This window comes from Pseudomonas sp. GL_091 (assembly GCF_057837725.1).
Genome location: NZ_CM174451.1, coordinates 1,207,606 through 1,661,036, shown reverse-complemented (window position 1 = coordinate 1,661,036; position 453,431 = coordinate 1,207,606). Strand labels below are relative to the sequence as shown.

422 protein-coding genes, 4 tRNA genes, 3 rRNA genes, 7 pseudogenes and 1 riboswitch (2 of these 437 only partly in view) are annotated in these 453,431 nt (G+C 59.8%); of the genes and pseudogenes, 202 read left to right on the top strand and 234 right to left on the bottom strand.

Annotated elements, in window-relative coordinates; genetic code table 11:
* The 8 genes from AC3ITY_RS07575 to AC3ITY_RS07540 all read right to left on the bottom strand — a co-directional run.
* Nucleotides 1–1,106, bottom strand: partial view of a flagellar hook-associated protein 3 gene (locus tag AC3ITY_RS07575; RefSeq protein ID WP_489308313.1) — the 5' portion only. Its footprint begins 466 nt before the window's first position; only the first 1,106 of its 1,572 coding nucleotides appear in the window; the start codon lies at nt 1,104–1,106; its stop codon lies off the left edge, out of view.
* A 13-nt stretch (nt 1,107–1,119) separates the two neighbouring features.
* Nucleotides 1,120–3,165: a flagellar hook-associated protein FlgK gene (flgK, locus tag AC3ITY_RS07570; RefSeq protein WP_489308312.1), complete on the bottom strand. Its 2,046-nt coding sequence runs from the start codon at nt 3,163–3,165 to the stop codon at nt 1,120–1,122.
* Between the two features lie 23 nt (nt 3,166–3,188).
* Nucleotides 3,189–4,475, bottom strand: coding sequence for a flagellar assembly peptidoglycan hydrolase FlgJ (gene flgJ, locus AC3ITY_RS07565; RefSeq protein ID WP_489308311.1), 1,287 nt, complete (start codon nt 4,473–4,475; stop codon nt 3,189–3,191).
* 11 nt (nt 4,476–4,486) lie between these two features.
* The gene (locus tag AC3ITY_RS07560) at nt 4,487–5,596 is read right to left on the bottom strand and encodes a flagellar basal body P-ring protein FlgI (RefSeq protein ID WP_322615251.1); all 1,110 of its coding nucleotides are present in this window, start codon (nt 5,594–5,596) and stop codon (nt 4,487–4,489) included.
* An 18-nt stretch (nt 5,597–5,614) separates the two neighbouring features.
* A complete protein-coding gene (flgH, locus tag AC3ITY_RS07555) occupies nt 5,615–6,310 on the bottom strand; it encodes a flagellar basal body L-ring protein FlgH (protein WP_489308310.1) in 696 nt (231 codons plus the stop codon).
* 51 nt (nt 6,311–6,361) lie between these two features.
* A complete protein-coding gene (gene flgG, locus AC3ITY_RS07550; RefSeq protein WP_007975316.1) occupies nt 6,362–7,147 on the bottom strand; it encodes a flagellar basal-body rod protein FlgG in 786 nt (261 codons plus the stop codon).
* 45 nt (nt 7,148–7,192) lie between these two features.
* Nucleotides 7,193–7,933 carry a flagellar basal body rod protein FlgF gene (locus AC3ITY_RS07545; RefSeq protein ID WP_353742317.1) on the bottom strand — a complete coding sequence of 247 codons (741 nt, stop codon included), beginning with the start codon at nt 7,931–7,933 and terminating at the stop codon, nt 7,193–7,195.
* A gap of 333 nt (nt 7,934–8,266) precedes the next feature.
* Entirely contained in the window at nt 8,267–9,829 is a 1,563-nt protein-coding gene (locus AC3ITY_RS07540) for a sigma-54-dependent transcriptional regulator (protein WP_489308309.1), read from the bottom strand.
* Nucleotides 9,830–10,109: 280 nt separating this feature from the next.
* Here AC3ITY_RS07540 and phhA point away from each other — a divergent pair, with 280 nt between their 5' ends.
* From phhA to AC3ITY_RS07510, 6 genes are all read left to right on the top strand, one after another.
* Nucleotides 10,110–10,901: a phenylalanine 4-monooxygenase gene (gene phhA, locus AC3ITY_RS07535; protein ID WP_104449926.1), complete on the top strand. Its 792-nt coding sequence runs from the start codon at nt 10,110–10,112 to the stop codon at nt 10,899–10,901.
* Between the two features lie 104 nt (nt 10,902–11,005).
* Nucleotides 11,006–11,362, top strand: a complete 357-nt coding sequence (locus AC3ITY_RS07530) for a 4a-hydroxytetrahydrobiopterin dehydratase (protein WP_046037728.1) — start codon at nt 11,006–11,008, stop codon at nt 11,360–11,362.
* Complete coding sequence (locus AC3ITY_RS07525) at nt 11,362–12,555, top strand: amino acid aminotransferase (protein WP_489308308.1); 1,194 nt, start codon at nt 11,362–11,364, stop codon at nt 12,553–12,555. The genes AC3ITY_RS07530 and AC3ITY_RS07525 overlap by 1 nt, the downstream gene beginning before the upstream one ends.
* 240 nt (nt 12,556–12,795) lie before the next feature.
* Complete coding sequence (locus AC3ITY_RS07520) at nt 12,796–12,927, top strand: hypothetical protein (RefSeq protein WP_263289743.1); 132 nt, start codon at nt 12,796–12,798, stop codon at nt 12,925–12,927.
* 72 nt (nt 12,928–12,999) lie between these two features.
* Nucleotides 13,000–13,185, top strand: coding sequence for a hypothetical protein (locus AC3ITY_RS07515; protein ID WP_150724427.1), 186 nt, complete (start codon nt 13,000–13,002; stop codon nt 13,183–13,185).
* A gap of 99 nt (nt 13,186–13,284) precedes the next feature.
* Nucleotides 13,285–14,484: an MFS transporter gene (locus AC3ITY_RS07510; protein ID WP_489308307.1), complete on the top strand. Its 1,200-nt coding sequence runs from the start codon at nt 13,285–13,287 to the stop codon at nt 14,482–14,484.
* Here AC3ITY_RS07510 and arfB read toward each other — a convergent pair.
* From arfB to AC3ITY_RS07470, 8 genes are all read right to left on the bottom strand, one after another.
* A complete protein-coding gene (gene arfB, locus AC3ITY_RS07505; protein ID WP_489308306.1) occupies nt 14,481–14,894 on the bottom strand; it encodes an alternative ribosome rescue aminoacyl-tRNA hydrolase ArfB in 414 nt (137 codons plus the stop codon). The two genes, AC3ITY_RS07510 and arfB, sit on opposite strands and share 4 nt — an antisense overlap.
* Before the next feature lie 303 nt (nt 14,895–15,197).
* Nucleotides 15,198–16,622: an IS1182 family transposase gene (locus AC3ITY_RS07500; RefSeq protein ID WP_489306598.1), complete on the bottom strand. Its 1,425-nt coding sequence runs from the start codon at nt 16,620–16,622 to the stop codon at nt 15,198–15,200.
* 114 nt (nt 16,623–16,736) lie between these two features.
* Nucleotides 16,737–18,158, bottom strand: a complete 1,422-nt coding sequence (locus AC3ITY_RS07495) for an amino acid permease (RefSeq protein ID WP_489308305.1) — start codon at nt 18,156–18,158, stop codon at nt 16,737–16,739.
* 772 nt (nt 18,159–18,930) lie between these two features.
* The gene (gene rluB / locus AC3ITY_RS07490) at nt 18,931–20,160 is read right to left on the bottom strand and encodes a 23S rRNA pseudouridine(2605) synthase RluB (RefSeq protein WP_489308304.1); all 1,230 of its coding nucleotides are present in this window, start codon (nt 20,158–20,160) and stop codon (nt 18,931–18,933) included.
* 287 nt (nt 20,161–20,447) lie between these two features.
* Entirely contained in the window at nt 20,448–21,437 is a 990-nt protein-coding gene (gene scpB, locus AC3ITY_RS07485; RefSeq protein WP_489308303.1) for an SMC-Scp complex subunit ScpB, read from the bottom strand.
* An 11-nt stretch (nt 21,438–21,448) separates the two neighbouring features.
* Complete coding sequence (locus AC3ITY_RS07480) at nt 21,449–22,267, bottom strand: segregation and condensation protein A (protein ID WP_489308302.1); 819 nt, start codon at nt 22,265–22,267, stop codon at nt 21,449–21,451.
* On the bottom strand, nt 22,268–22,897 hold the full coding sequence (locus AC3ITY_RS07475; protein WP_095945494.1) for an L-threonylcarbamoyladenylate synthase: 630 nt from the start codon (nt 22,895–22,897) through the stop codon (nt 22,268–22,270).
* A gap of 13 nt (nt 22,898–22,910) precedes the next feature.
* Nucleotides 22,911–23,774 carry a PHP domain-containing protein gene (locus AC3ITY_RS07470; RefSeq protein ID WP_489308301.1) on the bottom strand — a complete coding sequence of 288 codons (864 nt, stop codon included), beginning with the start codon at nt 23,772–23,774 and terminating at the stop codon, nt 22,911–22,913.
* Nucleotides 23,775–23,861: 87 nt separating this feature from the next.
* On the opposite strand from AC3ITY_RS07470, the gene AC3ITY_RS07465 reads away from it, so the two are divergent.
* From AC3ITY_RS07465 to AC3ITY_RS07440, 6 genes are all read left to right on the top strand, one after another.
* Complete coding sequence (locus tag AC3ITY_RS07465; protein WP_007975298.1) at nt 23,862–24,458, top strand: septation protein A; 597 nt, start codon at nt 23,862–23,864, stop codon at nt 24,456–24,458.
* Between the two features lies 1 nt (nt 24,459).
* Complete coding sequence (locus AC3ITY_RS07460) at nt 24,460–24,759, top strand: YciI family protein (RefSeq protein WP_007984134.1); 300 nt, start codon at nt 24,460–24,462, stop codon at nt 24,757–24,759.
* Between the two features lie 110 nt (nt 24,760–24,869).
* Nucleotides 24,870–25,283, top strand: coding sequence for an SH3 domain-containing protein (locus AC3ITY_RS07455; protein ID WP_489308300.1), 414 nt, complete (start codon nt 24,870–24,872; stop codon nt 25,281–25,283).
* A gap of 7 nt (nt 25,284–25,290) precedes the next feature.
* A complete protein-coding gene (locus tag AC3ITY_RS07450; protein ID WP_007984138.1) occupies nt 25,291–25,968 on the top strand; it encodes a response regulator transcription factor in 678 nt (225 codons plus the stop codon).
* A 134-nt stretch (nt 25,969–26,102) separates the two neighbouring features.
* A complete protein-coding gene (locus AC3ITY_RS07445) occupies nt 26,103–26,552 on the top strand; it encodes a Spy/CpxP family protein refolding chaperone (protein WP_489308299.1) in 450 nt (149 codons plus the stop codon).
* Between the two features lie 250 nt (nt 26,553–26,802).
* Nucleotides 26,803–28,146, top strand: a complete 1,344-nt coding sequence (locus AC3ITY_RS07440) for a sensor histidine kinase (protein WP_489308298.1) — start codon at nt 26,803–26,805, stop codon at nt 28,144–28,146.
* Nucleotides 28,147–28,189: 43 nt separating this feature from the next.
* Here AC3ITY_RS07440 and AC3ITY_RS07435 read toward each other — a convergent pair whose 3' ends face one another.
* A complete protein-coding gene (locus AC3ITY_RS07435; protein ID WP_489308297.1) occupies nt 28,190–28,756 on the bottom strand; it encodes an NAD(P)H nitroreductase in 567 nt (188 codons plus the stop codon).
* A 121-nt stretch (nt 28,757–28,877) separates the two neighbouring features.
* Between AC3ITY_RS07435 and AC3ITY_RS07430 the strand changes: the two genes are divergently transcribed.
* Entirely contained in the window at nt 28,878–30,332 is a 1,455-nt protein-coding gene (locus tag AC3ITY_RS07430; RefSeq protein ID WP_489308296.1) for a TrkH family potassium uptake protein, read from the top strand.
* On the opposite strand, the gene AC3ITY_RS07425 is transcribed toward AC3ITY_RS07430, so the two are convergent.
* A complete protein-coding gene (locus AC3ITY_RS07425; RefSeq protein WP_223456416.1) occupies nt 30,289–31,350 on the bottom strand; it encodes an AraC family transcriptional regulator in 1,062 nt (353 codons plus the stop codon). The genes AC3ITY_RS07430 and AC3ITY_RS07425 overlap by 44 nt on opposite strands.
* A gap of 160 nt (nt 31,351–31,510) precedes the next feature.
* Here AC3ITY_RS07425 and AC3ITY_RS07420 point away from each other — a divergent pair, with 160 nt between their 5' ends.
* Together AC3ITY_RS07420 and AC3ITY_RS07415 are read left to right on the top strand one after the other, a co-directional pair.
* Entirely contained in the window at nt 31,511–31,822 is a 312-nt protein-coding gene (locus AC3ITY_RS07420; protein ID WP_489308295.1) for an Mpo1-like protein, read from the top strand.
* A gap of 27 nt (nt 31,823–31,849) precedes the next feature.
* Nucleotides 31,850–32,440 (top strand): HD domain-containing protein, encoded by a 591-nt coding sequence (locus AC3ITY_RS07415; protein ID WP_489308294.1) that lies wholly within the window; start codon nt 31,850–31,852, stop codon nt 32,438–32,440.
* 142 nt (nt 32,441–32,582) lie between these two features.
* Here the strand turns inward: AC3ITY_RS07415 and AC3ITY_RS07410 are convergent, their stop codons facing one another.
* Nucleotides 32,583–33,398, bottom strand: coding sequence for a UDP-2,3-diacylglucosamine diphosphatase (locus AC3ITY_RS07410; protein ID WP_223533298.1), 816 nt, complete (start codon nt 33,396–33,398; stop codon nt 32,583–32,585).
* Nucleotides 33,399–33,532: 134 nt separating this feature from the next.
* Between AC3ITY_RS07410 and AC3ITY_RS07405 the strand changes: the two genes are divergently transcribed.
* Both AC3ITY_RS07405 and AC3ITY_RS07400 read left to right on the top strand, forming a co-directional pair.
* Nucleotides 33,533–34,297: a helix-turn-helix transcriptional regulator gene (locus AC3ITY_RS07405; RefSeq protein WP_489308293.1), complete on the top strand. Its 765-nt coding sequence runs from the start codon at nt 33,533–33,535 to the stop codon at nt 34,295–34,297.
* A gap of 71 nt (nt 34,298–34,368) precedes the next feature.
* Nucleotides 34,369–35,262 (top strand): DMT family transporter, encoded by an 894-nt coding sequence (locus AC3ITY_RS07400; RefSeq protein ID WP_489308292.1) that lies wholly within the window; start codon nt 34,369–34,371, stop codon nt 35,260–35,262.
* Here the strand turns inward: AC3ITY_RS07400 and AC3ITY_RS07395 are convergent.
* The 4 genes from AC3ITY_RS07395 to recQ form a co-directional block, all read right to left on the bottom strand.
* A complete protein-coding gene (locus AC3ITY_RS07395; protein WP_489308291.1) occupies nt 35,256–35,543 on the bottom strand; it encodes an Rdx family protein in 288 nt (95 codons plus the stop codon). The two genes, AC3ITY_RS07400 and AC3ITY_RS07395, sit on opposite strands and share 7 nt — an antisense overlap.
* A 33-nt stretch (nt 35,544–35,576) precedes the next feature.
* Entirely contained in the window at nt 35,577–36,827 is a 1,251-nt protein-coding gene (locus tag AC3ITY_RS07390; protein ID WP_489308290.1) for a type IV pilus assembly protein FimV, read from the bottom strand.
* A 127-nt stretch (nt 36,828–36,954) separates the two neighbouring features.
* On the bottom strand, nt 36,955–37,389 hold the full coding sequence (locus tag AC3ITY_RS07385; protein WP_150724407.1) for a MarR family transcriptional regulator: 435 nt from the start codon (nt 37,387–37,389) through the stop codon (nt 36,955–36,957).
* A 119-nt stretch (nt 37,390–37,508) separates the two neighbouring features.
* Nucleotides 37,509–39,635, bottom strand: a complete 2,127-nt coding sequence (recQ, locus tag AC3ITY_RS07380; RefSeq protein ID WP_489308289.1) for a DNA helicase RecQ — start codon at nt 39,633–39,635, stop codon at nt 37,509–37,511.
* A 362-nt stretch (nt 39,636–39,997) separates the two neighbouring features.
* On the opposite strand from recQ, the gene AC3ITY_RS07375 reads away from it, so the two are divergent.
* The 4 genes from AC3ITY_RS07375 (at nt 39,998) to lapD (ending at nt 43,772) form a co-directional block, all read left to right on the top strand.
* Nucleotides 39,998–40,585 carry a UPF0149 family protein gene (locus tag AC3ITY_RS07375; protein ID WP_007975277.1) on the top strand — a complete coding sequence of 196 codons (588 nt, stop codon included), beginning with the start codon at nt 39,998–40,000 and terminating at the stop codon, nt 40,583–40,585.
* 10 nt (nt 40,586–40,595) lie between these two features.
* Nucleotides 40,596–40,991 carry a YbaN family protein gene (locus AC3ITY_RS07370; RefSeq protein WP_489308288.1) on the top strand — a complete coding sequence of 132 codons (396 nt, stop codon included), beginning with the start codon at nt 40,596–40,598 and terminating at the stop codon, nt 40,989–40,991.
* 110 nt (nt 40,992–41,101) lie between these two features.
* Nucleotides 41,102–41,809: a cysteine protease LapG gene (lapG, locus tag AC3ITY_RS07365; RefSeq protein WP_489308287.1), complete on the top strand. Its 708-nt coding sequence runs from the start codon at nt 41,102–41,104 to the stop codon at nt 41,807–41,809.
* Between the two features lie 22 nt (nt 41,810–41,831).
* A complete protein-coding gene (gene lapD, locus AC3ITY_RS07360; protein ID WP_489308286.1) occupies nt 41,832–43,772 on the top strand; it encodes a cyclic di-GMP receptor LapD in 1,941 nt (646 codons plus the stop codon).
* A gap of 57 nt (nt 43,773–43,829) precedes the next feature.
* Here lapD and AC3ITY_RS07355 read toward each other — a convergent pair whose 3' ends face one another.
* Complete coding sequence (locus tag AC3ITY_RS07355) at nt 43,830–44,618, bottom strand: hypothetical protein (RefSeq protein ID WP_489308285.1); 789 nt, start codon at nt 44,616–44,618, stop codon at nt 43,830–43,832.
* Between the two features lie 28 nt (nt 44,619–44,646).
* Here AC3ITY_RS07355 and AC3ITY_RS07350 point away from each other — a divergent pair, with 28 nt between their 5' ends.
* The 3 genes from AC3ITY_RS07350 to AC3ITY_RS07340 all read left to right on the top strand — a co-directional run bounded on the left by AC3ITY_RS07350 (nt 44,647) and on the right by AC3ITY_RS07340 (nt 47,302).
* Nucleotides 44,647–44,901 carry a hypothetical protein gene (locus AC3ITY_RS07350; RefSeq protein WP_489308284.1) on the top strand — a complete coding sequence of 85 codons (255 nt, stop codon included), beginning with the start codon at nt 44,647–44,649 and terminating at the stop codon, nt 44,899–44,901.
* A gap of 204 nt (nt 44,902–45,105) precedes the next feature.
* On the top strand, nt 45,106–46,617 hold the full coding sequence (locus tag AC3ITY_RS07345) for a hypothetical protein (protein ID WP_489308283.1): 1,512 nt from the start codon (nt 45,106–45,108) through the stop codon (nt 46,615–46,617).
* Between the two features lie 271 nt (nt 46,618–46,888).
* Complete coding sequence (locus tag AC3ITY_RS07340; protein WP_489308282.1) at nt 46,889–47,302, top strand: hypothetical protein; 414 nt, start codon at nt 46,889–46,891, stop codon at nt 47,300–47,302.
* A gap of 200 nt (nt 47,303–47,502) precedes the next feature.
* Here the strand turns inward: AC3ITY_RS07340 and AC3ITY_RS07335 are convergent, their stop codons facing one another.
* From AC3ITY_RS07335 to AC3ITY_RS07320, 4 genes and pseudogenes are all read right to left on the bottom strand, one after another.
* Nucleotides 47,503–47,676 carry an integrase core domain-containing protein gene (locus AC3ITY_RS07335; protein WP_489308281.1) on the bottom strand — a complete coding sequence of 58 codons (174 nt, stop codon included), beginning with the start codon at nt 47,674–47,676 and terminating at the stop codon, nt 47,503–47,505.
* Nucleotides 47,649–47,840: pseudogene (locus tag AC3ITY_RS07330) on the bottom strand (IS66 family transposase); the annotation flags it as partial. The pseudogene AC3ITY_RS07330 and the gene AC3ITY_RS07335, both read right to left, overlap by 28 nt.
* An 18-nt stretch (nt 47,841–47,858) precedes the next feature.
* The gene (gene tnpB / locus AC3ITY_RS07325; protein WP_489308280.1) at nt 47,859–48,122 is read right to left on the bottom strand and encodes an IS66 family insertion sequence element accessory protein TnpB; all 264 of its coding nucleotides are present in this window, start codon (nt 48,120–48,122) and stop codon (nt 47,859–47,861) included.
* A 169-nt stretch (nt 48,123–48,291) separates the two neighbouring features.
* Nucleotides 48,292–58,476: a retention module-containing protein gene (locus AC3ITY_RS07320; protein WP_489308279.1), complete on the bottom strand. Its 10,185-nt coding sequence runs from the start codon at nt 58,474–58,476 to the stop codon at nt 48,292–48,294.
* 588 nt (nt 58,477–59,064) lie between these two features.
* Between AC3ITY_RS07320 and AC3ITY_RS07315 the strand changes: the two genes are divergently transcribed.
* The 3 genes from AC3ITY_RS07315 to AC3ITY_RS07305 are packed head-to-tail and all read left to right on the top strand — an operon-like array spanning nt 59,065 to nt 63,970.
* On the top strand, nt 59,065–60,429 hold the full coding sequence (locus tag AC3ITY_RS07315) for a TolC family outer membrane protein (RefSeq protein WP_489308278.1): 1,365 nt from the start codon (nt 59,065–59,067) through the stop codon (nt 60,427–60,429).
* Nucleotides 60,430–60,445: 16 nt separating this feature from the next.
* Nucleotides 60,446–62,605: a type I secretion system permease/ATPase gene (locus tag AC3ITY_RS07310; RefSeq protein ID WP_489308277.1), complete on the top strand. Its 2,160-nt coding sequence runs from the start codon at nt 60,446–60,448 to the stop codon at nt 62,603–62,605.
* A 9-nt stretch (nt 62,606–62,614) separates the two neighbouring features.
* Nucleotides 62,615–63,970: an HlyD family type I secretion periplasmic adaptor subunit gene (locus AC3ITY_RS07305; protein WP_223458075.1), complete on the top strand. Its 1,356-nt coding sequence runs from the start codon at nt 62,615–62,617 to the stop codon at nt 63,968–63,970.
* Nucleotides 63,971–64,119: 149 nt separating this feature from the next.
* Here AC3ITY_RS07305 and AC3ITY_RS07300 read toward each other — a convergent pair whose 3' ends face one another.
* Together AC3ITY_RS07300 and AC3ITY_RS07295 are read right to left on the bottom strand one after the other, a co-directional pair.
* Nucleotides 64,120–64,716 carry a tRNA-uridine aminocarboxypropyltransferase gene (locus AC3ITY_RS07300; RefSeq protein ID WP_489308276.1) on the bottom strand — a complete coding sequence of 199 codons (597 nt, stop codon included), beginning with the start codon at nt 64,714–64,716 and terminating at the stop codon, nt 64,120–64,122.
* A gap of 4 nt (nt 64,717–64,720) precedes the next feature.
* Nucleotides 64,721–65,614, bottom strand: coding sequence for a LysR family transcriptional regulator (locus AC3ITY_RS07295; RefSeq protein WP_007972518.1), 894 nt, complete (start codon nt 65,612–65,614; stop codon nt 64,721–64,723).
* Nucleotides 65,615–65,970: 356 nt separating this feature from the next.
* On the opposite strand from AC3ITY_RS07295, the gene speB reads away from it, so the two are divergent.
* From speB to AC3ITY_RS07265, 6 genes are all read left to right on the top strand, one after another.
* Nucleotides 65,971–66,921, top strand: a complete 951-nt coding sequence (gene speB / locus AC3ITY_RS07290) for an agmatinase (protein WP_008018246.1) — start codon at nt 65,971–65,973, stop codon at nt 66,919–66,921.
* A 9-nt stretch (nt 66,922–66,930) separates the two neighbouring features.
* Nucleotides 66,931–67,353 (top strand): YybH family protein, encoded by a 423-nt coding sequence (locus AC3ITY_RS07285; protein ID WP_489308275.1) that lies wholly within the window; start codon nt 66,931–66,933, stop codon nt 67,351–67,353.
* Between the two features lie 55 nt (nt 67,354–67,408).
* Complete coding sequence (locus tag AC3ITY_RS07280) at nt 67,409–68,920, top strand: purine-cytosine permease family protein (protein WP_223458069.1); 1,512 nt, start codon at nt 67,409–67,411, stop codon at nt 68,918–68,920.
* A gap of 128 nt (nt 68,921–69,048) precedes the next feature.
* Nucleotides 69,049–70,428 (top strand): sodium:solute symporter family protein, encoded by a 1,380-nt coding sequence (locus AC3ITY_RS07275; protein ID WP_489308274.1) that lies wholly within the window; start codon nt 69,049–69,051, stop codon nt 70,426–70,428.
* A gap of 85 nt (nt 70,429–70,513) precedes the next feature.
* Nucleotides 70,514–71,239: an MBL fold metallo-hydrolase gene (locus AC3ITY_RS07270; protein WP_489308273.1), complete on the top strand. Its 726-nt coding sequence runs from the start codon at nt 70,514–70,516 to the stop codon at nt 71,237–71,239.
* Between the two features lie 70 nt (nt 71,240–71,309).
* Nucleotides 71,310–71,561, top strand: coding sequence for an acyl carrier protein (locus AC3ITY_RS07265; RefSeq protein WP_223458064.1), 252 nt, complete (start codon nt 71,310–71,312; stop codon nt 71,559–71,561).
* Between the two features lie 86 nt (nt 71,562–71,647).
* On the opposite strand, the gene AC3ITY_RS07260 is transcribed toward AC3ITY_RS07265, so the two are convergent.
* Nucleotides 71,648–71,776, bottom strand: a complete 129-nt coding sequence (locus AC3ITY_RS07260) for a PA1414 family protein (RefSeq protein WP_007972508.1) — start codon at nt 71,774–71,776, stop codon at nt 71,648–71,650.
* Nucleotides 71,777–71,911: 135 nt separating this feature from the next.
* On the bottom strand, nt 71,912–72,805 hold the full coding sequence (gene ptrR / locus AC3ITY_RS07255; RefSeq protein WP_489308272.1) for a putrescine utilization regulator PtrR: 894 nt from the start codon (nt 72,803–72,805) through the stop codon (nt 71,912–71,914).
* A 104-nt stretch (nt 72,806–72,909) separates the two neighbouring features.
* Between ptrR and AC3ITY_RS07250 the strand changes: the two genes are divergently transcribed.
* The gene (locus AC3ITY_RS07250; protein WP_489308271.1) at nt 72,910–74,091 is read left to right on the top strand and encodes an MFS transporter; all 1,182 of its coding nucleotides are present in this window, start codon (nt 72,910–72,912) and stop codon (nt 74,089–74,091) included.
* Here AC3ITY_RS07250 and AC3ITY_RS07245 read toward each other — a convergent pair.
* A complete protein-coding gene (locus tag AC3ITY_RS07245; RefSeq protein WP_489308270.1) occupies nt 74,036–74,968 on the bottom strand; it encodes a DMT family transporter in 933 nt (310 codons plus the stop codon). The genes AC3ITY_RS07250 and AC3ITY_RS07245 overlap by 56 nt on opposite strands.
* 194 nt (nt 74,969–75,162) lie before the next feature.
* Nucleotides 75,163–75,999: a CvfB family protein gene (locus tag AC3ITY_RS07240; RefSeq protein ID WP_056721413.1), complete on the bottom strand. Its 837-nt coding sequence runs from the start codon at nt 75,997–75,999 to the stop codon at nt 75,163–75,165.
* Between the two features lie 351 nt (nt 76,000–76,350).
* On the opposite strand from AC3ITY_RS07240, the gene AC3ITY_RS07235 reads away from it, so the two are divergent.
* From AC3ITY_RS07235 to AC3ITY_RS07215, 5 genes and pseudogenes are all read left to right on the top strand, one after another.
* Nucleotides 76,351–76,539 carry a hypothetical protein gene (locus AC3ITY_RS07235; protein WP_015096330.1) on the top strand — a complete coding sequence of 63 codons (189 nt, stop codon included), beginning with the start codon at nt 76,351–76,353 and terminating at the stop codon, nt 76,537–76,539.
* 208 nt (nt 76,540–76,747) lie between these two features.
* Entirely contained in the window at nt 76,748–77,470 is a 723-nt protein-coding gene (locus tag AC3ITY_RS07230) for a TorF family putative porin (RefSeq protein WP_489308269.1), read from the top strand.
* 77 nt (nt 77,471–77,547) lie between these two features.
* Nucleotides 77,548–78,417 (top strand): DUF6279 family lipoprotein, encoded by an 870-nt coding sequence (locus AC3ITY_RS07225; RefSeq protein ID WP_489308268.1) that lies wholly within the window; start codon nt 77,548–77,550, stop codon nt 78,415–78,417.
* A 190-nt stretch (nt 78,418–78,607) separates the two neighbouring features.
* The gene (locus tag AC3ITY_RS07220) at nt 78,608–79,342 is read left to right on the top strand and encodes a DUF899 domain-containing protein (protein WP_489308267.1); all 735 of its coding nucleotides are present in this window, start codon (nt 78,608–78,610) and stop codon (nt 79,340–79,342) included.
* A pseudogene (locus tag AC3ITY_RS07215) lies at nt 79,327–79,614 on the top strand (hypothetical protein). Before AC3ITY_RS07220 ends, AC3ITY_RS07215 begins: the two are co-directional and overlap by 16 nt.
* 46 nt (nt 79,615–79,660) lie before the next feature.
* Here AC3ITY_RS07215 and AC3ITY_RS07210 read toward each other — a convergent pair.
* The 3 genes from AC3ITY_RS07210 to AC3ITY_RS07200 form a co-directional block, all read right to left on the bottom strand.
* Entirely contained in the window at nt 79,661–80,431 is a 771-nt protein-coding gene (locus AC3ITY_RS07210; protein WP_489308266.1) for an IclR family transcriptional regulator, read from the bottom strand.
* Between the two features lie 95 nt (nt 80,432–80,526).
* A complete protein-coding gene (locus tag AC3ITY_RS07205; protein ID WP_489308265.1) occupies nt 80,527–81,738 on the bottom strand; it encodes a CaiB/BaiF CoA transferase family protein in 1,212 nt (403 codons plus the stop codon).
* Nucleotides 81,735–82,676, bottom strand: a complete 942-nt coding sequence (locus AC3ITY_RS07200) for a hydroxymethylglutaryl-CoA lyase (RefSeq protein WP_489308264.1) — start codon at nt 82,674–82,676, stop codon at nt 81,735–81,737. Before AC3ITY_RS07200 ends, AC3ITY_RS07205 begins: the two co-directional genes overlap by 4 nt.
* Nucleotides 82,677–82,944: 268 nt before the next feature.
* Here AC3ITY_RS07200 and AC3ITY_RS07195 point away from each other — a divergent pair, with 268 nt between their 5' ends.
* Entirely contained in the window at nt 82,945–84,231 is a 1,287-nt protein-coding gene (locus AC3ITY_RS07195) for a CitMHS family transporter (protein ID WP_489308263.1), read from the top strand.
* A 61-nt stretch (nt 84,232–84,292) separates the two neighbouring features.
* Here the strand turns inward: AC3ITY_RS07195 and AC3ITY_RS07190 are convergent, their stop codons facing one another.
* Nucleotides 84,293–85,633 (bottom strand): DEAD/DEAH box helicase, encoded by a 1,341-nt coding sequence (locus tag AC3ITY_RS07190; RefSeq protein WP_046043701.1) that lies wholly within the window; start codon nt 85,631–85,633, stop codon nt 84,293–84,295.
* Nucleotides 85,634–85,824: 191 nt separating this feature from the next.
* Between AC3ITY_RS07190 and AC3ITY_RS07185 the strand changes: the two genes are divergently transcribed.
* The gene (locus AC3ITY_RS07185) at nt 85,825–87,123 is read left to right on the top strand and encodes a mechanosensitive ion channel family protein (protein WP_489308262.1); all 1,299 of its coding nucleotides are present in this window, start codon (nt 85,825–85,827) and stop codon (nt 87,121–87,123) included.
* Between the two features lie 133 nt (nt 87,124–87,256).
* On the opposite strand, the gene AC3ITY_RS07180 is transcribed toward AC3ITY_RS07185, so the two are convergent.
* On the bottom strand, nt 87,257–87,901 hold the full coding sequence (locus AC3ITY_RS07180; RefSeq protein WP_150724381.1) for a hydrolase: 645 nt from the start codon (nt 87,899–87,901) through the stop codon (nt 87,257–87,259).
* A 158-nt stretch (nt 87,902–88,059) separates the two neighbouring features.
* Here AC3ITY_RS07180 and AC3ITY_RS07175 point away from each other — a divergent pair, with 158 nt between their 5' ends.
* Complete coding sequence (locus tag AC3ITY_RS07175) at nt 88,060–88,947, top strand: LysR family transcriptional regulator (RefSeq protein WP_489308261.1); 888 nt, start codon at nt 88,060–88,062, stop codon at nt 88,945–88,947.
* A 73-nt stretch (nt 88,948–89,020) separates the two neighbouring features.
* Here AC3ITY_RS07175 and AC3ITY_RS07170 read toward each other — a convergent pair whose 3' ends face one another.
* The 3 genes from AC3ITY_RS07170 to AC3ITY_RS07160 form a co-directional block, all read right to left on the bottom strand.
* Nucleotides 89,021–89,887 (bottom strand): carboxylate/amino acid/amine transporter, encoded by an 867-nt coding sequence (locus AC3ITY_RS07170; protein WP_489308260.1) that lies wholly within the window; start codon nt 89,885–89,887, stop codon nt 89,021–89,023.
* Between the two features lie 341 nt (nt 89,888–90,228).
* Nucleotides 90,229–90,828 (bottom strand): FMN-dependent NADH-azoreductase, encoded by a 600-nt coding sequence (locus tag AC3ITY_RS07165; protein WP_489308259.1) that lies wholly within the window; start codon nt 90,826–90,828, stop codon nt 90,229–90,231.
* 250 nt (nt 90,829–91,078) lie between these two features.
* Complete coding sequence (locus tag AC3ITY_RS07160; protein WP_489308258.1) at nt 91,079–91,393, bottom strand: 3-phosphoglycerate kinase; 315 nt, start codon at nt 91,391–91,393, stop codon at nt 91,079–91,081.
* 49 nt (nt 91,394–91,442) lie between these two features.
* Between AC3ITY_RS07160 and AC3ITY_RS07155 the strand changes: the two genes are divergently transcribed.
* The 5 genes from AC3ITY_RS07155 (at nt 91,443) to aqpZ (ending at nt 96,685) form a co-directional block, all read left to right on the top strand.
* Complete coding sequence (locus AC3ITY_RS07155) at nt 91,443–92,366, top strand: PA3225 family LysR-type transcriptional regulator (protein ID WP_095058943.1); 924 nt, start codon at nt 91,443–91,445, stop codon at nt 92,364–92,366.
* 14 nt (nt 92,367–92,380) lie between these two features.
* Nucleotides 92,381–93,184: an alpha/beta fold hydrolase gene (locus tag AC3ITY_RS07150; RefSeq protein ID WP_489308257.1), complete on the top strand. Its 804-nt coding sequence runs from the start codon at nt 92,381–92,383 to the stop codon at nt 93,182–93,184.
* 3 nt (nt 93,185–93,187) lie between these two features.
* Entirely contained in the window at nt 93,188–93,745 is a 558-nt protein-coding gene (locus AC3ITY_RS07145) for a peptidylprolyl isomerase (RefSeq protein ID WP_489308256.1), read from the top strand.
* Nucleotides 93,746–93,839: 94 nt separating this feature from the next.
* Entirely contained in the window at nt 93,840–95,672 is a 1,833-nt protein-coding gene (locus AC3ITY_RS07140) for an ABC transporter ATP-binding protein (RefSeq protein WP_489308255.1), read from the top strand.
* Nucleotides 95,673–95,986: 314 nt separating this feature from the next.
* Nucleotides 95,987–96,685 carry an aquaporin Z gene (aqpZ, locus tag AC3ITY_RS07135; protein WP_046043691.1) on the top strand — a complete coding sequence of 233 codons (699 nt, stop codon included), beginning with the start codon at nt 95,987–95,989 and terminating at the stop codon, nt 96,683–96,685.
* A gap of 11 nt (nt 96,686–96,696) precedes the next feature.
* On the opposite strand, the gene AC3ITY_RS07130 is transcribed toward aqpZ, so the two are convergent.
* Entirely contained in the window at nt 96,697–97,821 is a 1,125-nt protein-coding gene (locus AC3ITY_RS07130) for a GNAT family N-acetyltransferase (RefSeq protein WP_489308254.1), read from the bottom strand.
* Between the two features lie 281 nt (nt 97,822–98,102).
* Between AC3ITY_RS07130 and AC3ITY_RS07125 the strand changes: the two genes are divergently transcribed.
* Nucleotides 98,103–99,434: a putative porin gene (locus AC3ITY_RS07125; protein WP_489308253.1), complete on the top strand. Its 1,332-nt coding sequence runs from the start codon at nt 98,103–98,105 to the stop codon at nt 99,432–99,434.
* Nucleotides 99,435–99,668: 234 nt separating this feature from the next.
* On the opposite strand, the gene AC3ITY_RS07120 is transcribed toward AC3ITY_RS07125, so the two are convergent.
* The 3 genes from AC3ITY_RS07120 to aceK all read right to left on the bottom strand — a co-directional run bounded on the left by AC3ITY_RS07120 (nt 99,669) and on the right by aceK (nt 106,915).
* On the bottom strand, nt 99,669–100,790 hold the full coding sequence (locus AC3ITY_RS07120; protein ID WP_489308252.1) for a beta-ketoacyl-ACP synthase III: 1,122 nt from the start codon (nt 100,788–100,790) through the stop codon (nt 99,669–99,671).
* A 281-nt stretch (nt 100,791–101,071) separates the two neighbouring features.
* Nucleotides 101,072–104,983 carry an ATP-dependent RNA helicase HrpA gene (gene hrpA / locus AC3ITY_RS07115; RefSeq protein WP_489308251.1) on the bottom strand — a complete coding sequence of 1,304 codons (3,912 nt, stop codon included), beginning with the start codon at nt 104,981–104,983 and terminating at the stop codon, nt 101,072–101,074.
* Nucleotides 104,984–105,196: 213 nt separating this feature from the next.
* Entirely contained in the window at nt 105,197–106,915 is a 1,719-nt protein-coding gene (gene aceK, locus AC3ITY_RS07110; protein WP_489308250.1) for a bifunctional isocitrate dehydrogenase kinase/phosphatase, read from the bottom strand.
* A 159-nt stretch (nt 106,916–107,074) separates the two neighbouring features.
* Here aceK and AC3ITY_RS07105 point away from each other — a divergent pair, with 159 nt between their 5' ends.
* On the top strand, nt 107,075–107,983 hold the full coding sequence (locus tag AC3ITY_RS07105; RefSeq protein ID WP_489308249.1) for a DMT family transporter: 909 nt from the start codon (nt 107,075–107,077) through the stop codon (nt 107,981–107,983).
* A 187-nt stretch (nt 107,984–108,170) separates the two neighbouring features.
* On the opposite strand, the gene AC3ITY_RS07100 is transcribed toward AC3ITY_RS07105, so the two are convergent.
* Nucleotides 108,171–109,034 carry a DMT family transporter gene (locus AC3ITY_RS07100; RefSeq protein WP_489308248.1) on the bottom strand — a complete coding sequence of 288 codons (864 nt, stop codon included), beginning with the start codon at nt 109,032–109,034 and terminating at the stop codon, nt 108,171–108,173.
* Nucleotides 109,035–109,483: 449 nt separating this feature from the next.
* On the opposite strand from AC3ITY_RS07100, the gene AC3ITY_RS07095 reads away from it, so the two are divergent.
* Entirely contained in the window at nt 109,484–110,029 is a 546-nt protein-coding gene (locus AC3ITY_RS07095) for a GNAT family N-acetyltransferase (RefSeq protein WP_489308247.1), read from the top strand.
* 35 nt (nt 110,030–110,064) lie between these two features.
* Nucleotides 110,065–110,226 carry a hypothetical protein gene (locus tag AC3ITY_RS07090; protein ID WP_489308246.1) on the top strand — a complete coding sequence of 54 codons (162 nt, stop codon included), beginning with the start codon at nt 110,065–110,067 and terminating at the stop codon, nt 110,224–110,226.
* 59 nt (nt 110,227–110,285) lie between these two features.
* Here AC3ITY_RS07090 and AC3ITY_RS07085 read toward each other — a convergent pair whose 3' ends face one another.
* The 4 genes from AC3ITY_RS07085 to AC3ITY_RS07070 all read right to left on the bottom strand — a co-directional run bounded on the left by AC3ITY_RS07085 (nt 110,286) and on the right by AC3ITY_RS07070 (nt 113,408).
* Nucleotides 110,286–111,224 (bottom strand): aspartyl/asparaginyl beta-hydroxylase domain-containing protein, encoded by a 939-nt coding sequence (locus tag AC3ITY_RS07085; protein WP_489308245.1) that lies wholly within the window; start codon nt 111,222–111,224, stop codon nt 110,286–110,288.
* A gap of 266 nt (nt 111,225–111,490) precedes the next feature.
* A complete protein-coding gene (gene cysK, locus AC3ITY_RS07080) occupies nt 111,491–112,465 on the bottom strand; it encodes a cysteine synthase A (protein WP_150724362.1) in 975 nt (324 codons plus the stop codon).
* Nucleotides 112,466–112,689: 224 nt separating this feature from the next.
* Nucleotides 112,690–113,190, bottom strand: a complete 501-nt coding sequence (locus AC3ITY_RS07075) for a helix-turn-helix domain-containing protein (RefSeq protein ID WP_489308244.1) — start codon at nt 113,188–113,190, stop codon at nt 112,690–112,692.
* Nucleotides 113,178–113,408 (bottom strand): DUF4160 domain-containing protein, encoded by a 231-nt coding sequence (locus AC3ITY_RS07070; protein WP_191624905.1) that lies wholly within the window; start codon nt 113,406–113,408, stop codon nt 113,178–113,180. The genes AC3ITY_RS07075 and AC3ITY_RS07070 overlap by 13 nt, the downstream gene beginning before the upstream one ends.
* Before the next feature lie 204 nt (nt 113,409–113,612).
* On the opposite strand from AC3ITY_RS07070, the gene AC3ITY_RS07065 reads away from it, so the two are divergent.
* Nucleotides 113,613–114,458: an AAA family ATPase gene (locus AC3ITY_RS07065; RefSeq protein WP_007984829.1), complete on the top strand. Its 846-nt coding sequence runs from the start codon at nt 113,613–113,615 to the stop codon at nt 114,456–114,458.
* Between the two features lie 12 nt (nt 114,459–114,470).
* Nucleotides 114,471–115,649 (top strand): vWA domain-containing protein, encoded by a 1,179-nt coding sequence (locus tag AC3ITY_RS07060; protein ID WP_046043874.1) that lies wholly within the window; start codon nt 114,471–114,473, stop codon nt 115,647–115,649.
* A gap of 99 nt (nt 115,650–115,748) precedes the next feature.
* On the opposite strand, the gene AC3ITY_RS07055 is transcribed toward AC3ITY_RS07060, so the two are convergent.
* The 4 genes from AC3ITY_RS07055 to AC3ITY_RS07040 all read right to left on the bottom strand — a co-directional run bounded on the left by AC3ITY_RS07055 (nt 115,749) and on the right by AC3ITY_RS07040 (nt 119,485).
* Nucleotides 115,749–116,675 carry a 5-oxoprolinase subunit C family protein gene (locus AC3ITY_RS07055; RefSeq protein WP_489308243.1) on the bottom strand — a complete coding sequence of 309 codons (927 nt, stop codon included), beginning with the start codon at nt 116,673–116,675 and terminating at the stop codon, nt 115,749–115,751.
* Complete coding sequence (locus AC3ITY_RS07050; RefSeq protein WP_489308242.1) at nt 116,672–117,376, bottom strand: 5-oxoprolinase subunit B family protein; 705 nt, start codon at nt 117,374–117,376, stop codon at nt 116,672–116,674. Before AC3ITY_RS07050 ends, AC3ITY_RS07055 begins: the two co-directional genes overlap by 4 nt.
* Nucleotides 117,373–118,125, bottom strand: coding sequence for a 5-oxoprolinase subunit PxpA (locus AC3ITY_RS07045; protein ID WP_489308241.1), 753 nt, complete (start codon nt 118,123–118,125; stop codon nt 117,373–117,375). The genes AC3ITY_RS07050 and AC3ITY_RS07045 overlap by 4 nt, the downstream gene beginning before the upstream one ends.
* Before the next feature lie 73 nt (nt 118,126–118,198).
* Complete coding sequence (locus AC3ITY_RS07040) at nt 118,199–119,485, bottom strand: MFS transporter (RefSeq protein ID WP_489308240.1); 1,287 nt, start codon at nt 119,483–119,485, stop codon at nt 118,199–118,201.
* Between the two features lie 146 nt (nt 119,486–119,631).
* Between AC3ITY_RS07040 and AC3ITY_RS07035 the strand changes: the two genes are divergently transcribed.
* The 4 genes from AC3ITY_RS07035 (at nt 119,632) to AC3ITY_RS07020 (ending at nt 125,924) form a co-directional block, all read left to right on the top strand.
* The gene (locus tag AC3ITY_RS07035) at nt 119,632–120,561 is read left to right on the top strand and encodes a LysR family transcriptional regulator (protein WP_489308239.1); all 930 of its coding nucleotides are present in this window, start codon (nt 119,632–119,634) and stop codon (nt 120,559–120,561) included.
* Nucleotides 120,562–120,673: 112 nt separating this feature from the next.
* A complete protein-coding gene (locus AC3ITY_RS07030; protein WP_489308238.1) occupies nt 120,674–122,596 on the top strand; it encodes an IucA/IucC family protein in 1,923 nt (640 codons plus the stop codon).
* The gene (locus AC3ITY_RS07025) at nt 122,586–123,797 is read left to right on the top strand and encodes an MFS transporter (protein WP_489308237.1); all 1,212 of its coding nucleotides are present in this window, start codon (nt 122,586–122,588) and stop codon (nt 123,795–123,797) included. The genes AC3ITY_RS07030 and AC3ITY_RS07025 overlap by 11 nt, the downstream gene beginning before the upstream one ends.
* Nucleotides 123,798–123,812: 15 nt before the next feature.
* On the top strand, nt 123,813–125,924 hold the full coding sequence (locus AC3ITY_RS07020) for a TonB-dependent receptor (RefSeq protein ID WP_489308236.1): 2,112 nt from the start codon (nt 123,813–123,815) through the stop codon (nt 125,922–125,924).
* A gap of 44 nt (nt 125,925–125,968) precedes the next feature.
* Here the strand turns inward: AC3ITY_RS07020 and AC3ITY_RS07015 are convergent, their stop codons facing one another.
* From AC3ITY_RS07015 to AC3ITY_RS07005, 3 genes are read right to left on the bottom strand one after another with little or no spacing between them, the layout of a single operon-like run.
* On the bottom strand, nt 125,969–126,511 hold the full coding sequence (locus tag AC3ITY_RS07015; RefSeq protein WP_489308235.1) for a DUF2937 family protein: 543 nt from the start codon (nt 126,509–126,511) through the stop codon (nt 125,969–125,971).
* Nucleotides 126,512–126,525: 14 nt separating this feature from the next.
* On the bottom strand, nt 126,526–127,302 hold the full coding sequence (locus AC3ITY_RS07010; protein ID WP_489308234.1) for a class II glutamine amidotransferase: 777 nt from the start codon (nt 127,300–127,302) through the stop codon (nt 126,526–126,528).
* A 32-nt stretch (nt 127,303–127,334) separates the two neighbouring features.
* Nucleotides 127,335–127,832 (bottom strand): hypothetical protein, encoded by a 498-nt coding sequence (locus AC3ITY_RS07005; protein ID WP_007993791.1) that lies wholly within the window; start codon nt 127,830–127,832, stop codon nt 127,335–127,337.
* A gap of 124 nt (nt 127,833–127,956) precedes the next feature.
* Here AC3ITY_RS07005 and AC3ITY_RS07000 point away from each other — a divergent pair, with 124 nt between their 5' ends.
* Complete coding sequence (locus AC3ITY_RS07000) at nt 127,957–130,011, top strand: S9 family peptidase (protein WP_489308233.1); 2,055 nt, start codon at nt 127,957–127,959, stop codon at nt 130,009–130,011.
* A gap of 208 nt (nt 130,012–130,219) precedes the next feature.
* Nucleotides 130,220–130,693, top strand: a complete 474-nt coding sequence (locus tag AC3ITY_RS06995; protein ID WP_489308232.1) for a cyclic nucleotide-binding domain-containing protein — start codon at nt 130,220–130,222, stop codon at nt 130,691–130,693.
* On the opposite strand, the gene AC3ITY_RS06990 is transcribed toward AC3ITY_RS06995, so the two are convergent.
* Nucleotides 130,690–130,980: a hypothetical protein gene (locus AC3ITY_RS06990; RefSeq protein WP_110662116.1), complete on the bottom strand. Its 291-nt coding sequence runs from the start codon at nt 130,978–130,980 to the stop codon at nt 130,690–130,692. The genes AC3ITY_RS06995 and AC3ITY_RS06990 overlap by 4 nt on opposite strands.
* A 95-nt stretch (nt 130,981–131,075) precedes the next feature.
* Between AC3ITY_RS06990 and AC3ITY_RS06985 the strand changes: the two genes are divergently transcribed.
* From AC3ITY_RS06985 to AC3ITY_RS06970, 4 genes are all read left to right on the top strand, one after another.
* Nucleotides 131,076–131,762, top strand: a complete 687-nt coding sequence (locus AC3ITY_RS06985) for a spermidine synthase (protein WP_489308231.1) — start codon at nt 131,076–131,078, stop codon at nt 131,760–131,762.
* Between the two features lie 50 nt (nt 131,763–131,812).
* On the top strand, nt 131,813–132,184 hold the full coding sequence (locus AC3ITY_RS06980) for a YajD family HNH nuclease (RefSeq protein ID WP_007898702.1): 372 nt from the start codon (nt 131,813–131,815) through the stop codon (nt 132,182–132,184).
* A 222-nt stretch (nt 132,185–132,406) separates the two neighbouring features.
* Nucleotides 132,407–132,877: an RNA methyltransferase gene (locus tag AC3ITY_RS06975; RefSeq protein WP_007993783.1), complete on the top strand. Its 471-nt coding sequence runs from the start codon at nt 132,407–132,409 to the stop codon at nt 132,875–132,877.
* A gap of 82 nt (nt 132,878–132,959) precedes the next feature.
* Nucleotides 132,960–133,337, top strand: coding sequence for a YgaP family membrane protein (locus tag AC3ITY_RS06970; protein WP_489308230.1), 378 nt, complete (start codon nt 132,960–132,962; stop codon nt 133,335–133,337).
* Nucleotides 133,338–133,447: 110 nt separating this feature from the next.
* Here the strand turns inward: AC3ITY_RS06970 and AC3ITY_RS06965 are convergent, their stop codons facing one another.
* Together AC3ITY_RS06965 and AC3ITY_RS06960 are read right to left on the bottom strand one after the other, a co-directional pair.
* Complete coding sequence (locus AC3ITY_RS06965; RefSeq protein ID WP_489308229.1) at nt 133,448–134,677, bottom strand: hypothetical protein; 1,230 nt, start codon at nt 134,675–134,677, stop codon at nt 133,448–133,450.
* Between the two features lie 35 nt (nt 134,678–134,712).
* Nucleotides 134,713–135,162 carry a YcgN family cysteine cluster protein gene (locus tag AC3ITY_RS06960; protein ID WP_095945369.1) on the bottom strand — a complete coding sequence of 150 codons (450 nt, stop codon included), beginning with the start codon at nt 135,160–135,162 and terminating at the stop codon, nt 134,713–134,715.
* Nucleotides 135,163–135,326: 164 nt separating this feature from the next.
* On the opposite strand from AC3ITY_RS06960, the gene AC3ITY_RS06955 reads away from it, so the two are divergent.
* On the top strand, nt 135,327–135,920 hold the full coding sequence (locus tag AC3ITY_RS06955; protein WP_007984791.1) for a nitroreductase family protein: 594 nt from the start codon (nt 135,327–135,329) through the stop codon (nt 135,918–135,920).
* A gap of 73 nt (nt 135,921–135,993) precedes the next feature.
* Here AC3ITY_RS06955 and AC3ITY_RS06950 read toward each other — a convergent pair whose 3' ends face one another.
* From AC3ITY_RS06950 to AC3ITY_RS06925, 6 genes are all read right to left on the bottom strand, one after another.
* Nucleotides 135,994–136,926 carry a D-2-hydroxyacid dehydrogenase gene (locus AC3ITY_RS06950; protein ID WP_489308228.1) on the bottom strand — a complete coding sequence of 311 codons (933 nt, stop codon included), beginning with the start codon at nt 136,924–136,926 and terminating at the stop codon, nt 135,994–135,996.
* Nucleotides 136,927–137,045: 119 nt separating this feature from the next.
* A complete protein-coding gene (locus tag AC3ITY_RS06945; RefSeq protein WP_046043850.1) occupies nt 137,046–137,339 on the bottom strand; it encodes a YcgL domain-containing protein in 294 nt (97 codons plus the stop codon).
* Nucleotides 137,336–138,469: a ribonuclease D gene (rnd, locus tag AC3ITY_RS06940; protein WP_489308227.1), complete on the bottom strand. Its 1,134-nt coding sequence runs from the start codon at nt 138,467–138,469 to the stop codon at nt 137,336–137,338. Before rnd ends, AC3ITY_RS06945 begins: the two co-directional genes overlap by 4 nt.
* Before the next feature lie 123 nt (nt 138,470–138,592).
* The gene (locus AC3ITY_RS06935; protein ID WP_489308226.1) at nt 138,593–139,243 is read right to left on the bottom strand and encodes a class I SAM-dependent methyltransferase; all 651 of its coding nucleotides are present in this window, start codon (nt 139,241–139,243) and stop codon (nt 138,593–138,595) included.
* 72 nt (nt 139,244–139,315) lie between these two features.
* Complete coding sequence (locus AC3ITY_RS06930; RefSeq protein ID WP_489308225.1) at nt 139,316–140,965, bottom strand: phosphoethanolamine transferase; 1,650 nt, start codon at nt 140,963–140,965, stop codon at nt 139,316–139,318.
* A 187-nt stretch (nt 140,966–141,152) separates the two neighbouring features.
* Entirely contained in the window at nt 141,153–142,535 is a 1,383-nt protein-coding gene (locus tag AC3ITY_RS06925; protein ID WP_489308224.1) for a glutamine synthetase family protein, read from the bottom strand.
* 495 nt (nt 142,536–143,030) lie between these two features.
* Here AC3ITY_RS06925 and AC3ITY_RS06920 point away from each other — a divergent pair, with 495 nt between their 5' ends.
* The 3 genes from AC3ITY_RS06920 to AC3ITY_RS06910 all read left to right on the top strand — a co-directional run bounded on the left by AC3ITY_RS06920 (nt 143,031) and on the right by AC3ITY_RS06910 (nt 146,199).
* Nucleotides 143,031–144,215, top strand: a complete 1,185-nt coding sequence (locus AC3ITY_RS06920; protein ID WP_489308223.1) for a cyanate transporter — start codon at nt 143,031–143,033, stop codon at nt 144,213–144,215.
* Between the two features lie 13 nt (nt 144,216–144,228).
* Nucleotides 144,229–145,146, top strand: a complete 918-nt coding sequence (locus tag AC3ITY_RS06915) for a DMT family transporter (protein WP_489308222.1) — start codon at nt 144,229–144,231, stop codon at nt 145,144–145,146.
* A 114-nt stretch (nt 145,147–145,260) separates the two neighbouring features.
* Nucleotides 145,261–146,199 carry a LysR family transcriptional regulator gene (locus AC3ITY_RS06910; RefSeq protein WP_489308221.1) on the top strand — a complete coding sequence of 313 codons (939 nt, stop codon included), beginning with the start codon at nt 145,261–145,263 and terminating at the stop codon, nt 146,197–146,199.
* Between the two features lie 3 nt (nt 146,200–146,202).
* On the opposite strand, the gene AC3ITY_RS06905 is transcribed toward AC3ITY_RS06910, so the two are convergent.
* Nucleotides 146,203–146,568 (bottom strand): 5-carboxymethyl-2-hydroxymuconate Delta-isomerase, encoded by a 366-nt coding sequence (locus AC3ITY_RS06905; protein WP_489308220.1) that lies wholly within the window; start codon nt 146,566–146,568, stop codon nt 146,203–146,205.
* Between the two features lie 57 nt (nt 146,569–146,625).
* A complete protein-coding gene (locus AC3ITY_RS06900; RefSeq protein ID WP_223456403.1) occupies nt 146,626–147,552 on the bottom strand; it encodes a LysR substrate-binding domain-containing protein in 927 nt (308 codons plus the stop codon).
* A 251-nt stretch (nt 147,553–147,803) separates the two neighbouring features.
* Between AC3ITY_RS06900 and AC3ITY_RS06895 the strand changes: the two genes are divergently transcribed.
* Nucleotides 147,804–148,010, top strand: a complete 207-nt coding sequence (locus AC3ITY_RS06895; RefSeq protein ID WP_489308219.1) for a hypothetical protein — start codon at nt 147,804–147,806, stop codon at nt 148,008–148,010.
* A 50-nt stretch (nt 148,011–148,060) separates the two neighbouring features.
* On the opposite strand, the gene AC3ITY_RS06890 is transcribed toward AC3ITY_RS06895, so the two are convergent.
* The 9 genes from AC3ITY_RS06890 to dapA form a co-directional block, all read right to left on the bottom strand.
* Entirely contained in the window at nt 148,061–148,252 is a 192-nt protein-coding gene (locus AC3ITY_RS06890; protein WP_223456404.1) for a YegP family protein, read from the bottom strand.
* A 195-nt stretch (nt 148,253–148,447) separates the two neighbouring features.
* Nucleotides 148,448–148,563: ribosomal RNA gene (gene rrf, locus AC3ITY_RS06885) — 5S ribosomal RNA — on the bottom strand.
* 148 nt (nt 148,564–148,711) lie between these two features.
* Nucleotides 148,712–151,605 (bottom strand): 23S ribosomal RNA (locus AC3ITY_RS06880).
* Nucleotides 151,606–151,919: 314 nt separating this feature from the next.
* Nucleotides 151,920–153,456 (bottom strand): 16S ribosomal RNA (locus AC3ITY_RS06875).
* The 16S, 23S and 5S rRNA genes sit together here, the layout of an rRNA operon.
* 606 nt (nt 153,457–154,062) lie before the next feature.
* Nucleotides 154,063–154,152: transfer RNA gene (locus AC3ITY_RS06870), tRNA-Ser, on the bottom strand.
* Between the two features lie 83 nt (nt 154,153–154,235).
* Nucleotides 154,236–154,949: a phosphoribosylaminoimidazolesuccinocarboxamide synthase gene (gene purC, locus AC3ITY_RS06865; protein ID WP_007944067.1), complete on the bottom strand. Its 714-nt coding sequence runs from the start codon at nt 154,947–154,949 to the stop codon at nt 154,236–154,238.
* Between the two features lie 28 nt (nt 154,950–154,977).
* A complete protein-coding gene (locus tag AC3ITY_RS06860; RefSeq protein ID WP_007984759.1) occupies nt 154,978–155,736 on the bottom strand; it encodes an MBL fold metallo-hydrolase in 759 nt (252 codons plus the stop codon).
* Nucleotides 155,737–155,740: 4 nt separating this feature from the next.
* Complete coding sequence (bamC, locus tag AC3ITY_RS06855; protein WP_489308218.1) at nt 155,741–156,856, bottom strand: NlpB/DapX family lipoprotein; 1,116 nt, start codon at nt 156,854–156,856, stop codon at nt 155,741–155,743.
* 17 nt (nt 156,857–156,873) lie between these two features.
* The gene (gene dapA, locus AC3ITY_RS06850) at nt 156,874–157,752 is read right to left on the bottom strand and encodes a 4-hydroxy-tetrahydrodipicolinate synthase (protein WP_223445998.1); all 879 of its coding nucleotides are present in this window, start codon (nt 157,750–157,752) and stop codon (nt 156,874–156,876) included.
* Between the two features lie 328 nt (nt 157,753–158,080).
* Here dapA and AC3ITY_RS06845 point away from each other — a divergent pair, with 328 nt between their 5' ends.
* Entirely contained in the window at nt 158,081–158,641 is a 561-nt protein-coding gene (locus AC3ITY_RS06845) for a glycine cleavage system transcriptional repressor (RefSeq protein WP_007979776.1), read from the top strand.
* Nucleotides 158,642–158,651: 10 nt separating this feature from the next.
* Entirely contained in the window at nt 158,652–159,125 is a 474-nt protein-coding gene (locus AC3ITY_RS06840) for a peroxiredoxin (protein ID WP_223591450.1), read from the top strand.
* A 51-nt stretch (nt 159,126–159,176) separates the two neighbouring features.
* Here the strand turns inward: AC3ITY_RS06840 and AC3ITY_RS06835 are convergent, their stop codons facing one another.
* Together AC3ITY_RS06835 and AC3ITY_RS06830 are read right to left on the bottom strand one after the other, a co-directional pair.
* On the bottom strand, nt 159,177–160,247 hold the full coding sequence (locus tag AC3ITY_RS06835; protein WP_489308217.1) for an AI-2E family transporter: 1,071 nt from the start codon (nt 160,245–160,247) through the stop codon (nt 159,177–159,179).
* Nucleotides 160,248–160,278: 31 nt separating this feature from the next.
* Nucleotides 160,279–160,518, bottom strand: coding sequence for a sulfurtransferase TusA family protein (locus tag AC3ITY_RS06830; RefSeq protein ID WP_007979782.1), 240 nt, complete (start codon nt 160,516–160,518; stop codon nt 160,279–160,281).
* A 98-nt stretch (nt 160,519–160,616) separates the two neighbouring features.
* Between AC3ITY_RS06830 and AC3ITY_RS06825 the strand changes: the two genes are divergently transcribed.
* Nucleotides 160,617–162,050, top strand: a complete 1,434-nt coding sequence (locus tag AC3ITY_RS06825) for a M48 family metalloprotease (RefSeq protein ID WP_489308216.1) — start codon at nt 160,617–160,619, stop codon at nt 162,048–162,050.
* 79 nt (nt 162,051–162,129) lie between these two features.
* Here the strand turns inward: AC3ITY_RS06825 and AC3ITY_RS06820 are convergent, their stop codons facing one another.
* The 4 genes from AC3ITY_RS06820 to rpoE all read right to left on the bottom strand — a co-directional run bounded on the left by AC3ITY_RS06820 (nt 162,130) and on the right by rpoE (nt 165,901).
* Nucleotides 162,130–163,554: a DegQ family serine endoprotease gene (locus AC3ITY_RS06820; protein WP_223458286.1), complete on the bottom strand. Its 1,425-nt coding sequence runs from the start codon at nt 163,552–163,554 to the stop codon at nt 162,130–162,132.
* Between the two features lie 178 nt (nt 163,555–163,732).
* A complete protein-coding gene (locus tag AC3ITY_RS06815; RefSeq protein ID WP_489308215.1) occupies nt 163,733–164,692 on the bottom strand; it encodes a MucB/RseB C-terminal domain-containing protein in 960 nt (319 codons plus the stop codon).
* 8 nt (nt 164,693–164,700) lie between these two features.
* Nucleotides 164,701–165,288 (bottom strand): sigma-E factor negative regulatory protein, encoded by a 588-nt coding sequence (locus tag AC3ITY_RS06810; RefSeq protein ID WP_489308214.1) that lies wholly within the window; start codon nt 165,286–165,288, stop codon nt 164,701–164,703.
* A gap of 31 nt (nt 165,289–165,319) precedes the next feature.
* A complete protein-coding gene (rpoE, locus tag AC3ITY_RS06805; RefSeq protein ID WP_003172477.1) occupies nt 165,320–165,901 on the bottom strand; it encodes an RNA polymerase sigma factor RpoE/AlgU in 582 nt (193 codons plus the stop codon).
* A 552-nt stretch (nt 165,902–166,453) separates the two neighbouring features.
* Between rpoE and nadB the strand changes: the two genes are divergently transcribed.
* Entirely contained in the window at nt 166,454–168,070 is a 1,617-nt protein-coding gene (gene nadB, locus AC3ITY_RS06800) for an L-aspartate oxidase (protein ID WP_489308213.1), read from the top strand.
* Here the strand turns inward: nadB and AC3ITY_RS06795 are convergent.
* Both AC3ITY_RS06795 and AC3ITY_RS06790 read right to left on the bottom strand, forming a co-directional pair.
* Entirely contained in the window at nt 168,039–168,491 is a 453-nt protein-coding gene (locus AC3ITY_RS06795) for a protein YgfX (protein ID WP_489308212.1), read from the bottom strand. The genes nadB and AC3ITY_RS06795 overlap by 32 nt on opposite strands.
* A complete protein-coding gene (locus AC3ITY_RS06790; protein ID WP_057716026.1) occupies nt 168,475–168,729 on the bottom strand; it encodes an FAD assembly factor SdhE in 255 nt (84 codons plus the stop codon). Before AC3ITY_RS06790 ends, AC3ITY_RS06795 begins: the two co-directional genes overlap by 17 nt.
* Before the next feature lie 149 nt (nt 168,730–168,878).
* Between AC3ITY_RS06790 and ygfZ the strand changes: the two genes are divergently transcribed.
* Both ygfZ and AC3ITY_RS06780 read left to right on the top strand, forming a co-directional pair.
* Complete coding sequence (gene ygfZ / locus AC3ITY_RS06785; RefSeq protein WP_489308211.1) at nt 168,879–169,820, top strand: CAF17-like 4Fe-4S cluster assembly/insertion protein YgfZ; 942 nt, start codon at nt 168,879–168,881, stop codon at nt 169,818–169,820.
* A gap of 302 nt (nt 169,821–170,122) precedes the next feature.
* Nucleotides 170,123–170,944: an HDOD domain-containing protein gene (locus AC3ITY_RS06780; protein ID WP_489308210.1), complete on the top strand. Its 822-nt coding sequence runs from the start codon at nt 170,123–170,125 to the stop codon at nt 170,942–170,944.
* Nucleotides 170,945–170,988: 44 nt separating this feature from the next.
* Here AC3ITY_RS06780 and AC3ITY_RS06775 read toward each other — a convergent pair whose 3' ends face one another.
* Both AC3ITY_RS06775 and AC3ITY_RS06770 read right to left on the bottom strand, forming a co-directional pair.
* Nucleotides 170,989–172,377, bottom strand: coding sequence for a sensor histidine kinase N-terminal domain-containing protein (locus tag AC3ITY_RS06775; protein ID WP_489308209.1), 1,389 nt, complete (start codon nt 172,375–172,377; stop codon nt 170,989–170,991).
* Complete coding sequence (locus tag AC3ITY_RS06770) at nt 172,370–173,041, bottom strand: response regulator (protein WP_489308208.1); 672 nt, start codon at nt 173,039–173,041, stop codon at nt 172,370–172,372. The genes AC3ITY_RS06775 and AC3ITY_RS06770 overlap by 8 nt, the downstream gene beginning before the upstream one ends.
* A gap of 237 nt (nt 173,042–173,278) precedes the next feature.
* Between AC3ITY_RS06770 and AC3ITY_RS06765 the strand changes: the two genes are divergently transcribed.
* From AC3ITY_RS06765 to AC3ITY_RS06745, 5 genes are read left to right on the top strand one after another with little or no spacing between them, the layout of a single operon-like run.
* On the top strand, nt 173,279–174,568 hold the full coding sequence (locus AC3ITY_RS06765; RefSeq protein ID WP_489308207.1) for an OprD family porin: 1,290 nt from the start codon (nt 173,279–173,281) through the stop codon (nt 174,566–174,568).
* A 39-nt stretch (nt 174,569–174,607) separates the two neighbouring features.
* Nucleotides 174,608–175,585 (top strand): Bug family tripartite tricarboxylate transporter substrate binding protein, encoded by a 978-nt coding sequence (locus tag AC3ITY_RS06760; protein ID WP_489308206.1) that lies wholly within the window; start codon nt 174,608–174,610, stop codon nt 175,583–175,585.
* Nucleotides 175,586–175,643: 58 nt separating this feature from the next.
* Nucleotides 175,644–176,102, top strand: coding sequence for a tripartite tricarboxylate transporter TctB family protein (locus AC3ITY_RS06755; RefSeq protein ID WP_046041541.1), 459 nt, complete (start codon nt 175,644–175,646; stop codon nt 176,100–176,102).
* A 1-nt stretch (nt 176,103) separates the two neighbouring features.
* On the top strand, nt 176,104–177,618 hold the full coding sequence (locus AC3ITY_RS06750; RefSeq protein ID WP_046041540.1) for a tripartite tricarboxylate transporter permease: 1,515 nt from the start codon (nt 176,104–176,106) through the stop codon (nt 177,616–177,618).
* Complete coding sequence (locus AC3ITY_RS06745) at nt 177,611–178,657, top strand: AbrB family transcriptional regulator (protein WP_489308205.1); 1,047 nt, start codon at nt 177,611–177,613, stop codon at nt 178,655–178,657. The genes AC3ITY_RS06750 and AC3ITY_RS06745 overlap by 8 nt, the downstream gene beginning before the upstream one ends.
* A gap of 159 nt (nt 178,658–178,816) precedes the next feature.
* Here AC3ITY_RS06745 and ung read toward each other — a convergent pair whose 3' ends face one another.
* Nucleotides 178,817–179,509, bottom strand: coding sequence for a uracil-DNA glycosylase (ung, locus tag AC3ITY_RS06740; RefSeq protein ID WP_489308204.1), 693 nt, complete (start codon nt 179,507–179,509; stop codon nt 178,817–178,819).
* Nucleotides 179,510–179,641: 132 nt separating this feature from the next.
* Here ung and AC3ITY_RS06735 point away from each other — a divergent pair, with 132 nt between their 5' ends.
* Nucleotides 179,642–180,754 carry an enoyl-CoA hydratase/isomerase family protein gene (locus AC3ITY_RS06735; RefSeq protein ID WP_489308203.1) on the top strand — a complete coding sequence of 371 codons (1,113 nt, stop codon included), beginning with the start codon at nt 179,642–179,644 and terminating at the stop codon, nt 180,752–180,754.
* A gap of 67 nt (nt 180,755–180,821) precedes the next feature.
* Here the strand turns inward: AC3ITY_RS06735 and AC3ITY_RS06730 are convergent, their stop codons facing one another.
* Together AC3ITY_RS06730 and AC3ITY_RS06725 are read right to left on the bottom strand one after the other, a co-directional pair.
* Nucleotides 180,822–181,250: a hypothetical protein gene (locus AC3ITY_RS06730; RefSeq protein WP_489308202.1), complete on the bottom strand. Its 429-nt coding sequence runs from the start codon at nt 181,248–181,250 to the stop codon at nt 180,822–180,824.
* A gap of 167 nt (nt 181,251–181,417) precedes the next feature.
* Entirely contained in the window at nt 181,418–181,690 is a 273-nt protein-coding gene (locus AC3ITY_RS06725) for a hypothetical protein (RefSeq protein ID WP_489308201.1), read from the bottom strand.
* Nucleotides 181,691–181,972: 282 nt separating this feature from the next.
* Nucleotides 181,973–182,073, top strand: a riboswitch (guanidine-I (ykkC/yxkD leader).
* Nucleotides 182,074–182,133: 60 nt separating this feature from the next.
* Between AC3ITY_RS06725 and AC3ITY_RS06720 the strand changes: the two genes are divergently transcribed.
* The 7 genes from AC3ITY_RS06720 (at nt 182,134) to atzF (ending at nt 191,972) form a co-directional block, all read left to right on the top strand.
* Nucleotides 182,134–183,201, top strand: a complete 1,068-nt coding sequence (locus AC3ITY_RS06720) for a putative urea ABC transporter substrate-binding protein (protein WP_489308200.1) — start codon at nt 182,134–182,136, stop codon at nt 183,199–183,201.
* Between the two features lie 15 nt (nt 183,202–183,216).
* A complete protein-coding gene (locus AC3ITY_RS06715) occupies nt 183,217–184,032 on the top strand; it encodes an ABC transporter permease (RefSeq protein WP_489308199.1) in 816 nt (271 codons plus the stop codon).
* Nucleotides 184,029–184,817, top strand: a complete 789-nt coding sequence (locus tag AC3ITY_RS06710; protein ID WP_489308198.1) for an ABC transporter ATP-binding protein — start codon at nt 184,029–184,031, stop codon at nt 184,815–184,817. The genes AC3ITY_RS06715 and AC3ITY_RS06710 overlap by 4 nt, the downstream gene beginning before the upstream one ends.
* Nucleotides 184,818–184,830: 13 nt before the next feature.
* The gene (locus AC3ITY_RS06705; RefSeq protein ID WP_489308197.1) at nt 184,831–185,556 is read left to right on the top strand and encodes an urea amidolyase associated protein UAAP1; all 726 of its coding nucleotides are present in this window, start codon (nt 184,831–184,833) and stop codon (nt 185,554–185,556) included.
* Between the two features lie 11 nt (nt 185,557–185,567).
* Entirely contained in the window at nt 185,568–186,209 is a 642-nt protein-coding gene (locus tag AC3ITY_RS06700; RefSeq protein ID WP_489308196.1) for an urea amidolyase associated protein UAAP2, read from the top strand.
* 314 nt (nt 186,210–186,523) lie between these two features.
* Nucleotides 186,524–190,168 carry an urea carboxylase gene (gene uca, locus AC3ITY_RS06695; RefSeq protein ID WP_489308195.1) on the top strand — a complete coding sequence of 1,215 codons (3,645 nt, stop codon included), beginning with the start codon at nt 186,524–186,526 and terminating at the stop codon, nt 190,166–190,168.
* Between the two features lie 25 nt (nt 190,169–190,193).
* Nucleotides 190,194–191,972: an allophanate hydrolase gene (gene atzF, locus AC3ITY_RS06690; protein ID WP_489308194.1), complete on the top strand. Its 1,779-nt coding sequence runs from the start codon at nt 190,194–190,196 to the stop codon at nt 191,970–191,972.
* 54 nt (nt 191,973–192,026) lie between these two features.
* Here atzF and AC3ITY_RS06685 read toward each other — a convergent pair.
* Nucleotides 192,027–192,364 (bottom strand): annotated as a pseudogene (locus AC3ITY_RS06685) (glutathione S-transferase family protein); the annotation flags it as partial.
* Nucleotides 192,365–192,447: 83 nt separating this feature from the next.
* Between AC3ITY_RS06685 and AC3ITY_RS06680 the strand changes: the two are divergent.
* The gene (locus tag AC3ITY_RS06680; protein WP_465802548.1) at nt 192,448–193,479 is read left to right on the top strand and encodes an IS110 family RNA-guided transposase; all 1,032 of its coding nucleotides are present in this window, start codon (nt 192,448–192,450) and stop codon (nt 193,477–193,479) included.
* 382 nt (nt 193,480–193,861) lie between these two features.
* Here AC3ITY_RS06680 and AC3ITY_RS06675 read toward each other — a convergent pair.
* From AC3ITY_RS06675 to AC3ITY_RS06660, 4 genes and pseudogenes are all read right to left on the bottom strand, one after another.
* A pseudogene (locus AC3ITY_RS06675) lies at nt 193,862–194,023 on the bottom strand (GIY-YIG nuclease family protein); the annotation flags it as partial.
* A pseudogene (locus tag AC3ITY_RS06670) lies at nt 193,995–194,171 on the bottom strand (nuclear transport factor 2 family protein); the annotation flags it as partial. The pseudogenes AC3ITY_RS06675 and AC3ITY_RS06670, both read right to left, overlap by 29 nt.
* A gap of 173 nt (nt 194,172–194,344) precedes the next feature.
* Nucleotides 194,345–194,971: a response regulator gene (locus AC3ITY_RS06665; protein WP_489308193.1), complete on the bottom strand. Its 627-nt coding sequence runs from the start codon at nt 194,969–194,971 to the stop codon at nt 194,345–194,347.
* Nucleotides 194,972–195,749: 778 nt separating this feature from the next.
* Nucleotides 195,750–196,376: a response regulator gene (locus tag AC3ITY_RS06660; protein ID WP_489308192.1), complete on the bottom strand. Its 627-nt coding sequence runs from the start codon at nt 196,374–196,376 to the stop codon at nt 195,750–195,752.
* Nucleotides 196,377–196,756: 380 nt separating this feature from the next.
* Between AC3ITY_RS06660 and AC3ITY_RS06655 the strand changes: the two genes are divergently transcribed.
* The 17 genes and pseudogenes from AC3ITY_RS06655 (at nt 196,757) to AC3ITY_RS06575 (ending at nt 210,249) form a co-directional block, all read left to right on the top strand.
* On the top strand, nt 196,757–197,377 hold the full coding sequence (locus AC3ITY_RS06655; protein ID WP_489308191.1) for a DUF1120 domain-containing protein: 621 nt from the start codon (nt 196,757–196,759) through the stop codon (nt 197,375–197,377).
* 183 nt (nt 197,378–197,560) lie between these two features.
* Nucleotides 197,561–198,274: a fimbria/pilus chaperone family protein gene (locus AC3ITY_RS06650; RefSeq protein ID WP_489308190.1), complete on the top strand. Its 714-nt coding sequence runs from the start codon at nt 197,561–197,563 to the stop codon at nt 198,272–198,274.
* Between the two features lie 136 nt (nt 198,275–198,410).
* The gene (locus AC3ITY_RS06645; protein ID WP_489308189.1) at nt 198,411–200,888 is read left to right on the top strand and encodes a fimbria/pilus outer membrane usher protein; all 2,478 of its coding nucleotides are present in this window, start codon (nt 198,411–198,413) and stop codon (nt 200,886–200,888) included.
* Between the two features lie 10 nt (nt 200,889–200,898).
* The gene (locus AC3ITY_RS06640) at nt 200,899–202,041 is read left to right on the top strand and encodes a DUF1120 domain-containing protein (protein WP_489308188.1); all 1,143 of its coding nucleotides are present in this window, start codon (nt 200,899–200,901) and stop codon (nt 202,039–202,041) included.
* An 87-nt stretch (nt 202,042–202,128) separates the two neighbouring features.
* On the top strand, nt 202,129–202,746 hold the full coding sequence (locus tag AC3ITY_RS06635) for a DUF1120 domain-containing protein (protein ID WP_489308187.1): 618 nt from the start codon (nt 202,129–202,131) through the stop codon (nt 202,744–202,746).
* 112 nt (nt 202,747–202,858) lie between these two features.
* Complete coding sequence (locus AC3ITY_RS06630; RefSeq protein WP_489308186.1) at nt 202,859–203,479, top strand: DUF1120 domain-containing protein; 621 nt, start codon at nt 202,859–202,861, stop codon at nt 203,477–203,479.
* Nucleotides 203,480–203,541: 62 nt separating this feature from the next.
* A pseudogene (locus AC3ITY_RS06625) lies at nt 203,542–203,697 on the top strand (diguanylate cyclase domain-containing protein); the annotation flags it as partial.
* Nucleotides 203,694–203,912: a cysteine-rich CWC family protein gene (locus AC3ITY_RS06620; RefSeq protein WP_489308185.1), complete on the top strand. Its 219-nt coding sequence runs from the start codon at nt 203,694–203,696 to the stop codon at nt 203,910–203,912. The pseudogene AC3ITY_RS06625 and the gene AC3ITY_RS06620, both read left to right, overlap by 4 nt.
* 34 nt (nt 203,913–203,946) lie before the next feature.
* Nucleotides 203,947–204,639, top strand: a complete 693-nt coding sequence (locus AC3ITY_RS06615) for a pseudouridine synthase (protein WP_489308184.1) — start codon at nt 203,947–203,949, stop codon at nt 204,637–204,639.
* A gap of 312 nt (nt 204,640–204,951) precedes the next feature.
* The gene (locus AC3ITY_RS06610; protein WP_489308183.1) at nt 204,952–205,836 is read left to right on the top strand and encodes an alpha/beta fold hydrolase; all 885 of its coding nucleotides are present in this window, start codon (nt 204,952–204,954) and stop codon (nt 205,834–205,836) included.
* Between the two features lie 183 nt (nt 205,837–206,019).
* Nucleotides 206,020–206,093: transfer RNA gene (locus tag AC3ITY_RS06605), tRNA-Gly, on the top strand.
* Nucleotides 206,094–206,242: 149 nt separating this feature from the next.
* Nucleotides 206,243–207,667, top strand: a complete 1,425-nt coding sequence (locus AC3ITY_RS06600; RefSeq protein ID WP_489306598.1) for an IS1182 family transposase — start codon at nt 206,243–206,245, stop codon at nt 207,665–207,667.
* 284 nt (nt 207,668–207,951) lie between these two features.
* Entirely contained in the window at nt 207,952–208,254 is a 303-nt protein-coding gene (locus tag AC3ITY_RS06595; RefSeq protein ID WP_489308182.1) for a type II toxin-antitoxin system HigB family toxin, read from the top strand.
* Nucleotides 208,254–208,613 (top strand): helix-turn-helix domain-containing protein, encoded by a 360-nt coding sequence (locus AC3ITY_RS06590; RefSeq protein ID WP_007984691.1) that lies wholly within the window; start codon nt 208,254–208,256, stop codon nt 208,611–208,613. The genes AC3ITY_RS06595 and AC3ITY_RS06590 overlap by 1 nt, the downstream gene beginning before the upstream one ends.
* A gap of 300 nt (nt 208,614–208,913) precedes the next feature.
* Nucleotides 208,914–209,093: a type II toxin-antitoxin system HicA family toxin gene (locus AC3ITY_RS06585; protein ID WP_077184214.1), complete on the top strand. Its 180-nt coding sequence runs from the start codon at nt 208,914–208,916 to the stop codon at nt 209,091–209,093.
* A 37-nt stretch (nt 209,094–209,130) separates the two neighbouring features.
* Complete coding sequence (locus AC3ITY_RS06580; RefSeq protein WP_095945156.1) at nt 209,131–209,538, top strand: type II toxin-antitoxin system HicB family antitoxin; 408 nt, start codon at nt 209,131–209,133, stop codon at nt 209,536–209,538.
* A gap of 441 nt (nt 209,539–209,979) precedes the next feature.
* On the top strand, nt 209,980–210,249 hold the full coding sequence (locus tag AC3ITY_RS06575; protein ID WP_489308181.1) for a short-chain dehydrogenase: 270 nt from the start codon (nt 209,980–209,982) through the stop codon (nt 210,247–210,249).
* Nucleotides 210,250–210,640: 391 nt separating this feature from the next.
* Here the strand turns inward: AC3ITY_RS06575 and tam are convergent, their stop codons facing one another.
* The 5 genes from tam to AC3ITY_RS06550 form a co-directional block, all read right to left on the bottom strand.
* Nucleotides 210,641–211,411, bottom strand: a complete 771-nt coding sequence (tam, locus tag AC3ITY_RS06570) for a trans-aconitate 2-methyltransferase (protein WP_489308180.1) — start codon at nt 211,409–211,411, stop codon at nt 210,641–210,643.
* A 211-nt stretch (nt 211,412–211,622) separates the two neighbouring features.
* Entirely contained in the window at nt 211,623–212,126 is a 504-nt protein-coding gene (locus tag AC3ITY_RS06565) for a DUF4142 domain-containing protein (RefSeq protein ID WP_489308179.1), read from the bottom strand.
* A 72-nt stretch (nt 212,127–212,198) separates the two neighbouring features.
* Nucleotides 212,199–212,357: a stress protein gene (locus AC3ITY_RS06560; RefSeq protein ID WP_489308178.1), complete on the bottom strand. Its 159-nt coding sequence runs from the start codon at nt 212,355–212,357 to the stop codon at nt 212,199–212,201.
* A 118-nt stretch (nt 212,358–212,475) separates the two neighbouring features.
* Complete coding sequence (locus tag AC3ITY_RS06555; RefSeq protein ID WP_489308177.1) at nt 212,476–213,822, bottom strand: sensor domain-containing protein; 1,347 nt, start codon at nt 213,820–213,822, stop codon at nt 212,476–212,478.
* A 79-nt stretch (nt 213,823–213,901) separates the two neighbouring features.
* On the bottom strand, nt 213,902–214,540 hold the full coding sequence (locus AC3ITY_RS06550; RefSeq protein ID WP_489308176.1) for a LysE family translocator: 639 nt from the start codon (nt 214,538–214,540) through the stop codon (nt 213,902–213,904).
* 153 nt (nt 214,541–214,693) lie between these two features.
* On the opposite strand from AC3ITY_RS06550, the gene AC3ITY_RS06545 reads away from it, so the two are divergent.
* Both AC3ITY_RS06545 and AC3ITY_RS06540 read left to right on the top strand, forming a co-directional pair.
* Nucleotides 214,694–214,933, top strand: a complete 240-nt coding sequence (locus AC3ITY_RS06545) for a CopG family ribbon-helix-helix protein (RefSeq protein ID WP_489308175.1) — start codon at nt 214,694–214,696, stop codon at nt 214,931–214,933.
* Nucleotides 214,923–215,207, top strand: a complete 285-nt coding sequence (locus AC3ITY_RS06540) for a type II toxin-antitoxin system RelE/ParE family toxin (protein ID WP_489308174.1) — start codon at nt 214,923–214,925, stop codon at nt 215,205–215,207. Before AC3ITY_RS06545 ends, AC3ITY_RS06540 begins: the two co-directional genes overlap by 11 nt.
* A 20-nt stretch (nt 215,208–215,227) precedes the next feature.
* Here the strand turns inward: AC3ITY_RS06540 and AC3ITY_RS06535 are convergent, their stop codons facing one another.
* The gene (locus AC3ITY_RS06535) at nt 215,228–216,136 is read right to left on the bottom strand and encodes a LysR family transcriptional regulator (protein WP_489308173.1); all 909 of its coding nucleotides are present in this window, start codon (nt 216,134–216,136) and stop codon (nt 215,228–215,230) included.
* A gap of 77 nt (nt 216,137–216,213) precedes the next feature.
* Here AC3ITY_RS06535 and AC3ITY_RS06530 point away from each other — a divergent pair, with 77 nt between their 5' ends.
* Nucleotides 216,214–216,702 carry a DMT family transporter gene (locus AC3ITY_RS06530; protein ID WP_489308172.1) on the top strand — a complete coding sequence of 163 codons (489 nt, stop codon included), beginning with the start codon at nt 216,214–216,216 and terminating at the stop codon, nt 216,700–216,702.
* Nucleotides 216,703–216,780: 78 nt separating this feature from the next.
* Here AC3ITY_RS06530 and AC3ITY_RS06525 read toward each other — a convergent pair whose 3' ends face one another.
* The 4 genes from AC3ITY_RS06525 to AC3ITY_RS06510 form a co-directional block, all read right to left on the bottom strand.
* Nucleotides 216,781–218,112, bottom strand: a complete 1,332-nt coding sequence (locus AC3ITY_RS06525; RefSeq protein WP_489308171.1) for an MFS transporter — start codon at nt 218,110–218,112, stop codon at nt 216,781–216,783.
* Between the two features lie 170 nt (nt 218,113–218,282).
* Entirely contained in the window at nt 218,283–219,209 is a 927-nt protein-coding gene (locus AC3ITY_RS06520) for a hydroxymethylglutaryl-CoA lyase (protein ID WP_489308170.1), read from the bottom strand.
* Nucleotides 219,206–220,399: a CaiB/BaiF CoA transferase family protein gene (locus AC3ITY_RS06515; protein WP_489308169.1), complete on the bottom strand. Its 1,194-nt coding sequence runs from the start codon at nt 220,397–220,399 to the stop codon at nt 219,206–219,208. Before AC3ITY_RS06515 ends, AC3ITY_RS06520 begins: the two co-directional genes overlap by 4 nt.
* A 169-nt stretch (nt 220,400–220,568) precedes the next feature.
* A complete protein-coding gene (locus AC3ITY_RS06510) occupies nt 220,569–221,477 on the bottom strand; it encodes a LysR family transcriptional regulator (protein ID WP_489308168.1) in 909 nt (302 codons plus the stop codon).
* A gap of 131 nt (nt 221,478–221,608) precedes the next feature.
* On the opposite strand from AC3ITY_RS06510, the gene AC3ITY_RS06505 reads away from it, so the two are divergent.
* Nucleotides 221,609–222,628, top strand: coding sequence for a DUF4917 family protein (locus tag AC3ITY_RS06505; protein ID WP_489308167.1), 1,020 nt, complete (start codon nt 221,609–221,611; stop codon nt 222,626–222,628).
* Between the two features lie 108 nt (nt 222,629–222,736).
* Here AC3ITY_RS06505 and AC3ITY_RS06500 read toward each other — a convergent pair whose 3' ends face one another.
* The 3 genes from AC3ITY_RS06500 to AC3ITY_RS06490 all read right to left on the bottom strand — a co-directional run bounded on the left by AC3ITY_RS06500 (nt 222,737) and on the right by AC3ITY_RS06490 (nt 224,161).
* Complete coding sequence (locus AC3ITY_RS06500) at nt 222,737–223,081, bottom strand: YegP family protein (protein ID WP_223458344.1); 345 nt, start codon at nt 223,079–223,081, stop codon at nt 222,737–222,739.
* Between the two features lie 178 nt (nt 223,082–223,259).
* The gene (locus AC3ITY_RS06495; protein WP_489308166.1) at nt 223,260–223,565 is read right to left on the bottom strand and encodes a ribbon-helix-helix domain-containing protein; all 306 of its coding nucleotides are present in this window, start codon (nt 223,563–223,565) and stop codon (nt 223,260–223,262) included.
* A gap of 14 nt (nt 223,566–223,579) precedes the next feature.
* Nucleotides 223,580–224,161 (bottom strand): DJ-1/PfpI family protein, encoded by a 582-nt coding sequence (locus AC3ITY_RS06490; protein ID WP_489308165.1) that lies wholly within the window; start codon nt 224,159–224,161, stop codon nt 223,580–223,582.
* A gap of 235 nt (nt 224,162–224,396) precedes the next feature.
* Between AC3ITY_RS06490 and AC3ITY_RS06485 the strand changes: the two genes are divergently transcribed.
* Nucleotides 224,397–225,287 (top strand): DMT family transporter, encoded by an 891-nt coding sequence (locus AC3ITY_RS06485; protein ID WP_489308164.1) that lies wholly within the window; start codon nt 224,397–224,399, stop codon nt 225,285–225,287.
* Nucleotides 225,288–225,298: 11 nt separating this feature from the next.
* Here the strand turns inward: AC3ITY_RS06485 and AC3ITY_RS06480 are convergent, their stop codons facing one another.
* From AC3ITY_RS06480 to AC3ITY_RS06470, 3 genes are all read right to left on the bottom strand, one after another.
* Entirely contained in the window at nt 225,299–226,513 is a 1,215-nt protein-coding gene (locus AC3ITY_RS06480; RefSeq protein WP_489308163.1) for a class I SAM-dependent methyltransferase, read from the bottom strand.
* A gap of 132 nt (nt 226,514–226,645) precedes the next feature.
* Nucleotides 226,646–227,008, bottom strand: coding sequence for a hypothetical protein (locus AC3ITY_RS06475; protein WP_489308162.1), 363 nt, complete (start codon nt 227,006–227,008; stop codon nt 226,646–226,648).
* Between the two features lie 2 nt (nt 227,009–227,010).
* The gene (locus AC3ITY_RS06470) at nt 227,011–227,289 is read right to left on the bottom strand and encodes an Ogr/Delta-like zinc finger protein (protein ID WP_150754117.1); all 279 of its coding nucleotides are present in this window, start codon (nt 227,287–227,289) and stop codon (nt 227,011–227,013) included.
* 301 nt (nt 227,290–227,590) lie between these two features.
* Here AC3ITY_RS06470 and AC3ITY_RS06465 point away from each other — a divergent pair, with 301 nt between their 5' ends.
* Nucleotides 227,591–228,016: a helix-turn-helix domain-containing protein gene (locus AC3ITY_RS06465; protein ID WP_223458351.1), complete on the top strand. Its 426-nt coding sequence runs from the start codon at nt 227,591–227,593 to the stop codon at nt 228,014–228,016.
* A gap of 114 nt (nt 228,017–228,130) precedes the next feature.
* On the opposite strand, the gene AC3ITY_RS06460 is transcribed toward AC3ITY_RS06465, so the two are convergent.
* The 5 genes from AC3ITY_RS06460 to AC3ITY_RS06440 form a co-directional block, all read right to left on the bottom strand.
* Nucleotides 228,131–228,487 (bottom strand): putative holin, encoded by a 357-nt coding sequence (locus AC3ITY_RS06460; RefSeq protein WP_150727576.1) that lies wholly within the window; start codon nt 228,485–228,487, stop codon nt 228,131–228,133.
* Nucleotides 228,474–228,776 (bottom strand): helix-turn-helix transcriptional regulator, encoded by a 303-nt coding sequence (locus AC3ITY_RS06455; RefSeq protein ID WP_489308161.1) that lies wholly within the window; start codon nt 228,774–228,776, stop codon nt 228,474–228,476. Before AC3ITY_RS06455 ends, AC3ITY_RS06460 begins: the two co-directional genes overlap by 14 nt.
* Nucleotides 228,777–228,907: 131 nt before the next feature.
* Entirely contained in the window at nt 228,908–229,525 is a 618-nt protein-coding gene (locus tag AC3ITY_RS06450) for a TPM domain-containing protein (protein ID WP_489308160.1), read from the bottom strand.
* 28 nt (nt 229,526–229,553) lie between these two features.
* Complete coding sequence (locus AC3ITY_RS06445; protein ID WP_489308159.1) at nt 229,554–230,309, bottom strand: TPM domain-containing protein; 756 nt, start codon at nt 230,307–230,309, stop codon at nt 229,554–229,556.
* A 37-nt stretch (nt 230,310–230,346) separates the two neighbouring features.
* The gene (locus tag AC3ITY_RS06440) at nt 230,347–230,952 is read right to left on the bottom strand and encodes a LemA family protein (RefSeq protein ID WP_489308158.1); all 606 of its coding nucleotides are present in this window, start codon (nt 230,950–230,952) and stop codon (nt 230,347–230,349) included.
* Nucleotides 230,953–231,215: 263 nt separating this feature from the next.
* Here AC3ITY_RS06440 and bglX point away from each other — a divergent pair, with 263 nt between their 5' ends.
* Nucleotides 231,216–233,507 carry a beta-glucosidase BglX gene (gene bglX, locus AC3ITY_RS06435; RefSeq protein WP_489308157.1) on the top strand — a complete coding sequence of 764 codons (2,292 nt, stop codon included), beginning with the start codon at nt 231,216–231,218 and terminating at the stop codon, nt 233,505–233,507.
* Between the two features lie 140 nt (nt 233,508–233,647).
* Here bglX and AC3ITY_RS06430 read toward each other — a convergent pair whose 3' ends face one another.
* The 5 genes from AC3ITY_RS06430 to AC3ITY_RS06410 form a co-directional block, all read right to left on the bottom strand.
* The gene (locus AC3ITY_RS06430) at nt 233,648–234,805 is read right to left on the bottom strand and encodes a phospholipase D-like domain-containing protein (protein ID WP_489308156.1); all 1,158 of its coding nucleotides are present in this window, start codon (nt 234,803–234,805) and stop codon (nt 233,648–233,650) included.
* A gap of 1 nt (nt 234,806) precedes the next feature.
* Nucleotides 234,807–235,397: a YceI family protein gene (locus AC3ITY_RS06425; RefSeq protein WP_489308155.1), complete on the bottom strand. Its 591-nt coding sequence runs from the start codon at nt 235,395–235,397 to the stop codon at nt 234,807–234,809.
* 270 nt (nt 235,398–235,667) lie between these two features.
* Nucleotides 235,668–235,991, bottom strand: a complete 324-nt coding sequence (locus AC3ITY_RS06420; protein WP_489308154.1) for an amidase — start codon at nt 235,989–235,991, stop codon at nt 235,668–235,670.
* Nucleotides 235,988–237,082: a serine hydrolase domain-containing protein gene (locus tag AC3ITY_RS06415; protein WP_489308153.1), complete on the bottom strand. Its 1,095-nt coding sequence runs from the start codon at nt 237,080–237,082 to the stop codon at nt 235,988–235,990. The genes AC3ITY_RS06420 and AC3ITY_RS06415 overlap by 4 nt, the downstream gene beginning before the upstream one ends.
* Nucleotides 237,083–237,247: 165 nt before the next feature.
* Nucleotides 237,248–238,135: an acyl-CoA dehydrogenase family protein gene (locus AC3ITY_RS06410; protein WP_489308152.1), complete on the bottom strand. Its 888-nt coding sequence runs from the start codon at nt 238,133–238,135 to the stop codon at nt 237,248–237,250.
* 423 nt (nt 238,136–238,558) lie between these two features.
* Here AC3ITY_RS06410 and olsB point away from each other — a divergent pair, with 423 nt between their 5' ends.
* Both olsB and AC3ITY_RS06400 read left to right on the top strand, forming a co-directional pair.
* Nucleotides 238,559–239,314 (top strand): L-ornithine N(alpha)-acyltransferase, encoded by a 756-nt coding sequence (gene olsB, locus AC3ITY_RS06405; protein ID WP_057400777.1) that lies wholly within the window; start codon nt 238,559–238,561, stop codon nt 239,312–239,314.
* A complete protein-coding gene (locus AC3ITY_RS06400) occupies nt 239,314–240,105 on the top strand; it encodes a lysophospholipid acyltransferase family protein (RefSeq protein ID WP_489308151.1) in 792 nt (263 codons plus the stop codon). Before olsB ends, AC3ITY_RS06400 begins: the two co-directional genes overlap by 1 nt.
* A 61-nt stretch (nt 240,106–240,166) precedes the next feature.
* On the opposite strand, the gene AC3ITY_RS06395 is transcribed toward AC3ITY_RS06400, so the two are convergent.
* The gene (locus tag AC3ITY_RS06395; protein WP_489308150.1) at nt 240,167–240,745 is read right to left on the bottom strand and encodes an acyl carrier protein phosphodiesterase; all 579 of its coding nucleotides are present in this window, start codon (nt 240,743–240,745) and stop codon (nt 240,167–240,169) included.
* Between the two features lie 170 nt (nt 240,746–240,915).
* Between AC3ITY_RS06395 and AC3ITY_RS06390 the strand changes: the two genes are divergently transcribed.
* From AC3ITY_RS06390 to AC3ITY_RS06375, 4 genes are all read left to right on the top strand, one after another.
* Nucleotides 240,916–241,218, top strand: a complete 303-nt coding sequence (locus AC3ITY_RS06390; protein WP_489308149.1) for an ArsR/SmtB family transcription factor — start codon at nt 240,916–240,918, stop codon at nt 241,216–241,218.
* A 94-nt stretch (nt 241,219–241,312) separates the two neighbouring features.
* Complete coding sequence (locus AC3ITY_RS06385) at nt 241,313–242,482, top strand: MFS transporter (protein WP_223459332.1); 1,170 nt, start codon at nt 241,313–241,315, stop codon at nt 242,480–242,482.
* A gap of 21 nt (nt 242,483–242,503) precedes the next feature.
* Entirely contained in the window at nt 242,504–243,553 is a 1,050-nt protein-coding gene (locus AC3ITY_RS06380; RefSeq protein ID WP_489308148.1) for an alkene reductase, read from the top strand.
* Nucleotides 243,554–243,790: 237 nt separating this feature from the next.
* Nucleotides 243,791–244,264 carry a hypothetical protein gene (locus tag AC3ITY_RS06375; RefSeq protein ID WP_489308147.1) on the top strand — a complete coding sequence of 158 codons (474 nt, stop codon included), beginning with the start codon at nt 243,791–243,793 and terminating at the stop codon, nt 244,262–244,264.
* 424 nt (nt 244,265–244,688) lie between these two features.
* Here AC3ITY_RS06375 and emhR read toward each other — a convergent pair whose 3' ends face one another.
* Nucleotides 244,689–245,321, bottom strand: coding sequence for an efflux system transcriptional repressor EmhR (gene emhR, locus AC3ITY_RS06370; protein ID WP_489308146.1), 633 nt, complete (start codon nt 245,319–245,321; stop codon nt 244,689–244,691).
* Nucleotides 245,322–245,598: 277 nt separating this feature from the next.
* Here emhR and emhA point away from each other — a divergent pair, with 277 nt between their 5' ends.
* From emhA to emhC, 3 genes are read left to right on the top strand one after another with little or no spacing between them, the layout of a single operon-like run.
* The gene (emhA, locus tag AC3ITY_RS06365) at nt 245,599–246,756 is read left to right on the top strand and encodes an efflux RND transporter periplasmic adaptor subunit EmhA (RefSeq protein ID WP_489308145.1); all 1,158 of its coding nucleotides are present in this window, start codon (nt 245,599–245,601) and stop codon (nt 246,754–246,756) included.
* A gap of 3 nt (nt 246,757–246,759) precedes the next feature.
* Nucleotides 246,760–249,921, top strand: coding sequence for an efflux RND transporter permease subunit EmhB (gene emhB, locus AC3ITY_RS06360; RefSeq protein ID WP_489308144.1), 3,162 nt, complete (start codon nt 246,760–246,762; stop codon nt 249,919–249,921).
* A complete protein-coding gene (gene emhC / locus AC3ITY_RS06355; RefSeq protein ID WP_223459342.1) occupies nt 249,921–251,381 on the top strand; it encodes an efflux RND transporter outer membrane subunit EmhC in 1,461 nt (486 codons plus the stop codon). Before emhB ends, emhC begins: the two co-directional genes overlap by 1 nt.
* 136 nt (nt 251,382–251,517) lie before the next feature.
* On the opposite strand, the pseudogene AC3ITY_RS06350 reads toward emhC, so the two are convergent.
* Both AC3ITY_RS06350 and AC3ITY_RS06345 read right to left on the bottom strand, forming a co-directional pair.
* Nucleotides 251,518–251,639, bottom strand: a pseudogene (locus AC3ITY_RS06350) (hypothetical protein); the annotation flags it as partial.
* Nucleotides 251,640–251,656: 17 nt separating this feature from the next.
* A complete protein-coding gene (locus AC3ITY_RS06345; protein ID WP_489308143.1) occupies nt 251,657–252,208 on the bottom strand; it encodes a hypothetical protein in 552 nt (183 codons plus the stop codon).
* 414 nt (nt 252,209–252,622) lie between these two features.
* Here AC3ITY_RS06345 and AC3ITY_RS06340 point away from each other — a divergent pair, with 414 nt between their 5' ends.
* Nucleotides 252,623–253,882 (top strand): OprD family porin, encoded by a 1,260-nt coding sequence (locus AC3ITY_RS06340; RefSeq protein WP_489308142.1) that lies wholly within the window; start codon nt 252,623–252,625, stop codon nt 253,880–253,882.
* A gap of 137 nt (nt 253,883–254,019) precedes the next feature.
* Here AC3ITY_RS06340 and pcaC read toward each other — a convergent pair whose 3' ends face one another.
* From pcaC to pcaR, 11 genes are all read right to left on the bottom strand, one after another.
* Nucleotides 254,020–254,412, bottom strand: a complete 393-nt coding sequence (pcaC, locus tag AC3ITY_RS06335; protein WP_008054163.1) for a 4-carboxymuconolactone decarboxylase — start codon at nt 254,410–254,412, stop codon at nt 254,020–254,022.
* 10 nt (nt 254,413–254,422) lie between these two features.
* Nucleotides 254,423–255,214 carry a 3-oxoadipate enol-lactonase gene (gene pcaD, locus AC3ITY_RS06330; RefSeq protein WP_489308141.1) on the bottom strand — a complete coding sequence of 264 codons (792 nt, stop codon included), beginning with the start codon at nt 255,212–255,214 and terminating at the stop codon, nt 254,423–254,425.
* 12 nt (nt 255,215–255,226) lie between these two features.
* Nucleotides 255,227–256,591, bottom strand: coding sequence for a 3-carboxy-cis,cis-muconate cycloisomerase (locus tag AC3ITY_RS06325; protein WP_489308140.1), 1,365 nt, complete (start codon nt 256,589–256,591; stop codon nt 255,227–255,229).
* Nucleotides 256,592–256,634: 43 nt separating this feature from the next.
* Nucleotides 256,635–257,939 (bottom strand): MFS family transporter, encoded by a 1,305-nt coding sequence (locus AC3ITY_RS06320; protein ID WP_489308139.1) that lies wholly within the window; start codon nt 257,937–257,939, stop codon nt 256,635–256,637.
* A gap of 128 nt (nt 257,940–258,067) precedes the next feature.
* On the bottom strand, nt 258,068–258,634 hold the full coding sequence (gene pcaG, locus AC3ITY_RS06315; protein WP_489308138.1) for a protocatechuate 3,4-dioxygenase subunit alpha: 567 nt from the start codon (nt 258,632–258,634) through the stop codon (nt 258,068–258,070).
* A gap of 1 nt (nt 258,635) precedes the next feature.
* Nucleotides 258,636–259,340: a protocatechuate 3,4-dioxygenase subunit beta gene (gene pcaH / locus AC3ITY_RS06310; protein ID WP_489308137.1), complete on the bottom strand. Its 705-nt coding sequence runs from the start codon at nt 259,338–259,340 to the stop codon at nt 258,636–258,638.
* Nucleotides 259,341–259,377: 37 nt separating this feature from the next.
* Nucleotides 259,378–260,580, bottom strand: coding sequence for a 3-oxoadipyl-CoA thiolase (pcaF, locus tag AC3ITY_RS06305; protein WP_489308136.1), 1,203 nt, complete (start codon nt 260,578–260,580; stop codon nt 259,378–259,380).
* Nucleotides 260,580–261,359, bottom strand: a complete 780-nt coding sequence (locus tag AC3ITY_RS06300) for a CoA-transferase subunit beta (RefSeq protein WP_008054172.1) — start codon at nt 261,357–261,359, stop codon at nt 260,580–260,582. Before AC3ITY_RS06300 ends, pcaF begins: the two co-directional genes overlap by 1 nt.
* Complete coding sequence (locus tag AC3ITY_RS06295) at nt 261,359–262,216, bottom strand: CoA transferase subunit A (protein WP_008054173.1); 858 nt, start codon at nt 262,214–262,216, stop codon at nt 261,359–261,361. The genes AC3ITY_RS06300 and AC3ITY_RS06295 overlap by 1 nt, the downstream gene beginning before the upstream one ends.
* 278 nt (nt 262,217–262,494) lie before the next feature.
* The gene (gene pcaK / locus AC3ITY_RS06290) at nt 262,495–263,841 is read right to left on the bottom strand and encodes a 4-hydroxybenzoate transporter PcaK (RefSeq protein WP_489308135.1); all 1,347 of its coding nucleotides are present in this window, start codon (nt 263,839–263,841) and stop codon (nt 262,495–262,497) included.
* Nucleotides 263,842–263,964: 123 nt separating this feature from the next.
* Nucleotides 263,965–264,807 carry a pca regulon transcriptional regulator PcaR gene (gene pcaR, locus AC3ITY_RS06285; RefSeq protein ID WP_489308134.1) on the bottom strand — a complete coding sequence of 281 codons (843 nt, stop codon included), beginning with the start codon at nt 264,805–264,807 and terminating at the stop codon, nt 263,965–263,967.
* A 692-nt stretch (nt 264,808–265,499) separates the two neighbouring features.
* Between pcaR and AC3ITY_RS06280 the strand changes: the two genes are divergently transcribed.
* Entirely contained in the window at nt 265,500–265,700 is a 201-nt protein-coding gene (locus AC3ITY_RS06280) for a hypothetical protein (RefSeq protein WP_007986337.1), read from the top strand.
* A 376-nt stretch (nt 265,701–266,076) separates the two neighbouring features.
* Nucleotides 266,077–267,552: an inorganic phosphate transporter gene (locus AC3ITY_RS06275; protein WP_489308133.1), complete on the top strand. Its 1,476-nt coding sequence runs from the start codon at nt 266,077–266,079 to the stop codon at nt 267,550–267,552.
* A 271-nt stretch (nt 267,553–267,823) separates the two neighbouring features.
* Here the strand turns inward: AC3ITY_RS06275 and ccoM are convergent, their stop codons facing one another.
* From ccoM to AC3ITY_RS06260, 3 genes are all read right to left on the bottom strand, one after another.
* Nucleotides 267,824–267,934: a cytochrome c oxidase subunit CcoM gene (ccoM, locus tag AC3ITY_RS06270; RefSeq protein ID WP_034146738.1), complete on the bottom strand. Its 111-nt coding sequence runs from the start codon at nt 267,932–267,934 to the stop codon at nt 267,824–267,826.
* A 143-nt stretch (nt 267,935–268,077) separates the two neighbouring features.
* The gene (locus AC3ITY_RS06265) at nt 268,078–268,239 is read right to left on the bottom strand and encodes a hypothetical protein (protein WP_178076663.1); all 162 of its coding nucleotides are present in this window, start codon (nt 268,237–268,239) and stop codon (nt 268,078–268,080) included.
* 99 nt (nt 268,240–268,338) lie between these two features.
* A complete protein-coding gene (locus AC3ITY_RS06260) occupies nt 268,339–268,680 on the bottom strand; it encodes a hypothetical protein (RefSeq protein ID WP_007998360.1) in 342 nt (113 codons plus the stop codon).
* Nucleotides 268,681–268,898: 218 nt separating this feature from the next.
* Here AC3ITY_RS06260 and rapA point away from each other — a divergent pair, with 218 nt between their 5' ends.
* On the top strand, nt 268,899–271,745 hold the full coding sequence (gene rapA / locus AC3ITY_RS06255; protein WP_046043996.1) for an RNA polymerase-associated protein RapA: 2,847 nt from the start codon (nt 268,899–268,901) through the stop codon (nt 271,743–271,745).
* A gap of 113 nt (nt 271,746–271,858) precedes the next feature.
* Here rapA and AC3ITY_RS06250 read toward each other — a convergent pair whose 3' ends face one another.
* Nucleotides 271,859–273,208, bottom strand: a complete 1,350-nt coding sequence (locus tag AC3ITY_RS06250; RefSeq protein ID WP_489308132.1) for a spinster family MFS transporter — start codon at nt 273,206–273,208, stop codon at nt 271,859–271,861.
* Between the two features lie 268 nt (nt 273,209–273,476).
* On the opposite strand from AC3ITY_RS06250, the gene AC3ITY_RS06245 reads away from it, so the two are divergent.
* Nucleotides 273,477–273,842, top strand: coding sequence for a YkgJ family cysteine cluster protein (locus AC3ITY_RS06245; RefSeq protein WP_150754146.1), 366 nt, complete (start codon nt 273,477–273,479; stop codon nt 273,840–273,842).
* Nucleotides 273,843–273,963: 121 nt separating this feature from the next.
* On the opposite strand, the gene AC3ITY_RS06240 is transcribed toward AC3ITY_RS06245, so the two are convergent.
* Nucleotides 273,964–274,860 (bottom strand): NAD(P)-dependent oxidoreductase, encoded by an 897-nt coding sequence (locus tag AC3ITY_RS06240; protein ID WP_489308131.1) that lies wholly within the window; start codon nt 274,858–274,860, stop codon nt 273,964–273,966.
* 196 nt (nt 274,861–275,056) lie between these two features.
* Between AC3ITY_RS06240 and AC3ITY_RS06235 the strand changes: the two genes are divergently transcribed.
* Nucleotides 275,057–277,252 carry a hypothetical protein gene (locus tag AC3ITY_RS06235; RefSeq protein WP_489308130.1) on the top strand — a complete coding sequence of 732 codons (2,196 nt, stop codon included), beginning with the start codon at nt 275,057–275,059 and terminating at the stop codon, nt 277,250–277,252.
* 296 nt (nt 277,253–277,548) lie between these two features.
* On the opposite strand, the gene AC3ITY_RS06230 is transcribed toward AC3ITY_RS06235, so the two are convergent.
* Nucleotides 277,549–277,854, bottom strand: a complete 306-nt coding sequence (locus AC3ITY_RS06230) for a DUF2288 domain-containing protein (protein WP_046043985.1) — start codon at nt 277,852–277,854, stop codon at nt 277,549–277,551.
* A gap of 351 nt (nt 277,855–278,205) precedes the next feature.
* Here AC3ITY_RS06230 and AC3ITY_RS06225 point away from each other — a divergent pair, with 351 nt between their 5' ends.
* The 5 genes from AC3ITY_RS06225 to AC3ITY_RS06205 all read left to right on the top strand — a co-directional run bounded on the left by AC3ITY_RS06225 (nt 278,206) and on the right by AC3ITY_RS06205 (nt 283,203).
* Nucleotides 278,206–279,333, top strand: coding sequence for a branched-chain amino acid ABC transporter substrate-binding protein (locus AC3ITY_RS06225; protein WP_489308129.1), 1,128 nt, complete (start codon nt 278,206–278,208; stop codon nt 279,331–279,333).
* Nucleotides 279,334–279,560: 227 nt separating this feature from the next.
* Nucleotides 279,561–280,484 carry a high-affinity branched-chain amino acid ABC transporter permease LivH gene (livH, locus tag AC3ITY_RS06220; protein WP_046043982.1) on the top strand — a complete coding sequence of 308 codons (924 nt, stop codon included), beginning with the start codon at nt 279,561–279,563 and terminating at the stop codon, nt 280,482–280,484.
* Nucleotides 280,481–281,737: a high-affinity branched-chain amino acid ABC transporter permease LivM gene (locus AC3ITY_RS06215; protein WP_310056572.1), complete on the top strand. Its 1,257-nt coding sequence runs from the start codon at nt 280,481–280,483 to the stop codon at nt 281,735–281,737. Before livH ends, AC3ITY_RS06215 begins: the two co-directional genes overlap by 4 nt.
* Nucleotides 281,734–282,501, top strand: a complete 768-nt coding sequence (gene livG / locus AC3ITY_RS06210; protein ID WP_477777406.1) for a high-affinity branched-chain amino acid ABC transporter ATP-binding protein LivG — start codon at nt 281,734–281,736, stop codon at nt 282,499–282,501. The genes AC3ITY_RS06215 and livG overlap by 4 nt, the downstream gene beginning before the upstream one ends.
* Nucleotides 282,502–283,203 carry an ABC transporter ATP-binding protein gene (locus tag AC3ITY_RS06205; protein WP_046043979.1) on the top strand — a complete coding sequence of 234 codons (702 nt, stop codon included), beginning with the start codon at nt 282,502–282,504 and terminating at the stop codon, nt 283,201–283,203.
* Nucleotides 283,204–283,435: 232 nt separating this feature from the next.
* Here AC3ITY_RS06205 and AC3ITY_RS06200 read toward each other — a convergent pair whose 3' ends face one another.
* Nucleotides 283,436–284,344, bottom strand: a complete 909-nt coding sequence (locus AC3ITY_RS06200) for a LysR family transcriptional regulator (protein WP_489308128.1) — start codon at nt 284,342–284,344, stop codon at nt 283,436–283,438.
* A 106-nt stretch (nt 284,345–284,450) separates the two neighbouring features.
* Between AC3ITY_RS06200 and AC3ITY_RS06195 the strand changes: the two genes are divergently transcribed.
* The 3 genes from AC3ITY_RS06195 to AC3ITY_RS06185 all read left to right on the top strand — a co-directional run bounded on the left by AC3ITY_RS06195 (nt 284,451) and on the right by AC3ITY_RS06185 (nt 287,535).
* Nucleotides 284,451–285,047 carry a short chain dehydrogenase gene (locus tag AC3ITY_RS06195; RefSeq protein WP_489308127.1) on the top strand — a complete coding sequence of 199 codons (597 nt, stop codon included), beginning with the start codon at nt 284,451–284,453 and terminating at the stop codon, nt 285,045–285,047.
* A gap of 110 nt (nt 285,048–285,157) precedes the next feature.
* Nucleotides 285,158–285,826 (top strand): COG3650 family protein, encoded by a 669-nt coding sequence (locus AC3ITY_RS06190; RefSeq protein ID WP_489308126.1) that lies wholly within the window; start codon nt 285,158–285,160, stop codon nt 285,824–285,826.
* Between the two features lie 95 nt (nt 285,827–285,921).
* Nucleotides 285,922–287,535, top strand: a complete 1,614-nt coding sequence (locus tag AC3ITY_RS06185) for an NAD(P)/FAD-dependent oxidoreductase (protein WP_489308125.1) — start codon at nt 285,922–285,924, stop codon at nt 287,533–287,535.
* Nucleotides 287,536–287,666: 131 nt separating this feature from the next.
* On the opposite strand, the gene AC3ITY_RS06180 is transcribed toward AC3ITY_RS06185, so the two are convergent.
* Nucleotides 287,667–288,764 (bottom strand): PLP-dependent cysteine synthase family protein, encoded by a 1,098-nt coding sequence (locus tag AC3ITY_RS06180; RefSeq protein WP_489310793.1) that lies wholly within the window; start codon nt 288,762–288,764, stop codon nt 287,667–287,669.
* A 246-nt stretch (nt 288,765–289,010) separates the two neighbouring features.
* Between AC3ITY_RS06180 and nhaA the strand changes: the two genes are divergently transcribed.
* The gene (gene nhaA, locus AC3ITY_RS06175; RefSeq protein ID WP_223534214.1) at nt 289,011–290,198 is read left to right on the top strand and encodes a Na+/H+ antiporter NhaA; all 1,188 of its coding nucleotides are present in this window, start codon (nt 289,011–289,013) and stop codon (nt 290,196–290,198) included.
* Between the two features lie 101 nt (nt 290,199–290,299).
* Here nhaA and AC3ITY_RS06170 read toward each other — a convergent pair whose 3' ends face one another.
* The gene (locus AC3ITY_RS06170) at nt 290,300–290,764 is read right to left on the bottom strand and encodes an outer membrane lipoprotein (protein ID WP_007992400.1); all 465 of its coding nucleotides are present in this window, start codon (nt 290,762–290,764) and stop codon (nt 290,300–290,302) included.
* 165 nt (nt 290,765–290,929) lie between these two features.
* Here AC3ITY_RS06170 and AC3ITY_RS06165 point away from each other — a divergent pair, with 165 nt between their 5' ends.
* Nucleotides 290,930–291,166, top strand: coding sequence for a hypothetical protein (locus tag AC3ITY_RS06165; RefSeq protein WP_489308124.1), 237 nt, complete (start codon nt 290,930–290,932; stop codon nt 291,164–291,166).
* 5 nt (nt 291,167–291,171) lie between these two features.
* On the opposite strand, the gene pdxH is transcribed toward AC3ITY_RS06165, so the two are convergent.
* The 5 genes from pdxH to dinG all read right to left on the bottom strand — a co-directional run bounded on the left by pdxH (nt 291,172) and on the right by dinG (nt 298,874).
* Complete coding sequence (pdxH, locus tag AC3ITY_RS06160; protein ID WP_489308123.1) at nt 291,172–291,819, bottom strand: pyridoxamine 5'-phosphate oxidase; 648 nt, start codon at nt 291,817–291,819, stop codon at nt 291,172–291,174.
* A 24-nt stretch (nt 291,820–291,843) separates the two neighbouring features.
* Nucleotides 291,844–292,851: an OmpA family protein gene (locus tag AC3ITY_RS06155; protein ID WP_489308122.1), complete on the bottom strand. Its 1,008-nt coding sequence runs from the start codon at nt 292,849–292,851 to the stop codon at nt 291,844–291,846.
* A 113-nt stretch (nt 292,852–292,964) separates the two neighbouring features.
* Nucleotides 292,965–294,110, bottom strand: coding sequence for a serine hydrolase domain-containing protein (locus AC3ITY_RS06150; protein WP_489308121.1), 1,146 nt, complete (start codon nt 294,108–294,110; stop codon nt 292,965–292,967).
* 129 nt (nt 294,111–294,239) lie between these two features.
* On the bottom strand, nt 294,240–296,633 hold the full coding sequence (locus tag AC3ITY_RS06145; RefSeq protein ID WP_489308120.1) for a beta-galactosidase: 2,394 nt from the start codon (nt 296,631–296,633) through the stop codon (nt 294,240–294,242).
* A gap of 96 nt (nt 296,634–296,729) precedes the next feature.
* A complete protein-coding gene (gene dinG, locus AC3ITY_RS06140) occupies nt 296,730–298,874 on the bottom strand; it encodes an ATP-dependent DNA helicase DinG (RefSeq protein ID WP_489308119.1) in 2,145 nt (714 codons plus the stop codon).
* A gap of 99 nt (nt 298,875–298,973) precedes the next feature.
* Between dinG and AC3ITY_RS06135 the strand changes: the two genes are divergently transcribed.
* Complete coding sequence (locus AC3ITY_RS06135; protein WP_489308118.1) at nt 298,974–299,438, top strand: CopD family protein; 465 nt, start codon at nt 298,974–298,976, stop codon at nt 299,436–299,438.
* A gap of 59 nt (nt 299,439–299,497) precedes the next feature.
* Here the strand turns inward: AC3ITY_RS06135 and AC3ITY_RS06130 are convergent, their stop codons facing one another.
* From AC3ITY_RS06130 to AC3ITY_RS06115, 4 genes are all read right to left on the bottom strand, one after another.
* Nucleotides 299,498–300,256 carry a collagen-like triple helix repeat-containing protein gene (locus AC3ITY_RS06130; RefSeq protein ID WP_489308117.1) on the bottom strand — a complete coding sequence of 253 codons (759 nt, stop codon included), beginning with the start codon at nt 300,254–300,256 and terminating at the stop codon, nt 299,498–299,500.
* Entirely contained in the window at nt 300,249–300,527 is a 279-nt protein-coding gene (locus AC3ITY_RS06125) for a DUF1145 domain-containing protein (RefSeq protein ID WP_489308116.1), read from the bottom strand. Before AC3ITY_RS06125 ends, AC3ITY_RS06130 begins: the two co-directional genes overlap by 8 nt.
* Nucleotides 300,528–300,675: 148 nt before the next feature.
* On the bottom strand, nt 300,676–301,383 hold the full coding sequence (locus AC3ITY_RS06120; RefSeq protein WP_489308115.1) for a PA1041 family peptidoglycan-binding anchor lipoprotein: 708 nt from the start codon (nt 301,381–301,383) through the stop codon (nt 300,676–300,678).
* Nucleotides 301,384–301,472: 89 nt separating this feature from the next.
* On the bottom strand, nt 301,473–302,162 hold the full coding sequence (locus AC3ITY_RS06115; protein WP_489308114.1) for a PA1041 family peptidoglycan-binding anchor lipoprotein: 690 nt from the start codon (nt 302,160–302,162) through the stop codon (nt 301,473–301,475).
* 192 nt (nt 302,163–302,354) lie between these two features.
* Between AC3ITY_RS06115 and AC3ITY_RS06110 the strand changes: the two genes are divergently transcribed.
* The 4 genes from AC3ITY_RS06110 (at nt 302,355) to AC3ITY_RS06095 (ending at nt 304,124) form a co-directional block, all read left to right on the top strand.
* Nucleotides 302,355–302,852: a DUF6231 family protein gene (locus AC3ITY_RS06110; RefSeq protein WP_489308113.1), complete on the top strand. Its 498-nt coding sequence runs from the start codon at nt 302,355–302,357 to the stop codon at nt 302,850–302,852.
* A gap of 4 nt (nt 302,853–302,856) precedes the next feature.
* Nucleotides 302,857–303,333, top strand: a complete 477-nt coding sequence (locus AC3ITY_RS06105) for a YchJ family protein (protein WP_489308112.1) — start codon at nt 302,857–302,859, stop codon at nt 303,331–303,333.
* Between the two features lie 87 nt (nt 303,334–303,420).
* Nucleotides 303,421–303,915: an LEA/WHy family protein gene (locus AC3ITY_RS06100; RefSeq protein WP_223458927.1), complete on the top strand. Its 495-nt coding sequence runs from the start codon at nt 303,421–303,423 to the stop codon at nt 303,913–303,915.
* On the top strand, nt 303,912–304,124 hold the full coding sequence (locus AC3ITY_RS06095; RefSeq protein WP_015093814.1) for an SEC-C metal-binding domain-containing protein: 213 nt from the start codon (nt 303,912–303,914) through the stop codon (nt 304,122–304,124). Before AC3ITY_RS06100 ends, AC3ITY_RS06095 begins: the two co-directional genes overlap by 4 nt.
* Nucleotides 304,125–304,279: 155 nt before the next feature.
* On the opposite strand, the gene AC3ITY_RS06090 is transcribed toward AC3ITY_RS06095, so the two are convergent.
* Nucleotides 304,280–304,837, bottom strand: coding sequence for a cysteine hydrolase family protein (locus AC3ITY_RS06090; RefSeq protein ID WP_489308111.1), 558 nt, complete (start codon nt 304,835–304,837; stop codon nt 304,280–304,282).
* Between the two features lie 193 nt (nt 304,838–305,030).
* Here AC3ITY_RS06090 and AC3ITY_RS06085 point away from each other — a divergent pair, with 193 nt between their 5' ends.
* The 6 genes from AC3ITY_RS06085 to AC3ITY_RS06060 all read left to right on the top strand — a co-directional run bounded on the left by AC3ITY_RS06085 (nt 305,031) and on the right by AC3ITY_RS06060 (nt 312,054).
* Nucleotides 305,031–307,481 (top strand): penicillin acylase family protein, encoded by a 2,451-nt coding sequence (locus tag AC3ITY_RS06085; protein WP_489308110.1) that lies wholly within the window; start codon nt 305,031–305,033, stop codon nt 307,479–307,481.
* Between the two features lie 374 nt (nt 307,482–307,855).
* Complete coding sequence (locus AC3ITY_RS06080) at nt 307,856–308,638, top strand: transporter substrate-binding domain-containing protein (protein ID WP_223458920.1); 783 nt, start codon at nt 307,856–307,858, stop codon at nt 308,636–308,638.
* Nucleotides 308,639–308,694: 56 nt separating this feature from the next.
* Entirely contained in the window at nt 308,695–309,423 is a 729-nt protein-coding gene (locus tag AC3ITY_RS06075; RefSeq protein WP_223458918.1) for an ABC transporter permease, read from the top strand.
* Nucleotides 309,420–310,130 carry an ABC transporter permease gene (locus AC3ITY_RS06070; RefSeq protein WP_223458916.1) on the top strand — a complete coding sequence of 237 codons (711 nt, stop codon included), beginning with the start codon at nt 309,420–309,422 and terminating at the stop codon, nt 310,128–310,130. Before AC3ITY_RS06075 ends, AC3ITY_RS06070 begins: the two co-directional genes overlap by 4 nt.
* A gap of 27 nt (nt 310,131–310,157) precedes the next feature.
* Nucleotides 310,158–311,276 (top strand): succinylglutamate desuccinylase/aspartoacylase family protein, encoded by a 1,119-nt coding sequence (locus AC3ITY_RS06065; protein ID WP_489308109.1) that lies wholly within the window; start codon nt 310,158–310,160, stop codon nt 311,274–311,276.
* Between the two features lie 13 nt (nt 311,277–311,289).
* Nucleotides 311,290–312,054 carry an ABC transporter ATP-binding protein gene (locus AC3ITY_RS06060; RefSeq protein WP_150727640.1) on the top strand — a complete coding sequence of 255 codons (765 nt, stop codon included), beginning with the start codon at nt 311,290–311,292 and terminating at the stop codon, nt 312,052–312,054.
* A gap of 55 nt (nt 312,055–312,109) precedes the next feature.
* Here the strand turns inward: AC3ITY_RS06060 and AC3ITY_RS06055 are convergent, their stop codons facing one another.
* The 3 genes from AC3ITY_RS06055 to dcd form a co-directional block, all read right to left on the bottom strand.
* The gene (locus AC3ITY_RS06055) at nt 312,110–312,496 is read right to left on the bottom strand and encodes a hypothetical protein (RefSeq protein WP_489308108.1); all 387 of its coding nucleotides are present in this window, start codon (nt 312,494–312,496) and stop codon (nt 312,110–312,112) included.
* A 245-nt stretch (nt 312,497–312,741) separates the two neighbouring features.
* A complete protein-coding gene (locus AC3ITY_RS06050) occupies nt 312,742–312,951 on the bottom strand; it encodes a hypothetical protein (RefSeq protein ID WP_489308107.1) in 210 nt (69 codons plus the stop codon).
* A 107-nt stretch (nt 312,952–313,058) separates the two neighbouring features.
* Nucleotides 313,059–313,625, bottom strand: coding sequence for a dCTP deaminase (gene dcd / locus AC3ITY_RS06045; RefSeq protein WP_007940589.1), 567 nt, complete (start codon nt 313,623–313,625; stop codon nt 313,059–313,061).
* Nucleotides 313,626–313,978: 353 nt separating this feature from the next.
* Between dcd and AC3ITY_RS06040 the strand changes: the two genes are divergently transcribed.
* A complete protein-coding gene (locus AC3ITY_RS06040) occupies nt 313,979–314,188 on the top strand; it encodes a cold-shock protein (protein WP_002554837.1) in 210 nt (69 codons plus the stop codon).
* 150 nt (nt 314,189–314,338) lie between these two features.
* On the opposite strand, the gene AC3ITY_RS06035 is transcribed toward AC3ITY_RS06040, so the two are convergent.
* Nucleotides 314,339–315,346 (bottom strand): DUF481 domain-containing protein, encoded by a 1,008-nt coding sequence (locus tag AC3ITY_RS06035; RefSeq protein WP_489308106.1) that lies wholly within the window; start codon nt 315,344–315,346, stop codon nt 314,339–314,341.
* 163 nt (nt 315,347–315,509) lie between these two features.
* Between AC3ITY_RS06035 and AC3ITY_RS06030 the strand changes: the two genes are divergently transcribed.
* The 4 genes from AC3ITY_RS06030 (at nt 315,510) to AC3ITY_RS06015 (ending at nt 320,299) form a co-directional block, all read left to right on the top strand.
* A complete protein-coding gene (locus AC3ITY_RS06030; protein WP_150727643.1) occupies nt 315,510–315,863 on the top strand; it encodes an MGMT family protein in 354 nt (117 codons plus the stop codon).
* Nucleotides 315,864–315,907: 44 nt separating this feature from the next.
* Nucleotides 315,908–317,467, top strand: a complete 1,560-nt coding sequence (locus tag AC3ITY_RS06025; RefSeq protein ID WP_489308105.1) for an AmpG family muropeptide MFS transporter — start codon at nt 315,908–315,910, stop codon at nt 317,465–317,467.
* A 143-nt stretch (nt 317,468–317,610) separates the two neighbouring features.
* Nucleotides 317,611–319,326 (top strand): proline--tRNA ligase, encoded by a 1,716-nt coding sequence (locus tag AC3ITY_RS06020; protein WP_489308104.1) that lies wholly within the window; start codon nt 317,611–317,613, stop codon nt 319,324–319,326.
* Between the two features lie 19 nt (nt 319,327–319,345).
* Entirely contained in the window at nt 319,346–320,299 is a 954-nt protein-coding gene (locus AC3ITY_RS06015; protein WP_489308103.1) for a hypothetical protein, read from the top strand.
* A gap of 55 nt (nt 320,300–320,354) precedes the next feature.
* Here the strand turns inward: AC3ITY_RS06015 and dinB are convergent, their stop codons facing one another.
* Entirely contained in the window at nt 320,355–321,416 is a 1,062-nt protein-coding gene (dinB, locus tag AC3ITY_RS06010; RefSeq protein WP_489308102.1) for a DNA polymerase IV, read from the bottom strand.
* Nucleotides 321,417–321,716: 300 nt separating this feature from the next.
* On the opposite strand from dinB, the gene AC3ITY_RS06005 reads away from it, so the two are divergent.
* From AC3ITY_RS06005 to AC3ITY_RS05990, 4 genes are all read left to right on the top strand, one after another.
* Nucleotides 321,717–321,793: transfer RNA gene (locus AC3ITY_RS06005), tRNA-Met, on the top strand.
* 232 nt (nt 321,794–322,025) lie between these two features.
* Nucleotides 322,026–322,102, top strand: a tRNA-Met gene (locus AC3ITY_RS06000).
* A gap of 280 nt (nt 322,103–322,382) precedes the next feature.
* Nucleotides 322,383–325,025, top strand: coding sequence for a bifunctional lysylphosphatidylglycerol flippase/synthetase MprF (mprF, locus tag AC3ITY_RS05995; RefSeq protein ID WP_489308101.1), 2,643 nt, complete (start codon nt 322,383–322,385; stop codon nt 325,023–325,025).
* Complete coding sequence (locus tag AC3ITY_RS05990; protein ID WP_489308100.1) at nt 325,025–326,320, top strand: virulence factor family protein; 1,296 nt, start codon at nt 325,025–325,027, stop codon at nt 326,318–326,320. The genes mprF and AC3ITY_RS05990 overlap by 1 nt, the downstream gene beginning before the upstream one ends.
* 248 nt (nt 326,321–326,568) lie before the next feature.
* Here the strand turns inward: AC3ITY_RS05990 and AC3ITY_RS05985 are convergent, their stop codons facing one another.
* Entirely contained in the window at nt 326,569–328,470 is a 1,902-nt protein-coding gene (locus AC3ITY_RS05985; RefSeq protein WP_489308099.1) for a potassium transporter Kup, read from the bottom strand.
* Nucleotides 328,471–328,763: 293 nt separating this feature from the next.
* Here AC3ITY_RS05985 and rimO point away from each other — a divergent pair, with 293 nt between their 5' ends.
* From rimO to tsaA, 6 genes are all read left to right on the top strand, one after another.
* Entirely contained in the window at nt 328,764–330,101 is a 1,338-nt protein-coding gene (rimO, locus tag AC3ITY_RS05980) for a 30S ribosomal protein S12 methylthiotransferase RimO (RefSeq protein ID WP_108216693.1), read from the top strand.
* A gap of 111 nt (nt 330,102–330,212) precedes the next feature.
* Nucleotides 330,213–330,686, top strand: coding sequence for a GNAT family N-acetyltransferase (locus tag AC3ITY_RS05975; protein ID WP_489308098.1), 474 nt, complete (start codon nt 330,213–330,215; stop codon nt 330,684–330,686).
* A gap of 98 nt (nt 330,687–330,784) precedes the next feature.
* Complete coding sequence (locus AC3ITY_RS05970) at nt 330,785–331,495, top strand: rRNA pseudouridine synthase (RefSeq protein WP_489308097.1); 711 nt, start codon at nt 330,785–330,787, stop codon at nt 331,493–331,495.
* Between the two features lie 76 nt (nt 331,496–331,571).
* A complete protein-coding gene (locus AC3ITY_RS05965; RefSeq protein WP_046816549.1) occupies nt 331,572–332,042 on the top strand; it encodes a YehS family protein in 471 nt (156 codons plus the stop codon).
* A gap of 215 nt (nt 332,043–332,257) precedes the next feature.
* Nucleotides 332,258–333,028, top strand: a complete 771-nt coding sequence (locus AC3ITY_RS05960) for an SDR family oxidoreductase (RefSeq protein ID WP_489308096.1) — start codon at nt 332,258–332,260, stop codon at nt 333,026–333,028.
* A 112-nt stretch (nt 333,029–333,140) separates the two neighbouring features.
* Complete coding sequence (tsaA, locus tag AC3ITY_RS05955) at nt 333,141–333,836, top strand: tRNA (N6-threonylcarbamoyladenosine(37)-N6)-methyltransferase TrmO (protein ID WP_489308095.1); 696 nt, start codon at nt 333,141–333,143, stop codon at nt 333,834–333,836.
* 182 nt (nt 333,837–334,018) lie between these two features.
* On the opposite strand, the gene fpr is transcribed toward tsaA, so the two are convergent.
* Complete coding sequence (gene fpr / locus AC3ITY_RS05950; RefSeq protein ID WP_008054100.1) at nt 334,019–334,798, bottom strand: ferredoxin-NADP reductase; 780 nt, start codon at nt 334,796–334,798, stop codon at nt 334,019–334,021.
* Between the two features lie 122 nt (nt 334,799–334,920).
* On the opposite strand from fpr, the gene AC3ITY_RS05945 reads away from it, so the two are divergent.
* Nucleotides 334,921–335,847: a LysR family transcriptional regulator gene (locus AC3ITY_RS05945; RefSeq protein ID WP_046041182.1), complete on the top strand. Its 927-nt coding sequence runs from the start codon at nt 334,921–334,923 to the stop codon at nt 335,845–335,847.
* Here AC3ITY_RS05945 and AC3ITY_RS05940 read toward each other — a convergent pair.
* The 3 genes from AC3ITY_RS05940 to AC3ITY_RS05930 form a co-directional block, all read right to left on the bottom strand.
* Entirely contained in the window at nt 335,844–336,206 is a 363-nt protein-coding gene (locus tag AC3ITY_RS05940) for a diacylglycerol kinase (RefSeq protein ID WP_015093791.1), read from the bottom strand. The two genes, AC3ITY_RS05945 and AC3ITY_RS05940, sit on opposite strands and share 4 nt — an antisense overlap.
* A gap of 75 nt (nt 336,207–336,281) precedes the next feature.
* Nucleotides 336,282–336,932: a response regulator transcription factor ErdR gene (gene erdR, locus AC3ITY_RS05935; RefSeq protein ID WP_008054094.1), complete on the bottom strand. Its 651-nt coding sequence runs from the start codon at nt 336,930–336,932 to the stop codon at nt 336,282–336,284.
* 217 nt (nt 336,933–337,149) lie between these two features.
* Nucleotides 337,150–337,908 (bottom strand): tRNA-uridine aminocarboxypropyltransferase, encoded by a 759-nt coding sequence (locus tag AC3ITY_RS05930; RefSeq protein ID WP_489308094.1) that lies wholly within the window; start codon nt 337,906–337,908, stop codon nt 337,150–337,152.
* Nucleotides 337,909–338,096: 188 nt separating this feature from the next.
* On the opposite strand from AC3ITY_RS05930, the gene AC3ITY_RS05925 reads away from it, so the two are divergent.
* The gene (locus AC3ITY_RS05925; protein WP_150727660.1) at nt 338,097–338,519 is read left to right on the top strand and encodes a quorum-sensing-regulated virulence factor family protein; all 423 of its coding nucleotides are present in this window, start codon (nt 338,097–338,099) and stop codon (nt 338,517–338,519) included.
* On the opposite strand, the gene AC3ITY_RS05920 is transcribed toward AC3ITY_RS05925, so the two are convergent.
* The gene (locus AC3ITY_RS05920; RefSeq protein WP_057716151.1) at nt 338,520–338,714 is read right to left on the bottom strand and encodes a hypothetical protein; all 195 of its coding nucleotides are present in this window, start codon (nt 338,712–338,714) and stop codon (nt 338,520–338,522) included. It abuts the gene before it with no gap.
* A 481-nt stretch (nt 338,715–339,195) separates the two neighbouring features.
* Here AC3ITY_RS05920 and AC3ITY_RS05915 point away from each other — a divergent pair, with 481 nt between their 5' ends.
* Nucleotides 339,196–340,314: an LOG family protein gene (locus AC3ITY_RS05915; protein ID WP_489308093.1), complete on the top strand. Its 1,119-nt coding sequence runs from the start codon at nt 339,196–339,198 to the stop codon at nt 340,312–340,314.
* Between the two features lie 44 nt (nt 340,315–340,358).
* On the opposite strand, the gene recX is transcribed toward AC3ITY_RS05915, so the two are convergent.
* The 5 genes from recX to AC3ITY_RS05890 all read right to left on the bottom strand — a co-directional run bounded on the left by recX (nt 340,359) and on the right by AC3ITY_RS05890 (nt 343,845).
* On the bottom strand, nt 340,359–340,826 hold the full coding sequence (gene recX, locus AC3ITY_RS05910; protein WP_095965054.1) for a recombination regulator RecX: 468 nt from the start codon (nt 340,824–340,826) through the stop codon (nt 340,359–340,361).
* A gap of 8 nt (nt 340,827–340,834) precedes the next feature.
* Nucleotides 340,835–341,893 carry a recombinase RecA gene (gene recA / locus AC3ITY_RS05905; protein WP_489308092.1) on the bottom strand — a complete coding sequence of 353 codons (1,059 nt, stop codon included), beginning with the start codon at nt 341,891–341,893 and terminating at the stop codon, nt 340,835–340,837.
* 83 nt (nt 341,894–341,976) lie between these two features.
* Nucleotides 341,977–342,477 carry a CinA family protein gene (locus AC3ITY_RS05900; RefSeq protein WP_489308091.1) on the bottom strand — a complete coding sequence of 167 codons (501 nt, stop codon included), beginning with the start codon at nt 342,475–342,477 and terminating at the stop codon, nt 341,977–341,979.
* A 118-nt stretch (nt 342,478–342,595) separates the two neighbouring features.
* Nucleotides 342,596–342,937 carry a phage holin family protein gene (locus tag AC3ITY_RS05895; protein ID WP_489308090.1) on the bottom strand — a complete coding sequence of 114 codons (342 nt, stop codon included), beginning with the start codon at nt 342,935–342,937 and terminating at the stop codon, nt 342,596–342,598.
* A gap of 173 nt (nt 342,938–343,110) precedes the next feature.
* Nucleotides 343,111–343,845 (bottom strand): LexA family transcriptional regulator, encoded by a 735-nt coding sequence (locus AC3ITY_RS05890; RefSeq protein WP_489310791.1) that lies wholly within the window; start codon nt 343,843–343,845, stop codon nt 343,111–343,113.
* Between the two features lie 206 nt (nt 343,846–344,051).
* Between AC3ITY_RS05890 and mutS the strand changes: the two genes are divergently transcribed.
* Together mutS and fdxA are read left to right on the top strand one after the other, a co-directional pair.
* A complete protein-coding gene (gene mutS / locus AC3ITY_RS05885) occupies nt 344,052–346,631 on the top strand; it encodes a DNA mismatch repair protein MutS (protein WP_489308089.1) in 2,580 nt (859 codons plus the stop codon).
* A gap of 142 nt (nt 346,632–346,773) precedes the next feature.
* Nucleotides 346,774–347,097 carry a ferredoxin FdxA gene (fdxA, locus tag AC3ITY_RS05880; protein ID WP_150727667.1) on the top strand — a complete coding sequence of 108 codons (324 nt, stop codon included), beginning with the start codon at nt 346,774–346,776 and terminating at the stop codon, nt 347,095–347,097.
* 471 nt (nt 347,098–347,568) lie between these two features.
* Here fdxA and rpoS read toward each other — a convergent pair whose 3' ends face one another.
* From rpoS to AC3ITY_RS05840, 8 genes are all read right to left on the bottom strand, one after another.
* Complete coding sequence (gene rpoS / locus AC3ITY_RS05875; RefSeq protein ID WP_007990225.1) at nt 347,569–348,576, bottom strand: RNA polymerase sigma factor RpoS; 1,008 nt, start codon at nt 348,574–348,576, stop codon at nt 347,569–347,571.
* 105 nt (nt 348,577–348,681) lie between these two features.
* Nucleotides 348,682–349,539: a peptidoglycan DD-metalloendopeptidase family protein gene (locus AC3ITY_RS05870; protein WP_489308088.1), complete on the bottom strand. Its 858-nt coding sequence runs from the start codon at nt 349,537–349,539 to the stop codon at nt 348,682–348,684.
* 212 nt (nt 349,540–349,751) lie between these two features.
* Entirely contained in the window at nt 349,752–350,387 is a 636-nt protein-coding gene (locus AC3ITY_RS05865) for a protein-L-isoaspartate(D-aspartate) O-methyltransferase (RefSeq protein ID WP_185754794.1), read from the bottom strand.
* 41 nt (nt 350,388–350,428) lie between these two features.
* Nucleotides 350,429–351,178 carry a 5'/3'-nucleotidase SurE gene (surE, locus tag AC3ITY_RS05860; RefSeq protein ID WP_150727669.1) on the bottom strand — a complete coding sequence of 250 codons (750 nt, stop codon included), beginning with the start codon at nt 351,176–351,178 and terminating at the stop codon, nt 350,429–350,431.
* Nucleotides 351,166–352,224, bottom strand: a complete 1,059-nt coding sequence (gene truD, locus AC3ITY_RS05855) for a tRNA pseudouridine(13) synthase TruD (protein ID WP_223458869.1) — start codon at nt 352,222–352,224, stop codon at nt 351,166–351,168. The genes surE and truD overlap by 13 nt, the downstream gene beginning before the upstream one ends.
* Nucleotides 352,221–352,694, bottom strand: a complete 474-nt coding sequence (gene ispF, locus AC3ITY_RS05850) for a 2-C-methyl-D-erythritol 2,4-cyclodiphosphate synthase (protein WP_489308087.1) — start codon at nt 352,692–352,694, stop codon at nt 352,221–352,223. The genes truD and ispF overlap by 4 nt, the downstream gene beginning before the upstream one ends.
* A gap of 43 nt (nt 352,695–352,737) precedes the next feature.
* Complete coding sequence (gene fghA / locus AC3ITY_RS05845; protein WP_489308086.1) at nt 352,738–353,583, bottom strand: S-formylglutathione hydrolase; 846 nt, start codon at nt 353,581–353,583, stop codon at nt 352,738–352,740.
* Between the two features lie 8 nt (nt 353,584–353,591).
* Complete coding sequence (locus tag AC3ITY_RS05840; RefSeq protein ID WP_008054058.1) at nt 353,592–354,704, bottom strand: S-(hydroxymethyl)glutathione dehydrogenase/class III alcohol dehydrogenase; 1,113 nt, start codon at nt 354,702–354,704, stop codon at nt 353,592–353,594.
* 107 nt (nt 354,705–354,811) lie between these two features.
* Here AC3ITY_RS05840 and AC3ITY_RS05835 point away from each other — a divergent pair, with 107 nt between their 5' ends.
* A complete protein-coding gene (locus AC3ITY_RS05835; RefSeq protein WP_489308085.1) occupies nt 354,812–355,708 on the top strand; it encodes a LysR family transcriptional regulator in 897 nt (298 codons plus the stop codon).
* Nucleotides 355,709–355,714: 6 nt separating this feature from the next.
* On the opposite strand, the gene ispD is transcribed toward AC3ITY_RS05835, so the two are convergent.
* The 23 genes from ispD to rpsB all read right to left on the bottom strand — a co-directional run bounded on the left by ispD (nt 355,715) and on the right by rpsB (nt 382,010).
* Nucleotides 355,715–356,422 (bottom strand): 2-C-methyl-D-erythritol 4-phosphate cytidylyltransferase, encoded by a 708-nt coding sequence (gene ispD / locus AC3ITY_RS05830; RefSeq protein WP_489308084.1) that lies wholly within the window; start codon nt 356,420–356,422, stop codon nt 355,715–355,717.
* Complete coding sequence (gene ftsB, locus AC3ITY_RS05825; RefSeq protein ID WP_007996937.1) at nt 356,419–356,697, bottom strand: cell division protein FtsB; 279 nt, start codon at nt 356,695–356,697, stop codon at nt 356,419–356,421. The genes ispD and ftsB overlap by 4 nt, the downstream gene beginning before the upstream one ends.
* Nucleotides 356,698–356,867: 170 nt before the next feature.
* Nucleotides 356,868–358,157 (bottom strand): phosphopyruvate hydratase, encoded by a 1,290-nt coding sequence (gene eno, locus AC3ITY_RS05820; protein WP_046041152.1) that lies wholly within the window; start codon nt 358,155–358,157, stop codon nt 356,868–356,870.
* A gap of 156 nt (nt 358,158–358,313) precedes the next feature.
* Nucleotides 358,314–359,159 carry a 3-deoxy-8-phosphooctulonate synthase gene (gene kdsA / locus AC3ITY_RS05815; protein ID WP_489308083.1) on the bottom strand — a complete coding sequence of 282 codons (846 nt, stop codon included), beginning with the start codon at nt 359,157–359,159 and terminating at the stop codon, nt 358,314–358,316.
* Nucleotides 359,160–359,164: 5 nt separating this feature from the next.
* Nucleotides 359,165–360,796, bottom strand: a complete 1,632-nt coding sequence (pyrG, locus tag AC3ITY_RS05810) for a CTP synthase (RefSeq protein WP_150727676.1) — start codon at nt 360,794–360,796, stop codon at nt 359,165–359,167.
* A gap of 274 nt (nt 360,797–361,070) precedes the next feature.
* Nucleotides 361,071–362,399, bottom strand: a complete 1,329-nt coding sequence (gene tilS, locus AC3ITY_RS05805; protein WP_489308082.1) for a tRNA lysidine(34) synthetase TilS — start codon at nt 362,397–362,399, stop codon at nt 361,071–361,073.
* 146 nt (nt 362,400–362,545) lie between these two features.
* The gene (locus AC3ITY_RS05800) at nt 362,546–363,493 is read right to left on the bottom strand and encodes an acetyl-CoA carboxylase carboxyltransferase subunit alpha (RefSeq protein ID WP_223458853.1); all 948 of its coding nucleotides are present in this window, start codon (nt 363,491–363,493) and stop codon (nt 362,546–362,548) included.
* Nucleotides 363,494–363,632: 139 nt separating this feature from the next.
* Nucleotides 363,633–367,154: a DNA polymerase III subunit alpha gene (gene dnaE, locus AC3ITY_RS05795; protein WP_489308081.1), complete on the bottom strand. Its 3,522-nt coding sequence runs from the start codon at nt 367,152–367,154 to the stop codon at nt 363,633–363,635.
* A 218-nt stretch (nt 367,155–367,372) separates the two neighbouring features.
* A complete protein-coding gene (gene rnhB, locus AC3ITY_RS05790) occupies nt 367,373–367,999 on the bottom strand; it encodes a ribonuclease HII (RefSeq protein ID WP_489310788.1) in 627 nt (208 codons plus the stop codon).
* Between the two features lie 11 nt (nt 368,000–368,010).
* A complete protein-coding gene (gene lpxB, locus AC3ITY_RS05785; RefSeq protein WP_489308080.1) occupies nt 368,011–369,141 on the bottom strand; it encodes a lipid-A-disaccharide synthase in 1,131 nt (376 codons plus the stop codon).
* Nucleotides 369,142–369,143: 2 nt separating this feature from the next.
* On the bottom strand, nt 369,144–369,920 hold the full coding sequence (lpxA, locus tag AC3ITY_RS05780; protein ID WP_046041139.1) for an acyl-ACP--UDP-N-acetylglucosamine O-acyltransferase: 777 nt from the start codon (nt 369,918–369,920) through the stop codon (nt 369,144–369,146).
* Nucleotides 369,917–370,357: a 3-hydroxyacyl-ACP dehydratase FabZ gene (fabZ, locus tag AC3ITY_RS05775; protein WP_007978374.1), complete on the bottom strand. Its 441-nt coding sequence runs from the start codon at nt 370,355–370,357 to the stop codon at nt 369,917–369,919. Before fabZ ends, lpxA begins: the two co-directional genes overlap by 4 nt.
* A gap of 108 nt (nt 370,358–370,465) precedes the next feature.
* Nucleotides 370,466–371,521, bottom strand: a complete 1,056-nt coding sequence (lpxD, locus tag AC3ITY_RS05770; RefSeq protein ID WP_489308079.1) for a UDP-3-O-(3-hydroxymyristoyl)glucosamine N-acyltransferase — start codon at nt 371,519–371,521, stop codon at nt 370,466–370,468.
* Nucleotides 371,522–371,524: 3 nt separating this feature from the next.
* A complete protein-coding gene (locus AC3ITY_RS05765; RefSeq protein WP_046041136.1) occupies nt 371,525–372,028 on the bottom strand; it encodes an OmpH/Skp family outer membrane protein in 504 nt (167 codons plus the stop codon).
* 45 nt (nt 372,029–372,073) lie between these two features.
* Nucleotides 372,074–374,464 (bottom strand): outer membrane protein assembly factor BamA, encoded by a 2,391-nt coding sequence (gene bamA, locus AC3ITY_RS05760; RefSeq protein ID WP_489308078.1) that lies wholly within the window; start codon nt 374,462–374,464, stop codon nt 372,074–372,076.
* A gap of 74 nt (nt 374,465–374,538) precedes the next feature.
* Nucleotides 374,539–375,891 (bottom strand): sigma E protease regulator RseP, encoded by a 1,353-nt coding sequence (gene rseP, locus AC3ITY_RS05755; protein ID WP_489308077.1) that lies wholly within the window; start codon nt 375,889–375,891, stop codon nt 374,539–374,541.
* Between the two features lie 53 nt (nt 375,892–375,944).
* The gene (gene ispC / locus AC3ITY_RS05750) at nt 375,945–377,135 is read right to left on the bottom strand and encodes a 1-deoxy-D-xylulose-5-phosphate reductoisomerase (RefSeq protein ID WP_223458841.1); all 1,191 of its coding nucleotides are present in this window, start codon (nt 377,133–377,135) and stop codon (nt 375,945–375,947) included.
* On the bottom strand, nt 377,132–377,944 hold the full coding sequence (locus AC3ITY_RS05745; protein ID WP_489308076.1) for a phosphatidate cytidylyltransferase: 813 nt from the start codon (nt 377,942–377,944) through the stop codon (nt 377,132–377,134). The genes ispC and AC3ITY_RS05745 overlap by 4 nt, the downstream gene beginning before the upstream one ends.
* The gene (gene uppS / locus AC3ITY_RS05740) at nt 377,944–378,699 is read right to left on the bottom strand and encodes a polyprenyl diphosphate synthase (RefSeq protein WP_489308075.1); all 756 of its coding nucleotides are present in this window, start codon (nt 378,697–378,699) and stop codon (nt 377,944–377,946) included. The genes AC3ITY_RS05745 and uppS overlap by 1 nt, the downstream gene beginning before the upstream one ends.
* A gap of 13 nt (nt 378,700–378,712) precedes the next feature.
* Nucleotides 378,713–379,270, bottom strand: a complete 558-nt coding sequence (gene frr, locus AC3ITY_RS05735; protein ID WP_008000041.1) for a ribosome recycling factor — start codon at nt 379,268–379,270, stop codon at nt 378,713–378,715.
* On the bottom strand, nt 379,267–380,010 hold the full coding sequence (gene pyrH / locus AC3ITY_RS05730; protein WP_003222124.1) for a UMP kinase: 744 nt from the start codon (nt 380,008–380,010) through the stop codon (nt 379,267–379,269). The genes frr and pyrH overlap by 4 nt, the downstream gene beginning before the upstream one ends.
* Nucleotides 380,011–380,219: 209 nt before the next feature.
* Complete coding sequence (tsf, locus tag AC3ITY_RS05725; RefSeq protein WP_489308074.1) at nt 380,220–381,083, bottom strand: translation elongation factor Ts; 864 nt, start codon at nt 381,081–381,083, stop codon at nt 380,220–380,222.
* A 189-nt stretch (nt 381,084–381,272) separates the two neighbouring features.
* Nucleotides 381,273–382,010 carry a 30S ribosomal protein S2 gene (gene rpsB / locus AC3ITY_RS05720; RefSeq protein ID WP_008052780.1) on the bottom strand — a complete coding sequence of 246 codons (738 nt, stop codon included), beginning with the start codon at nt 382,008–382,010 and terminating at the stop codon, nt 381,273–381,275.
* 371 nt (nt 382,011–382,381) lie between these two features.
* Here rpsB and map point away from each other — a divergent pair, with 371 nt between their 5' ends.
* From map to AC3ITY_RS05700, 4 genes are all read left to right on the top strand, one after another.
* Nucleotides 382,382–383,164, top strand: a complete 783-nt coding sequence (map, locus tag AC3ITY_RS05715; protein WP_489308073.1) for a type I methionyl aminopeptidase — start codon at nt 382,382–382,384, stop codon at nt 383,162–383,164.
* Between the two features lie 41 nt (nt 383,165–383,205).
* The gene (locus AC3ITY_RS05710; RefSeq protein WP_489308072.1) at nt 383,206–385,908 is read left to right on the top strand and encodes a [protein-PII] uridylyltransferase; all 2,703 of its coding nucleotides are present in this window, start codon (nt 383,206–383,208) and stop codon (nt 385,906–385,908) included.
* Between the two features lie 180 nt (nt 385,909–386,088).
* Nucleotides 386,089–387,288: a succinyldiaminopimelate transaminase gene (gene dapC, locus AC3ITY_RS05705; RefSeq protein WP_489308071.1), complete on the top strand. Its 1,200-nt coding sequence runs from the start codon at nt 386,089–386,091 to the stop codon at nt 387,286–387,288.
* Between the two features lie 268 nt (nt 387,289–387,556).
* Nucleotides 387,557–388,372 carry a M12 family metallopeptidase gene (locus tag AC3ITY_RS05700; protein WP_489308070.1) on the top strand — a complete coding sequence of 272 codons (816 nt, stop codon included), beginning with the start codon at nt 387,557–387,559 and terminating at the stop codon, nt 388,370–388,372.
* A 113-nt stretch (nt 388,373–388,485) separates the two neighbouring features.
* On the opposite strand, the gene AC3ITY_RS05695 is transcribed toward AC3ITY_RS05700, so the two are convergent.
* Nucleotides 388,486–390,117: a Na+/H+ antiporter gene (locus tag AC3ITY_RS05695; RefSeq protein ID WP_489308069.1), complete on the bottom strand. Its 1,632-nt coding sequence runs from the start codon at nt 390,115–390,117 to the stop codon at nt 388,486–388,488.
* A 136-nt stretch (nt 390,118–390,253) separates the two neighbouring features.
* The gene (locus AC3ITY_RS05690) at nt 390,254–390,400 is read right to left on the bottom strand and encodes a hypothetical protein (protein WP_489308068.1); all 147 of its coding nucleotides are present in this window, start codon (nt 390,398–390,400) and stop codon (nt 390,254–390,256) included.
* Between AC3ITY_RS05690 and AC3ITY_RS05685 the strand changes: the two genes are divergently transcribed.
* The 4 genes from AC3ITY_RS05685 to AC3ITY_RS05670 all read left to right on the top strand — a co-directional run bounded on the left by AC3ITY_RS05685 (nt 390,384) and on the right by AC3ITY_RS05670 (nt 393,585).
* Nucleotides 390,384–390,746 (top strand): ArsC family reductase, encoded by a 363-nt coding sequence (locus AC3ITY_RS05685; RefSeq protein WP_489308067.1) that lies wholly within the window; start codon nt 390,384–390,386, stop codon nt 390,744–390,746. The two genes, AC3ITY_RS05690 and AC3ITY_RS05685, sit on opposite strands and share 17 nt — an antisense overlap.
* A gap of 32 nt (nt 390,747–390,778) precedes the next feature.
* The gene (gene dapD / locus AC3ITY_RS05680; protein ID WP_489308066.1) at nt 390,779–391,813 is read left to right on the top strand and encodes a 2,3,4,5-tetrahydropyridine-2,6-dicarboxylate N-succinyltransferase; all 1,035 of its coding nucleotides are present in this window, start codon (nt 390,779–390,781) and stop codon (nt 391,811–391,813) included.
* 165 nt (nt 391,814–391,978) lie between these two features.
* Nucleotides 391,979–393,184 (top strand): aminotransferase class V-fold PLP-dependent enzyme, encoded by a 1,206-nt coding sequence (locus AC3ITY_RS05675; protein ID WP_489308065.1) that lies wholly within the window; start codon nt 391,979–391,981, stop codon nt 393,182–393,184.
* Entirely contained in the window at nt 393,181–393,585 is a 405-nt protein-coding gene (locus tag AC3ITY_RS05670) for a SufE family protein (RefSeq protein ID WP_489308064.1), read from the top strand. The genes AC3ITY_RS05675 and AC3ITY_RS05670 overlap by 4 nt, the downstream gene beginning before the upstream one ends.
* A gap of 102 nt (nt 393,586–393,687) precedes the next feature.
* On the opposite strand, the gene tcdA is transcribed toward AC3ITY_RS05670, so the two are convergent.
* Entirely contained in the window at nt 393,688–394,506 is an 819-nt protein-coding gene (tcdA, locus tag AC3ITY_RS05665) for a tRNA cyclic N6-threonylcarbamoyladenosine(37) synthase TcdA (RefSeq protein ID WP_489308063.1), read from the bottom strand.
* Nucleotides 394,507–394,770: 264 nt separating this feature from the next.
* On the opposite strand from tcdA, the gene AC3ITY_RS05660 reads away from it, so the two are divergent.
* The 4 genes from AC3ITY_RS05660 to AC3ITY_RS05645 all read left to right on the top strand — a co-directional run bounded on the left by AC3ITY_RS05660 (nt 394,771) and on the right by AC3ITY_RS05645 (nt 399,994).
* Complete coding sequence (locus tag AC3ITY_RS05660; protein WP_489308062.1) at nt 394,771–397,362, top strand: glycosyltransferase; 2,592 nt, start codon at nt 394,771–394,773, stop codon at nt 397,360–397,362.
* Nucleotides 397,363–397,572: 210 nt separating this feature from the next.
* Nucleotides 397,573–398,724: a succinyl-diaminopimelate desuccinylase gene (dapE, locus tag AC3ITY_RS05655; protein WP_223458812.1), complete on the top strand. Its 1,152-nt coding sequence runs from the start codon at nt 397,573–397,575 to the stop codon at nt 398,722–398,724.
* Nucleotides 398,724–399,533 carry a putative RNA methyltransferase gene (locus AC3ITY_RS05650; protein ID WP_489308061.1) on the top strand — a complete coding sequence of 270 codons (810 nt, stop codon included), beginning with the start codon at nt 398,724–398,726 and terminating at the stop codon, nt 399,531–399,533. Before dapE ends, AC3ITY_RS05650 begins: the two co-directional genes overlap by 1 nt.
* Nucleotides 399,534–399,616: 83 nt before the next feature.
* Complete coding sequence (locus tag AC3ITY_RS05645) at nt 399,617–399,994, top strand: hypothetical protein (protein ID WP_489308060.1); 378 nt, start codon at nt 399,617–399,619, stop codon at nt 399,992–399,994.
* A 147-nt stretch (nt 399,995–400,141) separates the two neighbouring features.
* Here AC3ITY_RS05645 and AC3ITY_RS05640 read toward each other — a convergent pair whose 3' ends face one another.
* Nucleotides 400,142–400,351 (bottom strand): cold shock domain-containing protein, encoded by a 210-nt coding sequence (locus AC3ITY_RS05640; RefSeq protein WP_007954750.1) that lies wholly within the window; start codon nt 400,349–400,351, stop codon nt 400,142–400,144.
* Between the two features lie 236 nt (nt 400,352–400,587).
* Here AC3ITY_RS05640 and plsB point away from each other — a divergent pair, with 236 nt between their 5' ends.
* The 4 genes from plsB to AC3ITY_RS05620 all read left to right on the top strand — a co-directional run bounded on the left by plsB (nt 400,588) and on the right by AC3ITY_RS05620 (nt 404,806).
* Nucleotides 400,588–403,080, top strand: coding sequence for a glycerol-3-phosphate 1-O-acyltransferase PlsB (plsB, locus tag AC3ITY_RS05635; protein WP_489308059.1), 2,493 nt, complete (start codon nt 400,588–400,590; stop codon nt 403,078–403,080).
* A 169-nt stretch (nt 403,081–403,249) separates the two neighbouring features.
* Entirely contained in the window at nt 403,250–403,591 is a 342-nt protein-coding gene (locus AC3ITY_RS05630) for a YbaY family lipoprotein (protein WP_489308058.1), read from the top strand.
* A gap of 99 nt (nt 403,592–403,690) precedes the next feature.
* Complete coding sequence (locus AC3ITY_RS05625; RefSeq protein WP_489308057.1) at nt 403,691–404,089, top strand: YbaY family lipoprotein; 399 nt, start codon at nt 403,691–403,693, stop codon at nt 404,087–404,089.
* Between the two features lie 27 nt (nt 404,090–404,116).
* A complete protein-coding gene (locus AC3ITY_RS05620) occupies nt 404,117–404,806 on the top strand; it encodes a DUF4197 domain-containing protein (RefSeq protein WP_489308056.1) in 690 nt (229 codons plus the stop codon).
* 110 nt (nt 404,807–404,916) lie between these two features.
* On the opposite strand, the gene AC3ITY_RS05615 is transcribed toward AC3ITY_RS05620, so the two are convergent.
* From AC3ITY_RS05615 to AC3ITY_RS05600, 4 genes are all read right to left on the bottom strand, one after another.
* Complete coding sequence (locus AC3ITY_RS05615; RefSeq protein WP_489308055.1) at nt 404,917–406,263, bottom strand: Fic family protein; 1,347 nt, start codon at nt 406,261–406,263, stop codon at nt 404,917–404,919.
* Between the two features lie 143 nt (nt 406,264–406,406).
* The gene (locus tag AC3ITY_RS05610; RefSeq protein WP_489308054.1) at nt 406,407–406,688 is read right to left on the bottom strand and encodes a DUF6124 family protein; all 282 of its coding nucleotides are present in this window, start codon (nt 406,686–406,688) and stop codon (nt 406,407–406,409) included.
* Between the two features lie 757 nt (nt 406,689–407,445).
* Nucleotides 407,446–410,511 (bottom strand): efflux RND transporter permease subunit, encoded by a 3,066-nt coding sequence (locus AC3ITY_RS05605; RefSeq protein ID WP_489308053.1) that lies wholly within the window; start codon nt 410,509–410,511, stop codon nt 407,446–407,448.
* A gap of 6 nt (nt 410,512–410,517) precedes the next feature.
* Nucleotides 410,518–411,618, bottom strand: a complete 1,101-nt coding sequence (locus tag AC3ITY_RS05600) for an efflux RND transporter periplasmic adaptor subunit (RefSeq protein WP_489308052.1) — start codon at nt 411,616–411,618, stop codon at nt 410,518–410,520.
* 93 nt (nt 411,619–411,711) lie between these two features.
* On the opposite strand from AC3ITY_RS05600, the gene AC3ITY_RS05595 reads away from it, so the two are divergent.
* Complete coding sequence (locus AC3ITY_RS05595; RefSeq protein WP_489308051.1) at nt 411,712–412,350, top strand: TetR/AcrR family transcriptional regulator; 639 nt, start codon at nt 411,712–411,714, stop codon at nt 412,348–412,350.
* 68 nt (nt 412,351–412,418) lie between these two features.
* Here AC3ITY_RS05595 and AC3ITY_RS05590 read toward each other — a convergent pair whose 3' ends face one another.
* The gene (locus tag AC3ITY_RS05590) at nt 412,419–413,201 is read right to left on the bottom strand and encodes a class I SAM-dependent methyltransferase (protein WP_489308050.1); all 783 of its coding nucleotides are present in this window, start codon (nt 413,199–413,201) and stop codon (nt 412,419–412,421) included.
* Nucleotides 413,202–413,294: 93 nt separating this feature from the next.
* On the opposite strand from AC3ITY_RS05590, the gene AC3ITY_RS05585 reads away from it, so the two are divergent.
* Nucleotides 413,295–413,915, top strand: coding sequence for an energy transducer TonB (locus AC3ITY_RS05585; RefSeq protein WP_489308049.1), 621 nt, complete (start codon nt 413,295–413,297; stop codon nt 413,913–413,915).
* A 22-nt stretch (nt 413,916–413,937) separates the two neighbouring features.
* On the opposite strand, the gene AC3ITY_RS05580 is transcribed toward AC3ITY_RS05585, so the two are convergent.
* The 6 genes from AC3ITY_RS05580 to ppc all read right to left on the bottom strand — a co-directional run bounded on the left by AC3ITY_RS05580 (nt 413,938) and on the right by ppc (nt 420,604).
* Nucleotides 413,938–414,759, bottom strand: a complete 822-nt coding sequence (locus AC3ITY_RS05580; RefSeq protein WP_489308048.1) for an isocitrate lyase/PEP mutase family protein — start codon at nt 414,757–414,759, stop codon at nt 413,938–413,940.
* Nucleotides 414,760–414,793: 34 nt separating this feature from the next.
* On the bottom strand, nt 414,794–415,654 hold the full coding sequence (locus tag AC3ITY_RS05575) for a DUF72 domain-containing protein (protein ID WP_489308047.1): 861 nt from the start codon (nt 415,652–415,654) through the stop codon (nt 414,794–414,796).
* Nucleotides 415,654–415,959 carry a hypothetical protein gene (locus AC3ITY_RS05570; protein ID WP_008051395.1) on the bottom strand — a complete coding sequence of 102 codons (306 nt, stop codon included), beginning with the start codon at nt 415,957–415,959 and terminating at the stop codon, nt 415,654–415,656. The genes AC3ITY_RS05575 and AC3ITY_RS05570 overlap by 1 nt, the downstream gene beginning before the upstream one ends.
* A 310-nt stretch (nt 415,960–416,269) precedes the next feature.
* Nucleotides 416,270–416,944, bottom strand: coding sequence for a tRNA (adenosine(37)-N6)-threonylcarbamoyltransferase complex dimerization subunit type 1 TsaB (gene tsaB, locus AC3ITY_RS05565; RefSeq protein ID WP_489308046.1), 675 nt, complete (start codon nt 416,942–416,944; stop codon nt 416,270–416,272).
* 94 nt (nt 416,945–417,038) lie between these two features.
* On the bottom strand, nt 417,039–417,686 hold the full coding sequence (gene adk, locus AC3ITY_RS05560; RefSeq protein ID WP_223442674.1) for an adenylate kinase: 648 nt from the start codon (nt 417,684–417,686) through the stop codon (nt 417,039–417,041).
* A 287-nt stretch (nt 417,687–417,973) separates the two neighbouring features.
* Nucleotides 417,974–420,604, bottom strand: coding sequence for a phosphoenolpyruvate carboxylase (ppc, locus tag AC3ITY_RS05555; RefSeq protein ID WP_489308045.1), 2,631 nt, complete (start codon nt 420,602–420,604; stop codon nt 417,974–417,976).
* 202 nt (nt 420,605–420,806) lie between these two features.
* On the opposite strand from ppc, the gene AC3ITY_RS05550 reads away from it, so the two are divergent.
* Entirely contained in the window at nt 420,807–421,151 is a 345-nt protein-coding gene (locus AC3ITY_RS05550) for a hypothetical protein (protein WP_008051389.1), read from the top strand.
* 67 nt (nt 421,152–421,218) lie between these two features.
* Here the strand turns inward: AC3ITY_RS05550 and AC3ITY_RS05545 are convergent, their stop codons facing one another.
* The 15 genes from AC3ITY_RS05545 to AC3ITY_RS05475 form a co-directional block, all read right to left on the bottom strand.
* Nucleotides 421,219–421,548: a PA3694 family proteiin gene (locus tag AC3ITY_RS05545; RefSeq protein WP_489308044.1), complete on the bottom strand. Its 330-nt coding sequence runs from the start codon at nt 421,546–421,548 to the stop codon at nt 421,219–421,221.
* A complete protein-coding gene (locus tag AC3ITY_RS05540; protein WP_489308043.1) occupies nt 421,545–422,459 on the bottom strand; it encodes an alpha/beta hydrolase in 915 nt (304 codons plus the stop codon). Before AC3ITY_RS05540 ends, AC3ITY_RS05545 begins: the two co-directional genes overlap by 4 nt.
* Before the next feature lie 58 nt (nt 422,460–422,517).
* On the bottom strand, nt 422,518–423,795 hold the full coding sequence (locus AC3ITY_RS05535; protein WP_489308042.1) for a flavohemoglobin expression-modulating QEGLA motif protein: 1,278 nt from the start codon (nt 423,793–423,795) through the stop codon (nt 422,518–422,520).
* Between the two features lie 32 nt (nt 423,796–423,827).
* Nucleotides 423,828–424,382 carry a hypothetical protein gene (locus AC3ITY_RS05530; RefSeq protein ID WP_489308041.1) on the bottom strand — a complete coding sequence of 185 codons (555 nt, stop codon included), beginning with the start codon at nt 424,380–424,382 and terminating at the stop codon, nt 423,828–423,830.
* A 139-nt stretch (nt 424,383–424,521) separates the two neighbouring features.
* On the bottom strand, nt 424,522–425,238 hold the full coding sequence (locus AC3ITY_RS05525) for a TetR/AcrR family transcriptional regulator (RefSeq protein ID WP_489308040.1): 717 nt from the start codon (nt 425,236–425,238) through the stop codon (nt 424,522–424,524).
* 98 nt (nt 425,239–425,336) lie between these two features.
* Complete coding sequence (gene lysS / locus AC3ITY_RS05520; RefSeq protein ID WP_104450709.1) at nt 425,337–426,839, bottom strand: lysine--tRNA ligase; 1,503 nt, start codon at nt 426,837–426,839, stop codon at nt 425,337–425,339.
* A 110-nt stretch (nt 426,840–426,949) separates the two neighbouring features.
* Nucleotides 426,950–428,045, bottom strand: a protein-coding gene (gene prfB / locus AC3ITY_RS05515; protein WP_185754790.1) for a peptide chain release factor 2 whose coding sequence is annotated in 2 segments (ribosomal slippage) — nt 426,950–427,972 and nt 427,974–428,045 — 1,095 coding nt in all. Because the reading frame shifts where the segments join, the coding sequence is not laid out codon by codon here.
* A 250-nt stretch (nt 428,046–428,295) separates the two neighbouring features.
* The gene (locus tag AC3ITY_RS05510) at nt 428,296–429,297 is read right to left on the bottom strand and encodes a diguanylate cyclase domain-containing protein (protein WP_489308039.1); all 1,002 of its coding nucleotides are present in this window, start codon (nt 429,295–429,297) and stop codon (nt 428,296–428,298) included.
* A 48-nt stretch (nt 429,298–429,345) separates the two neighbouring features.
* Nucleotides 429,346–430,356 carry a chemotaxis response regulator protein-glutamate methylesterase gene (locus AC3ITY_RS05505; RefSeq protein WP_489308038.1) on the bottom strand — a complete coding sequence of 337 codons (1,011 nt, stop codon included), beginning with the start codon at nt 430,354–430,356 and terminating at the stop codon, nt 429,346–429,348.
* Complete coding sequence (locus AC3ITY_RS05500) at nt 430,353–432,632, bottom strand: hybrid sensor histidine kinase/response regulator (protein ID WP_489308037.1); 2,280 nt, start codon at nt 432,630–432,632, stop codon at nt 430,353–430,355. The genes AC3ITY_RS05505 and AC3ITY_RS05500 overlap by 4 nt, the downstream gene beginning before the upstream one ends.
* Nucleotides 432,629–433,309, bottom strand: coding sequence for a chemotaxis protein CheW (locus AC3ITY_RS05495; protein WP_489308036.1), 681 nt, complete (start codon nt 433,307–433,309; stop codon nt 432,629–432,631). The genes AC3ITY_RS05500 and AC3ITY_RS05495 overlap by 4 nt, the downstream gene beginning before the upstream one ends.
* Complete coding sequence (locus AC3ITY_RS05490) at nt 433,306–434,577, bottom strand: CheR family methyltransferase (protein ID WP_489308035.1); 1,272 nt, start codon at nt 434,575–434,577, stop codon at nt 433,306–433,308. Before AC3ITY_RS05490 ends, AC3ITY_RS05495 begins: the two co-directional genes overlap by 4 nt.
* Nucleotides 434,574–435,110: a chemotaxis protein CheW gene (locus tag AC3ITY_RS05485; RefSeq protein WP_489308034.1), complete on the bottom strand. Its 537-nt coding sequence runs from the start codon at nt 435,108–435,110 to the stop codon at nt 434,574–434,576. The genes AC3ITY_RS05490 and AC3ITY_RS05485 overlap by 4 nt, the downstream gene beginning before the upstream one ends.
* Nucleotides 435,110–436,732, bottom strand: coding sequence for a methyl-accepting chemotaxis protein (locus tag AC3ITY_RS05480; protein ID WP_489308033.1), 1,623 nt, complete (start codon nt 436,730–436,732; stop codon nt 435,110–435,112). Before AC3ITY_RS05480 ends, AC3ITY_RS05485 begins: the two co-directional genes overlap by 1 nt.
* Before the next feature lie 325 nt (nt 436,733–437,057).
* The gene (locus AC3ITY_RS05475; protein WP_489308032.1) at nt 437,058–437,750 is read right to left on the bottom strand and encodes a tellurite resistance TerB family protein; all 693 of its coding nucleotides are present in this window, start codon (nt 437,748–437,750) and stop codon (nt 437,058–437,060) included.
* A gap of 194 nt (nt 437,751–437,944) precedes the next feature.
* Between AC3ITY_RS05475 and AC3ITY_RS05470 the strand changes: the two genes are divergently transcribed.
* From AC3ITY_RS05470 to AC3ITY_RS05425, 10 genes are all read left to right on the top strand, one after another.
* Nucleotides 437,945–438,859 (top strand): LysR family transcriptional regulator, encoded by a 915-nt coding sequence (locus AC3ITY_RS05470; RefSeq protein WP_007975056.1) that lies wholly within the window; start codon nt 437,945–437,947, stop codon nt 438,857–438,859.
* A gap of 147 nt (nt 438,860–439,006) precedes the next feature.
* Nucleotides 439,007–440,464, top strand: a complete 1,458-nt coding sequence (locus AC3ITY_RS05465; RefSeq protein WP_489310786.1) for a gamma-aminobutyraldehyde dehydrogenase — start codon at nt 439,007–439,009, stop codon at nt 440,462–440,464.
* Nucleotides 440,465–440,548: 84 nt separating this feature from the next.
* Nucleotides 440,549–441,700, top strand: a complete 1,152-nt coding sequence (gene ydcS / locus AC3ITY_RS05460; RefSeq protein WP_046041056.1) for a putative ABC transporter substrate-binding protein YdcS — start codon at nt 440,549–440,551, stop codon at nt 441,698–441,700.
* A 248-nt stretch (nt 441,701–441,948) separates the two neighbouring features.
* Nucleotides 441,949–442,986 carry an ABC transporter ATP-binding protein gene (locus AC3ITY_RS05455; protein WP_489308031.1) on the top strand — a complete coding sequence of 346 codons (1,038 nt, stop codon included), beginning with the start codon at nt 441,949–441,951 and terminating at the stop codon, nt 442,984–442,986.
* A 1-nt stretch (nt 442,987) separates the two neighbouring features.
* The gene (locus tag AC3ITY_RS05450) at nt 442,988–443,935 is read left to right on the top strand and encodes an ABC transporter permease (RefSeq protein WP_223458749.1); all 948 of its coding nucleotides are present in this window, start codon (nt 442,988–442,990) and stop codon (nt 443,933–443,935) included.
* Complete coding sequence (locus AC3ITY_RS05445) at nt 443,925–444,734, top strand: ABC transporter permease (protein WP_046041051.1); 810 nt, start codon at nt 443,925–443,927, stop codon at nt 444,732–444,734. Before AC3ITY_RS05450 ends, AC3ITY_RS05445 begins: the two co-directional genes overlap by 11 nt.
* A 146-nt stretch (nt 444,735–444,880) precedes the next feature.
* Nucleotides 444,881–446,305, top strand: a complete 1,425-nt coding sequence (locus AC3ITY_RS05440; RefSeq protein WP_489308030.1) for a gamma-aminobutyraldehyde dehydrogenase — start codon at nt 444,881–444,883, stop codon at nt 446,303–446,305.
* Between the two features lie 275 nt (nt 446,306–446,580).
* Entirely contained in the window at nt 446,581–448,065 is a 1,485-nt protein-coding gene (locus tag AC3ITY_RS05435) for an APC family permease (protein WP_489308029.1), read from the top strand.
* A gap of 263 nt (nt 448,066–448,328) precedes the next feature.
* Complete coding sequence (locus AC3ITY_RS05430) at nt 448,329–448,577, top strand: CopG family ribbon-helix-helix protein (RefSeq protein WP_056721085.1); 249 nt, start codon at nt 448,329–448,331, stop codon at nt 448,575–448,577.
* Entirely contained in the window at nt 448,555–448,845 is a 291-nt protein-coding gene (locus tag AC3ITY_RS05425) for a type II toxin-antitoxin system RelE/ParE family toxin (protein ID WP_082562882.1), read from the top strand. Before AC3ITY_RS05430 ends, AC3ITY_RS05425 begins: the two co-directional genes overlap by 23 nt.
* 36 nt (nt 448,846–448,881) lie before the next feature.
* Here AC3ITY_RS05425 and AC3ITY_RS05420 read toward each other — a convergent pair whose 3' ends face one another.
* Nucleotides 448,882–449,067, bottom strand: a complete 186-nt coding sequence (locus AC3ITY_RS05420; protein ID WP_489308028.1) for a hypothetical protein — start codon at nt 449,065–449,067, stop codon at nt 448,882–448,884.
* Between the two features lie 418 nt (nt 449,068–449,485).
* On the opposite strand from AC3ITY_RS05420, the gene AC3ITY_RS05415 reads away from it, so the two are divergent.
* The 4 genes from AC3ITY_RS05415 to AC3ITY_RS05400 all read left to right on the top strand — a co-directional run.
* The gene (locus AC3ITY_RS05415) at nt 449,486–451,114 is read left to right on the top strand and encodes a glucan biosynthesis protein D (RefSeq protein ID WP_489308027.1); all 1,629 of its coding nucleotides are present in this window, start codon (nt 449,486–449,488) and stop codon (nt 451,112–451,114) included.
* 277 nt (nt 451,115–451,391) lie between these two features.
* Nucleotides 451,392–452,306, top strand: a complete 915-nt coding sequence (locus AC3ITY_RS05410; protein ID WP_489308026.1) for a glutamate/aspartate ABC transporter substrate-binding protein — start codon at nt 451,392–451,394, stop codon at nt 452,304–452,306.
* A 194-nt stretch (nt 452,307–452,500) separates the two neighbouring features.
* Nucleotides 452,501–453,247 carry an amino acid ABC transporter permease gene (locus AC3ITY_RS05405; RefSeq protein ID WP_223458733.1) on the top strand — a complete coding sequence of 249 codons (747 nt, stop codon included), beginning with the start codon at nt 452,501–452,503 and terminating at the stop codon, nt 453,245–453,247.
* Nucleotides 453,247–453,431: the beginning of an amino acid ABC transporter permease gene (locus tag AC3ITY_RS05400; protein WP_489310784.1), read on the top strand. The gene runs 487 nt beyond the window's last position; the window shows 185 of its 672 coding nt (coding positions 1–185); its start codon is at nt 453,247–453,249; its stop codon lies beyond the right edge, outside the window. The genes AC3ITY_RS05405 and AC3ITY_RS05400 overlap by 1 nt, the downstream gene beginning before the upstream one ends.

The following is a 453,431-nucleotide window of genomic DNA, read 5'->3' as shown; positions in this document are numbered from 1 at the left end:
GTGCCCGACGACACCGGCTTGCTGTCGGCAGTGATCGGCGCGGCATACAGGTCGAAATTGGTGGCGCTGGTGAACTTGAGGATCGCCCCGCCCGACGGGAAGGCGTTGGTGTAATCCGTCGGGTTGGTCACGCTGGAACCGGTGATCACCGCGGTCGACGGGTTACCGGCGCTGCGCGAGGTGTTGAAGGTGTCCGACGTGGAAGACAGATTGAAACTGTGACCGGCGATCACCGCATCCGGATTGGTATCACCGGTTTTGAGGTTGATGTTCAGTTTCAGATCAACGCCACGGAAACTGACCGTCTGGTTGGCACCGTTGGAGTTGCTGATGACACCGTTCTGGCTGGCTTCGGTGGTCACGTCATTGCCCAGCGCGTCGGTGATCTTCAATTGGGTGCTGCTGAGGAAGCTGACGGTGTAGGGCTGGCCGCCCGTGAACTTGGCGTTGTAGGTGGAGCTGGTGCCGACTGTACCGTTGGACAGCACCACGCGACCGTCATCCACCGCCGGAGCGGTCATGGTGGTCTGGGTGCGACTGGTATTGATGGTCTGCTGGAACGCATCCCAGCCAGTGGTGTTGGTCCCGACCGTCATGCCATCGCCAATGCCAAGGTCGATGGTGGTCTGGTCACCGTTGTAGCTGTAGGTGCCGTCCGAGTTCTGCGAGTAAGGCGCGGTGTCGGTTTTCGAACCGGAGAACAGGTAGTTGCCGTTAGCATCCTTGGAGTTCATCAGGCCCAGCACTTGTTGCTGGATCTGGCCCAACTCCGACGCATAGGCCTTGCGGTCCGTGTCGGTGGCAATGCCATTGCTGGCGGCGAGGGCCAGTTCCTTGGCGCGCTGCAAAGCGGTACCGATGGAGTCGAGCGTCGTTTCCTGCAGGCTCAACGCACTCTTGGTGGTGTTGATGTTGGTGCCGTACTGACCAAACATCGCGCTCTGCTGACCCAGTTGCAGCAAACGACCGGCACCGATCGGATCATCGGCGGCAGTGTTGACGCGGATCTGGCTGCTGATTTCGTTGCTGGTCGCGATGGCCTTGTTGAAGTTGCGCTGGTAGTTGGCAGCGGTGATTTCGTAATACTGGGCGGTGGAAATGCGCATGAATTACGACTCCTTAAAGGCTGTTGATCAGCGTGGTGAAAATTTCCTGCGCAGCCTTGATGATCTGCGAAGACGCGGTGTAGTACTGCTGGTACTTGACCAGGTTGCCGGTTTCTTCATCCAGGTCGACCCCGGAGTTCGAATCCCGTGCCCCTTTGGCGTTGTCCAGGATCGCCGTGGTGGCGTCGCTGTCGGACTTACCCTGGGCAGCCTTGGCGCCGACATTGGTCACCAGCTTGTTGTAGGCATCGGTCAGGCTGATGCCCTTGCTCGCCGTTCCGGTGTCTACGGTCTGTCTGGTTTGCAGCCCCACCAGCGCTTGAGCGTTGCGGTTGTCCGAAGACGCAGCGCCCGTCAGGTTGATGGTGAAGCTTTCGCCGCTGGCTGGCGTGGCGCCGACCGAGGTCTGCACGGTGAAGGTTTTCTGCACGGCTGGCGTGACGCTGGTGTCCATGACCGGAGCACCGGTGGCATCGACCATGCCCACTTTCAGGTTCAGGGTGTTGCTCTGACCGGGAACGATGGTGCCGGTGCCGATCGAGTTGCCCTTGGCATCGACCATGTTGTAGCTCTGGCTACCGCCGCTGGCCGCGCCGAACACCAGTTTGACCGGTGTCGAGTTCTTGAGCGCGGTCTGCATTTCTGCCTGGGCCGCCGGGTTGTAGATATCGATGGTGCTGGTCAGCGTCGGCTGGGTGTAGGTGCCGGTGTTGTTGGCATTGGTCACGCCGGTCAAGGGTGCTGCCGCGGCGATTTTTTTCGGGTCGGTGAGCACGGTCTGGATACCGGCCGCCGCACCACGGGTCGGCGTCACCTTGAACGAGTCGCCGGCGCTCAGCGCACCGCCGTTGAGGTTCAGGCTGAAGCCGTCGATCACCGGAGCCGGTGTCGTCGTGGTGCTGAACGCGCCCATGTCGGTGCCGTCCGAGCGCTTGACGGAGTAGTCGGTCGCGCTGGTGAACGTCACCTGATAGTCGCTGGTGGTCAGCTTGCCGGTGTCCTTGATGGTGACATCCAGGTTGCCGGAGCCGGCACTGTTGCCCGCCGCCGCAATGCTGCGCTGACTGACCAGGGCGGCACTGTTGATGTTGTTGAAGATCGCCGCACCGAAATCACCGTTCTTGTCGATGCCTTGCGCTTGCTGGCTGTTGATCTGGTCGGCCACCACCAGGGCTACGCGCCCCAGTTCATTGAGCGATGGGTCGAGCACTTCCTTGCGGTAAGTCAGCAGGCCACCGATCTCACCACCACTGACCACCGAGGTCACGTCGATGGTGCTGGAGCCACGGTTGAGCTGCAGCGCCATGCGCGATGGATCATCCTTGCCCGGTACGGTTTGCAGCGTATTGGTGGTGTTGCCGACCACCAGTGGCTGGCCACTGCCGATGTAGACGTCGTAGCTGTTGCCACGCTCGACCACCTGGGTACCGACCAGCTCGGACAGTTGGCGCACGGCTTCGTTGCGCGAGTCCAGCAGGTCGTTTGGCTGGTTGGTGCCGGTGGAGAGTTCAGAAATCTTCTGGTTGAGCGTGGCAATCGTGGTGGACAGCTTGTTCACCTGATCCGCCATGTCGCCGAGGCTGCCGTTCAGGTTGGTGTTCTGGTCGTTCAACTGCTTGGCAATCGAATTGAAGCGAGCGGACAGGGCCTGGGCACCGGTCAGCACCGACTGGCGGGACGTGTCGTCGGTGGCCGAGGTCGAAACGCCTTGCATCGAGGTGAAGAACTTTTGCAGCACACCGGTCAGCCCGGTGTTGGAATCGGAAAGCGTGGCGTCCAGCGGCGTGGCCTGAGCGTTGTACGACGCTGCTTGGCTGTCGAGCGAGGTGGCGGTACGCAGCTGCGAATCGAGATACGAGTTGTACACGCGACGCACATCGGCCAGCGTTGTGCCGGTACCAATGAACACGTTGCCGTACTGAATCGAGCCTTTGGTGCTCTGCACAGACTGCTGGCGCGAGTACCCGGCGGTGTCGACGTTGGCAATGTTGTTGCCGGTCGTCACCAACGAGTTATGGCCAGCACTCAGCCCCGACATCCCGATATTGAGCAAACTCATGATTCAGACCTTATACCTTGTGCCTATAAAGGCGTGGTGGAAACGCCCGCCGCAGCGTAGTTCTGGTAACTCGTCATCTGCTTGGCTATCTGCGAAATCTTGCTTGCGTAGTCCGGGTCGGTTGCGTAACCGGCCTTCTGCAACTCGCGTACAAACTGTTCTGGGTTATCGGCCGACTTCACGACATCTTGATAGCGATTGTTGGTCTGCAGCAAAGTCACAAGGTCATGGAAACTGTCCTTGTAGGAGTCGTAGGAACGGAACTCGGCCGTCTCCTTGACCATCTGCCCGTTGCGGAATTCGCTGGTGATCGCCCGCGCCGAATTGCCCTGCCAACTATTGCCGGCCTTGATGCCGAACAGGTTGTGGCTGCTGCTGCCGTCCTGAGCACGCATGACCGACTTGCCCCAGCCGGTTTCCAGGGCCGCCTGGGCCACCAGGTAACGCGGATCGACACCAATGCGGGCCGCCGCTTCCTTGGCCATCGGCAACATGGTGTTGACGAAATCGTCGGCGGAATTGAAGGCTTTCTTCGCCGGCGCCAGAGGAATCTGCGCCATGGCGCGACCGTAAATCTGCATGCCGGCACCGGAGGACTGCTGGGCGTTCGCCAGCCAGTCGCCGTTGTACAACGGTCCCGAACCCGTGTTCGTCGTGCGCTCAGGTAACGGTGTCTTGTTGGTCGTCGTGGCTGCGGTCGTCGCAGAAGGCACCAGCCCGGCCAACAGACGATCAGCCAGCTTCGGCGGCAATGCCAGGCGTCGCTGATTGATCAGCGCCATGTCATTGCGATGACCACCCTCACCCGCCTCTTGCGGCGCATGGACCGATCGCGAAGCCCACAATGGACGCTGGCCGTTAACCCGCGACAGCGGCCCATTGATCGCGACCGTACCCGCCGCCACTGGCGTTTGCACGGCGGCCTTGGCAGCCTCTTGCTTGGCCAGCGACGCAGCAGCCGCCTCGCCCGGCGCCATGGGTTTGTTCTTCGACATCTGGCGCATCAGCACGTCCGCCAGACCAATACCGCCACCCTCGCGGGACATGGAAACGGCCAACTGCTGGTCGTACATTTCCTGATACTGCTTGGCGGCTGGCGTGTTCAGTGGATTGTCCTGCCCCAGCGCTTCGGTTGCCGAGCGCATGGACTTGAGCATTTCCCCGAGGAACAGCGATTCGAACTCCTGCGCCACCTTGCGCATATTGCCGTCGCTGTTCTTGTCGCCGACCTTGAGCTGATTCAGGCGATTGAGGTCCGAATAGGAGCCCGAATCGCTGCTGCTGACCAGACCGCTCTTGCGCATATCCACGATGGCCGTCCTCAGATCACGATCAGGTCGGCTTGCAGGGCGCCGGCCTGCTTCAGCGCTTCGAGGATCGCCATCAAGTCACCCGGTGCCGCGCCGACCTGGTTCACCGCACGTACGATCTCGTCGAGGGTGGTGCCTGGGCCGAACTTGAACATCGGCTTGGCTTCCTGCTGGGCGTTGACCTTCGAACGCGGCACCACCGCCGTCGTGCCATTGGACAGAGGGCCGGGCTGGCTGACGATCGGGTCTTCGGTAATGGTCACGGTCAGGCTGCCGTGGGTCACGGCGGCCGGAGAAACCTTGACGTTCTGGCCGATCACGATAGTGCCGGTACGGGAGTTGATGATGACTTTCGCCACCGCCTGGCCCGGATCGATTTCGAGGTTTTCCAGGATCGACAGGTAGTCGACGCGCTGGCTTGGATCGAGCGGCGCGGTGACGCGAATCGAACCGCCGTCGATGGCCTGGGCCACGCCAGGGCCGAGCATGTCGTTGATCTTGTCGACGATGCGTTTGGCGGTGGTGAAGTCGGAACGGTTGAGGTTCAGCGTCAGGCTGTTGCCTTGGTTGAAACCGCTCGGCACCGCACGTTCCACCGACGCACCACCCGGGATGCGACCGGCCGACGGAACGTTGACGGTGATCTTCGAGCCGTCTCGCCCTTCCGCATCGAAACCACCAACCACCAGGTTGCCCTGGGCCACGGCATACACGTTGCCGTCGATACCTTTGAGTGGTGTCAGCAGCAAGGTGCCGCCGCGCAAACTCTTGGAGTTACCGATGGACGAAACGGTGATATCGACCTGCTGCCCCGGCTTGGCGAACGCTGGCAGATCGGCACTGATCGATACCGCCGCGACGTTCTTCAACTGCACGTTGCCCGAACCCGGCGGTACCTTGATACCGAACTGCGAGAGCATGTTGTTGAAGGTCTGCAGGGTGAACGGGGTTTGCGTCGTCTGGTCGCCGGTGCCGTTAAGCCCGACCACCAGGCCGTAACCGATCAATTGGTTGGAACGCACACCGGAAATGCTGGCGATGTCCTTCAGGCGCTCGGCTTGAGCGTTGAAGGCTGCGGACAGCATCAGTGCGGCCACCATCAGGTGTTTGAAGTTCAACATGCTCAACTGGAAAGCCACCTAGAAAGGGAACAGCGGGCTGAGGAAGAAACGGTCGAACCAGCCTGGCTGACTCGCATCGGCAAACGAACCGGTGCCCGAGTAGGTGATGCGCGCATCGGCGACACGGGTCGACGACACGGTGTTGTCGGTAGAGATGTCATCGGCGCGAACAAGGCCGGCAATCCGCACCAGCTCATCGCCGGTGTTGAGAGTCATCCACTTCTCGCCGCGTACCGCGATGATGCCGTTGGGCAACACATCGGCGACGGTCACCGTGATCGAACCGGTCAGGGTATTGCCCTGCGCCGCCTTGCTGTCACCCTTGGTCGCGCGGTCGCCTTCATAGCTGGCGTCCAGGCTCAGGTCACCACTGCCAAACGGATTGTTGGTGTTGGGGGTGGAGCCGAACAGCGAGGTCAGGCCGATGCTGGTCTTGCTGTTCTTGCCAATTTGCGAGTTGGCATTTTTGCTGGCCTGGGTCTTTTCGTTCAGGGTGATGGTGATGATGTCACCGATCCGGAACGCCTTGCGGTCGCCGTAGAGGTTCTGCTCGAAACCGGCCTGATAGATCGAACCGTTGTTCGCCGCCGCCGGCAACGGCGTGCGCGGCAACACCGGAGCGTAGTAAGGGTCATTAGGCTTGGGCGTCGCAGGCACGCAACCTGCGAGCGCGGTGATCCCACTCAGTGCCAGAACAGATACATAGCGATTCATGACCCTACCTCACGGTGTTGCAGGCAGCCTCATGGCCGCACATAGACTTGATTACAGATTCTGCGTTACGAACGAGAGCATCTGGTCGGCGGTGGAGATCACCTTGGAGTTCATCTCGTAGGCGCGCTGGGTGGTGATCATGTTGACCATCTCCTCAACGGTGCTGACGTTGGACGTTTCCAGGGTGTTCTGCAGCGTGGTGCCGAAACCGTTCAGGCCCGGAGTGCCGACTTGCGGCGCACCACTGGCGGCGGTTTCCAGGAACAGGTTGTTGCCCACTGCCTGCAGGCCGGCCGGGTTGATGAAGTCGGCGGTTTGCAGGTTGCCGATCACCTGGGCCGCCGGGTTGCCGGCAACGGTGATGGACACGGTGCCGTCGCGACCGACCGTGAAGGTCTGCGCGTCGTTCGGAATGACAATCGCCGGCTCCAGGGCAAAGCCGCTGGCGTTGACGATCTGGCCATTGGAGTCCAGGTGGAACGTACCGTCACGGGTGTAGGACGTGGTGCCGTCCGGTTGCAGGATCTGGAAGAAACCGCGACCGTCGATGGCCATGTCCAGTGGCTGCTCGGTGGTTTGCAGGCTGCCGGCGGTGAAGTTTTTCTGGGTGCCGACGATGCGCACACCGGTACCCAGTTGCAGACCCGACGGCAGTTCGCTGTCCTGGGTCGACTGGGCGCCTGGCTGACGCTTGATCTGGTAGAGCAGGTCCTGGAACTCGGCGCGGTCACGTTTGAAACCCGTGGTCGACACGTTGGCCAGGTTGTTGGAAATGGTGGTCAGGTTGGTGTCCTGGGCGGACAGACCTGTCTTGGCAACCCATAGAGCCGGAAGCATTCGATTCTCCTCGTGCGCCTGTTTTACGGCGCGACGTTCTGGTAATTAGCTGATCTGCAAGACCCGAGCCATGGCCTGGTCATCGTCTTTGGCGGTGTTCATCATCTTGATGTGCAGCTCGAACTGCTTGGACAAAGCCAGAACCGAGGTCATCTCTTCCACGGCATTGACGTTGCTCGACTCGAGGAACCCGGACACCAGTTTGACGCCGGCATCGGCCTGCGCAGGCGCGCCGTCCTTGGTGTGGATGGAACCATCCAGGCCCTTGGTCATGTTCTTGAGGTCCGGGTTGACCAGCTTGATGCGGTCGACTTCAGCCATCACCCGGGGACCTTCGCCCATCGCGCGGATGCTGATGGTGCCGTCCTCGCCGACTTCGATCTGCTGTTCAGGCGGCACGGCAATCGGCCCGCCATTGCCCATGACCGGCATGCCGTTGCCGGCGCGCAGCACGCCCAGGGCGTCAACGTTCAGACTGCCGGTGCGCACGTAGCTTTCACCGCCATCGGGTGTCTGTACGGCAATCCAGCCGTTGCCTTGCACGGCAACGTCGAGGTCGCGACCGGTTTCCACCAGTGAGCCAGGGGAAAAATCCGTGGCCGGGCGTTCGGACATGGCAAACGCACGCGCCGGAAAGCTGTCACCGAACACCGGCATCGAACGGGCCTGCTCCAGGTCTTTCTGGAAGCCGTTGGTGGAGATGTTCGCGAGGTTGTTGGCATGTGCCTTTTGCGCCAGTGCATTCTGGCTGGCGCCGGTCATTGCCACATAAAGGTACTTGTCCACACTCTTTCCTCTGCCTGCCGGACGTTTGCCGCCCACTGCTGTACTGCTGAGCCACAAGCAATTTGCAGACCAACTTGTTTTTGGCGGCGCGAGGCCCGGCAAACAGGGGACTTGGGGGACTCAGAGGGGATTTGTGATTTGTATCAGAGACGAAAAACCGGCGGTGTCATGCCGGTGGGTGGCAATGACCGACCTCTGCCTTTGTGGCGAGGGAGCTTGCTCCCGCTGGGTTGCGCAGCAACCCCATCAGGTGTACCAGGTGAATCGCAATGACAGTATTGCGGCCGCTTCGCGCCCGAACGGGAGCAAGCTCCCTCGCCACAAGGGCCTGACTCAGGTGCCAGGCTCCTTGCCAACCTCATATTCACGCAACTTGTTGGCAATGGTGGTATGCGAAACCCCGAGCCGCTTGCCCAGTTGCCGACTGCTCGGATGCTCGGAATACAGCCGCTCCAGCACCGCCTTCTCGAAACGCCCGACGATCTCGTCCAACCCTCCCTCCAGCGAAAAATCGCCAAGGGGCTGACGCACACCATAATCCGGCAGGCGAATGTGCTCAGCCTTGACCGTGCCGCCGTCGCACAGGGAAACCGCCTGGAACAGTACGTTCTCCAGTTGCCGCACGTTGCCCGGCCAATGGTAATGACTCAGCCGCTCCATGGCCGCCGGGGCGAGCTTGGGCAGCGAGCAACCGATCTGCCGGCTGGCCTGATCGAGGAAGTGCTCCACCAGCGGCGTCAAGCCGTCGAGGCATTCGCGCAACGGCGGGATGTGCAGCGACAACACATTCAAGCGGTGATAGAGGTCCTGGCGGAACTCGCCGCGAGCGCACAACTCGGACAGGTCGACCTGGGTCGCGCAGATCACTCGCACGTCGAGGTAGACCTCTTCATCACTGCCCACACGACGGAAGCAACCGTCCTGTAAAAAGCGCAGCAATTTCACTTGCAAGCGCGGGCTCATTTCGCCAACGCCATCGAGAAACAGCGTGCCGCCCGCCGTCAACTCCAGCAGCCCGAGCTTGCCTTCGGCCCGCGCCCCCTCAAAGGCACCCGGGCCGTAACCGAACAATTCCGTCTCAGCCATGGACTCCGGAAGACCCGCGCAATTGAGCGCCATCAACGGCGACTGCCCACGAGGACTGGCCAGATGGCAGGCCCGCGCCAGCAACTCTTTGCCGGTGCCGGTTTCCCCTTCTATCAATAGCGGCGCATCCAGCGGCGCCATGCGTCGTGCTTCGCGCACCACCGCTGCCATGACTTTCGAGCTTTGGAAGATGCTGTCGAAGCCACGCAATTCCTGCTTGCGCACGTTGTAGATGCGTTCGCCCACCCGGTCGGCGCGATGCAACGTCAGCACCGCACCGGCCATGGCCTCGCTATCGTCATGCTCCGATTGCAAGGGCGCGATGTCGGCCAGGAACACATCACCCTTGACCTTGACTCGCAACCCGTTGATCCGCGACTTGTTGGCGCGCACCAGTTCCGGCAAATCGAAATCTTCGGCGTAGCGCGACAGGGGAATCCCCGGCACCTCGTCGACCCGCACCCCGAGCAACTGCGCCGCTGCCCGGTTGGCCGCGACGATGGAACCGCCCATGTCGATCGACAGCACCGGAAATTCCAGCGCACCGAGCAGTGCATTGAGCTCCATGTGCCGACGCTCGCTGGGCATCAGCCCTACACGCTTGACGCCAAACACTCCGGCAATCGCTTCGAATTTCGGACGCAAGGCCTGGAACTGAATGTTGATCAGGTTCGGGCAATGCAGGTAGATGGCGTTGCCATGCTCACCCCCCACTTCACCGCGGGCCACGTTGATCCCGTACTCCACCAACAGGTTGAGAATGTCGCGCAGGATGCCGATGCGGTTCTGGCAGTGGACTTTGATACGCATAAAAAAGGCCCAAACAGTGAAGGACGAGGCCAATGGCAGGGATTTTTCTGCGTGGACGCTCAGATAGTCGTCAAGATTATGTGACAGGAAAGGCGCTTTTCAAACCCGAAAATCTCAGCCAGTACGCAACAAGCAGCCACTCGTAACGAAAACTTTACGATTATCGAGTAATTTTCCTACGCTTGACGCCGAGCACCTGCTGCAACAGTGCAATCCTTGGGGTATTTCTAGGTCCATAGCAGTACATAACAAGAACGAAATCCCCTAGCAGGAGAGCAGCATGAAGCAGACGCAATACGTGGCTCGCGAGCCCGATGCGCAAGGTTTTATCGACTACCCCGCCGAAGAACACGCGGTGTGGAACACGCTGATCACTCGTCAACTGAAGGTGATCGAAGGGCGTGCGTGCCAGGAGTACCTGGACGGTATCGAAAAACTCGGTCTGCCCCACGACCGCATTCCTCAACTCGGCGAAATCAACAAGGTCCTCGGTGAAACCACCGGCTGGCAGGTTGCCCGGGTTCCCGCACTGATTCCCTTCCAGACCTTTTTCGAATTGCTGGCCAGCAAGCAGTTTCCGGTGGCGACCTTCATTCGTACCCGCGAAGAACTGGACTACCTGCAAGAGCCGGACATTTTCCACGAGATCTTCGGTCACTGCCCGCTGCTGACCAACCCGTGGTTCGCCGAATTCACCCACACCTACGGCAAACTCGGCCTCAAGGCGTCCAAGGAAGAACGCGTGTACCTGGCGCGCCTGTACTGGATGACCATCGAGTTCGGCCTGGTCGACACTCCGCAAGGCCAGCGCATCTACGGCGGCGGCATCCTGTCTTCTCCGAAAGAGACCGTGTATTGCCTGTCGGACGAGCCTGAGCATCAGGCGTTCGATCCGCTGGAATGCATGCGCACGCCCTACCGCATCGACATCTTGCAGCCACTGTACTTCGCGCTGCCAAATCTCAAGCGCCTGTTCGACCTCGCTCACGAAGACATCATGGGCATGGTCAAGCAAGCGATGCAGATGGGTCTGCACACACCGAAATTTCCGCCAAAACCAAAAGCCGCGTGATCCGCCGCTTTTAGAATCAAGTGAGCCTGTCAGAAACCATCGCTTTGGATTAGCGTGGTGGCACTGAGGGCCGATTTCCCAACATTCGATTTCAGGAACACATCATGACCGCATTAACTCAAGCCCATTGCGAAGCCTGCCGCGCCGACGCCCCACAAGTCAGCGACGAAGAACTGCCGATCCTGATCAAGCAGATCCCGGACTGGAACATCGAAGTACGTGACAGCATCATGCAGCTGGAAAAGGTCTTCCTGTTCAAGAACTTCAAGCACGCCCTGGCGTTCACCAACGCCGTCGGTGAAATCTCCGAGGCCGAAGGCCATCACCCGGGCCTGCTGACCGAGTGGGGCAAAGTCACCGTGACCTGGTGGAGCCACTCGATCAAGGGTCTGCACCGCAACGACTTCATCATGGCCGCGCGCACTGACGAAGTAGCCAAGGACGCTGAGGGGCGCAAGTAATGCATTTCGACGCCATCGGTCGAGTACCTGGCGACCCGATCCTCGGCCTGATGGAGGCCTACGCGCAGGATCCGAATCCGCGCAAGTTCGATTTGGGTGTAGGCGTCTACAAAGACGCCCAGGGCCTGACGCCGATTCTCGAGTCGGTGAAGCTTGCCGAGCAGCGCCTGGTGGATCACCAGTCCACCAAGACCTACATCGGTGGTCACGGCGAGCCGACGTTCGGCAAAGCGATCAATGAGTTGGTGCTGGGCGCCGACTCGAAGCTGATCAGCGCACAACGCGTCGGCGCCACCCAGACTCCGGGCGGCACCGGGGCGTTGCGCCTGAGCGCGGACTTTATCGCCCAGTGCCTGCCGGGGCGCGGCGTATGGTTGAGCAACCCGACCTGGCCGATCCACGAAACGATTTTTGCGACAGCCAAGGTCAAGGTCAGCCACTACCCGTACGTGGGCAGTGACAACCGTCTCGATGTCGACGGCATGCTGGCGGCGCTCAGTGAAGCGCCCAAGGGTGACGTGGTCTTGCTGCACGCCTGCTGCCACAACCCGACCGGTTTCGACCTGTCCCAGGATGACTGGCAGCGGGTGCTGGAGGTAGTACGCAAGCGCGAACTGCTGCCACTGATCGACTTCGCGTATCAAGGATTCGGCGATGGACTGGAACAGGATGCCTGGTCGACCCGGCTGTTCGCCGCCGAGTTGCCGGAACTGCTGATCACCAGTTCCTGCTCGAAGAACTTCGGCCTGTACCGCGACCGCACCGGCGCGCTGATTGTCTGCGCGAAAACCGCCGACAAGCTCACCGACATCCGCAGCCAGCTGGCCAACATCGCTCGCAACCTGTGGTCGACGCCGCCAGATCACGGTGCGGCCGTGGTCGCGACCATCCTCGGCGACCCGGAGCTGAAAAACCTCTGGGCTGACGAAGTGGAAGCCATGCGCCTGCGTATCGCCCAACTGCGCAGCGGTCTGGTGGAAGCGCTGGAGCCTCACGGTTTGCGCGAGCGTTTTGCGCACATTGGCGTGCAACGCGGGATGTTCTCCTACACCGGCCTGTCGCCTGCGCAAGTGAAGAACCTGCGGGATCATCACAGCGTTTATATGGTCAGTTCGGGTCGGGCCAACGTGGCGGGGATTGATGCCACACGCTTGGATCTGCTGGCCGAGGCGATTGCCAGCGTCTGCAAGTAACCCTGCCCCCCTCTCTGTAGGAGCGAGCTTGCTCGCGATGGAGTATCAGTCGACATCAATGTTGTCTGACCCACCATCGCGAGCAAGCTCGCTCCTACATAGATCTGTCTAGACAACCCCATCCGTCGAAACAAATGGATATAAAAGTCCGTTTGTCATTTTCAGTGCTGTATCCTGCCCAGGCTTTTTAAAAGCGCGGATCTACCAGATCTGTCAACAGACTTAGCGAGGAGCGCAACCATGCACGAGATTCCTAATCTCCCCTTCCCAAGCCTGCACGAACCTGAGCAGACGACCACGCAGCAAGCCGGAGCCCAACAGCCCGAGCCGAAAGAAGCCACTGGCAGCCGCCAGGCTGACAGAGAAGACTGAAACACCCGCCGTACAGACCGTGTGGAAAGCGCTAACATGCGCTTTCCACACTGCCTGAAAGAGCCTTTACCCATGACCGATGAATTCAGCGAAGCGCAGGCCAGCGTCCTGATCGGCACCGCCGAGAAAATGATCGGGATCTGGAATCGCCTCTCCCCCGAGAAACAAGCCGCCTTGCTCGCCCGCTTCGGCACCCAGGAAAATGCGCTGGCCGCCCTGGTCACCACGCAGCTGGTTGCTCCCGCCAAACCTGAATGACGCCGCCCGGCAAATAGTTTTACTTTTTCACAACCTGTGACCGTCCACACCGCTATCATAAGCAGCCTATCTATCCCGCTTTACCGTGGACCTTTACCCATGCCTGAAAACCAGCGCCCCCTGGCGGTCACGCTGCAAGTTGTTTCCATCGTCCTTTTCACCTTCATCGGCTACCTGAACATCGGCATCCCCCTGGCCGTATTGCCCGGTTACGTCCACAGCGACCTGGGCTTCGGCGCGGTGATCGCGGGCCTGGTGATCAGCGTGCAATACCTGGCCACTCTGCTCAGCCGCCCCTATGCCGGGAAGATCATCGACAACAAGGGCAGCAAGCTGGCTGTAATGTATGGCCTGGCCGGTTGCGGCTTGAGCGGTGTGTTCATGCTGATCTCGGCCTGGACCCAGAGCCTGCCGACCTTGAGCCTGATCAGCCTGTTGATCGGCCGGCTGGTGCTCGGTAGCGCGGAAAGCCTGGTGGGCTCGGGCTCGATTGGCTGGGGCATCGGCCGGGTCGGCGCGGCGAACACGGCCAAAGTCATCTCGTGGAACGGTATCGCCAGCTACGGCGCGCTGGCGGTCGGCGCGCCCTTGGGCGTGTTGCTCGTCCATCAACTGGGCTTGTGGAGCATGGGGGTGAGTATTGTGTTGCTGGCGATCCTCGGCTTGCTGCTGGCCTGGCCGAAAACCGCCGCGCCGATCGTTGCCGGTGAGCGTCTGCCGTTCATGCATGTACTCGGGCGGGTCTTCCCCCACGGCTGTGGCCTGGCCCTGGGCTCCATCGGTTTTGGCACCATCGCCACCTTCATCACCCTGTATTACGCCACGCAACACTGGGACAACGCGGTGCTGTGCCTGAGCCTGTTCGGTGCCAGTTTCATCGGTGCGCGCTTGCTGTTCGGCAACCTGATCAACCGCCTCGGCGGCTTTCGCGTGGCCATTGCCTGCCTGTCGGTGGAAACCCTGGGATTGCTGTTGCTGTGGCTGGCACCGGATGCCCATTGGGCACTGGCGGGTGCGGCGCTGAGCGGCTTCGGCTTTTCGCTGGTGTTTCCGGCACTGGGCGTGGAGGCGGTCAACCTGGTCCCAGCCTCCAGCCGTGGCGCAGCCGTCGGCGCCTACTCGTTGTTCATCGACTTGTCGCTGGGGATCACCGGGCCGCTGGCCGGGGCGATTGCAGCCGGGTTCGGTTTCGCTTCGATCTTCCTGTTCGCTGCCTTCGCCGCCTTGAGCGGATTGATACTGAGCCTTTACTTGTATCGGCAGGCGCCAAAGCAACGAGAAACGCGGGATGTCCGTTAGAAATCGACCTTGCCGCGCCCAGCCTTGATGTTGCCACGCTTGCTCTTGGACTCGAGGCGACGGGTCTTCGAGCCAAGGGTCGGCTTGGTCGGACGGCGCTTTTTCTCGACCTTGGTGGCACTAAGGATCAACTCGGTCAGCCGCAACAGCGCATCGGCGCGGTTCTGCTCCTGCGTGCGGTACTGCTGGGCCTTGATGATCAACACACCGTCGGCGGTGATTCGGCTGTCGCGCAGCGCCAGCAGCCGTTCCTTGTAGAACTCGGGCAAGGACGACGCCGGAATGTCGAAGCGCAGGTGCACGGCACTGGAGACCTTGTTGACGTTCTGCCCACCGGCGCCCTGGGCGCGAATGGCCGTCAATTCGATCTCGGCATCCGGCAGCTGCACGTTGTTGGAAATCACCAGCATGGAAAAGCGTCCGTATTCAGAACGTGCAGGATACCGCGATCAGATCTTCAGCACGCCACAAATCCCTTGTGGGAGCGAGCTTGCTCGCGATAGCGGTGTGTCAGGCAGCGATGATGTTGACTGACACGGCCTCATCGCGAGCAAGCTCGCTCCCACAGGGTTTAGTGTCATGCCATGAATTCGATATCCACAAAAAACCCGGCACATCAGGCTGTGTGAAAACGCACTGATGGTGGTTCTGGCAAACGCCCCGACATGTTCGGGGCGTTTGCTTTTGTACGGACAGCAGACGAAAAAGGCGTTTCAGCCCATCAACGCCATCAGCTGACGTGCGCCGAGCACGTTGATCGCTCTTTTCAGGTTGTAGGCGTTCACCGCCAAGGCCATCTCGGCTCTCGTGCCTTCTAGTTGTCGCAGCAGGAAGCGAGCGTTGCCAAACAACCACTGCTTTAGGTTTCCGAAGGGATGCTCCACGATGGATCTTCGGCTGACCATCATTTCGGGGTGTGCTTGCATTCGCCGTTCCATTCGCTCGAAAGCCTCTTCGTGCACGTGGCGTGAAATGTATCGGCGTTGGGCGTCGGTGCATTGCGCTCTTAACGGACAGCTTAGGCAGTCACTGACCGCCGCCTGGTAGATACGCCCCTTATTGCTGATCTGTTTAAAAGTCAGCCATTTACCGGTGGGACATTGATAGCGATCCTGCGACGCATCGTAGGTAAATATCGTTCGGTCGAAGAACGCCTGTTCCTTGCCGCAGGAGTTGTTCGACCGAGCCGGCGGTACATAAGCCGTTATGTTTTCATCCTCACAAGCCTGGAACTGCTTGCCATTTGAATAGCCCATATCAGCAGTGACAGTCAGTTCATCTTGCTGCAATTGCTCTTTGGCGGCCTTGGCCATCGGTTCAAGCTGCTTGCGATCATCGCTGTCCTGAGTCACTTCATGATGCAGAATCAGGCAATGCTCGGCATCCACGGCTGTCTGCACGTTGTACCCGACCCGCGGCCCTTTATGCGTGCGCATCATTCGCGCATCGCTTTCGTGGGTATTGAATTGCTCGAGCGCCATTGATTTCATCAGCGCTTGGCACGTCAGGTTTTTGGAATGCCTAATTTCAAGTTGCGCTAAAGCCGTCTTGATCGCGCTACGGTCAACCTTCTCGTCGGCTTCGGTTTTATCCGCTTCATCCAGATCGGCCAGGTACTGGGCAATGCGTTTCTCCAGCTTCTGCTCCTGGTGTTTGAGCCGTTGCAAACTCGTATGGCGCCGCGAGGAAGCAACCGCCTGGAACTTGCTGCCATCAATCGCCACCAAATCACCCGCGATCAAACCCACCGTGCGGCAAAACCGGACGAAGGCCCGGCACGTCGCGATAAAAGCGGGTTTGTTGTCTTTACGGAAGTCGGCGATGGTCTTGAAGTCGGGCTTGAGGCGGTTGATCAGCCACATCACTTCGATGTTGCGCTGGCACTCGGCTTCAAGACGCCGTGATGAACGAATCCGCTGGAAATAACCGTAGAGGTAGAGTTTTAGCTGATCGGCAGGATCATAAGAGGGGCGCCCTGTGCTTTTGGGCAGCGCCTTATCAAAGCCCAGTTGCACCAGATCCAGTTTGGTGACGTACAGGTCAATGACTCGAACGAGGTGATCCTCGGGGATCAACTCTTCCAGCGAGACCGGAAACAGACTGGTCTGACTGCGGGACTGTCCTTGGATGTAGGCCATAACGAAAAATGCTCCGTATCTTTCGACGCGGAGCATTTTCTTTGAACGCTAGGCAGATTGCCAGGTTTTCACACAGTCTGACATGGCCGGGTTTTTTGTGACTGCGCTCTGCGTTTACTTCACCGAAGAGCCCGCAACCTGCAGTGCATGTTGCGCACTGCGCTTGTTCTTGATGCCGTAGCAGACCCACATGAACACCAGCCACACCGGAATCGCATACACCGATGTCTGAATCCCCGGAATCAACAGCATCACACCAAGGACGAACACCACGAACGCCAGGCAGATGTAGTTGCCGTACGGGTACCACAGGGCCTTGAACAGCGGCGTCTGCTTGGTCTTGTTCATGTGCTGGCGGAACTTGAAGTGCGAGTAGCTGATCATCGCCCAGTTGATCACCAGGGTGGCCACCACCAGCGACATCAACAGTTCCAGCGCGTTCTGCGGGATCAGGTAGTTCAGCAACACCGCGATCAGGGTCACGGCGGCCGAGGCCAGGATCGAACGCACTGGCACGCCGCGCTTGTCGATTTTCGCCAGACCCTTCGGCGCGTCACCCTGCTCGGCCATGCCCAGCAGCATGCGGCTGTTGCAGTAGGTGCCGCTGTTGTACACCGACAACGCCGCGGTCAGGACCACGAAGTTGAGGATGTGCGCGGCGGTGTTGCTGCCCAGCATCGAGAACACTTGCACGAACGGGCTGCCGCTGTAGGAATCACCGGAGGCGTTCAGGGTGGTCAGCAAGCTGTCCCATGGGGTCAACGACAGCAGGATGACCAGGGCGCCGATGTAGAAAATCAGGATCCGGTAGATCACCTGGTTGATGGCTTTCGGGATCACGGTTTTCGGCTTGTCGGCTTCGGCAGCGGTGAAACCGAGCATTTCCAGACCACCGAAGGAAAACATGATGAAAGCCATGGCCATCACCAGGCCGCTGACGCCGTTCGGGAAGAAGCCACCGTGGGACCACAGGTTGCTGACCGCTGCTTGCGGGCCGCCATTGCCGCTGACCAGCAGGTAGCTACCCAGAGCAATCATGCCGACGATCGCCACGACCTTGATGATCGCGAACCAGAACTCGGCCTCGCCGAACACTTTGACGTTGGCCAGGTTGATGGCGTTGATCAGCACGAAGAAGGCAGCTGCGGAGACCCAGGTCGGGATGTCCGGCGCCCAGTAGTGGATGTATTTGCCGACTGCGGTCAGCTCCGACATGCCCACCAGAATGTACAGAATCCAGCAGTTCCAGCCCGACAGGAAGCCGGCAAAGCCGCCCCAGTACTTGTGCGCAAAATGGCTGAAGGAGCCGGCCACCGGATCTTCGACAATCATTTCGCCCAGTTGGCGCATGATCATGAAGGCGATGAAGCCGCAGATGGCGTAGCCGAGGATCATTGACGGGCCGGCGGATTTCAGTACCCCGGCCGAACCGAGGAACAAGCCGGTACCGATCGCGCCACCGAGGGCGATCAGTTGAATGTGGCGATTTTTCAGGCCGCGTTTCAGCTCGCCTGATTGCGGGTTTTGTCCACTCATGAAAAGGGTCTCACGCAAGGTTTGATGATGTTCAGTAGACGTTGCTGCTCAAGAAAGGCGTTAAGCGGCACCGATCAAACCCCAGCGCAGGCACCAGGAGTTCAGCGTAATTACAACGGTCATGCGTCACCTGTTTGTTTTTATCTGTGACGAAATCGAACCCGACACGCTCGTGACGCGACGGAGTGAACAAGGCGGATAGCCTTGAGGTTTGCGCAGATGCGCAGGAGGTCACAGGTAAAACGCGGCGCATTGTACACCCGTAACCCCCTGCTGCCAGACTCGCTGGACAAGCGTGTCTATGGCCGGGATTGCCTGTGTCCGCCCCGAGAGGCTCGGGCGGCTGCAAAAAATGGGTCAGACCCTTGCGGATCATCGACGGGAAAGGCAGGAAAACCGCCTCTCGCAGAGAGATGGAGATGGAATACGGCGTTCATTGCGCCTCCTTTTTGTTATGCACCTGCACGACAGGCATGGCGCGCATAACACCCTGCATGGGGCGTCGAAACAAGCGGGCTAGAGGGCTGGAAGTGGGCAGAAAGGTAATGATGCGTAAGAGTTTTCTTACGACACTCAAGAAAAGGCGATTTCACGGGGTTAATCTGCGGATTTCGTCAGGTTTTCTTTACGAGGCGTAATTCTGGCTTTCCACTTCGGACACCCCGGCGTAGCGACTGGCGCCTTCGCGGCCTCGAAAACAACATAGAATTAAAGCCAGACCAAAAAAAACGCCAACCCGAAGGTTGGCGTTTTTTATGAAGCGCTCAGCCGGTTATTCCGGCTTGCGACGCCCAAAGCCCGGACGCTGGCCGGAACCGGCCGGTGCGCCGCGGCGCTTGCCCGATGGCGTGTCGCCGTCGACCAGTTTGATCCCCGGACGCTTCGGCGCAGGCTTGGCCGGGCGCTTGGTGTCGGCCGGGCGATCGGCTACCGGCGTACCACGACCTTCGCCACGCTCAGTACGGCCGTTGGCCGGACGAGGTGTGCGCGGACCGCGCTCGCTGCGCTCGCCGTCCTGACGGGCAGCAGGCTTGCGCCCTGGACGCTCGCCTTCGATCTGCGGCTCGCGGCTGGCACGAGGTGCGGCAGGTGCGGCGGCTGCGCCAGTGGCTGGACGCAGGGTACGCACGCGCTCGGTCTTGGCCATCGGACGCGACGACTTGCGCTGCATCCGGTCAAGCTTGTCTTTGCTCTTGGCGTTCATCTGCGGCATCGCGACCGGCGTCAGGCCGACCTCGGCACTCAGAATGTCAACTTCGTACTGGCTCATTTCGCGCCAGCGACCCATCGGCAGGTCGGAATTGAGGAACACCGGACCGAAACGCACGCGCTTCAGGCGGCTGACCACCAGACCCTGGGATTCCCACAGACGACGTACTTCGCGGTTACGACCTTCCATCACCACGCAGTGGTACCAGTGGTTAAAACCTTCGCCACCTGGCGCTTGCTTGATGTCGGTGAACTTGGCCGGGCCATCTTCAAGGACAACGCCAGCCTTCAGACGCTCAATCATCTCGTCATCGACTTCGCCACGCACACGCACCGCGTATTCACGGTCCATTTCGTAGGAAGGGTGCATCAGGCGGTTGGCCAGCTCACCGTCGGTGGTGAACATCAGCAGACCGGTGGTGTTGATGTCCAGGCGACCGATGTTGATCCAGCGACCTTCTTTAGGGCGCGGCATCTTGTCGAACACCGTTGGGCGACCTTCAGGGTCGACACGGGTGCAGATCTCGCCGTCCGGCTTGTTGTACATGATCACGCGGCGCACCGATTCGGCGGCCTCTTCACGCTTGATCACCTTGCCATCGATGGTGATGGCGTCGTGCATGTCTACGCGCTGGCCAAGGGTGGCGTCTTTGCCGTTGACCTTGATGCGGCCGTGGCTGATCCAGGCTTCCACGTCACGGCGCGAGCCGACGCCGATACGGGCGAGGACTTTCTGCAGTTTTTCGCCTGCTGGGCCGATTGGCTGGTCGTCTTGCTGGTCTTTGATACTCATCTGGGCACCTCCCGGTGTGGTCTGAAAACTGGGTACTTGGGCGAAGGGATCGCCGAAGGGTCGCGAATCATACGCGCATGAGGGCGTTTGCGCATCAGAGACTAGCTGATCAAGGCAAGGTTATTTGTTTTTCCGCCGACCGGTGACACGCAACTTGCTTGCGAACACAAAACCCTGTGGGAGCGAGCTTGCTCGCGATAGCGGTTTTTCAGTCACATTGATGTTGAATGTACTGCCGTCATCGTCGGATCGCCGCCCGGAGCAAGCTCGCTCCCACAGGGTACGTGTCAATCTTCAAGTTCGCGGCGTTCCGCTTCGATGGCTTCGGCCAAGGCCTGGGCTTCAGCCTCTTCGTCCGACAGTTTCGGCTCGGGTTTCGGCTGTTCGAGGGCGGCAACGGCGGCCAGAAGTTTTTCCCGGGCTTCAGCAACGCCGAGGATGTCGTCGTCCTGCTCCGGTTCAATTTCCGGCTCAGGCTCGCCTTCCGGTTCAGGCTCGGGCTGTGCCGCTTCAACTTCTGGCTCGATAACCGACTGTTCCGAATCGAACTCAGGCGACGCACCATCACGCAGCAAGTCGTCGAAATCGGTCTTGAGCCCCTCCTCCATGCTGTCCAGTTCCAGCAACAGCGTGTGGAAACTGGTCTCTTCCTTCGGCTCTTCCGGCTCGGCACTGGCATCGGCCAACTCTTGCAGCCCGGCGGGTACGGGGGCGTCGTCGAAGTCGAGCACCGGATCCGGTTCCAGCTCGCGCAGTTGCGCCAGCGGCGGCAGGTCGTCGAGGTTTTTCAGGTTGAAGTGGTCGAGGAACGCCTTGGTGGTGGCGAACATCGCCGGTTTGCCGGGCACGTCACGGTAGCCGACGATGCGGATCCACTCGCGCTCCATCAGCGTCTTGACGATGTTGCTGTTGACCGCCACGCCCCGCACGTCTTCGATTTCACCGCGGGTGATCGGCTGGCGATAGGCAATCAGCGCCATGGTTTCCAGCATGGCCCGGGAGTAACGCTGTGGACGCTCTTCCCACAGACGCCCAACCCACGGCGCAAATTTCTCGCGAATTTGCAGGCGATAACCCGAGGCCACTTCCTTCAATTCAAACGCACGGCCATCGCAGGACTTCGCGAGAATCGTCAGGGCCTTCTTGAAGACCGGCGGTTCCGGGCGCTCGCCTTCCTCGAAGAGTTCGAACAGGCTTTCCAGAGATTGCGGTTTTCCCGAGGCCAACAGAAAGGCTTCAAGCAAGGGTGCCAGATCACGGGGTTCAGTCAGGTTCATGTTTCGACTCGTTATTCGGCTCGGGCTCGCACGTGGATCGCGGCAAATGGCTCATTCTGCACCAGCTCGACCAGGGATTCCTTGACCAATTCAAGGATCGCCATGAAGGTCACCACCACCCCCAGGCGCCCTTCTTCAGCGGTGAACAGCTCGACAAACGGCACGAAACCGCCGCCCTTGAGCCGTTCCAGCACATCGCTCATGCGTTCGCGGGTCGACAGCGCCTCTCGGCTGACCTGATGGCTTTCAAACATGTCGCCACGGCGTAACACCTCGGCCATGGACAACAGCAGTTCTGACAAGCGCACATCCGGCAACAGCTTGCGTGCCCGGGCCTCGGGGGCGTCGAGCTTGGGCACCACCACGTCGCGACCGACACGGCTCAGGCCATCGATGCCTTCGGCGGCAGCCTTGAAACGCTCGTATTCCTGCAAGCGGCGGATCAGTTCGGCGCGCGGGTCTTGCTCTTCGTCTTCGACGGTTTCGGCCCGTGGCAGCAGCATCCGCGACTTGATCTCGGCCAGCATCGCGGCCATCACCAGGTATTCGGCGGCCAGTTCCAGGCGCACCGACTGCATCAGTTCGACGTAGCCCATGTACTGACGAGTGATTTCCGCCACCGGGATGTCGAGGATGTTGATGTTCTGTTTGCGGATCAGGTACAGCAGCAGGTCGAGCGGGCCTTCGAACGCCTCGAGAAAGACCTCGAGGGCATCCGGCGGGATGTACAGGTCCAGCGGCATTTCCATGACCGCCTGGCCATAGACCATGGCGAAGGGCAGTTCCTGCTGGGCTCCGGCCTGACTGTCGACGGGCTCTACTGCAGACATCTAGGCCTCGACCATGAACGGCGCAGGGTCGCCGCAACCAACGCGAATGACTTCCGGCTCGCCGTCGGCGAGGCTGATGACGGTGGACGCCTTGATCCCGCCGAAACCGCCGTCGATGATCAGATCGACCTGGTGTTCGAGCAACTGGCGCATTTCGTACGGGTCGCTCAACGGATCTTCATCGCCAGGCATGATCAGGGTCACGCTCATCAACGGTTCGCCCAGTTCAGCCAGCAGCGCCAGGGCAATCGGGTGGCTCGGCACTCGCAGGCCGATGGTGCGTTTCTTCGGGTGTAACAACAGCCGCGGCACTTCGCGGGTGGCGTTGAGAATGAAGGTATACGGCCCCGGCAGATGGGCCTTGAGAATGCGGAACGTGCCGGTGTCGATCTTGGCGAACAGGCCCAGTTGCGACAGGTCGCTGCAGATCAGCGCGAAGTTGTGCTTTTCATCAAGCTGTCGTAAGCGCCGAACGCGTTCCACAGCCACCTTGTCGCCGATCTGGCAACCAATGGCGTAGGAAGAGTCTGTGGGATAAATCACCACCCCGCCCTTGCGGATGATTTCGACTGCCTGTTTGATCAGGCGCGCTTGCGGGTTTTCCGGATGAATCTGGAAAAATTGACTCACATTCTCTACCTGTTCAGACGGCGGCAATAACTGGGTCATGTTTGAATCGACACCATAGCGGCGGCAGATCCTCCGGGAGTGGCCGGTATTCACCGATCTCCGACCAGCCTCCAGGGCCATGAAAATCACTGCCGGCACTGACCAGCAGACCGAATTCGCGAGCGAGAATGGCCAGACTGCCCACTTGCTCGGCAGGCTGGTAACCATTGACCACTTCGATGGCGTGGCCCCCTGCATGAATATAGTCGGCAATCAGCCGACGACGCTTGCTTCGGGTGAATTCGTAGTGCCAGGGATGTGCCAGGCTGACCCAGGCCTTGGCTGCGCGCAGGGTTTCGACGGTGTCTTCCAGGGTCGGCCAGTGTTGCTTGACGTCGCCCAGCTTGCCGGCGCCCAGCCATTTGCGGAACGCCTCGGCGCGGTCCTTGACGAAACCTTCACGCACCATCCAGTCGGCGAAATGTGGGCGGGCCGGCGCGTTACCGCTGTCGCCCAGCTCCTGCTGGATCTCCCGAGCGCCATCCAGCGCCCCCGGCATGCCTTTGAGCGCCAGTTTGCGGCTGATTTCCTCGGAGCGTAGCCAACGGCCATCATGCAATCTGGCGATGGCCTCGACCAACGGCGCGGCATTCACGTCAAAACCGTAACCCAGGACATGAATGGTCGCGCCGCCCCAGGTGCAGGACAATTCGACGCCGTTGACCAGTTGCATCCCCAGCGCGGTAGCCGCGTGCCGGGCCTCGTCGAGGCCCTCGAGGGTGTCGTGATCGGTCAAGGCCAGGACTCGCACGCCTTTCTCGAACGCCCGCGCCACCAGAACCGCAGGCGCCAGGGCGCCATCGGAGGCCGTGCTATGGCAGTGCAAATCAACATTCACAGGGCTTTGTAACCTCAAATCAGCTGGCGCTATCGCGCGCCCATATGTTTGTTATTATGCCGCCACATCCTGCTTCTGGCTGCCACTGTGAAACAATTCATCGATTTCATCCCGCTCCTGCTGTTTTTCATCGTCTTCAAAATCGATCCACGGGTCGTCGACATCGCCGGCCATGAGGTCACTGTAGGCGGTATTTACAGCGCCACCGCGATGCTGATCGTCAGTTCTCTGGTGGTCTACGGCACACTGTTCATCAAACAGCGCAAGCTGGAGAAGAGCCAGTGGCTGACCCTGATCGCCTGCCTGGTCTTCGGCAGCCTGACCCTGGCGTTCCACAGCGAGACGTTCCTGAAATGGAAAGCCCCGGTGGTCAACTGGCTGTTCGCCCTCGCGTTCATTGGCAGCCACTTCGTCGGTGACAGTCTGCTGATCAAACGCATCATGGGCCACGCGCTGACCTTACCGGAGCCGGTCTGGACGCGCCTGAACATTGCCTGGATCGCCTTCTTCCTGTTTTGCGGTGCCGCCAACCTGTTTGTCGCGTTCACCTTCCAGAGCTACTGGGTCGACTTCAAGGTCTTCGGCAGCCTGGGCATGACTTTGCTGTTCCTGGTCGGCCAGGGCATCTACCTGTCCCGCCATCTGCACGATGCCGACACCACTACGCCAAAAACCGAGGACTGACATGCTTTACGCAATCATTGCCACAGACGTCGCCAATTCCCTGGAAGCCCGCCTGGCCGCACGGCCTGCGCACCTCGAGCGCCTGCAAGTGCTCAAGGGCGAAGGCCGCATCGTTCTGGCCGGCCCACACCCGGCGGTCGACAGCAATGATCCGGGCGCGGCGGGCTTCACCGGCAGCCTGATCGTCGCCGAATTCGACTCCCTGAGCGCCGCCCAGGCCTGGGCCGACGCCGATCCGTACATTGCCGCAGGCGTCTACGCCAACGTTCTGGTCAAGCCGTTCAAGCAAGTCCTGCCATAACTTGTCCCCACGCGGTGAACCATATCGGTTCATCGCGTTCTCAATCGCTCATTATTCTCGTTTGCCGGCCGACAACTTTCCCAATACTCGTATTGGAACCAGGAGTCGCCATGCGCAAGGGTCCGCTGTGCCTGATGTTGGTCACGTTGTCGATCGTGGCGCCCGCCCACGGTGAGGAAAGTGTCGAGGGCGGTAATTCGACGCCTCTGTCCTTGAGCGCCGGCAGCCAGATCACCGATTTGCAGCAGCGTTTGAAAGAAAGCGAACGGCAACGGGAAGAACTGAACAAGCAATTGCAAACTGCCGATGGCGAACGCGAAAGCCCGCTGCTGGCCCGGTTGCGCCAGGAGAACCAGCGTTTGAAGCTGCAACTCAAGGAAGCCCAGGCCAGCAGTCCGCTGCCGCGCCTGCTGACCAACCAGCAACAATGGTTTGTCATTGGCGCCGGGGTAGCGCTATTGGCTCTGCTCTGCGGTATCTTCGCCAGTGGAGCAAGTCGAAAACGTCGACAATGGCTAAATTGAGTGAGTCATGAGCGAGCTGTTACTTATTGATGATGACCAGGAGCTGTGTGAGCTCCTGAGCAGTTGGCTGAGCCAGGAAGGGTTTCAGGTACGCGCCTGTCACGACGGCCAGAGCGCACGCCGCGCGCTGGCCGAAACTGCTCCGGCGGCCGTGGTGCTGGATGTGATGTTGCCCGATGGCAGCGGCCTGGAACTGCTCAAGCAGTTGCGCAGCGATCACCCGGATCTGCCGGTGCTGATGCTCTCGGCCCGGGGCGAGCCCCTGGACCGTATCCTCGGCCTGGAACTCGGTGCCGACGATTACCTGGCCAAACCCTGCGATCCACGGGAACTGACCGCCCGCCTGCGCGCGGTCTTGCGTCGTAGCCACCCGGCAGCGGTGTCCAGCCAGATGGAACTGGGCGACCTGTGTTTCAGCCCGGTGCGCGGGGTGGTCAGTATCGACGAGCAAGAGTTCACCCTCACCGTCTCCGAAAGCCGCCTGCTCGAAGCCTTGCTCAAGCAACCCGGCGAACCCCTCGACAAACAGGAACTGGCGCAGATCGCCCTCGGTCGCAAGTTGACCCTGTACGACCGCAGCCTGGACATGCACGTCAGCAACCTGCGCAAGAAGATCGGCCCACACCCCGATGGCCGACCGCGCATCGTGGCCCTGCGCAGCCGCGGTTACTACTACAGCCTCTGAACCCCGTAGGGTTTGTCAGGTCAGCCGAAAATCATGTTTACCAAAGCTTTACCCTCCGCTGACCGCCGCTGACCTTGATCTGCGTAATCTGTACTCATCCGGAACGTACCGGGAACGAGACAAGGAGATACACCATGCGCAAGACTCTTATCGCTCTGATGTTCGCTGCTGCCCTGCCGACCGTTGCCATGGCCATGCCTGAAGGCACCGGCCCCATGGATGGGCCGATGGACGGTTCGCGCCACGGCGGTCAGATGCACGGCATGCACGGTAAAGGCCCGTACAGTGAACTGGACCTAAGCCGCGAACAGCGCGAGCAGATCCGCAAGATCATGGGCGAGCAGATGCACGAGCGTAAGCAACTGGTCGACAAGTACCTGGAGAAGCTCTCGCCAGCCGACCAGAAAGCCATGAAAGACGAGATGGCCGCCAACCACAAGAAAGCTGAAGCTGACGTGCGCGCAGTGCTGAAACCGGATCAACAGAAGAAATTCGACGAGATCCAGAAAAAACAGGCTGAACGTCGCGCAGAGTGGGCCGAGTTCAAAGCCTGGAAAGCGCAACAACCGCAAAAAGCGCAATAATGTGCTAACCCGGTACCCGACGGCTAAACACCGTTGGGTCTGACACCACACCAATCACTGTGGGAGCGAGCTTGTGTGGCGAGGGGGCTTGTCGGATCGCCGCACCGCCCCGTTCGGCTGCGAAGCAGTCGTAAACCCGTTACATGCGGTTTAACGTTGAAATGCCGGGGCCGCTTCGCGACCCAACGGGGGCAAGCCCCCTCGCCACGGGCTCGCTCCCACATTAGTTGCGTTTGCTTGAGGATTTTCTGTGCGTTCATTGTTCTGGCGTATCCTGGCCAGCTTCTGGCTGGCCATCGCTCTGGTTGCAGGGCTTTCCATCCTGCTCGGGCACATGCTCAACCAGGACGCCTGGATTCTCAGCCGCCACCCGGGCCTCAACACGCTGGCCGAACAGTGGACGCAAACCTACGAAAGTCAGGGCGAAGACGCCGCCCAGGACATTCTCCAGCAACGCAAACGTCAGTATCACATCGACGTTCAGGTGCTTAACGAAAGCGGCGATCCGGTGGTGCGCGGCACCTTCCCCAAACGTGCCGCGGCCTTTGAGGCGCGACAGAACAATGAGGACCGGCGCCTGCCATGGCGGCGTCTGACCGATGAGTTCACCAGCGAAAAAACCGGTGACACCTACCTGTTCATCTACCGCATTCCGCACCCGGAACTGGACGCCTGGCACCGCGAGAGTCTGCTCTGGCCGCTGAGTGCGCTGGGGATCGCCCTGGTGGTGCTGACCCTGTTCAGCCTGCTGGTGACCTTTTCCATCACTCGCCCGCTCAGTCGTCTGCGCGGAGCGGTGCATGACCTGGGACAAACCACGTATCAACAGAACAGCCTGGTCAAGCTGGCCAACCGTCGCGATGAGTTCGGCGTCCTGGCCAACGACTTCAACCGCATGGGCGCGCGCCTGCAAAGCCTGATTGGCAGTCAGCGGCAACTGCTGCGCGATGTGTCCCACGAACTGCGCTCGCCCCTCGCCCGCCTGCGTATCGCGCTGGCGCTGGCCGAACGGGCCACCCCGCAGGAACGGGAACAGCTGTGGCCGCGCCTGACCCGTGAGTGTGACCGACTGGAAGCGCTGATCAGCGAAATCCTGGTACTGGCGCGGGTCGACTCCGATAACGCCAGTGCCGAAGAGGTGGACCTGAACGCCTTGCTCAACACCCTGCAAAAGGATGCGCAACTCGGTTCACCCGAGCAGCTCGTCCACCTCGAAGCCGAGTCGCAACTGAATCTGAAGGGTTGGCCGACCATGATCGAACGGGCCGTGGATAATTTGCTGCGCAACGCCCAGCGCTTCAATCCGGTGGGTGGCCTGCCGATCGAAATGCAGGCGCTGCGTCAGGGTGAGCGGATCATCGTGACCGTGCGCGATCACGGACCGGGGGTCAGTGCCGAATATTTGAACCAGCTCGGTGAGCCGTTCTATCGGGCGCCGGGGCAGACAGCGGCCGGACATGGCCTGGGGCTGGCCATCGCCAGGCGAGCGGCGGAGCGACATGGCGGCAGCCTGGTGCTGGCTAATCACCCGGAAGGCGGGTTTATTGCCTGCCTGGAGTTGCCGTTGGTGCCGGGGACTGTCGTACAGCCCTGATCCAGTGTGGGAGCGGGCTTGCTCCCACACTGGATGTGTGGTGTCAGGCCTTACTCGGCCAGGCGCTGACGAATTCGGCGAGATCGACCTTCTCGGCCACACGCGGTTCTTTCAGCGGTGTGCCCAGATACAGGAAAGCAATCACCTCCTCCCCCTCCGCCAGGCCCAACCCCTTGGCCACATGGGGCGAATAAGCCAGGTCACCGGTACGCCACACCGCGCCAATGCCCTGCGCATAGGCCGCGAGCAAAATCCCGTGGGCCGCGCAGCCCGCCGCAAGTAACTGCTCGGACTTCGGATACTTGACGTGATCCTGCACGCGAGCGATCACCACCACCACCAACGGTGCCCGCAGCGGACCATTGCGCGCCTTGTCGATGGCCGCTTCACTGACTTCGCTGTCCGAAAGCTTCGCCGCTTCGGCCAGCAACTCGCCCATTTGCTCGCGCGCCGCACCTTCCACCGTCAGGAATCGCCAAGGCTGCAAGTGACCGTGATCCGGGGCGCGCATGGCGGCGCCGAACAGCACCTCGCGCTGTTCGGCAGTGGGTGCAGGGTCAATCAGTCGTGGAACGGAAACACGGTTGAGCAAAGCGTCGAGAGCCTGCATCGGCCACCTCCTGAAAAATTTGTGCGGCTATTCTAGCGGTAACTGCTGCAGCAGTGCCGGTTTACATGCCCTGCCTCGCGGGTAGAATGGCGCCCTTTCCACTATCAGCCGAGCGGACCTCATGGCGTTGCCGACCTTACGGATCATTGGTTTCATCATCGGCATCTTCCTGATAACGCTGGCGATCTCCATGGTCGTGCCCATGGCCACGCTGGTCATTTTCGACCGCACCAGCGATCTGCCGTCGTTCCTCTGGGCCAGCATGATCACCTTTGTCGCCGGTTTGGCGCTGGTGATTCCGGGGCGCCCCGAACACATTCACCTGCGCCCCCGGGACATGTACCTGCTCACCGTCAGCAGTTGGCTGGTGGTGTGCGTCTTCGCCGCGCTGCCGTTCCTGCTGACCCAGCACATCAGCTACACCGATTCATTCTTCGAAAGCATGTCCGGCATCACCGCCACAGGTTCGACCGTGCTCAGCGGCCTGGACACCATGTCCCCCGGCATCCTGATGTGGCGCTCCCTGCTGCACTGGCTGGGCGGCATCGGTTTCATCGGCATGGCGGTGGCGATTCTGCCGCTGCTGCGTATTGGTGGCATGCGGCTGTTTCAGACCGAGTCGTCGGACCGCTCGGAAAAAGTCATGCCCCGCTCGCACATGGTGGCGCGGCTGATCGTGGCGGCTTACGTTGGCATTACCATTGTCGGCAGCCTGGCGTTCTGGTGGGCCGGGATGAGCCTGTTCGACGCCATCAACCATGCGATGTCGGCGATTTCCACCGGCGGCTTCTCCACCTCCGACCAGTCTTTGGCCAAGTGGCCGCAACCGGCGGTGCATTGGGTCGCGATCGTCATCATGATTCTCGGTGCCCTGCCGTTCACCCTGTATGTCGCCATGTTGCGTGGTAACCGTCGGGCGCTGATCAAGGATGAACAGGTTCAAGGCCTGCTCGGCATGCTGCTGGTGACCTGGCTGGTGCTCGGCACCTGGTATTGGTGGACTACCCAACTGCATTGGCTGGAGGCGTTGCGGCATGTGGCGCTGAACGTGACGTCGGTAGTGACCACCACCGGTTTTGCACTGGGGGACTACAGCCTGTGGGGCAATTTCTCGCTGATGCTGTTCTTTTATCTGGGGTTTGTCGGCGGTTGCTCCGGCTCGACCGCGGGCGGGATCAAGATTTTCCGCTTCCAGGTGGCCTATATCCTTCTCAAGGCCAACCTTAACCAGCTGATTCACCCGCGCGCGGTGATCAAGCAGAAGTACAACGGTCACCGCCTCGACGAAGAGATCGTGCGTTCGATCCTGACCTTTTCGTTCTTCTTTGCGATCACCATCTGCGTGATTGCGCTGCTGCTGTCGTTACTCGGCGTGGACTGGATGACCGCCCTCACCGGCGCGGCCAGTACCGTGTCCGGTGTCGGCCCGGGGCTCGGCGAAACCATCGGCCCGGCGGGCAACTTCGCCACCCTGCCGGATGCCGCCAAGTGGATTCTCTCGTTCGGCATGCTGCTGGGCCGGCTGGAGATCATTACGGTGTTTGTGCTTTGTATTCCGGCATTTTGGCGTCATTGACCGCGTCAGGTGTTTGCATCAGCCGCATCCGGTACTCGCCGGGTGTGGCATCGAACCAGCGGCGGAAAGCACGGAAGAAGTTGCTCGGATCGGCAAACCCCAGCAAGTAGGCAATTTCCAGCAAGGTCATGCTCGGTTGCGCCAGGTACTGCTCGGCCAACTCGCGCCGGGTATCGTCCAGCAGCACCTGAAAACTCGTGCCCTCTTCCTGCAAGCGCCGTTGCAAGGTGCGCTGGGACAGATGCAGCGTCTGCGCCACGGTATCGCGCTTGGGCTCGCCTTGGGGCAACAGGCGGCACAACACCTGCCGCGCCTTGTGGGTCACGCGGCTTTCGGAAAACCGCGCCAGGTATTCACCGGCAAAGCGGTCATGCAGCAACGCCATGGCCTCGTTGGCCGTCGGCAGCGGCGCTTCCATATCGGCGCGTTCGAAAATCAGCGCATCGTAAGGCGCGTTGAACACCAGCGGTGCATGGAAGGCTTGTTTATAGGGCTCCAGGTTGGCCGGCTCGGCGCCTTGCAACAACACTTTGCGTGGTTGCAACGTACGCCCGGTCAACCAGCCGCACAGCGCCAAGGCACAGGCCAGTGAAGCTTCGGCGCTTTGCCGGGTCGGCGGCAGATGATCGCCATGCACCGTCAGAATCAACGCGTAGCCTTCTTCCAGCAGTTGGAAACTCAGGTCGGCACTTTCGGCGATGATCCGCTGATAGCGCACCAGTCGCTGAAAGCCTTCGGCCAGGGTCTGGCTGGACATCAAGGCGTAACCGGTCACATGAAACTGCGCCGGTCGCACCAACTTGCCCATGTTCAGGCCGATGGCCGGGTTGCCGGACAGCTCGACCGCGCGCTGCCACAGCCGGGTCATGGAATCTTGCGTGAAGCGTGCATCCGGATCATCCAGTGCCGCGTAGTCGAGCCCCAGCTGTTTGAACAGCGCCCGGCAATCGAGGCCGTCCATCTCCAGCGCTTTGACAATCCCCATCGCCCAGCTTGCAGAAGTCGTTCGTTCGCTCATGGCGTTTTCTTACATGGTGAGCCGCATGCTACGGCTATTGACCGAAGGATACTAAAGTGGCGCCTATTGTCACTGGCTGATGCCATTGATCACTCTAGACTCAAATAAGCTACCCGCAGAACAACTTGCAGCAAGAACAATAACCACAGAGATCGCTGTCGTGGAAAACGTCAAACGATTCAACAGCTTTGCTGAGTTCTATCCTTACTACCTCAGCGAGCACAGCAACAGCACCTGTCGCCGTTTACACTTTATCGGCACGACGCTGGTTATCTTGATTCTGTCGCTGACCATTGGTCGCGGAGCATGGATGCTGTTGTGGGCTCTGCCACTGGCAGGTTACAGCTTTGCCTGGATCGGACATTTCTTCTTCGAGAAGAACCGCCCGGCTACGTTCCAACACCCCTTCTATAGCCTGCTCGGCGATTTTGTCATGTACCGGGACATGGTTATGGGGCGCGTTCCGTTCTAACTGACATCCGTCACATGAGAGTTGCCAATGAATGCCAATGCCCGCTTCACCCACATGAAGGACGGCACGCAGGAAGACTGGGCGATCATCGCCGCAGACTTCAGTGCCTACGCGCGCCAATTGCCAACAAGGATCGTGGCGCACCTGAAGTTACTGGAGGGTGATTTTGGCGGGTTCCCGGTGGATCGCCTGACCCACTCCCTGCAAACCGCCACCCGCGCCTGGCGCGATGGCCGCGACGAAGAGTACGTGGTCTGCGCCCTGCTCCACGATATCGGCGACACCCTGGGCTCCTACAACCACCCGGACATCGCGGCGGCGATCCTCAAGCCGTTCGTCAGCGCCGAGAACTTGTGGATGGTGGAAAAGCACGGGATTTTTCAGGGCTACTACTTCTTCCATCACCTGGGCATGGATCGGCATCTGCGTGAGCAATTCCAGGACCATCCGCAGTACCAGGCAACCGTCGAATTCTGCGCCAGGTACGATGCGGCGGCGTTTGACCCTGCGTACGACACGCTGCCGTTGAGCTTTTTCGAACCAATGATGGAGCGCTTGTTTGCGCACCCCAGGAGTTCGATCTACAAGGCGGTGATGGAAGAACAGGCTCCAGCGTGAGTCCTTTCGGGACCGCTGCGCGGTCCATCGCGAGCAGGTTCGCTCCCACAGGTTTTACGGCGTCCACAGATTCTGCGTTCGCTACTAATCTACTGTGGGAGCTAGCCTGCTCGCGATGAGGCCCGCACGGGCACAGTGATTTTCAGGCCAACTCTGCAACCCTGGCCGCCTTCAACTGCGCCTCCCGCGCCTGGGCATCCGCAAGACGATACAACTCGATCGAACCATCCCAGTGCTCGATCAGCGCGGTGCACGACTCCACCCAGTCGCCGCAATTGAGGTAGTCAACCTCGCCGACCTTGCGAATCTCGGCATGGTGAATGTGCCCGCACACCACGCCGTGCAGCTCGCGCTTGACGCATTCATGGGCGATGGCTTCTTCGAAGTCGCTGATGAAGCTGACCGCGGTTTTTACCTTGTGCTTGAGGTAGGCCGACAGCGACCAGTAGCCATAGCCATATCGCGCGCGCCAATGATTGAGCCAGCGGTTGAGGGTCAGGGTGAGTTCGTAGGCCGAGTCACCGAGAAACGCCAGCCAGCGATGGTAACGGGTGATCACATCGAACTGGTCGCCATGGATCACCAGCAGGTGCCGGCCGTCGGCGGTGACGTGCACGGCTTCGTCGACCAACTGGATATTGCCCAGGATCAGCTTCGAATAGCGGCGCAGGAATTCGTCGTGGTTGCCGGTGACGTAGATCACCTCGGTGCCACGCTTGCTCATGGTCAGCAGGCGACGGATGACGTTGGTGTGCGCTTGCGGCCAGTACATGCCGCCGCGCAGTTTCCAGCCGTCGATGATGTCGCCGACCAGGTAGATCTTGTCCGCGTGGTAGCTTTTGAGAAACTGCGACAGGTGTTCAGCCTGGCAATCCCGGGTGCCCAAATGTACGTCGGAAATCCATAAAGTCCGTACGCGTTGTTTACGGGTGGGTTTGGCGAGCTCGGCGCTGGTCATGGGCAACCCTCTGGCAAGTTTTGCCAAGTCTGCCCCGGCCCGGTTAATGGTCCATGACAGCGTCAAGTCAGTCCTGTGACAGCGCTTGCAGGCCCGCTCGGTGTAGACTGACGCTCTGAACCGGGAGACCCGCGATGAGACCGATCCTCACGCTTCGTCAATACAGCCACGACCTGATCGTCCACAGCCACGAACACGCGCAACTGGTGTTCGGGCTTTCGGGCGCGCTGGATTTCGAGGTCGACGGCCGTGGTAGCCAGGTGGTCCAGCAGAGTTTCGTGGTGGTGCCCTCCGGTGCGCATCACGCGTGTGGCAGCGCCAATGGCAGCCGCTGCCTGGTGCTGGATGTACCCAGCGAGCAATGGGTTGCCCAGTCGTTGGGCGATCACGCCGAGTCCAGCCGACGCCTGCTCGACAACGCCGGCCGCCTGCCCCTGGACGCCGGGCAAAGCCAATTGGTCAGTTGGCTGGCGAACAGTCCGGTCGATGATCCGCTGATCGCACAACAAGGCGCGGTGCTTTTGCTGGCCAGTCTCAACAACGCCAGGCCCGAGACCGTCGGCGGTCGGCGCCTGCCCTATGCCGCGCTGAATGCACACATCGATCAGTACGCGGCGTATCCGCTGCAGGTGGCCGACCTGGCCCGGGTGGCCGGCCTTTCCGGTGCCCGTTTGCATGCACGGTTCGTGGCCGAATGCGGGCAGACGCCGATGGACTATATCCGCAGCCGACGCCTGCACATCGCGGTGGGCTTGCTGCGCAACTCGGCGCTGCCCATCGGTGAGATTGCCAGCCGCGTCGGCTACAGCTCCCAGAGTGCCTTCGCGGCGGCGGTGTTGCGCGAGTTCGGGGCATCGCCCGGAAAACTGCGGCGCGAGGCTGGCGACAAAGGACGATAGTTTGCCGACAGACGTGATGGGCCATTACGCGCTTCAATGAGGCCTCTGTTCGTTTGTCGTTAAGGATTGCAATGACTCCCCGTACCGCCCTTGGCGCCTTGCATATCGGCGCATTGATGTTCGGCCTGACCGGCGTGTTCGGCAAACTGGCTGCCGCGTCACCGGCGATCATCGTGTTCGGCCGTGCCGCCTTTGCCGTGCTCGCACTGGCGTTTTTTGCACGGTTCGCCAGCCAGACGCGCTGGCAGAAACTCGAGGCCGTGGACTGGCGCCGGCTGCTGCTCAGCGGCTTGTTGCTGGCCGGACACTGGGTGAGCTTCTTCATTGCGGTGAAAGTCGCAGGCGTGGCGATTGCGACGCTCGGTTTCGCCAGCTTCCCGGCCTTTACCGTGATCCTCGAAGGGTTGATCTTCCGCGAGCGCATTCGCGTCAATGAGATCGTGCTGGTGCTGCTGGTGAGTGTCGGCCTGGTACTGGTCACGCCCGATTTTGACCTGGCCAGCGGTGCCACCACCGGCCTGCTGTGGGCCGTGGGTTCCGGGTTGTTGTTCGCCCTGCTGTCACTGACCAACCGTGCCAGCTCCGGGCGCGTCCCGCCGGTACAAGCGGCGCTATGCCAGAACGTGGTGGTTGCCCTGTGCCTGCTGCCGGTGGCGGCGCCTCAATTGAGCGAAGTGCGCGCCATCGACTGGCTGTGGATCGGCCTGCTCGGAGTGCTCTGTACCGGTGTCGCCCACAGCCTGTTCGTCGCCAGCCTCGCGGTGATCAAGGCACGCACTGCCGCCGTGGTGTTCGCCCTGGAGCCGGTCTACGGCATTACCGTCGCCTGGCTGCTGTTCAACGAAAACCCGACCCTGCGCATGTTGTTGGGGGGCGCGCTGATCATTGTGGCGATTGTGGTGTCCAGCCGGTTCTCAAGTGGCACAAGCAAGAAAGCCGTTGCAGCCGAGGCCGCGTCTCACTGAGTGCGGTCGTTGTGCCCCAGGTCGCGGTCCGGGTCGATCTGGTCACGGACCCGCTGCTTTAGCACTTTGGCCTCGGGGAAGCCGCCGTCCGCCTTGCGCTCCCAGATCCGCACGGCGTCACAGTAGATATGAAAGACCCCGCCGGTGCCTGGCACCAGGGAGACTTTGCCCAGGTCATCACCAAAGGTGCTGAGCAGTTCCTGGGCCAGCCAGGCCGCACGCAACAGCCATTGGCATTGCGTGCAATAGGTGATGATGATTTCCGGTTTGCTGACGGTCATGATGGGACTTGACTCCAGAGTTTGACGACGCCGCTATGATAGCCCGGCCGGAGGCTGCCGAGACGGCGGAGCAGGTTGCGCCTCCAACTCGAACGCAGGCTCGATCATGGCCAGAGCAACTGACTGCCTGCTCTCGTTCGGGCTGATCACGTCCCAACTCGACGCCATGGACAGCTCCTCCAGGTTGAGCCGGTACTCATCGTCAGTGGCGGATTCGCCGGACATCGCCAGACCCGGAACCACCGCCACGGCAGCAGCGACCGGCATGGAATGACTGCTGTCGACCCGCTCAAGCTCATCGTTGGCCGACACCGCGTCGCGATGCGCAGTGGACGGTGGCATGACGGGGGGCCACATCACTGGCTCGGAGAGGAGCTCAGCCAATGGCTCATGCTGCGACGACAGAGCCTCTGACGCTGTGGCTTGGTGCTGCTGGCGCTGGCGGCGAACAAACCAGCCCAGTACCAGCAACATCAGCGCCGCCACACCGGCGATCGGCAGCCAGCCAATCCCGGGGGTTTCAGCAATGGCGGGGGCTGGCGCCACTGCGTCGCAAGCAATGGGTTGCGCCTTTACCTTCTTGAGCTCCGCCAGTTGGGTTTGCAGTTCGGCCAACTGTTTTTTCTGGCCGGCGATCAGCTCATCCTGGTCTTGAAGCTTCGCGTTGAGCTCATCGACATTGGTTTGCAACTGGTGGTTTTGCAGGGCGCTGGCGGCCAGTTGTTCGACAGCGGGATCAACCACGGCGACGTCAGTTTCTGGCGTCGTCCTGGCCACGGGTGATGGCGCCACGACCGGTTGAACACGGGGGAATGCGGTCGCCGGGGAACGGGAAACCAGTTCATCGGCGGCGGGAACAACCCCCGACGAACCCGGCGGATCGATCAGTACCGTGTACTCACGCAGCAATCGCCCATTAGGCCGTTTGAGCTGTACGAGGAAATTCAGGAAGGGCTCACTGACCGGTTTGCTGGAGGTCACCTGGATCACGCTGCGATTACCGCGCAGGACCGGGGTGAACTTCAGGTTATTGAGGAAAAATACACGGTCGACCCCGGCACGGCTGAACTCGTCCGCCGTTGCCAGGCTCACCGACAACTCGTTCTCTTCCAGGCCAGCCGCATCCACCAGTGCAATCTCGGCACGCAGCGGTTGATTCAGCGCCGAATGCAGGGTGATTTCACCCAGGCCCAGCGCAGGTGCCCATGCCGAGTAAGTGACTGCGGCCCCGGCCAGCAACCACTGAGAACCACCGCGTAAAACCAATCGCCAATACTTGAGCATGAGCATCCTTGAGATCTACAGAAACTACCCGTACGTGTTCGTACATCCGTTACGAACACGATATTGCCGAGTAGTTCTTATAGTTTGCCCAATGCGCTATCTAAAAAACCTGGCGTTCGGTTATGCCTCAAGACTTTTCAAGGTTGCCCAGGATGTGCCCGTGAACCCGCATGCACACCTTCAAATCCGCCTCATCGACGCCTTCGAACAGTTCGTGACGCAGTTGCGTGGCAATGGTTTCAATTTGTTCGATCAGGGGACGCGCCGGCGCGCAGAGCACGATTTTCTTCGCTCGACGGTCTTCCAGCACCGCCTGGCGTTGCACCAGGCCCTGGCTTTCCAGGCTGTCGAGCAAACGGGCCAAGGTCGGGCCTTCGACGCCGACGCTTTGTGCCAGCTCACGCTGGGTCGGTGCTTCATCGAAACGCGCCAAGTGCAGCAGCACCAGCCAGCGCGCCTGGGACAAGCCCATGCCCGCCAGTCGGCGGTCCAGTTCGGCACGCCAGCCACGGGACATCTGGGCCAATTGCATGCCAAAGCGGTGTTGATCGGTTAACGGCATAAAACACTCATGATTAGACTGAAATAAATAAAAACTAATTATTAGCCAGCTAAGCATGAGCTTCGACTTGAGGCAAGGCTTGATCTGTACTGAATCGTTACATCAGCACTACAGATGTCTCAAATCTCGAATTCCGACTGCAAGGCAGCACGAACGCAGTACAACACCCCTTCCGGCACCCGGCCCGCGAACAGCGCAGCGATCTCGGAAACCGGTGGCAACTCGCCTTCACCGTCGAGGAAGGCGTCCTGGATTTCACCCATCAGGTCTTCAGGCAGATCCAGTGCCTGCTCCAACGACAACTGCTGCTTGCCGATCGCTTCGGCCAGCATGGTGTAGACGTTCTTTTCCGAGCACTGCAATTGACCGGCGATCTGTACCGGCGTCATCCCGGCCCGCGCCAGAGTGATCAGTTCATGACGCACGTCGGCCACCGGTTTCGGCGCCTCGACCTGGCCGCCAAGCACTTCGAGGAAGGCCTCGCCATAACGCTCCAGCTTGCGCGCGCCGACACCGCTGACCGTGGCCATTTCCGCCAGCGAGGTCGGCTGGCTGCGCAGCATCTCCAGCAAGGTCGAGTCGGGGAAGATGACGTACGGCGGCACGCCATGTTCTTCGGCGAGCTTGCGACGCAGGGCGCGCAAGGCTTCCCATTGTTCGCGCTCCTCGCCACGGACCAGTTGGCTCGCCTGGCTCTTGCTGCTTTTCGCCACGGTTTGCGCCTTGAGGTCGCGACGCAGCTCCAGGGTCACTTCGCCCTTGAGCAGCGGCCGGCAACTGTCGCTCAGGCGCAAGCCGCCGTAGCCTTCGAGGTCGATGTCCGCCAGACCACGGGCCACCAGTTGGCGGAACAACGAGCGCCATTCGCCCTCCACCATCGCCTTGCCGACACCAAACACCGACAGGTGCTGATGGCCAAAGTTGCGGACCTTTTCGTTGTCCTTGCCCAGCAACACATCCACCAGGTGCCCGACGCCGTAGCGCTGACCGGTGCGGTAGATCGCCGACAGCGCCTGACGCGCAGGCTCGGTGGCATCCCAGGTCTGCACACCGTCGACGCAGTTGTCGCAATGCCCGCAAGGCTCGGGCATGTCTTCGTCGAAGTAGGCCAGCAGCGTTTGCCGACGGCAGCGGGTTTCTTCGCAGAGCGAGAGCATGGCGTCGAGCTTGTGCTGCTCCAGGCGTTTGTGGCGCTCGTCGCCTTCGGAGTTCTGCAGCATCTGCTTGAGCATCACCACGTCTTGCAGGCCGTAGGCCATCCAGGCATCCGCTGGCAGGCCGTCACGACCGCCGCGACCGGTTTCCTGGTAATAGGCCTCAAGGGATTTCGGTAGGTCAAGGTGCGCGACAAAGCGCACGTTGGGCTTGTCGATACCCATGCCGAACGCCACTGTCGCGACCATGATCAAGCCTTCCTCATTGAGGAAGCGTTTCTGATGGTAGGCCCGCAAATCGTTGGGCAGGCCGGCGTGGTACGGCAGCGCGGGGAAGCCTTGCTCGCTGAGAAACGCGGCGACTTCCTCGACTTTCTTGCGCGACAGGCAATACACGATGCCCGCATCACTACGGCGCTCGGCGAGGAATGCCAGCAACTGCTTGCGCGGCTGTTCCTTGGGCACGATGCGATAAAAGATGTTCGGCCGGTCGAAGCTCGACAGGAAGCGCTCGGCGTCTTGCAGGTGCAAACGGGTGACGATTTCTTCCCGGGTGCGCTTGTCGGCCGTGGCGGTCAGGGCAATGCGCGGCACGTCGGGGAACATTTCCGCCAACTGGCCCAGTTGCAGGTATTCCGGACGGAAATCGTGGCCCCATTGCGACACGCAGTGTGCTTCGTCGATGGCGAACAGGGAGATGTTCAGCCCCTGCAGAAATGACAGCATACGCGGCTGGACCAGACGTTCCGGCGCCAGATAGAGCATTTTCACTTCACCGCGACGGATGCGGGCGGCCAGATCGCGCTGCTGCTCGGCGCTGAGGGTGGAGTTCAATGCGGCGGCCGCCACGCCCAGCTCTTCGAGGGTGGCGACCTGATCGTCCATCAGTGCGATGAGCGGCGAGACCACCACGGCCAGGCCTTCACGCAACAGCGCCGGGACCTGGAAGCACAGGGACTTGCCGCCACCGGTAGGCATCAGGACCAGGGCATCGCCGCCACTGGCCACGCGCTCAATGATTGCACCCTGGCGGCCACGGAAACTGTCGTAGCCGAAGATGTCCTTGAGGACGCGTTGAGCCTGTTCGAGCATAGAAACTCCAAAAATCACCGAAACATCCCTGCAATGCTGGTTCAGAACCCGCGATGCTGCACCGACAAATCGTAAGTGCGCATTGCATGACGCTTCACATTTCAGCCGTAACGCCAGCAGGGCATCACAAAACGCGCGAGTATACCCGAGCCCCGTTCGGCAAAGGGTGCCGCTGATAAGACTCACACAATCGGACTGTGGGAGCGGGCTTGCTCGCGAAGAGGGAGTGTCAGTCGACATTAATGCAGCCTGGCACACCGCCTTCGCAAGCAAGCCCAGGTGCAAATATGCCGTGCGGCTGGCCCAAGCGCTCAAGAAGGCCTAGAATTCCCGCATCGAACATTCCCCAAGGTAGTCCTTTAATGTCCTTCGCTGAGCAACTAACCCGCCTGCAAGTCTTCCTCGATGCTGATGAACTGCATGACGAGGCGCTGGACTACGTGGCCGCCCACGGCTACCTCACTGCGCTGTCGATCTGCTCCGAAGTGGTTCCGGACCGTGAATGGATCGATGCCCTCTTCGCCGAAGAGCCGCATTACAGCGGCGAAGCCCAGCGCGAAGAGATCGAAGCCACGCTGATCGGCCTCAAGGCTCACATCGCCCGTCAACTGGCCTCCGACGAAGAATTCGAGCTGCCGTGCGACCTCGACCTGGGCGACGACCCGGACGATTCCGAACTGCGCGGCTGGTGCATCGGTTTCATGGAAGGCGTGTTCCTGCGCGAAGAAGCCTGGTTCGAAACCGCCGAAGACGAAGTCAGCGAAATGCTGCTGCCGATCATGGTCGGTTCGGGCCTGTTCGACGAGCAACCGGAGTTCTCCGACATTGCCGCCGATGCCAACCTGATGGACGACATGATCGTGCAGATCCCGGAAGCCCTGACCGCGCTGTACCTGCTGTGCAACGCGCCAGACGAAAAACCGGCGATTCTCAAGCCCCGTCACCACTAAGGTTCTGCCTATGGACAACCCCATAGGCAACCGCCCCCTGATGTTGCGCTACGGGCTGCTGGCCATCGGCTGGTTGAGCGTGGCGCTGGGGGTGATCGGGATTTTCCTGCCGGTATTGCCCACCACCCCTTTCCTGCTACTGGCGGCCGCCTGCTTCGCCCGCAGCTCTCCGCGTTTCTATCAATGGCTGGTTGAGCATCCACGGCTTGGCCCGTGGATTCGCGATTACCTCGATGGCAACGGCATTCCGCTCAGGGGCAAGGTCTACGCCATTGGCCTGATGTGGGCGAGCATCCTGCTCTCCTGCTACCTGGTGCCGCTGCCCTGGGCACGGGGCTTCATGCTGACCAGTGCGGTGCTGGTGACCGTCTACATCCTCAAGCAGAAAACCCTGCGCAAATCCTGAAGTCTCCCGGGACCCTTGTGGCGAGGGGGCTCTGCGCAATCCCGACGACCTGCCCTACCCCGGTAAAAACCCCACCTAAACTTCACTCATCTACACTCGAGCAGCCAGACATGGCCCGCAGTCTGCGTAGTCCAGGATGGCCAGCGCTCCGACTTCGGCTCGGCGGCTGGTTGCTGCTGGCTGGTTTGCTACTGAACGTATTCAACGGGATCCGGGCCGACTGGGATTTTGCGCAGATCCTGCAAACCGTTGAAAAACGCTACGGCCCCCTGGGGCCGGCGCGAGCTCGGATCGAGGCGTGGAGTCAAATGCTGCAAAGTGCACGCGGCGCCCCCGAACGCGAGCAGCTCAACGTGGTAAACCACTTCTTCGATCAGCAGCTGAACTTCCAGGACGACACGCGCATCTGGCAACAGACCGATTACTGGGCCACGCCCGTCGAAGCCCTGATCAAGGGCGCCGCCGATTGCGAGGACTACGCTCTGGCGAAGTATTTCAGCCTGCGCCGACTCGGCATTCCCAGCGAAAAACTGCGCATCACCTACGTCAAGGCCCTGAGCCAGAACCAGGCGCACATGGTGCTGACGTTCTACAGCACCCCCACGAGCGACCCACTGGTGCTGGACAACCTGATCGGCGATATCCGCCCCGCCTCCCAACGCAAAGACTTGCTACCGGTGTACGCCTTCAACGCCGAAGGCCTGTACCTGCCGGGCAAAAACGGTGGCCAGCGCAGCAGCGACTCGAAAAAGCTGTCGCGCTGGCAGGAGGTGTTGAAAAAGATGCAGGCCGAAGGGTTCGACATCGGCGACGGCTAACCGCCCTGGCAAGGAGCGATGTATGACACTGCGTAAACAGTTGTTCCTGGCCATCTGCCTGTTCCTGCTGGTGGCGTTCAGCGGCAGTTTTTTTGCCGGCCTGGAAAGCTCCCGCGAGCAAACGCTCAGCCAACTGCGCGCCCACGCCCAAGACGCGGCCACCGCGCTGGGACTGTCGCTGACGGCACAGGTCGATGACCCGGCAGTGATGGAGCTGATGGTCAGTTCGATTTTCGACAGCGGCTATTTCAGCAGCATCCGAGTTATCAAGCTCAAGGATCAGCAAACCCTGGTGGAACGCACTGCACCGACGAAAATCGACGGTGTGCCTGACTGGTTCGTCAACCTGGTCGACCTGCGCCCGGAAGGTGGTGATGCCTTGATCATGCGCGGCTGGGAACAACTGGCACGGGTCGAAGTCCTGAGCAATCCGCAATTCGCCCTGGCCAAGCTCTGGGACAGCACCCTCGGCAGCCTGATCTGGTTGCTGTTGTGCGGGTTGTTCAGCGCGATGATTGGAGGATGGATGCTGCGCCGACAATTTCGCCCACTCGACAGCATGGTCCGACAGGCTGAAGCCATCAGCAAACGCGAATTTCTCAGCCTGCCGAAAGTGCCGCGCACACCGGAATTGAAACGGGTGGTGCTGGCGATGAACCAGATGGTCGAAAAGCTCAAGGCGCTGTTCGTCGAGGAGGCTGCGCGCAGCGAAAAACTGCGGGCCGAATCCTATCTGGACAGCCTCACCGGCCTGGCCAACCGGCGCCTGCTCGACGAGCAACTGGCCGACCATTTACGCGTGTGCGAACAAAGCCGCGACGGCCATTTGCTGATGTTGCGGATCAACGACCTGAACGGCCTCAACCAGCGCCTGGGTGGCCAACGGACTGACGCGCTGATCACTGCCGTCGGCGAATTGCTCAAGCGCCTGACTCAACTACCGGAGCGTCGCACCTGGCTGGCGGCGCGTAATCGTGGCGGCGAATTCAGCCTGCTGACACCGGGCCTGGACGCTGAAAGTGCCGCGCACCTGGCCGCCGATATCAGCGTCAACCTGGAGAACCTGCGCTTGACTGGCGCCAGCGATTGCATGCCAGTCGCCCATCTGGGCGTTGTCGCCTACCACCCCGGTGAGCCGGTCAGCACCTTACTCCTGCGCCTTGATCAGGCGCTGACCGAGTCCCGGCAACATCCCGAACAACCCTGGGTTCATTTGAGCCATCGTGACACGGCACCGAATCACTCCCAGCACGACTGGCGCACCTGGATCGACGACGCCCTGACCCATGGCAAAATGCAGCTGTACTTTCAGCCCGTCGTGCAATGCGCCGACGCCCGCCAGGTGCTGCATCACAAAGTGCTCGCACGCCTGCTCGACCCGCAGGGCGAGGCGATTGCCGCCGGGCATTTCCTGCCGTGGATCGAGCGCCTCGGCTGGTCGGCACGCTTCGACCTGGCGATGTTCGAAGCCACGCTGGACGACCTGGTGGTCAACCGCAGGCCCCTGGCACTGAGCCTGTCCGGCAGCACCCTGAGCGACCCGGTGCAATGGCGAACAATCCTCGACCTGCTCGACTCCCTTCCCGAGCTGGCGCCGCTGCTGACCCTGGAAATCGACGAACGCCAGTTGCCATCCCCCGAAGAACTCCAGCGTTTGAGCCACAGCCTGCTTGCCACCGGTTATCGAATCGGCCTGCAACACTTTGGCGGGCGCTTCAGCCAGATCGGCAACCTCACCCAATTGGGTTTGGCGTACCTGAAAATTGATGGGGCCTACATTCGCAACATTGACGAGGAGCCTGATAAACGGCTGTTTATCGAGGCACTTTACCGGACGACCAACAGTATCGATTTGCCATTGATTGCAGAGCGAGTAGAAACCCAAGGGGAGTTGGAGGCGATCAGGGCACTGGGGGTATTTGGCGTAACGGGGCGATTGATCGGACCGCCGCAACCGATGTGAAGTAGTTGGGGATGACCCAATCACCGGAGCCATCCCCAAACGCGTCAACTACATGGTTTATCCCTGCAGGTTACAAGGAAAGCTGGAGCTCGTACGACCAGTAGGGCCATTGACCCTCAACGCAAACCTGCCAGCCGTATTTGCAGGGCACGTTATTTTCCAGGTCATGCTTCTGTTTGCGTAAGTGAAGCCAGGAATACAGTTGAAGTAATTTACATTAAGCTGTCCATCACCTTTTTCCCAGTACAGATACATATATTCCATTGAAGGACTACCCGGTTTTGCAACGACAGTCAGTGTTGTTGGTACACCGCCCCTGAACCCTGCTCCGTCACCAGGAACATCCACTCCATTCAGTTTGATCGTGGCGTAGCCCAAAAGGTTTGAGGAGCGCCTGATGCAGTCCGATACTGTAAGCGGCGTCATCCCTTGACCGGAAATGATGAGATCAAAAGCTACCTCTCGTGCTTCCGTTACGCCGGTCAGAAACCATTCCTGATCAGTGGTTTGTGTCATCACGAGTGGTCTACTGGTCACCGGGTCGGCCCCGGGCTGTTTGGCTTGCACCTTCAACATCAGTGGAAAGCCTGCAATGGGGCTATCGGGTTTAGCTCGAAAATTGAGGGTTATGCTTATACCCGGCCAAAACTCTTTCGCGCTTACAGGTATTAGTGTGAGGGTGCTGCCCAATGTAGCGTACCCTTTATCGGACAGGTTGGGCGACAGTACCCAACACGGAAACTCATGAACCTGATCAAACTCCCGGCTCAAAAACACCAGCCTGACACGCCCACTTAAATTCTCCGGCGTTAGTCTCCAAATTGCTTCATCGTCCTTTATCGACACCCAATCACCGAATGCAGGCTCGGCTCCGATGACCAATCCCTCGTCATTCACCAATCCCAGATTGATTTGTGTACCGTTCAGCCAGGGTGCTTTGACTATTAATTCATTTGACTACCCACGACGAAGTCCAATACCTGGCGAGTTCCACGCCACTTGTTCACCATTAATGAAAAAATTTGCCTGTTCCCATGGAGAACTTTTAGCTCCCGAAAAACCAGTTGTCGCTGTCATGATGCCACCTCTTGAAAAAGCAATGTATTTAAAAGAAAAAACACCACCCTAAAAAAACATACACAAGCACCACTGTCAGAAACACCAGTTAAATTACAACAAATCGCAACAAGAGAACGCCTTATAAATTTTATTCGAGTGACACCGTTCACTTCCCGAAAACCAACAAACACCTATTAATTATGATAGTAGCCACCCAGACCACTTAAAGCCTTAATTAACTTCGTTTCCCTCAACAGCAAATGGAGTTATCAATATGACCATAAAAACACCGAGCACCTCGGAGCGCTCCCCTGATACATCGATTAAAGCGACAGCACCTGTAACTTTCGATGAAATCCGCGATTCCAGCGATAGTCTCATTGGCGAAAACGGCACCACATACGATAAAAATCTGACCTTCAGGGGCACGTCCGAGGTAAATACCGCCCTCTGGTTGCGCGATGACAGGATCACACTCACTGATATGACCAGCAGTGCTTCGGGTAGTTGGGTCAAGCAGTTCACGCTGTCAGACTTCAAGCGCTACAAAATTTCCGCTATCGAAAAAAAACCGCCGCAGAATTTCTCCAAAAATAAAACCTTTGTCCTGGCGACCGAAACACCCATTATCAATTCCGTCGTTGGCAAGGACGGTGCTATCGAATACGGCGGCACCTACGACGGCGACTCGGTAGAAATCACCGGTAATGCGCCCCCCGACGTTGAAGTCGAAGCCTTCAATGGCGACGCGACAACGGGCAAGAAAGCAATGGTCAATGCTGACGGGCTGTTCAAACTGACCCTGGATGAGCTGGAAACAGGGCCATACAACATCAAGATCAAGGCGCCGAATAATAAAGAGTCCATTGTGTTCATGTTTACAGTGGCCGCGAGCATGCCGCTGAGTCTTGATGATGTGCTGGATGACAACGGCACCAGTGTGGATGAGGGCGATACCACGATCCATTCGACCCTGACCATCAAAGGCAAGGCACGGAAAAATGGTGAGCTGACATTGCTCGGCGGACAACCGGCGTCAGTGACAGTGACCACGAATGATTCCGGAGTCTGGGAGCACACATTCCGTGATTTGCCCGTGGCTCCCTACAGTCTGACCGCTCGAACAAACTATAAGCCTGTGGAAACGACTACCCCGCGGACCTTTACCGTGGTATTGGACGTCGAACTCAGCCTAGACGATGTTCTTGAATCAGAAGAGGGTCCCACTGTCCCTGACGCCGGCACCACCTACAAAGATTTGTTGATCATCAAGGGCCGTGCCCGCCCCGGCAAGAGCATTCAGCTACTCAATGGTGGCACTCCAATAGAAGATGCCACCGTAACAACTGACCCCGTAAATGGCGCCTGGAAAATTCCGCTGAAAGTATCCGAAGGTGCTTACAGCCTTACCGCAAAAGCGAACTATGGCGAGGGGGACGTCACCGCCCCCCCATACACCTTTAACGTGGAATCAACTATCAAGCCACACAGCACCCGTATCTACGATACATACGGCCCGATCGAGGATAACGGTAGCACCACGCAAAACTATGTTTATGCAAGGGGCCTTGCTGCCCCCTTAGAAGCGATCAAGCTCAAGATCAACGGAGTCATTGATGAGAGGTCAGAACCCGCAAATGAAAAGGGAAATTGGGTCAAACTCGTCTCTGAACTCACCCCTGAAACAAAGTATGTGATTAGTGCGGTAGCCCAGTACGGCGATAACGCAGAGTCTAATACATGGACCATTACCGTTGCGCCAGCAATGGACTCCACTGAGCGTTAATTAAAACTGAATACAGGCAACAGAAAAAAACCGCTCAATGCGGTTTTTTTCATTTAAATCAATGCACATCTGATGTTCATGGCATAAACCATTCCAGCCGCATCAGGCGTCAAATGCTTTCGTCAGCTTGAAAATTCAGCCATTTCACAAACACCAATGAAACTCATGGACATGGGCCGCTTATCGAAAACTAGCGTAAGTCTGTTATTTATGACAGTAGTCAGCGATCAAACTTGCCTCCCTAATGACTCCGTTTCCTTTCAGAATCGAATTGGGCGAAGCGAACAGTAACAGCAGCGGCGATTGGGAGACGCCGCTGATCACCGTGACCGATTTTAATTGCTTTGCGATATTCACAATGGGCAAATACGGCTCTGAACCGGTCTCCATTCCGCCCAAAAAGTTCACAGTAGCGATCGAAACCCCAATCATCAAAGAAGTACGCGAAGAGGTATTTCCTATTCCAGACAACGGCACGACCTATGAAAGATCGGTAACCATCCACGCCGATGCGGTGCCCAATCAAGACGCCAAGGCATTCGATGGGAAAACTGAACTGAAGTCCGGGTTAGCCAACGGTTGCGGAAACTCAGCATCAAACTCGTCGACCTGGAAGCAAAGACATACGCCATCAAGATCAAGTCTTCCGCTGGTAAAGAGTCCAGCGTTTTCACCTTTACCGTGAAAGTGGCGCACCCTTTGACCATCGACGAGGTGACCGACGACGAAGGCAATCCCGTTGAGGAAGGCGCGAGTACAACCAGAAGAACGCTGACCGTCGAGGGCGACGCACTCGAAGAAGGAAATATCTCGCTGATTGGGGGGATTCTGAACTGGTCAAGTAATCTGAACTGGTCAAGTAATTCTGGACTCCAGTTACGGTTTTCATGCCGCCAGTTTCTCCATAGCTGCCGGCGACCGGTAGTCGTTGTAGCTATGGAGCCTGACGTTGTTGTAACGCATCACATAACGCTGCACATCCACCCGGGCTTCATGCTCCGAGCTATAGCCATCTTCTGGCACCCACTCTGACTTGAGGCGTCCAAAGAAACGCTCCATTGGGGCGTTGCCGGATCAGCCGTTTGCTCGGACTTGCGTCCGAACAGGCGCTGACGCAGCAGCGCGTTTTCTTCTTCGAGAAAACCGACTCTGGACTGCATCTTCGCAAGCATCTGCTTGAGCAATTCAGGATCATCGGGGAGGTTTTCGGGCACGGAAATCATGCCCTGGATTATGCCGAATCAGGCCGTGAATCGCGGTGTCAAAACCTGATGAGGGCGGTTGCGCCAGAGATCAAAACCATCCAGTAGCCAGTTCAGTTCCTGCGCGGTCAGAACAATCGCCTCGTCAGTGGCATCGGGCGATGTTTTGAATCGCTCGGATTCGAGGCGTTTGAGCCAGAGACAGAAGCCGTTGCGCTCCCAATACAAAATCTTCACGCGGTTGCGCGGCTTGTTGAGGAAGACGAAAAGCACAGGGTCGAATACCCCGACTTTGATATCCAACTCGACCAGTGCCAGTTAAAGACTGTTACCTATGTGCTTGAACTGTTTTGTTACCTATGTGGGTGAGTCATACCGCTGCGAGTCTTGTATGTGGGGTTTATGGCGCGCTTACAAAAAACCCGCCATCCCTTACACAGGAATGGCGGGTTTTTTCATTTGGTTTTTCAGGTCACACCGTATCCACCTTCAACGAATGATCGTTGAGCATGCCGTTGATGATGGTCGCCGTGTCATGCCCGCCCGCGATCACCCCACCCGCTCCAGGCGTTACACCGTAATGACTGGCGAGGTTGACGCCAGCCAGGTCGATGGTCTGGTTCGGCGCGGCGCCGGCCATGGCGCTGACATCGATGCTGGTCACCGTCGACGGTCCGCTGCCGGTGACGGTGAAGTGCAGGTAGTCATCCAGTGAAGCCGTGGTACCGCTCTCCCCTTGCAGCAGTTGCGACAGGTCGAGCTTGTCGGTGCCGGGCGTGAAGTCGGTGATCACGTCATGGCCACTGTTGCCCTTGAGCCACTGGAAGGTATCAGCCCCCGTTCCGCCGGTCAGGGTGTTGTTGCCCAGGCCACCGATCAGCAAGTCATCGCCGCCCCCGCCGTTGAGGATGTCGTTGCCCAGGCCGCCGTTGATCACGTTGCCGTTGTTGTCACCGGTCAGGGTGTCGTTGAGGTTCGACCCGGTGAGGTTTTCGATGCCGGTCAGGGTGTCTGAGCCCGCGCCCAGGGTGTTCTGCGCAGCGAGCAGGCTGAGGTCGACCGTCACCCCGGCGCTGGAGTGGGCGTAACTGACCGTGTCGATGCCCGGGCCGCCATCGAGGATGTCATTGCCCGAGCCGCTGAACAGCAAATCATTGCCGGCACCGCCGTGCATCTCGTTGTTGCCGGAGCCGGCAGTGAGCACATCGTTGCCGTCTCCGGCATTGATGATGTTGTTGCCCGTGCCTGCCACCAGTACGTCATCGCCGCTGGTGCCGGTGAGGGTGTGGCCGTCCTGATAGCTGATGGTCAGGTTGGCCGAGTCGCTGCCGCCATGGTTGTCGTTGGCGGTGTAGGTGCCGTGGTAGTCCGGGGTGACGTCGTGTGCCCCGGCGTAGTTGACGGTCATGGTCAGCTGATAGTTTTCCGCCGCATTCGTATTGCCGTTACCGGGGTCGGTGATGTTGGTCATGTGGATCTGGTAAGTGCCATCCGCGCTTGCGGTGATGGTACCGCCATCGGCGATGCTGACGAACGCCCCACCGTTGAGCGAATACTCCATCGTGACGTGCCCGGCCGCCAGGTTGTGATCGAGGTTGAGCGTCTCGCCTTGTTTCAGATTGACCGTGATGAGGTCTTCATTGTTGCCATTGGAGCTGTTCGCTTTGTCGAGATAGCCACTGATCACCAGCAGCGCCGTCATGTTCGCTGCGTTAGCCGCAAAGGCATTGCGCACGTTTGCCAGACTCTGGTTGGCGGGGTTGTTATTGGTGTCGGCGAAGTTGATCGCGCCGGTCCCGGTGAAGTCCGCGCCCTTCACTATCCAGCCGGTGTTGAAGGAGGTTGGTGTCGCCGAGAGTTGATCGCCATTGGGATCGGTGTCGTTGGCCAGCAACAGTTCACCCGGAACCACGACGGTGCCCGAGAGTACGTTGGTGATGACGTTATCATCGGCGGCCACTGGCGGTGCGTTCGGTATGACTTTGACCGTCAGGGTGGCGCTGGCCAGGTCGCCGTCGTTGTCGCTGGCGGTGAATCCGATGGTTTCGGTGATCAATACCGACGTGGTTTTCTGCGAAATGTAGGCGTATTCACCGGTGTCGAGATTGATCTGCAAGGTACCGCTGTTGTTGGTGGCAATGCTCAACGTGTTGTCCACGGTGTTGAACGTGCTGTGGTTGAGCCCGCCGCTGAAGCTCAGCGAGCCCTGATTGCTGTTGCCGCTCGGATCATAGGTGTACGTGGTGCCGTCCACCGTGATGGTTTTGATGAAGCCGCCATCGGCGCCGAATGTGCCGCCCTCGCCCAGCAGCGAACCGGTGACCGGTGCGCCGATCACAGTGCCGGACAGCACCGAGTTGAGCTGGTTGAGGTCGGTCACCACCACTGCATTGGTGTCGGTGTGGCTGCTGCCGTCATAGGCCAGTGGATTGAGGTTGGCGTTGCTCACGCCACTGCCCAGGCCGATCGCGTAGTTCTTGATGTTGTTGGCATCGAGGAAGGCCTTCAACGCAGTCTCGTCGGCGGTGCCGATTTCCTGGCCGGTGGTGGGCTTGCCGTCGGAGAAGAAGTAGCCGACGTTTTGCGCACCGGTCAGTTTGCCCGAGGTGTTGAACGCGGTCTGCATGGTCACCACGGCCGCGTCGTAGTTGGTGCCGCCGTTCGCAATGAGGCCGGACAGCAGTGTCTTGGCGGTCGCGACATCGACCCACACCGAGGTCATGTCGGTGGCGCTGCTGCTGAAGGTGACGAGCTGCACTTTCACATCGCCGAGGTCGTCGTATTTATCCAGCAAGGCACTGATGGCCTGCTTGGCCAGATCCAGCCGCGACAGGCCCGACACGCCGGAAGGGTCGTCCATGCTGCCGGAGACGTCGAGTACGATCAGCAGGTTGGAATCGATCTCCACCGCCGCTACCGAGCGATCCGTTGCCACCGACTTGGGTACGTCATCGACAATGTTGACCACGATGGTGCTGGTGCTGCTGTTGCCCAGCGCATCGGTGGCTTTGTAGGTGAAGCTTTCACTCAGGCTGTTCGGCCCGTCGTTGGCATTCGGCGAGGTTTTCGGTGCCGAGGTCAGGGTGTAGGTGTAGCTACCGTCGGGGTTGAGCAGGATCTGCCCGTAGGTGCCGGTGGCGCTGCCGACCAGGGTGTAGATGAGCGCGCCGCTGCCACCCGAGACCGAACCGACCAGGGTCCCGGACGCGGTTTCGCCAGTGTTGCCCGGGTCGCTGCCGGTGACGGTACCGGCGGCCAGGTCCTGTCCGTCCTTGCTCAGGTCGAGGGCTTTTTCGTAGACCGTCACGTCGCTATCGGGGTTGGCCTTGATAATGCTGTCGGCCACGTCGATGGTGATGGTGGTGGTGCTTTCATCGCCATCGGAATCACGCACCGTATAGGTGAACGTATCGGTGGCCCCCGCATTGCCGACGGAATTCTGGTTGCTGTGATACACCGCATTGCCGTTGGCATCGAGGGTCAGGTAGCCATAGGTGCCATTGATCTGGTTGCCCAGCCCGCCGATGGCCGACGTCGAGGTATTGCTGCCGGCGCGTACGCCGACCACCGTCGCCGGACCATCGGCGCCGCTGATGTCGTTGCCCAGCACACTGATGTTGACGGTGCCGCCCTCCACTACCGACGACGAGTCAGGTTTGGCGCTCGGCAGGTCATCGACGATGTTGACGTTGATCTGCCCGGTCGCACTGTCGCCGTCCGTATCGGTGGCCACGACGTTGAAGTTCTCGGTGAGGCTGTTGGCGCCGTTGGCCGTTGGATGGGCTTCGTTATCGTTAAGCGTGTAGCTGTAGCTGATCACCCCGGTGGCGGCGGCGAACCCGGTGATGGTCAGCGTGCTGCCCAGTGGCGTCGTGATCGATTGCGGGAAGCCGGCGGCCACGCCTCCGGCGACCACAGTGATGCCGCCCACGGTCAGTGTCTGCAGGCCGTCGAGGGCAGCCACGGTGAACGTCCCGCTCTGGGTCAGGGCCGACGTGTTGGGGCTGGTGCCGTCGCTCAGGTTTTTTTCGTAGACCGTCAGCTCACCGCCATACACGTCGAGGCCGTTGAGGGTTACCTGATCGTCGTTGTTGTAGACGTTGAGCACCAGGTTGGCGGTGCTGCTGTCGCCGTCCGAATCGGTGATGGTGTAGGTGAAGGATTCGGAGCCGTCGCCGCCGCCGTGCAGGGCTTTGAAGTCGGCATCGCTGGTGTTCAGCGTGTAGGTGTAAGTGCCGTTGGCGTTCAGCACCAGGGTGCCGTAAGTGCCGGTAAAGGTACCGGGGGTGATCGGTCCCGCGTTTTCACCCACCGTCACCCGGTCGGCGCCTTGCACGTCGTTGCTCAGCACGTTGCCGTTGAGCGTCAGCAGGGTTTCCGAAGCGGTATTGGCATTGCTGTCGTACACGCCTTTTGGCAGGTCGTCGACGATGTTCACGTCGAGGCTGCCCGTCGCGGTGGTGCCGTTGTCATCGACCACGGTGACGGCGAACTGCTCAGGCAGGATGTTGGCGCCGTTGGCGTTTGGGTGGGCTTCGTTATCGTTGAGGGTGTAGCTGTAGCTCACGACACCGGTCGCGGCATTGAACCCGGTGATGGTCAGGGTGCTGCCCAACGGGGTGGTGATCGATTGCGGGAAGCCGGCGGCCACACCACCGGTGACCACGGCAATGCCGCCGACGGTCAGGGTTGTCACGCCATCGAGTGCGGTGACGGTGAAGGTGCCGCTTTGGGTCAGGGCCGGCGTATTGGGGCTGCTGCCGTCGCTGAGGTTTTTCTCGTAGACCGTCAGCTCGCCGCCATACACGTTGAGGCCGTTCAGGGTCACCGGATCGTCGTTGTTGTATACGTTGAGCAGCAGGTTGGCGGTGCTGCTGTCGCCGTCCGAATCGGTGATGGTGTAGGTGAAGGATTCGGTGCCGTCGCCACCGCCGTGCAGGGCTTTGAAGTCGACATCGCTGGTGTTCAGCGTGTAGGTGTAAGCGCCGTTGGCGCTCAGCACCAGGGTGCCGTAAGTCCCGGTAAAAGTGCCGGGGGTGATAGGGCCGGCATTTTCCCCGACCGTTACTCGGTCGGCGCCTTGCACGTCATTGGTCAGCACGTTGCCATTGAGCGTCAGCAGGGTTTCCGAGGCCGTTGAAGCATTGCTGTCGTACACGCCTTTTGGCAGGTCGTCGACGATGTTCACGTCGAGGCTGCCCGTCGCGGTGGTGCCGCTGTCGTCGACCACGGTCACGGCGAACTGTTCGGGCAGGGTGTTGGCATCATTGGCGGTTGGGTGGGTTTCGTTATCGTTGAGGGTGTAGCTGTAGCTGATCACGCCAGTGGCGGCATTGAACCCGGTGATGGTCAGGGTGCTGCCCAACGGGGTGGTGATCGATTGCGGGAAGCCGGCGGCCACACCACCGGTGACCACGGCAATGCCGCCGACGGTCAGGGTTGTCACGCCGTCCAGCGCGGTCACGGTGAAGGTGCCGTACTGGGTCAGCGCCGGTGCGTCCGGGTTGCTGCCGTCGCTGAGGTTTTTCTCGAAGACGGTGAGTTCGCCGCCCTCAACATTCAAACCGCCAATCGTGATCGAGTCATCGTTGTTGTGGATCTGCAGCACGAGGTTCGCCGTGCTGGTGTCACCGTCCGAATCGGTGATGGTGTAGGTAAAGGTTTCGGTGCCGTTGCCACCGCCCTGCAGGGCTTTGAAGTCCGCATCGTTGGGGTTCAGCGTGTAGGTGTAGGTGCCGTTGGCATTGAGCGTCAGAGTGCCGTAAGTGCCGGTGAAGGTGCCGGGGGTGATCGGTCCGGCGTTTTCACCGACAGTTACCCGGTCGGCGCCTTGCACGTCGTTGCTCAGCACGTTGCCGTTGAGGGTCAGCAGGGTTTCCGAGGCCGTTGAAGCATTGCTGTCGTACATGCCTTTTGGCAGGTCGTCGACGATGTTGACGTTGATCTGCCCGGTCGCACTGTCGCCGTCCGTATCGGTGGCCACGACGTTGAAGTTCTCGGTGAGGCTGTTGGCGCCGTTGGCCGTTGGATGGGCTTCGTTATCGTTCAGCGTGTAGCTGTAGCTGATCACGCCGGTCGCCGCGTTAAACCCGGTGATGGTCAGCGTGCTGCCTAACGGCGTGGTGATCGATTGCGGGAAGCCGGCGGCCACGCCACCGCTGACCACGGCAATGCCGCCGACGGTCAGGGTTGTCACGCCATCGAGGGCGGCGACGGTGAAGGTGCCGTTCTGGGTCAGCGCCGTGGCATCCGGTGCGCTGCCGTCGCTGAGGTTTTTCTCGAAGACGGTGAGCTCACCACCCTGAGCGTTCAAGTCACCAATCGTGATCGGGTCATCGTTGTTGTGGATCTGCAGCACTAAATTGGCGGTGCTGCTGTCGCCGTCCGAGTCGGTGATGGTGTAGGTGAAGGATTCGCTGCCACTGCCACCGCCATGCAGGGCTTTGAAGTCGGCATCGTTGGGGTTCAGGGTGTAGGTGTAGGTGCCGTTGGCGTTGAGCACCAGGGTGCCGTAAGTCCCGGTAAAGGTACCGGGGGTGATCGGTCCGGTGTTTTCACCGACCGTCACGCGGTCGGCGCCCTGCACGTCGTTGCTCAGCACGTTGCCGTTCAACGTCAGCAGGGTTTCCGAAGCGGTACTGGCGTTGCTGTCGTCCACGCCATTGGGCAGGTCGTCGACGATGTTCACGTCGAGGCTGCCCGTGGCGGTGGTGCCATTGTCATCGACCACGGTCACGGCGAACTGCTCAGGCAGAGTGTTGGCACCGTTGCCGGTTGGGTGGGCTTCGTTATCGTTGAGGGTGTAGCTGTAGCTGATCACCCCGGTCGCCGCGTTAAACCCGGTGATGGTCAGCGTGCTACCCAACGGCGTGGTGATCGATTGCGGGAAGCCGGCGGCCACGCCACCGCTGACCACGGCAATGCCGCCGACGGTCAGGGTTGTCACGCCATCGAGGGCGGCGACGGTGAAGGTGCCGTTCTGGGTCAGCGCCGTGGCATCCGGTGCGCTGCCGTCGCTGAGGTTTTTCTCGAAGACGGTGAGCTCACCACCCTGAGCGTTCAAGTCACCAATCGTGATCGGGTCATCGTTGTTGTGGATCTGCAGCACTAAATTGGCGGTGCTGCTGTCGCCGTCCGAGTCGGTGATGGTGTAGGTGAAGGATTCGCTGCCACTGCCACCGCCATGCAGGGCTTTGAAGTCGGCATCGTTGGGGTTCAGGGTGTAGGTGTAGGTGCCGTTGGCGTTGAGCACCAGGGTGCCGTAAGTCCCGGTAAAGGTACCGGGGGTGATCGGTCCGGTGTTTTCACCGACCGTCACGCGGTCGGCGCCCTGCACGTCGTTGCTCAGCACGTTGCCGTTCAACGTCAGCAGGGTTTCCGAAGCGGTACTGGCGTTGCTGTCGTCCACGCCATTGGGCAGGTCGTCGACGATGTTCACGTCCAATGAACCGGTCGCGGTGGTGCCGTTGTCGTCGACTACGGTGACGGCGAACTGCTCAGGCAAAGTGTTGGCGTTATTGGCCGCCGGATGGGCTTCGTTATCGTTGAGGGTGTAGCTGTAGCTGATCACCCCGGTCGCCGCGTTAAACCCGGTGATGGTCAGCGTGCTACCCAACGGCGTGGTGATCGATTGCGGGAAGCCGGCGGCCACGCCGCCGCTGACCACGGCGATGCCGCCTACGGTCAGGGTTGTCACGCCATCGAGGGCGGCGACGGTGAAGGTGCCGCTCTGAGTCAGCGCCGTGGCATCCGGTACGCTGCCGTCGCTGAGGTTTTTCTCGAAGACGGTCAACTCGCCACCCTGAGCGTTCAAGCCACCAATCGTGATCGGGTCATCGTTGTTGTGGATCTGCAGCACCAGATTCGCGGTTCTGCTGTCGCCGTCCGAGTCGGTGATGGTGTAGGTGAAGGATTCGCTGCCACTGCCACCGCCCTGCAGGGCTTTGAAGTCGGCATCGTTGGGGTTCAGGGTGTAGGTGTAAGTGCCGTTGGCGTTGAGCACCAGGGTGCCGTAGGTGCCGGTGAAAGTGCCGGGGGTGATGGGGCCGGCATTTTCCCCGATCGTCACGCGGTCGGCGCCTTGCATGTCGTTGCTCAGCACGTTGCCGTTCAACGTCAGCAGGGTTTCCGAAGCGGTACTGGCGTTGCTGTCGTCCACGCCATTGGGCAGGTCGTCGACGATGTTCACGTCCAATGAACCGGTCGCGGTGGTGCCGTTGTCGTCGACTACGGTGACGGCGAACTGCTCAGGCAAAGTGTTGGCGTTATTGGCCGCCGGATGGGCTTCGTTATCGTTGAGGGTGTAGCTGTAGCTGATCACCCCGGTCGCCGCGTTAAACCCGGTGATGGTCAGCGTGCTACCCAACGGCGTGGTGATCGATTGCGGGAAGCCGGCGGCCACGCCACCGCTGACCACGGCAATGCCGCCGACGGTCAGGGTTGTCACGCCATCGAGGGCGGCGACGGTGAAGGTGCCGTTCTGGGTCAGCGCCGTGGCATCCGGTGCGCTGCCGTCGCTGAGGTTTTTCTCGAAGACGGTGAGCTCACCACCCTGAGCGTTCAAGTCACCAATCGTGATCGGGTCATCGTTGTTGTGGATCTGCAGCACTAAATTGGCGGTGCTGCTGTCGCCGTCCGAGTCGGTGATGGTGTAGGTGAAGGATTCGCTGCCACTGCCACCGCCATGCAGGGCTTTGAAGTCGGCATCGTTGGGGTTCAGGGTGTAGGTGTAGGTGCCGTTGGCGTTGAGCACCAGGGTGCCGTAAGTCCCGGTAAAGGTACCGGGGGTGATCGGTCCGGTGTTTTCACCGACCGTCACGCGGTCGGCGCCCTGCACGTCGTTGCTCAGCACGTTGCCGTTCAACGTCAGCAGGGTTTCCGAAGCGGTACTGGCGTTGCTGTCGTCCACGCCATTGGGCAGGTCGTCGACGATGTTCACGTCCAATGAACCGGTCGCGGTGGTGCCGTTGTCGTCGACTACGGTGACGGCGAACTGCTCAGGCAAAGTGTTGGCGTTATTGGCCGCCGGATGGGCTTCGTTATCGTTGAGGGTGTAGCTGTAGCTGATCACCCCGGTCGCCGCGTTAAACCCGGTGATGGTCAGCGTGCTGCCTAACGGCGTGGTGATCGATTGCGGGAAGCCGGCGGCCACGCCACCGCTGACCACGGCAATGCCGCCGACGGTCAGGGTCGTTACGCCGTCCAGTGCGGCGACGGTGAAGGTGCCGTTCTGGGTCAACGCCGTGGAGTCCGGTGCGCTGCCGTCGCTGAGGTTTTTCTCGAAGACGGCCAACTCGCCGCCCCCAACATTCAAACCGCCAATCGTGGCCGGATCATCGTTGTTGTGGATCTGTAGCACCAGATTGGCGGTGCTGCTGTCGCCATCGGCGTCTGTCAGTGTATAGGTGAAGGTTTCAGTGCCGTCGCCACCACCGTGCAGGGCTTTGAAGTCGGCATCGCTGGTGTTCAGCGTGTAGGTGTAAGTGCCGTTGGCGTTCAGCACCAAGGTGCCGTAAGTGCCGGTGAAGGTGCCCGGGGTGATCGGGCCGGTGTTTTCGCCGAGCGTCACGCGGTCGGCGCCTTGCACGTCGTTGCTCAGTACATTGCCGTTGAGGGTCAGCAGGGTTTCCGAGGCGGTGCCATTGTTGTCATCGACTGCTTTGGGCACGTCATCGGTGATGCTGATATCCAGTGTACCGGTAGTGCTGTCGCCATTGCTGTCGCTGGCCACAACGGTGACGTGTTCGACAAGACTATTGGCACCCTCGCCGCTTGCGTGGGATTCGGCACGGTTGAGGGTGTAGCTGTAACTGACCACGCCCGTGGCCGGATTGTAACTGGTGACGGTCAGCGTGCTGCCCAGCGGGGAGGTGATCGACTGCGGGAAACCTGCCGCCACGCCGCCGCTGATCAAGTTGATCGCGCCGATGCTGAGGCTGCTCAGCCCGTCGGGCGCATTGATGGTGAAGGTGCCGCTTCGCGTCAGCGAGTCTGCGTTCCTCGCCGAACCGTCGGCCAGGTTGGCTTCATTGACGGTCCGCTCGCCGTTCTGCTCCGACAGGCCGTCGAAGGTGACCGGATTGTTCGGCACCTGCGCAACCACCGGCGGCACCACAGGGGCATCGGCCGCTACTGCGTTGTCCGGATTAGCGTTCAGGCGTTCTTCGGGAAGTTCGGGAATGCCATTGAACCCGGCAGTGGGGAAGCCGATGATCGGGTCGACTCGCCCGCCCACTTCTTCGAGCAGGACGAAACTATGGCCACTGCCCTGGACGCCGCCCGGTACACCGGCAGTCGTGGCAGGCCCGGCAGCGGTGGCTTCAGCGGTTTGGGTCGGGTCGTCGCCAGCCGCAATGGTTTTTTGCAGCTGCTCGACATCCGTCAGCTGCGCTTCGCTCGGCGTCAGCGCTTCAGGCGAGTCCACATGGGGAATCTGATTGGCGAGCAACTGCGGCGTCATCTGCATGCTGCTGCCGCGCCCGAGGGTCAGCTCCTGGCCATTTTGCAGATGCACCGCCACCGCGCCTTCAGCGCCGGTGTTCAGTTGGTCGCCGGCAAACAGCCTGTCCCCTTCGACCAAAGCACGCCGGGTACCGTCGCTCGCAATCGCGAACACCTGACCGATGACCTTACTGACGATACCGATGAGCGTAGCCATGTGCACTTCCTCCGCAGCCAACCGCTGTCGGCAGCTTGTTTGTGCGAAGAACGTGCTCATGGCTCAAGCGGGTTGTCTGGCGGATCGTGTTCCAGGTACCGGTTTACGTGAGTAAGCCGTGGCCCCGGCAACGATCTCGCCCAGCCAGTCGCTCACGGCGCTGTTTACGATTTTTGGAAAAACCCTTTGCAATCAATGGCATCGGATCCCTGTTCGCAACAACGTTGCCTGTGAGCGATGCGTAACGATCTTGAATCATTCAAGTGACAAAAAACCGTCGCCACCAGATCGCTCGCGTCCCTCCCCTCCAGCACTTCTCCGCTCTATGTCGATAAGTGGATTGGAACTTTCCTCAAACCCCGGTAAGCGCCCTAGAGCTCGTAAAACAAGGGCTTTCGACTTGAACAATGTGCTGGATTTTGTAGAGCGCATAAGTTTTTTTTTGCATAGCCGTTATGAAAAAAATTTCTTAGCTACGCTCCAGAATGTTCTTAGCTCTTTTGTTAAGGATGTGAAACAACTTTACCTATAAATATCGTCAAATAATTGGCGACTGATAAGCACCATCAGGAATCAGGGAGATGCAACATGCGCCTATTAACCCCCCTCTGCAGCGCGGTTCTCTTGGCCATGGCCTGCTCGTCCCAGGCTCAGGCCATGACGCTGACCGAAGCGATCCAGAGCACCATCGCGACCCACCCGGAACTGGCATCACGGGTGGACAGCCGCCTGTCGGCGGATGAGGACGTGAAGGTCGCCAAAGGGGGGTTTTATCCATCGGTTGATCTGAACGCCGCCTACGGGCGCGGGTACAGCGATAACACCAATACCCGGGCGCTCACTCCCAGCGGGCACAACACCGAAACCTTGAACTACACCCAGTCGGAATTGCGCCTGCGGCAAATGCTCTTCGACGGCTTCAACACCGCCAATGAAGTCCAGCGCACCCAGGGCGTGGTCAACTCGCGAGCCTATTACGCTCAGGGTACGGCTCAGGATCTGGCCCTGCGCACCACCGAGGTTTACCTCGAAGTACTCAAGCGCCGCGAACTGGTGACACTGGCCAAGAACAACCTGCAGGCGCACTTGCGGGTCAACGACCAGATCGGCCTGCGCACCCAGCGCGGCGTGGGCAGCAACGCCGATGCCGACCAGTCCAGCGCTCGCCGGGCACTGGCAGAAAACAACCTCGACACCGCCGAAGTCGATCTGGCCGATGCCGAGTCGAATTTCTATGCCGTTGTGGGGCGCATGCCCGATGAACTCGAAACCCCGCCATCGATTCGCGGCGAAGTCCCCACCTCCCTGCCCGAAGCCCAGCAGAGCATGGTGGAAAACAACCCTTACCTGAAATCCGCCCAGGCCGACGTGCAATCGGCCGAAAGCCAGTACGAAGTCGCCAAGTCGCCGTTCTACCCACGCTTCGACGCCGAGGCCGCAGTGGGCGCGAACAACAACGTGCAGGGTGACGAAGGCCACGACAACGAATGGCGGGTCGGCGTGATAATGAACTACAACCTGTTCCGCGGCGGCAGCGACAAGGCGCGCCTGGCCTCCGACTCGCACAAGATCAACCAGGCCATGGACATCCGTAACAATGCCCTGCGCCAGCTCAACGAGAACATTCACCTGGCCTGGAACGCCATGGTCAATGCCAAGAAACAAACCCCGACCGCCCGTGAATACGCCGACACCAGCAAGCGCGTACGCATTGCCTACCAGGACCAGTTCGGCCTCGGTCAACGGACCCTGCTGGACCTGCTCGACAGTGAGAACGAACTCTACAACGCCAACCGCCGCTACACCGAAGTGCGCTACACCGAAGAGTTCTCGATGTACCGTGTCCTGGCGAACATGGGCCAGTTGTTGAGCAAGCAACGGGTCGTATTGCCCGCCGACGCGATCGCCCAGACCGAAGTGAAAAACGAAGCGCGTCTGCCTGAAATGAAGTAGTGCCCGGGAGGGTTCAATGACCAGCATGGAACCCGGCAACACCGGTGTCGATCCGCGCCTGAGCTTCGATGACCCGCTTCTGGACGGTCTGTTGATCCTCTGCAAACTCCACGGCGCGGCGGTCAGCCGCGCCAGCCTGAGTGCCGGGCTCCCCATGGCACACCAACGCCTGAGCCTGGACCTGCTGCCCCGTGCAGCGGCCCGGGCCGGTTTGCAGGCGCGCTTGCTGCGCCGTGACCTCAAAGACATCTCCCCGCTCAACCTGCCGGTGCTGCTGTTGCTCAACAACGGCCGCACGGCGGTCCTGCGCCGTTATGGCGAGGACGGCAAGGTGCTGATCCTACCCAGCGAAGCCGACGGCGGCGAACAATGGCTCAGCCCTGAGGAGCTGGCCGAACACTACAGTGGCCAGGCGTTGTTTGCTCGGCCACGCCACGAACTCGAAGACTTGCGCTCGCCACTGGTGCCTCGGGTCCAGGCCTGGTTCCGCGATACGCTGAAGCTGTCGAAATGGTTGTATAGCGATGCGATCCTGGCGAGCTTCCTGATCAACCTGCTGGGGCTGATGGTGCCGCTGTTCGTGATGCAAACCTACGACCGCGTAGTGCCGAACCAGGCCACTTCGACCTTGTGGGTGCTGGCGATCGGTCTGCTGATCGGCACCGCTTTCGAACTGGTACTGCGGGTCGTGCGCGCGCACTTGCTGGATACCGCCGGCAAGAAAACCGACGTGATCCTGTCGGCCACCCTGTTCGAGCGCATCACCGGCATGGCGATGAAAGCGCGGCCGGCGACCATCGGTGGCTTCGCCCAAAGCATTCATGACTTCCAGGGCCTGCGGGAATTTCTCACCGCCGTGACCCTCACCAGCCTGATCGACCTGCCCTTCTGCCTGCTGATGCTGCTGGTGATCGGCCTGCTCGGTGGCTGGCTGGTGGTGATCCCGATACTGGCGTTTCCGATCACCATCATTTTCGCCATGGTGATCCAGGTGCGCCTGCGCGACACCGTGCAGAAAAGCCTCAGCCTCGGCGCCGAACGTCAGGCACTGCTGATCGAAACCCTCAGCGGCCTGGAAACCCTCAAGGCCTGCAGCGCCGAAAGCGAACGCCAGCACAAATGGGAAAGCACCCACGGCGCCCTCACCCGCCTCGACAGCCACGCACGCAACCTCTCGGCCCTGGCTACCAACGGCACGCTGTTCATCCAGCAACTGTCCGGTATGGCAACCATCGTTGCCGGGGTCTACAGCATCATTGCCGGCAACCTCAGCGTCGGTGCCCTGGTGGCCAGCTACATGCTCGGCAGTCGGGTGCTGGCGCCGCTGGGGCAAATCGCCGGCCTGATCACCCGCTACCAGCAAGCGCAACTGACCATGAAAAGCACCGACGCGCTGATGAGCCTGCCCCAGGAGCGCGACGCCAGGCAACGGCCACTGGAGCGCACCCAACTGCAAGGTGCGCTGGATGTTGTCGGGGTGACCTTTCACTACAACGGCCAGAGTTCTCCCGCCCTGGCCAATATCAGCTTCAGTGTGAAACCCGGCGAGCGCGTCGGCATCATCGGCCGCAGCGGCTCAGGTAAAAGCACCCTGGCGCGACTGGTGATGGGCTTCTATGAACCGGATGAAGGCCAGTTGCTGCTCGATGGCCTGGACCTGCGGCAACTGGACGTCGCCGACCTGCGCCATCAAATCGGCTATGTCGCCCACGACCTGCCGCTGCTGGCCGGCAGCCTGCGCGACAACCTGACCCTGGGCGCGCGCTATATCAGCGACTCTCGCATGCTCGAAGTGGCGGAAATGACCGGCGTCACCGAACTGGCCCGGCAACACCCGCAAGGCTTCGACCGGCCCGTGGGCGAACGTGGGCAACTGCTGTCCGGCGGCCAGCGCCAGGCTGTATTGATGGCCCGGGCGATGTTGCTCGATCCACCCATCATGCTGCTCGACGAACCCACCAGCGCCATGGACAACAGCAGCGAAGACGTCCTGCGGCAAAAACTTCACGGCTGGGTCGAGGGCAAAACCATCCTGCTGGTGACCCACCGCACCTCGATGCTGAGCCTGGTGGACCGGTTGGTGGTGCTGGACAACGGACGGATCGTCGCCGACGGTCCTAAGGAAGCGGTCATCGATGCACTGCGCAAGGGCCGTGTCGGCTCTGCGGCCGTCTAGGAGTCGTCCATGTCTGCCGATCAAGGATCCCGTGGCTACTTCGACAGTTTCAACAAAAGTGCCGAAACCGAGTTCATGCCGGAAACCGCCGGCGCCTCGTTGCAGGACTCGCCGCGCTGGTCGCGAATCACCGTGTGGCTGGCCGCTGCGCTGGTGGTCAGCGCACTGGTCTGGGCCAAATTTGCCGTGTTGCAGGAAGTGACCATGGGCGAAGGCAAGGCGATTCCGTCGAGCAAGGTCCAGGTGATCCAGAACCTGGAGGGCGGCATCGTCACTGAAATTTTCGTCCGTGAAGGGCAAATGGTGAACAAGGGCGACACCTTGCTGCGCCTGGATGACACCCGTTATCTGTCGAACAAGGGCGAAAGCGAAGCCGATCGCTATGCCTTGACCGCGCAGGTCGAACGGCTTTCGGCCGAAGCCGAAGGCCGGCCGTTCAAGCTGTCAGAAGAAGTGATTGCCAAGGCTCCGCAAGTGGCTGAAGACGAGCGCTCGCTGTACGAACAGCGGCAACGCCGACTGGCCAGCGAGCAGCGCACGCTGTCCGAGCAACTTCGGCAAAAAACCCAGGAATTGGCAGAGTTCCGCTCGAAACAGGGGCAGTTCAGCTCCAGCCTGGCGTTGCTGCAACAAGAAATGAACATGTCCACGCCGCTGGTGGGCACCGGTGCGGTGTCGCCGGTGGAAATCCTGCGGCTCAAACGCAGCGCGGTGGAGATTCGCGGCTCATTGAACGCCACGACCCTGGCGATTCCCAGGGCCGAATCGGCGATCAACGAGATCAAAAGCAAGATTGATGAATCGGAACAGACCTTTCGCTCGGAAGCGGCAAAAGAGCTGAACGAGAAACGCACCGACCTGTCGAAAATCACGGCATCGAGCATTGCCATCGACGACCGCGTGACCCGTACCACCGTGGTCTCGCCGGTGCACGGCATCATCAAGGTGTTGAAGGTCAACACCATCGGCGGCGTGGTCCAGCCCGGCAGTGACATGGTGGAAATCGTGCCGCTGGAAGACAACCTGCTGATCGAAGCCAAGGTCCGTCCGCAGGACGTTGCATTCCTGCATCCGGGCCAGAAAGCCATGGTCAAGTTCAGTGCCTACGACTACACCATTTACGGCGGCCTGAGCGCCAAACTGGAACTGATCGGCGCCGACACCATCACCGACGACAAGGGCAACAGCTTCTATCTGATTCAGGTACGTACTGACAAAAACCATTTGGGCGGGGACGTGAAACCGCTGCTGATCATCCCGGGGATGGTGGCGACGGTGGACATTATTACCGGGGAGAAAACGGTACTGGATTACTTGCTTAAACCGGTATTGAAAGCGCGGACCGAGGCGATGCGGGAGCGGTAGTCACTATTCAAGATCTTCTGTGATTGTTCCACCGCCATCGCGAGCAGGCTCGCTCCCACATTGGTTTTTCGGTGAACACAATTTTTGTAACCACCGAAAATCCCCTGTGGGAGCGAGCCTGCTCGCGATGGGGCCAGTATAAACAACAACTATTTCGACCCATGGTTACGCTGGTAAACCTCCTCCCCCATCGCCGCAATCTGCCCCTCGATCAACGCCTCGAACGGCTTCAGCAACGGCGCAAATATCGCCGGTGCTTCGAGGGTTTCCAGCGCCTGCACAATCGCCTCCACCGTCGACAATGCCCCCGGCCCCGGTGCCTTGCGCAGGCGATAACGGGACACTCCGCCTTCGGCCAGCGTCACCCTCGGCAGCGCCGCCAGCAGCGGATTGAGGTGCAGCATCTTGCGCGCCTTGCGCCAGGTACCGTCCGGGACGACCAGCAACAACGGTTCGTCTGTCGTGGCATAAACCTGCATCGGTTGTGCCTGCTCACCGGGAAACAACAAGCGCGCCTGATACCCCGGTCGGCTCAACAACGTCGGCAAATCCTCGAACACTTCCCCCACGATCAACTCGGCATTGTTCAAGCCCAACGCCGCCAACCGCGCCGTATTCAGCGCATGGTTCACTTCGCTCGGATGCTGTAGCAGCAACACCCGGGTGCGGCTGTCGAGGCTCGGGATCAACGGGCACAGGCAGTGGCTTTGCGGGCGCAGGCAGCGCGGGCACTGGATTCTGGACATCTTCTCAGGCCTGATTGAGTTGGGCTTTAAGCAAGTCGCGGAACGTCTGGATCAGCGGCTCGCGGCTACGCCCCCGACGCACGATCATCGAGAACGGCGCCTGATAACCAAAGGTCGCCGGCAGCAACACTCGCAGGTCACCCTTGTCGGCCCAGGCCTGGGCGTAGTGCTCCGGCAGGTAGCCGATGTAGGCGCCGGACAGCACCAGAATCAACTGGGCCTCCATACTTTCTACCGTCGCGGCGCTGTGCTTGAAGCCGTGACGCGCCAGTTCGGCCTGGCTCCAGTAGCCACGACCGACCATGCGCTGCTGGGTGATGACTTGCTCGGGAATGCGCCGCTCGTTGAACAGCGGATGCCGCGTGCTGCAATACAACCAGTGTTGTTCACGGTACAGCGGCATGTACACCAGGCCGCTCATGCGCGTGGAAAACGCGCCGATGGCCAGATCGAGACGGTTGTCCTGCACCCCAAGTTGCAATTCGTAAGGGCTCATCACCGACAGGTGCAAGTGCACGGCCGGGTGTTCCTGGCTGTAGGCGCCGATGGCCTCGGCGAACGGCAGGGCCTTGTCGCTGACGGTGGAGTCAATCACCCCCAGGTTCAAGGTACCGCGCAACTCGCCCTTGAGGGCGGCTGCGTACTGCTCGAAGCCTTCGAGCTCGCCCAACAGACGCAGGGTTTCCTGATGGAACAACTCGCCCTTGCTGGTCAGGCTGAAACCGCCACGGCCGCGATGGCACAGCACCAGACCGAGGGCTGCTTCGAGCTGGCTCATGTAGGTGCTGATGGCCGACGTCGAGAGATTGAGCTCCTGCTGGGCGTTGGCGAACCCCTGATGGCGCACCACGCTGACGAAGATGCGCAATAGTTTCAGGTCGGGTAAAGCGTTGGCCATGGCGGGCTCCGTTTGCAAGGCAATGCATGTTGCTCTTGTGGCGAGGGAGCTTGCTCCCGCTCGGCTGCGCAGCAGTCGTAAAACCTGCTCATGTGGTTTGTCTGCCGCACTGAGGTAAATGGTTTGGGGCTGCTTCGCACCCCAGCGGGAGCAAGCTCCCTCGCCACAGGATTCTGTGGAGCACCGTAAGTCTATCGCTGTCCCAGCCATTAGTTTAGAAAAATCTGAACTAAGTATTTGCCCGTAGCGATTCTTCCCGGCCACTACATTTCGCAGAATCGGCGCCACAAGGTTCGCCCGTACTCCCGTGAACGGCGCAATCCAATAAATAAAACAACGACGATGAGGCCTTACCCGTGGACAAGATTCTTCACCAACCACTGGGCGGCAACGAAATGCCGCGCTTCGGCGGCATCGCCACCATGATGCGACTCCCCCATTTGAATACCGCTGCCGGCCTGGACGCTGCCTTCGTAGGCGTGCCGCTGGACATCGGTACCTCCCTGCGCCCTGGCACCCGTTTCGGGCCTCGCGATATTCGCACCGAATCGGTGATGATCCGTCCTTACAACATGGCCACCGGTGCTGCTCCGTTCGACTCGCTGTCGGTTGCCGACATCGGCGACGTGGCGATCAACACCTTCAACCTGCTGGACGCCGTACGCATCATCGAAGAAGCCTACGACGACATCCTCGAACACAACGTGATCCCCCTGACCCTGGGCGGCGACCACACCATCACCCTGCCGATCCTGCGTGCCATTCATAAAAAGCACGGCAAGGTCGGCCTGGTGCACATCGACGCTCACGCCGATGTGAACGATCACATGTTCGGCGAGAAAATCGCCCACGGCACGACTTTCCGTCGCGCTGTTGAAGAAGGCCTGCTGGACCCAGACCGCGTCGTGCAGATCGGCCTGCGCGCCCAGGGTTACACCGCTGACGACTTCAACTGGAGCCGCAACCAGGGCTTCCGTGTGGTTCAGGCCGAAGAGTGCTGGCACAAATCGCTGGAGCCTTTGATGGCTGAAGTCCGCGAGAAAGTCGGCGGCGGCCCTGTTTACCTCAGCTTCGACATCGACGGCATCGACCCGGCCTGGGCACCTGGCACCGGCACCCCGGAAATCGGTGGCCTGACGACCATTCAGGCGATCGAGATCGTTCGTGGCTGCCAAGGCCTCGACCTGGTCGGTTGCGATCTGGTAGAAGTCTCGCCCGCTTACGACACCACCGGCAACACCTCGCTGCTGGCTGCCAACCTGCTGTACGAAATGCTCTGCGTACTGCCTGGCGTAGTCCACCGCTGAGGATTGGTCATGAATGAACGTGATCAGGTGCTCAAAGCCGCCGCCGATCTGGTGTCCGCTTTTGCCCGTAACGATCGCGAAGCCTACTTCGGCGCGTTCAGCGCCGACGCCAGCTTCGTCTTCTACACCCTCGAACAGCCCCTGCTGTCGCGCGACGCCTATCAGGCGATGTGGGACGGCTGGCGCTCCGAGGATGGCTTCGAGGTGCTCTCGTGCACCTCAAGCAACGCTTTCGTCAGCCTGCAGGGTGACGTGGCGATTTTCATCCATGACGTAGCCACCGAGTTGCGCATGCAAGGGGAGCAGCACTTTAGCCAGGAGCGCGAGACGATTGTTTTCAAGAAACAAGCGTCTGGCCAAGAACAACAAGGCCTATGGCTGGCCTGCCACGAACATTTGTCCGCGATGCCGGAAGGGCTGCCACCCCCTTAGCCAACACAGGTGACGCTCACGCACGATGAGCGCGCCTTTATGATCGGAGCTGATCATGAATAACAACAACAAAGACCAAAGCCTTACGCAAATTGAAACCCACGGGGTCGAACAGATCCCGGACAACGAACGCACCGCAGGCCCGACGGACTTGTTCCGGATGATCTTCGGTGGTTCCAACACCTTTGCCACCGCCGTCCTCGGCAGCTTCCCGGTACTGTTCGGCCTGTCTTTCCAGGCGGGCGTCTGGGCGATTGTGCTGGGCGTATTGCTGGGTTCGCTGATCCTCGCGCCAATGGGCCTGTTCGGCCCGATCAACGGCACGAACAATGCCGTGTCTTCCGGTGCGCACTTCGGCGTGCACGGGCGGATCGTCGGCTCGTTCCTGTCGCTGTTGACTGCCATCGCCTTCTTCTCGCTCTCGGTGTGGAGTTCGGGGGATGCGCTGATCGGTGGCGCCAAACGCCTGATCGGCCTGCCGGAAACCGACCTGACCCTGGGCCTTGCCTACGGTCTGTTCGCGATCCTGGTACTGACCGTGTGCATCTATGGCTTCCGCTTCCTGCTGTGGGTCAACAAGATCGCCGTGTGGAGTGCCAGCCTGCTGTTCCTGCTGGGCATCTTCGCCTTCGCCGGTCCCTTCGATGCGAACTACGCCGGCACCGTCAACATGGGGCAACCCGGTTTCTGGGCCGCCTTCATCGGTGCTGCGCTGGTGGCGATGAGCAACCCGATTTCCTTCGGTGCGTTCCTCGGCGACTGGTCGCGCTACATTCCGCGTGACACCTCCAAACGCCGCATCATGGCGGCGGTAGTGATTTCGCAGATCGCGACGTTCATCCCGTTCCTGTTCGGCCTGGCCACCGCAACCATCGTGGCGATCAAAGCACCGGACTACATCGCGGCCAACAACTATGTCGGCGGTCTGCTGGCGGTATCGCCGAGCTGGTTCTTCCTGCCTGTGTGCCTGATCGCGGTGATCGGTGGCATGTCCACCGGCACCACCTCGCTGTACGGCACCGGCCTGGACATGTCCAGCGTGTTCCCGCGGGTGCTGTCGCGGGTCAAGGCCACGCTGCTGATCGGTGTGATGTCGATTGCCTTCATCTTCATCGGGCGCTTCGCGGCCAACCTGGTGCAGAGCGTGTCGACCTTCGCCGTGCTGATCATCACCTGCACCACCCCGTGGATGGTGATCATGATCATCGGCCTGCTGGTGCGTCGCGGCTTCTACTGCCCGGATGACCTGCAAGTGTTCACCCGCGGCGAGAAAGGTGGCCGCTACTGGTTCACCCACGGCTGGAACTGGCGTGGCCTGGGTGCCTGGATCCCGAGCGCGGCCGTCGGCCTGTGCTTCGTCAACCTGCCGGGTCAGTTTGTCGGGCCGCTGGGCGAAATGGCCGGTGGTATCGACATCAGCCTGCCGGTGACCCTGGGCCTGGCTTCGCTGGTGTACCTGGCGCTGCTGAGCCTGTTCCCGGAATCGAGCGCAGTGTTCGGCCCGAACGATTCACGCAGCCAGAGCACGGATTCGCTCGCTAAACCGGCGATGCGTCAAGCCGCCTGATTTTTTGAAGACAGGGCCATGAAGTGACCTTTGTGGCGAGGGAGCTTGCTCCCTCGCCACAAAAACCACCCCATAGCCATAACGCAACTTAGTTCCACCATAAAAAAGACAATCGGAGACACGCAACAATGGCTTTGGATTTATTCGTCGTACTCATCTACGCCGCCGCGATGCTGATACTCGGCTACTACGGCATGCGCAAGGCCAAGACCAACGAAGACTTTTTGGTCGCCGGTCGTAACCTCGGCCCAAGCCTGTACATGGGCACCATGGCTGCCACCGTCCTGGGCGGCGCGTCCACCGTGGGCACCGTGCGTCTGGGCTACGTGCACGGCATCTCCGGTTTCTGGCTGTGTGCGGCGCTGGGTTGCGGGATCGTGGCGCTTAACCTGTTCCTCGCCAAACCGCTGCTGAAACTGAAGATCTACACCGTTACCCAGGTCCTGGAAAAACGCTACAACCCGATGGCCCGCTCGGCGAGCGCGGTGATCATGCTGGCCTACGCGCTGATGATCGGCGTGGTTTCGATCCTGGCTATCGGCACCGTATTGCAAGTGCTGTTCGGCCTGCCATTCTGGGTGTCCGTTCTGCTCGGCGGTGGCGTCGTGGTGATCTACTCGGCCATTGGCGGCATGTGGTCCCTGACCCTGACCGACATCGTCCAGTTCGTGATCAAGACAGTCGGCCTGATGTTCATACTGTTGCCGATCTGCCTGTACCGCGTTGGCGGCTGGGATGAGTTGGTATTGAAACTGCCGGCAACCGCCTTCAGCTTCACTACCATCGGTTGGGACACCATCATCACCTACTTCATGATCTACTTCTTCGGGATCCTGATCGGTCAGGACATCTGGCAACGGGTGTTCACCGTCAAGACCGCTAAAGTGGCTCAGGTTGCCGGTACCGCTGCCGGTATCTACTGCATCGTTTATGGTCTGGCCTGCGCCCTGATCGGCATGGCCGCTCACGTGCTGATCCCGGATCTGGATAACGTCAACAACGCCTTCGCCGCCATCGTCAAACTGTCGCTGCCGGACGGTATCCGTGGTCTGGTGATTGCTGCTGCACTGGCCGCCATGATGTCCACCGCCAGCGCCGGCCTGCTCGCCGCTGCCACCACCCTGACCGAAGACCTGCTGCCGAAACTGCGCGGCGGTAAACAGTCGAGCCTGGGCCTGAACCGCCTGGTCACCATGCTGACCGGTATTGTGGTGCTGGGTATCGCTCTGGTCGTGAACGACGTGATCAGCGCCCTGACCCTGGCGTACAACCTGCTGGTAGGCGGCATGCTGATCCCGCTGATCGGTGCGATCTTCTGGAAACGTGCCACCACCGCCGGCGCCATTGCCAGCATGGGCATGGGCTTCGCCACTGCCCTGCTGTTCATGTTCAAGGATGGTCTGGATGCCAACAGCCCGATCTACTACAGCCTCGGTGTAGGCCTGGTGAGTTTCGTGCTGGTGAGCTTGATGTCCCGCCGCCCGGCAGCAGTGGCCAGCGCTGCCTAAGCTGAACATAACGACTTGATGCTTTCTTCGACGGGTGTGGCGTCGGTTGCCACACTCGTTTTTTTTCGCCTGGAGAAAATGAACTATGAAGATTGTTTCTCGCAACCAGTGGTTCGAGGTGAAACCACTCAGTGACGGCATCCGCTTGATTCACGAGCCGTACATCCGCCCCTTCTACCGCTGCAACCTCTGGCACATCCAGGGCCGTGACAAAGACCTGCTGCTGGACAGCGGTTCGGGACTGGTCAGCCTGCGCGAGCAACTGCCGTGGATCACTGAACGGCCGCTGGTGGCCGTGGCCAGCCACTGCCATTTCGATCACATCGCCGGTCATCACGAATTCGCTGAACGGCTGGTGCACCCGGCCGAGGCGGACATTCTCGCCGCACCCGATGGCGACAACGACCTGAGCAAAGCCTTCGTCGGCGACGACATGTTCGAGGCGCACCCTGATTGCCCGCTGTGCTACGCCGAATACCGGGTCAAGGCCGCACCGGCCACGGGGTTTGTCGATGACGGAGATGTGCTGGACCTGGGCAATCGGGTGTTGCACGTCGTGCACACACCGGGACACTCACCGGGCGGCATCTGCCTGTACGAAGCCGCCACCGAGACCTTGTTCAGCGGCGACATCATCTACGACGGCCCGCTGATCGAAGACGCCTACCACTCCAACCTCGATGACTACGCGCGCAGCCTGCAACGCTTGCGTGAGCTGTCGATCCGCACGGTGCATGGCGGGCATTTCGGCAGTTTTTCCGGGGAGCATTTGCGCAGCATGATTGACGAATGGCAGCGCTCACACGGCTAAAGCCTGCTGTACTCAACGGCAGGACCTGCACCGGCAGGGAGACCTACACCCACCTCCTCGAAGAACGATCATGAAAGAAGCTGCCCTTCGTGCTGTCGTACATCGCTACATCAGCCGCCTGCTGGAAGGCCGGGATAACTTCGACGACAACGCCAGCCTGGCGCAATTGGGATTGGATAAAAAAGATATCGAAGAGCTGATCTTCCATCTGGAAGATGAACTGGGTGTAACGGCGTTTACCGCGGAGGAAGACCGGATGCTCAAGACCGTCAGGACGGCGAATGATTTGAGCCGGTTTTTGCTGGAGATTGGGCGGTACTAAGGCTGGCGATCAAACGTACACGAAGCGGCAAGGGAGTTTGCTCCCTCGCCACGGAAAACCTTTCACCTGTCAGATGTTATCTGCCATTACCGGCGACGCTGCTGGCGTCGGCGCTGTTCGTCGTCAGTACGAACAGGCACGGGTTGCAGAGGCGGTTCGATCAAACCGAGAGCCACACCCAGGTCATGCAGCCAGTTTTGAATTTTCTCTTTCATGGTGCCCCCTTCAGGGTAGTGCCGAGCGGCCAAAGTTCTGTAGCCCCTTCGCACTGATAATAGTCCGAAGTTCTGTGCAATGCTCGCGCAAAGTCGCAATGATCTGTTACTGAATCAATCACAATCAGCCTGTGTTCAGGCAATCTCCTGCGCCTGCATCAGTGTCGGCGGAAAAACCACTTGTTGCTGCTCGATCCAGGCATTCAGGTTGGCCCCGACCATGCCCTTGCGCCACATCAGCCAGGTGGTAGCGCTGGCGAACGGTTCGGCCAACGGATGCACGGCCACACTCTCGCGGCCCGGCAGGCTGGCGAGCATCGACTCCGACATCAGCGCCACACCGGAGCCGGCAATCACACACGCCAGCATGCCCGGATAGGACTCGATCTCCATCGCACGGCCCATGGCCGCGTGGTCATGGGCGAACCAGGCTTCCAGGCGCATGCGGTAGGAGCAGCCCTGGCGAAAGGTGAACACCGAACGACCTTGCACATCCAGCGCGCTGCGCACGGGTGGATGGTCGGCCTCGCTGATCAGCACCAGGCGCTCGTCGCACAAGGGCACCCCGTCGAGCCCGGCCAGTTCCAGGGGGCCATCCACCAGCGCCGCATCGAGTCGACCGGTGAGCAGGCCTTCGAGCAATTCACCGCTGGGGCCGGATTGCACTTGCAGGTTCACCGCCGGATACAAACGGTGGTAGTGCGCCAATAGCCCCGGAAGGTGAATCGCTGCCGTGCTGTACATGGTGCCGAGCACGAAGTCGCCCGCCGGTTGCCCACCCTGCACTGCCGCGCTGGCTTCATCGCGCAAGGCAAACAGCCTGGCGGTGTAGTCCAGCAAGATTTTTCCCGCAGGCGACAACTGCAAGCGCTGACGTTCGCGCAGGAACAGTTCGACACCCAGTTGCTCTTCCAGCTGTTTGAGCCGGGTCGACAGGTTCGACGGCACTCGATGCAGCCGTTCGGCGGCACGGGTTATGGACCCCTCCTCCGCCACCGCCTGGAAGATGCGCAATTGGCTGAACTCCACGACATTCTCCAAAAAAGAACAAGTTACTAACTATTATTCATTTTTAAAGAAAGTCAATCAGTCCTAGCCTGACGGTCATTGATCCTCCAGACGGAATCCAGACCATGTCTCCCCTGATCCGCTTATCCGCCAGTTTCGTTGCCCTGATGATGGCCATGGGCATCGGCCGTTTTGCCCTGACACCGCAACTGCCGCACCTGCTCAGCGAAGGTCAGATCGACCTGACCGCCGCCGGGTTGATCGCCGCCGCCAACTACCTCGGTTACTTCATTGGTGCGGTGGACGCGATGTTTTCCCGGCGTACCGCGCAAGTGCGCCGACGCTTGCTCGGCGGATTGTGGCTCTGCGTGCTGCTGACCCTGGCGTCGTTCTGGGCCAATGGTTTCTGGTCGCACCTGCTGCTGCGCTTCGGCACCGGCGTGGCCAGCGCCTGGGTGTTGGTGATGATTACCGCCCTGAGCCAGCCACTCGCGGCAGCGGCCGGTCGCCCTCGGCTCGGTGCCCTGGTGTTCGCCGGACCCGGTTTGGGGATTTTTCTGACCGGTTTGTTGGCCCTGGGCTCGAATCTGCTGGGCCAGACATCCGCCACCTTGTGGCTGGTGTACGCCGCCGCAGCGTTGGCGATGCTGCTGGGAATCCTGCCGTTCCTGCCACAACCGGCTGTCACCGCGACGGCTGCACCCAGCGCCAGCGCGTCGGGCAATCAAGGCATCGCTCGCTTGGGCTGGATCTATGGCTTGTACGGATTGGGCTACATCATTCCGGCGACCTTTTTGTCGCAAATGGCCAACGCGCAATTCCATGGCCAATGGCAGGCCGACCTGTTCTGGCCATGCTTTGGATTGGCGGCGGCAACCGGCGTGGTGCTGGTGAGTCTGCGACGGCAAAAACCTGGCGCCACGGGTCACTGGCTGATGGCGACGTTATGGCTGCAAGCCGCTGGTGTGTTCGCCTGCCTGCTGGGCAACGGGCCAGGCCTGGCATTGGGCGTGATCCTGTGCGGCACGCCGTTCCTGGCCTGCATGCAACTGGTGATGCAACGCTCCCGGGAACTGGCGCCCCACGCCACCCAGCGCAATGCCGGCCTGCTGACAGCCTGCTTTGCCGTGGGCCAGCTCAGCGGACCATTGCTGGCAGCGCTGAGCAGTCATTTTAGTGGCGGTTTGCAGCCGGCATTGGTGGTCGCCGGCTGCGGCTTGCTGATCGCCGGCGGTCTGTTGCTCGCGCCGGTCAGTGCTGCCCGAGGGCTTTGCGCAAACGACGGCGCAACCACTGCTCGGCGCTGACAAAAGTGATACCCGCCAATACCAGCACGGCACCGATGACGAAGTTCAGGCTCAGCGCCTCGCCGAGCAGCACCACACCGAAGGTGACGCCGAACAACGGCGTCATGAACGAAAACACCGCGAGGTTCGCTGCCAGGTAACGGCGCAGCAGCCAGAACCAGATCAGGTAACTGAAGAACGACACGACCACGCCCTGAAACAGCACACTGGCCACCGCCACGCTGGTCAGGCTGACATGAGTGATCTGGCCGCTGAGCAACGCAATCAACAACAAGCCGAAGAAGCCGACAATCAACTGATAGAACAGCGTCAGGGTCACCGGCGCTTCCGACAGGCGCGAGGCGCGCACTACCACCGTGGTCGCGCCCCAGGCGGCACCCGCCAGCACACCCAGGGCATCGCCCATCAACATGCGGTAATCAAGGTTGTCCCAGGACACCCCGCCGGCAAACGCAATGGCAATCCCGATAAAGGCCAGGACAATCCCCAACCATTGCAGCGGTCGCAATCGCTCACTGGGCAGCAACCAGTGCACCCCCAATGCGGTGAAGATCGGCGCCGTGTAGAGGAACACCGACATGTGCGCCGCCGTGGTCAGTTGCAGGCCTTCGGAAATGAAGAAGAACTCCAGGCCGAACAACGCACCGGCCAACAGACCGCCGCGCCAGGTCGCACCCACCTGGTTCCAGCCGCCCTTCCAGCAGATCAGCAGCCCGACCAGCAACGCCGACATACCGGAACGTCCAGCCGCCTGCATCACCGGCGCGATATCGACTGCCGCCCACTTGATCATCACCTGCTGAACGCCCCAGACCAGGCACAACCCGACCATCACTTGCAGGGCAAACCCGTCGGCGCTGCGCCGGGTGGCGCTCACTGGAACACCTCGAAGACACAATCCATGGCAAAGACTCGGCAGTAAAAGCAAAGCCCCGGCCCTCTCGTTGAAAAGAAAACACCGGGGCGAAGAATCATGTTGTCGATTATTAGCCAGTAGGCCAGAAAATGCCGCCTGCCAGAGACCTCTACTTCTCCGCTTGCGCCATCCTGGCCCTCTGTATTGTCAGTGCATCAACTGAGTTCGATGCGATCGGCATGAATGACAATCTGGCCATTCTTGTACAACGCACCAATGGCCTTCTTGAAGTTGCCCTTACTGACACCGAAAAGGCTGCTGATCAACGCCGGATCGCTCTTGTCGCTCACCGCCAGGCTACCGTTGTTTTCGCGCAACTTGGCGAGGATCTTCGAGTTCAGGCTGGTGGCCGCTTCCTGGCCGACCGGTTGCAGGCTCAGGCTGATCTTGCCGTCGGCGCGAACTTCCTTGATAAAGCCCTTTTCTTCTTTACCGGCGCGCATGAATTTGAAGATTTCGTTCTTGTGGATCAGGCCCCAATGCTTGTTGTTGATGATTGCCTTGAAGCCCATATCCGTGGCTTCGGCCACCAGCAGATCCACTTCCTGGCCCGCGGTGTAGTTGGCCGGGGTCTTGTCCAGGTAGCGGTCCAGACGCGCGGTCGCGGTGATGCGACGGGTGTGTTTGTCGAGGTAGACGTGCACCACCACATACTCGCCCGCCGTCATCTGACGCTTCTCTTCGGAGAACGGCAGCAACAGGTCTTTCGGCAACCCCCAGTCCAGGAATACGCCGATGCTGTTGACTTCAACAACTTTCAAACTGGCGAATTCACCGACTTGAACTTTCGGCTTTTCAGTAGTTGCGATGAGTTTGTCATCGCTATCCAGATAAATAAAAACGTTGAGCCAGTCTTCATCTTCGGTAGGAATATCTTTTGGAATATAACGATTAGGCAGAAGGATTTCGCCATCCGCGCCACCGTCCAGATATAAACCGAAGTTAGTGTGTTTAACCACTTGCAAACTGTTGTAACGCCCGACTAAAGCCATGTCCAATACCCTCATTGCGTGGGCGGCATTCTACCCGGTTTTAAGCGCCGCGTTCGGCAGCCGGCCCGGTGGCGCGAGAAAATCCTCTGAAACCCTTAATTTTCCCGGGGTTTCATCCCGCGCCTGGCCGCTCGTCAGGCCGATCCGGGCATTTACGCCATGCCCAGGCAAGCCTAACGCGGTATTTTTCCAGGCAATGTTCTTAGTTAAAACAGCGGCTTAGGTGCATATTTCGAATATTGACCGATGACTAATTACCCCGACCTCACGAATATGCCGAGGGGATATTTGCCAAGCAATTATCAGGTAATTCCTGTACGATGCCTGGCCAAGTTAATTTTCTACAGGTTAATGGCCGCCATGCGTGTAAAAGCATCCACCAGCAAAGCAAAGCCAGCTCCAGCCGTCGAAACCAGCGAATCGATCAACAGCCAGATCGCTGCGTTCCTCAAGTCCGGCGGTGAAATCCAGCAAATTGCCAAAGGCGTCAGCGGCCAGACGTTCGGCCCGTCCAAGCAGATCACCCTGGGCAAAAAGTAATCCCCTCGCGTCACCTGGTCCCAAAGCGCTTTGAGCTTCGAAGCGCTTGGACTGGAACCCTCGCTTCTCCCCTGCGCCACACTATCAAATCCTCTGAAAATCGACGAACGGCCTTCATTGCCGATCATTCGCCGGTATCCTTGCACGCGTCTGGATCAAGCGTTCCAGCGGGCTCACCAGCCTGCCCTCGCTGTTCATGGAGTGACGCATGTTCAAACCTTTCTATCTATCGGCATTGCTCGCCAGCCTGCTGGCCTGCTCCGTAGCACACGCACAAATCTTTCAGCGTGAGCTGGGGGGCTTCGACCTCAAGCTAGGCACCACCCCCACCCGCAGCATGGCCCAAGGCCTGGTCAAACCCTCGGCCGTCGGCTCGTTCCACGGCGGCCTGGACCTGAGCCACGACAGCGGTTTCTACGTGGGCCAATGGTCGCCCAGTATGGGCATCAGCCCGGGGAAAAACCTCGAGATCGATTCCTACATGGGCTTTAAACAACCCTTCGACCAAACCCTCGGCTACGAAGTGGGCCTGATCCGCTACAGCTACCCGGAAGTCACGACACCCGACAGCCAGGAACTGTTCGGCGGCCTGACCTTGCTCGGCAGCCGTTTCGGCATCGCCTTCAGCGACGACCCGGACAAACAGAACAACACCCTGTTCGCTGACTTGAGCGGCAATCAACCGTTCGGTGTCGGTATCAGCCTGAAATACACCACCCACCAATTCAATACGCCAGTGGCGGTGGATGGCGGGTATGTAGGCAGTTTTACCGATTGGTCGCTGAAATTGTCCCGCCCGTTCATGGGCATCGACCTCGACCTGATCTACAGTGACTCCAGCCTGAGCGGCAGCGGTTGCTCGGCCTATGCCGGACACAACAGCCAATGCGACGGGCTGGTTACACTCAAGGCCGAACGCGCGTTCTATTGATCGGCTGAACTGCCGGGCTCCTCCCGGGTTCACATGAGAATCAGACCCCGAAGGCTGGCTTTCGCAAGGATTCGCCCATGTCCCGCTGGTTCAAACATATCGCCTTTGTGCTGACCATCGCCCTCACCCTCGGCGCGTGCAGCCGCGTGGGCCTGGCCTACCGCAATCTCGATGTGATCATCCCGTGGACGCTCAGCGACTACCTGGACATGAACGGCGAGCAAAAAAGCTGGCTGAACGAACGCCTGAAGGAACACCTGAGCTGGCACTGCACCACCCAATTGCCCGGCTACCTCGACTGGCTGGACCGCCTGCAAACCATGATCGCCACCAACCAGGTCACCGATGCCGCCTTGCAGGCCCGCGCCCACGAAGCCGAACAGGCGATTGCCGAGACCGCGCGGGAAATCACCCCGTCGGCCATCGAGTTGCTGCAAGGGCTGGATGACAAGCAAGTCGCCGAAATGAACGACGCCTTTGCCAAGGACCAGCGCAAACGCCAGGAGGAATACCTCAAACCTTCCCTCGACCAGCAGATCAAGGAACGCGGCGCACGCATGGAGAAGCGCCTGAATGACTGGCTCGGGCCACTGAGCGCTACCCAGCAACAACGGGTAACCACATGGTCCAGCACCCTGGGCGAGCAGAACACCCAGTGGCTTGCCAACCGGGTCCATTGGCAGAAGCAGTTCAGCGCGGCCGTTGCGCAACGCCAGAGTCCGCAGTTCCCACAACGAATCGAGACACTTCTGGTCAATCGTCAGAGTTTGTGGACGCCCGCCTATCGTCAGGCCTTTGCCAACACCGAAGCCCAGGCACGTTCACTGTTCGTGGATCTGATGGCTGAAAGCACGCCAAACCAGCGTGAACGCCTGCTGAAGAAAATTGAAGGTGTGAGGAAGGACTTCAGCGACTTGAAGTGCCTGAAAGCGGCGAAACAAGGCTGACTGCAACACAAGTCCCATGTGGGAGCGAGCCTGCTCGTCCAGCACCTGTCGCTGGTGATCATTGCCGGGAATACTGCTGTCGATCAGCCGGGCATTTGCTGACGACCGACCGGCGGCATGTCGAAATCCACGCAAGCCAAACGACTAGGCTGTGTAAGTCACCTCCCCGCCCCACGCAGGAGAAATCAATATGAACATCCAGAACCATCCCGTCGTGTCGCGGGAAGAATGGCTCGCCGCCCGCAAACAGCACCTGGCCCGCGAGAAAGCCTTCACCAAGGAAAGGGACAAGCTCAGCGCCGAACGCCGTGCCCTGCCCTGGGTTAAAATCGACAAGGACTACCGCTTCCAGGGGCCCAACGGCGAACTGAAACTGGCGGACCTGTTCGGTGGCCGCAGTCAGTTGATCATCTACCACTTCATGTTCGCCGAGGGTTGGGACGAGGGCTGCCCCGGTTGCTCGTACCTGAGCGATCACATCGACGGCGCCAACCAGCACCTGGCCCACCATGACGTGGCCGTGGTAGCGGTTTCCCACGCACCTTTCGCTGAATTCCAGGCGTTCAAGCGGCGCATGGGCTGGAAGTTCGACTGGGTGTCGTCAGCAGGATGCGATTTCAACTACGACTTTGGCGTCTGCGCCCGGGCCGAAGAGGTCGCCGCCGGAAAGGCTACGTACAACTACGAAAAAACCGAAGGCTCCGAGGAAGAACTCCCCGGTCTCAGCGTGTTTTATCGCAACGAAGCCGGCGAAATTTTCCATACCTACTCCACCTACGCCCGAGGCCTGGACCTGCTGGTCGGCGCCTACAACTACCTCGACCTGACGCCCAAGGGTCGCAACGAGGACGAAATCATGGAGTGGGTGCGACATCATGACAAATATGAGGAACAGGAGAAGTCGAGCTGCTGTCATGGTGGTTAGCCCCCCAGGCACCGAGGCGCGGCCTTCGCGGGCAAGCCACGCTCCCACACGCCTGGGCCTGCCCCCCCGAGGAAGCCACCGCCAAACGCGAATAACTGGCCCAGAAAGTGGCCAGACTCACCGAGCAAAACCAGACCAAGGCCAAGGAGATCAACGACGAGTTGCAGAAAATTGATCTGGGCACTGCCGCCAAAGACTTGCCGGATAAGTGCCAATTGATCGACCAGCGACTCAAGGAACTGGCAACGGCAGAGAAAAAAGCCGAAAGCTGAATACAAAAAGCCCGGTCACCGACCGGGCTTTTTGTATTCAGGACTGTTAACCCTGCGGGGCTGCGCGCTCAAGGGCTTTAAGCAACTCCCGATTGTCCCCGCCTAACGCGAGGGTCGCCTTGGCTGCTGCTTCGAGCAACAACCCACACGCCGTCGCCACCTTTTCCTGGTTGAAACGCTCTGCCGGGCCGGACAAGGTCATCGCTCCGGTCAGGTCATAAGCCGCGTTGAATACCGGCACCGACACAGCTGCGGTCTCGGCGTCGCGCTCGCCGAAGGACGTCGCCCAGAATTGCTCGCGGACAATACCAAGCATCGGGTCCGATGTGCCGGCAAAAGCCCGCAGGACTTTCCCCGATGCGCCCACATTCAGTGAAAATCGCGCCCCCTCATGCAGGGCAACACGCACCGCGCGTTTTGGTTCCACGCGAAACAGCACCACACGGCTGTCGTTTTCTCGCACATAGAACGAAGACGTTTCGCCGCTGGCTAGCGACAGGGATTCCAGCAACGGGTAGATCACATCCCGCAGGCGGAACGACGTCTGATAAACCTGCGCCAGCCGCAATGGTTCGGGGCCGACCGCGTACTGGCCGTCTCCGAGGCGACGGATGAAACCGGCACGCTCGAGCGAGTTCATCAGGCGCAGGATCGTGCTTTTATACAGCCCCGTGCGCCGGGCGATTTCCGCCAGTGGCAGGCTGTTGCTGCCGACATCGAACGCCGCGAGGATCGCAAACGCGCGATCCACGGCCGCTACACCACCTTCGGCAGCAGGCGTGGAGGATTCGTCTTCCGATAGGGATTGTTTGCTCATGTTCGCTCGTGACAAAACTTCAGGACGGCGCCAGCTCCGGGCTGCGCAGAGGCTACCTTAACCGTTGCTCGAAGCGGCGGCCACCCTGAGTGAGCTCAGGCCTGAGACTTGATGACACCAGCACCGTGCAGTGCCGCGACATCGGCAGTGGTGTAACCCAGTTCAGCCAACAACTCATCACTATGGCTACCCAATTGCGGTACGTTCAAACGCGTACCGAAACGCTGGCCGTCCATTTCGAACGGCAGCATGGGCACCTTGACCGACTGACCGTCGGGCATTGTCACTTGAGCCATACCGCCAGACTCGTTCAGGTGTTTATCGTCGAACAGATCCTGTGGACGCTGGATCGGTGAAAACGGCAACCCGGCCTCTTCGCACAGGGCCATCACTCGTTCCTTGCTCATGCGTGCCAGACACTCACGCACTTGCGGCAAGATCACTTTGCGTGCAGCCACCCGCTGATTGTTGGCGGCCAACTGCGGATCGCTGGCGAACGTGTCGAAGCCAAACACCTCGCAAAAGCTTTTCCACTGACTGTCACTGACCACGCCGAGGAAGATCTGCTCTTCACCGGCACAACTGAACACGTCATAAATGGCCCATGCCGAGACGCGGCTCGGCATGGGTGCAGCGGGTGTGCCGGTCACCACGTTCTGCATCATGTGCTGGGCCACGAGGAATGCCGAATTTTCAAACAGGCCAGTTTGCACGAACTGTCCTTGAGCATTTTGATTACGTTGCAACAGCGCCGCGAGAATCGATATCGCGCTGAACATCCCGCCCATGACATCGTTGACCGAGGCCCCTGCGCGCAACGGCTGTCCGACCGGGCCGGTCATGTAAGCCAGGCCTGTCATCATCTGCACCACTTCGTCGAGGGCCGTGCGATGTTCGTAAGGGCCGGGCAGGAAACCTTTCATGGAACTGTAAATGATGTCCGGTTTGATCGCCTTGATGTCGGCATAACCCAGCCCGAGTTTATCCATGGTGCCGGGGCGAAAGTTCTCGGTGACCACGTCGGCGGTGGCAATCAGCTTTTTTACCGCCGCAATGCCCTCGCTGGTTTTCAGGTCAACGGCAAAGCTTTTCTTGTTGCGGTTGTAGGTGGTCCAGTAGCCGGCGCCAGACCCCATCAAGCGCCGGGTATTGTCACCTTGCGGAGTCGGTTCGACCTTGATCACCTCGGCCCCCAGATCCGCCAGCACCAGACCGCAGGTCGGCCCCATGACCATATGCACGAACTCGATGACCCGAATGCCGGCCAGAGGTAAAGGCTTTTGTTGTTGGCTGAGGCCCATGTTCATACCGCCTTCTTTGCATAGTGAAAATTCTTGCCCACACCGGCGTCCGGAATGAAGCCGTACAGCGGCTCTCCCGGCAGGCCTTGGTAGAGCCATTCGCGGGCCGCCACCAACCGATCGATGTCGATACCGGTGCGCAGGCCCATGGACTCGAGCAGGTAAACCAGGTCCTCGGTGACGATGTTGCCCGACGCGCCGGGAGCGTAGGGGCAACCGCCAATCCCGCCTTGCGAGGCATCGATGGTGGTCACGCCCACGTCCAGCGCCGCCAGCACATTGGCCAGGCCCTGGCCACGGGTGTTGTGGAAATGCGCACTGCCAGCAACGCCTGGCAGTTCCTGACGCAAGCGGGTGAACAACCGACGGACCTGCGTCGGGTTGGCGTAGCCGACGGTATCGGCCAGCCCCACTTCATTGACACCCAGTTCGGCCATGATCATGGCCATGCGCAATGTGTCGTCATCCGGCACTTCGCCCTGAATCGTGCAACCGAATACGGTCGATAACCCGGCCTCGATTTCGATGTGCGGGTATTGCTCGTTACGCAAGGCAACCACGTCGCGCACTTCCTGATAGACCTCGGCGTGAGTCTTGCGGATGTTGGCCAGGGAATGGGGTTCGCTCACCGAAATCGGCATCGTGATTTTCTGCACACCGGCCTTGAACGCCGCTTCGGCGCCCTTGAGGTTGGGCACCAACGCCGTCACAAACAGGTTGGGCAAGGTCCGCGCGTGGGCCACCAACTGCGCCGCGTCGGCCATCTGCGGCAGCAGTTTGGGTGACACAAAAGAGCCCACTTCGATCTCCCGCAACCCGGCGGTCGCCAGGGCGGTGATCCATTTCAGCTTCAGTTCGGTCGGCATGGTGGCGGCGACGCTTTGCAGACCGTCACGTGGCCCGACTTCGCTGACCAAAATATCGATTTCGTTCGAATGACCCATCACCAGCTCTCCTGAAACGCTACGGGAGCCCCTGTTTTCAGGGGCTTCAGCATACGTTCTACCTGACAGAATATTGTTCTATTTTTAGTATCCGCTGGGTTTCGATGCCTTGTCAACGAGTGGACAAAAACTTGACAGCACAAAAAATTGATCGGAAAGTTGTTCCATCAAAAGGAATGATGTTCTATCTGATAGAACGATATAGGCGACAAGCGTTTGCTTAGGCCGCCGTGACACCCGGACAAAACCTATAAAAACGAGGGAACCCATGCTGACTCTACTCAGCTATTCGATGATCACCTGCTTCATGTACCTGGTCATGAGCAAACGCCTGTCGCCGCTGGTTGCGCTGTTGCTGGTCCCGGTCGCCTTTGCCTGCCTTGCCGGATACACCACGACGCTCGGACCGATGATGTTCGACGGTTTGAAGATGCTGGCCCCGACCGGAGTGATGCTGACCTTTGCCATCCTGTATTTCTGCATGATGACCGACGCAGGGCTATTCAACCCGCTGGTCAAATTGATCCTCAAGGCGGTGAAAGGCGATCCGCAAAAAATCGTGCTGGGCACGGCGATTCTCGGGATCTGTGTCGGTCTGGATGGTGATGGCGCCACGACTTACATCATTACGTGCGCAGCACTGCTGCCGCTCTATCGCCGCACCGGCGTGCGCCTGCAAGTCATGGCCACGGTGTTGCTGCTGGCCATTGGCGTGATGAATATTCTGCCGTGGGCCGGTCCGTTTTCCCGTGCGGCCAGCGCCATGCACGTCGATATCACCGAACTGTTCGTGGCGATGTTGCCGTTGATGGCTTTCGGTCTGGCCTGGGTGATGTTCGTCGCCCTTTACTTGGGCCGTCTGGAACGACGCCGGTTGGGGGTGGTGCAGCTCAAAGGCGATGAAGGCCTGGAACACGCCACTGAATTTCGTTTGGGCGACTGGCGCTTGCTGTTCAACGCTGCGCTCACCATCGCCCTGATCGCGCTGATGATGCTCGCCGTGATGCCACCGGCAGTACTGTTCATGCTCGCGTTCGGCATTGGCCTGGCGGTGAACTTCCCGAACCTCAAAGAGCAGAAAGCCGTGATCGCCCGCCATGCCGACAACGTGATGGCGGTGACCTTGCTGATCTTTGCCGCCGGGATTTTCGTCGGCATCATGAGCGGTACCGGCATGACAAAAGCCATCTCCGAGAGTCTGATCCACGTCATCCCTGAGTGGGCCGGCAGTTCGATGTCGATCATCACGGCGTTCATCAGCATGCCGTTCACCTACGTACTGACCAACGATGCGTTTTACTTCGGCGTTCTGCCGATCCTCGCGGAAACCGCCAGCCACTACGGCATCAGCGGCAAGGAAATGGCGATCGCCGGTTTGATCGGCCAGCCGGTGCATTTGCTCAGTCCGCTGGTGGCGTCCACCTATTTGCTGTGCGGATTGCTGGACCTGGATTACGGCGACAACCAGCGCATGACTTTGAAGTGGACCATCGGAACAGTGGGGGTGATGTTGCTGGCGGCGCTGGCGCTTGGTTCCATATCGATTGTCAGGTAGTTGTTTTGACGTAAAAAAACCCGGACGTTGTCCGGGTTTTTCATAGGCCGTCTACAACGACTTACTCAGCCGCCGGCGCTTCCGGCTTGCGGCGCTTGAGCGGGGCCATGCCGTCCTTGCTGACCAGGGAATCGCTCTTCGGCCGGTTGGCGCTCTTGCGCTTGGTCGGGGTCTTGGCGGCAGTTTTCTTCTTGTCGCCCTTGGCGTCGGTCTTTTTCTTCTTCACGCCGACGGCCTTGCCCGAGGCCTTGACCTTTTTCGGTCCACCGTAGGTGCCTTTGACTTCCTTGATGGTGCGGCGCTCGAAGCTCTGTTTGAGGTAGCGCTCGATGCTCGACATCAGGTTCCAGTCGCCGTGGCAGATCAGCGAGATGGCCAGGCCATCGTTACCGGCGCGGCCGGTACGACCGATGCGGTGCACGTATTCGTCGCCGCTGCGCGGCATGTCGAAGTTGATCACCAGGTCCAGACCGTCGACATCCAAACCGCGGGCGGCGACGTCGGTAGCCACGAGGATTTTCACGCCACCCTGCTTCAGGCGGTCGATCGCCAGCTTGCGATCCTTCTGGTCTTTCTCGCCGTGCAGCACGAACGCTTTGTATTCCTGCGCCACCAGGCGGCCGTAGATGCGGTCGGCCATGGCCCGGGTGTTGGTGAAGACGATGGCCTTCTGATAGGTCTCGTTGGCCAGCAGCCAGTTGACGATCTGTTCTTTGTGCTGGTTGTGGTCAGCGGTAATGATTTGCTGGCGAGTGGTTTCGTTCAGCTGGCTGACCGCGTTGAGCTGCAAGTGCTCAGGGTTGTTCAGGACCTTGGCGATCATCTCGCGCAGGCCCGAACCACCGGTGGTGGCGGAGAACAGCATGGTCTGCTGACGGTTGGTGCACTCGTCCACCAGACGCTGAACGTCATCGGCGAAGCCCATGTCGAGCATACGGTCGGCTTCGTCGAGCACCAGTACTTCAACTTCTTTCAAGTCGAGGTTGCCGGCGTTCAGTTGCTCGATCATCCGGCCCGGGGTACCGATCAGGATGTCCGGCACCTTGCGCAGCATCGCGGCCTGGACCTTGAAATCTTCGCCGCCGGTGATCAGGCCGGACTTGATGAAGGTGAACTGCGAGAAGCGTTCAACTTCCTTCAGAGTCTGCTGGGCCAGTTCGCGGGTCGGCAGCAGGATCAGGGTCTTGATGCTGACGCGGATTTTCGCCGGGCCGATCAGACGGTTGAGGATCGGCAAAACGAATGCAGCGGTTTTGCCGCTACCGGTTTGCGCCGTCACCCGCAGGTCACGCCCCTGGAGCGCCAGCGGAATGGCCGCGGCTTGCACAGGCGTTGGCTCGACAAATTTCAGCTCGGCCACGGCTTTGAGCAGGCGTTCGTGCAGGGCGAATTGGGAAAACACGGGTGCTACCTCGAAGAAATGCAAAAAAACAGCTGCATAGGGTAACGGTTTCGAGCGCTCAGGCCGAGTTTCTTTATACAAATGGCGGTAAACAGTTGGTTTTTTGTTGCCTGATTTTTCCCGAAACGTAATACAAAGCGTCTTAAATGCTCTAATCCCTTCTCGCGCCTTACAGAAGAATCGTTTTGACCATGGATATCAAACAGCTCTGGACCAACGTCCTGGACCTTTGGGGTGCCCTCGACCAGCACCCGCTCGTGCACTCCAGCCTGTCGCTGTTGTTGCTGCTGGCAATTGCGCTGTTCCTCGGACGGGTGGCGCGTTACCTCATTCTGCACGCGGCAAAAATGCTCGGCCGCCAGCCGGCCCTGCACTGGGTCAATGATTTTCTACAGAACAAGGTGTTCCATCGCCTGGCGCAGATCGCGCCTTCGCTGGTGCTCCAGTTCGGTCTCAATCTGGTGCCGGACCTGAGCAAAACCAGCCTGAATTTCCTCGGCAACGTCGCGCTGTCCTTCACTTTCCTGTTTCTGCTGCTGGCGGTCAGCGCCCTGCTCAACGCCCTGCTGGACATCTACGCCCGCACCGAGCACGCCCGCACCCGCTCGATCAAAGGCTATGTGCAACTGGCGAAAATGGTGTTGTACGTATTTGGCGCGATCATCATCGTCGCCACGCTGATCGACCGCTCGCCGCTGTTGCTGCTGTCGGGTCTGGGTGCCATGTCGGCGGTGATTCTGTTGGTCTACAAGGACACGCTGCTGTCGTTCGTCGCCAGCGTGCAGTTGACCAGCAACGACATGCTGCGGGTCGGCGACTGGATCGAGATGCCCCAGGTGGGCGCCGACGGCGATGTGGTGGACATCACGCTGCACACGGTCAAGGTGCAGAATTTCGACAAGACCATCGTCTCGATCCCGACCTGGCGCCTGATGTCCGAGTCGTTCAAGAACTGGCGCGGCATGCAGGCTTCCGGTGGCCGGCGGATCAAACGCAGCCTGTTCATCGACGCCAGCGGCGTACGTTTTCTGCGTGACGACGAAGAGCAGAAGCTGTCCCAGGTGCACTTGCTCACCGACTACATGAGCCGCAAACAGGCCGAACTCAAGGCCTGGAACGAAGCCCAGGGCAACGTCGCGGCCATGTCGGCCAACCGCCGGCGGATGACCAACATCGGCACTTTCCGCGCCTATGCGCTGGCCTACCTGAAGAGTCACCCGGGGATCCAGCCGAACATGACCTGCATGGTGCGCCAGATGCAAACCACCGCGCAGGGTATTCCGCTGGAAATCTACTGCTTTACCCGGACCACGGCGTGGGCCGACTACGAGCGGATTCAGGGCGATATTTTCGACTACCTGCTGGCGGTGCTGCCGGAGTTTGGGTTGAGTCTTTATCAGCAGCCAAGTGGATCGGATTTGCGTGCGGGGATATTGCCGGCGGTATTGGGCGCGAGCCATCTTCCCGAAGCCGAAAAACGCTGGGTGTAACCCCCAAAAAAATGTGGGAGCGAGCCTGCTCGCGATGAGGGTGTGTCAGTCAACATATGTGTCGTCTGACAGTCCGCTATCGCGAGCAGGCTCGCTCCCACAGGGGTGATACATCCATTTCAGCGTTTGCGAGTTATTTGACCTGCCGCTGCGGTGCCTTGTGCACCATGGTGTAGGCGTAATCCACGCCCATGCCGTACGCACCGCTGTGTTCCAGCACCAGTTCCATCACCGCCTCGTAAGTATCCTTGTGCGCCCAGTCACGCTGGTATTCGAGCAATACTTGTTGCCAGGTCACCGGTACCGCGCCGGCCTGAATCATCCGTTGCACCGACATGTCGTGGGCTTCTTTGCTGGTGCCACCGGAGGCGTCGGTGACGATGTACACCTCGTAGCCTTCGGCCAGGGCTTCCAGCGCCGGGAAAGTCAGGCAGACCTCGGTCCATAGCGCGGCAATGATCAGTTTTTTGCGCCCGGTGGCTTTCACCGCGTCAACCAGTGCCTTGTCTTCCCAGGAGTTCATCGAAGTGCGTTCGATCGGCTGTTGATCCGGGTGCACTGCCAGCAGTTCAGGCCAGATGTAGCCGCTGAAGCTTTCGGTTTCGACCGAGGTGTAGATGGTCGGCACGTTGAAGATCTTCGCCGCCTTGGCCAGGCCCACGGTGTTGTTCTTCAGGGTCTGACGGTCGATGGACTGCACGCCGAATGCCATTTGCGGCTGGTGGTCGATCAGGATCAGAGCGGAGTTGGTTGGGTTGAGCAGTTCACGAATAGACATGGCGCGTTCCTTTTGATGTCGATACTTCGAATGGGTAAGGGATTAGTCGACCTTGCCTTCAGCGGCGTTGTTGTCGGCTTGGATGTCACTTTATGGGCTGGCGATAAAAGGGACAATTACCTAAAATCGAGAATAATTGATTCTAAAATAGGGACAATATGGATCGCATCGAATGCATGCGCGCCTTCGTCGTCACGGTCGGCGAGAACGGCTTCGCCGCAGCCGCCCGGGCCATGGACGTGCCGCGCTCGAAAGTCAGTAAGCAGATTCAGGCGCTGGAAGAAGCCATCGGCGTGCAATTGCTGCAACGCACCACCCGCAGCCTGCACCTGACGGAAGCCGGGGCCGAGTATTTCGACGCTGCACGGGAAGTGTTGGCGGCACTGGACGAGGCCGAGCAACGCGCCCGTGACGGCATCGGCGAGTTACGCGGTGTGTTGCGGGTCAATGCGCCGATGTCGTTCGGTCTTCGGCGGCTGGGGCCGTTGATTCCGCTGTTTCATGAACTGCACCCGAACATCGAACTGCAACTGGTACTCAGCGACCAGCAGGTCGATCCGGTACGGGGCGGATTTGACGTGACGATCCGCATCGCCAGCATGCCCGACTCGACGATGATCGCCCGGCAACTGGCACCCGCGCCACGCATCATGGTGGCGTCCCCGGCTTATCTCAAGCGCGCGGGCGTTCCGCAGACTCCGCAGGATCTGCGCACCCATCAATGCCTGAACTACGGGTATCTGCAGAGCGGTGTCAGCCTGCAACTGTGCAATGGCAAGGAAACCCAGCGGGTAAACGTCACCGGCCCACTGCACGCCAACAACGGCGACCTGCTCGCCCAGGCCGCCGAAGCCGGCATGGGCATCGCCCTGCTGCCTGACTTCATCGTCGAGGATGCGCTGGCGGCCCGGCGACTGGTGCCGGTGCTGTGCGAATGGCAGGCCCCGGCGATCACCATCAATGCGGTGTATTCATCGGCGCGACGGGTGCCGCAAAAGACCCGGGCGTTTATCGAGTTTCTGGTGGGGCAACTGGCGCCGAAGTAATTTTCGGAGATCACGCAATCCCTTGTGGGAGCGAGCCTGCTCGCGCCCACAGAGGTATCGAGTTACCCAGGGTTTAGTGAACGGCCAAAGGCTTGCGTATACCCAACCGACTGATCCACACCGCCAGCAAAATCACCGAACCACCGAGCAACAACCGCCCCAGTTCTTCATGCTGGTTCCAGATCAGCAGGTTGATCAGCAACCCCACCGGCACATGCAGGTTGTTCATCGCCGCCAAGGTCCCGCCGCTGACCAGACACGCACCTTTGTTCCACCAATAAAGCCCCAAAGCGGTCGAGACCAGGCCGAGGAACAGCAGCACGCCCCATTGCAACGGCGCTTCAGGCAGGAAGTTCTGTTTGCCGAACAGCAGAAACGCCGGCAACACCACCGCCAGTGCACCGAGGTAGAAGAAACCGAAACGTCGGTAATGCGGCAGATCGCTCGGATGACGCGCGACCAGATGTTTGTAGAGCACCTGCCCGGCAGCGAAGGTGAAATTGGCCAGTTGCAACAACAGGAAACCCATGAAGAAGTCCGGGTTGATCCGGTCAAAGCGAATCACCGCCGCCCCCGCCACCGCCACCAGCGCCGCGACCAGGGCCCAGGGATTGAAGCGACGATTCAGTGCATCTTCAATCAAGGTCACGTGCAGCGGCGTGAGGGTGGTGAACAGCAGCACTTCCGGCACCGTCAATACGCGGAAGCTCAGGTACAGGCAGACGTAGGTCACGCCGAACTGTAACGCACCGATCAGCAGCATGCCGCGCATGAACGCCGGTTCCACCGAGCGCCAGCGGGTCAGCGGGATGAACACCAGCCCCGCCAGCAGCACCCGCACCAGCACGGCGAAGTAACTGTCGACATGACCGGCCAGGTATTCGCCGATCAAACTGAAGGAAAACGCCTGGATCAGCGTGACAAAAAGTAGATAGCCCATGCTCGCCTCATTTCGAATGGCGGCGACGATAGCGGTTTTTGCTACTGATCGCGAACGCTAAACCAACACAAAACCTGTGGGAGCGAGCCTGCTCGCGAAGACGGCGCGTCAGACACATAGAGGCCGGATGTGCCGACGCTTTCGCGAGCAGGCTCGCTCCTACAGGGGTGCGTGGGTGTCTATAAAATCGCAGGCAAAAAAAAGCCCGATCTCGCTAAAGCGTTCAATCGGGCCAGAGCACTCAGGAGCAACCAGTGCGAAGGGAGGTTCGATGCGCGTACAGGCTTGAAGGGTTGCGCCAGGTCACTAGACCATCCAGCGATTATCTGGCGATTAACCGGTCAGGCCACTTGCGAAAGCTTGGCGTTCGCCTGGTTCAGGCCTTTCTCCTGGAAGTCACCGCCCAGGTTCATGCCTTCGGCGTGGATGAACGTCACGTCGTGGATGCCGATGAAGCCCATGACCTGACGCAGGTACGGTTCCTGGTGATCGGCGGTGCTGCCAGCATAGATGCCGCCGCGAGCCGTCAACACATAGGCACGCTTGCCGCTGAGCAGGCCTTGCGGACCGGTTTCGGTGTACTTGAAGGTCACGCCGGCACGCAGCACATGGTCGAGCCAGGCTTTCAGGGTGCTGGGAATCGCGAAGTTGTACATGGGCGCGGCCATGACCAGTACATCGGCGGCGAGCAATTCATCGGTCAACTGGTTGGAGCGTTCCAGGGACGCCTGTTCGATGTCGCTGCGCTGCTCGGAGGGTTTCATCCAGCCACCCAGCAGGTTGATGTCCAGGTGCGGCACCGGCTTGACGGCCAGGTCCCGGACGGTGATCTGGTCATTCGGGTGAGCGGCTTTCCACTGGTTGATGAAGGTCTGGGTCAGTTGGCGGGAAACCGAGTCTTGCTGACGGGCACTGCTTTCGATGATCAGAACGCGGGACATGGGATGTAGCCTCCATCTGAGAATGCGGTAGGTCGATGGAGTGAAGGTTAAACAGAGTCATATCGATGAAAAAGCGCAAATAACTGCTATAACCCATCAATAAATTCGTTTATAAGCACAACATACCCTGCCTCTGTAGGAGCGAGCTTGCTCGCGAGGCGTCGTGTCATTCAAATTTTCTGTTGCCTGACACACCGCTATCGTCGGAACGCCGCCCGGAGCAAGCTCGCTCCTACAGAAGAGTCAGGCGTCATTTCGGGGCGCAGGACAGCTCGATGCGCAGCTTGATGATGCTGCGGGTGAACTTGACGGTGGCATTTTTGTGTTTGCCGGCCGATACGTCGATCTTGCGGGTACGCGGTGCTTCCGGGCCATTGATGAAAACGGCCTTGCAGCTCGCATCGACGTCGCCGTAGTTGGCCACCTGAATGGAGCCGATGTCGCTATCCGTGTCGTAGGTCTGGTAATCGATCTTCATGCCATTGAGGTCTTTCTTCACATCGATCGGGTAAGCCATCGCCGTCAGCGGCAGCAACGCCAGCAGCACACAACAGAATTTTTTCATTCAGCAGCCTCCAATAAGGGCTGCCAGCTTAGGACAAGAGGAGCTCAACATGAAAGCGCCCCGCGTGACCCTTGATCAATGGCGAACGCTGCAGGCCGTGGTCGATCACGGTGGTTTCGCCCAGGCCGCCGAGGCGCTGCATCGCTCGCAATCGTCAGTCAGCTACACCGTGGCCCGCATGCAGGATCAGCTCGGCGTGCCGTTGCTGCGCATCGACGGACGCAAAGCCGTGCTGACCGAAGCCGGTGGAGTGCTGTTGCGCCGTTCCCGGCAACTGGTGAAACAGGCCAGTCAACTCGAAGACCTGGCCCATCACATGGAGCAGGGCTGGGAAGCCGAAGTGCGCCTGGTGGTCGATGCCGCCTACCCAAGCGCCCGCCTCGTCCGCGCCTTGACCGCGTTCATGCCGCAAAGCCGTGGCTGCCGGGTGCGGCTGCGTGAGGAAGTGCTGTCGGGCGTGGAGGAAGTCCTGCTCGAAGGCGTGGCCGACCTGGCCATCACCGGGTTCAGTATTCCCGGTTACCTGGGCGCGGAATTGAGCGACGTCGAGTTCGTCGCGGTCGCCCACCCGGAGCATCCTCTGCACCGCCTCAACCGCGAACTGAACTTCCAGGACCTGGAAAGCCAGATGCAAGTGGTGATCCGCGACTCGGGCCGCCAGCAGCCACGGGACGTTGGCTGGCTCGGTGCCGAACAGCGCTGGACCGTCGGCAGCCTGGCCACCGCCGCGACCTTCGTCAGCAGCGGTCTGGGGTTTGCCTGGCTGCCCAGGCACATGATCGAACGGGAACTCAAGGAAGGTACGCTCAAACTGCTACCGTTGGATCAGGGCGGCAGCCGTAACCCGAGCTTTTACCTGTATTCGAACAAGGACAAACCGCTCGGGCCGGCCACGCAGATTCTCATCGAACTGCTGCGTACGTTTGACACCGCACCACTGGACGCACCATTCGCCGCCCCCGAACAAGCCTGACACGGAGTGTATGCATGGCCTATTTCGAACACGAAGGTTGCAACCTGCACTATGAGGAATATGGCCACGGCACGCCGCTGCTGCTGGTCCACGGTCTGGGCTCCAGCACGCTGGACTGGGAAAAACAGATCCCGGCACTTGCCACCCGCTACCGGGTGATCGTCCCGGATGTCCGCGGTCACGGCCGTTCCGACAAACCCCGGGAGCGCTACAGCATTGCTGGATTCAGCGCTGACCTGATTGCGCTGATCGAGCACCTCAATCTCGGTCCGGCACACTATATCGGCCTGTCGATGGGCGGCATGATCGGCTTCCAACTGGGCGTGGATCAGCCGCAACTGCTCAAGAGCCTGTGCATCGTCAACAGCGCGCCCGAGGTCAAACTGCGCAGCCGCGATGACTACTGGCAGTGGTTCAAGCGCTGGAGCCTGATGCGCGTCCTTAGCCTGGGCACCATCGGCAAGGCGCTGGGCGACAAATTGTTTCCGAAGCCCGAGCAGGCCGACTTGCGACAAAAGATGGCCGAACGCTGGGCAAAAAACGACAAACATGCTTATCTCGCCAGCTTCAATGCCATTGTCGGCTGGGGGGTTCAGGAACGACTTTCGAAGGTCACCTGTCCAACCCTCATCGTCAGCGCCGACCGTGACTACACACCGGTGGCGCTGAAGGAAAACTACGTAAAACTGCTGCCCGACGCGCGGCTGGTGGTGATCGCCGATTCACGCCACGCCACGCCGCTGGACCAGCCGGAACACTTCAACCAAACACTGCTGGAGTTTCTGTCCGCAGTCGACACCACCACTCAGGATCACTGACCCATGCTGAAAAAAATCGCCCTCGCCGCAGGCTCCGTCCTGTTTGCCGCCAACCTGATGGCCGCGACACCGGAAAAGGCACCGCATGTGCTGCTGGACACCACCAACGGCCAGATCGAAATCGAACTGGACCCGGTCAAGGCCCCGATCAGTACCAAGAACTTCCTTGAGTACGTCGACAGTGGCTTCTACAACAATACGATTTTCCACCGGGTGATCCCGGGTTTCATGGTCCAGGGTGGTGGCTTCACCCAGGCCATGCAGCAAAAAGACACCAAGGCACCGATCAAGAACGAGCACCAGAACGGCCTGGTCAACGTTCGTGGCACTTTGTCCATGGCCCGTACTTCGGTGCCTGACTCGGCCACCAGCCAGTTCTTCATCAACGTCAAGGACAACGACTTCCTTGACCAGGGCGACGGTTACGCGGTGTTCGGCAAAGTCGTCAAAGGCATGGACGTGGTCGACATCATCGTCAATTCGCCAACCACCGTTCGTGGCGGCATGAAAGACGTTCCGGCCGATCCGGTCTACATCAAGTCGGCCAAGCGCATCGACTGAGACTAAGCTGGACAAGGATGTCCGAGCCGTTGCCGGTGTCTGCCGGTAACGCTCAAACCGTTAAAAGGAGAGCCCGTTCGCGGGTGAAAAACCGATGCTTTATCGCCGCTTTGAAAAACTGATCGATGTTTTCCGTGAAGCACCGACGGCATCTCCGCCGGACCGGGTTTTCCCTTTCTACACTTATTACCTCAAGCAGGTCTGGCCGAGCTTCGCCGCCCTGCTGATCGTCGGCCTGATCGGTGCTTTGATCGAGGTGGCGTTGTTCAGCTACCTGAGCCGCATCATCGACCTGGCCCAAGGCACGCCGAGCGTCAGTCTGTTCCAGGATCACGCCCTCGAACTGACCTGGATGGTGGTGGTGGCACTGGTGCTGCGCCCCATATTTGTGGGCCTGCATGACCTGCTGGTGCATCAGACCCTGAGCCCCAGCATGACCAGCATGATCCGCTGGCAGAACCACAGCTACGTGCTCAAGCAGAGCCTGAATTTCTTCCAGAACGACTTCGCCGGGCGCATCGCCCAACGCATCATGCAAACCGGCAACTCACTGCGCGATTCCGCCGTGCAGGCCGTGGATGCATTGTGGCATGTGCTGATCTACGCCATCAGTTCGTTGGTGCTGTTCGCCGAAGCCGACTGGCGCCTGATGATCCCGCTGCTGACATGGATCTTCGCCTTTATCGGCGCCCTCTGTTACTTCGTGCCACGGGTCAAGGATCGCTCGGTGGTGGCGTCCGATGCGCGCTCCAAACTCATGGGGCGGATTGTCGACGGCTACACCAATATCACTACCCTGAAATTGTTCGCCCACACCAACTTCGAACAGCAATACGCCCGCGAAGCCATCAAGGAACAGACCGAGAAGGCGCAACTGGCCGGCCGCGTGGTCACCAGCATGGACGTGGTCATCACCAGCATGAACGGCTTGCTGATCGTCTGCACCACCGGCCTGGCCCTGTGGTTGTGGACGCAGTCGTTGATCAGCGTGGGGGCGATTGCCCTGGCCACCGGCCTGGTGATCCGCATCGTCAACATGTCCGGCTGGATCATGTGGGTGGTGACCGGCATCTTCGAAAACATCGGCATGGTGCAGGACGGTCTGCAGACCATCTCGCAACCGGTCAGCGTCACCGACCGCGACCAGGCCAAACCCCTGGCGGTGGCCCGTGGCGAAGTGCGCTTCGAACAGGTAGATTTCCACTACGGCAAGCAGAGCGGGATCATCGGCGACCTCAACCTGACCATCAAGGCAGGCGAGAAAATCGGCCTGATCGGCCCGTCCGGTGCCGGCAAGTCGACCCTGGTGAACCTGCTGCTGCGCCTGTACGACGTGGAAGGCGGACGCATCCTGATCGACGGCCAGAACATCGCCGACGTCAGCCAGGAAAGCCTGCGCGAACGCATCGGCATGATCACCCAGGACACGTCGCTGCTGCACCGTTCGATCCGTGACAACTTGCTGTATGGCAAGCCCGACGCCACCGACGCCCAACTCTGGGAAACGGTACACAAGGCCCGGGCTGACGGTTTCATTCCGTCGCTGTCGGACGCTGAAGGCCGCACCGGTTTCGATGCCCACGTCGGTGAGCGCGGGGTGAAACTCTCCGGCGGCCAGCGCCAGCGCATCGCCATTGCCCGTGTACTGCTCAAGGACGCGCCGATCCTGATCATGGACGAGGCCACGTCGGCACTGGATTCGGAAGTCGAAGCGGCGATCCAGGAAAGTCTCGAAACCCTGATGCAGGGCAAAACCGTGATCGCCATCGCTCACCGGCTCTCGACCATCGCCCGGATGGACCGGCTGGTGGTGCTGGAAAACGGCAAGATCGCCGAAACCGGAACCCATGCCGAGCTGCTCGCCCGTGGCGGTTTGTATGCGCGGTTGTGGCAACACCAGACCGGTGGGTTTGTCGGGATCGATTGATCCCCTGAACAACACACTTCCCCTGTGGGAGCGAGCCTGCTCGCGATGACGGAGTGTCAGTCGACAGCAATGTTGTCTGGTTCACCGCTATCGTCGGAACGCCGCCCGGAGCAAGCTCGCTCCCACAGGGGTCCAGTGAAGCCGATCGATCACAGAAAACCGCCAGGCCCCGTCAACAACGGGTCCTGGCGGTTTTTTATGCCTGCTGGAATTCTGAAAAAACCGTGCTGTACTCACTTCAAAGTTCTGGAGGTGGTTCTGCAGTCCATCGGCTGGATGCTAAAGGCAGCATAATCTCGAAAGGGCTCACTCTCATGTCTCTGTTAAAACGTTCGGCTACAGAGTTGGTAGGTACGTTCTGGCTGGTGTTGGGTGGTTGCGGCAGTGCGGTGCTGGCGGCGGCTTTTCCGGAGGTGGGGATTGGTCTGCTCGGGGTGTCCTTCGCGTTTGGCCTGACAGTGCTGACCATGGCTTTCGCCATCGGCCATATTTCCGGCTGTCATCTCAATCCTGCGGTGTCCCTCGGCCTGGTGGTGGGTGGGCGGTTTCCGGCCAATGAATTGCCGGCCTACATCGTTGCCCAGGTCATTGGCGGCGTGATTGCGGCCGCCCTGCTGTATTTCATTGCCAGCGGTAAACCCGGTTTCGAACTGGCGGGAGGCCTGGCGTCCAACGGCTACGGCGAACACTCGCCTGGCGGCTATTCGATGGCGGCGGGGTTTGTCTGTGAACTGGTGATGACCGCGATGTTCATCCTGATCATCCTCGGCGCCACCGACAAACGAGCACCGGCAGGACTGGCACCGATTGCCATTGGCCTGGGGCTGACGCTGATCCACCTGATCTCGATCCCGGTCACCAACACCTCGGTCAACCCGGCGCGCAGCACCGGCCCGGCGCTGATCGTCGGCGGCTGGGCGATTCAACAACTGTGGATGTTCTGGGTCGCACCGCTACTCGGTGCAGTGGTCGGCGGCGTGCTGTATCGCTGGCTGGGCAAAGAAGAAAGCTGAAACGCTGAAGATCAGCCTTGTCGATAAGGCAAGGCTGACTTCGCATCCTCTGCATAAGCCAGCACCCCCAACCGCTCCTGCTCCAGAAAGTCTTTCACCGCCGCTTTCAACCCCGGATGCCGCAAGTAGTGCCAGGAATGGGTGATCACCGGCTCGAACCCGCGAATCAACTTGTGCTCGCCCTGTGCCCCGGCATCGAAACGCTGGAAACCGTTGGCAATGGCATAGTCCATACCCTGGTAGAAACAGGTCTCGAAATGCAGGCGATCGAACTCCGCCAGGCATCCCCAGTAACGGCCATAAAAGCTGTCGCCCCCCACCAGACTGAACGCCATCGCCACCGGCCGTGAACCTTGCTTGGCCAGCACCACGCGAATCGACTCCGGCATGCGCTCGGCCAACAGGCTGAAAAACTCCCGCGTCAGATACGGCGCTTGCCGGCGCACTGCGTAGGTATTGGCGTAGCAGGCATAGACGAAATCCCATTGCGCCTGACTCAGCTCCCGCCCCTCCAGCCATTCGAACTCGAAGCCCTGCCCCGCCACCTGCTCGCGCTCCTTGCGCATCTGTTTGCGCTTACGCGAACTGAGCACATCGAGGAAATCCTGGAAATCCCGGTAGCCGCGATTCTGCCAGTGGTATTGACAGCCAACGCGCTGCAGCCAGCCGGGCTGCTCGCTCAGTGCCGCGTCGGTGAACGGATCGGTGAAATTGATGTGGGCGCTGGAGAGCCCTTCAAGCTCAAGGTAGCCCGGCAGGCTTTTCAATAACTCGAAGCCGTCTTCGACCGTGGCGGCCAACAACCGCGGTCCGGTGACGGGACTGAACGGTACTGCGCTCAACAGTTTGGGGTAGTAATCAATGCCGGCACGTTCACAGGCATCGGCCCAGGCGTGATCGAACACGTATTCGCCGTAGGAATGCCACTTGCGGTAACCGGGCAGCGCGGCGATCAGTCGATCGCCTTCGACGTGCAATAAATGCTCAGGCTGCCAGCCGGTATGGGGTCCGACGCTGCCGCTGTCTTCCAGTGCGCTCAAAAAAGCGTGACGCAGAAAAGGCTGAGTCTCGGGCACCAGTGCGTCCCACTGCTGCGGGGCGATTTCTGACAGTTTTTGCAGGCGTTGCAACGGCATCACCATCCTCACTCTTCATGGCGTGAAAGCCCCGCGAGTATCGCCTATCGCTCTGCAATGCACACGAGCAAAACGACGACAGTGCTCTAACTCAATAGTTCACGGCGGCTTTGTATCGTCATGGAGATGACATCACATTGCCACTGCTCTGTCATAAACCATCGCGATACTGGCGCCTGTTTTTAGAGCGCCGGGTTATACCCGGTCACTGTTTTCCGCCACTAAATGGTCGGTTGTGTCCCGGATGGCTCTGTCATCCCCTCTCATCTTCGGAGATTGATATGCGTCTTGCTTCCACGAAAACTGCGGCGGCCTTGTGCGGCGGCCTGTTGCTGGCCATGAGTGTTCCGGCCAGTGCCGCAGTCGACGCCAAACTGCTCGACATGCTCAAGGCTAACGGCTCGATCACCAACGCGCAGTACAGCGAACTGCAAGCCGAGCTGGCCAGGGATCAGAAAGACCAACAGATCGCCCGTCAGGCTCAGCAAGAGACTAACGAGCAAATCGCGGCAACCGCGAAGAAAACCGACGCACTGAGCACCTTCGACCAGAAGCTGGCATGGGCCGCCAAGACCCAGTTCAAGGGTGACGTACGCTTCCGTGAAGAAACCGTGCACAACGATGGCGTGCCAAACAACAAGGACCAGGACCGTCAGCGCATTCGTGCCCGCCTGGGTGCCTACAGCGAAATCAACCCGCAGGTCGACACCGGTATCCGTATCGCCACCGGCAACAACGACGACGCTCGCTCGACCAACCAGGACCTGAACAACTACTTCGACAAGAAGCAGATCTGGCTGGACCAGGGTTACATCGACTACCACCCGGACGCGATCAAGAACCTGCACCTGGTTGGCGGCAAGATGCCGCAACAATGGGTGAGCATGGGCGACATCATCTGGGATAGCGACATCAACCCGGAAGGTCTGGCCGTCACCTACAAGTACCCGCTGAGCGGCAGCACCGAGCTGTTCGGTAGCGCCGGTCACTACACCCTCAAGGACAACGTCGACGGTGAAGGCGTGCAGTTCAAACACGACCTGCGCCTGTACGCTGGTCAGTTGGGTGGTCGCTTCGCCATCACCGACAGCATGAAAATGACCTTGGGCGGCAGTATCTACTCCTACGACAACGACAGCAGCAGTGCCTGCCCTACCTCCGGCACCGTCACCACGCCATGCGCACTGGCCGTCAACGGCAACAGCCCGGGCGAAACCTTCAAACTGTACGAAGGCTTTGGTCAGCTCGACTTCTCCAACCTGCCAGTTCCGCTGTCGATCTACGGTCAGTACGTCAACAACGCCGATGCCAGCAACGACCAGGACACTGGCTGGTTGGCCGGTGTGAAGTCCAAGGTCTACGGCTTCAACCTGGACTACAACTACCGCGACGTGCAGCGTAACGCTGTGGTGGGTGCCTTCACCGACTCCGACTTCGCCAACGGCTTCACCGGTTCGCGCGGCAGCAAGATGAAAGTGAGCTACGATCTGGACAAGAACTTCGCCCTGGGTGCGACCTACTTCATGGCGACTTCGGACCAGACCAACGCCAACATCAAGAAAACCGATTCGGACATCAACACCCTGCAACTGGATGCCGAAGCGAAGTTCTGATTCACCCCGCTACACGACTCGGGCAAGGAAGCCCGGGTTCCTTTTACAGCCTGGCGTTGGTGTGTCGGCCCCCATCATCCTCCGATGCATCAACGCCGGGCTGTTTGTTTTTGCTAACCCTCCCTTGTAGGAGCGAGCTTGCTCGCGATTAACCCGAGCACGCCGCGGGGGGTCAGGTTAATCGCGTTATCGTTGACGACCATCGTCGGAACGCCGCCCGGAGCAAGCTCGCTCCTACAACTTGCGCAGCAACACGCTACCAATCGAATAACCGGCACCGAACGAGCTGAGCACGGCCAGCGAACCGGCGGCCAGATCGTCCTGGTTCTTGTGGAACGCAATCACGGAACCGGCGGAACTGGTGTTGGCGTAGGTGTCGAGAATCACCGGCGCTTCCTGTTCGGTGGCGTCGCGACCCAGCAGTTTCTTGACGATCAGGTGGTTCATGCTGAGGTTGGCCTGGTGCAGCCAGAAGCGCTTCACGTCGCTGACGTTGAGCTGGTTCTCTTGCAGATGCTCACTGATCAGCTCGGCAACCAGCGGGCAGACTTCCTTGAACACCTTGCGGCCTTCCTGCACGAACAGTTTGTCCTTGGCGCCGATGCCCTCTTGCGCCGCGCGGTTGAGGAAGCCGAAGTTGTTGCGGATGTTGTTGGAGAACTTGGTCAGCAGCTTGGTGCTGACGATGTCGAACTGGTACTTGGACGTCGCCAGGTCAGCACGTTCGATGATCACGGCAGTGGCAGCGTCACCGAAGATGAAGTGGCTGTCGCGGTCACGGAAGTTCAGGTGGCCGGTGCAGACTTCCGGGTTGACCATCAGGATCGCCCGGGCCTGGCCCAGTTTCACACTGTTGGCGGCGGTCTGGATGCCGAAGGTCGCCGAAGAGCACGCCACGTTCATGTCGAAACCGAAACCCTGGATGCCCAGCGCTTCCTGGACTTCGATGGCAATGGCCGGGTAGGCACGCTGCAGGTTGGAACAGGCGACGATCACGCCGTCGATGTCCGCTGCAGTCTTGCCGGCGCGCTGCAAGGCTTGTTCGGCCGCGCCGATGGCCATCTGGCAGAGCACCGACCACTCGTCGTTGGAACGCTCCGGCAGGCGCGGCGCCATGCGCTGCGGGTCGAGAATGCCGTCCTTGTCCATGACAAAGCGGCTCTTGATGCCCGAGGCTTTTTCAATGAACGCTGCGCTGGACTCGGTCAATGCTTCGATTTCGCCGCGCGCGATGGCGTCGGCGTTGTCGGCGTTGAATTGCGCGACGTAAGTATTGAAAGACTGCACCAGCTCTTCGTTGGAAATGCTGTTGGCCGGGGTGTACAGGCCGGTGCCGCTGATGACGACGTTATGCATGGTCGTGTCTCTAATAATCTGTTCAGGCAGAAAGCATTGGTACCGACGTACCAATACACAAAGGGTCTATTCCCATCCGGGGGGACGAAAACCTGGCATCGCTTTATTCCGACCTGCCCGAGACCGTGAAGGCTCAAAACCGCGGGGCCGGCGTTTATAGGCGCGAAGTTTGCCATAAACGTGGGCATTTCGCCCCTTTTGCTGGATCAAACTCCCACTGACACACCACCTGACCTGTGGGAGCGGGCTTGCTCCCACAGGGTATTGCACCAGCCTCGGGCCTACGGCTCGACTTGCGACCACTGCTTGTTCAGGCGCTTGTCGGAGATCGGCACCTTGGTTCCCAACTGCTGCGCAAACAGCGAAACCCGGTATTCCTCCAGCCACCAGCGATACAACTCCAGCTGCGGATCGCGCTTGCCTTCCTGGGCGTGTTTGTTGGCACGGGTCTGGTATTGCGTCCACAGGCCGCTCAATTCGCCGCTCCAGACCCGGTCGCGCTGCACTTGGGCACCGATTTTTTCAAAGCGCTGTTCAATCGCCTTGAGGTAACGCGGCAACTCCTTGAGCCACTGCATTGGTGTTTCCCGGACAAACCCCGGATAGACCAGGTGGCTGAGCTGCTGCTTGATGTCGTTCAGGGCCACGGCTTGCGCCAGGTCGATCTTGCCCTTGAAGCGTTTTTGCAGGCCATGCCAAAGCTTGAGGATTTCCAGGGTCAGCTTCGCCACACGCTCGGTGTGTTCGGTCCAGGCGCCGCGCTTGCGCTCCGCCAGAGACGCCAATCCGGCACCATCGCGCGGCAACGGGTCTTCGCCGTCGAGAATGCAGCTGTCGAGACTGGCCAGCAGAATGTCTTCCACCAACGCATCGACGCGCCCCATGTCGCGGTACAGCAGGCCCAGTTCGGTCAGGCCCGGCAACTTGCCACGGAGGAACTTGGCAGGTTCGGCCAGTTGCTGCATCAGCAAGCGTTGCAGGGCACGGCGATGCTGGAACTCGGCCTCGGCCGGGGTCGAGAAACGCCCTTCCTTGACTGTGCCGGCCTCTTCCACCAGCGCCGGATAGACCGTCATCGACAGCCCGGCGATCTTCTGTTGGGTTTTCTCGGCCACGGCGGCGAACACTTTCGGCTCCACCGGCTGCTGGCTCTTCGCGGTTTGCGGCACCGCCAAAGCTGCCTGGCTGGCCTCCGCGAAACGCGCGGTCAGTTCGGCCAGATCGCGACCTTCGCCGAGGAACTTGCCCTGGGCGTCGACGATTTCCAGGTTCATCCGCAGATGGCTTTCGACCTGTTGGGCCGCCTCGGCCCAGGCTTCATCGCTGACCCGCGCACCGGTCATACGCAGCAGTTCGCGCCCCAGGGCCTGGGGCAGCGAGCCCTCGGCAAAGGTCATGCGCTGCAAGGCCGCCTTGACGAAGTCCGGCACTGGCACGAAGTTCTTGCGCAAGGCCTTGGGCAGGTTGCGCACAAGGGCAATGCACTTGGCTTCGATGACGCCCGGCACCAGCCATTCCAGGCGTTCCGGCGGCAACATCGGCAACAGCGGTGCCGGCACGCGCAGGGTCACGCCGTCGCGCGGGTGATTCGGTTCGAAGTGGTAGCTGAGGGCCAATTCCAGATCACCAATGTGCAAGGTGTCCGGGTAATGCTGGGCGGTGACTTCACTGGCTTCGCGGGCCAGCACGTCCTCTTCGCGCATGATCAGCAACTGTGGGTCTTTCTGGCTGTTGATCCGGTACCAGCTGTCGAAGGTCGCGGTCTGGTGGATCTCCGCCGGCAGCCGTGCGTCGTAGAAGGCATACAGGGTTTCTTCGTCGGCGAGGATGTCGCGACGACGGGCCTTGGCTTCCAGTTCGTCGAGTTGTTCCAGCAACTGCGCGTTGGCCGACAAACACTTGGCCTTGGACTGAATCTCGCCGCGCACCAGCGCTTCACGGATGAACAATTCGCGGGACACCACGGGGTCGACCGGGCCGTAATGCACCGGCCGGCGACCGACCACGATCAAGCCGAACAGGGTGATCTGCTCGAACGCCACGACCTGGCCGCGTTTCTTCTCCCAGTGGGGCTCGAAGTGGTTTTTCTTGATCAGGTGCCCGGCCAGCGGCTCGATCCAGTCGGCGTCGATCTTGGCGACCATGCGCGCATAAAGCTTGGTGGTTTCCACCAGTTCAGCAGTCATCAGCCACTGCGGGCGCTTCTTGCCGATGCCCGACGACGGGTGAATCCAGAATCGCCGCTGACGCGCGCCGAGGTAATCGCCCTCTTCGGTTTTCTGGCCGATCTGGCTCAGCAGTCCCACCAGCACCGCTTTGTGCAGTTTCGGATAATCGGCCGGCTCTTTATTGAGGCTCAACTGCATGTCGCGGCAGATCAGGCTCAATTGGCGATGGGAGTCGCGCCACTCGCGCAGGCGCAGGTAATTGAGGAAATTCTTGCGGCACCAATTACGCAGCGGACTGGCAGTCAGCGCCTGGCGCTGCTCCTCGAAACCGCGCCACAGATTGACCAGCCCGGCGAAGTCCGAGTCGGCGTCTTTCCACTGGGCGTGGGCCTGATCCGCCGCTTGCTGGCGTTCCGGCGGACGCTCGCGCGGGTCCTGGATCGACATGGCGCTGGCGACGATCAGCACTTCCTGCAAGCTGCCGAGCTTGGCCGCTTCGAGCAGCATGCGGCCCATGCGCGGGTCCACCGGCAGCCGCGCTAACTGGCGACCAAGCGGGGTCAGCTGACTGTTACGGTCCACCGCCGAGAGTTCCTGCAGCAGGTTGTAACCGTCGCTGATCGCTTTGCCGTCAGGCGGCTCGATGAACGGGAACGCGGTGACCTCGCCAAGGCGCAAATGCAGCATCTGCAAGATTACGGCGGCGAGGTTGGTGCGCAGGATTTCCGGATCGGTAAATTCCGGGCGCCCAAGAAAATCTTCTTCGCTGTAAAGGCGGATGCAGATACCCGGCTCGACCCGCCCGCATCGACCTTTACGCTGGTTGGCGCTGGCTTGGGAAACCGCTTCGATCGGCAGGCGCTGGACCTTGGCGCGATAGCTGTAGCGACTGATGCGCGCCGTACCGCTGTCAATCACGTAGCGAATGCCCGGCACGGTCAGCGAGGTTTCCGCGACGTTGGTCGCCAGTACCACGCGACGGCCCGGGTGCGACTGGAAAATCCGCTGCTGCTCGGCCGGCGACAGCCGCGCGTACAACGGCAGGATTTCGGTGTGCTTGAGCTGGGCCTTGCGCAGCATGTCGGCGGCGTCGCGAATCTCGCGCTCACCGGGCAGGAACACCAGCACGTCACCGGGACTACGACGTTCACTGCGCTCATAGGCGGCGATTTCATCGAGGGTGGCGAGGATTGCCTGATCCACCGTCAGGTCGTCCTCGACGCGGTTGCCCTCTTCGTCCTGTTCCAGGGTCAGCGGGCGATACCAGGTGTCCACCGGGTAGGTGCGGCCGGACACCTCGACAATCGGCGCGTCATCGAAGTGCTTGGAGAAACGCTCCAGGTCGATGGTCGCCGAGGTGATGATGACTTTCAGGTCGGGACGGCGCGGCAACAGGGTTTTCAGGTAGCCGAGCAGGAAGTCGATGTTGAGACTGCGTTCGTGGGCTTCGTCGACGATGATCGTGTCGTAGCGTTCCAGGTAGCGGTCGTTCTGGGTTTCCGCCAGCAGGATGCCGTCGGTCATCAGCTTGATCAGGGTGCTGGAATCGCTCTGATCTTCAAAACGCACCTGATAGCCGACCAGCGCGCCCAGCGGCGTGCCGAGTTCTTCGGCGACCCGGCTGGCGACGCTGCGCGCAGCGATCCGGCGCGGCTGGGTGTGGCCGATCAGGCCATGCTGGCCGCGACCGATTTCCAGGCAGATTTTCGGCAACTGGGTGGTTTTACCCGAGCCGGTCTCACCGGCGATGATCAGCACCTGATGCTTTTCCAGCGCCTTTTTTATTTCGTCGCGCTTGGCGGCAATCGGCAGGCTGTCGTCGTAACGAATCACCGGCAGGCTGGCCTTGCGCGCCAGCACCTGCTCACAGGACGCCTGCATCCGCGTCACCCACTGGCCCAGCCTGGCCTCGTCGGGTTTCTTACGCAGCTCAAGCAACTGCCGCCGCAGCCGGTGGCGGTCGGCGAGCATGGCGTGATCGAGATTTTTCAGCAGTTTGTCGATGGAGGGCGATTCGTCGGTCATCGGGTACGCAATTCAGTCGTCTAGTGGCGCAGGGTGCGGATTGTCGCAGATTTACCTGCCCCTGTGGCGAGGGGGCTTGCCCCCGTTGGGTCGCGGAGCGGCCCCAGAACCATTCACCACGGCGCATCAGATAAATTGCGGCGCTAGGATTACGACTGCTTCGCAGCCGAACGGGGGCAAGCCCCCTCGCCACAGGGCAGTTGCGCTACGACGTTACTCGGTATCCAGCCCTTTACGCCGATACGGAAACACATCAATCACCTTCCCCGCCCGGATCGCTTCCTGCAGGCTTTTCCAGTAATCGGCGTTGTACAACTCGCCATGCAGCTGATCGAACAACTTGCGTTGCCCGAAATCGGCAAACAGGAACGGTGGAAACTCTTCCGGGAACACGTCCAGTGGTCCGATCGAGTACCACGGTTCGGAAGCCATTTCATCTTCGGGTGTACGCGGTAGCGGGATGTGGCGAAAGTTGGCTTCGGTCAGAAAGCAGATCTCGTCATAGTCGTAGAACACCACCCGACCGTGACGGGTCACCCCGAAGTTCTTCAGCAGCATGTCGCCGGGAAAGATATTGGCCGCCGCCAGCTGCTTGATCGCCAGCCCGTAGTCTTCCAGTGCCTCGCGCACCTGCGCCTCGTTAGCGTTTTCCAGGTACAGGTTCAGCGGAGTCATGCGGCGTTCGGTCCAGCAGTGGCGGATCAGCACTGTATCGCCTTCCACCGACACTGTGGACGGTGCGACTTCCAGCAATTCCTCCAGGCACGCCGGATCGAACTTGCTCAGCGGAAAACGGAAGTCGGCGAATTCCTGGGTATCGGCCATGCGCCCGACGCGGTCGACGCTTTTCACCAGGCGGTACTTTTCGATCACCGTGGCGCGGTCGACGTTTTTCGACGGCGAGAAACGGTCCTTGATGATTTTGAACACGGTGTTGAAACCCGGCAGGGTGAACACGCTCATCACCATGCCGCGCACACCGGGGGCCATGATGAACTGGTCGTCGGTGTTGGCCAGGTGATTGATCAGCGCCCGGTAGAACTCCGACTTGCCGTGCTTGTAGAAGCCGATCGAGGTGTACAACTCGGCAATGTGCTTGCCCGGCAGGATACGCCGCAGGAAGCCAATGAACTCCGCCGGCACGGGCACATCCACCATGAAATACGAGCGGGTGAACGAGAAGATGATCGACACGTCCGCCTCATCGGTGATCAGCGCATCGATCTGGATCCCGCGACCTTCCAGGTGCAGTAAGGGAATTGCCAGCGGCCATTGCTCGTCGGCGGTGTAGATGCGCCCCACCAGGTACGCGCCTTTATTGCGGTACAGCACCGAGGAAAACAGCTCGACGCTCAGCTCCGGGTCCTTGCACACCCAGTCCGGCAGGTTCTCGCGCAGTTGCGCTTCGAGGCGCTTCAGATCACCGGACAGGTCGGCGTAATCCTCGCTGAAGCGGTAGTCGGCGAAGATGCTGGCGAGCATCGCCGACAATTGACCTTGCGGCTTGTAGGTGCGGGTTTGCGCGGCCCGGGCACGACGCAGGCTCGGCCGAGTGGTGTGGATGAACATGCAGCCGTCGCTGATCAGGTCATGGCTGAACAGCCCGCAGAAGATCGAGTTGTACCAGGTCTCGGACAGTTCATCGTCGAAGCGCAGGTCGATCAGGCTGATGTAGGCGCTTTTGACCAGCGGCCAGCAGCTGACGTCCAGCGTGTCGGTGTCAAACGCGGTGCGCAGTCGCTCCACCGTTTCACCGACCTTGTCTTCGTACAGATTGATCCGCGCCGCCGACGCCGACTGCGTCTCTTGCCACTTGGCCTGTTCGAAGCGGGCCCGGGCGCCGTCGGTGATCTGGCGAAAATGCTCGCGGTAATCGTCAAAGCCATCGAGGATCAAGCGGGCGATGTCGGCGGCTGGCCATTGCTGCGGCATGGTGAGACCTCTGCGGGAATTCGGGAGGCTTGAGCTTAGCCAGTGAACCGGGTGCAGGAGAAGGGTAATTTTCCAGCCGAATTAAATGCCCGGTTTTCGGTTGCCATCGATCACACACTCAGCAACACTTTCGGCCCTCCCCCAAGGAAGGACCGCGCTGTGAACCCCGTCGATATTTTCCGTTTACTGTCACTGGCGGCCATTTGGGGTGCGAGTTTTCTGTTCATGCGCATCATCGCCCCGGTGATCGGCACGATTCCCACGGCGTTTTTCCGCGTGTCGATTGCCGCGGTTGGGCTGTTGGTGATTCTCGGCCTGATGCGCATCAGTTGGGATTTCAAGGGCAAACTCAAGACCGTGATGCTGCTCGGGGTGATCAATTCGGGCATCCCGGCGACACTCTATTCGGTGGCCGCGCAGGTGCTACCAGCCGGTTACTCGTCGATTTTCAATGCCACGACACCCTTGATGGGTGTGCTGATCGGCGGCCTGTTTTTCCATGAAAGGCTCACTGGCGCCAAGCTCGGCGGCGTGTTCCTGGGGCTGTTCGGCGTGGGCGTGCTGACCCGTGCCGGTCCGGTGGCGTTCGATATGCAATTGCTGATGGGTGCCGTCGCCTGTCTGCTCGCGACCACTTGCTACGGATTTGCGGGGTTTCTGGCCCGTCGCTGGCTCGATCAGGCCGGTGGTCTCGACAGCCGTTTGTCGGCACTGGGCAGTATGCTCGGCGCGACGCTGTTCCTGCTGCCGCTGTTCGGCTACAGCGTGATCAGCCAACCACCCGCGACCTGGGGCGGCTGGAGTGTCTGGCTCTCGTTGCTGGGGTTGGGTCTGGGATGCACAGCGTTTGCGTACATTGTTTACTTCCGGCTCCTGAGCTCGATTGGTCCGGTGAAATCGATGACTACGACCTTTTTGATCCCGCTGTTCGGTGTGTTGTGGGGGGCGCTGTTTCTCGATGAGCCGCTGTCGATGGCGCATATTTATGGCGGGCTGTTGATTGCGCTGGCGTTGTGGCTGGTGTTGAAGCCAGCTGTTGTGAAACCTGGCCTGGTGGCTGACCGGTAGGATTGTTGCGAGGCGGATGACGCCTTCGCGGGCAAGCCCGCTCCCACAGGGTTCGATGTCACGTACAAATTTTGTGTACGACATCAAATACTGTGGGAGCGGGCTTGCCAGCGAAGGCGTCTGATCAGACGCCAAAAATCACAAAGGCCCGGAGCATTGCTCCAGGCCTTATCGGGTTTCCTCGCAATTACGCGGTCTTACGGAACACAAACACCAGACCGACGATGATCAATAGCATGCCGAACAGGCTCAACAGCGCCAGGCGATTGCCGAAGATCAGATAGTCCATCACCGCCGTTACCGCCGGCACCAGGTAAAACAGGCTGGTGACGTTCACCAGATTGCCCCGGGCAATCAAGCGGTACAGCAACAGCGTCGCCAGCACCGATACCACCAGCCCCATCCACAGCACCGGCAAGATGAAACCGCTGCTGTGCTCGAAGTGAAACGGCTGGAAGGGAACGAAAATCCCGCACAACAGCAGTCCGGCCAGATACTGCACCGGCAATGTGCCGAGGGGATTGTCGGTGATGCGTTTCTGCATGATCGAACCGAAGGTCATGCTCGCCAGCGCCAGCAGACCGAAAAGCATCCCGGCCAGCGACATCCCGGCCAGCCCGATGCCCTGATAGACCACCATGACCAACCCGGCCAGCCCCAGGGCCAGACCGAACATCCGGCGCCAGGAACGCTGGCGCTCCATCATCACCACGGTGAGGATCGGCTGCACGCCCATGATGGTCGCCATCACCCCGGGCGTGACTTTAAGGTCCAGGGCCAGCAGATAGAAAATCTGATACGCCCCCAACAACACCACGCCGGTGGTCATCGCATACAGCATCGGTTTGCCGCCCTTGGGCAACTTCAGCTTGAGCAACGGCACCAGCAACACCAGGCCGCATAGGGCGATGACGAAACGAAACATCAGGAAGGCAAAGGGCGACGCGTGAGCCAGCCCCCATTTGGAGAAAATCGCCCCGCTGCTCCACAGCAGAACGAACAGGCTCGTGGACGCCGCCGCGAGCGCGGACTTTTTCGAAAGGACAAACATGAATACCACCTGTAGTCAGGCAAAAAGCCAACTCAGCAAAAAGCTGAAATCCAGTAGTTTTTCAGGCAGGCATGGGGAACAGCAGAAGGCAGCTGATCAGCCCGAAATGCCAACGCCTGGCGGTGATGCGACTGCGCACACCGGCGTGCTACTGACAGGTGGGGGGTAATGACTGATCTGCCCGGGCTGCTGATTCCCGCACGGCACGACGCCAGCGTTGACCGCTGAATCGACTACCGCATTGATGAGGGATGCAGGCATTGGGCTGATCTTTGATTGAGGGATGAAAAGGTGAGTCCTGAAACTCACTGTGCGCTGACTATAACCAGCCCTCGACATGGATTGCAACGACTTGGTCAAAAGGCCAGTAACGACAAGGGAGAGGGTGCTACCTAGGCTTGAGAGCAACTGCAACGCCCAACGACGGGGAATGGAATGCAAGAGATCACATGCCAAGGGAAAGGACTTATCTTCGGTATCAGTTGTACAAGTCTCAGGCCAGAAAGTTTGCTGGTGCCAGCACTGCACAATTGCAGCATGAGCTGGAACGGATCGGCCCTACCGCGTTCGATTTATCGAAGGTGCGCTTTGAACCGATTGAAACACGGGCATTGAATGCTTCTGTGCTTTGGGAGGATCCGCACTTTTCCTGGAATGAAGTCGTTGGGTGGAAAGCACGAGAGCCATTGGCTCTGGATATTGCCATCTGGTTCGACGACGAACTGTGCGGAATGTGCTTTGCAAATCCGAACAACAGTCGGCTGCGGATGCGCATCGTACGGTTAGAGGGACGTCCAAAGGAGGTGCATCCTTTGAGAAACCGTATTGCGACGCTGGCGCTGATTGCCATTGAACAATACGCGCAGCTCATCGGTTGCCGGTTCCTCGAAGTTCAAGAGCCGCAGGTTGGCGCGGTCTCAATTTATCAACAGCTCGGCTTTGACTTCGATATAGAAGGCCGTCTTGTCAAAACCTTGGAGAACCTTGTATCGTGAAAAGTGTTCAGTTAATGACCAGCAGCGGAGGGAAAATGCGCAAAGTCATCAAAAAATCCCCCACAAGGAAAAGCTCGCGTCTTACAGAAAAAAAGACCGCCGCTGTAGAACTGACTGCCAGTCAGCAGCGTCTTCTGCAAATACTTGTAACAGGCATCGACGGCGAAGAACCTAGCCTTCTCGCCGGACGCCCTTAAAACTCGCAAGCAAAAAAAAACCGCTCACAACGAGCGGTTCTTTTATTCTGAAACCAGCTTCAGCCAAACAACCAATACCCCAACAACGTCAGCACCATCACCGCCAGCACCGGGCGCAGTACACGGTAGGCCTTGGGATTACGCCGCTTCCATTGCTTGACCACGCCACTGAATTTATCACTGGAGTTCTTGCTCCAGGCGTAGGCCCGGTTGATCCCACCCACACGCTCGTCGTCCAGGTTCTGAGGGGCGGTGGCGCGACCCAGCCAGGCGCTGATGCTGCGGTTGATGCGGGTCATTAAGCGATTGCTCAGCGGACGTTCGATGTCGCAGAACAGGATGACGCGGGTCTTTTCCGTTTCATTCTTGACCCAGTGCACGTAGGTCTCGTCGAACATTACGTCTTCACCATCGCGCCAGGCGTAAACCTGACCGTCGACAAAGATGCGGCAATCATCGGAATTGGGGGTGGACAGGCCCAAGTGATAACGCAGGGAACCGGCAAATGGATCGCGATGCGGGTTGAGGTGGCTGCCGCCCGGCAGCAGCGCGAACATGGCGCCTTTGACGTTGGGAATGCTGCTGACAAGTTCCACGGTTTTCGGGCACAAGGCTTCGGCGGAAGGCAGCGGCTCGTCATACCACTTGAGATAGAAACGCTTCCAGCCCTTCTTGAAGAACGAGCCAAAACCGGCGTCGTTGTTCTTTGCCGCCGCACGGATATACCCCTCGTCGAACAAGTGCATCGCTTCGTCGCGAATCACCTCCCAGTTGTCCTTGAGCACATCCAGTTCCGGGAACTTGCTGCGATCCAGATACGGTTTCGAAGGCACACCGGAAAACAGGTACATCAAGGCGTTATAGGGTGCGAACAGTGCCGAATGGTTCACGAACTGGCGCAAAACCGGCAAGCGCGCCTTACCACGTAAATGCACATAGAGGGTGCTGCCGAGAAACAGCAGCAACAACGAGGCCTTCGCGGCAAACGATAAGGTCATCAACAACTCCTTTGAAGATAAACGACACTGCGCCAAGTCCATTGCCCGACATGGCTGCCAGCATGATAAACACTACCGACCCGGTGAAAAACCTGCACTTTTTAACATTCAATGTTAATGAATATGCAACAAAATATTTCTTAACATAAGGCGCCTGAACGCTGGCTGATGCAAATCCATCATCAACCAGACCAGATCAATAGATCGCAACCCGCGACAACGCCTCAACCATCACCGCCAGCCACGATCCGCCAATGGTTTAATGCTTACTGCTGATTCTCCTGTTCGGTAAACAGATCACTGAACAGCATGCTAGACAGATAGCGTTCACCGGAGTCCGGCAGGATCACGACGATGGTCTTGCCCTGCATTTCCGGGGTCTCCGCCAGCCGAACGGCCACTGCCATGGCGGCGCCGCAGGAAATCCCGCACAAAATTCCTTCTTCCTGCATCAAGCGCAAGGCCATGGCCTTGGACTCTTCGTCACTGACCAACTCCACCCGATCGACGATCGACAAATCGAGATTCTTCGGTACAAAACCGGCACCGATGCCCTGGATCTTGTGCGGGCTCGGCTTGATTTCTTCACCGGCCAGGGCCTGGGTGATCACCGGCGACACCGCCGGTTCCACTGCTACCGAGAGTATCGGCTTGCCCTGGGTATTCTTGATATACCGTGAAACCCCGGTGATGGTTCCACCGGTTCCGACGCCTGCCACCAGCACGTCGACCGCGCCGTCGGTATCGTTCCAGATTTCCGGGCCGGTGGTTTTTTCGTGGATGGCCGGGTTGGCCGGGTTGTCGAATTGCGCCGGCATGAAGTACTTCGACGGGTCGCCGGCAACGATTTCACCAGCTTTCTCAATGGCGCCTTTCATGCCTTTGGCCGGCTCGGTCAACACCAGCTCGGCACCCAGTGCCTTGAGCACCTTGCGGCGTTCGATACTCATGGACGCCGGCATGGTCAGCATCAGTTTGTAGCCACGGGCGGCGGCCACGAAGGCCAGGCCGATGCCAGTATTGCCGGAGGTGGGTTCAACGATGGTCATGCCCGGCTTGAGTTTGCCGCTGCCCTCGGCATCCCAGATCATATTCGCGCCGATCCGGCACTTGACCGAGTAACCGGGGTTGCGCCCTTCGATCTTGGCCAGGATGGTCACACCACGCGGCGCAATGCGATTGATCTGCACCAGCGGCGTGTTGCCGATGGAGTGGGCGTTGTCAGCGAAAATGCGGCTCATGGCTGGGTCCTTAACGACAGCATTGAAATAGGGCATCAAGGTAAGCCCTCTTGCCCGCAGACGTCCAGTCGGGTCGAACGCCCGCTTATCAGTGCAGGCAATGGCTTTGGATCGTCAGAGATTTGCCACCATGAAACGTCGATACAGTTGGCCCCTGCGGACCCTCATCGGCCTGATTGTGCTGCTGATAACTCCACACATCGCCTTGCCAAGCCGCAAGCCGGTTAACTTTTACGAGTGACGGTGTAGCGGCCTGTTTCTTCGGCCGCCCGTGGAGCGTTCGCTTGCAACTGCAAGTAGTCCCAACCCAGGCAGGCCAATGCCAAAGACCGGGGCACCGTTTCCCGGCCACCGCTGTAACGACTGATGCTGCGGGTACTGACCCCCAGCGCCTCGGCGGCCTGCGTGAGTGACAGCCCGGTACGAGCGCGCCAGTCGATGAAGATCCGGGTATTTTCGTCGGAGGCATTTTGTGCGATCGCATCCAGGAACAACGTGTCTGCACCAATCTGGATGTCCTGCTCGGACCACTCGACGCACCAGCCATCATCACCCAGAGCCGCGCCATCGAAAGCGCGCCCCTGCAATGGTTGCAAGCCTGGAAAGGCCAGCAAATCCCGGCTCACGTCGAGAGTCAGTTGCTGGCCGTCAATAAAGGTCAACGCCAGGCGGTACTCCGGTAGTGCCTGTACGGCCAGCAGTCGTGGTCGTTTCATGGGTAACATCGTTTCCAGTCCTCGAGCAGTTGCGCCTGATGGGCCCTGACCCAATCCAGTGCTTCCCTGATGATCAGGGGCGGAGCCCTGCCTACCATCACCTCGACGGTTTCCAGGCTGAGCATGACGTCCAGGCCGCCACCGGTCAGGTGGACATGAGGCGGCGGATGATCCTTCTCGCGCAATTGAATGCGGTATGTGTCGCGAAATCGATATTTAGTAGACATGCCCGGCAAGCTATCGCCAAAATGGCGATAGCTCAATACTGGCCAGCAGCCGAGACTGAGTCAAGATGTGACGCCCCATTCAGAGACTGAATAAGCCGTCTACGTTCACAGTCGACCGGGCACCGCGTTATAGTCGGGGCTGACTCTTTTATTGCCCCCCGCCCTGCCTCGTACAGGTCGGCGTTACCGTTCGAGGATTAGCAGATGAAGTTCGAAGGCACCCAGGCCTACGTCGCCACCGATGACCTGAAGCTGGCGGTCAACGCCGCCATCACCCTGGAGCGGCCGTTGCTGGTCAAGGGCGAACCGGGCACCGGCAAGACCATGCTCGCCGAGCAACTGGCCGAATCCTTTGGCGCCAAGCTGATCACCTGGCACATCAAGTCCACCACCAAGGCCCATCAAGGCCTGTACGAGTACGACGCGGTCAGCCGCCTGCGCGATTCGCAGCTCGGCACGGAAAAGGTTCACGACGTTCGCAACTACCTGAAAAAGGGCAAGCTCTGGGAAGCCTTCGAGTCCGAAGAGCGGGTGATCCTGCTGATCGACGAAATCGACAAGGCCGACATCGAATTCCCCAACGACCTGTTGCAGGAACTCGACAAGATGGAGTTCTACGTCTACGAGATCGACGAGACCATCAAGGCCAAAAAGCGCCCGATCATCATCATTACCTCCAACAACGAGAAAGAGCTGCCGGACGCTTTCCTGCGCCGCTGCTTCTTCCACTACATCGCCTTTCCGGATCGCGTCACGATGCAGCGGATCGTCGACGTGCATTACCCCGACATCAAGAAAGACCTGGTCAGCGAAGCGCTGGACGTGTTCTTCGACGTGCGCAAGGTACCGGGCTTGAAGAAGAAGCCTTCAACCTCCGAGCTGGTGGACTGGCTGAAGCTGCTGATGGCCGACAACATCGGCGAAGCAGTGCTGCGCGAGCGCGATCCGACCAAGGCCATCCCGCCGCTGGCCGGTGCGCTGGTGAAAAACGAACAGGACGTGCAACTGCTGGAGCGTCTGGCGTTCATGAGCCGTCGCGGTACCCGCTAAGAGGCTGATGCAATGCTGCTCAACCTGTTCAATGAAATGCGCGCAGCCAAGGTGCCGGTCTCGGTACGAGAGCTGCTGGACCTGATCAACGCGCTGAAACAGCGCGTGACCTTCGCCGACATGGACGAGTTCTATTACCTGTCCCGGACGATCCTGGTGAAGGATGAAAAGCATTTCGACAAGTTCGACCGAGCGTTCGGTGCCTACTTCAATGGCCTGGAAAAGCTCGACGATCATCTTCAGGCATTGATCCCCGAAGACTGGCTGCGCAAAGAGTTCGAACGCTCGCTGACCGACGAAGAGCGGGCGGCGATCCAGTCCCTCGGTGGCCTGGACAAGTTGATCGAAGAGTTCAAGAAACGCCTCGAAGAACAGAAGGAACGCCACGCCGGTGGCAACAAGTGGATTGGCACCGGTGGTACCAGCCCGTTCGGTTCCGGCGGTTTCAACCCGGAGGGTATTCGGGTCGGCGACGCCGGCAAGCGCCAGGGCAAGGCGGCCAAGGTCTGGGACCAGCGCGAATACAAGAACCTCGACGATTCGGTCGAACTGGGCACCCGTAATATCAAGGTCGCCCTGCGCCGCCTGCGCAAGTTCGCCCGTCAGGGGGCAGCAGAGGAACTGGACATCGATGGCACCATCGACCACACCGCCAAGGATGCCGGCCTGCTGAACATCCAGATGCGGCCGGAGCGGCGCAACACCGTCAAGCTGTTGCTGCTGTTCGACATCGGCGGCTCGATGGACGCCCATGTGAAGATTTGCGAGGAGCTGTTCTCGGCCTGCAAGACCGAGTTCAAGCATCTGGAGTACTTCTACTTCCACAACTTCATTTATGAATCGGTGTGGAAGAACAACATGCGCCGCACCTCCGAGCGCACATCGACCATGGATCTGCTGCACAAGTACGGCGCCGACTACAAAGTGATCTTCATCGGCGACGCCGCGATGGCGCCGTATGAAATCACCCAGGCGGGCGGCAGCGTCGAGCATTGGAACGAAGAAGCCGGTTACGTGTGGATGCAGCGATTCAAGGAGAAGTACAAGAAGCTCATCTGGATCAACCCGTATCCGAAGGACACCTGGGGCTATACCTCTTCGACCAACATTGTGCGGGATTTAATCGAGGACCAGATGTATCCGCTGACTCTTCGTGGGCTGGAGGAAGGGATGCGGTTTCTATCCAAATAACTTTTTGTCTGGTCTGGCGCCATCGCGAGCAGGCTCGCTCCCACATTGGATCTTTGCTGTACATAAGACCCTGTGGGAGCGAGCCTGCTCGCGAAGCTTTCAGCTGCGCTTGAAGCGCTGCAAATACTCGATTTGTTCGCGATGGGCGACATCCTGCACCACCGGCCGCAACCGCACCCGCGCCCCCGGCAAGCACTGCGCCAATCGCGCCAACGCCAACGGCGTCAACGCTCCCAATCGCGGATAACCACCAATGGTCTGCCGATCATTGAGCAACACAATCGGCTGCCCGTCGGGCGGCACCTGGACCGCACCCAACGGGATACCTTCGGAAATCATCGGTTTGCCCTGGTACTGCAGCGCCGTACCCAACAGGCGAATGCCCATCCGGTCGGCTCGGCTGTCGAGGCTCCACACGCTGTTGAACGCATCGAACAGGCTCTGCCCGCTGAACTCGCCGATCTGCGCACCAAGCACCAGATCCAGCAATGGCTCGCCGGTGAAATCCGGCACGTATTCGTTCGGCAACTCCCGCAGCAATACCAGCGAGTTCCCCGAGTAGCTCAATGACGCGCCTTTACCCAGCGCATGGCCCATTCCGTCCAGGCCACCAAGTTCCTCGCGGACCACCGTCGCGCTGCTGCCCAGCACTTTCGGTGCATCAAACCCACCCGGCGCCGCCAGATAGGCCCGGGCACCGAGCAACGGCCGGGGGAATTGCAGACGCTGGCCTTTGTGCAGCCTGAAACTGCGCCATGGCGCCAGCGCTTCGCCGTCCACCTGCGCACCAAGATCCGCTCCGGCCAAGGCCAGCACGCAATCATCCTCGGCAACGACGGTGAATCCGCCGAGGGTGATTTCGATTACCGGCGCATCCAGCCCGTTGCCCAACAGCCAGTTGGCCCAAGCCATCGAACGCCAATCGGCGGCTCCGCCCTGGGTCACGCCCAGATGCCGTACGCCGAATCGACCGGCATCCTGCAACAGGCACAGCGGCGTACTCGCTTCAATCATCAGACGGCTCATGCTTGGGCCTCCAGTGGCGTATCGTCACCGCCCAGGTTAATGAATTCGGCATGGCCGACCGCTTCGAACCGTACGGTGTCACCGGGTTGCATCAGGCTGTAGCCGTCACGGTGGCGATCGAACAATTTGGCCGGCGTGCGGCCAATCAGGTTCCAGCCCCCCGGCGACACCACCGGGTAGGCCGCCGTCTGCCGTTCGGCGATACCGACACTGCCGGCCGCGACTTTCTTGCGTGGCGTGTTCAGACGCGGCGCGGCGAGCACCTCTTCTACCAGCCCCATGAAGGCGAAGCCCGGTGCAAAACCCAGGGCGAACACCTGATATTCACGCTCGCAGTGACGACGGATCACCTCCTCCACCGCCAATCCGCTGCGCTGCGACAACAGGCTCAGCTCCGGACCGACGCTCAAGTCGTACCACACCGGCAACACATGACAGGTGCCGCGCGTACGCGCATTGGGCGACAGATCGATCAGTGCCTGGGCAATCAACTCCCGGGCCTGGACGGGACTCAGCGCGGTCAAGTCGTAATGCACCATCAAGGTGGTGTAGGACGGCACCAGATCGATCAGATGCCCGGCGAATGCCGTGCGCAGACTTTCACTGGCCGCCAGCATCCACGGCATGTTGGTTTCGGCAATTTCATCGAACAGGCGCACCATCAGGCAATCCAGCGCCACCACTTCCACCCGCAGCTTCATGACGCGCTCTGCCGGTTCAAGGCTTCACGGATGCGTTGCACAGCAGCGACCGAACTGGCGTTGTCGCCGTGCACGCAGAGGGTGTTGGCCTGCAAATGCAGGGCACTGCCGTCACTGGCGGTGAGCGGATCGCCACGGGCGATGGTCAGCGCCTGCTCGATGATTTTTTCCGGGTCGTGATGCACCGCTCCCGGCAATTGTCGCGACACCAGCCTGCCGGCGCTGTCATAAGCACGGTCGGCGAAGGCTTCGAACCACAGCGTCACGCCGTATTCATCGCCCAGTTGTTGGGCGGCACTGTTGTCGCGGGTGGCCATCAACATCAACGGCAGGTTGCGGTCATAGGACGCTACCGCTTGCAGCACGGCGCGCAGTTGCGCCGGGTTGGCCATCATGTCGTTGTACATCGCGCCATGGGGTTTGACGTAGCTGACCCGCCCGCCCTGGGCCCGGCAGATGCCGTCGAGGGCGCCGATCTGGTAATGCAGGATGTCTTGAAGTTCCTGGGTGGCATAGGCCATGGAGCGACGGCCGAACCCCACCAGGTCCTGATAGGCCGGATGCGCACCAACTTGCACACCGTGGCCGAGGGCCAGGCTGACGGTCTTGCGCATGATGCTCGGGTCGCCGGCGTGAAAACCGCAGGCGATGTTGGCGCAATCGATGAAGGGCATGATTTCCGCGTCCAGACCCATGGTCCAGCTGCCGAAACTCTCGCCGATGTCGCAGTTCAATAGCAGGCGGCTCACGCTGAACACTCCTGTAGGCTTTATTCTTTTTAGCTGCGGGACATATCTGTGAGACAGGCCCGCAGGTTATCAGTTACTGGGCGTCGAGTTGCTTGCCACGGGTTTCCGGCAGGCTCAGGGCCGCGAGGATCACCACGCCGTAGGAAACCGCCGCAAAGGCACCGATGCCTACACTCAGCGGCACGGTCTGGCTGAGCAGGCCGATCAGCAGCGGGAACAACGCCGCCAGCGCCCGGCCGATGTTGTAGCAAAAACCCTGGCCCGAACCGCGAATGCGTGTAGGGAACAACTCGGTCAGGAATGCGCCCATGCCACTGAAAATCCCCGAGGCGAAGAAGCCCAGCGGAAAGCCCAGCCACAGCATCACGCCGTTGCTGACCTGTAGTTGGGTGTACAGCAACACAATGGTGAACGAGCCCACGGCGAACAGGATGAAGTTCTTTTTACGTCCGAGGATGTCAGTCAAATAAGCGCTGATGACGTAACCGACGTAGGACCCGATGATCACCATCGCCAGATAACCGCCGGTGCCGAGTACGCTCAAACCGCGCTCGTTTTTCAGAAAAGTCGGCAGCCAGGACGTGATCGCGTAGTAGCCGCCCAGCGCGCCGGTGGTCAGCAACGAAGCGCGAATCGTGGTGAAGAGCATGTCGGGGGCGAAGATCTCGTAGAACTTCGACGGGTTGCTCGGCTCCTGTTTGGCTTTGGCTTCACGATAGATTTCCGGGTCCTTGACCAGACGGCGGACGAATATCACGAAAATCGCCGGCACGATGCCGAGGATGAACAGCGCGCGCCAGGCGTCTTCCGGTGGCAATACCGAGAACAGCAGCGCATACAGAATCGCGGTCAGCCCCCAACCCAGCGCCCAGCCGGATTGCACCATACCCACTGCCTTGCCACGGTCCTGGGCACGAATCACCTCGCCCATCAGCACCGCGCCGGCCGTCCACTCGCCGCCGAAACCGAAGCCCATCAACGTGCGGGCAATCAGCAGTTGCTCGTAGCTCTGGGCAAAGCCGCAGAGGAAGGTGAAGAAGGCAAACCACAGCACGGTCAGTTGCAAGGTGCGCACACGACCAATGCGGTCGGAGAGAATCCCCGCCACCCAGCCACCGATGGCCGAAGCGATCAGCGTGCTGGTGTGAATCAGCCCGGCCTGGCCGGTGGTGATGCCCCACATGGCAATCAGGGTCGGCACCACGAAGCTGAGCATCTGGGTGTCCATGCCGTCCAGGCCATAGCCGATCTTGCAGCTCCAGAAGGTGCGGCGTTCCTGCTGATTGATATTGCGATACCAGTCGAAGGGTCCCGGGCGGGCCGAGGATTTCGGAATGGCGGTGGTGTCGGGCGCACTCATGGCAAATCTCCGCGCTGATTTTATTGGTATTGTTCTGAGCCCCGACGACGCCTATCGTGGGAACCGGATGCGTCGATTTTTGGACGCGCGCCCCTGCTGCGTCCAACTAATAAAAACCCGCCTTAGACATAAGAAATCTTTATCCCATGAACCTGAAGTTTCTCGAGACCTTCGTCTGGGTCGCCCGACTCAAGAGTTTTCGCCTGACCGCCGACAAGCTCTTCACCACCCAGGCTTCGATTTCCAGCCGCATCGCAGTGCTTGAGGGCGAGCTGGGGGTAAAGCTGTTTCTGCGCGATTCGCGCGGCGTGAGCCTGACGCCCGAAGGCCTGAAAGTGCTCGATTACGCCGAGCAGATGATGGACACCATGCAGGCACTCAAGCAGTCGATCGAGACCCGTTCGAGCAAGGCCGGACGGGTGCGCATCGGCGTGATGGACACGGTAATCCACACCTGGCTCAGCCCGTTGGTGGCGCAGATGACCGATCACTACCCGCTGGTGGAAATCGAACTGGTGGCCGATACCTCGCTCAACCTCTGCGATCAGCTGCAAAAAGGCTTTCTCGACGTGATCCTGCAAACCGACCTGCTACGCCAGGAAAGCGTGCGCAGCCTGGAACTGGCCAGCCACCCCATGGGCTGGATTGTCGCCAGCAATTCCCTGTACAACCGTGAGTATTCAGGCGTCGCCGATCTGGCGAAAGAGCGGATCATTACCTACTCGAAAAACTCTCACCCGCATCAGGAAGTGCTGGCGCTGATGCAGGCCAATGGCGTGACGGCGCCACGTCTGAACTGCGTGAACTCGGTGTCGGCGATTACCCGGCTGCTGCGCGACGGCTTTGGCATCGGCGCATTGCCGCCGGTGCTGGTGGCCGAGGAACTGGCGCGCGGTGAATTGACCTTGCTGGACATCGATCAACGACCACCGAACTTGCAGGTGGTGGTGTCGTGGCGGGTGGGCGTTGAGTGGGTCGAGGAGATTGTGGCGTTGTGTCAGCAGGTGTTGGAGGAGTATGCGCGGAAGGTGGGTGAGCGCTACATGGTATTGAGCAAACCCCTGACCAGACTCTGAAAAGGAGTTCTCCATACTACAAGTAGGAATTACTATCATTTGCATTATAATTTGAAAAATGTATTCTCTGCGCGCATTCAGCTAAACCACTGTCCAGAAGGAGTCGGACTCGATGCGCGCTTACACGCAAAAACAGCAGCAATTGCTCTCAAACTGGAGCGAAGCCCTCGGCACTCCGGCCTTCCAGTCCCACCGCATCACCCTCGACCATTTGAGCAATGCCCTGGAGCCCGCCGCCCAGCGCTGCTTCCAACGCTTGATCCAGGCGCTGTTTCGCGAAGGTCTGATTAACCCCGACGCCTGCGAATACGACAACAACAGTCGTTGCTGGCTGCCACTTGGCGACGGTGCGCAGCTTTGCTTCGATCACCTGTCGGGCGGAAGAATGAACAGCTGGGACGTTCGCGGCAGCATCGTCCTGCACACCCCCGACCGCCTGCCCCACAAAATCCAGTTGCCCAGCGAACTGCTCGCTCTCCTCAGCACTCAGCTCAACCCGCCCGCCTCCCCGCAGGTACTGGAACGTCTGGCCCGCGAGCTGGACGATAGCTACAGCAACGACACCCTGTGCCTGGCGTTCCACCATGGATGGACCGAGCGCCTGAGAGAGCAGATCGACACCGAGCACGACGACAATCTGCTTGCCTGGCTCAAAGCCAGCCCCGACCACCAGAACCCGACGTCACTGCTCGAACAGTGGGGCACGCTCGGCCACCCCTGGCATCCGAACTACAAGACCAAACTGGGCTTGAGCGCTGCGCAGGTCATCGCTTTCTCGCCGGAATTCGAAGCGAGTTTTCCGATTGTGTTGTGCGCCCTGCACCGTCAGTACGCACACGTCGAGTCGCTGGCCGGCACAGCCGATTACTGGGACTGGTGGCAGGGCCACTTCCCGCAGGCCGCCGAACAACTGCAGCACCATTTGCAGCAACGGAGCCTGGAGGCAGCGGACTACCTCCCGCTACCGTCGCACCCATGGCAAGCCAATGAAGAACTGCCCAATTTGTTCACCAACGAAATCGCCGACAATCTGCTGATCGTCACCGACATCGTTGCCTTCACTGGCCACCCGACCATGTCTTTCCGCACGGTCGTACCAGAGGCCAGCCGCGTTGCGCCGATGGTCAAACTGCCGGTGGCCTTGCGCCTGACCAGCGTGCAGCGCACCGTGTCACCGCGCTCGGCCCGGATGGGACCGCGCATCAGTCAACTGATACTGCAGATTCTCGATCATGAACCGCAGATTCAGCGCCTGCTGAACATCGTGCCAGAGCGCATCGGCGTGCACTACGCGCCACAACCGGCCAATGACGAACGGTCCCGGCATGCCGCCGTGCTGTACCGCGACAACCCGCTGACCCTGCTGCAAGAAGGCGAACTGGCCGTGCCGGTCGGCAGCCTGTTCGCCGTCAACGAATTCGAACAACCATTGCTGCGTGACTGGGTGCAACTGGCTCAGGGCCGTGACGACAGCGAGGCCATGCTGGCGTTCTTCGATGACTACCTGTCGATTGCCGTCCCGAGCCTGCTGGGTATCTACCTGATGTATGGCGTGGCGTTCGAAGCGCACCAGCAAAACAGCTTCATGGTGATGGGCGCTGACGGGCAGTTGAATCGGCTGCTGCTGCGTGACTTCGGCGACATTCGCATTGATCGCAAAACCCTGCACGCCAAGGGTCTGGATATCCAGCTGCACGATCCGGAAATGACCCTGTACGACGACGCCGGTTTTGTCCGCGACAAGCTCCTGCACACCACGTTCATGTGCCACCTCGGTGAGTTGACGTTGCTCTGCGCCCGCCACTGGAATGTGCCGGAAAATAGCCTTTGGGAGCGTTTGGCTACGCACGTCGAACAGTGCTTCGAGAGCGTGCGCGAGCACGTCGAACCGGCACGCTGGGAAAGCGAACGCCAGGCCCTGCTGGAACAGGATTGGCCGGCCAAATCGTTCATGCGCATGCGCTTGCACGACAGCCACGCCGACATCGTCGGACGCCTGAGTAATCCGCTGCGAACCAACGCCGATGCTCGCTGATGGTCGTGCGTTGCGACTGCTGATCGTCATCCAGTTTGTCTCCATGGGTGCCATGGAAATGAGCGGTCCGTTCTGGCCCTTGCAGATCCAGCATCTGCTTGGGCCAGAGGGTGCTGGCTACACCGCGCTGCTATCGGCGCTGGTGTATGCCGGCCCGATGCTGGCGGCCATGCTGCTGACGCCCGCGTGGGGACGGTTGGGTGATCGCACCGGGCACAAGCCGATGATCGTTCGGGCGTTGCTGGCACTTGCGCTGTGCCAAGGGCTGGCGGCGATTACCCTCGACCCATGGCTGCTGGTGGGCATTCGCGTGATGCAAGGCGCATTGGCCGGATTTCTCGCCGCCGCGCAAGCCTATGCCCTGGCCTGCTGCGACAGTTCCCGGCGCGGTCACACCCTGGCCCGTCTGCAATCGGCAACCGCCGTCGGCTCGTTGATCGGCCCGGTACTGGGTGGCTGGCTGATGGACATCTCGGGGTTTGCCCTGCTCTGTTATGGCGCGTCGGCGATTTGCCTGCTGTGTGCACTGGGGAGCTTTTTCCTGCCGGCCGACAAGACGCGAGCCTCGACGAAGAAACCGGTTGCGCCTGTGGCCCTGCCTAAAGGCTGGCTCAGTGGAATCCTGTTGGTGATCGTGTTGATTCAAGCCGCGAAGATGATGCCGCAACCCTTCTACGCGCTGTACGTCGCCGACATTCTGCACGCACCGGGCTGGCTGATCGGCGCTACTTACGCGGCGAGTGCAGCGACCCTGGCCATCTCCGCCCCGCTGTGGGGGCGTCTGTTCGACCGCTGGCAGCCGGCTTACACCTTGCGTGTCATCGAAGGCGTTGCCTGGCTCTGCGCCCTGACGCTCGCGGCCACGGCACTGGCTAACGAATGGCTGGGTTTTCTCGTCAGCCGGTTGGTCTGGGGCATCTGGCAAGGCGCACTGCTCCCCGTCGCCTATGCGCTGATCGCCAACACCGTGTCTTCAAGCCAACAGGGTTTTGCCCTCGGCCTGGGCAACAGCGCGGCCAAGGCTGGCGCTCTGCTCGGTGCCGTCCTCGGCGGGATCGGCATGGGGCTGGTCGGCCTGGCCCACAGTTTCTGGCTGGTGGCGTTGACCTACGCACTGGCCGCCGTCGGGATCCGTTGGGTGCGCTCATTCACCTCCACGCCTGACCCCGCAATCTTATCTACCCACACTTATCACGACTAAAAAAAAGACCAACTCATGACCCGAACCAAACTTTCCCTGTTGATTCCGTTGCTCGGCTCCGTCAGCGCCCAGGCCTGGGCCGAGGACACCGACCAGCAACCCGGTACATTGAACATGCAGGCCACCGTCGTTTCCGCGACGCGCAGCGAAGCAACCATTGCCTCGATTCCAGGCTCGGTACAGGTAATCGACGAACAGCAGATCCGCCAACAGAGTGGCGCCGGGCGTCGGGTCTCCGACATTCTGGGGCAACTGGTTCCCGGCCTGGCGCCGTCCAGCGGCGGGATGAGCAACTTCGGCCAGACCCTGCGCGGGCGCAACATGCTGGTGTTGATCGACGGCGTGTCGCAGAACGCCACGCGGGACAACTTCCGCCAACTCAACAGCATCGCGCCGGCCAGTATCGAACGCATCGAGGTGGTTTCCGGCGCCAGCAGCATTTATGGCGCCGGCGCTTCGGGCGGCATCATCAACATCATCACCAAGCGCAACCAGGGTCAGGACCTTGCCTACAGCAGCAAACTGGGCCTGACCACCGGCAACAACCTCAACAGCAAGGGTTTCGCCTACGAGGCCTTTCAGAGTGCGACCGGGCGCAAGGATGCCCTGGACTGGTACGTCTCCGCCGACCTGACCCAGCGCAACGATCAGTACGACGGCAACGGCAATCGCATCCCTCAGGACACATCCCAGGGCAGCAACATGGACACCGACACCTATGACCTGCAAGGTCGTTTCGGTTACGAACTGGATGCCGATAAAAAACTCAGCCTGTCGCTGCAGGACTACAAGGACCAGCAGGACACTGGCTACACAAAAGACCCGAAAAACCTGCAAGAGGCCGTGGCGGTCAAAGGACTGAAACTCGACGACCAGCCCTACACCCATAACCAGGCGGCCAACCTCAACTACACCGACAACGACTTCTACGGCCAGGGCCTGCAACTGGAAAGCTACTGGCGCCGGGCCGACGCGCTGTTCTTCCCGGACCTGTCGCGGGGCAAGGCCGGGATCGCCGACAACAACAGCGTGCAGGATGTGTACGGCCTGCGTGCGGCCATCGACACGCCGTTGCCGGCCATCGGCAGCGCCACGGGCAACCTGGTCTGGGGCGCCGACTATGATCACGAACGCTCCCGCCAGCGCGGAGACCAATACACCCTCAATGGGCTGACCTACACCAAGACTGGCACCACTTACGAGATGGGCCCGGATATCGAAACCACCACCAAGGCGCTGTTCGGGCAGATGTCCTGGGACATCGGAGACTGGACCTTGCGTGGCGGTGTGCGCCGCGAATGGATCGAAAGCGAGGTCTCCGACAGCATCGCTTACGGTCAGATCGTCCAGACCGGCGTACGCGCCATCCTGCCCGGTGACACCCTCAAGTACGACGCTACGCTCTATAACCTGGGCGCGGTCTATCACCTGAGTGAACATCAGGACGTCTTCGCCAATTACAGCCAGGGGTTTTCGCTGCCGGACATCCAGCGCTTCTTGCGTGACGTGAACAGCACCTTCGACATCCAGAGCCTCAACGCCCAGGCCATCAAGGTCGACAGCTACGAGCTGGGTTGGCGCGGTGACTGGGACCGGTGGCAGGCCGACGTCACCGTCTATGAAAACACCTCGGACGTGACTCAGTTCTACGATGCCAATAGCCGTGTCTTGCGTCTGATCAACCAGAAGGAACGGGTTCGCGGCATCGAAAACAGCCTGACCTACCTCGCGACCGATCACTGGTCGGTGGGTGGCACCTATGCCTGGGCCAAAGGCGAGACCGAGCAGAACGGGAAATGGATCGATCTGCCGGCGACACGCATTTCACCGGCCAAAACCACGCTGTTCGTCGGCTACGCCGAAGACGACTACACCCTGCGTCTGCAAGGCATGCACCTGGCCAGTTACGACGCTGCCGCCAAGGACAACAACGGGCGCGACATCGAAGGCTATACGCTGGTGGACCTGCTCGGCTCCGTGTACTTGCCGGTCGGTCGTCTGGAAGGCGGGGTGTACAACCTGACCAACCGCACGTACGTCAACCTGTTCGCCCAGGCCAACGCCAGAGCGCCATTCCCCAACGCCGAAGGCCGTACCTTGAGCATGACCTATTCGATTGATTGGTAATCAAGCAAGGAGCCGGCTTGCCGGCTCCTTGACGTTCGCCGGTGTTACAAGCCGCGCAAATCCCGCTCTTCGATCGGCCGGCTCTGGCGCAGACGCTTGCCGCCCAACACCACCCAGTCGATCAGACGGAACAGGCACTCGATCCCGAACGACAGCAGCAACGCACCACTCATGCCCCAGATCATCGCTTCGGGCGTCAACAGGATCTGGTAGCTGTAGCCATTCCAGGTTTCCTTGCGGATGTCCGGATCGGCGACCAGAACCACTTGCAGGAAGCGGATGTACCACGGGCCCTGCATCGCCTGGAATTGCTTGTCCAGCGCCACCTGACGGGTCAACAGGTTGCTCAGGCTGTCGGCATCGCTGCGAAAGATCGGGTCGTCGCTCGCGCGGTAGTGGGCCACCAGGGCCTGCATGTCACCCTTGAAGAACTGATTGGCGGTGTTCTGAAAGCCGCTCAACCCGGCTTGCGCCTCGATCAGATGCGCCTCGACCCGCTTGGCGTAATCGCTGATGAAGCCCGGCACCTGGACACCGATCAACAGGCCCGCCGCAAACAACACCAGCCGTAGATAACTGAGCAACATGGGGGGTTGAATCCTTATGAGGTCTGGCCCTGGCTGACGCATTCGCCGCGTCGCCACAGGCTCCATTGACCCGGTTCGTAACGGGTCCAGGTTTCGTTTTCGGTCAGGGGTTCGGTGGCGATGACGGTCACCACATCGTTCGGTGTGGTTTCGGCCTGAAAGTCGACGATCACGTCGACATCTTTCAAGCGCGCCGGGCCAAACGGTGCGCGACGGGTAATTTGCGCCAGTTTGGTCGAGCAATAGCAGAACAACCAGTCGCCGTCGCTGAGCAGGCAGTTGAACACGCCTTTGCTGCGGTATTCGGCGCACGCTGCCACCAGGTCAGGCAGCAGCTCTTCGACCTCGACCGGATCGGGGAACGCCGCACGCACACGGTTGAGCAAATCGCAGAACGCCGCTTCGCTGTCGGTATCGCCGACCGGGCGATAGAAACTGGCCACTGGCTGGAAGTCCGCCAACTGGCCGTTATGGGCGAAACACCAGTTGCGCCCCCACAGCTCACGAACGAACGGATGCGTGTTGGACAGGCAGACCTTGCCGACGTTGGCCTGACGAATGTGCCCGATCACCACTTCGCTCTTGATCGGATAGCGCTGCACCAGGTTCGCGACTTCCGACTCGCAGCTCGCCGCCGGGTCCTGGAACAGCCGCAGCCCACGGCCTTCATAGAAGGCAATGCCCCAGCCATCGCGGTGCGGGCCGGTGCGTCCGCCGCGCTGCATCAGCCCGGTGAAGCTGAACACGATATCGGTCGGGACATTGGCGCTCATGCCCAATAACTCACACATGCTCGGACTCTCGCTCAATCGCAGGGGCAAGGTTACAGACGGGGTTCGACTCGCATCCGCTGAGGATTGCTCGGCACGGGAGGACGACCGTAACGATCATCGCCGGCACCGCCGAACGGTTGATCGTCCTCGGGCTCGTCGGCACGGACGGCGGCTTTGGTGGCAGCCTCACGTTCCTTGCGGGCGTTGGAGGCGCGTTCGATGGGGAAACGGATCGCCACCAGCACCAAATAGAGGCCGAACGCGATCATGCCGTACATGAACAGATCGGAAATCGCCCGCCAGGCGTTGTTGCCGACCTTGAACAGCAGGTCGAGCGCGGTAATGGCGACAGCCGGTGCGACTTTGTCCTTCACCGGGTCGATGATGGTCGGGCTGAACAGCAGCACGGCCATCGCCAGACGTAGCGGCTCGCGTAGCCAACGCCACATCCAGCGGGTCAAGCGCATCCACACCAACAGGCAGCCCAAAGCGGCGAAGGCGTAGAGGCCCCAAGCGATCAGATAGTCGTTCTCGGTCATGGTGTCCATGGCAAGGCAGGCAAAGAGGCGCTTATGATAACGGCTTTTCGCCCGTCAGGCTGCATCAATGCCTGACTGTTGGGTGCTATCCATGTTACCAGCCCCTATTCCGTACACTGTTCGAGAGCCCTTCATGCCCCTATCCGCCAACACTCACGACGCTCCGATTGCCCACATGGCTGATGGCTCCGACCCGTATGCCTGGCTGCAAGAGCGCGACACAGAAGCAGTGCTCGACTACCTGAAAGCCGAAAACAGATATCAGGAAGCGCAAACCGCCGACCAGGCTGGAATGCGCGAAACCCTGTTCGAAGAGATCAAGGGGCGGATTCTCGAGACCGATCTGTCCCTGCCCTCGCCATGGGGACCGTATCTGTATTACACCCGCACCACGGCGGGCGATGAGTACGCCCGCCACTACCGCTGCCCGCGCCCGGCCGATGACAGCCTGACCCTCGACGAAAGCCGCGAACAACTGCTGCTGGACCCCAACGAACTGGCCAACGGCGGTTTCTTTTCCCTGGGTGCGTTCAGCATCAGCCCGGACCACCAGCGCCTGGCCTACAGCATCGACTCCAGCGGCGACGAGATTTACACGCTGTTCGTGAAGGAATTGTCCGACGGACGTGTCAGCGAACTGGAATTCCAGGACTGCGACGGCAGCATGACATGGGCCAACGACAGCCTGACGCTGTTCTTTGGCGAACTGGACGACACCCATCGTCCACACAAGCTGTATCGCTATCGACTGGACGGCACGGCGGCCGAAGAAGTGTTCCATGAGCCGGACGGGCGCTTCTTCATGCATTGCTACCGTTCAAGCTCCGAGCAGCAATTGCTGCTGTCCGTGGGTAGCAAGACCACCAGCGAAGTCTGGGTCCTCGACGCCAACCAGCCGCAGCAAGCCTTTACCTGCATCGCGCCACGGGTCGAGGAGCATGAGTACGACGTCGACCACGGCGTACTCGACGGTCAATGGACCTGGTTCATTCGCAGCAACCGTGACGGCATCAATTTCGCCTTGTACACCGCTGTCGATACCGGCGCCGCGCCGACCGAAGCCGACTGGCAGAACCTGATCCCTCACAGCGACACGGTAATGATCGACGGCATCAGCCTGAACACCGGGGCCATGACTCTCAGCCTGCGGGTCGGCGGCTTGCCGGTCATCGAAATTCACCCACAAGGCCTGGCGCCTTATCGCGTGCAACTGCCAGACGCAGCCTATAGCCTGCACGTGCAAAACAGCCTGGAGTTCGAAAGCGACCGGATTCGCCTGCGCTACGAAGCGTTGAACCGTCCGGCGCAAATCCGCCAGCTTGAACTGGCGACCGGCGAGCAGAAAGTCCTCAAGCAAACCCCGGTACTCGGCCCGTTCGATGCCGACGCCTACGTCAGCCAGCGCCTGTGGGCCACTGCGCCGGACGGCACGCAAGTGCCCATCAGCCTGGTGATCAAACGCGCAGACCTGGGCAAACCCGTGCCGCTGTACCTCTACGGCTATGGCGCCTATGGCGAAAGCCTCGACCCGTGGTTTTCCCATGCGCGCCTGAGCCTGCTGGATCGCGGCATGGCGTTTGCCATTGCCCACGTGCGTGGCGGCGGCGAACTGGGGGAAGCCTGGTATCGCGCGGGCAAGCAGGAACACAAGCACAACACCTTCAGCGACTTTATCGCCTGCGCCGAACACCTGATCGCCCAAGGCTTCACCACTGCACCGCAGTTGGCGATCAGTGGCGGCAGCGCCGGTGGCTTGCTGATCGGCGCGGTGCTCAATCAACGGCCAGAGCTGTTTGGCGCCGCCATCGCCGAAGTGCCGTTCGTCGACGTACTCAACACCATGCTCGACCCTGACCTGCCATTGACCGTCACGGAATACGACGAGTGGGGCAACCCTGAAGAACCGGACGTCCATGACCGGATCAAGGCCTACGCTCCGTACGAAAACGTCACCGCGCAAGCTTATCCGGCGACCCTGGTGATCGCCGGCTACAACGACAGCCGCGTGCAGTATTGGGAAGCGGCCAAGTGGGTGGCGAAATTGCGCGCGACCAAGACCGACAGCAATCCCCTGCTGCTCAAGACTGAATTGGGTGCCGGGCATGGTGGGATGAGCGGTCGATATCAGGGATTGCGTGACGTAGCACTCGAATATGCATTTTTGTTCAAGGTTTTGGGCATTGCCTGAGGAATCTGGCGCGGTGTGCCTGTCTTAATTGCGCACACCGCTAGCCGATACAACACAAAACCCATGTGGGAGCGGGCTTGCTCGCGAAGGGGCCGTAACATTCAGCAGAGATGTTGACTGACACACCGCCTTCGCGAGCAAGCCCGCTCCCACAGGGGATTTGCGGTGAATTCAAGTCAGCAACAATCACTAAAAAGACCGTGACGACATGTCTGAACCAACCTTTCTGAACAACGAAATTCGCGACTGGCTGATGGATTGCGGCCTGTTCAATCAACTGCTGCCGGCGGACTTCGCCGCGGCTTCGGGCTACTTCAGTATCAGCACCATTGCCCAGGGCGAGGAGATCTTCCAGGAGGGCGATGCGGGCAGTTTCATGTGCATCATCCACACCGGTCAGGTGGCGGTGCAGAAAACCACCGCTGACGGGCAACGAGTCACCATCGCCACGTTGCGCAGCGGCCGCTCGTTCGGCGAAATGGCCGTGCTTGATGGCGAACGACGCTCGGCAAGTTGCGTGGCCGCAAGCAATTGCCAGTTGCTCAACCTGGGCAAGGATTCGCTGGAAAAGATGCTCAACGACGCACCGAAAATCGCCGCCAAGATCATCCGCGTCCTCGCCGTATCCCTTTCAAAACGCCTGCGCATGGCCGACGGCCAACTGCTCTCGCAGCAGGTCTAGCCGCCCGGCGACTTGGGTTTCGGCGGATTGGGCTCGATTCCTGGAACGGGTTGATCCTTGGTCGGCGGGCTCGGCATTTCAATCGGCACCAACGGCGGACCGCTACTGCCGGGGCCGACTTTAGGCAAAGGCGCCGGGCTGATCTGCGGGTACGGTGTGGGCGTCGCGGTGCCGGGCGAGCCGGGCATCGGCGCGGGGCTGACGGGAATCGATTGCAGCTGTTGAGCCTGCACTGCAGTTATCGAGAGCGCGGCCAGGGCAATGACCGTTAGAATGGTGCGCTTCATCAATGGCTCCGTTGGCCTTGTCGTCATAAACAGGCTACTCCCAACTGCGTCTGTTTGCCCTCCCGAGTTCTGCCAATTTTCTTCAAGTGAGCCCCATGAAACGTTTCGTTCTGCTGGACACCACCCCCATTCCTGAAAACGGCGGTGCCTTGTGCCTGTTCGAATACGGCGAGGATTTCGTCATCAAGATCCAGGGTGGCGATGGCGGACAATTGATGAACACGCGCATGCACGGTTCCGAAGATGCCCTGGCCGAGATCCCGTGTCGCAAGGTCGCCGGTCGGCCGAATTCGCGGGTACTCATCGGCGGCCTGGGCATGGGCTTCACCCTCGCTTCGGCGCTCAAGCATCTGGGCAAGAGCGCCGAAGTGGTGGTCGCTGAATTGGTGCCTGGCGTTGTGGAATGGAATCGCGGGCCACTCGGCGAGAAAGCCGGAAACCCGCTTCAAGACCCGCGAACCGTGATTCGCATGGAAGACGTGGCCAAAGTCCTGCAAGCCGAACCCCAGGGTTTCGATGCGATCATGCTCGACGTCGACAACGGCCCCGAAGGCCTGACCCAGAAAGCCAACAGCTGGCTGTACTCTGCCGGCGGCCTGAGCGCCTGCGCCAAGGCCCTGAGACCAAAAGGCGTGCTGGCCGTCTGGTCGGCCAGCGCTGACCGGCAATTTTCCGACAAACTGAAGAAGGCTGGTTTCAAGGCCGAGGAAGTGCAGGTCTTCGCCCACGGCAACAAGGGCACCCGCCACACCATCTGGATTGCCGAGAAGCTCAAGGGCTAGGCTAAACTTCACCCTATAACCGTCATTAGTCTTTCTACAAAGGTGAACCCATGAGTTCGTCCACCCCGACCAACACTTCGAAGCTGGATCGCATCCTCGCCGACAACCAGCGCGACAAGGAAATGGGCTACCGCGACAAGGCCCTGAAGATGTACCCGCACGTCTGTGGCCGCTGCGCCCGTGAGTTCTCCGGCAAGCGCCTGAGCGAACTGACCGTGCACCACCGCGACCACAACCACGACAACAACCCGCAGGACGGCTCGAACTGGGAGCTGTTGTGCCTGTACTGCCACGATAACGAGCACTCGCGTTATACCGACCAACAGTATTTCGACGAAGGCTCGCTGAGCACGCCGAAAATCGCCAAGGCCACGCACAACCCGTTTGCCGCATTGGCGGGGTTGATGAAAAAGGAAGATTAATAATCTTCAGTGCCTGAACTGGCCTCTTCGTCGGATCGCCGCCCGGACCAAGCCCGCTCCCACAATGGTCTCAGTCGTTCACAAATTTTGTGTTCACCAGAGAACCTGTGGGAGCGGGCTTGCCCGCGATAGCAATAGCCCTGACACCACAGATCTCCAACCTGAGCACCCCTGCCCCAATCCCCGTATAATCGCGCTTTTTTCCCGAAAGGCACCCCGCTCGTGGCAGACAAACGGTACAGCTGCATTGGTTTGTATAACCCCAAATCACCGGAGAACGTCGGTTCGGTGATGCGCGCCGCTGGCTGTTACGGCGTGGCGTCGGTGTTCTACACCGGCAAGCGCTATGAGCGCGCCGCCGACTTCGTCACCGATACCAAGCGCGTGCACTACGACATCCCGCTGATCGGCATCGACGACCTGAAGAAAATCCTGCCCCTCAATTGTGTGCCCGTCGCCGTGGAGCTGGTCGAGGGCGCCCGCCCGTTGCCGGAATACACCCACCCGGATCGCGCGCTCTACATATTCGGCCCGGAAGACGGATCGCTGGATAAAGAGATTCGCGACTGGTGCGAAGACGTGGTCTACATTCCGACCACCGGTTGCATGAACCTGGCCGCCACGGTCAACGTCGTGCTCTACGATCGCATGTCCAAGGGGCTCAATACCCGCTCCGGGCCAAAATTCCGCTGAATCGCCGCACATCCGATTGAACAAGCTGCCCGCCCAGGCTGTCAGCTTGACTATCGATCACCGAAGCCTGGAGAGACAGACCATGAGCGAACTCAAACGCGTCGAGCGTATCGAATCCACCCCGTTCCAGAGCCCGTCCGAGCAGAACGTGCAGGGATGGGAACGTATTGGCTCCCTGGCCGGCGGCGTGGTGATGGTGGGCAAGGGGCTGCGGCGTGGCGGCATCTTTGGCCTGGTCCAGGCGGCCATCGGCGGCGTGGCCCTGGCCCGTGGTATTACCGGCCACAGCTCGGCGAAAAGCCTGCTGGAGAAAGGCCGTCAGGACATGAACAACGTGCGGGCGAAAATCCAGCGGGCGGGTGAGGAGCTGAGCCAGTTGAAGGCCAATGCCGAGGCGGCGACCAAAACCGCAACCGTTACCGGCAATGATTCCTTGAAGTCGCCGAAAGCCGGGGTTTGATCCGGACCGTTTGGTGAGTCAGATAGACCTATCGCGAGCAGGCTCGCTCCCACAGGGGATTTGTGTACGACACAGATCAAATGTGGGAGCGAGCCTGCTCGCGATGGCGGTTACTGAATCAATTCGGTACTGAGCACTTTTGGAGAACCTCCGATCACGCTCTCGCTGAGCTGAACAAACGCCTGGGTATCGATATCCCCCAGCCGCATCGCCCCGCGCAACACGTCGTCCAGCGACCGCTTGTTGTGGGTTTTCAGGCGAATCTCGCGGTCCAGTTCCTGCAGCAACACCACTGCCCTGGCCACCTGCGTCGGGCTGATCTGCTCACCGCGCAGCGTGGTAACTTTCTGGCTGCTCCTGACCAGTTTGCCGTGCAGGTTCTCGTAGCGTTCATCGCTTATGCCGCCGGCCCGGCGCACCAGTTCGATGGCGTAATACTCGGCAAAACCTTCGCTGATCCAGTCACTGCGCTGGGTGCCGTTGACACGCCCGAACATCTGGGCCAACTCACGGACCAAGGAACTGGTACCGCTTTCGCTGACCAACGGCAGGTGACTGTTGAGGTAGATCGACTCGTGCGCCGACTGACTGCCGCGCCACATGGGATCATTGGCCCCGACGATCAGCAGTTTGCCCGGGTGTCGCGGATACAGCGCCTGCACTTGCGGCCAGACGAAGGTCAGCAGCGTCAGTACATCCATGCGGCGCATACCCTGCCCTAGCGGAGCAGCGACGGTGACTTCGGTCTCGCCCAGACGAGTACGGCGGCTGCCCAACTGGCCGGCGAGCATCCAGCCCGTGGGCCGGTCGAACAGTCGGGAAGGGTTATCGATACGAAACTTGTTCTGACCTATCCGAGGCCAGGCGGTTTCAACGCTTTTCCAGCCACCGGGAAGTTCGAACTCAAGGCGTGCAACCAGCTCGATGCCGTCGAGCTGATCGAGTTTGGCCGCAGGCACCAGATAGTCGCCGCGCATCAACGCCCAGTTTGGCGTCATGCGCGTGTCGAAGCTGCCGTTTTTACGCCCGTGGTTGATGTTCACGCGGTAGGTCAGGCTGGCCTTGTCAGCAGTCGGACGCCACACACCGCGCGCCGCTTTGCCGGGGGTCAGTTGCCATTGGCCGTCAGCCTTGAAATCGCTGTAGTGGCTGCCGTCGCCGAGGTCGAAATCCAGGCTGCGCACCGCCGCCCCCTGGGCCAGCGTCAGGCGCACTTCGGCCTGATCGCTCTGGGGCAACAGGCGCACGTGATAATCCAGATTGACCTTGTTCGCAGCCCATACGGGCGAATTCATGGCCAGTAATCCCGCGACACATGCCTGCCGCCATCCCACAGCCATACACACTCCTTCGTGAAATGCTGAACCTCAGGCCATCAGCCTGCGCGGAAAATCAGGTGATCTTCCCAATCATCTTCCGGCACGCTGCCTTCGGCGAGCATGCGCCCGGACTGGGAAATCCGCTCGTGATGAACGGCATCGCGATCACCGCACACCAGGTGATGCCACAACGGCAGGTCCTTGCCTTCGCTGACCAGGCGATAGCCGCAGGTCGGTGGCAGCCATTTGAATTCGTCGGCCTTGCCCGGCGTGAGCTGGATACAGTCCGGCACGGAGTCACGACGGTTGGGATAGTCCTTGCACTGGCAGGTTTTCAGGTCCAGCAACTTGCAGGCGATACGCGTGTAATAGACGCTGTTGTCGTCTTCGTCTTCAAGCTTTTGCAGGCAGCACAATCCACAGCCGTCGCACAGCGACTCCCATTCCTCCTGATCGAGTTGATCGAGGGTCTTGCGTATCCAGAACGGTTCTACTTTGGCGGCCATGGTTCGAGCATCGACATCAGGTGGTGAAAAGGCCGCCAGTCTAGTGCCCGAAGCTCCGCGGGCCAAGCATTGGCGACTGTCGGTAGAACGGGCTTGTCAGTTTTTGCGCTGCCAAGTAGGGTTTTACGTCGCTCCCACTTTCAAACGTAGCAAGGAATCTCTTGATGAGTGCCAACCCACGCGTTGCCGATTACGCCATTCACCCTCAGTTCACCGATCGCTGGTCGCCCCGCGCCTTCACTGGCGAAACGATCCCAGAGGAAACCTTGCTGAGCTTTTTCGAAGCCGCCCGCTGGGCACCCTCGGCCTACAACTCGCAACCCTGGCGCTTTCTTTACGCACGTCGCGACACGCCGAACTGGGAGCGTTACCTGGGCCTGCTGAACGAGTTCAACCGCAGTTGGGCGCAACATGCTTCGGCGCTGGTGATCGTGATTTCGAAAACCACCTTCGCCGTGCCTGGCGCCACCGAAGAAACCCCGGCCCTGTGGCACACCTTCGACACCGGTTCCGCCTGGGGCCATCTGGCCTTGCAAGCGAGCCTGAGCGGCTGGCACACCCACGGCATGGCCGGCTTCGACCAGGAACTGACCCGCAAGGAGCTGAACATTCCTGAAGGCTACGCCCTGCACGCGGCCGTCGCGGTGGGCAAGCTGGGGGACAAGGCGAGCCTGGCGGATTACCTGCAAGCCCGCGAAGAACCCAGCCCGCGTCGTCCATTGAGCGAGTTGGCGGCTGAAGGTGATTTCACCCTCTAAGCCACTGCAAAAAACATTGTGGGAGCGAGCTTGCTCCCACAGGTTTGATGCTCCAGGCAAAATCAGCGGTGAATCAGTAACCGCGATCGAAATCCACTTCCCCGCGCAACGCCTCTCCCGCCTCATACGCCCGCAGGTTCTCGACAAACAGCTTCACCATCATCGACGGCGAAGTCGGTGCCGAGCTGTGGCCGGTCAGCAGCAGGCCCCAGGCCGTCCAGAACGGATGACGCTGGGGCAAGGGTTCCTGACGGCACACGTCGATCACAGCGCCCGCCAGATGCCCTTCTTTCAAGGCTTCCACCAGATCCGCATCGACCACCGCCACACCGCGCCCGGCGTTGATGAACAACCCGGTCGGCTTGAATTGCTTGAACAACGCCGCGTCGTAGATATCGTGGGTTTCCACGGTGTTCGGCAGCAAATTGACCACGTAATCGACTTCACCGACCAGCCGCGGCAGATCCGCCAGTGAACCGACTTCGATAAACGGTGCCTGCTCCCGCGCACTGCTGGCAACGCCATACAACTCGACGCCGAACGGCACGAGGAACTGCGCGACACTTTGACCGATATCACCGGTGCCGACGATCAGCACCTTGCGCCCGGCCAGGCTCTGGCCATGGCGACTATCCCATTTGCGCTCGACCTGGCTGACCAGTCGCGCCAGCACTTCACGTTCGTGACCGAGCATGTACGTGAGCACGTACTCGGCCATGACCTGGCCGAAGATTCCGACCGCACGGGTCAGCCGATAGTGCCGCGGCAAGCCATCGGCCAGCAGCGGCGTAATACCGGCCCAGGTCGATTGCAGCCATTGCGGTTGATGGCCCTGGCGTAACAGGGTCGCCAGCAAATCAGGCTGGCCGAGCCACACCGGACAATCGGCGGCCTGGCTGGCCAGTTCGGCGGAATCACCGCTGGTCAGCACCTCCAGTTCCGGTGCCGCCTCGCGCAACAGTTGGGCGTACACGGGGTGGTCGTGTTCAGCAATCAGGACGCGCATGCTTCAAACCTTTCAAAAACGGTGCAGACGGCCGCCGACGGAGCAGTGCTCCGTCGATGCTGCCATCGCTAAAATCAATCAGTGTTTCATAACCACTCTGAACAGAGCCTGTCTGCCGCTCACATCGGATCGTTGCGACGCAACAGTTCTTCCGGCAAGTGCTCGATGTACTCGTCTTCGGCAGGCGGCATTTGCAGGTGATAACCCTGTTTTTCGAGGTTTTCCAGCACGACTGTGATGTCTTCGCGCGACAGTTTGCGCTCGGGGCTCAGAACCAGGTCGAACGCGTGGATGGCCTTGCCGAAGGCTGCCATCAGGGGATCCGGCACGCGCTCCAGAGCATCGCTCTTGAGCACATACAGGTACATTTCGTTTCTCTTCGAGCTGCGGTAGATGGAACAAATACGTTTCAAGGCTGTTCTCCGGCGGTGGCCAGGCTGTCGAGCAGCGCCTGGCCCATCAATTCGCGGCGCCAGCCACGCAGCGAATCAGGCAATTGGTAGGGACCATTGGGGAAGCCGCTCTTGAGCAGCGCTTCCAGGGTTTTCTTGCGCAGCATCAGTTCCGGCGCGATGTTCAGGCGCTCGGCTTCGGCCTGGCCGATGGCTTTCATCTGCTTGAGTAGAACGGCAGCGTCCACCGGCAACGGCTCCGGCACGGCTGGCGGCCATTGATCAGGCGACACACTGCCAGAGCGCTTGATCAGATCAAGCAGAAACTCGCCGTCCTGACGCACGGTACGCGGGTGCATGTCTTCGATTTTCGCCAGGGCGCCGAGGTTATCCGGTTGCGTACGCGCCAGCGGCCACAACGAATGCTCGCGGATAATCCGGTTGCGCGGCAGGTCGCGGACCCGGGCTTCCTTTTCACGCCAGGCGCAGAGCTCACGCAAAACGGCGAGTTGAGCGCGCGACAGCTTCCAGGCCAGCTTGGCGTCACGATAGACCTCGTACGGGTCGATCTCGCGGCGCAGGTTGGCCACCAGCTCAGCGCCGTCTTCCAGAACCCAGACGTATTTGTCGTCAGACAGCTTTGGACGCAGCTTTACGAAGACTTCAGCCAAATGCACGGCATCTTCGGCGGCATAGCTGATCTGGGTTTCGGAAAGCGGACGTTGCAGCCAGTCGGAACGGGTTTCACCCTTGGGCAGGTCGATGCCGAGCACTTCCTGCACCAGCCGCGAATAACCCATGGAAAAACCGAGGTTCAGGTAAGCGGCAGCCAATTGCGTATCGAACAGGGGCGCCGGCAGGCTGCCGGTCAGGCGTAGCAGGACTTCGAGGTCTTCGCTGCACGCGTGGACAACTTTGAGCACCGCCGGGTTTTCCAGCAACGCGGCCAATGGCTGCCAGTTGTCGATGGTCAGCGGGTCGATCAGATAGGCGCGAACGCCATCACCGATCTGCAGCAGGCCGGCGATTGGGTAGAAGGTGTCGACCCGCATGAATTCGGTGTCGAGGGCAACGAATGGCAACTGTTGCCACTCGGCGCACAACCTTCCGAGGCTATCGTTGTCGCGAATCCAGTGAATATCGATGGCCACACGGCTCTCCCTTGAAGAATGGCGCGCAGTATATATCGCCCCCGGCGATTTCCGCGCATCCACTGAACAAGAGCGTTAGCGAAAATTACTGCGTGACATACAGAATAGTCCTACAAAGTCGGGCTAGCTGGTCTTACCCAGCACATAGACCCGCATCCGCGCACAACCGGGGAAAAAGTCCTGATGGCTGAGCAAACGGAAACCCGCCTGCCTGAATTCGCTTTCCACCTCGGTCTTGCTCGGTAACGGCCCTTCCACACCCGAGCGCGCGGCCTTGAAAAGACCGTCGAGGCGCACCGCGACAATCACCGTATCGCGACTGACCCGGTAAAACTCGCCAAGCATCGCCAGACGATGTTCCGGGTTGGTGAGGTGCTGAAACAGTTGCATGCAAAAAATGCAGTCAACCGCGTTCTCCGACAAGCCAATCGAGAACGCAGAGCTTTGAAAGGTTTTGACCCGCTTCAACAAACTCTGCGGGTGATGTGTACGGGAATGATCGAGGATGTCTTGGGACGGATCCGTCGCGAGAATCACCCGATTGGCATGTTCGGCCAGCACCGACCAGAAACGCCCCACACCGCAGGCCACGTCGAGGATCAGCCCCGGCTCGCCGGCGACCTTGAGTGCCTTGCGCACCAGTCGCTCCTCACGCCAGAGCGCCAGACGCCCGGCCAGACCCGGCGCTTGCGGCTGAAGGCAGACGCGCGCGTGCTCCTGGTCGTAGCGCCGGGCGATCTCAAGCTCGATGGCGGATGGGGGCTGAGCGGACATGTGCAATGGCTCTTGATAAAAATTCTACAGGCCGCAGGTCAGCGGCCGCCGCGTGAAACAGAATCGGAGCACTCAATCTTTGGCCAACACGCCGTCGGTCACTGGACCACGACATCCGGCAAACATGTCCAGATCCTGGTTGTAGACCTTGCTGTTGACCTCCAGCAGCCCAAGCATCGAATGGAACAGGTTGTCCTGGCTCAGGGGTTTTTCACGACTCTGTTGCAGGCAGTGGGTATCTACCGCAAACGACTTTTTATAGCTGTCGGAGAACCAGGCAAACATGGCTACATGCTTTTGCTGCTCCGGTGCCAGCATGTAAGGCGTGCCGTGGAGGAACAAGTTGTATTCACCCAGGGACTCGCCGTGGTCCGACAGATACAGCATCGCGGTATCCACTTTTTCCTGATTACTGCGCAACAGATCGATCAAGGTCGACAGCACATGGTCGGTATATACCAACGTGTTGTCGTAGCCGTTGACGATACTTTCGCGACTGCAATTGTTCAGGGCATTACTCTCGCAAACCGGGGTGAAGCGTTCGAACTCTTTCGGATAACGCTTGAAGTACTCCGGACCGTGGCTGCCCATCTGGTGCAATACCAATACCGTGTCCTTGTCCAGGGTATCGATGAAATGTTGCAGTCCTTGCAGCAGGATTTCGTCGCGGCATTCGCTGTTGGCGCACAGCGCCGGGTCCTTCAGATTGCTGACGTCCTGAATGGTGACGCGATCGCATGTACCTTTGCAGCCTGACTGGTTGTCACGCCAGATCACGTCGATACCCGCATGCTTGAGCACATCCAGCAGGCCTTCTTCGTTCTTTGCCTTGCTGGCGTTGTAGTCCTTGCGCCCCATATTGGAGAACATGCAAGGCACCGATACGGCGGTTTCAGTACCGCAGGAATACACATCGGTGAAGGCGATCAGGCCGTCTTCCTTACTCAGTTTCGGCGTGGTGTCACGGCTATAGCCAAGGATGCCGAAGTTCTCCGCCCGGGCACTTTCACCCACGACAAGAACCGTCAGGGATTTACGCCCATGCGTCTGCCAGGCGGGATTGCGCTGGGCATCTTCACCGATTTTGACAAAGGGTTGCCGTGCAGTTGCTACTTTCTCGCGCAAGAAACCAGCCGAGGCACCAATGTAGTTGCTTGGCACCACCATCAGGCGCAACTCGTGGTGATTGCGAAACAGCGAAGACAGGCCTTGATAGTTAACCAGCGCAACACCACCAATGACCGCTGCCGAGGCAAAAGCCACCAGAACTTTACTGAGTAGTTCACGGTGCCAGCGACGATAATTAACCGGTGTCTTCCACAACAGCCAAGACGGTAAAACGCCGAGCAGCACAATGAAAACAATCAACTTTGGCGACAGTAAGTCGCGCACTTCCGTAGCATTGGTTTCAGCGAAGTTACGCAACATGCCGGTGTCGATCAGAACACCATACTCGCTCATGAAATACGCCACGCCCGCACTGATCATGAACAGCAGGGTCAGGACCGGCTTGAGCACCGGCCGGAATGCCAGCAGGGTCAGCACAATGTTGAAGGCCGCGAAGATCATCACCCCAAAGGCCACGCGCATGACGATGCCTTTGCCGTCGGATGCGGTGATTTCGAACAGGTGCTGCCAGAGTACAAAATTGAAGCCAACTAACAAAAATGCGCTGGCAATCAGTGTCACCCATTCGGGGCGCACGGCTTTAATCTTAAGCATGAGATTCGGCGGGTCCTGAAAAAGTGTCTTCGGCAAATGTGAAAATTTCATTTACCGAGACAGCTCTAATTTTAGATAGCCAACCATCAATTTTTTGTGAAAAAGAAGCCAACAATTAGTTGGCTTATAAACCAGCCTGATACTTCCAGATTATTTGAGAATGGTTCAGCTCCGGTACAGCTTCGACTCAAGCCTGATGCAAATACCAGCGCCAGTCCTGCTCACCGACCTCCCCCATGAATTGGCGATGTTCGGCGCGTTTCACCGCCAGGTAGACACCGAGGAATTCCCCGCCGAAGGCTTCCCTGGCCCAACTCGAACCTTCCAGCGATCGCAAGGTGGTCAGCCAGTCTGTCGGCAACAGTCTCGCAGGCTGGGCGTAGCCGTTGCCTTCCACCGGCGCACCAGGGTCGAGTTGTTCGCGGATACCGCGATGAATACCAGCCAGAATCGCCGCAGCCGCCAGATAAGGATTGGCATCTGCGCCACAGATTCGATGCTCGATGTGCCGGGAATATGCCGGCCCGCCCGGTACGCGCAAACTCACGGTGCGATTGTCCACGCCCCAGGTGGCCGCCAGTGGCGCATAGCTGTTGGCCTGGAATCGACGGTAGGAGTTGGCGTTGGGGCAAAACAGCAACAGCGAATCGAGCAGGGTGCCAAGCATGCCTGCCACGGCCTGCTTGAGCAGTGGCGTCCCATCCGGGGCTTCGCTGGCGAAAAGGTTGTTGCCATCCTTGTCCGCCAGGCTCACGTGCATGTGCATCCCGGTGCCGGCCAGGTCATCGAATGGCTTGGCCATGAAACAGGCTGTCATGCCGTGCTTGTGCGCCACCCCCTTGACCAGACGCTTGTAGCGCACCGCTTCATCCATCGCCTGTAGCGCGTCGGAGCGGTGTTCGAGGGTGATTTCCACTTGCCCCGGCGCGTATTCGGAAATGGCCGTGCGCGCCGGAATCCCCTGGAGCTTGCAGGCGCTATAGAGATCGGCCAGGAACGGCTCGATCTGTTCAAGCTCGCGCAAACCATAGACCTGGGTGCCGTGCGGCCGCCCGCCATCGACATCCCGTGCCGGTTGCGGTCGGCCATTGCTGTCGCGTTGCTGATCCAGCAAATAGAACTCCAATTCCGCCGCCATGACCGGATAATAACCGTCAGCCTGCAAGCCTTCGATGACTTTCGCCAGCAAATGACGAGGATCGGCAATGGTGGCGGGCATTCCCTCCGTCGGATGCATGCTGACCTGCACGGCCGCCGTCGGTATCAGACGCCACGGCATACGCGTGAGGCTGCCGCTGATCGGGTAGGCCCGGCAGTCGATATCACCGACATCCCAGACCAGCCCGGAGTTCTCCACGTCATCGCCGTTGATGGTCAGGCCGAGGATGGTGCTCGGCAATGGCCGCCCGCTTTCATACACCGCCAGCAACTCGTCACGATGCAGCAGCTTGCCCCGCGGCACACCGTTGTTATCGAGGATGAACAGCTCGAACATTTCAATATCCGGGTTCTGCTCCAGAAAGGTCAGGGCTTCTTGCTTGGTGGCAAACGAGGTCGTGGCACTACTCATGGGAACTCTCTTTTTCCGTGTCAGGCGGGTACGCAAAAACACCCGCACTTTAATCCCGCCATCAAGCGGAATATGTAGGAACAATCAGCGGAAAAAGCAGGAATCCGGCGGGCGCGCATGGCGGCAATGCCACAGCGCCCAGAAGGCCAGTTCAGAAGGAAGTGCAGAGAGGTTTGGCGCGGTGGCGGGCGTGAGTCGACGAAGAAGGCTCGACGCTCGAGCGTCGATGGATGCCTTGAAGTGGATTGCGACTGGCCAACCGTCCATAGAGAGAACCGCAGAAAACAGATGGCCCGCAGCGTCACACGATGGGTTAAGTCGTTAAATCAGGATTTGAAGAACCTTGGATATCGTCTGGCTAAACATTTGGCTGTTTTGTGGCGCCTCCTGTGGGAGCGACTTGTATTTGATTTCTAAATACCACCCCAGACTTTCTGATTTGCCGCCTCCAGACCTCGCGCGCCTAATCGGAACCCTATTGTTCAAGGTCCGATCATGGAAAACACCCGAGCCACTTTCCGCCCTGCCCTCTGGTTCATGTTCAGCATTGTCCTGGTTGCCCTGAACCTGCGACCTTCCATGGCCGCTGTCGGGCCTCTGCTCCCGGCGATTCGCGACGACATTGCGCTGAGCTTCAGCCAGGCTTCACTGCTGACAATGTTGCCGGTGACGGCCATGGGACTGGCAATGTTTGTCGGCCTGCGCGTCAGCCAGCGATTCGGCGAGCAGCGCACGGTGGTGTTCTCATTGCTGATCATCGGCGTGGCCACGATTTCGCGGTTGTTCCTTGATTCAGCCGCGGAGTTGCTTCTCAGCGCGGTGCTGGCAGGTATCGGGATAGCCCTGATCCAGGTCCTGATGCCAGCGCTGATCAAATCGCGCTTCAGCGACCACGTTGCCCTGTGCATGGGGCTCTACGTCACGTCGATCATGGCCGGTGCCGCCATGGGTGCTTCCTTTGCGCCGCTGGTGATGGAGCATACCGGCAGCTGGCGTATGGGCCTGGCGATCTGGGCCGTTCTCGCCGTGCTGGCATTGCTGTTCTGGAGCCCCCAACGCCCAGGGATGCCGACACTGGATACAAAGGCACCCAGCAATGGTTCGTTTTTCGCCAATTCCCGCGCGAGGTTACTCGCGATCTTCTTTGGCCTGGGCACTGCGTCCTACACTTGTGTTCTGGCCTGGCTGGCGCCGTACTACGTGGAAAAGGGCTGGAGCGAACAGCACGCCGGATTGCTGCTCGGGTTTCTGACCGCCATGGAAGTGCTGTCGGGCCTGCTGACGCCCGTCATCGCCAATCGCAGCCGCGACCGCCGCGTCGTGCTGATGGTATTGCTGACACTGATCATCGCTGGTTTCTGCGGACTGATTCTGAGCCCACAGCATTTGAGCCTGATGTGGCCATGCCTGCTGGGGCTGGGCATTGGCGGCCTGTTCCCGATGAGCCTGATCGTATCGCTGGATCACCTGGACAATCCATTGCGCGCCGGTGGCCTGACCGCATTCGTTCAAGGCATTGGCTACTTGATCGCCGGCCTGTCGCCGCTGCTGGCAGGGATCATCCGCGACCAGCTCGGCAGCTTTGAATGGGCCTGGTGGTCGCTGACGGCGGTCATGGTGCTGATGATGCTGATGGTTTTGCGCTTCAACCCAAGGCACTACACCCGCCACATCCATTGACCCGGAGCCTGCCATGAAAACCACCGGTTTCGCCGTCGCTCACGCCAGCATGCTGCTTTGGGCCTTATTGATCGCTGCGTCGTTTTCCGCGGCGGCGCAAGTCAGCCAGGCCATCGACCCGATCCTGCTGACCGGATTGCGCCTGCTGTTTTGTGCCGTGGTGTTTCTGCCACTGCTGCTGCTTAAAGGCGATGGCGTCATGACTGCCCGTGGACTGCTCGGCCACGCGGTACTCGGCCTGCTGCTGGCGCTGTACTTCGGCTCGCTGTTCGAAGCATTGCGCTACACCTCGGCCGTCAACACCGGGACGATGTTCACGCTGGTGCCGCTGATGACCCTGGGTTTCGAAGCTGTGCTGACACCTGACAGCCGCCTGAAACAACGGGTTGTCCCGATGCTGCTCGCCGCTGCCGGGGCGGTCTTGCTGATCATGAAAGGCTCCGGCCCCGGCGAGTTGCCATCGCCCTATTCATTGTCGGTGTACGGCACGGGCTGCCTGGCAATGGCGCTCTACGCCCCCCTCAGCCAACGCCTGAAAGCCGATAGCCTCAAGGGGCGCGGGCCGGTGCCCATGACGTTCTGGAACATGCTGTTCGGTGCGCTGTTTCTGCTGGTGTTCTGTGGATTCAGTGGCGGTTGGCGCTCGGCATCATTACTGACGCTCAACGATTTCTACTGGCTGATGTACCTGGCGGTGTTCGCCACACTGGCGACGTTCTGGCTGCTGCACCGGGCCATCGGCGTGATCGCGCCGTCCTCGGTGATTTCCTACATCTACCTGAGCACGCTGTTCATCACCTTGTTTCACTGGCTTTGGGCGCGCCAGATGCCGCTGCCGCTGGAAATGGCCGGCGCAGTGCTGGTGGGCCTCGGCATGTTCGCGCTCTTGATGTCCAGCCGCCGCGCCGTGTCGGCGATGGTCCAGGGCTGACACGGTCTTGGGCGAAACGTCCTGCAAGGCATTCTCCCTGCTCGCCCATTCCGCTAGGATCATTCCCCCACCCTTGCGCACGGTCAGCGCAAGGGACGCAGCGAGACGCAATGGATGCTGAACAGTAATTCGCTTAGAAAACTCGACATGCAGGACCTCATGGTGTTCGTCGCCGTGTACGAGCAGAACAGCGTCACCGACGTATCCGAGACGCTTTTCGTCAGCCAGTCCACAGTGAGTTACTGCCTGAAAAAACTGCGCACCAGTTTCGAGGACGAGTTGTTCATCAACACCCGTACCGGCGGCATGCAGCCCACCAGCAAGGCCAGCGCGATGTACCCTCACGTGCTGAAAATCCTCGAAAGCATCAACCTGTGTCACGCCGGCTTACCCACGTTCGACCCTGTCCTGCAACCCGTGACCTTCAACATCTGCGCCCCGGAATATTTCGAGCAACTGATCCTGCCGCGCTTGTTGAAAACCTTTGACCTCGCCGATCTTCCGGTGATGGTCAATGTGTTCAAACTCCAGGCCGATATCCCAGCCGAAGCGTTGCGCGAAGGCAGCCTCGACCTGGTGATGTGCTTCGGTCCGAACTTCCATCGCAGTCACGTCGATTTCAAATCGCAGACGCTGCTCGAAGACGATCTGGTATGTGTGTTCGACAAGCGCGCCACGCCGGCGGAACCACGCTTGAGCCTGCAAACCTATGTCGAACGTCGACACGTGTTCCCGACACCCTGGACGTCCGCCACCAACATGGTCGACGGCTGGCTTGCGCAGCAGGCACAACAGCGCCAGATCGTCGCACGCGCCAACAGCTACAGTGCAGCACTGAAGCTGATTACCGGTACCGACTATGCCCTGACCTTACCCCGGCGCATCCAGCGACTGCTGGCCAGTGCAGACAACTTCAATCACTGTGAAGTGCCCGAAGGCTTGCCGGGTTTCACCCTCGACATGCAGTGGAACCAGGGTGTCGACCAGGACAGCGCCAACACCTGGCTGCGAGCGCAAGTGATCCAGGCCTGCGGCGAGCAGGAAACGGCCTGATACTCAGTTGTTGATGGCGGTCTTGCTGTAGGAGTCGCGATCGATGTCGAGAATTTCCACGCACAACTGGACCTCAATGCTGCCAGGCCATTCACACAGGTCCCGCACCACCGCCAGCAGGCTTTCAGACAGCTGTTTCTTGATCTCTGCGGAACGACCACTCAACAGCGCCAGTTTCACATGCACGAACGCCCGCTCGGCCAGTGCCGTACCGACCTTGAACGTATCGACCTTGACCGCGCGGCTCTTGATGTCGAATTCGGCAGCAAATTGACCGGAACCCACCAATGTATTGTTCAACCGCATCAATGCTACATCGGCATTCAGATCGGTCAGGTTGGCGGTGTATTCCATGTGCAGGTGAGGCATGAGTCAGTTCCTGTAAGTGGGTGGACAGGTCGTACATATAACACAGCGCCGCCCTGTTCATTCGGGCAGCGGCAAAACCGCACGCTCGCTCATAAACGCTTCCAGGCGCGAGCGTAACCAGCGCTCGGCAGGGTCGGTATCGACATGACTGAGCCAGACCATGGACAGGTCCAGGGTAGGTGTCTGGATCGGAAAGGGTTCCTTGAACAGCATTCCCGATGCAGCCATCGCCTCGGCAGTGTAGTCCGGCAGGCTGGCAATCAGGTCCGTCCCGGCGAGCAGTGCCGGCAAAGAACTGTATTGCGGTACCGAGAGCACCACCTGGCGCGTGCGGCCGATGTCTGCCAGCCACTCGTCGGCGTAGCCACTGACGTTGGCGGTATGGGACACCAGCACGTGCGGTCGCGCGCAATATTCATCGAGGGTCAGCGGTGTGTCGGAGGCATCGGCGCGCAAAATACTGGGCTGGATGTGCCGCAGCAACTTGCGCTTGGCATTGGCCGGCAAGCCACGGGTCTGGCTGATACCCACCGTGATATCGCCGGACGCCAGCAAGTCGGGAATCCGCCAGTAATCGACATGCTGCACCACAAACACCACGTTTGGCGCTTCCTGGCGTAGAGCTCGCAGCAATGGCGGCAACAAGCCGAACTCGACATCGTCGGACAACCCGATGCGGAACGACATCGTGCTGCTGGCCGGGTCAAAATCATGGGTCAGGCTCAAAGCCACGGACAAGGAGTCCAGTGCCGGCGACAGGTGCTTGATGATCTCCTCTGCCCGCGCCGTCGGCTCCATGCGATGGCCAACGCGTATGAACAGCGGATCATTGAACATCGCACGCAAGCGGTTGAGCGCCGAACTGATGGTCGGCTGACCGAGAAACAGCTTCTCCGCCACCCGAGTGACATTGCGCTCGAGCATCAGTGTTTCGAATACCACCATCAGGTTGATATCCGCCTTGCGAAGTTCGTTGCGATTCATCCACTGCCCCCGATCTCCAAATCTGCTGACAGTTTAGGTAGCGGATACGACTGCCGTCTATCCAACTCAGGTTCAACAGGCTGACGCCGTTCACGTTTAAGCAAAATGCTGGACCACGCTTCGTCCTACAGCCCCTTCCTTTTTACCTGGAACCCCTGGCAGGCAGCCCTTGAGTCCCTAAGCTCAGCGACGCACGAGGTGAAAAACCACCCTCGTCATCCAAAACATGCGCAATCACAAGGAGCGGTACCATGGCCAGAGACAAAGCCAAAGACGACAAACATTTCAACTGCACCCAGGCCCACGAAGCCGACTATGTCGCCAGCCTGTACCCGCACGCCAGGGACGAGGTCAAAACATTCCTCGCCTCGGCCTGCAAGGACAAATCCCTGCACAACTCCACCCACAAGGACGTCTACGAACTGATCAAGAGAAAACTGGGCCATACCCAGCCGTAAGGCGGATTGAAACGAAGCTGCTCTGTACGAGCAGCTTCACCGCTCTCTACCTAGACTTCCTTGATCGGGGTCTGCTCGCAGGTCCCTTTGATCAGACTGATTGCATGCACGCAATCGGCCTTGTTGACATAAGCCTCCCCGCTGGCAATCGTTTCATGATTGCCCGCCCTCAGCCGCCACCGCCATTGGCCCTTGCCAGTCAGGACGGTGCCGCGGATTTGCCTGTAAATCTCAAAATACATTGCTCGCTCCTTGTGATTGCCGGTGACTGCAGATCAGTGGTCTGCGAAACCAGAGTAAAGGAGGAGCTTCCAGGGCGATTACTTTCAATGTCAGGGGATATTTCGCACTGGCGACCCTGAATAACTGTGTAGGAACTTTCCTGCGGACAAAAACAAAACCCCAACTGCTTTCGCAATTGGGGTTTCGGAATTTAATCTTGACGATGACCTACTCTCACATGGGGAAACCCCACACTACCATCGGCGATGCATCGTTTCACTGCTGAGTTCGGGATGGGATCAGGTGGTTCCAACGCTCTATGGTCGTCAAGAAATTCGGGTACTGAGTCGTGGCCGGTTGGCCTCGCTTCAGCAAATTGGGTATGTAATAGATTTGTGTGTTTCTCGAACTTTCGGTTCTTTCGTCTTCACACACCGCAATCTGGCCTCTCTCGAGTTCGCAAATTGCTTGGGTGTTATATGGTCAAGCCTCACGGGCAATTAGTATTGGTTAGCTCAACGCCTCACAGCGCTTACACACCCAACCTATCAACGTCGTAGTCTTCGACGGCCCTTCAGGGGACTCAAGGTCCCAGTGAGATCTCATCTTGAGGCAAGTTTCCCGCTTAGATGCTTTCAGCGGTTATCTTTTCCGAACATAGCTACCCGGCAATGCCACTGGCGTGACAACCGGAACACCAGAGGTTCGTCCACTCCGGTCCTCTCGTACTAGGAGCAGCCCCTCTCAAATCTCAAACGTCCACGGCAGATAGGGACCGAACTGTCTCACGACGTTCTAAACCCAGCTCGCGTACCACTTTAAATGGCGAACAGCCATACCCTTGGGACCGGCTTCAGCCCCAGGATGTGATGAGCCGACATCGAGGTGCCAAACACCGCCGTCGATATGAACTCTTGGGCGGTATCAGCCTGTTATCCCCGGAGTACCTTTTATCCGTTGAGCGATGGCCCTTCCATACAGAACCACCGGATCACTAAGACCTACTTTCGTACCTGCTCGACGTGTCTGTCTCGCAGTCAAGCGCGCTTTTGCCTTTATACTCTACGACCGATTTCCGACCGGTCTGAGCGCACCTTCGTACTCCTCCGTTACTCTTTAGGAGGAGACCGCCCCAGTCAAACTACCCACCATACACTGTCCTCGATCCGGATAACGGACCTGAGTTAGAACCTCAAAGTTGCCAGGGTGGTATTTCAAGGTTGGCTCCACGCGAACTGGCGTCCACGCTTCAAAGCCTCCCACCTATCCTACACAAGCAAATTCAAAGTCCAGTGCAAAGCTATAGTAAAGGTTCACGGGGTCTTTCCGTCTAGCCGCGGATACACTGCATCTTCACAGCGATTTCAATTTCACTGAGTCTCGGGTGGAGACAGCGCCGCCATCGTTACGCCATTCGTGCAGGTCGGAACTTACCCGACAAGGAATTTCGCTACCTTAGGACCGTTATAGTTACGGCCGCCGTTTACCGGGGCTTCGATCAAGAGCTTCGCGTTAGCTAACCCCATCAATTAACCTTCCGGCACCGGGCAGGCGTCACACCCTATACGTCCACTTTCGTGTTTGCAGAGTGCTGTGTTTTTAATAAACAGTCGCAGCGGCCTGGTATCTTCGACCGGCGTGGGCTTACGGAGCAAGTCCTTCACCCTCACCGGCGCACCTTCTCCCGAAGTTACGGTGCCATTTTGCCTAGTTCCTTCACCCGAGTTCTCTCAAGCGCCTTGGTATTCTCTACCCAACCACCTGTGTCGGTTTGGGGTACGGTTCCTGGTTACCTGAAGCTTAGAAGCTTTTCTTGGAAGCATGGCATCAACCACTTCGTGTTCCAAAGGAACACTCGTCATCAGCTCTCGGCCTTGGAATCCCGGATTTACCTAAGATTCCAGCCTACCACCTTAAACTTGGACAACCAACGCCAAGCTGGCCTAGCCTTCTCCGTCCCTCCATCGCAATAACCAGAAGTACAGGAATATTAACCTGTTTTCCATCGACTACGCTTTTCAGCCTCGCCTTAGGGACCGACTAACCCTGCGTCGATTAACGTTGCGCAGGAAACCTTGGTCTTTCGGCGTGGGTGTTTTTCACACCCATTGTCGTTACTCATGTCAGCATTCGCACTTCTGATACCTCCAGCAAGCTTCTCAACTCACCTTCACAGGCTTACAGAACGCTCCTCTACCGCATCACCCGAAGGTGATACCCGTAGCTTCGGTGTATGGTTTGAGCCCCGTTACATCTTCCGCGCAGGCCGACTCGACTAGTGAGCTATTACGCTTTCTTTAAAGGGTGGCTGCTTCTAAGCCAACCTCCTAGCTGTCTAAGCCTTCCCACATCGTTTCCCACTTAACCATAACTTTGGGACCTTAGCTGACGGTCTGGGTTGTTTCCCTTTTCACGACGGACGTTAGCACCCGCCGTGTGTCTCCCATGCTCGGCACTTGTAGGTATTCGGAGTTTGCATCGGTTTGGTAAGTCGGGATGACCCCCTAGCCGAAACAGTGCTCTACCCCCTACAGTGATACATGAGGCGCTACCTAAATAGCTTTCGAGGAGAACCAGCTATCTCCGAGCTTGATTAGCCTTTCACTCCGATCCACAGGTCATCCGCTAACTTTTCAACGGTAGTCGGTTCGGTCCTCCAGTTAGTGTTACCCAACCTTCAACCTGCCCATGGATAGATCGCCCGGTTTCGGGTCTATTCCCAGCGACTAGACGCCCTATTAAGACTCGCTTTCGCTACGCCTCCCCTATTCGGTTAAGCTCGCCACTGAAAATAAGTCGCTGACCCATTATACAAAAGGTACGCAGTCACCCAACAAAGTGGGCTCCCACTGCTTGTACGCATACGGTTTCAGGATCTATTTCACTCCCCTCTCCGGGGTTCTTTTCGCCTTTCCCTCACGGTACTAGTTCACTATCGGTCAGTCAGTAGTATTTAGCCTTGGAGGATGGTCCCCCCATATTCAGACAAAGTTTCTCGTGCTCCGTCCTACTCGATTTCATGACCAAGAGATTTTCGCGTACAGGGCTATCACCCACTATGGCCGCACTTTCCAGAGCGTTCCGCTAATCTCAAAGCCACTTAAGGGCTAGTCCCCGTTCGCTCGCCACTACTAAGGGAATCTCGGTTGATTTCTTTTCCTCAGGGTACTTAGATGTTTCAGTTCCCCTGGTTCGCCTCTTGCACCTATGTATTCAGTACAAGATAACCATCTTATGATGGCTGGGTTCCCCCATTCAGACATCTCCGGATCAAAGTCTGTTTGCCGACTCCCCGAAGCTTTTCGCAGGCTACCACGTCTTTCATCGCCTCTGACTGCCAAGGCATCCACCGTATGCGCTTCTTCACTTGACCATATAACCCCAAGCAATCTGGTTATACTGTGAAGACGACATTCGCCGAAAATTCGATTCTTGCTCATAACGAGCAACTCACAAATTTTACCTTAGCCTGATCCGTTACCAGTGAAAGTAACGTTCAGTCTATCTTTCTATCACATACCCAAATTTTTAAAGAACGAACTAGTCAAAGACTAGAAATCAATATTCACGCTGGAATACTCATTTCTAAACTCTAACGAAGCAGACCACCTTAAAGGCTGGCCTCTCGTCTTCTTCAATGAATCAAGCAATTCGTGTGGGAACTTATGGAGCAGCTGAGTCGTCGATTAAGGAGGTGATCCAGCCGCAGGTTCCCCTACGGCTACCTTGTTACGACTTCACCCCAGTCATGAATCACACCGTGGTAACCGTCCTCCCGAAGGTTAGACTAGCTACTTCTGGTGCAACCCACTCCCATGGTGTGACGGGCGGTGTGTACAAGGCCCGGGAACGTATTCACCGCGACATTCTGATTCGCGATTACTAGCGATTCCGACTTCACGCAGTCGAGTTGCAGACTGCGATCCGGACTACGATCGGTTTTGTGGGATTAGCTCCACCTCGCGGCTTGGCAACCCTCTGTACCGGCCATTGTAGCACGTGTGTAGCCCAGGCCGTAAGGGCCATGATGACTTGACGTCATCCCCACCTTCCTCCGGTTTGTCACCGGCAGTCTCCTTAGAGTGCCCACCATTACGTGCTGGTAACTAAGGACAAGGGTTGCGCTCGTTACGGGACTTAACCCAACATCTCACGACACGAGCTGACGACAGCCATGCAGCACCTGTCTCAATGTTCCCGAAGGCACCAATCCATCTCTGGAAAGTTCATTGGATGTCAAGGCCTGGTAAGGTTCTTCGCGTTGCTTCGAATTAAACCACATGCTCCACCGCTTGTGCGGGCCCCCGTCAATTCATTTGAGTTTTAACCTTGCGGCCGTACTCCCCAGGCGGTCAACTTAATGCGTTAGCTGCGCCACTAAGAACTCAAGGCTCCCAACGGCTAGTTGACATCGTTTACGGCGTGGACTACCAGGGTATCTAATCCTGTTTGCTCCCCACGCTTTCGCACCTCAGTGTCAGTATCAGTCCAGGTGGTCGCCTTCGCCACTGGTGTTCCTTCCTATATCTACGCATTTCACCGCTACACAGGAAATTCCACCACCCTCTACCATACTCTAGCTCGTCAGTTTTGAATGCAGTTCCCAGGTTGAGCCCGGGGCTTTCACATCCAACTTAACGAACCACCTACGCGCGCTTTACGCCCAGTAATTCCGATTAACGCTTGCACCCTCTGTATTACCGCGGCTGCTGGCACAGAGTTAGCCGGTGCTTATTCTGTCGGTAACGTCAAAACACTAACGTATTAGGTTAATGCCCTTCCTCCCAACTTAAAGTGCTTTACAATCCGAAGACCTTCTTCACACACGCGGCATGGCTGGATCAGGCTTTCGCCCATTGTCCAATATTCCCCACTGCTGCCTCCCGTAGGAGTCTGGACCGTGTCTCAGTTCCAGTGTGACTGATCATCCTCTCAGACCAGTTACGGATCGTCGCCTTGGTGAGCCATTACCTCACCAACTAGCTAATCCGACCTAGGCTCATCTGATAGCGCAAGGCCCGAAGGTCCCCTGCTTTCTCCCGTAGGACGTATGCGGTATTAGCGTTCCTTTCGAAACGTTGTCCCCCACTACCAGGCAGATTCCTAGGCATTACTCACCCGTCCGCCGCTGAATTCAGGAGCAAGCTCCTGTCATCCGCTCGACTTGCATGTGTTAGGCCTGCCGCCAGCGTTCAATCTGAGCCATGATCAAACTCTTCAGTTCAAACATCTTTGGGTTTTGAGAAAACCCTAAACTTGGCTCAGCAATCGTTGGTTACATCTTTGATTTCTCGCGGAGTAACTTGTGATGCTGATAATCTGTTGACTAGCAGTCTGACCCCACAAGCACCCACACGAATTGCTTGATTCAGTTGTTAAAGAGCGGTTGGTTAAGATCTTTCGTCTCAACCGAGGCGCGCATCTTACAGCGCATCTTTTCAATTTGCAACCTTAAAAGTTTCTGATTTTTCAACAAAATCAACCACTTAAACCAAGAGCAACATCAAACTGCTCGTTAGCGGGAGGCGAATAGTACAGCATTAAAATACGTGGTCAACCCCCCACCTGAAAATTCTTCTTCCTTACCAAAGCACCCGGGTTGCCACCATGAGAACCTCCAGCATCTATATAAAGCACTGGGGCAGCAGCGAACCCAAACCACGTCGCTTAGACATATAGATACAACAATGGTGAGAAAGCCCTGCGGTAAATGGATACCCGGCGTATCGCGTCAAAAATGCCGGGACACGAAATGCACCGATCAGTATGACAGAAACGAAAAAGCCCCTGAAATGTTTAACCATTTCAGGGGCTTAGTCTTATTCAATAATGGCGGAGAGATAGGGATTCGAACCCTAGGTACCGGTGAAGGTACAACGGATTTCGAATCCGTCCCATTCGGCCACTCTGGCATCTCTCCAACGGCGCGCATCATAACAACACTTTCGCAGGAAGCGAACCCCCTAAGCGAAATATTTCTGTGCTTTCAGATGCTTGCGTCGGTTAAAGCGGTACGCCCAGACGATTGGCGACTTCTTCGTAGGCTTCGATGACGTCACCGAGGCCCTGACGGAAGCGGTCCTTGTCCATTTTCTTGCCGGTGGCCTTGTCCCACAGACGGCAGCCGTCCGGGCTGAATTCGTCGCCCAGCACGATGGAACCATCGTGGAACACGCCGAATTCCAGCTTGAAGTCGACCAGCAGCAGGCCGGCGTCGTCGAACAGTTTGCTCAGGACTTCATTGACCTTGAGCGACAGCTCTTTCATGCGAACCAGTTGCTCGGCGGTACCCCAACCAAATGCCACGACGTGGGATTCGTTGATGAACGGGTCGCCCTTGGCGTCGTCCTTCAGGAACAGTTCGAAGGTGTAAGGGTTGAGCTTCATGCCCTCTTCGACACCCAGACGCTTGACCAGGCTGCCAGCAGCGTAGTTACGCACGACGCACTCGACCGGGATCATGTCGAGCTTCTTCACCAGGCATTCGTTGTCGCCCAGCAATTTGTCGAATTGGGTCGGCACGCCAGCAGCTTCGAGCTTCTGCATGATGAAGGCGTTGAACTTGTTGTTCACCATGCCTTTGCGGTCGAGCTGTTCGATACGCTTGCCGTCGAACGCCGAGGTGTCGTTGCGAAACAGCAGGATCAAACGGTTAGCGTCGTCGGTCTTGTAAACCGATTTGGCTTTGCCGCGGTAGAGTTCTTCACGTTTTTCCATGATGGGCTCCGCTTGCTAAGTAGATGGGCTAGGCGATGTGTCGCCAGTCGAGCCCTGAATCTTGATCGGCCAGTTGCAGCCAGTCCGGGTCGCACCCGAGGGTGTCGACAAAACATTGCCGGGCCAGCTGCGGCAGGTTGTTCTTGCTGCTCAGATGGGCCAGGACCAGGTGTTGCAGGTCTTTCCAGCCCAGCTCGGCCACCAGGAATGCCGCCTGATGGTTATTCAAATGTCCCAATTCACCGCCCACCCGCTGCTTGAGAAAGTACGGGTAATGACCGCGAGCCAGCATGTCACGACAGTGATTGGACTCGATCATCAACGCATCGAGATCCCGATAGCCGTCCAACACCTTGTCACAATACGACCCCAGGTCGGTCAACAGGCCGAAGCGCCGTTCGCCGTCACTGAAAACATATTGCGTCGGTTCTTGTGCATCGTGGGCCACGGCAATGACACCGATGCTCAAGTCGCCGATTTGCAACTGCTCGCCGCCGGCCAGAAAGCCTGCGGGTTCAATCGGTTTGCGCATCCCGCGCAAGGTCCCGCGACTGAGGTAGACAGGCAGATTGTAGCGCCGAGACAGCAAACCCACGCCATGCACGTGGTCGGCATGTTCGTGGGTCACGAGTATCGCGCTCAGCTGCGCTGGGTTCACACCCAGGCGCAGCAGGCGTTTTTCGGTTTCCCGAAGGGAGAAACCACAATCCACCAATACGTACGTATCAGCGCTGGCTATCAGCGTGCCGTTCCCTTGACTACCGCTGCCGAGAACGGCAAAACGCATAGGATCAGCCCAGGTTGTCCTGAATCTTGCTCAACACTTTACGCGCCACATCTGCCGGCGCCACGGTGTTGATGTTTTTCTCGACGGTGACCTGGACGTTCTCGCCAACCTTGCTCAGGCGAACCTGATAACGCTCGGCACGGGCGTCAAGCTCTTCCTTGCTCGGCGCGCTGCCGAACAGGCTGCTGAAGAAGCCCGGCTTGTCGTCTTTGTTCTCGGCTTTTTCAGCCAGATTGATGTAGTACAGCCCCAGGCTGCGGTTGATGTCTTCAACACGCCATTCGCCTTGTTCCAGCGCACGACCGACGCTCGACCAGGCACGATCCAGGTCGGTACCGACGTTCAGCACAGGGTTGCCGCTGCCGTCTTCAGTCAGGCTGACACGACTTGGCGCGTCGAAATCGCGCGAAGCCAGCATGGAGACCGAACCGCCCTTCTCCGAGATACGGCTCATGCTTGCGAGCATGTCGTCGACCAGTGCCGCGTCCAGGCCAGTGTTGACCGAACGGTTGGTGAAGGCCATGTCAGCGGTGCTGCCGGCAGGACGCTCGGCGCTGACCACATAGACTTCACTGGTGTTGCGCTGCACGCCCGGCTCGATGCGCACCCGCACGCGGGTTTCGCTGTCCGTGCTGACGCCGGCCGCGCTCAGGCGCTTGGCCATGGCTGCGGACAGTTCATCGGAATGCTGCCAGGTCGTGGTGAATTCGCCGGTTTGCGGACGCTGTTCATCCAGACGGAAGCCGTTGTCCTGGAAGAACTGAACGGCCACAGGCCAGACTTCAGCCGGCGGGTTCTGCGCCAGGATGGAGCTGGAGCCGCCGCTCTTCTGCAGGGAGTAGGCACTGGCGTCGGCAGCCGCCGTCAGTGGCTGAGGACGAGGAACCACGTATTCGCCCTTGGCGGTGTCATCGGCCACGTTACGCGGGATCGGCAACAGCGGATCCAGGCGCTTGGCGGTACGGACATCCGGTGGCATTTGCATCGGTGCAGTCTGTTGCGCTTCCAGGTAATCGCTACCACGGTCACGGAAATAACCTTCCGGGCCCCAGATCCATCCGCAGCCACTGGTGCTGGAGATAATCAAGGCAAGTGCGGAAAGTCCGGCCATTCGCTTCATGCGTTGTACTTCCTCAATTAAACCAGGACGCCGCACTGGCGCAGGGCCGTGCGCAGCGTTTCGTGACAAGGTGCGCTCAGCCAGGTCAACGGCAGGCGAATGCCTTCGTGCATCAGGCCCATTTCAACCAAAGCCCACTTCACCGGAATCGGGTTGGCTTCGATGAACAGGTCCTTGTGCAGTGGCATCAGTTTTTCGTTGATTGCCCGGGCAGTCTCGGCATCACCCTTGAGGGCGGCCTCGCACAAATCAGCCATTTCACGCGGAGCGACGTTGGCGGTGACGGAGATGTTGCCCTTGCCGCCCATCAGAATCAGCTCGACGGCGGTCGGATCATCGCCGGAAAGGACGATGAAATCCTTGCTTACGCCATCGAGGATGGCCTTGGCGCGCTTGAGGTCGCCGGTCGCTTCCTTGATACCGATGATGTTCGGCACGGTGGACAGGCGGATCACGGTTTCGGCCTGCATGTCGCAGGAGGTGCGGCCGGGAACGTTATAGAGAATCTGCGGGATGTCGACCGCTTCGGCGATGTGCTTGAAGTGCAGGTACAGGCCTTCCTGGGTCGGCTTGTTGTAGTACGGCACTACCAGCAGGCAGGCATCGGCGCCGGCTTCCTTGGCGTTACGGGTCAATTCGACGGCTTCGCGGGTCGAATTGGCGCCGGTACCGGCGATCACTGGAATGCGACCATTGACCTGCTTGACCACGGCACGGATGACCGCGATGTGCTCGTTGACGTCGAGGGTTGCCGATTCGCCGGTGGTGCCGACGGCGACAATGGCATGGGTGCCGTTTTCAAGGTGGAAGTCCACGAGTTTGCTGAGGCTGTCCCAGTCAAGACGCCCCTGTGCATCCATGGGTGTGACCAGTGCCACCATACTGCCCGCAATCATGAAACCGCTCCTGCCGGAAAAAGAGAGCCGTAATGGTACTGGCGCCAAGATGCTTGCACAAGCGAAGTACTGTGCTGCCGCCATTCCCCTTGGCGCCGGTTTTCGCTACCCTTCAGACTTTGATCGGTACAGACAAGCTCGTCCGTCGGGTTTCAGCCTCCATTTTCGGCATCACAAGCCCTGATCCAGCGTTGCCGCCTCTCGCTCCCGCCCCGCAGGAGCACGTCGCAACCTGCCGCTTGGGGTTTTCTGAATTCGCATCCGCAGGCTCGCTCCCGACAAAACGCCCTTTGAACGTATCGACCGCTCATCGCTTTAGGAATGCTGCATGTCCACCCCCACAGTTCGCGAACAATTCCTTGTTATCAGTGCCCTCGGCGCCAACCCCATGGAGCTGACCAACGTCCTGTGCCGCGCCAGCCATGAAAACCGCTGCGCCGTTGTCACCTCTCGCCTGACCCGTCATGGCGAATGCAGTGCGCTGGTACTGGAAATCTCCGGTAGCTGGGATGCCTTGGCGCGCCTGGAAGGCAGCCTGCCAGTACTGGCCAAGCGGCATGCGTTCACGGTCAACGTGGTGCGCAGCGCGGCCCTTGAAAACCGCCCCCAGGCCCTGCCGTACGTCGCTTATGTCAGCTCGGCCTACCGCTCGGACATCATCAACGAGCTGTGCCAGTTCTTCATGGACCACAATGTCGAGCTGGAAAACCTGACCTGCGACACCTATCAGGCTCCGCAGACCGGCGGCACCATGCTCAACGCCACATTTACCGTGACCTTGCCAGCCGGCGTGCAAATCAGCTGGCTGCGCGATCAGTTCCTGGATTTTGCCGACGCGCTGAATCTCGATGCCCTGATCGAACCCTGGCGCCCACAGAACCCAATGTAAGGAAGCTTTCATGGCCGTTGCCATCGACCAACCGGTTGCCGATTTCGAAGCCCCCGCCACCAGCGGGCAAACCGTCAGCCTCGCCGGCCTGAAAGGCAAGCAGGTGGTGATCTACTTCTACCCCAAGGACAGCACGCCGGGCTGCACGACCGAAGGGCAAGGCTTTCGTGATCAGTACGCTGCGTTCAAGGCCGCCAATACCGAAGTGTTCGGCGTGTCTCGCGACAGCCTGAAATCCCACGAGAACTTCAAGTGCAAACAGGAATTTCCCTTTGAGCTGATCAGCGACAAGGATGAAGCCATCTGCCAGCTGTTCGACGTGATCAAGCTGAAAAAGCTCTACGGCAAGGAATACATGGGCGTGGATCGCAGCACGTTCCTGATCGACGCCAAAGGCGTGCTGCGTCAGGAATGGCGCGGCGTGAAGGTGCCGGGGCATGTTGATGCCGTTTTGGCTGCTGCTCAGGCACTGAACAAGGGCTGAGTACCTCAAAAAAATCGCAGCCATGAGCTGCGATTTTTTATCTCCACCGACTTAAAGCAGCGGCGATACCACCGGCTCCTTGCGCGGCCAAGCGTCCAGCACAGCCTTGAACAGCGTCGCCAGGGGAATCGCAAAGAACACCCCCCAGAAGCCCCACAACCCGCCAAACAGCAGCACCGCGCAGATGATCGCCACCGGGTGCAGGTTGACCGCCTCCGAGAACAGCAATGGCACCAGCACGTTGCCATCCAGCGTCTGAATGACCCCGTAAACCGCCATCAAGTATATGAACTGATCGCTCCAGCCCCACTGGAACAGCGCAATCAGAAACACGGGCACGGTCACCACCACGGCGCCGACGTAAGGCACCACCACCGAAATCCCCACCAGTAGTGCCAGCAGCGCCGCGTAGTTGAGTTCAAGAACAACGAAGGCGATGTACGTCACGCCACCGCAAATGAAAATTTCGATGACCTTGCCGCGAATGTAGTTGGCGATCTGCCGGTTCATTTCATGGGCGACCCGGGTGATCAACGCCCGTTCACGGGGCAGGTAACCGCGCACCCACTGGCCGATCATGGCTCGATCCTTGAGGAAGAAAAACACCAGGATCGGCACCAGCACCAGATAGATCATGATGTTTACAAGCAATGGCAGGCTCGATAGCGAGAACGTGAGCGCCCACTGACCAAACTTGCCGATTTCGCCCCGCGCCACTTCAATGGCCCGCAGCACTTGCTCATCGGATACCAGGTGCGGATAGCGCTCAGGCAGCAGCAACAAGAGTGACTGCCACTTGGCTAGCATGCCGGGCAACTCATTGAACAACGTAATCAACTGGTGCCACAGCAACGGCACGACAACCACGATGAATACCAGCAACAACCCCATGAATAACGCAAAGACCAGCCCCACCGCGACCCAACCCGGCACGCGCAGGCGCTCGAGGGTCACCACCAGCCCCTGCATCAGATACGCCAGCACCATGCCCGCGAGCACCGGCGCCAGCATACCGCCCAGGGTCAGTACGACGGTGAATGCCAGAAACAGCAGGACAGCCAGCACCACCGCTTCTTCATCGGAGAAATAGCGCTGAATCCAGTCGCGTAACACTTTGAACATCAATAATCCTTAGGAGTAAACGCAGCCGATTTCAGGCTTTTTTCAACCAGTAGCGGTAAACACCCGCTTCATCTTCTTCACGAAGCAGGGTATGACCGGCCAATCGGGCAAAGGTGCGAAAGTCGCGCTGCGAACCCGCATCGGTGGCGATGACCTTGAGTACCGCACCACTGGCCAGCCGGTTGAGCTCCATCTTGGCCTTGAGCAACGGCAACGGGCAATTCAGGCCACTGGCATCCAGTTCAACGTCATGCTCTACAGCGTCGGTCATTGCATCACTCCGGGTCAGGTGGTTGAGTTGCCTAGAATATCTGGTCGCAACGCCGGTGTCCGGCTACAGTAAGGTCTTTGTCGACTAAGGCTTTGTGCATGACATTTTTGCGCCCTACCCTGCTGACGCTCGCTTGCCTGCTCGCCTCACCGGGCTTCGCCGACGACCTGCCGTCACTCGGCGACGCCAGTTCTGCCATTGTCTCACCGCAACAGGAATACCAGCTCGGCCGCGCCTGGCTGGCAATGTTGCGCAGTCAGGTTTCGCAACTCAACGATCCACAACTCAAGGATTACGTGGAATCCAGCGTTTACCGACTGGTCGAGACCAGCCAGGTCACCGACCGGCGCCTGGAATTCATCCTGATCAACAGCCCGCAGCTCAACGCCTTTGCGGCGCCGGGCGGGATCGTCGGGGTGAACGGAGGTTTGTTCCTCAACGCCCAGACCGAAGGCGAATACGCTTCGGTACTGGCGCACGAATTGGCTCACTTGTCGCAGCGCCACTTTGCCCGGGGCGTCGAAGCACAGCAACGCATGCAAGTACCCATGATGGCCGCATTGCTGGCCGGTATCGTGATCGCGGCCGCGGGCGCCGGTGACGCCGGGATCGCGGCCATTGCCGGCACACAGGCAGCGGCCATTCAGGAACAACGGCGATTCTCCCGCCAGAACGAACAGGAAGCCGACCGCATCGGCATTCTCAATCTGGAAAAGGCCGGTTATGACCCCCGGTCGATGCCCACCATGTTCGAACGCCTGATGCGTCAGTACCGCTACGATGCCAAGCCACCGGAATTCCTGCTGACTCACCCGGTCACCGAATCGCGTATCGCCGACACCCGCAACCGCGCCGAACAGGCGCCACAGGGCGGCATCGAAGACAGCATGCGCTACCAACTGATCCGCGCGCGAGTCCAGCTGATCTATGAAGAGACCCCGGGTCTCGGTGCCAAGCGCTTCCGCGCCCAGCTCGACGAAAACCCGAAAAGCGACGTGGCGCGCTACGGCCTGGCCATTGCCCAGATCAAGGGCGGTCAACTGAACGAAGCACGGGAAAACCTCAAGCTGCTGCTGGCCAAGGCACCCAACGAGATCATCTACAACCTGGCTCAGGTCGACCTGGACATCACCAACAATCGCCTGCCGGACGCCCAGTCCCGGGTTGACCGGTTGATGGCCCAGTACCCTGGCAACTATCCGCTGAATCAGGTGCGCGTCGACCTGCTGCTGAAGCAGAACCGCGCCGCGGATGCGGAGAAAGCCCTCGAAAGCCTGCTCAAATCGCGTCCGGATGATCCGGACGTGTGGTATCAGGTTGCCGAGACACGCGGCCTGTCGGGAAACATCATCGGCCTGCATCAGGCTCGCGCCGAATACTTTGCGCTGGTCGGGGACTACAAACAGGCCATTCAGCAGCTGGACTTCGCCAAACGCAAGGCCGGCACGAACTTCCCGCTGTCTTCACGGATCGATGCGCGGCAACGCGAGCTGATGGAACAGGAGCGAATGATCAAGGACATGATGGGCTGACGCCCCGGAGACAAAAAGTCCGGATACAAAAAAACCGCCTCTTTCGAGGCGGTTTTTTATTCAACCAACAAAAACCGGATTATTCAGCCAGCTTGAAGGTGATGAAGCTCGCACGCCCCTGTCGCAGTACCCGCATCGACACCGAGCGGTTCTTTGGCAGCGCCTTGGCGATGTCCGCGAACTCCTTGGTGGAACCGATGGCCTGGTTGTTCAGGTGGGTGATCACATCACCCGGTTGCAAGCCGATCATGGCAGCAGGACCGTCCTGCACTTCCTTGATCACCACACCACCTTTGAGGTCGTATGTTTTCTTCTGGTCGTCAGTCAGCTCGACCACGGAAACACCGAGGCGATTGCTGCTGCGCTCGATGCTGGATTTTGGCTCGGCGCCCATCTCCTTGCCTTCTTCCGGAATTGCACCGACGGTCAGTTCGACATTCTTGCGCTTGCCGTCACGGATCACTTCCAGATTGGCTTTTGCACCAGCCTTCAATGCGCCAACGAGGTGCGGCAGGTCGGCCGACATAACGATTGGCTGACCGTTCATGCTCAGGATCACGTCGCCAACCTGCAGGCCACCCTTGGCAGCCGGACCATCATCCTGGATTTGGGCAACCAGCGCACCGGCCGGCTTCTCCAGACCGAACGATTCGGCCAGGTCCTTGCTCACTTCCTGAATCACGACACCCAGCCAGCCACGGCTGACCTTGCCACCGGATTTCAGCTGATTGGAAACATCCATGGCCACGTCGATCGGAATTGCAAACGACACGCCCATGAAGCCACCGGAGCGGGTATAGATCTGCGAGTTGATCCCGACCACCTCACCGTTCAGGTTGAACAGCGGACCACCCGAGTTACCCGGGTTGATCGGCACGTCGGTCTGGATGAACGGCACATAGTTTTCGTTCGGCAGGCTGCGACCGACGGCGCTGACGATGCCTTGGGTCACTGTGTGGTCAAAGCCGAATGGCGAACCGATCGCGACAACCCATTGGCCGGCCTTCAGGTCCTGGGATTTACCGAGCTTGAGCACTGGCAGATCCTTGCCTTCGATTTTCAGCAGCGCCACGTCGGAACGTGGATCGGTACCGATCAGCTTGGCTTTCATTTCGCTGCGATCAGCCAGGCGGACGAGGATTTCGTCAGCATCGGCGATCACGTGGTTGTTGGTCAGGATATAGCCATCAGTAGAGATGATGAAACCCGAGCCCAGGGACGTTGCCTCGCGCTGTCGGTCGCGAGGCGAGCGCGATTGTGGCGGCATGCCCCGTTCGAAGAATTCGCGCAACATTGGCGGCAAGCCTTCGAGGTCGGGCATTTGCTGGCTGACTTTGCGATCCGGCAGCTTTTGCGTGGTACTGATGTTCACGACTGCAGGCGAGGCCTGTTCGACCAATTGCGTAAAATCAGGCAATTCGACCGCTTGGGCGGTGACCGCCTGACCGAGCACCAGCACGGTGGCAATAATGGAAAGGTAAGACTTCAAGCGTGGTATCGACATACGGCTCCCGTTACGACGAGCAGGGTTAAGCGATATGGAGCAAGGAACACCGGGAACAATACGCCGGTATTTTTGTTCCGGGAACAACAAACAAGGCCAGAGCCGAGGGGCTCTGACCTATAAGAAATTTACGGGATTTTTGCAAATTGAAATGCTCACGAAACATTTCGAATTCAGCTCACTGCTTGGTTGCAGCGGTGTCGGTGCGCATCGAAAGCGCTATCCGTTCAGCAGTACCGACCGGTATCTCGCCGACGACGGTCACCATCATGTCGCCCTGTGCCGTGGCCAGGCGCCGGGAAACGGCAACGGTGGGCCCCAACTGAGTGCGGGTGTCAGTGACTGTTGCGCCATTCAACGGCTCGAGGAATACCGAAAAGCGCGTCAGGCCGTCGTCATACATCAGGCTATTGACCTGGGTTTTGGTCTCCGGATCCTTGCGAGCGGTGCTGCTGGTCAACTCGAAGCCGGGCGGCAACCAGTCGGAGCGCCAGACCTGGGCAGACTTGACGGCAGAAGCCTTGTCACTTTCGAGATTGACTGGCTTGCAATCATTACTGGCCTGCAGGTCTTTTTCGGAAGGAGCGTCAGCGGTATCCAGTTGTGTGAACTGGAAGCGCTCCAACAACCGCCCCTTGTCGTCCAATAGCAAAGACTTCAGAGGCAGGCCGGTCTCTTTATCCAGATGCAGTTCAAAACCGTAACGGTGTTGATCGCGGGGTGTCAGCGATACGATCACCGCCGAACGCCCGGCGACACGCGACTTGCCGATGACGGCGAGGTCATACCAACTCTTGAGCTTTTGAGGATCGAGTGCACGGGCAGCGGAGTTGGGGGAGTCCCCAAGCCCTGCTATCAGCGTGCCGCTGACGCATTGAGTTTGCCCATCAATACGAACGACTTCCTGAGCGGAACCGTCGAGCTGGATCAATCGCTCGCGGACCTTTCCATCCTGGACGCGGTGCCAGATGTTATGGGTAGAAAAACTACCGTTACGCTCGTAGACGAAAGTACCCTGAAAGCTTTGCTGTTGCTCTGCCTGGCCCAGGCGGGTCAACCAGTCCTGGGCTTCATCGGCTTGGGCTGGAACGATGAACCAGCCGCTGAGCAGAAGCGAAAGTAGAGGTATGGCGCGCATGATCCTCCTTAACGGTTTTCCAGGCTTGCGGCACGAGCGTAAGGCAGAGCGCTCTCAGTGCCTTTCAGTGCAGCCTGTTGTGCGTGTTGGCGCAAGTAACCTGGCAGACGCTGATCGTGCCAGCCTGGCTGACCTTGCAAAACGCCGTTGGCCATTGGGCCGGTAGAATCCGAACTCTCATTGTAGCCTGCCAAAACAGCTGGGCCTTTTACTTGAGGAACGGCCAGCGCGGGTTGACTGGATTGCTGGGCCAGTTCGACACCGGCGATCTCATCCTGGTTGTACAAACGCACACCGGCCAGTACCGCCAGGGTCACCGAAGCTGCGACCGCCAGACGACCCAGGCTGCGCCATGGACCACGGGAAGCTTTTGCCGGTACGGCTTCGTCAGCCAGGGCAGCAGAAACAGCCGCGGCGATGTCCAGGCGTGGAAGCAGCAGATCCTTGTGCATCACTGCCCGAGCGATCTGATAACGAGCCCAGGTATCACGGGTTTCAACATCGTCACAGGCATTCAATACCCGACGCAATTCCAATTCGTCCGCTTCGTTATCCATCACTGCGGACAGCGATTCCTGCAGGGCTTCACGACTCATGGCGTTCCTCTCTTGGCTGTCGCCGCTGTCTTTAGTTTTCCTGCAACAACGGCTGCAGGGCTTTGTCGATGGCCTCCCGGGCGCGGAAGATCCGGGAGCGCACGGTGCCTACCGGACATTGCATGACGCTCGCAATGTCCTCGTAACTCAGACCATCAAACTCACGTAAAGTTAAAGCCGTACGCAAATCTTCCGGCAGTTGCTGAATGGTTCGATGGACGGTGCCTTCGATCTCATCCCGCAGCAAGGCCCGCTCTGGCGACTCGAGATCCTTGAGGCCATGATCGCCATCGTAGAACTCTGCATCCTCGGAACTGACATCGCTATCCGGCGGCCGACGGCCGCGTGAAACCAGATAGTTTTTCGCCGTGTTGATGGCGATGCGGTAAAGCCACGTATAAAACGCGCTGTCTCCGCGAAAATTTCCAAGTGCACGGTATGCCTTGATAAAGGCTTCTTGTGCCACATCCTGGGCTTCATGGGTGTCGTGCACGAAACGCACGATCAACCCGAGAATTTTGTGCTGGTATTTCAGCACTAGCAGATCGAAAGCACGCTTGTCGCCGCGCTGAACGCGTTCGACCAGTTGCTGATCCTCTTCCTGGGTTAGCATGAACACTCCTCGATGAGCTCGGAGGAGGATTGCAGAAGTAAACCACCAGACTTGCAAACATAGACTCGGGCTTTTCGCAAAAGTTCTCCCCCTCCAGGCAAGTTTCCTGCGGGCTCTGATTTGGCACGCACGAAAAGCGCAGCACGAGTTGACCCGGCTGCGCGGATAATCTTGTCATCGGATTCTTCGGCAAGGATCGAACTGCAATCCCGCACTGAAGCCGACACTGTCCCTTGTTTCAGGCAACCGTCTATTGATCTTGGCCCTTTGGCAAAAGTTCCAAATATTTATAGTTGCACCGAAGCGACATTGTGCAACCGTGAAGGGAAAAAGGCTGTTAAATCGGCGATACAGCCATTCTCGCGCCCAACGGGCAGAAAAACATCCGACGAAGCGACCGATGTTTTACGTCACAGTAGTTTCACAATGCCATGCTAGCTCGGGTATTGTGCCGCTCCCCCCCTCTATATACTAGTGGGCTGTGCGGCTGCCTTGACTCGCCTGTCCAGCTGCGCCACCCCCGATCCGGGTCGCTTTGAGCGGAATCCTGAAATGAGCCAACAGTTTCAACACGATGTTCTGGTAATTGGCAGCGGCGCTGCCGGCTTGAGCCTTGCGCTGACCTTGCCCGGTCATTTGCGCATTGCTGTTCTGAGCAAGGGCAACCTCGCCAATGGCTCGACTTTCTGGGCCCAGGGCGGCGTTGCGGCCGTGCTGGATGACACCGACACCGTTGAATCCCATGTCGATGACACACTCAATGCCGGCGGCGGCCTGTGCCATGAGGACGCCGTGCGCTTCACCGTCGAGCACAGCAGGGAAGCGATTCAATGGCTGATCGACCAGGGCGTGCCCTTTACCCGCGATGAACAGTCGAGTACCGAAGATGGCGGGTTCGAGTTCCACCTGACCCGCGAGGGCGGTCACAGCCATCGGCGCATCATCCACGCCGCCGATGCCACCGGCGCTGCCATTTTCACCACCCTGCTCGACCAGGCCAGGAAACGACCGAACATCGAACTGCTGGAACAGCGGGTTGCGGTTGACCTGATTACCGAGAAACGCTTGGGACTCGAAGGTGATCGCTGCCTCGGCGCCTATGTGCTCAATCGCGGCACCGGCGAAGTCGACACCTACGGCGCGCGCTTTGTGATCCTCGCCTCCGGTGGTGCGGCCAAGGTTTACCTGTACACCAGTAACCCTGACGGCGCCTGCGGCGATGGCATTGCCATGGCCTGGCGCTCGGGCTGCCGGGTGGCGAACCTGGAGTTCAACCAGTTCCACCCTACTTGCCTGTATCACCCGCAAGCCAAGAGCTTCCTGGTTACCGAAGCCCTGCGAGGCGAAGGTGCCCACCTGAAGCTGCCCAACGGCGAGCGCTTCATGCAGCGCTTCGATCCTCGGGCCGAGTTGGCGCCACGGGATATCGTCGCCCGGGCCATCGACCATGAAATGAAGCGCCTGGGTATCGATTGCGTCTATCTGGACATCAGCCACAAGCCCGAAGTCTTCATCAAGACGCACTTCCCGACGGTGTACGAACGCTGCCTGGAATTTTCCATCGACATCACCAAACAACCGATTCCGGTGGTCCCGGCGGCGCACTACACCTGCGGCGGCGTGATGGTCGATCAACAGGGCCGCACCGATGTGCCGGGGCTGTACGCCATTGGCGAAACCAGTTTCACCGGCCTGCACGGCGCCAACCGCATGGCCAGCAACTCGCTGCTGGAATGTTTCGTCTACGCCCGCTCGGCGGCAGCGGACATTCTCGAACAGCTGCCCCTGATTCCGATGCCAGCCCCCCTTCCCGCCTGGGATGCAAGCCAGGTCACCGATTCCGATGAAGACGTGATCATTGCGCACAACTGGGATGAACTGCGCAGATTCATGTGGGACTACGTTGGCATCGTGCGCACCAACAAGCGCCTGCAACGGGCGCAACACCGCGTGCAACTGTTGCTGGATGAAATCGACGAGTTCTATAGCAACTACAAGGTCAGCCGGGATTTGATCGAGCTGCGCAACCTGGCCCAAGTGGCCGAGCTGATGATTCTGTCAGCCATGGAGCGCAAGGAAAGCCGTGGTCTGCATTACACCCTCGACTACCCGAACATGTTGCCGGTCGCGCTGGACACTATTCTGGTGCCGCCCACCTACGTCGGCTGAATTTGAGCCGGACCCGCAGGCGTCGGTGCACATCCGCTGCCTGCGCATCCCGGGGCACGCAAATGGCCCGGACCCGGCGCTCGCCACGTAGTCGAAAACGCAGTACCACCACCAGCGGCAGCGCCAGGCTATCCGGCCTCAATTGCACGGGCTGCCAACCCTTGGCCCAACTCCACAACTGCCAGCCATCGGCATCGCGCCGCAAGCCGCAAAAGGCCTGCGGGTGGGTCAGCAGGATTTGCCGGGGTAACAACCAGACTCCGTGAGCCACGCACAGCACGACGCCGAGCGCGCTGGCCCAGACCGGAATTGACAGTAAAAACAAAGAACCCAACGCGAACAGCTGGGCCAGAAGATACGCCGCCAGCAACTGCCGTGAGGCACGCCAGCGGCATTCGAACCCATTACTTGGGCTGGACACGATCCAGGATCATGCGAACCATGCGTTGCAGCTCAGGATCTTCCGATTCGCTGCGTTCCATGAACCAGCCGAACATGTCCTGATCTTCGCATTCGAGCAACCTGACGTAGCAGGCGCGATCAACCTCGTTGAGGTGCCGATAAACCTCTTTCACAAACGGCACCAGCAACACGTCAAGCTCAAGCATGCCGCGGCGGCTGTGCCAGTAGAGGCGGTTCAGTTCAACATCTTCGACCATGGAGCGCTCCTCAAATAGGCCGCAAGTATACAGGCCCGCGCCCCGTCGAACAGTCGGCTTTGGTCGGGCGCCGATGATCCTTTGTGAACTACCCATTTCGAAGGCGCCCCCTTATGATGTCCACCAGACTTTTTACTCTGCGATGACCCATGGCCGACTCTGCTTTTTTCTGCACCCTTTCTCATGAAGGTGTTCTCGCGGTCCGCGGCGCGGACGCCAGCAAATTCCTGCAAGGCCAACTGACCTGCAACCTCAACAACCTGAGCGATTCCCGGGCCAGCCTCGGTGCCCGCTGCACGCAAAAAGGCCGGATGCAATCGAGTTTCCGCATCCTGCTCGAAGGGGACGGCGTGGTCTTGGCCATGGCCACCGAATTGCTCGAACCGCAATTGGCGGACCTGAAAAAATACGCGGTGTTTTCCAAGTCGAAACTGACCGACGAAAGTGCCGTCTGGGTCCGCTTCGGCGTTGAGCATGGCGATACTGCACTGGCCAGCCTCGGGCTGGACCTGCCGGCAGAAACCGACAGCGTCGTGCGCAACGATGGGCTGATCGCCATCCGTGTCTCGCCAGAACGCGCCGAACTGTGGGTCGCCGCCGGTCAAGCCGATGCGGTCAAAGGCAAACTGTCAGCGGTGCTGAGCGAAGGCGATCTGAATCAATGGCTGCTGGGCCAGGTCCGTGCAGGGATCGGCCAGGTCATGCCCGGCACCCGAGAGCTGTTCATCCCGCAGATGCTCAACCTGCAAGCGGTCGGTGGTGTGAGTTTCAAGAAAGGTTGCTACACCGGGCAGGAAATCGTCGCGCGGATGCAGTACCTGGGCAAACTCAAGCGCCGCCTGTATCGCCTGCAACTGGCTGCCAGCGAACTGCCTGAACCGGGTACCCCGCTGTTTTCCCCAACCCACGGCAACTCCATCGGCGAAGTGGTGCTGGCTGCCCGCGCCGAACAAGACATTGAACTCCTGGCGGTGTTGCAAGCCGAAGCAGCAGACAGTGGGGACATCCACCTGGGCGCGCTCGAAGGGCCGTCCTTGCAGCTGCTCGACCTGCCTTATGAACTGGACCGCGATCGCGAAATCCAGCAATAACGGCAACACTTGGCGCGACACCCAGGGGGCGTTCTCAATTAGTTTTCACGCCGCGCCGGGCCTGCTGTTGTGCAGGGCAAGGCGCGAGAAGCGTGGTTGGGTCATTCCAAATAAGCTTCGAGCAACGCAGCCCTGCACAACAGCAGGCCCGGCCCTTCGGGTTGTGCCTTAAAGCGGGCCAGGCTGCGTTGCAGGCCTTGGAAAGGGAACAACCATTCCCAGCGGCCTGCGCCTTGCCTGGCCCGCTTTAAGGCGACAACGCGACGGGAAAACTAATTGAGAACGCCCCCTAGAGAGACTAAATGAGCGAGCTGGCGGAAAAGGTCCAAAAGGATTTGGTTGAGGCCATCAATAACGATGACCTGGTTCTGCCAACGTTACCGGAAGTGGCCCTGCAGATTCGCAAGGCCGCGGAAAACCCGGAAGTCAGTGTCAGTACCCTGAGCAAAGTGATCGGCCGTGATGCCGCGTTGTCAGCACGCCTGATCAAAGTGGTCAACAGTCCACTGTTGCGCGCGACCCAGGAAGTGACCGATCTGCATACCGCGATCACCCGCCTGGGCATCAACTACAGCTGTAATCTGGCGATCGGCCTGGTCATGGAGCAGATTTTCCATGCCCGCTCCGACGTGGTGGAACAGAAGATGCGCGATGTCTGGCGTAGAAGCCTGGAAATCGCCGGCGTCAGCTACGCCCTGTGCCGCAGCTACACCCGACTCAAGCCCGATCAGGCGGCCCTTGGCGGGCTGGTGCACCAGATCGGCGTGTTGCCGATCCTGACCTACGCCGAAGATCATTATGAGCTGCTGTCCGACCCGGTCAGCCTCAACCATGTGATCGACCAGATTCATCCGCTGATCGGCGAAAAACTGCTCAAGGTCTGGGAATTTCCCGACATGCTGGTGCAAGTGCCGCAGCTATACCTGAACTTCAAGCGCCAATCTGCGCAGGTCGACTATGTGGATCTGGTGCAGGTGGCCAGCCTGTATTGCCTGCAAGACACCGACCACCCGCTCGCCCGTGCCGATGCGTTGAATGTACCGGCCTACAAGGCACTCGGAATCGACTTTGACGACAAAGCGATGTGCGCCGATCTGGAAGAAACACGGTCGATGTTTTACTGATCTTTGTTGCGAGGGGGCTTGCCCCCTCGCAACAGTGGGAATATTCATTCTCCCGCAACAAAACTCACCCGCACCTTCAACCCCGCATGCTCACCGTCATGCAGGCTGATCTGCGCCAGATGCGCGCGGCAAATCTCACCGACAATCGCCAGACCCAATCCGGAACCGGCCACTTGCTGATTGCGTCGGTAAAAGCGCTCGAACACCCGATCGCGTTCTTCAAGAGGTATGCCGGGGCCATCATCTTCGACTTCCAGCACGGCGGGCGCCGAGACCCGCAGAATCACGTTGCCACCCGGCGGCGTGTGAGCCAGTGCGTTATCCACCAGATTGCTCAGCAGTTCGTTCAATAACGTCGGTTCACCCCGCAGCCAGACCGGTTCATCCGCCTCCAGCGCCAGCGCGATACCACGCTTGTGGGCCAACGGCGCCATGGCCATGCCCAGTTCCCGAGCCAATTGACTCAGGTCGAGTAACTGCGCGCCACCCTCGGCAATCGCCCGGGCGCCATTTTCGACCCGTGCCAGGGAAAGCAACTGATTGGCCAGATGGGTCAAGCGATCAGTGCCCTGGGCGGCGGTCTCCAGCGTGCTGCGCCAGGTATCGGGCTCGGCCGAGCGCATGCCCAGTTCCAGTCGCGCCTTGAGCGCCGCCAGCGGCGTGCGCAGTTCGTGGGCGGCATCGGCGATGAATTGCGCCTGCTTCTCGAACTGCCCGCGCAAGCGCTCGGTAAAGTGATTGAGGGCGCGCACCAGCGGCCACAATTCGCGCTGCACTTCCACCAGCGGCAAGGGCCGCAGATCGTCCGGCTGGCGCTCTTCCACCGCCGTGCGCAAGCGCTCCAGCGGGCGCAACGCGGCACTCACCGCGAACCACACCAACATCAACGCCCCACCCGCCAGCATACCCAGTCGCAGCAAAGTATCTGTCGCCAGGCTGCGGGCCATGCTGACGCGCGCTTCATCGGTTTCCGCCACGCGAATTTCCGCCATGCCGTTCATGTTCGGCTCGCTCACGGGTTTGAGCAGGCTCACCACGCGCACGTTCTGCCCGCGGTATTGGGCGTTGTAGAAACGTGCCAGCGCCGGATAGTCATCGGTGCGCGGCGTTCCCGGCGGCGGCGCGGGCAGGTTTTCGTAACCGGAAATCAGCTTCTGATTGATGTCGTTGACCAGGTAGAAAATTCGCCCGGCACTGTCGTAGGCAAAAGTATCGAGAGCCACGTAGGGCACGTCGGCACTCAGGGTGCCGTCGCGCTGGGAGACGCCGGCGGCGATGGTTCTCGCCGAGGCCAGCAGGGTCCGGTCATAGGCCGTGTCGGCGGCTTCGCGCCCGTTCCAGTAGGCGCTCAAACCACTGGCCAGCATCAACACCACCAGCAACAGCGCCAGGTTCCACAGCAACCGCCAGCGCAGGCTGCTGGGCTTATGCATCGCGGCTTTCCAGCAAATAACCGAGGCCGCGGAAGGTCACGATGGCGACCGGCTGGCCGTCGAGTTTCTTGCGCAGGCGGTGCACGTAGATTTCGATGGCATCGGGGCTGGCTTCTTCGTCGAGGCCGAATACTTGAGAAGCCAGTTGTTCCTTGCTCATCACCCGACCGGGGCGTGCGATCAGGGCTTCGAGTACGGCCTGTTCGCGGGAGGTCAGGGTCAGCAATTCTTCGCCGAGGGTGAAACGCCGGGTTTCCAGGTCATAGGCCAGCACACCGCAACGCTGAATGCGTTCACCGCCCAGCACACTGCGGCGCAACAAGGCTTTGACCCGGGCTTCGAGTTCGGCCAGCTCAAATGGCTTGGCCAGGTAGTCGTCGGCGCCGAGGTTCAGGCCGTGGACCCGATCCTTGACGTCGCTGCGGGCGGTCAGCATCAACACCGGCAGGTTCTTGCCCCGCGCCCGCAAACGCGCCAGCACTTCGAAACCATCCATGCGCGGCAAGCCGACGTCGAGGATCGCCATGGCGTATTCCTCGCTGCCCAGCGCCAGGTCGGCTGCCACGCCATCGTGCAGAACGTCCACGGTCAGCCCGGTGCTCTTGAGCGCCTGGGCGACACTTTCGGCGAGCTGCAAATGGTCTTCGACGAGCAGAACACGCATGGATCTTTACCTCATTGCGGGATGGTCGACGCCATTCTCTGGCGCGAAGTTTACAGCCGCAACCGCCGCTGTGAAGCCCGAAAACCGTGAAAGTCAGCTGAAAGGTTAGCGAAAGGTTAGCCCGTTACAGTCCAGCCACGGACAGTTTCGACTGCCGTCGCTGCAGCCACACAGCGATACGAAAAACGCCTCGAAGCGTTTTCGACAAATAAGAACAATAAACGGAGTAAGTCATCCATGCAGTCCCTGCAGACCCAGGCTATCGCGCCTGCCCGCCTCTCCCGTTTCAGCCACACTGCGCTTGCCAGCGCTGCCGCCCTTGCCGGCTTTTCACCCTTGAGCCAGGCCGCATTCTTCGAAGACAGTTCGGCCACTTTCGAAACCCGCAACATGTACTTCAATCGCGATTATCGCGACGGTACCAGTGCCCAACAGTCCAAGCGTGACGAGTGGGCCCAGGGTTTCATGCTCAATCTGAAATCAGGCTACACCGATGGCACCGTGGGGTTCGGTGTCGATGCGCTGGGCATGTTGGGGGTCAAGCTCGATTCGAGCCCGGACCGTACCGGTACTGGCCTGCTGCCGACCGACGATGGGCGCGCCGTCGACGAATACTCCAAGCTCGGCCTGACCGGCAAAGTGAAGATCTCCGCCAGCGAGCTGAAGATCGGCACCCTGATTCCGGAACTGCCGATCCTCAAGCCCAACGACGGGCGCATCCTGCCGCAGACCTTTGAAGGCGGCATGCTGACCTCCAAGGAGATCAAGAACCTGACCTTTACCGGCGGTCGCCTGGATAAAGCCAAAGACCGCGACAGCACCGACTTCGAGGACATTGCCCTCAACAACAAGAACGGCCGTTTCGCTGGCACCGTGGCCGGCAAGCACTTTGATTTTGGCGGCCTGGACTACAAGCTCACCGACAAGATCACCGGCAGCTACCACTTCGCGCAACTCGATGAAGTCTACAACCAGCATTTCCTCGGCTTGATCGCCTCGCAGCCATTCGGCCCCGGCACCTTTGGCACCGACCTGCGGTTTGCCATCAGTGACGACCAGGGCGAGGCCCGTGGCGGCAAGATCGACAACAAGTCCCTCAACGGTCTGGTGAGTTACGCCTTGAGCGGGCACAAGCTCAGCGCGGGCTACCAGCACATGTCCGGCGACAGCGCGTTCCCGTATGTGGATGGCAGCGACCCGTACCTGGTGAACTTCGTGCAGATCAACGACTTTGCCGGGGCCGAAGAGCGCTCCTGGCAAGCCCGTTATGACTTCGACTTCGTCACCCTCGGCGTCCCCGGCCTGACCTTCATGAGCCGTTACGTAAGCGGTGACAACATCAAGCTCAAGAACGGAGACGAAGGCAAAGAATGGGAACGCAACTCCGAGATTAAATATGTTGTACAAAGCGGCGCACTCAAGGATGTCGCCGTGCGCCTGCGCAATGCCACCTACCGTTCCAACTACTCCGCTCGCGATGCCGATGAAGTGCGTCTGCTGGTGAGCTATAGCGTTGCCCTTTGGTAATTCAGTACGTCAATAACAACAACTCCCAAGGAGACTTGAATGAACCTGTCAATGCGTAAACTAGCCCTCGCCGCCAGCGTCCTGCTGTTCACCGGCCAAGCGCTTGCCGAACCCAAACGTCCGGAATGCATCGCCCCGGCCTCGCCCGGCGGTGGTTTCGACCTGACCTGCAAACTGGCGCAAAGCGCGCTGGTCAACGAAAAACTGCTGACCAAACCGATGCGCGTGACCTACATGCCCGGCGGTGTCGGCGCGGTGGCGTACAACGCGGTGGTCGCCCAGCGTCCGGCCGATGCTGGCACCCTGGTGGCCTGGTCCAGTGGTTCGCTGTTGAACCTGGCCCAAGGCAAGTTCGGTCGTTTCGATGAAACCAACGTGCGCTGGCTGGCCGCCGTTGGCACCAGCTATGGCGCCATCGCGGTGAAAAGCGATTCGCCCTACAAGACCCTCGACGACCTCGTTCAGGCACTGAAGAAAGATCCGAGCAAAGTGGTGATCGGTTCCGGCGGCACCGTCGGCAGCCAGGACTGGATGCAAACCGCGCTGATCGCCAAGGCCGCCGGGATCAACCCGCGTGACCTGCGTTACGTTGCCCTCGAAGGTGGCGGCGAAATTGCCACCGCCCTGCTCGGCGGCCACATCCAGGTCGGCAGCACCGACATCTCCGACTCCATGCCACACATCCTCAGCGGCGACATGCGCCTGCTGGCGGTGTTCTCCGACAAGCGTCTGGACGAACCGGAAATGAAGGACATTCCGACAGCCCGCGAACAAGGCTATGACATCGTCTGGCCGGTGGTACGCGGCTTCTACCTCGGGCCAAAAGTCAGCGACGAAGACTATGCCTGGTGGAAGGCGGCCTTCGACAAACTGCTGGCTTCCGAAGACTTCGCCAAGTTGCGCGATCAGCGCGAGCTCTTCCCGTTCGCCATGACCGGCCCGGAGCTGGACACCTACGTGAAGAAGCAGGTTGCGGACTACAAAGTGCTGGCCAAAGAGTTCGGCCTGATCCAGTGATCGCCTCTGTCTAGCGGCTGCGGCTCCGTTTGGCGGAGTCGCGGCACAGGAGTTCCCCATGCTCTTACAACGCATTTTTGCTTCGGTGCTGTTGCTGGTCTGCCTCGGCCTCGCGCTGATGGCGTGGCCGTACCAAGCGGCTTTTTCCTACGAACCGGTGGGGCCTCGGGCCTTTCCATTGCTGATGCTCGGCCTGATGGGCTCAGCACTGTTGTACATGGTGTTCCGTCCGGCACCGATCAAGCACAGTGCTGACGAGCCGCCGCTGGATCGCGAAACCCTGACCAAGATCGGCATCTGCGTGGTGCTGTTGCTGGTGTTCGCCGGCACTTTCGAACCCCTGGGTTTCATCGTTGCCAGCATCCTGATCGGCGTGCCCATGGCCCGTCTCTATGGCGGCCGCTGGGTACCGAGCATCGTGATCATCAGTCTGATGGCCGTCGGCCTCTACCTGCTGTTCGACAAGTTGATGGACGTGCCGCTGCCGCTTGGCGTGCTCGACGTTCTGGAGAACTGATATGGATACTCTTGGCTATTTGGGTCAGGGTTTCGGCGTCGCGCTGAGCCCGTACAATCTGGTGACCGCACTGTGCGGCACCCTGATCGGCACCGTGGTCGGCCTGTTGCCGGGCCTGGGGCCGATCAACGGCGTGGCGTTGCTGATCCCGATCGCATTCGCCCTCGGCCTGCCGCCGGAGTCGGCACTGATCCTGCTGGCGGCGGTGTACCTGGGATGCGAATACGGCGGCCGGATCAGCTCGATCTTACTGAACATTCCGGGCGAAGCGTCCACCGTGATGACCACCCTCGACGGTTACCCGATGGCCCGCAAAGGCCTGGCTGGTGTAGCGCTGTCGCTATCGGCATGGAGCTCGTTCATCGGTGCGTTTATCGCTACCTGCGGCATGGTGCTGTTCGCCCCGCTGCTGGCGAAATGGGCGATTGCCTTCGGCCCGGCGGAATATTTCGTACTGATGGTGTTTGCGATTGTCTGCCTCGGCGGCATGGCCGGTGACCGTCCGCTGAAGACGTTCATCGCGGCGCTGATCGGTCTGTTCCTGTCGACCGTCGGCATCGACGCCAACAGCGGTGTGTACCGTTTCACCGGGGACAACATCCACCTGACCGACGGCATTCAGTTCGTCGTGCTGGTACTGGGCCTGTTCTCCATCAGCGAAATCCTGCTGCTGCTGGAAAAAACCCACCACGGCCAGGAAGCGGTGAAAGCCACCGGCCGGATGATGTTCAACTTCAAGGAAGCGGCGTCGGTGTTCGTGGTGAACATCCGTTGCGGCGTGCTGGGTTTCATCATGGGCGTGTTGCCGGGTGCCGGTGCGACCCTGGCCAGTGCCGTGGCCTACATGACCGAAAAACGCATCGCCGGTGCCAAGGGTACTTTCGGCCAAGGCGACATGCGCGGCCTCGCGGCGCCGGAAACCGCCATCGGTGGCGCAGCTTGCGGTGCGCTGGTGCCGATGCTGACCCTCGGCGTTCCAGGTTCCGGCACCACGGCGGTGATGATCGGCGCACTGTCGCTGTACAACATCACTCCGGGCCCGCTGCTGTTCCAACAGCAACCGGACATCGTCTGGGGCCTGATCGCTTCGTTGTTCATTGCCAACGTGATGCTGGTGATCCTCAACATCCCGATGATCCGCATCTTTACCCGCATCCTCGCCGTGCCGAACTGGGCACTGGTGCCGGTGATCGCGATCATTACCGGGATTGGTGTCTACGCGGTGCACGCGACAACGTTCGACCTGTTCCTGATGATCGGCATTGGCATCTTCGGTTATATCCTGCGCAAGCTGGACTTCCCGCTGTCGCCGGTATTGCTGGGCTTCATCCTCGGTGGCCTGATGGAACAGAACCTGCGCCGCGCCCTGTCGATTTCCAACGGTGCGCTGGAAATCCTCTGGTCGAGCCCGATCACCTTCGGTTGCTGGGTGCTGACGGCGATCATGCTGCTGATGCCGCTTATCCGTATCTGGCGCAAACGTTCGGCCGCGCAACGCGTTATCGCCGATGTCTGATCGGTCCCCCTTCAAACTCTGGTGGGGAACCCCGCTGGTCGGCCTGCTTGGCGGTTTCCTCGCCAGCCAGGTCGGCTGGCCTTTGCCGTGGATGGTCGGCTCGTTGCTGGCGATCATCCTCGTGCGCTGCCTGACACCCTGGCAATTGGCCGAAATCCCTGGCGGCCGCAAGTGCGGCCAGTGGATCGTCGGTATCGGTATCGGCCTGCATTTCACCCCGCTGGTGATGGAGCAGGTACTCAGTCATTTCGGTCTGATCTTCTTCGGTGCGTTGGTCACCAGCCTGTCGGCGGTCGTCGGCGTGTGGCTGATGCGCCGCACCGGTGAAGATCGCGCCACGGCGTTCTTTTCCAGCATGCCCGGTGGTTCCGGGGAGATGGTCAACCTCGGCGCCCGCAATGGCGCGGTGCTCAGCCGTGTGGCGGCGGGGCAGAGTTTGCGGGTGTTGGTGGTCGTGCTGTGCGTACCGGCAGCCTTCAAGTATTTGTTGGGCGACGGTGCGCCGATTTCCCACGTCGGCAGCATCGATTGGCGCTGGCTGGCAGTGTTGTTTCCCGCTGGCGCATTGGCGGCCTGGATCTGGGAACGCCTGCGTCAACCCAACCCCTGGCTGTTCGGGCCATTGCTGGTCAGCGCGGCAGTCAGCATCGGCTGGGATCTGCACATCGGATTGCCCAATGGCGGTAGCCAGATCGGCCAATGGTTGATCGGTAGCGGTCTGGGCTGTCACTTCAACCGGCAGTTTTTCCGGCGTGCGCCATCGTTCATGGGGCGCACCTTGATCGGCACGGTGTTGACCATGCTGATTGCGACTGCAGCGGCCTTGGGTTTGAGTGCGCTGACCCATCTGGATCTGCGTTCATTGACTTTGGGCATGATGCCCGGCGGTATTGCCGAGATGAGCCTGACGGCGGAAACCCTGCAACTGTCGGTGCCGCTGGTGACGGCGATGCAGGTGATGCGCTTGTTGTTTGTGCTGTTTCTGGCGGAGCCGTTGTTCAAGTATTGGAATCGACAACCGGAAGAACCAGAAATTTAACTCCACCTGTGGCGAGGGAGCTTGCTCCCGCTCGGCTGCGCAGCAGTCGTAAAGCCTATGTGCACGGTGTGTCAGAAGAAATCAGGTTGCAGAATTTGGGGCTGCTTCGCAGCCCAGCGGGAGCAAGCTCCCTCGCCACAAAAGCTCAACCAATTCCCATCAAACCGGAGGCAACCGCCACTCGATCGGCGTCTCGCCATTCTGCTCCAGAAACTTGTTGGTGCGGCTGAAGTGCCCGCAACCGAGGAAGCCGCGATAGGCCGACAGCGGTGACGGGTGCACCGAGGTCAACACCAGGTGCTTGGTGGCATCGATCAGCTTCTGCTTGCTCTGGGCATGGGCGCCCCACAGCATGAAAACCAGGTGCGGTTGCTGTTGGCTGACCACTTCAATGACTCGATCGGTGAAAAACTGCCAACCCTTGTCCTTGTGCGCATTGGCGTTGGCGCGCTCGACGGTCATGGTGGTGTTGAGCATCAGCACGCCCTGATCGGCCCAGCTCTGCAGGTAGCCATGGTTGGGGATGTCGATGTTCAGGTCGCGCTTGAGTTCTTTGTAAATGTTCACCAGCGACGGCGGTGCCGGCACGCCCGGTTGCACCGAGAAGCACAAGCCATGGGCCTGGCCCGGGCCGTGATAAGGGTCCTGACCGAGGATCACCACCTTGACCTTGTCCAGCGGCGTGGAATTGAGCGCGTTGAAAATCATCGGCCCCGGCGGATAGATCTCCTTGCCGGCCGCCCGCTCCTGTTGCAGGAAGTTTCGCAACTCTGCCATGTAGGGCTGGTCGAATTCGGCACGCAGTGCCTCCTTCCAGCTCGGTTCGAGTTTGATACGGTCTTCAGCAGTCATGGTTACATCCGGCAAAAACAATGGGGCGAACCCTAGGAAAGCGCATCACGCTTGTCAATTGATCTGACGCAGATCCGGCACTTTCCCACACAGCGATCATACTTAACCCTCAAATTCCCGATCGAGGTCACGATGAATCTGCACTTCGAAGAACTCACCGGCACCGACGGCGCGCGCATCGGCATCGCCAGCCTGGATGCCGAAAAATCCCTGAACGCCCTGTCCCTGCCAATGATCAACGCCCTGCGCGACCGCCTGGAGGCCTGGGCCAAGGACCCGCAAATCGTCTGCGTGCTGTTGCGCGGCAACGGCGCCAAGGCCTTTTGCGCCGGCGGCGAAGTGCGCAGCCTGGTGGAGGCCTGTCGCGTCCATCCGGGCGAAGTACCGCCACTGGCTGCGCAGTTTTTTGCGGCGGAATATCGCCTGGACTTCAAACTTCACACCTACCCGAAACCGCTGATCTGCTGGGGCCACGGCTATGTGCTTGGCGGGGGCATGGGACTGTTGCAAGGGGCAAGCATCCGCATCGTCACGCCGAGCAGCCGCTTGGCCATGCCCGAGATCAGCATCGGCCTGTACCCGGACGTCGGCGCCAGTTGGTTTCTGTCGCGCCTGCCCGGCAAGCTCGGGTTGTTCCTGGGCCTGACCGGTGCGCACATGAACGGCCGCGATGCCATCGACCTGGACCTGGCCGATCGTTTCCTGCTCGATGAGCAGCAGCCGGAATTGATCGAAGGCCTGTTGCAATTGAACTGGCAGGAACAGACACCGATGCAACTCAATAGCCTGCTCAAGGCCCTGCAGCAGGAAGCCGTAGCGCAGATGCCCGAAGCCCAGTGGCTGCCGCGCCGACAGCAGATCGACGAGCTGCTGGACGTCAGCGAGGTGCGTTGCGCCTGGAAGGCCATCAGCGCCTTGCGCGATCACCGCGATCTGTTGCTGAACCGCGCCGCCAGGACCATGACCGAAGGCGCGCCGCTGACCGCTCATCTAGTGTGGGAGCAGATCATCCGTGCCCGGCACCTGTCGCTGGCCGAAGTCTTCCAGATGGAATACACCCTGAGCCTCAACTGCTGTCGTCATCCGGAATTCAGTGAAGGCGTACGTGCGCGGTTGATCGACAAGGATCAGAAGCCTCGCTGGCACTGGCCGGATATCAATAACGTGCCGGACGCGGTGGTAGAAGCGCATTTTCACAAGGCGTGGGAAGGTCGGCATCCGCTGGCGGATTTGTCCGAGTACTAAAGTCCGGGCATAAAAATTGTGGGAGCGAGCCTGCTCGCTCCCACAGGCTTTGTATTTGACTGAATGATTAGCGGTGGTTACCCCGCCAGTTGTGATCGCCACGTCCGCCGCGATGGTTGCGCCCGTCGTGATCGCGATTGTCATTGTTCCAGCCCCCGCGGTTACGGCCGTCCCAGCCATGGTTCTGATGCATCCGGTAATCGCCCCGATATGGCTGGTAGTAACGCGGAGCAGGCTGGTAATAGCGAGGTTGATACATCCGCGGCTGCGAGTAATAGCGCGGTGTCGGCTGGTAATACCGCGCTGGCGGCATGTAATACCGAGGCTGCGGTGTGTAATAACCATTGGAATAGTAGGAACTCCCCCCGGCGTAATGGGTTGGCGCCGGCGAGGTATAGACCTCGGAACTGTAGTAACTACCTCCTTCGTCGTAGTAAGGCACGCACCCACCAAGGGACAATCCCAACACGGCTAGCAGAAGAATTCGGCGATACATAGCGGCCTCCTGGACCGCGGGTAAGCCACGCCAGCGACGCTGGCAGGCGACAGTCAAATGTTCGGTGACTGTCGAAATATCAGACACCGAATTCGGATTCTGGTGCGCTCTTGAAACAAGTAGAAACATCTGGCTGATGAAAGGTTTTTCATCCATTCACGCCCTGATTAACGGTGGCCACCGTGAAATCCACCGCCATGATATCCACCTCCGTAATGCCCCCCGCCGTGATAGCCATGGCCCCCGTAGTTACCGTGCCCACCGTAGTAATAGGAGCGATAACCACCGTAATAACGTGGGCCGTAGTAACCGTAGTAATAGGGCGAGTAGTAGCCGGGGTAGTAATAAGGTGCCCCATAGACGTCCGCTGGATAGTCGTAGTAGTAGCAGCCAGACAATCCAAAACCGAGCACTGCACCGAGCAACAATCGACGCAACATGGCGGCCTCCGTAAAGACCTGTGACAGCAGTCGGCACAGACCGGCTGACATCTGTTTTGACTGGTAAATTTCTGCCAAGTGCGACGTCGCATCCACCTTCGGATCAGCGGCGGATACGTTCCAATGCGGTGCACCAGCGCACCATCACAAGGCAGTGCGCATTTCCAATCAACACCGTCGACCTCCCTGTTCCCCACGCTAGAGCGCTCGGATCAACTTGGCACGCCTCTCGCTTTAGAAAAACCGTGCAGGAGTCATCACAGGTTCGCGGCACCACAATTTGCAATGGCTGACTAGGGTTCCGGCTCGCAATCGCGAGTGACTGGTCCGAGAGTTGGCGACCTCCAGTTGAGGTTACACGGCGGGACAAAAGCCCGGGAGACAAGCCACCGTTAGCGGTGCCGCTGCCTTCCTGTCCGTCCTTGATCAACTGGAGAACCACCATGTCCCAGCTTCGTTTACCCGCCCTGCTCGCCGCTGCGTTCGCCGCCCTCGTGAGCTTCTCGTCCCAGGCTGCCCAGAAAGACCACTTCAGCGTGTGCTGGACGATCTACGCCGGCTGGATGCCGTGGGAATACGCCGGCAGCCAGGGCATCGTCGACAAATGGGCGAAGAAATACGGCATCAAGATCGACGTGGTGCAGCTCAATGACTACGTCGAATCCATCAACCAATACACCGCCGGCCAGTTCGACGGCTGCACCATGACCAACATGGACGCGCTGACCATTCCGGCCGCTGGCGGCGTCGACAGCACCGCGCTGATCGTCAGCGACTTCTCCAACGGCAACGACGGCATCGTGCTCAAGGGCGAAGGCAGGAAAGTCGCCGACCTCAAGGGCATGGACGTCAACCTGGTGGAGCTCTCTGTCTCCCACTACCTGCTGGCCCGGGCCCTGGATACGGTGGACCTCACCGAGAAAGACCTGAAAGTGGTCAACACCTCCGACGCCGACATCTCCGCCGCCTTCAACACCGATCAGGTCAACGCCGTTACCACCTGGAACCCGATGCTCTCGGACATCAAGGCCAAGCCTGCGGTGACCGAGGTGTTCAACTCCAGCCAGATCCCCGGCGAAATCATGGACATGATGGTGGTCAACTCCCAGACCCTCAAAGACAACCCGGCCCTGGGCAAGGCACTGACCGGCGCCTGGTTTGAAGTGGTTGAGTTGATGAACGCCAGGAACGCTGCGAGCAAGGCCGCGCTGGAACACATGGCCAAGGCCTCGGGCACTGACCTGGCGGGTTTCCAGGCGCAACTGGACACCACCAAATTATTCGCCACGCCCAAGGAAGCCCTGGCGTTCAGCACCAGCAAGCAACTGCCGGAAACCATGCGCAAGGTCGCCGAGTTCTCGTTCCAGCACGGTTTGCTGGGTGAAGGCGCCAAGGACACCAGCGCGGTCGGCATGGCTTTCGCCAACGGCGTGACCAGCGGCGACAAGGGCAACCTCATGCTGCGCTTCGACCCGAGTTACGTGCAGATGGCCGCCGACGCCAAGCTGTAATCAGGAGAACTGGCCATGCGCCTGATCAACCGTCACCCGGACCGCCCGAGTCGCCTGCTGTTGGTGATCCTGCCGTTCGCCCTGGTGCTGTTCGCCTACTTCACGGGCTCGGCCGAGCGACTGGCGGACAACCCCAACGACAAGCTGCTGCCCAGTGCCGTGCAGATGACCGATGCGGTGAAACGCCTGGCGTTCGTGGCCGACAGCCGCACCGGTGAATACCTGCTCTGGCAGGACACGGCGTCCAGCCTGCAACGTCTGGCCATTGGCCTGGGCATCAGCGCCCTGGCCGGGCTGTGCCTGGGCATCGCCGCCGGTACCCTGCCGCTGTTCGGTGCGCCGTTGTCACCCTTGCTGACCGTGCTGTCGATGGTGCCACCGCTGGCGATCCTGCCAATCCTGTTCATCGTCTTCGGTTTGGGTGAGTTGTCGAAAGTGATGCTGATCGTGATCGGCATTACTCCGGCGCTGGCCCGGGACCTGGAACAGCGCGCCCGGGAAATCCCCGTGGAACTGCTGATCAAGGCCCAGACCCTCGGCGCTTCCACTTGGACATTGATGCTGCGGGTAGTGCTGCCGCAACTGCTGCCACGGTTGTTGATCTCGCTGCGACTGATGCTCGGCTCGGCATGGCTGTTCCTGATTGCCGCCGAAGCCATCGCCTCCACCGACGGCCTCGGCTACCGGATTTTCCTGGTGCGCCGCTACCTGGCGATGGACGTGATTTTGCCCTACGTGGTGTGGATCACCCTGCTCGCCTGGCTGATGGATTGGGGCCTCAAGTACCTTACCCGCCGTGCTTTTCCCTGGTATGAAGGGGCCGCCAAATGAGCTTCATCACCGTTAAGAACGTCTGGCAGCAATACGCCGATCAAGTGGTGCTCGAAGGCCTCAACCTGAACGTCAACGAAGGTGAGTTCTGCACCCTCGTGGGTGCCTCCGGTTGCGGTAAATCGACCTTCCTACGCCTGCTGCTCGGCCAGGAACAAGCCAGTCGCGGCGAGATCCTGCTCGACGGCCAGCCCTTGGCCGCAGAGCCGGACGCCAGCCGTGGCGTGGTATTCCAGCGCTACTCGGTGTTCCCCCATCTGAGCGTACTGGACAACGTCGCTCTCGGCCTTGAACTGCCCCGTTCGCGTTTGCTTGGACGCCTGTTTGGCAGCGCCAAAAAAGAGGCTCGCGAACAGGCTTCGGTGCTGCTGCACAAAGTCGGCCTCGGCCACTCGCTGGACAAGTACCCGGCGCAGCTCTCCGGCGGCATGCAACAACGGCTGGCCATTGCCCAGGCGCTGATCATGAAGCCGCGGGTGTTGCTGCTCGACGAACCGTTCGGCGCTCTCGACCCGGGCATCCGCAAAGACATGCACGCCTTGCTCCTGGCGTTGTGGCGCGAGACCCGACTGACGGTGTTCATGGTCACCCATGACCTGTCCGAAGGCTTCAGCCTCGGCACCCGCCTGCTGGTGTTCGACAAGGTCCGCCTCGACCCGCATGCACCTGGCCGCTATGGCGCACGCATCACCTACGACATCCCTTTGAACAGCGACCGCCGCACCCACCGTGCCGCCGTCGACGCCCTGCCAGTGCAACTGGCGGGCTCACTTCGAACCGCTTGAGAGGGTTTTGCCCATGACTGATTCGACCCAATTGTTCCCGCCCTTCGCCGAGGAAATGCTCCCCGGCGGCGGCCATCGCTCCTTCGTGCTCAAACGCGGCCAATTGTTGCGCCTGACCGACCTGCGTGGCGGCGCCAATGTCAGCCTGACGTTGCTCAATGCCAATGAAAAAACCGAACGCCTGAACCTGCCCGACAGCCTCAAATGCCAACACACCGCCAAGCTCACCGCCGGCCACTGCTTGTACTCGGACATGGGCCGCGTACTGGCCGCCATCACCGCCGACACTTGCGGCTGGAGCGACAGCCTCGGCGGTGTGCTCTGCGCAGAAGAAGTGGCGCAAAAGTACGGCGCGGGCCGCTATCAGGAACTGCGCAACGGCTTCTTCCGCAACGGTACCGACAACCTGTTGGTGGAGCTGGGCAAGTGGGGGCTGGGCCTGTCCGACCTGCTGATGACCCTCAACCTGTTCAGCCGCGTGAACGTCGATGAGGCCGGGCATTTCCATTTCGTCGAGGGCAACTCCAAGGTTGGCGACTACATCGAGTTGTACGCGCCGATGGACACCCTGGTGGTGCTCACCGCCCTGCAGCACCCGATGGACCCGGCGCCGGAGTACGCACCGAAACCGCTGAAGCTCAGCTGGATGAACGCCGACGCCAGCGTCGCCGAACACTGCCGCACCTCGCGCCCGGAGAACGAGCGCGGCTTCATCAACACCGACCGTTTGTTTGCCTGAGGATCGCTGCCATGTCACTCGCTATCGCTACCGTTCACAAGCAACCGGACACCGCGATCTACCGCGCCACCATCCCCGCCGGCGAACCCTGGCTGATGGAGGTCAAGGCCGGCCAGACCCTGCGCATCCTCGACCTTGAGGGCAATCAGGCCGTCGACACCTTGTTCTACAGCGTTGCCAACCCCAAGGAGCGCTACGACGTGCAACGCACATTGCGCCGGCAGAACAGCGTGTACCTGAGTACCGGCAGCGTGCTGTATTCCAACCTCGGCAAGCCGATGCTGACCATCGTCGCCGACACTTGCGGGCGTCACGACACCCTGGGCGGCGCCTGTGCGCAAGAAAGCAACACCGTGCGCTACGCCCTGGAAAAACGCTACATGCACAGCTGCCGCGACAACTACCTGCGCGCCTGTGTTCACGATGGCCGCCTGGGCAAGGGCGACATCGGGCCGAACATCAACTTCTTCATGAACGTGCCGGTCACCGCTGACGGCGGCCTGACCTTCGAAGACGGCATCTCGGCACCGGGCAAGTACGTCGACCTGCGGGCCGAAATGGACGTGATCGTGCTGATCTCCAACTGCCCGCAATTGAACAACCCCTGCAACGCCTACAACCCCACTCCTGCGGAGCTGCTGGTATGGAACTGAAACTTTCGCGGTTGCGGCGTTGGTTGTTTGCCCTGTGCCAGGCCCGTTCCGGCCAGTGCCTAAAAAAGTAAAACCACCACCGCCCCCCCCTGTAGGAGCGAGCTTGCTCGCGAAAAACCAAAGGGCGCCGCTGAGCATTTGGTTTTACGCGTAATCGTTCACGACCATCGCGAGCAAGCTCGCTCCTACAAGGGGCCGGCGTTTCAAATCTGGTGATTATGCCGTCGGGGACGACCCCGGCGCCTGTCGAAAAACTGCGGGACGGCCCGCATCCCAGTCGAGGCCGATGCGCTATCGCCTCCGGGGGTTACGCCATGTTCGAAAAAGTCCTGATTGCCAACCGTGGCGCCATTGCCTGCCGCGTCCTGCGGACCTTGCGCGAACTGCAAGTGCAGGGAGTCGCGGTCTATTCCGAAGCCGATGCCGCCAGCCTGCACATCCTGCAAGCCGACGAGGCCCATAGCCTCGGCGAAGGCGCGGCCGCCGGCACTTACCTGGAGGTGGGTAAAATCCTCGCCATCGCCAAAACCAGCGGCGCCACTGCGATTCATCCCGGCTACGGTTTTCTCTCGGAAAACGCCGCATTCGCCGAAGCCTGCGAGGCCGCCAACATCGCCTTCATCGGCCCGACGCCCGAACAACTGCGGGTGTTCGGCCTCAAACACACCGCACGCGCCCTGGCCAAACAACACGGCGTGCCGATGCTCGAAGGCACCGAACTGCTTGACAGCCTCGATGCCGCGCTGCTGGCCGGTGAACAGGTCGGCTACCCGGTGATGCTCAAGAGCACCGCAGGCGGTGGCGGCATCGGCATGCGCGTGTGCCGCAGCGCGGCCGAGTTGAGCGAATCCTTCGAAGCGGTCAAACGCCTGGGCCAGAACAATTTCAGCGACGCCGGGGTGTTCATCGAGAAGTACATCCAGCGCGCCCGCCATCTGGAAGTGCAGGTGTTCGGCGACGGTCACGGTGAAGTGATCGCCCTTGGCGTGCGTGATTGCTCGGTGCAACGGCGCAACCAGAAAGTCCTCGAAGAAACCCCGGCGCCGAACCTGCCCGACGGCATGGCCGATGAGTTGTGCGCGGCGGCGGTCAAACTGGCCAAGGCTGTGAGTTACCGCAGCGCCGGCACCGTGGAGTTTGTGTTCGACAGCGAGGCCCAGCGCTTCTACTTCCTGGAAGTGAACACCCGCTTGCAGGTGGAACACGGTGTAACCGAACAGGTTTGGGGGGTCGACCTGGTGCGCTGGATGGTTCAACTGGCGGCCGGTGATCTGCCGCCGCTGAGCGATCTGGCAAAGGGGTTGAAACCGCAAGGCCATGCGATTCAGGCACGGTTGTACGCCGAGGATCCGGGGCGCGATTTTCAACCGAGCCCAGGCTTGCTCACCGCCGTGGATTTCCCGCCGGCCAATGGCATTCAACTGCGCATCGACACCTGGGTCGAGGCTGGTTGCGAGATTCCGCCCTACTTCGACCCGATGATCGCCAAGGTCATCAGTTGGGCGCCGACTCGCGAAGAGGCCACCGTGGATCTGCATCAGGCGCTGGGTGCCAGCTTGCTCTATGGCGTGGAAACCAACCGCGATTACCTGCGACAGATTCTGCTCGATGCGCCTTTCGCCAGCGGCCAGCCGTGGACCCGTTGCCTGGAAGGACTGGTCTATCAAGCCAATACGTTCGAGGTACTCAGTGCCGGTACCCAGACCAGCGTTCAGGATTATCCCGGCCGTCTCGGTTACTGGGCGGTGGGCGTACCGCCATCCGGGCCGATGGACAGTCGTGCGCTGCGTCTGGGCAACCGTTTGCTGGGCAATGACGAAGGCGCGGCGGCACTGGAAATCACCATGAGCGGGCCATTGCTGCGCTTCAATTGCGAGGCGGCGGTGACGGTGACTGGCGCGGTGATTCCATTGTTGCTCAACGGTGAGGCCGTGCCGATGAGCACTGCGCTGTTGGTTGCCGCAGGATCCACCTTGAGCCTCGGCACCATTGCCGGCGCAGGTGCGCGCAGCTATCTGTGCCTGCGTGGCGGCCTGCAAGTACCGGATTATCTGGGCAGCAAAAGCACTTTCACCCTCGGCCAGTTTGGTGGCCACGGTGGTCGCGCGTTGCGAGCCGGTGATGTGTTGCACCTGCCAGCCCTGAATGACCGCAGTGCCGGTCAGCAACTGGCTGAAAAACAGCTCACCGAGCTGCCAGCGGTTCGGCAGATTCGTGTGATCTACGGCCCCCACGGCGCCCCGGAATACTTCACTGAAAACTACATTGGCACCTTCTTCGCCACGCAGTGGGAAGTGCATTTCAACTCCAGCCGCACGGGCGTCCGCCTGATCGGACCGAAGCCTGAGTGGGTGCGTGCCGACGGAGGTGAAGCCGGTTTACATCCGTCGAACATCCATGACAATCCGTATGCGATCGGCGCGGTGGATTTTACCGGTGACATGCCGGTGATCCTCGGCCCGGATGGCCCGAGCCTCGGCGGGTTCGTATGCCCGGTGACGGTGATCGAGGCGGATCTTTGGCAGTTGGGACAGCTCAAGGCTGGGGATAGGGTGCAGTTCTCCCCCGTCGACCTCAAGACCGCCCGCACCCTGGCCTTGAAATGGGGTCAATGTGGGAGCGGGCTTGCTCGCGAAGAGGGCGTGTCAGTCAACATTGATGTGTCTGAAGCACCGCTTTCGCGAGCAAGCCCGCTCCCACAGGGGATGGTGTCGCCTGTGGTGTTGGATATCAGGCAGGACGACACACGGCTGGTGGCAAGACTGTCCGGCGACACCCACCTGCTGCTGGAAATCGGCGCCCCGGAACTCGATCTGGTCCTGCGCTTCCGCGCCCACGCCCTGATGCAGGCCCTGGAAAGCAAACGCCTCCACGGCGTGATCGACCTGACACCAGGCATCCGTTCGCTGCAAATCCACTATCAGCCCGAGCAACTGCCGCTGTCCGACCTGCTCGGCATCGTCGCTGGCGAATGGGACGCCGTGTGCGCCGCCAAGGACCTGCAAGTGCCCTCGCGCATCGTCCATCTGCCGCTTTCCTGGGACGACCCGGCGTGCCAGCTGGCCATCGAGAAATACATGACCACGGTGCGCAAGGACGCGCCGTGGTGCCCGAGCAACCTGGAGTTCATCCGCCGCATCAACGACCTGCCGAACCTCGATGAAGTGCAGCGCACGGTGTTCGACGCCAGTTACCTGGTGATGGGCCTGGGCGACGTCTACCTCGGCGCACCGGTCGCCACCCCGCTTGACCCGCGCCATCGCCTGGTCACCACCAAGTACAACCCGGCGCGCACCTGGACCGCGGAAAACTCGGTGGGCATCGGTGGCGCCTACATGTGCGTCTACGGCATGGAAGGCCCCGGCGGCTATCAGTTTGTCGGGCGCACGTTGCAGATGTGGAACCGCTACCGCGAAGTCGCCGCGTTCGATGGCAAACCGTGGTTGCTGCGGTTTTTCGACCAGATCCGTTTCTACCCGGTCAGCGCCGATGAACTGCTGCGCATCCGCCGGGATTTCCCCCTCGGACGCTTCGACCTGAACATCGAGTACAGTCAGTTGAACCTGGCGGATTACCAGGCGTTCCTGGCCCGGGAAGCCGAGTCCATCGGCGCGTTTCGCGATCAGCAAAAAGGCGCATTCAATGCCGAGCGTGAACGCTGGATCGCCAGCGGCCAGGCGCATTTCGACAGTGAAGAACTGGCCCCGGAGGCCACCGAAGATGCACCGCTGGAAAACGGCCAGCAGAGCGTCGACAGCCACATCGCCGGCAATCTCTGGCAGGTTCAGGTGGAGGCCGGCAGCCGGGTCGCGGCCGGCGATGTGCTGGTGATCCTGGAGTCGATGAAGATGGAAATCCCCCTGCTCGCGCCAATGGCCGGCGTGGTGCGCGAGATTCGTGTGCAACCCGGTTCGGCAGTACGTGCCGGACAGCGCGTCGTGGTGCTGGAACTTGACTGAACCCATGTTGAAAAGGACTCATGCCATGAACATCAATCTGCAACTCGACGCCCTGCGCGGTGCTTATCGCGACGGCCGCACCACGCCACGGCAATTGCTGCTGCAACTGCGGGGCAAAGCCGCCGCGCTAAACCCGGACTATCACCTGTTCATCCACTTGCTCAGTGTCGATGAACTGGAGCCCTACTTCGCCGCCCTCGACGATCGCGACCTCGACAGCTTGCCGCTGTACGGCGTGCCGTTTGCGATCAAGGACAACATCGACCTGGCGGGCATTCCGACCACGGCGGCGTGCCCGGCATTTGCCTACGTGCCGGAGCGGTCGGCGACCATCGTCGAACAACTGCTGGACCTCGGTGCGATTCCGTTGGGCAAGACCAACCTCGACCAGTTCGCCACCGGGCTCAACGGCAGCCGCTCACCGTACGGCGCGTGCCCCAACAGCGTGTTGCCAGAGTATCCGTCGGGCGGTTCCAGCGCCGGTTCGTCGCTGGCGGTGGCGCTCGGGGTCGCGAGTTTTGCGCTGGGCACAGACACCGCCGGCTCCGGGCGTGTGCCGGCGGCGTTGAACAACCTGGTCGGCCTGAAAGCCACCAAGGGCCTGATCTCGACGGCCGGCGTGGTTCCGGCCTGCCGTACGCTCGATTGCGTCACCACCTTCACCGCCACTGCGCGGGAGGCCAGTCAGTTGCTGGCACTCACCGCACGCCTTGACCCACGGGACGAATACAGCCGCAGCAACCCGCTGTGGAACGACGGTTCGGCGTTCGGTACACCGCGCACGTTCCGCTTCGGCGTACCCCGTGCACAAGACCTGCAATTCTTCGGTTGCCCTGAAGGCCCGCTGTTGTTCGGTGATGCCATCGACCGCCTCAAGGCCTTGGGCGGCGAAGCGGTGGAACTGGACTTGTCACCGTTTCTGGAGGCCGCACGCTTGCTCTATGAGGGTCCGTGGGTGGCCGAACGCTACAGCGTGGCCGGGGAGTTGATGGCGCAAAACCCCGAGGCCGTGTTGCCGGTGATTCGCGCCGTATTGGCCAAGGCACCCGCCGTCGACGGCGTGCAAACCTTCCGCGCCCAATACCGCCTGCAAGCGCTCAAAGCCCTGTGCGACACAGCACTGGAAGGCCTTGATTGCGTCGTCACGCCGACCATCGGCCGTCCGGTGACGCTGGCGGAGCTCGAGGCCGAACCGGTGCTGCGCAATTCGGAACTGGGTTACTACACCAACTTCATGAACCTGCTCGACTATGCCGCCGTCGCCGTGCCCGGCGCGTTCATGGACAACGGCCTGCCATGGGGCGTGACGCTGTTTGGCCGGGCCTTTACCGATCAGTATCTGTTGAGCGTGGCGGATGCCTTGCAGCGTCAGCAAGGCCTGGACGCGCCTGCACCGGCGACGGTTGCACGCCATGATCGGGCGCGGCTGGTGGTCTGTGGTGCGCACCTGGACGGATTGGCCCTGAACTGGCAACTCAAGCAGCGCGGTGCCCGCTTGGTGGAAACGACATTCAGCTCGCCGGATTATCAACTCCATGCCCTGGCCGGCGGCCCGCCGTTTCGTCCGGGCATGGTCCGCGTGAAGGATGGCGGCGTGGCGATTGCGGTGGAAGTCTGGGAGTTGCCGAGCCGTGAACTGGGTTCATTCCTGACCGGGATTCCGGCGCCGCTGGGGCTGGGCAAGGTGCAACTGGCGGATGGTCGCTGGGAGAGCGGGTTTATCTGCGAGGCCTATGGGTTGGAGGGCGCGGTGAACATCAGCCATTTGGGCGGGTGGCGGATGTATCTGAAAACACTGCGATAAACACACACCCCTGTGGGAGCGAGCTGAACTGGCCTAATAATTCCGGACACCTCTTAAGGGCGACATGATCGTCGGCCACTGGTGCCTGGCCTGTTCAGCGGACAACCTGGTCGCGCTGCCGCCACTGAACAATCCGGCGCGGTCGGCAACAAACGCCTTGATCGCTTCCGGCGGCAAACTCCCGAAACGCACGGCAATCGATTCCGGCTGGAACACCGGGCTCACCGCATGCTGGAACACCACCGAATCAGCCCAGGCGGCGAACGTCGCGGCGATCATTTCCTGGCCTTCCGGGAAAAACGCCGTTTGGGCATCACCGGCGAGATCTTCACCGAGCGCCAGGACAAGCCCTTGAAGCCAAGCAGCAAACGGGCCTTTTCGGCAAAAGCAATGGGATGGACCCCTCCTCACTTCGGCATCTTGAGTGCCAGACTGAAGGTGCGAACCGCAGTCAACCGTGAGAAGGAGTCCACACATGAAGCTTATGCGCATTGGGGTCGACCTGGCCAAGAACGTGTTTCAGATCCACGGCGTGGATCGTCATGAGCAGCCAGTCTGGCGGCAGCGTCTGTCTCGCGAACGCTGGCTGCAAACGGTGCTGGAGAAGATCGAACCCGGCTGTGAGATCGGCATGGAAAGTTGTAGCGGTGCGCACCATTGGGCGCGGCAACTACAAGCACGTGGATTTCGGGTGAGGCTGATTGCGCCGCAGTTCGTCAAACCGTACGTCAAGAGCAACAAGAATGACGCCAACGATGCCGAAGCAATCTGTGAGGCAATGAGCCGCCCCAGCATGCGCTTCGTCGCCGTCAAGACCATCGAACAACAGGATATCCAGGCGACGCATCGCATCCGGGCCGGCTTAATCGAACAGCGGACGGCCAAAGCCAATCAGATTCGTGGGCTGATCGCCGAGTACGGCCTCGTTGCTCCGAAGGAGTTGCTGATGCTGCGTCGCGCCATACCGTGCTGGTTGGAAGAGGCGGATAACGGTTTGACGGTACGTTTTCGTCGTCTGCTGGATGGCTTGTGGGGCGACCTTCGCACACTGGATGAACGCGTGGGCGAACTCGACAGCGAGATATCGGCAATCGCGGCAAGTGAACCAACGGCCGTTCGTTTGCAGCAGCTGCGCGGGGTCGGCCCGATGATAGCCACCGCACTCGTTGCTGCCATTGGTGATGCCCGACAGTTTGCCAATGGCCGGCAGTTGGCCGCCTCGTTAGGGCTGACGCCGAGGCAACACAGCTCCGGCGGCAAGGATCGACTGCTGGGCATCAGCAAACGTGGCGATGCTTATCTGCGAACGCTGATGATCCATGGTGCACGATCGGCACTACGCACGGCCAAATTTAAAGATGACCGACTCAGCCAGTGGGCTGTCCGTTTAGCCGAGCGCTCACATCCCAATGTCGCCGCTATCGCTTTGGCGAACAAAACTGCACGCATGGCTTGGGCGATGCTGCGCAACGGTACTGATTACCAACCGGATCGGGCAGCGGCCTGACCCATTCATCCCGGAAGAAGCCCCAAACACCACGATTGCGAAGCAACCCGAGCAATGGCAAACCGGTCGAACCGGCGTCGGCAAAACCCTTTAACGTCCAGGTGCATAAAGCACGTAAAAGCGATCGGGAGCCGACGCGCGAATAGCCCATCATGGCCCTGCATCGAAACGATGCCGCAGTAAGAGGCCGAATATACGTGTGCAGTCGGCACGGGCGCCAAAGCAACGGAGGCTTGCAATGAGGAGGAGTCCATATAGGGACGTCGGGTAATGATGCGGAATCAACTCGGACATGCTCGGCTCCGCCGCAAAGATCAGGAGGCCGCAGCTTAGCGCGCAATCACTTGCCAGCCTACCGATCTGCCTGATGGGAACTGATCAGTCAGAGTGATAAGCCAGAGGTGGCGCTCGCTGCGCTCGCCACCAGGCATTCCTTGGCGCTTTTGCACAGTTTTTTGATCAGCCGCTCTTGGCGCAACGCTTCGCTTTTGTCGCGACAGGCTTCGGTATAGACCAGCGCCACCGCTGCGCTCGTCGGCGCGAACATGATCGAAGGTCAGGGAAAAATCCTTGGCCCGCGTGGTCAGCATGCGCCACATGTCACCGGCATCGCGACCGCGAAGCTCGCCGAACGCAGGGTCACTGAACACCACATCATCGGTGTCGCAGGCCGCCATGGCTTCGGCATCCAGGCGCTAGAAAGCCTGGTAGAAACGGGTGATCAAGGCGCTGTGGGCTTCACTCATTTGCGGGTTCCCTGGATGTGCGCAATGAAGTCGACGGATGGCCTGCACGATAGTCTGCAAATGCCCCCAACACTATCGGCATTCATGTCGAAAATAACGCCGTGTCTATTTCCGCCATTTCAGTACGACATTCCGTTGTCCCGGGCGTAGGAAAAAAGATCAACGTCCGTGGAAATACCCAACCGGTGCATGGCCATGTTCTTTTGTTTACTGATGGTCGACACGCTGCGTTTGAAATGAATGGCGATTTCGCTGACAGTCATGCCACTGGCGAGCATTCGGACCACTTCGTGCTCCTTGGCTGGTAGTGGCGATTCGTGCAGCTGATTGCGGGTGTTGACCAGCAGCGTGCGCAGGGACTCGCTGAGGTAACTGCGCCCTTCCTGCACCGCATTGATGGCCAAGGGCAACTCGGTCGCCGAGGCGGTTTTGGCGACAATCGCCATCACCCCGCAGGCCAGCGCAGCCCTGGCCGTCGCCACGCTGGTAAACATCGTCACCAGAATGATCGGCAAGGCCGGATAGTGGCGCTGGATCGTTTTCAACATTTTCAGACCATCGGCCTGTTGCCCGTCCGGCATGGAGAGATCTGTAATCAGCAGATCGCAGGGGGTGTTGCAAAGCAGCGTCATCAGGCTGTTCGCACTGTCGGCCTCGCCAACGATCTCGCAGCGTGGGTTGGCGCCGATGAGCATGCGCAGCCCGACACGAACGACGCAGTGGTCGTCAGCAATTACGACTCGCATTGGGGGATACCTACTGTTTACGACGGAAAGGGCGCGAAAGATAGCGCCGCCGCCCCCCGTCCACAACATCCAAAAAAACCGCCTTAGCCGTTTTTTCAATGTAATCAAGGAGTTGTTATTTTACCCAATGAACAAACAGAGAACTCCTACGCAGAATCGCGCAAATGACTACGGAGAAGAGTTACATCCCCGACGTATTTCGAAAGAGAAAGTGACGTAGCCCACAACAACAGTTCGTCCACCTTGCGCCGCTTTTCGTATTTGTTGCATTTCAGCCGCAGGCCCGAGCGCCTAAATTGCGGTTCATCCGCTGAACCCCTTCTACCGAAAAACCGACGCGGACCTCTGACCATCCTGTTGCAACTGTCAGTGAACTGCAATGCGCCTACTCAATGTGCAGTTGTCGCCATGGATAACAGAGCCGGATCGGCTAGTGGGATTACTAATAGCCCTTATAACTATGGTTTGGGGTTGATCAACAGCAACAAGAAGTTCGGTTATTATTCCTTATCTTTCTGGAAGTGGAACGCAGACGACGCCACCACGACTTATGTGGAATCAAACAACAACGACAGCACTTGGCAACAATACTTCGGAGGCCATTCGCTTACCTCGGCTAAATGGATAACTTTTGACCGTAACGATGGCTCAGGCTGGGCACCCATTGCCATTACACAAGCAACCATGGGCACGCTCCGAAGATTCGACAAATAGCCTGCCCAATAAACACTATCGGCATTCACGGCGAGCCTGTCGGGCAGGTTTATAAACACGTTGGCTAGTGGGTCATGCCGCTGTCACGGGTGTAGGCAAAAAGCTCGACATCGGTGCTGACGCCAAGGCGGAGCATGGCCATTTTTTTCTGTTTACTGATGGTCGACACGCTGCGATTAACCTGGTGGGCGATTTCGCTGACGGTCATGCCGTTGGCCAACATCCTGACCACCTCAAATTCCTTGGCCGACAGTGGCGATTCCTCCAGCTGATTGTCCGCGCTGCCCAGCAGTTCGCGCAGGGACTCACTGATGTAGCGTCGCCCTTTTCCCACCGCATTGATCGCCACCGGCAACTCGGACTCCGAGGCGTTTTTCGCGACGATGCCCATCGCCCCTTGAGCCAGCACCGCCCTGATCGTGACCACGCTGGAAAACATTGTCACCAGAATCACCGGCATTGCCGGGTATAGACGCCGCAGGGTGCCCAACATCGTCAGGCCATCGACCTGTTGCCCGCCCGGCATGGAAAAATCCGTGATCAACAGATCGCAGGGGGTGTTTGAAAGCACACTCATCAAACTGTCCACACCATCGGCCTCTGCGACAATTTCGCATTGTCTGCAGGCATTGATGAGTATCCGCATACCCACGCGAACGACGGAGTGATCGTCAGCAATTACGACTCGCATTGTGGGAGGTTTCCTACATGGTTGCATAACATGAAAGTAGCGCCGATTGACGGCCACCACAACTCCCAGCAAAAACCCTTGCCCTATGCAATCTGAGATTGCCTTCACCTCTGCTGAGTATTACCTCATAAACAAAATGATTAATCCCACATAGCAACGCGAATAGTCCTACTAGAACAGGGAAAAAATCTCACGCCTGGCGGCCGAAAACTTACGTACCCACAACATTTACTCATACGCGAACGGCTTTTTCGTATTTGTTGCATTACTTATCCTCTCCTTGATCGATACATTGCGCCCCGCCTTGAGCAGCGCGCTACCCAACATCGCGCCGCATTGGCCATCAACCTGACAACACTCATCGAAAGGAGAGCAAAACCATGAACAAAAAACTGACGATACTGGGTACGGCCTTGTTGCTCGGCGCAGCCACTTCCGCCTTCGCCGCCTCCAGCACCGAACTGACCGTCACCGGCACCATCACCCCGGCGGGGTGCATGCCGAGTCTTTCCGGCGATGGCAAGTTTGATTACGGGAACATTGCTGCGAAAGATCTGTATGCCAACAACCAAACTCGACTTGAAAGCAAAACACTTCAACTTTCCGTAAATTGCGATGCTCCAACCCTGTTTGCGATTCAGCCTATTGATAATCGGGAAAGCTCCGCGCCCGCCCAAAATACCTTCGGGCTGGGCTTTATCAATGGAAATCAGAGGCTCGGGTACTACAACATGACATTTACTAATCCTGCGGCAGCCACACCTTTGGAAAAACTGTTGTCGTTTGATGTGGGCAGAGGTTGGGCCCGTACAGGTGACAGTCCCATCTTCCGTAATGTGTTTTATGCCTTTGGCAGCCTCGGCACCACAGTTCCCCACCCGCTGGAAGAGATCACTCTGGACGTGAACGTTCAGCCTTGGATTGCCCCAACCAAAGACCTCACCCTGACCAACGAAGCGCAAATCGACGGCTCAGCCACCCTGCAAATCGTCTACCTGTAACCCAAATCAATACCGGGCAAGGTCCCAAGCGTTCGTTGCCCACCCAACCATTAAGAAAAGCCCAGTGAACTTTGACCACCCTGCCCTTGCGACAGCGCAGCTGATTGCCTGCACCGTCCTGTTTTCCAACGCCCAGCGCGCACGCCTGGCGGTCAACGGCTTGATCAATCAACGAGACACGTCATGAAGAAGATTTTGAAATTCACACAGCACTTGATGTACAGCGGTTTCGGCGGCTTCGCGCTGTTGATGGCCGCCCAAGCCCAGGCCGACGGCATGGTCCCCGACACCTCCGTGGTGATCGTCAACGAGGCCGACGGCGAAGCCTCCGTGACCGTGACCAACACCGATGCCAACCTGGCCCTGTTGCACATCACCCTTGAAGACATCCCCGAGGACACCGAGTCCCTGGTATTCGTGACCCCACCGCTGGCCCGGGTCGAGGCCTCGAAAAGTCAGTTGATCCGTTTCATTCTGCAATCGGAAAAACCCTTGGCCACCCAGCGCCTGAAGCGGGTGATCTTTGAAGGCATCCCTCAAGGCAAAGCGGGCGCCGAGGCCGGACATGCCCGCGTGGGTGTGACGGTGCGCCAGAACCTGCCGGTGATTCTGCACCCCAAGGGCCTCAAGCCCAACCGCACGCCATGGACCGACCTGCAATGGTCGTTGAACAACGGTCAACTGACCGTCAGCAACGATACGCCTTACGTCGTACGGTTGGCCCAGGAGGTACAACTGCTGCCTTCCGGCAACGCGATGCTACCAAAGGCCTACGTGTTGCCGGGCGAGAAGCTCAGCGTCGCGGTATCGACCAAGACTGCCAAACAGGTGCGCATCCAGCCGGCCACCGTATATGGCTTTGCAGCGCCGCCGTTTGAGGCACCGCTCAAGCCCTGAACAACCGTAGAAGCAGCGCCCCCAAGGGATCCGTGGGCGTGAAATTTCAGGATGACGGTCCGTTTACCGTCCCCCAAGGCAAGCCAGCGGCGGCAGTGGATTAAGCCAGCACACCGGCAATCACTCAGTGAACTCCATGAACACAGTATCGAAATACCGTGATGGCGAAGCCATGCCTGAAAAACAGGCTGCCAACGCTCGTTTGTCGACTCTGCGGGCCAGTACCGTTGTATTGCTGAGCAACGTGCTGTTGTTGCTCGATGCCCGCGCCGAAGACCTCAGCGGCGCCGCGTTGCTGACGTCGTTCGACCAGAAAATGTTGGCGCAACGCGGTATCGACCCTGCTCTGGCGACCTCGCTGCTGGAGGCTCCGCGCTTCACCGCCGGTAAGCACCCGATCACCCTTGTCGTCAACGGCCAGCCTCGTGGACGGGTGGATGTGGCGTTCAATCGCGAAAGTGAGCTGTGCTTTGACCGTGCCCTGCTCGATGCCGCTAACCTCGTCGAGCCCGTTGCTGCGGCCGACGGCCAGCGTTGTTTCGATATGGCCGGCGCCTGGCCGCAGATGGCCATCGAACAAGACCCGGCAAACCTCAGTGTGAAGTTGGTCGTCCCCTCCGACGCGATACGGCCGACGGCACGGGACTTCACGGGTTATCAAACCGGTGGCTTCGCCGCGTTGCTCAATTACGACGTCAACAGCCTGTTCAGCGATAACGCCGGCCAGTCGAGTCGCTACCTGTCGGCCAATACCGAGCTGGGCTTCAACGCCGGTGACTGGATCGTACGCAGCCGTCAGGTGCAGACCTGGCAAAACGACGTGTCCACCACCACTCATCTGGCGGCATACGCCCAACGGACGTTTGCCAGCCATGAGACAGTGCTGCAGGCCGGTCAGATCAGCCTTTACAACCCGGTACTGTCCGGGGCACAGATCACCGGCGTGCAGTTGATGACCGAAGAGGCGTTGCAAAGTGAGGGCCAAGGCTCGCCCATCGACGGCATTGCCAAAAGCCAGGCCCAGGTGGAAGTCCGCCAGAACGGCTCGTTGGTCCATTCCACGGTGGTGCCGGCCGGCCCGTTCTCGCTAAACGACGTGCGCCGTCTCGACAGTCGTTCCGACGTTGAGGTCACGGTCAAGGAAACCGATGGTAGCGAGCAACGCTTTACCATCCCCGCGGCCATGCTCGGTGTCGGCTTGCCGGCCCCCGGCTTTTCCCTGGCCGCCGGCCAGGTGCGTGATACCGCTAGCACTCACGGTAACGCACCTTGGGTGATCAGCGGTGGCTGGAGCGGCGCACTGAGCCCGCTGGTGCAATTGAGCGCCGGCGCCACGGGCGCCGCCGACTACCGCGCCGTGGGTGCCGGCCTGGGCTTGCAGCCCGGGAAGGACACGCAGATCCAGACCACCCTGCAAGCCTCCGACACCAGCGCCGGCAAACCCGCCAAGGGCGTTCAGGCGGATCTGGGCATATCGCAAAGCATAGGTGAGCAGTGGTCGGTGAATGCCAGCACTTCACACCGCACGTTCGGTTACAGCGAACTGTCGGAAGCCGTGGCCGACATCGAGTCGGAGCGCAGCCAGCACCGTTACCGCGACCAGCAAACGCTAGGGCTGAACTGGTCCCCGCCGGGGCTGGGCGCCTTCAGCGGCAGTGTCAGCCGTTCGGCCTCGTTTGACGGGCAAAGCAGCAACCGCGCGCTGCTCTCGTGGGGCACCAACATCGGCGGCGTGTCGGTTTCAGCCTCGGCGCAATGGCAAGTCAGCGGCACCCAGAGCAGTGATGACAGCGTGTATCTGAACCTAAGCATTCCGCTGGGTGAAAACCGCCGGGCGCGCACCTGGGTGCGTAATGCTGGCGGTGAGTACCGCAGCGGCGTAGGCCTGAACGAACAGGTCAACGATCAACTGAGCTACCGGGTCGGCGTCGAACACGACACTCGCGACAAGCAAGTACAGACTTCCGCCGGGGTTTCGCTTTTGCCGCGCTACAGCCAGCTGGACCTGAGCTATACGCGCTCCGATGCCGAGCGTTCCAGTTATCAGGTGGGGGCGCGCGGTGGTGCCGTGTTGCAAGGTGACGGCCTGACGTTCACGCCCTACCCGGTGCGCGAAACCTTCGCTCTGGTGTCGGTCGGCGGCGCCGATTCGATCAAGGTCTCGACCCCCAGCGGTCCGGTCTGGACCGACAGCAAAGGTAACGCGGTGGTGTCGCAACTGACGGCCTACGGTCGCAGCGCCGTGGAAGTCGACACCCGTTCGCTGCCGCGCAACCTCGATATCAACAACGGGCTGGCGGTGGTTTCCGCCGGGCGCGGTGCTGTCGACAAAATCGATTTCGGCATCACCCAGACCCGCCGTGCCTTGCTCAAGGTCACCACGGCTAACGGTGCGCCGCTGCCCCGTGGCGCCACAGTGAATACCGAAGACGACGAGTTCGTCACGCTCGCCCAGGAAGGCGGCGTGGTGTTCCTGCCGAACGTACTGGACCTCCCGACCCTGTGGGTTACCGCACCGGGCATGGACCGCTGCCAATTGAGCTTCGAACTGCCGGCCAAGGCCGATACCGACGCGTACTACGAGACCGCCGCCGCGCAGTGCCGTGCGCTTTGAGGATGACTGTATGAACCTGTCCCGCCCTTTGTTACTGACCCTTGGCGTTCTGTCGCTGAGTACGTTGGCCCCGCACGCCTGGGCCGACGCCGACGACTGCCAGCTCAACGTGAGCCAATCGTTGCTCGATTACGGCTTGATGAACCGTGCGATTCGCGCCGACAACCTGCCTGAGCGCACGCTGGGCGAACGCCGTGTGAGCCTGACCCTGAGTTGCTCACAACCCACCGACATGACCGTGTTCTATCGCGCCATGGCCGCGACCGCCGAGCGCTTTCACCTGGCCGACCGGGGCAGCTACGCCGTGCGCGTGGGCAATGCTGTGCTCGATGGGCAGTCGGTCGATCTGGGGCTGGTTTCCGCCACCGGCCAGCCCCCGGAAGCCACGGCGTCGAGCCTGCTTTGGCGACCGGAGCATGCGATCGTTCCGGTACGAGCCGGTGCAGTGGCCAAGGGGCAGAGCTTTTCGGCACAGCTTGAACTGACAGCCTGGGCCCAGGAGCAGGCATCACAGGTGCGCGATGCGGTTGTCTGGGAGGCCACCGGGCTGCTCGATGCGGTCGCGGCCGGGCGCTCAAGGGAAATAGCCCTGCGTGCCAGCTTCGCCCCAGCGGCATGCAATGTGAATTTATCAAACGGCGGCCTGGTGGACTTTGGCCGAATGCCCAAAAACGATTTGAACACTGATAAAAGCACCCCCCTGCCGCCCAAGCATTTGAACCTGCAGGTCGGCTGCGATGCACCGACGCATTTCGCCCTGCGCATGCACGACAACCGCTCCGGTTCGGCGACGGTTAACAGCGAGATTTACTACGGCCTGGACGTGGATGGCCGCAACAACAACATCGGCCTGTATTCGCTGACCCTCGACCCTGGCAGTGCCAGCGCGGACAGCTATGCCCGGCTGTTTCGAACCGACTCCACCACCGGTGGCACGGCCTGGAGCACGGCCAGCACGAACCCGATTCCACTCGCCCAAAACAGCTACCTGGGATTCACCGACCTCGCCGGCAGTACCTCTGGCCCTGTCGCGATCCAGAACCTCAGCGCCGCGGTCACGGTCGAGGCGGTCATCGCGCCCAGCGAGAGCCTGGACCTGAGCAGCGCCATCCACCTCGACGGCTCGGGAACGATCGAAATTCTGTACCTGTAACACCCCAACCACCTTGGCTGGCTCCGCGTGCATTCAGGTGCCCAGGACCCGTCAGGGATTAACCACGAAAAAAAGGCAATCTAAAAAATGAAAAAATACTTCACAGCACTCTCCGCGACCGCACTGATCAGCCTTGCGCCTTATGCCCTGGCGTCGTCGACTGACCTGACGGTGACCGGCACCATCACTCCCGCAGCCTGTATGCCGAATTTGTCCGTGACAGATATCGATCTCGGTAGGGTGGTGAAAAGCCGTCTGCACCCGACCAACCATACCCGGTTAGGCATCTTCCCTACGCAGCTCACCGTGTCCTGCGACGCTCCGACGCGGTTCGCGCTCCGCACGGTCGATGCTATTAATCCCGGCACGGGTTCGGTCCCTGGGTGGTTTGGTCTTGGTCTGACGCCTGCAGGGGAAAAGCTCGGCACAATCAATGTTCGCGCCAGTACTGCACAGGCAGATGGCGTGGCCGCGCGAGCGATCGTTTCGGAGGACGATGGAGCAACATGGACAGCAGCAAGCTGGGTGTATCCGGATCGACTCCTGTCGACCAGTTCCACAGCAGACACCAGCACGCCAATTGAGGTGAAAGACCTCGTTACCGAACTGGACATCTACGTCAACATCAACCGGGCCAACAGCCTGACGCTGAACGATGATGTCCCGTTCAATGGCGCCGTGACCTTTGAACTGACCTACCTGTAACACCCCGGCGCTGACCACTCGCAGCGTTCGGGCGAGTGGTTTGCCCCCCAAACCGTCACCGAAGCCTTCGGTTCAGGACGGTAATACAACCACTCAAAGAGCAATGACTCACATGAAAAATTACTTCGCAGCACTCTCCGCAACCGCTCTGATCAGCCTCGCGCCTTATGCCCTTGCGTCTTCGACTGACCTGACCGTGACCGGCACCATCACCCCGGAAGCCTGCATTGCTGGTTTTTCCGGTGGCGGTGAAGTGAATTACGGCAAAATCCTGGTCAAAAATCTGAACACTACTGTGCCCACTGAATTAGCAGATCGCGACCTTCAATTGAACCTCACATGCGGGGCGCCGACACTGGTCGCACTGAAGGTCATCGACAATCGTCCCTATCTGGACCTTGTGAACTGGACCAACTTTGGAATGGCATTGACGCCCGCAGGTGAAAAACCGGGGTATTTTTACCTGGATGTCACCCAAACACTGGCGGATGGGGCGAGTGCCCAGTCGATCTACTCAGTCAATGGAGGGGCAACCTGGAGAGCCTCACCACAGATTACCCCTGATGATCTGTTGTCGGTCAGCTCCACCGCTGACGACTCCACGCCAATCATGTTGAGCAACGCCACAATGGATCTGCGGGTAAGAACCGTGATCTATCCTACCGACAGCCTCACCCTGATCGACGACATCACCCTCGATGGCTCGGCAACCTTTGAAATGGTGTACCTGTAGGCCAACAACGCTGAACCATTCGGTGCGTCACCTGCCGAATGGTTCGGCACTTACCGGCTCCAGTGACGGTGAGCATCGGTCTCACCACCTTGCAACCCGATGACACCTTGCACAGCCTGCTGTCGCGGGCGGATCATGGGATGTATCGGGCCAAGCAAACCGGCCGTAATCGAACCTGCATGGAAATACCTCACTCCAGCTATGACTATTCATCATGAGCCTGCCTGACCTCTGCCCCGCCTGCGGCGCCCCCAACGACTGCACCCTGGCCGACCCACGAACCGCCGACCGCGCCTGCTGGTGCTACGGCGTCAGCATCGACCCGGCCGTGCTCCAGGCGCTGCCGGCGGAACTGCGCAACGCCTCGTGCCTGTGCCCGCGTTGCGCCGAGGTCGAGGCGCAGTTGCAAGCAGCGTCCGGGTCGATCAAGTAAGATGCGCGCCCCTTTCTCTACCGATCCTTAAGTCATGCGTGTCGACCGTTTCCTCAGCAACCTGCCGTGCTTCAACCGTAAGCAGGTGCGCCTGTTGCTGGTGGAAAAACGCGTCAGGGTTGACGGAAAAGTCGTCTGCGACCCGCACAGCGAAGTCCGAGAATTCAGCCGCGTCGAAGTCGACAGCGATGTGCTGCAGGTCGGTAAACCCCTGCGCCACTTCATGTTGCATAAGCCCGCCGGATGCGTCAGCGCCACCCGGGATCCGCAACACCCGACCGTGCTCGATTTGATCCATGAACCGGACAAGGACGAACTGCACATCGCCGGACGCCTGGATTTCAATAGCACCGGCCTGATGCTGATCACCAACGACGGCAGCTGGTCGCGGCGCCTGACCCAACCGCAGACCAAACTGCCCAAGGTCTATTACGTCGAAACCGAGCAGGACATCGGCCCCGAATACGTGATCACCTTCAGCCAAGGGCTGTACTTCGCCTTCGAAGACCTCACCACGCAACCGGCCGGGCTAGAGCTGCTCGGGCCAAAATGCGCACGTCTGAGCATCGTCGAAGGCCGTTATCACCAGGTCAAGCGCATGTTCGGCCACTTCAACAACAAGGTGATGCGCCTGCACCGCGAATGCATGGGGCCGCTGGTACTCGACGACGCGTTGAAACCGGGCGAATACCGCCCACTGAGCGATGAAGAGATCGGATCGATCTAAGCCAGCGACCGCTCAGCAGAAGTTGTCGAACAATTTACCAACGGCACTTGCGCGATGACGTGACCCCTGCTTGAATCAGGACGTCGGCCGAAATGTGACCGACGAGTCACCACATACTTCTAAGAAACTTTTTGCCGGTAGGAACCCATGGGTTCCGGCCTCATCCGGCAGACTGCCCGCCAATAACAATACCCGTCGACCGGACTGCAATGGATCGACATGGGCCTCTCAAATTCCAGGCGTATGCCTACCTGTCACAAAGCTCGTGCAATCTCATTTGCGCGCATACCCGCTTGCCAGGAGTCTTATGACATGAGGCCAGAAATCGCTGTGCTGGATATACAGGGTCAGTATCGGGTTTACACGGAGTTCTATCGCGCAGACGCCGCAGAGAAGACCATTATCTTGGTCAACGGCTCGATGGCCACGACTGCGTCGTTTGCACAAACCGTGAAAAACCTCCATCCGCAGTTCAACGTCGTCTGCTACGACCAGCCCTACGCGGGCCGGTCAAAAGCCCACAACCTGCATGAAAAAATGCTCACCAAGGAAATCGAAGGGCAGCTCCTACTTGAGCTGATCGACCACTTCGCCGCCGAGCACGTTTTGTCGTTCTCCTGGGGCGGTGCCGCGACCATGATGGCGTTGTCGCAACGGCCACGGCGCATCGAAAAAGCCGTGATCAGTTCGTTCTCCCCGGTGATCAACGCGCACATGCTCGACTACCTCGAGCGCGGCGTCGAACACCTCGGCAACCTGGACCGCGATCGGGTCGGGCACCTGGTGAACGACACCATCGGCAAACACCTGCCGTCGTTGTTCAAGCGCTTCAACTATCGCCACGTCAGCTCCCTGGCCGAACATGAGTACGGGCAGATGCACTTCCACATCAACGACGTGCTGCACAACGATCGCCAGTGCTACCTGCACGCGGCGAAGACAATCGACGTGCCGGTGCTGTTCCTCAACGGCGAATGGGACGAATACACCGCCGCCGACGACGCCCGGTTGTTCGCCAGCCATGTGCAACACAGCACGTTCAGTACCATTCAGGCCACCGGCCACTTTCTCGACATGGAGCACAAAGCCGCCTGCCGAGACAGCCGCAACGCACTGATGGGTTTCCTGAAACCAGCACAACACGAAAGCCGACCGCGTTACCACAATGTCCAGGAACACCATGCATTGGCAAGCTGAAGTAGCGTCATCGCGAGCAAGCCCCGCCCTGCTGCGTTAAACGTATTCTGCAGGTGCGAGGCTTGCCCGCGATCGACCGTCATGCGGTCCGGGCTTTTTTGTCACAACTGCGTTAAACCCGCTTCACGTAAAGAAAAAAACTTCAAATCGCCGGCCGTATCTGGTACAAAGTCAGCGCTCTGAGCGGGTGTCGTATAATGGCATTACTCCAGCTTCCCAAGCTGATAACGAGGGTTCGATTCCCTTCACCCGCTCCAATCGAATTTTGATCTCACGTCAGGGTATTTTTGACGGGGGATGTAGAGACAGAAAAAACCGGCCTTGATCAGACTGTGTGAAAACCTGGCAATCTGCCTAGCGTTCAAAGAAAATGCTCCGCGTCGAAAGATACGGAGCATTTTTCGTTATGGCCTACATCCAAGGACAGTCCCGCAGTCAGACCAGTCTGTTTCCGGTCTCGCTGGAAGAGTTGATCCCCGAGGATCACCTCGTTCGAGTCATTGACCTGTACGTCACCAAACTGGATCTGGTGCAACTGGGCTTTGATAAGGCGCTGCCCAAAAGCACAGGGCGCCCCTCTTATGATCCTGCCGATCAGCTAAAACTCTACCTCTACGGTTATTTCCAGCGGATTCGTTCATCACGGCGTCTTGAAGCCGAGTGCCAGCGCAACATCGAAGTGATGTGGCTGATCAACCGCCTCAAGCCCGACTTCAAGACCATCGCCGACTTCCGTAAAGACAACAAACCCGCTTTTATCGCGACGTGCCGGGCCTTCGTCCGGTTTTGCCGCACGGTGGGTTTGATCGCGGGTGATTTGGTGGCGATTGATGGCAGCAAGTTCCAGGCGGTTGCTTCCTCGCGGCGCCATACGAGTTTGCAACGGCTCAAACACCAGGAGCAGAAGCTGGAGAAACGCATTGCCCAGTACCTGGCCGATCTGGATGAAGCGGATAAAACCGAAGCCGACGAGAAGGTTGACCGTAGCGCGATCAAGACGGCTTTAGCGCAACTTGAAATTAGGCATTCCAAAAACCTGACGTGCCAAGCGCTGATGAAATCAATGGCGCTCGAGCAATTCAATACCCACGAAAGCGATGCGCGAATGATGCGCACGCATAAAGGGCCGCGGGTCGGGTACAACGTGCAGACAGCCGTGGATGCCGAGCATTGCCTGATTCTGCATCATGAAGTGACTCAGGACAGCGATGATCGCAAGCAGCTTGAACCGATGGCCAAGGCCGCCAAAGAGCAATTGCAGCAAGATGAACTGACTGTCACTGCTGATATGGGCTATTCAAATGGCAAGCAGTTCCAGGCTTGTGAGGATGAAAACATAACGGCTTATGTACCGCCGGCTCGGTCGAACAACTCCTGCGGCAAGGAACAGGCGTTCTTCGACCGAACGATATTTACCTACGATGCGTCGCAGGATCGCTATCAATGTCCCACCGGTAAATGGCTGACTTTTAAACAGATCAGCAATAAGGGGCGTATCTACCAGGCGGCGGTCAGTGACTGCCTAAGCTGTCCGTTAAGAGCGCAATGCACCGACGCCCAACGCCGATACATTTCACGCCACGTGCACGAAGAGGCTTTCGAGCGAATGGAACGGCGAATGCAAGCACACCCCGAAATGATGGTCAGCCGAAGATCCATCGTGGAGCATCCCTTCGGAAACCTAAAGCAGTGGTTGTTTGGCAACGCTCGCTTCCTGCTGCGACAACTAGAAGGCACGAGAGCCGAGATGGCCTTGGCGGTGAACGCCTACAACCTGAAAAGAGCGATCAACGTGCTCGGCGCACGTCAGCTGATGGCGTTGATGGGCTGAAACGCCTTTTTCGTCTGCTGTCCGTACAAAAGCAAACGCCCCGAACATGTCGGGGCGTTTGCCAGAACCACCATCAGTGCGTTTTCACACAGCCTGTTGATGGCCGGTTTTTTTGTGTCCGGGATTTGGATTAGCGTCTCCAAACTCTGAAAATTAGCGTTTTTGCGCAAGAACCGGGTTTTGTTAACGTTTTTCTTATCCCGATAAAGGATTTCTTCCACGGAGTCAGAGATTGCATCTCTTCGAAACGAAGACTACCATCTCCCAAAATGGGAGGAAGTGCAGTGCGTGTGATTGCAAAAGGGACATTGCGGGAGTTCTGGGAAAGTAGCCCGGCTTATGCTGACTCCGAAACACCACTGGTTGAATGGTATCGGCACATGGAGAAAGCCGTTTATGGCACGCCACAAGAGGTTAAAGCGGAGCTGAGAACGGCCAGCATCCTCAAGGGTGGCAGGGTTGTATTCAACATCGGTGGCAACAAATACCGGGTAATCATGGCAGTCGACTATCAGCGCCAGCTCGGTTTCATACGATTCGTTGGCACCCACGCCCAGTACGATCAGATCAACGCGGAGACCGTGTGATGGACATTAAGCCTATTCGCAATCAAGAAGACCTGACTGCTGCATTTGCACGGGTGGAACAATTGTGGGGAGCTGAAATTGGTTCGCCTGAAGGCGATGAGCTGGAAATTCTGGCGCTGCTCATCGAGAAGTACGAAGACGAGCATTACCCGATGCCGCCCTCCGATCCGATTGAGGCAATTAAATTTCGCATGGACCAGCAAGGCCTGACCCCTCGCGATCTGGAACCCTTCATTGGCACGAGCGGAAGGGTATCTGAGGTGCTGAACCGCAAACGTAAATTGAGCCTGTCGATGATCAAGCGCCTGCACGACGGGTTGCGGATTCCTTACGAAAGCTTGCTGGCGGGTGTTGCCTGATAACGTAGGCCTCCCCCAATTTCAACCTCACGTCAGGATGGTGGAGGGAGATGCTGAGATAGAAAAACCGGTTCAGGTACCGGTTTTTTTTGCCTGAAATTTGGATCGCGTGTTCACGGCAAAACCTCGCAATACACAAAACAGATCAATTCAGGTTTGCCCCAAGCCTTTGCCAGAACACCCTTCTAGACTCGATTCCTATAGCGTTCCCGCCGGCCCCAGGAAGGATCCGGTGGTTATAGTGTTGATTAATGAATATCAGTAGGTATAGTAACCACAAGCACACCACAGGGAGGTGATGTGAATAGCCGATTTTTGATAAGCCAACTCGTTGCGGACGGCTGGTATCTGGTACGAATCAGAGGCAGCCATCATCACTTCAAGCACCCGACCAAACCGGGGCTAGTGACAGTCCCTCACCCGAAGAAAGATCTGCTCAAGAAAACGGCCATCAGTATTTTGCAACAGGCGCTGCTCTAAGGAGCCCGATGCGCTAGGTCCGTGGAGGACAATGAACATGCTGTACCCAATTGCAATTTCAATGGGCGACGACCAACACGCCTGGGGTGTGGAAGTCCCCGACATTCCGGGCTGCTTTTCCGCTGGGGAAGACCTGGATGACGCGATGGCCATGGCGCGGGAAGCCATTGAAGGCCACTTCGAGATCCTGGCCGAAGACGGTTCGCCAATTCCCCCCGCCAATAAAGTGACCTTACATGCTGCCAACCCAAAGTACGCGGGGTGTGCGTGGGCGCTGGTGGACATCGACGTAACCAAATATCTGGGCAAGGCCCAGAAGCTGAACATCACGTTGCCTGGCTACCTCCTCAACCGGATTGATGAGTACGTACTGCATCACCCGGAGGAGAAAAGCCGTTCGGGTTTTCTGGCCTCGGCGGCACTCAAGGTCTTGCAACAGAGCTGAAACCTTGCTTTTGACATGAATAAACCGGTCCCAAGTGGCCGGTTTTTTTGTGGGCGGGATTTGATGAAGGACCCGTCGAAGTCAGTGCAAAGACCCACTTTTAAAGGCCCAACGGAGATCAACGCTAGAAAAAGCAACGTCCTACACGACACTGGGAAATGTCCGTAGACTTGCGCATTGCTGTGCCTTTGTCATGAGACCTATAGTCCGACCGCGCCCAAATGGCGTATCGGGTTTGGCGACTCGATGGCAAAGCATAGAAACCTCCGAGCTATCTCGGAGCGTTTCTGAACGCACTTGGCTACCTGTTTATGGTGGCTGTGCGTGGGAGACCTATGGGTCTGCCGGTTTGCCTTGTCCCGGTTCGCCAACCTGCGTACAGCTGCCACCCTTTGTTTGGCGACACTGAGTGGTAGTTCACCTCAATTCAAGGAATCACTCATGAAAGAGCTCATGGCTTTAACCAGCAATGCCGACGATCTTCCCTCCCTGTATGTGAATACCACCCAACCCCTGCACTCCCTGCTCAGCACCGCCAGCTACAGAATTCGCGCCGTGACGCAGCTTCTTGAAAACCTCGCGATGCGCGGCGACCTGACCTCTGACTCATTTGTACTCAGTGACTTTGCGTTGCTGTGCTGTGTGCCCTTGCGTGACGGTTGCGATGTGCTGGATGTAATCGCTCGACACATGGATGCAGAACCGTCCTGACGTCACATCGGCCAAACGCGGCCAGTTAAGAGATAGCGTGGGCGATAGTGGCGAGGGAGCAAGCTCCCTCGCCACAAGTTGCAATTACTCGTCGCCACCCAGACGCTCATATCTTTTGCGTATGGATCACCGCAAGCGAGTAAAGAAGCCGTAGAGCTGCGTTGAGCCCGGCAACAGTTCCCTTATTCTCCCGGCTCATCCTTCGCCTCGAGATCAACATGCACAATTCAGAGTTGGGAATCATGATCATTTCATTGATCGGGTTGTTCGGCTTTGCCTCGCTTGCCTTTGAGTACTTGAGTGCCCGGCGCTCAAAAAAGAACAAGCCACAGTGATTTTTCCAAACCGTAAAAAGGGGCAGATGACGCGCATCAACTGTCCCTGTTTTGCATCAGCGGGTCGCGACGATAAACAGTCGCGGGAATGGCAACAGCACCGAACCATCGGCCAAGGCCGGATACGCCCGCTCGATAGCAGTCTGATATTGCTTCAGATACTGCGCCCGTTCCGCCTCATCCAGCGGATCGAGAAACGGCCGCAAGCCACTGCCCTTGAACCACTCCACCACGCCAGACGCACCGCCCGCGAGCGGATGATGGTAAGTGGTGCGCCACACATCGACGCAGGTGCAACAGGCTTTCAATATCGAATAGTAACCACTGGCATCGGCCATCTCGGTCCGTAGCCCAGCGGCACCTGCCAGCTTGCTGACCCATGGGCCATCAGCGGCGACTTCACGCATCAAGCGGTGCGAGTGTTCATTCAGGTTGTCAGGCATCTGGACGGCCAGGCTGCCACCCGGCGCCAGTTTGCTCACCAGCGACGGTAGCAACGTGGCGTGATCGGGCAGCCACTGCAACACCGCGTTGGCGAAAATCACATCGAACGGGCCGCTGTCATTCCAGGTGTCGATGTCCGCGATATCGAACTGCACCTGCGGCAAGCGCTTGCGAGCGGCTTCGATCATGTCGCTGGAACTGTCCAGCCCACGCACTGTGGCATTGGCAAAACGCTCCACCAGCAGCTCGGTCGAGTTACCGGGACCGCAACCGATATCGATGGCCGAACGCACGTCCCCGGCGGGGACGGCCGCCAGCAGATCACGGGCGGGACGGGTGCGTTCATCTTCAAAAGCGACGTACTGTTTGGCGGACCAACTCATTGCGTTCTCCTGTCAGTGCGTTGTCCTCGGGCCGCTACGATACCGCGGAGAGCATCGCTAAATGTTTCAGAAAACAACCTTTTCGGTCACGTCGAGTGTTCGACCTCAATGGCCTGAACCCAACGCACACCCCCAAACCGCATCTGAATCAGTGCTGAAAAAAAACGGCGCGTGAGTGAAGTCCCGCGCCGTTTGTGTTCAAACCTTGCGCTCAACTTCTGGCCTGCAACGCCTTGGCCATTTGCAGATGATTTTGCAATTTAGGCAGGGTTTCTTCGGCGAACGCCTTGATTTGCGGCACGTCGGTAGTTTGCGCCTCCTGCTGCAGTTGTTCGATGGCTTCCTGGGTGGTCTTCACCTGACTGGCTGTATAGGCCTCGTCATAGGTCGCCCCATCCATGACTTGTGGCATCAGGGCTTTGGCCTTTTCGACAATTTCTTCGCGCGGGGCGACCGGCAAATCCAGTTGCCTGGCGATTTTCGCCAGATGCTGGTTCGCGGTAGTGCGGTCGTTGATGACGATAATGGTGTAGTCCTTGACCTCTTTGGACTCGGATTTCTGATGCGCCAGACGACTGGCTTCGATGTCGGCCATGCCTTTGGCCGAGGCCTCCTCGATGAATTCGGCGGGCGACTGGGCAAAGACGCTGCTGGCAAACAGGCCCAGTAACGTGGCAAAACTGAAACTACATAATCGGGTGGCCATCCGGTTCATGGTCGCGCCCTCCTTGAAAAGTTCAAACGGGAGCTTTCGCCCCCGCCTCTCAATCAAAACCACCGGCATCCTTTAGCGGGATTTCTGACCGCCCTTGCGGCCCATGTCGGGTTTCGCCGGGTCTTTATCGACGGTCGTGGTGGTGGTTTTCCCACCCTTGCGACCGGTTTCAGAGGCCTTCGTTCGATCGTTGGTGAAGTTCCCCGAGTTCGAGTTTCTTGAATTAGGCATGATTCTCTTCCTCTTGGTGGTAGTCGCGGCGGGCTGTAGCCCCCATAGAATCTGAAGTTGCGCGTCCCAAAAGGTTTAGAAAATTACGTGGATACCACGACGAACGGTGCCTGGGTTTTCAGACCAGTCGCAGGTGATGCTCGCGTTTGGCGCAGTACATCGCCTCGTCGGCATGCCGGAACAATTGCTTCTCTTCGGTGCCGTGATCGGGGTATCGGGCGACGCCGATACTTGGCTGGATGTTCACGCTGTGCCCGTCCAGGCGCAGGGGCTGGACCAGGACCTGTCGGATTTTCTCGACCACGATGTCGGTATCGCCCGCAGCGCGAATGCTGTGCAGCAACACCACGAACTCATCGCCGCCGATGCGGGCCACGGTGTCGGTTTCCCGTACGCAGCCCTTGAGCCGGTTGGCCACCGCTTGCAGCAGCATGTCGCCGACCGCGTGGCCATGGGTGTCGTTGACGTGCTTGAAGCGGTCGAGGTCGACGTACAACAGCGCCATGCGCCCGCGGTTCTCGCGGGCCACTTGCAGTGATGCCTTGAGCCGGTCGCGCAGCAGTTCACGGTTGGGTAACTGGGTCAGTTGGTCGTACTGGGCCATGTATTGCAGGCGGGCATGCAGTTGCTTGCGCTCGATGGCGGTCGCGACCTGGGCGCAGACGTATTGCAGCAGTTCCTTGTCTTGCTCGGTGTAGCGCTCGCCGCCCGGAATGCTTTTGACGATCAACGCGCCGATGGTGCCGTTTTGCGAGTTCAGCGGCACACCCAGCCAACACGGAGCGTTCTGCTCGGTCAACAGCGCTTCGAAGCCGGCAGGAGGTGTGCACTGGTCCGGGGTCAACAGGATCGGCTGCCCCGTACGGATCACCTCGGTGCACAAGCGCCCGGTCATGGTTCCGGGCTGTTCGGGCCGTGGCTCGTGGTCATCGACGTGATAAGGGAAACTCAGCTGCGCGCAGTGCTCGTCGTACAGCGCCACGGAAAAATTCAGTGCCGGCAGCCATTCGCCGATGATCATGTGGATGCGTTTGAACAACGCCAGCAGATCCTCTGCCGCATGGGCCGCCTCGGAAATCGCATACAATGCTGCCTGCCGCGATTCGGCCTGCTTGCGTTCGGTGATGTCGCGGGCCACCGCGATGCGCAACTGATCGTCCTCGGACCAACGCGCCGACCAGAGGATGTGCACCACGCGGCCATCCTTGCGCAGGTAGCGGTTTTCGAAGTTGAGCTTGGGTTCGCCACCCATGATTTCCCGAGCGGCGTCGAGGGTGCGCTGGCGATCGCCCGGGTGCACCATGTCGATCATCGGCCGGCCGATCATCTCATCGGCGCTGTAGCCGAAAATGCGCTCGCACGCCGCACTGACAAAGACGAAGCGCCCCTGTTTATCCACCGCACAGACGGCGTCCAGCAACAGATCGATATAGCTCGCCAGCGGCGCGGAATTTCGGTTTTCCATGGTTCAGCGTGGGTGTCCTGATAATGCAGCGCTTATCAATCATCCCTGCCCTGTCGGCCTTGCATCCTTGTGATCATATTCAAGCCTTGTTCGGCATCAGCCCCGGCAACGCATGGACCAGCGCGTTGATGGCGAAACCGATGAACATCACCCCGCACAACCGGGTGATTGCCAGTTCATGACGCTGGTACAAGCTGCGTACTCGCCGCGCACCGACAACGCCAATGAGAATAGCGTAGGCGAGCAACCCGCCGACGAAACTCAGGGCGATCAGCGTCGGCAGCATTGACCAGTTGAGCAGTTCCGCGCGGCTCGACAACAGCGCCGTGAACGTCGCCACCGCCACCGGATAGGCCTTCGGATTGGTCAAACCGAACAGAATGCCGTGCCAGAACGGTTGCCGCGCCGGCCCCTGTGGCGCATCAGCGCTGCTGCGCCGAGCGCTCACCGCACGCCAGCCGAGCCAGAACAGGTACAGGCCGCTGAGCACACCGAGCACGTCGAACGCGGTACTGCCGATCTCCCGCGCACCGACAATCGCGATCAGCGCCGTGCTGCACCACACCACATCGCCGAGCAAATGCCCGCACAGAAACCCCGCCCCGGCCCGCCGCCCATGGGCCGCGCCAATGCCGAACACCGCCAGCACACCCGGCCCCGGGGTGATGCCGTAGATAAAACCCGAGGCCAGCACGGCCATTAGCAACGATGGGGTCATGGGGAGTCCTTTTGAACTGCTTGGTGAATGGTCGCCAGTCTATATCAGGTCATTGCCTGTCGACTGATACATCTCGACAGACGAACGGGCTGGCCCCGCCTCACTGATGACGGTGTAGTATGTTGTATTACAAACCACTACATCGAGACCACCATGTCAGTTATGTCCCTGCGCATACCAGACGAAATCGCCGATACCCTCGCGAGTCTTTCTAAAGCAACGGGCCGCAGCAAATCATTTCTGGCCGTGGATGCGCTGCGTGAATACCTGGCCCGTGAAGCGTGGCAAATCGAGGAAATTCAGACAGCCTTGAAAGAAGCCGATGAAGGTGACTTCGCGACACAAGAAGAAGTGAACGCAATGGCTGACAAGTGGACGGCGAATGCGCGTTGAGTGGTTGCGTACGGCGTTAAAGAATCTGGATGACGAAGCCGCGTACATCGCCATCGAGAATCCAGAAGCTGCAGCAGATTTTGTCCAGGCAATTCTCGCCAATGTCGATCACCTTGCCCGATTTCCAGCGACGGGTCGTGAAGGACGCTTACCCGGTACCCGGGAATGGGTCATGCCTGATCGCCCCTATTTGATTCCCTACCGGGTTCGCCAAGGTCGGCTTCAGGTACTACGAATTTTTCATACGCGTCGCCTGCCACCTTCCAATGGGTGAAGGCCATTTTAGAAAAGCCTCTAGCATTCGATCCCCTCCCCAATCCTCCGATTCAACCAGTTCAACGCCTGATCTCCACCCCGCCGTTTATGCCACGCCAACACAAAGGTGAACGATGGAATGTGAAACGGCGGTGGCACGACAACCAATGAGGACTCATCGATATCGCGTAAGCCGCGCGACGCGACGGTGAGGATCAGGTCGGTGCCGCTGATGAGCTGCGGGGCGACGCTCCAGTGCGGCAGGCTGATGGCGACACGCCGACGCTCGCGCAATGCAGTCAAGGCGCGCTCGATCTCCGGGGTACCGCTGCCGCGCATTTCCAGCAGAACGTGGGGGCGTGCCAGATAAGTGGCCAGGTCGAGGACACCATCGGCGGGCAGGCTGTTGCGGTCCACCAGGCAGGCGTAGTGCTCATCGAACAGCGCTGTGCTGCGCAATTCGTTGGGCATTTCCGGGAATACACCGGCGGCGACGTCAATGTCACCGTTAAGCACTCCTTCGAGCATGCTTTCGCGGCTGCCATGGCTGATTTGCAGGTCGATGCCCGGCGCTTCGCGGCGCAATGTTCGGATCAGTCCCGGCAAAACTATGGCGGCGCCGTAGTCGGACATCGCCAGGCGGAAGGTGCGCTGGGTGGTCGCCGGATCGAAGGCGTTCGGCGCCAGCAACGCTTGCACCTGGGCCAGGGCTTCGGCCAGCGGTGCCACCAGTTCCAGCGCTCGCGGAGTCGGTACAAGGCCGGCACCGGCGCGCACCAGCAGGGGATCGCCGAGCAGGTCACGCAATCGCGCCAGCGCATGACTGACCGCTGGCTGGCTCAAGTGCAGACGCTCGGCCGCCCGGGTCACGTGTTGCTCACTGAGCAAGGCGTCGAGGATCACCAGCAGGTTGAGGTCGATACGTCGAAGATCATTCATTCGCTGCATGTTCTGGATAACAAAACGGAATTTAAATCTGCGCGACGAATACCATAGAGTCCAGTAAAACCTGTTGGAGATCGATCATGAGTACGTTGCATTGGGCCGGTCTGATGGGGCTGGCGATGATCGCCGGGGCGGTGGTGCCGTTTCAGAGTGCGATCAACGTCAATCTCGGGCGCGGGTTGGGCCATCCGCTGTGGGCGACGCTCGCCTCGTTGCTGGTGAGCGTTATCGTACTGTTGCCGATCATCGTTGCGATGCGCTTGCCGTTGCCGTCACTGGCATTCATCAGCAAGGCGCCGCTGTGGATGTGGGCGGGTGGCGCTTTTGGGGTGTGCTTTATTTCCTTGGCATTGGTGCTGCTGCCCAAGCTTGGTGCCGCAGGGTTCATGGCATTGGCGCTGGCGGGGCAAGTGGTGGCGTCGTTGTTGCTGGATCACTATGGCTGGTTTGGGTTGGTGGAGCGGCAGGTCACCTTGCCGAAGGTGTTTGGGGTGGCGCTGTTGATGGCCGGGGTGGTGTTGATTCAATTTGGTGACGCCGCGGAAAAAGCGATGACAGCGACTTCTTGAAGATCAAAAGATCGCAGCCTCCGGCAGCTCCTACGGGGATGCGTGGTCCGAGCAGGCGCTGCCGAAGGCTGCGATCTTTTAAAACTTGTCGAGTGTGCGCAACTTCTGCGGCAACCCCCACAGCAACAGCGCCACCGCAATCAGCGCACAAACACCAATGACATACAGCGCCGGCGTGGTGCTGCCGGTCAGGTCCTTGATCCGGCCGACCATCACCGGGCTGACGATGCCGCCGAACTGGCCCAGGGTGTTGATCACCGCGATCCCGCCGGCAGCGCCCGCGCCGGCACCGGCCAGCAGTTTCGGCGGCAGGGTCCAGAAGCTCGGGATGGAGGCGATGATCCCGGCACCGAGCAGGCCCAACGCGACAATCAGGAAGGTCGTGTGGTTGGCGAAGATCCCCGCGCAGAAAAACCCTACCGCACCGAGCGCCACCAGACCGGCGACAAACTTGCGTCGCTCGCCAGAAGCATCGGACAGGCGTCCGATCACCACCATGCTGATGGCACCGCATATGTACGGGATGGCTGTCAGCAAGCCGATCATCACCGGACTTTCAGTACCGGCGCTGCGGATCAGTTGCGGCGCCCAGAAATTCAAGCCGTAGGACGCCACCTGAATCAGGAAATAGATCAGCCCCAAGGTCAGGAAACCCGGAATCCGCAGCGCGGCGAGCAGCGAACCACCGCTCTTGTGCGGCTCATGCTGGGCGATGCGGCTGGCCAGCAGGGTCTTCTCCGATGGCGTCAGCCAATGGGCGTCTTCGATGCGGTCCTTGAGCAGGGTCAGCACCAGCAATCCGAGGCCGATGCACGGCACGCCACCGAGCAGGAACAGCCAGTGCCAGCCACGCATCTGCAATACACCGTCGAGGTGTTGCAGCACCAGGCCAGAGAACGGCGCGCCCACCAGGCCGGCGAACGCCGACGACAGGAACAGCATCGAGGTGATGCGCCCGCGATAGTGCTGCGGGAACCACAGGGTCAGGTAATACAGCACGCCTGGGGCAAAACCCGCCTCCATCGCACCGATCACGAAGCGCAGCACGTAGAACTGCCATTCGCTGTTGACGAACACCATGGCCGCCGTGGCCAGGCCCCAGGACATCATGATCCGGGCGATCCAGCGCCGGGCGCCGACCTTGTACAGCATCATGTTGCTCGGCACTTCGAAAATCACATAGCCGACTACGAACAACCCGGCACCGAGACCGTAAGCGGTGTCACTCAGGCTCAGGTCGGTCTGCAGCTGAAACTTGGCGAAGCTGATGTTGATGCGGTCGAAAAAGGCGAACAGGTAGCAGACCATGATCAGCGGCATCAGGCGCCAGGCGACTTTGCTGACCAGGGCTTTTTCTTCGTCGTGGCTAACGGCCGGGCTCACGCCGGCCTCCAGTGCATTAAGGCTCATTGCAGTTCTCCAGGCGGACTTCCCGTGGGTGTCCGATTGTTTTTGTTGTCTGGTTGAGGTGCTTTTTACTGTAGGAGCGAGCCTGCTCGCGATGACTGAGTCACATCCAACATTGATGTCGACTGCCTCACCGCTATCGCGAGCAGGCTCGCTCCTACAGGGGATTGGTGTCAGGTGGGGATCGGGTGCAGGTCACAATTGCGCCCGGCCTTGGCCAGTTGTCCGGGCACTTCATGACCGAGCAGCGCCGGCAGTCCTCGGGACAGCTTCAGCAGCAGCGGCAGATCGATACCGGTATGAATGCCGACTTCATCGCACAGGTTCACCAGATCCTCGGTGCAGATATTTCCCGACGCCCCCGGCGCAAACGGACAGCCGCCGAGGCCACCGAGGGCCGCGTCGAAGCGTCGGGCACCGGCCTCGTAGGCGGCCAATACGTTGCACAGGCCAAGGCCGCGGGTGTTGTGAAAATGCAGGGTCAGGTCCGCCGGGGGCACCCGCTGCAGCACCCGGCGCACCAGTCGGTCAACCTGACGCGGATTGGCCATGCCCGTTGTGTCGGCCAGGGTAATGCCCTGGATGCCGAGCTCCTGATAGGCCTCGACGATTTGCACTACGCGGTCCTCATCGATCTTGCCTTCGAACGGGCAGCCGAAGGTGGTGGCGATGCTGCCGTTGAGTCGCACGGGACTGTCGCCGACGAACTGCACAATCTCGCCGAACGCGGCCAACGAATCTTCACAACCCATGCGCATGTTCGCCAGGTTGTGGGTCTGGCTGGCGGACATCACCAGGTTCAGCTCATCGGCACTGCAGGCCAGCGCCCGTTGCGCGCCTTTTAGGTTGGGGATCAACGCGACGTAGATCACCCCCGGTTGCCGGGTGATGCCCTTGAACACCAGTTCGCCATCGCGCAGTGCCGGGATAGCCTTGGGCGACACGAACGAACCGGCCTCGATACGGCTGAACCCGGCCTGCGACAGTTGGTCGATCAGGGCGATCTTGTCAGCGGTTTCAACCCAGGTCGGCTCGATTTGCAACCCGTCGCGCGGGGACACTTCCTGCACGATCAGGCTATCGGAATAATCGGTGATCATTGCACCACTCCTTCGACTTTCAGGCGTTCGATGTCCATCGCGGTAAGGCCCAATTGCGCGAGGATGCCGTCGGTATGCTGGCCCAGACCGGGACCGGACCAGTTCACGCCGCCGGGAGTTTCGGAGAGTTTCGGCACGATGCCCGGCATCTTCACCGTGGCGCCACCGGGCAGCTCGGCATTGAGCAGCATGTCCCGCGCCTGATAGTGCGGATCGGCGACGATGTCGGCCACCGAGTAGATGCGCCCGGCCGGGACTTCGGCGGCCTCCAGCGCGGCCAGAACTTCGTCGATAGGCAAACTGCTGGTCCAGTGGGTGATGGCAGCGTCGAGCAGATTGCTTTTGGCTGCACGCCCGTCGTTGTGGGCGAACTCCGGGGCTTCGGCCAGATCGGCGCGGCCGATGGTTTGCATCAGGCGCTTGTAGATCGGATCGCTGTTGCCGGCAATCACCACGTAGGCGCCGTCGGCGGTCAGATACGTGTTGGATGGCGCGATCCCCGGCAAGGCGCCGCCGCTGCGTTCACGCACATGGCCAAGCATGTCGTATTCCGGCACCAGGCTTTCCATGACGTTGAACACGCTTTCGGCCAGGGACACATCAACGATTTGCCCGCAGCCCTGCCCGGTCTTGACCCGCAACAATGACATCAGCGCACCGATCACCGCGTGCAGCGACGCCAGGGAATCGCCAAGGCTCACGCCGACCCGAGCCGGCGGCGAACCGGGCGTGCCGGTGGTGTAGCGAATCCCGCCCATGGCCTCGCCAATAGCACCGAAACCCGGACGATCACGGTATGGGCCGGTCTGGCCGTAACCGGAGATCCGCACCAGCGTCAGGTTGGGATTGAGCGCGTGCAACACTTCCCAACCGAGGCCGAGTTTCTCCAGGGCGCCGGGGCGCAGGTTCTCGATCAGCACATCGGCGCTGGTCGCCAGTTGCTTGACCAACTCGATGCCTTCGGGGGATTTGAGGTTCAGCGCCAGGGACTTCTTGTTGCGCGATTGCAGGTACCACCACAGCGAGGTGCCTTCGTGCAGCTTGCGCCATTTGCGCAGGGGATCGCCCTGGCCCATGGCTTCGATCTTGATCACCTCGGCGCCGAACTCGGCCAGCATGCGCGCCGCAAAGGGCGCGGCGATCAGTGTGCCGATCTCGATCACTTTGATCGCACTCAAGGGGGCAGTCATCGCGGGGTACCTCTTGTTCTTGGAATATGTACCAAGGCTAGAGGACAGGGGGCTCGTGAATCCAACCTTCAGTTGGCAACGAGCGTTCGCCAAACGCGAACGCTCTGGAAGATTGTCGCGACCTCAGGTCAGTCATCGCGAGCAGGCTCGCCCATTCAGCCGATAACTATCAGGCTGAACCCCGCAAATGCTCAAACAACATCCGGCTCACCGGCGACAGCAACGCCTCATCGCGCACCACCAGAATCAACGCCCGGTCGGACCATTCATCCGTCAATGGCACCGCGTGCAAACCCAGTGCCCGACCAAACAATTCAAAGGCGCGCTGCGGAAGGATGCCGATACCCATGTTGGCCTGGATCATGCGGCACATTGCATCGAATCCTGGCACATGAATGCGCACCCGCAACACCTTGCCGGCCTCACGGGCTGCGGCGTGGGTACGCATGTTGATCGAACTGGCGGCATGCAAGCCAACATAATCGCTGTCCAGCGTGTCGGCAAACGCCACGCTCGACCGGCTCGCCAATGGATGGTGCGGCGGCATCAATACCACCAGTTTGTCCTGGCGATACAGCACGCTGTGCAGGCCCTTGATGTCACTGTCGATGGAACAGATCCCGAGGTCGGCCACCCCGTCGAGCACGCCTTGAATCACCCCGGCACTGGGGCGTTCTTCGAGGTCGGTCTTGACCTGTGGGTGACGCTCGGAAAAATCCCGCAGGTCCTCGGGCAAAAACTGAATGATCGCCGACAGGTTGGCGAGCATCCGCACATAGCCGCGCACACCGTGGCTGTGTTCGCCCAGTTCAAGCCCCATTTTCTCGACGTTGAACAACATCTGCCGGGCGTGGTGCAGCAGGGTTTCACCAGCCGGCGTCAGGGACATGCCCTTGGCCTGGCGCACGAACAGGCTGATGCCCAGCGCCTCCTCCAGCTCCATCAAACGCTTGCTCGCCGCCGAGACTGCAATCGCTTCGCGCGAGGCGGCACGGGTCAGCGTGCCCTCCTCATGCACGGCGACGAACAGTTGCAGAGTGATCAGGTCGAGACGGCGGATCAGGCTTTTTTGCAGCATCGGTTACTCGGCGAAGTCGGCTCAGGCGAAGTCGCAGCATAACGTTCTTCGCCCGTGTCGTGCCGTGGTCCAGGCACCGGTCGTGATAAAGTCGCCGCCCACAGACCTTTTGCCGTGAGACGAAGACCGCAATGACCGATTTCCAGGATGTCGATGCTCAACTTGAAGACTGGAACGCCTTGCGCAGCACCACTTCGTTCAGTGGTTTGCTGGTGGGCAACGGTGCCAGTCGCGCAGTATGGGACGATTTCGGCTACGAGTCGCTGTTCGACAACGCCCGTACCGTTGAAGAAAAACCCCTGAGCCCGTCCGAACTGAGCGTGTTCGATGCGATGCAGACCCGCAGTTTCGAGCAGGTACTGAGCGCCCTGAAAACCACCAGCCGGGTCAACAAAGCCCTGGCCGTCAGCTCCGCCGCCCCGCGCAATCGCTACTACGCGATCAAGGAAGCGCTGATCAACACCGTGCATGCGGTGCATATCCCATGGCGGCTGGTGGTGCCTTCGACGCTGGCATCCATCAATCAGGAACTGGCCAGTTACCGCACGGTGTTCACCACCAATTACGACTTGCTCAACTACTGGGCGGTGCAACAGCAGCCTGAGGCGATCACCGATCTGTTCCAGGGCGCCGAACCCGGTTTCGACCTGAGCGACACGGCCACCGATAAAACCCGTTTGCTTTACCTGCACGGCGGTCTGCACCTGGTGCGCAACCAGGACGGTACGGCGCGCAAGCTGATGTCGACCGAGGGTACGTTGCTGGGCAGTTTCGCCATCAACAACACGATCAAGACCCTCGACGACGTGCCGCTGTTCGTCAATGAAGGGCCTAGTGCGGACAAGCTCAAGACCATTCGCAGTTCGGACTATTTGTCGTTCTGCTTCGAGCAATTACTCGGTCACGGCCAGGCGCTGTGCATCTTCGGCCATGCGTTGGGGGAGCAGGACAGCCACATCGTCCACGCCTTGCGCCTGGCGAAACCGCAGGTGCTGGCGATCTCGATTTACCCGCGCAGCAAGGCCTTCATCCAGCACCAGAAGCGACATTACGCGAAGGTGTTTGAGGGGACGGGGGTTGAGTTGCGGTTTTTTGATTCGAAGAGCCATGCGCTGGGTGGCACGAAGCTGGCGGTTCCGGTCGAGGTTTAGCGGCGACGCGGCTGCCGCCATCGCGAGCAGGCTCGCTCCTACATTGGATGCATTACCCCTGTGGGAGCTCGCTCCCACAGGGATTTGTGTCGGATTTGAAAGCTGTACTCAAAGCACCGGCAACGTCTTGTCCTTGACCACCTTGGACGAGCCGTTGGCCTTCACGCTGGCAATGCCTTTTTCCATGGCCGCCGGCGAGGAGTAGGCCTCGCTGCTGCCGATGATCTCGTGGTTGCCCGCCTTGAGGTTGAAATAAGGATGGCCATCCTTGGTGGTTTTCTTCTCGTAACGCTCATCCAGCGGGCTGTTGGCCTGGACCGAGGCGATGCCTTTGTCGGCGGCGGCGTGGGTGGTGTACAGCTCGCTGGTCAGAATGGTCTCGGCGTTGGCCGCCTTGAGGACAAACCTGAACTGGCCATTGCTGCTTTTGCTCACTTCATACCATCCGGACATGCTCTTTCTCCTTGGCGATTGAGAGGTTGCGCGCTTCACAGTAAAGACCAGCACCTGGCTTCTGTCGCCTGTTCTGGCACCTTCGCGAGCAGGCTCGCTCCTACAGGTTCAGCGTAATCCCTGTGGGAGCGGGCTTGCCCCGGGCGGCGTTCCGACGAAGGGGTCGACGCAGTTTTGACTACTTCGCCGCAGTCCGCACCACCGACAACTCCGGCGCCGACGTGCGCCGCTGGCTCAAATACCGCGTACAACTCACCCGCAGGAATGACGCGAAATTGACCACCTCGCCGCGATAGTCCATCACCTCTTCATACAGCTTGGCGATCAACTGATTGGTGGTCATGCCATCGACCTCGGCGATTTCGCTGAGGATGTCCCAGAACTGATTTTCCAGCCGCAGGGTGGTGACCACCCCGCAGATGCGTAGCGAGCGGGAGCGCGATTCGTAGAGTATCGGGTCGGCTTTGACATACAGCTCGCACATGGACACGTCCCTCGTTACAGCGTGATTTTGGTACCCAGCAACCCCAGGAAACCGGCCAGCCAGTTCGGGTGCGCAGGCCAGGCCGGAGCCGTGGCCAGATTGCCCTGAACATGGCCGTCCGTCACCGGAATATCGATATAGGTACCGCCCGCCAGTCGTACTTCCGGAGCGCAGGCCGGATAAGCGCTGCATTCGCGACCTTCGAGAACACCCGCGGCCGCCAGCAACTGCGCGCCATGGCACACGGCGGCGATCGGCTTGCCGGCCTTGTCGAATGCACGCACCAGTTCCAGGACTTTTTCGTTCAAGCGCAGGTACTCCGGCGCACGGCCGCCCGGAATCAACACAGCGTCATAATCGGCGGCGTTGACCTTGGCGAAATCGAAGTTGAGGGCAAACAAGTGACCGGGTTTTTCGCTGTAGGTCTGGTCGCCTTCGAAGTCATGGATCGCCGTGCGCACGGTCTGGCCGGTGGCTTTGTCCGGGCAAACGGCGTGTACCGTGTGGCCGACCATCAGCAGCGCCTGGAACGGCACCATCACTTCATAGTCTTCGACGTAATCACCAACCAGCATCAGAATTTTTTTCGCAGCCATGGGGAGGACTCCTCTGGAAGTGGGCTTGCAGGAGTATTCAAGGTAGTCCTTATCCGGCGGGTCGGGTAACAACCGGCTACTACCTTGTGGCGAGGCGGCATTCCGATAAGCCCCCTCGCCACAAAGGTGTACCCAAAACTGTACGGATATTTCTGTAGCCAGCTGTAAGCGCCAAAGCGCGGGGTTTATGGCTAGATAACACCACCTCCCACCCTCCACGATTCTGGTTGCCATCATGTCCTCGCGCGAAAACACCGGCATGGCCCTGGGCCTGCTCGGCGTTGTGATCTTCAGCCTCACCCTGCCCTTCACGCGGATCGTCGTGCAGGAACTCCACCCGCTGCTCAACGGCCTGGGCCGGGCACTGTTTGCGGCGGTTCCGGCGGCGTTGCTGTTGCTGTGGCACCGGGAAAAATGGCCGACCTGGAAACAGGTAAAAGGCCTGACGCTGGTGATGGCCGGGGTGATCCTCGGTTTCCCGGTATTGTCGGCCTGGGCCATGCAAACCTTGCCGGCATCCCACGGTGCGCTGGTCAACGGTTTGCAGCCGCTGTGCGTGGCGCTGTACGCCGCGTGGTTGTCCCATGAACGGCCTTCGAAAGCCTTCTGGGCCTGCGCCGCATTGGGCAGTGCGTTGGTGCTCGGTTATGCACTGATCAGCGGTGCCGGCAGCATTCAGGTCGGTGACTTGCTGATGCTTGGCGCCATTGCTGTGGGCGGGTTGGGCTACGCCGAGGGAGGCCGACTGGCCAGGGAAATGGGCGGCTGGCAGGTGATCTGCTGGGCGCTGGTGCTGTCGACGCCGCTGCTGATCGGCCCGGTGGTGTATCTGGCGCTGCAGCATCAGGGCGAAATTTCCGCCAAGACCTGGTGGGCCTTCGGTTATGTCTCGCTGTTTTCGCAGTTCATCGGCTTCTTTGCCTGGTACGCCGGGCTGGCCATGGGCGGCATTGCCCGGGTCAGTCAGATCCAGTTGCTGCAGATCTTCTTCACCATCGCCTTCTCGGCGCTGTTCTTCGGCGAACATGTGGAGCCGATTACCTGGCTGTTTGCGGGCGGGGTGATCGTGACGGTGATGCTCGGGCGCAAGACAGCAGTGCGCCCTGCGCGGGTTGCCACTGCTTGACCCTGTAGGAGTCAGAGGTAACCGTCAGCGCGCAGCAAGGTTTCCAGGCAATGCTCGCTGATGTGATAGAAATCCTTCAGCTCCTGAATCTTGGCCAGCAACTGGGCCGGGTCCACCGGCTCGGCACGTTTGACCGCCAGGATCATCTTGTTCTTGTTGGTGTGGTCCAGTGAGATGAACTCGAACACCTTGGTCTCGTAGCCGCAGGCCTCTAGGAACAACGCGCGCAAACTGTCGGTGACCATCTCCGCCTGCTGGCCCAGGTGCAAGCCGTATTGCAGCATCGGCTTGAGCAGCGCCGGGCTCTGGATTTGCAGGCGGATCTGTTTGTGGCAGCACGGCGAGCACATGATGATCGCAGCGCCGGAACGGATGCCGGTGTGGATCGCATAGTCAGTGGCGACATCGCAGGCATGCAGGGCGATCATCACGTCCAGCTCGCTCGGCGCCACGCTGCGTACGTCACCGCACTTGAACACCAGGCCGGGGTGTTCAAGCCTGGCGGCAGCGGTGTTGCACAGGGTGACCATGTCTTCACGCAGCTCGACGCCGGTCACCTCGCCTTCGGCCTTCAAGGTGTTGCGCAGGTAATCGTGGATGGCGAAGGTCAGGTAGCCCTTGCCCGAACCGAAGTCCGCCACACGCACCGGTTTGTCCAGTGCCAGGGGTGACGAGGTCAGCGCATGACTGAACACTTCGATGAACTTGTTGATCTGCTTCCACTTGCGCGACATCGCCGGGATCAGTTCATGTTGCTTGTTGGTCACGCCAAGGTCGGCGAGAAACGGCCGACTCAAGTCCAGAAAACGGTTTTTCTCGCGGTTGTGCTCGGCAGACGGCACTTCACGCAATTGCTGAGGTTTGCTCTTGAACAGCGATGACTTGCCCTTTTTGCTGTATTCGAGCTGGGCTTCGTCAGTCAACGACAACAAATGCGCATTTTTGAACGATGCCGGCAGCAGCCCGGCAATACTTGCCACGCCATCGGCCAGTGGCAGGTTCTTGGTGATATCGCGGGTCTTGTAGCGGTAGACAAAAGACAGGCAAGGCTGCGCCTTGACCGTCACCGGCTTGATGATGATCCGCTGCAGGTCCGTTTCATCGCCCACATACTTGGCCAGCACCAGTTTGATGAACGCATTGTGCTCGAGGCTGGATTGCAGCAGGTCGATGAACTGGTCGTGATGATCCGGCGCGAGGCTGGCGGGAGTGGCGGTGACGGACATGGAAAAACGGCCTCAGGCGATGCAAATCGGAGAATGCCGGTATTTTAAGGGGGACGAGGACTTTGGGCACGGGGTTATTTTGCGGCAGGTCCCAGTCACGCAGCCCAGGACCTCAATGCAACCATTGAAACCTCAGGGTTCCACCAGGCGAAGCCTGCGGTTATTCGGTGAGTTAATGATGTGTTTGACGATCAACCCCACTGGCACTGCCCAGGTCAGTCCGCTGGCAGGGTCAGTCACCACGGCGACCGTTTCGGAACTGGCATCGATGTCCAGGCGCCGACGGTCGTTGCACGACTTGAGTACGCCATAGGCACGGCTAACCAGCCTTTCCGCCAGGTGCATCGGTACATCCATACCCTGCAGATGCTTCACCGCGCGACAAAACAGGACTTGATCATCGATTCCCTCTTCACCTTCATGACGCCCCAGAAACGCTTGGGCTATCGCCAATAGCTCCTCATTCAGCTCTGCATTTTCATCGGTGACCTTCATGCTCACGTCTCCTGCGGCACTTCTGTCGTGGCAAGACTGACTGCAACGGGCCGGGCGGCACGGCGCAAATCGGGCCCGGCGCAAGGCAGGCGTACGGCCGGATTGGGCATGCCACTGGGCGAAAGTTCATGGGTCATTTCAAATTCGGCACGTACGGACCAACCGCAAGCTTCCGACGTGCATTGCAGATACGCCACCCGCAGGAAAATATGTCGGCCTTCGCTGGTGCGGATGCGCATCCTGCTCAAGCAGTGCGGGCACACCATTTTATAAGTACTCATGCTTGATTCCCGACGGTCATTTGGTGGCAATCAACCTGATCAAACGCAATACTGCTTGAGACGTTCATCGTGGCGCTCCGGACTTGCGAATAGTGTCTGCCAGACATAAGGAAGTGCATCGGGCAGACGCGTGATGGGTTCGAGCCATGCTCGTAGGAAATCACCTTGATACCATTAGGAAGTTTCGACATCGTATTCTTCTGACTCATCTTTGATGATTGATTACTTATTATGAAAAAAAGTATTCATTACGCATAAATTAGGCACTCAAAAAGCATATGTCAAAAGGAAGAGGCTCAAATTGCGTAGCAAAAAATCACAAGCTGTTTTGGCTCGACTAAAGCAGATTACTGGCACAAAAACCGATGCTTCTTTATCTTCCGCGCTACAGATCAGCCCGCAGACACTTAGTAGCTGGAGAGGCCGCGACAGCACGCCATACTCATTATGCGTAGATATCGCACAAGCGCGGGGAGTCTCCCTTGACTGGTTGCTGCTGGGTGAAGGGCCGATCCTGAGACAAAAAGTTACTGATTCTTCGGAGGCTGATCAGGAAAGCACAACACGGGAAAACACCATTCTCGCGCTCTGGCGGCTGCTCGACGAAGATGATCGCTGCGCCATACAAAACGCACTCGAGGAAAAGCAACGACTTCGTGACATGGAACTCAGGCTTTCCGAAATGGCCTCTATTCTCGCAACACTTAAATCCTCGACTGAAACTTGATGACATATGTCATCAGAAGTTTCATTGCTTCAAGACGTGCCACGGGCAACAGATAGAAATGCGCTGATAACACGCCAGCCTGAACCCACACCAGGGCAAGCCTTCCACGGACCATCATTTTCGCCCTCTCAGGTGTCGAATGATTTCGCCGATACCGGCGCTATCGATCCATTGCATAAGCTTGATGCTGATAGGAATAACGACCAGTGCACAAAGAAAGGCTGTCACGCCTCCCGTCAGAAAAGGCGCCAGCGGATGTGCGACAGGCGTAAAGAGGTAACCAACACCTGCAGACAGCAACCAGGAACCAATGCGCTGCCAGGCCTTGAAGTCAGTGCGAGTGGTCGTGACCAGCCACGCTCCGAGCATTGCACCGAACAGCGCCTCGCCATCAACGACTGGCAGCGTTGCAATCCCCATTCCCAACATGAGCCCACTGATACCGTTGTAGGTCGAATCAGTCAGGCTCATGTGCACCTCGCGCAACGACCGAGTCCACGATGATCGCTCCCGACTCGATGGCCTTGAGCAAGGCGGAACTGCGAGAACTGACTGCGAACTTTCGACGAATATTGGCGAAGTGAAAATTGACGGTAGATTCCGTGCAATTCTCGATCCTGGCGATCTCCCAGGAAGTCTTGCCCTTGAAACACCACATCAGGATTTGTGTTTCTTTCGCCGTCAGCTTCGCCGTTGGCGTACGTCCCTCTCCGCCAGGAGCTACTCGTGCCAAATAGTCATTCGATTGATGGGTTGTCATAAGAATCCCTCTTCGCGGGAACACCCGTCGCTGGGCGTCCACTGTTAGAGAGAAATACTGATGGCAAGGCCGAACCCGGACAATTAACGGGAGTTGTAGCGACGGGCGCTACACAACGTCATGACAAGACCTTAGCTGAGCACCACCAACCGGTTCGGCAACTCATTGCGCACATGGGTCACGGGCACATGTACCTTGAGCAACTCGCCACAGGCTTCGACGCAGCTGACAAACCCTTGCAGCGTCTGCCCCTGCTTCACCTGCTGGGTAAAAGTGGCGACGATCGCGTCCCAGTTCTTGTTGTCCAGCCGGCTGGAAATCCCTTCATCCACCAGGATCTCCACATAACGCTCGGCCTCGGAAACGAAAATCAGCACACCGGTGCTGCCCTCGGTGTGGTGCAGGTTCTGCTCCAGGAACTGCCGGCGCGCCAGGTTCGATGCACGCCAGTGGCGCACCGAACGCGGGATCAGATGGGTGGTGACTTTCGGCAGGCGGAACACCAGGCACAGCACGATGAAGATGGCCCATTGCACCAGCAGCAGGCTGTGCAGGGTCAGCCAACCGGTGAAGTAATGCACGATGCCCGGTACCAGCAGCGCCAGCAGACTGGCCCACAGCAGCGGGATGTACGCATAGTCGTCGGCGCGGGCCGCGAGTACGGTCACCAGTTCTGCGTCGGTCTCGCGCTCGACCCGGGCAATGGCCTCGGCCACTTTGCGTTGTTCGTGTTCAGTCAGTAATGCCATGTCGTGAAGTGCCTGCTCATTTTTATTATCACCAGCCGCCGGACGAACCGCCCCCGCCGAAACTGCCCCCGCCGCCGCTGAAGCCTCCACCTCCACCGCCGCCGCCAAATCCACCACCGCCAAAGCCGCCCCCGGATCCACCGGAGCCGCCCCGGCCGGCGGGAAGGATACCGAGCATCTGGCACACAAAAACAGTCAGGATGAGCAACATCACCAAAAACACGAACAAACCGGGATGCCGCGCGACGAAATCGTCCCCCGGCTCGCCTCTGGATTCATACGCCGTGGAGGGTTCGTCCAGGGGGTTGCCGCCCAGCACCACCAGCATCGCCGCTACGCCGTCACTGATGCCTTTACTGAAGTTTCCGGTCTTGAACGCCGGGGTGATGACCTGGTTGATGATCACCGAACTCTGGGCATCGGTCAGGCGATCCTCCAGGCCATATCCGACTTCGATACGCAGTCGGCGCTCGTCCCGGGCGATGATCAGCAAGGCGCCGTTGTTCTTGTCCTTCTGCCCGATGCCCCAGTGGCGGCCAAGTTGGTAACCGAAGTCGGCGATGTCGGTGCCTTGTAAATCCGGCAAAGTCACTACCACGAGCTGCTCGCCGGTGGCTTGCTCATGGGCCTGAAGTTGTTGGGTGAGTTGCTCGCGCACCGACGGCTCGATCATCTGCGCATTGTCGACCACCCGCCCGGTCAGCGCCGGGAAGCTCAGTTCGGCCCGGGCCGTGATCGTCACCACCCACAACAACAGCAACAGGCCTGTTTTCAGGACGCGCATTGGCAACCTCTTGCGTGGTGACGCCGATGACCGCTGTTCAGAACTTGACCTCTGGGGCCTTTTCCGACCCCGGTGTGGCCTCGAAGGTCTCGCGCACCGGCAGGTCGCTGTACATCACGGTGTGCCACAGGCGACCGGGGAACGTGCGGATCTCGGTGTTGTATTTCTGCACCGCGAGGATGAAATCACGCCGGGCCACGCTGATCCGGTTCTCGGTGCCTTCCAGTTGCGACTGCAAGGCGAGGAAGTTCTGGTTGGCCTTCAGGTCCGGATACCGCTCGGACACCACCATCAAACGGCTCAAGGCACCGCTGAGCTGATCCTGGGCCTGTTGGTACTGCTTGAGTTTTTCCGGGTTGTCGAGGGTCGAGGCATCCACCTGGATCGAGGTGGCCTTGGCCCGGGCCTCAATCACCGCCGTCAGGGTCTGTTCTTCATGTTTGGCGTAGCCCTTGACGGTTTCCACCAGGTTGGGAATCAGGTCGGCGCGCCGCTGATACTGGTTCTGCACCTGGCCCCAGGCGGCCTTGGCCTGTTCGTCGAGGGTCGGGATGTTGTTGATGCCGCAAGCGGTCAGCAACGTGGCCAGCACCAGCAGCGTGGCGACCTGCAGGCGCGAACGGTAGATTGGACTTACATTCATCAGGCTGACGCTCCCTTGTACAGTTCATGAAAAAACCGACCGTGAATCCTTCTGGGCCGGCTCTTGGGGCATAATCGCCCGCGCCTCTGGATTGCAACGGGCCGATGGGCTAAAAAGAGGCCCTGCGCGAAAACGCATCCGCCATCTGGCTGTGGTTTTTTGGCTCTGGTCTTTTGAGCCGGCACCCGAACAACAATAGACGCTCCCTAAATTTTGGCTGGCCGGCGTGTGCATCGCCGTTTGGGCCCTTGAGAAAACTATTCATGAAGAAGCTGTGTTTGCTGGGCCTGTTCGTCAGCCTGGCCAGTCATAACGTATTGGCCGCCACGACACCCGCACCCCTGGAGAACAAGGAAGCCTTCGTCAGCAACCTGATGAAGCAAATGACCCTCGATGAAAAAATCGGCCAGCTGCGCCTGATCAGCATCGGCCCGGAAATGCCCCGGGAGCTGATCCGCAAGGAAATCGCGGCAGGTAACATCGGCGGTACGTTCAACTCGATCACCCGCCCGGAAAACCGCCCGATGCAGGACGCGGCCATGCGCAGCCGCCTGAAGATCCCGATGTTCTTCGCCTACGACGTGATCCACGGCCACCGCACCATTTTCCCGATCCCGCTGGCCCTGGCCTCGAGCTGGGACATGGACGCCATCGGCCTGTCCGGGCGCATCGCCGCCAAGGAAGCCGCGGCTGACAGCCTCGACATCACCTTCGCGCCGATGGTCGACATCTCCCGCGACCCGCGCTGGGGCCGCACCTCCGAAGGCTTCGGCGAAGACACCTACCTGGTGTCGCGCATTGCCGGCGTGATGGTCAAGGCGTTCCAGGGCACGGGCGCCAACGCCGCCGACAGCATCATGGCCAGCGTCAAGCACTTCGCCCTGTACGGCGCCGTTGAAGGTGGCCGCGACTACAACGTGGTCGACATGAGCCCGGTCAAGATGTACCAGGACTACCTGCCGCCGTACCGCGCCGCCATCGATGCCGGCGCTGGCGGGGTCATGGTCGCGCTGAACTCGATCAACGGCGTGCCGGCCACCGCCAACACCTGGCTGATGAACGACCTGTTGCGCAAGGAGTGGGGCTTCAAGGGCCTGGCCGTCAGCGACCACGGGGCGATTTTCGAGCTGATCAAGCACGGCGTTGCCGCCGACGGTCGCGAAGCGGCGAAGCTGGCGATCAAGGCCGGCATCCACATGAGCATGAACGACACCCTGTACGGCAAAGAGCTGCCAGGGCTGCTGAAGGCCGGCGAGATCCAGCAGAGCGACATCGACAACGCCGTGCGTGCGGTACTGGGCGCCAAGTACGACATGGGCCTGTTCAAAGACCCGTACCTGCGCATCGGCAAGGCCGAGGATGATCCGGTCGACACCTACGCCGACAGCCGCCTGCACCGCGCCGAGGCCCGTGATGTGGCACGCCGCAGCCAGGTGCTGCTGAAAAACCAGAATGACACCCTGCCACTGAAGAAGACTGCGAAAATCGCCCTGGTCGGTCCGCTGGCCAAGGCGCCAATCGACATGATGGGCAGCTGGGCCGCCGCCGGTAAGCCGGCGCAATCGGTGACCCTGTTCGACGGCATGACCAACGCCTTGGGCGACAAATCGACACTGATCTACGCCCGTGGCGCCAACATCACCAGCGACCCGAAAATCCTCGGTTACCTGAACTTCCTCAACTTCGACGCCCCGGAAGTAGTGGATGATCCGCGCCCGGCGAACGTGCTGATAGACGAAGCGGTGAAAGCAGCCAAGGATGCTGATGTGGTGGTTGCCGCCGTCGGCGAGTCCCGTGGCATGTCCCACGAATCGTCGAGCCGCACCGATCTGAACATCTCGGAAAACCAGCGCGAGCTGATCCGTGCCCTGAAAGCCACAGGTAAACCGCTGGTACTGGTATTGATGAATGGTCGTCCGCTGTCGATTCTCGAAGAGAAAGAGCAGGCCGACGCGATCCTGGAAACCTGGTTCACCGGCACCGAGGGCGGCAACGCCATCGCCGACGTGCTGTTCGGCGACTACAACCCCTCGGGCAAACTGCCGATCAGCATCCCGCGTTCGGTCGGTCAGATTCCGACCTACTACAACCACCTGACCATTGGCCGGCCGTTCACTCCGGGCAAACCGGGCAACTACACCTCGCAGTACTTCGATGACACCACCGGCCCCCTGTACCCGTTCGGTTACGGCCTGAGCTACACCGAGTTCAGCCTGAGCGACATGGCGCTGTCATCGACCACACTGAACAAGACCGGCAAGCTCGACGCCAGTGTCACGGTGAAAAACACCGGCAAGCGTGACGGCGAAACCGTGGTGCAGTTGTACATCCAGGACGTGGCCGGCTCGATGATCCGCCCGATCAAGGAACTGAAGAACTTCCAGAAAGTAATGGTCAAGGCTGGCGAGCAGAAAGTCGTGCACTTCACCATCACCGAGGACGACCTGAAGTTCTACAACACCCAGCTCAAGTACGCGGCGGAACCGGGCAAGTTCAACGTGCAGATCGGTCTGGATTCCCAGGACGTGACGCAGCAGAGTTTTGAGTTGCTCTAAGCCCTGACACACTGCAAAAACCTGTAGGAGCGAGCCTGCTCGCGATGAGGCCATAACATTCAACATCATTGTTGACTGTCAGGCCGCCATCGCGAGCAGGCTCGCTCCTACAGTGGTTTTCAGTGTTCAGCAAATTAGGATCAACCCCTTCGATCCAGCAGATTCACCACCACCCGATCCACCCATCCCCACACCCGCTGCTTGACTCGCCGCCACAACGGCCGACGCTTCCACTCCTCCAGACTGACTTGCTCACTCAACCCGAAGTCCCGTTCGAAACTCGCGGCTACCGCTTGGGTCAATCCGGGATCCAGTGCTTCCAGGTTGGCCTCCAGGTTGAAGCGCAGGTTCCAGTGATCGAAGTTGCACGAGCCGATGCTCACCCAGTCATCGATCAGGACCATTTTCAAGTGCAGGAAACACGGCTGGTATTCGTAAATCGTCACGCCCGCCCTGAGCAGTCGCGGGTAGTAGCGATGGCCGGCATAGCGCACGGATGGGTGATCGGTACGGGGGCCGGTCAGCAGCAACCGCACATCGACGCCCCGGGCAGCCGCCCGGCGCAGGGAGCGGCGGACTTTCCAGGTCGGCAAAAAGTACGGCGTGGCCAGCCAGATCCGTCGTTGACCGCTGTTCAAGGCACGCACCAGCGATTGCAGAATGTCCCGGTGTTGACGGGCGTCGGCATATGCCACCCGGCCCATGCCCTCGCCTATCGACGGCACCCGTGGCAGGCGTGGCAGGCCGAAGTGCGAGGCCGGTCGCCAAGCCCGTCGATGGCGGTTGGCGATCCATTGCCGGTCGAACAGCAACTGCCAGTCGAGCACCAGCGGCCCGGTGATTTCCACCATCACCTCATGCCATTCGCTGACGTCTTCTCCCGGGGTCCAGAACTCGTCGGTGACACCGGTGCCGCCGACGACCGCCATGCTCTGGTCAACCAGCAACAATTTACGGTGATCACGGTAGAAGTTGCCGACCCAGCGCCGCCAGCTCAGGCGATTGTAGAAACGCAGCTCTACCCCGGCGGCCATCAGCCGCTGACGCAAGGCCAGGGTAAAAGCGAGGCTGCCGTAATCATCGAACAGGCAACGCACCCGCACACCGCGATCGGCGGCTTGCACCAGCGCCTGGACCATGGCTTCGGCACAGGCGCCGGCCTCGACCAGATACAACTCCAGCTCAACCTGTTCTTCGGCGCGGGCAATCGCCACCAGCATGCGCGGGAAAAACTGCGGACCGTCGACCAGCAGTTCGAAGTGGTTGCCTTCACGCCAGGGAAAAATCGCTCCGGCCATGTCAGCGCGCCGTAAAAATCAGCACCGCACTCACCGGTACCGACAGACTGATCGCCGACAAATCGGCCATTTTACGCAACGCTTCCAGGCCGGGAGCCAAATCGAAATCTTCGGCGTTGATCACCAGCGGTTCGAGGGTCACCACTTGAAAGCGTCGATCATCGAGACGGGTCGCCAGCAGTTCGGCGTGGTACTCGTGTTGCTTGCCGTGCAGGTCGACCGTCAGCGGCAGACGCAACTCCAGCTGTGCGCCGGGAGCGAGGTCATTGATCGGGCGCAGATCGATTTTCGTGGTGATCAAGGCGTCAGGAAACCGGTCGATCTGGAACAGTTCCTTGCGCATGCGCTCATCGCGCAACGGGATGCCGCTGCTGATCGATTCCAGTTCGACTTCCACTTGCGCCAGCCCCTCGGGATCGACCTTGCCGTGCAACACCAGAAAGCGCTGCACTTCGGAGACATTGGCATTCTTGGTGCTGACGAATGACAGACGCGAGGACTCACCATCCAGGTACCAATCGGCACGGGCCGACAACGCGGTGCCGGCCAGCAGCAGGAAAGTGAGGGTTTGGAAGGTGGAGCGCTTGAACATAGAGACTCGTGGGGCAGATAAACCTGTGCTGAACCTTAACTGGCCTTCAGCACATTGCAAGCCGTCTATTACTCCAAACCTGCCTTTGTGGCGAGGGGGCTTGCTCCCGCTCGGCTGCGAAGCAGTCGCAAAACCTGTCATTGCGGTTTGCCTGATGGAACCTGTTGCATGGTTTTTGGGGGCCGCTTCGCGACCCAACGGGGCGGTGCGGCGGTCCGACAATCCCCCTCGCCACAAAAGCCTTGTCCTCACCCACGAATCTATTCGTGTTCAAGGCTGCAAACGACAGCCCTGGCGCTCGCCGATCCACACGGCGCTGTTGCTGCGGCCCATGCCGCTGACCGTGACACGCTTGCCGGCCGGGTCATCGGTAAAGCCGCTGGCGGGCAGCCACTGCTTCACATAGTGGTGGCAGTACTCGGCGTCGTTACCCATCACATAGCGACACGAGCAATATTCCTTGGCGGTGTAGGCGCTGATGATGTCGGGGAAAGCCCACAGCGCCACCCGTTCGTGCCAGATCCAGCCGAGCAAGGCGATCAGCAGGATCAGCAACAGGGAACTGACCGGTCGACGGCGAAGGAAACCGGTCATGGTTGCACCTTCCCGGCAAAGGCCTTGAGCGCGAGCTGGAGCAATTGGTTGTGCCGGTAACTGCCGTCGCGGTCATCGCCATAGCGCACGATCACCAGCTGTTCACTGGGGATCACATACATCGCCTGCCCCCAATGACCCAGTGCGGCGAAGGTATCGGCGGGGGCATCGGGCCACGGCCGTACCGCGCTCTCAACGGCGCGATTGAGCCACCACTGGCCGCCGGGGACGGCATCGTCTTGATCGGCGTGATAGTGAGCGAACGGTTCGCGGTTGAATGCCACCCAGTCCTTGGGCAGCAGTTGCTTGTCTGCCCAGCGGCCCTCGCGGGCTATCAACAGACCGACCCGGGCCAGATCCCGTGCGGTGAGGTAGGCATAGGACGAAGCGACGAAAGTGCCCGTGGCATCGGTTTCCCAAACGGCATGGCGAATGCCCAGCGGTTCGAACAGCGCAGTCCACGGATAGTCGGGATAGCGGCTGGGGCCGACGATGGTTTTCAATGCGGCGGACAACAGATTGCTGTCACCGCTGGAGTAGCGAAATGCCTGGCCCGGTGCCTCGTACTCGGCATGCGCTGCGGTGAACGCGGCCATGTCGCGGTGACCGCGGGTGTAGAGCATGGCCACCACCGACGACTTCAGCGGTGCGTATTCATAGTCCTCTTGCCAGTCGATGCCCGAGGCCCAGTGCAACAGGTCGGCCATGGTCAGGTTCGGGTGCCTGGCTAGTGGTGGATAAAACTTCTGCACCGGGTCCTGCAACTTGAACAGCCCTTCGCCGTAGGCCACACCGAGGACCGTAGCCATCAGGCTTTTACTGATCGACCAGGTCAAGTGCGGTGTCTCGGCCGTCGTCGGGCCGGCATAGCGTTCGTAGATCAACTGGCCGTCGCGGATCACCAGCAAGGCATCGGTGCGAATGCCCTGGCGAGTGGCGTCATCGCGGGATGGAAAGGCATAGGCCTCCAAGGCTTGAAGCGCCGGGCCGGTCGGCGTCGGGGCGGTCGGCCATTGCTCGGCGGGCCAGTTTTCAGCCTGGGCCGTGAGGCTGAGCAACAGCAGGAAAATCAGGGACAAGCCTTTGGGCATGGCGGGGGCTCGGAGATTGAACCTGCTGAGCCTAGTCGAGGTTGATGACAGTTCAGAAATTTGTGCTGCCAATCAGTCCGTCTTCGCGGGCAAGCCCGCTCCCACAGGGATCTCGCTCACACCAAAGATCCATTGTGGGAGCGGGCTTGCTCGCGAAGGGACCAGTCAATTCAACGAAGATTCCGCCAATGCCTTGGCCAACCTCTTCCCCCGAGCCCCCGCCGCCAACTCCATCACCGCCTGATCCCGCTGCCACATCGTCGCCCACTCTGGAGGCCCTCCAGCCAGCGCCTCATTCACCTCAGCCTTGAGCCCATCGAACTGTGCAAACAACCCGCCAAGCAACACATGCCCGGCCGGATGGGTCGGTGGCTGGCGGCTGGTTTCCGCGCACCCCGCCAACAACCCCAGCAAACGCAGTTGCAAGCCTTGCGGCCAATCGCATTCCTGGCCGACGCCATACAACCATGCCGTCATGGCGCTCAGTACATAGATGTCTTCCAGCGTGCGGAACGGTTTGACGTACGCGTCCCAACCATCCCCCGCGAGCAACTCGCACAGCGCGTTATCCAGAAACAAGCGGCCATGGCTGATGTCCGGCATCAACGGGATCGGCGCCAGTTTTTCCACCCGCACACCCGGTTCATCGCGATAGATCACCGCCAGGCTCAAGCGTGGATCGGCGCCGGGCTCCTCGCTGCGCGCCGCCACCAGCAGCCAGTCGGCGGCATTACCGGCGGTGACGAAATCCTTGCGTCCACTCAGGCGCAAACCGCTCAGTCGGGTTTGCATGTCGGCCGGGCGCAGGCTGCGCTGTTCGGTGGCGCACAGCGCGCCCAGGCTCAGTGGCGCGCTCGGCCAGAGCATGCGCAAGGCCGCCTGATACCCCACCAGAAACGCCAGCCCCGGCGTCGTCATCAACCGCCCGCCAAGCACCGCCAATTCAAACGGCGTGACCGTGCCCAACTGCTGCAACAAGGTCGCGAAACCTTCGGCCAGATCCGGGTTGGCGGGCAAGCGATCACGGCGGTTCAACAGGGTTTGCCAGGGCATAGGAGGCTCCTCGAGGGCTGTCATATAAGCATCACCAAAGCTTAATGGCGATGACACCGGGGCTACATAGCCTGACTTTGCACAACACGGCTAGGGGGCGTTCTCAATTAGTTTCCCTACCGCGCCGGGTCTGCTGTTGTGCAGGGCAAGGCGCGAGAAGCGCAGTTTGGTCATTCCAAATCAGCTTCGAGCAACACAGCCCTGCACAACAGCAGGCCCGGCCCTTCGGGTTGTGCCTTAAAGCTGGCCATGCTGCGTTGCAGGCCTTGGAAAGGGAACAACCATTCCCAGCGGCCTACGCCTTGCCTGGCCAGCTTTAAGGCGACAACGCGGTGGGGAAACTAATTGAGAACGCCCCCTAGACAAAGAAAGTCGATTCGCTGTAGCCCAAAGACGGGTGAGCAGCCCGCACGGAGATTCGTCATGACTCAGATCGCCCGCATCAGCGACACCGGCAACGAACGCCGCCTGCAAGCCGAACGCCTGGTGGGTGCCGAGGCTTTGCAGGAAGCCCAGGCCTTGCGCTTCAACGTGTTCAGTGGCGAATTCAACGCCAGGCTCAAGGGCGCTGAACTGGGTCTGGACATGGATGACTACGACGTTCACTGCGCCCACATCGGCGTGCGTGACTTGAATACCGGGCGTCTGGTGGCGACCACCCGTTTGCTCGACCACACGGCTGCCAGCAGCCTCGGCAAGTTCTACAGCGAAGAAGAGTTCAGCCTCCACGGCCTGGTGCACCTGCAAGGCCCGATCCTGGAAATCGGTCGCACCTGCGTCGACCCGGCCTACCGCAACGGCGGCACCATCGCCGTGCTCTGGGGCGAACTGGCCGAAGTCCTGAACCAGGGCGGCTACAGCTACCTGATGGGTTGCGCGAGCATTCCGATGCAGGATGGCGGCGTGCAGGCCCACGCGATCATGCAGCGTCTGCGCGAACGCTACCTGTGCACCGAACATCTGCGCGCCGAGCCGAAAAACCCGCTGCCGAGCCTGGACATCCCGTCGAACGTGATTGCTGAAATGCCACCGCTGCTCAAGGCCTACATGCGCCTGGGCGCGAAGATCTGCGGCGAGCCATGCTGGGACGAAGACTTCCAGGTCGCCGACGTGTTCATCCTGCTCAAGCGCGACGAGCTCTGCCCGCGCTACGCCAAACACTTCAAGGCGGCTGTGTAATGAGCCGGTTGCGGGTGTACGCGCGAATCGCGCGAGTGCTGGTGGTGGTGACGCTGGGCCTGGGCATGGCCAGTGTATTCGGGGTGTTCGAGCGCCTGGGCCTGGCCCATTCGATGGCGCGTCGTCAGCGCTGGTCGCGGTTTTTCATGGCCCGCCTGAGCAACGCCCTGCCCTTTGACGTGACCGTGCACGGCGAGCTGCCGAAGACACCGATGCTCTGGGTCAGCAACCACGTGTCCTGGACCGACATTCCACTGCTGGGCATGCTCACGCCGCTGTCGTTCCTGTCCAAGGCCGAAGTGCGTACCTGGCCAGTAGCCGGCTGGTTGGCGGCCAAGGCCGGCAGCCTGTTTATCCGCCGTGGCTCGGGTGACAGCCAGTTGATCCGCAAGCAGATGACCCGTCACCTGGAACAAGCACACCCACTGCTGATGTTCCCGGAAGGCACCACTACCGATGGCCGTTCGCTGCGTACTTTCCATGGCCGCCTGCTGTCCGCCGCCATCGATTCCGAAGTGGCAATGCAACCGGTGGCGATTCGTTATGTGCGTGACGGTGAGCCTTGCGCGCTGGCGCCGTTCATTGGCGACGATGACTTGCTGTCGCATCTGATGCGGTTGTTTGCCAATGACCGTGGCGGCGTGGAGATTCATCTGCTCAAGCCAATCGCTTGCGAAGGTCGGGAACGCGCGGCACTGGCTTTCGAAGCGCAGCAGGCGGTGCAGAAGGCGTTGTTTGGTGAAATTGTCGAAGCGCAACGAGCACCAATGCGCCCTGCTATTGCGGCTTGATTCAATCTCTGACTCAACAGTAAACCCTGTGGGAGCGAGCCTGCTCGCTCCCACACTGGCTTTATGCCGTCGGATAGTTCCGGGCAAATGTCTGCAACTGCGGATAGAACAACCTGAAGTCCTCGCTCAACGGTTCATACAACTGCCGCAACTCCTGCATCGCCGCCGCCAGCTCTTCCGGCCGGGTCAGGCGCCGCGAGATCCCGCGCAACACCTGCTCCAGCACTTCGAATTCCTGATACGAACCCAGCCAGTCATTGGCCACCATGTGCGGCGCAATCTTCGCCAGCCGCTCCGGTAGTTGTCGTTCGCTGGACAGCACCCGGTAAACGTCCGAGGTGAACAATGCCAGGGGCCGGTCGGCATACAGCGCCCAGTCCCGGGCCAGGCAATGGTCGAAAAACACGTCGAGCACGATCCCCGCGTAGCGACGACGGGTCAGGGAGAAACGCGATAGCGCGACGTCCACCAGCGGATGGCGATCGGTGAACATGTCGATGCTGCGGTGCAACTGGATAGCCCCCTCGATTTCCGGAGCGAACTGCCCTTGCAGCCGACCCTTGACGAAATCGCCATACAGACTGCCGAGCAATTGGCCGGGGCGCTGGCCACCGAGGTGAAGATGTGCGAGATAGTTCATAGGCGCAGCTTAGCACTGCCCTCTTGTCTTGTTACACTCAACATATCGTTATAACTCGATATACCGAAATGTGAGTTGGTCAGAGCCAAATCATATTTGTATATCGCGAAATACCGATTTAAAGTTCGCCTCATCGCGATATAGCGTTTTAAACATCACGAGCCCACATCATGACCATCAATCTCGACGAAATAATAAAAGCCCTGGCACACCCAGTACGGCGAGAAATCCTGCACTGGCTCAAGGACCCGACCGTCGAATTTCCCGACCAGTCCCACAGTAACGAGCACGGCGTTTGCGCCGGGCAGATCGATCAACGTTGCGGCCTGTCGCAGTCCACGGTGTCCGCACACCTGGCGACCCTGCAACGCGCCGGCCTGATCAGCAGCCGCAAAGTCGGCCAGTGGCATTTTTTCAAACGTAATGAGGAAACCATCCATGAGTTCCTCAAAACCTTCAGTAAAGAGCTCTGACCCTGTGGGGGCGTTCTCAATTGGTTTTCACACAGCGCCGGGAAAACCAATTGAGAACGCCCCCCACGTCAGTCGGCCGACAAGGAATTAAACAATGCCCCTCTCGCTACTCATCCTGGCCTTGAGCGCCTTCGCCATCGGCACCACCGAGTTCGTCATCATGGGCCTGCTGCCCAACGTGGCGGCTGACCTCGGTGTATCGATTCCCGGTGCCGGCTGGCTGGTGACCGGTTACGCCCTGGGCGTGGCCATCGGCGCACCGTTCATGGCGCTGGCCACCGCCAAACTGCCACGCAAGGCAGCCCTGGTAGCGTTGATGGGCATCTTCATTGTCGGCAACCTGCTTTGCGCAGTGGCCGGCGACTACAACGTGCTGATGTTCGCCCGTGTGGTCACCGCCCTGTGCCATGGCGCCTTCTTCGGTATCGGTTCAGTGGTAGCCGCCGGCCTGGTGCCTGCGAACAAACGCGCTTCGGCCGTGGCCCTGATGTTCACCGGCCTGACCCTGGCCAACGTCCTCGGCGTACCGCTGGGCACCGCCCTCGGTCAGGAAGCCGGCTGGCGTTCGACCTTCTGGGCTGTGACCGTGATCGGAGTGATCGCACTGATCGGTTTGATCCGCTTCCTGCCGGCCAAGCGTGATGAAGAAAAACTCGACATGCGCGCCGAACTGGCCGCACTCAAGGGCGGCGGTATCTGGCTGTCCTTGAGCATGACCGCGCTGTTCGCCGCCTCGGTGTTCACCCTGTTCACCTACGTCGCACCGCTGCTCGGCGAAGTCACCGGCGTCTCGCCCCGTGGCGTGACCTGGACCCTGATGCTCATCGGCCTGGGCCTGACGGTCGGCAACATCATCGGCGGCAAGCTGGCCGACAAAGGCATGGCCGCGACGCTGATCGGCGTGTTCATCACCATGGCCGTGGTGTCCACCGTGCTGACCTGGACCAGCGTCGCGCTGATCCCGACCGAAATCACCCTGTTCCTCTGGGCCACCGCGTGCTTCGCCGCCGTACCGGCGCTGCAAGTGAACGTGGTGACCTTCGGCAAGGCCGCACCGAACCTGGTGTCGACCCTGAACATCGGCGCTTTCAACATCGGCAACGCCTTGGGTGCCTGGGTCGGCGGCAGCGTGATCGCCCACGGCTTCGGCCTGACCAGCGTGCCGCTCGCGGCAGCCGTACTGGCGGTACTCGCCCTGCTGGTGACCCTGATTACCTTCCGTCAGAGCGGCAATCCCGATCTGGCCCCAGCTACTTCTAACTGATCTCCAAAAGAGAGCCACTAAATGACGACTATTTTCGATCCGATCAAACTGGGCGACCTCGAGTTGGCCAACCGCATCATCATGGCGCCGCTGACCCGCTGCCGCGCCGACGAAGGCCGTGTGCCCAACGCGCTGATGGCCGAGTATTACGTGCAACGTGCCTCCGCCGGCCTGATCCTCAGCGAAGCCACTTCGGTGACGCCAATGGGCGTCGGCTACCCGGACACCCCGGGCATCTGGTCCAACGATCAGGTGCGTGGCTGGTCCAACGTGACCAAGGCGATCCACGGCGCGGGCGGCAAGATTTTCCTGCAACTGTGGCACGTGGGGCGCATTTCCCACGGTTTGTATCTGAACGATGAAGCCCCGGTCGCCCCAAGCGCCATCCAGCCCAAGGGCCACGTCAGCCTGGTGCGTCCGCTGGCCGACTTCCCTGTGCCGCGCGCCCTGGAAACCGCTGAAATCGCCGACATCGTCGACGCTTACCGCGTCGGTGCCGAGAACGCCAAGGCCGCCGGCTTCGACGGTGTGGAAATCCATGCCGCCAACGGTTACCTGCTCGACCAGTTCCTGCAAAGCAGCACCAACCAGCGCACCGACAACTACGGCGGCTCCCTGGAAAACCGTGCCCGCCTGCTGCTGGAAGTGACCGATGCCGCCATCGAAATCTGGGGCGCCGGCCGTGTGGGCGTGCACCTGTCGCCACGCGCCGACTTGCATGACATGGGCGACGACAACCTGGCCGAAACCTTCACCTACGTCGCTCGCGAACTGGGCAAACGTGACATTGCCTTCATCTGCTCGCGCGAGAAAGAAGGTGCCGACAGCCTCGGCCCACAACTCAAGGAAGCCTTCGGCGGCCCTTACATAGCCAACGAGCGTTTCACCAAGGACAGCGCCAACGCGTTGCTCGCCAGTGGCAAGGCCGATGCAGTCGCCTTCGGCGTACCCTTCATTGCCAACCCTGACCTGCCGGCACGTTTGCAGGCTGACGCGCAGCTGAACGAAGCGCGCCCGGAACTGTTCTACGCCAAGGGCCCGGTCGGTTACATCGACTACCCGACACTGTAATCAGCAACTGTTGAAACGCAAAAGCCCTGACTCGAAAGAGCTGGGGCTTTTTTATTAAACTCCGACCAAAATAACGAAACACCGAGCAACTAAAACAAACTTCACAGCCACCAAAAACAAAACTAACGTCACCACACCAAAGCAAAACAGCAGCACCTACTCAGCCTTGACCACACAACAACCTCAAACATTAAAATCGCACACACAACGTAAAAAACAACTCAAGGACGACCAACCATGAAACACGGACAGCTTTCAGCAATATTTTTTGTGATCAGCGCTTTATCTACGAATGCCGTAGCCGCAAAACCCGACGATACCTTCATTACTTACAAAGTCATTAACAAAAGCAACGGCATCATTGAAAGCTACATCCCGGACATGATGCAGGATGGCGTAAAAATGCCAGCAGAGGTTCGAATCCAGCCAAAATCGAGCGTAACTTTCAACTCCACCCACAACTTTAAAATACCGTCGATGCGCAACGGCGAGTCTGTCAGCGCTGACAATGGACTTCTATTTCGAGATGGCGAAAAGTCCTGTTATTTCACAACCTCTATCACAGCAACGAAATCTGGAAATGTAATCAACCACGGTTTATCCCATCAAGCCAACTCAACAGGAAAACAACTAACTGGTTGCGAATTTGAGGTTACAGAAGAACAGAAAAAACCGCCTTATAGCTACACTATTGAACTAACCATGTATTAATTCATATTATAAATAAGAATCTGATCGCCCCACCCAATCACATGCTAGTCCTGAGAGTAGAAACTGGCCGAGTGCCATTTCAAATATACTCACACTGCCATAATCAAAGCGGTAAAAAAGCTCATGACCTTAGGGGCAACCAAACGCAACTCATTGCGATCGGTTACCCCTTTTCATAATTATGAAGGTGACGCGAACAGTTTGTCGTATCTAGCGCAAAAAGCGGAAGGTGGCCATAACCGTCACTCTGTTGAACACCCTCCCCTCACAGACATTCACAACCGCGACACAAATTCCCTACAAAATACTGAGCTTGCTACCTGTTATCCCGACAAAGGTACGTATATAAAAGCACCCCATTACGGCACATCGAGTGACAAAAAGGCCCTCGATTGACACACAGACTCAAATTACGAATTTTGTTTCATTTGCGCAGGCTGGGGCTCAAGCGCAGCATGTCCAGCCCCGTATCGACCCAACGCTCGGCTTCGGTGTGCAACTCAAAACTGTCGGGGGCCAACAGCCACTGGTACAGGATGCCGTCAATATAAGCATGCAAGCTGATGGCGGCGCGGGCGGCGTCGAGGTTTTCCGGCAACTGGCCGCGATTCACTGCATTACTCAGGGCCAGGCCGATCCGCACATTGCATTCGAGGCTGGCAGATATCCGTTGTTGGCGCAGGTCGCACATTTCATCGGTGAATTCGCACTTATGAAAAAGAATCTCGTTAATGCGTCGGGTTTTCGGGTCCAGCGCAATTTGATGAAACAAATGAATCAACAGCTTGCGCATGCAGCCCAGGGGATCGAGTTCGTCTTCGCTCTCGCTGGCCTTGGCCATTTCTTCCAGCGGCTCATGCAGGGTGTCGAGCATGGCCTGCACCAGATCCGCCTTGTTGCTGAAATGCCAGTAAATGGCCCCTCGAGTGACGCCGGCCAGGGTCGCGATGTCCGCCAGGGTCGTGCGCGCCACGCCTCGCTCGAAAAAGGCCTTTTCGGCCGCCACGAGAATTTGCGCGCGGGTTTCCTGAGCTTCCTCTTTGGTACGACGGACCATGGCAGTACAACCTCAATCAGGGTGCTTCAGCGATGCCTGAACATCAGCTGAATAAAAGTGGGGCGAACGTTCTGGGGGTGCGTCCCCGGCCTACAATTCCAACCTTTCAACGGCTTGTGTAACGGCCCGTGTAGCGACATTGATACGCAGCCTGGGTATTTACAAACAGCCATGTACGTAAGTATATTCCTTAGCAAGCTACTTATCCACTCGGCAAACACTTTTCAACCTTCCACCTTTCTAGTGCGCTCCTTGCGCGCCTGACCCGAGGATTTTCATGCAATTCAAGCCAGCTGTTACCGCTCTGGTCGCCGCCGTCGCCCTGGCATCGCTACTCAGCGGATGCAAAAAGGAAGAGGCAGCACCGGCCGCCCCACCGCCTCAGGTCGGCGTCGTGACTCTGCAACCGCAAGCTTTCACCCTGACATCCGATCTGCCCGGCCGTACCAGTGCGTTCCGCATTGCCGAAGTCCGTCCTCAGGTCAACGGCATCATTCTCAAGCGCCAGTTCAAGGAGGGCAGTGACGTCAAGGCCGGCCAGCAGCTCTATCAAATCGACCCGTCGATCTATGAAGCAACGCTCGCCAGCGCCGAAGCCAACCTGCGTTCAACCAAGTCGATTTCCGACCGCTACAAGCAACTGGTCGACGAACAAGCCGTTAGCCGTCAGGAATACGACACCGCCGTGGCCAACCGCCTGCAATCGGAAGCCGCGCTTCAAACCGCACAGATCAACGTGCGCTACACCAAGGTCTATGCCCCGCTGACCGGCCGCATCGGCCGCTCCTCGGTGACCGAAGGCGCACTGGTCAGCAATGCCCAGGTCGACGCGATGGCGGTGATTCAGCAAATCGACCCGATCTACGTCGACGTGACGCAGTCCTCGGTCGAGCTGTTGCAACTGCGCCGTGAGCTGGAAAGCGGTCGCCTGCAAAAGGCTGGCGACAACACAGCCTCGGTCAAGCTGACCCTTGAAGACGGCAGCGAGTACAAGCTGGACGGCAAGCTGGAGTTCTCCGAAATCTCGGTTGACCAGACCACCGGTTCCGTCACCCTGCGCGCCATTTTCCCGAACCCTGAGCACACCCTTCTGCCTGGCATGTTCGTGCATGCCAAGTTGCTGGCCGGTGTGAACAGCGCGGCGATCCTGGCCCCGCAGCAAGGCGTGACCCGCGACCTCAAGGGTACGCCAACCGCACTGGTTGTCGGCCCGGACAACAAGGTCGAACTGCGTCAACTCAAGGCCAACCGCACCGTCGGCAATCAATGGCTGATTGAAGACGGCCTGAAGGCCGGCGATCGCCTGATCACCGAAGGTCTGCAATTCGTCAAACCCGGCATCGAAGTCAAGGCAAGTGAAGCGACCAACGTAGCCGCAATGAACCCGGCCCCCGCCCAGGCAGCTGATAAAGCCTCTGGCGGCAAAGGGGAGTAAACCATGTCGAAATTTTTTATCGACCGTCCGATTTTCGCCTGGGTAATTGCCCTGGTGATCATGTTGGTCGGGGCACTATCGATCCTCAGATTGCCGATCAACCAGTACCCGAGCATTGCACCTCCAGCGATCGCCATCTCTGTGGCCTACCCGGGTGCTTCGGCACAAACGGTTCAGGACACCGTGGTTCAGGTGATCGAGCAACAGCTCAACGGTATCGACAACCTGCGTTATGTCTCGTCGGAAAGTAACTCCGACGGCACCATGACCATTACCGCGACCTTCGAGCAAGGCACCAACTCCGACACCGCGCAGGTTCAGGTCCAGAACAAGCTGAACCTGGCCACCCCGCTGCTGCCGCAAGAAGTGCAACAGCAAGGTATCCGCGTCACCAAGGCCGTGAAGAACTTCCTGTTGGTGATCGGCGTGGTGTCGCGTGACGGCAGCATGACCAAGGACGATCTGTCCAACTACATCGTGTCGAACATGCAGGACCCGATCTCGCGAACCGCCGGTGTCGGCGACTTCCAGGTGTTCGGTTCCCAGTACGCCATGCGTATCTGGCTCGACCCGGCCAAGTTGAACAACTACAACCTGACCCCGGTCGACGTCAAGACCGCCATCGCTGCGCAAAACGTCCAGGTGTCGTCCGGCCAGCTCGGAGGCCTGCCTGCCCTGCCCGGCACCCAGCTGAACGCGACCATCATCGGCAAGACCCGCCTGCAGACCGCGGAGCAATTCGACAAGATCCTGCTCAAGGTCAACAAGGACGGTTCCCAGGTTCGCTTGAAAGATGTCGCCGAAGTCGGTCTGGGTGGCGAGAACTACAGCATCAATGCCCAGTTCAACGGCGCGCCGGCTTCCGGTCTGGCGGTGAAACTGGCCACCGGTGCCAACGCTCTCGATACCGCCAAGGCCCTGCGCACGACCATCGACAGCCTCAAACCGTTCTTCCCGCAAGGGATGGAAGTGGTGTTCCCGTACGACACCACTCCGGTAGTAACGGAATCGATCAGGGGCGTGGTTCACACCCTGGTCGAAGCGGTCGCGCTGGTGTTCCTGGTGATGTTCCTGTTCCTGCAGAACTTCCGCGCCACCATCATCACCACGATGACCGTGCCGGTGGTATTGCTCGGTACATTCGGCATCCTCGCGGCCGCCGGTTTCAGCATCAACACCCTGACCATGTTCGGCATGGTGCTGGCCATCGGCTTGCTGGTGGACGACGCCATCGTCGTGGTGGAAAACGTCGAACGGGTGATGAGCGAAGAAGGCCTGTCACCCAAGGAAGCCACCAAGAAATCCATGGGCCAGATCCAGGGCGCACTGGTCGGTATCGCCCTGGTGTTGTCGGCGGTGCTGCTGCCCATGGCGTTCTTCAGCGGTTCCACCGGTGTGATCTACAAGCAGTTCTCGATCACCATCGTCTCGGCCATGGCCCTGTCGGTACTGGTTGCACTGATCTTCACCCCGGCGCTCTGCGCCACCATGCTCAAGCCGATTCCGAAAGGCGAGCACGGCACCCCGAAACGCGGTTTCTTTGGCTGGTTCAACCGCAATTTCGACCGCGGCGTTCGCAGCTACGAACGCGGTGTCGGCAATATCCTGCAGCGCAAGATCCCGTATCTGCTGGCGTACCTGCTGATCGTGGTTGGCATGATCTGGCTGTTCGCCCGCATTCCAACGGCGTTCCTGCCTGAAGAAGACCAGGGTGTACTGTTCGCCCAGGTGCAAACCCCGGCCGGTTCGACGTCCCAGCGCACCCAAGTGGTCGTGGACGAGATGCGTGAATTCCTGCTGCGCCCTGGCAAGGATGGCGGCGAAGGTGATGCGGTGAACTCGGTGTTTACCGTGACCGGCTTCAACTTCGCCGGCCGTGGCCAGAGTTCGGGTATGGCGTTCATCATGCTGCGCCCGTGGGATGAACGTAACGCCGACAACAACGTGTTCAAGGTGGCGGCCCGTGCCCAGCAGCACTTCTTCACCTTCCGCGATGCCATGGTGTTCGCCTTCGCGCCACCGGCGGTACTGGAACTGGGTAACGCCACCGGTTTCGACGTGTTCCTGCAGGACCGCGCCGGTATCGGCCACGAAAAACTGATGCAAGCGCGCAACCAGTTCCTCGGCATGGCCGCGCAAAGCAAGATTCTGACTCAGGTGCGTCCGAACGGCCTGAACGACGAACCGCAATACCAGCTGGAAATCGATGACGAGAAGGCCAGTGCCCTGGGCATTACCATCGCCGACATCAACAACACCCTGTCGATTGCCCTGGGCAGTAGCTACGTCAACGATTTCATCGACCGTGGTCGGGTGAAGAAGGTTTACGTGCAAGGCCAGCCAGGCGCTCGAATGGGCCCTGAAGACCTGCAGAAGTGGTACGTGCGCAACAGCACCGGCACCATGGTTCCGTTCTCGGCGTTCGCCAAGGGCGAGTGGATTTACGGTTCGCCGAAACTGGCCCGTTACAACGGCGTGGAAGCGATGGAAATCCTCGGTGCCCCGGCGCCAGGCTATTCCACCGGTGAAGCCATGCTCGAAGTCGAAGCCATCGCCAAGAAACTGCCGGCGGGTGTCGGTATTTCCTGGACCGGCCTGTCGTACGAAGAACGTCTGTCCGGGTCGCAAGCACCGGCGCTGTACGCCCTGTCGCTGCTGATGGTGTTCCTGTGTCTGGCGGCGTTGTATGAAAGCTGGTCGATTCCGATCGCGGTGATGTTGGTGGTGCCGCTGGGGATCATCGGTGCACTGATGGCCACCAGCCTGCGCGGTTTGTCCAACGACGTGTACTTCCAGGTAGGTTTGTTGACGACTATCGGTCTGGCCGCGAAAAACGCCATTCTGATTGTCGAATTTGCCAAGGAACTGCACGAACAAGGGCGTAGCCTGCGCGATGCGGCGATTGAAGCCTGCCGCATGCGTCTGCGACCGATCATCATGACCTCGCTCGCCTTCGTCCTCGGTGTGGTACCACTGGCGATATCCACGGGCGCAGGTTCCGGTAGCCAGCATGCCATCGGTACCGGTGTGATCGGCGGTATGATCACAGCGACTGTGCTGGCGATCTTCTGGGTCCCGCTGTTCTTCGTCACCGTGTCGTCCATAGGCCAGCGCAAAATCGCCGACCAGGATGACGCTACTGAAACTCCTAAAGAGGCTGGCTAATGAGCAAGTCGCTACTCTCCCTGGCAGTCGCCGCCTTCGTGCTCGGTGGCTGCTCGCTGATACCTGATTATCAGCAGCCCGAAGCGCCGGTGGCGGGCCAGTACCCGCAGGGCCTGGCGTACTCGCCGGCCCAGGCACCGGCGCAAGCGGCTGCCGAGCAGGGCTGGAAGCAGTTTTTCCATGACCCTGCGCTGCAACAGCTGATCCAGGTGGCCCTGGAAAACAACCGTGACCTGCGTGTCGCGGCCCTGAACATCGACGCGTTTGCGGCTCAATACCGCATCTCCCGTGCCGATCTGTTCCCGGCCGTCTCGGCCAACGGCACCGGCAGCCGTCAGCGCGTTCCGACTGACGCTTCGCAGACCGGTCAAGCCGGCATCACCAGTTCCTACTCGGCAACTGTTGGCGTCAGCGCCTATGAACTCGACCTGTTCGGTCGGGTTCGCAGCCTGAACGAAGAAGCGTTGCAGAAGTACTTCGCCACCGAAGAAGGCCGCCGCAGCACGCAGATCAGCCTGGTGGCCAGTGTGGCCAATGCCTACCTGACCTGGCAGGCCGACAAGGAACTGTACAAGCTGACCCAGGACACCCTGGCCGCCTTCGAGGAGAGCTACAAGCTCACCGCCCGCAGCAACGAAGTCGGCGTCGCTTCGGCCCTGGACCTGGCGCAGTCGCGCACTTCGGTGGAAAACGCCCGTGCGCAACTGGCCAAGTACACCCGTCAGGTCGCCCAGGACGAGAACATCCTGGTGCTGCTGCTCGGCACCGGCGTCCCGGCCAACCTGCAAGCGGCCAAACCGCTTGACGACGACCTGCTGAGCGACGTTCCGCCCGGCCTGCCGTCGGACCTGCTGCATCGTCGTCCGGACATCCTTCAGGCCGAGTACAACCTCAAGGCCGCCAACGCCAACATCGGCGCGGCGCGGGCTGCGTTCTTCCCGAGCATCAGCCTCACGGCCAATGCGGGGACCTTGAGCCCGGACCTGTCCGGTCTGTTCAAGGGTGGTTCGGGCACGTGGCTGTTCCAGCCGCAGATCAACCTGCCGATCTTCAACGCCGGCGCCCTGAGCGCCAGCCTGGATTACTCGAAAATCCAGAAAGACATCGGCGTGGCGAACTACGAGAAGTCCATTCAAACGGCCTTCCAGGAAGTCGCCGACGGCCTGGCCGCGCGCCAGACCTACGTCCAGCAGTTGCAGGCACAGAAAGATTTCGTCAGTGCCAACCAGGACTACTACCGCCTGGCCGAGCGTCGTTACCGCATCGGGGTCGACAGCAACCTGACCTTCCTCGATGCCCAGCGTCAGCTGTTCAGTGCACAACAGGTGCTGATCACCGACCGTCTGGCGCAGCTGGTCAGCCAGGTCAACCTGTACAAGGCCCTGGGTGGTGGCTGGAACGAACAGACGGCGAAGAACGAGCCGTTGAAAGAAGAAGCGCCGAAGCTGAAGATGTTCTGATCGGCATGCGCTCGCAAGGATGATTGACTGATCCTTGAGGCTCACGAAAATCCGGAATCCCACAAAGGATTCCGGATTTTTTATGCCTGCCCCAAAGGCATCGCGTACACACCTGACGTCAAATCCGAGCCAGCGCCTGGGCGCGGCCGACCAAGGCCAGACCCAGACCGGTGTTGCCAGCACAGTGACCTCGACGATGGTACCGCCGGGATGCAGGCGACCGTCGCGTTCGGCGGTGTCGATCATCGCCAGGCCGATACCGCATCACGCACTTATCACGCCTGGCCACGCGCCTCCAAACGCTTTGATTTCGGCACTCTCAATCGAAAATTCGGACATGAGAAAACCACATTCCGCGGCTTCTCCTCGCTGTTATCAATATAATTAAAACTAAAATGCCCCTCAATGACATCCCACTCACCTTGCTCGGTAATGAACATAACAGTAAGCGAACCACGCAATTCCGACTGAGGATAGCCTGTACTGCCGTGCCTCAAGAACTCTGCTTGCACCTCATTGGCGCCCCATCCTATTTGATGAGAGCCAACCTTTAATTCATCCCCCCAAAAAACCAACTCCGTATATGGACCTACCTTCTTGGCGAGCAAAAAGAAATAATGAGGTTCACTTTGCCAATAAAAATATAGTTCCTCGCGCTCACCATCTCCGCGGAACTCAATATCGATATTGTCCCCATCGTCAATTTTAAGGTTCCCGTTTATCACCCCCCGTACAGCGGGGATATTCAGCACGGGAATTTTTCCGCCTTCAACAACAACCTGCCCATTATTTTCTTTAACAACTATCTTTTTCTTTAAGGCTTCCATAGGGGCCACCATTATCTCAAGCGATCATCAACAACCAAACAACACATTAAACCTATGCCACAGCCTTCCCCCTTACAACTATCAGATCTACTAGGTTGACATACGCCAAAGCCAGAACATTCTGTTTAATCCCTTGCACGCCCTTATTAGCCAAAGCGAAAGCACACCTGCGCGAACGCTTATACTTTCGTTCGATAATCGCCCAAAACCCGCTTTTTACGATTGAACCATCCAGTACATTCACCGCACCATCCGAACCACAAAACCAATAACAACAGGTTCGACACCATGCCCCCGCGCCCTGCCCTCACCGGCTGACCCGCTTCGTTTTGTGCTGATTCCGAATATTCGTCTGCAACCCCGGGTTGCGGCATCACCCCGCTTCATCCCCAAGAATTAGAGAGACCCGAGCTCATGACGTCTTCCACCGCGCAGTATTTCGTTCCCAGCCTGATCGCCGCCGCCCTGGCCAGTGCCGCCCTGCCCGCCTACGCCGAGGAGTCGGGTTTTGTCGAAGGGGCCAAGGTCAACCTGAACCTGCGCAACTTCTACATCAACCGCAACTTCACCAACCCGACCAAGGCCCAGGGCAAGGCTGAGGAGTGGACGCAGAGTTTCATCCTCGACGCCAAGTCCGGTTTCACCCAGGGCACCGTCGGGTTCGGCATGGATGTACTCGGTTTGTATTCGGTGAAGCTCGACGGCGGCAAAGGCACCGGCGGTACCCAACTGCTGCCGCTGGATCATGACGGTCGCCCGGCAGACAACTTCGGCCGCACCAACGTGGCGTTCAAGGCCAAGCTGTCGCAAACCGAAGTCAAAGTCGGCGAGTGGATGCCGGTACTGCCGATCCTGCGTTCGGACGACGGTCGTTCACTGCCGCAAACCTTCCGTGGCGGCCAGATCACCTCGAAGGAAATCAATGGCCTGACGCTCTACGGCGGCCAGTTCCGCCAGAACAGCCCACGCGACGACAGCAGCATGGACGACATGTCGATGACCGGCAAAGCGGCGTTCACCTCTGACCGTTTCAACTTCCAGGGCGGTGAGTACGTGTTCAACGACAAGCGCACCCAGATCGGTCTGTGGAATGCCGAGCTCAAGGACATCTACAGCCAGCAATTCATCAACCTGACCCACAACCAACCGATCGGCGACTGGACCCTGGGCGCCAACCTGGGTTTCTTCTACGGCAAGGATGACGGCAGCGCCCGGGCCGGCGAGCTGGACAACAAAACAATGTACGGCCTGTTTTCGGCCAAGCACGGCGGCAACACGTTCTACGTCGGCCTGCAGAAACTCACCGGCGACAACGCCTGGATGCGGGTCAACGGCACCAGCGGCGGCACACTGGCCAACGACAGCTACAACTCCAGCTACGACAATGCCCGGGAGAAATCCTGGCAAGTACGCCACGACTACAACTTCGCCGGCCTCGGCGTACCGGGCCTGACCCTGATGAACCGCTACATCAGCGGTGACAATGTGCACACCGGCACTATCACCGACGGCAAGGAGTGGGGACGCGAAAGTGAACTGGGCTACACCGTGCAAAGCGGTGCGCTGAAGGACCTGAACCTGAAATGGCGCAACTCGACCATACGTCGCGACTACAGCAATAACGAGTTCGATGAGAACCGCCTGATCATCAGCTACCCGATCAGCTTGTTGTAAATCTCAAGTACGCCATCGCGGGCAAGCCCGCTCCCACAGGTTTTGTGTGTGCCCCACGATTTGGGCATAACATAAAACTTTGTGGGAGCGGGCTTGCCCGCGATGGCGTCACTTCAATCAACGCAAAATCACCGGGATCACTCCCGTGACTCAACCCCCAACTCATCCCACACCGACTCGGCCAGGTGGAACGTCGCATTGGCCGCCGGAATCCCGCAGTAGATTGCGCTCTGCATGATCACTTCCTTGATCTCGCCACGGCTGACGCCGTTGTTGGCGGCGGCGCGCAGGTGCAGTTTGAGTTCGCCCTCACGGTTCATGCCGATCAGCATGGCGATGGTGATCAGGCTGCGGGTGTGGCGCGGCAGGCCTGGGCGGGTCCAGATGTCTCCCCAGGCATGACGGGTGATCATCTCCTGAAACTCCGAGTTGAACTCGGTCAGGGTGGTCAGGCTGCGGTCGACGTGGGCGTCGCCGAGGACCGCGCGACGGACTTCCATCCCCTCGTCGTAACGTTGTTTCTCATCCACAGCAATACCCTCAATCAGCCGACAGAAACGCCAGCACGCGCTCGCTGAACGCATTGCCTGCCTGGACATTGGACAAGTGCGCAGCGTAGAACTCGGCGTACTCGGCCCCGCGCACATGCTCTTGAATGAAATGCCCACCGGACGGTGGTGTCACCGCATCTTCGCTACCGGCAATCACCAGCAGCGGAGCCTTGATCGAAGACAATTGATCACGGAAATCTGCATCGCGCACGGCTGCGCAGTTGGCGGCATAACCTTCGGGCGAAGTAGCCGCGAGCATGTCGGTGATCTGCTTGGCCGCCGCCGGGTTGGCTTCAGAGAAGTCCGGGGTGAACCAGCGGGCAATCGACGCATCGCGCAGGGCGACCATGGCCGCCTGACCATCACGCAACACTGTTTCGATGCGCGGGTCCCACACCGACGGATCACCGATTTTCGCTGCGGTGTTACAGACGATCAGCTTGTTCAGGCGCTCGCCGGCGTTGATCCCCAGCCACTGCCCGATCAACCCGCCCATGGACAATCCACAGAAATGCGCGCGCTCGATGTGCAAGGCATCCAGCAAGGCGAGCACGTCGCGTCCCAGTTGCTCGATGCTGTAAGGCCCCGGCGTCACCAATGACTGGCCATGGCCGCGGGTGTCGAAACGCAACACGCGAAAATGCTCGGAGAGCGCCGGGATCTGCGCGTCCCACATGTGCAGGTCCGTGCCCAGGGAGTTGGACAACACCAGCACCGGCGCATCGACCGGTCCATCGAGTTGGTAATGCAGTTCGCCCTCGGCGAGTTGTACAAAAGCCACAGCAAGTCTCCTTCAGGCAGTCAATGCAGAATGTTCAGCCACCGCCCGCTCGACCCAGGTTTTGGCCTGACCGAGATAGTGGGCGGGGTCCAGCAGATGATCGAGCTCAGCCGCCGACAGTTCGGCGGTCACTTGCGGTTCGTCGCCGAGGACGGCACGCAGGTGACGTTGTTCGGTCACGGCGCGTTTGCAGCATTGTTCGAGCAGATGGTGCGCGGTATCGCGGCCGACCCGTTGCGCGAGGACGATGCTCACCGCTTCGGCGAGCACCAGGCCCTGGGTCAAATCGAGGTTGCGCGCCATGCGCTCGGCATCTACTTCCAGTCCTTGGGCGATCAACAGCGCTTGCTGCAGGCTGCCCGACACCAGGCAGCAAATCTCCGGCAGGGTTTCCCACTCGGCATGCCACAGGCCGAGGCTGCGCTCGTGTTCCTGGGGCATGGCGCTGAACAGCGTCGAGAGCAAACCGGGTACGCGAGTCGCCGCGCCGATCAACACCGCCGCGCCCACCGGATTGCGTTTGTGCGGCATGGTCGAGGAACCGCCCTTGCCCGGCGCCGAGGGTTCGAACACTTCGGCGGCCTCGGTTTGCATCAACAGGCTGATATCGCGCCCGAGTTTGCCGAGACTGCCGGCGATCAGGCCAAGCACGGCGCCGAACTCCACCACGCGATCACGCTGGGTGTGCCACGGCTGATCGGGCAAGGTCAGTTGCAGTTCTTCGGCCAGCGCCCGGGCAATCGGCATAGCCTGGTCGCCAAGGGCTGCAAGGGTTCCGGACGCACCGCCGAATTGCAGCACCAGCAGGCGCGGCTTGAGTTCGGCCAAGCGTTGGCGACTGCGGGTCACCGCCCCCAGCCAGCCGGCGATTTTCATGCCCAGGGTGACCGGCGTCGCATGCTGCAGCCAGGTGCGTCCGGCCAATGGCGTGGTCGCGTAGCGCTGGGCCTGGGACGCGAGGGTCTGCCCCAGTTGTGCCAGGTCGCTCTCGATCAGTGCCAGCGCGCAGTGCAATTGCAGCACCAGGCCGCTGTCCATCACGTCCTGGCTGGTCGCGCCCAGATGCACATAGCGCTCGGCTTCGGCATCGGTAGCCGCGATCTGTTTGCCCAGCGCCTTGACCAAGGGAATCGCCGAGTTACCCGCCGTGGCAATCGCCTCGCCCAACGCCGCAAAGTCATAAAGCCTGGCGCGGCAAGCCGCTTCAATCGGCGCGACAGCACTCGACGGAATCATCCCGACCCGCGCTTCGGCCCGGGCCAGTGCCGCTTCGAAATCGAGCATGGCCTGGACCCGGCCCTGATCGCAGAACACCTCACGCATATCGCGGGCCGTGAAATAGGCATCGAACAATTGATTGCCCGGTCGCTGGTTCATAAACATTTCCTGGAGGCGCGGGCCTGCGGTCCGCGCGTGAAGATCAAAGGTCTTGCTGCAGATACTTCGGCTGTTTCGGCAGGCGCAGGCTGAACAGGAATGCCACCGCCATCATCACTGTGACGTACCAGTAGAAGGAGTTCTCCATGCCCACGGCCTTGAGGCTCAAGGCCACATACTCCGCCGAACCACCGAAGATCGCATTCGCCACCGCATACGCCAGGCCAACGCCCAAGGCACGTACTTGCGGCGGGAACATTTCGGCTTTTACCAAACCGCTGATCGAGGTGTAGAAACTGACGATCACCAGCGCCAGGGTAATCAACACAAAGGCCAGGAACGGACTGCTGACACTTTTCAGGCTCAACAGGATCGGTACGGTGAACAGCGTGCCGAGGGCGCCGAACCAGAGCATCGAGTTACGCCGGCCGATCTTGTCGGCGAGCATGCCGAAAATCGGTTGCATGCACATATAAAGGAACAACGCGCCGGTCATGATGTAGCTGGCGGTCTTGGCCGGCATGCCGGCGGTGTTTACCAGGTACTTCTGCATATACGTGGTGAAGGTGTAGAAAATCAGCGAACCACCGGCGGTGTAACCGAGCACGGTGATGAACGCAGCTTTATGGTCGCGAAACAGGGCACTGATGCTGCCGGCGTCCTTGTTTTCGCGCATTTCCTTGCTCGAAGTTTCTTTCAGCGAACGACGCAGATACAGCGAAACCAGCGCCGCCATGGCACCCACCACGAAGGGAATCCGCCAGCCGTAGGCACGCAGGTCATCTTCGGTGAGGAACTGTTGCAGGATCACCACCAGCGACACCGCGAGCAACTGGCCGCCGATCAGGGTCACGTACTGGAACGAGGCGAAGAAACCGCGCTGGCCCTTGAGCGCTACTTCACTCATGTAGGTCGCGGTAGTGCCGTACTCACCGCCCACCGACAAGCCTTGCAGCAAACGGGCGAACAGCAGCAGGATTGGCGCCCAGACCCCGATGCTGTTGTAGGTCGGCAAGCAGGCGATAAGCAGCGAGCCGAAGCACATCATCAGAATCGAGATCAACATCGAATTCTTGCGCCCGTGCTTGTCCGCCAACCGCCCGAAAATCCAGCCACCAATCGGCCGCATCAGAAACCCGGCGGCGAACACGCCAGCAGTGTTGACCAGCTGCACCGTGGGGTTATCGGACGGAAAAAACGCCGGTGCGAAATAGATCGCACAGAAGGCGTAGACGTAGAAGTCGAACCATTCGACCAGGTTGCCGGACGAGGCACCGACAATGGCGAAGATCCGCTTGCTGCGTTCTTCGCCCGTGTAAAGAGCTATAGGAGCTGTGGGTGTTGTCATTGTTTTTTCACTCAATGGGGACAGTGAGAGTCTAGACACACTTTGCAACAATCCCGTTCCGCGGATGCATAAGCGAACACACATCCCTGTGGGAGCAGGCTCGCTCCCACAGTTTTTACGGTGTTCACTTAATAGTCGAAGAACACCGTCTCGGCATCGGTACCCTGCAGAATCACGTTCCACTGGTACACGCCCGACGCATCCTGCTTGGCCAGCAGCGTATTACGGCGCTCGGCCGGCACGCACTCCAGCAGCGGGTCGTTGACGTTGGCGGCTTCGCCATCAAAGTAAATCCGCGTCAGCAGGTGCTTGACCAGGCCACGGGCAAACACCAGTACCACCAGATGCGGTGCCTGAGTCGTGCCTTTGAGCCCCTCGACCGTACCCGGCTTGATGGTGGTGAAACGGAAACGCCCTTCGGCATCCACCGGCACCCGGCCAAAGCCTTCGAAATTCGGGTCCAGGGGTTTGTCCTGGTCGTCTTCCGGGTGGTCGTACTTGCCGGCGGCGTTGGCCTGCCAGACTTCCAGCATCGCGTCGTTGACAACATCGCCGTTGCCATCGACCACTTGCCCGGTGATCGCCACGCGCTCGCCCAGGGTTTGTTCGACGGTCAGGTTTTCGCGGTTCAGCCAGGTCAGGCCGATGTGGTAGTAAGGCCCGACGGTGTGGGACGTGGTCGCAGTCAGCGTCATCTTATTTCTCCATCGGCGTGGCGTCGCGGCCGCGCAAAACGATGTCCCAGCGATAACCGAGGGCATAGGAAGGGATGGTTTTTTCCAGATCGAACGTGGCGATCAAGCGCTCTTTGGCGCTGGTATCGGGCACGCAGTTGTAAATCGGGTCGTACGCCAGCAACGGGTCGCCCGGGAAATACATCTGCGTCACCAGGCGCGTCAGGATGCTCGGCCCGAACAGCGAGAAATGGATATGCGCCGGGCGCCAGGCGTTGTGGTGGTTGCCCCACGGATAGGCGCCGGGCTTGATGGTCTGGAACTGATACCAGCCATCGGCGTCGGTCACGGTGCGGCCGGTGCCGGTGAAATTCGAGTCCAGCGGTGCGTCGTGCAGGTCGCGGGCATGGGCATAGCGACCGGCGGCGTTGGCCTGCCAGATCTCCACCAGGATCCCCGGCACCGGCAGACCGTTTTCATCCAGCACGCGGCCGTGGATGATGATGCGCTCACCCTGTGGCTGCCCCTCGTGCTGGGCGGTCAGGTCGCTGTCCTTCTCGTTGACGCGCTCGGCGCCGATGGTCGGACCGGTAATTTCCGACAACGAATGAGGCAGGAACACCAACGGTTTGGACGGCGAGCGCAGGTTAGTGGATTGATAGGCCGGGTGCAGGTATTCCGGCTGAGTGCCCGCCTGCGGGCGACGGTAACCAGGCTTGTCAGTCATGAAGCATTCCTCAGTTCTTATAAGTCTTCAGAGCGCGTCAGACGCGCTCGATCGCCAGGGCCAGACCTTGACCGACACCGACGCACATGGTCGCCAGACCTTTCTTGCCACCGGTTTTTTCCAGCTGATGCAACGCGGTCAACACCAGTCGCGCGCCGCTCATGCCCAACGGATGACCCAAGGCAATCGCGCCACCGTTCGGGTTGACCTGTGCCGCGTCGTCCGCGATTCCCAGTTCACGCAGCACCGCCAAACCTTGGCTGGCGAAGGCTTCGTTGAGTTCGATCACATCGAAATCGCTGACCGCCACACCGAGGCGTTCGATCAGTTTACGCACCGCCGGCACCGGGCCAATGCCCATCACCCGCGGGGCAACACCGGCGCTGGCCATGCCCAGCACTTTGGCGCGGGCAGTCAGGCCGTGTTTCTTCACCGCTTCGGCTGAGGCCAGGATCAACGCGGCGGCGCCATCGTTCACACCGGAGGCATTGCCAGCGGTGACAGTTTTGTCGGGGCCGTTGACCGGTTTGAGTTTGGTCAGGGCTTCCAGGGTGGTGTCGGCGCGAGGATGCTCATCCTGGCTGACCACGGTTTCACCCTTCTTGTGGGCAATCCGCACTTCAACGATTTCTTCGGCGAAAAAGCCTGCGGCTTGCGCAGCGGCCGTGCGTTGTTGACTGCGCAGGGCGAACGCGTCCTGATCGGCGCGGGATACCTTGTAATCGTCGGCCACGTTGTCAGCGGTTTGCGGCATCGCGTCCACGCCGTACTGGGCTTTCATCAACGGGTTGATGAAGCGCCAGCCGATGGTGGTGTCTTCCAGCTTCATGTTGCGCGAAAACGCGGCATCGGCCTTGCCCATCACGAACGGTGCGCGGGACATCGATTCGACGCCACCGGCGATCGCCAGCTCCATCTCGCCGCTGGCGATAGCACGGAACGCGGTGCCGATGGCATCCATGCCCGAAGCGCAGAGGCGGTTGAGGGTCACGCCGGGAATACTTTCCGGCAGACCGGCCAGCAACAACGCCATACGCGCGACGTTGCGGTTGTCTTCACCAGCCTGGTTGGCGCAGCCGAGGAACACCTCGTCCACGGCGTTCCAGTCCACCGACGGGTTACGCTCCATCAGTGCCTTGATCGGCACCGCGGCCAGATCGTCGGCGCGCACCGTCGACAGGCCACCGCCGAAACGTCCGATGGGGGTGCGAATCGCGTCGCAGATATAAACTTCACGCATTACGCTTCTCCGGGGGCTTGGCCGTGTGCGGCAGCGGTACGGGCTTCGAGGTCGCGCAGCGCGGTCAGTTCGACTTCAGTCGGCTCGGCGGTTTGCTCAACATGGTCGGCAAAGCGAATTGCCCAACCGGTGGCAGCAACCACTTGCTCGCGGGTCACGCCCGGGTGCAGTGCGGTGACCACGAATTCGTGGGTGCCCTCCTCCGGCTCCATGATGCACAGGTCGGTGATGATCCCCACCGGACCGGCGCCTGGCAGGCCGAGACGCTTGCGCGAATCGCCGCCCTCGCCATGGCCGACCGAGGTAATGAAATCGAGTTTGTCGACAAAGGAGCGCGACGACTGCTTGAGGATAATCAACACGCTCTTGGCGGAACCGGCAATCTCCGGCGCGCCACCTGCACCCGGCAGACGGACTTTCGGCGCGTGGTAATCACCCACAACGGTGGTGTTGATGTTGCCGAAACGGTCGACCTGCGCCGCGCCGAGGAAACCGACGTCAATGCGCCCGCCCTGCAGCCAGTAACGGAAAATCTCGCCGGTCGGGACCACGGTGTCGGCGGTTTCCGCCAGCTCACCGTCACCGATCGACAGTGGCAATACACTTGGCTTGGCACCGATCGGACCCGATTCGTAGATCAGGACGACATCAGGCGAGGAAGTCAGGCGCGCCAGGTTGGCCGCTTTCGACGGCAGGCCGATACCGACGAAGCACACCGAGCCGTTCTTCAGACGGCGAGCGGCGGCGACGGTCATCATTTCATTGGTGGTGTAAGTCATTACTTCGCCTCCGAAGCGGCGGCCAGTTTGGCCTGGAACTCGCTGAAGTCAGCGCTGCCGTGGATGTATTCGTTGATCCACGCGGTGAAGGTTTCACGGTCGCGGGCAATCGGGTCCCAGGCCTGGTAGAAGCGGTTGTCGCGCTCGTTGTAACCGTGGGCGTAGGAAGGATGCGCACCGCCAGGTACGTGGCAAACCGCGCTCAGGGCCCATGTTGGCAATACACAGGAATTCATCGGTGCATTGAGGTCGTCGACGATTTCTTCAACGGTGACGATGCAGCGTTTGGCGGCCAGTGCGGCTTCTTTTTGCACGCCGAGGATGCCCCAGAGCAGCACGTTGCCCTTGCGGTCGGCTTTCTGCGCGTGAATCACGGTAATGTCCGGGCGCACCGAAGGCACGGCGGCCAGCACTTCGCCAGTGAACGGGCAGGTAACCGACTTGATCAGCGGGTTGACCTTCGGCAAGTCGGAACCGGCATAGGCACGCAGTACCGCGAACGGTAGGCCGGAAGCGCCGGCGACGTAGGCATTGGCCAGGTCGGCATGGCTGTGTTCTTCGATTTCCAGCGCGTGGGGCCACTGTTTCTCCACAGCGTCACGCAGGCGATGCAGGGAGCCGACACCCGGGTTACCGCCCCAGGAGAAAATCAGCTTGCGGGCACAACCGGCACCGATCAACTGGTCGTAGATCAAGTCAGGGGTCATCCGCACCAGGGTCAGGTCTTTCTTGCCCTGGCGAATGATTTCGTGACCCGCCGCCGTCGGGATCAGGTGAGTAAAGCCTTCGAGTGCGACCGTATCGCCGTCGTTTACGAATTGCTTCACCGCGTCGTGCAGCGAAAGGATTTCAGCCATTGGGGCAGGCTCCCGTTTATTGTTAACCGACAGTGGAAGAAGGCGCCGATGCGCAGCGCCGGAATGACTGAAGATTAAGCCCGGGCAAAACGCCAAACAATCCGATAATCGACTAAGCGTTCGATTATCGAACATATTGTTGCTTGACTACCGATCCCAAAAAGCTTCGCCAGCAGGCTCGCTCCCACAGAGGAATGCGATCACCTGTGGGAGCGAGCCTGCTCCGGGCGGCGATCCGACGAAGAGGTCCGCACGCTCAATGAAGAATCGGACAGGCCTCAGGTCGCATCCGCATGACTGACCATGCCCTTGATTACCACCGCCGTCGTTGCCAGCGCCGCCGGAATCACCAGCGCCGTCAGCACTTGCTCGAAGTTCCAGCCCAGCCCCAGCAGCGTCGCGCCCATCCAGGCACCAAGGATGGCGCCAAAGCGGCCGATCCCGAGCATCCACGACACGCCGGTGGCCCGCCCCTGAGTCGGATAGAACCGTGCAGCCAGCGACGGCATTGCCGATTGCGCACCGTTGACACACATCCCGGCCACCAGCACCAGGGTCGCCAGGATTGTGATGTTGCCCAGGCTCTGCCCTACCGCATAGGCAAACACCCCGGCCAGCAGGTAGAAAGTGCCGATGACCTTGTGCGGATTGAACCGGTCCATTGCCCAGCCCACGCCCACTGCACTCAGCACGCCACCAAACTGGAACAGCGCGCCGATGAAGGCCGCCTGCTCCATGCTCGCGCCACTGTCGCGCATCAGGGTCGGCAGCCAACTGGTCAACAGGTAAACAATCACCAGGCCCATGAAGTAGGTCAGCCACAACAACAAGGTGCCGGTGCTGTAGGTGCCGGAGAAGATCACCGCAAACACATTGCGCGCCTTCACGGTTTTCTGCTCCGGGACGCTGAAGCTGGACGCCTGGGCCACCACCGTCGGGTCAATCGGCGCCAGTGCCTTGCGCACTTTGTCCGCACCGCGGTTGCGCACCACCAGGTAACGCGCCGACTCTGGCAGCCAGAGCAGCAAAACGACGGCGAGGATCAGCGGCAGAAGCCCGCCGATCAGTAGCAGGCTGTGCCAACCAAAGGCCGGAATGAGCTTGGCCGAGATAAATCCGCCGCCGGCCATGCCGAGGTTGAAACCGCAGAACATGCTGGTCACCAGCAGGGACTTTTTGCGCTCCGGGGTGTACTCCGACAGCAGCGTGGTGGCGTTCGGCATGCCGGCGCCCAACCCCAGGCCGGTCAGGAAGCGCAACACCAGCAACTGATCGACATTGCTGCTGTAGGCCGAGGCCAGGCTGAAGGCACCGAACAACAGCACCGCACCGACCAGTACGACTTTTCGCCCGAAGCGGTCAGCCAACGGGCCCGAGCCCAGTGCGCCGAAGACCATGCCGATCAACGCCGCACTCATCACCGGGCCGAGACTGGCGCGGTCGATACCCCAGTCCTGGGACAGGGCCGGGGCGATGAACCCCATGGCCGCGGTGTCGAGGCCATCTAGGAAGACAATCAGGAAACACAGGATCACCACGCGCCACTGGTAGCGCGAAATGGGTTGGGCATTGATGAAGGACTGCACGTCGAGGCAGTTTCCTACAGCAGACTGAGGCTGGTTCATTATTTTTATTCCACGGATCGCAGTCGAACGGTGTCAGCAGATGCTGACGAAGCCGCGACAGTAATGATCCGCAGGAAACAGCGTCAATTCGATAAACGCAACTCTGTGCGTTTATCGAACAGCTTAGGCAAACAGCTGGGCGCTGAGGTCGCGGCTGGCGCTCAACAAACCGGGCAGGAAACGCTGTTCAAGTTCATTGCGGCTGACCCGCCCCGCATGGGTGCTGACGTTGAGGGCCGCAACCACCTGCCCGGAAGCGTCGTACACCGGGACGGCAATCGAACGCAGCCCTTGCTCGAGTTCCTGGTCGACGATGCACCAGCCTTGCTGTCGCACCTCTTGCAGGCATTCGAGCAATGCCTCGGGGGTGTGAATCGTACGACTGGTCTTGGTTTGCAACTCGGCGTGGTCGAGGTATTCGCCCAGCGACGTGTCATCCAGCGCGGCCAGCAGAATCCGCCCCATCGACGTGCAATAGGCCGGCAAGCGCCCGCCCACCGACAGGTCCACCGAAATCAGGCGCTGGGTGGTCGCGGAGCGGGCGATGTACAAAATGTCATCACCTTCCAGCGTGGCCATGTTGCAGGCCTCGTGCAGTTGCTCGCTCATGCGGTCCAGGTAAGGTTGGGCGGAAACCGCCAGCGGCGTCGAGGACACATAGGCATGGCCGAGGGTCAGCACTTTGGGCAACAACGAATAGGTGCGGCCGTCGGTGGTGGCGTAGCCGAGCTTGATCAGGGTGTGCAGGCAACGGCGTACCGCGGCGCGGGGAATTTCCGTACGGTGGCTGATCTGGGCGATGGTCAGGTGCCGTTTGCGCTCCTGGAACGCTTGCACCACGGCCAGGCCACGGGCCAGGGACGTCATGAAATCCGGGTCGCCGGTCAGTGCCTGGATCCGTTTGGCCGGTGAAGCAACGATGGGGGGAGCCACTGAAGCGAAGGAATTGCGCATTTGATCGTTCATACAAGGTCCTTTTACCCAGTCGGATCAGCGACTATTACAAAGGGCTACCGCCTGACGCTCAAGCCCGGCCTGCCAACTCCGTGCGATTATCGAACGCTCGACCGATAATCGCAATCCACCGTGTAAATCGCCCGATCCGCCGGTGTCCGGTTTTTCGCTGACTCGCGACCCCATGTTTACGTCGACTCGACACAGGACTTAAATGGGGCAATCCAATTACCGTAACTTGCCCGACTTAATGGCGTCAGAAAGGCACGGTAGCGATGTGGTCTGAGTCGACGTTCTAGTTAATCGCAAAGTTTCGAGCAACAAAATGGTCACACACCAAGATCCACTTTTAACTCTTTGGAGATAGTGTTCTTCAAATCGGCCGCTATAATACAATTCAGTAGCGCTTCGGTTTTTTACTTACCGAACCCGCTGCCCGGCAATGCGATGTTCCATCGCCGTTGCCCGTTGCAAGCGCCAGATTCGCATTGAACCGCCTTGTCAGTGCGCTTGCTGAAACAGGAAACTGAAGCTACGTCAGCTGTTTATCTCTGGTGCCGTGGCCGCCTGTGACATGGAAGTATTGATCACATCGTTGCCAAAAACGATGCCTTGACGGGCATTGCCCATTCGACGAACGTGATCGATCGATTTGATGCAGCGCGTGTTCACCAGAATTTATCCCAACTCAAACAGGTAGCACTGTGACGAAAGACGAACTGCGCGCGGAACTAGAGCGCCAGGAACAACGTTACAAGGAAGTTTACGGCGGAGAAGTCACCACTTACGCCGCTCAACCCGAACCGGAACGCAAACCCTGGCGTAAACGCGCCACCGTTCAGGATCAGGTTTTCCAGCAAGAACTTCAAAAAATGGAAAAGGAACTCAAAGCCGAAGAGCCGTGACTGCTTTGGCCTGATCCTTACCAGGGCCTGCCTCTGCACCCGTTAAAAGCGGGATGTATTGATGTTGCCTTGCGTGCCCGCTATGAGCGGGCAGCGGCCATTACCGTCGTCGAATCAGGCAGATTTCCGGTATCTGACCTATTTCTCAGATTTTTCGCACAACCGTTCAAGCCCCTCTTACCGGGCCGTGAAGGTTATGTGACAACGTATTTCTTCAATAAAATCAATTACTTAAAAAACGCAGCAAAACACTGGGTTTTCCGGTGCTGCGGCAAAAAAATTCGTTGAAGAATGTTACCGATGAGCAGCTAGTGCATTGATTAGCAGTCTTTTCTGGCATAATCGCGCCCCCTTATGACCGGGTCAGAAAACCTTCATGATCGATTTATTCAGCGGACTGGATGCTTGGGTGCTTGTGAGCCTCTTGCTCGCCCTGGCCTTTGTCCTCGCCTTCGAGTTCATCAACGGCTTTCATGACACCGCTAACGCGGTGGCGACCGTTATCTACACCAAAGCCATGCCGCCTCACCTGGCGGTGTTCTTCTCCGGTGTGTTCAACTTCCTCGGCGTGCTGCTGGGCGGGGTCGGCGTGGCGTATGCCATCGTCCATCTGCTGCCGGTAGAACTGCTGATCAATGTGAACACCGGTCACGGACTGGCCATGGTGTTCTCGTTGCTCGCCGCCGCCATCACCTGGAACCTGGGCACCTGGTACTTCGGTATTCCCGCTTCCAGTTCCCACACGTTGATCGGTTCGATCCTCGGAGTCGGTCTGGCCAACGCCCTGATCAACGATATTCCGCTGGCTGACGGTGTGAACTGGCAGAAAGCGATCGATATCGGCGCCTCGCTGGTGTTCTCGCCAATGGCCGGCTTCCTGATCGCCGCGCTGATCCTGATCGGTCTTAAATGGTGGCGTCCGCTGTCGAAGATGCACAAGACGCCGGAACAGCGCCGCAAGATCGACGACAAAAAACACCCACCGTTCTGGAATCGCTTGGTACTGGTGATCTCGGCCATGGCCGTGAGTTTCGTGCACGGTTCCAACGATGGTCAGAAAGGTATCGGCCTGATCATGCTGGTCCTGATCGGTATCGTGCCGGCGCAGTTCGTCCTCGACCTGAACAGCACGACCTATCAGATCGAGCGGACTCGCGATGCCACACTGCACCTGAGCCAGTTCTACCAGCGCAATTCTGAAACCCTGGGCGAGTTCCTGGCCCTGGGCAAGAGTGTGGAAGGCGATCTGCCGGAGAAGTTCCGTTGCAACCCGCAACAGACAGAACCGACCATCACCGCCCTGCTCGGCACCCTCAAGGGTGTAGCCGACTACCACTCGCTGCCGTCGGAAAGCCGCATCGAAGTACGTCGTTACCTGCTCTGCCTGGACGACACGGCGAAGAAAGTCAGCAAATTGCCGACTCTCGGGGCCCGTGAAAAGGCTGACCTGGACAAACTGCGCAAGGACCTGACCACCACCACCGAATACGCTCCTTTCTGGGTGATCCTGGCGGTTGCACTGGCCTTGGGCCTGGGCACCATGGTCGGCTGGAAACGCGTGGTACTGACCATTGGCGAGAAGATCGGCAAGCAGGGCATGACCTACTCCCAAGGCATGTCGGCCCAGATCACCACCGCCAGCCTGATCGGCATGGCGAACATCTTCAGCCTGCCGGTTTCCACCACCCACGTGCTGTCCTCGGGCGTGGCGGGCACCATGGTCGCCAACAAGAGCGGCCTGCAAAGCGGCACCGTCAGAACCATCCTGCTGGCCTGGGTATTGACCCTGCCAGCCACCGTGGCCTTGTCGGCCGGGTTGTTCTGGCTGGCCTCGAAGGCCCTTGGCAGCTGATAAGCAGCCAAACCAGAAAAGGCGCGCTCCGCAAGGAACGCGCCTTTTTTATTGCTGCCTACTTCCGACATTACACAATTAATGTGGGAGCGGGCTTGCTCGCGAAGAGACCGTGTCAGTCAGTATCTATGTTTACTGACACAGCGCCTTCGCGAGCAAGCCCGCTCCCACATTTATCTTGTGTACTTCCTCAAAAGACAGGCACAAAAAAAGGGCAACCGAAGTTGCCCAAAATGCCTTGCGTGCTCATTACATCCAGAAAGAACTGCGGTTACTTCCGCTTGTGCGAATCCTTCCAGATAAAAAATCCGAACCCTGCAAAAAATACAAACATGAGGCTGACAGTCAGCACTCCGGCGATCACCACGTTGTCGAAAAACATGACGCGTCTCCTGTACTTGCCCTGTTGCGATAGGGCTAAGTTAACCAAACGGGCAGGAGAAAATATTGACCGGGATCAATGTCGCCCGAGACTGGGCAAGAGGAAGGGAAAAATTTGACCCGCATCAATGAATGCGGGGGACTTCAGCGCTTTTTCGGTTTGTTTTTCGGCTTTTTCCTGGCCTTGCCCAACGGCATGGCCTGCTCGAACGCCTGGCGAACTTCATTGAGTCGCTTGTCATTGAGGTCATGAACACGCTTGGCGCGTTCAGCATTGAGGTCAATCAGTTTGTCGTCTTGGCTCATGGCGGTCAGTGCATCGCTTGAAATGAGTTTCAGCCACCGTAGCGTTCGGCAACCCTGCACCAATAATGCGGCCTGACGGCCGCGCTGACCAGCCTGCGCTCAAATCTCGATATCGACCCATAGCCCCTGCCGCGGCTGATCTTCCATCAGCGGCGCCACCGGCACGGTGTTGTCGGCATTGAGCTCATCCCCGGGAATCGCCAAGTGCGCCTCGGGGTCATTGTCGGCTTCACGGCGGCGCCGTTCCTGCTCCTGCCTGCGGCGCTGCTCTTCGCGCAGAACTAACCCGTCCTCTTCAGGATTGCGCTTTTGCAGGTCGATGGTGCTTTCACTGGAGCTTTCCTGCACCGGCACCACCGGTGGAATATCCGGGCGCTGACGGATCGGGTCGGTCTGTGAAGTGATCGGCACGGCACTCAGGGGGAGCATCGGTGGCAGCATGGTTTTCATGTCTCCTGTCAGCAGGCTGTCGGCTGCGGGGATGGCGACTTGAGCCATCGGTCGCAAACTGTGACTCATTTGGCACTCATTAGTGCACCGAGCGGCGCGTCATGCACAGGTGGGCTAACGTATGACTGTGAGTTTTTCTGAGAGTCCTTTGGCCCTGAAGCCCTCATTCCGTTAAGATAGCCCGCTTTTTCAGGTGGGAGTCAGGCAGCATGGCGCAGCAGTATCAACCGGGGCAACGCTGGATCAGTGACAGCGAAGCCGAGCTGGGTTTAGGCACCGTTCTGGCACAGGACGGCCGCTTGTTGACCGTGCTCTATCCGGCCACTGGCGACACTCGCCAGTACGCGCTAAGGAATGCGCCCCTCACCCGTGTGCGGTTTTCGCCGGGTGACTCCATCACTCACTTCGAAGGTTGGAAGCTGACCGTCCGCGAAGTCGATGACGTTGATGGCCTGCTGGTTTACCACGGCCTCAACGGGCAGAACGAAGTGGTCACCCTGCCGGAAACCCAACTGTCGAACTTCATTCAGTTCCGCCTGGCCAGCGACCGTCTGTTCGCCGGCCAGATCGACCCGTTGGCCTGGTTCTCCCTGCGTTATCACACTCTGGAACACACCAGCCGTCAGTTGCAGTCCTCGCTGTGGGGCCTGGGCGGTGTGCGTGCGCAACCCATCGCGCACCAGTTGCACATTGCCCGCGAAGTCGCCGACCGGATCGCGCCTCGGGTTCTGCTGGCCGACGAAGTGGGTCTGGGCAAAACCATCGAAGCCGGCCTGGTGATCCATCGCCAATTGCTCTCGGGCCGCGCCAACCGCGTGCTGATCCTGGTTCCGGAAAACCTGCAGCACCAGTGGCTGGTAGAGATGCGCCGGCGCTTCAACCTGCAGGTTGCGCTGTTCGACGAAGAGCGCTTCATCGAAAGCGATGCCAGCAACCCGTTCGAAGACACCCAGCTCGCGCTGGTCGCGCTTGAGTGGCTGGTGGACGACGAGAAAGCCCAGGATGCGCTGTTCGCAGCAGGCTGGGACTTGCTGGTGGTCGACGAAGCTCACCACCTGGTGTGGCACGAAGATCAGGTCAGCCCTGAGTATTCCCTGGTCGAGCAACTCGCCGAAACCATTCCCGGCGTGCTGCTGTTGACCGCGACCCCGGAACAACTGGGCCAGGACAGCCACTTCGCTCGTCTGCGCCTGCTCGACCCGAACCGTTTCCACGACCTGCAAGCCTTCCGCGCCGAGAGCGAAAACTATCGCCCGGTGGCTGAAGCCGTTCAGGAGTTGCTGGACAAGGGGCGTCTGTCGCCGCAAGCCCACAAGACCATCCATGGGTTCCTCGGCAACGAAGGCGAAGCCCTGTTGGCCGCCGTCAACGATGGCGACACCGAAGCCAGCGCCCGCCTGGTGCGTGAATTGCTCGACCGCCACGGCACCGGCCGCGTGCTGTTCCGTAACACCCGCGCTGCCGTGCAGGGGTTCCCGGAGCGCAAGCTGCATCCGTACCCGCTGCCGTGCCCGGACGAATACCTCGAACTGCCGCTGGGCGATCACGCCGAGCTGTACCCGGAAGTCAGCTTCCAGGCCCAACCGGACGCCAGCGAAGAAGAACGCTGGTGGAAGTTCGACCCGCGCGTCGAGTGGCTGATCGACCAGTTGAAGATGCTCAAGCGCACCAAAGTGCTGGTGATCTGCGCCCACGCCGAAACCGCCATGGACCTGGAAGACGCCCTGCGCGTGCGTTCCGGCATCCCGGCCACGGTGTTCCATGAGGGCATGAACATCCTCGAGCGTGACCGCGCCGCCGCCTACTTCGCCGACGAAGAGTTTGGTGCGCAAGTGCTGATCTGCTCGGAAATCGGCAGTGAAGGTCGCAACTTCCAGTTCTCCCATCACCTGGTGCTGTTCGACCTGCCGTCCCACCCGGACCTGCTGGAGCAACGCATCGGTCGTCTGGACCGGATCGGCCAGAAGCACATCATCGAACTGCACGTGCCGTACCTGGAAACCAGCCCGCAAGAGCGCCTGTTCCAGTGGTACCACGAAGCACTGAACGCATTCCTCAACACCTGCCCGACCGGCAACGCCTTGCAGCACCAGTTCGGCCCGCGCCTGCTGCCGCTGCTCGAAGAAGCTGACGATGGCGAGTGGCAAGCGCTGATCGACGAAGCCCGCACCGAGCGTGAGCGTCTGGAAGTCGAATTGCACACCGGTCGTGACCGTTTGCTGGAGCTGAACTCCGGTGGCGCGGGCGAAGGCGATGCGCTGGTGGAAGATATCCTTGAGCAAGACGATCAGTTCGCGCTGCCGATCTACATGGAAACCCTGTTCGACGCCTTCGGCATCGACAGCGAAGACCATTCGGAAAACGCGCTGATCCTCAAGCCGAGCGAAAAAATGCTCGACGCCAGTTTCCCTCTGGGCGACGACGAAGGCGTGACCATCACTTACGACCGTAACCAGGCGCTGTCTCGCGAAGACATGCAGTTCATCACCTGGGAGCACCCGATGGTTCAGGGCGGCATGGACCTGGTGTTGTCCGGTTCCATGGGCAACACCGCCGTGGCGCTGATCAAGAACAAGGCGCTGAAGCCGGGCACCGTGTTGCTGGAACTGCTGTATGTCAGCGAAGTGGTTGCCCCGCGCTCGCTGCAACTGGGTCGCTACCTGCCACCGGCCGCCCTGCGCTGCCTGCTCGATACCAATGGCAACGACCTGTCGGCCCGCGTGTCGTTCGAAACCTTGAACGATCAGCTCGAAAGCGTGCCGCGTGCCAGCGCCAACAAGTTCATCCAGGCCCAGCGTGACCAACTGACGCCACGGATCAACGCCGGTGAAGCGAAGATCCTGCCGCGCCACACTGAGCGTGTCGCCGAGGCGCAGCGTCGCCTGGCCGCCGATACCGAGGAAGAACTGGCGCGCTTGACCGCGTTGCAAGCGGTCAACCCGACCGTGCGCGATAGCGAACTGGTGGCCCTGCGCAAACAACGCGAGCAAGGCCTGGCCATGCTCGACAAGGCTGCGCTGCGACTGGAAGCGATTCGGGTGCTGGTGGCGGGTTAATACCGCTCCTCCACCGGTATAAAAAGAAGGCCCGCAGCGATGCGGGCCTTTTTGTTTATCTGGTTTTTGTTGTGATGCTCATGGCCCCTTCGCGAGCAGGCTCGCGATAGCAGTTAAGCAGTCACCGCAGAACCTTCAGGCTCACTCACCGCCACCAACCCTTCCTTCATCCGCTTGGCATCGCGCACGAAACACCGCGAAGCCAGGAACAGAAACAGCACGGTGAACAACAGCGCCACCGGAATCAGATACATCGCGTCATGCAGGCCGACCGCTTTAAACGCCTCAGTCATCTGTTGCGCACCCGCCGCGAGCATCGCCGTGTGGGCGAAGTGATCCGACAAGGCTCCGACCACCACCGGCCCCAGGCCACCGCCCAACAGGTACAGCCCGGCGAAAAACAGCGCCATCGCCGTTGCCCGCAACCGCGGCTCGACCACATCCTGAATCGCCGTGTACACACAGGTGTAGAAGTTGTAGGCGAACAACCATCCCAGGCTAAACACCGCAACAAACACACCGATCTCGATTCGCCCGGAATGCAGCGCCCACGCGCTGCAAACCGTCGAAATCACCAGACTGAAGGCCGCAAACAACAGCCGCCCGCTGGCGACTCGTTGGTGAATCTTGTCCGCGATCCAGCCACCGAGGGTCAGGCCGACCAACCCGGTCACGCCAACAATAACCCCGGTGGCAACCGCCGCTTCCTGCAACGGCATGAGGAAATACCGTTGCAGCATCGGCACCAGAAACGAGTTGCAGGCATAGGTGGCGAAGTTGAAACACAGGCCGGCCATCACCAACCACAGGAAGGTTGGCACAGCCAATACTCGACGGATCGGCCGATCGATCTTTTCCTGCGAAACCTGAACGTTCTCGGCGGCGCCGCGCTTCGGTTCCTTGATGAAAAACATGAAGATCGCCAGGATCAGCCCGGGCACCGCCGCGATAAAGAACGGCGCGCGCCAGCTATCGAAGGCCTTGACCATCGCGCCGATGGTAAAGAACGCCAGCAACAGCCCCAATGGCAGCCCCAGCATGAAGATCCCCATGGCCCGCGCCCGGCGATGAGCTGGAAACAAGTCGCCGATCAGCGAGTTGGCGGCCGGCGCGTAACTGGCCTCGCCGATGCCGATACCCATGCGCACGATCAGGAAGCTCCAGAAACTGCCCACCATGCCGTTGACGGCGGTCAACCCGCTCCACACCGCCAGCCCCCAGCCCATCAATTTGCTCCGCGAACCGGTATCGGCCATGCGCCCCAGCGGCAAGCCGGCAATGGCGTAGACGATGGTGAATGCCGTCCCGATGATCCCCAACTGGAAATCACTGAGGTGCCATTCCATGCGAATGGGCTCGATGATGATGGCCGGGATGGTGCGGTCGAAAAAATTGAACAGGTTGGCCAGGAACAACAGGAACAGGATGCGCCAGGCATTGGCCGCTTGGGTCGAGTTCTGCATGGGTCCGTCTCTTTTATTGTTATTGGGGCGTCACTGCCCCCGGACTTTGCAATCTAGACAGGGCGGCCACGACTGTCTTTCATTATTCTCCAGGCTGATACCAACCCATGGGAGGCAACCTGTAGGAGCTTTCGCAGGGCGGGTATTTCGCAGCCCGTCCGATCGATGAAAAATACCTTTGAGCCCCCCTTCCCAAGCTGTTGGCGAAGCCTAGAATAGCGGTCTTGTTTCCCCCCTGTGTCTCCACTCCTCCTTACGATAATCGCCCATGTCCGAAGCCAGTCCGTGTCTGAATTGCGGTGCCTGCTGTTCTCATTTTCGCGTGTCATTTTTCTGGGGTGAATGCGCCTCGTCCGGAGGGACGGTACCCGATGAGCTTGTCGAACAGATCAGCCCCAGTCGGGTCGCGATGCTCGGCACCGGCTGCAAACCCGTACGCTGCACCAGTCTGGTGGGAGACGTGGGCAGTACAGTGCAATGCTCGATTTACGAAAAACGCTCCAGCACCTGTCGGGAGTTCGAGGCTTCCTGGGTAGATGGCCTGGCCAATCCCGATTGCGACGCGGCCCGTGCCGCTTTCGGCTTGCCGGCCCTGCAACCCGCGTTCGAGACGCCTCAGAAGCAAATCGCCTGAGTAATAGCGCCAATCGATGACTTCGGCACCGGCTACTCATCCCTGCTGAGCCGGCCAGTGCCACTGGCCGAGTTGCATCCGGTACTGAACGAAATCAACCAGCGCAAGCACGCCTACACCGTCACGACGCTGAGCCTGGCTCACGGTACATCTGCACTAATGTAGACGGGTCTTTCTCCAAAAAACCCTGACTCCCATGCAGGCGCATCAATTGCGCGGCCAGACCACTGATCGGTGTCGCCGAGCCTTGCTCACGGGAAAACTTCACTGCTGTATCCAGATCCTTGAGTAAAGTGCGCACGTGCCACTTGACCGGCTCGAAACGGTTTTCCGCCATCTGCGGGGCGAGGATCTGCAAGGGTTTCGAATCGGCAAAGCCGCCGGCCAGCGCTTCGGCGATCAGGCTGGCATCAACCCCGGAACGCTCCGCCAGCGCGACCACTTCGGCAATCACCAAGGCATTGCAGGCGACGATCATCTGGTTGCACGCCTTGGTCACCTGCCCTGCCCCGACGCCGCCCATGTGTGTCACACGTTGCCCCAGGTTCAACAGCACGGGCCGGACCCGTTCCAGATCCTGCACATCACCACCCACCATGATTGCGAGGCTCCCGGCTTCAGCCCCAACCACGCCACCAGATACCGGCGTGTCGAGCCAGCCCATGTCGGTTTTAGCAGCGAGTTCTGCGGCCATTTCCCGCGTGGCGTTGGGCTCCAGGCTGGAAAAATCCACCAGTAACTGGCCTTTTTTCGCCCCCTCGATAATGCCTGCCGGACCAAACACCACCTCGCGTACCACCGACGTATCCGCCAGGCACAGCATCACCACGTCAGCGTGCTGGCACAGTTCGGCCGGGCTGGCGACCTGGCGGGCGCCTGCCTCCACCAGCGGCTTGCACTTGTCCGGATTGCGATTCCATACCGCCAGCGGATATCCCGCAGCCAGCAGGCGCCGGCACATCGGCAGCCCCATCAGGCCGATCCCGGCAAACCCTAGCGAAGGTAGCGTTGACATCATTTTGCCTCTTCTTGATTAAAGATCACCGAATATTGGCCGATTCATCATGACTTAGGAAAGGATTCACCCCGAGTGAAGCTCAGGCTAAAGACCAAGGCATGGTCCAGGTACGCGCTGAAAAAAGACGCGATTCTATTCCGTGACGGTTCGACGACAGCGAGTCGGCCAACCAATCAGCCCAGGTAGATGGCGAACCATGACTTCTAAAAACAACCCGGCCACTGCAGTAACCGATCTGACATTGAGCCCCGCGGCCAACGGCCCGTCATCACCGAAGCCATTGATTCAATCCCGCCCGTTGGCGACCCAGCAATACCTGTACTTTACCGAAACCAACACCGACCGCATCCTCGACAACCTCGACGGCCTGCGCGACATGGTGTTCCCGCGCGCACCGCATCTGGAAGGCGACAGCGAACAGCACAACGATCAGGAATTCCCGTCGGTGTGCCTGATCGGCCTGGGCCGCTGCGGCTCGAACATTGCGCTGGACGTGGCGGAGCTGGTGTACAACGCCCGCAAGTTCTACCTCAACGAATTCAACAACGAAGATCGCCTGTCGCCGGACAAGCGTTTTGCCGAAAAGGGCTACAGCCCGGCCCAGTGGATCCGCAACAACCTGCGCCTGGGCCAGAACAAAAACACCAAACCGGTGTTTCTGGTCGAGCCGCTGGTGATGCTCGGCGACCTGGACAAGGACATCGCCGGACGCATCCGCTTCTCGCGCAAGGGCGAAAAAAGCGGCTTCCTGCGCGACTACAGCAAGATGAAAATCATGGACCTGTCGGAAGTCCACGCCGGTGGTGCCGGTAACGCACCGATCCTCGGCCAGTACCTGGCCAAGATCATCCTGAACAAGGACACCCAGCGTTTCTCCAGCCCTGACTGGAAAATGATTCACTCGTACCTGATCGACAGCTGCGGCATCAAGGCCAACCAGTCGCGCCTGTACTTCTCGATCTTCAGCGCCGGCGGCGGTACTGGCTCGGGCATGGCTTCGGAATTCGGCCTGGCCCAGCAGCACTCCTACATGAACAAGACGTTCGACACCAAACCGATGGACGAGCACGACAGCAAGAGCGGCCACTCCTTCGTCTTCGAACCGATCTTCACCAGTGGCATCTGTGTACTGCCGAACATTTCCGATCACCGCAGTGAAATGTCCGAGGCGCTGCACATCAACGCCGGCCGCCTGCTGTGCAAGTACCTGTCGGAAGAGTGGGACTTCTCCTACAACTTCGCCAACGAAGACAGCAGCGAAGCCAGCGTCATGGGCCGCATCCGCCCATGGAACGCGATGATGCTGATCTCCAACGACATCATGCGTTACGCCGAAGAGAACGATGACGGCAATATCCAGAACATTGATGTCAATGCCATGGAAAAGCACGCCAACCAATACATCTCGCAGCAGATCTTCAACATTCTGACGGCCCAGGCGGTGACCACCGACTACGACCAGAACTATTTCCGTCGCGCCGGCATCGACATCGGCGAAACCATCCGCCTGGACGCCAATGACCTGTTCATGAGCCTGGCCGGCCCGGTGGCGATTGCCTATGCCGAGTCCGTGGTGCCGGAAACCCCGCCGCCGAGCAGCGACAAATTCAAGGTGTTCGAGAAAGAGCCGCAGCGCCTGAACATCGATGACCTGTTCTTCCGTTCGATCGACCTGCCGCACTTCAACAAGGTCACCCAGGCCATCGAAGGCATCAGCCTGTTGCCGATCGAATCCAAGCGCTATCGTGCGTCGCTGGAGCAGTACAAGAATTCGGGATACGACGCGGCGGCTCTGCACGACCTGCACTTCTTCAAGAATTGCTCGTCGGTGGTGTCGATCGTTTCCTTGCCGAAGGACTACAAGCTGTCCTACATGGATTTGAACCGGCTGAAGACGCACCTCAACAGCCTGTTCCCCAACACCACGCTCAAGCGCTACGCGCTGGTGATCGGTGCCTCGGCCAACCTGTCGCTGACCACCCTGATCGCCAAGAGCCCGTGCCTGTCGGACGACTTCCTGACGCTGATCGTGGCGTTCATCAAGCGTTGCTTTGCGAAAAACCCGTACCGCTTCGACGAGACCCTGGACAACTCGATCCTCGACTTCATCATCAACGAACAGTTCGACGAAGACCGGATCGACGACCTGCTCAACGAATTCGAGAACCCGGCGAAGATCCTCGATACCAACTGGTACGCGATCAAGCCGATGTACGAGAAGAAGTACCGCGAACTGATCAACGACAAGGACAAGTTCGTCTCGATCAACGACATCCGCCTGTCCCGGGATTGCGTGAAAAAATCGATCAAGTACCTGCGCGAGATCTACCGTCACCGCATTGGCAAGACCAAGGTCATTTCGCTGAATAACCATACGGGCAAGACGGCTTAACAAGACGGGAAAACTCGTCGCCCCTATCGCGATCAGGCTCGCTCCCACAGTTGACCGCGCTCCCTCTGGAAGAATGCGATCCCTGTGGGAGCGAGCCTGCTCGCGAAGGCGGTCTCACAATCACCGCAATTCAACATCCAGAAACAATTGAGCAGACGTTCAGTTGCCCTCTCAACTGTTCCCGTTACGTTTACGTCACCGTGAAGCTGTGGCCTTTCTCCACGGCAACATGCCATCACGCTACTCGGCTACACACTTTTTCCCTTGAAATGACCGCACCAATCAGGTGCAACCTTTTAAGCCTGCGCCCTTTCCTGGACCAGAATCCACGGCGAAACAACCACGGCCCACAGCTGCGGATCACGTTCAAAAAGATCCAGCGCCCGCGTTTCAGACAGCTTGGCGAGCTTGTCAGCGGCCAGCCAGGCAGCCACTTTCTCCCCTTCATCCTGGGCCACGGCCTCGGCGGCGGCGATCAGATCCAGGCCAGGATCGACCCACAATAGGGCACCCTTGGCGAAGAACGGCTCCAGCTCTTTCCAGGTAATAGATGCAGTTTCACCAAGCAGCTTGGCATAGAGGGTGCTAGGTTCTTGATTCATGGGACTGTCCGGAAAAGAAATCGACGCGAATGATAACGTCGGCGGCCTGGCAGAAAAACCCGGATGCAATTGAGTGACCGAAATGAAAAGCGCAGGAAAGCCAGGGAATGCACTGAATCCGGCTATAAGCCCTTCAACACCCCCGCCGCAATTCTGTCTTTTACTTTCAATAAAGCGACACTTGCAGGTATTGTCCCCCGGCGCCGCCTTCCCAGGCTGACAATCGGCGCTCTACACTGTACCGGTACAGTTGCCGAGGGGCTTTTCCGGGGAATGTCGCAGATATCTGACCCGGTTCTGCTGCTTTCGGCGCCAGGACTATAAAAACTACAACAGTAAGAGTGGAGCACTATGACTAAGGCTACTAAGCAGATTTCCAAACTGTTTGCCGCTATGGTTCTGGCCGGGGTTGCCAGCCATTCGTTCGCAGCTGACACCATCAAGATCGGCATCGCGGGCCCTAAAACCGGCCCGGTCACTCAGTACGGCGACATGCAGTTCATCGGCGCCAAGATGGCCATCGAGCAGATCAACGCCAAGGGCGGCGTCGACGGCAAGATGCTCGAAGCCAAGGAATACGACGACGCGTGCGACCCTAAACAAGCCGTGGCCGTCGCCAACAAAGTGGTCAACGATGGTGTGAAATTCGTTGTCGGTCACCTGTGCTCCAGCTCCACTCAACCGGCTTCGGACATCTACGAAGACGAAGGCGTGATCATGATCACCCCGGCTGCCACCAGCCCGGACATCACCACCCGGGGTTACAAAATGGTGTTTCGCACCATCGGTCTGGACAGCGCCCAGGGCCCTGCCGCCGGTAACTACATCGCCAACCACGTAAAACCGAAAATCGTTGCTGTGCTGCACGACAAACAGCAATACGGTGAAGGCATCGCCACTTCCGTGAAGAAAACCCTCGAAGGCAAAGGCGTCAAGGTTGCCGTGTTCGAAGGCCTCAACGCAGGTGACAAGGACTTCTCCTCGATCATCCAGAAGCTCAAGCAAGCCAACGTCGACTTCGTCTACTACGGCGGCTACCACCCGGAACTGGGCCTGATCCTGCGTCAATCCAAGGAAAAGGGCCTGAACGCCAAGTTCATGGGGCCTGAAGGTGTGGGCAACGACTCCATCTCGCAAATCGCCCAGGACGCTTCCGAAGGCCTGTTGGTGACCCTGCCGAAGTCTTTCGACCAGGACCCGTCCAACAAGGCGCTGGTTGAGGCGTTCGCCGCCAAGAAACAGGACCCGACCGGCCCGTTCGTGTTCCCGGCCTACTCGGCCGTCGAAGTGATCGCCGAAGGCATCAAGACCGCCAAGAGCGAAGACACTGCCAAGGTGGCTGAAGCCATTCACAAAGGCACCTTCAAGACTCCGACCGGCGACCTGTCGTTCGACGACAAGGGCGACCTGAAGGACTTCAAGTTCGTGGTTTATCAGTGGCATTTCGGTAAACCAAAGACCGAAGTTTCGCCTCAGTAAACTGGCTCCATAAGTAATAGAGCCCACTGCGCAAGCCGTGGGCTTTGTTTTACGAGGTTAATAGGTCAGAGTCCCGCGATCCGGGAGCTGACTTACCTGAAAATCTTAAAACCGTCACCAGCGGTTCGCTGGCAAACGCTCGTGCGAAGGTGGCTACAGACCACACAGCCCGGGCCGGAACATGACTCCACCAGTGAAATGCGTATCAGGTTTTTAGGAGCGTTGTAATGCCTGAGATCTATCACTTCTTCCAACAGCTGGTTAATGGCCTGACCATTGGCAGCACCTATGCCCTGATTGCCATTGGCTACACAATGGTTTACGGCATTATTGGAATGATCAACTTCGCCCATGGCGAGGTCTACATGATCGGTTCCTACGTGGCCTTCATCGTCCTTGCCGGACTGGCCATGCTGGGTATCCATTCTCTGCCACTGTTGATGACCGCCGCATTCCTGGCGACCATCGTTGTAACCAGTGCCTACGGCTACAGCATCGAACGGATCGCCTACCGCCCTCTGCGGGGCAGTAACCGCCTGATCCCGCTGATCTCGGCCATCGGCATGTCGATCTTCCTGCAAAACTCCGTACTGCTCTCGCAGGACTCAAAGGACAAATCGATCCCCAACCTGATTCCGGGCAGCTTCAGTTTCGGTCCGGGCGGCGCACAGGAAGTGCTGATTTCCTACATGCAGATCCTGGTGTTCGTGGTGACCCTGGTGGTGATGCTCTGCCTCACCCAGTTCATCTCGCGTTCACGCTTGGGACGTGCCTGCCGGGCCTGTGCCGAAGACATCAAGATGGCCAACCTGCTGGGCATCAACACCAACAACATCATCGCCCTGACCTTCGTTATCGGTGCTGCCCTGGCGGCCGTGGCGGCTGTATTGCTCAGCATGCAGTATGGCGTGATCAACCCGAACGCCGGATTCCTGGTGGGCCTCAAGGCCTTTACCGCGGCGGTACTGGGTGGCATCGGCAGCATTCCGGGCGCCATGCTCGGTGGTCTGGTGCTGGGGGTGGCGGAAGCATTCGGTGCCGATATATTCGGTGACCAGTACAAGGACGTGGTGGCTTTCGGCCTTCTGGTTCTGGTGTTGTTATTCCGGCCAACCGGCCTGTTGGGGCGTCCGGAGATTGAGAAAGTATGACTAGGAATCTTAAACAAGCGCTGTTCAGCGCCCTGCTGGTCTGGGCCGTGGCCTATCCGGTACTCGGTCTGAAACTGTCCATCGCCGGTATCAACCTCGAAGTACTGGGTGCCAGTACCTCCACGCTGTTCATCATCACCGCCAGTTCGGTGCTGATGTTCCTGCGGGTGCTGTTCGACAAGCAGTGGAGCACCATGATGAAGTCAGCACCGAAAGGCTCGCTGGTTTCGCCGAAGGTCAGCCACTTCATGACCCTGCCCAGCACCCAACGCTGGATCATTATGGGGTTGATCGTGGTCGCTCTGGTGTGGCCGTTCTTCGGCTCGCGCGGTGCGGTGGATATCGCCACGCTGATTCTGATCTATGTACTGCTCGGTCTGGGCCTGAACATCGTGGTCGGTCTGGCGGGGTTGCTCGACCTGGGCTACGTCGGTTTCTACGCGGTGGGCGCCTACAGCTATGCGCTGCTGTCGCACTACTACGGCCTGAGCTTCTGGATCTGCCTGCCCATCGCCGGACTGATGTCTGCGACGTTCGGCTTCCTGCTGGGCTTCCCGGTACTGCGTCTGCGCGGTGACTATCTGGCGATCGTGACCCTGGGCTTCGGTGAGATCATCCGTCTGTTCCTGCGTAACCTGACGGACCTCACGGGCGGACCGAACGGCATCAGCAACATCCCAAAACCGTCGCTGTTCGGCCTGAGCTTCGATAGAACGGCCGCCGAAGGCATGCAGACCTTCCACGAGTACTTCGGCCTGACCTACAACCCCGTCAGCAAGGTGGTATTCCTCTACCTTGTGGCTCTGTTGCTGGCGCTGTTCGCGCTGTTCGTGATCAACCGCCTGCTGCGCATGCCGATCGGCCGTGCCTGGGAAGCCTTGCGTGAGGATGAAATCGCCTGCCGTGCCTTGGGCCTGAACCCGACCGTGATCAAGCTGTCGGCCTTCACCCTGGGCGCCTGCTTCGCCGGATTTGCCGGTAGCTTCTTCGCCGCACGTCAGGGTCTGGTGACGCCGGAGTCATTCACCTTCATCGAATCGGCCACCATCCTCGCCATCGTGGTGCTGGGCGGAATGGGCTCGCAACTAGGCGTGGTCCTCGCGGCCGTCGTAATGATTCTGTTGCCCGAGCTGATGCGTGACTTCAGCGAATACCGCATGTTGATGTTCGGTGCCTTGATGGTGCTGATGATGATCTGGCGTCCTCAAGGTCTGCTGCCCATGCAACGTCCTCACATGGAGCTGCGTAAATGAGCCGCGAGATCCTTAAAGTAGAAAATCTGAGCATGCGCTTCGGCGGTTTGCTGGCGGTCAACGGCGTAGCCCTGAGCGTGAAGGAAAAGCAGGTCGTGGCACTGATCGGCCCCAACGGCGCCGGCAAAACCACCGTGTTCAACTGCCTGACCGGCTTCTACAAGCCGAGCGGCGGCAGCATCCTGCTGGACGGAGAGGCCATCGAGGGCCTGCCCGGCCACAAGATCGCCCTCAAAGGCGTGGTGCGTACTTTCCAGAACGTGCGGCTGTTCAAGGACATGACCGCGGTCGAGAACCTCTTGATCGCCCAGCACCGTCACCTGAACACCAACTTCCTGTCTGGTCTGTTCAAGACCCCGTCATTTCGCAGAAGCGAACGCGAGGCCATGGAGTACGCCGAGTACTGGCTGGAAAAGGTTCACCTCAAGGAGTTCGCCAACCGTCCGGCCGGCACCCTGGCCTACGGTCAGCAACGTCGCCTGGAAATCGCCCGCTGCATGATGACCCGCCCGCGGATCCTCATGCTCGACGAACCGGCCGCCGGCCTGAACCCAAAGGAAACCGAAGACCTCAAGGCGCTGATCAGTTTGCTGCGTGAAGAGCACAACGTCACCGTGCTGCTGATCGAGCACGACATGAAACTGGTCATGAGCATTTCCGACCACATCGTCGTGATCAACCAGGGCACCCCCCTGGCCAACGGTACGCCGGAACAGATCCGCGACAATCCTGAAGTGATCAAAGCCTACCTGGGGGAAGCGTAAATGCTGCAGTTCGAAAACGTTTCCACCTTCTACGGCAAGATCCAGGCCCTGCACAGCGTCAACGTCGAAGTCCGTCAGGGCGAGATCGTGACCCTGATCGGCGCCAACGGTGCCGGCAAGTCGACCCTGCTGATGACGCTCTGCGGTTCGCCGCAGGCCCACAGCGGCAGCATCCGCTACATGGGTGAGGAACTGGTCGGCCAGGACTCCTCGCAGATCATGCGCAAGAGCATTGCCGTGGTGCCGGAAGGTCGTCGGGTGTTTTCCCGCCTGACCGTGGAAGAAAACCTCTCCATGGGTGGTTTCTTCACCGACAAGGGCGATTATCAGGAACAGATGGACAAGGTTCTCGGACTTTTCCCACGCCTGAAAGAGCGCTTCGCCCAGCGCGGCGGCACCATGTCCGGTGGCGAACAGCAAATGCTCGCCATCGGCCGCGCGCTGATGAGCAAGCCCAAGCTGTTGCTGCTCGACGAGCCTTCCCTGGGCCTGGCACCGATCATCATCCAGCAGATCTTCGACATCATCGAACAGCTGCGCAAGGACGGTGTGACTGTGTTCCTGGTCGAGCAGAACGCCAACCAGGCGCTGAAAATCGCTGACCGTGCCTACGTGCTGGAGAACGGCCGGGTGGTGATGCAAGGCACCGGTGAAGCACTGCTGACCGACCCGAAAGTGCGCGAAGCGTACCTCGGTGGTTGAGCCATTGCGGTAAACAAAAAACGGCCTTCGGGCCGTTTTTTTATGTCTTCAGTAGGGAGCTTTTGTGGCGAGGGAGCTTGCTCCCGCTCGACTGCGCAGCAGTCGCAAAACCGGAAAACGCAATATCCCTGACAGATCGCGATTGCAGGTTTCAGGGTCGCTTCGCGTCCCAGCGCGAGCAAGCTCGCTCGCCACAGGTTGTCGTTAACCTGAAAAATCTCGGTGTGATGACTCAAAGCCGATCCAGCGCCTCCCCACTGCGCTTGAACCACCCAATCAAATAATCCGCCAGTACCTGCGTGCGCTTGGGCAAACCGCCCTGATACGGATGCACCAGGTACATCGGCATGCTGCGGGTCTGATAATCGCGCAGCAGCCATCGCAAACGCCCGTCCGCCAGTTCTGCTGGCAAACAGTAGGATGGCAGGCGTGCAATACCGGCGCCGACCAGTGCGGCTTTCTTCAACAGGTTGTAGTGGTTGCTGGCGAACGGCCCCGACACCCGCACCCGCAACAACTCATGCTGCTGGTGATACAGCCATTCTTCGCGACCGCTGTAATGGCTGTTGAGCAGGCAACGATGCTCGGCCAGCGCCTGGGGCGTTTGCGGTTCACCGTATTGCTCCAGATAGGCCGGGCTGGCACAGGTCAGCTCTTGCCACGCCAGCAGCGGACGCGCCACCAGTCGCTGGTCAATCGCCACGTCAGAGCGAATCGCCAGGTCGAAGCCGTCGCGAGACAATTCACGGTAGCTGTTGTTGAGCTCCAGCTCGATCTGCACCTGGGGATACTTGGCGGAGAACTCCAGCAACAGGCCATCGAAGAAGGTTTCCCCGAGCGACACCGGCACTGTCATCCGCACCGGGCCGGCCATGTCGTCCTTCAGGCGCGCCAGGGCCTGGCGCGCCCGCTCGACTTGCACCACCAGCGCCTGGGCCTGCGGCAACAACGCAGCGCCAGCTGCGGTCAGGCTCAAGCGGCGGGTGGTACGTTGCAACAACACCACGGAAAACTGTGCTTCCAACTGGCTGATGCGCTTGGACAGCTGGCCTTTGCTGCAACCGAGCTGCTGCGCCGCCAGGGTAAAACTCCCCGCCTCGATCAACACCGCGAACGCGGCCAGGTCATCCATCTCGCTCATGGATTGTTTCCATTTGAAAACCAAAGGTTGCCTATTAGTGCGCTTATCTGAAGAAAAAACCACCCTAAACTGATACCTCGTTCAACCCACACGAGGATCAGCCCCCATGAAAATTCTTTTGATCGGCGCAGGCGGCACCATCGGTTCAGCCGTCGACAAGGAACTGTCGCAACGCCACGAAATCATCCGCATCGGTCGTACCAGCGGCGACTTTCAGGTGGACATCAGCGACAGCACCTCGATTCGCAAGCTGTTCGAGCAGACCGGCAAATTCGATGCACTGGTGTGTGCCGCCGGCAACGTGACCTTCGCACCGCTCAACGAGATGACCGAAGAGAGCTTTGCCCTGGGCCTGAAAGACAAGCTCATGGGCCAGGTCAATTTGCTGCTGATCGGCCGCGAGTTCGCCAACGACGGCGCTTCGTTCACCTTCACCACCGGTGTACTCAGCCACGATCCGATCCGTAGCGGCGTTTCGGCCTCGCTGGTCAACGGTGCACTGGACAGTTTTGTCCGCGCCGCCGCCATTGAACTGCCACGCGGCCTGCGGGTGAATTCGATAAGCCCGAATGTCCTGGTCGAAGCCATGGGCAAATACGCGCCATACTTCCGTGGCTTCAAGCCGGTGCCTGCGGCGGATGTGGCTTTGGCCTACGCCAAAAGCGTGGAAGGCCTGCAAACAGGTCAGACCTTTCACATCTGAAGGTGAAAAATCGCAACCTGCGTCAGCGCCAATACAAAGTGGAGACGATAACGGGTTGTGATGAACAGTCAGGCTGAGTAACGTGGCGGCACTTGTCAGGAGACCCCAAGATGCGTGTTGCCCGTTCCTTAGTCCTCGTTGCCCTGCTTCCGCTGTTCGCCGCTTGCCAGTTGTTCGACGGTGAACGGCAGAGCGACTCCCATGTCGGCCAGACACGCATGCAAGGCCAGTTGACCGCGGCAGACGGCAAACTGCTGTTCCAGCCGTGTAACCAGGCAAACCGCTACGTGGTCAACGACACGGGCGGTACCAGCGTCCTGCAGCAGGCCGCAAACCTGGCGGATAAGCAGGGCAAGCTGTTTGCCGACGTGCGCGGGCGGGTTGTGGCCGGCAGCGGTGGTGACGGCCAGCTCGATCTGGAGCAGTTGTACCGCGTCGAGAGCTCGAGCAACGCGTGCGATGATCCGAATTTCAAGCTGCTGATCCTGCGCGCCGCCGGCCACACCCCGGAGTGGAGCGTGAAAGTCAGTGGCAAAGGCATGGTCCTCGACCGGGCCGGCCAGCCGCCGTTGGCCGTGCCTTACGTCGAGGAGCAACTGGGCGATGGCCGTTTCAACCTCAGCACCGAAGCCAACAACCAGCACATCGAACTGTGGGTTGCACCGCAACGTTGCGTCGACAGCAGCACCGGCAGCACCCAGCACATGAGCGCCGAACTGCGCATCGACGGTCAGGTACAGCGCGGCTGCGGGTATTTCGGCGGATCGCGCGACGACTGATCGTTTAAGCCTCACGGGCCTGCACCTTTGAGGCTTATAATCGCGGGCTTCAAACGCCCTGGCGCAGTTGTGCGCCCCGCGAACCGGATCCCGCCATGTTACGAATCACCGAACTCAAGTTGCCGATCGACCATCCCAAAGAAGACCTGCGCCCTGCCATCGTGCAGCGCTTAGGGCTTGCCAGCGATGACCTGCTCGATTTCACCTTGTTCAAGCGCAGCTACGATGCGCGTAAAAAATCCTCCGAACTGTGCTTCATCTACACCATCGACCTTGAAGTTCGCGATGAGGCGGCGGTACTGCACAAGTTTGTCGATGACCGTAACGTCAGCGTGGCGCCGGATGTCAGCTACAAAGCGGTAGGCCAGGCACCGGCCGACCTGAGCGCGCGGCCGATCGTCGTCGGCTTCGGTCCGTGCGGGATTTTCGCCGGGCTGCTGCTGGCGCAAATGGGCTTCAAGCCGATCATCCTCGAACGCGGCACAGAAGTACGCCAGCGCACCAAGGACACCTGGGGCCTGTGGCGTAAAAGCGTGCTCAACCCGGAATCCAACGTGCAGTTCGGCGAAGGCGGCGCGGGGACATTCTCCGACGGCAAGCTCTACAGCCAGATCAAGGACCCGAAATTCCTCGGTCGAAAAGTCCTGCACGAATTCGTCAAGGCCGGTGCCCCGGAAGAAATCCTCTACGTCAGCAAACCGCATATCGGTACGTTCCGCCTGACCGGCGTCGTGGAAAACATGCGTGAGCAGATTCGCGCCCTCGGCGGCGAAGTGCGCTTCCAGCAGCGTGTCACCGACGTGTTGATCGACGATGGCCAACTGGTCGGCGTCGAACTCAACGGTGGCGAGCAGATCCACTCCAAGCACGTGATCCTGGCCCTCGGCCACAGCGCCCGTGACACCTTCCGCATGCTCCACGGCCGTGGCGTATTCATGGAAGCCAAGCCGTTCTCGGTGGGTTTCCGCATCGAGCACCCGCAGTCGCTGATCGACCGTGCGCGCCTGGGCAAGTACGCCGGCCACCCGAAACTGGGCGCCGCCGACTACAAACTGGTGCACCATGCCAAGAACGGCCGTTCGGTCTACAGCTTCTGTATGTGCCCGGGCGGTACCGTGGTAGCGGCGACTTCCGAGCCGAACCGCGTGGTCACCAACGGCATGAGCCAGTACTCGCGTAACGAGCGCAATGCCAACTCCGGTATCGTCGTCGGCATCACCCCGGAAGTCGATTATCCGGGCGGCCCGCTGGCCGGTATCGAGCTGCAGGAACGCCTGGAATCCCACGCATTCGTGCTGGGCGGCAGCAACTACGAAGCCCCGGCGCAACTGGTCGGCGATTTTATCGCGGGCAAACCGTCCACCGAACTGGGCAGCGTCGAGCCGTCCTACAAACCGGGTGTTGCCTTGGGTGATCTGGCGCTGGCACTGCCGGCTTTCGCCATCGAAGCGATTCGCGAAGCCCTGCCGGCGTTCGAGAAGCAGATTCGTGGTTACTCGCTGCACGACGCGGTGTTGACCGGCATCGAGACACGCACCTCCTCACCACTACGCATTACCCGTAACGAGTCTTTGCAGAGTCTGAACGTGAAAGGCTTGTTCCCGGCCGGTGAAGGCGCGGGTTATGCGGGCGGGATTCTGTCGGCGGGTGTTGACGGGATTCGCATTGCCGAAGCAGTGGCTCGGGATATCCTCGGTCTCGACGCCTGATACCAATCTAATGTGGGGCGGGCTTGCTCGCGAAGACGGTTTCACATCCAACATATGTGTTGGCTGATCCACCGCTTTCGCGAGCAAGTCGGATCGCCGCACCGCCGCTCCCACATTTGATCTTCTGTGTGTCAGATATTGGCGCGCAGTACTGACGCCGGCAACGGCTCACCCCGCTCCACCGTCGCTGCCACCGCAGCCATCAAACCACTCAGCTCATACCCTTGAGCCTTGAGCCAATCCTGATCGTAATAGGTCGTGGCATAGCGCTCGCCGCTGTCACACAGAATCGCCACCATCGACCCCGTCTCCCCCGCCGCCTTCATGTGCTGGGCGGCCATCAGTGCGCCAATGAGGTTGGTCCCGCTCGACCCACCCACATGCCGCCCCAGACGCTCCGCCAGGTAGTGCATGGCCGCCAGTGACAGGGCATCCGGCACCTTGACCATCGCGTCGATCACCTTGGGCAGAAACGACGCTTCCACGCGCGGCCGGCCAATGCCTTCGATACGCGAGCCGTGGTCCAGCCGCAGGCTGGCATCGCCGGTCTGGTAGTAATCGAAGAACACCGAACGCTCGGCATCGGCACACAGCACACGGGTGCAATGCTGGCGATAACGCACGTATCGGCCCAGGGTGGCCGTGGTGCCACCAGTGCCGGGACTGGAAATCAGCCAGCTCGGCTCGGGATGCTGCTCGAAACGCATCTGCTGAAAGATCGACTCGGCAATGTTGTTGTTCGCCCGCCAGTCGGTGGCACGCTCGGCGTAGGTGAACTGGTCGATGAAATGCCCGTCGTGTTCGCGCGCCAGACGCTCGGACTCGGCGTAGATCTGGGTCGGATCGTCCACCAGGTGGCTTTGGCCACCGTAGAAGGCGATTTGCGCGATCTTTTCCTTGGACGTGGTCGCCGGCATCACCGCAATGAACGGCAAGCCCAGCATACGCGCGAAATACGCTTCGGAAATCGCCGTGGAACCGCTGGAAGCTTCAATGACCGGCGCGCCGGGCTTGAGCCAGCCGTTACACAGCGCATACAGGAACAGCGAACGGGCCAGGCGGTGCTTGAGGCTGCCCGTGGGGTGGCTGGACTCATCCTTGAAGTACAACTCGATCCCTGGAAAACCCGGCAGCGGCAAGGGGATCAAGTGGGTGTCGGCGCTGCGCTGGAAATCGGCTTCGATGATCCGGATCGCTTCGCGGGACCACTGTCGGTTGTCGCTCATGATGGTTTTCTCGTTGAATCGGGCAGGAGTCGGCCTTTGACAAGGCTCATCGAACAAGCTTAGGAAAAAACCTACATTCAGCACAGATACAGCTGGGGTCCAATACGCCCGGCAACTGCTAGGCTCAGGTCGGTGCTGACGGATCACTCTGTAACGACATATAACAAAAAAGAATATAACTTTTGTTTTAACAACTAACAGTACTTGTTAGGGTGTAACACCTTTTGAATTCACAGATGGAGAGCGACCTTGCCTCTGCGTAGCACTTTCACGCGTTTCTTTCAGTTGGAAGCTGCCAGCGGTCTGTTACTGATCGCCGCTGCCGTTCTGGCTCTAATCATCAACAACTCGCCACTGTCGTGGTTGTACAACGGCCTGCTGGACACCCCCGTGGTGGCGCAGATCGGCGCGCTGAAAATCGCCAAACCGGCGTTGTTGTGGATCAACGACGGCCTGATGGCGCTGTTCTTCCTGCTGATCGGCCTGGAAGTGAAGCGCGAAGTCCTCGACGGCCAGTTGTCCAAACCGTCGCAAATCGTCCTGCCCGGTGCCGCCGCCATTGGTGGCATGGTGGTGCCGGCGCTGATCTACTGGTACCTCAATCGCGACACGCCACCGGCTCTGAACGGCTGGGCCATCCCGACCGCCACCGACATCGCGTTCGCCCTTGGCGTGCTGGCATTGCTGGGCAAACGGGTTCCGGTATCGCTGAAACTGTTCCTGATGACCCTGGCGATCATCGACGACCTCGGCGCGATCATCATCATTGCGATTTTCTATTCCGGCGCGTTGTCGACCCTGTCCCTGGCGCTGGCCGCGGCCTGTATTGCGGCGCTGATCGGGATGAACCGGCTTGGCGTGGTCAAGCTCGGGCCGTACATGATCATTGGCTTGATCCTCTGGGTCTGCGTACTCAAGAGTGGTGTCCACGCCACGCTGGCCGGCGTGACCCTGGCTTTCTGCATTCCGCTACGCACTAAAAATGCCGAGCCTTCGCCGCTGCTGACCCTGGAACACGCCCTGCACCCGTGGGTCGCCTACGGCATCCTGCCGCTATTCGCCTTTGCCAATGCCGGCCTGTCCCTGAGCGGCGTCACTGTCGAAAGCTTCACTCACCACGTTCCCATGGGCATCGCCATCGGGCTGCTGCTGGGCAAGACCGTCGGTGTCTTCGGCCTGACCTGGCTGGCCGTGAAAACCGGTATCGCCGCCCTGCCCCAAGGCGCCAATTGGGGCCAGATACTGGGCGTGGCGATTCTCTGCGGCATTGGTTTCACGATGAGTCTGTTTGTCGGCTCGCTGGCCTTTGAGCCGGGCGTGAGTGATTTCGCCGGGATGGACCGCATGGGGATCCTGACCGGTTCGATTCTGGCCGCGCTGATCGGTTATGGGGTGACGGCGATGGCGAGTCGCAAGAGCTCCAACCTGGCATCCTGATAAACCGATAACGCCTGGCACCAATCAAGACTCACCGCAGCTAAAAACAAAAAACCCGATCAGTCACCTGATCGGGTTTTTTGTTTATCCAGTGTTTGCGTTTAGTGCGAAACGCGGCTTGTGCCATTCACACTTGCGATGCGCACACGCTCGCCAACACGGAACACTTCGTTCGGCTGAACTTCCTGAACGTAGGCGCGCATGCTGCCATCGTCTTCGCGTACGGTGATTTCCACGCCCTGGGTGCGGGTCAGGCCTTCTTCAGCGGCCGAACCGAGCAGACCGCCGGCCACAGCACCGATGACGGCAGCAACGACGCTGCCTTTGCCGCCACCAATGGAGCTGCCGCCAACGCCGCCGACCACTGCGCCTGCAGCGCCGCCGATCGGGGTTTTGGTGCCTTCGATTTTCACCGGACGCAATGCTTCGATGGTGCCCATGCGTACGGTCTGCACACGACGCGCCTCGTCACGGGAATAGGAGTCACCGGTCAGGCTCGATTGGCAACCAGTGAGCAACATCGCCATCGTGGAAAAGGAAGCAACCAGCAGAACAGACTTACGCATAGCATCAACTCCAAAGAAACAGGTATTCATTAAACTCCGCAGCTTGACGCCTGTCACGGCATCGCCCGGGTAAAATTGGTTTGATTCAGGCTCCGTTAAGGCGCCGCCACGAACTCACACAGTAGCGGCAAATTCGCAAAGCTGCCCCACTGGCCAAGGATTTCAATGGACTACTTTATCATCGTCGTCACGACTGTTGCCGGTTTGTACTTCCATTGGTGGCTGTACGTGCGGATCAAACGCTGGATGGACCGCGACCTGGCGCTAGCGCTGGCGGGCAAGGACGAGCAGAAAAAAGCCTTCATGCTCGAACAATTGGCGAGTGCTCAGGCGCAGAAGATCAAGCGTCGAGACCTGCCGAAGTGGCTGGAGGCCGCTGCAGCAGGCTATCCCAGTCGGTAGACTGCTCAGGGTGCCAGACGTTCAAGAATCCAGTCGGCGCCCTGCTGGCGGTAATTGAGGCGGTCGTGCAGGCGGCTTGGGCGGCCCTGCCAGAATTCGATGCGCTCCGGCAGCAGGCGATAACCGCCCCAGTGTTCCGGGCAATGCGGCTGGGTGTCGCTGAAACGTTGCTCGGTGTCCTTGAGCAGCGTTTCGAGCTCGCCACGACCGGCGATCACGCGGCTCTGCGGCGATGCCCAGGCCCCCAGGCGACTGCCCAGCGGACGGACTTGATAATAGGCGTCGGACTCTTCAGGCGTGACCTTCACCACCCGCCCTTCGATGCGCACCTGGCGCTCCAGCGCCGGCCAGAAAAACGTCATGGCCGCGAACGGATTCGCGGCCAGGTGCTGGCCCTTGGCGCTTTCGTAGTTGGTGAAAAAGGTGAAGCCCTGTTCGTCCAGGCCCTTGAGCAACAAAATGCGACAGTGTGGTCGACCGTCCTGGTCGACCGTGGCCAGGGTCATGGCGTTGGCTTCCACCGGCGCCTGTTCGGTTTTCACCGCGTCGGCGAACCACTGGTGGAACAGCGCAAACGGCTCGGCCGGGGCTTGTGCCTCGGTCAGGCCATCACGGGTGTAGTCACGACGCATATCAGCCAGATCCTGGGTCATGGCGCATTCCTTTTGGTTAGCGAATCACTGTTTTGCAGTATCGGTGGCGACGACTTTCTTGTCAGCCGCGGAGGCTTTGGCTGGCGTGGTCTTTTTTGCCGGCGTTGCGGTTTTCGCTGGTGCTTTCTTGGCCGGCGCTTTTTTCGCGGGGGCTTTTTTCATCGCTGGAGCAGCAGCCTTTTTAGTCGCAGGGGCCGGTGTCACAGGCTTGGCGACCGGCTTGACGTCAGCGGCAGCGACCATGGTCGCAGGCGCCGGGGCCGGCATGTTGTACTTGCTCAGCAGCGCGACCATGGTGTTCTGTGGGGTCACCAGCAGTTCCACGCGGCGGTTCAACGCACGCCCTTGCACGCTGTCGTTGGCGGCACGCGGTGCATCACCGCCCAGGCCACGCAACATCAAGCGATCACGCTGCAAACCACTGAGGCGGAAAATCGCCGCAACGGCCTGGGCACGCTCCTGGCTCAGTTTGACGTTGGCAGGCGCAGCGCCGGACGTATCGCTGTGGCCGAGGATCAACACAGCGGTCTTTGGATCGGCTTCAAGGATTTTCGCAACCCGGGTAAACGGGCCGAGTGTGACCGGCAGCAGCATGGCCGGACGATCAGGGTTGAACGAGCCTTCGACCGGCGCAGTCACCACCAGCACGTTTTCGCGGCGCTCGAGTTGCATGTTGCTGCCCTTGACCGCCTCGCGCAGACGCGGTTCGTAGTCGTCAAGCCAGGCCTGGGTGACTTTTGGGTCTGGCATCGGCACAGCTTTGGCGGCGCTTTGCTCGCTTGCGCCGAACGGCCAGTACCACTTGCTGCCGCTATCGGTTTCGGCCTTGGCCAGCGCAACAGGTTTGACTACAGGTTTCACCTCCGGCTTGACCACGGGCTTGCCGGCGCTCTCGTCGGAACCGAACGGCCAGAACCAGTGACTGCCGCTTTCAGTCTTGGCGACAGGTGCCGTCGCGTCTTTCTGTGGAGTCTGTGCGCAACCGGTAATAGCGAAGCACAGGGCCAAAGCGAGGGTTTTATTGGATGACATTGGATATCCACAAAAATGAAGTCAAAAAAAACAGGCCACATTGGCCGGAAGAAGCAGACGCTTTGAAACTGGAAAGGCTAACGGGTTCCAGCCCTGGAACCCGTTAGTCGTTTTTACAGACAAGTGGCCAGAACCCGCACCAGCTTTTGCGCGCGCGGGTCCATCAAGACGTACGGCCCCAGGGTATTTGTCACAAATCCGAAAGCCACATCGTGCTCCGGGTCGGCAAAACCGATGGAACCGCCGGCACCCGGATGACCAAACGCCCGCGGGCCAAGGCCGAAGGTGGCATTGGCAACGTCCGGTTGATCGAGCATGCAGCCCAGGCCGAAACGGGTCCTGGTCAATAAAGTCTTGTCCTCACCAAGGCTGTGCTCACGAGTCAGTTCATCGAGCATTTCGCTTTCCAGCAGGCTGCCGTCGAGCAGGCCGGCGTAGAACCCGGCCAGGCTGCGGGCATTGCCATGGCCATTGGCGGCCGGCTGCTGCATGCGTCGCCACTCGGGTTTGTTGGTGCTGGTCATGATCGACGGCGGGTTAGTGAACGCCCGGGTCGTCATGGCCGTTGGCTCACGCATGGTCACTTGCAGCAGGCGCTGGGCGGCGGCATCGCCGACATTGCCCTTGCCCCGCGCAATGTGGGCCACGCGATGGAACTCTGCGTCGGCCAGGCCCACATGGAAGTCCAGGCCCAACGGTTTGGCGACCCGCGCGACGATGGATTCACCCGGCCCGCGACCGTCGGCACGGCGCAGCAATTCACCGACCAGCCAGCCATAGGTGATTGCCGCGTAACCGTGGCCTTCGCCCGGCGTCCACCACGGCGTTTCGGCGGCCAGGGCGTCGACCATGATTTGCCAGTCGTAAAGGGCTTCGGGGGCCAGTAACTCGCGCAATGCCGGAAGGCCGGCCTGATGACAGAGCAGTTGACGCAGGGTGACGGACTCTTTGCCGGCAGCGGCAAATTCGGGCCAGTAGCGCGCGACCGGGGCATCCAGTTGCAGCTTGCCTTCGGCCACCAGTTGCAGCGCGGTGACTGCGGTAAAGGTCTTGGTGCAGGAGAACAGGTTGGCGATGGTATCGCTGTGCCAGGCCTCGGCCCCGTCCTTGTCGGCAGTGCCGGCCCACAGATCGACAACGGTTTCGCCGCCGACCTGGATGCACAACGCTGCGCCACGTTCCTGGGGATCGTCGAACAGCGCCGCGAACGCCTCTCGCACCGCTTCGAACTTAAGCTCGTAATGACCCTGAATCTGCACCCGTAACTCCCCGGATTAATGCTCTACAAAGTGGCCGGCATTGTTCCAGCCCTTGAGGGTTTTGGGAACAGGGTTGGGCTGGATGGTTGTGGCGAGGGGGCTTGCCCCCTCGCCACAGGGTTTCAGGGATTAATGGCCTTTGCCGGAATGCCCACCAGCGCCCTTCCCCGGCCCCTTGCCGGCCTCGGCCTTGCGGCCGCCCTCGGCGTCGTGGCTGGCTTTGTCGGCGGCGGCCGCAGCCTTCTCGGCCTCTTTGCCCAGTTGCTCGACTGTCGCCAGGTTGCTCTTGCGCACGCTGTCGACAAAGCCCTGGAACGGCAGATCAGTGATGCCCACCAATCCGAAGTGACCGTTTTCACCGTCAAGCAAGCGCCCGGTGACCGGTTGATCGAGGTACTGGAACCAATGCACGCCGACAATCGACGGCTCGCTCAATGCCTGCTTGAGAAAGTTGGCGTACGCCGGACCGCGGTCCTCTTCCTTCGCCAACGGCGTGACGCCGCCCCAGAACGGGCCACGATCAGCCGAGCCGAAATTGAACTCGGTGATCAGCACCGGTTTGTCGAGACTGCGCAACTTGGCGAAGTCGTAACCATCCTGAGGTTGCAGGGTGTACATGTTGAAGCTCAACACGTCGCAATACTGGGCGCAGGACTCCACGGCTTCCGGCGTGCTGATGGCAAAACGGCCGCCGAGCAGTAACTGGTTCGGCGCGTGCCACTTGAGCGAGTCGGAGATGGTCTTGAAGTAAGTGTCGGCAAAGACCTTCTGGAAGTATTTGAAGTCGGCTTCGATTTCCGGGTGCTCGGCACTCGGGAGCGGCGGTACGAACCCCGGATCTTCCATCAGCTCCCAGGCTGGCAGATCAATGCCCCAGGCTTTCGACAGGCCAGCCTGATTGCGGTACTTGTCACGCAGCTGCTTGAGAAATGCGCGCTTGGCCGGCACGTCGGTGGTCATTTTCAAGGTGCCGTAGGCCAGCGCATAACGGGCTTTCGGGTCGTCGCCGGGACCGGCCCAGGCCAGTTCGTTGTCGGCGTAGTAACCGATCAGCCACGGATCGTCACGATGATCGCGGGCGGCAATCGCTACCGCACGCTCGGTGGCCATGGCGAAACGCGGGTCAAACGGGTCGGGCATGCCGCCCCACCAGTCAGTGCCGGTGCTGATGCTGGCGTAGTCGCCGACGATCGACAGCGGCAAGGTGTACGGCACGCGATCCGCGTCGCCCAGTACGGGGGCGCTCCAGTTGCCAATGGTGTTGAAGCCCCAGGCCTGCAAGCGATCAAGGGTATGACTGGACCAGCGCTGCTCGTCGAACTGCGCCTTGCACGGTTCGACAGGTTTTTGCTCGGCGGCTGTCGCTTCGGTCTTGGCCGCTTCGGCGACACCGGTCTTGGTATCGCTACCCTTCGCGCACGGATCGCCATACAGACGCTGCAGATTGGCGCCGTAGAAGTCGTACCAGCGCCCGGCATTGTAGCCGCGGCCCTGATCGGCACCGTTGCCGCCACGGTTGTCGCCTTCACCGAAATGACTGGCCAGGGCCTCGTCCGCCTTGGGCAGGGATTCGAACATCCACTCGCGACCGGCAACGTAAGTCTGGTTGACGTCTGCAGCGACGGTGTTAACCCCTAGCGAATAAAACGGATGGCCTTCCGGCGTCACCAGATACCAGCGTCCGTCGCGTTTCTCGGTGCGGAAAAAGCCGTTGGCCTTGAAGGACGGGCCTTTGGTTAGACCACCGAACTTGTCCAGGGACGACTTTTCACGCTCGGCCAGCCAGGTTTTCAGTTGCTGCTGCTCCTTGCTGGCGGCGCTTTTCAATTGTTCATCGCTGCTGATTTTTTCCGGCCATTTGTCTCGGGTCGACTGGCCGTAAGCATCCACCAACCCACCATATACGGCTTGGGTGACCGACTCGCCGTCCTGCACACCAAAGCGTTCCAGCAAGATGCTTTGTGCGGCTTTCGGCTGGTCCATCGACAAACTCACCGACACCACCTGGCTGCGATCCAGTTCACCGGCGCTGCTGGCCAGCAACACTCGCTGACCCTCGACAGTCATCGGCATCGGCGGGCCAGACTTCATGCCCTGGCTCAGCGGTGATGTCGCTTGCAAAGGCACCAACAGGGTTTGCGCAGGCCCCGCCGGCAGATCGACGCGACTGACCAGTGTCTTGCCGTCGTTGCTCTGGATGGTCACGTACAGGGTCAAGGCCCAGTTCATGGCGCTCTGGATCCGCAGGCTCATGACACCCGACTGCGACCAGTCCCAGGCGCCAGTTTGCGGGGTCAGGCGCAAAGTCGGCCGGGCGACCGGGTTGAACGTCACCCGGCGCAGCACTTCGCCCTCGGGGGTTTGCTCGGCGTTGGATTGCGGCAGGCTGGCGTCCTGAGTCGCCACCTGAACCACGTCGGCGGGGCGCACAAAGTTGAACAGCGTCTGCTGGCTGGCAGGGGCGGCCAACAGCGGTGTTGCGAACAGCAGGGCAAAAACAGCAGGCAACGAACGGCAAATCATGAGAACGAAATTCTCCCTAACGACCTTCAATGGGCCAGTGAAAAAGCGATGGCAGAGAGATAGACAACGCGGTGGGCAAAACTGCCCACCGGTGCTTCAGGAAATTTCTCGACGGAACGGCGGCAACGCGTTGAGGATGGCTTTGCCATAGCGCTGGGTCACCAGGCGCCGGTCGAGCAAGGTGATGGTGCCGCGGTCTTCTTCGGTGCGCAGCAAGCGACCGCAGGCCTGGACCAACTTCAGCGAGGCGTCCGGCACGGAGATTTCCATGAACGGATTGCCGCCCCGGGCTTCGATCCACTCGGCCAGCGCCGCTTCGACCGGATCATCGGGCACCGAGAAAGGAATTTTGGCAATGACCACGTGCTCGCAATAGGCACCGGGCAAGTCGACCCCTTCGGCGAAGCTCGCCAGGCCGAACAACACGCTGGAATCCCCACCATCGACTCGCGCCTTGTGCTTGTTGAGGGTTTCCTGTTTCGACAGGTTGCCCTGGATGAACACTTGCTTGCGCCAGTCGCGGTCGAGGCCGTCGAACACGTCCTGCATCTGTTTACGCGAGGAAAACAGCACCAGCGTGCCCCGCGAGCCTTCGACCAATTCAGGCAGATCACGAATGATCGCGGCGGTGTGCGCCGCAGCATCACGCGGGTCGGCGTTCAGGTTCGGCACCCGCAACACACCGGCGTCGGCATGATGGAACGGGCTTGGCACCACCGCCGTCACGGCCTTCTTCGGCAAGCCGGCGCGCATGCGGAAGCGGTCGAAGGTGCCGAGGGCAGTCAAGGTCGCCGACGTCACCAGACAGCCATACGCCACGTTCCACAGGTTGCGGCGAAGCATTTCCGCCGCGAGGATGGGGCTTGCGTTGACTTCAATATCGAACAGCGAACCACTTTCGGCCAGGGTCAGCCAGCGGGCCATGGGCGGGTTGTCTTCCGGGTCTTCCACTGTGAAGGCGGTCCACAACTCCCAGTTGCCCGAGGAGCGGGACAACAGGCTGCCGAACAGCGGATACCACTCTTCGGCCTGGTTGCTGGCTATGCCGATGTTGACCTCGCCGTCCATGCCTTCCTTGAGCAACTCGGTCAAGCGGGTGAACACATCGGTCAACCGCGCGAAGCCTTTCTTCAGTTCGATGCCCATCTCGCGCATGTGCTCGGGAATCACCCCGCCGACGAATCGGTGACGCGGGCGCTCGCGGCCTTCGACGTCTTCGCCGGGTTTGAAATCGGCAATCTGCTCGCACGCGGTAAACATGAACTGCTGCTGGGTCTTGATCTCCCGCGCCAGCTCCGGCACCTGCTCGATAAGCTTACCCAGGTCCCCCGGCAGCGGGTGCTGGGCCAGAAGCTTGGTAAGGTTCTTGGCGGTGGTTTCCAGCCAGTCAGCGGTGGAGCGCAGGCGCGTGTAATGGGCGAAGTGGCCGATGGCCTTGTCCGGCAGGTGATGGCCTTCGTCGAACACGTAGATGGTGTCGCGCGGGTCCGGCAGCACGGCACCGCCGCCCAGCGCCAGGTCGGCCAGGACCATGTCGTGGTTGGTGACGATCACGTCGACCTTGCCCATGCCTTCGCGGGCCTTGTAGAAGGCGCACTGGCCAAAGTTCGGGCAATGGCGGTTGGTGCACTGGCTGTGGTCGGTGGTCAGGCGCGCCCAGTCGGCGTCTTCCAGGGCGGTGGACCAACTGTCGCGGTCGCCGTCCCACTTATTGCCGGCGAGTTTTTCGATCATGCTGGTGAACAGCTTCTGGCTGGCCTCGTCGACCTCGATCTTGAAACCTTCTTCTTCGAACAACTGCGCCGTGGCGGTCTGCGCGTGGCCTTCCTGAAGCAACATGTCGAGCTTGGACAGACACATGTAGCGCCCGCGCCCCTTGGCCAGGGCGAAGCTGAAATTCAGCCCGCTGTTGCGCATCAGGTCGGGCAGGTCCTTGTAGACGATCTGCTCTTGCAGGGCCACGGTGGCCGTGGCGATCACCAGGCGCTTACCGGCAGCCTTCGCCGTGGGAATCGCCGCCAGGCTGTAGGCCACGGTCTTGCCGGTACCGGTGCCGGCTTCCACCGCGACAATCGCGGGGTCGCCACTGCGCCGGCCTTCGTCGTCGGTGTCGATGTCACCCAGGACCTTGGCGACTTCGGCGATCATCAGGCGTTGGCCGTAGCGCGGCTTGAGGCTCTTGGCTTCGAGAAAACGCGAGTAGGCGCCCTGGATCGTGGTTTTGAGTTCAGTGCTGATCATGGTTTGTCGGGCGCAAAAAACGCTGGATAAATTTTCAGTAGTTCGGTTCGGTCGCTATCATACCCCGCTAATTAATCCCGCGCAGAACGGAGTACCCCAATGACACCTTTTAGCCTCATTTATAGCCTGCATGTACTGGCTGCCCTGGTCTGGGTCGGCGGCATGTTTTTCGCCTGGATGGTCCTGCGCCCCGCCGCGATCAAGGCACTTGAAGGCCCTGCCCGGTTGAAGTTATGGGTAGAAGTGTTTCAAGGTTTTTTCCGCTGGGTCTGGGTGGCGGTGGTGCTGTTGCCAGTCAGCGGCGTGGGCATGCTGCATATGCATTTCAATGGTTTTGAAGCTGCGCCGCGTTATGTGCAGGTGATGATGGGCTTGTATGTGGTGATGACCGCGCTGTTTATCCGCATTCAGGCGCTGATGCTGCCGGAACTGCGCGCCGCCGTGGCCGAGCAGGACTGGCCCGCGGGTGCAGCGGTGCTGGGGCGGATCCGCAAGTTGGTGGGGATCAATCTGCTGGTGGGGTTGGCGGTGGTGGCGATTGCTGCGGCTCGACCGATGTTTTGAATCTGCCGAGCTTTTGTGGCGAGGGGCAAGCCCCCTCGCCACAGGGCTCTAGGCGCTTCTTACATCCGCTGTACTGTCACCGAACCCGCCGCGCCTTCCGGCCCAGGCTGACCATCAGCTCCAGGTTTACCGTTCTTGCCGCCATCAGCCTTGTAAATCAGGCAGCCCTTGGCCTTGCCACCCGCGCCCGGTTTGCCGCCTGGGCCGGCCAGGCCACCGGCACCGCCGGCAACCTGAACCTTGATCCGGTCTGCCGGGAAGTCGTGCGGCACTGCCAGTTTGACCAGCGCCCCCGGTGCGCCCGGCTGACCATTGCTGCCATCACTGCCATCGGCACCGCGCCCCGCCTGACCCCAGGTGCAGCCCGGCTCCTGACCGTTAGCACCGTCAAGACCAACGAACCCCGGCGCGCCCGCACCACCGCGAGCATCAACGATCAATTGCGCTGCGTTCAGTGTCTTGATCTGCAAATCAAGGTTGCGCCCGGATCGAGCGGCCTTCTGGTAAGTCCCGGGGGCGCCACGGGAGGTGATCTGGCTGCCTTCGGACAAGTCAGCGCGACGGACCTTCAGCGCCAGCGCCTGTTCCCCCGGCACGATGGCAATGCGCGCTTCACGCCCCAGATGCAATTCACCCACGGTGACTTCTGTAACGTTCGAAGGAATCAGCAAGGTGCCGTAATCGGCCACTTCCAGGCGTTCCAGTTGCAGGGTGCTGGCGGTGTTGGGCAAGCGCATCAGCGAGTTGGGTTCGACACTCACCACCTGTGCGCTGGCCAATGGGCTGATGAGTGCGGCGAGCAGACAGAGTTTACGCATGGGAAGCCTTCGAAGCGGTTGGGGCTGGAATGGTTTGCAGGTGGAACACACCGAAAATGACGATCTTCAGGCGGTCAAGCCAGGGATGGACGCGACCCCGGAGGCTGCGATAGCACAGCAACGCTTCCAGAAGATGGATGAACCCCAACAGGCCGCCGGCCAGATTGACCAACGGGTGCAGCGGAAAGACGAAGGGTGTGAGCAGATTGACCAGCACTACCGACCAGAACAGCAAGGTCAGTACCCGCCCCAGCCCCCATAAGACTTTCATACGCGCCCCCGATGAGAATTATTGTTTGCGCGCACAGTAACGGCTTCCACGCGGGTTAAGCCAGAGGGCAACGGAAAAATCTTCATGGAGGCCGCCGAACGGCCGTCGCAGCGTTCACACCTGTCGCCCGACGGCTCTATCTCTTGGCTCAGCGATTTATATGCAGGTCCACGCGACGGTTTTTCGCACGACCTTCTTCTGTTCCGTTGTCGGCAATCGGTTGGCTCGCGCCCTTGCCTTCGCTGGTGACTTTGTTCGGCGCGACACCCTGGCTCAACAGGTATTCCGCCACGCTGCTGGCACGCCGCTCCGACAAGGCCTGGTTATAGGCATCCGAACCGACGCCGTCGGTATGGCCGACCACCTTGATGCTGACCACATCGGCATCCTCGAACTTGCTCATCAACGCGTCCAGCTGACTCTTCGCCGTCGGGGTCAGGTTGGATTGATTGAAGACAAACAGTACATCGCTCAGAGTAATGACTTCGGATTGCGCAGGTTCGGCCTGGACGCTGTCCGGATACTGCGGCGCCGGGCAACCGCGATGGTCGACCGGGGTATTGGCGGGGGTGTCAGAGCAACGGTCGCGTCTGTCGAAAACGCCGTCGCCGTCTTCGTCGCCATCCTGGGCATAGCAGATCAACCCACCGGACAAGATACCCAGCGCCGCCCCACCCGCGGCCCAACTGCCACTTTCGATTGCGCCCAGGCCACCACCGACCAGACCGCCGATGAGGCTGCAAATTGGCCAGGTGCGTTGATTGAGGGGGGCAGTGCCATCACTGTGGGTCGCGCAGCCGGTCAACAGGCTGCCAAGTAGCAGAACCGGCAAGACGGTCCTTGTGAGAACGATCATATTGAAAGCTCCTGTGTACCGGCCAATACCGGTTACACAGGAGTAAAGACCCGCATCCGCGACTGCACAAGGCGCGGATGCGAGGGGGCTTAACGCTGGATTTTGATTTCCGTACGACGGTTCTGTGCACGACCGTCAGCGGTTTTGTTGTCAGCAACCGGCTGGCTTTCACCGGCACCGACAACCGACACGAAGTTGCTGCGAGGTACGCCTTGCTCGATGAGGTATTCAACCACCGAGTGCGCGCGTTTATCCGAGAGTTTCTGGTTGTAGGCATCGCTGCCCACACTGTCGGTATGGCCGGTTACGGTCAGTTGAGCAGTCGGGGCTTCGGCTTTCAGGCGAGTAGCAATCTTGTCGAGTACCTGTTTGTCGGACGGGGTCAGCGTGGACTTATTAAACTGGAAGTGAACATCGCGGATGACGATGGTTTCTTCCTTGACCACAACCGCCTCTTCGACCACAGGTGCTGGTGGTGGGCAACCGTTGGCATCGACCCGAACGCCTTTAGGCGTGCCAGGGCACTTGTCGCGACTATCCAGCACACCATCGCCGTCTTCGTCGCCATCACCGTGCACCCAGCAATAAGCCGCTGCCGTACCGCCGACGAGCAGAGCGCCATACCCTGCCCATGCCGAGCTTTCGGTCGCACCGAGGCCCGCGCCCACGACACCACCCACCGCCGCACAGGTCGGCCAGTCGGTTTTCTGCAAACCTGCGCAACCAGTCAAGACACTGGTTAGCAGAACCAAGGGTAATGCTGTCCGAACTATGCTCATCTAGTTTTCTCCTGAAGGATCGGCTTAGAACCGATTCAGGTAGTAAAGACCCGAGTTTTAAACTCCGCCAGCAATAGGCCATGCTGTTTATTCGCGCATTATCAGCGGCAGGTTGACGCTTTTGTCGCCAAGACGCTCTAGGCCCGAACGTTCGGGCAGGCTAGTCTTGGCAGATCTGATTGAGGATCTTCGATGATTGCAGGTATTTCTTCACGCACGCCGCAGCAGGCACTGGCAGCTTTACTTGACCGATATAGCCCCGCGCGCCTGTTGTTGATCGGCGCGAGCGAGTTCCCGGCGCTGGAGGCGTTCAAACTCGCTCACCCGGACAGCAACGTCGCTTTCGCGGCCCCCGGCCCGTTGCCCGACGAGTTGGCGGCCCGCCGTTTCGACCTGGCCCTGGTGGTCGATTGCCTGGAGCATTTGCCCAAGCGCGACGGCCTGAACCTGCTGGGCGGCATTCGCAACCTCAACGCCAGCCGCATCGCCGTGCTGGCGGATCTGCCGGCCTGCGGCTGGCAGGAAACCGACTTTTTCTCCCTGGCCCTGCAAGCCAGCGAACGCTTTCAACGGGACGAACAGGTCTTGACCCTGTTTACCTACGATCTGCTTGAATACAAGCAAGTCCCCGACTGGCTCAATTCCCGTTTCTGGGCCAATCCGGAAAACTTCGGGAAATACTGGTGGTAATGCAATGAGTACATCCATTTGCCCATGCGGCAGCGGCACCCTGCTCGACGCCTGCTGCGGTCACTACCATGCCGGACACCCGGCACCGTGCGCCGAAGCCTTGATGCGCTCGCGCTACAGTGCCTACGTGCTGGGGTTGGTCGACTATCTGGTGGCCACCACCCTGCCCGCCCAACAGGCCGGCCTGGATCGTCAATCGATCAGCGACTGGAGCGCGCAAAGTACGTGGCTGGGCCTTGAGGTGGAAAGCTCCGAGGTGCTGGGCGGCCAGCCTGAACACGCTTTCGTGACCTTTACCGCGCGCTGGCACGACAGCAATGGCGAGCACAGCCACCGCGAGCGTTCCTCATTTGTGCAAAACACTGATCGCTGGTATTTCATCGACCCCACCGTGCAGCTCAAACTCGGGCGCAATGACGCGTGCCCGTGCGCGAGTGGGCAGAAGTTCAAGAAGTGTTGTGCAGGGTATTTCAGCAGTTAGGACATGGAATGACTGTCCACCACGCTGGACCTGCCGAAGGCTGCGATCTTTTGGGTCTAGACTGGGGCTCAAGGGAGAAACACCACGATGATCATCCGCCGCGGCGCACTCTGTCTGCTCACGTTGTTCCTGACACTGGGACTCGGCGGCTGCGCATCGTGGTTCGACGACGACTTGCCGGACCCCGAGGTCCATCTGGTGAAGATCGAGGTGGTCAGCGCCAAACTGCTGGAACAGAAATTCCTCCTGCATTTTCGCATCGACAACCCCAACGACAGCGACCTGACCGTGCGCAGTCTGGAGTACCGCGTTCACTTGGGTGACATACTGCTGGCCGACGGCGAGTACGAACACTGGTTCACCATCGGCCCCAGGCACAGCGCTTACTTCAAGGTGCCGATCCGCACCAACCTGTGGTCCAAGGTCCGTGATCTGGCCAAACTGCTGAAAAAATCCGATCAACCCATTCCCTATCGTCTGGAAGGTGAACTGGAAACCGGTATATTCATCGCCCACTACGTGCACCTGGCGCGCAATGGCGTGATAATCGCCGCCGATTTAATTCCGGAGCAACACCGATGACCCAGCAACCCCATGTCCACGGCCCTGACTGCAACCACGATCATGACCACGACCATCACCACCATGATCACGACCACGGCCATGTCCACGGTCCGAACTGCGGCCACGCTCACCAGGAACCGGTGCGCAATGCCCTGAAAGACGTCGGCCGCAACGATCCGTGCCCATGCGGCAACGGCAAGAAATTCAAGAAGTGCCACGGCGCTTGATGCTTCGGGCGAAGATTAGCTTCGCCTGTTGAATCACCGCCCTCTCCTGTGGGAGCGAGCTTGCTCGCGATGACGGTGGCACATTCACTATGACTGTGTCAGTCAGACTGCCATCGTCGGAACGCCGCCCGGAGCAAGCTCGCTCCCACAGGTGCTTAGTCGGCTGACAGGATCTGCGCGCTGCTTACAACCGTCGCATACTCACCGTGCAAATTCCCCAGCGACATCGCATGCACCACTTCGGCGCTATGGGCATGGCCGAAAAAATCAGCCTTGTCGAAGGTAAAGCACGCATCCTCGGCCACCCACGTATCAAACCCCAGGTTGCCCGCGGTACGCGCCGTGGATTCCACCGAGTTGTGGGTCGCGACACCCACGATGATCAACTGCCCGATCCCCGCCTCGCGCAAGGCAGCCTCCAGTCCAGTTGAGCAAAATGCATCCGGTACCTGCTTCTGGATCAAGCGTTCACCGGCCATTGGCTGAAACCGTTCCTGAAACTCCACCCCCGACTGCTGCGGCCAGAACACTGAGTCCTCCGAGCGGGACAGGTGCTGCACATGAGTCACCGGCCGAGCGGTACGCCGCCAATGGCCGAGCAATTCCAGCATGCGCTCTTCAGCCTGAGGGTTATTCCTGCGGCCGAGCCTGGGATGCAGGATGCCTTTTTGTTGATCGATGATGATCAGTGCCGCGTTTGCCTTGAGCTCCATGCCGACTTTTCTCCAGGATTGTTGAGCGTGTCGCACTTCAACATCCCCCATTGCGACTGGCAAGGCTGCGATCTTTCGGATAATCAGACAAATCCTGAAATAACCTTGTACCCCGCTTGCGCGGCCACCTCCCGCTCACTAACGTAGCGCCTTTATTTCGCGCCGCCGCCTCTACCCCCGCAGGAGCTTTGCCATGGCCTCGCCAGCCCTTACTCATTTTCTACCCCGGTTCGGCGTTGCCGCAGCAGTGGCCGGTGTGTTGAGCCTGACCGGTTGTCAGAACTTCAACGCCCAGGACACCCTCCCGCCAACCTCCGGCGTACAACCACTCAAGGGCCTGGCGCAGAGCGTTTCGGTGCGTCGCAATGCCATGGGCATGCCGCTGATCGAAAGCAACAGCTTCCACGACGCGCTGTTCACCCTCGGATACGTGCATGCCAGCGACCGCATCACCCAGATGGTCACCCTGCGCCTGCTGGCCCAGGGCCGTTTGACCGAGATGCACGGTGCCGAACTGTTGGACGCCGACCGTTACATGCGGGCGGTCAACCTGAAGAAAAGTGCTGGCGAGTTGTACAAGGCTTCTTCGCCACGCCTCAAGCGTTTCTTCGAAGTCTATGCGCGTGGGGTCAACGCCTACCTGTTCCGCTACCGCGACAAACTGCCGGCGGACCTCGCGGCCACTGGTTACCAGCCTGAATACTGGCAGCCGGAAGATTCCGCGTTGATTTTCTGCTTGTTGAACTTCAGCCAGTCGACCAACCTGCCGGAAGAAATTTCCTCGCTGGTACTGGCCCAGACCGTCACCACTGACAAACTGGCGTGGCTGACGCCGTCGGCTCCCGACGAAAAACTGCCGGCCGCCGAAAGCGAAAAACTGCAAGGCATCAAACTCAACGGGCAAGTGCCGGGGCTGGCTGAACTCAGCAAAGCCACGGGCCTGCTGTCGGACCTCAACCTGCTGGGCGCCACCTCGTCGAACAACTGGGCCATCGCCCCGCAACGCAGCCGCAGCGGCAAGAGCCTGTTGGCCAGTGACAGTCACGGCCCGCTGGGCGTGCCTTCGTTGTTCAGTTACGTGCAGATTCGCGCGCCGAAGTATCAGGCGTCCGGCGTGACCATCGCGGGCCTGCCGATGGTGCTTGGAGGTTTCAACGGCAAGGTGGCCTGGAGTATGACGTCCGTGATGGGCGACAACCAGGACCTGTTCCTGGAGAAGATCCAGCGCCAGGGCAACGGGCTCACCTACGAAAATGCCGGGAAGTGGCAGCCGGCGATCGTGCGTAACGAAACCTACTTCGTCAAAGGCCAGCGGCCGATTCGCGAAGCCGTGTACGAAACCCGCCATGGCCCGCTGCTCAACAGCGCCCAGGGCACCACGCTGGCCAATGGTTTCGGCCTGGCCTTGCAGACGCCGAACTTCACCGACGACAAGACCCTGGACGCGTTCTTTGACCTGTCCCGCGCCCAGAGCGTCGAGAAAGCCTCGGATGCCAGCCGCGAAATCCGCGCCATTGCGCTGAACCTGGTGTTCGCCGATGCCAGCCACATCGGCTGGCAAGTCACCGGTCGTTACCCCAACCGTCGCGAAGGCGAAGGCTTGCTGCCCTCGCCGGGCTGGGAAGGTCGATACGATTGGGACGGTTACGCCGACCCGATGCTGCACCCGTACGACCAGGACCCGGCCCAGGGCTGGCTCGGCACTGCCAACCAGCGGGTCATTCCCCATGGCTATGGCATGCAGTTGTCCAATTCCTGGGCCGCTCCGGAGCGCGGCGAGCGCCTGGCCGAACTGGCCGGTGCAGGCAAACACGACAGCCGCAGCCTGATCGCCATGCAATACGACCAGACCACCACCTTCGCTGCCAAGCTGAAGAAAATGTTCGAAGCGCCTGGCATGGCCCAGCCACTCAAGCAAGCCATGGACGCCTTGCCGGCGGCCGATCGCGCCAAGGCACACGAAGCCTACAGCCGCTTGATGGCGTTCGACGGCAAGCTCGGCCCGACCTCCACCGATGCGGCCATCTACGAATTGTTCCTGCAGGAAAGCACCCGACAGATCTTCCTCGATGAACTGGGCCCGGAAAGCAACCCGGCGTGGAAAGCTTTTGTCGCCGACGGCAAGCTGTCCTACGCGGCCCAGGCCGATCACTTGCTCGGGCGTGAGGACAGCCCGTTCTGGGATGACGTGCGCACCGCGCAGAAAGAAGACAAACCGGCGATCCTCGCTCGCAGCCTCGCCGCCGCGATCAGCGCAGGCGACAGCCAGTTGGGCGGCGATCACAAAGCCTGGCAGTGGGGCAAACTGCATCGCTATGAATGGAAAAACAGCAGCGGCCAGACCGTACGCGGACCGCTGCCGGCCGGTGGCGATCACACCACACTCAACACCGCTGCCTTCGCCTGGGGCCAGGACTTCAACACCACGCTGGCGCCAGCCATGCGCTTTATCGTCGACTTCGGCCAGTCCGAACCGCTGATGGCACAAAACGGCACCGGCCAATCCGGCAACCCGGCCAGCCCGAACTACCTCAACAGCATCGAACCGTGGCTTAAAGGCCAGTACATGAGCCTGCCCATGCAGCCGCAGAACTTCGACAACGCCTATGGCAAGGCGCGGTTGACGCTGACCCCAGGAAAGTAACCCCGCCCTTTACCTGTGGGAGCGAGCCGGCTCCGGGCGGCGTTCCGACGATAGCGATTCAACATTCAAAATAGAGGTTGAATGTTGAATCACCATCGCCGTTGCGCTGACGCAAGGACAAGTCGTGTCGACGAGGTAGGGAGCCTGGTGACCCGGCTCAGTCAAACCGTTCTTTTGTGGCGAGATGATTTGGTGCACCCATTTCCCTGCGCCCGTTTTCGTGCATAAATCTGTTTCCGGCCATTTCCAAGTACCTTTTAAAACGCTTGTTCGGCACTCTGGTTCGGAAATTGCTACTTTCAACAGGTCTTACGCTTTCCAGTAACAATAATTCTGCGCCACAAGCGCTCATATTGGTTTTTAGGGATTGAATAATGAAAAAAGCATTGCTGACCCTTTCTGCACTGGCGTTGTGCATGGCTGCTGGCTCCGCCATGGCGAAGGAGTACAAAGAACTGCGTTTCGGCGTTGACCCTTCCTACGCACCGTTCGAGTCGAAAGCGGCCGATGGCAGCCTGGTAGGCTTTGACATCGATCTGGGGAACGCGATCTGCGCCGAACTGAAGGTCAAGTGCAAGTGGGTCGAAAGTGACTTCGATGGCATGATTCCCGGCCTCAAAGCCAATAAATTCGACGGTGTGATCTCGTCGATGACCGTTACCGAAGCCCGTGAAAAAGCCATCGATTTCTCCAGCGAACTGTTCTCCGGCCCAACCGCCTACGTGTCCAAGAAAGGTTCTGGCGTGACTGAAGACGTCGCCTCGCTCAAGGGCAAGACCGTCGGCTACGAACAAGGCACCATTCAGGAAGCTTATGCCAAAGCCGTTCTGGACAAGGCCGGCGTGAAAACCCAGGCCTACGCCAACCAGGATCAGGTCTACGCCGACTTGACTTCCGGTCGTCTCGATGCAGGGATTCAGGACATGCTGCAAGCCGAAATGGGCTTCCTGAAGTCGCCACAGGGTGCCGAGTACAATGTCAGCAAGCCGGTCGACAATGCTTTGCTGCCAGCCAAAACAGCCATCGGCATTAAGAAAGGTAACACCGAGCTGAAAGCACTTTTGGATAAAGGTATCAAAGCGTTACACGATGATGGCACCTACGCCACCATTCAGAAGAAACACTTTGGCGATCTGAATCTGTACAGCGGCAAATAATGCCCGGCGCCCATCTCTCGATGGGCGCTTTTTTCATCCGATCAGGTTGCTGATTTATGTTCGAAAACCTACTGGAAAATCTGGGGCTCTCTGCCTTCAGCCTCAAGGGCTTCGGTCCGCTGCTGATGCAAGGCACCTGGATGACGATCAAGTTGTCGGCGTTGTCGCTGTTGGTGGCCGTGTTGCTTGGGCTGCTCGGCGCCAGTGCCAAGCTGTCAAAAGTCAAACTGATGCGCGTGCCTGCACAGCTCTACACCACACTCATTCGTGGCGTTCCGGACCTGGTCCTGATGCTGTTGATCTTCTACAGCCTGCAAACCTGGCTGACCTCTTTTACCGATTACATGGAATGGGAATACATCGAGATCAACCCGTTCAGCGCAGGGGTCATCACCCTGGGCTTCATCTACGGTGCGTATTTCACTGAAACCTTCCGTGGCGCGATTCTCGCCGTCCCACGGGGTCAGGTCGAAGCGGCCACCGCCTATGGCCTCAAGCGCGGCCAGCGTTTCTGGATCGTGGTGTTCCCACAGATGATGCGTTATGCCCTGCCGGGTATCGGTAACAACTGGATGGTGATGCTCAAGGCCACCGCCCTGGTGTCGATCATCGGCCTCGCCGACCTGGTCAAGGCTGCCCAGGACGCCGGCAAAAGCAGCTATCAGCTGTTTTACTTCCTGGTACTTGCCGCGCTGATCTACCTGATGATCACCAGCGCGTCCAACTTCATTCTGCGCTGGCTTGAACGTCGTTACTCCGCCGGTACCCGGGAGGCCGTACGATGATCGAACTTCTGCAGGAATACTGGAAACCCTTCCTCTATAGCGACGGCAACAACATCACCGGCCTGGCCATGACCATGTGGCTGCTCAGCGCTTCGATCTTCTTCGGTTTTATCGTGTCGATCCCGCTGTCCATCGCCCGTGTATCGCCGCACTTCTACATCCGTTGGCCGGTGCAGTTCTATACCTACCTGTTCCGTGGCACGCCGCTCTATATTCAGTTATTGATCTGTTACACCGGGATCTACAGCCTGGCCGCCATTCGAGCTCAGCCAGTACTGGACGCATTCTTTCGCGATGCGATGAACTGCACGATCCTGGCCTTCGCCCTGAATACCTGCGCCTACACCACGGAGATTTTCGCCGGGGCCATTCGCAGCATGGCCCACGGTGAAGTGGAAGCGGCCAAGGCTTACGGCCTGACAGGCTGGAAGCTGTACGCCTATGTGATCATGCCGTCGGCCCTGCGTCGTTCGTTGCCGTATTACAGCAACGAAGTGATTCTGATGCTGCACTCGACCACCGTGGCCTTCACCGCGACCATCCCGGACATCCTGAAAGTTGCGCGGGACGCCAACTCGGCGACCTTCCTGACCTTCCAGTCATTCGGCATCGCCGCGCTGATCTACCTGACCGTCACTTTTGCGCTGGTCGGCCTGTTCCGCCTTGCCGAACGCCGATGGCTGGCCTTCCTTGGGCCGACCCACTAGGACTCAACCAGCTTCAGGAAACAACAGATGCGCCACCAGAAACATGACCTGCTGGCCCCGCTGCCCGGGACCGCGAGACAGATCCACAGTTTTCACTTCGGCCCTCAACCGGCCAACGGCAAGATCTACATCCAGGCCTCCCTGCACGCCGACGAAATGCCCGGCATGCTGGTGGCCTGGCACCTCAAGCAGCGCCTGGCGGAACTGGAAGCCGCCGGGCGCCTGCGCAGCGAAATCGTGCTGGTGCCCATCGCCAACCCCGTGGGCCTGGAACAGGTGCTGATGGATGTGCCGCTGGGCCGCTACGAGCTGGAAAGCGGCCAGAACTTCAACCGCTGGTTCGTCGACCTCAGTGAGGAAGTCGGCAACGCGATCGAAGACAAGCTCGGTGACGATCCGCAGCACAACCTGCAACTGATCCGCAGCAACCTGCGCGATGCGCTGGCCCGGCAGACCGCCGCCACCCAATTGCAATCCCAGCGCCTGACCCTGCAACGATTGGCCTGCGACGCCGATATGGTGCTCGACCTGCATTGCGATTTCGAAGCGGTCGCTCACCTCTACACCACGCCGGATGCCTGGCCGCAGGTCGAGCCGCTGGCCCGCTACATCGGCGCCGAAGCCAGCCTGCTGGCAACCGATTCCGGCGGTCAGTCGTTCGACGAATGCTTCACCCTGCTCTGGTGGCAGTTGAAGGAACGCTTCGGCGAGCACTTCGACATTCCGCCGGGCAGTTTTTCGGTGACCGTCGAACTGCGCGGTCAGGGCGACGTCAATCACCCGCTGGCGAGCCTCGATTGCCAGGCACTGATCGATTACCTGATCCATTTCGGCGCGATCGCCGGCGAACCCGCGCCCCTGCCCGACCTGCCCTATCCGGCGACACCGCTGGCCGGTGTAGAACCGGTGGCCACGCCCGTCGGCGGGCTGCTGGTGTTCACTGCGTTGCCGGGCCAGTACCTGGAAGCCGGGCAACTTATCGCCGAGATCATTGATCCGGTCAACGATCTGGTTACTCCCGTTCACTGCTCCGCCGCCGGGTTGATGTACGCCCGTTCGCTGCGCCGCATGGCCACTGCTGGCATGGTGATCGCCCACGTCGCGGGCACCGAAGCCTATCGCAGTGGCTATCTACTTTCGCCTTGAGGATGCACGCCCCATGTACAAATTGACCATCGAAGGCCTGCATAAAAGCTACGGCGACCATGAAGTCCTCAAAGGTGTTTCGCTCAAGGCCAAGACCGGCGACGTCATCAGCCTGATCGGCGCCAGCGGCTCGGGTAAAAGTACCTTTCTGCGCTGCATCAACTTCCTGGAGCAACCCAACGACGGCGCCATGAGCCTCGATGGGCAGAACATCCGCATGATCAAGGATCGTCACGGCATGCACGTGGCCGACGCCGATGAATTGCAGCGGATTCGCACCCGCCTGGCCATGGTGTTCCAGCACTTCAACCTGTGGAGCCACATGACGGTGCTGGAAAACATCACCATGGCCCCGCGCCGGGTGCTGGGCTGCGACAGGAAAGAAGCCGAGGACCGCGCCCGGCGCTACCTCGACAAGGTGGGGCTGGCCTCCCGTGTGGCGGACCAATACCCGGCATTCCTGTCCGGCGGTCAGCAACAACGGGTAGCGATTGCCCGCGCACTGGCCATGGAGCCGGAAGTCATGTTGTTCGACGAACCGACCTCGGCGCTGGACCCGGAACTGGTGGGTGAAGTGCTCAAGGTGATCCAGGGCCTGGCCGAAGAAGGCCGGACCATGATCATGGTGACCCACGAAATGAGCTTCGCCCGCAAAGTGTCGAGCCAGGTGCTGTTTCTGCACCAGGGCCTGGTGGAGGAAGAAGGCGCGCCGGAAGAGGTGCTGGGCAATCCGAAAAGCGAGCGGTTGAAGCAGTTCCTCAGCGGCAACCTGAAATAGCCGCCGGGCGGAGAAGTGGAAGCCGGGCTGCCCGGCTTCCAACATCAGTCAACCGTTATGCCCCCGCTTCGTTTTCCAGCCTGAAACTGCCATTTTTCACTTGCAGACCATTGGCGTCCGTCCCATTGAAGCGTCCAACAAACTGCGCGTCACCTCCCACCGTCAACTCGAGCGTTCCTGGATAAAGCTCTGCCTCCGAGTTGCCGATCACATGGATGACCATGGGAGATCCCTCGTTGAGTCCCAGGCTGAAACTGCCACTCTGGATGCTCATCGGTAAGTACACGTAAAACGCTGTCCCCTGACCGTTATCCGCCTCAATGCAATGAATGTCTGACCGCTGATAGAAATCGAGCCCATCCGTTACGCGAAACTGCATGGAGCCGACTGTCGTGATTACGTCGGCACTCAAATGCCCCGATCGATTTGCACTCACACTCATCTGAATGTTCCTTTTCATATTCGAAGTTAACTGTCTGATGCCCCTGTTAAAGGCCCCAGGGCACGCAGCTCCCAGATAGAACCACGGCCATGTCTATCGATTGGTTTCCCCGACAGACATAGTTACTTCCGAATATGTGCAGGCCGATTCAGACGCTACGTTCGTCTATAGCAACAACAGGCACAGGCCTGCTTGCTGAAGACAACAAGCGCAGCTCAACAGCCATGAATGGCGGAAATCGAAAATCAGGCAACAGGCACAGGAGGCGACTCGTCCGGCAGAGTAGGCTCGCCTGGCTCGTTAGGCTGTTCATTCGGGGTATCAGGATCAGGCTGGCCGGGAATACCCCCTGCCATGCTGACGGGCGGATGTGCCAACAAGGACCAGGCCAGAACACCCACCTGGTTGGGTTCAAGCCTTGCCAGTTCGGCACTGATTCGCGGATCGATCTTCATTCGGCACTCCTGAGTGATGGCCCGACCCGCCTTGCGCGGGTCGGAACAGTACACCCCATAGAGTGTACGCCCGCCCAGGAATTCCCGGCATTTGTCGGACGGTTGACTCAAGTGCGAGGCAGGGTCACGCCTCGCTGGCCCTGATACTTGCCGCCTCGGTCCTTGTAGGACACTTCACATTCTTCGTCAGACTCAAGGAACAGCATCTGCGCCACGCCTTCGTTCGCGTAGATTTTCGCCGGCAGATTGGTGGTGTTGGAGAACTCCAGGGTCACGTGACCCTCCCACTCAGGCTCGAGCGGCGTGACGTTGACGATGATGCCGCAGCGCGCGTAGGTGCTTTTACCCAGGCAAATGGTCAATACATTGCGCGGAATGCGGAAGTATTCGACGGTGCTGGCCAGGGCGAAGGAGTTCGGCGGAATGATGCATACGTCGCTGTGGATGTCGACGAAGCTGCCGGCATCGAAGTTCTTCGGATCGACGATGGCCGAATTGATGTTGGTGAACACCTTGAAATGATTGGTGCAACGCACATCGTAGCCATAGCTCGACACCCCGTAGGAGATCACACGGCTATCGTCGCTGCCGCGCATCTGGCGCTCGACGAAAGGCTCGATCATGCCGTGTTCCTGCGCCATGCGGCGAATCCACTTGTCCGATTTGATGCTCATGGCGGGTGTCCTGAATAGCGAGGTCGAAAAATTCTGTCCGGCATCTTACCGGGCGCGCCGCCGGGTTCAAAGTCCGCGGTGCAATTCTCGCCGAACAGGCAGGAATTACCTGCGCTGGCGACGAACCGTCACACCGCCGATCCTTAAAACAGAGAAACCTGTGCAAGAAGCATTGGCACGTTCCGGAAAAAGGGTTAAGGTGGCGTCACTGTGCTGCTTGTGTCACTGAGAATCTCTACACGATATGTTGAATTTCGATCCAACCATCTACAAGAATTTTTCCTGCTCTTTGCACTCAGTCTCGGCCAGGGTTCTTCCTGAGTCGCAGTTATCTTTGTTCAAGGAGTTACACCATGTCTAATCGCCAAACCGGTACCGTTAAGTGGTTCAACGATGAAAAAGGCTTCGGCTTCATCACTCCACAATCCGGTGACGACCTGTTCGTTCACTTCAAAGCTATCCAGTCCGACGGCTTCAAAAGCCTGAAAGAAGGCCAACAGGTTTCTTTCATCGCTACCCGCGGTCAGAAAGGCATGCAAGCTGAAGAAGTTCAAGTTATCTAACTTGTACTTGCTTTAGTAAAAAGCCCCGCCCTCAACAGCGGGGCTTTTTTGTGGGCGGGTGTTTTGTCCACGCAAAAAAAGATCGCCGCCTTCGACAGCTCCCGGGTTGCCCCTGCAGGAGCTGTCGAAGGCGGCGATCTTTTGATGCTCTTACCAGGTCACGCCAAACCCTGCGGTGTAGCGTGTCTTGTCCAGATCCGAATCGTCAGTACCGCTGATGATGTCGCGCTCCGCCTTCAGGTTCAGCGAAGCCCAGTCAGTCACCTTGTAGCGCAACCCCATCTCGGCATCGAGCGCGTAGTCGGCCACACCCGACAGCGGCTTGCCAACCTCGCCATTGGTGAAGAACTCGACACGCTTGCCGACCAGGTAGCGGTTGTAGTCCCACTTCATGGCCAGGGCGTAGAAATTGTCATTGCTGCCATCGGAAAATTCATAGTCCGTGCGGTTGAGCAGCGAGCCCAGGGAGAACGCCCCGAGTTCGTTATCCCAGAACTGATAGCCGGGACCGGTACCGACCGTGCGTTGCCGGGAAAGGTCTTCAACCTTGTCGCGCTTGTAGACCAGGCGCCCCTGCCAGAACCATTGCTCGGTCAGGAATCGGTCGATGGAATACTCCGCCCGCCAGTTGTCCGTGGTCACCACGTCGTCCTGGAACTCACGGTTGTATTCACCTTCAGCGGTGTGCCGCCAGCGACCGTGTCGTGCACTGGTCTTGAAATCGATGTCGTAGTCATCGGTGTCGTTTTCCGCCCGCTGATAATCCAGCGCGATATCGACGTTGCCTTTCCACACCAGATCCTCGACCACCGGTTTTGGCTTGAGAATCTGCTGAATGCTTGCAAGTTCGACCGTCTTCGGTGCCTCGCCGTTGGCCAGCGTGACCTTGCCGGCGTCCGCCGCCTTCAGTGACTTGGCTTTCTCGCCACTGTAGGCATCCTGCTTGATCAGCAATTCCTGATCGCTGTCCAGGGTCTTGACCTGTTTCCAGTCGATCGTCACCGCACCGGCGTACTCGGTCTGGATCAGCAGCTTGCCGCCATCGAACAGCGTGATCTTGCCGCTCAGCTTGTCACCGTTCTTCAACCACACGGTATCGGCAAGCAAGGGAGTGGAGGCACCAAGGGCAGCGAGACACAGCAGGGATCTGGACAACATAAACAAAATACAGGCTCAGGCTTGCGAGAAAAGTCGGCATTATCCGTAGGAACAAGGCCCTGGCAAGGACTGACCCGACTATTTCTGTTGAGTTCATTTCTCAACTTCCTGCGCAGGAATTACTCTAAAGACGGTAAAGCAAATTTCTTCAGGACTGACGGACGTGACCGATCCAACCGATGAATCCGAGAGCGCAGCGCAAATCCGACGCACGGCACTGTATTTGACTCTTGCCCAAGTACCGGAGGGCAAAGTCGTCAGCTACGGCCAACTGGCCGAGCTTGCAGGACTGGGTCGCGCCGCCCGCTGGGTCGGTCGCACCCTCAGCCAATTGCCGAGCGACAGCAAATTGCCCTGGCATCGCGTTCTGGGCGCAAACGGGCGTATCAGCCTGCCGGTGGGCAGCCCTTCGGGTGATGAGCAGCGCGCACGATTACGCATGGAGGGCATCAGTATCCTGAATAATCGTGTTGATATTCAGCGCCATGGCTGGCGTCCGGTAGAGCACAGCGGTTAGAGTGCGCGCTTTGTTTCCGTATTTCTTGAGGCAGACTCCAGCCCATGCCCCGTAAAACCTGGCGCGCCGCGCTCGCCGCTTATGCCAGCCCTTCGACACTCGTGCTGTTGCTGCTTGGTTTCGCCGCCGGCCTGCCCTACATGCTGGTGTTTTCGACGCTTTCGGTCTGGCTGCGTGAAGCCGGCGTGGCGCGTGAAACCATTGGCTATGCAAGCCTGATTGGCCTGGCATACGCCTTCAAATGGGTCTGGTCACCCTTGCTCGACCAATGGCGACTGCCATTGCTCGGCAAACTCGGTCGACGACGATCCTGGCTCGTGCTGTCCCAGGCACTGGTCATCCTTGGCCTGATCGGGATGGGTTTCTGCGACCCGCAAAAGCATTTGTCCTGGCTGATTGCCATCGCCGTCGTCGTCGCTTTCGCGTCAGCGACGCAGGACATCGCGGTAGACGCCTACCGCCTTGAAATCGCCGAAGACAATCGTCAGGCCGCACTGGCCGCCAGCTACATGTCCGGTTACCGGGTCGCTGCGCTGCTGGCTACTGCAGGCGCGCTGTACTTCGCCGAAGGCTTTGGCTCCACCGGCTTCAACTACAAGCATTCGGCCTGGGCCGGCACTTACATCCTGTTCGGAGTGCTGATGGTCCCGGCACTGCTGACCTCCATGTTCATGCGCGAACCACCCGTGCCGTTGCGCACGCAACTGCAGGCCGGGCGCTACAGCTTCGTGCATCAACTGGCCTCGGTGTTCGTGCTGATCATATTGCTGGTGTCCGTGCCGGCCATGTTCACCCAGCTCTACAACACCGACTTCGCCAGCGTGCTGTTCCAGGGCGTGAGCCTGCTTGACCTGTTGCTGGAGGACCGCGCCTTCCTGCGCGCGATTCTCTACACCACCCTCACCGCCCTGTGCCTCTCGGCCATGGGCCGTCGTGGCCTGGCGCCAGTGCTGACACCGGTCAACGACTTCATCCTGCGATACCGCTGGCAAGCGCTGCTGCTGCTCGGCCTGATCGCCACCTATCGGATGTCCGATACGGTCATGGGCGTGATGGCCAACGTGTTCTACATAGACCAGGGCTTCACCAAGGACCAGATCGCCAGCGTCAGTAAAATCTTCGGCCTGATCATGACCCTGGTCGGCGCTGGCATGGGCGGCCTGCTGATCGTGCGTTTCGGCATCCTGCCGATCCTGTTCATCGGCGGTGTCGCATCCGCGGCGACCAACATCCTGTTCCTGATGCTCGCCGACATGGGCCCCAACCTGAACATGCTGGTGCTGACCATCTCCCTGGACAATTTCAGTTCAGGCCTGGCGACCTCGGCCTTCGTGGCCTACCTGTCGAGCCTGACCAACCTCAAGTTCTCCGCCACCCAATACGCCCTGCTCAGCTCGATCATGCTGTTGCTGCCACGCCTGATTGGCGGCTACTCCGGGGTCATGGTGGAAAAATACGGTTACCACGACTTCTTCCTGATTACCGCCCTGCTGGGCGTCCCGACCCTGCTGTTGATCGCCCTGCACTGGTTCCAGGAGAACCGCCGCGCAGGCCCGACACCGACACCAGAACCAGTGCAGACCCCGGTCGCCGAAGAATCGTAGGCTCTTTACGCAGGAAAAATCGCGGAGGGCCGAGTGAATCGCGCCCTCCTGCCACACCGCCGACCGCACGCCTGTACGCCAGCGGAACTCGCCCGTACAATGCTCCGTCATTTCTCGTCATCAGCAATCGATAACGGCCAACCATGCGCACCAGTCAATTTTTGCTCGCCACACAAAAAGAAACGCCTTCCGACGCGGTCGTGATCAGCCACCAGCTGATGCTGCGCGCCGGCATGATCCGCAAACTCGCCTCGGGCCTGTACACCTGGCTGCCGATGGGCTTGCGGGTAATGCGCAAGGTCGAAGCCGTCGTTCGTGAAGAAATGAACGCCGCCGGCTCTCTCGAAGTGTTGATGCCGAGCACGCAACCGGCTGAGCTGTGGCAGGAATCCGGGCGCTGGGAAGAGTACGGCCCTGAATTGCTGCGCTTCAAGGATCGCCACGGTCGCGACTTCTGCGCAGGCCCGACCCACGAAGAAGTCATCACCGATCTGATGCGCAACGAATTGAGCAGCTACAAGCAGCTGCCAATCAACCTGTACCAGATCCAGACCAAATTCCGTGACGAAATCCGCCCACGCTTCGGCTTGATGCGCGGCCGCGAATTCATCATGAAGGACGCCTACTCGTTCCACGCTGACCAGCCTTCGCTGCAGGTCACCTACGACCGCATGCACCAGGCTTACTGCAACGTGTTCACCCGCCTGGGCCTGAAGTTCCGCCCTGTTGAAGCCGACAACGGCTCCATCGGCGGCGCCGGTTCCCATGAGTTCCACGTGCTGGCCGAGTCCGGTGAAGACGACATCGTGTTCAGCAACGGTTCCGATTACGCGGCGAACATCGAGAAAGCCGAAGCCGTGCCGCGCGAAACCTCGCGTGCCGCTGCGACCGAAGAGCTGCGCCTGGTCGACACGCCGAACGCCAAGACCATCGCGCAACTGGTCGAAGGCTTCAACTTGCCGATCGAGAAAACCATCAAGACCCTCGTGGTGCACGCAGAAGAGAAAGGCAAGCTGATTGCCCTGATCATCCGTGGCGACCATGAGCTGAACGAAATCAAGGCCGCCAACCAGCCAGGCGTTGCCAGTCCGCTGGTCATGGCATCGGAAAGCGAACTGCGCGACGCCATCGGCGCTGGTGCCGGTTCCCTCGGCCCGCTGAACCTGCCGCTGCCGATCATCATCGACCGTTCGGTCGAGCTGATGAGCGACTTCGGCATCGGCGCCAACATCGATGACAAACACTACTTCGGCGTGAACTGGGAGCGCGACCTGCCTGTTCCGACCGTTGCCGACCTGCGCAATGTCGTGGCCGGCGACCCGAGCCCGGACGGCAAAGGCACCCTGGAGATCAAGCGCGGCATCGAAGTCGGGCACATCTTCCAGCTGGGCAACAAGTACAGCAAAGCGATGAAGTGCGAAGTACTGGGCGAGAACGGCAAGCCGGTCACCCTGGAAATGGGTTGCTACGGCATCGGTGTGTCCCGCGTGGTGGCGGCTGCCATCGAGCAGAACAACGACGAAAACGGGATCATCTGGAGCGACACCCTCGCGCCGTTCCAGATTGCCCTGGTGCCACTGCGCTACGAAACCGAACAGGTTCGCGAAGCCACCGACAAGCTGTACGCGGAACTCACCGCTGCCGGTTTCGAAGTGCTGCTGGACGACCGCGACAAGAAAACCAGCCCGGGCATCAAGTTCGCGGACATGGAGCTGATCGGCATTCCACACCGGATCGTGGTCAGCGACCGCGGCTTGGCCGAAGGCAACCTGGAATACAAGAGCCGTACCGAGGCCGACGCCCAAGCGCTGCCGGTCGCCGACGTGCTGTCGTTCCTTCAGGCCCGCATCCGCCGCTGATAGCAGATATAGAGACGTCATGTTCAAGCGAAACACCTTAGGCCTCGGTGGTGCCGCCTTGTGCGGCGCACTGCTGGTCAGCGGCTGTGCCAACCACATGTCGCAACGCAGCGAGCAAGAGGAACGGGTCGAGCGCAAATTGCTCGATCACAGCCTGCAGATCGATGTCGGTGAGCCCAAGGTGCTTGAGCTGCCGCAACGGCGGGTGAAAATCCACGAGCAGAAGACTTTCGAAGTCACCGAGTACGAGGTCACTCGTCACTACGATCGCTATACGCCGTACCAACCCTGGCGGGAGATTTACGAAATCCCGCTGGGCGCGGTGGCCGTGGTGGCAGGTATCGGTGCCAATGTGGTCAACGTGTTCGCCCTCGGCAATCTGCCGGACAGCGTGACCAAGGACTGGCTGAGCTACGGTTTCGCCGGGCTCAACCCGTTCATGAACGTGCAGTCTCACGGCCGCGCGCAGCAAAACCTGGCCGGTATTGGTGAAGTCCAGCGCGACAAACGCACGGAGTACTCAAGCTTGCCCTGGAGCGAGCGTCCGGTCGAGGTCAAGGCCGGCAAGGAAACCTTCGAACTGACCACCGATAAAAACGGCGTATTGCGCCTGAATCTGTTGGACAGCCCGTTCGCTGAACATGACATCAATCATCTGAGCCGGTTGCTGATCCGTGTTGAGGATGCCCAGGACAACGTACACAACGATTCCACCCTGGCCATCAGCAGTAACTTGCGCAGCAAGCTCTATGAGGCCCACGGATTGATTTATGACGATCTCGAAGGCGACGAAGTCAATCAGTGGGTCCACCGAGTCAAACGCCTGTCGGAGCTGGGTCTTGAAGAAGAAGCCAGCGAACTGGAACAGAGCCTGATCGAACTGACACGCAATGATCCCGAGTTGCAGACTGAGTTTCTGAAGTCGCTGACCCAGAATGGCGAGCGACTGGTGGCGAATCCGGGACTGAATTAACGGCTAAAGGCATCGCGAGCTTGCTCGCGATGGCGCCCACACATTCATCACCCGACTACCGCTCAAACAACTCCATCTGCTCGAACCCGCCCCGCAAGTCCTCCAGCCGCACCCCGACTCCCAACAACCGCACCGGTTTTCCGCCGCGGTTGAAAGCCTGGGTCAGCATCAACTGATAACTCCCCAGATCCCGCCCTGCCCCAGCCTGCTCCAATGTAGTCTGGGTGAAGTCGTGGAACTTCACTTTGACGAATGGCTTGCCCGGACGATAACTGTTGTCGATTCGCGCCATGCGACCCGCCAGGGTCTCCAGCAACTCGGGCAATTTACCCAGGCAGCTCTTCAGGTCCGGCAGGTCAACGTCGTAGGTATTTTCAACACTGATCGACTGACGACGACTGTCGTTATGCACCACACGCTCATCGATCCCACGGGCCAGGCTCCAGAGTCGCTCGCCAAAGCTGCCGAATTCACGCACCAGCGCCAACTTGTCCCACTCGCGCAATTGCAGGCAATCGGTGATCCCCAGCTTGCCGAGTTTGTCGGCAGTGACTTTGCCGACCCCGTGCAATTTGCTCACCGGCAAGCCACTGACAAAGTCTTCGACCTGGTCCGGAGTGATGACGAACAGGCCGTTGGGCTTTTTCCAGTCACTGGCGATCTTGGCCAGAAACTTGTTCGGCGCCACGCCCGCCGACACGGTGATATGCAACTGGTTGGAGACCCGGCGCCGGATGTCCTGGGCGATGCGCGTTGCGCTACCACCGAAATGCGCACTGTCCGACACATCGAGGTACGCCTCATCGAGCGAGAGCGGCTCGATGATCTCGGTGTAATCGCGAAAAATCGTGTGGATTTCCCTGGACGCTTCTCTATAGGCATCCATGCGTGGCTTGACGATGGTCAGGTCCGGGCACAGCTTCAAGGCATGCCCGGAGGACATCGCCGAACGCACCCCGTACGCTCGCGCCTCATAATTGCAGGTGGCGATCACCCCACGCCGATCTGCCGACCCACCTACCGCCAGCGGTTTACCGGCGAGGCGTGGGTCGTCGCGCATTTCGATGGCTGCATAGAAGCAGTCACAATCGACGTGGATGATCTTGCGTTGAGTCATAGCAAAGCCGTGTTCATGGCAAAGAAAAGGCGTCATGGCGTGCCGGACAAACAGTATCTCACCGACACCTGTATATAGCACCAGTAGTCTGAATGTTCTTTTCCAATCGTAGGAAGAGTCGATTGTGAATTTATTTTTTCAATCGAAAAATTACTTTCAATAGACGCGCAGGCCTTGTCCTGCCTGCCTCACAGACCGGTCGACCTCCCCTTTTGAACGCTAACCGATTGAACGGGAAGAGGTTTTATCGGAATTGGAGGTTGACACCCGAGCGCATCTCTATAGAATGAGCCACACAGACGCGGGATGGAGCAGTCTGGTAGCTCGTCGGGCTCATAACCCGAAGGTCGTCGGTTCAAATCCGGCTCCCGCAACCAAACATCAAAAAAGGCTACTCGAAAGAGTGGCCTTTTTTGTGCACGCTCGTTTTGTAGGGCCGAACACCGAAACAAGGCCTGGACGCTCAACGATTCCGAAACCGGAAATCGTTCTGATTCCGAAACTTAGGCCACCCCTGCGACCGCTTGCCGCAATTCAACGTTTATTTGACCTGGTTCAGGATTAACAGTTGACACCCCGGCATTACTCTATAGAATGCCGCCACACAGACGCGGGATGGAGCAGTCTGGTAGCTCGTCGGGCTCATAACCCGAAGGTCGTCGGTTCAAATCCGGCTCCCGCAACCAAACATCAAAAAAGGCTACTCGAAAGAGTGGCCTTTTTTGTATCTGTTGAAAAAGTCCTTTCGCAACAATGACCTGTCACTGTGAAGCAAGCCGTTTGGGGGGGCACCCATGCGCCGGGTTCAGACTATGCTCTATTGCAGGCTGAAGCCTTCACGACTGATGACGCGCCGTCCCCGTTGCCCGGTGATAGGCGTTAATATTTGTGATTATTTTTTTCTGCAGGGATTGGTAACTTGGCTGGATACCCCCATCCTGTCGCGCACAATCCAAGAGGTGATTGATGCGCGCCAACTCGTCTGATTCACAAGACACTGTCACAGCGACACAACCGATCAATGCTGAGCGCCTGCGGCTGCTTGATCGATTGAGCAAATACCGTCAACCCATTGGCCTGGCGGTCACCCTGCTGTTGTTCGCGATCGCGCTGATTGCCTGTCGCCACCTGTTGAGCGAACTCGACCTTTACGCGCTGCACGATTCGATCCTCGATGTTCCAAAACCTGCCTTGATGGGCGCACTGGCTGCAACCGTAGTGGGCTTTATCATTCTGCTCGGCTATGAATGGTCGGCCAGCCGCTATGCCGGGGTGAGCCTGGCACCGCGCACGTTGGCGCTGGGGGGGTTCACGGCCTTTGCCATCGGCAACGCCATCGGTCTTTCAATGTTGTCGGGCGGCTCGGTTCGCTATCGCCTCTATGCCCGTCATGGCCTGGGGGCGGCTGAGGTCGCCCGCATGACGCTGTTCGCCAGCCTCTCGCTGGGTTGCGCCCTGCCGCCGCTGGCCGCCCTGGCGACGCTCAGCGACCTGCCAGCCGCCTCCGCCGCCCTGGGGCTCTCCGAGACGTTGCTGGGCATGGTGGCGAGCGCCGTGCTCGTGCTGTTTTCGGTACTGGCCATCGGCATCTACCGTCGTCGGCTGCCGGAACAGCCTTACCCGGACAACCTGCTGGTCAGGATCGGGCGTCGCACCTTGCGCCTGCCCGGGCGTCGCCTGACATTTCTGCAATTGGTCATCACCGCCCTGGACGTAGCGGCCGCCGCGACCGTGCTCTATCTGCTGCTGCCGGAAACACCGCCCTTCGGCGCGTTCCTTCTGGTTTACCTGCTGGCTCTGGCCGCCGGCGTGCTCAGCCATGTGCCGGGCGGTGTCGGGGTGTTCGAGGCAATTTTGCTGGCGGCGTTTTCCGACACCCTTGGCGCTGCGCCACTGGCGGCCGCCCTGCTGCTCTATCGCTTGATCTACGTGGTCCTGCCCTTGCTGGTGGCCTGCCTGTTGTTGCTGATCAACGAAGGCCAGCGCCTGTTCCAGACACGCCAGACGTTGCGCGCGGCCTCAGGCCTGGCGGCTCCAATACTGGCGGTGCTGGTATTCCTGTCCGGTGTTGTCCTGCTGTTCTCCGGTGCCACCCCGGAAATCGATACCCGTCTGGAACACATCGGTTTTCTGATCCCACATCGACTGGTCGATGCCTCGCACTTCGGTGCCAGCCTGGTCGGCGTTCTTTGCCTGCTGCTGGCCCAGGGGCTGCGTCGCCGACTGTCGGCCGCGTGGATGCTGACCACCATTCTGTTGCTGGTCGGTGCCCTGCTCTCACTGCTCAAAGGCTTCGACTGGGAAGAAGCCAGCCTGATGGTGCTGACGGCGAGCCTGCTAGGGGTATTCCGCCGCTCGTTCTATCGCCCCAGCCGCCTGACCGAAGTACCGTTCTCGCCGTTGTACCTGGTGGCCAGCCTGTGTGTGCTCGGTGCGTCGATCTGGTTGCTGCTGTTCGCCTATCAGGACGTGCCGTACAGCCACCAACTCTGGTGGCAGTTCACCCTCGACGCCGATGCTCCTCGCGGCCTGCGTTCGCTGCTCGGGGCTGCCGTGCTGCTGGTGGTGGTATCGCTGACCTGGCTGCTGCGCACCGCGCGGCCGGTCATTCACCTGCCGACGCCCGACGAACTGGAGCGCGCCAGCAAGATCCTCATGGCATCGGCCCAACCGGATGGCGGCCTGGCCCTGACCGGTGACAAGGCGCTGCTGTTTCACCCCAATGACGAAGCCTTTCTGATGTACGCCCGTCGCGGCCGCAGTCTCGTGGCGCTGTACGACCCGATCGGCCCGGGCCAGCAACGGGCGGAAATGATCTGGCAGTTCCGCGACCTGTGCGACATCCACCACGCCCGTCCCGTGTTCTATCAAGTGCGCGCCGAGAACCTGCCGTACTACATGGACATCGGCCTGACCGCGATCAAGCTCGGCGAAGAAGCCCGGGTCGACCTCAAGCGTTTTGATCTCGAAGCCAAGGGCAAAGAGATGAAGGACCTGCGTTACACCTGGAACCGTGGTACCCGTGACGGCCTGTCCCTGGAAATCCATGAGCCGGGCCACGCGCCGATGGATGAACTCAAGGTGATTTCCGATGCCTGGCTGACCGGCAAGAACGTCCGGGAGAAAGGCTTCTCGCTGGGCCGTTTCAGCGATGACTACCTCAAGTACTTCCGCATCGCGGTAATTCGTTTCGAAGGTCGCCCGGTAGCGTTCGCCAACCTGCTCGAGACCTACGGCCATGACCTGGCCAGCCTCGACCTGATGCGCGCACACCCGGATGCCCCGAAGCTGACCATGGAGTTCATGATGGTCGGCCTGATTCAACATTATAAAAACCATGGATACGCGCGTTTCAGCCTGGGCATGGTGCCGTTGTCGGGGTTGCAACCCCGTCGCGGCGCACCTTTGACCCAGCGCCTGGGTTCGATGGTATTCCGCCGTGGTGAGCAGCTGTACAACTTCCAGGGCTTGCGCCGCTTCAAAGACAAGTTCCAGCCTGATTGGGAACCCCGTTATATGGCCGTGCCCGCCGGACTCGATCCGCTGGTTGCGCTGGCCGACACTGCTGCCCTGATCGCGGGCGGCTTGACCGGATTGGTGAAACGCTGATGATTCAACGCTCCTTGCGGTATGTATTGGGCACGCTGGTGATAGTGGCCCTGATTCTCGGTGGCGGTTACTGGTACCTGAAACGCCCGGCACCGGAACCGACCCTCGAATTGCTGACCCCGGCCGGTGGTGCGGCGATGACCCGTGTCATCCCCGGCAACACACCCCGCGCCCAGGTTCTGGTAGCCGTCAACGAAGACCAGAAACTCAGCGACAAGCAATTGATGACCTTGAGCCGCAGTGGCTCGGCACAAATTGTCCAGGTGATCCTGCCCAAGGACTGCCTGCTGCAAAGCCGCGCCCTGCAATCAGGCCTGAGAGAACTGAAAGGCCCGGCGACGCTGGTCAGCGGCATCGGCCCGGGCGCCGTGCTGGCCTGGCGCTGGTTGTCCGAACAGAAGAACGACAAGGCCCAGGCCGTTTCGGTGGACCTGGCCCTGGAAAAGCCCGGCTGCACGCACCTGCTGCCGAAAAGCGCCGCCCACGGCCACTGGCTGGTGGCATGGAACGACAACCCGGACGACACCAGCGCCGGCTTTGTGCGCGACCAGGTCAATGCCGAAACCAGCATCAGCGACTACGACATCAACCTGCCGCAAGTGTTGAACAACGAACTGCGCAAGATCCTCGTCGGCGGCGACAAAGCTGCTGGCGGCCTGCAGATCCCGGTGGTCGAAGTGCCAGCAGGCCAAGCCAGGGACACCGTGACCCTGTTCCTGTCCGGTGACGGCGGCTGGCGCGACCTCGACCGCGACGTGGCGGGCGAGATGGCCAAGATCGGCTACCCGGTGGTCGGCATCGACACCCTGCGCTACTACTGGCAGCACAAGAGCCCGGAGCAAAGCGCACTGGACCTGGCTGAACTGATGCAACACTACCGGCAGAAATGGGGCACCAAGCGCTTCATCCTGACCGGTTACTCGTTCGGCGCCGACGTACTGCCGGCGATCTACAACCGTCTGGCCGAGTCGGAACAGCAACGCGTCGACGCCATTATCCTGCTGGCCTTCGCCCGTACCGGCAGCTTCGAGATCGAAGTCGAAGGCTGGCTCGGCAACGCCGGCAAAGAAGCCGCCACTGGCCCGGAAATGGCCAAGCTGCCAGCCGCCAAAGTGGTGTGCATCTACGGCGAGGAAGAAACCGACGAGAGTGGCTGCACCGACAAGACGGCGGTGGGCGAAGCCATCAAGCTGCCTGGCGGCCACCACTTCGACGAGAACTACCCGGCGCTGGCCAAGCGCCTGGTGGATGTGATCGAGAAGCGGCAGGCGAAGGAAACGGCGGCTACAGAGTGATCTGAGCTAGCCGAAAAAAGCCCCCGTTACCTCACGGTAGCGGGGGCTTTTTCATTCCAGCAGGCACCACACATCCCCTATGGGAGCGAGCCTGCTCGCGATGGCGGCCTGACATTCAGCGCGGGAGTCGCCTGCTAGATCGCTATCGCGAGCAGGCTCGCTCCCACAAGGGGGTTCGCAGTCCATGAGTCAATGGCCACAAAAAAGCCCCCGCTGCCGCGATGGCAACGGGGGCTTTTTGATGAGGCTTACATCTCCACCTGCGTCCCCAGCTCAATCACCCGGTTCAACGGCAGATTGAAGAAACGCAAATTGCCGTTGGCGTTCTGCAACATGAACGCAAACAGCGCCTCACGCCAGCGGGACATGCCTTCGAGCTTGGAAGCGATGACCGTTTCGCGGCTGAGGAAGTACGTGGTGCGCATCGGGCTGAAGTCCAGCTCATCGAGGTGACACAGCTTCAGCGCTTTCGGTACGTCCGGCTCGTCGGTGAAGCCGAAATGCAGGATGACCCGGAAGAAACCTTCACCGTAGGAATCCACCTCGAACCGGCGTGTTGGCGGCACCCTCGGGATGTCTTCGTACACCACCGTCAATAGCACCACTTGTTCGTGCAGTACCTGGTTATGCAGCAGGTTGTGCAACAGCGCGTGGGGCACGGCATCCGCCCGTGCCGTCAGGAACACGGCGGTGCCCTGAACACGATGCGGAGGCTGTACGGCAATGCTGCTGATGAAGATCGGCAGCGGCAATCCACCCTCATCGATACGCTCGACCAGCAACTGCTTGCCACGCTTCCAGGTGGTCATCAGCACAAACAGCGCGAAACCGGCGATCACCGGGAATGCACCGCCCTGAACGATTTTCGGTACGTTGGCGGCGAAGTACACACCGTCTACCAACAGGAAACCCAGCAAGACCGGCACCACCAGCACCGGAGGCCACTTCCACAGCAGCAGGATCACCGCGGACACCAGAATACTGGTCATCAGCATGGTCCCGGTCACCGCCACACCGTAGGCCGAGGCCAGGGCGCCCGAGGATTCGAAACCCAGTACCAACAGCACTACGCCGACCATCAGCGCCCAGTTCACCGCGCCGATATAGATCTGGCCCTGTTCGGCGCTGGAGGTGTGCTGAATGTGCATGCGCGGGATGTAACCGAGCTGGATCGCCTGGCGGGTCAGGGAGAACGCACCGGAAATAACCGCTTGCGAGGCAATCACCGTGGCCAGGGTCGACAGGCCGACCAGCGGGATCAATGCCCAGCTCGGTGCCAGCAGGTAGAAGGGGTTACGGGCAGCTTCCGGGTCGCCCAGCAGTAAGGCACCTTGACCAAAATAGTTCAGCACCAGCGCCGGCAGCACGAGGATGAACCAGGCACGAGCGATCGGCTTTCGGCCGAAGTGGCCCATGTCCGCGTACAGCGCCTCGGCACCGGTCAATGCCAGTACTACAGCGCCGAGAATTGTCACGCCCATGCCCGGGTGGTCGATGAAGAAGCGCACGCCCCACACCGGGTTCATCGCTTCCAGGACCTCTGGATGCTGGCTGATGCCATAGACGCCCAATGCACCCAGCACAAGGAACCAGGTGACCATGATTGGCCCGAACAGAATGCCGATGCGCGCCGTACCGTGACGCTGGATCAAAAACAGCGCGACCAGCACCACCAGCGATAGCGGCACGACCCAATGGTCGATACCTTCGAAGGCCAGCCCCAGGCCTTCAATCGCCGACAGCACGGAAATCGCCGGGGTAATCATGCTGTCGCCATAGAACAACGCCGCGCCGATCAGTCCGCAGACCACCAGCAGCGTGCGCAATTTGGCGTGCCCCGCCGCCGCCCGCCGGGCCAGCGCGGTCAAGGCCATGATCCCGCCTTCGCCCTGGTTGTCGGCGCGCAGTACAAACATCATGTACTTGATCGACACGACCCAGATCAGCGACCAGAAAATGAGCGCCAGAATCCCCAACACCCCGTCATGGTTGACCGGCACGCCATAGCCGCCGGAAAACACTTCCTTGAGGGTGTACAACGGACTGGTGCCGATATCGCCATAAACCACCCCGACTGCCGCGACCAGCATGCCGATCGGCTTCACCGCCGAATGTTCGGCACCTGCAGCCTGACTACTTGCCTGACCCATCCACCACTCCTACTTCTCAGACCCGGGCTTCTTTGAAAGAAGCACTATGCTTTGTCGTGCAGCATGCGCTGTTTTACTTCACGTTACAGACGTTTTGTTGACAGTAAAAAATCAGTAAAGCGTAACGGCGCGAAGCATAGCGCAGCACTCGTCGTATTTCCCTGCATAAAGCTGGTCAAGTGAACGACTCATCGCTAGAATTGCGCACTTTTTGATCAGAGGCGCAGTTCAAGCGCCCGTCCGTCGGTTTTGCCCTGCCCGGCAAGCGGCGTCACAAAATACCGAGGTTAGACATGTCCACCACTCCTGCGCCGGCCAATCCAAAGGTTGGCTTCGTATCCCTGGGTTGCCCCAAAGCACTGGTCGACTCCGAGCGCATCCTTACCCAGCTGCGCATGGAAGGCTATGACGTGGTGTCCACCTACCAGGACGCCGACGTCGTGGTAGTCAACACGTGCGGCTTCATCGATTCGGCCAAGGCCGAGTCCCTGGAAGTGATCGGCGAAGCCATCAAGGAAAACGGCAAGGTCATCGTGACCGGCTGCATGGGCGTCGATGAAGGCAACATTCGCAACGTACACCCGAGCGTGCTGGCCGTAACCGGTCCGCAGCAGTACGAGCAAGTGGTCAATGCCGTGCACGAAGTCGTGCCGCCACGCCAGGACCACAACCCGCTGATCGACCTGGTGCCACCACAAGGCATCAAGCTGACCCCGCGCCACTACGCCTACCTGAAGATTTCCGAAGGCTGTAACCACAGCTGCAGCTTCTGCATCATCCCGTCGATGCGCGGCAAACTGGTCAGCCGTCCGGTGGGCGACGTACTCGACGAGGCCCAGCGCCTGGTCAAGTCCGGCGTCAAAGAGCTGTTGGTGATCTCCCAGGACACCAGCGCCTATGGCGTCGACGTGAAATACCGCACCGGTTTCTGGAACGGCGCGCCAGTGAAAACCCGCATGACCGAACTCTGCGAAGCCCTGAGTACCCTCGGCGTCTGGGTTCGCCTGCACTACGTTTATCCGTACCCGCACGTTGACGAGCTGATTCCGCTGATGGCCGCCGGCAAGATCCTGCCGTACCTGGACATCCCGTTCCAGCACGCCAGCCCGAAAGTACTGAAGTCAATGAAACGCCCGGCCTTCGAAGACAAGACCCTGGCGCGGATCAAGAACTGGCGCGAGATCTGCCCGGACCTGATCATCCGTTCGACCTTCATCGTCGGCTTCCCGGGCGAGACCGAAGAAGACTTCCAGTACCTGCTGAACTGGCTGACCGAAGCCCAGCTCGACCGCGTCGGCTGCTTCCAGTACTCGCCAGTAGAAGGCGCACCGGCCAATGACCTGGACCTGGAAGTCGTCCCGGACGACGTCAAGCAGGACCGCTGGGAGCGCTTCATGGCGCACCAGCAGGCCATCAGCTCGGCGCGCCTGCAAATGCGCATCGGCCGTGAGATCGAAGTGCTGGTCGATGAAGTCGACGAGCAAGGCGCAGTGGGCCGCTGCTTCTTCGATGCCCCGGAAATCGACGGCAACGTATTCATCGACAACGGCAGCAACCTGAAGCCGGGCGACAAGGTCTGGTGCAAAGTGACCGACGCCGACGAATACGATCTGTGGGCTGAACAGATCTAAACGTAAAAAATACGCAAAGCCCCGCTCTCTTGACGAGATGCGGGGCTTTTTTACGGCTATTGTTTGAGGTTGAAAGGACTCACATCACTCACGCATTAGGGGCAGACAGGCATGCGTCAGCATTCGGTCATCCACACGCCGAAACTCGGCGACTACGAAGAATTGACCCGGGTCTGGGAGGCCTCGGTACGCGCCACCCACGACTTTCTGCCGGACAGCTACATCGAGCTGCTGAAAAACCTGGTGCTGACTCGCTACCTCGACTCGGTGATGCTGATCTGCACCAAGGATTCGAGCCAGCGCATCACCGGGTTCGCCGGCGTCGCGGCCGGCAAGATCGAAATGCTCTTCATCGACCCGGACCATCGCGGCCAGGGCCTGGGCAAGAAATTGCTGCGCTATGCCCTGGAACACCTGAACGCCTGCGAACTGGACGTCAACGAACAGAACCCGCAAGCCCTCGGCTTTTACTTCAAGCAGGGCTTCGAGATCATCGGTCGATCGGAAGTCGATGGCATGGGGCAGCCGTATCCGTTGTTGCACATGCGTATGCGCCAGGTTGAAAAACTCACGCGCAATGGCTGATACACCATAAAACCAAAAAACCATGTACTGAAATGGAACCGGGATTAACCGGCGCCAGGCAGGTACAATGCCCACCCCCTTTTTGTTACGGCCCTGACATGACTGACCCGATTCGTCTCTCCAAACGCCTCATCGAACTCGTCGGCTGTTCCCGTCGGGAGGCTGAGCTGTTCATCGAGGGCGGCTGGGTCACCGTCGACGGTGCGGTCATCGACGAGCCGCAATTCAAGGTCGACACCCAGAAAGTCGAGCTTGATCCCGAAGCCAAGGCCACTGCACCGGAACCGGTGACCCTGCTGCTGAACGTGCCAGCCGGCATGGACGCAGACACCGCCATGGCCACCCTCGGCGCCGAGACCCTGAGCGAAGAGCACCGTTACGGCAAGCGCCCTTTGCGCGGGCACTTCCTGCGCCTGACCGCCAGTACCGACCTGCAGGCCAACGCCAGCGGGCTGCTGGTGTTCACCCAGGACTGGAAAATCCTGCGCAAGCTCACCGCCGACTCCAGCAAGATCGAGCAGGAGTATGTGGTCGAGGTTGAGGGTGAGATGGTGGCTCACGGCCTGAACCGCCTGAACCACGGCCTGACCTACAAGGGCAAGGAGCTGCCGGCGGTCAAGGCCAGCTGGCAGAACGAGAACCGCCTGCGCTTTGCCATGAAGAACCCGCAACCGGGCATCATCGCCCTGCTTTGCCAGGCGGTCGGCCTCAAGGTCGTCGCCATCCGTCGCATCCGCATCGGCGGCGTGTCCATCGGCAAGGTGCCGGTGGGGCAATGGCGCTACCTGTCCGGCAAAGAGAAGTTCTGAGGCTTTTCTCGCCGCCACACATTCCGGCGCCGCGCCTGGCTGCGACGCCCATAGCTGAATTATCAGGACTGCTCACATGATTCATAACGACGTACTGCGCAGCGTGCGCTACATGCTCGACATCAGCGACAAGAAAGTCATCGAGATCATCAAGCTCGGCGGCATGGACGTGACCCTGCCGGACCTGCTGACCTACCTCGACAAGAAAGAGGAAGACGAGGAAGGCTTCGTGCGTTGCCCGGACGAAGTCATGGCGCACTTCCTCGACGGCCTGGTGATCTTCAAGCGCGGCAAGGACGAAAGCCGTCCGCCGCAGCCGATCGAAGTACCGGTGACCAACAACATCATCTTGAAAAAGCTGCGGGTGGCGTTCGAGCTGAAAGAAGACGACATGCACGCGATCCTCAAGGCTGCCGAGTTCCCGGTGTCCAAGCCTGAGCTGAGCGCACTGTTTCGCAAGTTCGGCCACACCAACTATCGCCCGTGCGGCGACCAGTTGCTGCGCAACTTCCTCAAAGGCCTGACCCTGCGCGTTCGCCCGCAGTAATCCCCGAGGCTGCCCCCATCCTGTAGGAGCTGGCTTGCCAGCGAAGAACTCAATAACGCCGCGGTGATCCAGTCAATCCGCGTTATCGTTAACGACCATCGCTGGCAAGCCAGCTCCTACACAGTCGTATGGCCTCCCATTCCGAACAAAAATAGTGGCTCCGCTTCTGGCGGCTGACGACTAGGTTGTAAAGACCTCAGTTCTCAGGACTCACCATGCACCCCTACTTTTCCCTGCAAGGCCGCACCGCCCTGGTGACCGGCGGCACCCGTGGTATCGGCAAGATGATCGTCAAGGCCTACGTCGAGGCCGGCGCCACCGTGTACGTCTGCGCCCGAGACGTCGAAGCCTGCCAGCAAACCGCTGAGGAACTCGGTGCACTTGGCCGCTGCCGCGCCATCGCGGCGAACCTCGCCACCGAAGAGGGCGTCCTGCAACTGGCCACGCGCCTGGGCGAGCAGATCACTCATCTGGACATCCTGGTGAACAATGCCGGCACCACCTGGGGCGCGCCACTGGAAAGCTACCCAATCAAGGGCTGGGAGAAGGTCATGCAGCTCAACGTGACCTCGGTGTTCAACTGCATCCAGCAATTCCTGCCCCTGCTGCGCAAGGCCGGTTCCGAAGCGAATCCGGCGCGGATCATCAATATCGGATCGGTGGCCGGGATTTCCTCCTTCGGCGAGCAGGCGTATGCCTACGGGCCGAGCAAGGCTGCGTTGCACCAACTGTCGAGGATTCTTGCGCGCGAACTGGTTAGCCAGCACATCAACGTCAATGTGATCGCCCCGGGGCGCTTTCCGAGCAAGATGACCCAGCACATCGGCAATGATGAACAGGCGCTGGCGCAGGATACGGCGTTGATCCCGATGAAGCGTTGGGGGCGCGAGGAAGAGATGGCGGCGCTGGCGATCAGTCTGGCGAGCACTGCCGGAGCCTATATGACCGGAAATATTATTCCTTTGGATGGCGGATTCAGTCTCTAGATCGGCAGTGCGGCCATCGCGGGCAAGCCCGCGAAGAGGCCGGGGCAGTCACCACCTGACTTGAGCTGGTCGGGTTATCATGCCCACCCTCTTCCCGCCTCGACCCCAAACCATGACCTACAGCGTTTCCCCCATCGGCTTCGTGCGCTCCTGCTTCAAGGAGAAGTTCGCCATTCCGCGCCAACCGCAACTGGCCCCGGCCGCCCGTGGGGTGCTGGAACTGGTGGCACCGTTCGATCAAGGGGATGCGGTGCAGGGCCTGGAGCAGGTCAGCCACGTGTGGCTGCTGTTCCTGTTCCACAAGGCCCTGGAGGAAAAGCCTCGCTTGAAGGTCCGCCCTCCTCGTCTCGGCGGCAACAAGTCCATGGGCGTATTCGCCACCCGCGCCACCCACCGCCCCAATGGCATCGGGCAGTCGGTGGTGAAACTGGACAAGGTCGAAGCCGGCCGGTTGTGGATCTCGGGCATCGATCTGCTGGATGGCACGCCGATTCTCGATATCAAACCCTACGTGCCCTACGCCGACATCATCGACACAGCCTCCAACAGCATCGCCAGCGCCGCGCCGCAACTGATTCCCGTGCAGTGGACGGACACAGCGCTGCAACAGGCTCACGAGCACGCCCAGCGCCTTGCAGAGCCTTTGGTTGAGTTGATCGAGCAATGCCTGGCGCAAGATCCGCGCCCGGCCTATCAAACGCCTGCACCCGAGCGGGAATACGGCGCGCAATTCTGGGATCTGGATGTGCGTTGGCACTATCCCGAAGTAAACGAGATCCGGGTTCTGGAAGTCATCCCCGTAAAATAAGCCCGGAAACGAAAAAAAGCCCGCGTCACCTTCTCAGGTCACGCAGGCTTTCTTTGTACTACGCGGCAACCGTAGGAGCTGGCTTGCCAGCGAAGGATCTGACAACACCACGTTTACCCGGTAAACACGCGTTATCGTTGACGACCATCGCGAGCAAGCTCGCTCCTACACGTGACCTGCGGTCACTTCTCGACGAACGCACGCTCGATCAGGTAATCACCCGGCTCGCGCATCCGCGGCGAAACCTTCAGGCCGAAGCTGTTCAGCACTTCGCTGGTCTCGTCGAGCATGCTCGGGCTACCGCACAGCATGGCGCGGTCGTCTTGCGGGTTGATCGGCGGCAGACCGATGTCGCTGAACAGCTTGCCGCTGCGCATCAGGTCGGTCAGACGACCTTCGTTCTCGAACGGCTCACGGGTCACGGTCGGGTAGTAGATCAACTTGTCACGCAGCGCGTCGCCGAAGAACTCGTTCTGCGGCAGGTGCTCGGTGATGAACTCGCGGTAAGCGACTTCGTTGACGTAACGCACGCCGTGGCACAGGATCACTTTTTCGAAACGCTCGTAGGTTTCCGGATCCTGGATGACGCTCATGAACGGCGCCAGACCGGTACCGGTGCTGAGCAGGTACAAATGTTTGCCAGGCTTCAAGTCATCCAGTACCAGCGTGCCGGTAGGCTTCTTGCTGATGATGATCTCGTCGCCTTCCTTCAGATGCTGCAACTGCGAAGTCAGCGGACCATCAGGCACCTTGATGCTGAAGAACTCGAGATGCTCTTCCCAGTTCGGGCTGGCAATCGAGTAAGCGCGCATAAGCGGGCGGCCGTTGGGCTGTTGCAGGCCGATCATCACGAACTGACCGTTCTCGAAGCGCAGGCCCGGATCACGGGTGCACTTGAAGCTGAACAGAGTGTCGTTCCAGTGATGAACACTGAGGACACGCTCGTGGTTCATGTTGCTCATGTACGTGGGACTCCTGGAGATTTTGCCTGCGCCAGTGATATGCGCAATTGCATCGCATTCTAAAGGCAGAGACAATATCTGTTAAATGGATTATTAAGATAAGGGTTATCGGTTATATCGATATGCGATTTACTCTCCGTCAACTTCAAGTATTCGTCGCCGTCGCCCAGCAGGAAAGCGTATCCCGTGCCGCGGGCCTGCTCAACCTCTCGCAATCGGCGGCGAGCACCTCGATCACCGAACTGGAGCGCCAGTGCAGCTGCCAGTTGTTCGACCGTGCCGGCAAACGGTTGAGCCTCAACGCCCTCGGCAAACAGCTGTTGCCGCAAGCGGTGGCACTGCTGGACCAGGCCAAGGAAATCGAAGACCTGCTCAATGGAAAATCCGGTTTCGGCTCACTAGCCGTGGGCGCGACCCTGACCATCGGCAACTACCTGGCCACGTTGCTGATCGGCAGCTTCATGCAGCGCCATCCGGAAAGCCAGGTGAAGCTGCATGTGCAGAACACTGCCAATATCGTGCAACAAGTGGCCCACTATGAAATTGATCTGGGTCTAATCGAAGGCGACTGCAGCCACCCGGACATCGAAGTGCAAAGCTGGGTCGAGGACGAACTGGTGGTGTTTTGCGCCCCTCAGCATCCGTTGGCCAAGCGCGGCACGGCCACCATGGACGAGTTGAGCCACGAAGCCTGGATCTTGCGCGAACAGGGTTCGGGCACGCGATTGACCTTCGATCAAGCCATGCGCCATCACCGCACTTCGTTAAACATCCGCCTCGAGCTTGAGCACACCGAAGCGATCAAACGCGCGGTGGAGTCTGGTTTGGGGATTGGCTGCATTTCCAGGCTGGCTTTGCGCGACGCATTCCGCCGCGGCAGCCTGGTGCCTGTCGAGACGCCGGATCTGGATCTGGCGCGACAGTTTTATTTCATCTGGCATAAACAGAAATATCAGACCTCGGCGATGCGCGAGTTCCTCGATCTGTGCCGCGCCTTCACCGCCGGGGTTCAGCGCAGCGACGAGATCGTGCTGCCGACGATCGCCTAGAGCAGAATCACCGCCCACACCAGGGCAATCATGCTCAATGCCACGAACTGGGCGGCACTGCCCATGTCCTTGGCATTCTTGGACAGCGGGTGTCGCTCAAGGGAAATGCGGTCGATGGCCGCTTCCACTGCCGAGTTGAGCAACTCGACGATCAACGCCAACAGGCATACTGCGATCAACAACGCCTGCTCGACCCGGCTGACATTCAGGAAGAACGACAAAGGAATCAGGATGACGTTGAGCAATACCAATTGCCGAAAGGCGGCTTCACCGGTGAAGGCTGCGCGCAGGCCGTCCAGCGAATAACCGGAGGCATTGAGGATTCGTTTCAGGCCGGTCTGGCCTTTGAAAGGTGACATAGAGTGGGCAACTGGCAAAAAAGAAGTGGGAAAGCTAGTTCAACCAAAGTCAAAAAAGCGTGAATTTGCCAGCTTTTAATGGCTGGAAATTGACTCAAGTTGTTGCAAGAGCAGCGCAGCCTGGGTCCGGGTCCGCACATTCAGTTTACGAAAAATCGCGGTCACGTGCGCCTTGATAGTCGCCTCGGAAACACTCAGCTCGTAGGCGATCTGCTTGTTCAGCAAGCCTTCGCAGACCATGGTCAGCACGCGGAATTGTTGCGGAGTCAGACTGGCAAGGCCTTCGCTGGCCGCCTTGGCCTCATCCGAGACGCTGACCGCTTCGAACGCCTGTGGCGGCCAGAACACGTCGCCATCGAGGACCGCACGCACGGCTTTCTGGATCACACTTAAGTCGCTGGATTTGGGAATGAAGCCACTGGCGCCGAATTCACGAGACTTGACCATGATGGTCGGCTCTTCCTGGGCCGAGACCATGACCACCGGAATCTGCGGGTACTGGCCGCGCAGCAGGACCAGCCCGGAAAAACCGTAGGCCCCCGGCATGTTCAGGTCCAGCAGTACCAGATCCCAATCGGATTTTTCCGTCAGGCGCACTTCCAGTTCGGCGATGCTCGCCACTTCCACCAGACGAACATCCGGGCCAAGGCCCAGGGTCAGCGCTTGATGCAAGGCACTACGAAAAAGTGGGTGGTCATCGGCAATCAGGATTTCGTATGTGGCCATTTTTCAAATGATCCTGTTTTCATGGGATGCCCGATGCATTCGGACCTCGCCAAAGCAAGTCAAGACACAGCCACGGAGCTGCACTGACAAGGCACGCTCAACGCAAAAAACGGCGTTGCAAATTCCGGCCGCACCCTAATCGGCGCCAAGCATGCCCAGCGAAGCCGGGGTGGTCAAGCAGCATGGCCAGTACACTTTATTGCAGTATGCGCGACAATCAGTCCATCAATGGGGTGACCGACCGGACATAGGGCATCAACTCGGCGTGCGCCGGGGTCGAAACGTTCATGTCCAACTGGTGTTTGGCGTCGAGGTAATGCTGGCTGAACACATCAAAGTAGGCATCCAGCGCCGATGCTGCGGCGACATCGCCTGCAAGGTCGAGGCACAGCGCCGCCACTTCCGCCGTGCACAGATGCTCGCTACGGGTCGAGCGGCGCAACCGGTAGCGGGAGAGTTTCTCCGGCAGCAGGCTGAGGATCGGCAATCGATCGAAATAGGGGCTCTTGCGAAAGATCTTTCGCGCTTCGGTCCAGGTCGCATCCAACAGAATGAACAACGGGCGCTTCGTGCCATCGACGTCCACGCTGTTTGTCACGCGCTCGGCCTCGACGTACTCACCCGGAAACACCAGGTAAGGCTGCCATTGCGGGTCGGACAACAGCGCCAACAACTTCGGATCGATCTCGGTACGGGACCAGATGAAGGCATGGTTGTCAGGCACCACGTCGGCGATCAGCCAACCGGTGTTGCTCGGCTTGAACACTTCCTTGTTGGTCATGATCAGGCACACGCCGGAGCGGGTAGCGACCTGCGGACGCCATGCACACAGGCAGTGGCTCTCGATCACCCGGCAATCACGGCAACGCGGGGCACGCCAGCCGCGGGCCTGAATCGGCTTGATGCCCTCCTCTTCGCGCTGATCGCGCAAGCGGGCTACGGCATTCAAGGCAAAGCGCGCGGGGGTATGACTCATAGTGGGCAACGCCCACAGAGAAGGGAAATCGACACGAAAAACACTCGACAGAGTAAAAAGTGCCAGCAGTTTACCAGACCGCCCGGCGCAAGCCTGTACCGTCCAGCCCGCCTCCCCTATAATTCGCCGCCACTGAACGCACAGCCACGTGACGGGTCCAACCCCCATCACTGAACCAGGAGAGTTTCATGCTGCGCCTTATCGTTCCTACCGCGGCCATTTTGCTGGCGTCGTCCTTCAACGCCCAGGCTGCGTCCTTGAAAGACACGGAACTGAGCAAAATGCTGCAAAACGTTGCCACCCAGAGCAGCGTCGGTACTCCACGAGCGATCAACGAAGACATCCTCGATCAAGGCTACACCGTTGAAGGCAAACAGCTGATCAACCATCTGAGCGTGCAGAGCAGCCACGCCGACAAGATGCGTGCAGACCCGAAAGCCGTGTACTTCCAGTTGGGAGCTTCTGTCTGCCGAAACGAAGGGTTTCGCAAACTGATGGCCAAGGGCGCAATCATGCGTTACGACTTCACCGAGGTGAAGACCAACCGCCCGGTCGGTTCCGCAAGCTTCCAGGAATCGGATTGCCTGCAACCGGCCAAGAAGAAAAAGTAATCACCGGGAATTGGCACGCCGTTGTTCATCTTCGGCGCGCAGTTCTGCCAGCAGCGCCTGCAAGTAATGCGAACGGCGTTCGCCACCGCGCAAACGTCGGCAGCACTCCTCTTCGAGACTCAAATGATGGGTCTCGGCTGATGACTTCAGCAATCGATACAGTTGCGTATCGATCTCCAGAACGACTCTGGCCATGGTTTCCCGCCTCCCTGCACTTCACTCATGTTTGAGCGATAAATCCTTGAACCGTTTGTACCGTGCGCCCTGCCGTTGACGCAAAGCTGTCGTGTGATACCTGTAACTTAGTAAATCAGAGTGCAGCACATGCGACGTGCGTTCAGACGAGCGGTGAAAGCACCTTGCAAATCGTCAATAAGCGGTTGCCAGGAAAGACTTTGTGGCGCAATGATCAAGACAGCGCAATTCACTGTGAAGGTCTAGATTTCAGGGTATCCACGTTCACTTTTTCAGGGCTGGAAAGGGGCTGGCCGTCGCTTGTAGTGTTGTGCGAACGTTTCTTTCATCCAAGGGAAAACAGAGCCTGTTTGGATGATCCGATGTCTTTCGGGTCAAGTAGATCGCCCAGGCATGGGCCTGGGCAGACAGCGACACATGAAGTGTCGTGGCACTGACTTACGTTGTCGGGCCGAGGGTTCTGTGCAGAAGGAGAAGTTGAATGCCTTACCAACCGAATGACCTCCTGAGCCGTCATTTTGAAGAAAGCGGCCATGACCTCATCAGCAAGGTCGAAGAACAGCTCAAGCTGATTTCACCCAACAGCCCGAACACCCCGATCTACCGCGATATGATCCTGACCGTGCTGCGCATGGCCCAGGAAGACCACAACCGCTGGAATGCCAAAATCACCCTGCAAGCCCTGCGCGAACTGGAACAGGCTTTCCGCGTGCTCGAACAATTCAAGGGGCGGCGCAAGGTCACTGTTTTCGGCTCGGCCCGTACCCCCATGGAACATCCGCTCTTCAGCATGGCCCGGGAGCTCGGTGCTGCGCTGGCGCGCTCGGACATGATGGTCATTACCGGCGCCGGTGGCGGCATCATGGCCGCCGCGCATGAGGGCGCCGGCCTGACACACAGCCTGGGCTTCAACATCACCCTGCCCTTCGAACAGCATGCCAACCCCACTGTCGACGGCACGACCAACCTGCTGCCGTTCCATTTCTTCTTCACCCGCAAGCTGTTCTTCGTCAAGGAAGCCGACGCCCTGGTACTGTGCCCGGGTGGCTTCGGTACGCTGGATGAAGCGCTGGAAGTGCTGACACTGATCCAGACCGGCAAGAGCCCATTGGTGCCAGTGGTGCTGCTCGACGCGCCGGGCGGCAAATTCTGGCAAGGCGCACTCGACTTCATTCACCAGCAACTGGAGGAAAACCACTACATCCTGCCCACTGACATGAAGCTGGTGAAACTGGTCTACAACGTCGAAGAAGCGGTAGAGCACATCAACCAGTTCTACAGTAACTTCCACTCCAGTCGCTGGCTCAAGCATCAGTTCCTGATTCGCATGAATCACACACTCAGCGACCAAGCACTCGAACACATGCAGGAGGCTTTCGCCGACCTGTGTCTGAGCGATCATTTCCATCAGCGCGCTTACAGTGGTGAGGAACATGACGAAGCCGAGTTCAGCCATCTGGCACGACTGACCTTCAACTTCAACGCTCGCAATCATGGTCGTCTGCGCGAACTTGTGGACTACATCAACCTGCCGGAAAACTGGGCACAATCAAAACCCCAGGTACAACAACGCACGCGGGAGCCGTCAAAGGTTTCGTGAGGCATAAAAAACGGCCCGCTATCGAAATAGCGGGCCGTTTCAGTTCAATCGTCCATCCCTCGACCGCTGAACAGGCGGTTGATCATTTCCATGGAGTATCCCCGATACGCCAGGAACCTGCCTTGTTTGGCTCGCTCCCGGACGTCCGCCGGCAATTGCCCGGAGAACTTGCGCCGCCAGGTGTCGGCCAGTTGCTCCTGCCAGTCGATACCACTCTCACGCAGGGCGAGTTCAATATCGGTGCGCTGCAGGCCGCGCTGGCTCAACTCTTCACGAATGCGTAAAGGGCCATAACCGGAACGGGCGCGGTAGGAAACGAAACTTTCGAGGTAACGGGTTTCGGACAACAACCCCTCTTCCGTCAACCGGTCGAGTGCTGTTTCGATCATTTCGGGGAGGGCGCCGCGCTGACGCAGTTTACGCGTCAGCTCGACACGACCGTGCTCGCGTCGTGCGAGCAGGTCCATTGCGGTTCGCCGCACCGCGACGAGTGTATCGAGTACGGCGGTCATCGCTTCGATCAGATATCAGCGTCAGCCAGGTCGCCTTCGGTCTCTTTGACCGCAGAAGCTTTGGCGTCCGCAACCGATGCAGGCGACAGCAGCTTGTCACGCAGTTGCTTCTCCAGCTTTGCCGCGACTTCCGGGTTGTCTGCCAGGAACTTGGCCGAGTTGGCCTTGCCCTGACCGATCTTGGTGCCTTCATAGGCATACCAGGCACCGGACTTCTCAACGAAACCGTGCAGAACACCCAGGTCGATCATCTCACCGTTGAGGTAGATGCCCTTGCCGTAAAGAATCTGGAACTCGGCCTGGCGGAACGGCGAAGCTACCTTGTTCTTCACAACCTTGACGCGGGTTTCGCTACCGACGACCTCATCACCTTCTTTCACCGCGCCGGTACGACGGATGTCCAGACGAACCGATGCGTAGAACTTCAGTGCGTTACCACCGGTGGTGGTTTCCGGGCTACCGAACATCACGCCGATTTTCATACGGATCTGGTTGATGAAGATCACCAGGCAGTTGGCGTTCTTGATGTTACCGGTGATTTTACGTAGTGCCTGGGACATCAGACGGGCTTGCAGGCCCACGTGCATGTCACCCATTTCGCCTTCGATTTCAGCCTTTGGCACCAGGGCGGCTACGGAGTCGACGATGATCACGTCAACCGCGTTGGAACGCACCAGCATGTCGGTGATTTCCAGGGCCTGTTCGCCGGTGTCTGGCTGGGAAACCAGCAGGTCGTCGACGTTGACACCCAGCTTGCCGGCGTACTCAGGGTCGAGGGCGTGCTCGGCGTCGACGAATGCGCAGGTCGCGCCGGCTTTTTGAGCCTGGGCGATCACGGACAAGGTCAGCGTGGTTTTACCGGAAGATTCAGGACCGTAGATTTCAACAATACGGCCTTTTGGCAGGCCGCCGATGCCGAGAGCGATGTCCAGACCCAGAGAGCCAGTGGAGATGGCCGGGATCGCCTGACGGTCCTGATCGCCCATACGCATTACGGCACCCTTGCCGAATTGACGTTCGATCTGACCCAGGGCCGCAGCCAAGGCTTTCTTCTTGTTGTCGTCCATTAAAGTCCTCACGTAATCAATAAGGCCTGACGGCCAACACCTGTATAAGTAGCCAGTATTATTCCACAGCGTTTGCGGATCGCCTACCCCCGATTTGAGATTTCTGCCGCGGCATACCGCAGCAGCCCCTCTAGCGCGGCCTTCACCGTTTGTCGGCGGACGTCATCGCGATTACCCGGGAAGTGCTGCCTCTCACAGAACACCTGGTCTCCAACGCCCCAGGCCAGCCACACCGTGCCAACCGGCTTGTTCGCCGTTCCACCATCCGGACCGGCGATACCACTGACCGCCACGGAGAAATATGCGCTATTTTTCTTCTGTGCCCCCCGGACCATGGCCTCGACCACCTCGCGGCTGACCGCGCCCACGGTGGTGAACAACTCCACCGGGACATCCAGTTGCAGGGTTTTCTGCCGGTTGGAGTAGGTGACATAACCGGCCTCGAACCAGGCCGAACTCCCGGGGATACGGGTGATTGCCTCGGCGATGCCACCGCCGGTGCAGGACTCCGCCGTGGTGACGTGGGCATTGAGAACCTGCAGGCGTCTGCCGAGTTCGGCGGCGAGCTGGGTGATTTCGTTCACGGTCATCTCCTGATCGGGCGGGATGAGGTTAACCGTACACGAGCAGACCGCACTTGCAAGCGACGTGACCGATCAAAATGTAAAGAACCAGAGGCTCTGGAAAAGGCCTGTCGGGGAATCAATCTTCGACGTCACCGGGCGGGGCATGACCGCCCCCCATACGCTTGGCCACCCAACGCTCATACAACCCTAGAACCACTTCTGTCCCGGCCATCGCCGCTAAACAACCACCCGCGCAAGCAGCCCAAATGGAAACATTGGCGGCGTGCAGCAGCATGATGACCGAGGCGCCGCAGATCATGCTGGAGCCAGACCGCAGGCTCAGGCGCCGGACAAGGGGCCAGCCACGAATGCCCTCTTTATCGGCACGCCACATTTCACCGGTAACGCCACCGAGTATTGGCAGGCTGATAACCAGCCACAGAGGCATGTCCAGCAACGCATATTGCTCAGCGGTCATTTCATGCCTCCTTGCAGTGAACGGTCGCACTGCGTTCTTGAATGGATAGGCAAGCAGATTATGCACTGATGCATATTCAGTCAATGCGTTAACGCATCAAAAAGATGATCCAATGTTTTCAGCACGCGAAAAAAACCCGCTCGGGAAGCGGGTTTTATCTGAACGCAAGGGTGTTAGCGGGCGTACATGCCCCACCAGAAGACATGTCCGAGGATAACAATCGGCTCCTCCTGGACTTCCTGAAAGGTGTAATCTTCGTCTGGATGTTCGTCACGATTGAAGCTGCGCAGACGGATTCCGGTCGGCAGGCGATACAGCTGCTTCACCCGCAATTGGCCGTTGTGATTGATTGCATAAAGGTCGCCATCAATGATCTCGCCAATGCCGCACTTGCCGGCATTGACCCCGACCGTGGCGCCGTCGCGCAGCACCGGCAACATGCTGTTGCCCCGCACCGTCACGCATTTGGCCTGGTCGAACTGCACGCCGTTATGGCGTAGGCTTCGTTTGCCGAAGCGCAGGCTGGAGCGCTCGCTCTCCTCGATGACGAATCTTCCTGATCCCGCGGCCAATTCAACCTCGCGAAGAAAGGGGACCGACACCTCGTCGTCATCGACAGGGGTATCGTCGTCCCACAGACTTATATCCTTGAGTTCCGAATGCACTGGAGCGCGCCCGGCATTTGCAGCAGGCGCGACGTCCGCGCGGCCACGCAACTGGTCGGTACTCACGGAAAAATAGTCGGCAATTTTCGAAATATGCCTATCCGAAGGATCGACTATTTTCCCGCTGAGAATGCGCGAGAGCGTGGATTGAGGCACGCCGGTTCGACGGTGAAGCTCCGTGGGGGAGATCCCGTGCTGATCGAGCAATGCTCTTAATACGGTAGATACGTTGCGTTTTTGCATAACGTGCATAGTGCTTGCTCTTCTCGAAGAAGACAATGCCGATTTGCATAACCCATGCATATCCAGATTTTAAATGGCAAAGGAGTCACCCGGCCGCGATGCCTGCGTCGGGTAGACCGCCCATGGTAACCTTGCGCCCATCGCGGTAAAGCCCGGCCATTGCCCCGCTTTACCCCACCTCTTTCAACGAGCTTCCTGACAATCCGATGAATAAAGCCGTCTCCGACCTGTCCTCCCACACCCCGATGATGCAGCAGTACTGGCGCCTGAAAAACCAGCACCCGGACCAGCTGATGTTCTACCGCATGGGCGACTTCTACGAGATCTTCTATGAAGACGCGAAGAAGGCCGCCAAGTTGCTGGACATCACCCTGACGGCCCGTGGGCAGTCGGCTGGCCAGGCGATTCCGATGTGCGGGATTCCTTACCACGCCGCCGAGGGTTACCTGGCCAAACTGGTGAAGCTTGGCGAATCGGTGGTGATCTGCGAGCAGGTCGGCGACCCGGCCACCAGCAAAGGGCCGGTGGAGCGGCAGGTGGTGCGCATCATCACGCCGGGGACGGTGAGTGACGAGGCGCTGCTCGACGAGCGTCGGGACAACCTGATCGCCGCCGTTCTGGGTGATGAGCGCCTGTTTGGCCTGGCGGTGCTGGACATCACCAGTGGCAATTTCAGCGTGCTGGAAATCAAGGGTTGGGAAAACCTGCTGGCGGAACTGGAGCGGGTCAACCCGGTGGAACTGCTGATTCCGGATGACTGGCCCAAGGACTTGCCGGCGGAAAAACGCCGCGGCGTGCGTCGCCGTGCACCCTGGGATTTCGAGCGCGATTCGGCGCTCAAAAGCCTGTGCCAGCAATTCTCGACCCAGGATCTCAAAGGCTTTGGCTGCGAAAACCTGACCCTGGCGATCGGCGCCGCCGGTTGTCTGCTGGCCTACGCCAAGGAAACCCAGCGCACCGCCCTGCCCCATTTGCGCAGCCTGCGTCATGAGCGCCTGGACGACACCGTGGTGCTCGATGGCGCCAGCCGTCGCAACCTGGAGCTCGACACCAACCTGGCCGGCGGCCGCGACAACACTCTGCAATCGGTGGTGGACCGTTGCCAGACCGCCATGGGCAGCCGCCTGCTGACCCGCTGGCTGAATCGCCCATTACGCGATTTGACGGTGCTGTTGGCGCGTCAGACTTCGATCACTTGCCTGCTCGACGGTTACCGCTTCGAAAGACTGCAACCGCAACTCAAGGAAATCGGTGACATCGAACGGATTCTTGCGCGGATCGGCCTGCGCAATGCCCGCCCGCGCGACCTCGCCCGTTTGCGTGACGCCCTCGGCGCACTACCTGAACTGCAAGTGGCAATGACGGAGCTCGAAGCCCCGCACCTCCAGCAACTCGCCACCATCACCAGCACCTACCCGGAACTGGCGGCACTGCTGGAAAAAGCCATCATCGACAACCCGCCCGCAGTCATTCGGGACGGCGGCGTGCTGAAAACCGGCTACGACAGCGAACTCGACGATCTGCAGTCACTCAGCGAAAACGCCGGGCAATTCCTGATCGACCTCGAGGCACGGGAAAAGGCCCGCACCGGCCTGTCGCACCTGAAGGTCGGTTACAACCGCATCCACGGTTACTTCATCGAGCTGCCAAGCAAGCAGGCGGAATCGGCACCGGCCGACTATATTCGCCGCCAGACGCTCAAAGGCGCCGAGCGTTTCATTACGCCGGAACTCAAGGCGTTCGAAGACAAGGCACTGTCAGCCAAGAGCCGCGCCCTGGCTCGTGAGAAGATGCTGTACGAAGCACTGCTCGAAGACCTGATCAGCCAGCTGCCACCGCTGCAGGACACCGCCGGCGCCCTGGCCGAGCTGGACGTCTTGAGCAACCTTGCCGAACGTGCACTGAACCTCGACCTGAACTGCCCGCGCTTCGTCAGCGAACCCTGCATGCGCATCAGCCAGGGTCGTCACCCGGTGGTCGAACAAGTGCTGACCACGCCGTTCGTGGCCAACGACCTGAGCCTGGACGACAACACCCGCATGCTGGTGATCACCGGCCCGAACATGGGCGGTAAATCCACCTACATGCGTCAGACCGCCTTGATCGTGCTCCTGGCGCACATCGGCAGCTTCGTGCCGGCAGCCAGTTGCGAACTGTCGCTGGTCGACCGCATCTTCACCCGGATCGGCTCCAGCGATGACCTGGCCGGCGGGCGTTCGACCTTCATGGTGGAAATGAGCGAAACCGCGAACATTCTGCACAACGCCACCGAGCGCAGCCTGGTACTGATGGACGAAGTCGGGCGCGGCACCAGCACCTTCGACGGTCTGTCCCTGGCATGGGCGGCGGCCGAGCGCCTGGCACATCTGCGTGCCTACACGCTGTTCGCCACCCACTACTTTGAACTGACCGTCCTGCCGGAAGCCCAGCCGCTGGTGGCCAACGTGCACCTCAATGCCACCGAGCACAACGAACGCATCGTGTTCCTGCACCACGTGCTGCCCGGGCCGGCCAGTCAGAGTTATGGCCTGGCCGTTGCGCAGCTGGCAGGCGTACCAAGCGAGGTCATCACCCGTGCTCGCGAGCATTTGAGCCGCCTGGAAGACACCGCCCTGCCCCATGAAACACCTGTACCGGCCAAAGGCAAACCGGCCGCACCGCTGCAAAGCGACCTGTTTGCCAGCCTGCCGCATCCAGTGCTGGATGACTTGGCCAAGCTCGACCTGGACAACATGACGCCACGTCGTGCTCTCGAAATGCTCTATACACTAAAGACACGGATCTAACGCAGCGGCTTGCAAGCTGTTAGAATCTCGCGCGGTTTGGGATGCTGCTGGCTAATAGCCTGGCCAGCAGACTATCGCTCCCGAACCTGGCGACCCCTACGAGAAGGGGCGCAGCAAGCCGCGCCTGAGGAGAAAATTAGAAATGACCTTCGTCGTCACCGACAACTGCATCAAGTGCAAGTACACCGACTGCGTAGAAGTCTGTCCGGTGGACTGCTTTTACGAAGGCCCGAATTTCCTGGTGATTCACCCGGATGAGTGCATCGATTGCGCGCTGTGCGAACCTGAATGCCCTGCTGTGGCAATCTTTTCCGAAGATGAGGTTCCAGCCGGCATGGAGAACTTCATCGAGCTGAACGCTGAGTTGGCCGATATCTGGCCGAACATCACCGAGAAGAAAGATTCGATGCCCGACGCTGAAGAGTGGGATGGCAAGAAAGGCAAGATCGCAGACCTCGAACGCTGATTACCCCCGCGTTCGCGAAAAAGGCCCCACAAGGGCCTTTTTGCTTTTCTGCAGGCAAAAAAAGGGGCGGTTTGACCCGCCCACATTTTTTCCCTATTCCCTGTGTTCCTTTTCATCGTCCTGATGAATCGCGTCCTGCGATATCCATTTCCCTCATCCTTGAAGGACGTGTCTGTCCATCGACACAACCTGAATACTAGACCTTTCCCCGCCTGGATCAATCGCCCTTTGGCGCGAAATCCAACTGTCACACGTCATTAATAATAAAAAATAGTTATACAAATCAAAAAGATAGCGACAATCAGCGTTCAGCATGGACGACTGCCAGAGTGTAAAAATAACGAACACTTACGCAAGAGTAAGCCAAGGCTTACAGCACGAAACCAAAATCCCGAGGGGATTCGGTCTTCTGGCCAGACAATAAAAAACCCCGATCCAGTCGGGGTTTTTAATGCCATCGCAGTGAGCGCCTTATTGGAACAGCGACTCGCTCGACAGACCATTTTTTTCCAGGATCTCGCGCAGCCGCTTCAAGCCTTCCACCTGAATCTGTCTTACCCGCTCCCGGGTCAGGCCGATTTCCAGGCCTACGTCTTCAAGGGTGCTGCTTTCATGACCGCGCAGGCCAAAGCGGCGTACAACCACTTCGCGCTGCTTGTCGGTCAGTTCCGAGAGCCATTGATCGATGCTCTGGGACAGGTCGTCGTCCTGCAACAGTTCGCATGGATCGGTTGGACGGTCGTCAGTCAGGGTATCCAGCAGGGTTTTGTCCGAATCCGGACCCAGCGAGACGTCGACCGAAGAAACCCGTTCGTTAAGGCCGAGCATACGCTTGACCTCTCCCACCGGTTTTTCCAACAGGTTGGCGATTTCTTCGGGTGAGGGTTCATGGTCGAGTTTTTGCGTCAGCTCCCGCGCGGCCCGCAGGTACACATTCAGCTCTTTGACCACATGGATCGGCAGCCGGATGGTCCGGGTCTGATTCATGATTGCGCGTTCGATGGTCTGGCGAATCCACCAGGTCGCGTAGGTCGAGAAGCGGAAACCGCGTTCCGGATCGAACTTCTCCACCGCCCGGATCAAGCCGAGGTTGCCCTCTTCGATCAGGTCCAGCAGCGACAGCCCACGATTGACGTAACGCCGGGCGATTTTCACCACCAGCCGCAGGTTACTTTCAATCATGCGTTTGCGCCCGGCCGGATCGCCACTTTGCGACAGGCGCGCAAAATGAACTTCTTCTTCGGGTGACAGCAGGGGGGAGAAACCAATTTCATTGAGATACAGCTGCGTAGCATCAAGTGCCCGCGTGTAGTCAATGTACTTGTGTTGTTTCAAGGATGCGGAGTGTTTGGATTTGGCACGAACGGAAGGTGGAGCCGCCCCTTCATCATTCGACATCGAATCCGTATCGATGCTGCTCTCCATTAGGAGAACCTCATCGTCGATGTCAAACTCCGGCACTTCTTTACTGAGAGCCATTGTTATAGTCCTTTGGTGAGTTCGACCTCAAGCTCAAGCGGCGCCTTCATCCCTGGCAACGCTGGAGCCTGTCCCCTCTACGCGACGGAACAGGCTGGTAAGCGATCAACGACGTGGCAGGAATTGCAGCGGATCTACAGGTTTACCCTGGCGGCGAATCTCAAAATGCAGTTTCACCCGGTCTGTACCCGTTGACCCCATTTCGGCAATTGTCTGTCCGACCTTGACCTGCTGCCCCTCCCGAACCAACAGCCTGCGGTTATGTCCGTAGGCACTGACGTAAGTTTCGCTGTGTTTGATGATCACTAATTCGCCGTAGCCCCTTAAGCCACTCCCGGCATACACCACCGTCCCATCAGACGCAGCTAAAACAGGCTGTCCCAAATCTCCGGCGATATCAATTCCTTTATTCAAACTACCGTTTGAAGAGAATTTCCCGATCAGAATGCCATTAGAAGGCCACCCCCAGCCCGTCGGAGCTGGCCCGGGAGGAGGCAACGGAGCGGGTTCTGGCTTGTTGGCGACGGACGGTAAAACCGTCGTTGTGCTGGTGGTCGCACCGTTTACCGGACGACGGATGACCGTCGTTTTACTCGACGACGAAGGTGTTGAACTGGACGAACTGACCACCGCCGTCGACGTTGAATCGGTACGACCATCAAAGCGAATCGTCTGACCCGGATGAATGGTGTAAGGCGCAGCAATGTTGTTACGCGCAGCCAGGGCCTTGTAGTCCCAGCCGTAACGGAAGGCGATGGAGAACAGGGTGTCCTTGGGCCGAACGACGTATTGTCCGGTGGTTACGGCTGGACGCTGGGCCGCGGCATTGTTGCGGTCCAGGACACGAACATCGCTGGATTTGTTGCTGGAACAACCGACCAGCAAGGTGCTCAAGACAAGGCCAGTCACCAGGCGCTGAAAGCTCGTTTTACTCATACGCTGCGCAATGACTGTGAGACTCACCCGCCGCTCCCTCTGTGGTGGCTGAAAATGTGAAATACCGGAGTCCGGCAATGAACTGTCGCAAGTATAACGAGCCGTGCACGCTTTACCTTTAATGTGGCGAATCGGTGTCGCGCACACGTTTGCTGCCTGACGATGAATCCCGTTCAACCGAACGATGCCGCTGTAAGACAAAGGCAATCGAAGAGAATTCAGCGTGCCAAAACAAATGCTCAGGCCAGTGGCCCATTGAGCAATGGCACGAAGCGCACAGCCCCCAGAACATGCCTGGAAAAACCTTGTTCCTCGCGGACGATCAGCATCAATTGCTGGACTTCGCCGGCCCCGACCGGGATCACCATCCGACCTCCCGGTGCCAACTGGTCAAGCAGAGCCTGGGGCACATCGGTGGCCACTGCGGTGACGATAATCCCGTTGTACGGCGCCAGTGCCGGCCAGCCTTCCCAGCCGTCGCCCCAGCGGAACACCACGTTGCGCAAGTTCAGTTCGACCAGGCGCTCCTTTGCCCGATCCTGCAGAACCTTGATGCGCTCGACCGAGAACACACGCTCGACCAGTTGCGACAGCACCGCCGTCTGATAACCCGACCCGGTGCCGATCTCCAGCACCTTGTCGAGGGGACCGGCCTCCAGCAGCAGCTCGCTCATGCGCGCCACCATATAAGGCTGGGAGATGGTCTGGTTGTTACCAATCGGCAGCGCCGTGTCTTCATAGGCACGGTGCGCCAGCGCTTCGTCGACGAACAGGTGGCGCGGGGTCCGGCGAATGACCTCCAGCACCCTGGCGTTGGAGATGCCTTCCTCGTACAGGCGCTGGATCAGCCGCTCCCGGGTTCGCTGGGAGGTCATGCCGATGCCGCGACGCAGCATATCGTCTTGTTCGCGACCCATCAGCGCAGTCCCTCCAGCCAGCCATCCAGACTTCTGAAGGCATCATTGAAGGTGCGGTCCAGTTGCAGCGGCGTGATCGAAACATAACCCTGCATCACTGCATGGAAATCGGTACCCGGACCGCCGTCTTCGGCATCCCCGGCCGCCGCGATCCAGTAACCGGACTTGCCCCGCGGATCCACCACTTTCATCGGTGCCGCGGCTCGGGCGCGATGGCCCAGGCGGGTCAACTGGATACCGCGGATGCGGTCCAGCGGCAAATTGGGAATATTCACGTTCAGTACCGTACGCGGTGGCAGATCCAGGTCAGCATGGGCTTCGACCAGTTTGCGCGCGAAATAGGCAGCTGTGGGAAGGTTATCTACTTGTCGTGAGACCAGCGAAAAGGCAAACGAAGGGTGTTTCAGGAAACGCCCCTCAAGGGCCGCCGCCACCGTGCCGGAATACAGGACATCGTCCCCCAGGTTCGCGCCCAGGTTGATCCCGGAAACCACCATGTCCGCTTCGCGCTCCAGCAGGCCATTGAGACCCAGGTGGACACAATCGGTTGGCGTGCCGTTGAGGCTGATAAAGCCGTTGGCCAGGGTTTGCGGGTGCAACGGACGGTCGAGCGTCAGCGAACTGCTGGCGCCGCTTTTGTCCTGGTCCGGGGCGATAACCACACATTCGGTGTAATCCGCCAGCGCAGCATAAAGCGCGGCGAGACCCGGTGCGGTTACTCCATCGTCGTTAGAAATCAGAATACGCATGGGCTGTCCGTCTGCCCCACCGGCACCAGATCAACAAGCTCACGCACCAATACGGTGGCGAAGCATCCGGCCGGCAGGATGAATTCCAGTTGCAGAATGTCAGGCTCGGGATAATGCCACGTCAACCCGCCAATGGGCAGCCGCAGGATGCGACGTTCGTGGCTCATACCGGCGTTGATCAACCAGTCACGCAAATCCGCTTCGCGTGCGGCGATGGCCTGCTCCAGTTCATGGACAACGCCCGTGGCCGGCGAGTCACCTTCGCCCCACTGCGGACCGGTCGGGTGCAGATCGAGAATCGCCAGGCGCGGGTCGCTGCACTCGGCTTCGCCTGCCGGGAAAAAGCTGCGGCTGTCAGTGAACGCCAGCAGATCGCCCACCTGGGCACGCTGCCAGGTGCCATCGGCGACACGCGCGGCCAGCACCTGATTGAACAGAAAACTGCGCGCCGTGGAAAGCAGGCGCGAGCGCACATTGCGCTGCTCCGGCAAGGCCTTGCGCGCGGCCCAGGCGCGAGCATCGACGACGTTGCCGCCGTCATGGCCGAAGCGCTGGGCGCCGAAATAATTGGGGATGCCTTGCTTGGCGATCAGTTGCAGACGCTCTTCAAGCGCAGGCTTGTCGCCGGTAAATTGCGTCAGGCGCAACGTAAAACCGTTGGCCGAGTGCGCACCGCGTTGCAGTTTGCGCTTGTGGCGGGCGGTCTTGAGGATCTTCAGCGTATCGTTTTGCGCGGCCGACAGATCAGGGTCGGCCTTGCCCGGCAGTTGCACGCTGAACCACTGGCGAGTCAACGCCTGACGGTCCTTGAGCCCGGCATAACTGACGGTGCGCAATGGCACGCCGGCAGCCTTGGCAATCCGTCGCGCCGCTTCTTCGGTATTCAGGCCGCGCTTTTCCACCCAGATCCACAGGTGTTCACCTTCTCCGCTGAGGGGAATGTCGAGGACTTCGTCGACCTGGAAATCTTCCGCGATCGCTTTCAGGACCGCCGTGCCGAGGGCCTCACCGTAAGCCCGCGGGCCGAGCAACTGCAGTTCGTTCATGCGCGCAGCAACAAGGCAACGGAGTGCACGGCAATGCCTTCTTCGCGACCGACAAAGCCGAGCTTTTCGGTGGTGGTAGCTTTCACGTTCACTTGATCCAACTCTACTTGAAGATCCGCGGCAATCAGCGCGCGCATCGGTTCGATATGCGGGGCCATTTTCGGCGCCTGGGCGACGATGGTGTTATCGACGTTGCCAACTTTCCAGCCTTTGGCATGGACCAGTGCAACGACGTGACGCAACAGCGCACGGCTGTCGGCGCCCTTGAATTGCGGGTCGATATCTGGGAAATGCTTGCCGATGTCTCCCAGCGCCGCGGCGCCGAGCAAGGCATCGCTCAAGGCGTGCAAGAGGACGTCACCGTCAGAGTGAGCGAGCAGCCCGAAGCTGTGTGCAATGCGCACGCCGCCCAGAGTGATGAAATCGCCTTCAGCGAAACGGTGCACATCATAGCCGTGGCCAATACGCATAAAAAAACGCCCCGATTTTTGTCAGGGCGTGATTCTACCTGCATTAGCCAACCAGAGCATGCGCGTGATGCCGCAAGTGGTCGTCAATGAAACTGGCGATGAAGAAATAGCTGTGATCGTAGCCCGGTTGCAGGCGCAACGTCAGCGGATGACCGGCCAGTTTGGCCGCCTGTTGCAAGGCTTCAGGCTTGAGCTGGTTGGCGAGGAAATCGTCGCGATCACCCTGGTCGACCAACAGCGGCAGCTTTTCCTCGGCCTCGGCAATCAACGCGCAGGCATCCCATTCGCGCCATTTCGAACGGTCCTCTCCCAGGTAGCGGGAGAAGGCTTTCTGCCCCCACGGGCAATCCATCGGGTTGTTGATCGGCGAGAACGCCGACACCGACAGATAACGCCCCGGATTGCGCAATGCGCAGACCAGCGCACCGTGGCCGCCCATGGAATGACCGCTGATGCCACGTTTGTCCGACGCCGGGAAATGGGCTTCGACCAATGTCGGCAATTCCTGCACGACATAGTCATGCATCCGATAGTGTCGCGACCACGGTTCCTGAGTGGCATTCAGGTAAAACCCGGCGCCGAGGCCGAAGTCCCAGGCGCCATCCGGATCGCCCGGCACATCAGGCCCGCGAGGGCTGGTGTCCGGTGCGACGATGATCAGCCCCAACTCGGCGGCCATGCGCATGGCGCCGGCCTTTTGCATGAAGTTCTCGTCGGTGCAGGTCAGGCCGGACAACCAGTACAACACCGGCAGCTTCCCGCCCTGCTCCGCCTGCGGTGGCAGGTAGACGGCGAACACCATGTCGCAGCCGAGCACTTCCGAGCGATGGCGATAGCGTTTGTGCCAGCCGCCAAAACTTTTCTGGCAGGAGATATTTTCCAGGCTCATGACAGACCTCAGAAATGAATGACGGAGCGGATGCTTTTTCCTTCATGCATCAGGTCAAACGCCTTGTTGATATCTTCCAGGCCCATGGTGTGGGTGATGAAGGTATCCAGCGGAATCTCACCGGTCTCAGCCATTTCCACATAGCTTGGCAACTCGGTACGACCGCGCACGCCGCCGAACGCCGAACCCCGCCAGACGCGGCCAGTGACCAACTGGAACGGACGGGTCGAGATTTCCTGACCGGCACCGGCAACACCGATGATGACCGACTCGCCCCAGCCCTTGTGGCAGCACTCCAGCGCAGCGCGCATCAGTTGCACGTTGCCGATGCACTCGAAGGAAAAATCGACGCCGCCATCGGTCATGTCGACGATGACTTCCTGGATCGGACGATCGAAGTCTTTCGGGTTCACGCAGTCGGTTGCGCCCAGCTGTTTGGCGATCTCGAATTTCGCCGGGTTGATGTCGATGGCGATGATCCGCGCGGCCTTGGCTTTTACGGCGCCGATAACGGCCGACAGACCGATGCCGCCGAGGCCGAAAATGGCCACGGTATCACCCGGTTTCACTTTGGCCGTGTTGAGTACCGCGCCGATGCCGGTGGTGACACCGCAGCCCAGCAGGCAGACTTTTTCCAGTGGCGCTTCTTTAGCAATCTTGGCCACGGAGATTTCCGGAAGCACGGTGTACTCGGAGAACGTGGAAGTGCCCATGTAGTGGAAAATCGGCTGGCCCTTGTAGGAAAAACGCGAGGTGCCGTCCGGCATCAGGCCTTTGCCTTGGGTCGCGCGAATCGCCTGACACAGGTTGGTTTTACCCGACAGGCAGAATTTGCATTGGCGGCATTCCGGGGTGTACAGCGGGATCACATGGTCGCCCACCGCAACGGAGGTCACGCCCTCGCCAATCGCTTCCACGATCGCACCACCTTCATGGCCGAGGATAGACGGGAAGATGCCTTCCGGATCAGCGCCGGACAGGGTGTAAGCATCGGTATGGCAAACACCGGAGGCCACCACGCGCAGCAATACTTCGCCGGCCTTGGGCATGGCGACATCGACTTCAACGATTTCGAGGGGCTTCTTGGCCTCGAAGGCAACGGCGGCGCGCGACTTGATCATGGTGACTCTCCAGTGAATTAAAACGAGACAGTGAGTGTAATACATGGCTCAACGATGAATAATCGATGCAAATGCAAAATATTATTGCCGCACAGGGATAATCATTGATGTCCGAAAATCGCTGGGAAGGGATCGACGAGTTTGTCGCCGTTGCCGAATGCAGCCAGTTCACCGCTGCTGCGCAACGCCTGGGGGTTTCTTCCTCCCATATCAGTCGACAAATCGTACGCCTCGAAGAACGCCTGCAAACTCGCCTGCTCTACCGCAGTACCCGCCGGGTCACGCTGACCGAGGCCGGGCAAACCTTCCTGCAACATTGCCAGCGTTTGCAGGATGGCCGCGAAGAGGCGTTGCGCGCGGTGGGCGACCTGACCAGCGAACCCAAGGGCATGCTGCGCATGACCTGCGCCGTGGCTTACGGCGAGCGCTTCATCGTGCCGCTGGTGACCCGCTTCATGGGGCTGTATCCGCAACTGCGGATCGACATCGAACTGACCAATCGCCAGCTTGACCTGGTGCACGAAGGCCTTGACCTGGCGATTCGCCTCGGGCGCTTGCAGGATTCACGGCTGGTCGCCACCCGCCTCGCGCCGCGGCGTATGTTTCTCTGTGCATCACCTTCCTACCTTGAACGCTACGGTCGCCCGCACAGCCTGTCGGAGCTGAGCCGCCACAACTGCCTTATCGGCAGTTCGGACCTCTGGCAACTGGAACAAAATGGGAGGGAGTTTTCGCAAAGGGTGCAGGGAAACTGGCGCTGCAACAGTGGGCAAGCCGTACTGGATGCCGCGCTACAAGGCGTGGGGTTGTGTCAGTTGCCGGACTATTACGTGTTGGAACATTTGAACAGCGGCGCATTGATTTCGTTGCTGGAAGCGCACCAACCACCGAATACCGCCGTTTGGGCGCTGTATCCGCAGCAGCGGCATCTGTCGCCGAAGGTGCGCAAGTTGGTGGATTTTTTGAAGGAAGGGTTGGCTCAAAGGCCGGAGTACAGGATTTAAGATCTTTTAGTGACGATTGGCCCAACGCTGTCTCAACCATTCAAGGTCTTCGGGACGCGTGACCTTGAGGTTGTCGGACCGCCCTTCGATCAGGCGTGGCGCCGAACCGGCCCACTCCATGGCCGAAGCTTCGTCGGTAATAACGGCATCGGCCACCAGACTGTCAGCCAGTGCTCGATGCAACGCCCCAAGGCGAAACATCTGCGGCGTGTAGGCCTGCCAAATCACGCTGCGATCCACGGTTTCGACCACACGACCGCGCTTGTCGACCCGCTTGAGCGTATCCCGCGCCGGAACCGCCAGCAGTCCGCCGACAGGATCGTCAGCCAGCTCAGCCAGCAGCTTGTCCAGATCGTCACGACTGAGGTTCGGCCGTGCGGCATCGTGAACCAGTACCCAATCCTCATCGTCGGCACCCTGCGCATGCAAGTGCAGCAACGCATTGAGCACCGACCCGGAACGTTCGGCGCCGCCCTCGACCCGGGCAATACGCGGATCACTGGCACACGCCAGGTTCGGCCAATAAGGATCATCAACAGCAAGACTGACCACCAAGCCTTTCAGGCATGGATGATCAAGGAAACAGCCAAGGCTGTGTTCGAGAATAGTGCGCCCACCCAATTGCAGGTACTGCTTGGGACGGTCCGCGGCCATACGGGCACCGACGCCCGCGGCAGGAATCACGGCCCAGAAGGCCGGTAACGAATTAATCATTGGGCCAACTGGTAAAGGGTTTCACCATCCTTGACCATGCCCAACTCATGACGAGCCCGTTCTTCGACGGTCTCCATGCCCTTTTTCAACTCACTGACTTCGGCGTCCATCACCCGGTTGCGCTCCAGCAACGCCTGGTTCTCAGCTTGCTGATCGGCAATCTGCTGAGTCAACTCGGCCACTTGCGCCAGGCTGCCATTACCCACCCACAGGCGGTACTGCAGGCCAGCCAGCAGCAGGAGCAAGACGAGGAACAACCAATTGGGACTGCGCATCGAATATCAGGTATCCAGTGAAAAAAGACAGCCATGCCAAAACGTGAAGCTTCTGATAGCACGAAGCCTGGAAGAACCAGGCTTGTGCATATAAGGCATCAGATTAGTGGCAAAAACGTCGCTGTAGCGATTTTTTCGACACAATCCGGTGTCTTTTTACCAGTTACCGCTTAACCGCGGAACTCGCTGCGACCGTTGTACTTGGCTTTGCCGTTCAACTGCTCTTCGATACGCAGCAGTTGGTTGTACTTGGAAACGCGGTCGGAACGGCACAGGGAGCCGGTCTTGATCTGGCCAGCCGAGGTGCCCACGGCCAGGTCGGCAATGGTCGAATCTTCGGTTTCGCCGGAGCGGTGCGAGATCACGGCAGTGTAACCAGCAGCCTTGGCCATCTGGATGGCTTCCAGGGTTTCGGTCAGGGTGCCGATCTGGTTGAACTTGATCAGAATCGAGTTGGCGATCTTCTTGTCTATGCCTTCTTTCAGGATCTTGGTGTTGGTCACGAACAGGTCGTCGCCTACCAGCTGGGTCTTCTCGCCGATCTTGTCGGTGAGGATTTTCCAGCCAGCCCAGTCGGACTCGTCCAGGCCATCTTCGATGGAGATGATCGGATAACGCTCGGTCAGACCTTTCAGGTAATCAGCGAAACCTTCGGCGGTGAACACCTGGCCTTCGCCGGACAGGTTGTACTTGCCGTCTTCGTAGAATTCGCTGGCTGCGCAGTCCAAGGCCAGGGTCACGTCGGTGCCCAGCTTGTAACCGGCGTTGGCCACGGCTTCGGAGATCACTTTCAGTGCATCTTCGTTGGACGCCAGGTTCGGTGCGAAACCACCTTCGTCGCCGACGGCAGTGCTCAGGCCACGGGCCTTCAGTACAGCCTTGAGGTGGTGGAAAATCTCGGTGCCCATGCGCAGACCTTCCGAGAAAGACTTGGCGCCAACCGGCTGAACCATGAACTCCTGGATGTCGACGTTGTTATCGGCGTGCTCGCCACCGTTGATGATGTTCATCATCGGAACCGGCATCGAGTAGACACCCGGGGTGCCGTTCAGGTTGGCGATGTGAGCGTACAGCGGCAGGTCCTGGTCCTGTGCTGCCGCCTTGGCCGCGGCCAGGGAAACGGCGAGGATCGCGTTGGCGCCCAGGGAACCTTTGTTTTCAGTACCGTCGAGCTTGATCATTGCCAGGTCGAGCGCTTTCTGGTCGCTTGGGTCCATGCCTTTCAACAGGTCGCGGATCGGACCGTTGATGTTGCCTACGGCCTTCAGAACGCCCTTGCCCAGGTAACGGCTCTTGTCGCCATCACGCAGCTCGAGCGCTTCACGCGAGCCAGTGGAAGCACCGGACGGCGCGCAGGCACTGCCGATGATGCCGTTGTCGAGAAGCACATCCGCTTCCACGGTGGGATTGCCACGGGAGTCGAGAACTTCACGACCTTTGATGTCGACGATTTTAGCCATTGTTGTAAACACTCCAAAGTTGACGAAAACGACGCAGCTGTAGGAAATCTTTGATCGTCGGCAAGTGAGGTGCAGCGGGCAGTCTTGCAGACGACAAGGCTCAGGCCTGAGGGCCTGAGCGTTAAATCGTGCGGTACTTTACCGGAGAATTGAGGATTACGCGGTTTCTACCGTCGGAAAACTCTTCACCAGTTCGTCCAAAGCCTTGAGCTGGGCCAGGAATGGCTCCAGTTTGTCCAGGCGCAAAGCGCAAGGACCGTCGCATTTGGCGTTGTCCGGATCCGGGTGAGCTTCGAGGAACAAGCCAGCCAGGGACTGGCTCATGCCGGCTTTTGCCAGATCGAGGACCTGGGCGCGGCGACCGCCGGCGGAGTCGGAACGACCACCAGGCATTTGCAGCGCGTGGGTCACGTCGAAGAACACCGGGTATTCGAACTGCTTCATGATGCCGAAGCCAAGCATGTCGACGACCAGATTGTTGTAGCCGAAGCTCGAACCACGCTCGCAGAGGATCAACTGATCGTTACCCGCTTCCACGCACTTGTTCAGGATGTGCTTCATTTCCTGAGGGGCAAGGAACTGGGCTTTCTTGATGTTGATCACGGCGCCCGTTTTGGCCATCGCGACCACGAGGTCGGTCTGGCGCGACAGGAAGGCTGGCAACTGGATGATGTCGCAGACTTCAGCGACGACCTCGGCCTGATCAGGCTCGTGGACGTCGGTGATGATCGGCACGCCAAAGGCTTGCTTGATGTCCTGGAAGATGCGCATGCCTTCTTCCAGGCCAGGACCACGATAGGAGGTCACAGAAGACCGGTTGGCCTTGTCGAAACTGGCCTTGAACACGTAAGGGATACCGAGCTTTTCGGTGACCTTCACATACTCTTCGCAAACCTGCATGGCCATGTCACGACTTTCCAGCACGTTCATGCCGCCGAACAGCACCATGGGTTTGTCGTTGGCAATCTCGATGTCGCCGACGCGGATGATCTTCTGTGCCATCGGGGTTACGCCTTCTTCTGGTGTTGAACCAACGCTGCCTTGACGAAACCGCTGAACAGCGGATGACCGTCACGCGGCGTCGAGGTGAACTCAGGGTGGAACTGGCAAGCGACGAACCATGGGTGATCCGGAGCTTCAACCACTTCAACCAGTGCGCCATCACCGGAACGACCGGAGATTTTCAAACCGGCTTCCATGATTTGCGGCAGCAGGTTGTTGTTCACTTCGTAGCGATGACGATGACGCTCGACAATCACGTCCTTGCCGTAGCAACCGTGTACCAGGGAACCCGGCTCCAGCAGGCAATCCTGCGCGCCCAGGCGCATGGTGCCGCCCAGATCGGAGGTTTCGGTACGGGTTTCGACAGCGCCAGTGGCATCTTCCCACTCGGTGATCAGGCCCACGACCGGGTGACCGCTTGCACGATCGAACTCGGTGGAGTTGGCGTCTTTCCAGCCCATCACGTTACGTGCGAACTCGATAACGGCCACTTGCATGCCCAGGCAGATACCCAGGTACGGAACCTTGTTTTCGCGAGCGTATTGAACGGCAGTGATCTTGCCTTCAACGCCACGCAGACCGAAGCCGCCAGGCACCAGGATCGCGTCGACGCCTTCCAGCAGCGCGGTGCCCTGGTTCTCGATGTCTTCGGAATCGATGTAGCGCAGGTTGACCTTGGTACGGTTGCTGATGCCGGCGTGACTCATCGCTTCGATCAGCGACTTGTAGGCGTCCAGCAACTCCATGTACTTGCCGACCATGGCGATGGTGACTTCGTGTTCAGGGTTGAGCTTGGCGTCGACCACGGCTTCCCACTCGGACAGATCGGCACCGCCGCATTGCAGGCCGAAACGCTCGACGACGAAATCGTCCAGGCCCTGGGAGTGCAGGATGCCCGGGATCTTGTAGATGGTATCGGCGTCTTCCAGCGCGATCACCGCACGTTCTTCAACGTTGGTGAACTGCGCGATCTTGCGACGCGACGACACATCGATCGGGTGGTCGGAGCGGCAGACCAACACGTCTGGTTGCAGGCCGATGGAACGCAGTTCCTTCACCGAGTGCTGGGTTGGCTTGGTCTTGGTTTCGCCGGCAGTAGCGATGTACGGCACCAGTGTCAGGTGCATCAGCATCGCGCGCTTGGCGCCGACTTCGAAACGCAGTTGGCGGATCGCCTCGAGGAACGGTTGCGACTCGATGTCACCCACGGTGCCACCGATCTCGACCATTGCCACGTCAGCGTCGCCGGCACCCTTGATGATGCGGCGCTTGATTTCGTCGGTGATGTGCGGGATCACCTGGATGGTTGCACCCAGGTAGTCACCACGGCGCTCCTTGCGCAGGACGTGTTCGTAGACACGGCCGGTGGTGAAGTTGTTGTTCTGGGTCATGGTCGTGCGGATGAACCGCTCGTAGTGGCCCAGGTCCAGGTCGGTTTCGGCGCCGTCGTGGGTGACGAACACTTCACCGTGCTGGAACGGGCTCATGGTGCCCGGGTCGACGTTGATGTACGGGTCCAGCTTCAGCATGGTGACCTTAAGTCCCCGCGCCTCCAGGATGGCCGCCAATGATGCCGATGCAATGCCTTTCCCCAATGAAGAAACAACACCGCCCGTGACGAATATGTAGCGCGTCATGAAAAACCCTAGAAGTCTGCGTTAAAGCGGTCCGAGCCGCCGGGGAAAGCGAAGGAAGGCCGAAGCCCCCGATCACCTGCATTAATCACAGTGCACCTTTCAAAAAAACCGCCGCGTTGGGACAGACCGGAAAATGAAACACCGGTTCGTTGCTCGCTACACATTTTTTGGAATCGCCCAGCAAAGACTGCTTGGTAATCGGCAACTCCTGCAATTCAGGCGAATCCACAGAAGTTGTATCAAGAAGGGAGCGTAGTCTACCGGAAAGCCCCTTTCAGCTCAAACCTTGATCTTCGTTCAGTGGCTGCCAATGCAAATGCCAGTCGCCGAGCGCACCACCATCGAGCCCCTTGAGGTTCGCTACCGCCAGCAGTTGCCCGTCTTTGTAGAGCAGCGGCAATCTGCCGCGTACGAAGGACGGTACAGCGCTTTCATTGAGCAAACGTTTCAGGTCCCGATGGCCGCGGCCTGGCAATGCCATGACCTCTCCCCCTTCACGATAGCGGATCTGCAGCGGGCCATCAGGGATTTGCCCGGTGAGCGAAAGCATGCCGTTGCCCGGAATAGCCAGCGCAGAAGCCGGGGCCAGCCACGCCCCGGCGACGGGCAGAGGCCGCAACCAGTGGCCGGACAGCCACCAGATCCGCCCGCCCGCCCGATGCAGTTCGCCATCGGCCAGCCGCCACACCGGGCAGGCATCGCCGGTGGCGTCGCGCAAATCCTCCCAACCCGACCAATGGTCAGTGTCCGGCAGGCGGGTCAGCGGTTCGAGCCAATGACTCAAGGCATTGCGCTGCCGGGCATCAGACAGTTGCGCAAGGGGCGCCAGTTCAAGAGATCGCAATCCCAGCCAGGCGAATTCACTGGCAGAGCTGGCCTCACGCAAATCCATGTCCGCCAGCTCTTCGAGCAACCCCTGCGCTTCAGTCAAATGCGCCGCGCTGCGGGCCATGGTCGTCACCGCTTGTGGCCAGCGCTGGATCAGCACGGGCAAGACTTGATGCCTAAGGTAATTGCGCGAGTACTGCCGATCCTGGTTCGAGGGATCTTCGATCCAGCTCAAGCCATGCGCACTGGCATAAGCCTCCAGTTCAGCCCGCGTCACATCAAGCAATGGCCGCAGCAAATACCCCTTGCCCAACGGGCGCTGACGCGGCATCCCGGACAATCCGCGCACGCCAGCTCCGCGCAACAAGCGAAACAACAGGGTTTCCGCCTGATCGTCGCGATGCTGGGCCGTCAGCAGCACTTCGTTGGCCTGAACGGTTTCAGTGAAGGCGTGATACCGCGCATCCCGAGCCGCACGCTCAAGGCTGGCACCCGGTTGCACCTGCACGTGAACCACTTGCAGCGGCACGCCCAGCGCAGCGCACACAGCACGACAATGTTCCGGCCACGCATCGGCCACAGCTTGAAGGCCGTGATGAACATGGATGGCACTCAGCGCCGGCAGGGATTCGGTTTTTGCCAGGTGTGCAAGTAGGTGCAGCAGGACGGTGGAGTCCAGGCCCCCGGAGAAGGCGATGCGCCAGGTCGCAGCATTGCGCCATGGTTTCAGATTCAGCAAAAGCCTGGAAGGCAAATCAATCGCGGGCCGATCCATATCTTTCCCTTTGCACAAATCAAATGTGGGAGCGGCGGTTCGGCGTCCCGACTTGCTCGCGAAGGCGGCTAAACATTCAACACATCAGTTGACTGTTATACCGCTTTCGCGAGCAAGCCCGCTCCCACATTCAAGCCGAGGTCAGATCAGAGACCGTAGCTCATCAGACGCTCATAACGACGGGTCAGCAGCGCGTCGTTATCGAACTTCTTCAGCATCGCCAGTTGCGAGCTGAGCTCGGCGCGGATCGATGCAGCGGCAGCGGCCGGGTTACGATGCGCGCCACCCAATGGCTCGCCAATCACCTTGTCCACGATGCCCAGGCCCTTGAGGCGCTCGGCGGTGATGCCCATCGCTTCTGCGGCATCCGGTGCTTTCTCGGCGGTTTTCCACAGAATCGAAGCACAACCTTCCGGCGAAATCACCGCGTAGGTCGAGTATTGCAGCATGTTCAACTGGTCGCAGACACCGATCGCCAGTGCACCACCGGAACCACCCTCACCGATCACGGTGGCTATGATTGGGGTTTTCAGGCGGGCCATCACTCGCAGGTTCCAGGCAATCGCTTCGCTCTGGTTGCGCTCTTCAGCGTCGATGCCAGGGTAAGCGCCTGGGGTGTCGATGAAGGTCAGGATCGGCATTTTGAAACGTTCGGCCATTTCCATCAGGCGGCAAGCCTTGCGGTAGCCTTCCGGACGCGGCATACCGAAGTTGCGGCGAACCTTCTCGCGCACTTCACGGCCTTTCTGGTGACCGATGATCATCACTGGCTGATCATCCAGACGGGCAATACCGCCAACGATCGCAGCGTCATCGGAGAAGTGACGGTCACCGTGCAGTTCGTCGAACTCGGTGAAGATGTGTTCGATGTAGTCCAGGGTATACGGACGTTTCGGGTGACGCGCCAGACGTGCGATCTGCCAGCTGGTCAGCTTGCCGAAGATGTCTTCGGTCAGCGTTTTGCTCTTGTCCTGCAGGCGGGAGATCTCATCGCCGATATTCAGCGAATTGTCATTACCGACCAAGCGCAACTCTTCGATCTTGGCTTGCAGGTCGGCGATCGGCTGTTCGAAATCTAGAAAATTCGGGTTCATAGGCGTCCGTCTTGGGTCGAGTCCCAAGGGATCTTGGGCCGGCCGGTTGTCTATTCGCGCCCTACCTTAAGGGACAGGCGCGTTGAGGTCGAGATTAAAAACTCAGGTTGCGGGCAGGCGTTCTGATATCACCTGCCGGTCAACGGTATTGGAGGAAGACGTTGTCTCGCCCGAACTGGTCACGCAAGGCTTGAATCAACGCATCCGCCGGATCGATTCGCCAGCCTTCGCCGAACTGCAACAAGGCCTTCGCATCGGGACTGGTGTAGTCCATGGTTATCGGGCATGCACCGCGGTGACGCTTCAACAGTTCACCCAGCCAGCGTAGCTGATCGCCCTTGAGGTCCTTGGCATGCAACTTCAGGCGCAGGCTTTCGGCCAGATTGGTGCGCGCATCCTCCATGCTCATCACCCGCTTGACCCGCAACTTCAGGCCACCGGAGAAGTCGTCGTTGCTGACCTCGCCCTCGACCACCACCATCGCGTCGGTCTGCAACAGCGACTGCGCGGAATGGAACGCCTCGGAAAACAGCGAGGCCTCGATCCGCCCGGAGCGGTCATCGAGGGTGATGAACCCCATCTTGTCGCCCTTTTTGTTCTTCATCACCCGCAAGGCGATGATCATCCCAGCGACGGTCTGGGTATCACGCGCCGGTTTCAGGTCGATGATGCGCTGGCGGGCGAAGCGACGGATTTCACCTTCGTATTCGTCAATCGGGTGACCGGTCAGGTACAGGCCGAGGGTATCTTTCTCCCCTTTCAGGCGCTCCTTGAGGGTCAACTCCTTGGCCTTGCGGTGATTGGCGTAGACGTCAGCGTCTTCTTCGACAAACAGACCGCCAAACAGGTCGGAGTGACCGCTGTCCTGGGTGCGTGCGGTCTGTTCGGCCGCCTTGATCGCCTCTTCCATGGCCGTCAGCAGCACCGCGCGATTGCGGTCGATGTTGGCCTGGTAGGCCTTCTGCTCATCGTGGAAATACGGCCCGAGGCGATCCAGGGCACCGCTGCGGATCAAACCGTCGAGGGTGCGCTTGTTGATACGCTTGAGGTCGACCCGTGCGCAGAAATCGAACAGATCCTTGAACGGACCGGCCAGGCGCGCTTCGGTGATCGCCTCGACCGGGCCCTCACCCACGCCCTTGATTGCACCGAGGCCGTAAATGATCCGGCCTTCGTCGTTCACCGTGAACTTGAATTCGGAGGTGTTTACGTCCGGCGCGTCGAGACGCAGCTTCATGGTCCGCACTTCTTCGATCAAGGTCACGACCTTGTCGGTGTTGTGCATATCCGCCGAGAGTACCGCGGCCATGAACGGCGCCGGGTAGTGCGCCTTCAGCCATGCGGTCTGGTACGACACCAGGCCATAGGCGGCGGAGTGGGATTTGTTGAAGCCGTAACCGGCGAACTTTTCCACCAGATCGAAGATGTTACCGGCGAGGTCCGCATCGATATTGTTGGTGGCGCAACCCTCAATGAAGCCACCGCGCTGCTTGGCCATTTCCTCGGGTTTTTTCTTACCCATGGCTCGACGCAGCATGTCCGCACCACCGAGGGTGTAACCGGCCATGACCTGGGCAATCTGCATCACCTGTTCCTGATACAGGATGATGCCGTAAGTCGGTGCCAGTACCGGCTTGAGGCCTTCGTACTGGTAGTCCGAGTGCGGATACGCCAGCTCGGCGCGACCGTGCTTACGGTTGATGAAGTCGTCCACCATGCCCGATTGCAGCGGGCCCGGACGGAACAGAGCCACCAGTGCGATCAAGTCTTCCAGGCAGTCGGGCTTGAGCTTTTTGATCAGCTCCTTCATGCCCCGGGATTCAAGCTGGAACACCGCCGTGGTTTCGGCTTTTTGCAGCAAGGTGTAGGTCGGCTTGTCATCCAGCGGGATGAATGCGATATCCAGCGGCGGTTCGTTGACCTTGGCGCGGTCGCGGTTGATGGTTTTCAGCGCCCAGTCGATGATCGTCAAGGTCCGCAGGCCAAGGAAGTCGAACTTCACCAGGCCGGCCGCCTCGACGTCGTCCTTGTCGAACTGGGTTACCAGGCCGTCACCCGCCTCGTCGCAATAGATTGGCGAGAAGTCGGTCAGCTTGGTCGGCGCGATCACCACACCACCGGCGTGCTTGCCGACGTTACGCACAACGCCCTCGAGCTTGCGGGCCATCTCCCAGATTTCCGCGGCCTCCTCATCGACCTTGATGAAGTCGCGCAGGATCTCTTCCTGCTCGTAGGCTTTTTCCAGGGTCATGCCGACTTCGAACGGAATCATCTTCGACAGCCGATCCGCCAGGCCGTAGGACTTGCCCTGCACCCGCGCCACGTCGCGGACCACAGCCTTCGCCGCCATGGAACCGAAGGTGATGATCTGGCTTACCGCGTTACGGCCATACTTCTCGGCTACGTAGTCGATTACCCGGTCACGACCGTCCATGCAGAAGTCGACGTCGAAATCGGGCATGGATACCCGTTCCGGGTTGAGGAATCGTTCGAACAGCAGGTCATATTCCAGCGGATCGAGGTCGGTGATCTTCTGTACGTAGGCCACCAGCGATCCGGCACCCGATCCACGGCCAGGGCCCACGGGTACACCGTTGCTCTTGGCCCACTGGATAAAGTCCATCACGATCAGGAAGTAACCGGGGAACCCCATCTGGATGATGATATCCAGCTCGAAATTCAGCCGGTCGACATAGACCTGACGCTTGGCCTCGTAGTCTTCGGTGGTGTCTTTGGGCAGCAGAACACTAAGGCGCTCTTCCAGGCCGTCGAAGGACACCTTGCGGAAGTACTCGTCGATGGTCATGCCATCGGGAATCGGGAAGTTGGGCAGAAAGTGCGTGCCCAGCTTCACTTCGATGTTGCAGCGCTTGGCGATCTCGACGGTGTTTTCCAGCGCCTCGGGAATGTCGCTGAACAGCTCGGCCATTTCCTCGGCGCTTTTGAGGTACTGCTGATCACTGTAATTCTTCGAACGCCGCGGATCGTCGAGGGCGCGGCCCTCACCGATGCAAACGCGGGTTTCGTGGGCGGCGAAGTCTTCCTGCTTGATGAAGCGCACATCATTGGTCGCCACCAGCGGCGCACCGAGCTTCTCGGCCAGGGCCACGGCGCCGTGCAATTGTTCTTCATCGTTGGGCCGGTTGGTGCGCTGAATTTCCAGATAGAAACGATCCGGAAACACTTCCATCCATTCCCGCGCCAGGGTTTCGGCCTCGGCGGGGTTGCCGCTGAGCATGGCCTGGCCGATCTCGCCTTCTTTGGCCGCCGACAGCATGATCAAGCCCGAGTTGGCTTCAGCCACCCACTCGCGCTCGATGATGACCGCGCCATTGCGCTGACCGTCGATGAAACCGCGGGAAATCAGTTCGGTAAGGTTGCGATAGCCTTCGGCGTTCATCACCAGCAGGCTGATCCGGCTCAGCGGGTTGTCCGGATCCTTGTTCGACAGCCACAGGTCAGCGCCGCAGATCGGCTTGATCCCGGCACCCATGGCGTTTTTGTAGAATTTGACCAGGGAACACATGTTGTTCTGGTCGGTGACCGCTACGGCAGGCATGTTCATGCCGACCAGGGTCTTGACCAGCGGTTTGATCCGCACCAGACCGTCGACCAGGGAATATTCAGTGTGCAGGCGTAGGTGAACGAATGAAGCCGGCATAGTGATCCTGCGTATATTCATGAAAACAACAAAGCCCGGAAATCCGGCGCTTTAAAGCTACTTCACTTGGTAATACTGCGTTGAACGGCAGCTAGAAATGCTCATTGACTAAAGTCAACTCCGCTTTCTCGCTGCCGTTCGCCTTGTCTTACCTGCGCTCGTGACGCTTTAAAGAGCCGGATTGTACCGGGCCTTGGTAAAAAAAATCAGCCTTGCGACTAACTCTCTACGACGCTCTCTAGCGCCTCATACGCCAGACGCACCGGGGCAAACGAGCGCCGGTGAATCGGGGTCGGCCCAAGCCGTGCCAGTGCTTCCAGATGAACGGGGGTCGGGTAGCCTTTGTGACCGCCGATACCGTAGCCCGGGTAGATCAATTCGAAGGCGGCCATTTCGCGATCACGGCTGACCTTGGCCAAAATCGATGCGGCGGCGATGGCGGGGACCTTGCTATCGCCCTTGACCACGGCTTCGGAGCGCATCGGCAGTTTCGGGCAACGGTTGCCGTCGATCATCGCCAGCTTCGGCTGAACGTGCAGCCCCGCGACCGCGCGCTGCATGGCCAGCATGGTGGCGTGCAGGATATTCAGTTCGTCGATTTCTTCGACTTCAGCGCGAGCGATGCACCAACTCAGGGCTTTTTCGCAGATTTCGTCGTAGAGCTTTTCACGGCGGGCTTCGGTGAGTTTCTTCGAGTCGTTCAGGCCGAGGATCGGGCGGCTCGGATCAAGGATCACTGCCGCTGTCACCACCGCGCCACAGAGCGGGCCGCGACCGACTTCATCGACGCCGGCAACCAACTCTTCGACTTCAGCCACCAAGGTGAAATCCAGGCCCATCTGCATGTTCGTTTTACTCATTTGTCTTGGCCGATCAGGTTCAGCACTGCGTCCGCAGCCCGGTTGGAGGCATCCAGACGCAGGGTCCGGTGAATCTCGTCAAAACCACGGGTCTGCTCTTCCCCACCCTCGATCAAGGGTGACAAGGTCTGGGCCAGTGCTTCGACCGTGGCATCGTCTTGCAATAACTCGGGCACCAACAGACGCTGGGCCAACAGGTTCGGCAACGAAATGTAGGGGCTTTTCACCATGCGCTTGAGAATCCAGAACGTCAGCGGCGCCAGGCGATAGGCGACCACCATCGGCCGCTTGTACAGCAGCGCTTCAAGCGTCGCGGTACCGGAGGCAATCAACACCGCATCGCACGCTGCCAGGGCCAGATGAGACTGCCCATCGAGCAGGGTCAGCGGCAGATCGCGACCGGCCAACAGTTCTTCAAGCTGTGCGCGACGTTGCGCACTGGCACAAGGCATGACAAACCGCACACCCGGGCGCAACGCCCGCAGGCGTTGGGCCGTATCGAGAAACAACGCACCGAGCCGGCCAACTTCACCGCCACGGCTGCCGGGCATCAATGCCACCAGCGGCCCGTCGGGCAAACCGAGTTCGGCCCGCGCAGCAGCGCGATCGGCCTGGAGTGGAATGGCATCGGCCAGGGTATGGCCGACGAACCGCACCGGCACGCCCTTTTCTTCGTAGAATTTGGCTTCGAACGGAAACAGCGTGAGCATCAGGTCGCAGCCTTCGCGAATCTTCAACACGCGTTTCTGCCGCCAGGCCCAGACCGACGGGCTGACGTAATGCACGGTCTTGATCCCGGCCTGGCGCAGCTTGAGTTCGATGTTGAGGTTGAAGTCCGGCGCATCGATACCGATGAACACATCGGGCTTGGCGGCGATCAGGTCGGCGACCAGTTTTTTGCGCCGCGCCAGCAACTCGCGCAGGCGGCCCAGGACTTCCACCAGACCCATGACGGACAGACGCTCCATCGGGAAATACGAGGTCAGGCCTTCAGCCTGCATCAACGGACCACCAACACCGATGAACTCGACAGCAGGGTGACGAGCCTTGAGCGCGCGCATGAGACCCGCACCCAGAATGTCACCGGAAGCCTCACCCGCTACCAGCGCAATACGCAGATTGGCCATGATTAGCGGGTGATGCCGCGGGTCGAAGACTGGATGGAGTCGCGGAACACCGCTACTTCCGGGAACTGCGCAGAAGGCTCGGCCAGTTCGACGAGCGCCTGTTCCACGGTCAGGCCCTGGCGGTACACCACCTTGTAGGCACGACGTAGCGCGTGGATCGCATCTTCGCTGAAACCGCGACGACGCATGCCTTCGAAGTTCATGCTGCGGGCTTCGGCAGGGTTGCCGAACACCGTGACGTACGCGGGAACATCCTTGCCAATCGCCGTACCCATGCCTGAGAAGCTGTGGGCACCAATGTGGCAATACTGGTGAACCAGGGTAAAACCGGAAAGGATTGCCCAGTCTTCCACATGAACATGGCCCGCCAGTGCGGTGTTGTTGACCAGGATGCAGTGGTTGCCGATAACACTGTCGTGGCCGATGTGGGCATACGCCATGATCAGGTTGTGATCGCCCAGGGTCGTTTCCGAACGGTCCTGGATGGTGCCACGGTGAATCGTCACGCCTTCACGGATGACGTTGTGATCACCAATCACCAGGCGGGTTTCCTCGCCCTTGTACTTCAGGTCAGGTGTGTCTTCGCCCACCGAGGAAAACTGGTAGATGCGATTGTGTTTACCAATTCGGGTCGGGCCCTTGAGAATCACGTGCGGCCCGATGACTGTCCCCTCGCCGATTTCCACACCTGCGCCGACGATCGACCACGGGCCGACCTCGACGCCGTCAGCCAGAACGGCTGTCGGATCGATGATTGCACGAGGGTCAATCAAACTCATAGTTTGCGTTCCGCACAGATGATTTCAGCCGAGCAGACAGGCTTGCCATCGACCGAAGCCTGGCATTCGAATTTCCAGATCTGACGCTTGCAGCTGATGAACTTGGCTTCAAGGATCAGTTGATCGCCCGGCAATACCGGCTGGCGGAAGCGCAGCTTGTCGGAACCGACGAAGTAATAGAGCGTGCCGTCGGCCGGTTTCACGTCGAGCATTTTGAAACCAAGGATCCCGGCAGCCTGAGCCATTGCCTCGATGATCAATACGCCCGGCATGATTGGATGCGCAGGGAAGTGACCGTTGAAGAACGGTTCGTTGATGCTGACATTCTTGTAGGCACGAATGCGCTTGCCTTCAACATCCAGCTCCACTACCCGGTCCACCAGCAGGAACGGGTAACGGTGAGGCAGGTATTCGCGAATCTCGTTGATGTCCATCATTTCGGGGGGAAGCCTATGTAAAGATTGGGAGCGCGCGACTGACGCGCACCCCTCTAGCAAATCAAGGAGGCAGTCTAGCGGCTGTGCACACTTGATATGGAAATGGTATCAGCCATCTGATGAAGCATTACCGTCAGGGGTCACTTCCCCTACTTGCTTTTCCAGCTGGCGCAGACGTCGCGCGATGTCATCGAGCTGACGAATGCGTGCCGCGCTTTTGCGCCACTCGGCTGCCGGCTGCATGGCCGTACCGGAAGAATAGGCCCCTGGCTCGGTAATCGAGTGGGTCACCATGGTCATCCCGGTAATGAAAACGTTGTCACAAATATCGATGTGCCCCACCAGGCCTACGCCACCGGCGAGCATGCAATGCTTGCCGATTTTGGTGCTGCCGGAGATCCCGACGCACGCGGCCATGGCGGTGTGATCGCCTACCTGAACGTTGTGGGCAATCTGAATCTGGTTATCGAGCTTCACGCCGTTACCGATGATGGTATCGGCCAACGCACCGCGATCTATAGCTGTGTTCACGCCGATTTCAACATCATCGCCGATCAGCACACCACCGATCTGGGCGATTTTCTGCCAGATACCTTTTTCATTGGCAAAGCCGAAGCCTTCGCCGCCAAGCACCGCACCGGACTGAATGACGACCCGCTTGCCGACGCGAACGTCGTGATACAAGGTCACACGCGGTGCGAGCCAGCCACCCTCACCCACCACGCTGCGAGCACCAATGAAGCAATGCGCGCCGACAGTCGTACCGGCGGCAACCTGCGCACCGCTTTCGATCACAACAAAAGCGCCGATACTCGCCGCTGGATCGACAACCGCATCCGCCGCGATCACCGCCGTCGGATGAATCCCGGCTACGGCCTTGGGCTTGGGATCGAACAGGTGAGAAATACGCGCGTAGGCTGCGTATGGATCCGGCACCACCAGCACATCCCCGCAATGACCTTCGGCGTCAGCGGCTTTGAGCAACAGGGCTGCTGCCTGACTGCCTGCCAGGTACTTACGGTATTGGGGGTTTGCGAGAAAGCTCAACTGAGCTGGGCCAGCCTCCTGCAAGGTGGCTAGCCCAGTAATTGCTTTCTCGGGGTCGCCACGTAGCGTGGCGCCGAGGAACTCGGCCAGCTGGCCGAGCTTAATGGTCACGGTCATGGGTTACTTCAGCTGATTCATGCGCTCGATAACCTGGCGAGTGATGTCGTACTGAGGCTTGACATCAATCACTGCGCCACGCTCGAAGACCAGGTCAAAAGCACCTTTCTTGATGACTTCTTCCACAGCGCTGTCCAGTTTCGGCTTGAGCTGCTTAAGCATTTCACGGTCGGCAACGGCCTTGGCTTCGTTCAGCTCCTTGGACTGGAACTGGAAGTCACGGGCCTTTTGCTTGAATTCAAGCTCCAGACGCTCGCGCTCGCCCTGCTGCATTTTGTCGCCACCGGCCATCAGGCGGTCCTGAATGCCCTTGGCGCTGGTTTCCAGCGCCTTGAGCTTGGTCAGCTGAGGACCGAACTTCTTCTCGGCATCCACGGCGTATTTCTTGGCCGCGTCGGACTCCAGCAAAGCCATCTGATAGTTCAGAACAGCAATTTTCATGTCGGCGAACGCCGGACCTGCTACCAGTACGGTCGCCAGGAGAACCAATTGAGTCAACTTACGCACGATGCACTCCTACAAAATCCATTGTCGTTATTTTTGGACAGACGCTTAGAACGTCTGGCCAAGAGAGAATTGGAACACCTGGGTTTCAGCGTTATCCGGTTCTTTTACTGGCATGGCCAACGCAAAGCTCAGAGGACCCAGCGCGGTGACCCATGTCACACCTACACCGACGGAACTGGCCAGGTTGCTCAGACTGACATCGTTACACTGCGTATTGGACTTCGACGCAGGGTTGGTATTGGTCGTCTGATCGCACTTGGAGTCGAATACGTTACCCACATCCCAGAATACCGAGGTACGCAGGGATCGTTGATCCTTGACGAACGGTAGCGGGAACAGAATCTCTGCACCACCTTGAATCAGGACGTTACCACCGAACGGCAGTGGATCCTGGTCCGGGTCAGCAAGAGTGCCTGGGTTGCCAGTACTGCCCACGCCACGGCTCGGAGTACTGCGTGGACCCAATGTACTGTCCTTGAAGCCACGAACCGAGTTGAAACCACCAGCATAGTAGTTTTCATAGAATGGCAAGCCGTCGGTCGAACCGTAACCGTCGCCATAACCCAATTCGGTGTGCAGGCGCATGGTGTAGTTTTCGCTCAGTGGCTGGAACAACTGGCCACGGTAATCAAGCTTGAAGAACGACAGGTCGCTACCCGGCACGGTGACTTCCGCGGTCAAGCTTTGAGAATGACCACGGGTCGCCAATACGCCTTTGTTCAGGGTGGATTCGGACCAGCCGGCCGAAGCCTTGAAGTTCAGGTACTGATCGCCTTCACGGTTAACGAAGTCGAAAATCTCGTCGACGGTGTATTGACCGGTCTTGATCTTGTCCTCTTGCGCAGTCAGGCCGAAGGTCAGACGCGAAGTCTCGCTGATCGGGTAGCCGACGCTCACGCCAGCACCCATGCTGTCCACGGCATAGCTCGCTACATCGACGTCGAGGTCGTTGTAGTCGGTGGTGCGGTAGAAGGCGTTGTAACCCAGGCTCACGCCATCAGCCGTCCAGTAGGGGTCGACAAAACCAAAGTTGTAACGCGTCTGGTACTGGCTTTTGGTCAAGCCGACGCTGACCTTGTTACCGGTACCCAGGAAGTTGTTCTGAGTGATCGAACCACCGAGGATCAGACCGGCACTCTGGGCGAAACCGACACTGGCGGTAATCGAACCGGAGGCTTGTTCTTCAACGCTGTAGTTGACGTCCACCTGGTCATCGACACCCGGTACGGCCGGGGTCTCGACGTTGACTTCCTTGAAGAAGCCAAGTCGTTCCAGACGGGTCTTGGATTGGTCGATCAGGTAGGTCGAAGCCCAGCCGCCTTCCATCTGACGCATTTCACGACGCAGCACTTCGTCTTCGGACTTGGTGTTGCCACGGAAGTTGATGCGGTTGACGTAAGCACGCTTGCCCGGATCGACTGCAAACAGGATGTCTACGGTGTGATCTTCATCGTGCGGTTGAGGCACGCCGTTGACGTTGGCGAAGGTATAACCTTCGTTACCCAGGCGACGGGTGATCAGTTCGGAGGTGGTGGTCATCAGCTTGCGCGAGAACACCTGGCCTTTTTGCACCAGCAGAAGGGACTTGACCTGGTCTTCAGGGACTTTCAGGTCACCGCTGAGCTTGACGTCACGAACGGTGTACTTCTCGCCTTCGTTGACGTTGACGGTGATGTAGACGTGCTTCTTGTCCGGGGTAATGGAAACCTGGGTCGAAGCGATATCCATGTTGATGTAGCCACGGTCCAGGTAGTAGGAACGCAGACGCTCCAGGTCACCGGACAGTTTTTCACGGGCGTACTTGTCGTCGTTCTTGAAGAACGACAACCAGTTGGTGGTCTTGAGTTCGAACAGGTCGATCAGGTCTTCATCAGGGAAAACCGTGTTACCCACCACGTTGATGTGCTGGATAGCGGCAACGGTGCCTTCGTTGATGTTGACCTTCAGGCCGACGCGGTTACGCGGCTGTGGCACCACTTCGGTATCGACGGTAGCCGAGTAGCGACCCTGGGCGACGTACTGGCGCTGCAGTTCGTTACGCACACCTTCAAGGGTGGCACGCTGGAAGATCTCGCCTTCGGCCAGACCGGATTGCTTGAGGCCTTTCATCAGGTCTTCGGTAGAGATCGCCTTGTTGCCTTCAATCTCGATACTGGCGACCGACGGGCGCTCGACTACAGTGATGACCAGGACGTTGCCATCACGGCCCAGCTGGATATCTTGAAAGAAACCGGTTTTGAACAACGCACGAGTGGATTCCACCAGGCGACGATCATCCGCCTGTTCACCGACGTTCAACGGCAAAGCACCAAAGACGCTACCCGCGGAGACCCGCTGGAGGCCATTGACGCGAATATCAGAGATAGTGAAGGACTCAGCGTGAACTTCGGCGATCATCAATACGGTGAGAACCGCAGTTAGCAGCAGACGTTTCATGAAGTCCTTTCTTATTCCAACTGGCAATAAACAAACTGCCGCAAAATGCGGCAGATTCGCAATTCAGCGAAGCGTTACAGTCGACCCAGATCATTGACCAGAGCAAGCAACATCACCCCGACCACCAAACTGATACCGATCTGTATCCCCCAACCTTGCACCCGATCTGACAAGGGACGACCACGCGCCCACTCAATCAGATAAAACAACAAATGCCCCCCATCCAGTACCGGAATGGGCAACAAATTCAGAACGCCCAAGCTAATACTCAGATAAGCAAGGAAATTCAGGAAATCAGCAACACCCGACTGGGCCGAAGCGCCCGCCACTTTAGCAATGGTTATCGGTCCACTCAAGTTTTTTACCGAGAGCTCACCGAACAACATTTTCTTCAGTGAATCGAGGGTCAGCACGCTCATGGTCCAGGTGCGTCGAGCCCCCTCGCCAATCGCTGCCAACGGCCCGTAACTGACCTCGCGGATCATCTCCGGCGGCCAATCGACAGCCTTCACCCCCGCCCCCAGGTATCCGTTGGGTGACTTGCGCTCGCCGCGAGCGGCCAGCGTCACCGGGACGTCGATTTGAGCACCGTCGCGCTCAACCCGCAGCATGATTTTGGTATCAGGGTGCATACGGACGGTATCGACGACCTGCTGCCAGTCATCCAGCGTACGACCATCGAGCGCCAGCAACCGGTCACCGGTTTTCAGGCCGGCAGCCTGAGCCGGCCCCTTTGGATCGAGCTCGGCCAGGACAGGCGGCAATGCCGGACGCCACGGACGAATCCCCAACGAATGGATAGGGTCAGGCTCGTCAGCCCCTTTGAGCCATTTATCCAGCGCAAGTTCACGAGGAGAATCGGCCGTGGAGCCTTGCTCGCGAACCAATATCTGCAACGAACCGCTTTCGCCCAGGCGACGAACCAGTTGCAGATTCACCGCTGCCCAGCCGGAAGTCGCCTCGCCATCAATGGCCACAATTTCCTGGCCGGGGCTCAATCCCGCCCTGGCCGCGATACTGCCAGACTCGACAGCCCCGATAACCGGACGCACCTGCTCGCTGCCGAGCATTGCCAATACCCAGAAGAACACCAATGCCAGCAGGAAGTTGGCTATCGGCCCTGCGGCTACGATGGCAATGCGCTGACGTACGGATTTGCGATTGAACGATTGATCAAGCTGATCGAGCGGTACTTCACCTTCGCGCTCGTCGAGCATTTTGACGTAGCCGCCCAACGGGATCGCCGCGACGACAAATTCGGTACCTTGCTTGTCGTGCCAGCGCAGCAAAGGCATGCCGAAGCCTACGGAGAAGCGCAGCACTTTGACCCCACAGCGACGCGCGACCCAAAAATGGCCGAACTCGTGGAAGGTAACCAGCACACCCAGAGCGACCAGGGTGCCGACAATCATATAGAGCGCGCTCATCTACTTTCTCCGCATTCCTATCCGCTGCTGCCTGGGTCGACTATCCGCAGCATTTACCGCCCGTGACGGCTCAACCATTGTCCGGCCAGCAATCGCGCCTTCGCGTCTGCCGTGAACACTGCATCGAGATCATCCACTGCCACTACGGGCTCCAGATTCAGTACTTCCTCGATGATACTCGCGATTTCCGGGTAACGAACCCGTTCGTCGAGAAATGCCGCCACTGCCACTTCGTTCGCCGCATTGAGCATGGCCGGCGCGCTGTTACCCGCTTCGGCTGCCTGACGGGCCAGACGCAGGCACGGGAAACGCTCTTCATCGGGCGCCTGGAAATCCAGGCGCGCAATGGCGAACAGATCCAGCGGTGCCACACCCGAATCAATCCGCTCAGGCCAGGCCAGGGCATTGGCGATGGGCGTGCGCATGTCCGGATTCCCCAACTGCGCCAGGACAGAACCATCGACATAGTCGACCAGCGAATGGATCACACTTTGCGGGTGAATCACCACTTCGACCTGGGATGGCCTGGCATCGAACAGCCAGCAGGCTTCGATCAACTCAAGCCCCTTGTTCATCATGCTGGCCGAGTCAACGGAGATTTTTCGCCCCATGGACCAGTTCGGGTGAGCACACGCCTGATCGGGAGAAACATGCGCCAGCTCAGCCATTGGCGTCTGTCGAAACGGACCACCGGAGGCCGTCAGCAAAATCCGCCGTACACCGACCGCCTCAAGGCCACGGGCATAATCGAGCGGCATGCACTGAAAAATCGCGTTGTGCTCGCTATCGATCGGTAGTAACACCGAACCGCTGTTGCGCACCGCCTGCATAAACAACGCACCGGACATCACCAGCGCTTCTTTATTGGCCAGGAGGATCTTCTTGCCAGCCTCGACCGCTGCCAGTGTCGGGCGCAATCCCGCCGCACCGACGATGGCCGCCATGACCGTATCGACTTCCGGATCGGAAGCGACCTGACACAAACCTTCCTCCCCCACCAGAACACGGGTCGAAAGCCCCGCCGCGCGCAATTCATCCTGCAAGGTGCGGGCAGCAGCGACCTCAGGCACCACAGCAAATCGCGGGACATGCCGCACGCATAACGCCAGCAATTCACTCAAGCGAGTGAAGCCAGTCAAGGCAAAGACCTGATAACGGTCAGGATGGCGAGCAATGACGTCGAGCGTACTCAGGCCAATCGAGCCGGTCGCGCCCAGAACGGTAATCTGTTGCGCGCGACTCATGGCGCCGCCATCCACAGCAGCACGGCAAACACCGGAATAGCCGCCGTCAGGCTGTCGATACGATCCAGCACGCCGCCGTGACCCGGAAGCAGGTTGCTGCTGTCCTTGATCCCGGATTGACGCTTGAACATGCTTTCAGTGAGATCACCCACCACCGAGATAAACACGATAAGCGCAGCGCCGATCAGCCCTTTGAGCAACTCGGCCACCGTCCAGTCGCGTACCAGACCAACGATTGTGGTAATCACCAGGCTCAGCGCCAGACCACCGTACACGCCTTCCCAGCTTTTGCCCGGACTGACCTGTGGTGCGAGCTTGCGCTTGCCGAAGGCCCGACCGGAAAAGTACGCACCGATATCGGCACCCCAGACCAGCACCATCACGGCCAAAATCAGCAGGTTGCCGTTGCCGGTTTCATGCTTTTTGATTTCGACCAGACCTTGCCAGGCCGGCAGGAGAATCAACAGACCGATCACCAATTTGGTCGCCGCATTGGACCAATGCTCGCTCGAACGCGGGTAAGTCAGCACCAGATACGTCGCCACCGCCCACCACAGCACCGAAGCGCCCAACACCCAAGGCGCGAGGCCGGGCAGGATGTGCATGAGAAACAGCGCCAAAGCGACCGCGGCGGCATAGCCGACGCGGAACGCCTGACCGGCGAAACCCGCCAGACGCGCCCACTCCCAGGCACCAAGGGTTACGACCAGCCCGATGAACAGCGCAAAACCGGAACCTTCAAGCAGGAAAAACCCGCACAGGGCAATCGGCAGCAGGATCAGTGCGGTGATGATGCGTTGTTTAAGCATTAAACCCGGGCTCCAGCCTCGACCTGCTCGCTCGTTTTACCGAAGCGGCGCTGGCGGGAAGCGAAATCGGCCAGCGCATTGCGCATGGCATCGTGTTTGAAGTCCGGCCAGAACAGGTCGGAGAAATACAACTCGGCATAGGCCAGCTGCCAGAGCAGGAAGTTGCTGATGCGGCGCTCACCACCGGTACGGATACACAGGTCCGGCAACGGCAGGTCGCCTGTGACCAGACAGGTCTGCAGCAGATCAGGTGTGATGTCTTCCGGACGCAAGTGTCCGGCCTGAACTTCTCGCGCCAGTCGTTGCGCAGCTTGCGCGATATCCCACTGACCGCCGTAATTGGCGGCGATCTGCAGCACAAAACGATTGGCGCCAACCGTCATGGCTTCCGCTTCACGCATGGCTGCCTGCAGCTCGGGATGAAAACGCGAGCGGTCACCAATGATGCGCAGGCTGATGTTGTTGTCGTTGAGGCGCTTGGCCTCACGACGTAGCGCCCTGAAGAACAGATCCATCAAAGCGCTGACCTCATCGGCCGGACGTTGCCAGTTCTCGCTGGAAAAGGCGAACAAGGTCAGCACTTCGACCTTGGCGTCGGCACAAACCTCAATGACCGCACGTACCGCATCCACGCCCGCTTTATGCCCGGCGACACCCGGCATAAAGCGCTTTTTCGCCCAACGATTGTTACCATCCATGATGATCGCGACATGGCGCGGCACCGCGGAAGGTGCAGTCTGCTTTGTCTTATCCATGAAAACGCGACCCTTATACGGCCATCAGGTCTTTTTCTTTCTGCGCCAGATCCGCGTCGATTTTAGCCACGAACTTCTTGGTCAGATCGTCGATCTCGCCAGTCGCACGACGCTCTTCGTCTTCGCTGATCTCTTTTTCCTTGACCAGATCCTTGAGCTGGCTGTTGGCATCACGACGGATGTTGCGCACGGCAACACGGGCATCTTCAGCGACGTCACGAGCCTGCTTGGTGAAGCCCTTGCGGGTTTCTTCGGTCAGGGCAGGCATGGAGATCAACAGCAGCTCGCCAAGGTTGGTCGGGTTCAGGTTCAGACCCGCGCTACCGATCGCCTTGTCGACGGCACCCAGCATGTTGCGCTCGAAAGCAACGACTTGCAGGGTACGGGCGTCTTTGACGGTGATGTTGGCTACTTGCTTGATCGGGGTGTCAGAGCCGTAGTACGGCACCATCACGCCTTCGAGGATGCTCGGGTGCGCCTGGCCGGTACGAATGCGGCCGAAGTTGTGCGCCAGCGACTCCACGGACTTCTGCATGCGCTCTTGAGCGTCTTTCTTGATTTCGTTGATCATTGTTGGCCTTCCTCGATCAGGGTTCCTTCAGCGCCGCCATGTACGATGTTCAGCAGGGCGCCGGGCTTGTTCATGTTAAATACGCGTAGCGGCATCTTGTGGTCGCGGCACAGGCAAATGGCCGTCAGATCCATCACACCCAGCTTGCGATCCAGCACTTCATCGTAGGTCAGATGATCGAACTTCTCGGCATGCGGGTCTTTGAACGGGTCAGCGGTGTAGACGCCATCGACCTTGGTCGCCTTGAGCACGACATCGGCATCGATTTCGATTGCACGCAGGCAGGCAGCCGAATCCGTCGTAAAGAACGGGTTGCCGGTACCGGCCGCGAAAATTACCACGTCCTTGGAGTTCAAGTGACGCATGGCCTTGCGACGATCGTAGTGATCGGTCACGCCAACCATGGAAATAGCGGACATCACGATGGCCGAGATGTTGGCGCGCTCAAGGGCGTCGCGCATGGCCAGGGCGTTCATCACAGTGGCCAGCATGCCCATATGGTCGCCGGTGACCCGGTCCATGCCAGCCTTGCTCAGTGCTTCACCGCGGAACAGGTTGCCACCACCGATAACCAGACCGACCTGAACACCGATGCCGACCAGCTGGCCAACTTCCAATGCCATGCGATCCAGAACTTTCGGGTCGATCCCGAACTCTTCCGAGCCCATCAGGGCCTCGCCGCTAAGCTTGAGTAGAATGCGTTTATAGCGAGCCTGATAACCACTGCCCTGCTGAGCCATTGCGAATCTCTCCTGCGGCGTATTTTAAAAATTCTTTGCGAGCTGTTTACAGCTGGCGCTCACTCTAGCTTGGCGCTGCTTCAGCGCCATCGGAACATGGCTTTGTAAGCCAGTTCCAAAAGGAAACCAATTAAAAATTGGTGCCCCATCTGAAAAGAGGCTGCGCGCGTAAGCGGGCAGCCTCTTCTGGGCGACAGTCAAAAACCGTCTTATTGCTTGGCGGCAGCCAGCTGGGCAGCAACTTCTTCTGCGAAGTTGTCCACTGGCTTCTCGATGCCTTCGCCTACCTTGAAGTAAGTGAAGGAAACGATTTCAGCGCCGGCTTTCTTGGCCAGGGCACCTACGGTGACTTCCGGATTCATGACGAAAGCTTGCTCGACCAGGCTGGCTTCGGCCAGGAACTTGGTGATACGGCCGGCGATCATCTTCTCGACGATTTCCGCTGGCTTGCCTTTCATCTTGTCTTCGTTCAGGGTCAGGAAAACACCCTTCTCACGCTCGATGGCTTCTGGCGAAACCTGCGATGGCAGCAGGAACTCAGGGTTGCTTGCCGCCACGTGCATGGCGATCTCTTTGGCCAGCTGAACATCGCCGCCCTTGAGAACAACAGCAACACCGATCTTGTTACCGTGCAGGTAGGTGCCGACAACGTCACCCTCTACGCGTACCAGGCGACGAATGTTGACGTTCTCGCCTACTTTGGCAACCAGTGCTTCACGAGCCGATTCCTGAGCGGCGATCAGCGGAGCTGCGTCGGTCAGTTTTTCGTCAAAAGCTTTTTCTACGCTGGCAGCAACGAAGTTCTTGAAGTCGTCTTGCAGGGCCAGGAAGTCGGTCTGCGAGTTGACTTCCAGCAGCACGGCTGCCTTGTCGTCAGCTTTGATGGCGATAGCGCCTTCAGCGGCAACGTTGCCGGCTTTCTTGGCAGCCTTGATGGCGCCCGAAGCACGCATGTCATCAATGGCTTTCTCGATGTCGCCGCCAGCATTGGTCAAGGCCTTTTTGCAGTCCATCATGCCTTCGCCAGTACGCTCGCGCAGTTCTTTGACCAACGCTGCAGTAATCTCTGCCATTTCAAAATCCTCTTGGATAGGTTTTCAACCATTCCACCCGATCGAACGGGCGATCAATTCTTCCCCAACCACCCTTGTTAGCTGCCGCACGTTACAGATAGAGCGGTGGGCGCCAACAAATGGTTTTCGAGGTGGCAAAAAGGGGGCCAAGCCCCCTTTTTGCTTACTGAGTCAACGCCAAGGCGTCAATTACTCAGCTGCAGCCTGAGTTTCTTCAGCTGCGAACTCTACGGTGCCGCCGGCAACGTTGTTGCGACCGCGGATAACAGCGTCAGCCATCGAACCCATGTACAGCTGGATAGCGCGGATTGCGTCATCGTTGCCTGGGATGATGTAGTCAACGCCTTCCGGGCTGCTGTTGGTATCGACTACGCCGATAACCGGGATACCCAGCTTGTTGGCTTCGGTGATCGCGATGCGCTCGTGATCAACGTCGATAACGAACAGAGCGTCTGGCAGACCGCCCATGTCCTTGATACCACCCAGGGAACGATCCAGCTTTTCCAGGTCACGAGTGCGCATCAGCGCTTCTTTCTTGGTCAGCTTGGCGAAAGTACCGTCTTCGGCTTGAACTTCAAGGTCACGCAGACGCTTGATGGAAGCACGGATGGTTTTGAAGTTGGTCAGCATGCCGCCCAACCAGCGGTGATCGACGTACGGCGAACCGCAACGTGCTGCTTCTTCAGCAACGATCTTGCCAGCGGAACGCTTGGTGCCGACGAACAGAATCTTGTTTTTGCCCTGGGCCAGGCGCTCTACGAAAGTCAGAGCTTCGTTGAACATTGGCAGGGTTTTTTCAAGGTTGATGATGTGGATCTTGTTACGCGCGCCGAAAATGTACTTACCCATTTTCGGGTTCCAGTAACGGGTCTGGTGACCGAAGTGCACACCGGCCTTCAGCATATCGCGCATGTTGACTTGGGACATGATAGTTCCTTAATAAGTCGGGTTTGGCCTCCACGTATCCCAATGACCAACCAGCAGCATCAGCTGAAGGCACCCAGGTCATCGTGTCGACACGTGTGTGGATTTAGGCTTTACGGGACATCCCCGGAAAGCGGCGCATTTTATATCACAAGGCAGGGCAAAACGGAACCCGGATTCTGAAATCCTGGCGAGCGCTTTGCTCCATCCCTTGGAATCCGCCAAGAATGCACCATTCTATAGAGAGAAGCGATGCACACAGACGCAGATTTGCGCTGATCGTCTGGTAGAATCGCATTTTTCAGGGCCGCGAAGTTCGATTGCGCAACGCCCTTTCCGTTTAGAAAGCGCCGCCTGGCGCAGAGAGAGCCTGTATGACCGTCACCCTCAAAACCCCCGAGGATATCGCCAAAATGCGTATCGCCGGCAAACTGGCCGCCGATGTGCTGGAAATGATTGCCGAACATGTCAAGCCGGGCGTTACCACCGATCAACTGAACCAGATCTGCCACGACTACATCGTCAATGAGCAGAAAGCCATCCCTGCCCCGCTCAACTACAAGGGCTATCCGAAGTCGATCTGCACGTCGATCAACCATGTGGTCTGTCACGGCATCCCGAACGACAAGCCGCTGAAGGATGGCGACACCCTGAACATCGACGTCACCGTCATCAAGGACGGCTACCACGGTGACACCAGCCGCATGTTCCACGTCGGCACCGTGCCGGTCTGGGCCGAGCGCCTGTCCCAGGTGACCCAGGAATGCATGTACAAGGCGATCGAGATCGTCAAACCCGGCTGCCGCCTGGGCGACATCGGCGAAATCATCCAGAAGCACGCGGAAAAGAACGGATTCTCGGTGGTTCGCGAATTCTGCGGTCATGGTATCGGCAAGGTGTTCCACGAAGAGCCGCAGATCCTGCACTACGGCCGCGCTGGCACCGGCATGGAACTCAAGGCCGGCATGACCTTCACCATCGAGCCGATGATCAACCAGGGCCGAGCCGACACCAAGGTACTGGGCGACGGCTGGACCGCGATCACCAAGGACCGCAAGCTCTCGGCACAGTGGGAACACACCCTGCTGGTGACCGAAACCGGTTACGAGATCTTCACCCTGCGCAGAGATGACACCATCCCTCGCGTTTCGGCCTGATCCCGCCACCGAACCTCGCCTATAGAAAGGAAAGCCAATCGATGCCGCAGGTGGATCCCGAACTCTTCGACCGAGGCCAGTTCCAGGCTGAACTGGCCCTGAAGGCAAGCCCGATCGCGGCCTTCAAGAAGGCGATCCGCCAGGCCCGCGAGGTGCTCGACACTCGATTTCGCAGCGGCCGGGACATTCGCCGGCTGATCGAGGATCGCGCCTGGTTCGTCGATAACATCCTGCAAAAGGCCTGGGAGCAGTTCAGCTGGAGCGAGGACGCCGACATCGCGCTGGTCGCGGTCGGCGGCTACGGCCGTGGCGAACTGCACCCTTATTCCGATATCGACTTGCTGATCCTGCTGGACAGCGCCGACCACGAAGTTTTCCGCGACTCCATCGAGCGTTTTCTGACGCTGTTGTGGGACATCGGCCTGGAGGTCGGCCAGAGCGTTCGCTCGGTCGAGGAGTGCGCCGTCGAGGCCCGTGCCGACCTGACGGTCGTCACCAACCTGATGGAAAGCCGCACCATCGCCGGCCCCGAGCATCTGCGCCAGCGCATGCTGGACGTCACCAGCACCTGGCACATGTGGCCGAGCAAGGACTTCTTCCTGGCCAAGCGCGCCGAACAAAAGGCCCGCCACCACAAGTACAACGACACCGAATACAACCTTGAACCCAACGTCAAAGGCTCACCCGGCGGCCTGCGGGATATCCAGACGATCCTGTGGGTGGCCCGTCGCGAGTACGGCACCCTGAATTTGCGGGCACTGGCTGGCGAAGGATTCCTGGTCGAGAGCGAAAATGCCCTGCTCGCCTCTTCCCAGGAGTTCCTGTGGAAGGTTCGCTATGCCCTGCACATGCTGGCCGGCCGCTCCGAAGACCGCCTGCTGTTCGATCACCAGCGCACCATTGCCGGGCTGCTGGGCTTCAAAGGCGACGATGCCAAGCAAGCCATCGAAAATTTCATGCAGCAGTATTATCGGGTGGTGATGAGCATCGCCCAGCTCAGCGACCTGATCATCCAGCACTTCGAGGAAGTGATCCTCGCACCGGAAGACGAAGCGCCATCGCAGCCGATCAACTCGCGCTTCCAGCTGCATGACGGCTACATCGAGGCACGCAACGACAACGTCTTCCGCCGCACCCCGTTCGCCATGCTCGAAATCTTCGTGCTGATGGCCCAGCAGCCGGAAATCAAAGGCGTGCGCGCCGACACCATTCGTCTGCTGCGGGAACACCGCCACCTGATCGACGACGACTTCCGCAACGACATTCGCAATACCAGCCTGTTTATCGAATTGTTCAAATGCAAGATCGGCATCCACCGCAACCTGCGTCGAATGAACCGTTACGGCATCCTGGGGCGCTATCTGCCCGAATTCGGTTTTATCGTCGGGCAGATGCAACACGACCTGTTCCACATCTATACGGTCGATGCCCACACCCTGAACCTGATCAAACACCTGCGTAAGTTGCAGTACACCCAGGTGTCGGAAAAATTCCCGCTGGCCAGCAAAGTCATGGGCAAGCTGCCCAAGCCCGAGCTGATCTACATGGCCGGCCTGTACCACGACATCGGCAAAGGCCGGCATGGCGATCACTCGGACATCGGCGCCGTGGATGCCGAGGCCTTTTGCCAGCGTCATCAACTGCCCACGTGGGACAGCCGCCTGATCGTGTGGCTGGTGCAAAACCACCTGATGATGTCGACCACCGCCCAGCGCAAGGATTTGTCCGACCCGCAGGTGATCCACGATTTCGCCCAGATCGTCGGCGACGAAACCCGCCTCGACTACCTGTACGTGCTGACCGTCTCCGACATCAACGCCACCAACCCGACCCTGTGGAATTCCTGGCGCGCCAGCCTGCTGCGCCAACTCTACACCGAGACCAAGCGCGCCCTGCGTCGCGGCCTGGAAAACCCGGTGGATCGCGAAGAGCAGATCCGCCAGACCCAGAGCGCCGCCCTGGATATCCTGGTGCGCGGCGGCACCGACCCGGACGATGTGGAGCAGTTATGGGCGCAGTTGGGTGATGACTATTTCCTGCGCCACACCGCCGGCGATGTCGCCTGGCACAGTGACGCGATCCTCCAGCAACCGGCCGACGGCGGGCCACTGGTGCTGATCAAGGAAACCACACAGCGCGAGTTCGAAGGTGGCACGCAGATTTTCATCTATGCCCCGGACCAGCACGACTTCTTTGCCGTGACCGTAGCCGCAATGGACCAGCTCAACCTGAACATTCACGACGCCCGGGTCATCACCTCCAGCAGCCAGTTCACCCTCGACACCTATATCGTGCTCGACACCGACGGCGACTCGATTGGCGATAATCCGGCGCGGGTCAAACAGATCCGCGAGGGTCTGACCGAAGCCCTGCGCAACCCAGACGACTACCCGACCATCATCCAGCGCCGGGTGCCGCGTCAGCTCAAGCATTTCGCCTTTGCGCCACAAGTGACGATCCACAACGACGCCCAGCGCCCGGTGACGGTGCTGGAGCTCACGGCACCCGACCGCCCGGGCCTGCTGGCGCGGATTGGCACGATCTTCCTGGAGTTCGACCTGTCGTTGCAGAACGCCAAGATCGCCACCCTCGGCGAGCGCGTGGAAGACGTGTTCTTCATCACCGACGCCAACAACCAGCCGTTGTCCGACCCGCTGCTGTGCAGCCGCCTGCAGGATGCGATCGTCGAACAACTGAGTGTCAACCAGGAACCCGATATCAAACTGTCGCGCATCAGCATCTGAATCAACCGACCCCTGTCCGGGGGGCGAACCTGCCCTTTGTAGGAGCTGGCTTGCCAGCGAAGGAATCAAAAGCGCCACGTTTACCCGGTAAGCAAGCGTTTTCGTTGACGCCCATCGCTGGCAAGCCAGCTCCTACAGGAACCAGGGTTTGCCCGCTCCTACACCGAACGAGATACATCGATGAACAACGCTCTGTCCCAGCTCCAGCCCTACCCGTTCGAGAAACTCCGCGCCCTGCTCGGCAGCGTGACACCCAACCCGGACAAACGCCCGATCGCGCTGTCCATCGGCGAGCCGAAACACCGTTCGCCAAGTTTTGTCGCCGAGGCTTTGGCCAGCAATCTGGAAAAAATGGCTGTATACCCGACCACACTCGGTATCCCGGAGCTCCGTGAAGCCATCGCGGCATGGTGCGAGCGTCGCTTCGATGTACCCAAAGGCTGGATCGACCCGGCGCGCAACGTTCTGCCGGTCAACGGCACCCGTGAAGCGCTGTTCGCCTTCACCCAGACCGTGGTCAACCGTGGCGATGACGCGCTGGTGGTCAGCCCGAACCCCTTCTACCAGATCTATGAAGGCGCGGCGTTCCTCGCCGGGGCCAAGCCGCATTACCTGCCATGTCTGGACGAAAACGGCTTCAACCCGGATTTCGACGCCGTGTCGCCAGACATCTGGAAACGCTGCCAGATCCTGTTCCTGTGCTCGCCAGGCAACCCGACCGGCGCCTTGATTCCGGTGCAAACCCTGAAAAAGCTGATCGCCCTGGCCGACGAATACGACTTCGTGATTGCCGCCGATGAGTGCTACAGCGAGCTGTACTTCGACGAACAAACGCCGCCGCCTGGCCTGCTCAGCGCTTGCGCGGAACTGGGTCGCAAAGACTTCAAGCGTTGCGTGGTGTTCCACAGCCTGTCCAAGCGTTCGAACCTGCCAGGCCTGCGTTCGGGTTTTGTCGCCGGAGACGCCGACATCCTCAAGGGCTTCCTGCTCTACCGTACCTACCACGGCTGCGCGATGCCGGTTCAAACCCAGCTGGCCAGCGTTGCTGCGTGGAATGACGAAGTGCACGTGCGCGCCAACCGGGCGCTGTATCGCGAGAAGTTCGATGCGGTGCTGGAAATCCTCAGCCCGGTGCTGGACGTACAGCGTCCGGACGGCAGTTTCTACCTATGGCCGAATGTGGCCGGTGACGACGCAGCGTTCTGTCGCGACCTGTTCGAGCAGGAGCACGTGACCGTGGTACCGGGCTCTTACCTGTCCCGCGATGTTGATGGTTTGAATCCAGGTGCAGGCCGAGTACGCATGGCACTGGTTGCGCCATTATCCGAATGCCTTGAAGCGGCAGAACGTATTCGCGACTTCATAACCCGCCGCAACTGACACTAACAAGGCCTGTACTGTGCAACGCAGTACAGGCCGCCCATCGGCAACAACATCTAACAAGCAGTAACTTTACAGCGTGGCTTTCATTTAAATACTCTCCAACTCGAAACCAATCTATTGATTAGATTAAAACCTCGAAAAGGAGAGCGATAATGCCACATTCAGACCCATGCAAAGTCATATCAAAAATCTTCACCCCCCAATAACTCGTAAATAAATAAAACCAACAAATCTCATTTTCAACAAACCACAACCGATAAAAGACATGGACGCCACCCCTATGAAAAATGGAGCTTGCAGCATCTTTAGAAGCATTGACCCGGTTGCATCCTATGAGGCCGCGATCAATGAACGCAGTGATAATGTCAAATCCAATACTTCCGGACGCACCAAGAGAAGCGTCGCCGTACATACTACTTTCTGGGAGCCTGGGCGCACCCTGAAAATAGCCATGTATGACGAAAACCTGAAAACCATCAACACAGTAAAAAATATTGCGAACAAATGGTTGGCGCATGCCAATTTAAAATTTGAATTCATTTCAGGAGCAGTGGGGGATATTCGTATAAAAATCGAGCCAGATCTAACCATTGACTCTTACTCCTTTCTAGGCACAGATGCGCTGACTCGCCCTCCTGAAGAACCCACTATGAGAATAGCAATACCTCTTGAACATGCTGAGCTTGAAGCCACCGTATTACATGAGTTTGGTCACGCACTCGGCCTCCACCATGAACATCAGCACCCCGACGCAGATATCCCTTGGGATCTGGAAAAAGTCTACGCATGGTATAAAGAAAACTTCGACTGGGAGCGCGAAAAAGTTGACTCAGACGTTTTACCACTACCTCGCTATACAGATTTCACCTATGCTGATTATGATCCCTTGTCAATCATGCATTACAACATCGACAGCAGACTTACCCTAAACAACTGGAGCCACCCAGGAAACTTCACGCTGAGCAAAAAAGACATAGAAGTAATCCGCAAGATTTACCCTCAGAGGATAACATTCATACCGCCCGCACTGGTTGACCTATTCAACACTATAAAGGCGCCACTTGTTGGCAACTCTAATTAAAAACACTCCGAAGATAACCCTCACCCAAAGAAAACTGATCGATTCTTGAGAACTGTTATTTTCAATTTGTCTTCCATGTACGACGCAATGCAACAATGGAAACATGCACTTCATTACTTCACCGCTCCAAGCTTGGCCTCACTCAGGTCCAGTTCCCCCAACACCTCACGCAACACGTCATCACCAATCTGGTGATGGCGACTGAGGCTATACAACTCCAGGCGCTGCGCCCGCAGCGCCTTCAAGCGCAAACGCCGTTCCAGCAGGTCCATCTGAAAGGCCAGGGCCTGAGCTTCAGCGGAATCGTTGAACACCTCCAGCTGGTGGCGATACTCGGACATGATCCGCGCCTTGAGTTCAGCGGCCAGCGCGGACTGGGCGGCGTCCTGTGGGTTGACCTCTTCTGTCTCAAGCGCATGAATGGCCGCCTCAGCGGTCTTGCGCCAAGCGTCGCGCACTTCATTACGCCGCTTGTCGTCCGGGCTGGCTTCGATGCCACGCAACAAAAGTGGCAGCGCGATGCAGGCCGCAATCAACGACAGCAGAATCACCCCGGCGGCGATGAATATCAGCAGGTCGCGCTCGGGAAACGCACTGGCCCCCATGAGCATTGGCACCGACATCACACCCGCCAGCGTCACCGCGCCGCGCACGCCACCGACGGTCAGCAACCAGCAGGAACGCGCGCTCGGCACCCGGGTTATCTCAGCCTTGCCACGCCAGCGCCGCACAAAAATGGACAGCCGCCAGATGCTTTGCACCCAGACGAACCGCAAAACCAGCAGCACCAGGAAAACCGCCACCACGTCCAGCCCGCGATACAGCAGCGTCGGCCACAACGAGACCTCGTGACTGGCCACCGCCTTGATGATGTCCGGCAACTGCAAACCCAACAGCAGGAAGATCAAACCGTTGAACGCAAACTCCAGCAGCGACCAGACACTTCGGTTGAGCAAGCGTGTATTGGTCTGGCGCGGCAGCAGGTCGAGCCAGCTCTGCATCATCCCCGCCGCCACCGCCGAGAGGATGCCCGACACTTCCATTCGCTCGGCCAGCACGTAGGCCGCAAACGGCAGCAGCAACATGAACACCACGTGCGTCGCCGGATCATCCCAGCCCCGCGCGATCATCCACGCCCGCAGGCGGCCGACCAGCCAGCTCAAGGCCACCCCGACCGCCAGACCACCGACGGCGACCAGCACGAACGTCAGGCTGGCATTGGCCAGCGAGAACACACCGGTCACCGCCGCCACCAGGGCAAACTTGAATGTCACCAGGCCTGATGCGTCGTTCATCAGCGCCTCGCCCTGCAGGATGTGCATCAACGGGGTCGGTAGTCGATTGCGGGAAATGGCCGACACCGCCACCGCATCCGTCGGCGACAGCACGGCCGCCAGGGCAAACGCCACCGGCAACGGTACACCGGGCAGCAGCCAATGAATGAAATAGCCGGCGCCGACCACGGTAAACAGCACCAGCCCCACCGCCAAGGTCAGGATCGGGCCGCGCAGGTGCCAGAATTCGCGTTTGGGCATGCGCCAACCGTCGGAGAACAACAGTGGCGGCAGGAACAGAAACAGGAACAGTTCGGGATCGAGGGCTACATGGAGGCCGAGCGTCGGCCAGGCAAGCAAGGCCCCAGCGGCAATCTGCACCAACGGCAACGGCAGCGGAACCACCCGTCCGATCAGGCGCGAAACGCCGACCAGCATCAACAGGATCAGGACGGTGTAGGCGGTTTGCATAAAGCGTGGTTCCCGGACAATCGACAGCATCGAAGTGCCATATTAGCCGCTTAGACTAACGGTGGCCCTTGCACCTATGTCGCACCCGGACCGCGCCAATCCCTGTGGGAGCGAGCCTGCTCGCGATGGCGTCAGGTCAATCAACATTGATTTCGACTGTCATGCCCTCATCGCGAGCAAGCTCCCACAGGTTTTGCGTTTTAACTGAAAGGCCATGGCATAATCCGAGACCTTTTTTATCCAGCACCTGCAAAGGGGGCAATTCCTTGACCGTTTCAAGCAAAACGTTGCACCTTTTCGGCATCAAAGCCTGCGACACCATGAAAAAGGCGCGCACCTGGCTCGATGAACACGCTGTCAGCTATGACTTTCATGATTACAAAGCGGTCGGTATCGACCGTGAACACCTGATCCAATGGTGCAGCGAGCACGGTTGGGAAGTGGTGTTGAACCGTGCAGGCACGACCTTTCGCAAGCTCGACGACGAACGCAAAGCCGATCTCGACCAGACGAAAGCCATCGAACTGATGCTCGCACAACCCTCGATGATCAAGCGCCCGGTGCTCGATCTCGGTGACCGAACCCTGATTGGCTTCAAGCCAGATATCTACGCGGCCGCGCTCAAGTAAGCAGCCCGTTCAATTTTGTTAGAGGTATACACATGTCCACTACCCTGTTCAGCCTGGCCTTCGGCGTCGGCACTCAAAACCGTCAAGGCGCATGGCTGGAGGTGTTCTACGCCGCCCCGGTACTCAAGCCATCGGCTGAAGTCCTCGCCGCTATCGCACCGATCCTGGGCTACACCGAAGGCAATCAGGCCATCGCGTTCAGCACCGCACAGGCCTCGCAACTGGCAGAAGCGCTGAAAAGCGTCGACGCTGCCCAGGCTGCCCTGCTGACCCGCCTGGCCGAGAGCCACAAGCCGCTGGTTGCCACCTTGCTGGCTGACGACGCCCAGCTGTCGTCCACCCCTGAGGCCTACCTCAAGCTGCACCTGCTGAGCCATCGCCTGGTCAAGCCACACGGCCTGAACCTGGCCGGGATCTTCCCGCTGCTGCCAAACGTGGCCTGGACCAGCCAGGGCGCGGTCGACCTGAGCGAACTGGCCGAACTGCAACTCGAAGCCCGCCTGCGCGGCGAGCTGCTGGAAGTGTTCTCGGTGGACAAGTTCCCGAAAATGACCGACTACGTGGTTCCGGCCGGCGTGCGTATCGCTGACGCTGCACGTCTGCGCCTGGGCGCGTACGTGGGCGAAGGCACCACCGTGATGCACGAAGGTTTCATCAACTTCAACGCCGGCACCGAAGGCCCGGGCATGATCGAAGGCCGCGTATCCGCTGGCGTATTCGTCGGCAAGGGTTCGGACCTGGGCGGCGGTTGCTCGACCATGGGCACCCTGTCGGGCGGCGGCAACATCGTGATCAAGGTCGGCGAAGGCTGCCTGATCGGCGCCAACGCCGGTATCGGTATCCCGTTGGGCGACCGCAACACCGTCGAGTCGGGCCTGTACGTGACCGCCGGCACCAAAGTCGCGCTGCTGGACGAGAACAATCAACTGGTCAAAGTGGTCAAGGCCCGTGAACTGGCTGGCCAGCCGGACCTGCTGTTCCGTCGCAATTCGGAGACCGGTGCCGTGGAATGCAAAACCCACAAATCGGCCATCGAACTGAACGAAGCGCTGCACGCTCACAACTAAGCGTTACACGATCACTTGTGTAGGAGCGAGCTTGCTCGCGATGGACATCAACGATGACGCGCGGCACCAGACAGCACGCGTCGTCCATGCGTCCATCGCGAGCAATCGAGCGTCGACCGGCTTCTCCTACATGGGTACGGCGTACCCTCACCAGGGCCCGATAGCATGATGATTCTCTCTCCCTGGCGTGCCGATTTTCCGGCCATCGCCGCCCTGCAACGGCAAGACCAGACCTATCTGGACAACGCCGCCACCACGCAAAAACCCCAAGCCCTGCTGGATGCCCTGGCGCACTACTACGCCAACGGCGCGGCCAACGTGCATCGGGCGCAGCATTTGCCCGGTGCCCACGCCACCCAGGCGTTCGAGGACAGCCGCCGCAAAGTTGCGCAATGGCTCAATGCTGGCGATTGCGGGCAGATCATCTTTACCCACGGCGCGACGTCCGCGCTGAATCTCCTGGCCTATGGCCTGGAACATCTTTTCAATCCGGGCGACGAGATTGTCATCAGCGCCCTGGAGCATCACGCCAACTTGCTGCCCTGGCAGCAACTGGCGCACCGTCGCGACCTGAAACTGGTGATCCTGCCGCTGGATGCCGACGGCGTGATCGACCTTGAAGCCGCCGCCGGTTTGATCGGCCCACGCACGCGTCTGTTGGCCGTCAGCCAGTTGTCCAACGTGATTGGCGCGTGGCAGCCGCTGCCTGAATTACTGGCACTGGCCAAGGCGCACAACGCCCTGACCGTGATCGACGGCGCCCAGGGCGTGGTCCATGGCCGTCACGACGTACAAGCGCTGGGCTGCGATTTTTATGTGTTCTCCAGCCACAAGCTCTACGGTCCCGATGGCCTGGGCGTGCTGTTCGGGCGCAATACGGCGCTGCAACAACTGCGTCCCTGGCAGTTCGGCGGCGAAATGGTACTCGATGCCAATTACCACGACGCACGCTTTCGCCCTGCACCGTTGGGTTTCGAAGCCGGGACGCCGCCGATTGCCAGTGTGATCGGCCTGGGAGCGACCCTGGATTACCTCGCCGGGCTCGATCAGAACGCAGTGTCCGCCCATGAAGCGGCGTTGCATGCCTGCCTGCTCAAGGGCCTTGAGGCGCGCAATGGCATTCGCCTGCTGGGCAAGCCACAAGTGGCGCTGGCCAGTTTTACTGTCGAGGGTGTGCATAACTCCGATCTCGCGCATTTGCTGACTGAACAAGGGATCGCGGTGCGTGCCGGTCATCACTGCGCCATGCCGCTGCTCAAACGCTTCGAACTGGCCGGAGCGATTCGGGTGTCATTGGCGTTGTACAACGATTCCGAAGACCTGGAGCGGTTCTTCGAAGCCCTGGATCAGGCGCTGGAGCTATTGCGATGAACCTGCCTGCTGATGCTGTGACGGCACTGGACACCTTTCACAAAGCGGCCGGCTGGGAACAGCGCGCACGCCTGTTGATGCAATGGGGCGAGCGCCTGCCGGCGTTGAGTGATGCACAGATGTGTGATGCCAACCGGGTGCACGGCTGTGAAAGCCAGGTGTGGCTGGTGGGCGAATTGCGCGATGGCCATTGGCAATTCAGCGCCAACAGTGATGCACGGTTGATTCGCGGGTTGGTGGCGTTGCTGCTGGCGCGGGTCAACGGGTTGTCGGCGGCTGAGTTGCAGCAGGTGAATTTGCCGGACTGGTTCAATCAGTTGGGGCTGGGGCGGCAGTTGTCCGAGTCTCGTAGCAATGGCTTGAATGCGGTGCTTCAGCGGATGCGGGAATTGGCGCAATAAGGGGCCGCTTCGCAGCCCATCGCGAGCAGGCTCGCTCCTACATTGGAATGCGTTTTCCTGTGGGAGCGAGCCTGCTCGCGATGGGGCCATCAGCCACACAAATCAGACCTGAGGCTTGACCCGCTCCGCCGGCCGCCGCACACCCGCCACAATCTTGTCCACAGCCTTAGTCGCCGCGACCATGCCGAAGGTCGCCGTCACCATCATCACCGCGCCAAACCCGCCGGCACAGTCGAGCTTCACTCCATCCCCGACAAAACTCTTCTGCAGGCAAATGCTGCCGTCCGGTTTCGGGTAGCGCAGTTGCTCGGTGGAAAACACGCACGGCACGCTGTAATGGCGGGTCACGGTGCGTGAGAAGCCGTAGTCGCGGCGCAGCGTGGAGCGCACTTTCGAAGCCAATGGATCGTTGAACGTACGATTGAGGTCGCAGACCTGGATCAACGTCGGGTCAATCTGCCCGCCCGCGCCGCCGGTGGTGATGATCTGGATCTTGCGGCGCTTGCACCAGGCGATCAGCGCGGCCTTGGCGTTGACGCTGTCGATGCAGTCGATCACGCAGTCGATGTTCGGCGTGATGTACTCGGCCATGGTGTCGCGAGTAACGAAGTCAGACACCGCGTGCACCGTGCAGTCCGGGTTGATCCCGCGCAGACGCTCGGCCATCACCTCGACCTTGGGCTTGCCCACCGTGCTGTCCAGCGCGTGCAACTGACGGTTGGCGTTGCTGACGCAGACGTCGTCCAGGTCGAACAGCGAAATCTCGCCCACGCCGCAACGGGCCATGGCTTCCGCCGCCCAGGAACCGACACCACCGACGCCGACGATCGCCACATGGGCCGCGCGCAGGCGCTCAAGGCCTTCGATGCCATACAAACGGGCGATGCCAGCAAACCGCGGATCTTCTGTACTCATGACCATTACCCCAAAAACCGGCGCGCATTATAGGGCTGTCGGCGCGCAAGAGCATCATTGCGCTATGAACGGGCAACATCCACGAAAACCACATCGAACAAAGATTTGCCCTACACACTCTAAAGAAAGAACTTAACCCGACTTGGATTGCCCAATGTCCGGCAATTCCCTGTCCGCTGTACGACCAGAGAATGCCCGGTGTAGGATGCGCGCCCCTTGGCGACCGCCAACCGTTCCTTCGTTCCACAGTCTTTGGAACCCGAAATAACTATGTCATCGCGTAAATTTGGACTCAACCTGGTCGTGGTGCTTGCCATCGCAGCCTTGTTTACCGGCTTCTGGGCGCTGATCAACCGCCCGGTCACCGCCCCCAACTGGCCTGAACAGATCTCCGGCTTCTCGTACTCGCCATTCCAGCAGGGCCAGTTCCCGCAGAAAGACCAGTATCCGACCGACGATCAAATGCGTCGCGACCTGGAGATCATGAGCAAGCTGACGGACAACATCCGCATCTACTCGGTCGATGGCACCCTGCAAAACATCCCGAAACTGGCGGAAGAGTTCGGCTTGCGAGTGACCCTGGGGATCTGGATCAGCCCGGACCAGGAGCGCAACGAACGGGAAATTACCCGCGCCATTGAAATCGCCAACTCCTCGCGCAGCGTGGTTCGTGTGGTAGTCGGCAACGAAGCGATTTTCCGCAAGGAAATCACCGCCGCCGAACTCAGCGTGTTGCTCGACCGTGTGCGTGCCGCCGTCAAAGTACCGGTCACCACGTCCGAACAGTGGCACGTCTGGGAAGAGCACCCGGAACTGGCCAAGCACGTCGACCTGATCGCCGCCCACGTCCTGCCTTACTGGGAGTTCATCCCGGTGGACAAGGCTCAGCAGTTCGTCCTCGACCGCGCCCGCGACCTGAAAAAGATGTTCCCGAAAAAGCCGCTGCTGCTGTCCGAAGTGGGCTGGCCAAGCAACGGCCGCATGCGCGGTGGCGCCGATGCCTCACCGGCAGACCAGGCGATCTACCTGCGAACCCTGGTCAACAAGCTCAACCGCCAGGGCTTCAACTACTTCGTGATCGAAGCGTTTGACCAGCCGTGGAAAGCCAGCGACGAAGGTTCCGTCGGCGCCTATTGGGGCGTGTTCAACGCCGCGCGCCAGCAGAAGTTCAACTTCGAAGGCCCGGTGGTCGCGATTCCGCAATGGCGCGTATTGGCCATCGGTTCGGTGGTATTGGCGCTGTTGTCGCTGACCCTGCTGATGATCGACGGCTCGGCCCTGCGCCAGCGTGGCCGTACCTTCCTGACCTTCATTGCGTTCCTGTGTGGTTCGGTGCTGGTGTGGATCGGTTACGACTACAGCCAGCAATACAGCACCTGGTTCAGCCTGACGGTGGGCTTCTTGCTCGCCCTCGGTGCGCTCGGGGTGTTTATCGTGCTGCTGACCGAAGCCCATGAACTGGCCGAAGCGGTGTGGGTGCACAAGCGCCGGCGCGAGTTCCTGCCGGTGGAAGGCGATTCCAGCTACCGCCCGAAAGTGTCGATTCACGTGCCCTGCTACAACGAGCCGCCGGAGATGGTCAAACAGACCCTCAACGCCCTGGCCAACCTCGACTATCCGGACTTCGAAGTCCTGATCATCGACAACAACACCAAGGACCCGGCGGTCTGGGAACCGGTGCGCGATTATTGCGCAACCCTCGGCCCGCGCTTCAAGTTCTTCCACGTGGCACCGCTGGCCGGCTTCAAGGGTGGCGCGCTGAACTACCTGATCCCGCACACCGCCAAGGATGCCGAAGTGATCGCGGTGATCGACTCCGATTACTGCGTGCACCCGAACTGGCTCAAGCACATGGTGCCGCACTTCGCCGACCCGAAAATCGCCGTGGTGCAGTCGCCGCAGGATTATCGCGACCAGAACGAAAGTACTTTCAAGAAGCTCTGCTATGCGGAATACAAAGGCTTCTTCCACATCGGCATGGTCACCCGCAACGACCGCGACGCGATCATCCAGCACGGCACCATGACCATGACCCGTCGCTCGGTGCTCGAAGAACTGGGCTGGGCCGACTGGTGCATCTGTGAAGACGCCGAACTGGGCCTGCGGGTATTCGAAAAAGGCCTGTCGGCAGCGTATTACCACACCAGCTACGGCAAGGGCCTGATGCCCGATACCTTCATCGACTTCAAGAAACAGCGATTCCGCTGGGCCTACGGAGCGATCCAGATCATCAAGCGCCACACCGCCAGCCTGCTGCGCGGCAAGGACACTGAGCTGACCCGTGGCCAGCGCTACCACTTCCTCGCGGGCTGGTTGCCGTGGGTGGCGGACGGCATGAACATCTTCTTCACCGTCGGCGCGCTGTTGTGGTCGGCGGCGATGATCATCGTGCCGCAACGGGTCGATCCGCCGCTGCTGATCTTCGCAATCCCGCCATTGGCGCTGTTCGTGTTCAAGGTCGCCAAGATCATCTTCCTCTACCGTCGTGCGGTTGGAGTGAATTTGAAGGATGCCTTCTGCGCGGCGCTGGCCGGTCTGGCGCTGTCCCACACCATCGCCAAAGCGGTGCTGTACGGTTTCTTCACCAGCAGCATTCCGTTCTTCCGTACGCCGAAGAATGCCGACAACCACGGCTTCTGGGTGGCGATTTCGGAAGCCCGGGAAGAGATGTTCATCATGCTGCTGTTGTGGGGCGCTGCCTTGGGGATCTTCCTGGTGAACGGCATGCCGAGCAACGACATGCGTTTCTGGGTGACCATGTTGCTGGTGCAGTCGTTGCCATACCTGGCGGCGCTGATCATGGCGTTCCTGTCGTCGCTGCCGAAACCGGCCGCCGAGCCTGAAACGGCACCTGTCGTCTAAATCTGCGCGGATGCACTAAACGGCGGCCAATGGTCGCCGTTTTGCTTTAAGATAAGCGCCATTTTGCGGGGCTTGGCTTAAGGGCCAGACCCAATACCTGTGGGAGCGAGCCTGCTCGCGATGAGGCCGTCACATTCAACCATTATGTTGACAGTGACATTGCTATCGCGAGCAGGCTCGCTCCCACATTTACAGCTTCCGGAGTTTTCCATGACGGCCCACGCCGACCTTTCGCCGACCCTCCAACTCGCCATCGACCTGATCCGCCGTCCGTCCGTGACGCCGATCGACGCCGATTGCCAGAAGCAGATGATGCAGCGCCTGGGCGATGCCGGTTTCACCCTGGAACCGATGCGCATCGAGGATGTGGATAACTTCTGGGCCACCCATGGCCAGGACGACGGTCCGGTGCTGTGCTTCGCCGGCCACACCGACGTGGTCCCGACCGGCCCGGTGGCGGCCTGGCAGATCGAACCCTTCAACGCGCTGATCGACGAACACGGCATGCTCTGCGGCCGTGGCGCCGCTGACATGAAAGGCAGCCTGGCTGCCATGACCGTGGCGTCCGAGCGTTTTGTCGCCGACTATCCGAATCACAAGGGCAAAGTCGCCTTCCTGATCACCAGCGACGAAGAAGGCCCGGCGCACCACGGCACCAAGGCCGTGGTTGAACGTCTGGCCGCGCGCAAGGAACGTCTGGACTGGTGCATCGTCGGCGAACCGTCGAGTACCACCCTGGTGGGTGACGTGGTCAAGAACGGCCGTCGCGGCTCCCTTGGCGCCAAGCTGACCGTACGCGGTGTACAAGGCCACGTGGCCTACCCGCACCTGGCCAAGAACCCGATCCACCTCGCGGCCCCGGCCCTGGCGGAACTTGCCGCCGAGCATTGGGACCACGGCAACGATTTCTTCCCGCCGACCAGTTTCCAGATCTCCAACGTCAACTCCGGCACCGGTGCGACCAACGTGATCCCGGGTGACCTGGTGGCGGTGTTCAACTTCCGTTTCTCCACCGAATCGACGGTCGAAGGCCTGCAAAAGCGCGTCGCCGACATCCTCGACAAGCATGGCCTGGACTGGCACATCGACTGGGCGCTGTCCGGCCTGCCGTTCCTCACCGAACCGGGCGCACTGCTCGACGCGGTGTCGGCGAGCATCAAGGACATCACCGGTCGTGAAACCAAGGCGTCCACCAGCGGTGGTACCTCCGACGGCCGCTTCATCGCGACCATGGGCACCCAAGTGGTTGAGCTGGGCCCGGTCAACGCGACCATCCACCAGGTCAACGAACGCGTGCTGGCAGCCGATCTCGACGTACTGACCGAGATCTACTACCAGACCCTGATCAAGTTGCTCGCCTGATGCTTGCGTGCCCGATCTGCAGTGAGCCGCTCAATGCGGTGGACAACGGCGTGGCCTGCCCCGCCGGGCATCGTTTCGACCGCGCGCGCCAGGGTTATTTGAACCTGTTGCCGGTGCAGCACAAGAACAGCCGCGACCCTGGGGATAACCAGGCAATGGTCGAAGCCCGCCGCGACTTCCTGAACGCCGGGCACTACGCCCCGGTGGCCAAGCGTCTGGCGGAGCTGGCTGCCAGTTACGCACCGCAGCACTGGCTGGACATCGGTTGTGGCGAGGGTTACTACACCGCGCAAATCGCCGAGGCGCTGCCAGATGCCGAAGGGTATGCCCTGGACATCTCCCGGGAAGCGGTCAAACGCGCCTGCAAACGCAACCCGCAGCTCACCTGGTTGATCGCCAGCATGGCGCGGGTGCCGTTGGCTTCCGGCAGTTGCCAGTTCCTGGCCAGTGTCTTCAGCCCGCTGGATTGGGAAGAAGCCAAGCGCCTGCTCAGTGTTGGCGGCGGCCTGATGAAAGTCGGACCGACCAGCGGCCACCTGATGGAACTGCGTGAGCGGCTGTACGACGAAGTCCGCGAATACACCGACGACAAGCACCTGGCCCTGGTACCGGAAGGCATGGCGCTGGCGCACAGTGAGACTCTGGAATTCAAGCTGACGCTGGTCAGTGGTCAGGACCGGGCGAACCTGTTGGCGATGACGCCCCACGGCTGGCGCGCCAGTGCCGAGCGCCGTGCTGCCGTTATCGAGCAGGTCGAGCCGTTCGAGGTCACCGTGTCGATGCGCTACGATTATTTCGTTCTTCAATAACTTTCTAACTTTTGGTCTTGGGCAATGGCCCGAGACCGGCTAAATCCGCGAATGGATTTTTCAGACCCGCAGTGAGGACATCCATGCGCCAACCCGATATCGAGATTTACCTGAAAGACGCCGACGTCGACCACAAGGCCATTTCCGCCTGGCTCAGTGCGGCGTTGGGCCCGTGCACGGATTGGGTCCAGAAGGGCCAGACCTACAAGTGCAAGGCCGGCAACGTGCCGGTGACCTGGCTGCCAAAAGCCGTTGGCAAGTGGAACAGCCTGTACCTGGAAAGCGACCAGACCCCGTGGGACGACGACATCGCCTGCGCCCGCGCCGCGTTTGCCGCGCTCAACGTGGAAGTGCGTTGCGCGCCGGGCACCTGGGTCGAGGAAGAAGGTGAAGAAACAGCCGACCGCTGGATTCGCATCAGCGCCGACGGTGAAGAAGAGATCACCTGGAAAACTGCATAAAAGCCTGAACACCGCCCCTGTAGGAGCGAGCTTGCTCGCGATGGTCGTCAACGATAACGCGTCAATTCAGCAAAAGCGCGGCGTCCTTGAGTTCTTCGCGAGCAAGCTCGCTCCTACAGTGGTTTTAGTGTGAGCTGAAGTGTGGAATTACAACCCCACCACATCCTCAGCCTGCAACCCCTTCTGCCCTTCTACCACCGCATATTCAACCTGCTGGCCTTCGGTCAGTGAACGGTGGCCTTCACCGCGAATCGCGCGGTAGTGCACGAACACGTCCACCCCGTCCTCGCGCTGAATGAAGCCGTAGCCCTTGGCGTCGTTGAACCACTTCACGTTGCCGGTTTCGCGTGTTGCCATTTGTTCATACTCCCTTTTTATTATTGATCGGGCTTTTCGCAGGAAAGCCTCGGGAACGTCTGTCTGCGTGCGACGTCCCTACAAGGGCACCGACAGCAGACGGCCGAGTATATGACAGGCAGCGAAACTCTCAACTCAAGTTTACTTAGGTGCTTTTTTGCCGATTTTCAGCGAATCCTGCACACTATCGGCCTCCCGAGCAAACGCTCGGTTTTATTCACTCACGCAGAAGCCGTATGACCCGCTCCCCGTTCCGCCGTCTTGTGTTTGGCACCCTGCGCCGACTGTTGTACCTCTGGGTTCGCTCCGAGACGATCAACCAGTCGTCGTTCACCCTTGACCTCGACCGCAGTCGTCCGGTGTTCTACGTCCTGCAAAACCCTTCGCTGACCGACCTCGCCGTGGTCGACACCGAGTGCAGCAAGGCCGGCCTGCCACGCCCGGTGCTACCGGTATCGGTAGGCAACCTGCTGGAACCTGCCGCGTTCTTCTACCTGACGCCGGATCCAGACTGGCTCGGCCGCCAGGACAAGCGCGGCGCGCCGCCGACACTGACCCGCCTGGTCAGCGCCCTGAGCCAGAACGCCGCCGAAGATGCGCAGATCATTCCCGTCAGCGTGTTCTGGGGCCAGTCGCCGGACAGCGAAAACAGCCCATGGAAACTCCTGTTCGCCGACAGCTGGGCCGTTACCGGGCGCCTGCGTCGCTTGCTGAGCGTCATCGTGCTGGGGCGCAAGACCCGCGTGCAGTTTTCTGCACCGATCCACCTGCGCGAACTGATCGAGCACAACAAGGGCCATGAACGCACCGTGCGCATGGCTCAGCGGATCCTGCGGGTACACTTCCGCAACCTGAAAGCTGCGGTGATCGGCCCGGACATTTCCCACCGCCGCAATCTGGTCAAAGGCCTGCTCAACCAGCCACAGGTCAAACAAGCGATCCTCGACGAAGCCGAGCGCGAGAACATCTCGCCGGAGAAAGCCAAAGCCCAGGCGCTACGCTACGGCAACGAAATCGCCTCGGACTACACCTACACTGCGATCCGTTTTATGGAAGTGGTGCTGAGCTGGTTCTGGAACAAGATTTACGACGGGATCAAGGTCAACCACATCGAAGGCGTGCAGAAGGTCGCCCAGGGTCACGAAGTGATCTACGTGCCATGCCACCGCAGCCACATCGACTACCTGCTGCTGTCCTATCTGCTGTTCCGCAACGGCCTGACCCCGCCGCACGTTGCCGCGGGCATCAACCTCAACATGCCGGTGATCGGCGGCCTGCTGCGTCGCGGCGGCGCGTTCTTCATGCGCCGCACGTTCAAGGGCAATCCGCTCTACACCTCGGTGTTCAACGAATACCTGCACACCCTGTTCACCAAGGGCTTCCCGGTGGAGTACTTCGTCGAGGGCGGCCGTTCGCGCACCGGGCGCATGCTGCAACCGAAGACCGGGATGCTGGCGATCACCCTGCGCAGCTTCCTGCGTTCGTCGCGCATGCCGATCGTGTTCGTGCCGGTATACATCGGCTACGAGCGAGTGCTGGAAGGCCGGACCTACCTCGGCGAACTGCGCGGTGCGGCCAAGAAGAAAGAGTCGATCTTCGATATTTTCAAAGTCATCGGCGCGCTCAAACAGCGCTTCGGCCAGGTGGCGGTGAACTTCGGCGAGCCAATCAAGCTGGCGGAATTCCTCGACGGCGAACAGCCGGACTGGCGCCAACAGGAACTCGGCCCGCAGTTCAGACCCGCCTGGCTCAACGAAACCACCAACCGCCTCGGCGAAAAAGTCGCCCGGCACTTGAACGAAGCGGCCGCGATCAATCCGGTAAACCTCGTCGCGCTGGCACTGCTGTCCACCACCCGACTGGCGCTGGATGATCGGGCCATGGCGCGGGTGCTGGATCTGTACCTGGCGCTGCTGCGCAAGGTCCCGTATTCGCCGCACACCACCCTGCCGGACGGCGATGGTCGCGCCCTGATCGAGCATGTGAAGGACATGGACCTGCTCTCGGAGCAGAGCGATGCGTTGGGCAAGATCCTCTATCTGGACGAGCAGAACGCCGTCCTGATGACCTACTACCGCAACAACGTGCTGCACATCTTCGCCCTGCCGGCGCTGCTGGCGAGCTTCTTCCAGAGCGCCTCGCGCATGAGCCGCGAACAGATCCTGCGCTACACCCGCGCGCTGTACCCGTACCTGCAAGCGGAGTTGTTCATTCGCTGGTCGCTGGACGAACTGGATGCAGTGATCGATCAATGGCTGGAAGCCTTCGTCGAACAAGGCCTGCTGCGTTTCGAGAACGATGTGTACCTGCGCCCGGCGCCCAGTTCCCGTCACTTCGTGCTGTTGACACTGCTGTCGAAAAGCATCGCCCAGACCTTGCAGCGCTTCTACATGACCGTGTCCCTGCTGCTCAACAGCGGTCAGAACAGCATCAGCGCCGAAGAACTGGAAGACCTGTGCACGGTCATGGCCCAGCGCCTGTCGATCCTGCATGGCCTGAACGCCCCGGAGTTCTTCGACAAGAGCCTGTTCCGCCACTTCATCCAGACCATGCTCGACCTCGACGTGCTCAAGCGCGATGAAGCGGGCAAGTTGAGCTATCACGAACTGCTCGGTGAACTGGCCGAAGGCGCGGCCAAGCGCGTATTGCCGGCGGAGATTCGCTTGTCCATACGGCAGGTGGCGTTGCATCGCAGTGAGGATGCGGCGGAGTTGGTAACGCCAGTCTGACTCACCCGGATCACTGTGCGTGGGTTTTATGGCTGAAGCAAGGACGCTTCTGACTCATGCCACTCCCTCTTCGCCCCTGCTCACAGGAGTTCCCCTACATAGAAATCGCTGCCTCGACCCTATGCTGGGTGCTCGTCACTACCGACGATCAATCGATAAGGAAATCAATATGAGCAGCGAAACCGTAAAGACCATTAGTGGCAAAGTGCATTACCTGGAAAGGATTGCGCTGACGCCTGACTCGACTCTTCATGTCCGCCTGCTGGATGTCAGCCTGCAAGATGTCGCCGCGAAGGAACTGGCCGTACAGATCACTCCCAATGCAGAAAAAGTCGGGCTGAACTTCAACCTGACGTACAAGCTTGCCGATGTTCTGCCCGGCCATACCTATGCAATCAGCGCGAGCATCACCCACGAAGACCGTCTGGTCTTCACCACCACTCAACAACATCGGGTGGAATTGGGTGTCGATTATGTGAAGGGGCAGGAAGTGCTGGTCAGCCGCGTCTGAGAACACCTCCGAGGCAAGTTGGGCGATATCCCCGGTAAAATCCGTTAAATTGTCGTTGGCGCCGGTCTTCTTCGGGCGCCAATGACAAGGATCCGCTTCATGAAAAAACTCTCTCTCCTCGGGCTTACGGTTTTGCTCGGCGCCTGCCAATCCATGCAACCTACCCCGAAAGCCAGCCTCGACGGCGAAGTCTTTTACCTGCAACGCAGCGCCCTGCCGCCCACCGCCACCCTGAGCGTGAGCTTGCAAGACGTGTCTCTGGCCGACGCACCGGCCATTCTCCTCGACGAACAGAAAGGTCAGGTCAAAGGCCAGGTGCCACTGCCGTTTCATCTGAGTTACGATCCGGCGCAGATCAAACCAGGCCATCGCTACTCGGTCAGCGCGCGCATCGAAGTCGACGGCAAGCTGATATTCATCACCACCGAAAACCATGCCGTGCAGCTTGATGGCAAAGACCCGCAACCGCTGAAAATCCGCGTCGACGCCGTTCGCTAATTCTCTTTTTTGAACAAGGAAGCTGCCATGCTCCGCCCTACCCTCCGCTTCGCCAGCCTGTGCGCAGGCTTGATGATCTGTGCCAACGCCCTGGCGCTGTCCCTCACCGACCTGTCGCAGAAAGACGCCACCGGCGGGCTCAAGGACGCACTGACCCAAGGTGCGCAACTAGCCGTCAAACAACTCGGCACCCCGGGTGGCTTCAGCAACAACCCCGACGTGAAAATCGAATTACCGGGCAAGCTGGGCAAGGTCGCGAGCAAGATGAAACAGTTCGGCATGGGTGACCAGGTCGATGAACTGGAAGCCAGCATGAACAAAGCGGCGGAAAACGCCGTGACCCAGGCCCAGCCCATCCTCGTCGATGCCGTGAAGAAAATGACCGTGGAAGATGCCAAGGGCATCCTCAGCGGCGGCAACGACTCGGCCACCCAATACCTGAGCAAGACCAGCCGCGAACAGATCCGCGCCAAGTTCCTGCCCATCGTCAAGCAAGCCACCGACAAGGTTGGCCTGGCCCAGCAGTACAACTCGTTCGCCGGGCAAGCCGCGACAATGGGCGTAGTGGATGCGAAAAATGCCAACGTCGAAAACTACGTCACCGAGCAGGCGTTGAATGGCTTGTTCGAAATGATTGGCAAACAGGAAGAAACCATCCGCCAGAATCCGGCGGCTGCGGCGACCAGTTTGGCGAAGAAGGTGTTTGGTACGCTCTAGGCCACGTGCAATCCTTGTAGGAGCGAGCTTGCTCGCGATGAGGTCGTGTCAGTCGGCATCGATGCTGGCTGATATTGCGCAATCGCGAGCAAGCTCGCTCCTACAAGGAATCAGGTTGCCGAGACCGGTCGTAGAAAGAACACCCACTCCCGCCCCATCCTGCGTTTCTCGAACAACTTCAAGGCGACCAGCCCATTTAGCGTGGCTGACGCAGTGTTGTAAGAACAACCCAGATTCTCCTTCACATTGACCGCCGTGAACTCCTTGGCCATTCCGCTCCTGGCCACTTGAAACAACGCCCGCTGTTTCTCGGTGAGCTGGTCGAGAAAACCACTTTCACGCAACCAGCAATCAAATTGCTGCGCATCGTCCAGACTTTTCCGATACGTCCCGGTAAAACTGGCTACAGCCCGCAACACCACCGAACACTGAAAATCGATGAAATACGTCAGATCCAGGTCATCCGCCTCGGTATTCAAATACGACCGCCCATACTTCAACGGCGCATTGCGCAACAAAACACTGATGGCGATGTAGCGAAACGCCGAGAAGTCATTTTTGAACATGAACCAGTAAAACAACGCGCGCGCTACCCGACCGTTGCCGTCGCGAAAAGGATGCTCGTAACCCAAGACAAAATGCAGCGCGATGGCTTTGATCAATGGATGAAGGTAGTCCGCTTGATGAGGGTTGTTGTGGGGTTGGTTGATCCACTTGGCCAGCACCTGCAAACGGGACACGAGCCCTATTGCAGGCGGTGGCGAATGCACGGTGTTGCCCTCGCCATCCTGGACGACGACGTCATCGTTGGTCCTGAATGCTCCAGGCGAGTACTGCGAGTCGTCGATACCCTCGACGCCAACTCGATGCATGGCTGCAATCAGCTCAACGCTCAGTGGCTCGTAACGCTGCTCCCAGGCGAAGTTCATCATCTTGAAGTTACCGATGACCATTCGCTCATCCGGCGTGCGCGGCGAGCGATGACGCTTAAGCATGTCCTTGGCCACCCGCGTCGTGGTGGCCGCACCTTCGAGCTGACTGCTGCTGATGGCCTCGTCTTCGATCAGATCATTGAGCAAATAGCTGAAATGAGCGCGCTCGCCAATCTGGCCGGTCATGTATTCCAGCACTGCGGTTGTCGCCTGACGATCCACTACGGAAATGGCTTTTTGCGCCTGCGGCGTCAGCATGAATTTCAGCCAGCACGCTGGTTCACCCAATGGCAAAAGGCTCGAATACTGTGCAGTCCGCGCTTTCTTGACCAAGGCCCAGCACAGGTTCGAATCCAGCCCAGGCGCCCAGCGGTAGCGCAATGAATCGAACGGCAGGTAACGCCCCTGATCGTCCAGGGGCTTGAGCAAGGCGAGGTATTGCGAAAGGCGTTCCTTGTGGGGCGATCGCAACAGCCGATCAAACACCGGATCGGACCGCCCCCTCAATGTGGGTGGATTTTTCATGGGGCTGTCTCAAACATGCGTGGAACCAGGTCCTGAGTACAACACCTGAGCTTTTTAGCCTCAATATCAGACGGGTCCGAGATAGATGTAGGAACAATGAATGCCCGCTGGCCGGTAAAGGTTCAACGGGCTTCTACCCTTGGCTATTGCTGCGGGTCCAACTGATCGAGGACGCGATTCACTGAGAGCTGCGCCAGGACAATCATCTGCTGAATGCCGAGTGCCAGATTGCAGGTGGGGCTGGTCAGGATGGACGACAGCTCGGTTGCCATCACATTCGCTGAGGCAAGGGTTTCGTAGGCATGGACAAGGAGGGTTTCGGAATTGACGTCTGGGCGGATGGTGAAAATTGGGCAGGGGCGGTATGAAGCTCTCGTTTGTTTTTCGGATTCGGAGGTAGAGTAATCAGGACTGTCTTTGATCATTTTGCGAAGCTCCCAAAGTAGGCGCCTAACGACTATTCGCGGGCTTGCAGTCCCGGTCGCTGAATTGGTAGCGACGGTCAAAGGCTAGGGATCGTACTTCCGACGGGCAACCTGAAAGTCTTGTGGGAATGGTCTGAATGGTTGATTGAGCAATAAACACTTTTGACTGATAAGCCATCATCGCGAGCAGGCTCGCTCCTACAATTTGATCGGGTACATCTGTGAGGGAATGGTCGGCTGGCAGGCCGCCTTCGCAGGCAAGCCAGCTCCCACACTTTGAATTGAGCACGGTCAGGAAAATCAGGCCGGCCGGTAGGCCGCCATCGCAGGCAAGCCAGCTCCCACAATGGGTCGGCGTACACTCACTGCTTTTCACCACTCATCAGGTCGAGCGTTAGCTCGCCTGCAGCTCTTGATCTTGATCCACCCGCCCCCTCGGGAGGCTGAGTGGAGGTGTTCATCCGGGGATGGGCGCGCAGCGCCGTTCGACGCAGTCGAACTCATTGCATGTAGGTCGAAGCGAAGCCGACCGGAGGGCAATGCCCCCGGATGAATGCCGGAGCGAAGGAACCCCGAGCCTTAGCGAGGGGCCGGACGTTCGGGGCGAGCGCTTTTTTTGCTTACTTTTTTTGAGGCGCTTGTTAAAAAAAGTGAGTCGCCGTCAGGGCGAAACCATAAGCCGCCGTTACCGAAGAAATGGATATACACGCGGTCAGCCAAGAACCTGGTCGGCCCGAAGGCCGCCAAGGTCAAACCATCAAACCGACTCTTTTCGAACCCGAAACCAGGCAGCATAAAGGGCAGGCAAAAACAAAAGCGTCAACGCCGTAGCCACAATCAACCCCCCCATGATCGCCACCGCCATCGGCCCGAAAAACACACTGCGCGACAACGGAATCATCGCCAACACCGCCGCCAGCGCCGTCAGCACAATCGGCCGGAACCGCCGCACCGTCGCCTCGATGATCGCCTGCCAGGGCTTGAGCCCCGCCGCGATATCCTGCTCGATCTGATCCACCAGAATCACCGAGTTACGCATGATCATCCCGGACAAGGCGATGGTCCCCAGCATGGCCACGAAACCGAAGGGCTGGCGGAACACCAACAGAAACAGCGTCACCCCGATCAACCCCAGCGGCGCCGTCAGGAACACCATCGCCGTGCGCGAAAAACTTCGCAGCTGCAGCATCAGCAAGGTCAACACCACCACGATGAACAACGGCACCCCGGCCTTCACCGAGTTCTGTCCGCGCGCCGAATCTTCCACGGTGCCGCCGACATCCAGCAAGTAGCCATCCGGCAATTCAGCGCGGATCGAATCGAGGGTCGGCATGATCTGCTGTACCAGCGTCGCCGGTTGCTCCTTGCCATAGATGTCAGCGCGAACGGTCACGTTGGGCAGGCGGTTGCGGTGCCAGATAATGCCCTCCTCGAAGCCGTACTCCAGGGTCGCGATCTGCGACAGCGCGACGCTGCGACCGTTATCGGTCGGTACCGCCAGACTCGGCAGCAACGACAACTCGGTGCGCTCATGCAAGGTGCCGCGCAACAGGATCTCGATCAACTCATTGTCTTCTCGGTACTGGCTGACGCTGGAACCGGTCAGGGAGCTTTGCAGGAACCTCGACAGGTTCGCCGTGCTCACGCCCAGCGCCCGCGCGCGGTCCTGATCGATGTTCAGGTACACCACCTTGCTCGGTTCTTCCCAATCCAGGTGGACGTTGACCACATGCGGGTTCTCACGAACCTTGGCCGCGACTTTGCGTGCCAGCGCCCGCACCTCCTCGATGTGCTCCCCGGTCACGCGGAACTGCACCGGATAGCCAACCGGCGGACCGTTTTCCAGACGCGTGACCCGCGAACGCAGAGCCGGGAATTGCTCGTTGAGGGTTGAGATCAACCAGGTGCGCAGGGCTTCCCGCTCTTCGATGGTTTTCGCCAGGACGACAAACTGGGCGAAGCTCGCCGCCGGCAGTTGCTGATCCAGCGGCAGGTAGAAACGTGGCGAACCGGTGCCGACGTAGGCCACGTAATTGTCGATCCCGGCCTTGTCCTTGAGCAGCGCTTCGAGGCGTTTGACCTCGTCGGCGGTGTTGCTCAGCGAAGCGCCTTCGGCCAGTTTCAGATCGACCATCAACTCCAGGCGACCCGATGCCGGGAAGAACTGCTGCGGCACAAAACGGAACAGCACGATGGAGGCAATGAACAACAGCACGGTCGCCAGGATCACGGTTTTGCGCCAGCGCACGCACCACTCCACCAGACGCCGGACGCGCTGATAGAACGGTGTGCCATACGGATCGGGCTGGCCGGCACCGTGCTTGGCAGCGTGAATCTTCGCCAGGTCCGGCAGGAGTTTTTCCCCGAGGTACGGCACGAACACCACCGCGGCCACCCAAGACGCCAACAGCGCGATGGTGACCACCTCGAAGATCGAACGGGTGTATTCGCCAGTGCCCGATTGCGCCGTGGCAATCGGCAAGAAGCCAGCCGCGGTGATCAGCGTACCGGTGAGCATCGGGAACGCGGTACTGGTCCAGGCATAACTCGCCGCTTTGACCCGGTCGAAGCCCTGCTCCATTTTGATCGCCATCATTTCCACGGCGATGATCGCGTCATCCACCAGCAAACCCAGGGCCAGTACCAGCGCGCCGAGGGAGATCTTGTGCAGGCCGATGCCGAGGTAATACATGCAGGCGAACGTCATCGCCAGCACCAGCGGAATCGCCAGGGCCACCACCATGCCGGTGCGCACGCCGAGGGAGAAGAAGCTCACCAGCAACACAATGGCCAGCGCCTCGACCAACACTTGCACGAACTCGCCAACACCGGTTTTCACCGCCGCCGGTTGGTCGGAGACTTTGCGCAGCTCCATGCCGGCCGGGAGGTTTTTCTGGATGCGGGCGAACTCGATTTCCAGCGCCTTGCCCAGTACCAGAATGTCACCCCCGTCCTTCATTGCCACCGCCAGGCCGATGGCGTCCTGCGCCATGAAGCGCATGCGCGGCGCCGGTGGATCGTTGAAACCACGGCGCACGTCGGCCACATCGGAGATGCGGAAGGTGCGATCACCGACGCGGATCGGGAAGTTCTTGATCTCGTCGACCGTCTGAAAATTCCCCGTCACCCGTAGCTGCAAGCGCTCGCTGCTGGTTTCGAAGAAACCCGCCGTGGACACTGCGTTCTGTTCTTCAAGGGCTTGCTGGACGGCCGCCAGCGGCAAGCCGAGGGTGGCGAGCTTGACGTTGGAGAGTTCGATCCAGATTTTCTCGTCCTGCAACCCCAGCAGCTCGACCTTGCCCACATCCTTGACCCGTTGCAGCTGGATCTGGATGCGGTCGGCGTAATCCTTGAGCACGGCGTAATCGAAACCCTTGCCGGTCAGGGCGTAGATATTGCCGAAAGTGGTGCCGAATTCATCGTTGAAGAACGGCCCCTGAATCCCCGGCGGTAAGGTATGACGGATGTCGCTGATCTTCTTGCGCACCTGATACCAGAGCTCCGGGATCTCCACCGAGTGCATGGAGTCGCGGGCGATGAAGGTCACCTGGGATTCGCCGGGGCGGGAGAACGATACGATGCGCTCGTACTCGCCGGTTTCCATCAGCTTCTTTTCGATGCGTTCGGTGACCTGTCGCGAGACTTCCTCGGCGGTCGCTCCCGGCCAGTTGGTGCGAATCACCATGGCCTTGAAGGTGAACGGCGGGTCCTCGCTCTGGCCGAGCTTGGTGTAGGAAAGTGCGCCGACGATGGCCAGCAACAGCATCAGGAACAGGACGATCTGGCGATTACGCAGCGCCCATTCGGAAACGTTGAAGCGCATCGGGGCTTACTCCTTGTCCGCCAGATTGACCACGCGATTGGAGCGATCCACCGGGCGCACCTGCTGCCCTTCGAGAAGCACATGGACACCGGCGGCCACCACCCAGTCGCTGGCGTTAAGCCCTTCAAGTACCGGTACGGTTTTTTCGCCAAAGGCACCGATTCGCACCGGGGTTCTCTTCAAGGTGTTGTTGGCGCTGACGACCCAGACATAGGTCACGCCGTTTTCTGCAGTCAGAGCAGACAGCGGAACGGATAGAGGGACCACGTCGGCGGCCTGCACGAACACTCGGGCGCTCTGGCCCAGCTCGGCAGGAACGTTGCCGGCGTTGAAAGCGATACGCGCCGCGAAGGTGCGCGACTTGGGATCCGCTGCTGGCGACAATTCCCGGATGCGCCCGGCGAGACGCTGGTCGGGCTGGGTCCAGAGTTCCACCGACACCGGCTCACCAACCTTGAAGCGACCGAAGTTCTGCTCTGGCAGACTGATCAAGACTTCACGCTCGCCATCGGTTGCCAGTGTGAACACCGTTTGCCCGGCGGCCACGACTTGCCCGACTTCCACCAGGCGCTTGGCCACGACGCCGTCCTGCGGCGCACGCAACACGGCGTAGCTGGCCTGGTTATTGGAAACGTTGAATTCGGCTTTGATTTGCTTGAGGCGTGCCTCACCGGAGCGGTAGAGGTTTTCGGCGTTGTCGTATTGCGAACGGCTGACCAGTTGGCGCTCCATCAGGGTCTTGTAGCGATCACGCTCGGAACGCACCAGGTTCAGATTGGCTTCGGCGGCTGCGACCTGGGCCCGGGTGGCCTCCAGTTGCAGGCGCACGTCCTGGGGATCGAGCTCCGCCAAGGGTTGATCGGCCTTGACCCGCTGCCCCTCTTCGACCAGTCGTCGGCTGACTTTACCGCCGATACGGAACGCCAGGTCCGGCTCATACCGCGCGCGAACTTCACCGGGGTAGCTTTCCATGGCCTGCGCCGAAGGCTCTGGCTGGACCACCATGGCCGGGCGCACACTGACCTGCGGCGCCTCTTCATGACCACACGCAGACAATAAAAAAGCCAGGGTGACTGGCAACGCGAGGGGCAAGGCATAGCGGAACATGGTGAAGGACCTTTCGCTAATGGTGCTTTGAATAATTATACTGAGCAGTATGTTATTAATAGCAAACTCACCAGTCCAGTAATAAAAACGAATATGCCAAACAATCTTTCAGCACCCAATGGCCCAGGCAGACCCAAGGACCTGGTCAAGCGCCGGGCAATTCTCGATGCGGCCAAAGCGCTGTTTCTGAATAAGGGTTATGCCAATACCAGCATGGATGCCGTCGCGGCCGAGGCCGGTGTGTCGAAGCTGACGGTCTACAGCCACTTCAACGACAAGGAGACGCTGTTCTCCTCTGCGGTGATGGCCAAGTGCGAGGAGCAGTTGCCACCACTGTTCTTCGAGTTGCCGGAAGGTGTGGCCGTGGAAACCGTGCTGCTGAACATCGCACGCGGTTTTCATCAGCTGATCAACAGTGATGAATCGGTGAACCTGCACCGCTTGATGATGACCTTGGGCAGCCAGGACCCTAAGCTGTCGCAGATATTCTTCGAAGCCGGGCCGGAGCGCATGCTGCATGGCATGGAGCGCTTGCTGAGCAAGATCGATGAAAGTGGTGTGCTGCGCATCGACAAACCGCACAACGCGGCCGAGCACTTCTTCTGCCTGCTCAAGGGCGCCGGGAATTTCCGTTTGCTGTACGGCTGCGGCGAACCGCCGGTTGGCGAAGAGGCGGAGAGCCATGTGCGGGAAGTGGTGGGGTTGTTTATGCGGGCTTATCGGCCTGAGTGAGCCTGATGGTTTGAGGGTGTCCGGGCTGACGCCTTCGCTGGCAAGCCAGCGATGAAGGCGACTCGGTCCTAAGGCTTCAAAGCCTTCTTCGGATAAATGTCATACCGACTGGACTTGCCATCCAGCGCATGACTCGGCTTCGGCCCTTCGATGCAAGGCGCCTTGCGCGGACGCTTGACCACCACCCGGTGGCTGGCCAGGGCCAACGCGGCTTCGAGCAATGCCGGCGCATCCGGATCATCGCCCACCAGCGGCCGGAACAGGCGCATTTCCTTCTTCACCAGCGCGGTTTTCTCACGGTGCGGGAACATCGGGTCGAGGTAGATCACCTGCGGTGGCTCGCCTTCCCAGTTGCGCATGATCTCGATCGAATTGCCCTTGAGCAAGCGCATGCGCGCCACGATCGGCGCCACGTCGAAATCTTCCGCGCCTCGGGCCAGGCCGTCTTCCAGCAAGGCACCAATTAGCGGCTGGCGCTCGATCAGGCTCATCTCGCAACCGAGGCTGGCCAGCACGAACGCGTCCTTGCCCAGCCCCGCCGTGGCATCCAGCACCCGCGGGCGTACGCCTTGGGCGACGCCAACAGCCTTGGCGATCATCTGCCCGCTGCCACCGCCGTACAACCGGCGATGGGCCGCACCGCCTTCGACGAAGTCCACCCGCACCGGCCCCGGCGCATCCGGCCCCAGCTGTTGCAGCTGCAAGCCCTGGTCACCCACCTGCAAGGCAAACTCGCCGTTCGCCACTTGCATTGGCAAGCCCAGGCGCTCGGCCCATTGCTCGGCTTGTGGCTCGAAAGCCGCGTCGAGGGCCTGGACATGGATGCGGCAGGCCGCAGGTTGATCAATCATCGGAAAACACGCTCAAAAAATTAATGATCGGCAAAAACTGCCGATAACAAAACTATCGAGCATTTTGCCAGAGCTGAGCGTCGACCGAGAGAAATGTCAGACATTCAACCCACAATCACAGGTTTTATCTCGCCCTACGGCGACTACAACCTGCGAAACACCCAGGCACTGAGCGGCGTCAGCCACATCTGGCAGGATTTCTTTGCCCGAGCGCTGGCCGAACAGTCGGGTGAAGTGCTGCCGCAATCGCTGAATTTCCCACCGGTCGATCTCGAAAGTCCGGTCGAACCGACCGTCGGCAGCGAGCTGCTGGAGCACATCGTGTCCCAGCGCGAATGCGAGGTGAAAGACAATGTAATCCGCCCGCCCGAGCCACTGTTCCTGCCGATTGCCGAATTCGAAATGGACCTGGCCGACAAACCACGCCTACCGTTCCCGGCGGATGAAATCGTCGCCCAGCAAAAACAGCAGGACTTCGAAAGCGGCTGGGTTCGCCCGATCGTGCTGAAAGCCGGTCAGCCGGTATACGAAGCAGGCCCTGCCCCGCAACCGCGTCCGCTGCACCTGCCCATCGCCGAATTCGAACTCGACCTGCTCGACAAGCCGTTCCCGCCGTTCTCGCCGGAAGAACGGGTGGAGCAGCAGAAACAACTCAATTTCGACAATGGCTGGGCGCGCCCGATCATCTTGCAGAACCTGCGCATCGCCGCCTGATCCTCAGCCGCGCCCTCTTCCCTCAGCCTTTGAAAAACTGATTGGCCTTCTGGTACGGCATCGACCGGGAAGTGAAACCGAACGTGCCCGACGTCTGGATTTCTTCGGCGGCGCGAAAGAATTCACCATAGGCCGCCAATGCCAGCGCCGAGCCGACGCTGATGCGTTTGACGCCCATCTCACCCAACTGCGCGACCGTCAGCTTCAAGCCGCCCGACATCAACACATTCACCGGTTTGGGCGACACGGCGCGCACCACCGCCAGCACATCCTCGGCGCTGCGCAGACCCGGTGCGTAGAGCACGTCGGCACCGGCCTCGGCGAATGCCTGCAAGCGGCGGATGGTGTCGGCCAGATCGGGATTGCCGTGCAGGAAGTTTTCCGCCCGGGCAGTCAACGTAAAGTGGAACGGCAAACTGCGAGCGGCAGCCACAGCGGCTTCGATGCGCGCCACGGCGTGTTCGAAACAATAGATCGGACCTTCTTCGCGGCCGGTGGCATCTTCGATCGAACCACCGACGGCTCCGGCCTCTGCTGCGCGCACGATACTTTTCGCGCAGTCGGCCGGGTTGTCGGCAAAGCCGTTTTCCAGGTCCACGGCAACCGGCAGGTCGGTGGCGGCGACAATCGCCTGAACGTTCATCAAGGTGTCGTCGAGGGTCAATCCGCCATCGGCACGGCCCTGGGAAAAGGCATAACCGGCGCTGGTGGTCGCCAGCGCCTCGAAGCCGAGGCTGGCGAGCATTTTCGCCGAACCGGCATCCCACGGATTGGGAATCACAAAAGCCCCGGGGCGTTCGTGAAGGGCTTTGAACGCCTGGGCTCGAAGGGTTTGCGCATCCATTGGGCAGGCTCCTGAAGAGGGGAAAGAATCCGCCTCAGAGCAGGCCAAGTTGCTCGGCGACGGGTTCTCTGTATAGCTCAGGCAGCGCCGGCAAGCCAGGCAAACGCAGCATCAGCCGGGCGTGAAAACGCTGCGCCAGTTTCGCGGCCAGCAGGTTGTCGGCGGTGTGCAGGAAGATATACGGCGTGCGGCCCTCTTCGATCCATAACGCAATTTTTTCGACCCACGGCTCCAGGAACGTATCGTTGGCTTCAAGCGTTGGATGGCCAATAAAACGCACCTGCGGGAATTGCGTGAATGCCGCAGGGCGCGGTGGCACACGGGGTTTCTTCGATTGGGCGTGGAGCACCGAGGGCTCGGTTGACGTGCAACTGAACAGCGCACGGGGATCGAGACAGATGCGTTCGACACCGCGATCCAGCAGCAGACGGTTGAGCATTCGCTCGCTGTCACCCTTGGCGAAAAACTCGTCATGTCGCACTTCAACGGCCAGCGGTCGCTGCAGGGCATCGATAAATCCGGCCAGTTCGGGCAAACGTTGGGGCGTGAAGCTTTTCGACAACTGCAACCAGAGTGGCGACACCCGCTCACCGAGAGGGCTGAGTAACTGAGTGAAGGTCTCGGCGGCGGTCAGTTGCTCGCGCAGATCACCACCGTGGCTGATCTCGCCGGGAAACTTGGCGGTGAAGCGAAAGTGTTCGGGCATGGTTTCGGCCCAACGCTGCACGGTGCTGGCAGCCGGGCTCGCGTAGAAGGTCGTGTTGCCTTCTACGGCATTGAATACCTGGCAATAGAGATCAAGAAAATCGGCGGTTTTGGCGTCCGGCGGATACAGGTAGTCGCGCCAGGCGTTTTCGCTCCAGGACGGGCAACCGAGGTAATACGGCAGCAACATCAGATATACAGGTCGAGACCCAGCACATCCGCTTCCCAATCGACGAAACCGGCGGTGCTCAGGTAGCTGGCCAGGGCTGTCGCCACGCTTTTGCTCATGGCACGGTGGTAAATCAGATCTTGCTGACGGGCGGGAAGATTGCTCAGTTTTTGCGCAGAGGCTTTGGCGGCGCGGGCAGCCAATTGCTCTTCAGTCGGGAATTCCAGCTCGCCTTCGATATCAATGGCGTCGTCTTCCACCACGCGGCCTTTGCGAGGTTTGCGCTTGATGGGGTAGGACTGAGAGGAAACGCCGTCTATACGCATAGGTGCATACTCGGAATCAGTGATGGCAGTTTAGTGGCACGCTTCCCACTTCGCAAACCGCCGAGTGATAACTAGAACACATAAAAGGCAAAAGGTTTAAAAGCTGCGGTTAGAAAACGATGATTGGCCGATGGGTGGATTATTTTGTGGCGAGGGAGCTTGTCGGATCGCCGCACCGTCCCGTTCGGCGGCGAAGCCGTCGCAAAACCTGACGGCGAGTTGCGCCTGATGAAATTGGGGGCCGCTTCGCAGCCCAGCGGGAGCAAGCTCCCTCGCCACAGAAACTCCCTCACCTCAGAGGTCGTACAGATTACCGCGCCTTCGGCGTCGCCACTTTGTCACGCAGATAAACCGGCTGCGCCTCGTCGGCCACGATCGCCTCGCCGCGCGCCCAGGCAAACCGCGCCAAAGTCAGCAAGTCTTGCGCGTGTGGCAACATGCCCGCGTCCTGCCCGCTCAGACTGACGGCGATACGCTCGCCATAACCCCAACCGGTGCCTGCGCCAAACCATTCGCCGTCGGCATTGGCCGGCAATCCAGCGGACTCCGGCGGCAGTACCGCTTCCGCACCCACCAGGCGCATCTCCCCGGCCGTTTCGCGGTAGCAACCCCAATACACTTCGTCCATCCGTGCGTCGATGGCCGCGGCGACCTGAGTGGCACCGTGTTCGCGCAGCGCACGTTGCGCCAGCACGGCCAGGTTCGACACCGGCAGCACCGGGCGATCCAGGGCAAACGCCAGGCCTTGCACCACGCCGATGGCAATGCGCACGCCGGTGAAGGCGCCCGGGCCACGGCCAAACGCGATGGCATCGACCGCTTGCAGCGTGGTCCCGGCATCGGCCAGCAATTGCTTGATCATCGGCAACAGCTTCTGCGCGTGCAGGCGCGGGATCACCTCGTAATGGCTCGTGACCTTGCCGTCATGCAGCAAGGCAACGGAGCAAGCTTCAGTCGCGGTGTCCAGGGCCAGCAAGGTGCTCATCGATGTATCCACAAGAGAGATCAGAAAAAAGTGCGTCAGTATAAACAACTACGGCCCGCAAGCGGGCCGTGGATGATGCAGCGGATCAGGTTTTTCAGCTCAGGGCTGCAAGCACCTTGGCGGTGATCGCTTCAACCGAACCGACGCCTTCGATGTGGCTGTACTGTGGCTTGCCATTGGCAGCCGACAGCTTCTGGTAGAAGTCCACCAACGGCTTGGTCTGGGAATGGTAGACCGACAGGCGATGACGCACGGTTTCTTCGGTGTCGTCCTTGCGCTGCACCAGCTCTTCACCGGTGACGTCGTCTTTGCCAGCGATTTTCGGCGGGTTGTAGACGATGTGGTACACGCGGCCGCTGGCCTCGTGAACACGGCGACCGGCGATACGCTGGACGATTTCTTCGTCTTCAACGGCGATTTCAACCACTGCATCCAGCTCGACGCCGGCAGTCACCAGGGCTTCAGCCTGGGGAATGGTGCGCGGGAAGCCGTCGAACAGGAAACCGTTGGCGCAGTCGGACTGGGCGATGCGGTCCTTGACCAGTGCGATGATCAGGTCATCGGACACCAGGCCGCCGGCATCCATGATGCTCTTGGCCTTGATGCCCAGCTCGGTGCCGGCCTTGACCGCTGCACGCAACATGTCGCCGGTGGAGATTTGCGGAATGCCGAATTTTTCGGTGATGAACTTAGCCTGAGTACCTTTACCGGCCCCGGGAGCTCCCAGCAGAATGACGCGCATCGATGTGCTCCTCAATTTTTATATGGATAACGTCAGATTCGCCTCGTGGGGCCAATCTCAAAAATAGGGTCGTGACCGCCCAAACGGTCAAAGGCTGCTCAAGATACACAGCAGGCTGCGCCCACACAAGACGCCAAAAGTCGGAGAAACCGCTGCCTCTTGCGACCATTGCGCACAGTTTCCCAAGTCGCAACCCCATCATTAACTGTCGCCTGACAGCACTTTTCAACCCGTCAAACGGCGGCATCCGGCTCACTTGCCGGATGCCTGACCCCACGGCAAAAACCTTAGCCGGTGTTACGCAAACCGGCGGCAATCCCCGCCACAGACACCAGCAAGGCCTGTTCTACCGGGCTGCCCTGCGCCACGTCCTGCACTCTTGAACGGGCCAGCAACTCGGCCTGCAATAGATGAAGCGGGTCGAGGTAGGTGTTGCGCAAGCGGATGAACTCAAGGGTCGCTGGGCTATGTGCCAGCAGCTGCGACTGCCCGGTCAGGCCGAGAACGATGGTGCACGCCTGCGACAATAGGTCGCGTAAGTGCGCACCCAATGGCAACAGATTCGGCTCCACCAGACGCTCATCGTAGGACTGTGCAATGTCGGCATCGGCCTTGGCCAGGACCATTTCCAGCATGTCGATTCGAGTGCGGAAGAACGGCCACTGCTCGCGCATTTGCCCCAGCAGTTCGCCTTCGCCACGCTCCAGTGCCTTGCTCAGGGCCGCTTCCCAACCCAGCCAGGCTGGCAGCATCAGGCGTGTCTGGGTCCAGCCGAAGATCCACGGAATCGCCCGCAGGCTTTCGATCCCCCCGGCCCGGCGCTTGGCTGGACGACTGCCCAGCGGCAAGCGACCGAGTTCCTGCTCCGGCGTGGACTGGCGGAAATACTCCACGAACTGCGGGTTTTCCCGCACCACGGCGCGGTAGGCGCTGACACCGTCCGCGGCCAGCTCGTCCATCAAATGGCGCCACTCGGGCGTAGGTGGCGGCGGAGGCAGCAAGGTCGCCTCCAGCACGGCGGCCAGGTACAGATTGAGGTTTTGCTCGGCGATGTCCGGCAGGCCGAACTTGAATCGAATCATTTCGCCCTGTTCGGTGGTGCGGAAACGCCCCGCCACCGAGCCCGGTGGCTGCGACAGGATCGCCGCGTGGGCCGGGCCGCCGCCTCGCCCCACGGTGCCGCCGCGACCGTGGAACAACAGCAGCTCGACGTCGTGCGAACGGCAGATATCCACCAGTCGCTCTTGCGCCCGGTACTGCGCCCAGGCCGCCGCGGTGGTGCCGGCGTCCTTGGCCGAGTCGGAGTAGCCAATCATCACTTCCTGCGGCCCTTGCAGGCGCGCGCGATAGCCCGGCAACAGCAGCAGCTTCTCGATCACCGGACCCGCGTTGTCGAGGTCGGCCAGGGTTTCGAACAGCGGCACCACGCGCATCGGCCGCAACACGCCGGACTCTTTGAGCAGCAATTGCACGGCCAGCACATCGGAAGCCGCTCCGGCCATGGAAATCACATAGGAACCGAGGGATGCCGACGGTGCAGCGGCGATTTCCCGGCAGGTCGCCAGCACCTCGGCGGTGTCGGCGGAAGGCTTGAAGTACGTCGGCAACAAGGGACGACGGTTGCTCAATTCGCGCATCAGGAAGGCGATGCGCTCTTCCTCGCTCCAGTCCTCGTAGCGTCCCAGGCCAAGGTAGTCGGTGATTTCAGTCATCGCGGCGGTGTGCCGCGACGAGTCCTGGCGTACATCCAGACGAACCAGGAACAGGCCGAATGTCACTGCCCGACGCAGGCAATCGAGCAACGGCCCGTCGGCGATCACGCCCATGCCGCACTCGTGCAAGGAGCGGTAGCAAAGCTCCAGTGGATCGAGCAGTTCGCGGTTGTCTTGCAGCACATCGGTCGGTGCCGGCGCTGGCGTCGACAAGGCGGCGTGTGCCCAGTTACGCGTTGCCCGCAGGCGTTCGCGCAGCTGTTTGAGCACTGCCCGGTACGGTTCGGCGCTGTCTCCCGCCTTGGCCTTCAATTCATCGCTGGCCTGCTGCATCGACAGCTCAGCGGCCAGGCGATCGACATCGCGCAGGTACAAATCAGCCGCCATCCAGCGCGCCAACAGTAAAACCTCTCGGGTCACCGCCGCCGTCACGTTCGGGTTGCCGTCGCGGTCGCCGCCCATCCACGAGGCAAAGCGAATCGGAGCCGCCTCCAGTGGCAAGCGCAGGCCGGTGGCGGCGTGCAGGGCCTGATCGGCCTTGCGCAGATAATTGGGAATGGCCTGCCACAGCGAATGCTCGATCACCGCGAAACCCCACTTGGCTTCGTCCACCGGCGTCGGACGCGTGCGGCGAATTTCTTCGGTATGCCAGGCTTCAGCGATCAGGCGTTGCAAGGTGGTCTTGATCTGCTCGCGCTCGGCACTGGTCAGGTCACGGTGATCCTGAGCCGCCAGTTGCGCGGCGATGGCGTCGTACTTCTGGATCAGTGTGCGGCGTGCAACTTCGGTCGGGTGCGCGGTCAATACCAGTTCGATCTCCAGCCGGCCCAGTTGCCGGGCCAGCGCGTCGGCGCCATGCCCCTCGGCGCGCAGGCGCGCGAGCAACTCAGGCAGCACCCGGGCTTCGAACGGCGCCTCCTGGGATTCCTCGCGGCGGTGAATCAACTGGTACTGCTCGGCGATGTTGGCCAGGTTGAGAAACTGGTTGAACGCCCGCGCCACCGGCAGCAACTCGAATTCGCTCAGCTGATTGAGGCTGGCGCTGAGCTCGGCGTCCATGGAGCCGCGTCGGTCAGCCTTGGCGCCCTTGCGGATCTGCTCGATCTTGTCGAGAAAACCGTCGCCATATTGCTCACGAATGGTGTTGCCCAACAGCTCACCCAACAGGTGAACGTCCTCGCGCAAGCGTGCATCAATATCGGTCATCAGCAGGTCTCCAGCAAAAAATCCGGGCGGCTAAGAAACAAGAGAGTGCCGCCCCAGACCGGTTCTTACAAGCAAGACGACGAAGGGCCTGTAAACCTTGCCTGTTGAGGCTAGTCTGAACGGTAAGCCGTACAACGGTTGTCGCCGGCCAATGCCGGACACTCACTCTGCCTGCCACGAGCGGGAGCGCAATGAGGTCAATATGAAAATCCGCGAGCTTGCCCACCACTGGGAAGAAAACGCCAAGGGTCGCCTGACCGACACCGGCTACTCGATTCATCTGGATGTGGAGTCTGCCGCACGGCTGGCCGCGCTCGTCGAGATGTACCCCAAGCGGCATCCCGAAGAACTGCTCGGCGATCTGATCGGCGCCGCACTGGAAGAGCTGGAAAGAAGCTTCCCGTACGTCAAAGGCACGACCGTGGTCGCCACCGATGAAGAAGGCGATCCGCTGTACGAAGACATCGGGCCGACCCCGCGCTTTCTGGCGCTGTCCCGTCGGCATTTGCACGATTTGTCGGTGCCTGACGACAAACAGAAACACTGACTTTCCACAGAACCTGTGGGAGCAAGCCCGCTCCCACATTGGATCTGTGTTGTTAGTTAGAACCGGGTTACTGCTCCAGCTTCTGCGGCGTTTCCTGCCCCATGCAGCGCACCGCTTTTTTCTTGCTGTCGACCAACACGCCGGTCAGGCCTTTCTGATCCATGTCGAACAGCACCAGCACGCCATCGATGCACTGCGCCACTTGGGCGGCCGGTTCCAGGGAGACTTTGTAGTCTTCACCCGGCACAGTCTTGAGCATGGTGAATTCGTTGAGCAGCAACGCATCCTCAGGCTTGGCGAAGTGCAGGTAGCCGTACCACCACAGGGCCCCGACGGTGCCGAGGATGCTGCAGATACCGGTGATGATCAGCGGGATGGCGTTACGTTCTTCACTCATTGCGGACTCTCTGGTGGTTCATCTTCTGAATTCGGGGGCGCCGGGTAATTGGGAATCTCACCCAGGCGGCGCAGGCCGTTGAAATGCTGCGGATCATCAAGATAACGCAGCATGACTTTGCGCCAGACCGGGTTGGCGAACGTCTGCACATGACCGCCACGGGTCAGTTGCAGCACTCGCGGCGGCGGCGCAGCTTGATACAGTCGGATGCCGTTGGAAAGAGGCACGATCGGGTCGTCGATGCTGTGGTAGAGCAGTTTCGGCACGTCCTTGAGTTGCGCCATGGAGTTGATCGCGCTGTCGCCGTCCGGCACCAGCCACGACAACGGCACCTGGAACGGCCAGGTCATCCAGGAATTGCTCAGGGCAAACCGGCCTATGCTGCGATAGCTGGCGGGCACACCGTCGAGGACAAAAGCCTTCAGTTGTTTCTGCCGTTCCGGGTGCTGAACCAGGTAATGCACGGCCATCGAGCCTCCCAGGCTCTGGCCGAGCAGGATCAGCGGCTTGCCTTGAACCTCCGGCGCCTTGTCCAGCCAGGCGAACGCCGCATCGATGTCCTGATAGATTGCCGGCAGGCTCGGTTCGCCTTCGGACAAGCCATAACCGCGATAGTCCACAAGCAACACCTGGTAACCATTTTTCGGCAACCAAAAGCTCCCACCGAGGTGCATGGGTAGGTTTCCGCCGTTGCCGTGCAGGTGCAGCACCGTGCCTTTGACCTCCACACCCTTCTTCGCCGGCAGCCACCAGGCATTCAGCTTGAGGCCATCGGCAGTGTTCAAGGTGACAGTGCGGTATTCGAGCCCGGCCTTTTCCGGCGTGAACAACTGGCCGGGTTCAGGGTAGAACAACAGCGAACTGCAACCGTTCAAGGCCAGGAGAAGGCAGAGGATGCCGAGGATTCTCATCCGTTGAAACCTCGCAGCGAAGATTGGAATACATACCCCACAGGTGACCTCATCGGGCCTACAAAATGTTGGAGTAATCCGCCTCGATCCGGTCCAGGCTCAGGTGGTTGAGGAAGTTGGAGAAGCACATCCACGCCGACAGCGCGTTCAGGTCACGGAACTGATCCGGCAAATACTTCGGTGGCACCACCAGGCCTTCGTCCACCAACTGGCGCAAGGTGCGCATGTCTTCCAGGGTGGTCTTGCCGCAGAACAACAGCGGTATCTGCTCCAGCTTGCCTTTGCGCACGGCCAACTGAATGTAGTTGTAAACCATGATAAAGCCCTTGAGGTAGGACAAGTCTTTGGTGAATGGCAGACCTGTCGGCACCGAGCCACGGAAAACCCGACTGGCGTTGCCGTAGCTTTCCGCCATTTCAAAACCTTGCTCGCGGAAGAACTCGAAGATCTGCAGGAAGTCCGCGCCCTCTTCCACCATGTGAATGGCGCGGGTGCGGTTGGTCAGTTTGCGCAGGCGACTCGGGTACGAGGCGAAAGTGATGATTTCCATCAGGATCGCCAGGCCTTCCTGAGTCACCGTCGACGACGGCGGACCTTTGGAGAGAAAGGTGCAGATCGGCTGGTTCAGACCATTGAGCGTGGTCCCCACATGCACCAGCCCTTCGTGGACTTCCAGGGCGCGCACGTCACGGTCGTTGAACATCGCGTCGGCGCGGATCTTGATGTAGTCGGCGCCAGCCGCCGCATCGGCGACGATCCCGTCGGACTCGAATACGCGAATGGTTTCCTCGGCCTCGCCGAATACCTTGTTCAAGCGGGTTTGCAGCAGGTGGACGGCTTCCTTGGCGGTGAGGATTTTCGGTTCGTCCTTCAGGTCGCCACGACCGTCGATGTTGTTCAGGTATTCGGACAACATCATGCCCAGGTCGGACAGCGTCGGGTCGCCGGCATGGAACGCGTCGGACGCGGCGCCGTACAACTCCTGGGAAATCAGGCCGAAATCCTCGGTGCCACGCGCTTCGAGCATGCGCACCACCATGCGGTATTCCTTGCACATGCGGCGCATGATCTGGCCGACCGGGTTGAACTGGCCGAGCTGGCGCGTGATGTCGCGCTCGATGTTCTGGAACTCCAGCTTCACTTTGCTGGAGTCGAACGCCAGCGGCCGGTTGAGATAGTAGTCGCGGTCCACCGCCGGCATTTCCTTGCCCTTGGCCTTGAGGAAGCCCTTACGAATGTTGTCGTCCCATTTGACCGCATCGAGGACGCGGATCGGCGTCTGCGCCAGCACGATGCGATCGGACAAAATGCGTATCGACTGTTGGTAATCGTCCACGCGAAACTCCTGTAGAAACCTGTTTGTGCTGCTTATTTGGCTTTAGCCTGACGCTGGTAGCGTACGGCTTCGACGAACACATCGGAATTGGCCGGGTCGTCGAGGTAGGCGGCGACTTGATCCATGTGGCTGTCGATCAATACACCATCGCCGTCGTTGGTCTGGAAGCTTTCACCGCTCAGGGCTTTCTGCTTGATGGCTTGATTGATCTGTTCGAGATCGAGGTTGTAGACCACCAACTCATGTTTGTCGGTCAGCTCAAAACCGCCCAGGGTGAAATGCCCGCCGAACTGCGCCGGCACCTTTGCCGACAGATACCAGCGGTTGCCATGGCGCGACACTGTGAAGGGATAGGCCTCCCGCGCCTTGGGCCTGGCCCGGTAATAGCTGACGGCCTGATAGCGGTTGTCGCCGATGCGGGTCAGTTCGAGGTTGAGCGGCTCGCCCCAGGCATTGGTACTGGTCCATTTGCCGAGCAATCCCTTGGGCGCGGGTTCGCTTGCAGGCAGCGGTTCCTGGAAGGTCACCAGACAACCACTGAGCAGCAGAAACGACAAGGCGATCACAACGACACGCCAGGCTTTCATTCAAAACTCCCTATGAACACACCGCTGACCTGTAGGAGCGAGCCTGCTCGCGATGAGGGTGTGCCAGACAACATCAATGCTAAATGTTAAGCCGCCTTCGCGAGCAGGCTCGCTCCTACAGGGGTAACTCCGCCCGGAATCACACCGACGCCAGCACCAGGTGCATGTAGCGCGTCAGGATGCCGAGCATTTCTTCTTCGGCGGCAGGCTCGTCTACGTTGAGCAGGCCCTGATATTCCATCCGGCCGATAATCGCCGTCAACACCTTGGCATCCTGATGCGGCTCGCGCGAGCCCAACACCTGGAACAGCTGGCAAGAGCCCTGCAAGAGGATTTGCTGATGCGAGCGCACCAGTTCGGCCAGGCGCGGGTTGAGCAATGCCTCCTGACGGAACGCCTGCTCGGCCATCAAATGTTCACGGCGATTGACCAGTTGCCGGTGAACGTAATCGGTCATCAGCCGCGCAATGTCGTCCGCCAGTTTCGAGCGCGCCTGCGGGCTGCCATCGCCACTGTCGATCATCTCGCGCAGCAGGCCTTCGTTGTTCACCCACAGTTTGCCCATGTACGCCGCACTGCGTTCCACGTATTGGGCGAAGGTATCGGTGAGCAAGTCATCGATATCCTTGAAATAGTAAGTGGTCGCCGACAACGGCACTTGCGCCTCGGCGGCCACCGCACGGTGCCGGACGGCCCGTACGCCGTCACGCACGACAATGCGCATGGCGGCATCCAGGATTTCCTGTCGTCGCTGTTCGCTGCCCTGTCGGCTGGCCTTGCGGCCCTGGTACTGAACACTTTCAGCGACCGCAGTGGCGACACCCGCTGCACCTTCTTGAGCCATTGCACGAATCACGACAGGTATTTCCTCTCAGATGAAAGTAACAAGTTGATACGTTTGTACCAGACAGGCAATAAAAAGCCGCCTCAAAGGCGGCTTTTTAATTGAAACACTTACGCTTGCGGCCGCATGTGCGGGAACAGGATCACGTCGCGGATCGACGGCGAGTTGGTCAGCAGCATCACCAGACGGTCGATACCGATGCCTTCACCCGCCGTTGGCGGCATGCCGTACTCCAGCGCACGAACGAAGTCGGCGTCGTAGTGCATGGCTTCGTCGTCGCCGGCGTCCTTGTCGGCCACTTGCGCCATGAAGCGCTCGGCCTGGTCTTCCGCGTCGTTCAACTCGGAGTAGGCGTTGGCGATTTCACGACCACCGATGAACAGCTCGAAACGGTCGGTGACGTTCGGGTTCTCGTCGTTACGACGGGCCAGCGGCGACACTTCGAACGGGTACTGGGTAATGAAGTGCGGCTGCTCCAGCTTGTGCTCGACCAGCTCTTCGAAAATCATCACCTGCAGCTTGCCCAGACCTTCGAAGCCCAGCACCTTGGCGCCGGCTTTCTTGGCGATGGCGCGAGCCTTGTCGATGTCGTTCAGATCATCGGCGGTCAGCTCGGGGTTGTACTTGAGGATCGAGTCGAACACCGACAGACGCACGAACGGCTCGCCGAAGTGGAACACCTTGTCGCCGTACGGCACGTCGGTGCTGCCCAGAACCAGCTGCGCCAGTTCGCGGAACAGCTCTTCGGTCAGGTCCATGTTGTCTTCGTAGTCGGCGTAGGCCTGGTAGAACTCCAACATGGTGAATTCAGGGTTGTGACGAGTCGAAACGCCTTCGTTACGGAAGTTGCGGTTGATCTCGAACACTTTCTCAAACCCGCCAACAACAAGGCGCTTGAGGTACAGCTCCGGCGCGATACGCAAGAACATTCCCATGTCCAGCGCATTGTGGTGGGTTTCGAACGGCTTGGCTGCTGCGCCGCCCGGAATGGTCTGCAGCATCGGCGTTTCCACTTCCAGGAAGTCACGCTTCATCAGGAAGCTGCGGATGTGGGCGATGACTTGCGAACGCACGCGGAAGGTCTGGCGCACATCTTCGTTGACGATCAGGTCAACGTAGCGCTGGCGGTAGCGCTGTTCGGTGTCGGTCAGGCCGTGGTGCTTGTCCGGCAGTGGGCGCAGGGACTTGGTCAGCAGGCGCACGTTGGTCATTTCAACGTACAGGTCGCCCTTGCCGGAACGGGCCAGGGTGCCCTCGGCGGCAATGATGTCGCCCATGTCCCAGGTTTTCACCGCGGCCAGGGTTTCTTCGGACAGGGTCTTGCGGTTGACGTAGACCTGGATGCGACCGGTCATGTCCTGGATCACCATGAACGAGCCACGGTTGAGCATGATACGACCGGCAACCTTGACCGGGATCGCAGCCTCTGCCAGCTCTTCCTTGGTCTTGTCCGCGTACTGTTTCTGCAGTTGCTCGCAGTAGTTTTCGCGGCGGAAGTCGTTCGGGAAGGCATTGCCCTTGGCGCGCTCGGCAGCAAGCTTTTCCTTGCGCAGGGCGATCAGGGAGTTTTCTTCCTGTTGCAGGGCTTGCGGGTCGAGTTCTAGGTCGCTCATGTCTTTAAAAATTCCATCAGGTTCGTTGTCCCCAGCCTGCGGCTGGGGATCGCGGGCAAGCCCGCTCCTACAAGGATCATGCTGAGTCAGCCGATCCTGTATTGCATTGCTTACAGCCCGGACTTCAGGCTCGCTTCCAGGTATTCGTCGATGTCGCCATCGAGCACCTTGTCACAGTCGCTGCGTTCGATGTTGGTGCGCAGATCCTTGATCCGCGAGGCATCGAGCACGTACGAACGGATCTGATGACCCCAGCCGATATCGGACTTGGTGTCTTCCAGCGCCTGGGACGCCGCGTTGCGCTTTTGTATTTCCTGCTCGTACAACCTGGCCCGCAGCATTTTCATGGCGGTGTCTTTGTTGGCGTGCTGGGAACGTTCGTTCTGGCAGCTGACCACGGTGTTGGTCGGTACGTGGGTGATACGTACGGCCGAGTCGGTGGTGTTTACGTGCTGACCACCGGCACCCGAGGAACGATAGGTGTCGATCCGCAAGTCTGCCGGGTTGATTTCGATTTCCACCTTGTCATCGATCTCTGGCGAGACGAACACCGCGGAGAACGAGGTGTGGCGACGGTTGCCGGAGTCAAACGGGCTCTTGCGCACCAGACGGTGCACGCCGATCTCGGTCCGCAACCAGCCAAACGCGTATTCGCCCTTGATGTGCACGGTCGCGCCCTTGATCCCGGCGACTTCACCGGCCGACAGCTCCATGATGGTCGCGTCGAAACCGCGTTTGTCGGCCCACCGCAGGTACATGCGCAGCAGAATGTTGGCCCAGTCCTGGGCTTCGGTGCCGCCGGACCCGGCCTGGATGTCCAGATAGGCGTTGTTCGGGTCCATTTCATGGCTGAACATGCGGCGGAATTCCAGCTTGGCCAGACTTTCCTCGAGACGGGCCAGCTCGGCGACGACATCGCCCACTGCGCCTTCGTCGTTCTCTTCAACGGCCATGTCCAGCAGGTCGCGGCAATCGGCCAGACCAGTGTTCAGCTCGTCGAGGGTATCGACGATCTGCGCCAGCGCAGCGCGCTCGCGGCCCAGTTCCTGGGCGTATTCAGGTTTGTTCCAGACACTCGGATCTTCAAGCTCGCGATTGACTTCGGTCAGACGCTCATGCTTTTGATCGTAGTCAAAGATACCCCCGAATAGTTTCGGAGCGCTCGGACAGGTCCTTGATGGTGTTCAGGATCGGGTTGATTTCCATGACGGGCAGCACTCGTTGGCGAACTTTTGAAAGCCGGCGAGTATACCGGGAAACGGTCGGCAACGGCAGTCCGCTTGGCTGAAAAGGCAGGTTTACCGGCGATCTTTGCAACCACGCAGAACCCTGTAGGAGCGAGCTTGCTCGCGAAAAAGCCAAAAGCAACGCTGGGCATCTGGCGCTACGCGTTATCGTTCACGACCATCGTCGGATCGCCGCCCGGAGCAAGTTCGCTCCTACAAGGGGAAACGGCTCACTCAACCCCCACCTGATTACGCCCATTGTTCTTCGCCGAATACAGCCCCTTGTCCGCCGCCAGGATCAGATCGCGGCAGTTGCTGCCCGCTTTCGGGGTAATAGTCGACAGCCCGATGCTGATGGTCAGGCTCGAACCTTCGGCTGGCGAGTTATGCGGGATCTTCAGGGCTGCCACGGTCTGGCGCAGCTTCTCAGCCACCAGCCGTGCACCGCCCTGAGAGGTATTGGGCAGTACCAACGCGAACTCTTCGCCGCCGTAGCGGGCCGGCAAGTCCGAAGGACGGGCGCTGGCGTCCTTGATCGCCGTGGCGACCTTGCGCAGGGCTTCATCGCCTTCCAGGTGGCCGAAGCTGTCGTTGTAGGCCTTGAAGTAGTCCACGTCGATCATCAACAACGACAACTGGCTCTGCTCACGCAGCGAACGGCGCCACTCCAGCTCCATGTATTCATCGAAGTGCCGACGGTTCGACAACCCCGTCAGGCCATCGGAGTTCATCAAGCGTTGCAGCACCAGGTTGGTGTCGAGCAGTTGCTGCTGGCTGACCCGCAACGCGCGGTACGCCGCATCCCGTTGCAGCAGGGTCATGTAGGAGCGCGAGTGATAGCGGATGCGCGCGACCAGTTCGATGTTGTCCGGCAGCTTGACCAGATAATCGTTGGCCCCGGCGGCAAAGGCCGCGCTCTTGATCAACGGGTCTTCCTTGGTCGACAGGACGATGATCGGAATGTCCTTGGTCGCCGGGTGATTGCGGTATTCACGCACCAGGCTCAGGCCGTCAAGGCCGGGCATCACCAGATCCTGCAGGATCACTGTCGGCTTGATGCGCACCGCGTGGGCGATGGCCTGGTGCGGGTCGGCGCAGAAGTGGAAATCGATATTCTCTTCGTTCGACAGGCCGCGGCGCACGGCTTCGCCGATCATCGCCTGATCGTCCACCAGCAACACCATGGCGGCGTTTTCGTCGGTCTTGAAGTCGTCGAGCTGTAATTCAGTCATGTGCGGTCACCTGAGTACTACCTGAGCCAGGAATGAGGGAAAAGGTGCTCATTTGGCGAAAATCTCCAGCAATCGTGGTGCTATCTTGTCCAGCGGGCGAATCTCCACGGCAGCTTCGATGGCCGCGGCCGCCTTCGGCATGCCGTACACCGCACTGCTGCTTTGGTCTTGTGCGATGGTCAGGTAGCCCTGTTCGCGCATGAGTTTAAGCCCCTGGGCGCCATCACGCCCCATGCCGGTGAGCAAAATCCCCACGGCGTCACCGTTCCAGTAACTGGCCACGCTCTCGAAGAACACATCGATGGAGGGCCGGTAGATCTCGTTGACCGGTTCGGCGGTGTAGGCCAGCGTGCCGTTTTTCAGCAAGCGAATATGGTGATTGGTGCCGGCCAGCAATACCGTGCCGCTTTGCGGCGGTTCGCCTTCCTCGGCCAGGCGCACGTTGAGGCCGCTGGCGCTGCCGAGCCATTCGGCCATGCCGGCGGCAAACACCTGGTCAACGTGCTGCACCAGCACGATGGCCGGAGAGAAATCACTCGGCAGTCCCTTGAGCAAGACTTCCAGCGCTGCCGGTCCACCGGCGGATGAGCCAATGGCGATCAAGCTCTGGCGTGAGCCCGAACTGCGCAACGGTGCCGGCGCCGGGCGCGGGCGGTTGCCCTTGTCGCCGATCAGCCAGACGATGTTCAGGATCTTGCGCAACAACGGCGCGGCCCCTTCCTGGGCATTGCCGGCGCCGAGGGCCGGGGTGTCGACCACGTCCAGCGCACCGTGGCCCATGGCCTCGAACACCCGGTGCACATTCTGCTGGCGATCTACGGTGACGATGACGATGGCACACGGAGTCTCGGCCATGATCCGCCGCGTGGCCTCGACGCCGTCCATTACCGGCATGATCAGGTCCATCAGAATCAGGTCCGGCGTGTCCAGCGCGCACTGGCGCACCGCCTCGGCGCCATTGCCGGCGACCCAGACCACCTCGTGTGTCGGCTCGAATGCCAGGGCGCGGCGCAGGGCCTCCACCGCCATAGGCATGTCGTTGACGATTGCAATCCTCATGCCCGCGCTCCCCCAATGAGCTCGACCACCGCATCGAGCAAGGCATCGTCATGAAAACTGGCCTTGGCTAGATAATAGTCGGCCCCGGCATCCAGTCCACGGCGCCGGTCCTCTTCACGATCCTTGTAGGACACCACCATCACCGGCAGCGATTGCAGGCGATTGTCCCGACGCAGCAGCGTCACCAGCTCGATGCCATCCATACGCGGCATATCAATGTCGGTGATCAGCAGATCGAAATCCTCCGAACGCAGCGCGTTCCAGCCGTCCATGCCGTCCACCGCAACCGCCACGTCGTAGCCGCGATTGAGCAACAGCTTGCGCTGCAACTCTCGCACGGTCAGGGAATCATCCACTACCAGAATTCGTTTGCGGGCCGCCTCGACCACCTGATTGCTATGGCGGGCAATGCGTTCCAGACGCCCGGTGTTGAGCAGTTTCTCCACCGAACGCAGCATGTCTTCGACATCGACGATCAGCACCACCGAACCGTCGTCGAGCAGAGCCCCGGCGGAAATGTCCTGCACCTTGCCCAGACGCTCATCCAGCGGCAGCACCACCAATGTCCGCTCACCGATAAACCGTTCCACCGCCACCCCGTAGATCGCATCGCGCTCGCGAATCACCACGACTTTCAGGGTTTGCCCGCTGTTCTGGCTGGCCGGACGTTGCAGCAACTGACTGGCCGCCACCAGGCCGACATGTCGGCCTTCGTGCCAGAAATGCTGGCGGCCTTCGACCTGCACGATATCCGCCGGCTCCAGGTCGCACATACGCTCAATGTGCGCCAGCGGGAAGGCATAGGCTTCGTCGCCGACGTCCACCACCAGGCTGCGCACCACCGACAGGGTCAGCGGTACCTCAAGGTGGAAACGACTGCCCTCGCCTGCCGTCTGCTCCAGCACCACCGCGCCGCGCAACTGCCGGACCATGTGCTGCACCGCATCCAGGCCGACGCCGCGACCGGACACCTCGGTGACCGTGTCGCGCAAACTGAAACCGGGCAGGAACAGGAACGTCAGCAACTCCTCTTCGCTCAACTGAGCAGCGGTTTGCGCGGGCGACAAACTTCGTTCAACGATGCTGCGACGGAGCTTTTCAAGATCCACGCCGTTGCCGTCATCGCTCAATTCAAGCACCAGCAAACCAGCCTGATGCGAAGCGCGCAGGCGAATCAAACCTTCAGCCGGCTTGCCCGCCAGCAGGCGTTGTTCCGGGGTTTCGATGCCGTGGTCGACCGCATTGCGCAACAGGTGAGTCAGCGGTGCTTCAAGCTTTTCCAGCACGTCGCGATCGACTTGGGTATTTTCGCCTTCAATTTCCAGCCGCACCTGTTTGCCCAGATCGCGCCCCAGATCCCGGACCATCCGCACCTGCCCGCTCAGCACATCGGCAAACGGCCGCATGCGACAAGCCAGCGCCGTGTCGTACAACACCTGTGCCCGCTGGCTGGCATGCCAGGCAAACTCATCGAGTTCGGCGTTCTTTTCCATGAGCAGTTGCTGGGATTGCGCGAGCAAGCGGCGCGCATCCTCAAGGGTTTCCTGAGCCTCCAGGCTCAAGGCGTGATCCTTGAGATGCACGTTGAGATTCTCCAGTGCGCGCAGGCTATTGCTCTGCATGCGCTTGAGTCGCTGCATGGTCGCCAGGTGCGGTTTGAGCCGCAGGGTTTCCACCAGGGATTTGCTCGACAGATCGAGCAGGCTGTTCAGGCGCTCGGCGGTGACACGCAGCACACGTTCGCCGTTTTCGGTGGTGCGTTTGGTCCTGCTCGGGGCTGGAGCCGGTGGCGGTTCGACGGCAGGCGCCGGCGGCTCGACCTTGGGCGCGGGTGCCTCGAGTTGTAGCTCGGCCATCACCGGTGCAGCAGCCGCAATCAAGAAGGCCACCGGGTCCAGCAACCCCGCCATCAATACCACATAGGCGTCGATGTCCGCGGCCCCCGGCGTGCTGTTCGGTGTGGCGATGCGCATCAGCAAATCGGTGCCTTGCAGCAAAGCATCGATGTGCTCGGGGCGCAGCAACAGGCGGCCTTCCTGGGCACTGACCAGGCAATCTTCCATCACATGGGCAACGCTGACCCCGGCATCGACGCCAACGATTCGCGCCGCCCCCTTGAGCGAGTGCGCCGCACGCATGCACGATTCAAGTTGATCGGCCTGAGTCGGATCGCGCTCAAGCGCCAGCAGGCCGGCGCTCAAGACCTGGGTCTGGGCCTCGGCCTCCAGGCTGAACAGCTCCAGCAGAGATGCGTCGCGCATTTGCTCGGGGGTCATGTGAGGCTCCGGGTCACGGCGGACAGCAGCTGCTCTTCATCCAGCCAACGCAGGCTGCGACCTTTGAATTGGAACACGCCACGGGTGTATTTGGCGCTGGCCTGAGCACCCGAGCGCGACGCGGCATTGAGGATGTGCTCATCGATGGCGTGAATCCCGTCGACCTCATCCACCGGCACCACCACCGGCCCGCCATCGGCGGCGATGATCAACATGCGCGGCATGACCCGCGCGCCAGGTGCCACGTTGCTGGTGCCGTCGAGCCCGAGCAGCTCCACCAGCGACAGGCAGGCAACCAGCGCGCCGCGCACATTCGCCACGCCGAGCAAGGCCCGGGAACGTTGATGCGGCAAAGAGTGAATCGCTTGCAGCGGCGCCACCTCTACCAGGCTACGGGTCGCGAGCCCCAGCCACTCTTCACCCAGACGGAACATCAACAGCGAGCGGGTTTTCACCTCGCTCTCGACCGCGACGGATACGGGCCCGCGATCCTCCTGCTGCAACGCATAGCGATCGAGCAAGCGTGTGGCGGCCGCCGAATACACCGCACAATTGCGGCAATGAATGTGCTCGCTGAGCAGCGGGCAGGACTTGTCGCCGTGAATACCAATGCGGTTCCAGCAGTCGTCGATGGCCTGGGCATCCCGGGTGACGCTAAAGGTGTCGGAGGCGATCATCGTTTACGCTCACTGTCGGCGGCGCGTGCGCTGCGGGCGGCACGCTCCTGCAATCGTCTGGCTCCCATCACGTCGCCCTGGGCCTGCAGCAATCCGGCCAGGTGCATCAACGCATCAGGATGTTGCGGTTCGAGGTACAACGCCTTGCGGTAAAAACCCTGGGCTTCAAGGGTATTGCCGGCCACATCGCTGAGCAGTCCCAACCAATAAAAGACTTGAGCCACCGGCTCATGGCTGCGCAAGTAGCTTTCACACGCCGCTCGCGCATCGGCGCTTTTGCCTTCATCGGCCAGCACGGCGATATTGGCCAGCAGCGCGGCAGTATCGGCACCTGAGATTGCAGGCACAGCCTGCAGCGGCGCAACCCGGGCAAACGGACGACTGCGCACTGGCGCAGGCGGTGGATTGCGCAGCGGTTGCGGCACTGGCAATGGCGCGGGAACGAATGCCGGCAAGGGTTCAGGGTCCGGCATCCCTTGCCGGCTGAACGCGAAGGACTGTGCGATTCCGATCGAGCGCATTCCCAAACGCCCCAGCAGACTGCCTTCGGCCGGACCGATAAACAGCACGCCCTCAACGTGGGTCAGGCACTTGAGTACTTCGAAGACTTGCTTCTGGGTCGGCTGGTCGAAATAGATCAGCAGGTTACGACAAAACACGAAATCGAATGCAGGCTCACCGGCCAGCAAGGCCGGATCCAGCAGATTACCGACCTGCAGGCGTACTTGCTCAAGCACACGCTGATCGAGGCGATAGCTCTCGCCTTCGGCAATGAAATGACGGTCGCGAAACGCAATGTCGTCACCCCGAAAGGAATTCTTGCCGAACAACGCCCGCCGGGCTTTTTCCACTGACAACGGGCTGACGTCCAGGCCGTCGACCTTGAACTGGTGCGGTTTGAGCCCGGCATCGAGCAGCGCCATGGCGATCGAGTACGGTTCTTCGCCGGTGGAGCACGGCAGGCTGAGAATCCGCAGTGCGCGCAGGTTGTTGATCTCGGCCAGACGCTTGCTCGCCAGTTTCGCCAGGGTGACGAAGGATTCCGGATAGCGGAAGAACCAGGTTTCCGGAACGATCACCGCTTCGATCAACGCCTGCTGCTCGTCCCGAGAGCCCTGCAAGGTTCGCCAATATTCATCGGCCGAAGGTGCTTGCGCAGCGATGCTGCGCTGGCGCACCGCCCGCTCGATGATCGCAGGTCCTACAGAGGTCACGTCGAGTCCAATACGTTCCTTGAGGAAGTCGAAAAAACGCTGGTCGCTGTTCATGGCCGCTCCTGCAGCAGCGCCGGATCCATTGGCGGCGCGGGAAACAACAATGCACGCACCTGATCGTCCAGCAGATCGCCGACCCGTACCCATTGCAGCAAGCCCTGTTCGTCCTTGCGGACCGGCCCGAGGTAAGGCGTCTGGCGATTGTCCAGGCCGTAGGGCTGAAAATCCGCCGGATCGCAGCGCAAGGTGTCAGTCGCCTGTTCCAGAATCAGCCCAAGCAGCTGTGTCTCGGCGGTTTCATCCGGTCGATAGTTGACCAGCACCAGTCTAGTGCTGGTACGGGCCTGTGCCGGCGTACCAAAGGTCAGTGCGCTCAAGTCGATCACCGGCACCACAGTGCCCCGATAGGCGAACACCCCGGCGACCCAGGCGGGGGCCTGGGCAATGGGCTTCAAGGGCAGGCGCGGCAGCACTTCAGCCACTTCGACTGCCTTCAAGGCATAGCGCTCGTTGCCGATGCGAAACACCAGAAACAATGCATGCAGCGCCCGCGTCACGGCAGAGCGTTTGGCCGTGATTTCGCTCATCAGACTTTGAATCGCGAAACGCCGCTGCGCAGCCCGACGGCCACCTGGCTCAGCTCATCGATGGCGAAACTGGCCTGGCGCAGCGACTCGACCGTCTGGCTGCTGGCATCACCCAACTGCACCAGCGCATGGTTGATCTGCTCGGCACCGGTGGCCTGGGCCTGCATGCCTTCGTTGACCATCAGCACCCGCGGCGCCAGCGCCTGGACCTGATGGATGATCTGCGACAACTGCTCGCCGACCTGCTGCACCTCGGACATGCCGCGACGCACCTCTTCGGAAAACTTGTCCATGCCCATGACCCCGGCCGACACCGCCGACTGGATCTCGCGCACCATTTGCTCAATGTCGTAGGTGGCCACGGCCGTCTGGTCCGCCAGACGCCGCACTTCGGTGGCGACCACGGCAAAACCGCGACCGTATTCCCCGGCCTTCTCGGCCTCGATGGCGGCGTTGAGCGACAACAGATTGGTCTGGTCGGCGACCTTGACGATGGTCACAACCACCTGATTGATGTTGCCGGCCTTCTCATTGAGGATCGCCAGTTTGGCGTTGACCAGATCGGCCGCGCCCATCACCGAGTGCATGGTTTCCTCCATGCGCGCCAGGCCCTGTTGCCCGGAGCCGGCGGCCACGGAAGCCTGATCGGCGGCGGAGGAGACCTCGGTCATGGTGCGCACCAGATCCCGGGAAGTCGCAGCGATTTCACGGGAGGTCGCGCCTATTTCCGTGGTGGTGGCGGCGGTTTCGGTAGCGGTGGCTTGTTGCTGCTTGGACGTCGCGGCGATCTCGGTCACCGACGTGGTCACCTGCACCGACGAACGCTGGGCCTGAGACACCAGAGAAGTGAGCTCGGTCATCATGTCGTTGAAACCGGTCTCTACCGCGCCGAATTCGTCCTTGCGCTCCAGATTCAGGCGACTGCTGAGGTCGCCAGTGCGCATGATTTCGAGGATTTTCACGATGCGGTTCATCGGCGCCATGATGGCGCGCATCAACAACAGGCCAGAGAGGGCGGCGGCCAGCACCGCGATCACCAGGGAAATGCCCATGATGACTTTGGCGGTGAGCACTGCATCATCAATGGCCGCGATTTCTGTGTCCGCCACGGTCTTGTTATGACGCAGGATGTCATTGACCTTCATTCGACCCGCTGTCCAGGTCGGGGTCAGTTCACCGTTGAACATGTTGACGGCCTCGGCGTTCTGGTTGCGTTTATGCAACTCGATCACCGCGGCCAGAATCCGGTGGTAGTCCTCATGAAGTTTTTCGAACGCTGCGAAATCGACCCTGTCTTCTTCGTCGGCCATCGTTGCACGGTAGAGGTCCATCTGCTCTTTCAATCGCGCAGCGAAGCCCTTGAAGTCCGCGGCATCCTCGGCAGTGAAGCCCTGCCCTTCCTCCAGGCCGAGCATGGCCTGAAGGCGTACATAACTGTCGGACCACGCGCCACGAATCATCGAACTGTAATACACCCCTGGCAGAGCGTCCTCACGCACGCTGGCCTCGCTGTTTTCGATCGTCAACAGCCGGGAATACGAGACGACCACCATCAGCAACATGATGGCGATAATTACCGCAAAGCTCGCCAAAATTCGTTGGCGCAACGTCCAGTTCTTCACAGTCAATCCTCGGGGGCTGATACGAAATGCGGGGAGTATAGCCGAGGGCGGTGTTTCATTTATAAGACGGTTGCGCACCGCTTCTCATCCCGTTGAAAAAAGGCGGGATGGGCTCTGGGTGGGGACTGTCCGCTAATGTAGGGGATGGGTGCCAGGGGTGATTGGGTAGAAAGGGGCCGTGGAATGGCCATTGGGGCGGTGGTGTGGCTGAAAACGCCATCGCGAGCAGGCTCGCTCCCACATTGAATCTCTGGCGTACGCAGAATCTGTGATCACTGAAGACCTGATGTGGGAGCGAGCCTACTCGCGAATGCTGTCTGAAGGTTTACAGGGAAGCCTGGCGAACCTGCTTCTCAAGCTCGGCTTTCAACCCCGGCTCCAGCTTGAGCTGCCGCGCCAGTTCGTCGAGGTAGGCCTTCTCCATGAAGTTTTCCTCGTCCACCATCATCACGCTGGCGATGTACATCTCGGCGGCGATTTCCGGGGAGCGGGCGGCGCGGGCGACATCGCTCGGGTCCAGCGGTTTGTTGAGTTCGGCGTGCAGCCAGTGCTGCAGCTCCTGATCGCTGTCGAGCCGGGTGAATTCGCCTTCGATCAAGGCACGCTCGCGCTCATCGACATGACCGTCAGCCTTGGCCGCCGCCACCAGCGCCTTGAGAATCGCCTGACTGTGCAGCTCGACTTGCGCGGCCGGTACGCGGTCCAGGGTTTGCGATTCCGTAGTGGCTGCACCGCCCTGCTGCGCCTGCCAGTTACCCAAGGCCTTATAGGCCAGCACGCCCAACGCGGCGAGACCACCGTAGACCGCGACCTTGCCCCCGACTTTACGGGCCTTTTTGCTGCCGAGCAGCAAACCCATGGCGCCTGCCGCCAATGCCCCGCCACTCGCGCCGGAGAGCAAGCTGCCGAGGGCACTGGTGCCACCGCTCGCACCCTTTTGCTGTGAGCTGCCGGCCTTGTTCTGCAACAGGTCCTGGCCGGATTTGAGTAGTTGATCGAGCAATCCACGGGTGTTCATTTACCGCCTCCACAAGACATTTAGCCTGAAACCAAGACCACCAGCCTAAAACGAAAGTGCCCACGCCCCGTGGGCGAGAGTGCTTCCAGATGTTGCATTCCCTCAATGCGCACATTGCCGCTTGCGCCGGCCCATCAGAAAAAAAGATATACACTCTCGCCAATCGATAAAAACAGCCCACCGGGTGCTTTCCCATGATGACCTTGCGTCAGATCCGTCACTTCATCGCCGTGGCCGAGACCGGCTCGATCTCGGCCGCCGCGCAAACCGCGTTCATTTCCCAGTCGACCCTGACCCTGGCGATCCAGCAACTGGAAGAGGAAATCGGCGTCAGCCTGTTCAGCCGCCACGCCAAAGGCATGACCCTGACCCACCAGGGGCATCAATTCCTGCGTCAGGCGCACTTGATCCTGGCCACGGTGGATAACGCCAAGCGCAGCCTGCAACAGAGCACCGACCAGGTTGCCGGGCAACTGATCGTCGGTGTGACCAGCCTGGTGGCCGGTTATTACCTGGCGGATTTGCTCACCCGCTTCCAGCGCGCCTACCCCAACGTGGAAATCCGCGTGATGGAAGATGAGCGCCCGTACATCGAGCATTTGCTGGTCAGCGGCGAGATCGATGTCGGCGTATTGATCCTCTCCAACCTCGAAGACCGCCACGCGTTGCAGACCGAAGTGCTGACCCACTCCCCCCACCGGCTATGGCTGCCGGCCCAACACCCGCTGCTCGAACACGACAGCATCAACCTTGCCGACGTGGCCCGCGAGCCATTGATTCAACTGAACGTCGATGAAATGGACCGCAACGCCCAGCGCATGTGGTCGGCAGCCTCCTTGCAACCGCGCATCACCCTGCGCACGGCCTCGACCGAAGCGGTGCGAAGCCTGGTGGCCGCCGGATTGGGCGTGTCGATCCAGCCTGACATGACCTATCGCCCGTGGTCACTGGAGGGCGACATCATCGAAGCGCGGCCGATCGCCGACCTCAGCCAGACCCTGGATGTCGGCCTGGCGTGGCGTCGCGGCACCGCGCGACCGGCGCTGGTGGACCCGTTTCTCACGGTCGCCCGCGAACAACCCCACGGCGGGCGCAAGCCATCTATTTAATCGAACGCCACCTTCAGTATTTAGTATTTGTTGTCCTCGGGTCCGCGAACTAGTCTTGTTGCATCTAATAAAGACGGCCGGGCCCCAGTCACAGGGAGCGCTGCCATGTCTACACAAGAAGCCACACAAAAAACGAGAACCCGAAAAATGGCTGGCGCGCAGACCCCGTTGTTCACCGCATTGTTGATTGATGGTGAATTAGTCGCCGGTCAAGGCTGCGCCGAGCCGATTCTCAACCCCGCCACCGGGGAAGTCCTGACCCGGATCGCCGAAGCCAGCACCGAGCAAGTCGAAGCTGCCATCCTCGCCGCCCACCGCGCATTTGCCGGTTGGTCACGGACCACGCCACAACAGCGTTCGAACCTGCTGCTGGAGATCGCCAACGCCATCGAAAAAAACGCCGACCTGCTGGCCCGCCTCGAATCCATGAACTGTGGCAAGCCGCTGCACCTGGCCCGTCAGGATGACCTGAATGCCACGGTCGACGTGTTCCGCTTCTTTGCCGGTGCCGTGCGCTGCCAGACCGGCCAGCTCAGCGGCGAATACCTGCCGGGCTACACCAGCATGGTCCGTCGCGATCCTATCGGGGTCGTGGCTTCGATTGCGCCGTGGAACTACCCGATCATGATGGCCGCGTGGAAAATCGCCCCGGCCCTGGCCGCCGGCAACACGTTGGTATTCAAGCCGTCGGAACACACCCCGCTGTCGATCCTGGCCCTGGCGCCGGCGCTGGCCGAGATCCTCCCTCGCGGGGTGATCAACATCGTTTGCGGTGGTGGCGAAGGCGTCGGCAGCCATCTAGTGAATCACCCTAAAGTGCGCATGGTGTCGCTGACCGGCGATATCGTCACCGGCCAGAAAATTCTTCAAGCCGCCGCCAAAACCCTCAAGCGCACACACCTCGAACTCGGCGGCAAGGCCCCGGTGATCGTCTGCAACGATGCCGACATTCAGGCCGTGGTCGAAGGCGTGCGCACTTACGGCTATTACAACGCCGGCCAGGATTGCACCGCCGCTTGCCGCATTTATGCCCAGGCCGGGATTCATGACCGTTTGGTGGCCGAACTCGGCGCGGCCGTCAGCAGCCTGCGCTTCGCCGGTAAACGCGACGCCGACAACGAAATCGGCCCGCTGATCAGCACCCGCCAGCGCGACCGCGTGGCCAGTTTTGTCGAGCGTGCCCTCGGCCAGCCGCACATCGAGCGGGTGACCGGCGCGGCGGTGCATTCCGGCGCTGGCTTCTATTACCAGCCGACCCTGCTCGCCGGTTGCAAGCAAAGTGACGAGATCGTCCAGCGCGAAGTATTCGGGCCGGTGGTCACCGTGACCCGCTTCGATGAACTGGAACAAGCGGTGGACTGGGCCAACGATTCGGAATACGGCCTGGCCTCGTCGGTCTGGACCCAGAACCTCGACAAGGCCATGCAGGTCGCGGCGCGCTTGCAGTACGGCTGCACCTGGATCAACAGCCACTTCATGCTGGTCAGCGAAATGCCCCATGGCGGCCTGAAACGTTCGGGCTACGGCAAAGACCTGTCCAGCGATTCGCTTCAGGACTACAGCGTGGTGCGGCACATCATGGCCCGCCATGGCGAGCATCTCTGACTACGCTAATAACAAGCCATCAACGGCATGCTTCACCACGTTCAAGACACTGCCCCGACCATAATTAAAGAAGAGGGAATTCCCATGTTCGTGCACAAGACCGCACTGCTCAGTGCAATCACCACCGCGCTGCTGGCCAGTGCCAGTGTCCAGGCCGCCGAGCCGCTCAAAGCTGTCGGGGCGGGCGAAGGCCAACTGGATATTGTGGCCTGGCCCGGCTACATCGAACGTGGCGAGAGCGACAAGGCCTACGACTGGGTGACCGGTTTCGAGAAGGAAACCGGGTGCAAGGTCAACGTCAAGACCGCGGCCACTTCCGATGAAATGGTCAGCCTGATGGCCAAGGGCGGTTATGACCTGGTCACCGCATCCGGCGATGCGTCCCTGCGCCTGATCGTCGGCAAGCGTGTGCAGCCGATCAACACCGCGTTGATCCCGAACTGGAAAAACCTCGACCCGCGCCTCAAGGATGGACCGTGGTACGTGGTCAACAAGCAGACCTACGGCACCCCGTATCAGTGGGGCCCGAACGTGCTGATGTACAACACCAACGTGTTCAAGACCGCGCCCACCAGCTGGGGCGTGCTGTTCAACGCGGAAAACCTGCCGGACGGCAAGCCGAACAAGGGCCGCGTGCAGGCCTATGACGGCCCGATCTACATCGCCGACGCGGCGCTGTACCTGAAGACCGCCAAGCCGGAACTGGGCATCCAGAACCCGTACGAACTGACCGAAGCCCAGTACAAGGCCGTGCTCGACCTGCTGCGCGCCCAGCAGCCGTTGATCCACCGCTACTGGCACGACACCACTGTGCAAATGAGCGACTTCAAGAACGAAGGCGTGGTCGCCTCCGGTGCCTGGCCGTATCAGGTCAACGGCCTGATGAACGAGAAGCAGCCAATCGCCTCGACCATCCCGAAAGAAGGCGCTACCGGTTGGGCCGACACCACCATGATGCACGCCGAGGCCAAGCACCCGAACTGTGCCTACAAGTGGATGGACTGGTCGCTGCAACCGAAAGTCCAGGGTGACGTAGCAGCGTGGTTCGGCTCGTTGCCAGCGGTTCCGGCGGCGTGCAAGGAGAGCGAACTGCTCGGCGCCGAAGGTTGCAAGACCAACGGTTTCGACCAGTTCGACAAGATCGCCTTCTGGAAAACCCCGCAGGCTGAAGGCGGCAAGTTCGTGCCGTACAGCCGCTGGACCCAGGACTACATCGCGATCATGGGCGGCCGCTAAAAGTCATTCCGGTAGCTGCTGCGCGTCGATTATCCGCGCCCGGGCAGTGCTCGCCTCCTCACGTACTAACGTACGCTCCGGGGGCTGTGCGCTGGCCGGACACGACTAATCGCCGCTCGCGACGCTCCCGAAACGACTTTTCCACACCCCAAGCCTTGTCAGAAGCACAACGGTTTACGGAATAACTGTTTTTCAGAAGTCCAGGCAGGGCCGCTGCGACGGTCTTCGCCTTTTGGGAGTACCGCACCATGACGCTTGCAGTCCAGTTCACCAACGTTTCCCGTCTATTCGGCGAAGTGAAAGCCGTAGACCGGGTTTCCATCGACATCCAGGACGGCGAGTTCTTCTCCATGCTGGGGCCTTCCGGCTCGGGCAAAACCACCTGTTTGCGCCTGATCGCCGGCTTTGAACAACCGAGCGCCGGTTCCATCCGCATTCATGGTGAAGAGGCCGCCGGCCTGCCGCCGTACCAGCGCGACGTGAACACCGTGTTCCAGGATTACGCGCTGTTCCCGCACATGAACGTTCGCGACAACGTCGCCTACGGATTGAAAGTCAAAGGCATCGGCAAGGCCGAACGCCACAAGCGCGCCGAAGAATCCCTGGAGATGGTCGCCCTCGGCGGCTACGGCGAGCGTAAGCCGGTTCAGCTCTCCGGTGGTCAGCGCCAGCGCGTGGCCCTGGCCCGCGCCTTGGTCAACCGTCCACGGGTGCTGCTGCTCGACGAACCCCTCGGCGCCCTCGACCTGAAGTTGCGCGAGCAAATGCAGGGCGAGTTGAAGAAGCTGCAACGCCAGCTCGGCATCACTTTCATTTTCGTCACCCACGACCAGACCGAAGCGCTGTCGATGTCCGACCGCGTGGCCGTGTTCAACAAGGGGCGCATCGAACAAGTCGATAGCCCGCGTAACCTGTACATGAAACCGGCCACCACCTTCGTGGCGGAATTCGTTGGCACCTCCAACGTGATTCGCGGTGACCTGGCCAGGCAGCTCAGTGGCAATCCGCAGCCGTTCTCGATTCGCCCGGAACACGTGCGTTTCGCCGAAGGCCCGCTGGCCAGCCACGAGATTGAAGTCAGCGGTTTGCTCCACGACATCCAGTACCAGGGCAGCGCCACCCGCTACGAACTGAAACTGGAAAACGGCCAGACCCTGAACATCAGCCAGGCCAACAATCAGTGGATCGACAGCAGCGCGCAACACCAGGCCGGGCAGCGCCTTAGCGCACGCTGGGCACGGGAAGCGATGGTCCATTTGCACGACACCCTTGCAGGCGGGGTGTGAGATGAGCACTTTGGCTATTACTCAAACCTCGTCAGGCGGCTCGCCGTTGCGCAGGTTTTCCAACCTGTTATATCGCCGGCCGAACCTGTACCTGTCGATGCTGCTGGTGCCGCCGTTGCTGTGGTTCGGCGCGATCTACCTCGGCTCGTTGCTGACGCTGCTGTGGCAAGGTTTCTACACCTTCGATGACTTCACCATGGCGGTCACCCCTGACCTGACCCTGGCCAACTTCACCGCGCTGTTCCAGCCGTCGAACTTCGACATCATCCTGCGCACCCTGGGCATGGCGATTGTGGTGTCGATTGCCAGCGCCATCGTCGCGTTCCCGATTGCCTACTACATGGCGCGCTACACCACGGGCAAGACCAAGGCGTTTTTCTACATCGCGGTAATGATGCCAATGTGGGCCAGTTACATCGTCAAGGCGTACGCCTGGACGCTGCTGCTGGCCAAGGGCGGCGTGGCGCAGTGGTTCGTGCAGCACCTGGGGCTGGAACCGGTTCTGCAGTTCGTGCTGGGCATTCCGGGGGTTGGCGGCAGCACCTTGTCGACCTCACACCTGGGCCGCTTCATGGTGTTCGTCTACATCTGGCTGCCGTTCATGATCCTGCCGATCCAGGCTTCGCTGGAACGCCTGCCGCCGTCGCTGCTGCAAGCCTCCGCCGACCTCGGTGCCAAGCCGCGCCAGACCTTCATGCAAGTGATTCTGCCGCTGTCGATCCCGGGCATTGCCGCAGGCTCGATCTTCACCTTCTCGCTGACCCTGGGCGACTTCATCGTGCCGCAACTGGTCGGCCCGCCCGGCTACTTCGTCGGCAGCATGGTGTACGCCCAGCAAGGCGCGATCGGCAATATGCCGATGGCCGCCGCCTTCACCCTGGTGCCGATCGTGCTGATCGCCATTTACCTGTCCATCGTCAAACGAATGGGGGCCTTCGATGCACTCTGAGAAAGCCTCAATAGGCCTGAAAATCGCAGCTTGGGGCGGGCTAGTGTTCCTGCACTTCCCGATCCTGATCATCTTCCTGTACGCCTTCAACACCGAAGACGCGGCGTTCAGCTTTCCGCCCAAGGGCTTCACTCTGAATTGGCTCAGCGTGGCGTTCTCGCGGCCGGACGTGCTCGAAGCCATCAAGCTGTCGTTGCAGATCGCCTCGATTGCCACTCTGATCGCCATGGTCCTTGGCACGCTGGCGTCCGCCGCGTTGTATCGCCGCGACTTCTTCGGCAAGCAAGGCATCTCGCTGATGCTGATCCTGCCGATTGCCCTGCCGGGGATCATCACCGGGATCGCGCTGCTGGCGACCTTCAAGACATTGGGCATCGAACCGGGGATGTTCACCATCATCGTCGGCCACGCGACCTTCTGTGTGGTGATCGTCTACAACAACGTCATCGCCCGCTTGCGCCGCACCTCCCACAGTTTGATCGAAGCCTCGATGGACCTCGGCGCCGACGGCTGGCAGACCTTCCGCTACATCATCCTGCCGAACCTCGGCTCGGCGTTGCTGGCCGGTGGCATGTTGGCGTTCGCGCTGTCGTTCGACGAAATCATCGTCACCACCTTCACCGCCGGCCATGAACGCACCCTGCCGCTGTGGCTGCTCAACCAGCTCAGCCGCCCACGGGACGTGCCGGTGACCAACGTCGTGGCGATGCTGGTGATGCTGGTGACCATGCTGCCGATTCTCGGCGCCTATTACCTGACCCGAGGCGGCGAAAGCGTTGCGGGTAGTGGTGGCAAGTAATTCCGCACTGACAACGACTACCCCTGTGGGAGCGAGCCTGCTCGCGAAAGCGTCCTGAAGGACGCCAAAAAGCTTCGTCGGATTGCCGCCCGGAGCAGGCTCGCTCCCACAGAAAAACAAGAACAGCTTGTAAGAGGACAAATGCCATGCAAACCAAACTCTTGATCAACGGCCAACTGCTCGCCGGCGAAGGCCCCGCCCAACCCGTATTCAACCCGGCCTTGGGCCGTGTGCTGGTGGAAATCAACGAAGCCAGCGCAGCCCAGGTCGATGCCGCCGTGCGCGCCGCCGACGCCGCGTTCGACAGCTGGTCGCATACCCCGCCGAAAGCGCGTTCGCTGCTGCTGCTCAAACTGGCCGATGCCATCGAAGCCCACGGCGAAGAGCTGGCCAAACTGGAATCGGACAACTGCGGCAAGCCCTACAGCGCCGCGCTGAACGACGAGATCCCGGCGATTGCCGACGTGTTCCGCTTCTTCGCTGGCGCCAGCCGTTGCATGAGCGGCTCGGCCGGTGGCGAATACCTGCCCGGCCACACCTCGATGATCCGCCGCGACCCGGTGGGCGTGATCGCCTCCATCGCGCCGTGGAACTACCCGCTGATGATGGTCGCCTGGAAAATCGCCCCGGCCCTGGCCGCCGGTAATACCGTGGTGCTCAAGCCGTCGGAACAAACCCCGCTGACCGCCCTGCGCCTGGCCGAACTGGCGTCGGACATTTTCCCGGCTGGTGTGCTCAACCTGGTGTTCGGTCGTGGTCCTACCGTCGGTAGCCCGCTGGTGACCCACCCGAAAGTGCGCATGGTGTCGCTGACCGGTTCGATTGCCACCGGCTCGAACATCATTTCCAGCACCGCCGACAGCGTCAAACGCATGCACATGGAATTGGGCGGCAAGGCCCCGGTGATCATCTTCGACGACGCCGACATCGATGCCGCCGTCGAAGGCATCCGCACCTTCGGTTTCTACAACGCCGGGCAAGACTGCACCGCCGCCTGCCGCATCTATGCCCAGGAAGGCATCTACGACAAGTTCGTCGAGAAACTCGGCGCAGCCGTCAGCAGCATCAAGTACGGCCTGCAGGATGATCCATCGACCGAACTCGGCCCGCTGATCACCGCGCAACACCGCGACCGCGTAGCCGGTTTCGTCGAACGCGCCGTAGCCCAGCCGCACATCCGCCTGATCACCGGCGGTAAAGCTGTCGAAGGCGACGGTTACTTCTTCGAACCGACCGTGCTGGCCGACGCGCAGCAGGACGACGAGATCGTGCGTCGCGAAGTGTTCGGGCCAGTGGTGTCGGTGACCAGATTCAGTGATGAAGCACAGGTGCTGGGCTGGGCCAACGATTCGGAGTACGGCCTGGCCTCCTCCGTGTGGACCGCGGACGTCGGTCGTGCCCATCGCCTGTCGGCCCGTTTGCAGTACGGCTGCACCTGGGTGAATACGCACTTCATGCTCGTCAGCGAAATGCCCCACGGCGGTCAGAAACTGTCCGGCTATGGCAAGGACATGTCCATGTACGGGCTCGAGGACTACACCGTTGTGCGGCATGTGATGTTCAAGCACTAGAAAAAGCATCGCCTGTAGGAGCGAGCTTGCTCGCGATGGACGTCAACGATGACGCGGGGATCCTGACGCCCCGCGGTGTCCTCAGGTTTTTCGCGAGCAAGCTCGCTCCTACAGCGAACGTGTCACCGCGGTTTCAAGGCAGAAACCGGCAGTACGCACCACCAGGCTCCACCCCAAAGAAGACAAAACAATAACCACCGATCCGGGCGGCGCCCCCAAGGCCCCGTCACGGTTTCGGACATCCGAAATCTGCCGATTTTCCGGAGCAATCACACATGAGTGCATCACCCGATCTCTCTGTAGCCCTTGCCGACAGCGATGCCGAGCAACTACGCAAACTGGGTTACACCTCCAACTTCAACCGCAGCATGAGCCTGTGGGAAAACTTCGCCCTGGGCTTCACTTACCTGTCCCCGGTCGTCGGGGTGTATACCCTGTTCGGCCTGTGCCTGGCCGCGGGCGGGCCACCGATGTTCTGGGCCTACTTGCTGGTCGGTTGCGGCCAGTTGCTGGTGTGCCTGATCTTCGGTGAAGTGGTTTCGCAGTTCCCGATTTCCGGCGGTGTGTACCCATGGGCTCGCCGCTTGGTGGGCAAACGCTGGGCGTGGATGGTCGGCTGGATCTACTCCATTGCCCTGTGCGTCACTATCGCGGCGGTCGCCGTGGGTGCCGGTCCGTACCTCGCCGCCATGATGGGCTTTGAACCGAGCAACAACACCAACATCATCATTGCCCTGTTCCTGACGCTATTCGCCACCCTGGTCAACCTGAGCGGCACCAAAGTGCTGGCGCGGATCGCCATGTTCGGCTTCCTCTGCGAACTGGTGGGCGCGGTGATCGTCGGCGTTTACCTGCTGATTTTCGAGCGTCATCAGCCCATCAGCGTGTTGTTCAACACCTTCGATATCAGCGTCGACGGCTCGTACCTGCCGGCCTTCCTCACCGCGTCGCTGGCGGGGATGTTCCTGTACTACGGCTTCGAGGCTTGCGGCGACGTGGCCGAAGAAACCCCGAACCCGAGCAAGAAAATCCCGGTGGCCATGCGCATGACCATCTACATCGGCGGTATCGCGGCGATGTTCGCCTGCCTGGCACTGATCCTCGCCGTGCCGGACATGCAAGCGGTGATCAACGGCACCGACAAGGATCCAGTCACCACCATCCTCAACAACGCGTTCGGGCCGGTGGGTTCGAAAGTGGTGATGGGCGTGGTGATGATTTCCTTCATCTCCTGCGTGATCAGCCTGCAAGCGGCGGCCAGTCGTCTGCTGTATTCCTACGCCCGTGATGAAATGGTCATCGGCAGCCGACTGCTGAAAAAGATTTCCCCTACGACCCAGGTTCCAGTTGCCGCACTGTTCGTGTCCGGCGTCCTACCGGCACTCATCATCATCCTCGGCTTCTTCCTGCAGGATGCGGTTGCAACCATCGTCAGCTTCGCGGCGATCGGCATCTACCTGGCGTTCCAGATGATCGTGCTCGCAGCACTCTACGCACGCATGAAAGGCTGGAAACCCAGCGGAAAATTCACCCTCGGTGCCTGGGGCTGGCCGGTGAACATCGGCGCGCTGGTCTATGGTGTCGGCGCCATCATCAACATGGCCTGGCCACGTACGCCGGATGCCGCGTGGTACATCAACTACGCGATGGTGCTGAGCACTGCCATCGTGATTGGCCTGGGCTTGCTCTACATGTGGATCGCCAAGCCGTATGACCACGGTACGGCGCCTGCGGGGGATGCTTGGAAAGTCAGCCGGTAACGGCATTCGCCCCGGTGCCGTCGTGGTGCCGGGGCGATCTAAAAAAACCAACACGGATTGAATATGGATATCCCCCCCGACGGGCGTTGAGTCGGTTAACCCCATCTCGTTGCGTTTGCATCCGGCAACACATCCCTCTCTCTCGTTCGTGTTCGCCGCACTAGAGTTTCGTGCAGCCCATGCACGCCTGCGGTTGACGAAAACCCCGGCTCGGCCTAGGGTGTTTACGTCGTTTACAGCGTATACACCTTAGGAGAGCCATCATGGCCTCACCCGTTTTGTCTTTTCGCGTCGAAGAACAATTGGCACAGCAGCTGGATTTATTGGCTGCGGCGACCGACAGAGATCGTCAGTACCATCTCAAGCGTGCATTGGTTCGATATGTGGAAGCCGAGTCCTGGCATCTGCAAGCCATCAGTGACGGCATCGCCGATGCCGACGCGGGGAAACTCACCGATCTGGATGCCGTGAAGGCTAAGTGGGCAAAACGTGCCGAGCGTAGTACTGACTGAAAAAGCCGATAGCGATCTCGATGCCATTCACGAACACTACCGAAAGGTAGTTGGCGCAAAAGCCGCTCTCGAAATCATTTCCACGATGTTGCAATCCTTTGAACTGTTGGAACAGTTTCCCGGCTCGGGCAGGCCTTCAGGCATGCCCGATGTCCGAGAGTTGGTACTTGGCCGTTTTCCCTTTATCGCCCCTTACCGATTTTCCCAAGGCCAGGTACAAGTTCTGCGCGTGCTGCATCAGCGATCCGAGCGTTCCCAGGATTGGTAGATGAGGGCATCCAGCCAGGACGGGATGCCCCATACTTCAAAACCTCGAAACACTCCTCATCGCATCCACCAGATACCTCATCGCGATCCTGTCGCTCTCCGAGAGCTCCCGATAGCGCTCCACCAGTTTCATTTCCTCGCTATTGAGTCGGCGTCTTCGTCGCCCCAGGGTCAGACACGGAAAGATTCCCAACAATTCAGTGATGTTCTGTACTTTCGACATGGACGATGTCCTTCTCTAGACGTCAAAGAAACTGCAAAAAACCGCATCGCCCTATCCCTTTTTCAGCAGCCGCTGGGTGCCCGCTGAACCGCACCGGTCCGAAGGGCATAAACCGGTCATATGCACAGAATAGAAATATTCCGGGCGCTGAAAAGCGGTTTTTAGAGTAATTAGTCGAAAAAAGCAGAAATGCCCTGTAAATCAGAAACCCCTGTCGGAATTGTTTCCCGACATGTCTTGTTTCATTGCCGAGCCATCGCAGTGCCATCAATCAATTTTGCTCTGCAATCGAACGGTTTAAGCTGTCGGGCATCTGTTTAAAAGTCCGTTGCGTTTGGCCGAAGGCATGTCCGAACCGATATTACTGATCCAGCACGCGCCAGGAACGGCGCGGGATTGCTCACGACAGGTTGTATTTATGCACCGCAGGAATTTGCTCAAAGCCTCCATGGCCATCGCGGCCTACACCGGCTTGTCCGCCACGGGGCTGTTGGCCGCCCAGGCTTGGGCCGCCAGTGGCGGCACCGCTGATGGCGAGGCCACCGCGTTCGATTTCGAGGCGCTGAAGCTCCAGGCCAAACAGCTCGCCAGCAATCGCTACCAGGACACCAAGCAACAGTTGCCGCCGACCCTGGCGACCATGACGCCGCAGAACTTCAATGCGATCCGCTACGACGGCAATCATTCGTTGTGGAAAGAACTCAAGGGTCAGCTGGACGTGCAGTTCTTTCACGTCGGCATGGGGTTCAAGCAGCCGGTGCGCATGTACAGCGTCGATCCGAAAACCCGGATGGCCCGCGAGGTGCATTTCCGTCCGTCGCTGTTCAACTACGAAAACACCACGGTCGACACCGCGCAGCTCAAGGGCGACCTGGGGTTCTCCGGCTTCAAGTTGTTCAAGGCCCCGGAATTGGACAAGCACGACGTCGTGTCCTTCCTCGGCGCCAGTTACTTCCGTGCGGTGGATGCTACCGGCCAGTACGGCTTGTCGGCCCGCGGACTGGCCATCGATACCTACGCCAAAAAACGTGAGGAATTCCCGGACTTCACCAAGTTCTGGTTCGAGACGCCGGACAAGGACAGCACCCGCTTCGTGGTCTACGCCTTGCTCGACTCGCCGAGCGCCACCGGTGCCTACCGCTTCGATATCGACTGCCAGGCCGAGCGCGTGGTGATGGAGATCGATGCCCACGTCAACGCACGCACCGCCATCGACCAATTGGGCATCGCGCCGATGACCAGCATGTTCAGCTGCGGCACCCACGAGCGCCGCATGTGCGACACCATTCACCCGCAAATCCACGACTCCGATCGCCTGGCCATGTGGCGCGGCAACGGCGAGTGGGTCTGCCGCCCGCTGAATAACCCGGCGACCCTGCAATTCAATGCCTTCGCCGATACCGACCCGAAGGGCTTCGGCCTGGTGCAGACCGACCACGAGTTCGCCAGCTATCAGGACACAGTCGACTGGTACAGCCGCCGCCCAAGCCTGTGGGTCGAACCGACCACCGCATGGGGCGAAGGCTCGGTCGATCTGCTGGAGATTCCCACCACCGGCGAGACCATGGACAACATCGTCGCCTTCTGGACCCCGAAGAAACCGGTGGCGGCCGGCGACTCGCTGAACTACGGCTACAAGCTGTACTGGAGCGCATTGCCGCCAGTCGGAACGCCGTTGGCACGGGTCAATGCGACCCGTTCGGGCATGGGCGGCTTCACCGAAGGCTGGGCGCCAGGCGAGCATTACCCGCCAGTCTGGGCCCGTCGTTTTGCCGTGGACTTCACTGGCGGCGGCCTGGACCGCTTGCCTGAAGGCGCGGGCATCGAGCCTGTAGTCACTTGCTCAAACGGCGAGGTCAAGGATTTCAGCGTGCTCAAGCTCGATGACATCAAAGGCTACCGCATCCTGTTTGACTGGTACCCGACCAGTGACAGCGTCGAGCCTGTCGAGCTGCGCCTGTTCATCCGCACCAACGACCGCACGTTGAGTGAAACCTGGTTGTACCAGTACTTCCCGCCAGCGCCGGACAAGCGCAAATACACCTGACACCCGAGTAGCACCCAGCCACCATTCGGTTTTCCGAACGCGACCTGCGGGTCGGTTCGGTTAACCGGATCATCTCACTGAAATTTCAACGCAAAAAATATTTAATTTCCTTATAAATCAATTACTTGATCAATTGAGACTGGTCTGGCACGAGTCATGCTCTACACTTCTTCGACGAATGTCCTTTGCGCCGACTCTCAATAGCGCTCAGGTGTTTTGCAGCACAAAAGGGCCGATGACCTGGCTCCATAAAAAAAACAATGTCGAGGAAAATTTGATGCGCATCGTTCCCCACATCCTGGGCGCAGCCATTGCTGCCGCTCTGATCAGCACTCCAGTTTTCGCCGCCGAACTCACCGGCACCCTGAAGAAGATCAAAGAGTCCGGCACCATCACTCTGGGCCATCGTGACGCTTCCATTCCGTTTTCCTACATTGCAGACGCTTCCGGCAAACCGGTCGGCTATTCCCACGACATCCAGTTGAAAGTCGTCGAAGCGCTGAAAAAAGACCTCGACATGCCGAACCTCCAGGTCAAGTACAACCTGGTGACTTCGCAAACCCGTATCCCGCTGGTGCAGAACGGCACCGTGGACCTCGAGTGCGGTTCCACCACCAACAACGTCGAGCGTCAGCAGCAAGTTGACTTCTCCGTTGGCATCTTCGAAATCGGTACTCGCCTGCTGTCCAAGGCAGACTCCAAGTACAAGGATTTCCCTGACCTGGCCGGCAAGAACGTCGTGACCACCGCCGGCACCACGTCCGAGCGCATCCTCAAGGCGATGAACGCCGACAAGCAGATGGGCATGAACGTCATCTCCGCCAAAGACCACGGCGAATCCTTCCAGATGCTGGAAACCGGCCGTGCCGTGGCTTTCATGATGGACGACGCCCTGCTGGCAGGTGAAGCAGCCAAGGCCAAGAATGCGAAAGACTGGGCAGTGACCGGTACTCCACAGTCCTACGAAATCTACGGCTGCATGGTGCGCAAAGGCGACGAGCCGTTCAAAAAGGCTGTGGATGACGCCATCAAGGCCACCTACGCATCGGGCGAGATCAACAAGATCTACGAAAAATGGTTCATGCAGCCAATCCCGCCAAAAGGCCTGAACCTGAACTTCCCAATGAGCGAAGAACTCAAGGTCCTGATCGCCAAACCGACCGATAAAGCGGCTGACGACAAGAAGTCCTGATTTCTGACTAACCTTATCTCCTGAGAGGGCCCTCGCCCTTTCAGGAGGTGGTCACTTCCTGCTGGCATTTTTTGGAAACACTCGAACCGGTGGCTGTCGAGCCGGGAGCGTGTGCCTGTCCCTCAAGGACAGACGGGAACGGAGCTTCCCCCAAGCGGGCACTTGTACATCGATTGAACTGAGGGGAGACCCTAATGAATTACAACTGGGACTGGGGCGTGTTCTTCAAGTCCACCGGCGTGGGCAGCGAGACCTATTTCGACTGGTACATGACTGGTCTGGGCTGGACCATCGGCATCGCCATCGCGGCCTGGATCATCGCCCTGACACTGGGGTCGATCCTGGGTGTCATGCGTACCGTGCCGAATCGCATCGTATCGGGCATCGCCACCTGCTACGTCGAACTCTTCCGTAACGTGCCGCTGCTGGTGCAGCTGTTCATCTGGTACTTCCTGGTACCCGACCTGCTGCCGGCAGACCTGCAAGAGTGGTACAAGCAGGATCTGAACCCGACCACCTCGGCCTTCCTCAGCGTCGTCGTGTGCCTGGGCCTGTTCACCACAGCTCGCGTTTGCGAACAGGTGCGCACCGGTATCCAGGCCCTGCCAAAAGGCCAGGAATCCGCGGCCCGCGCCATGGGTTTCAAGCTGCCGCAGATCTACTGGAACGTGCTGCTGCCCCAGGCCTACCGGATCATCATTCCACCGCTCACCTCGGAATTCTTGAACGTTTTCAAGAACACCTCCGTGGCCTCGCTGATCGGCTTGATGGAATTGCTCGCGCAGACCAAACAGACCGCCGAGTTCTCCGCCAACCTGTTCGAAGCCTTTACCCTGGCAACGCTGATCTACTTCACCCTGAACATGAGCCTGATGTTGCTGATGCGCCTGGTCGAGAAGAAAGTCGCCGTACCGGGCCTGATCTCCGTAGGGGGTAAATGATGGAATTCGACTTCTCAGGCATCATCCCGTCCCTGCCGGGCCTGTGGAACGGCATGATCATGACCCTCAAGCTGATGGCCATGGGCGTGATCGGCGGGATCATCCTCGGCACCATCCTGGCGCTGTGCCGTCTGTCGCACAATAAACTGCTGTCGAACCTGGCCGGCGCCTACGTCAACTATTT

What these genes read in the sequence shown, in the direction of transcription:
- AC3ITY_RS06830 (WP_007979782.1), bottom strand. Translation starts at nt 160,518, where the DNA reads ATGACCGACGCTGTAGAGCATGACGTTGAACTGGATGCCAGTGGCCTG.
- AC3ITY_RS06475 (WP_489308162.1), bottom strand. Translation starts at nt 227,008, where the DNA reads ATGAAGGTCACCGATGAAAATGCAGAGCTGAATGAGGAGCTATTGGCG.
- AC3ITY_RS05745 (WP_489308076.1), bottom strand. Translation starts at nt 377,944, where the DNA reads ATGCTTAAACAACGCATCATCACCGCACTGATCCTGCTGCCGATTGCC.
- AC3ITY_RS07000 (WP_489308233.1), top strand. Translation starts at nt 127,957, where the DNA reads ATGCCCCTATCCGCCAACACTCACGACGCTCCGATTGCCCACATGGCT.
- emhA (WP_489308145.1), top strand. Translation starts at nt 245,599, where the DNA reads ATGCAATTCAAGCCAGCTGTTACCGCTCTGGTCGCCGCCGTCGCCCTG.
- fdxA (WP_150727667.1), top strand. Translation starts at nt 346,774, where the DNA reads ATGACCTTCGTCGTCACCGACAACTGCATCAAGTGCAAGTACACCGAC.
- AC3ITY_RS06640 (WP_489308188.1), top strand. Translation starts at nt 200,899, where the DNA reads ATGAACCTGTCCCGCCCTTTGTTACTGACCCTTGGCGTTCTGTCGCTG.
- AC3ITY_RS06715 (WP_489308199.1), top strand. Translation starts at nt 183,217, where the DNA reads ATGCGCCTGATCAACCGTCACCCGGACCGCCCGAGTCGCCTGCTGTTG.
- AC3ITY_RS06665 (WP_489308193.1), bottom strand. Translation starts at nt 194,971, where the DNA reads ATGCGAGTCGTAATTGCTGACGACCACTGCGTCGTTCGTGTCGGGCTG.
- AC3ITY_RS06100 (WP_223458927.1), top strand. Translation starts at nt 303,421, where the DNA reads ATGATCATCCGCCGCGGCGCACTCTGTCTGCTCACGTTGTTCCTGACA.
- AC3ITY_RS06470 (WP_150754117.1), bottom strand. Translation starts at nt 227,289, where the DNA reads ATGAGTACTTATAAAATGGTGTGCCCGCACTGCTTGAGCAGGATGCGC.
- AC3ITY_RS06525 (WP_489308171.1), bottom strand. Translation starts at nt 218,112, where the DNA reads ATGAGCCTTAATGCACTGGAGGCCGGCGTGAGCCCGGCCGTTAGCCAC.
- dapA (WP_223445998.1), bottom strand. Translation starts at nt 157,752, where the DNA reads ATGATTGCGGGCAGTATGGTGGCACTGGTCACACCCATGGATGCACAG.
- fabZ (WP_007978374.1), bottom strand. Translation starts at nt 370,357, where the DNA reads ATGATGGACATCAACGAGATTCGCGAATACCTGCCTCACCGTTACCCG.
- hrpA (WP_489308251.1), bottom strand. Translation starts at nt 104,983, where the DNA reads ATGACCGACGAATCGCCCTCCATCGACAAACTGCTGAAAAATCTCGAT.
- AC3ITY_RS06120 (WP_489308115.1), bottom strand. Translation starts at nt 301,383, where the DNA reads ATGATCGTTCTCACAAGGACCGTCTTGCCGGTTCTGCTACTTGGCAGC.
- AC3ITY_RS06205 (WP_046043979.1), top strand. Translation starts at nt 282,502, where the DNA reads ATGCTGCAGTTCGAAAACGTTTCCACCTTCTACGGCAAGATCCAGGCC.
- lpxA (WP_046041139.1), bottom strand. Translation starts at nt 369,920, where the DNA reads ATGAGTTTGATTGACCCTCGTGCAATCATCGATCCGACAGCCGTTCTG.
- AC3ITY_RS06460 (WP_150727576.1), bottom strand. Translation starts at nt 228,487, where the DNA reads ATGAGCCTGACTGATTCGACCTACAACGGTATCAGTGGGCTCATGTTG.
- AC3ITY_RS05550 (WP_008051389.1), top strand. Translation starts at nt 420,807, where the DNA reads ATGAAAATCCGCGAGCTTGCCCACCACTGGGAAGAAAACGCCAAGGGT.
- AC3ITY_RS07425 (WP_223456416.1), bottom strand. Translation starts at nt 31,350, where the DNA reads ATGAGCGAACGAACGACTTCTGCAAGCTGGGCGATGGGGATTGTCAAA.
- AC3ITY_RS05475 (WP_489308032.1), bottom strand. Translation starts at nt 437,750, where the DNA reads ATGAACACCCGTGGATTGCTCGATCAACTACTCAAATCCGGCCAGGAC.
- emhB (WP_489308144.1), top strand. Translation starts at nt 246,760, where the DNA reads ATGTCGAAATTTTTTATCGACCGTCCGATTTTCGCCTGGGTAATTGCC.
- AC3ITY_RS07525 (WP_489308308.1), top strand. Translation starts at nt 11,362, where the DNA reads ATGCATTTCGACGCCATCGGTCGAGTACCTGGCGACCCGATCCTCGGC.
- AC3ITY_RS07015 (WP_489308235.1), bottom strand. Translation starts at nt 126,511, where the DNA reads ATGTTGCTCAGTTATCTACGGCTGGTGTTGTTTGCGGCGGGCCTGTTG.
- AC3ITY_RS06105 (WP_489308112.1), top strand. Translation starts at nt 302,857, where the DNA reads ATGAGTACATCCATTTGCCCATGCGGCAGCGGCACCCTGCTCGACGCC.
- AC3ITY_RS06410 (WP_489308152.1), bottom strand. Translation starts at nt 238,135, where the DNA reads ATGCCCTGGCAAACCCTGTTGAACCGCCGTGATCGCTTGCCCGCCAAC.
- recQ (WP_489308289.1), bottom strand. Translation starts at nt 39,635, where the DNA reads ATGCTCGAACAGGCTCAACGCGTCCTCAAGGACATCTTCGGCTACGAC.
- AC3ITY_RS07270 (WP_489308273.1), top strand. Translation starts at nt 70,514, where the DNA reads ATGAAGATTGTTTCTCGCAACCAGTGGTTCGAGGTGAAACCACTCAGT.
- AC3ITY_RS06450 (WP_489308160.1), bottom strand. Translation starts at nt 229,525, where the DNA reads ATGGCATTACTGACTGAACACGAACAACGCAAAGTGGCCGAGGCCATT.
- AC3ITY_RS07305 (WP_223458075.1), top strand. Translation starts at nt 62,615, where the DNA reads ATGTCTGCCGATCAAGGATCCCGTGGCTACTTCGACAGTTTCAACAAA.
- AC3ITY_RS06480 (WP_489308163.1), bottom strand. Translation starts at nt 226,513, where the DNA reads ATGTCCGTCACCGCCACTCCCGCCAGCCTCGCGCCGGATCATCACGAC.
- AC3ITY_RS05620 (WP_489308056.1), top strand. Translation starts at nt 404,117, where the DNA reads ATGCTCCGCCCTACCCTCCGCTTCGCCAGCCTGTGCGCAGGCTTGATG.
- AC3ITY_RS07225 (WP_489308268.1), top strand. Translation starts at nt 77,548, where the DNA reads ATGTCCCGCTGGTTCAAACATATCGCCTTTGTGCTGACCATCGCCCTC.
- AC3ITY_RS06190 (WP_489308126.1), top strand. Translation starts at nt 285,158, where the DNA reads ATGCGTGTTGCCCGTTCCTTAGTCCTCGTTGCCCTGCTTCCGCTGTTC.
- pcaH (WP_489308137.1), bottom strand. Translation starts at nt 259,340, where the DNA reads ATGACTGACAAGCCTGGTTACCGTCGCCCGCAGGCGGGCACTCAGCCG.
- AC3ITY_RS05600 (WP_489308052.1), bottom strand. Translation starts at nt 411,618, where the DNA reads ATGTTCCGCTATGCCTTGCCCCTCGCGTTGCCAGTCACCCTGGCTTTT.
- AC3ITY_RS07090 (WP_489308246.1), top strand. Translation starts at nt 110,065, where the DNA reads ATGCGCAAAGTCATCAAAAAATCCCCCACAAGGAAAAGCTCGCGTCTT.
- AC3ITY_RS05540 (WP_489308043.1), bottom strand. Translation starts at nt 422,459, where the DNA reads ATGAGAATCCTCGGCATCCTCTGCCTTCTCCTGGCCTTGAACGGTTGC.
- emhC (WP_223459342.1), top strand. Translation starts at nt 249,921, where the DNA reads ATGAGCAAGTCGCTACTCTCCCTGGCAGTCGCCGCCTTCGTGCTCGGT.
- AC3ITY_RS07095 (WP_489308247.1), top strand. Translation starts at nt 109,484, where the DNA reads ATGCCAAGGGAAAGGACTTATCTTCGGTATCAGTTGTACAAGTCTCAG.
- AC3ITY_RS06900 (WP_223456403.1), bottom strand. Translation starts at nt 147,552, where the DNA reads ATGAATCGCAACGAACTTCGCAAGGCGGATATCAACCTGATGGTGGTA.
- AC3ITY_RS07295 (WP_007972518.1), bottom strand. Translation starts at nt 65,614, where the DNA reads ATGGCCAACGCTTTACCCGACCTGAAACTATTGCGCATCTTCGTCAGC.
- AC3ITY_RS06095 (WP_015093814.1), top strand. Translation starts at nt 303,912, where the DNA reads ATGACCCAGCAACCCCATGTCCACGGCCCTGACTGCAACCACGATCAT.
- AC3ITY_RS07350 (WP_489308284.1), top strand. Translation starts at nt 44,647, where the DNA reads ATGACCAATCCCTCGTCATTCACCAATCCCAGATTGATTTGTGTACCG.
- AC3ITY_RS07085 (WP_489308245.1), bottom strand. Translation starts at nt 111,224, where the DNA reads ATGACCTTATCGTTTGCCGCGAAGGCCTCGTTGTTGCTGCTGTTTCTC.
- AC3ITY_RS05415 (WP_489308027.1), top strand. Translation starts at nt 449,486, where the DNA reads ATGCACCGCAGGAATTTGCTCAAAGCCTCCATGGCCATCGCGGCCTAC.
- AC3ITY_RS05990 (WP_489308100.1), top strand. Translation starts at nt 325,025, where the DNA reads ATGATTCAACGCTCCTTGCGGTATGTATTGGGCACGCTGGTGATAGTG.
- tcdA (WP_489308063.1), bottom strand. Translation starts at nt 394,506, where the DNA reads ATGGTCATGAGTACAGAAGATCCGCGGTTTGCTGGCATCGCCCGTTTG.
- AC3ITY_RS07285 (WP_489308275.1), top strand. Translation starts at nt 66,931, where the DNA reads ATGAATGAACGTGATCAGGTGCTCAAAGCCGCCGCCGATCTGGTGTCC.
- AC3ITY_RS07075 (WP_489308244.1), bottom strand. Translation starts at nt 113,190, where the DNA reads ATGTTACCCATGAAACGACCACGACTGCTGGCCGTACAGGCACTACCG.
- AC3ITY_RS06730 (WP_489308202.1), bottom strand. Translation starts at nt 181,250, where the DNA reads ATGTATCGCCGAATTCTTCTGCTAGCCGTGTTGGGATTGTCCCTTGGT.
- AC3ITY_RS07250 (WP_489308271.1), top strand. Translation starts at nt 72,910, where the DNA reads ATGTCTCCCCTGATCCGCTTATCCGCCAGTTTCGTTGCCCTGATGATG.
- AC3ITY_RS06505 (WP_489308167.1), top strand. Translation starts at nt 221,609, where the DNA reads ATGACCGATTTCCAGGATGTCGATGCTCAACTTGAAGACTGGAACGCC.
- AC3ITY_RS06050 (WP_489308107.1), bottom strand. Translation starts at nt 312,951, where the DNA reads ATGAAGATCGATCCGCGAATCAGTGCCGAACTGGCAAGGCTTGAACCC.
- AC3ITY_RS06630 (WP_489308186.1), top strand. Translation starts at nt 202,859, where the DNA reads ATGAAAAATTACTTCGCAGCACTCTCCGCAACCGCTCTGATCAGCCTC.
- AC3ITY_RS06265 (WP_178076663.1), bottom strand. Translation starts at nt 268,239, where the DNA reads ATGAGCCAAGACGACAAACTGATTGACCTCAATGCTGAACGCGCCAAG.
- AC3ITY_RS05465 (WP_489310786.1), top strand. Translation starts at nt 439,007, where the DNA reads ATGGCTGGCGCGCAGACCCCGTTGTTCACCGCATTGTTGATTGATGGT.
- AC3ITY_RS06600 (WP_489306598.1), top strand. Translation starts at nt 206,243, where the DNA reads ATGGCCTACATCCAAGGACAGTCCCGCAGTCAGACCAGTCTGTTTCCG.
- AC3ITY_RS07500 (WP_489306598.1), bottom strand. Translation starts at nt 16,622, where the DNA reads ATGGCCTACATCCAAGGACAGTCCCGCAGTCAGACCAGTCTGTTTCCG.
- AC3ITY_RS07530 (WP_046037728.1), top strand. Translation starts at nt 11,006, where the DNA reads ATGACCGCATTAACTCAAGCCCATTGCGAAGCCTGCCGCGCCGACGCC.
- livG (WP_477777406.1), top strand. Translation starts at nt 281,734, where the DNA reads ATGAGCCGCGAGATCCTTAAAGTAGAAAATCTGAGCATGCGCTTCGGC.
- AC3ITY_RS07260 (WP_007972508.1), bottom strand. Translation starts at nt 71,776, where the DNA reads ATGAAAGAGAAAATTCAAAACTGGCTGCATGACCTGGGTGTGGCTCTC.
- ydcS (WP_046041056.1), top strand. Translation starts at nt 440,549, where the DNA reads ATGTTCGTGCACAAGACCGCACTGCTCAGTGCAATCACCACCGCGCTG.
- AC3ITY_RS07540 (WP_489308309.1), bottom strand. Translation starts at nt 9,829, where the DNA reads ATGCGTATCAAAGTCCACTGCCAGAACCGCATCGGCATCCTGCGCGAC.
- bamA (WP_489308078.1), bottom strand. Translation starts at nt 374,464, where the DNA reads ATGAAACGTCTGCTGCTAACTGCGGTTCTCACCGTATTGATGATCGCC.
- AC3ITY_RS06250 (WP_489308132.1), bottom strand. Translation starts at nt 273,208, where the DNA reads ATGCAGAACTCGACCCAAGCGGCCAATGCCTGGCGCATCCTGTTCCTG.
- AC3ITY_RS07515 (WP_150724427.1), top strand. Translation starts at nt 13,000, where the DNA reads ATGACCGATGAATTCAGCGAAGCGCAGGCCAGCGTCCTGATCGGCACC.
- AC3ITY_RS05500 (WP_489308037.1), bottom strand. Translation starts at nt 432,632, where the DNA reads ATGACCCCCGAGCAAATGCGCGACGCATCTCTGCTGGAGCTGTTCAGC.
- AC3ITY_RS06970 (WP_489308230.1), top strand. Translation starts at nt 132,960, where the DNA reads ATGAGCGAACTCAAACGCGTCGAGCGTATCGAATCCACCCCGTTCCAG.
- AC3ITY_RS06080 (WP_223458920.1), top strand. Translation starts at nt 307,856, where the DNA reads ATGAAAAAAGCATTGCTGACCCTTTCTGCACTGGCGTTGTGCATGGCT.
- AC3ITY_RS05615 (WP_489308055.1), bottom strand. Translation starts at nt 406,263, where the DNA reads ATGAAAAATCCACCCACATTGAGGGGGCGGTCCGATCCGGTGTTTGAT.
- AC3ITY_RS05640 (WP_007954750.1), bottom strand. Translation starts at nt 400,351, where the DNA reads ATGGCAACACGCGAAACCGGCAACGTGAAGTGGTTCAACGACGCCAAG.
- AC3ITY_RS05610 (WP_489308054.1), bottom strand. Translation starts at nt 406,688, where the DNA reads ATGATCAAAGACAGTCCTGATTACTCTACCTCCGAATCCGAAAAACAA.
- AC3ITY_RS07050 (WP_489308242.1), bottom strand. Translation starts at nt 117,376, where the DNA reads ATGAAGCTGCGGGTGGAAGTGGTGGCGCTGGATTGCCTGATGGTGCGC.
- purC (WP_007944067.1), bottom strand. Translation starts at nt 154,949, where the DNA reads ATGGAAAAACGTGAAGAACTCTACCGCGGCAAAGCCAAATCGGTTTAC.
- AC3ITY_RS06775 (WP_489308209.1), bottom strand. Translation starts at nt 172,377, where the DNA reads ATGCATAAGCCCAGCAGCCTGCGCTGGCGGTTGCTGTGGAACCTGGCG.
- AC3ITY_RS07010 (WP_489308234.1), bottom strand. Translation starts at nt 127,302, where the DNA reads ATGTGTGAGTTATTGGGCATGAGCGCCAATGTCCCGACCGATATCGTG.
- AC3ITY_RS06890 (WP_223456404.1), bottom strand. Translation starts at nt 148,252, where the DNA reads ATGTATTTTGAGATTTACAGGCAAATCCGCGGCACCGTCCTGACTGGC.
- AC3ITY_RS06575 (WP_489308181.1), top strand. Translation starts at nt 209,980, where the DNA reads ATGAAAGAGCTCATGGCTTTAACCAGCAATGCCGACGATCTTCCCTCC.
- AC3ITY_RS07070 (WP_191624905.1), bottom strand. Translation starts at nt 113,408, where the DNA reads ATGTCTACTAAATATCGATTTCGCGACACATACCGCATTCAATTGCGC.
- AC3ITY_RS07460 (WP_007984134.1), top strand. Translation starts at nt 24,460, where the DNA reads ATGCTTTACGCAATCATTGCCACAGACGTCGCCAATTCCCTGGAAGCC.
- AC3ITY_RS05545 (WP_489308044.1), bottom strand. Translation starts at nt 421,548, where the DNA reads ATGAGTGAAGAACGTAACGCCATCCCGCTGATCATCACCGGTATCTGC.
- atzF (WP_489308194.1), top strand. Translation starts at nt 190,194, where the DNA reads ATGAACATCAATCTGCAACTCGACGCCCTGCGCGGTGCTTATCGCGAC.
- AC3ITY_RS07145 (WP_489308256.1), top strand. Translation starts at nt 93,188, where the DNA reads ATGCTGAAAAAAATCGCCCTCGCCGCAGGCTCCGTCCTGTTTGCCGCC.
- AC3ITY_RS06185 (WP_489308125.1), top strand. Translation starts at nt 285,922, where the DNA reads ATGTTACGAATCACCGAACTCAAGTTGCCGATCGACCATCCCAAAGAA.
- AC3ITY_RS06915 (WP_489308222.1), top strand. Translation starts at nt 144,229, where the DNA reads ATGAAAACCACCGGTTTCGCCGTCGCTCACGCCAGCATGCTGCTTTGG.
- AC3ITY_RS05505 (WP_489308038.1), bottom strand. Translation starts at nt 430,356, where the DNA reads ATGAGGATTGCAATCGTCAACGACATGCCTATGGCGGTGGAGGCCCTG.
- map (WP_489308073.1), top strand. Translation starts at nt 382,382, where the DNA reads ATGACCGTCACCCTCAAAACCCCCGAGGATATCGCCAAAATGCGTATC.
- AC3ITY_RS05940 (WP_015093791.1), bottom strand. Translation starts at nt 336,206, where the DNA reads ATGTCACCTTTCAAAGGCCAGACCGGCCTGAAACGAATCCTCAATGCC.
- AC3ITY_RS06300 (WP_008054172.1), bottom strand. Translation starts at nt 261,359, where the DNA reads ATGACTTACACCACCAATGAAATGATGACCGTCGCCGCCGCTCGCCGT.
- eno (WP_046041152.1), bottom strand. Translation starts at nt 358,157, where the DNA reads ATGGCTAAAATCGTCGACATCAAAGGTCGTGAAGTTCTCGACTCCCGT.
- AC3ITY_RS07175 (WP_489308261.1), top strand. Translation starts at nt 88,060, where the DNA reads ATGGATCGCATCGAATGCATGCGCGCCTTCGTCGTCACGGTCGGCGAG.
- AC3ITY_RS07435 (WP_489308297.1), bottom strand. Translation starts at nt 28,756, where the DNA reads ATGCAGGCTCTCGACGCTTTGCTCAACCGTGTTTCCGTTCCACGACTG.
- AC3ITY_RS06110 (WP_489308113.1), top strand. Translation starts at nt 302,355, where the DNA reads ATGATTGCAGGTATTTCTTCACGCACGCCGCAGCAGGCACTGGCAGCT.
- pyrH (WP_003222124.1), bottom strand. Translation starts at nt 380,010, where the DNA reads ATGGCTCAGCAGGGCAGTGGTTATCAGGCTCGCTATAAACGCATTCTA.
- flgH (WP_489308310.1), bottom strand. Translation starts at nt 6,310, where the DNA reads ATGAATCGCTATGTATCTGTTCTGGCACTGAGTGGGATCACCGCGCTC.
- AC3ITY_RS06145 (WP_489308120.1), bottom strand. Translation starts at nt 296,633, where the DNA reads ATGATTTGCCGTTCGTTGCCTGCTGTTTTTGCCCTGCTGTTCGCAACA.
- AC3ITY_RS06325 (WP_489308140.1), bottom strand. Translation starts at nt 256,591, where the DNA reads ATGAACCAGCGACCGGGCAATCAATTGTTCGATGCCTATTTCACGGCC.
- AC3ITY_RS05945 (WP_046041182.1), top strand. Translation starts at nt 334,921, where the DNA reads ATGCGATTTACTCTCCGTCAACTTCAAGTATTCGTCGCCGTCGCCCAG.
- AC3ITY_RS07410 (WP_223533298.1), bottom strand. Translation starts at nt 33,398, where the DNA reads ATGACCAGCGCCGAGCTCGCCAAACCCACCCGTAAACAACGCGTACGG.
- AC3ITY_RS07395 (WP_489308291.1), bottom strand. Translation starts at nt 35,543, where the DNA reads ATGACCGTCAGCAAACCGGAAATCATCATCACCTATTGCACGCAATGC.
- AC3ITY_RS06920 (WP_489308223.1), top strand. Translation starts at nt 143,031, where the DNA reads ATGGAAAACACCCGAGCCACTTTCCGCCCTGCCCTCTGGTTCATGTTC.
- ccoM (WP_034146738.1), bottom strand. Translation starts at nt 267,934, where the DNA reads ATGTTTTTCGACAACGTGGTGATCGCCGGAGTGCTGACTGTCAGCCTC.
- rpoS (WP_007990225.1), bottom strand. Translation starts at nt 348,576, where the DNA reads ATGGCTCTCAGTAAAGAAGTGCCGGAGTTTGACATCGACGATGAGGTT.
- tsaA (WP_489308095.1), top strand. Translation starts at nt 333,141, where the DNA reads ATGACCTACAGCGTTTCCCCCATCGGCTTCGTGCGCTCCTGCTTCAAG.
- AC3ITY_RS06985 (WP_489308231.1), top strand. Translation starts at nt 131,076, where the DNA reads ATGAAACGTTTCGTTCTGCTGGACACCACCCCCATTCCTGAAAACGGC.
- adk (WP_223442674.1), bottom strand. Translation starts at nt 417,686, where the DNA reads ATGCGCGTCATTCTGCTGGGAGCTCCCGGGGCCGGTAAAGGTACTCAG.
- aceK (WP_489308250.1), bottom strand. Translation starts at nt 106,915, where the DNA reads ATGCCGCAGCAATGGCCAGCCGCCGACATCGCCCGCTTGATCCTCGAT.
- AC3ITY_RS07125 (WP_489308253.1), top strand. Translation starts at nt 98,103, where the DNA reads ATGCGTCTTGCTTCCACGAAAACTGCGGCGGCCTTGTGCGGCGGCCTG.
- ispF (WP_489308087.1), bottom strand. Translation starts at nt 352,694, where the DNA reads ATGCGTATTGGCCACGGCTATGATGTGCACCGTTTCGCTGAAGGCGAT.
- AC3ITY_RS06415 (WP_489308153.1), bottom strand. Translation starts at nt 237,082, where the DNA reads ATGCCCAAAGGCTTGTCCCTGATTTTCCTGCTGTTGCTCAGCCTCACG.
- AC3ITY_RS05800 (WP_223458853.1), bottom strand. Translation starts at nt 363,493, where the DNA reads ATGAACCCGAATTTTCTAGATTTCGAACAGCCGATCGCCGACCTGCAA.
- AC3ITY_RS06895 (WP_489308219.1), top strand. Translation starts at nt 147,804, where the DNA reads ATGGCCAGAGACAAAGCCAAAGACGACAAACATTTCAACTGCACCCAG.
- AC3ITY_RS06115 (WP_489308114.1), bottom strand. Translation starts at nt 302,162, where the DNA reads ATGAGCATAGTTCGGACAGCATTACCCTTGGTTCTGCTAACCAGTGTC.
- AC3ITY_RS06750 (WP_046041540.1), top strand. Translation starts at nt 176,104, where the DNA reads ATGGATACTCTTGGCTATTTGGGTCAGGGTTTCGGCGTCGCGCTGAGC.
- AC3ITY_RS05435 (WP_489308029.1), top strand. Translation starts at nt 446,581, where the DNA reads ATGAGTGCATCACCCGATCTCTCTGTAGCCCTTGCCGACAGCGATGCC.
- AC3ITY_RS06995 (WP_489308232.1), top strand. Translation starts at nt 130,220, where the DNA reads ATGTCTGAACCAACCTTTCTGAACAACGAAATTCGCGACTGGCTGATG.
- AC3ITY_RS06060 (WP_150727640.1), top strand. Translation starts at nt 311,290, where the DNA reads ATGTACAAATTGACCATCGAAGGCCTGCATAAAAGCTACGGCGACCAT.
- AC3ITY_RS06075 (WP_223458918.1), top strand. Translation starts at nt 308,695, where the DNA reads ATGTTCGAAAACCTACTGGAAAATCTGGGGCTCTCTGCCTTCAGCCTC.
- AC3ITY_RS05570 (WP_008051395.1), bottom strand. Translation starts at nt 415,959, where the DNA reads ATGCGTATAGACGGCGTTTCCTCTCAGTCCTACCCCATCAAGCGCAAA.
- AC3ITY_RS06845 (WP_007979776.1), top strand. Translation starts at nt 158,081, where the DNA reads ATGTCCACCCCCACAGTTCGCGAACAATTCCTTGTTATCAGTGCCCTC.
- lpxB (WP_489308080.1), bottom strand. Translation starts at nt 369,141, where the DNA reads ATGGCCAATCTGCGTATTGCGCTGGTAGCGGGTGAGGCTTCCGGTGAC.
- AC3ITY_RS05660 (WP_489308062.1), top strand. Translation starts at nt 394,771, where the DNA reads ATGTCATCGCGTAAATTTGGACTCAACCTGGTCGTGGTGCTTGCCATC.
- AC3ITY_RS06635 (WP_489308187.1), top strand. Translation starts at nt 202,129, where the DNA reads ATGAAAAAATACTTCACAGCACTCTCCGCGACCGCACTGATCAGCCTT.
- AC3ITY_RS07370 (WP_489308288.1), top strand. Translation starts at nt 40,596, where the DNA reads ATGGACAACCCCATAGGCAACCGCCCCCTGATGTTGCGCTACGGGCTG.
- surE (WP_150727669.1), bottom strand. Translation starts at nt 351,178, where the DNA reads ATGCGTATTCTGATTTCTAACGACGATGGAGTAACCGCACCGGGTCTC.
- dapE (WP_223458812.1), top strand. Translation starts at nt 397,573, where the DNA reads ATGACGGCCCACGCCGACCTTTCGCCGACCCTCCAACTCGCCATCGAC.
- AC3ITY_RS06950 (WP_489308228.1), bottom strand. Translation starts at nt 136,926, where the DNA reads ATGCGCGTCCTGATTGCTGAACACGACCACCCCGTGTACGCCCAACTG.
- ispC (WP_223458841.1), bottom strand. Translation starts at nt 377,135, where the DNA reads ATGAGTCGCGCGCAACAGATTACCGTTCTGGGCGCGACCGGCTCGATT.
- AC3ITY_RS06710 (WP_489308198.1), top strand. Translation starts at nt 184,029, where the DNA reads ATGAGCTTCATCACCGTTAAGAACGTCTGGCAGCAATACGCCGATCAA.
- AC3ITY_RS06495 (WP_489308166.1), bottom strand. Translation starts at nt 223,565, where the DNA reads ATGTGCGAGCTGTATGTCAAAGCCGACCCGATACTCTACGAATCGCGC.
- AC3ITY_RS06090 (WP_489308111.1), bottom strand. Translation starts at nt 304,837, where the DNA reads ATGGAGCTCAAGGCAAACGCGGCACTGATCATCATCGATCAACAAAAA.
- AC3ITY_RS07405 (WP_489308293.1), top strand. Translation starts at nt 33,533, where the DNA reads ATGAGACCGATCCTCACGCTTCGTCAATACAGCCACGACCTGATCGTC.
- AC3ITY_RS06400 (WP_489308151.1), top strand. Translation starts at nt 239,314, where the DNA reads ATGAGCCGGTTGCGGGTGTACGCGCGAATCGCGCGAGTGCTGGTGGTG.
- AC3ITY_RS06965 (WP_489308229.1), bottom strand. Translation starts at nt 134,677, where the DNA reads ATGGCTGTGGGATGGCGGCAGGCATGTGTCGCGGGATTACTGGCCATG.
- AC3ITY_RS07310 (WP_489308277.1), top strand. Translation starts at nt 60,446, where the DNA reads ATGACCAGCATGGAACCCGGCAACACCGGTGTCGATCCGCGCCTGAGC.
- AC3ITY_RS06065 (WP_489308109.1), top strand. Translation starts at nt 310,158, where the DNA reads ATGCGCCACCAGAAACATGACCTGCTGGCCCCGCTGCCCGGGACCGCG.
- AC3ITY_RS07430 (WP_489308296.1), top strand. Translation starts at nt 28,878, where the DNA reads ATGGCGTTGCCGACCTTACGGATCATTGGTTTCATCATCGGCATCTTC.
- AC3ITY_RS06735 (WP_489308203.1), top strand. Translation starts at nt 179,642, where the DNA reads ATGAATCTGCACTTCGAAGAACTCACCGGCACCGACGGCGCGCGCATC.
- AC3ITY_RS06200 (WP_489308128.1), bottom strand. Translation starts at nt 284,344, where the DNA reads ATGAGCGAGATGGATGACCTGGCCGCGTTCGCGGTGTTGATCGAGGCG.
- AC3ITY_RS07065 (WP_007984829.1), top strand. Translation starts at nt 113,613, where the DNA reads ATGAAGTTCGAAGGCACCCAGGCCTACGTCGCCACCGATGACCTGAAG.
- dcd (WP_007940589.1), bottom strand. Translation starts at nt 313,625, where the DNA reads ATGAGCATCAAATCGGACAAGTGGATTCGCCGCATGGCGCAGGAACAC.
- AC3ITY_RS06955 (WP_007984791.1), top strand. Translation starts at nt 135,327, where the DNA reads ATGAGTGCCAACCCACGCGTTGCCGATTACGCCATTCACCCTCAGTTC.
- AC3ITY_RS07320 (WP_489308279.1), bottom strand. Translation starts at nt 58,476, where the DNA reads ATGGCTACGCTCATCGGTATCGTCAGTAAGGTCATCGGTCAGGTGTTC.
- bamC (WP_489308218.1), bottom strand. Translation starts at nt 156,856, where the DNA reads ATGAAGCGAATGGCCGGACTTTCCGCACTTGCCTTGATTATCTCCAGC.
- AC3ITY_RS06615 (WP_489308184.1), top strand. Translation starts at nt 203,947, where the DNA reads ATGCGTGTCGACCGTTTCCTCAGCAACCTGCCGTGCTTCAACCGTAAG.
- AC3ITY_RS05420 (WP_489308028.1), bottom strand. Translation starts at nt 449,067, where the DNA reads ATGTCGAAAGTACAGAACATCACTGAATTGTTGGGAATCTTTCCGTGT.
- AC3ITY_RS05700 (WP_489308070.1), top strand. Translation starts at nt 387,557, where the DNA reads ATGGACGCCACCCCTATGAAAAATGGAGCTTGCAGCATCTTTAGAAGC.
- AC3ITY_RS06490 (WP_489308165.1), bottom strand. Translation starts at nt 224,161, where the DNA reads ATGGCTGCGAAAAAAATTCTGATGCTGGTTGGTGATTACGTCGAAGAC.
- AC3ITY_RS07195 (WP_489308263.1), top strand. Translation starts at nt 82,945, where the DNA reads ATGCTGACTCTACTCAGCTATTCGATGATCACCTGCTTCATGTACCTG.
- AC3ITY_RS06025 (WP_489308105.1), top strand. Translation starts at nt 315,908, where the DNA reads ATGCCCCGTAAAACCTGGCGCGCCGCGCTCGCCGCTTATGCCAGCCCT.
- tsf (WP_489308074.1), bottom strand. Translation starts at nt 381,083, where the DNA reads ATGGCAGAGATTACTGCAGCGTTGGTCAAAGAACTGCGCGAGCGTACT.
- flgG (WP_007975316.1), bottom strand. Translation starts at nt 7,147, where the DNA reads ATGCTTCCGGCTCTATGGGTTGCCAAGACAGGTCTGTCCGCCCAGGAC.
- AC3ITY_RS06580 (WP_095945156.1), top strand. Translation starts at nt 209,131, where the DNA reads ATGCTGTACCCAATTGCAATTTCAATGGGCGACGACCAACACGCCTGG.
- plsB (WP_489308059.1), top strand. Translation starts at nt 400,588, where the DNA reads ATGACCCGCTCCCCGTTCCGCCGTCTTGTGTTTGGCACCCTGCGCCGA.
- AC3ITY_RS06195 (WP_489308127.1), top strand. Translation starts at nt 284,451, where the DNA reads ATGAAAATTCTTTTGATCGGCGCAGGCGGCACCATCGGTTCAGCCGTC.
- rnhB (WP_489310788.1), bottom strand. Translation starts at nt 367,999, where the DNA reads ATGCAGATGGGCCTGGATTTCACCTTGGTGGCTGAAGTCGAAGAGTTG.
- AC3ITY_RS06760 (WP_489308206.1), top strand. Translation starts at nt 174,608, where the DNA reads ATGAACCTGTCAATGCGTAAACTAGCCCTCGCCGCCAGCGTCCTGCTG.
- AC3ITY_RS07160 (WP_489308258.1), bottom strand. Translation starts at nt 91,393, where the DNA reads ATGAAAAAATTCTGTTGTGTGCTGCTGGCGTTGCTGCCGCTGACGGCG.
- AC3ITY_RS06555 (WP_489308177.1), bottom strand. Translation starts at nt 213,822, where the DNA reads ATGGAAAACCGAAATTCCGCGCCGCTGGCGAGCTATATCGATCTGTTG.
- AC3ITY_RS06340 (WP_489308142.1), top strand. Translation starts at nt 252,623, where the DNA reads ATGACGTCTTCCACCGCGCAGTATTTCGTTCCCAGCCTGATCGCCGCC.
- AC3ITY_RS07005 (WP_007993791.1), bottom strand. Translation starts at nt 127,832, where the DNA reads ATGGACACCATGACCGAGAACGACTATCTGATCGCTTGGGGCCTCTAC.
- AC3ITY_RS07375 (WP_007975277.1), top strand. Translation starts at nt 39,998, where the DNA reads ATGTCCTTCGCTGAGCAACTAACCCGCCTGCAAGTCTTCCTCGATGCT.
- AC3ITY_RS06530 (WP_489308172.1), top strand. Translation starts at nt 216,214, where the DNA reads ATGAGTACGTTGCATTGGGCCGGTCTGATGGGGCTGGCGATGATCGCC.
- AC3ITY_RS07280 (WP_223458069.1), top strand. Translation starts at nt 67,409, where the DNA reads ATGAATAACAACAACAAAGACCAAAGCCTTACGCAAATTGAAACCCAC.
- AC3ITY_RS06455 (WP_489308161.1), bottom strand. Translation starts at nt 228,776, where the DNA reads ATGACAACCCATCAATCGAATGACTATTTGGCACGAGTAGCTCCTGGC.
- AC3ITY_RS06935 (WP_489308226.1), bottom strand. Translation starts at nt 139,243, where the DNA reads ATGTCCGCTCAGCCCCCATCCGCCATCGAGCTTGAGATCGCCCGGCGC.
- AC3ITY_RS06960 (WP_095945369.1), bottom strand. Translation starts at nt 135,162, where the DNA reads ATGGCCGCCAAAGTAGAACCGTTCTGGATACGCAAGACCCTCGATCAA.
- livH (WP_046043982.1), top strand. Translation starts at nt 279,561, where the DNA reads ATGCCTGAGATCTATCACTTCTTCCAACAGCTGGTTAATGGCCTGACC.
- AC3ITY_RS07180 (WP_150724381.1), bottom strand. Translation starts at nt 87,901, where the DNA reads ATGTCTATTCGTGAACTGCTCAACCCAACCAACTCCGCTCTGATCCTG.
- AC3ITY_RS07155 (WP_095058943.1), top strand. Translation starts at nt 91,443, where the DNA reads ATGAAAGCGCCCCGCGTGACCCTTGATCAATGGCGAACGCTGCAGGCC.
- AC3ITY_RS05835 (WP_489308085.1), top strand. Translation starts at nt 354,812, where the DNA reads ATGTCCGAAAATCGCTGGGAAGGGATCGACGAGTTTGTCGCCGTTGCC.
- AC3ITY_RS07300 (WP_489308276.1), bottom strand. Translation starts at nt 64,716, where the DNA reads ATGTCCAGAATCCAGTGCCCGCGCTGCCTGCGCCCGCAAAGCCACTGC.
- AC3ITY_RS05585 (WP_489308049.1), top strand. Translation starts at nt 413,295, where the DNA reads ATGTCAGACATTCAACCCACAATCACAGGTTTTATCTCGCCCTACGGC.
- AC3ITY_RS06550 (WP_489308176.1), bottom strand. Translation starts at nt 214,540, where the DNA reads ATGACCCCATCGTTGCTAATGGCCGTGCTGGCCTCGGGTTTTATCTAC.
- dinG (WP_489308119.1), bottom strand. Translation starts at nt 298,874, where the DNA reads ATGATCAGCACTGAACTCAAAACCACGATCCAGGGCGCCTACTCGCGT.
- AC3ITY_RS06745 (WP_489308205.1), top strand. Translation starts at nt 177,611, where the DNA reads ATGTCTGATCGGTCCCCCTTCAAACTCTGGTGGGGAACCCCGCTGGTC.
- AC3ITY_RS06500 (WP_223458344.1), bottom strand. Translation starts at nt 223,081, where the DNA reads ATGTCCGGATGGTATGAAGTGAGCAAAAGCAGCAATGGCCAGTTCAGG.
- AC3ITY_RS06770 (WP_489308208.1), bottom strand. Translation starts at nt 173,041, where the DNA reads ATGCGTGTTCTGCTCGTCGAAGACCATTTGCAGCTCGCCGAAAGTGTC.
- AC3ITY_RS06540 (WP_489308174.1), top strand. Translation starts at nt 214,923, where the DNA reads ATGCGCGTTGAGTGGTTGCGTACGGCGTTAAAGAATCTGGATGACGAA.
- AC3ITY_RS05455 (WP_489308031.1), top strand. Translation starts at nt 441,949, where the DNA reads ATGACGCTTGCAGTCCAGTTCACCAACGTTTCCCGTCTATTCGGCGAA.
- pcaR (WP_489308134.1), bottom strand. Translation starts at nt 264,807, where the DNA reads ATGAACGATCAAATGCGCAATTCCTTCGCTTCAGTGGCTCCCCCCATC.
- AC3ITY_RS05840 (WP_008054058.1), bottom strand. Translation starts at nt 354,704, where the DNA reads ATGATCAAGTCGCGCGCCGCCGTTGCCTTCGAGGCCAAGAAGCCCCTC.
- AC3ITY_RS06015 (WP_489308103.1), top strand. Translation starts at nt 319,346, where the DNA reads ATGTTCAAGCGAAACACCTTAGGCCTCGGTGGTGCCGCCTTGTGCGGC.
- AC3ITY_RS07390 (WP_489308290.1), bottom strand. Translation starts at nt 36,827, where the DNA reads ATGCTCAAGTATTGGCGATTGGTTTTACGCGGTGGTTCTCAGTGGTTG.
- AC3ITY_RS06930 (WP_489308225.1), bottom strand. Translation starts at nt 140,965, where the DNA reads ATGCTTAAGATTAAAGCCGTGCGCCCCGAATGGGTGACACTGATTGCC.
- AC3ITY_RS07130 (WP_489308254.1), bottom strand. Translation starts at nt 97,821, where the DNA reads ATGCCGTTGCAACGCCTGCAAAAACTGTCAGAAATCGCCCCGCAGCAG.
- AC3ITY_RS07335 (WP_489308281.1), bottom strand. Translation starts at nt 47,676, where the DNA reads ATGGAGCGTTTCTTTGGACGCCTCAAGTCAGAGTGGGTGCCAGAAGAT.
- AC3ITY_RS05440 (WP_489308030.1), top strand. Translation starts at nt 444,881, where the DNA reads ATGCAAACCAAACTCTTGATCAACGGCCAACTGCTCGCCGGCGAAGGC.
- AC3ITY_RS05960 (WP_489308096.1), top strand. Translation starts at nt 332,258, where the DNA reads ATGCACCCCTACTTTTCCCTGCAAGGCCGCACCGCCCTGGTGACCGGC.
- kdsA (WP_489308083.1), bottom strand. Translation starts at nt 359,159, where the DNA reads ATGGCACAGAAGATCATCCGCGTCGGCGACATCGAGATTGCCAACGAC.
- AC3ITY_RS06905 (WP_489308220.1), bottom strand. Translation starts at nt 146,568, where the DNA reads ATGCCTCACCTGCACATGGAATACACCGCCAACCTGACCGATCTGAAT.
- AC3ITY_RS07235 (WP_015096330.1), top strand. Translation starts at nt 76,351, where the DNA reads ATGGCCGCCATGCGTGTAAAAGCATCCACCAGCAAAGCAAAGCCAGCT.
- lysS (WP_104450709.1), bottom strand. Translation starts at nt 426,839, where the DNA reads ATGAGCGACCTAGAACTCGACCCGCAAGCCCTGCAACAGGAAGAAAAC.
- AC3ITY_RS06610 (WP_489308183.1), top strand. Translation starts at nt 204,952, where the DNA reads ATGAGGCCAGAAATCGCTGTGCTGGATATACAGGGTCAGTATCGGGTT.
- AC3ITY_RS06235 (WP_489308130.1), top strand. Translation starts at nt 275,057, where the DNA reads ATGACTTCTAAAAACAACCCGGCCACTGCAGTAACCGATCTGACATTG.
- AC3ITY_RS05930 (WP_489308094.1), bottom strand. Translation starts at nt 337,908, where the DNA reads ATGAGTCATACCCCCGCGCGCTTTGCCTTGAATGCCGTAGCCCGCTTG.
- AC3ITY_RS07020 (WP_489308236.1), top strand. Translation starts at nt 123,813, where the DNA reads ATGACCCGAACCAAACTTTCCCTGTTGATTCCGTTGCTCGGCTCCGTC.
- AC3ITY_RS07060 (WP_046043874.1), top strand. Translation starts at nt 114,471, where the DNA reads ATGCTGCTCAACCTGTTCAATGAAATGCGCGCAGCCAAGGTGCCGGTC.
- AC3ITY_RS06535 (WP_489308173.1), bottom strand. Translation starts at nt 216,136, where the DNA reads ATGCAGCGAATGAATGATCTTCGACGTATCGACCTCAACCTGCTGGTG.
- mprF (WP_489308101.1), top strand. Translation starts at nt 322,383, where the DNA reads ATGCGCGCCAACTCGTCTGATTCACAAGACACTGTCACAGCGACACAA.
- AC3ITY_RS07230 (WP_489308269.1), top strand. Translation starts at nt 76,748, where the DNA reads ATGTTCAAACCTTTCTATCTATCGGCATTGCTCGCCAGCCTGCTGGCC.
- AC3ITY_RS05470 (WP_007975056.1), top strand. Translation starts at nt 437,945, where the DNA reads ATGATGACCTTGCGTCAGATCCGTCACTTCATCGCCGTGGCCGAGACC.
- AC3ITY_RS05695 (WP_489308069.1), bottom strand. Translation starts at nt 390,117, where the DNA reads ATGCAAACCGCCTACACCGTCCTGATCCTGTTGATGCTGGTCGGCGTT.
- rimO (WP_108216693.1), top strand. Translation starts at nt 328,764, where the DNA reads ATGTCCACCACTCCTGCGCCGGCCAATCCAAAGGTTGGCTTCGTATCC.
- AC3ITY_RS06260 (WP_007998360.1), bottom strand. Translation starts at nt 268,680, where the DNA reads ATGCTGCCACCGATGCTCCCCCTGAGTGCCGTGCCGATCACTTCACAG.
- AC3ITY_RS05430 (WP_056721085.1), top strand. Translation starts at nt 448,329, where the DNA reads ATGGCCTCACCCGTTTTGTCTTTTCGCGTCGAAGAACAATTGGCACAG.
- AC3ITY_RS07140 (WP_489308255.1), top strand. Translation starts at nt 93,840, where the DNA reads ATGCTTTATCGCCGCTTTGAAAAACTGATCGATGTTTTCCGTGAAGCA.
- AC3ITY_RS06815 (WP_489308215.1), bottom strand. Translation starts at nt 164,692, where the DNA reads ATGCGCGCCATACCTCTACTTTCGCTTCTGCTCAGCGGCTGGTTCATC.
- AC3ITY_RS06810 (WP_489308214.1), bottom strand. Translation starts at nt 165,288, where the DNA reads ATGAGTCGTGAAGCCCTGCAGGAATCGCTGTCCGCAGTGATGGATAAC.
- AC3ITY_RS07055 (WP_489308243.1), bottom strand. Translation starts at nt 116,675, where the DNA reads ATGAGCCGTCTGATGATTGAAGCGAGTACGCCGCTGTGCCTGTTGCAG.
- AC3ITY_RS05970 (WP_489308097.1), top strand. Translation starts at nt 330,785, where the DNA reads ATGACTGACCCGATTCGTCTCTCCAAACGCCTCATCGAACTCGTCGGC.
- AC3ITY_RS07400 (WP_489308292.1), top strand. Translation starts at nt 34,369, where the DNA reads ATGACTCCCCGTACCGCCCTTGGCGCCTTGCATATCGGCGCATTGATG.
- scpB (WP_489308303.1), bottom strand. Translation starts at nt 21,437, where the DNA reads ATGAACCTGACTGAACCCCGTGATCTGGCACCCTTGCTTGAAGCCTTT.
- AC3ITY_RS06425 (WP_489308155.1), bottom strand. Translation starts at nt 235,397, where the DNA reads ATGTTCAAGCGCTCCACCTTCCAAACCCTCACTTTCCTGCTGCTGGCC.
- AC3ITY_RS07220 (WP_489308267.1), top strand. Translation starts at nt 78,608, where the DNA reads ATGAACATCCAGAACCATCCCGTCGTGTCGCGGGAAGAATGGCTCGCC.
- arfB (WP_489308306.1), bottom strand. Translation starts at nt 14,894, where the DNA reads ATGCTGGTGATTTCCAACAACGTGCAGCTGCCGGATGCCGAGATCGAA.
- AC3ITY_RS07495 (WP_489308305.1), bottom strand. Translation starts at nt 18,158, where the DNA reads ATGAGTGGACAAAACCCGCAATCAGGCGAGCTGAAACGCGGCCTGAAA.
- lapD (WP_489308286.1), top strand. Translation starts at nt 41,832, where the DNA reads ATGACACTGCGTAAACAGTTGTTCCTGGCCATCTGCCTGTTCCTGCTG.
- cysK (WP_150724362.1), bottom strand. Translation starts at nt 112,465, where the DNA reads ATGAGCCGCATTTTCGCTGACAACGCCCACTCCATCGGCAACACGCCG.
- pcaF (WP_489308136.1), bottom strand. Translation starts at nt 260,580, where the DNA reads ATGCGTGAAGTTTATATCTGCGACGCGATTCGCACCCCCATCGGACGT.
- frr (WP_008000041.1), bottom strand. Translation starts at nt 379,270, where the DNA reads ATGATCAACGAAATCAAGAAAGACGCTCAAGAGCGCATGCAGAAGTCC.
- AC3ITY_RS06835 (WP_489308217.1), bottom strand. Translation starts at nt 160,247, where the DNA reads ATGTTCAAAGTGTTACGCGACTGGATTCAGCGCTATTTCTCCGATGAA.
- AC3ITY_RS06790 (WP_057716026.1), bottom strand. Translation starts at nt 168,729, where the DNA reads ATGGTCGAAGATGTTGAACTGAACCGCCTCTACTGGCACAGCCGCCGC.
- AC3ITY_RS06720 (WP_489308200.1), top strand. Translation starts at nt 182,134, where the DNA reads ATGTCCCAGCTTCGTTTACCCGCCCTGCTCGCCGCTGCGTTCGCCGCC.
- AC3ITY_RS06245 (WP_150754146.1), top strand. Translation starts at nt 273,477, where the DNA reads ATGTCCGAAGCCAGTCCGTGTCTGAATTGCGGTGCCTGCTGTTCTCAT.
- AC3ITY_RS07040 (WP_489308240.1), bottom strand. Translation starts at nt 119,485, where the DNA reads ATGAGTGCGCCCGACACCACCGCCATTCCGAAATCCTCGGCCCGCCCG.
- AC3ITY_RS06295 (WP_008054173.1), bottom strand. Translation starts at nt 262,216, where the DNA reads ATGGCTGAAATCCTTTCGCTGCACGACGCGGTGAAGCAATTCGTAAAC.
- AC3ITY_RS06680 (WP_465802548.1), top strand. Translation starts at nt 192,448, where the DNA reads ATGAAGCTTATGCGCATTGGGGTCGACCTGGCCAAGAACGTGTTTCAG.
- dapC (WP_489308071.1), top strand. Translation starts at nt 386,089, where the DNA reads ATGAACAACGCTCTGTCCCAGCTCCAGCCCTACCCGTTCGAGAAACTC.
- AC3ITY_RS05920 (WP_057716151.1), bottom strand. Translation starts at nt 338,714, where the DNA reads ATGGCCAGAGTCGTTCTGGAGATCGATACGCAACTGTATCGATTGCTG.
- ispD (WP_489308084.1), bottom strand. Translation starts at nt 356,422, where the DNA reads ATGATTAATTCGTTACCGGCCTTCTGGGCCGTGATTCCTGCCGCGGGC.
- dapD (WP_489308066.1), top strand. Translation starts at nt 390,779, where the DNA reads ATGTCCACTACCCTGTTCAGCCTGGCCTTCGGCGTCGGCACTCAAAAC.
- lpxD (WP_489308079.1), bottom strand. Translation starts at nt 371,521, where the DNA reads ATGACCGTGACCATTAAGCTCGGCCAGCTGGCCGAGTTCCTCGGCGCC.
- erdR (WP_008054094.1), bottom strand. Translation starts at nt 336,932, where the DNA reads ATGGCCACATACGAAATCCTGATTGCCGATGACCACCCACTTTTTCGT.
- recA (WP_489308092.1), bottom strand. Translation starts at nt 341,893, where the DNA reads ATGGACGACAACAAGAAGAAAGCCTTGGCTGCGGCCCTGGGTCAGATC.
- AC3ITY_RS07385 (WP_150724407.1), bottom strand. Translation starts at nt 37,389, where the DNA reads ATGCCGTTAACCGATCAACACCGCTTTGGCATGCAATTGGCCCAGATG.
- AC3ITY_RS06780 (WP_489308210.1), top strand. Translation starts at nt 170,123, where the DNA reads ATGAGCGAGCTGGCGGAAAAGGTCCAAAAGGATTTGGTTGAGGCCATC.
- AC3ITY_RS06660 (WP_489308192.1), bottom strand. Translation starts at nt 196,376, where the DNA reads ATGCGAGTCGTAATTGCTGACGATCACTCCGTCGTTCGCGTGGGTATG.
- AC3ITY_RS06240 (WP_489308131.1), bottom strand. Translation starts at nt 274,860, where the DNA reads ATGATGTCAACGCTACCTTCGCTAGGGTTTGCCGGGATCGGCCTGATG.
- AC3ITY_RS05530 (WP_489308041.1), bottom strand. Translation starts at nt 424,382, where the DNA reads ATGAAAGCCTGGCGTGTCGTTGTGATCGCCTTGTCGTTTCTGCTGCTC.
- AC3ITY_RS07345 (WP_489308283.1), top strand. Translation starts at nt 45,106, where the DNA reads ATGACCATAAAAACACCGAGCACCTCGGAGCGCTCCCCTGATACATCG.
- AC3ITY_RS06925 (WP_489308224.1), bottom strand. Translation starts at nt 142,535, where the DNA reads ATGAGTAGTGCCACGACCTCGTTTGCCACCAAGCAAGAAGCCCTGACC.
- AC3ITY_RS05575 (WP_489308047.1), bottom strand. Translation starts at nt 415,654, where the DNA reads ATGTTGCTGCCGTATTACCTCGGTTGCCCGTCCTGGAGCGAAAACGCC.
- AC3ITY_RS06320 (WP_489308139.1), bottom strand. Translation starts at nt 257,939, where the DNA reads ATGACAACACCCACAGCTCCTATAGCTCTTTACACGGGCGAAGAACGC.
- phhA (WP_104449926.1), top strand. Translation starts at nt 10,110, where the DNA reads ATGAAGCAGACGCAATACGTGGCTCGCGAGCCCGATGCGCAAGGTTTT.
- AC3ITY_RS07185 (WP_489308262.1), top strand. Translation starts at nt 85,825, where the DNA reads ATGGATATCAAACAGCTCTGGACCAACGTCCTGGACCTTTGGGGTGCC.
- AC3ITY_RS06215 (WP_310056572.1), top strand. Translation starts at nt 280,481, where the DNA reads ATGACTAGGAATCTTAAACAAGCGCTGTTCAGCGCCCTGCTGGTCTGG.
- rpoE (WP_003172477.1), bottom strand. Translation starts at nt 165,901, where the DNA reads ATGCTAACCCAGGAAGAGGATCAGCAACTGGTCGAACGCGTTCAGCGC.
- AC3ITY_RS07265 (WP_223458064.1), top strand. Translation starts at nt 71,310, where the DNA reads ATGAAAGAAGCTGCCCTTCGTGCTGTCGTACATCGCTACATCAGCCGC.
- AC3ITY_RS07165 (WP_489308259.1), bottom strand. Translation starts at nt 90,828, where the DNA reads ATGTCCCGCGTTCTGATCATCGAAAGCAGTGCCCGTCAGCAAGACTCG.
- AC3ITY_RS05580 (WP_489308048.1), bottom strand. Translation starts at nt 414,759, where the DNA reads ATGGATGCGCAAACCCTTCGAGCCCAGGCGTTCAAAGCCCTTCACGAA.
- AC3ITY_RS06560 (WP_489308178.1), bottom strand. Translation starts at nt 212,357, where the DNA reads ATGCCTAATTCAAGAAACTCGAACTCGGGGAACTTCACCAACGATCGA.
- lapG (WP_489308287.1), top strand. Translation starts at nt 41,102, where the DNA reads ATGGCCCGCAGTCTGCGTAGTCCAGGATGGCCAGCGCTCCGACTTCGG.
- AC3ITY_RS05645 (WP_489308060.1), top strand. Translation starts at nt 399,617, where the DNA reads ATGCGCCAACCCGATATCGAGATTTACCTGAAAGACGCCGACGTCGAC.
- AC3ITY_RS06445 (WP_489308159.1), bottom strand. Translation starts at nt 230,309, where the DNA reads ATGCGCGTCCTGAAAACAGGCCTGTTGCTGTTGTTGTGGGTGGTGACG.
- AC3ITY_RS06375 (WP_489308147.1), top strand. Translation starts at nt 243,791, where the DNA reads ATGAAACACGGACAGCTTTCAGCAATATTTTTTGTGATCAGCGCTTTA.
- AC3ITY_RS07560 (WP_322615251.1), bottom strand. Translation starts at nt 5,596, where the DNA reads ATGTTGAACTTCAAACACCTGATGGTGGCCGCACTGATGCTGTCCGCA.
- fpr (WP_008054100.1), bottom strand. Translation starts at nt 334,798, where the DNA reads ATGAGCAACATGAACCACGAGCGTGTCCTCAGTGTTCATCACTGGAAC.
- AC3ITY_RS05590 (WP_489308050.1), bottom strand. Translation starts at nt 413,201, where the DNA reads ATGATTGATCAACCTGCGGCCTGCCGCATCCATGTCCAGGCCCTCGAC.
- pcaK (WP_489308135.1), bottom strand. Translation starts at nt 263,841, where the DNA reads ATGAACCAGCCTCAGTCTGCTGTAGGAAACTGCCTCGACGTGCAGTCC.
- AC3ITY_RS06380 (WP_489308148.1), top strand. Translation starts at nt 242,504, where the DNA reads ATGACGACTATTTTCGATCCGATCAAACTGGGCGACCTCGAGTTGGCC.
- AC3ITY_RS06130 (WP_489308117.1), bottom strand. Translation starts at nt 300,256, where the DNA reads ATGCGTAAACTCTGTCTGCTCGCCGCACTCATCAGCCCATTGGCCAGC.
- AC3ITY_RS07315 (WP_489308278.1), top strand. Translation starts at nt 59,065, where the DNA reads ATGCGCCTATTAACCCCCCTCTGCAGCGCGGTTCTCTTGGCCATGGCC.
- pyrG (WP_150727676.1), bottom strand. Translation starts at nt 360,796, where the DNA reads ATGACGCGCTACATATTCGTCACGGGCGGTGTTGTTTCTTCATTGGGG.
- AC3ITY_RS06390 (WP_489308149.1), top strand. Translation starts at nt 240,916, where the DNA reads ATGACCATCAATCTCGACGAAATAATAAAAGCCCTGGCACACCCAGTA.
- AC3ITY_RS06980 (WP_007898702.1), top strand. Translation starts at nt 131,813, where the DNA reads ATGAGTTCGTCCACCCCGACCAACACTTCGAAGCTGGATCGCATCCTC.
- AC3ITY_RS07025 (WP_489308237.1), top strand. Translation starts at nt 122,586, where the DNA reads ATGCTCGCTGATGGTCGTGCGTTGCGACTGCTGATCGTCATCCAGTTT.
- AC3ITY_RS06705 (WP_489308197.1), top strand. Translation starts at nt 184,831, where the DNA reads ATGACTGATTCGACCCAATTGTTCCCGCCCTTCGCCGAGGAAATGCTC.
- AC3ITY_RS05925 (WP_150727660.1), top strand. Translation starts at nt 338,097, where the DNA reads ATGCTGCGCCTTATCGTTCCTACCGCGGCCATTTTGCTGGCGTCGTCC.
- ygfZ (WP_489308211.1), top strand. Translation starts at nt 168,879, where the DNA reads ATGGCCGACTCTGCTTTTTTCTGCACCCTTTCTCATGAAGGTGTTCTC.
- AC3ITY_RS06345 (WP_489308143.1), bottom strand. Translation starts at nt 252,208, where the DNA reads ATGGAAGCCTTAAAGAAAAAGATAGTTGTTAAAGAAAATAATGGGCAG.
- AC3ITY_RS06820 (WP_223458286.1), bottom strand. Translation starts at nt 163,554, where the DNA reads ATGTCGATACCACGCTTGAAGTCTTACCTTTCCATTATTGCCACCGTG.
- pcaG (WP_489308138.1), bottom strand. Translation starts at nt 258,634, where the DNA reads ATGACGCTGACTGCGACCACGTCCCACACCGTCGGGCCTTACTACCAC.
- AC3ITY_RS06275 (WP_489308133.1), top strand. Translation starts at nt 266,077, where the DNA reads ATGATCGATTTATTCAGCGGACTGGATGCTTGGGTGCTTGTGAGCCTC.
- AC3ITY_RS05710 (WP_489308072.1), top strand. Translation starts at nt 383,206, where the DNA reads ATGCCGCAGGTGGATCCCGAACTCTTCGACCGAGGCCAGTTCCAGGCT.
- AC3ITY_RS06165 (WP_489308124.1), top strand. Translation starts at nt 290,930, where the DNA reads ATGGACTACTTTATCATCGTCGTCACGACTGTTGCCGGTTTGTACTTC.
- AC3ITY_RS07210 (WP_489308266.1), bottom strand. Translation starts at nt 80,431, where the DNA reads ATGAGCAAACAATCCCTATCGGAAGACGAATCCTCCACGCCTGCTGCC.
- AC3ITY_RS06645 (WP_489308189.1), top strand. Translation starts at nt 198,411, where the DNA reads ATGAACACAGTATCGAAATACCGTGATGGCGAAGCCATGCCTGAAAAA.
- AC3ITY_RS06910 (WP_489308221.1), top strand. Translation starts at nt 145,261, where the DNA reads ATGCTGAACAGTAATTCGCTTAGAAAACTCGACATGCAGGACCTCATG.
- AC3ITY_RS06485 (WP_489308164.1), top strand. Translation starts at nt 224,397, where the DNA reads ATGTCCTCGCGCGAAAACACCGGCATGGCCCTGGGCCTGCTCGGCGTT.
- AC3ITY_RS05675 (WP_489308065.1), top strand. Translation starts at nt 391,979, where the DNA reads ATGATGATTCTCTCTCCCTGGCGTGCCGATTTTCCGGCCATCGCCGCC.
- AC3ITY_RS05630 (WP_489308058.1), top strand. Translation starts at nt 403,250, where the DNA reads ATGAGCAGCGAAACCGTAAAGACCATTAGTGGCAAAGTGCATTACCTG.
- AC3ITY_RS06765 (WP_489308207.1), top strand. Translation starts at nt 173,279, where the DNA reads ATGCAGTCCCTGCAGACCCAGGCTATCGCGCCTGCCCGCCTCTCCCGT.
- AC3ITY_RS06825 (WP_489308216.1), top strand. Translation starts at nt 160,617, where the DNA reads ATGACATTTTTGCGCCCTACCCTGCTGACGCTCGCTTGCCTGCTCGCC.
- AC3ITY_RS06620 (WP_489308185.1), top strand. Translation starts at nt 203,694, where the DNA reads ATGAGCCTGCCTGACCTCTGCCCCGCCTGCGGCGCCCCCAACGACTGC.
- tsaB (WP_489308046.1), bottom strand. Translation starts at nt 416,944, where the DNA reads ATGAGCACCTTGCTGGCCCTGGACACCGCGACTGAAGCTTGCTCCGTT.
- AC3ITY_RS06565 (WP_489308179.1), bottom strand. Translation starts at nt 212,126, where the DNA reads ATGAACCGGATGGCCACCCGATTATGTAGTTTCAGTTTTGCCACGTTA.
- rseP (WP_489308077.1), bottom strand. Translation starts at nt 375,891, where the DNA reads ATGAGCGCGCTCTATATGATTGTCGGCACCCTGGTCGCTCTGGGTGTG.
- AC3ITY_RS06510 (WP_489308168.1), bottom strand. Translation starts at nt 221,477, where the DNA reads ATGCTGCAAAAAAGCCTGATCCGCCGTCTCGACCTGATCACTCTGCAA.
- AC3ITY_RS05405 (WP_223458733.1), top strand. Translation starts at nt 452,501, where the DNA reads ATGAATTACAACTGGGACTGGGGCGTGTTCTTCAAGTCCACCGGCGTG.
- AC3ITY_RS06170 (WP_007992400.1), bottom strand. Translation starts at nt 290,764, where the DNA reads ATGCGTAAGTCTGTTCTGCTGGTTGCTTCCTTTTCCACGATGGCGATG.
- AC3ITY_RS07150 (WP_489308257.1), top strand. Translation starts at nt 92,381, where the DNA reads ATGGCCTATTTCGAACACGAAGGTTGCAACCTGCACTATGAGGAATAT.
- AC3ITY_RS06230 (WP_046043985.1), bottom strand. Translation starts at nt 277,854, where the DNA reads ATGAATCAAGAACCTAGCACCCTCTATGCCAAGCTGCTTGGTGAAACT.
- AC3ITY_RS05975 (WP_489308098.1), top strand. Translation starts at nt 330,213, where the DNA reads ATGCGTCAGCATTCGGTCATCCACACGCCGAAACTCGGCGACTACGAA.
- rpsB (WP_008052780.1), bottom strand. Translation starts at nt 382,010, where the DNA reads ATGTCCCAAGTCAACATGCGCGATATGCTGAAGGCCGGTGTGCACTTC.
- ftsB (WP_007996937.1), bottom strand. Translation starts at nt 356,697, where the DNA reads ATGCGCAGTCCCAATTGGTTGTTCCTCGTCTTGCTCCTGCTGCTGGCT.
- AC3ITY_RS07415 (WP_489308294.1), top strand. Translation starts at nt 31,850, where the DNA reads ATGAATGCCAATGCCCGCTTCACCCACATGAAGGACGGCACGCAGGAA.
- AC3ITY_RS06725 (WP_489308201.1), bottom strand. Translation starts at nt 181,690, where the DNA reads ATGTTGCGTCGATTGTTGCTCGGTGCAGTGCTCGGTTTTGGATTGTCT.
- AC3ITY_RS07510 (WP_489308307.1), top strand. Translation starts at nt 13,285, where the DNA reads ATGCCTGAAAACCAGCGCCCCCTGGCGGTCACGCTGCAAGTTGTTTCC.
- AC3ITY_RS07275 (WP_489308274.1), top strand. Translation starts at nt 69,049, where the DNA reads ATGGCTTTGGATTTATTCGTCGTACTCATCTACGCCGCCGCGATGCTG.
- rluB (WP_489308304.1), bottom strand. Translation starts at nt 20,160, where the DNA reads ATGAGTATCAAAGACCAGCAAGACGACCAGCCAATCGGCCCAGCAGGC.
- rapA (WP_046043996.1), top strand. Translation starts at nt 268,899, where the DNA reads ATGGCGCAGCAGTATCAACCGGGGCAACGCTGGATCAGTGACAGCGAA.
- AC3ITY_RS05510 (WP_489308039.1), bottom strand. Translation starts at nt 429,297, where the DNA reads ATGACTGAATTACAGCTCGACGACTTCAAGACCGACGAAAACGCCGCC.
- AC3ITY_RS06035 (WP_489308106.1), bottom strand. Translation starts at nt 315,346, where the DNA reads ATGTTGTCCAGATCCCTGCTGTGTCTCGCTGCCCTTGGTGCCTCCACT.
- AC3ITY_RS06650 (WP_489308190.1), top strand. Translation starts at nt 197,561, where the DNA reads ATGAAGAAGATTTTGAAATTCACACAGCACTTGATGTACAGCGGTTTC.
- AC3ITY_RS06440 (WP_489308158.1), bottom strand. Translation starts at nt 230,952, where the DNA reads ATGAATGTAAGTCCAATCTACCGTTCGCGCCTGCAGGTCGCCACGCTG.
- AC3ITY_RS05450 (WP_223458749.1), top strand. Translation starts at nt 442,988, where the DNA reads ATGAGCACTTTGGCTATTACTCAAACCTCGTCAGGCGGCTCGCCGTTG.
- AC3ITY_RS07170 (WP_489308260.1), bottom strand. Translation starts at nt 89,887, where the DNA reads ATGGGCTATCTACTTTTTGTCACGCTGATCCAGGCGTTTTCCTTCAGT.
- AC3ITY_RS07520 (WP_263289743.1), top strand. Translation starts at nt 12,796, where the DNA reads ATGCACGAGATTCCTAATCTCCCCTTCCCAAGCCTGCACGAACCTGAG.
- AC3ITY_RS05650 (WP_489308061.1), top strand. Translation starts at nt 398,724, where the DNA reads ATGCTTGCGTGCCCGATCTGCAGTGAGCCGCTCAATGCGGTGGACAAC.
- AC3ITY_RS05890 (WP_489310791.1), bottom strand. Translation starts at nt 343,845, where the DNA reads ATGCAAAAACGCAACGTATCTACCGTATTAAGAGCATTGCTCGATCAG.
- uppS (WP_489308075.1), bottom strand. Translation starts at nt 378,699, where the DNA reads ATGGATAAGACAAAGCAGACTGCACCTTCCGCGGTGCCGCGCCATGTC.
- tilS (WP_489308082.1), bottom strand. Translation starts at nt 362,399, where the DNA reads ATGGATCGGCCCGCGATTGATTTGCCTTCCAGGCTTTTGCTGAATCTG.
- AC3ITY_RS06395 (WP_489308150.1), bottom strand. Translation starts at nt 240,745, where the DNA reads ATGAACTATCTCGCACATCTTCACCTCGGTGGCCAGCGCCCCGGCCAA.
- AC3ITY_RS05625 (WP_489308057.1), top strand. Translation starts at nt 403,691, where the DNA reads ATGAAAAAACTCTCTCTCCTCGGGCTTACGGTTTTGCTCGGCGCCTGC.
- AC3ITY_RS06020 (WP_489308104.1), top strand. Translation starts at nt 317,611, where the DNA reads ATGCGCACCAGTCAATTTTTGCTCGCCACACAAAAAGAAACGCCTTCC.
- AC3ITY_RS07455 (WP_489308300.1), top strand. Translation starts at nt 24,870, where the DNA reads ATGCGCAAGGGTCCGCTGTGCCTGATGTTGGTCACGTTGTCGATCGTG.
- AC3ITY_RS06055 (WP_489308108.1), bottom strand. Translation starts at nt 312,496, where the DNA reads ATGAGTGTGAGTGCAAATCGATCGGGGCATTTGAGTGCCGACGTAATC.
- ppc (WP_489308045.1), bottom strand. Translation starts at nt 420,604, where the DNA reads ATGACCGATATTGATGCACGCTTGCGCGAGGACGTTCACCTGTTGGGT.
- pdxH (WP_489308123.1), bottom strand. Translation starts at nt 291,819, where the DNA reads ATGACCCAGGATCTGGCTGATATGCGTCGTGACTACACCCGTGATGGC.
- AC3ITY_RS06755 (WP_046041541.1), top strand. Translation starts at nt 175,644, where the DNA reads ATGCTCTTACAACGCATTTTTGCTTCGGTGCTGTTGCTGGTCTGCCTC.
- AC3ITY_RS06545 (WP_489308175.1), top strand. Translation starts at nt 214,694, where the DNA reads ATGTCAGTTATGTCCCTGCGCATACCAGACGAAATCGCCGATACCCTC.
- emhR (WP_489308146.1), bottom strand. Translation starts at nt 245,321, where the DNA reads ATGGTCCGTCGTACCAAAGAGGAAGCTCAGGAAACCCGCGCGCAAATT.
- AC3ITY_RS05985 (WP_489308099.1), bottom strand. Translation starts at nt 328,470, where the DNA reads ATGGGTCAGGCAAGTAGTCAGGCTGCAGGTGCCGAACATTCGGCGGTG.
- AC3ITY_RS05670 (WP_489308064.1), top strand. Translation starts at nt 393,181, where the DNA reads ATGAACCTGCCTGCTGATGCTGTGACGGCACTGGACACCTTTCACAAA.
- AC3ITY_RS07480 (WP_489308302.1), bottom strand. Translation starts at nt 22,267, where the DNA reads ATGTCTGCAGTAGAGCCCGTCGACAGTCAGGCCGGAGCCCAGCAGGAA.
- AC3ITY_RS05445 (WP_046041051.1), top strand. Translation starts at nt 443,925, where the DNA reads ATGCACTCTGAGAAAGCCTCAATAGGCCTGAAAATCGCAGCTTGGGGC.
- AC3ITY_RS06135 (WP_489308118.1), top strand. Translation starts at nt 298,974, where the DNA reads ATGACACCTTTTAGCCTCATTTATAGCCTGCATGTACTGGCTGCCCTG.
- AC3ITY_RS06520 (WP_489308170.1), bottom strand. Translation starts at nt 219,209, where the DNA reads ATGATCACCGATTATTCCGATAGCCTGATCGTGCAGGAAGTGTCCCCG.
- AC3ITY_RS07450 (WP_007984138.1), top strand. Translation starts at nt 25,291, where the DNA reads ATGAGCGAGCTGTTACTTATTGATGATGACCAGGAGCTGTGTGAGCTC.
- AC3ITY_RS07120 (WP_489308252.1), bottom strand. Translation starts at nt 100,790, where the DNA reads ATGCATAACGTCGTCATCAGCGGCACCGGCCTGTACACCCCGGCCAAC.
- AC3ITY_RS06125 (WP_489308116.1), bottom strand. Translation starts at nt 300,527, where the DNA reads ATGAAAGTCTTATGGGGGCTGGGGCGGGTACTGACCTTGCTGTTCTGG.
- AC3ITY_RS05490 (WP_489308035.1), bottom strand. Translation starts at nt 434,577, where the DNA reads ATGAACAGCGACCAGCGTTTTTTCGACTTCCTCAAGGAACGTATTGGA.
- recX (WP_095965054.1), bottom strand. Translation starts at nt 340,826, where the DNA reads ATGACCGCCGTACTCGATACACTCGTCGCGGTGCGGCGAACCGCAATG.
- olsB (WP_057400777.1), top strand. Translation starts at nt 238,559, where the DNA reads ATGACTCAGATCGCCCGCATCAGCGACACCGGCAACGAACGCCGCCTG.
- AC3ITY_RS06840 (WP_223591450.1), top strand. Translation starts at nt 158,652, where the DNA reads ATGGCCGTTGCCATCGACCAACCGGTTGCCGATTTCGAAGCCCCCGCC.
- AC3ITY_RS07100 (WP_489308248.1), bottom strand. Translation starts at nt 109,034, where the DNA reads ATGTTTGTCCTTTCGAAAAAGTCCGCGCTCGCGGCGGCGTCCACGAGC.
- AC3ITY_RS07240 (WP_056721413.1), bottom strand. Translation starts at nt 75,999, where the DNA reads ATGGCTTTAGTCGGGCGTTACAACAGTTTGCAAGTGGTTAAACACACT.
- dinB (WP_489308102.1), bottom strand. Translation starts at nt 321,416, where the DNA reads ATGACTCAACGCAAGATCATCCACGTCGATTGTGACTGCTTCTATGCA.
- AC3ITY_RS07035 (WP_489308239.1), top strand. Translation starts at nt 119,632, where the DNA reads ATGAACCTGAAGTTTCTCGAGACCTTCGTCTGGGTCGCCCGACTCAAG.
- aqpZ (WP_046043691.1), top strand. Translation starts at nt 95,987, where the DNA reads ATGTCTCTGTTAAAACGTTCGGCTACAGAGTTGGTAGGTACGTTCTGG.
- AC3ITY_RS06225 (WP_489308129.1), top strand. Translation starts at nt 278,206, where the DNA reads ATGACTAAGGCTACTAAGCAGATTTCCAAACTGTTTGCCGCTATGGTT.
- truD (WP_223458869.1), bottom strand. Translation starts at nt 352,224, where the DNA reads ATGAACGAACTGCAGTTGCTCGGCCCGCGGGCTTACGGTGAGGCCCTC.
- mutS (WP_489308089.1), top strand. Translation starts at nt 344,052, where the DNA reads ATGAATAAAGCCGTCTCCGACCTGTCCTCCCACACCCCGATGATGCAG.
- nadB (WP_489308213.1), top strand. Translation starts at nt 166,454, where the DNA reads ATGAGCCAACAGTTTCAACACGATGTTCTGGTAATTGGCAGCGGCGCT.
- AC3ITY_RS05965 (WP_046816549.1), top strand. Translation starts at nt 331,572, where the DNA reads ATGATTCATAACGACGTACTGCGCAGCGTGCGCTACATGCTCGACATC.
- uca (WP_489308195.1), top strand. Translation starts at nt 186,524, where the DNA reads ATGTTCGAAAAAGTCCTGATTGCCAACCGTGGCGCCATTGCCTGCCGC.
- AC3ITY_RS06655 (WP_489308191.1), top strand. Translation starts at nt 196,757, where the DNA reads ATGAACAAAAAACTGACGATACTGGGTACGGCCTTGTTGCTCGGCGCA.
- AC3ITY_RS05485 (WP_489308034.1), bottom strand. Translation starts at nt 435,110, where the DNA reads ATGAGCGAAATCACGGCCAAACGCTCTGCCGTGACGCGGGCGCTGCAT.
- AC3ITY_RS06155 (WP_489308122.1), bottom strand. Translation starts at nt 292,851, where the DNA reads ATGTCATCCAATAAAACCCTCGCTTTGGCCCTGTGCTTCGCTATTACC.
- AC3ITY_RS07200 (WP_489308264.1), bottom strand. Translation starts at nt 82,676, where the DNA reads ATGGGTCATTCGAACGAAATCGATATTTTGGTCAGCGAAGTCGGGCCA.
- AC3ITY_RS06515 (WP_489308169.1), bottom strand. Translation starts at nt 220,399, where the DNA reads ATGACTGCCCCCTTGAGTGCGATCAAAGTGATCGAGATCGGCACACTG.
- AC3ITY_RS06990 (WP_110662116.1), bottom strand. Translation starts at nt 130,980, where the DNA reads ATGAAGCGCACCATTCTAACGGTCATTGCCCTGGCCGCGCTCTCGATA.
- ung (WP_489308204.1), bottom strand. Translation starts at nt 179,509, where the DNA reads ATGACTGCTGAAGACCGTATCAAACTCGAACCGAGCTGGAAGGAGGCA.
- AC3ITY_RS06420 (WP_489308154.1), bottom strand. Translation starts at nt 235,991, where the DNA reads ATGACCGGTTTCCTTCGCCGTCGACCGGTCAGTTCCCTGTTGCTGATC.
- AC3ITY_RS06860 (WP_007984759.1), bottom strand. Translation starts at nt 155,736, where the DNA reads ATGCGTTTTGCCGTTCTCGGCAGCGGTAGTCAAGGGAACGGCACGCTG.
- AC3ITY_RS05595 (WP_489308051.1), top strand. Translation starts at nt 411,712, where the DNA reads ATGCCAAACAATCTTTCAGCACCCAATGGCCCAGGCAGACCCAAGGAC.
- AC3ITY_RS06040 (WP_002554837.1), top strand. Translation starts at nt 313,979, where the DNA reads ATGTCTAATCGCCAAACCGGTACCGTTAAGTGGTTCAACGATGAAAAA.
- bglX (WP_489308157.1), top strand. Translation starts at nt 231,216, where the DNA reads ATGAAGAAGCTGTGTTTGCTGGGCCTGTTCGTCAGCCTGGCCAGTCAT.
- AC3ITY_RS06700 (WP_489308196.1), top strand. Translation starts at nt 185,568, where the DNA reads ATGTCACTCGCTATCGCTACCGTTCACAAGCAACCGGACACCGCGATC.
- fghA (WP_489308086.1), bottom strand. Translation starts at nt 353,583, where the DNA reads ATGAGCCTGGAAAATATCTCCTGCCAGAAAAGTTTTGGCGGCTGGCAC.
- flgK (WP_489308312.1), bottom strand. Translation starts at nt 3,165, where the DNA reads ATGAGTTTGCTCAATATCGGGATGTCGGGGCTGAGTGCTGGCCATAAC.
- dnaE (WP_489308081.1), bottom strand. Translation starts at nt 367,154, where the DNA reads ATGCCGGCTTCATTCGTTCACCTACGCCTGCACACTGAATATTCCCTG.
- AC3ITY_RS05865 (WP_185754794.1), bottom strand. Translation starts at nt 350,387, where the DNA reads ATGACCTCCCAGCGAACCCGGGAGCGGCTGATCCAGCGCCTGTACGAG.
- AC3ITY_RS05410 (WP_489308026.1), top strand. Translation starts at nt 451,392, where the DNA reads ATGCGCATCGTTCCCCACATCCTGGGCGCAGCCATTGCTGCCGCTCTG.
- AC3ITY_RS06070 (WP_223458916.1), top strand. Translation starts at nt 309,420, where the DNA reads ATGATCGAACTTCTGCAGGAATACTGGAAACCCTTCCTCTATAGCGAC.
- tam (WP_489308180.1), bottom strand. Translation starts at nt 211,411, where the DNA reads ATGAGTTGGTCCGCCAAACAGTACGTCGCTTTTGAAGATGAACGCACC.
- AC3ITY_RS06430 (WP_489308156.1), bottom strand. Translation starts at nt 234,805, where the DNA reads ATGGCCGGAGCGATTTTTCCCTGGCGTGAAGGCAACCACTTCGAACTG.
- AC3ITY_RS07205 (WP_489308265.1), bottom strand. Translation starts at nt 81,738, where the DNA reads ATGAACATGGGCCTCAGCCAACAACAAAAGCCTTTACCTCTGGCCGGC.
- AC3ITY_RS06590 (WP_007984691.1), top strand. Translation starts at nt 208,254, where the DNA reads ATGGACATTAAGCCTATTCGCAATCAAGAAGACCTGACTGCTGCATTT.
- AC3ITY_RS05495 (WP_489308036.1), bottom strand. Translation starts at nt 433,309, where the DNA reads ATGATCGCCTCCGACACCTTTAGCGTCACCCGGGATGCCCAGGCCATC.
- AC3ITY_RS06385 (WP_223459332.1), top strand. Translation starts at nt 241,313, where the DNA reads ATGCCCCTCTCGCTACTCATCCTGGCCTTGAGCGCCTTCGCCATCGGC.
- AC3ITY_RS06085 (WP_489308110.1), top strand. Translation starts at nt 305,031, where the DNA reads ATGGCCTCGCCAGCCCTTACTCATTTTCTACCCCGGTTCGGCGTTGCC.
- AC3ITY_RS07030 (WP_489308238.1), top strand. Translation starts at nt 120,674, where the DNA reads ATGCGCGCTTACACGCAAAAACAGCAGCAATTGCTCTCAAACTGGAGC.
- AC3ITY_RS05895 (WP_489308090.1), bottom strand. Translation starts at nt 342,937, where the DNA reads ATGACCGCTGAGCAATATGCGTTGCTGGACATGCCTCTGTGGCTGGTT.
- AC3ITY_RS05605 (WP_489308053.1), bottom strand. Translation starts at nt 410,511, where the DNA reads ATGCGCTTCAACGTTTCCGAATGGGCGCTGCGTAATCGCCAGATCGTC.
- AC3ITY_RS05915 (WP_489308093.1), top strand. Translation starts at nt 339,196, where the DNA reads ATGCCTTACCAACCGAATGACCTCCTGAGCCGTCATTTTGAAGAAAGC.
- AC3ITY_RS07445 (WP_489308299.1), top strand. Translation starts at nt 26,103, where the DNA reads ATGCGCAAGACTCTTATCGCTCTGATGTTCGCTGCTGCCCTGCCGACC.